The organism is Ruegeria sp. CF8 (assembly GCF_056537285.1).
The window spans coordinates 1-461,373 of the sequence record NZ_JBQFRG010000004.1 but is presented as its reverse complement, the minus strand read 5'-3'; the positions used below and the strand labels follow the sequence as shown (position 1 = coordinate 461,373).

The 461,373-nt window shown below is 55.7% G+C and carries 383 protein-coding genes and 9 pseudogenes (1 of these 392 only partly in view); 230 read left to right on the top strand and 162 right to left on the bottom strand.

The window, feature by feature from the left end; translation table 11 throughout:
• The 8 genes from ACR0EV_RS12395 to ACR0EV_RS12360 all read left to right on the top strand — a co-directional run.
• Positions 1 to 472 carry the end of an alpha/beta hydrolase family protein gene (locus ACR0EV_RS12395; RefSeq protein WP_480800370.1) on the top strand. Its footprint begins 782 nt before the window's first position, so only the last 472 of its 1,254 coding nucleotides appear in the window; its start codon lies off the left edge, out of view; it ends in the stop codon at positions 470 to 472.
• Positions 472 to 1,743 (top strand): alpha/beta hydrolase family protein, encoded by a 1,272-nt coding sequence (locus ACR0EV_RS12390; protein WP_480800369.1) that lies wholly within the window; start codon positions 472 to 474, stop codon positions 1,741 to 1,743. The genes ACR0EV_RS12395 and ACR0EV_RS12390 overlap by 1 nt, the downstream gene beginning before the upstream one ends.
• Before the next feature lie 312 nt (positions 1,744 to 2,055).
• Positions 2,056 to 3,036 (top strand): SDR family NAD(P)-dependent oxidoreductase, encoded by a 981-nt coding sequence (locus ACR0EV_RS12385; RefSeq protein WP_480800368.1) that lies wholly within the window; start codon positions 2,056 to 2,058, stop codon positions 3,034 to 3,036.
• Between the two features lie 528 nt (positions 3,037 to 3,564).
• Entirely contained in the window at positions 3,565 to 4,386 is an 822-nt protein-coding gene (locus ACR0EV_RS12380) for a class I SAM-dependent methyltransferase (protein WP_480800367.1), read from the top strand.
• Between the two features lie 412 nt (positions 4,387 to 4,798).
• Positions 4,799 to 5,926, top strand: a complete 1,128-nt coding sequence (locus tag ACR0EV_RS12375) for an efflux RND transporter periplasmic adaptor subunit (protein ID WP_480800366.1) — start codon at positions 4,799 to 4,801, stop codon at positions 5,924 to 5,926.
• A 1-nt stretch (position 5,927) separates the two neighbouring features.
• Complete coding sequence (locus ACR0EV_RS12370; protein WP_480800365.1) at positions 5,928 to 9,071, top strand: efflux RND transporter permease subunit; 3,144 nt, start codon at positions 5,928 to 5,930, stop codon at positions 9,069 to 9,071.
• Between the two features lie 164 nt (positions 9,072 to 9,235).
• Positions 9,236 to 10,846, top strand: a complete 1,611-nt coding sequence (locus ACR0EV_RS12365) for an FAD-dependent oxidoreductase (RefSeq protein WP_480800364.1) — start codon at positions 9,236 to 9,238, stop codon at positions 10,844 to 10,846.
• A gap of 299 nt (positions 10,847 to 11,145) precedes the next feature.
• Entirely contained in the window at positions 11,146 to 12,483 is a 1,338-nt protein-coding gene (locus ACR0EV_RS12360; RefSeq protein ID WP_480800363.1) for an adenylate/guanylate cyclase domain-containing protein, read from the top strand.
• 153 nt (positions 12,484 to 12,636) lie between these two features.
• Here ACR0EV_RS12360 and ACR0EV_RS12355 read toward each other — a convergent pair whose 3' ends face one another.
• Positions 12,637 to 13,548, bottom strand: a complete 912-nt coding sequence (locus tag ACR0EV_RS12355; RefSeq protein ID WP_480800362.1) for a LysR family transcriptional regulator — start codon at positions 13,546 to 13,548, stop codon at positions 12,637 to 12,639.
• A 104-nt stretch (positions 13,549 to 13,652) separates the two neighbouring features.
• On the opposite strand from ACR0EV_RS12355, the gene ACR0EV_RS12350 reads away from it, so the two are divergent.
• From ACR0EV_RS12350 to ACR0EV_RS12330, 5 genes are read left to right on the top strand one after another with little or no spacing between them, the layout of a single operon-like run.
• Complete coding sequence (locus ACR0EV_RS12350; protein ID WP_480800361.1) at positions 13,653 to 14,420, top strand: aldo/keto reductase; 768 nt, start codon at positions 13,653 to 13,655, stop codon at positions 14,418 to 14,420.
• Between the two features lie 24 nt (positions 14,421 to 14,444).
• Entirely contained in the window at positions 14,445 to 14,915 is a 471-nt protein-coding gene (locus tag ACR0EV_RS12345) for a VOC family protein (RefSeq protein ID WP_480800360.1), read from the top strand.
• The gene (locus ACR0EV_RS12340) at positions 14,912 to 15,121 is read left to right on the top strand and encodes a putative antibiotic biosynthesis monooxygenase (protein WP_306199379.1); all 210 of its coding nucleotides are present in this window, start codon (positions 14,912 to 14,914) and stop codon (positions 15,119 to 15,121) included. Before ACR0EV_RS12345 ends, ACR0EV_RS12340 begins: the two co-directional genes overlap by 4 nt.
• A 20-nt stretch (positions 15,122 to 15,141) precedes the next feature.
• On the top strand, positions 15,142 to 16,023 hold the full coding sequence (locus ACR0EV_RS12335) for a hydroxypyruvate isomerase family protein (protein WP_480800359.1): 882 nt from the start codon (positions 15,142 to 15,144) through the stop codon (positions 16,021 to 16,023).
• A gap of 11 nt (positions 16,024 to 16,034) precedes the next feature.
• On the top strand, positions 16,035 to 16,907 hold the full coding sequence (locus ACR0EV_RS12330) for an alpha/beta fold hydrolase (protein WP_480800358.1): 873 nt from the start codon (positions 16,035 to 16,037) through the stop codon (positions 16,905 to 16,907).
• 256 nt (positions 16,908 to 17,163) lie between these two features.
• Here the strand turns inward: ACR0EV_RS12330 and betC are convergent, their stop codons facing one another.
• The 4 genes from betC to proX all read right to left on the bottom strand — a co-directional run bounded on the left by betC (position 17,164) and on the right by proX (position 21,632).
• A complete protein-coding gene (gene betC, locus ACR0EV_RS12325) occupies positions 17,164 to 18,660 on the bottom strand; it encodes a choline-sulfatase (protein WP_480800357.1) in 1,497 nt (498 codons plus the stop codon).
• Position 18,661: 1 nt separating this feature from the next.
• Positions 18,662 to 19,579, bottom strand: a complete 918-nt coding sequence (locus tag ACR0EV_RS12320) for an ABC transporter permease (RefSeq protein WP_480800356.1) — start codon at positions 19,577 to 19,579, stop codon at positions 18,662 to 18,664.
• Positions 19,580 to 19,590: 11 nt separating this feature from the next.
• Entirely contained in the window at positions 19,591 to 20,610 is a 1,020-nt protein-coding gene (locus tag ACR0EV_RS12315; protein ID WP_480800355.1) for a quaternary amine ABC transporter ATP-binding protein, read from the bottom strand.
• A gap of 62 nt (positions 20,611 to 20,672) precedes the next feature.
• Positions 20,673 to 21,632 carry a glycine betaine/L-proline ABC transporter substrate-binding protein ProX gene (gene proX / locus ACR0EV_RS12310; protein ID WP_480800354.1) on the bottom strand — a complete coding sequence of 320 codons (960 nt, stop codon included), beginning with the start codon at positions 21,630 to 21,632 and terminating at the stop codon, positions 20,673 to 20,675.
• 80 nt (positions 21,633 to 21,712) lie between these two features.
• On the opposite strand from proX, the gene ACR0EV_RS12305 reads away from it, so the two are divergent.
• Entirely contained in the window at positions 21,713 to 22,672 is a 960-nt protein-coding gene (locus tag ACR0EV_RS12305) for a LysR substrate-binding domain-containing protein (RefSeq protein ID WP_480800353.1), read from the top strand.
• 231 nt (positions 22,673 to 22,903) lie between these two features.
• Here the strand turns inward: ACR0EV_RS12305 and ACR0EV_RS12300 are convergent, their stop codons facing one another.
• The 5 genes from ACR0EV_RS12300 to ACR0EV_RS12280 form a co-directional block, all read right to left on the bottom strand.
• Positions 22,904 to 23,878, bottom strand: a complete 975-nt coding sequence (locus tag ACR0EV_RS12300; RefSeq protein ID WP_480800352.1) for an ion transporter — start codon at positions 23,876 to 23,878, stop codon at positions 22,904 to 22,906.
• Entirely contained in the window at positions 23,871 to 25,061 is a 1,191-nt protein-coding gene (locus ACR0EV_RS12295) for a low temperature requirement protein A (RefSeq protein ID WP_480800351.1), read from the bottom strand. The genes ACR0EV_RS12300 and ACR0EV_RS12295 overlap by 8 nt, the downstream gene beginning before the upstream one ends.
• 198 nt (positions 25,062 to 25,259) lie before the next feature.
• A complete protein-coding gene (locus ACR0EV_RS12290; RefSeq protein ID WP_480800350.1) occupies positions 25,260 to 25,913 on the bottom strand; it encodes a DsbA family oxidoreductase in 654 nt (217 codons plus the stop codon).
• A gap of 3 nt (positions 25,914 to 25,916) precedes the next feature.
• On the bottom strand, positions 25,917 to 26,636 hold the full coding sequence (locus ACR0EV_RS12285) for a glutathione S-transferase family protein (protein ID WP_480800349.1): 720 nt from the start codon (positions 26,634 to 26,636) through the stop codon (positions 25,917 to 25,919).
• Positions 26,623 to 27,231 (bottom strand): NAD(P)H-dependent oxidoreductase, encoded by a 609-nt coding sequence (locus tag ACR0EV_RS12280; RefSeq protein WP_480800348.1) that lies wholly within the window; start codon positions 27,229 to 27,231, stop codon positions 26,623 to 26,625. Before ACR0EV_RS12280 ends, ACR0EV_RS12285 begins: the two co-directional genes overlap by 14 nt.
• Positions 27,232 to 27,354: 123 nt before the next feature.
• Between ACR0EV_RS12280 and ACR0EV_RS12275 the strand changes: the two genes are divergently transcribed.
• Positions 27,355 to 27,726 (top strand): winged helix-turn-helix transcriptional regulator, encoded by a 372-nt coding sequence (locus ACR0EV_RS12275; RefSeq protein ID WP_480800347.1) that lies wholly within the window; start codon positions 27,355 to 27,357, stop codon positions 27,724 to 27,726.
• Positions 27,727 to 28,433: 707 nt separating this feature from the next.
• On the opposite strand, the gene ACR0EV_RS12270 is transcribed toward ACR0EV_RS12275, so the two are convergent.
• Positions 28,434 to 29,633 carry an ROK family transcriptional regulator gene (locus ACR0EV_RS12270; protein WP_480800377.1) on the bottom strand — a complete coding sequence of 400 codons (1,200 nt, stop codon included), beginning with the start codon at positions 29,631 to 29,633 and terminating at the stop codon, positions 28,434 to 28,436.
• Between the two features lie 185 nt (positions 29,634 to 29,818).
• On the opposite strand from ACR0EV_RS12270, the gene ACR0EV_RS12265 reads away from it, so the two are divergent.
• The 6 genes and pseudogenes from ACR0EV_RS12265 to ACR0EV_RS12240 all read left to right on the top strand — a co-directional run bounded on the left by ACR0EV_RS12265 (position 29,819) and on the right by ACR0EV_RS12240 (position 34,711).
• Complete coding sequence (locus ACR0EV_RS12265; RefSeq protein WP_480800346.1) at positions 29,819 to 30,838, top strand: substrate-binding domain-containing protein; 1,020 nt, start codon at positions 29,819 to 29,821, stop codon at positions 30,836 to 30,838.
• 117 nt (positions 30,839 to 30,955) lie between these two features.
• A complete protein-coding gene (locus ACR0EV_RS12260; RefSeq protein WP_480800345.1) occupies positions 30,956 to 32,026 on the top strand; it encodes an ABC transporter permease in 1,071 nt (356 codons plus the stop codon).
• The gene (locus ACR0EV_RS12255; protein WP_170429655.1) at positions 32,026 to 32,808 is read left to right on the top strand and encodes an ATP-binding cassette domain-containing protein; all 783 of its coding nucleotides are present in this window, start codon (positions 32,026 to 32,028) and stop codon (positions 32,806 to 32,808) included. Before ACR0EV_RS12260 ends, ACR0EV_RS12255 begins: the two co-directional genes overlap by 1 nt.
• A gap of 122 nt (positions 32,809 to 32,930) precedes the next feature.
• Entirely contained in the window at positions 32,931 to 33,476 is a 546-nt protein-coding gene (locus tag ACR0EV_RS12250; RefSeq protein ID WP_480800344.1) for a nucleoside/nucleotide kinase family protein, read from the top strand.
• A gap of 274 nt (positions 33,477 to 33,750) precedes the next feature.
• Positions 33,751 to 33,894 (top strand): annotated as a pseudogene (locus tag ACR0EV_RS12245) (integrase core domain-containing protein); the annotation flags it as partial.
• A 166-nt stretch (positions 33,895 to 34,060) separates the two neighbouring features.
• A pseudogene (locus tag ACR0EV_RS12240) lies at positions 34,061 to 34,711 on the top strand (IS6 family transposase).
• Between the two features lie 150 nt (positions 34,712 to 34,861).
• Here ACR0EV_RS12240 and glnT read toward each other — a convergent pair.
• The 6 genes from glnT to mddA all read right to left on the bottom strand — a co-directional run bounded on the left by glnT (position 34,862) and on the right by mddA (position 41,139).
• Positions 34,862 to 36,190, bottom strand: a complete 1,329-nt coding sequence (gene glnT / locus ACR0EV_RS12235) for a type III glutamate--ammonia ligase (protein ID WP_480800343.1) — start codon at positions 36,188 to 36,190, stop codon at positions 34,862 to 34,864.
• 79 nt (positions 36,191 to 36,269) lie between these two features.
• Positions 36,270 to 37,607 carry an FMN-binding glutamate synthase family protein gene (locus tag ACR0EV_RS12230; RefSeq protein ID WP_480800342.1) on the bottom strand — a complete coding sequence of 446 codons (1,338 nt, stop codon included), beginning with the start codon at positions 37,605 to 37,607 and terminating at the stop codon, positions 36,270 to 36,272.
• An 11-nt stretch (positions 37,608 to 37,618) separates the two neighbouring features.
• Positions 37,619 to 38,302: a protein GlxC gene (locus ACR0EV_RS12225; protein WP_480800341.1), complete on the bottom strand. Its 684-nt coding sequence runs from the start codon at positions 38,300 to 38,302 to the stop codon at positions 37,619 to 37,621.
• 1 nt (position 38,303) lies between these two features.
• Positions 38,304 to 39,200: a class II glutamine amidotransferase gene (locus tag ACR0EV_RS12220; protein WP_480800340.1), complete on the bottom strand. Its 897-nt coding sequence runs from the start codon at positions 39,198 to 39,200 to the stop codon at positions 38,304 to 38,306.
• 93 nt (positions 39,201 to 39,293) lie between these two features.
• Positions 39,294 to 39,950 carry a helix-turn-helix domain-containing protein gene (locus ACR0EV_RS12215; protein ID WP_480800339.1) on the bottom strand — a complete coding sequence of 219 codons (657 nt, stop codon included), beginning with the start codon at positions 39,948 to 39,950 and terminating at the stop codon, positions 39,294 to 39,296.
• A 430-nt stretch (positions 39,951 to 40,380) separates the two neighbouring features.
• Positions 40,381 to 41,139 (bottom strand): methanethiol S-methyltransferase, encoded by a 759-nt coding sequence (gene mddA, locus ACR0EV_RS12210; RefSeq protein ID WP_480800338.1) that lies wholly within the window; start codon positions 41,137 to 41,139, stop codon positions 40,381 to 40,383.
• Between the two features lie 230 nt (positions 41,140 to 41,369).
• Between mddA and ACR0EV_RS12205 the strand changes: the two genes are divergently transcribed.
• Entirely contained in the window at positions 41,370 to 42,869 is a 1,500-nt protein-coding gene (locus ACR0EV_RS12205) for a winged helix-turn-helix domain-containing tetratricopeptide repeat protein (RefSeq protein WP_480800337.1), read from the top strand.
• A 24-nt stretch (positions 42,870 to 42,893) separates the two neighbouring features.
• Here the strand turns inward: ACR0EV_RS12205 and ACR0EV_RS12200 are convergent, their stop codons facing one another.
• The 7 genes from ACR0EV_RS12200 to ACR0EV_RS12170 form a co-directional block, all read right to left on the bottom strand.
• Positions 42,894 to 43,922 (bottom strand): adenylate/guanylate cyclase domain-containing protein, encoded by a 1,029-nt coding sequence (locus ACR0EV_RS12200; protein WP_480800336.1) that lies wholly within the window; start codon positions 43,920 to 43,922, stop codon positions 42,894 to 42,896.
• Positions 43,923 to 43,926: 4 nt separating this feature from the next.
• Positions 43,927 to 44,307: a group I truncated hemoglobin gene (locus ACR0EV_RS12195; protein WP_480800335.1), complete on the bottom strand. Its 381-nt coding sequence runs from the start codon at positions 44,305 to 44,307 to the stop codon at positions 43,927 to 43,929.
• 55 nt (positions 44,308 to 44,362) lie between these two features.
• The gene (locus ACR0EV_RS12190; protein WP_480800334.1) at positions 44,363 to 45,187 is read right to left on the bottom strand and encodes a class I SAM-dependent methyltransferase; all 825 of its coding nucleotides are present in this window, start codon (positions 45,185 to 45,187) and stop codon (positions 44,363 to 44,365) included.
• Positions 45,188 to 45,886: 699 nt separating this feature from the next.
• Positions 45,887 to 46,675, bottom strand: a complete 789-nt coding sequence (locus tag ACR0EV_RS12185) for a hypothetical protein (RefSeq protein WP_480800333.1) — start codon at positions 46,673 to 46,675, stop codon at positions 45,887 to 45,889.
• Positions 46,676 to 46,930: 255 nt separating this feature from the next.
• Entirely contained in the window at positions 46,931 to 48,394 is a 1,464-nt protein-coding gene (locus ACR0EV_RS12180) for a cytochrome-c peroxidase (RefSeq protein WP_480800332.1), read from the bottom strand.
• A gap of 70 nt (positions 48,395 to 48,464) precedes the next feature.
• Positions 48,465 to 49,010: a GNAT family N-acetyltransferase gene (locus ACR0EV_RS12175; protein WP_480800331.1), complete on the bottom strand. Its 546-nt coding sequence runs from the start codon at positions 49,008 to 49,010 to the stop codon at positions 48,465 to 48,467.
• Between the two features lie 73 nt (positions 49,011 to 49,083).
• Complete coding sequence (locus ACR0EV_RS12170; RefSeq protein WP_480800330.1) at positions 49,084 to 50,436, bottom strand: tetratricopeptide repeat protein; 1,353 nt, start codon at positions 50,434 to 50,436, stop codon at positions 49,084 to 49,086.
• A gap of 172 nt (positions 50,437 to 50,608) precedes the next feature.
• On the opposite strand from ACR0EV_RS12170, the gene ACR0EV_RS12165 reads away from it, so the two are divergent.
• Positions 50,609 to 52,168 (top strand): winged helix-turn-helix domain-containing protein, encoded by a 1,560-nt coding sequence (locus tag ACR0EV_RS12165; RefSeq protein ID WP_480800329.1) that lies wholly within the window; start codon positions 50,609 to 50,611, stop codon positions 52,166 to 52,168.
• Positions 52,169 to 52,503: 335 nt separating this feature from the next.
• Here the strand turns inward: ACR0EV_RS12165 and ACR0EV_RS12160 are convergent, their stop codons facing one another.
• Positions 52,504 to 53,604, bottom strand: coding sequence for a class I SAM-dependent methyltransferase (locus tag ACR0EV_RS12160; protein ID WP_480800328.1), 1,101 nt, complete (start codon positions 53,602 to 53,604; stop codon positions 52,504 to 52,506).
• A 187-nt stretch (positions 53,605 to 53,791) separates the two neighbouring features.
• Here ACR0EV_RS12160 and ACR0EV_RS12155 point away from each other — a divergent pair, with 187 nt between their 5' ends.
• Positions 53,792 to 54,514, top strand: a complete 723-nt coding sequence (locus ACR0EV_RS12155) for a response regulator (RefSeq protein WP_480800327.1) — start codon at positions 53,792 to 53,794, stop codon at positions 54,512 to 54,514.
• Here ACR0EV_RS12155 and ACR0EV_RS12150 read toward each other — a convergent pair.
• The gene (locus tag ACR0EV_RS12150) at positions 54,511 to 55,905 is read right to left on the bottom strand and encodes a sensor histidine kinase (protein ID WP_480800326.1); all 1,395 of its coding nucleotides are present in this window, start codon (positions 55,903 to 55,905) and stop codon (positions 54,511 to 54,513) included. The two genes, ACR0EV_RS12155 and ACR0EV_RS12150, sit on opposite strands and share 4 nt — an antisense overlap.
• 263 nt (positions 55,906 to 56,168) lie before the next feature.
• Here ACR0EV_RS12150 and ACR0EV_RS12145 point away from each other — a divergent pair, with 263 nt between their 5' ends.
• The 8 genes from ACR0EV_RS12145 to ACR0EV_RS12110 all read left to right on the top strand — a co-directional run bounded on the left by ACR0EV_RS12145 (position 56,169) and on the right by ACR0EV_RS12110 (position 67,987).
• Positions 56,169 to 57,971 carry a type I secretion system permease/ATPase gene (locus ACR0EV_RS12145; RefSeq protein ID WP_480800325.1) on the top strand — a complete coding sequence of 601 codons (1,803 nt, stop codon included), beginning with the start codon at positions 56,169 to 56,171 and terminating at the stop codon, positions 57,969 to 57,971.
• A 38-nt stretch (positions 57,972 to 58,009) separates the two neighbouring features.
• Entirely contained in the window at positions 58,010 to 59,341 is a 1,332-nt protein-coding gene (locus ACR0EV_RS12140) for an HlyD family type I secretion periplasmic adaptor subunit (protein ID WP_480800324.1), read from the top strand.
• A gap of 370 nt (positions 59,342 to 59,711) precedes the next feature.
• On the top strand, positions 59,712 to 60,266 hold the full coding sequence (locus ACR0EV_RS12135) for a hypothetical protein (RefSeq protein WP_480800323.1): 555 nt from the start codon (positions 59,712 to 59,714) through the stop codon (positions 60,264 to 60,266).
• A gap of 312 nt (positions 60,267 to 60,578) precedes the next feature.
• Positions 60,579 to 63,350, top strand: a complete 2,772-nt coding sequence (locus tag ACR0EV_RS12130; protein WP_480800322.1) for a calcium-binding protein — start codon at positions 60,579 to 60,581, stop codon at positions 63,348 to 63,350.
• Between the two features lie 396 nt (positions 63,351 to 63,746).
• Positions 63,747 to 63,950, top strand: a complete 204-nt coding sequence (locus ACR0EV_RS12125) for a hypothetical protein (RefSeq protein WP_480800321.1) — start codon at positions 63,747 to 63,749, stop codon at positions 63,948 to 63,950.
• Positions 63,951 to 64,319: 369 nt separating this feature from the next.
• The gene (locus ACR0EV_RS12120; protein ID WP_480800320.1) at positions 64,320 to 66,863 is read left to right on the top strand and encodes a serine hydrolase; all 2,544 of its coding nucleotides are present in this window, start codon (positions 64,320 to 64,322) and stop codon (positions 66,861 to 66,863) included.
• 40 nt (positions 66,864 to 66,903) lie between these two features.
• Positions 66,904 to 67,440: a hypothetical protein gene (locus ACR0EV_RS12115; protein ID WP_480800319.1), complete on the top strand. Its 537-nt coding sequence runs from the start codon at positions 66,904 to 66,906 to the stop codon at positions 67,438 to 67,440.
• Between the two features lie 4 nt (positions 67,441 to 67,444).
• A complete protein-coding gene (locus tag ACR0EV_RS12110) occupies positions 67,445 to 67,987 on the top strand; it encodes a GNAT family N-acetyltransferase (RefSeq protein ID WP_480800318.1) in 543 nt (180 codons plus the stop codon).
• Between the two features lie 127 nt (positions 67,988 to 68,114).
• On the opposite strand, the gene ACR0EV_RS12105 is transcribed toward ACR0EV_RS12110, so the two are convergent.
• Positions 68,115 to 68,990 carry a Rossmann-like and DUF2520 domain-containing protein gene (locus tag ACR0EV_RS12105; RefSeq protein ID WP_480800317.1) on the bottom strand — a complete coding sequence of 292 codons (876 nt, stop codon included), beginning with the start codon at positions 68,988 to 68,990 and terminating at the stop codon, positions 68,115 to 68,117.
• 158 nt (positions 68,991 to 69,148) lie between these two features.
• On the opposite strand from ACR0EV_RS12105, the pseudogene ACR0EV_RS12100 reads away from it, so the two are divergent.
• Both ACR0EV_RS12100 and ACR0EV_RS12095 read left to right on the top strand, forming a co-directional pair.
• A pseudogene (locus ACR0EV_RS12100) lies at positions 69,149 to 69,820 on the top strand (IS6 family transposase).
• A 129-nt stretch (positions 69,821 to 69,949) separates the two neighbouring features.
• A complete protein-coding gene (locus ACR0EV_RS12095; RefSeq protein ID WP_480800316.1) occupies positions 69,950 to 71,317 on the top strand; it encodes a dipeptidase in 1,368 nt (455 codons plus the stop codon).
• A 17-nt stretch (positions 71,318 to 71,334) separates the two neighbouring features.
• Here the strand turns inward: ACR0EV_RS12095 and ACR0EV_RS12090 are convergent, their stop codons facing one another.
• Positions 71,335 to 72,162, bottom strand: a complete 828-nt coding sequence (locus ACR0EV_RS12090; protein ID WP_480800315.1) for a LysR family transcriptional regulator — start codon at positions 72,160 to 72,162, stop codon at positions 71,335 to 71,337.
• Positions 72,163 to 72,243: 81 nt separating this feature from the next.
• Here ACR0EV_RS12090 and ACR0EV_RS12085 point away from each other — a divergent pair, with 81 nt between their 5' ends.
• Both ACR0EV_RS12085 and sstT read left to right on the top strand, forming a co-directional pair.
• Positions 72,244 to 73,230, top strand: coding sequence for an aldo/keto reductase (locus ACR0EV_RS12085; protein ID WP_480800314.1), 987 nt, complete (start codon positions 72,244 to 72,246; stop codon positions 73,228 to 73,230).
• 522 nt (positions 73,231 to 73,752) lie between these two features.
• The gene (gene sstT / locus ACR0EV_RS12080) at positions 73,753 to 74,982 is read left to right on the top strand and encodes a serine/threonine transporter SstT (RefSeq protein WP_480800313.1); all 1,230 of its coding nucleotides are present in this window, start codon (positions 73,753 to 73,755) and stop codon (positions 74,980 to 74,982) included.
• A gap of 329 nt (positions 74,983 to 75,311) precedes the next feature.
• Here sstT and ACR0EV_RS12075 read toward each other — a convergent pair whose 3' ends face one another.
• The 6 genes from ACR0EV_RS12075 to ACR0EV_RS12050 all read right to left on the bottom strand — a co-directional run bounded on the left by ACR0EV_RS12075 (position 75,312) and on the right by ACR0EV_RS12050 (position 79,987).
• Positions 75,312 to 75,467 (bottom strand): hypothetical protein, encoded by a 156-nt coding sequence (locus ACR0EV_RS12075; RefSeq protein WP_480800312.1) that lies wholly within the window; start codon positions 75,465 to 75,467, stop codon positions 75,312 to 75,314.
• A gap of 205 nt (positions 75,468 to 75,672) precedes the next feature.
• On the bottom strand, positions 75,673 to 76,632 hold the full coding sequence (locus tag ACR0EV_RS12070) for an ion transporter (protein ID WP_480800311.1): 960 nt from the start codon (positions 76,630 to 76,632) through the stop codon (positions 75,673 to 75,675).
• Positions 76,625 to 77,815: a low temperature requirement protein A gene (locus tag ACR0EV_RS12065; protein WP_480800310.1), complete on the bottom strand. Its 1,191-nt coding sequence runs from the start codon at positions 77,813 to 77,815 to the stop codon at positions 76,625 to 76,627. The genes ACR0EV_RS12070 and ACR0EV_RS12065 overlap by 8 nt, the downstream gene beginning before the upstream one ends.
• A gap of 200 nt (positions 77,816 to 78,015) precedes the next feature.
• The gene (locus tag ACR0EV_RS12060; RefSeq protein ID WP_480800309.1) at positions 78,016 to 78,669 is read right to left on the bottom strand and encodes a DsbA family oxidoreductase; all 654 of its coding nucleotides are present in this window, start codon (positions 78,667 to 78,669) and stop codon (positions 78,016 to 78,018) included.
• A 3-nt stretch (positions 78,670 to 78,672) separates the two neighbouring features.
• Entirely contained in the window at positions 78,673 to 79,392 is a 720-nt protein-coding gene (locus ACR0EV_RS12055) for a glutathione S-transferase family protein (protein ID WP_480800308.1), read from the bottom strand.
• Entirely contained in the window at positions 79,379 to 79,987 is a 609-nt protein-coding gene (locus ACR0EV_RS12050; RefSeq protein ID WP_480800307.1) for an NAD(P)H-dependent oxidoreductase, read from the bottom strand. The genes ACR0EV_RS12055 and ACR0EV_RS12050 overlap by 14 nt, the downstream gene beginning before the upstream one ends.
• 130 nt (positions 79,988 to 80,117) lie before the next feature.
• On the opposite strand from ACR0EV_RS12050, the gene ACR0EV_RS12045 reads away from it, so the two are divergent.
• Positions 80,118 to 80,483 carry a winged helix-turn-helix transcriptional regulator gene (locus ACR0EV_RS12045; protein WP_480800306.1) on the top strand — a complete coding sequence of 122 codons (366 nt, stop codon included), beginning with the start codon at positions 80,118 to 80,120 and terminating at the stop codon, positions 80,481 to 80,483.
• A 1,186-nt stretch (positions 80,484 to 81,669) separates the two neighbouring features.
• On the opposite strand, the gene ACR0EV_RS12040 is transcribed toward ACR0EV_RS12045, so the two are convergent.
• Positions 81,670 to 83,640, bottom strand: coding sequence for a CocE/NonD family hydrolase (locus ACR0EV_RS12040; protein WP_480800305.1), 1,971 nt, complete (start codon positions 83,638 to 83,640; stop codon positions 81,670 to 81,672).
• A gap of 164 nt (positions 83,641 to 83,804) precedes the next feature.
• Here ACR0EV_RS12040 and ACR0EV_RS12035 point away from each other — a divergent pair, with 164 nt between their 5' ends.
• The 11 genes from ACR0EV_RS12035 (at position 83,805) to ACR0EV_RS11985 (ending at position 97,179) form a co-directional block, all read left to right on the top strand.
• On the top strand, positions 83,805 to 84,467 hold the full coding sequence (locus tag ACR0EV_RS12035) for a helix-turn-helix domain-containing protein (RefSeq protein ID WP_420584779.1): 663 nt from the start codon (positions 83,805 to 83,807) through the stop codon (positions 84,465 to 84,467).
• Positions 84,464 to 86,503: an oxidoreductase gene (locus ACR0EV_RS12030; RefSeq protein WP_480800304.1), complete on the top strand. Its 2,040-nt coding sequence runs from the start codon at positions 84,464 to 84,466 to the stop codon at positions 86,501 to 86,503. The genes ACR0EV_RS12035 and ACR0EV_RS12030 overlap by 4 nt, the downstream gene beginning before the upstream one ends.
• Before the next feature lie 108 nt (positions 86,504 to 86,611).
• Positions 86,612 to 87,304, top strand: a complete 693-nt coding sequence (locus ACR0EV_RS12025; RefSeq protein ID WP_480800303.1) for a helix-turn-helix domain-containing protein — start codon at positions 86,612 to 86,614, stop codon at positions 87,302 to 87,304.
• Between the two features lie 93 nt (positions 87,305 to 87,397).
• A complete protein-coding gene (locus tag ACR0EV_RS12020) occupies positions 87,398 to 88,957 on the top strand; it encodes an ABC transporter substrate-binding protein (RefSeq protein WP_480800302.1) in 1,560 nt (519 codons plus the stop codon).
• A gap of 55 nt (positions 88,958 to 89,012) precedes the next feature.
• On the top strand, positions 89,013 to 89,957 hold the full coding sequence (locus ACR0EV_RS12015) for an ABC transporter permease (protein ID WP_420584783.1): 945 nt from the start codon (positions 89,013 to 89,015) through the stop codon (positions 89,955 to 89,957).
• Positions 89,938 to 90,816: an ABC transporter permease gene (locus tag ACR0EV_RS12010; RefSeq protein WP_371732004.1), complete on the top strand. Its 879-nt coding sequence runs from the start codon at positions 89,938 to 89,940 to the stop codon at positions 90,814 to 90,816. Before ACR0EV_RS12015 ends, ACR0EV_RS12010 begins: the two co-directional genes overlap by 20 nt.
• Positions 90,816 to 91,802, top strand: coding sequence for an ABC transporter ATP-binding protein (locus ACR0EV_RS12005; RefSeq protein WP_480800301.1), 987 nt, complete (start codon positions 90,816 to 90,818; stop codon positions 91,800 to 91,802). The genes ACR0EV_RS12010 and ACR0EV_RS12005 overlap by 1 nt, the downstream gene beginning before the upstream one ends.
• Complete coding sequence (locus tag ACR0EV_RS12000; protein ID WP_480800300.1) at positions 91,799 to 92,800, top strand: ABC transporter ATP-binding protein; 1,002 nt, start codon at positions 91,799 to 91,801, stop codon at positions 92,798 to 92,800. Before ACR0EV_RS12005 ends, ACR0EV_RS12000 begins: the two co-directional genes overlap by 4 nt.
• Positions 92,797 to 94,815, top strand: a complete 2,019-nt coding sequence (locus tag ACR0EV_RS11995) for a CocE/NonD family hydrolase (RefSeq protein WP_480800299.1) — start codon at positions 92,797 to 92,799, stop codon at positions 94,813 to 94,815. The genes ACR0EV_RS12000 and ACR0EV_RS11995 overlap by 4 nt, the downstream gene beginning before the upstream one ends.
• A gap of 29 nt (positions 94,816 to 94,844) precedes the next feature.
• Positions 94,845 to 95,699 carry an alpha/beta fold hydrolase gene (locus ACR0EV_RS11990; RefSeq protein ID WP_480800298.1) on the top strand — a complete coding sequence of 285 codons (855 nt, stop codon included), beginning with the start codon at positions 94,845 to 94,847 and terminating at the stop codon, positions 95,697 to 95,699.
• Between the two features lie 16 nt (positions 95,700 to 95,715).
• On the top strand, positions 95,716 to 97,179 hold the full coding sequence (locus ACR0EV_RS11985) for a M81 family metallopeptidase (RefSeq protein WP_480800297.1): 1,464 nt from the start codon (positions 95,716 to 95,718) through the stop codon (positions 97,177 to 97,179).
• 1,104 nt (positions 97,180 to 98,283) lie between these two features.
• Here ACR0EV_RS11985 and ACR0EV_RS11980 read toward each other — a convergent pair.
• Positions 98,284 to 98,847, bottom strand: a complete 564-nt coding sequence (locus tag ACR0EV_RS11980; protein ID WP_480800296.1) for a TetR/AcrR family transcriptional regulator — start codon at positions 98,845 to 98,847, stop codon at positions 98,284 to 98,286.
• Between the two features lie 78 nt (positions 98,848 to 98,925).
• On the opposite strand from ACR0EV_RS11980, the gene ACR0EV_RS11975 reads away from it, so the two are divergent.
• The 7 genes from ACR0EV_RS11975 to ACR0EV_RS11945 all read left to right on the top strand — a co-directional run bounded on the left by ACR0EV_RS11975 (position 98,926) and on the right by ACR0EV_RS11945 (position 103,720).
• The gene (locus ACR0EV_RS11975; protein WP_480800295.1) at positions 98,926 to 99,807 is read left to right on the top strand and encodes an oxidoreductase; all 882 of its coding nucleotides are present in this window, start codon (positions 98,926 to 98,928) and stop codon (positions 99,805 to 99,807) included.
• 108 nt (positions 99,808 to 99,915) lie between these two features.
• Positions 99,916 to 100,362, top strand: a complete 447-nt coding sequence (locus ACR0EV_RS11970; protein ID WP_480800294.1) for a hypothetical protein — start codon at positions 99,916 to 99,918, stop codon at positions 100,360 to 100,362.
• Between the two features lie 18 nt (positions 100,363 to 100,380).
• Entirely contained in the window at positions 100,381 to 100,860 is a 480-nt protein-coding gene (locus ACR0EV_RS11965) for an SRPBCC domain-containing protein (RefSeq protein ID WP_480800293.1), read from the top strand.
• Positions 100,850 to 101,512 (top strand): NAD-dependent epimerase/dehydratase family protein, encoded by a 663-nt coding sequence (locus tag ACR0EV_RS11960; RefSeq protein ID WP_480800292.1) that lies wholly within the window; start codon positions 100,850 to 100,852, stop codon positions 101,510 to 101,512. Before ACR0EV_RS11965 ends, ACR0EV_RS11960 begins: the two co-directional genes overlap by 11 nt.
• Positions 101,513 to 102,030: 518 nt before the next feature.
• Positions 102,031 to 102,657 (top strand): dioxygenase family protein, encoded by a 627-nt coding sequence (locus tag ACR0EV_RS11955; RefSeq protein WP_480800291.1) that lies wholly within the window; start codon positions 102,031 to 102,033, stop codon positions 102,655 to 102,657.
• A 269-nt stretch (positions 102,658 to 102,926) separates the two neighbouring features.
• Positions 102,927 to 103,220: an antibiotic biosynthesis monooxygenase family protein gene (locus tag ACR0EV_RS11950; RefSeq protein ID WP_480800290.1), complete on the top strand. Its 294-nt coding sequence runs from the start codon at positions 102,927 to 102,929 to the stop codon at positions 103,218 to 103,220.
• A 41-nt stretch (positions 103,221 to 103,261) separates the two neighbouring features.
• Positions 103,262 to 103,720: a GFA family protein gene (locus ACR0EV_RS11945; RefSeq protein ID WP_480800289.1), complete on the top strand. Its 459-nt coding sequence runs from the start codon at positions 103,262 to 103,264 to the stop codon at positions 103,718 to 103,720.
• Between the two features lie 140 nt (positions 103,721 to 103,860).
• Here ACR0EV_RS11945 and ACR0EV_RS11940 read toward each other — a convergent pair whose 3' ends face one another.
• The gene (locus ACR0EV_RS11940; RefSeq protein WP_480800288.1) at positions 103,861 to 104,274 is read right to left on the bottom strand and encodes a MarR family winged helix-turn-helix transcriptional regulator; all 414 of its coding nucleotides are present in this window, start codon (positions 104,272 to 104,274) and stop codon (positions 103,861 to 103,863) included.
• 80 nt (positions 104,275 to 104,354) lie between these two features.
• Here ACR0EV_RS11940 and ACR0EV_RS11935 point away from each other — a divergent pair, with 80 nt between their 5' ends.
• The gene (locus tag ACR0EV_RS11935) at positions 104,355 to 104,801 is read left to right on the top strand and encodes a hypothetical protein (RefSeq protein WP_480800287.1); all 447 of its coding nucleotides are present in this window, start codon (positions 104,355 to 104,357) and stop codon (positions 104,799 to 104,801) included.
• A gap of 193 nt (positions 104,802 to 104,994) precedes the next feature.
• Here the strand turns inward: ACR0EV_RS11935 and ACR0EV_RS11930 are convergent, their stop codons facing one another.
• Positions 104,995 to 105,948: an SDR family oxidoreductase gene (locus tag ACR0EV_RS11930; protein ID WP_480800286.1), complete on the bottom strand. Its 954-nt coding sequence runs from the start codon at positions 105,946 to 105,948 to the stop codon at positions 104,995 to 104,997.
• A gap of 134 nt (positions 105,949 to 106,082) precedes the next feature.
• Between ACR0EV_RS11930 and ACR0EV_RS11925 the strand changes: the two genes are divergently transcribed.
• Positions 106,083 to 106,994 carry an AraC family transcriptional regulator gene (locus tag ACR0EV_RS11925; RefSeq protein ID WP_480800285.1) on the top strand — a complete coding sequence of 304 codons (912 nt, stop codon included), beginning with the start codon at positions 106,083 to 106,085 and terminating at the stop codon, positions 106,992 to 106,994.
• A 282-nt stretch (positions 106,995 to 107,276) separates the two neighbouring features.
• Here the strand turns inward: ACR0EV_RS11925 and ACR0EV_RS11920 are convergent, their stop codons facing one another.
• Together ACR0EV_RS11920 and ACR0EV_RS11915 are read right to left on the bottom strand one after the other, a co-directional pair.
• The gene (locus tag ACR0EV_RS11920; protein ID WP_480800284.1) at positions 107,277 to 108,161 is read right to left on the bottom strand and encodes an aminomethyl transferase family protein; all 885 of its coding nucleotides are present in this window, start codon (positions 108,159 to 108,161) and stop codon (positions 107,277 to 107,279) included.
• A 225-nt stretch (positions 108,162 to 108,386) separates the two neighbouring features.
• Complete coding sequence (locus ACR0EV_RS11915; RefSeq protein WP_480800283.1) at positions 108,387 to 109,928, bottom strand: trimethylamine methyltransferase family protein; 1,542 nt, start codon at positions 109,926 to 109,928, stop codon at positions 108,387 to 108,389.
• On the opposite strand from ACR0EV_RS11915, the gene ACR0EV_RS11910 reads away from it, so the two are divergent.
• The 4 genes from ACR0EV_RS11910 (at position 109,894) to ACR0EV_RS11895 (ending at position 115,150) form a co-directional block, all read left to right on the top strand.
• Positions 109,894 to 110,916: a LysR substrate-binding domain-containing protein gene (locus tag ACR0EV_RS11910; protein WP_480800282.1), complete on the top strand. Its 1,023-nt coding sequence runs from the start codon at positions 109,894 to 109,896 to the stop codon at positions 110,914 to 110,916. The genes ACR0EV_RS11915 and ACR0EV_RS11910 overlap by 35 nt on opposite strands.
• Before the next feature lie 801 nt (positions 110,917 to 111,717).
• The gene (locus ACR0EV_RS11905; protein ID WP_480800281.1) at positions 111,718 to 114,177 is read left to right on the top strand and encodes an alpha-ketoacid dehydrogenase subunit alpha/beta; all 2,460 of its coding nucleotides are present in this window, start codon (positions 111,718 to 111,720) and stop codon (positions 114,175 to 114,177) included.
• A 16-nt stretch (positions 114,178 to 114,193) separates the two neighbouring features.
• The gene (locus ACR0EV_RS11900; protein WP_480800280.1) at positions 114,194 to 114,427 is read left to right on the top strand and encodes a biotin/lipoyl-containing protein; all 234 of its coding nucleotides are present in this window, start codon (positions 114,194 to 114,196) and stop codon (positions 114,425 to 114,427) included.
• A gap of 3 nt (positions 114,428 to 114,430) precedes the next feature.
• Entirely contained in the window at positions 114,431 to 115,150 is a 720-nt protein-coding gene (locus ACR0EV_RS11895; RefSeq protein WP_480800279.1) for an alpha/beta fold hydrolase, read from the top strand.
• A gap of 24 nt (positions 115,151 to 115,174) precedes the next feature.
• Here the strand turns inward: ACR0EV_RS11895 and ACR0EV_RS11890 are convergent, their stop codons facing one another.
• The 7 genes from ACR0EV_RS11890 to ACR0EV_RS11860 all read right to left on the bottom strand — a co-directional run bounded on the left by ACR0EV_RS11890 (position 115,175) and on the right by ACR0EV_RS11860 (position 123,245).
• Positions 115,175 to 116,146: a sugar-binding transcriptional regulator gene (locus ACR0EV_RS11890; RefSeq protein ID WP_480800278.1), complete on the bottom strand. Its 972-nt coding sequence runs from the start codon at positions 116,144 to 116,146 to the stop codon at positions 115,175 to 115,177.
• 4 nt (positions 116,147 to 116,150) lie between these two features.
• Positions 116,151 to 117,098, bottom strand: a complete 948-nt coding sequence (locus tag ACR0EV_RS11885) for a carbohydrate kinase family protein (protein WP_480800277.1) — start codon at positions 117,096 to 117,098, stop codon at positions 116,151 to 116,153.
• A 143-nt stretch (positions 117,099 to 117,241) separates the two neighbouring features.
• The gene (locus ACR0EV_RS11880; protein ID WP_480800276.1) at positions 117,242 to 118,741 is read right to left on the bottom strand and encodes a xylulokinase; all 1,500 of its coding nucleotides are present in this window, start codon (positions 118,739 to 118,741) and stop codon (positions 117,242 to 117,244) included.
• A complete protein-coding gene (locus ACR0EV_RS11875; RefSeq protein WP_480800275.1) occupies positions 118,741 to 119,814 on the bottom strand; it encodes an ABC transporter ATP-binding protein in 1,074 nt (357 codons plus the stop codon). Before ACR0EV_RS11875 ends, ACR0EV_RS11880 begins: the two co-directional genes overlap by 1 nt.
• Positions 119,815 to 119,883: 69 nt before the next feature.
• The gene (locus ACR0EV_RS11870; RefSeq protein WP_480800274.1) at positions 119,884 to 121,320 is read right to left on the bottom strand and encodes an extracellular solute-binding protein; all 1,437 of its coding nucleotides are present in this window, start codon (positions 121,318 to 121,320) and stop codon (positions 119,884 to 119,886) included.
• Positions 121,321 to 121,341: 21 nt separating this feature from the next.
• Positions 121,342 to 122,361 (bottom strand): carbohydrate ABC transporter permease, encoded by a 1,020-nt coding sequence (locus tag ACR0EV_RS11865; RefSeq protein ID WP_480800273.1) that lies wholly within the window; start codon positions 122,359 to 122,361, stop codon positions 121,342 to 121,344.
• Positions 122,358 to 123,245 (bottom strand): carbohydrate ABC transporter permease, encoded by an 888-nt coding sequence (locus tag ACR0EV_RS11860; RefSeq protein ID WP_480800272.1) that lies wholly within the window; start codon positions 123,243 to 123,245, stop codon positions 122,358 to 122,360. The genes ACR0EV_RS11865 and ACR0EV_RS11860 overlap by 4 nt, the downstream gene beginning before the upstream one ends.
• Positions 123,246 to 123,484: 239 nt before the next feature.
• Between ACR0EV_RS11860 and ACR0EV_RS11855 the strand changes: the two genes are divergently transcribed.
• From ACR0EV_RS11855 to ACR0EV_RS11830, 6 genes are read left to right on the top strand one after another with little or no spacing between them, the layout of a single operon-like run.
• Positions 123,485 to 124,120, top strand: a complete 636-nt coding sequence (locus tag ACR0EV_RS11855) for a glucose-6-phosphate isomerase family protein (protein ID WP_480800271.1) — start codon at positions 123,485 to 123,487, stop codon at positions 124,118 to 124,120.
• Between the two features lie 24 nt (positions 124,121 to 124,144).
• Complete coding sequence (locus ACR0EV_RS11850; RefSeq protein ID WP_480800270.1) at positions 124,145 to 124,306, top strand: hypothetical protein; 162 nt, start codon at positions 124,145 to 124,147, stop codon at positions 124,304 to 124,306.
• Positions 124,306 to 125,259, top strand: a complete 954-nt coding sequence (locus ACR0EV_RS11845; RefSeq protein ID WP_480800269.1) for a shikimate dehydrogenase family protein — start codon at positions 124,306 to 124,308, stop codon at positions 125,257 to 125,259. The genes ACR0EV_RS11850 and ACR0EV_RS11845 overlap by 1 nt, the downstream gene beginning before the upstream one ends.
• Complete coding sequence (locus ACR0EV_RS11840) at positions 125,259 to 126,194, top strand: NAD(P)-dependent oxidoreductase (protein WP_480800268.1); 936 nt, start codon at positions 125,259 to 125,261, stop codon at positions 126,192 to 126,194. The genes ACR0EV_RS11845 and ACR0EV_RS11840 overlap by 1 nt, the downstream gene beginning before the upstream one ends.
• Positions 126,184 to 127,023 (top strand): MBL fold metallo-hydrolase, encoded by an 840-nt coding sequence (locus ACR0EV_RS11835; protein ID WP_480800267.1) that lies wholly within the window; start codon positions 126,184 to 126,186, stop codon positions 127,021 to 127,023. Before ACR0EV_RS11840 ends, ACR0EV_RS11835 begins: the two co-directional genes overlap by 11 nt.
• Complete coding sequence (locus tag ACR0EV_RS11830; RefSeq protein WP_480800266.1) at positions 127,013 to 127,945, top strand: MurR/RpiR family transcriptional regulator; 933 nt, start codon at positions 127,013 to 127,015, stop codon at positions 127,943 to 127,945. The genes ACR0EV_RS11835 and ACR0EV_RS11830 overlap by 11 nt, the downstream gene beginning before the upstream one ends.
• 791 nt (positions 127,946 to 128,736) lie before the next feature.
• Here ACR0EV_RS11830 and xylB (ACR0EV_RS11825) read toward each other — a convergent pair.
• Genes xylB (ACR0EV_RS11825) through ACR0EV_RS11815 form a run of 3 tightly spaced genes read right to left on the bottom strand, consistent with a single transcriptional unit; the run spans position 128,737 to position 132,006 of the window.
• Positions 128,737 to 130,200, bottom strand: a complete 1,464-nt coding sequence (xylB, locus tag ACR0EV_RS11825; protein WP_480800265.1) for a xylulokinase — start codon at positions 130,198 to 130,200, stop codon at positions 128,737 to 128,739.
• Between the two features lie 34 nt (positions 130,201 to 130,234).
• Positions 130,235 to 130,930 carry an HAD family hydrolase gene (locus tag ACR0EV_RS11820; RefSeq protein ID WP_480800264.1) on the bottom strand — a complete coding sequence of 232 codons (696 nt, stop codon included), beginning with the start codon at positions 130,928 to 130,930 and terminating at the stop codon, positions 130,235 to 130,237.
• A 59-nt stretch (positions 130,931 to 130,989) separates the two neighbouring features.
• A complete protein-coding gene (locus ACR0EV_RS11815; RefSeq protein WP_480800263.1) occupies positions 130,990 to 132,006 on the bottom strand; it encodes an ABC transporter ATP-binding protein in 1,017 nt (338 codons plus the stop codon).
• Between the two features lie 149 nt (positions 132,007 to 132,155).
• Here ACR0EV_RS11815 and ACR0EV_RS11810 point away from each other — a divergent pair, with 149 nt between their 5' ends.
• The 15 genes from ACR0EV_RS11810 to ACR0EV_RS11740 all read left to right on the top strand — a co-directional run bounded on the left by ACR0EV_RS11810 (position 132,156) and on the right by ACR0EV_RS11740 (position 147,578).
• Positions 132,156 to 133,499 (top strand): ABC transporter substrate-binding protein, encoded by a 1,344-nt coding sequence (locus tag ACR0EV_RS11810; RefSeq protein ID WP_480800262.1) that lies wholly within the window; start codon positions 132,156 to 132,158, stop codon positions 133,497 to 133,499.
• 69 nt (positions 133,500 to 133,568) lie between these two features.
• A complete protein-coding gene (locus tag ACR0EV_RS11805) occupies positions 133,569 to 134,435 on the top strand; it encodes a carbohydrate ABC transporter permease (protein ID WP_480800261.1) in 867 nt (288 codons plus the stop codon).
• Positions 134,436 to 134,438: 3 nt separating this feature from the next.
• Positions 134,439 to 135,257 (top strand): carbohydrate ABC transporter permease, encoded by an 819-nt coding sequence (locus tag ACR0EV_RS11800; protein ID WP_480800260.1) that lies wholly within the window; start codon positions 134,439 to 134,441, stop codon positions 135,255 to 135,257.
• A 64-nt stretch (positions 135,258 to 135,321) separates the two neighbouring features.
• Complete coding sequence (locus tag ACR0EV_RS11795; RefSeq protein WP_480800259.1) at positions 135,322 to 136,293, top strand: sugar-binding transcriptional regulator; 972 nt, start codon at positions 135,322 to 135,324, stop codon at positions 136,291 to 136,293.
• Positions 136,294 to 136,305: 12 nt separating this feature from the next.
• A complete protein-coding gene (locus ACR0EV_RS11790) occupies positions 136,306 to 137,349 on the top strand; it encodes an NAD(P)-dependent alcohol dehydrogenase (RefSeq protein ID WP_480800258.1) in 1,044 nt (347 codons plus the stop codon).
• Complete coding sequence (locus tag ACR0EV_RS11785) at positions 137,346 to 137,912, top strand: SIS domain-containing protein (RefSeq protein ID WP_480800257.1); 567 nt, start codon at positions 137,346 to 137,348, stop codon at positions 137,910 to 137,912. Before ACR0EV_RS11790 ends, ACR0EV_RS11785 begins: the two co-directional genes overlap by 4 nt.
• 3 nt (positions 137,913 to 137,915) lie before the next feature.
• Complete coding sequence (locus ACR0EV_RS11780; protein ID WP_480800256.1) at positions 137,916 to 138,683, top strand: SDR family NAD(P)-dependent oxidoreductase; 768 nt, start codon at positions 137,916 to 137,918, stop codon at positions 138,681 to 138,683.
• A gap of 32 nt (positions 138,684 to 138,715) precedes the next feature.
• Positions 138,716 to 139,528, top strand: coding sequence for a TIM barrel protein (locus tag ACR0EV_RS11775; protein ID WP_480800255.1), 813 nt, complete (start codon positions 138,716 to 138,718; stop codon positions 139,526 to 139,528).
• 13 nt (positions 139,529 to 139,541) lie between these two features.
• The gene (locus ACR0EV_RS11770; RefSeq protein ID WP_480800254.1) at positions 139,542 to 140,267 is read left to right on the top strand and encodes an SDR family oxidoreductase; all 726 of its coding nucleotides are present in this window, start codon (positions 139,542 to 139,544) and stop codon (positions 140,265 to 140,267) included.
• Complete coding sequence (locus tag ACR0EV_RS11765; RefSeq protein WP_480800253.1) at positions 140,264 to 141,883, top strand: FGGY-family carbohydrate kinase; 1,620 nt, start codon at positions 140,264 to 140,266, stop codon at positions 141,881 to 141,883. Before ACR0EV_RS11770 ends, ACR0EV_RS11765 begins: the two co-directional genes overlap by 4 nt.
• Before the next feature lie 707 nt (positions 141,884 to 142,590).
• On the top strand, positions 142,591 to 143,682 hold the full coding sequence (locus tag ACR0EV_RS11760) for an ABC transporter ATP-binding protein (protein WP_480800252.1): 1,092 nt from the start codon (positions 142,591 to 142,593) through the stop codon (positions 143,680 to 143,682).
• A complete protein-coding gene (locus ACR0EV_RS11755; protein WP_480800251.1) occupies positions 143,682 to 144,611 on the top strand; it encodes an ABC transporter permease in 930 nt (309 codons plus the stop codon). Before ACR0EV_RS11760 ends, ACR0EV_RS11755 begins: the two co-directional genes overlap by 1 nt.
• 3 nt (positions 144,612 to 144,614) lie before the next feature.
• Positions 144,615 to 145,424, top strand: coding sequence for an ABC transporter permease (locus ACR0EV_RS11750; protein ID WP_480800250.1), 810 nt, complete (start codon positions 144,615 to 144,617; stop codon positions 145,422 to 145,424).
• A gap of 19 nt (positions 145,425 to 145,443) precedes the next feature.
• Entirely contained in the window at positions 145,444 to 146,481 is a 1,038-nt protein-coding gene (locus ACR0EV_RS11745; RefSeq protein ID WP_480800249.1) for an extracellular solute-binding protein, read from the top strand.
• Between the two features lie 68 nt (positions 146,482 to 146,549).
• Entirely contained in the window at positions 146,550 to 147,578 is a 1,029-nt protein-coding gene (locus ACR0EV_RS11740) for a histone deacetylase family protein (protein ID WP_480800248.1), read from the top strand.
• A gap of 73 nt (positions 147,579 to 147,651) precedes the next feature.
• Here the strand turns inward: ACR0EV_RS11740 and argE are convergent, their stop codons facing one another.
• From argE to ACR0EV_RS11705, 7 genes are all read right to left on the bottom strand, one after another.
• Positions 147,652 to 148,800 (bottom strand): acetylornithine deacetylase, encoded by a 1,149-nt coding sequence (argE, locus tag ACR0EV_RS11735; protein ID WP_480800247.1) that lies wholly within the window; start codon positions 148,798 to 148,800, stop codon positions 147,652 to 147,654.
• 141 nt (positions 148,801 to 148,941) lie between these two features.
• Positions 148,942 to 149,880 carry a LysR substrate-binding domain-containing protein gene (locus ACR0EV_RS11730; protein WP_480800246.1) on the bottom strand — a complete coding sequence of 313 codons (939 nt, stop codon included), beginning with the start codon at positions 149,878 to 149,880 and terminating at the stop codon, positions 148,942 to 148,944.
• A 25-nt stretch (positions 149,881 to 149,905) separates the two neighbouring features.
• Positions 149,906 to 151,402 (bottom strand): aldehyde dehydrogenase, encoded by a 1,497-nt coding sequence (locus ACR0EV_RS11725; protein WP_480800245.1) that lies wholly within the window; start codon positions 151,400 to 151,402, stop codon positions 149,906 to 149,908.
• A gap of 14 nt (positions 151,403 to 151,416) precedes the next feature.
• On the bottom strand, positions 151,417 to 152,091 hold the full coding sequence (locus ACR0EV_RS11720) for a DUF1028 domain-containing protein (protein ID WP_480800244.1): 675 nt from the start codon (positions 152,089 to 152,091) through the stop codon (positions 151,417 to 151,419).
• 83 nt (positions 152,092 to 152,174) lie between these two features.
• Positions 152,175 to 152,591, bottom strand: a complete 417-nt coding sequence (locus tag ACR0EV_RS11715; protein WP_480800243.1) for a RidA family protein — start codon at positions 152,589 to 152,591, stop codon at positions 152,175 to 152,177.
• Positions 152,592 to 152,608: 17 nt separating this feature from the next.
• Positions 152,609 to 153,889 carry a flavin-containing monooxygenase gene (locus tag ACR0EV_RS11710; protein WP_480800242.1) on the bottom strand — a complete coding sequence of 427 codons (1,281 nt, stop codon included), beginning with the start codon at positions 153,887 to 153,889 and terminating at the stop codon, positions 152,609 to 152,611.
• 255 nt (positions 153,890 to 154,144) lie between these two features.
• Complete coding sequence (locus ACR0EV_RS11705) at positions 154,145 to 154,972, bottom strand: helix-turn-helix transcriptional regulator (RefSeq protein WP_480800241.1); 828 nt, start codon at positions 154,970 to 154,972, stop codon at positions 154,145 to 154,147.
• 317 nt (positions 154,973 to 155,289) lie between these two features.
• On the opposite strand from ACR0EV_RS11705, the gene ACR0EV_RS11700 reads away from it, so the two are divergent.
• Positions 155,290 to 157,359, top strand: a complete 2,070-nt coding sequence (locus ACR0EV_RS11700) for an oxidoreductase (protein ID WP_480800240.1) — start codon at positions 155,290 to 155,292, stop codon at positions 157,357 to 157,359.
• A 484-nt stretch (positions 157,360 to 157,843) separates the two neighbouring features.
• A complete protein-coding gene (locus ACR0EV_RS11695) occupies positions 157,844 to 158,704 on the top strand; it encodes a LysR family transcriptional regulator (RefSeq protein ID WP_480800239.1) in 861 nt (286 codons plus the stop codon).
• A gap of 579 nt (positions 158,705 to 159,283) precedes the next feature.
• On the opposite strand, the gene ureG is transcribed toward ACR0EV_RS11695, so the two are convergent.
• From ureG to ACR0EV_RS11615, 16 genes are all read right to left on the bottom strand, one after another.
• The gene (gene ureG, locus ACR0EV_RS11690) at positions 159,284 to 159,913 is read right to left on the bottom strand and encodes an urease accessory protein UreG (protein WP_480800238.1); all 630 of its coding nucleotides are present in this window, start codon (positions 159,911 to 159,913) and stop codon (positions 159,284 to 159,286) included.
• Entirely contained in the window at positions 159,910 to 160,563 is a 654-nt protein-coding gene (locus tag ACR0EV_RS11685; protein ID WP_480800237.1) for an urease accessory protein UreF, read from the bottom strand. The genes ureG and ACR0EV_RS11685 overlap by 4 nt, the downstream gene beginning before the upstream one ends.
• Positions 160,547 to 160,999, bottom strand: coding sequence for an urease accessory protein UreE (ureE, locus tag ACR0EV_RS11680; protein ID WP_480800236.1), 453 nt, complete (start codon positions 160,997 to 160,999; stop codon positions 160,547 to 160,549). Before ureE ends, ACR0EV_RS11685 begins: the two co-directional genes overlap by 17 nt.
• Positions 161,000 to 161,027: 28 nt before the next feature.
• Positions 161,028 to 161,252 (bottom strand): hypothetical protein, encoded by a 225-nt coding sequence (locus tag ACR0EV_RS11675; RefSeq protein ID WP_480800235.1) that lies wholly within the window; start codon positions 161,250 to 161,252, stop codon positions 161,028 to 161,030.
• A gap of 121 nt (positions 161,253 to 161,373) precedes the next feature.
• Positions 161,374 to 163,134 (bottom strand): urease subunit alpha, encoded by a 1,761-nt coding sequence (ureC, locus tag ACR0EV_RS11670; RefSeq protein ID WP_480800234.1) that lies wholly within the window; start codon positions 163,132 to 163,134, stop codon positions 161,374 to 161,376.
• Positions 163,109 to 163,441, bottom strand: a complete 333-nt coding sequence (locus tag ACR0EV_RS11665; RefSeq protein WP_171187293.1) for an urease subunit beta — start codon at positions 163,439 to 163,441, stop codon at positions 163,109 to 163,111. The genes ureC and ACR0EV_RS11665 overlap by 26 nt, the downstream gene beginning before the upstream one ends.
• A complete protein-coding gene (locus tag ACR0EV_RS11660) occupies positions 163,438 to 163,599 on the bottom strand; it encodes a hypothetical protein (protein ID WP_171095443.1) in 162 nt (53 codons plus the stop codon). The genes ACR0EV_RS11665 and ACR0EV_RS11660 overlap by 4 nt, the downstream gene beginning before the upstream one ends.
• 15 nt (positions 163,600 to 163,614) lie before the next feature.
• On the bottom strand, positions 163,615 to 163,917 hold the full coding sequence (locus ACR0EV_RS11655) for an urease subunit gamma (RefSeq protein ID WP_171095445.1): 303 nt from the start codon (positions 163,915 to 163,917) through the stop codon (positions 163,615 to 163,617).
• Position 163,918: 1 nt separating this feature from the next.
• Complete coding sequence (locus ACR0EV_RS11650; RefSeq protein WP_480800233.1) at positions 163,919 to 164,770, bottom strand: urease accessory protein UreD; 852 nt, start codon at positions 164,768 to 164,770, stop codon at positions 163,919 to 163,921.
• 284 nt (positions 164,771 to 165,054) lie between these two features.
• The gene (locus tag ACR0EV_RS11645) at positions 165,055 to 165,897 is read right to left on the bottom strand and encodes a fumarylacetoacetate hydrolase family protein (protein ID WP_480800232.1); all 843 of its coding nucleotides are present in this window, start codon (positions 165,895 to 165,897) and stop codon (positions 165,055 to 165,057) included.
• Between the two features lie 16 nt (positions 165,898 to 165,913).
• Positions 165,914 to 166,669, bottom strand: coding sequence for an SDR family oxidoreductase (locus ACR0EV_RS11640; RefSeq protein ID WP_480800231.1), 756 nt, complete (start codon positions 166,667 to 166,669; stop codon positions 165,914 to 165,916).
• Positions 166,666 to 167,559 (bottom strand): hypothetical protein, encoded by an 894-nt coding sequence (locus ACR0EV_RS11635; RefSeq protein WP_480800230.1) that lies wholly within the window; start codon positions 167,557 to 167,559, stop codon positions 166,666 to 166,668. Before ACR0EV_RS11635 ends, ACR0EV_RS11640 begins: the two co-directional genes overlap by 4 nt.
• A 1-nt stretch (position 167,560) precedes the next feature.
• Positions 167,561 to 168,391 (bottom strand): amidohydrolase family protein, encoded by an 831-nt coding sequence (locus ACR0EV_RS11630; RefSeq protein ID WP_480800229.1) that lies wholly within the window; start codon positions 168,389 to 168,391, stop codon positions 167,561 to 167,563.
• Positions 168,388 to 168,816, bottom strand: a complete 429-nt coding sequence (locus ACR0EV_RS11625; protein WP_480800228.1) for an RbsD/FucU family protein — start codon at positions 168,814 to 168,816, stop codon at positions 168,388 to 168,390. The genes ACR0EV_RS11630 and ACR0EV_RS11625 overlap by 4 nt, the downstream gene beginning before the upstream one ends.
• Positions 168,806 to 169,858: an aldo/keto reductase gene (locus ACR0EV_RS11620; RefSeq protein ID WP_480800227.1), complete on the bottom strand. Its 1,053-nt coding sequence runs from the start codon at positions 169,856 to 169,858 to the stop codon at positions 168,806 to 168,808. The genes ACR0EV_RS11625 and ACR0EV_RS11620 overlap by 11 nt, the downstream gene beginning before the upstream one ends.
• Positions 169,855 to 170,592 (bottom strand): GntR family transcriptional regulator, encoded by a 738-nt coding sequence (locus ACR0EV_RS11615; protein WP_480800226.1) that lies wholly within the window; start codon positions 170,590 to 170,592, stop codon positions 169,855 to 169,857. The genes ACR0EV_RS11620 and ACR0EV_RS11615 overlap by 4 nt, the downstream gene beginning before the upstream one ends.
• An 84-nt stretch (positions 170,593 to 170,676) precedes the next feature.
• On the opposite strand from ACR0EV_RS11615, the gene ACR0EV_RS11610 reads away from it, so the two are divergent.
• The 3 genes from ACR0EV_RS11610 (at position 170,677) to ACR0EV_RS11600 (ending at position 176,064) form a co-directional block, all read left to right on the top strand.
• Complete coding sequence (locus ACR0EV_RS11610; protein ID WP_480800376.1) at positions 170,677 to 172,230, top strand: UxaA family hydrolase; 1,554 nt, start codon at positions 170,677 to 170,679, stop codon at positions 172,228 to 172,230.
• Between the two features lie 231 nt (positions 172,231 to 172,461).
• Positions 172,462 to 172,752, top strand: coding sequence for an ABC transporter permease subunit (locus tag ACR0EV_RS11605; protein WP_480800225.1), 291 nt, complete (start codon positions 172,462 to 172,464; stop codon positions 172,750 to 172,752).
• Between the two features lie 219 nt (positions 172,753 to 172,971).
• Positions 172,972 to 176,064, top strand: coding sequence for a gluzincin family metallopeptidase (locus tag ACR0EV_RS11600; RefSeq protein ID WP_480800224.1), 3,093 nt, complete (start codon positions 172,972 to 172,974; stop codon positions 176,062 to 176,064).
• Positions 176,065 to 176,376: 312 nt separating this feature from the next.
• Here the strand turns inward: ACR0EV_RS11600 and ACR0EV_RS11595 are convergent, their stop codons facing one another.
• The 10 genes from ACR0EV_RS11595 to ACR0EV_RS11550 all read right to left on the bottom strand — a co-directional run bounded on the left by ACR0EV_RS11595 (position 176,377) and on the right by ACR0EV_RS11550 (position 184,762).
• Positions 176,377 to 176,784 carry a methylglyoxal synthase gene (locus ACR0EV_RS11595; RefSeq protein ID WP_480800223.1) on the bottom strand — a complete coding sequence of 136 codons (408 nt, stop codon included), beginning with the start codon at positions 176,782 to 176,784 and terminating at the stop codon, positions 176,377 to 176,379.
• Entirely contained in the window at positions 176,762 to 177,289 is a 528-nt protein-coding gene (locus ACR0EV_RS11590; protein ID WP_480800222.1) for a 2,4'-dihydroxyacetophenone dioxygenase family protein, read from the bottom strand. The genes ACR0EV_RS11595 and ACR0EV_RS11590 overlap by 23 nt, the downstream gene beginning before the upstream one ends.
• Positions 177,290 to 177,301: 12 nt before the next feature.
• Complete coding sequence (locus tag ACR0EV_RS11585; protein WP_480800221.1) at positions 177,302 to 178,006, bottom strand: SDR family NAD(P)-dependent oxidoreductase; 705 nt, start codon at positions 178,004 to 178,006, stop codon at positions 177,302 to 177,304.
• 7 nt (positions 178,007 to 178,013) lie between these two features.
• Entirely contained in the window at positions 178,014 to 178,931 is a 918-nt protein-coding gene (locus tag ACR0EV_RS11580; protein WP_480800220.1) for a sugar kinase, read from the bottom strand.
• Between the two features lie 60 nt (positions 178,932 to 178,991).
• Entirely contained in the window at positions 178,992 to 180,182 is a 1,191-nt protein-coding gene (locus tag ACR0EV_RS11575; RefSeq protein ID WP_480800219.1) for an L-dopachrome tautomerase-related protein, read from the bottom strand.
• A gap of 69 nt (positions 180,183 to 180,251) precedes the next feature.
• Entirely contained in the window at positions 180,252 to 180,902 is a 651-nt protein-coding gene (locus tag ACR0EV_RS11570; protein ID WP_480800218.1) for an RraA family protein, read from the bottom strand.
• Between the two features lie 43 nt (positions 180,903 to 180,945).
• Complete coding sequence (locus tag ACR0EV_RS11565; RefSeq protein ID WP_480800217.1) at positions 180,946 to 181,914, bottom strand: C-terminal binding protein; 969 nt, start codon at positions 181,912 to 181,914, stop codon at positions 180,946 to 180,948.
• A gap of 21 nt (positions 181,915 to 181,935) precedes the next feature.
• Entirely contained in the window at positions 181,936 to 182,946 is a 1,011-nt protein-coding gene (locus ACR0EV_RS11560; protein WP_480800216.1) for a DctP family TRAP transporter solute-binding subunit, read from the bottom strand.
• A 19-nt stretch (positions 182,947 to 182,965) separates the two neighbouring features.
• Positions 182,966 to 184,252: a TRAP transporter large permease gene (locus tag ACR0EV_RS11555; protein ID WP_480800215.1), complete on the bottom strand. Its 1,287-nt coding sequence runs from the start codon at positions 184,250 to 184,252 to the stop codon at positions 182,966 to 182,968.
• Between the two features lie 3 nt (positions 184,253 to 184,255).
• Complete coding sequence (locus ACR0EV_RS11550; protein WP_480800214.1) at positions 184,256 to 184,762, bottom strand: TRAP transporter small permease; 507 nt, start codon at positions 184,760 to 184,762, stop codon at positions 184,256 to 184,258.
• 123 nt (positions 184,763 to 184,885) lie between these two features.
• On the opposite strand from ACR0EV_RS11550, the gene ACR0EV_RS11545 reads away from it, so the two are divergent.
• From ACR0EV_RS11545 to ACR0EV_RS11530, 4 genes are all read left to right on the top strand, one after another.
• Positions 184,886 to 185,557, top strand: coding sequence for a GntR family transcriptional regulator (locus tag ACR0EV_RS11545; protein ID WP_480800213.1), 672 nt, complete (start codon positions 184,886 to 184,888; stop codon positions 185,555 to 185,557).
• A 323-nt stretch (positions 185,558 to 185,880) separates the two neighbouring features.
• Positions 185,881 to 186,834: an alpha/beta hydrolase gene (locus ACR0EV_RS11540; protein WP_480800212.1), complete on the top strand. Its 954-nt coding sequence runs from the start codon at positions 185,881 to 185,883 to the stop codon at positions 186,832 to 186,834.
• A gap of 59 nt (positions 186,835 to 186,893) precedes the next feature.
• Positions 186,894 to 187,403 carry a nuclear transport factor 2 family protein gene (locus tag ACR0EV_RS11535; protein WP_480800211.1) on the top strand — a complete coding sequence of 170 codons (510 nt, stop codon included), beginning with the start codon at positions 186,894 to 186,896 and terminating at the stop codon, positions 187,401 to 187,403.
• Between the two features lie 110 nt (positions 187,404 to 187,513).
• A complete protein-coding gene (locus ACR0EV_RS11530; RefSeq protein ID WP_480800210.1) occupies positions 187,514 to 188,209 on the top strand; it encodes an SDR family oxidoreductase in 696 nt (231 codons plus the stop codon).
• Between the two features lie 3 nt (positions 188,210 to 188,212).
• On the opposite strand, the gene ACR0EV_RS11525 is transcribed toward ACR0EV_RS11530, so the two are convergent.
• Positions 188,213 to 189,049, bottom strand: a complete 837-nt coding sequence (locus ACR0EV_RS11525) for a LysR family transcriptional regulator (protein WP_480800209.1) — start codon at positions 189,047 to 189,049, stop codon at positions 188,213 to 188,215.
• A gap of 91 nt (positions 189,050 to 189,140) precedes the next feature.
• On the opposite strand from ACR0EV_RS11525, the gene ACR0EV_RS11520 reads away from it, so the two are divergent.
• Both ACR0EV_RS11520 and ACR0EV_RS11515 read left to right on the top strand, forming a co-directional pair.
• The gene (locus tag ACR0EV_RS11520) at positions 189,141 to 190,136 is read left to right on the top strand and encodes a quinone oxidoreductase family protein (RefSeq protein ID WP_480800208.1); all 996 of its coding nucleotides are present in this window, start codon (positions 189,141 to 189,143) and stop codon (positions 190,134 to 190,136) included.
• A 38-nt stretch (positions 190,137 to 190,174) separates the two neighbouring features.
• Positions 190,175 to 190,915 (top strand): SDR family oxidoreductase, encoded by a 741-nt coding sequence (locus tag ACR0EV_RS11515; RefSeq protein WP_480800207.1) that lies wholly within the window; start codon positions 190,175 to 190,177, stop codon positions 190,913 to 190,915.
• A gap of 287 nt (positions 190,916 to 191,202) precedes the next feature.
• Here the strand turns inward: ACR0EV_RS11515 and ACR0EV_RS11510 are convergent, their stop codons facing one another.
• Together ACR0EV_RS11510 and ACR0EV_RS11505 are read right to left on the bottom strand one after the other, a co-directional pair.
• Positions 191,203 to 191,937 (bottom strand): SDR family NAD(P)-dependent oxidoreductase, encoded by a 735-nt coding sequence (locus ACR0EV_RS11510; protein WP_480800206.1) that lies wholly within the window; start codon positions 191,935 to 191,937, stop codon positions 191,203 to 191,205.
• 5 nt (positions 191,938 to 191,942) lie between these two features.
• On the bottom strand, positions 191,943 to 192,473 hold the full coding sequence (locus ACR0EV_RS11505) for a 2,4'-dihydroxyacetophenone dioxygenase family protein (RefSeq protein WP_480800205.1): 531 nt from the start codon (positions 192,471 to 192,473) through the stop codon (positions 191,943 to 191,945).
• 106 nt (positions 192,474 to 192,579) lie between these two features.
• Here ACR0EV_RS11505 and ACR0EV_RS11500 point away from each other — a divergent pair, with 106 nt between their 5' ends.
• The 3 genes from ACR0EV_RS11500 to ACR0EV_RS11490 all read left to right on the top strand — a co-directional run bounded on the left by ACR0EV_RS11500 (position 192,580) and on the right by ACR0EV_RS11490 (position 195,203).
• On the top strand, positions 192,580 to 193,341 hold the full coding sequence (locus ACR0EV_RS11500) for an IclR family transcriptional regulator (RefSeq protein ID WP_480800204.1): 762 nt from the start codon (positions 192,580 to 192,582) through the stop codon (positions 193,339 to 193,341).
• A 359-nt stretch (positions 193,342 to 193,700) separates the two neighbouring features.
• On the top strand, positions 193,701 to 194,348 hold the full coding sequence (locus tag ACR0EV_RS11495) for a glycine-rich domain-containing protein (RefSeq protein WP_480800203.1): 648 nt from the start codon (positions 193,701 to 193,703) through the stop codon (positions 194,346 to 194,348).
• A 216-nt stretch (positions 194,349 to 194,564) separates the two neighbouring features.
• Complete coding sequence (locus ACR0EV_RS11490) at positions 194,565 to 195,203, top strand: cupin domain-containing protein (RefSeq protein ID WP_171095493.1); 639 nt, start codon at positions 194,565 to 194,567, stop codon at positions 195,201 to 195,203.
• Here ACR0EV_RS11490 and ACR0EV_RS11485 read toward each other — a convergent pair.
• Positions 195,200 to 196,396 (bottom strand): aromatic ring-hydroxylating oxygenase subunit alpha, encoded by a 1,197-nt coding sequence (locus ACR0EV_RS11485; RefSeq protein WP_480800202.1) that lies wholly within the window; start codon positions 196,394 to 196,396, stop codon positions 195,200 to 195,202. The genes ACR0EV_RS11490 and ACR0EV_RS11485 overlap by 4 nt on opposite strands.
• Positions 196,397 to 196,506: 110 nt before the next feature.
• Here ACR0EV_RS11485 and ACR0EV_RS11480 point away from each other — a divergent pair, with 110 nt between their 5' ends.
• From ACR0EV_RS11480 to ACR0EV_RS11465, 4 genes and pseudogenes are all read left to right on the top strand, one after another.
• A complete protein-coding gene (locus ACR0EV_RS11480; RefSeq protein ID WP_480800201.1) occupies positions 196,507 to 198,951 on the top strand; it encodes an FAD-dependent oxidoreductase in 2,445 nt (814 codons plus the stop codon).
• Positions 198,948 to 200,159, top strand: a complete 1,212-nt coding sequence (locus tag ACR0EV_RS11475; protein ID WP_480800200.1) for a M24 family metallopeptidase — start codon at positions 198,948 to 198,950, stop codon at positions 200,157 to 200,159. Before ACR0EV_RS11480 ends, ACR0EV_RS11475 begins: the two co-directional genes overlap by 4 nt.
• Positions 200,160 to 200,304: 145 nt before the next feature.
• Positions 200,305 to 201,576 carry an aspartate aminotransferase family protein gene (locus tag ACR0EV_RS11470; protein WP_480800199.1) on the top strand — a complete coding sequence of 424 codons (1,272 nt, stop codon included), beginning with the start codon at positions 200,305 to 200,307 and terminating at the stop codon, positions 201,574 to 201,576.
• A gap of 101 nt (positions 201,577 to 201,677) precedes the next feature.
• Positions 201,678 to 201,876: pseudogene (locus ACR0EV_RS11465) on the top strand (CoA transferase); the annotation flags it as partial.
• Here the strand turns inward: ACR0EV_RS11465 and ACR0EV_RS11460 are convergent.
• Complete coding sequence (locus tag ACR0EV_RS11460; RefSeq protein WP_480800198.1) at positions 201,873 to 202,763, bottom strand: LysR family transcriptional regulator; 891 nt, start codon at positions 202,761 to 202,763, stop codon at positions 201,873 to 201,875. The pseudogene ACR0EV_RS11465 and the gene ACR0EV_RS11460 sit on opposite strands and share 4 nt — an antisense overlap.
• 153 nt (positions 202,764 to 202,916) lie before the next feature.
• Here ACR0EV_RS11460 and ACR0EV_RS11455 point away from each other — a divergent pair, with 153 nt between their 5' ends.
• The 20 genes and pseudogenes from ACR0EV_RS11455 (at position 202,917) to ACR0EV_RS11360 (ending at position 221,995) form a co-directional block, all read left to right on the top strand.
• Positions 202,917 to 203,678, top strand: a complete 762-nt coding sequence (locus tag ACR0EV_RS11455; RefSeq protein WP_480800197.1) for a sulfotransferase-like domain-containing protein — start codon at positions 202,917 to 202,919, stop codon at positions 203,676 to 203,678.
• 138 nt (positions 203,679 to 203,816) lie between these two features.
• Complete coding sequence (locus tag ACR0EV_RS11450) at positions 203,817 to 204,653, top strand: hypothetical protein (RefSeq protein ID WP_480800196.1); 837 nt, start codon at positions 203,817 to 203,819, stop codon at positions 204,651 to 204,653.
• Between the two features lie 3 nt (positions 204,654 to 204,656).
• Positions 204,657 to 205,148, top strand: a complete 492-nt coding sequence (locus tag ACR0EV_RS11445; protein ID WP_480800195.1) for a hypothetical protein — start codon at positions 204,657 to 204,659, stop codon at positions 205,146 to 205,148.
• A 268-nt stretch (positions 205,149 to 205,416) separates the two neighbouring features.
• Positions 205,417 to 206,382: an ABC transporter substrate-binding protein gene (locus tag ACR0EV_RS11440; RefSeq protein WP_480800194.1), complete on the top strand. Its 966-nt coding sequence runs from the start codon at positions 205,417 to 205,419 to the stop codon at positions 206,380 to 206,382.
• A gap of 70 nt (positions 206,383 to 206,452) precedes the next feature.
• The gene (locus tag ACR0EV_RS11435) at positions 206,453 to 207,481 is read left to right on the top strand and encodes an ABC transporter permease (RefSeq protein WP_480800193.1); all 1,029 of its coding nucleotides are present in this window, start codon (positions 206,453 to 206,455) and stop codon (positions 207,479 to 207,481) included.
• 13 nt (positions 207,482 to 207,494) lie between these two features.
• Positions 207,495 to 208,544 (top strand): quaternary amine ABC transporter ATP-binding protein, encoded by a 1,050-nt coding sequence (locus ACR0EV_RS11430; protein WP_480800192.1) that lies wholly within the window; start codon positions 207,495 to 207,497, stop codon positions 208,542 to 208,544.
• A gap of 87 nt (positions 208,545 to 208,631) precedes the next feature.
• Positions 208,632 to 208,997 (top strand): 2-oxoacid:acceptor oxidoreductase family protein, encoded by a 366-nt coding sequence (locus ACR0EV_RS11425; protein ID WP_480800191.1) that lies wholly within the window; start codon positions 208,632 to 208,634, stop codon positions 208,995 to 208,997.
• A gap of 47 nt (positions 208,998 to 209,044) precedes the next feature.
• Positions 209,045 to 209,161: pseudogene (locus ACR0EV_RS11420) on the top strand (transposase); the annotation flags it as partial.
• Positions 209,162 to 209,416: 255 nt separating this feature from the next.
• Positions 209,417 to 209,551 (top strand): annotated as a pseudogene (locus ACR0EV_RS11415) (IS5/IS1182 family transposase); the annotation flags it as partial.
• A 212-nt stretch (positions 209,552 to 209,763) separates the two neighbouring features.
• The gene (locus ACR0EV_RS11410) at positions 209,764 to 211,047 is read left to right on the top strand and encodes a metal-dependent hydrolase family protein (RefSeq protein ID WP_480800190.1); all 1,284 of its coding nucleotides are present in this window, start codon (positions 209,764 to 209,766) and stop codon (positions 211,045 to 211,047) included.
• Positions 211,048 to 211,072: 25 nt separating this feature from the next.
• Complete coding sequence (locus ACR0EV_RS11405; RefSeq protein WP_480800189.1) at positions 211,073 to 212,203, top strand: substrate-binding domain-containing protein; 1,131 nt, start codon at positions 211,073 to 211,075, stop codon at positions 212,201 to 212,203.
• Between the two features lie 61 nt (positions 212,204 to 212,264).
• Positions 212,265 to 213,782, top strand: coding sequence for a sugar ABC transporter ATP-binding protein (locus tag ACR0EV_RS11400; protein ID WP_480800188.1), 1,518 nt, complete (start codon positions 212,265 to 212,267; stop codon positions 213,780 to 213,782).
• Positions 213,779 to 214,723: an ABC transporter permease gene (locus ACR0EV_RS11395; protein ID WP_480800187.1), complete on the top strand. Its 945-nt coding sequence runs from the start codon at positions 213,779 to 213,781 to the stop codon at positions 214,721 to 214,723. The genes ACR0EV_RS11400 and ACR0EV_RS11395 overlap by 4 nt, the downstream gene beginning before the upstream one ends.
• Complete coding sequence (locus tag ACR0EV_RS11390; protein ID WP_480800186.1) at positions 214,720 to 215,691, top strand: ABC transporter permease; 972 nt, start codon at positions 214,720 to 214,722, stop codon at positions 215,689 to 215,691. The genes ACR0EV_RS11395 and ACR0EV_RS11390 overlap by 4 nt, the downstream gene beginning before the upstream one ends.
• Positions 215,692 to 215,705: 14 nt before the next feature.
• Positions 215,706 to 217,055 (top strand): substrate-binding domain-containing protein, encoded by a 1,350-nt coding sequence (locus tag ACR0EV_RS11385; protein WP_480800185.1) that lies wholly within the window; start codon positions 215,706 to 215,708, stop codon positions 217,053 to 217,055.
• Complete coding sequence (locus ACR0EV_RS11380; RefSeq protein WP_480800184.1) at positions 217,052 to 217,675, top strand: helix-turn-helix domain-containing protein; 624 nt, start codon at positions 217,052 to 217,054, stop codon at positions 217,673 to 217,675. The genes ACR0EV_RS11385 and ACR0EV_RS11380 overlap by 4 nt, the downstream gene beginning before the upstream one ends.
• Before the next feature lie 2 nt (positions 217,676 to 217,677).
• Positions 217,678 to 218,460: an alpha/beta hydrolase gene (locus tag ACR0EV_RS11375; RefSeq protein ID WP_480800183.1), complete on the top strand. Its 783-nt coding sequence runs from the start codon at positions 217,678 to 217,680 to the stop codon at positions 218,458 to 218,460.
• Entirely contained in the window at positions 218,457 to 219,605 is a 1,149-nt protein-coding gene (locus ACR0EV_RS11370) for a fumarylacetoacetate hydrolase family protein (protein WP_480800182.1), read from the top strand. Before ACR0EV_RS11375 ends, ACR0EV_RS11370 begins: the two co-directional genes overlap by 4 nt.
• 10 nt (positions 219,606 to 219,615) lie before the next feature.
• Positions 219,616 to 221,112, top strand: coding sequence for an aldehyde dehydrogenase (NADP(+)) (locus ACR0EV_RS11365; RefSeq protein WP_480800181.1), 1,497 nt, complete (start codon positions 219,616 to 219,618; stop codon positions 221,110 to 221,112).
• Positions 221,113 to 221,371: 259 nt separating this feature from the next.
• On the top strand, positions 221,372 to 221,995 hold the full coding sequence (locus tag ACR0EV_RS11360; protein WP_480800180.1) for a TetR/AcrR family transcriptional regulator: 624 nt from the start codon (positions 221,372 to 221,374) through the stop codon (positions 221,993 to 221,995).
• A gap of 71 nt (positions 221,996 to 222,066) precedes the next feature.
• Here the strand turns inward: ACR0EV_RS11360 and ACR0EV_RS11355 are convergent, their stop codons facing one another.
• The gene (locus tag ACR0EV_RS11355) at positions 222,067 to 222,387 is read right to left on the bottom strand and encodes a TRAP transporter large permease subunit (protein WP_480800179.1); all 321 of its coding nucleotides are present in this window, start codon (positions 222,385 to 222,387) and stop codon (positions 222,067 to 222,069) included.
• A gap of 53 nt (positions 222,388 to 222,440) precedes the next feature.
• Positions 222,441 to 222,566, bottom strand: a complete 126-nt coding sequence (locus ACR0EV_RS11350; protein ID WP_480800178.1) for a hypothetical protein — start codon at positions 222,564 to 222,566, stop codon at positions 222,441 to 222,443.
• Here ACR0EV_RS11350 and ACR0EV_RS11345 point away from each other — a divergent pair.
• A complete protein-coding gene (locus ACR0EV_RS11345; RefSeq protein WP_480800177.1) occupies positions 222,565 to 223,335 on the top strand; it encodes an enoyl-CoA hydratase/isomerase family protein in 771 nt (256 codons plus the stop codon). The genes ACR0EV_RS11350 and ACR0EV_RS11345 overlap by 2 nt on opposite strands.
• Before the next feature lie 139 nt (positions 223,336 to 223,474).
• Here the strand turns inward: ACR0EV_RS11345 and ACR0EV_RS11340 are convergent, their stop codons facing one another.
• A complete protein-coding gene (locus ACR0EV_RS11340) occupies positions 223,475 to 224,266 on the bottom strand; it encodes a hypothetical protein (protein ID WP_480800176.1) in 792 nt (263 codons plus the stop codon).
• Positions 224,267 to 224,694: 428 nt separating this feature from the next.
• Between ACR0EV_RS11340 and ACR0EV_RS11335 the strand changes: the two genes are divergently transcribed.
• The 4 genes from ACR0EV_RS11335 to ACR0EV_RS11320 all read left to right on the top strand — a co-directional run bounded on the left by ACR0EV_RS11335 (position 224,695) and on the right by ACR0EV_RS11320 (position 228,563).
• Entirely contained in the window at positions 224,695 to 225,666 is a 972-nt protein-coding gene (locus ACR0EV_RS11335; protein WP_480800175.1) for a hypothetical protein, read from the top strand.
• A gap of 292 nt (positions 225,667 to 225,958) precedes the next feature.
• Positions 225,959 to 226,369, top strand: coding sequence for a hypothetical protein (locus ACR0EV_RS11330; protein ID WP_480800174.1), 411 nt, complete (start codon positions 225,959 to 225,961; stop codon positions 226,367 to 226,369).
• A gap of 4 nt (positions 226,370 to 226,373) precedes the next feature.
• Positions 226,374 to 227,684 carry a hypothetical protein gene (locus ACR0EV_RS11325; RefSeq protein ID WP_480800173.1) on the top strand — a complete coding sequence of 437 codons (1,311 nt, stop codon included), beginning with the start codon at positions 226,374 to 226,376 and terminating at the stop codon, positions 227,682 to 227,684.
• A 498-nt stretch (positions 227,685 to 228,182) separates the two neighbouring features.
• Positions 228,183 to 228,563 carry a hypothetical protein gene (locus ACR0EV_RS11320; protein WP_480800172.1) on the top strand — a complete coding sequence of 127 codons (381 nt, stop codon included), beginning with the start codon at positions 228,183 to 228,185 and terminating at the stop codon, positions 228,561 to 228,563.
• A 145-nt stretch (positions 228,564 to 228,708) separates the two neighbouring features.
• Here ACR0EV_RS11320 and ACR0EV_RS11315 read toward each other — a convergent pair.
• The 3 genes and pseudogenes from ACR0EV_RS11315 to ACR0EV_RS11305 form a co-directional block, all read right to left on the bottom strand.
• Positions 228,709 to 228,966: pseudogene (locus ACR0EV_RS11315) on the bottom strand (integrase); the annotation flags it as partial.
• A gap of 220 nt (positions 228,967 to 229,186) precedes the next feature.
• A complete protein-coding gene (locus ACR0EV_RS11310; RefSeq protein ID WP_480800171.1) occupies positions 229,187 to 232,330 on the bottom strand; it encodes an efflux RND transporter permease subunit in 3,144 nt (1,047 codons plus the stop codon).
• 12 nt (positions 232,331 to 232,342) lie between these two features.
• A complete protein-coding gene (locus tag ACR0EV_RS11305; protein WP_480800170.1) occupies positions 232,343 to 233,503 on the bottom strand; it encodes an efflux RND transporter periplasmic adaptor subunit in 1,161 nt (386 codons plus the stop codon).
• Positions 233,504 to 233,590: 87 nt separating this feature from the next.
• Here ACR0EV_RS11305 and ACR0EV_RS11300 point away from each other — a divergent pair, with 87 nt between their 5' ends.
• Positions 233,591 to 234,232 carry a TetR/AcrR family transcriptional regulator gene (locus ACR0EV_RS11300; RefSeq protein WP_480800169.1) on the top strand — a complete coding sequence of 214 codons (642 nt, stop codon included), beginning with the start codon at positions 233,591 to 233,593 and terminating at the stop codon, positions 234,230 to 234,232.
• Between the two features lie 259 nt (positions 234,233 to 234,491).
• Here the strand turns inward: ACR0EV_RS11300 and ACR0EV_RS11295 are convergent, their stop codons facing one another.
• Positions 234,492 to 234,965, bottom strand: coding sequence for a cupin domain-containing protein (locus ACR0EV_RS11295; RefSeq protein ID WP_480800168.1), 474 nt, complete (start codon positions 234,963 to 234,965; stop codon positions 234,492 to 234,494).
• Between the two features lie 80 nt (positions 234,966 to 235,045).
• On the opposite strand from ACR0EV_RS11295, the gene ACR0EV_RS11290 reads away from it, so the two are divergent.
• The 9 genes and pseudogenes from ACR0EV_RS11290 to ACR0EV_RS11250 all read left to right on the top strand — a co-directional run bounded on the left by ACR0EV_RS11290 (position 235,046) and on the right by ACR0EV_RS11250 (position 241,015).
• Entirely contained in the window at positions 235,046 to 235,633 is a 588-nt protein-coding gene (locus tag ACR0EV_RS11290) for a TetR/AcrR family transcriptional regulator (RefSeq protein WP_480800167.1), read from the top strand.
• A 304-nt stretch (positions 235,634 to 235,937) separates the two neighbouring features.
• Positions 235,938 to 236,225, top strand: a complete 288-nt coding sequence (locus tag ACR0EV_RS11285) for a transposase (RefSeq protein ID WP_480800166.1) — start codon at positions 235,938 to 235,940, stop codon at positions 236,223 to 236,225.
• Between the two features lie 98 nt (positions 236,226 to 236,323).
• Positions 236,324 to 236,587, top strand: coding sequence for an IS3 family transposase (locus ACR0EV_RS11280; RefSeq protein WP_480800165.1), 264 nt, complete (start codon positions 236,324 to 236,326; stop codon positions 236,585 to 236,587).
• A 15-nt stretch (positions 236,588 to 236,602) separates the two neighbouring features.
• A pseudogene (locus ACR0EV_RS11275) lies at positions 236,603 to 236,863 on the top strand (DDE-type integrase/transposase/recombinase); the annotation flags it as partial.
• A 12-nt stretch (positions 236,864 to 236,875) separates the two neighbouring features.
• Positions 236,876 to 236,968 (top strand): annotated as a pseudogene (locus ACR0EV_RS11270) (integrase core domain-containing protein); the annotation flags it as partial.
• Positions 236,954 to 237,175, top strand: a complete 222-nt coding sequence (locus tag ACR0EV_RS11265) for an SDR family oxidoreductase (protein ID WP_480800164.1) — start codon at positions 236,954 to 236,956, stop codon at positions 237,173 to 237,175. The pseudogene ACR0EV_RS11270 and the gene ACR0EV_RS11265, both read left to right, overlap by 15 nt.
• Before the next feature lie 10 nt (positions 237,176 to 237,185).
• Complete coding sequence (locus ACR0EV_RS11260; RefSeq protein ID WP_480800163.1) at positions 237,186 to 238,037, top strand: fumarylacetoacetate hydrolase family protein; 852 nt, start codon at positions 237,186 to 237,188, stop codon at positions 238,035 to 238,037.
• Positions 238,038 to 238,238: 201 nt separating this feature from the next.
• Positions 238,239 to 239,474: a 3-sulfinopropanoyl-CoA desulfinase gene (gene acdA / locus ACR0EV_RS11255; RefSeq protein WP_480800162.1), complete on the top strand. Its 1,236-nt coding sequence runs from the start codon at positions 238,239 to 238,241 to the stop codon at positions 239,472 to 239,474.
• Between the two features lie 122 nt (positions 239,475 to 239,596).
• Positions 239,597 to 241,015 carry a tetratricopeptide repeat protein gene (locus tag ACR0EV_RS11250; RefSeq protein WP_480800161.1) on the top strand — a complete coding sequence of 473 codons (1,419 nt, stop codon included), beginning with the start codon at positions 239,597 to 239,599 and terminating at the stop codon, positions 241,013 to 241,015.
• 532 nt (positions 241,016 to 241,547) lie between these two features.
• On the opposite strand, the gene ACR0EV_RS11245 is transcribed toward ACR0EV_RS11250, so the two are convergent.
• Both ACR0EV_RS11245 and ACR0EV_RS11240 read right to left on the bottom strand, forming a co-directional pair.
• Positions 241,548 to 242,492, bottom strand: coding sequence for an alpha/beta hydrolase (locus ACR0EV_RS11245; protein WP_480800160.1), 945 nt, complete (start codon positions 242,490 to 242,492; stop codon positions 241,548 to 241,550).
• Positions 242,493 to 242,960: 468 nt separating this feature from the next.
• The gene (locus ACR0EV_RS11240) at positions 242,961 to 243,872 is read right to left on the bottom strand and encodes an alpha/beta fold hydrolase (RefSeq protein WP_480800159.1); all 912 of its coding nucleotides are present in this window, start codon (positions 243,870 to 243,872) and stop codon (positions 242,961 to 242,963) included.
• 291 nt (positions 243,873 to 244,163) lie between these two features.
• Here ACR0EV_RS11240 and ACR0EV_RS11235 point away from each other — a divergent pair, with 291 nt between their 5' ends.
• The gene (locus ACR0EV_RS11235; protein ID WP_480800158.1) at positions 244,164 to 244,910 is read left to right on the top strand and encodes a dienelactone hydrolase family protein; all 747 of its coding nucleotides are present in this window, start codon (positions 244,164 to 244,166) and stop codon (positions 244,908 to 244,910) included.
• A 309-nt stretch (positions 244,911 to 245,219) separates the two neighbouring features.
• Here the strand turns inward: ACR0EV_RS11235 and ACR0EV_RS11230 are convergent, their stop codons facing one another.
• Complete coding sequence (locus tag ACR0EV_RS11230) at positions 245,220 to 246,344, bottom strand: mandelate racemase/muconate lactonizing enzyme family protein (protein WP_480800157.1); 1,125 nt, start codon at positions 246,342 to 246,344, stop codon at positions 245,220 to 245,222.
• A 20-nt stretch (positions 246,345 to 246,364) separates the two neighbouring features.
• The gene (locus ACR0EV_RS11225; protein WP_480800156.1) at positions 246,365 to 247,126 is read right to left on the bottom strand and encodes an SDR family oxidoreductase; all 762 of its coding nucleotides are present in this window, start codon (positions 247,124 to 247,126) and stop codon (positions 246,365 to 246,367) included.
• Positions 247,127 to 247,284: 158 nt separating this feature from the next.
• Between ACR0EV_RS11225 and ACR0EV_RS11220 the strand changes: the two genes are divergently transcribed.
• The 11 genes from ACR0EV_RS11220 to ACR0EV_RS11170 all read left to right on the top strand — a co-directional run bounded on the left by ACR0EV_RS11220 (position 247,285) and on the right by ACR0EV_RS11170 (position 257,498).
• The gene (locus ACR0EV_RS11220; RefSeq protein WP_480800155.1) at positions 247,285 to 248,064 is read left to right on the top strand and encodes an acetoacetate decarboxylase family protein; all 780 of its coding nucleotides are present in this window, start codon (positions 247,285 to 247,287) and stop codon (positions 248,062 to 248,064) included.
• Positions 248,061 to 249,023, top strand: a complete 963-nt coding sequence (locus ACR0EV_RS11215; protein ID WP_480800154.1) for a C-terminal binding protein — start codon at positions 248,061 to 248,063, stop codon at positions 249,021 to 249,023. The genes ACR0EV_RS11220 and ACR0EV_RS11215 overlap by 4 nt, the downstream gene beginning before the upstream one ends.
• A gap of 11 nt (positions 249,024 to 249,034) precedes the next feature.
• Complete coding sequence (locus ACR0EV_RS11210; protein WP_480800153.1) at positions 249,035 to 249,877, top strand: fumarylacetoacetate hydrolase family protein; 843 nt, start codon at positions 249,035 to 249,037, stop codon at positions 249,875 to 249,877.
• A gap of 88 nt (positions 249,878 to 249,965) precedes the next feature.
• Complete coding sequence (locus tag ACR0EV_RS11205; RefSeq protein WP_480800152.1) at positions 249,966 to 251,003, top strand: rhamnose ABC transporter substrate-binding protein; 1,038 nt, start codon at positions 249,966 to 249,968, stop codon at positions 251,001 to 251,003.
• Between the two features lie 63 nt (positions 251,004 to 251,066).
• Complete coding sequence (locus tag ACR0EV_RS11200; RefSeq protein WP_480800151.1) at positions 251,067 to 252,575, top strand: sugar ABC transporter ATP-binding protein; 1,509 nt, start codon at positions 251,067 to 251,069, stop codon at positions 252,573 to 252,575.
• Entirely contained in the window at positions 252,575 to 253,639 is a 1,065-nt protein-coding gene (locus ACR0EV_RS11195) for an ABC transporter permease (protein WP_480800150.1), read from the top strand. The genes ACR0EV_RS11200 and ACR0EV_RS11195 overlap by 1 nt, the downstream gene beginning before the upstream one ends.
• Complete coding sequence (locus tag ACR0EV_RS11190) at positions 253,636 to 254,607, top strand: ABC transporter permease (protein ID WP_480800149.1); 972 nt, start codon at positions 253,636 to 253,638, stop codon at positions 254,605 to 254,607. The genes ACR0EV_RS11195 and ACR0EV_RS11190 overlap by 4 nt, the downstream gene beginning before the upstream one ends.
• Positions 254,604 to 255,338, top strand: a complete 735-nt coding sequence (locus ACR0EV_RS11185; protein WP_480800148.1) for a FadR/GntR family transcriptional regulator — start codon at positions 254,604 to 254,606, stop codon at positions 255,336 to 255,338. The genes ACR0EV_RS11190 and ACR0EV_RS11185 overlap by 4 nt, the downstream gene beginning before the upstream one ends.
• On the top strand, positions 255,335 to 256,372 hold the full coding sequence (locus tag ACR0EV_RS11180; protein WP_480800147.1) for a Gfo/Idh/MocA family protein: 1,038 nt from the start codon (positions 255,335 to 255,337) through the stop codon (positions 256,370 to 256,372). Before ACR0EV_RS11185 ends, ACR0EV_RS11180 begins: the two co-directional genes overlap by 4 nt.
• Complete coding sequence (locus ACR0EV_RS11175; protein ID WP_480800146.1) at positions 256,369 to 257,184, top strand: sugar phosphate isomerase/epimerase family protein; 816 nt, start codon at positions 256,369 to 256,371, stop codon at positions 257,182 to 257,184. Before ACR0EV_RS11180 ends, ACR0EV_RS11175 begins: the two co-directional genes overlap by 4 nt.
• A complete protein-coding gene (locus ACR0EV_RS11170) occupies positions 257,184 to 257,498 on the top strand; it encodes an L-rhamnose mutarotase (RefSeq protein ID WP_480800145.1) in 315 nt (104 codons plus the stop codon). The genes ACR0EV_RS11175 and ACR0EV_RS11170 overlap by 1 nt, the downstream gene beginning before the upstream one ends.
• Before the next feature lie 158 nt (positions 257,499 to 257,656).
• Here ACR0EV_RS11170 and ACR0EV_RS11165 read toward each other — a convergent pair whose 3' ends face one another.
• Together ACR0EV_RS11165 and ACR0EV_RS11160 are read right to left on the bottom strand one after the other, a co-directional pair.
• Positions 257,657 to 259,579, bottom strand: coding sequence for a DUF3604 domain-containing protein (locus ACR0EV_RS11165; RefSeq protein ID WP_480800144.1), 1,923 nt, complete (start codon positions 259,577 to 259,579; stop codon positions 257,657 to 257,659).
• Positions 259,580 to 259,867: 288 nt separating this feature from the next.
• Entirely contained in the window at positions 259,868 to 260,722 is an 855-nt protein-coding gene (locus ACR0EV_RS11160) for a LysR family transcriptional regulator (protein WP_480800143.1), read from the bottom strand.
• An 86-nt stretch (positions 260,723 to 260,808) separates the two neighbouring features.
• Between ACR0EV_RS11160 and ACR0EV_RS11155 the strand changes: the two genes are divergently transcribed.
• On the top strand, positions 260,809 to 261,276 hold the full coding sequence (locus ACR0EV_RS11155; protein ID WP_480800142.1) for a c-type cytochrome: 468 nt from the start codon (positions 260,809 to 260,811) through the stop codon (positions 261,274 to 261,276).
• A gap of 13 nt (positions 261,277 to 261,289) precedes the next feature.
• Positions 261,290 to 262,198, top strand: a complete 909-nt coding sequence (locus tag ACR0EV_RS11150) for a c-type cytochrome (RefSeq protein ID WP_480800141.1) — start codon at positions 261,290 to 261,292, stop codon at positions 262,196 to 262,198.
• Between the two features lie 110 nt (positions 262,199 to 262,308).
• Here ACR0EV_RS11150 and ACR0EV_RS11145 read toward each other — a convergent pair whose 3' ends face one another.
• The 6 genes from ACR0EV_RS11145 to ACR0EV_RS11120 form a co-directional block, all read right to left on the bottom strand.
• Entirely contained in the window at positions 262,309 to 262,914 is a 606-nt protein-coding gene (locus ACR0EV_RS11145) for a TetR/AcrR family transcriptional regulator (RefSeq protein ID WP_480800140.1), read from the bottom strand.
• A 145-nt stretch (positions 262,915 to 263,059) separates the two neighbouring features.
• Positions 263,060 to 264,781: a GMC family oxidoreductase gene (locus ACR0EV_RS11140; RefSeq protein ID WP_480800139.1), complete on the bottom strand. Its 1,722-nt coding sequence runs from the start codon at positions 264,779 to 264,781 to the stop codon at positions 263,060 to 263,062.
• A 468-nt stretch (positions 264,782 to 265,249) separates the two neighbouring features.
• Positions 265,250 to 266,128, bottom strand: a complete 879-nt coding sequence (locus tag ACR0EV_RS11135; protein ID WP_480800138.1) for a DMT family transporter — start codon at positions 266,126 to 266,128, stop codon at positions 265,250 to 265,252.
• On the bottom strand, positions 266,125 to 266,844 hold the full coding sequence (locus tag ACR0EV_RS11130) for a TfuA-like protein (protein ID WP_480800137.1): 720 nt from the start codon (positions 266,842 to 266,844) through the stop codon (positions 266,125 to 266,127). The genes ACR0EV_RS11135 and ACR0EV_RS11130 overlap by 4 nt, the downstream gene beginning before the upstream one ends.
• Entirely contained in the window at positions 266,841 to 268,034 is a 1,194-nt protein-coding gene (locus ACR0EV_RS11125; protein ID WP_480800136.1) for a YcaO-like family protein, read from the bottom strand. Before ACR0EV_RS11125 ends, ACR0EV_RS11130 begins: the two co-directional genes overlap by 4 nt.
• Before the next feature lie 118 nt (positions 268,035 to 268,152).
• A complete protein-coding gene (locus ACR0EV_RS11120) occupies positions 268,153 to 268,548 on the bottom strand; it encodes a hypothetical protein (RefSeq protein ID WP_480800135.1) in 396 nt (131 codons plus the stop codon).
• Positions 268,549 to 268,870: 322 nt separating this feature from the next.
• Between ACR0EV_RS11120 and ACR0EV_RS11115 the strand changes: the two genes are divergently transcribed.
• Together ACR0EV_RS11115 and ACR0EV_RS11110 are read left to right on the top strand one after the other, a co-directional pair.
• The gene (locus ACR0EV_RS11115) at positions 268,871 to 269,971 is read left to right on the top strand and encodes an efflux RND transporter periplasmic adaptor subunit (RefSeq protein WP_480800134.1); all 1,101 of its coding nucleotides are present in this window, start codon (positions 268,871 to 268,873) and stop codon (positions 269,969 to 269,971) included.
• A gap of 8 nt (positions 269,972 to 269,979) precedes the next feature.
• Entirely contained in the window at positions 269,980 to 273,099 is a 3,120-nt protein-coding gene (locus ACR0EV_RS11110; protein ID WP_480800133.1) for an efflux RND transporter permease subunit, read from the top strand.
• 179 nt (positions 273,100 to 273,278) lie between these two features.
• Here the strand turns inward: ACR0EV_RS11110 and ACR0EV_RS11105 are convergent, their stop codons facing one another.
• The 5 genes from ACR0EV_RS11105 to ACR0EV_RS11085 all read right to left on the bottom strand — a co-directional run bounded on the left by ACR0EV_RS11105 (position 273,279) and on the right by ACR0EV_RS11085 (position 281,189).
• Complete coding sequence (locus ACR0EV_RS11105; RefSeq protein WP_480800132.1) at positions 273,279 to 275,507, bottom strand: HEAT repeat domain-containing protein; 2,229 nt, start codon at positions 275,505 to 275,507, stop codon at positions 273,279 to 273,281.
• Between the two features lie 127 nt (positions 275,508 to 275,634).
• Positions 275,635 to 276,483: an ABC transporter six-transmembrane domain-containing protein gene (locus ACR0EV_RS11100; protein ID WP_480800131.1), complete on the bottom strand. Its 849-nt coding sequence runs from the start codon at positions 276,481 to 276,483 to the stop codon at positions 275,635 to 275,637.
• A gap of 6 nt (positions 276,484 to 276,489) precedes the next feature.
• The gene (locus tag ACR0EV_RS11095; RefSeq protein WP_480800130.1) at positions 276,490 to 276,912 is read right to left on the bottom strand and encodes a DUF2141 domain-containing protein; all 423 of its coding nucleotides are present in this window, start codon (positions 276,910 to 276,912) and stop codon (positions 276,490 to 276,492) included.
• Positions 276,909 to 280,037, bottom strand: a complete 3,129-nt coding sequence (locus ACR0EV_RS11090) for an efflux RND transporter permease subunit (RefSeq protein WP_480800129.1) — start codon at positions 280,035 to 280,037, stop codon at positions 276,909 to 276,911. The genes ACR0EV_RS11095 and ACR0EV_RS11090 overlap by 4 nt, the downstream gene beginning before the upstream one ends.
• A gap of 3 nt (positions 280,038 to 280,040) precedes the next feature.
• Complete coding sequence (locus tag ACR0EV_RS11085; protein ID WP_480800128.1) at positions 280,041 to 281,189, bottom strand: efflux RND transporter periplasmic adaptor subunit; 1,149 nt, start codon at positions 281,187 to 281,189, stop codon at positions 280,041 to 280,043.
• 103 nt (positions 281,190 to 281,292) lie between these two features.
• Between ACR0EV_RS11085 and ACR0EV_RS11080 the strand changes: the two genes are divergently transcribed.
• The gene (locus ACR0EV_RS11080) at positions 281,293 to 281,910 is read left to right on the top strand and encodes a TetR/AcrR family transcriptional regulator (protein WP_480800127.1); all 618 of its coding nucleotides are present in this window, start codon (positions 281,293 to 281,295) and stop codon (positions 281,908 to 281,910) included.
• On the opposite strand, the gene ACR0EV_RS11075 is transcribed toward ACR0EV_RS11080, so the two are convergent.
• Positions 281,879 to 282,187: a hypothetical protein gene (locus tag ACR0EV_RS11075; RefSeq protein WP_480800126.1), complete on the bottom strand. Its 309-nt coding sequence runs from the start codon at positions 282,185 to 282,187 to the stop codon at positions 281,879 to 281,881. The genes ACR0EV_RS11080 and ACR0EV_RS11075 overlap by 32 nt on opposite strands.
• An 85-nt stretch (positions 282,188 to 282,272) precedes the next feature.
• The gene (locus tag ACR0EV_RS11070; protein ID WP_480800125.1) at positions 282,273 to 283,268 is read right to left on the bottom strand and encodes a LacI family DNA-binding transcriptional regulator; all 996 of its coding nucleotides are present in this window, start codon (positions 283,266 to 283,268) and stop codon (positions 282,273 to 282,275) included.
• Between the two features lie 104 nt (positions 283,269 to 283,372).
• Here ACR0EV_RS11070 and ACR0EV_RS11065 point away from each other — a divergent pair, with 104 nt between their 5' ends.
• From ACR0EV_RS11065 to ACR0EV_RS11050, 4 genes are read left to right on the top strand one after another with little or no spacing between them, the layout of a single operon-like run.
• Complete coding sequence (locus ACR0EV_RS11065; protein WP_480800124.1) at positions 283,373 to 285,700, top strand: DUF1989 domain-containing protein; 2,328 nt, start codon at positions 283,373 to 283,375, stop codon at positions 285,698 to 285,700.
• A gap of 35 nt (positions 285,701 to 285,735) precedes the next feature.
• Entirely contained in the window at positions 285,736 to 286,704 is a 969-nt protein-coding gene (locus tag ACR0EV_RS11060; protein WP_480800123.1) for an ABC transporter substrate-binding protein, read from the top strand.
• A gap of 58 nt (positions 286,705 to 286,762) precedes the next feature.
• Positions 286,763 to 287,812: a quaternary amine ABC transporter ATP-binding protein gene (locus ACR0EV_RS11055; RefSeq protein ID WP_480800375.1), complete on the top strand. Its 1,050-nt coding sequence runs from the start codon at positions 286,763 to 286,765 to the stop codon at positions 287,810 to 287,812.
• Positions 287,813 to 287,822: 10 nt separating this feature from the next.
• Positions 287,823 to 289,340, top strand: a complete 1,518-nt coding sequence (locus ACR0EV_RS11050; RefSeq protein ID WP_480800122.1) for an ABC transporter permease — start codon at positions 287,823 to 287,825, stop codon at positions 289,338 to 289,340.
• Positions 289,341 to 289,420: 80 nt separating this feature from the next.
• Here ACR0EV_RS11050 and ACR0EV_RS11045 read toward each other — a convergent pair whose 3' ends face one another.
• Positions 289,421 to 291,016 (bottom strand): GMC family oxidoreductase, encoded by a 1,596-nt coding sequence (locus tag ACR0EV_RS11045; RefSeq protein ID WP_480800121.1) that lies wholly within the window; start codon positions 291,014 to 291,016, stop codon positions 289,421 to 289,423.
• 109 nt (positions 291,017 to 291,125) lie between these two features.
• Here ACR0EV_RS11045 and ACR0EV_RS11040 point away from each other — a divergent pair, with 109 nt between their 5' ends.
• From ACR0EV_RS11040 to ACR0EV_RS11025, 4 genes are all read left to right on the top strand, one after another.
• The gene (locus ACR0EV_RS11040) at positions 291,126 to 292,364 is read left to right on the top strand and encodes a TRAP transporter substrate-binding protein (protein ID WP_480800120.1); all 1,239 of its coding nucleotides are present in this window, start codon (positions 291,126 to 291,128) and stop codon (positions 292,362 to 292,364) included.
• Positions 292,365 to 292,427: 63 nt separating this feature from the next.
• The gene (locus tag ACR0EV_RS11035) at positions 292,428 to 293,093 is read left to right on the top strand and encodes a TRAP transporter small permease (protein WP_480800119.1); all 666 of its coding nucleotides are present in this window, start codon (positions 292,428 to 292,430) and stop codon (positions 293,091 to 293,093) included.
• Positions 293,093 to 294,451 (top strand): TRAP transporter large permease, encoded by a 1,359-nt coding sequence (locus ACR0EV_RS11030; RefSeq protein ID WP_480800118.1) that lies wholly within the window; start codon positions 293,093 to 293,095, stop codon positions 294,449 to 294,451. Before ACR0EV_RS11035 ends, ACR0EV_RS11030 begins: the two co-directional genes overlap by 1 nt.
• Before the next feature lie 11 nt (positions 294,452 to 294,462).
• Entirely contained in the window at positions 294,463 to 295,242 is a 780-nt protein-coding gene (locus ACR0EV_RS11025; protein ID WP_480800117.1) for an IclR family transcriptional regulator, read from the top strand.
• 223 nt (positions 295,243 to 295,465) lie between these two features.
• Here ACR0EV_RS11025 and ACR0EV_RS11020 read toward each other — a convergent pair whose 3' ends face one another.
• Genes ACR0EV_RS11020 through ACR0EV_RS11010 form a run of 3 tightly spaced genes read right to left on the bottom strand, consistent with a single transcriptional unit; the run spans position 295,466 to position 298,256 of the window.
• Positions 295,466 to 296,143: a GntR family transcriptional regulator gene (locus ACR0EV_RS11020; RefSeq protein WP_480800116.1), complete on the bottom strand. Its 678-nt coding sequence runs from the start codon at positions 296,141 to 296,143 to the stop codon at positions 295,466 to 295,468.
• The gene (locus ACR0EV_RS11015; protein ID WP_480800115.1) at positions 296,140 to 297,171 is read right to left on the bottom strand and encodes a Gfo/Idh/MocA family protein; all 1,032 of its coding nucleotides are present in this window, start codon (positions 297,169 to 297,171) and stop codon (positions 296,140 to 296,142) included. Before ACR0EV_RS11015 ends, ACR0EV_RS11020 begins: the two co-directional genes overlap by 4 nt.
• Positions 297,168 to 298,256 (bottom strand): isocitrate/isopropylmalate dehydrogenase family protein, encoded by a 1,089-nt coding sequence (locus tag ACR0EV_RS11010; protein ID WP_480800114.1) that lies wholly within the window; start codon positions 298,254 to 298,256, stop codon positions 297,168 to 297,170. Before ACR0EV_RS11010 ends, ACR0EV_RS11015 begins: the two co-directional genes overlap by 4 nt.
• 137 nt (positions 298,257 to 298,393) lie before the next feature.
• Between ACR0EV_RS11010 and ACR0EV_RS11005 the strand changes: the two genes are divergently transcribed.
• From ACR0EV_RS11005 to otnC, 7 genes are read left to right on the top strand one after another with little or no spacing between them, the layout of a single operon-like run.
• Positions 298,394 to 299,401, top strand: a complete 1,008-nt coding sequence (locus tag ACR0EV_RS11005; protein ID WP_480800113.1) for a Bug family tripartite tricarboxylate transporter substrate binding protein — start codon at positions 298,394 to 298,396, stop codon at positions 299,399 to 299,401.
• 54 nt (positions 299,402 to 299,455) lie between these two features.
• The gene (locus tag ACR0EV_RS11000; RefSeq protein WP_480800112.1) at positions 299,456 to 300,205 is read left to right on the top strand and encodes a hypothetical protein; all 750 of its coding nucleotides are present in this window, start codon (positions 299,456 to 299,458) and stop codon (positions 300,203 to 300,205) included.
• Between the two features lie 4 nt (positions 300,206 to 300,209).
• Complete coding sequence (locus ACR0EV_RS10995) at positions 300,210 to 301,721, top strand: tripartite tricarboxylate transporter permease (protein WP_480800111.1); 1,512 nt, start codon at positions 300,210 to 300,212, stop codon at positions 301,719 to 301,721.
• A complete protein-coding gene (locus tag ACR0EV_RS10990) occupies positions 301,721 to 302,008 on the top strand; it encodes a putative quinol monooxygenase (protein WP_480800110.1) in 288 nt (95 codons plus the stop codon). The genes ACR0EV_RS10995 and ACR0EV_RS10990 overlap by 1 nt, the downstream gene beginning before the upstream one ends.
• On the top strand, positions 302,005 to 302,802 hold the full coding sequence (locus tag ACR0EV_RS10985) for an N-acyl homoserine lactonase family protein (protein ID WP_480800109.1): 798 nt from the start codon (positions 302,005 to 302,007) through the stop codon (positions 302,800 to 302,802). The genes ACR0EV_RS10990 and ACR0EV_RS10985 overlap by 4 nt, the downstream gene beginning before the upstream one ends.
• Positions 302,799 to 304,076 (top strand): 3-oxo-tetronate kinase, encoded by a 1,278-nt coding sequence (gene otnK, locus ACR0EV_RS10980; RefSeq protein WP_480800108.1) that lies wholly within the window; start codon positions 302,799 to 302,801, stop codon positions 304,074 to 304,076. Before ACR0EV_RS10985 ends, otnK begins: the two co-directional genes overlap by 4 nt.
• Positions 304,073 to 304,714 carry a 3-oxo-tetronate 4-phosphate decarboxylase gene (gene otnC, locus ACR0EV_RS10975; protein ID WP_480800107.1) on the top strand — a complete coding sequence of 214 codons (642 nt, stop codon included), beginning with the start codon at positions 304,073 to 304,075 and terminating at the stop codon, positions 304,712 to 304,714. The genes otnK and otnC overlap by 4 nt, the downstream gene beginning before the upstream one ends.
• Positions 304,715 to 304,948: 234 nt before the next feature.
• Here the strand turns inward: otnC and ACR0EV_RS10970 are convergent, their stop codons facing one another.
• Entirely contained in the window at positions 304,949 to 305,482 is a 534-nt protein-coding gene (locus ACR0EV_RS10970) for a TetR/AcrR family transcriptional regulator (RefSeq protein ID WP_480800106.1), read from the bottom strand.
• 130 nt (positions 305,483 to 305,612) lie between these two features.
• On the opposite strand from ACR0EV_RS10970, the gene ACR0EV_RS10965 reads away from it, so the two are divergent.
• The 5 genes from ACR0EV_RS10965 to ACR0EV_RS10945 all read left to right on the top strand — a co-directional run bounded on the left by ACR0EV_RS10965 (position 305,613) and on the right by ACR0EV_RS10945 (position 309,707).
• Positions 305,613 to 306,560 carry an oxidoreductase gene (locus tag ACR0EV_RS10965; RefSeq protein ID WP_480800105.1) on the top strand — a complete coding sequence of 316 codons (948 nt, stop codon included), beginning with the start codon at positions 305,613 to 305,615 and terminating at the stop codon, positions 306,558 to 306,560.
• Between the two features lie 27 nt (positions 306,561 to 306,587).
• Positions 306,588 to 307,412, top strand: a complete 825-nt coding sequence (locus tag ACR0EV_RS10960; protein ID WP_480800104.1) for an SDR family NAD(P)-dependent oxidoreductase — start codon at positions 306,588 to 306,590, stop codon at positions 307,410 to 307,412.
• Positions 307,413 to 307,512: 100 nt separating this feature from the next.
• The gene (locus tag ACR0EV_RS10955; RefSeq protein ID WP_480800103.1) at positions 307,513 to 308,340 is read left to right on the top strand and encodes an SDR family NAD(P)-dependent oxidoreductase; all 828 of its coding nucleotides are present in this window, start codon (positions 307,513 to 307,515) and stop codon (positions 308,338 to 308,340) included.
• A 32-nt stretch (positions 308,341 to 308,372) separates the two neighbouring features.
• Positions 308,373 to 308,879 carry a dihydrofolate reductase gene (locus tag ACR0EV_RS10950; protein WP_480800102.1) on the top strand — a complete coding sequence of 169 codons (507 nt, stop codon included), beginning with the start codon at positions 308,373 to 308,375 and terminating at the stop codon, positions 308,877 to 308,879.
• Between the two features lie 153 nt (positions 308,880 to 309,032).
• Positions 309,033 to 309,707, top strand: a complete 675-nt coding sequence (locus tag ACR0EV_RS10945; protein WP_480800101.1) for an NAD-dependent epimerase/dehydratase family protein — start codon at positions 309,033 to 309,035, stop codon at positions 309,705 to 309,707.
• A gap of 365 nt (positions 309,708 to 310,072) precedes the next feature.
• Here ACR0EV_RS10945 and ACR0EV_RS10940 read toward each other — a convergent pair whose 3' ends face one another.
• Positions 310,073 to 312,166, bottom strand: a complete 2,094-nt coding sequence (locus ACR0EV_RS10940; protein ID WP_480800100.1) for a tetratricopeptide repeat-containing sulfotransferase family protein — start codon at positions 312,164 to 312,166, stop codon at positions 310,073 to 310,075.
• A 269-nt stretch (positions 312,167 to 312,435) separates the two neighbouring features.
• Here ACR0EV_RS10940 and ACR0EV_RS10935 point away from each other — a divergent pair, with 269 nt between their 5' ends.
• From ACR0EV_RS10935 to ACR0EV_RS10925, 3 genes are all read left to right on the top strand, one after another.
• Positions 312,436 to 317,178, top strand: a complete 4,743-nt coding sequence (locus ACR0EV_RS10935) for a beta strand repeat-containing protein (protein WP_480800099.1) — start codon at positions 312,436 to 312,438, stop codon at positions 317,176 to 317,178.
• Positions 317,179 to 317,333: 155 nt separating this feature from the next.
• Positions 317,334 to 318,014: a class II aldolase/adducin family protein gene (locus tag ACR0EV_RS10930; RefSeq protein ID WP_480800098.1), complete on the top strand. Its 681-nt coding sequence runs from the start codon at positions 317,334 to 317,336 to the stop codon at positions 318,012 to 318,014.
• A gap of 286 nt (positions 318,015 to 318,300) precedes the next feature.
• Positions 318,301 to 318,564 carry an FGGY-family carbohydrate kinase gene (locus tag ACR0EV_RS10925; protein WP_480800097.1) on the top strand — a complete coding sequence of 88 codons (264 nt, stop codon included), beginning with the start codon at positions 318,301 to 318,303 and terminating at the stop codon, positions 318,562 to 318,564.
• 42 nt (positions 318,565 to 318,606) lie between these two features.
• Here the strand turns inward: ACR0EV_RS10925 and ACR0EV_RS10920 are convergent, their stop codons facing one another.
• From ACR0EV_RS10920 to ACR0EV_RS10890, 7 genes are all read right to left on the bottom strand, one after another.
• Positions 318,607 to 320,100 carry a mannitol dehydrogenase family protein gene (locus ACR0EV_RS10920; RefSeq protein ID WP_480800096.1) on the bottom strand — a complete coding sequence of 498 codons (1,494 nt, stop codon included), beginning with the start codon at positions 320,098 to 320,100 and terminating at the stop codon, positions 318,607 to 318,609.
• A complete protein-coding gene (locus ACR0EV_RS10915) occupies positions 320,100 to 320,873 on the bottom strand; it encodes an L-iditol 2-dehydrogenase (RefSeq protein WP_480800095.1) in 774 nt (257 codons plus the stop codon). The genes ACR0EV_RS10920 and ACR0EV_RS10915 overlap by 1 nt, the downstream gene beginning before the upstream one ends.
• Positions 320,870 to 321,874, bottom strand: a complete 1,005-nt coding sequence (locus tag ACR0EV_RS10910) for an ABC transporter ATP-binding protein (RefSeq protein ID WP_171647907.1) — start codon at positions 321,872 to 321,874, stop codon at positions 320,870 to 320,872. The genes ACR0EV_RS10915 and ACR0EV_RS10910 overlap by 4 nt, the downstream gene beginning before the upstream one ends.
• Positions 321,875 to 321,886: 12 nt before the next feature.
• Positions 321,887 to 322,717 carry a carbohydrate ABC transporter permease gene (locus tag ACR0EV_RS10905; RefSeq protein ID WP_170614620.1) on the bottom strand — a complete coding sequence of 277 codons (831 nt, stop codon included), beginning with the start codon at positions 322,715 to 322,717 and terminating at the stop codon, positions 321,887 to 321,889.
• Positions 322,718 to 322,729: 12 nt separating this feature from the next.
• Entirely contained in the window at positions 322,730 to 323,596 is an 867-nt protein-coding gene (locus ACR0EV_RS10900) for a carbohydrate ABC transporter permease (protein WP_170534370.1), read from the bottom strand.
• A gap of 106 nt (positions 323,597 to 323,702) precedes the next feature.
• On the bottom strand, positions 323,703 to 325,007 hold the full coding sequence (locus ACR0EV_RS10895) for an ABC transporter substrate-binding protein (RefSeq protein ID WP_480800094.1): 1,305 nt from the start codon (positions 325,005 to 325,007) through the stop codon (positions 323,703 to 323,705).
• Positions 325,008 to 325,102: 95 nt separating this feature from the next.
• Positions 325,103 to 326,128 (bottom strand): LacI family DNA-binding transcriptional regulator, encoded by a 1,026-nt coding sequence (locus ACR0EV_RS10890; RefSeq protein ID WP_480800093.1) that lies wholly within the window; start codon positions 326,126 to 326,128, stop codon positions 325,103 to 325,105.
• Between the two features lie 108 nt (positions 326,129 to 326,236).
• On the opposite strand from ACR0EV_RS10890, the gene xylB (ACR0EV_RS10885) reads away from it, so the two are divergent.
• On the top strand, positions 326,237 to 327,673 hold the full coding sequence (gene xylB, locus ACR0EV_RS10885; protein WP_480800092.1) for a xylulokinase: 1,437 nt from the start codon (positions 326,237 to 326,239) through the stop codon (positions 327,671 to 327,673).
• 111 nt (positions 327,674 to 327,784) lie between these two features.
• Here xylB (ACR0EV_RS10885) and ACR0EV_RS10880 read toward each other — a convergent pair whose 3' ends face one another.
• Together ACR0EV_RS10880 and ACR0EV_RS10875 are read right to left on the bottom strand one after the other, a co-directional pair.
• Positions 327,785 to 336,667, bottom strand: coding sequence for a Tc toxin subunit A-related protein (locus ACR0EV_RS10880; RefSeq protein ID WP_480800091.1), 8,883 nt, complete (start codon positions 336,665 to 336,667; stop codon positions 327,785 to 327,787).
• Between the two features lie 194 nt (positions 336,668 to 336,861).
• The gene (locus tag ACR0EV_RS10875) at positions 336,862 to 345,087 is read right to left on the bottom strand and encodes a SpvB/TcaC N-terminal domain-containing protein (protein WP_480800090.1); all 8,226 of its coding nucleotides are present in this window, start codon (positions 345,085 to 345,087) and stop codon (positions 336,862 to 336,864) included.
• Positions 345,088 to 345,365: 278 nt separating this feature from the next.
• Between ACR0EV_RS10875 and ACR0EV_RS10870 the strand changes: the two genes are divergently transcribed.
• The 4 genes from ACR0EV_RS10870 (at position 345,366) to ACR0EV_RS10855 (ending at position 349,095) form a co-directional block, all read left to right on the top strand.
• Complete coding sequence (locus tag ACR0EV_RS10870; RefSeq protein WP_480800089.1) at positions 345,366 to 346,340, top strand: LysR substrate-binding domain-containing protein; 975 nt, start codon at positions 345,366 to 345,368, stop codon at positions 346,338 to 346,340.
• 92 nt (positions 346,341 to 346,432) lie between these two features.
• Entirely contained in the window at positions 346,433 to 347,500 is a 1,068-nt protein-coding gene (locus ACR0EV_RS10865; RefSeq protein WP_480800088.1) for an LLM class flavin-dependent oxidoreductase, read from the top strand.
• A complete protein-coding gene (locus ACR0EV_RS10860) occupies positions 347,497 to 348,288 on the top strand; it encodes an SDR family NAD(P)-dependent oxidoreductase (protein WP_480800087.1) in 792 nt (263 codons plus the stop codon). Before ACR0EV_RS10865 ends, ACR0EV_RS10860 begins: the two co-directional genes overlap by 4 nt.
• Entirely contained in the window at positions 348,289 to 349,095 is an 807-nt protein-coding gene (locus tag ACR0EV_RS10855) for an SDR family NAD(P)-dependent oxidoreductase (protein WP_480800086.1), read from the top strand. It begins immediately after the preceding gene.
• Positions 349,096 to 349,212: 117 nt separating this feature from the next.
• Here ACR0EV_RS10855 and ACR0EV_RS10850 read toward each other — a convergent pair whose 3' ends face one another.
• Complete coding sequence (locus ACR0EV_RS10850) at positions 349,213 to 351,231, bottom strand: adenylate/guanylate cyclase domain-containing protein (RefSeq protein WP_480800085.1); 2,019 nt, start codon at positions 351,229 to 351,231, stop codon at positions 349,213 to 349,215.
• Positions 351,232 to 351,478: 247 nt separating this feature from the next.
• The gene (locus ACR0EV_RS10845; protein ID WP_480800084.1) at positions 351,479 to 354,061 is read right to left on the bottom strand and encodes a hypothetical protein; all 2,583 of its coding nucleotides are present in this window, start codon (positions 354,059 to 354,061) and stop codon (positions 351,479 to 351,481) included.
• Between the two features lie 343 nt (positions 354,062 to 354,404).
• Here ACR0EV_RS10845 and ACR0EV_RS10840 point away from each other — a divergent pair, with 343 nt between their 5' ends.
• Positions 354,405 to 355,187, top strand: coding sequence for a phosphorylase family protein (locus ACR0EV_RS10840; RefSeq protein WP_480800083.1), 783 nt, complete (start codon positions 354,405 to 354,407; stop codon positions 355,185 to 355,187).
• A 56-nt stretch (positions 355,188 to 355,243) separates the two neighbouring features.
• On the opposite strand, the gene ACR0EV_RS10835 is transcribed toward ACR0EV_RS10840, so the two are convergent.
• Genes ACR0EV_RS10835 through ACR0EV_RS10825 form a run of 3 tightly spaced genes read right to left on the bottom strand, consistent with a single transcriptional unit; the run spans position 355,244 to position 358,490 of the window.
• Positions 355,244 to 356,908, bottom strand: a complete 1,665-nt coding sequence (locus tag ACR0EV_RS10835; protein WP_480800082.1) for an acetate--CoA ligase — start codon at positions 356,906 to 356,908, stop codon at positions 355,244 to 355,246.
• Positions 356,905 to 357,276 (bottom strand): zinc ribbon domain-containing protein, encoded by a 372-nt coding sequence (locus ACR0EV_RS10830; RefSeq protein WP_480800081.1) that lies wholly within the window; start codon positions 357,274 to 357,276, stop codon positions 356,905 to 356,907. Before ACR0EV_RS10830 ends, ACR0EV_RS10835 begins: the two co-directional genes overlap by 4 nt.
• Positions 357,273 to 358,490, bottom strand: coding sequence for a thiolase family protein (locus ACR0EV_RS10825; protein ID WP_480800080.1), 1,218 nt, complete (start codon positions 358,488 to 358,490; stop codon positions 357,273 to 357,275). The genes ACR0EV_RS10830 and ACR0EV_RS10825 overlap by 4 nt, the downstream gene beginning before the upstream one ends.
• A gap of 32 nt (positions 358,491 to 358,522) precedes the next feature.
• Here ACR0EV_RS10825 and ACR0EV_RS10820 point away from each other — a divergent pair, with 32 nt between their 5' ends.
• From ACR0EV_RS10820 to ACR0EV_RS10765, 12 genes are all read left to right on the top strand, one after another.
• Entirely contained in the window at positions 358,523 to 359,671 is a 1,149-nt protein-coding gene (locus ACR0EV_RS10820; RefSeq protein WP_480800079.1) for an MFS transporter, read from the top strand.
• A gap of 86 nt (positions 359,672 to 359,757) precedes the next feature.
• Positions 359,758 to 360,603 (top strand): sugar phosphate isomerase/epimerase family protein, encoded by an 846-nt coding sequence (locus tag ACR0EV_RS10815; RefSeq protein WP_480800078.1) that lies wholly within the window; start codon positions 359,758 to 359,760, stop codon positions 360,601 to 360,603.
• The gene (locus tag ACR0EV_RS10810) at positions 360,593 to 361,132 is read left to right on the top strand and encodes a DAK2 domain-containing protein (protein WP_480800077.1); all 540 of its coding nucleotides are present in this window, start codon (positions 360,593 to 360,595) and stop codon (positions 361,130 to 361,132) included. Before ACR0EV_RS10815 ends, ACR0EV_RS10810 begins: the two co-directional genes overlap by 11 nt.
• On the top strand, positions 361,129 to 362,148 hold the full coding sequence (locus tag ACR0EV_RS10805) for a dihydroxyacetone kinase subunit DhaK (RefSeq protein WP_480800076.1): 1,020 nt from the start codon (positions 361,129 to 361,131) through the stop codon (positions 362,146 to 362,148). Before ACR0EV_RS10810 ends, ACR0EV_RS10805 begins: the two co-directional genes overlap by 4 nt.
• Positions 362,149 to 363,042 carry a tagatose 1,6-diphosphate aldolase gene (locus tag ACR0EV_RS10800; protein ID WP_480800075.1) on the top strand — a complete coding sequence of 298 codons (894 nt, stop codon included), beginning with the start codon at positions 362,149 to 362,151 and terminating at the stop codon, positions 363,040 to 363,042.
• Positions 363,039 to 363,770, top strand: coding sequence for a GntR family transcriptional regulator (locus ACR0EV_RS10795; protein ID WP_480800074.1), 732 nt, complete (start codon positions 363,039 to 363,041; stop codon positions 363,768 to 363,770). Before ACR0EV_RS10800 ends, ACR0EV_RS10795 begins: the two co-directional genes overlap by 4 nt.
• 13 nt (positions 363,771 to 363,783) lie before the next feature.
• A complete protein-coding gene (locus ACR0EV_RS10790; RefSeq protein WP_480800073.1) occupies positions 363,784 to 365,214 on the top strand; it encodes an L-fucose/L-arabinose isomerase family protein in 1,431 nt (476 codons plus the stop codon).
• Positions 365,211 to 366,269: an ABC transporter ATP-binding protein gene (locus ACR0EV_RS10785; RefSeq protein ID WP_480800072.1), complete on the top strand. Its 1,059-nt coding sequence runs from the start codon at positions 365,211 to 365,213 to the stop codon at positions 366,267 to 366,269. The genes ACR0EV_RS10790 and ACR0EV_RS10785 overlap by 4 nt, the downstream gene beginning before the upstream one ends.
• A 30-nt stretch (positions 366,270 to 366,299) precedes the next feature.
• A complete protein-coding gene (locus ACR0EV_RS10780) occupies positions 366,300 to 367,643 on the top strand; it encodes an ABC transporter substrate-binding protein (protein ID WP_480800071.1) in 1,344 nt (447 codons plus the stop codon).
• Positions 367,644 to 367,688: 45 nt separating this feature from the next.
• The gene (locus tag ACR0EV_RS10775; protein WP_480800070.1) at positions 367,689 to 368,597 is read left to right on the top strand and encodes an ABC transporter permease; all 909 of its coding nucleotides are present in this window, start codon (positions 367,689 to 367,691) and stop codon (positions 368,595 to 368,597) included.
• A 2-nt stretch (positions 368,598 to 368,599) separates the two neighbouring features.
• Positions 368,600 to 369,466, top strand: a complete 867-nt coding sequence (locus ACR0EV_RS10770) for an ABC transporter permease (RefSeq protein ID WP_480800069.1) — start codon at positions 368,600 to 368,602, stop codon at positions 369,464 to 369,466.
• A gap of 12 nt (positions 369,467 to 369,478) precedes the next feature.
• Positions 369,479 to 370,588, top strand: coding sequence for a nucleoside hydrolase (locus ACR0EV_RS10765; RefSeq protein WP_480800068.1), 1,110 nt, complete (start codon positions 369,479 to 369,481; stop codon positions 370,586 to 370,588).
• A gap of 155 nt (positions 370,589 to 370,743) precedes the next feature.
• Here the strand turns inward: ACR0EV_RS10765 and ACR0EV_RS10760 are convergent, their stop codons facing one another.
• Together ACR0EV_RS10760 and ACR0EV_RS10755 are read right to left on the bottom strand one after the other, a co-directional pair.
• A complete protein-coding gene (locus ACR0EV_RS10760) occupies positions 370,744 to 372,285 on the bottom strand; it encodes an ankyrin repeat domain-containing protein (RefSeq protein ID WP_480800067.1) in 1,542 nt (513 codons plus the stop codon).
• A gap of 364 nt (positions 372,286 to 372,649) precedes the next feature.
• The gene (locus tag ACR0EV_RS10755; RefSeq protein ID WP_480800066.1) at positions 372,650 to 375,085 is read right to left on the bottom strand and encodes a GcvT family protein; all 2,436 of its coding nucleotides are present in this window, start codon (positions 375,083 to 375,085) and stop codon (positions 372,650 to 372,652) included.
• Positions 375,086 to 375,275: 190 nt separating this feature from the next.
• Between ACR0EV_RS10755 and ACR0EV_RS10750 the strand changes: the two genes are divergently transcribed.
• On the top strand, positions 375,276 to 376,808 hold the full coding sequence (locus ACR0EV_RS10750; protein WP_480800065.1) for a trimethylamine methyltransferase family protein: 1,533 nt from the start codon (positions 375,276 to 375,278) through the stop codon (positions 376,806 to 376,808).
• Here ACR0EV_RS10750 and ACR0EV_RS10745 read toward each other — a convergent pair.
• From ACR0EV_RS10745 to ACR0EV_RS10735, 3 genes are all read right to left on the bottom strand, one after another.
• Positions 376,797 to 377,771 carry a LysR family transcriptional regulator gene (locus tag ACR0EV_RS10745; protein WP_480800064.1) on the bottom strand — a complete coding sequence of 325 codons (975 nt, stop codon included), beginning with the start codon at positions 377,769 to 377,771 and terminating at the stop codon, positions 376,797 to 376,799. The genes ACR0EV_RS10750 and ACR0EV_RS10745 overlap by 12 nt on opposite strands.
• Positions 377,772 to 378,146: 375 nt before the next feature.
• Complete coding sequence (locus ACR0EV_RS10740) at positions 378,147 to 378,521, bottom strand: hypothetical protein (protein WP_480800063.1); 375 nt, start codon at positions 378,519 to 378,521, stop codon at positions 378,147 to 378,149.
• A 110-nt stretch (positions 378,522 to 378,631) separates the two neighbouring features.
• Positions 378,632 to 379,588 carry an oxidoreductase gene (locus tag ACR0EV_RS10735; RefSeq protein ID WP_480800062.1) on the bottom strand — a complete coding sequence of 319 codons (957 nt, stop codon included), beginning with the start codon at positions 379,586 to 379,588 and terminating at the stop codon, positions 378,632 to 378,634.
• A 90-nt stretch (positions 379,589 to 379,678) separates the two neighbouring features.
• On the opposite strand from ACR0EV_RS10735, the gene ACR0EV_RS10730 reads away from it, so the two are divergent.
• The gene (locus ACR0EV_RS10730) at positions 379,679 to 380,227 is read left to right on the top strand and encodes a TetR/AcrR family transcriptional regulator (protein ID WP_480800061.1); all 549 of its coding nucleotides are present in this window, start codon (positions 379,679 to 379,681) and stop codon (positions 380,225 to 380,227) included.
• Between the two features lie 182 nt (positions 380,228 to 380,409).
• Here the strand turns inward: ACR0EV_RS10730 and ACR0EV_RS10725 are convergent, their stop codons facing one another.
• Complete coding sequence (locus ACR0EV_RS10725) at positions 380,410 to 381,294, bottom strand: LysR family transcriptional regulator (RefSeq protein WP_480800060.1); 885 nt, start codon at positions 381,292 to 381,294, stop codon at positions 380,410 to 380,412.
• 229 nt (positions 381,295 to 381,523) lie between these two features.
• Here ACR0EV_RS10725 and ACR0EV_RS10720 point away from each other — a divergent pair, with 229 nt between their 5' ends.
• From ACR0EV_RS10720 to ACR0EV_RS10705, 4 genes are read left to right on the top strand one after another with little or no spacing between them, the layout of a single operon-like run.
• Complete coding sequence (locus ACR0EV_RS10720) at positions 381,524 to 383,977, top strand: GcvT family protein (protein ID WP_480800059.1); 2,454 nt, start codon at positions 381,524 to 381,526, stop codon at positions 383,975 to 383,977.
• 14 nt (positions 383,978 to 383,991) lie between these two features.
• Positions 383,992 to 385,512 (top strand): trimethylamine methyltransferase family protein, encoded by a 1,521-nt coding sequence (locus ACR0EV_RS10715; protein ID WP_171187410.1) that lies wholly within the window; start codon positions 383,992 to 383,994, stop codon positions 385,510 to 385,512.
• 56 nt (positions 385,513 to 385,568) lie between these two features.
• Positions 385,569 to 386,582: an Ldh family oxidoreductase gene (locus ACR0EV_RS10710; protein ID WP_480800058.1), complete on the top strand. Its 1,014-nt coding sequence runs from the start codon at positions 385,569 to 385,571 to the stop codon at positions 386,580 to 386,582.
• Positions 386,583 to 386,593: 11 nt separating this feature from the next.
• The gene (locus ACR0EV_RS10705; protein ID WP_480800057.1) at positions 386,594 to 387,835 is read left to right on the top strand and encodes an NAD(P)/FAD-dependent oxidoreductase; all 1,242 of its coding nucleotides are present in this window, start codon (positions 386,594 to 386,596) and stop codon (positions 387,833 to 387,835) included.
• A 53-nt stretch (positions 387,836 to 387,888) separates the two neighbouring features.
• On the opposite strand, the gene ACR0EV_RS10700 is transcribed toward ACR0EV_RS10705, so the two are convergent.
• The 6 genes from ACR0EV_RS10700 to ACR0EV_RS10675 form a co-directional block, all read right to left on the bottom strand.
• Positions 387,889 to 388,884 (bottom strand): ABC transporter ATP-binding protein, encoded by a 996-nt coding sequence (locus ACR0EV_RS10700; protein ID WP_480800056.1) that lies wholly within the window; start codon positions 388,882 to 388,884, stop codon positions 387,889 to 387,891.
• Entirely contained in the window at positions 388,881 to 389,915 is a 1,035-nt protein-coding gene (locus ACR0EV_RS10695) for a Gfo/Idh/MocA family protein (RefSeq protein ID WP_480800055.1), read from the bottom strand. Before ACR0EV_RS10695 ends, ACR0EV_RS10700 begins: the two co-directional genes overlap by 4 nt.
• A complete protein-coding gene (locus tag ACR0EV_RS10690) occupies positions 389,912 to 390,751 on the bottom strand; it encodes a carbohydrate ABC transporter permease (protein WP_171187418.1) in 840 nt (279 codons plus the stop codon). The genes ACR0EV_RS10695 and ACR0EV_RS10690 overlap by 4 nt, the downstream gene beginning before the upstream one ends.
• A gap of 10 nt (positions 390,752 to 390,761) precedes the next feature.
• Positions 390,762 to 391,676 (bottom strand): carbohydrate ABC transporter permease, encoded by a 915-nt coding sequence (locus ACR0EV_RS10685; RefSeq protein WP_171095593.1) that lies wholly within the window; start codon positions 391,674 to 391,676, stop codon positions 390,762 to 390,764.
• Between the two features lie 64 nt (positions 391,677 to 391,740).
• Positions 391,741 to 392,991 (bottom strand): ABC transporter substrate-binding protein, encoded by a 1,251-nt coding sequence (locus tag ACR0EV_RS10680; RefSeq protein WP_480800054.1) that lies wholly within the window; start codon positions 392,989 to 392,991, stop codon positions 391,741 to 391,743.
• The gene (locus ACR0EV_RS10675) at positions 392,988 to 393,911 is read right to left on the bottom strand and encodes an N-acetylmuramic acid 6-phosphate etherase (RefSeq protein WP_480800053.1); all 924 of its coding nucleotides are present in this window, start codon (positions 393,909 to 393,911) and stop codon (positions 392,988 to 392,990) included. Before ACR0EV_RS10675 ends, ACR0EV_RS10680 begins: the two co-directional genes overlap by 4 nt.
• 159 nt (positions 393,912 to 394,070) lie before the next feature.
• On the opposite strand from ACR0EV_RS10675, the gene ACR0EV_RS10670 reads away from it, so the two are divergent.
• Genes ACR0EV_RS10670 through nagA form a run of 4 tightly spaced genes read left to right on the top strand, consistent with a single transcriptional unit; the run spans position 394,071 to position 397,875 of the window.
• Complete coding sequence (locus ACR0EV_RS10670; protein ID WP_480800052.1) at positions 394,071 to 394,946, top strand: glucosamine kinase nucleotide-binding domain-containing protein; 876 nt, start codon at positions 394,071 to 394,073, stop codon at positions 394,944 to 394,946.
• A complete protein-coding gene (locus ACR0EV_RS10665; RefSeq protein ID WP_480800051.1) occupies positions 394,933 to 395,688 on the top strand; it encodes a GntR family transcriptional regulator in 756 nt (251 codons plus the stop codon). Before ACR0EV_RS10670 ends, ACR0EV_RS10665 begins: the two co-directional genes overlap by 14 nt.
• Positions 395,689 to 395,701: 13 nt before the next feature.
• Positions 395,702 to 396,730 carry an SIS domain-containing protein gene (locus ACR0EV_RS10660; RefSeq protein WP_480800050.1) on the top strand — a complete coding sequence of 343 codons (1,029 nt, stop codon included), beginning with the start codon at positions 395,702 to 395,704 and terminating at the stop codon, positions 396,728 to 396,730.
• Positions 396,727 to 397,875, top strand: coding sequence for an N-acetylglucosamine-6-phosphate deacetylase (gene nagA / locus ACR0EV_RS10655; protein ID WP_480800049.1), 1,149 nt, complete (start codon positions 396,727 to 396,729; stop codon positions 397,873 to 397,875). Before ACR0EV_RS10660 ends, nagA begins: the two co-directional genes overlap by 4 nt.
• Before the next feature lie 23 nt (positions 397,876 to 397,898).
• Here the strand turns inward: nagA and ACR0EV_RS10650 are convergent, their stop codons facing one another.
• Complete coding sequence (locus tag ACR0EV_RS10650) at positions 397,899 to 398,798, bottom strand: LysR family transcriptional regulator (RefSeq protein ID WP_480800048.1); 900 nt, start codon at positions 398,796 to 398,798, stop codon at positions 397,899 to 397,901.
• A gap of 161 nt (positions 398,799 to 398,959) precedes the next feature.
• Between ACR0EV_RS10650 and ACR0EV_RS10645 the strand changes: the two genes are divergently transcribed.
• The 4 genes from ACR0EV_RS10645 (at position 398,960) to ACR0EV_RS10630 (ending at position 401,770) form a co-directional block, all read left to right on the top strand.
• Complete coding sequence (locus ACR0EV_RS10645) at positions 398,960 to 399,454, top strand: nuclear transport factor 2 family protein (protein WP_480800047.1); 495 nt, start codon at positions 398,960 to 398,962, stop codon at positions 399,452 to 399,454.
• A 20-nt stretch (positions 399,455 to 399,474) separates the two neighbouring features.
• Positions 399,475 to 399,867: a nuclear transport factor 2 family protein gene (locus ACR0EV_RS10640; protein WP_480800046.1), complete on the top strand. Its 393-nt coding sequence runs from the start codon at positions 399,475 to 399,477 to the stop codon at positions 399,865 to 399,867.
• Positions 399,864 to 400,466: an NAD(P)H-dependent oxidoreductase gene (locus ACR0EV_RS10635; RefSeq protein WP_480800045.1), complete on the top strand. Its 603-nt coding sequence runs from the start codon at positions 399,864 to 399,866 to the stop codon at positions 400,464 to 400,466. The genes ACR0EV_RS10640 and ACR0EV_RS10635 overlap by 4 nt, the downstream gene beginning before the upstream one ends.
• A 137-nt stretch (positions 400,467 to 400,603) precedes the next feature.
• A complete protein-coding gene (locus tag ACR0EV_RS10630) occupies positions 400,604 to 401,770 on the top strand; it encodes an adenylate/guanylate cyclase domain-containing protein (RefSeq protein ID WP_480800044.1) in 1,167 nt (388 codons plus the stop codon).
• Positions 401,771 to 401,924: 154 nt separating this feature from the next.
• Here ACR0EV_RS10630 and ACR0EV_RS10625 read toward each other — a convergent pair whose 3' ends face one another.
• From ACR0EV_RS10625 to ACR0EV_RS10615, 3 genes are read right to left on the bottom strand one after another with little or no spacing between them, the layout of a single operon-like run.
• On the bottom strand, positions 401,925 to 403,253 hold the full coding sequence (locus tag ACR0EV_RS10625; RefSeq protein ID WP_480800043.1) for an HlyD family type I secretion periplasmic adaptor subunit: 1,329 nt from the start codon (positions 403,251 to 403,253) through the stop codon (positions 401,925 to 401,927).
• A 2-nt stretch (positions 403,254 to 403,255) separates the two neighbouring features.
• On the bottom strand, positions 403,256 to 405,346 hold the full coding sequence (locus ACR0EV_RS10620; RefSeq protein ID WP_480800042.1) for an ABC transporter transmembrane domain-containing protein: 2,091 nt from the start codon (positions 405,344 to 405,346) through the stop codon (positions 403,256 to 403,258).
• Positions 405,343 to 407,040, bottom strand: coding sequence for an ABC transporter transmembrane domain-containing protein (locus ACR0EV_RS10615; RefSeq protein ID WP_480800041.1), 1,698 nt, complete (start codon positions 407,038 to 407,040; stop codon positions 405,343 to 405,345). The genes ACR0EV_RS10620 and ACR0EV_RS10615 overlap by 4 nt, the downstream gene beginning before the upstream one ends.
• Positions 407,041 to 407,212: 172 nt before the next feature.
• Here ACR0EV_RS10615 and ACR0EV_RS10610 point away from each other — a divergent pair, with 172 nt between their 5' ends.
• The 3 genes from ACR0EV_RS10610 to ACR0EV_RS10600 all read left to right on the top strand — a co-directional run bounded on the left by ACR0EV_RS10610 (position 407,213) and on the right by ACR0EV_RS10600 (position 413,401).
• Positions 407,213 to 410,794, top strand: coding sequence for a PA14 domain-containing protein (locus ACR0EV_RS10610; protein WP_480800040.1), 3,582 nt, complete (start codon positions 407,213 to 407,215; stop codon positions 410,792 to 410,794).
• A gap of 325 nt (positions 410,795 to 411,119) precedes the next feature.
• Positions 411,120 to 412,076, top strand: coding sequence for an isopenicillin N synthase family dioxygenase (locus ACR0EV_RS10605; RefSeq protein ID WP_480800039.1), 957 nt, complete (start codon positions 411,120 to 411,122; stop codon positions 412,074 to 412,076).
• A 68-nt stretch (positions 412,077 to 412,144) separates the two neighbouring features.
• Positions 412,145 to 413,401 (top strand): Hsp70 family protein, encoded by a 1,257-nt coding sequence (locus ACR0EV_RS10600; protein WP_480800038.1) that lies wholly within the window; start codon positions 412,145 to 412,147, stop codon positions 413,399 to 413,401.
• A gap of 110 nt (positions 413,402 to 413,511) precedes the next feature.
• Here the strand turns inward: ACR0EV_RS10600 and ACR0EV_RS10595 are convergent, their stop codons facing one another.
• Positions 413,512 to 413,643, bottom strand: coding sequence for a DUF2256 domain-containing protein (locus tag ACR0EV_RS10595; RefSeq protein WP_480800374.1), 132 nt, complete (start codon positions 413,641 to 413,643; stop codon positions 413,512 to 413,514).
• Between the two features lie 9 nt (positions 413,644 to 413,652).
• Positions 413,653 to 415,152 (bottom strand): FAD-binding domain-containing protein, encoded by a 1,500-nt coding sequence (locus tag ACR0EV_RS10590; RefSeq protein WP_480800037.1) that lies wholly within the window; start codon positions 415,150 to 415,152, stop codon positions 413,653 to 413,655.
• Between the two features lie 393 nt (positions 415,153 to 415,545).
• Here ACR0EV_RS10590 and ACR0EV_RS10585 point away from each other — a divergent pair, with 393 nt between their 5' ends.
• The 9 genes from ACR0EV_RS10585 (at position 415,546) to ACR0EV_RS10545 (ending at position 437,556) form a co-directional block, all read left to right on the top strand.
• The gene (locus ACR0EV_RS10585) at positions 415,546 to 428,850 is read left to right on the top strand and encodes a hypothetical protein (RefSeq protein ID WP_480800036.1); all 13,305 of its coding nucleotides are present in this window, start codon (positions 415,546 to 415,548) and stop codon (positions 428,848 to 428,850) included.
• An 18-nt stretch (positions 428,851 to 428,868) separates the two neighbouring features.
• Positions 428,869 to 429,348, top strand: coding sequence for an invasion associated locus B family protein (locus tag ACR0EV_RS10580; RefSeq protein ID WP_480800035.1), 480 nt, complete (start codon positions 428,869 to 428,871; stop codon positions 429,346 to 429,348).
• A 286-nt stretch (positions 429,349 to 429,634) separates the two neighbouring features.
• On the top strand, positions 429,635 to 430,246 hold the full coding sequence (locus ACR0EV_RS10575; RefSeq protein ID WP_480800034.1) for a helix-turn-helix domain-containing protein: 612 nt from the start codon (positions 429,635 to 429,637) through the stop codon (positions 430,244 to 430,246).
• Between the two features lie 97 nt (positions 430,247 to 430,343).
• On the top strand, positions 430,344 to 431,927 hold the full coding sequence (locus ACR0EV_RS10570) for an ABC transporter substrate-binding protein (protein ID WP_480800033.1): 1,584 nt from the start codon (positions 430,344 to 430,346) through the stop codon (positions 431,925 to 431,927).
• A 59-nt stretch (positions 431,928 to 431,986) separates the two neighbouring features.
• Entirely contained in the window at positions 431,987 to 432,928 is a 942-nt protein-coding gene (locus tag ACR0EV_RS10565; protein WP_480800032.1) for an ABC transporter permease, read from the top strand.
• A complete protein-coding gene (locus ACR0EV_RS10560; RefSeq protein ID WP_480800031.1) occupies positions 432,925 to 433,776 on the top strand; it encodes an ABC transporter permease in 852 nt (283 codons plus the stop codon). The genes ACR0EV_RS10565 and ACR0EV_RS10560 overlap by 4 nt, the downstream gene beginning before the upstream one ends.
• Before the next feature lie 3 nt (positions 433,777 to 433,779).
• A complete protein-coding gene (locus ACR0EV_RS10555; protein WP_480800030.1) occupies positions 433,780 to 434,772 on the top strand; it encodes an ABC transporter ATP-binding protein in 993 nt (330 codons plus the stop codon).
• Positions 434,769 to 435,767: an ABC transporter ATP-binding protein gene (locus tag ACR0EV_RS10550; protein ID WP_480800029.1), complete on the top strand. Its 999-nt coding sequence runs from the start codon at positions 434,769 to 434,771 to the stop codon at positions 435,765 to 435,767. Before ACR0EV_RS10555 ends, ACR0EV_RS10550 begins: the two co-directional genes overlap by 4 nt.
• Entirely contained in the window at positions 435,760 to 437,556 is a 1,797-nt protein-coding gene (locus ACR0EV_RS10545) for an aminopeptidase P family protein (protein ID WP_480800028.1), read from the top strand. Before ACR0EV_RS10550 ends, ACR0EV_RS10545 begins: the two co-directional genes overlap by 8 nt.
• 73 nt (positions 437,557 to 437,629) lie before the next feature.
• On the opposite strand, the gene ACR0EV_RS10540 is transcribed toward ACR0EV_RS10545, so the two are convergent.
• Positions 437,630 to 438,964, bottom strand: coding sequence for a tetratricopeptide repeat protein (locus ACR0EV_RS10540; RefSeq protein WP_480800027.1), 1,335 nt, complete (start codon positions 438,962 to 438,964; stop codon positions 437,630 to 437,632).
• Between the two features lie 173 nt (positions 438,965 to 439,137).
• On the opposite strand from ACR0EV_RS10540, the gene ACR0EV_RS10535 reads away from it, so the two are divergent.
• From ACR0EV_RS10535 to ACR0EV_RS10520, 4 genes are all read left to right on the top strand, one after another.
• Complete coding sequence (locus ACR0EV_RS10535; protein ID WP_480800026.1) at positions 439,138 to 439,365, top strand: hypothetical protein; 228 nt, start codon at positions 439,138 to 439,140, stop codon at positions 439,363 to 439,365.
• A 24-nt stretch (positions 439,366 to 439,389) separates the two neighbouring features.
• Positions 439,390 to 440,652 (top strand): DUF3179 domain-containing (seleno)protein, encoded by a 1,263-nt coding sequence (locus ACR0EV_RS10530; RefSeq protein WP_480800025.1) that lies wholly within the window; start codon positions 439,390 to 439,392, stop codon positions 440,650 to 440,652.
• An 11-nt stretch (positions 440,653 to 440,663) separates the two neighbouring features.
• Entirely contained in the window at positions 440,664 to 442,331 is a 1,668-nt protein-coding gene (locus ACR0EV_RS10525; protein WP_480800024.1) for a sulfatase-like hydrolase/transferase, read from the top strand.
• Between the two features lie 69 nt (positions 442,332 to 442,400).
• Positions 442,401 to 443,219 carry a hypothetical protein gene (locus tag ACR0EV_RS10520; protein WP_480800023.1) on the top strand — a complete coding sequence of 273 codons (819 nt, stop codon included), beginning with the start codon at positions 442,401 to 442,403 and terminating at the stop codon, positions 443,217 to 443,219.
• Between the two features lie 56 nt (positions 443,220 to 443,275).
• Here the strand turns inward: ACR0EV_RS10520 and ACR0EV_RS10515 are convergent, their stop codons facing one another.
• On the bottom strand, positions 443,276 to 443,650 hold the full coding sequence (locus ACR0EV_RS10515) for a YkgJ family cysteine cluster protein (protein WP_480800022.1): 375 nt from the start codon (positions 443,648 to 443,650) through the stop codon (positions 443,276 to 443,278).
• Between the two features lie 159 nt (positions 443,651 to 443,809).
• On the opposite strand from ACR0EV_RS10515, the gene ACR0EV_RS10510 reads away from it, so the two are divergent.
• Positions 443,810 to 444,022, top strand: a complete 213-nt coding sequence (locus ACR0EV_RS10510; protein WP_171105850.1) for a hypothetical protein — start codon at positions 443,810 to 443,812, stop codon at positions 444,020 to 444,022.
• A gap of 6 nt (positions 444,023 to 444,028) precedes the next feature.
• On the opposite strand, the gene ACR0EV_RS10505 is transcribed toward ACR0EV_RS10510, so the two are convergent.
• The 5 genes from ACR0EV_RS10505 to ACR0EV_RS10485 all read right to left on the bottom strand — a co-directional run bounded on the left by ACR0EV_RS10505 (position 444,029) and on the right by ACR0EV_RS10485 (position 451,068).
• Positions 444,029 to 445,159, bottom strand: a complete 1,131-nt coding sequence (locus tag ACR0EV_RS10505; protein ID WP_480800021.1) for a hypothetical protein — start codon at positions 445,157 to 445,159, stop codon at positions 444,029 to 444,031.
• Complete coding sequence (locus ACR0EV_RS10500; protein ID WP_480800020.1) at positions 445,149 to 448,493, bottom strand: AAA family ATPase; 3,345 nt, start codon at positions 448,491 to 448,493, stop codon at positions 445,149 to 445,151. Before ACR0EV_RS10500 ends, ACR0EV_RS10505 begins: the two co-directional genes overlap by 11 nt.
• Before the next feature lie 358 nt (positions 448,494 to 448,851).
• The gene (locus ACR0EV_RS10495; RefSeq protein ID WP_480800019.1) at positions 448,852 to 450,000 is read right to left on the bottom strand and encodes an alpha-hydroxy acid oxidase; all 1,149 of its coding nucleotides are present in this window, start codon (positions 449,998 to 450,000) and stop codon (positions 448,852 to 448,854) included.
• A 10-nt stretch (positions 450,001 to 450,010) separates the two neighbouring features.
• Positions 450,011 to 450,565 (bottom strand): sulfopyruvate decarboxylase subunit beta, encoded by a 555-nt coding sequence (gene comE / locus ACR0EV_RS10490; RefSeq protein WP_171187480.1) that lies wholly within the window; start codon positions 450,563 to 450,565, stop codon positions 450,011 to 450,013.
• Positions 450,562 to 451,068 (bottom strand): sulfopyruvate decarboxylase subunit alpha, encoded by a 507-nt coding sequence (locus tag ACR0EV_RS10485; RefSeq protein WP_480800018.1) that lies wholly within the window; start codon positions 451,066 to 451,068, stop codon positions 450,562 to 450,564. The genes comE and ACR0EV_RS10485 overlap by 4 nt, the downstream gene beginning before the upstream one ends.
• A 124-nt stretch (positions 451,069 to 451,192) precedes the next feature.
• On the opposite strand from ACR0EV_RS10485, the gene ACR0EV_RS10480 reads away from it, so the two are divergent.
• Positions 451,193 to 452,086 carry a LysR family transcriptional regulator gene (locus tag ACR0EV_RS10480; RefSeq protein ID WP_480800017.1) on the top strand — a complete coding sequence of 298 codons (894 nt, stop codon included), beginning with the start codon at positions 451,193 to 451,195 and terminating at the stop codon, positions 452,084 to 452,086.
• An 11-nt stretch (positions 452,087 to 452,097) separates the two neighbouring features.
• On the opposite strand, the gene ACR0EV_RS10475 is transcribed toward ACR0EV_RS10480, so the two are convergent.
• The 3 genes from ACR0EV_RS10475 to ACR0EV_RS10465 all read right to left on the bottom strand — a co-directional run bounded on the left by ACR0EV_RS10475 (position 452,098) and on the right by ACR0EV_RS10465 (position 455,570).
• A complete protein-coding gene (locus tag ACR0EV_RS10475; RefSeq protein ID WP_480800016.1) occupies positions 452,098 to 453,363 on the bottom strand; it encodes an MFS transporter in 1,266 nt (421 codons plus the stop codon).
• A gap of 122 nt (positions 453,364 to 453,485) precedes the next feature.
• On the bottom strand, positions 453,486 to 454,829 hold the full coding sequence (locus tag ACR0EV_RS10470) for an MmgE/PrpD family protein (RefSeq protein WP_480800015.1): 1,344 nt from the start codon (positions 454,827 to 454,829) through the stop codon (positions 453,486 to 453,488).
• Positions 454,830 to 454,967: 138 nt separating this feature from the next.
• Positions 454,968 to 455,570 (bottom strand): helix-turn-helix domain-containing protein, encoded by a 603-nt coding sequence (locus ACR0EV_RS10465; RefSeq protein ID WP_480800014.1) that lies wholly within the window; start codon positions 455,568 to 455,570, stop codon positions 454,968 to 454,970.
• A 147-nt stretch (positions 455,571 to 455,717) separates the two neighbouring features.
• On the opposite strand from ACR0EV_RS10465, the gene glyA reads away from it, so the two are divergent.
• The 5 genes from glyA (at position 455,718) to ACR0EV_RS10440 (ending at position 461,266) form a co-directional block, all read left to right on the top strand.
• Positions 455,718 to 456,971 carry a serine hydroxymethyltransferase gene (gene glyA / locus ACR0EV_RS10460; protein WP_480800013.1) on the top strand — a complete coding sequence of 418 codons (1,254 nt, stop codon included), beginning with the start codon at positions 455,718 to 455,720 and terminating at the stop codon, positions 456,969 to 456,971.
• 11 nt (positions 456,972 to 456,982) lie between these two features.
• Positions 456,983 to 458,362, top strand: a complete 1,380-nt coding sequence (lpdA, locus tag ACR0EV_RS10455) for a dihydrolipoyl dehydrogenase (RefSeq protein WP_480800012.1) — start codon at positions 456,983 to 456,985, stop codon at positions 458,360 to 458,362.
• A gap of 14 nt (positions 458,363 to 458,376) precedes the next feature.
• Positions 458,377 to 459,321 (top strand): lipoyl synthase, encoded by a 945-nt coding sequence (lipA, locus tag ACR0EV_RS10450; RefSeq protein ID WP_480800011.1) that lies wholly within the window; start codon positions 458,377 to 458,379, stop codon positions 459,319 to 459,321.
• Between the two features lie 24 nt (positions 459,322 to 459,345).
• The gene (locus ACR0EV_RS10445) at positions 459,346 to 460,764 is read left to right on the top strand and encodes an alanine/glycine:cation symporter family protein (RefSeq protein WP_171095665.1); all 1,419 of its coding nucleotides are present in this window, start codon (positions 459,346 to 459,348) and stop codon (positions 460,762 to 460,764) included.
• 79 nt (positions 460,765 to 460,843) lie between these two features.
• Positions 460,844 to 461,266, top strand: a complete 423-nt coding sequence (locus tag ACR0EV_RS10440; RefSeq protein WP_480800010.1) for a universal stress protein — start codon at positions 460,844 to 460,846, stop codon at positions 461,264 to 461,266.
• Positions 461,267 to 461,373: the final 107 nt, after the last annotated feature.

The window sequence follows — 461,373 nt, the reverse complement described above, 5'->3', positions numbered from 1 at the left end:
GGCGAGACTCGCCGGTCTCGACGACCGGCCTCGGGCGGTGGTAGCAAATGCGCCCATGCTGAATGCCGGGCAGGTGCTCGGCGCTGTGCGGAAGATCCCCGGGATGAGCAAGGAGGCCCATGGCTGGGCCTATCGCATGTTATGGCAATACGGCATTGACAATTGCCCGGACCTCAAAGGCGGAATCGACCAGCTGGTCGATGAGGTCTGGTCGTCTTTCAGAACCGATCCAGAATCCGTCTCGATGCCATTCCTAACGCTGGTTGGAGAGAACGAGCTTGGTGGAGAGGGATTGCGGCAGGCGCGCGAATTTCACCAACGCGTTCCTTCAAGTGCCAAGGCCGAGAGGATCACCACCTTAACCGAAGGCGCCGAGGCGCATTGTCAGCTCAACAACTTCCCGCTTGCGCGCCAGATCGTCTTTGACTGGTTAGACGACCACCTTTCCTCACCCATAAAGGAGGTGGCCTGATGTCCGGATGGAAGATGGGCCTTGGACGTTCCTGGAACAGCCTGGGCACGTTCAGGGATCACGAAATGGATTGGATCTTCAAACGCACGCTGCAATACGCCAATTCGAACGGCGCCGATATCGGTGATTGCCTTAGCGTCGTCCCGAAAGTCGATGAGGGCGACATCGAAACCTGGATCAGCGCCTGGGCGTCCCTGGGCCGACGCCTTGAGAACGATGCCGAGACGTCCTTGGCATCAGGAGCTCCCGTCAGTGCCCGGGACGCGTATCTGCGGGCCTCCAACTACTATCGCACGGCGGAATACGGCGCCGGTCCCACACATCCCGAATTTTATCGTCTATGGGCCAAGAGCCAGGAGTGTTTTCAGAAGGCCTGCCCTCTCTTCGACGTGCCCGTGGACATCCTGACCGTACCCTTCGAGGGCTACGATCTTCCGGCCTATTTCTGGCGGCCGGACGCCTCAAAGACGCCACGGCCGACCCTGTTTTCGGTGGGTGGCAACGATTCAAGCGGTGAGGAGGTCTGGTATTGGAGCGCCCAGGCGGCCATCGAACGCGGATACAACTTCTTCACCTTCGAGTTCCCCGGGCACCGCGGTACCGTGCACCTCTACCCGGACTGCGTGAAGCGGCCCGATATGGAAGTGCCCTTTGCTGCCGCCTTTGACGTCCTGGAGAAGCTGGACGGCGTCGATGCCCGCATTGCGCTGTCGGGCTACAGCTTTGGCGGCTACGTCGTCACGCGGGTCGCGGCATTCGAGAAACGCGTCAAAGCGCTGATCCCCAGCACCCCAATGATTGATGTCACCGCAGCCCAGCAGGCCACTCTGAAGAAAACAAGGTGGATACCCGTCACTATTCTGGCCTGGTTGACCCAGAGGCGGATGAACAAGTCATCGCTCGCTAAGTCGATGATGAACTTGGCGATGTGGAACAGCGGTCATGGAGGCGACTATTCCGCCCGTGCCATGATTGACGCTATGACTGCGGAAGACCCGGCGAAATGGCGGCTGACAGACAAACTCCAACAGATCACCTGCCCGGTCCTGGCATTGGCCGGCCAGAACGAAGGCGATGCTCTGATCGGGCAGACGCGGGAGTTTATTCAGCGCGTGTCATCCGAGACGAAGGACATCTACATCTTCACGAATGAAAAAGACGGGTCCGACGATCACTGCCAGTTCGGCAATAGGACCAATGCCAACCGGGTAACATTCGATTGGCTGGACCGGGTCTTTGACCACGATAGCGGTGGGCGCGGCCGTGTTTGACACGCTGAGGGCACTCGCGACCCAGCCCGCCCCTTCGGCGGTTTCGACACGGCCGCGCTTTGGACCGATCCTAGTGTGTCCGACAGGATGCTGCGTCTCCATCTCGACGACACGACAGAACTGGCATCACGCCCGGCGCCGCAGATCTGTGCAACGGTCTTGTGGCTGTCAAAGCGTGGCGATTGATATGAAGCAACATCCTTGTTGCGTGAATCGTCACACTGGAACCTTCCGCAAAATGCCCTTGCCATCGGGGAGGTGGAACGCGCGACGCGTGGAAGAACGTCAGAGTTGCAGTGGAAGGAGACAGACATGTCGAAGGACAATGAGGGGCGATATCCAGACGACACCGATGCGTGTCCCGCTGACCCCAATCGCCGGGACGCTTTGGCGCTCGGCCTTGCAGGGGTCGCCGGGGCCTCGCTTAGCGTGGCAGGAGCACCTGCTTCCGCACTAGCTGACCGTGAAACGGCGTTTTCGCTCGCCGGGAAGACGGCCCTCGTGACCGGCGCGGCACGCGGCATCGGGCGCGCCATAGCCGTCGCCTATGCGCGAAGTGGCGCTGACGTCGCCGCGCTTGATATTGCGGATCCGGACGCCTATGGCGACGTGTTGGGGTATCGTCTGGGGTCACGGGAGGAACTAGTCGAAACGGTCCGGCTGGTTGAGGCGGAAGGCCGCCGTGCGATCGAAGTCCGGGCGGACATCGCCAACACGCGCGCAATGCAGGGCGCCGTCGAGCAGATCCTGAGCCAGTTCGGACAGTTGGACATCGTCGTCGCGAACGCGGGTGTCGCTGGCGGCGGTCGCCTTCAGGACGTGTCCGAGGCGCATTTCAAAACCGTGCTTGACATCAATCTCACAGGAACGGCCAACACACTTCAGTCGGTCGTGCCGCACATGATCGCGCGAAACTCGGGACGCATCATCGCCGTGACGTCGATCGTGGGGCGAATGGGCGCGTCCGGTCAAGCCGACTACGCAGCCTCGAAATGGGGCATGGTCGGGTTGGTGAAATGCGCAGCCATCGATCTCGGACACCACAACATCACGGTCAACGCGATTGCGCCGACGGCTGTCAGGACGCGGATTTTCGGGAACCTCCTGGACAACTCCGAGTTCACCATCCCTTTCGAGGCGGCGCTTCGCGTCGGCCACACGCTGCCCGTAGGCATTCTGGAACCGGATGACATGACCGGCGCCGCGGTTTTCCTGGCGTCGCCGGCGGCACAATATGTCAGCGGCGCGGTGCTGGACGTCGCGGCCGGCTACAACGCGCATTACACGGGCTGATGGGATGGACCGATGGCACAGGAGATGAACACACGCCGCGGGACAACCCGCCTGATCGTTGCACTTGCCGCCGAGCTGGCGTTCGGGCTTGTCGCGGCGGGCTACATCGCGGTCACTAGGAGCCGTCTCGTTTTCGCGGACAAGGCGCCAGGATCGGGCTCCTGTTCGTGCCGTATTTTGTTACCGCCTGGCTTCTGGCGATCATCGTGATGAGGGTCCTGATTGTCTGGGTCTACAAAAAGACCGGAAACACCGCTCTCGCTGCCGTGGTCCTTGCCAGCCATACCGGATGGCTCTTCGTTCTTTGGCCGACCGGCACGACTCCGTGGCAAGACGCTATCTGGACCAGCGGTTTTGCTGCCGTCGGCCTCGTCGCGGTTCTCGCGCTCGCTCGTGTCATCAGTCGGCAGTGCCCCAGTCACGCAGTTTGGGCGAGCCACAGATCTCTCCTGGCCTTCAGACCATTACGAAGGGCCGCAACTCCCAGACATCCGAGCTCTTTTCTCGAACACCAAAATTAGAATGAAGATGAAAAACGCACGACAATACCACATCAAGCCCGAGCTACATGCCTCGGTCGACACGGGCGAACTTTGGAACGATCCGCATGTTTCCCGAAACATGATTGAGTTCCATCTTGACGATAGCCACGACCTCGCATCCCGGCGTTCGGAACAACGCGCGAGCACAGTTGCATGGATCATCAAAGCCATTCCTTTGAGCGGTCTCCGGGTCACTGATCTGGGCTGTGGTCCAGGGCTTTATGCCAAGCGCTTTGCTGAAGCCGGCGCTATCGTCACCGGCATGGACCTGAACAAACATTCAATCGCTTACGCTCGTGAAAACGTCCCGGAGGCGACTTTCCAGATTGGAAATTACCACACAGACCCGATCCCGGAAGCTGACTTGATCACGCTAATCTACGCTGACATTGGTGCCATGTCGCCTGCGCAGCGTAAAGGCTTCTTGCGCAAGGTCTATGACGCCCTGCCGGAAGGAGGCAGTTTCATAGTCGACAACCTATCTCCGGTCGCATTTAACCCAAAGGAAGAGACAGTGACGCGCCGTCATTCCGAGGGCGGTTTCTGGGCGGCTGTTCCTCACACTGAGGAACAAATCACCTTCTCCTATCCAGAGGCGAAAACCAATTTGAACAGGTTCGTCATAACCGAGGACGGTGGCCGCACCCGCATCGTCAATGTCTGGATGCAGGCCACCGAACCACATGAACTTGCGGCAGAGCTTTTCGAGGCTGGATTTCCCGATGTGTCGTCACCTGTCGAGGTCGTCACCGGCGCTCCCTGGAGAGTAGGAGATCTTGCTTTTGCTCTGATTGCCACGAAGCGGTAAAGTGAAGGGCCAATCCCCAAAGATACTCTGAGCTCAAATCGGTTTTAGTGCCTGCTCTGCCCAAAAACGTGTTTGCCATGCGAGAACATTCGGACATCCGCAGAAGCGGTTTGAATGCCCGCTCCGTCGCACGATCCGTTAGTTTGAGCAGCGCCAAAATTTGCACATGCAGCGAATGGCCGCTAAACGGGCTGCAGACGCAGAATTCGGTTGCTGTGCTCAAAGTCGGCTCTGGGCCGAACCTAAACATCACTTATTGCTAATAAATTAGTCGTATTTCGCTGCATGTGGTCCAGAAATGGAGCAGAATGATCACTAACATCAAATCAACTAGATCCTTTGTGCTAGAACATTCTAAAGTGTTCGATGGAGGATTTGACCTAAAGTCATTGTCAATCGCGGGGGCATGAAAATGATCATCAGGGTTTTTCACATCGCCACTGTTCTTTTGATCGCCCTCTCCGGCGCTCTTGTGGCTCAGCAGGGTCCTCCACCCGTGACGGTGGCAAAACCGGTTGTGAAATCCATAGTCGAAGATGATGAATTTGTCGGTCGCTTCGGCGCCGCGGCTGACGTGGACGTCCGAGCGCGGGTTTCAGGTTTTCTGGATCAGGTGCATTTCAAGGACGGAACACTCGTCGAACAGGGCGATTTGCTCTTTACGATCGACCAGCGTCAGTTTCGCACTGCATTGAGGCAAGCACGGGCACAGATCAGCATTGCCGAAGCAACAAGCGCCTTTACGACTGATCAGCTTGAACGCGCCGAGGCTTTGATCAGAAATGGCAACATCGCGGAGAGCGTGGTGGACCAACGTCGCGAAGCTTTTCTTGCGGCGCAAGGTGCTCTGGAACAAGCGCGCGCCGCACTGGAGTTGGCCGAGCTTGATCTGGAGTACTCGGAAATCCGAGCACCAATGTCAGGACGTATCGACCAAGCCCGGGTTGATCCTGGAAACCTGATCATAGCTCAAGACACCCTTTTGACATCGATCGTCTCGACCGACCCGATTTATTTCTATTTCGACATAGATGAACGCTATTTTCTGGCATACGCGCGGGACGCGCGTGCCCGCGGATCCGTTCTGCAAGAAGGCGCGGACAATCTTCAAGTACAGGTAACAGTGGCTGACCGAAGCATACCGCCTCAGAACGGAATACTGGATTTCTCGGAAAACCGCATTGATGATGAAACCGGCACAATGCGCGTACGCGCAGTTCTGCGCAACCCGGATGAGCTTTTGACACCCGGTCTGTTCGGACGCGTCAACGTTCCGGGATCGCTTCCCTATGAGGGCATTCTGATCCCGGATGAAGCGATTGCTTCCGATCAAAACCGAAGACTGGTGATGACAGTGGATGCTGAAGGCAACGTCATACCAAAGGAAATCCGACCGGGCCCCAGAATAGACGGCTACAGGGTCGTGCGTGAAGGTTTGGATGGGTCGGAGACGCTGGTCATCGAAGGTCTTGTGCGCGCCCGTCCGGGCACCGTCGTTGCTGCGGAAATGATCGAGCTACCGTTGGTCGCAGAAAACTGATATGGGGCGGTTTTTTGTCACTCGACCCATCTTTGCGATCGTTGTCGCGGTTGTGACAACTATCGTTGGGTTGCTCGCGTATTTCGAATTACCCGTTGAGCAGTACCCGGAAATCGCCCCGCCATCGATTGTGGTCAGGGCAAGTTACCCCGGAGCAGACGCTGAAACAATTGCTGCCACGGTCGCGACCCCGTTGGAGCAAGAAATCAACGGTGTTGAGGGCATGCTCTACATGTCGTCATATTCGACGGCTGACGGGTCTATGTCGCTGACGATTACGTTTGAACTAGGCACCAATCTCGACGCTGCCCAGGTTCTTGTCCAAAACCGCGTTTCTATCGCTGAACCGCGCCTTCCGCAGGAGGTCAGGGCGCTCGGCGTCACGACGAACAAGTCTTCACCCGATCTTATGATGGTCATCCATATGCTCTCGCCCGATGAGACCTTTGACCAGCTTTATGTATCCAACTACGCCCGTTCGCGTGTCAGAGATCGCCTCGTGCGCCTTGATGGCGTTGGCGATCTCATTATTTTCGGTGAACGGGAATTCTCGGCACGCGTGTGGTTGGACCCGGACCGGCTTGGCTCGCTAGGGCTGACGTCAGGCGATGTCGTCGCAGCGCTGCGCGAACAAAACGTTCAGGTTTCGGGCGGTTCCTTGGGATCACCGCCCAATGCGACCGACAGCGCCTTTCAAGTAACGCTCACAACGCAAGGCCGATTGGAAGATCCACGCCAGTTTGGTCGCGTCATCGTTAAGTCGACTGACGACGGGCGCGTTGTACGGGTCAGGGATGTGGCGCGGGTTGAAATTGGAGCACGCTCCTACGTGACCAACTCGTACTTGAACAACAAACCGGCCGTGGCCCTTGGCATTTTCCAGCGACCGGGCTCGAACGCATTGGCGTCGGCGGATGAGATTTTGGCGGTTGTCGAAGAACTGTCACAAGATTTCCCGTCCGGGCTTGAGTATCAGGTGGTCTACAACCCTACAGAGTTCATCGAAGCCTCGGTGAACGCGGTTTATCGAACTTTGTTCGAAGCGGTATTGCTGGTTGTTGTTGTGATCGTTGTTTTTCTTCAGAGCTGGCGAACGGCCATCATACCGTTGATCGCTATTCCTGTGTCACTTATCGGGACATTTGCCGTGATGCTGGCGCTTGGATACTCGCTGAATTTGCTGACGCTGTTCGGGCTCATTCTGGCTATCGGAATCGTCGTGGACGATGCCATCGTTGTGGTTGAAAACGTTGAGCGAAACATCAAAAACGGCATGTCTCCGAAGGATGCGTCCGCCCGCACCATGGACGAAGTCCAAAACGCGATCATCGGGACGACACTGGTTCTGATAGCTGTCTTTGTGCCAGCCGCTCTGGTTCCCGGCATTACCGGCCAATTCTACAGACAATTTGCTGTAACGATTTCCGTCGCAACAGTTATTTCGACCATCAATTCACTTAGCCTTTCGCCAGCGATGGCCGCCGTGATCTTGAAGCCAAACTCGAGCGCATCAACACGAAACCCGCTGGCCTTTGTCACAGACCCACTCAGCAACGGGTTCAACAGGGGATTTGACGCGATGGCGTCCGCCTATGGTCGGACCGTACGCGCATTGTCCGGTTCAACAGGGATCCGCAGCATCGTACTGCTGGTCTTTGCCGGATTGATGGGCGGAACATACTGGATCACGACAAAAGTGCCGACCGGGTTCATCCCGGAAATGGACCAAGGATACGCCATCGTTGTCGTGCAATTGCCGGACGGTGCGGCACTGGACCGGACCGACGATATCATCAAGCAAGCGACTGAGATAGCATTGGAAACGCCCGGGGTTACGAACGCCGTGGCATTTGCGGGCTTTTCCGGGGCGACTTTTACCAATGCAAGCAATCAAGGTGTGATTTTCACTACCTTCGAGAGCTTTGAAAGCCGCCAGGAAAACGGGCTGACTGCAGGTGCCATTGTGGGCCAGCTTTTTGGCCGGATGCAGGCTCTGCGCGAAGCCTTTATCATCGCCATTGCACCTCCGGCGGTCCGCGGGGTTGGCACGGGTGGCGGTTTCAAGCTTCAGCTTCAGGAACTTGAAAGCGCAGACATGTCCCGCGTGTTGCAATCTGCCTATGCAGTCATGGGCAGTGCCAGCCAGTCGGACAAGGTTCAGGGCGTGTTCACGACCTTTTCGTCTGGGTCACCGCAGCTGTACCTTGAGATCAATCGCGTTCGGGCGCAAATGCTCAACGTCCCGATTGGCGAAATATTCGAGGCACTCTCGATCAACCTTGGGTCTGCCTATGTGAACGACTTCAATGCTTTCGGGCGTCTTTTCCAGGTGCGCGCGCAGGCGGATGAGCCGTTCCGTCTGAACCAGAGTGATATTCGAAGTCTACGAGTCCGTTCCGCAACAGGTGCTTTGGTTCCGTTGGGCACCTTGGTTACTGTCCGCGAAACTGCAGGCCCCGCCTTGGTTCAGCGTTACAATCAACAGGTTTCTGTACCGGTTCAGGGGTCGCCAGCACCCGGCGTGTCAACGGGGCAGGCATTGCTGGAGATGGAAGCACTCGCAGAAACCGTCATGCCGCCTGGGTTGGATTTTGAATGGACCGAGCTTGCTTTGCAGGAACGAAATCAGGGCAACACGGCAGCATACATCTTTGCATTTTCAGTGCTGTTTGCCTTCCTGTTTCTCGCGGCGCTCTACGAAAGCTGGACGCTTCCGATGGTCATTATCCTGATCGTTCCTCTTGCGGTTCTGGGCGCGATGCTGGGCGTGATGTTCCGAGGGATGGACAATAATATTCTGACGCAAGTTGGATTGATTGTTCTTGTGGGGCTTGCCGCAAAGAATGCCATTCTTATCGTGGAGTTCGCCAAACAAGCGCAGGAAGAACGTGGGTTGTCAGCTATTGATGCCGCTGTCGAAGCCAGCCAATTGCGCTTGCGGCCAATACTGATGACTGCATTCGCGTTTATACTCGGCGTTGTGCCCTTGATGATCGCAGTCGGTCCCGGTTCAGAGATGCGACAAGCACTTGGAACGGCAGTGTTTTTTGGCATGTCGGGCGTAACTCTGCTTGGGCTGTTTTTCACACCTGTTTTCTATGTGGCCATGCGCACGGTATTCCCGATGCGGCAAGCCACGACGTAAGCCAATGGTGCAGTGACCGATGCATTGCATGGCTCACTGCACGGGAAGCAGCATGCGAAACGTCGGCAGGTCTAAGGCGGAAGCCTCAGTGCCGAATGAATGGGTGAAAATCTCGAAATAGCCGCTAGGTCTTGTAACAGCGCTGAACGTCAGGAGAACTGCACATGGAGAGCCTTGCTGCCAACCTTCGCGAAATGACACGAACGCCTTTGCATCAGAGCCATGTCGAAACCTTGAAAGCGTTAGGCACTGAAGTAAGTTTTGTAGCAGGCCAAATGATCGCTGAGGTTGGCGATCCGATGGATAAGTTCATCTACATTGTTGCCGGTCGTGTTGAGGTAATTGATCCACAAACGCGAGAGGCTTATCTACCGACGTCCCTTGGGCCGACGCAGTTTCTGGGAGAGATCGCGTTTCTCAGCGGTGGGGTCTATTCGCTGCCGATGCGTGCCAGAGAGAACACGCGTGCTATTTCTGTGCCGCGCGAGAAGATGCTGGACGCAATGTCGCGCATTCCAGAGATGTCAGATATCGTCATCACTGTTTTTTCAGCACGTCGCCGACGTCAAATCGAAGACAACGACAGTTCTCTGAAACTGATTGGCGCTGACCTGGATCGCAACATCCGTCAAATCGAAGAGTTTGCTATCCGGAACAAGATCCCTTTCCAAACGTTGGATCTAGGTTCTGAGAATGCATGTGAGGTCGCGCAGGCGTGTCACCTGACAGGTCATCAGCCGGCGGTAATCTTTGGCGACAGCCTGGTAGTTGATAACCCGACCCCAGCCAAGGTCGCCCGATTGCTCGGGCTTGAACAGTCTTACGATTGCCGAGAGGTCATAGATGTATTGATTGTTGGAGGTGGTCCGGCCGGGGTCGCGGCTGCGGTCTACGCTGGTGCGGAAGGGCTGTCTGCGATTGTTGTGGAAGACCTCGCGGTTGGGGGGCAGGCTGGGACATCCAGCCGGATCGAGAATTACATGGGTTTTCCGACAGGCATATCGGGCGCCGACCTTGTATGGCGAGGGGAAGTCCAAGCCATGAAGTTTGGCACCCGATTTGTTCGCCCAAAACAGGCTAGTCAACTGCAACGTCAATCCGATGGCGTGTTTTGTGTAACGCTGGATGATGGACAAAAGTTAAGGGCACGCTCGGTCGTAGTTGCCACAGGCGTCCAGTACAGGCGCCTGCCTCTGGACAGGCTGAAGGACTTTGAGGGTTTGGGCATCTACTATGCCGCGACTGAAATGGAAGCGCGCTATTGCAAGGATACAGATGTGGTCGTGGTTGGGGGAGGCAACTCTGCTGGGCAAGCAGCGATGTACCTGTCGCGATCAGCTAAACATGTCCATATTCTGGTACGAGGAGACAGCTTGGCTGCGTCGATGTCAGACTACCTGTTATCAAGGTTAGAGGCGGATCCGGCGGTCACCATCCACTACAAGTCCCAGCTAAAGACACTCCTCGGGGACGAAGCCATGTCCAGTGTCATTATTGAGCGTGACGGATCAGACTGGCCACTCGACTGCAGCGCCGCCTTTATTATGGTTGGCGCCGCGCCTAACACCGAATGGCTGTCGCAGAGCTGCCAGCTGGACGCACGCGGTTTTGTGGTTACTGGCAACGACGCCAAGGCCGTATCATCATTAGCAACGTCTTGTGCCGGGATTTTTGCCGTGGGCGATGTGCGCGCAGGGTCGGTCAAGCGCGTTGCCTCTGCGGTGGGTGAAGGGTCAGTTGTCATATCCCAAGCTTGGGAATACCTGCAAAACTGAATGGTTTTATCCGCATAAGAGCTACTTCGCTGTCCTGCCTAGGCTAGCCCGGTTACAACCAAACAGGGATTTTCTTTGTCAATGCGGTCTCCAGTCGGGTCTTTATTGCTAGGTTGTTTTGGTCCTCAGAGGGGTTTGGGTCAAAAATGGGTGCGCTTCATCCGCGTTTTTTCGCTCGTTGGTCAGGAAGGTATGAATGTCAATCACGATACACTTTGATATCGTTCAAATTGGAAGCAAAAGCCTCTTCGACTTGCGATGGCAGTGTTTGACTTAATTCCCATTCGGCGGAGCCAGATTTGACCGAAATCGACGCGCAAAAATTCGCAATGGAGGCCGAAAGAAGACTCACAAAGGCCGAACAGCGCGGACTACGCCTGGCGATTGCCTGTCGCACCTTCATTACCGCTGCAGCGTTTTTCTGGTACTTGGGGTCAACACTGTTGTTTCCTGAATTCAGTACGCGCCCAGTCACGACTTTCGCGTTGTTCGCGTTCACTGCAATTGGTGTCACCCATCTCGTGTTGATTGGCACCAGCTATGACAGGCCGTGGATCAAATATACCGTTTACGCACTGGATTCACTGGCGATCTGTTCACTTTTTGCGCTCGTACCCATCAGCAGGGCCGACGACGTGCCACAGATCATCGCGTTCCGCGCTTATGGAATATACTACCTCTTTCCGATTGTAGCATTGTCGTGCCTCAGCCTCTCCTGGCGTCTTGTGCTCTGGACTGGCGGCCTTTGCGTGCTTGGATGGTGGGCGGCATTCATTTGGGTCACGTTGCCGATGGAACGGACGTTGTCATGGGCAGATATGTCTGCGATGGCCACCCGCGAAACCTACGAGACTGTGTTTCTTTCAATTGACTTCATAGGCCGTGGCAATCGCATCGAAGAATCCGGAATGCTACTTTTCGCGACATGCATACTGGCAATTGCTGTATTCAGGAGCCGAGCGGTCTTCTTCGCGCAAGTTGAAGCTGATCTGGAACGCGGTCGGGAGCGCGCAAAGCGACAACATGTCTCGGACCTTCTTGGCAAATACCTGCCGGAAGCAATTGCGAAGAAGCTCATTGACGACAACGCGCCGCTGAAACCTCAGAAATCGTTTGGTACGGCGCTCGTGATGGATATTGCTGGGTTCACTAGATTTTCCTCACAACATTCCCCGGACGAAGTGATCAGACGTCTCGATGTCTTTCTCACGGGCGCGACCGAGGATGTTTCAGCCGAAAATGGGATCGTGATTTCTTATCTTGGCGACGGATTCCTTGTCACATTTAACGCACCGGTCAAAGTCAAATCGCCTGCGAACGCTGCGATAAGAACTGCCGAGGCCTTGCACGCGACCGCGGCCAGGCATGGATTTTCAATCCGGATTGGCATCGCAAGCGGAGAGCTCGTCACAGGCACGATCGGGTCCGACACCCGTCAGTCTTTCACCGTGTACGGAGACCCCGTCAATCTAGCCTCTAGGTTAGAGGCGAAGTGCAAATCGCTCGGTGCGGCGATGCTTTTGAATGCCGCGACCAATGACGCTCTGCCGGGGATCGATCGACTACAAAGCTTTGGTTCAGTTGAGATAAATGGTCTAACCGAACCTGTCGCCGTTTTTGGCACAAAGAGACAGTGATGAATGCCCAAGGGTATACTCTGAGGGATTGAACGGTAAAAACACAAAACTCGGGTCCTTTCCCCTTTCCGAGTTCGCGGAACAAATTTGAGCCACTGTTGGTGGTTATTGAGGCAGTCAGAAACCCAAGGCAAACCGACACGTCTGAGCCCGTCACACAATAATACCTGGGATGTTGCCAAAACCCTCTTCAAGCGCGTCGATGAATGCAGAAAGCCGGCGCGGTTGGTGCCGGGCTGGGAGATATGCGAGGTTCACATCGAGCATCGCTGCCCGCCAATGGGGAAGTAAATCAATCAGATCGCCTGACGCAAGTTCCGACGCAACAAACCATCTGGGCAAAACAGCCGCACCAAGCCCCGATAGCGCTGCGTGCTTTAGCGACATGATGTTGTTTGTCGACATCTTGGCAGCAACATTCAGATCGCATTGCTTACCATCTGAATGAGATAGTCCGACATTTGCCCCTTCAAACGGCGTCAGGGACACGAATGGAAGCTCTTTTGCGCCATCCGGTCTGGAGCCCTTGATTTGTTTCGCAATCGATGGAGTGCCGACAACCAACCTTTCAACCCGCCCTAGACGACGCACGATAAGTGTGTCGTCAGGGACAGGTCCAACCTTGATCCAGCAATCGCATCCAATTTCTGCAAAGCGAATTGGCTCATCCTGCAAATGCCAGTTTACTGTGACTTTGGGATTTGCTGCCTGAAATCCAACTGCGACTGCCGCAAGATGCAATTGACCGAGTGCGACGGGCGCGACGATCCTTAGCGGACCCCTTAGGGTCTCGGTATCGGGCGCATGTTGCTCCTGTAATGTATCCCATCCGGCGATCAACTCGCGGGCATCGGCAAGCACCTCAAGCCCGGTCTCCGTCAACGCCAATGAATGTGTCGTGCGACGCGCAAGCTGGACCCCAAGGCGCTCTTCCAGGTCTTTCAATTGTCGGCTGGCGGAGCCTTGCGAAATGCCCAGATCACGTGCGGCACCACTGATCGTGCCTTTCTCCGCAATGCGAACAAAAGTTTCGAGAAGGGCGAGGCGGTCTAATGGTTTGCTCATGCGTAATGCAGATAACAGATACCCTTATAAACTGTCTACAGAGTATCCCCGGCTTCAATCATCTTACTCCTCAACAGCAACGACTTTTCATGAGGAGAACTCAGATGACCAACAGAACCTTCAATATCGCCAACGACCTGGTTGTGAACCGCCTCGGTTACGGCGCCATGCGTCTTACAGATCAGCCCAGCAACTTTGGTCCCTATCCCGAGTGGGAGCAAGGACTTGCCCTGCTGCGCCGCGCAGCCGATCTTGGCGTGAACTTCTTCGACAGCGCCTGGGCCTACGGGCCAGAACATGCTGACCGTATTGTCGGTGAGGCGCTTGAGGGTCGGGATGTCATCTTGGCCACGAAAGGCGGCGTCGACAAACCAGAACCGAGCAAGATCATAACCGACGGAAGCCGTGACGCATTGCTCAATCAGGTTGATCGAGCCCTCATCAATCTTCGCCGCGACCGAATTGATTTGTTCCAGCTTCACCGTGTTGACCCAGAAACACCCATCGAAACCTCGGTTGCTGCTCTCGCGGAAGCACAAGCAGACGGGCGTATTGGTCATATCGGCCTGTCCAACGTATCGCGCGAACAGCTCGACAGAGCCCTTTCGGTGGCTCCAATCGCAAGTATTCAAAACCGCTTCAATATGGACGAAGCCGACGAAGATAACCTTGTCGACTATACAGCGAGCAAAGGCATTGCCTTTATCCCTTACGGGCCGCTCGGCGCGCATCCAATGCGTCAGGGTGCCAAGCTCGAACCCAAAGAGGCCATCGCTTGGCTTCTGAAACGCTCGCCAAACATCGTTGTCATCCCCGGAACGACGTCGATCCAGCATCTCGAAGAGAACTGGTCGGCATGGGACCTCGCTTAATCGCCTCGATAAAGGAGCAAAAAAATGGCCGCATCAGCACAAAGCACAACCAACCTAGGCAAGCTCACCATGGAGCATGTAATGATCTCCACGGGCGACTACGACGATACGATTTCCTGGTATGTCGACAAGCTCGATTTCGACATTCACCACGAATGGACGGTGCCAGACCTTCCAGGCATCAAGCTGGCCTACCTGAAGCGTGGTGACTTCTTGATCGAAGTTGTCGAAACGCCGGTCGTTTTTCAGGTTCGCAAGACGCCCCGGGACCTTGGTGAAGCGCTTGCTGACCGCGGAATTGGCCACCTCGCGTTTCTAACGCCAGATGTCGACGGTGTTGCTTCAATACTCACTGAGCGCGGCGTTGAAATGGTGGTTCCACCAACAAGTTTCCCTGACGCTGGTCGGCGACTGATCTTCATTCAGGACAACAATGGCAACTTCATAGAGTTCCTGACGCCGCTATCGGAGTTGGAGGGAGAACACGACAAATGACCCAGAACATTCACAAGCTGGCATTGCTGACCTGGGCCGTCGTCTACCCGATGATCACGCTTCTTCTGACCGGGTTGGAGCCCTTTGTCAGCGATCTCGCTACACCGCTTCGCACCCTCATCCTGACTGCATTGATGGTGCCGGCGATGGTCTACGTGGCCATGCCATTTGCAAAATCACGCCTGAAAAACTGGCTTGAACACTGAACGCAAGAAAGGACCTCAAAATGCTAGATCAGACCCAAACCAACCCCGTAACCCCGTCGACGACCACGTTCTCGATGAAGTTTGCACCCCATCTTGGGCTGTTGTCGCCGGACGCGGGCATGTTCCGCCACCACGCAGGCGATGATCCGGTCGATCAGATCAAATTCATGGCCGACCAGGGCTTCACAGCCATGGAAGACAATTGGATGAAGATCCGAGATGTAAACGTGCAACGGCGTGTCGGACGGGAACTCGAACGCCTCGGTATGGAAATGGGCGTCATCGTCAACACAATGAAATACAACGAACCCACTTTTGTCCTACCGGATTTGCAGGAGCGGGAGCGCCTGATGCAGGAGGTCCGGGATACAGCAGAAGTGGCACGCCGTGTCGGTGCAAAATTCGTCACAACCCTCTCCGGAACCGCGCATGGGTCGCTGCCGCGTGACTACCAGACAGCCAATATGATTGAGAATCTGAAATGGGCAGGCGATGTGGCGGAAAAAGAAGGCATCATCCTCGCCGTTGAGCCGATCAATCATAAAGGCTGGGAAGGCGCATTCCTGACTGAGATTGGCCATGCATACCTGATCTCAAGAGCCGTCGGTATGCCGAGCGTCAAAGTGCTTTACGACTTTTGGCATCAGCAGATCCATGGCGGAGACCTCATCGAGAACCTGGAGCTTGCCTGGGATGAGATTGGGTACTTCCAGATTGCCGACAATCCTGGCCGTGTTGAGCCAGGTGTTGGGGAAATCAACTACCGCCCGATCATGCGAAAGATTGCCGAAAAGGGCTTCGACGGGATCATCGGTATGGAGTTCGACAACTCTGTGGCGGGCATGGAGGGCGAGCAGTCCGTCATTGATGCCATGCGCGCGATTGACCCAGCGCACGCATGAAGGGGGCAGACATGACCATTAAGCCTTCCCTAGTTGCGGCGAGCGCGGCAGTTGCGCTCGCACTTGGAAGCACACTCGTTGCAGGAGCAGAAACCATGTTGCAAATCGAAACCAGAACGATTGGTGGGTACGAAGTTGCCTACACAGACCAAGGCACTGGCGAGGTACTTGTACTCATCCACGGGCTGGGTGCAGATCTCAGCCGATGGCGCGAAGTAGTTGGTCCGCTCTCAAAGTCACACCGGGTGATTGCGCTTGATTTGCTAGGTTTTGGACGTTCTGCGAAACCTGACATCAGCTACCGTGGGCAGACCTATGTTGATCAGCTGTTCGCGTTGCTTGACGCATTGGACATTGAAAACGCGACTTTGATTGGCAACTCCATGGGTGGCTGGATCGCATTGCTGGCTGCGGAACAGAAACCCAATCGCATTGAACGGCTCGTACTCCTCGCGCCGGCTTTCGTTCAAGGGCTTCCGGATGGCATGAGCGCGGAAATGCTTGCAACAGGCGCTGCCCCGCAATCAGAAAACGACATGCGGGCTTACCTCGGTCGGGTCTATGCCTATCCTCCCGCGGACAGCGCAACAATTCGGCATCTTTTGCATGAACATCGTACGGCGAATGCGAATGGCGCTATCGAAGCGATTTCACGGTCTCTGGCGGCGGGCGAAGATGTCTTTACACTTGAGCGCTTAGCGCAACTCCGCCAAGACGTACTCATCATTCATGGCGACACAGACGGTATCGTTCCAATAACTGCCTCAGAAACTTTGGTCGGCTTTCTGCCAAACGCTCGATTGTCAACGATTCCAAATGCTGGTCATTGGCCCCAGATCGAAGCGCCAGATGCCTTCCTCAAAGCGATTACAGATTCACGCTAAACAATGGCGGATGAGTTTTCGAAATTCTTTGGCTCTATCGTGAAAGCAGTCTATTGAAGTTCAAAGCCAGACTTTCTCAAAGCAGCTATTCACTCAATGACCTTTGTCCCGCGATCTGTGAATTTGCGGCTCCTCTGATTTTGCGGGTGCAGCGAAAGTCTGGTCTGACGGGCCGCACCGCAGCGGTTCGACCTCCCGAGCAATGGCAGGTTTGGGCCGAGACCGCCGTTACAAATGGTGGCTCAATGGTTTGGGGTTAGATATAGTCGAAAGCCCATTCGTTGTAGCCCTGTTCTCCGCGGTACCATAGGACTTTGTCTGTTTCAGACTCACCGTGGTTCCAACGCTGCTTGACGCCTTGCCCCATTGCCTTGCGAACCAGAGCGCGTCGCTTTTGGCTGAGAACGATGCTTTCCATCAACTCAGCTTCATTCCATTTTTCGGCGACTTCTTGGGTGAATCGGTGGACCAATTCGCGATGGCTCTCGGCATTTGCGAGGTTGGTGCGTTCGTTCGGGTCATTCAAAAGATCAAAAAGCATGATCCCATCATCGGACGAGGAGATGAACTTGAAGTTCCCGCGGCGGATCATGAACATCGGAACCTTTGTCGCCTCGGCCAAATACTCGGCATAGACCGCGCGCTCAGGTGGTGGGTTGTCTTTGTCGATCAAGGACAAGAGGTCCACACCTTCCAATGGCTCCACCGCGTCCTCGATCCCTGCGATACTGTTCAAGGTCGGGACAAGATCGACAAGTGAAGTCAGTTCCTGGACCCGTTGCTGCGCAATGTTGGGGCCAGCGATGATCAGCGGAATGCGCAATGCCTTTTCATAAAAATGCTTTTTGAACCACATGCCACGTTCACCCAGCATTTCGCCATGATCCGAGGTGAAAATGATCACGGTGTTCTGGGCCGCGCCGGTTGCCCGCAAGGCCTCCATGATCCGGGACATTAGGCTATCGATATAGCTGATCGATCCATAGTATGCGCGGATGGCGCGGGCCACGTCCTCATCGCTGAACTGAATACCCAACATGCCGAAATCCTTGAGCAGCCGCACGGAGTGAGGGTCATGTTCGTTTTCTGACAGAGCTCCAACAGCGGGCATGGGGATGTCTTTGTCTTCGTACAAATCCCAGAATTCTTTCCGACATAAATAGGGCTCATGCGGATGGGTGTAGGAAATCTGCAAGAAGAAGGGACGGCTGTCATCGCCTCTGGCCATATCAAAGATATGTTGAATAGCCTTGAAGGTGACCTCTTCATCATAATCAATCTGAACGGATCTCTCGCAGATTCCGGCGATGCGCACCGCGCGGGGATCGTTGGTGTCGCGTTTGCCTTCGTTTTCCCAATTGGGAACCCATGCGAAATCACCGGGATAGAGATCTGCAGTCAGGCGCTTTTCAAACCCGTGGAACTGATCAGGGCCGATGAAATGCATCTTGCCGGACAGGGCCGTTTGGTAGCCCGCTGCGCGCAGGTAATGCGCATAGGTCGGGATTTCGGCCGAAAACTCTGCTGCATTGTCATAAGCGCCGACTTTCGACGCCAGCTGCCCTGTTGCCATCGAAAAGCGGGATGGTGCACAAAGCGGATAGTTACAATAGGCGGTCTCGAACACGACGCCACGCGCGGCCAGATCATCGATGGTCGGGGTGTGGCAGATTATGTCTCCGTAGGCGCGCAGGGCAGAGGCCGTCAGCTGATCGACCTGAAAGAAAAGGATATTCGGGCGAGAGGCGGTCATGTCACCCCCGTCCCATCAGGTTGCGGACATAGCCCACCGGGCCGGTTTCGTACCATTTCTTATGACCACGCTCACGCGACGAAATGCCAAAGCTTTGCGATACACGGTCAATGACGATGGCCAGAAATACGATGCCCAACCCACCGACGGTCGCCAGACCCATGTCCAGACGCCCGATGCCCCGCAGAACCATCTGGCCCAGACCAGTCACGGAAATCATCGAAGACACCACAACCATGCTCAATGCCATCATGATGGTCTGGTTCACGCCGGCCATGATTGTAGGCATCGCCAAGGGCAATTCGACCTTGTAAAGCGTCTGCCGGTTCGAGGCACCAAATGCACGCGCCGCCTCGACCATATCGCCGCGAACCTGCCGGATACCCAGATTGGTCAGTCGCACAACAGGAGGCAAAGCGTAGATGAAGGTCACGATTACGCCTGAGACATTGCCGATCGAAAACAGCATGACGATGGGCACCAGATAGACAAAGGATGGGATCGTCTGCATCAGATCAAGCATGGGCTGCAGGACCGTCCAGAACCGATCATTCTTGGCCGAGTACACACCCAGCGGAATGCCGATCAATGAACAGAAAACAACGCATGTCAGAACGATGGACAGGGTGGTCATGCTTTCTTCCCATGCACCCATCAGACCAATGGCAAGCATGCAGGCCGCCGAGATCAGGCCCAGACGGCGCCCGCCCGCCTGCCAGGCCACCAAAATGATCAATGCCAGAACCAGTAGGTCAGGGGCCTGGGTCAGAGCGTCTTCCAACCCGGTCAGAACAATTTCAAACGGCACCTTGATCGCCTGAAAGATGAACCGAAAATTGGTCACCACCCATTGCAGGAAGGTTTCGACCCAAGTGCCGACGGGGACCCATTCGGTGTCAAAAATATTCCAGATATCCATGGCTTCGCCCCTTACCCGCGCAGTGCGGTCAACGCGTCTTTGATGGTGATTTGCCCGACCGAGGCCCGATCCGGGCTGACAACGGTGACCGGAGACTGGTCCTCCATGAACAGATCAATGATCTCACCCAGTTCAGCGTCGACGCGCACGGTCTTTTCCGTTGTCTCCCGCCCGTTCAGTGGCTCCATGATGGTTTCAGCCCTGACCAGCGCGACACGGCTGATGCCTTTCACGAACTCGGCGACATAATCGTCTTTCGGACTGGTCACGATTTCTTCAGGCGTACCGATCTGAACGATCTCACCGTCGTTCATGATGGCGATGTGATCTCCCATCCGGATGGCTTCATCCAGATCATGGGTGATGAACAGCGTGGTTTTGTGCATATGCGCCGACAGGTTCAGAAACTGGTCCTGTAACTGACGACGGATCAGAGGATCAAGCGCCGAGAATGGCTCGTCCATCAACAAGATTTCTGGGTCGGCTGCCAATGCGCGTGCCAGACCGACACGTTGTTGCATGCCGCCCGAAAGCTGATCGGGGTAGTGGTCGATCCAGCCGCCGAGATCCATGGCTTCAAGCGCTTTGACTGCCGCCTCTAGCCGTGTTTGCAAATCAATGCCGCGGACTTCGAGCCCGAAACCGACATTTTCGCCCAAGGTTCGATGCGGCCACAGTGCCATATGCTGGAAAACCATGCCAATTGTTTCGGCCCGTAATTGGCGAAGCTCCTCTTCGCCCATCGTGTCCACACGCTGACCTGCCACATGAATTTGGCCCGACGTCGGTTCGATCAGCCTGTTGACATGGCGCACAAGGGTGGACTTGCCTGATCCTGACAGCCCCATTATGCAGAAAATTTCGCCCTTCTTGACGCTGAAACTCGCATCGCGAACGCCAAGAACGCAGCCATATCTGTCGCGCACGTCCTCTTTCGAAAGCCCCTCAGCCAGCACCGCCTTCATAGCTTCGTCCGAACGGTTGCCGTAGATTTTCCAGAGGTCACGACATTCGATCTGTGCATCAGCCATTGTCTTGTTCCTTCAAAAAACTGGGGCGGCCGGGGAAGCCGCCCCAAAGTCTTCGGGGAGAGTTAGTTTGCGGCGGCTGCGGCCTCGGCCACCCAACCGTCGAATTGCGCTTGGTTTTCAGCAATCCAATCTGCGGCGTGGCGCTGGAAGTCTTCCAGCGTGTTTTCCCCGTCGCGCAATTTCACTTGCGCCGCGTTGACGGCGCTAATCGGAATGTCGACCAGTTCAAAGAACTTGGCAGCCGCGGGGTTATCTTCGAGGAACTCGTTATTCGCGACGATATAGACGTCGTTCACAGCAAAACCCGCGTCCATTTCACCGCCGGTTTGAACACCGATCTGCACCACGTCTTCACCGGGGACCAAGACGTCGCTGATCCAGTTCGGCGTCCATGTGTAGTACAGGATGGCGCCGCCCTCGTTATAGCGCGTAATAGTGTCCGCCATAATCGCGAAATAGCTTCCTTGATCATGCTGAACGGTTTCGCGCAGGTTCAAATTGTCCAGATGATCCTCAATCGCGATCTCACATCCCCAACCGGGATTGCAGCCCGACAGGTTGGCACGCCCATCGCCATCGGCATCAAACAGGGCCGCAACTGCAGGGTCGGAAAACTGTTGGACGCTGGTTATGCCGTTGGCTTCGGCGGTCTTTTTGTCGATAAAGAACCCTTGGCCCGCCCCGGTTATCCCGGCCTTGACACGCGTCATGGTGCTTTCGCCGCCGGATTTGTCGAAAAAGTCGTTATGCAAAGGCTTCCAGTGATTGAAGGTGTAATCGGCGTCGCCAGACGCGACGGCCAGATGTACAGCCGGGAAATCCGCTTCCAACGTTTCTTCGACATTGTAGCCCAAAGCCTCCAAACCCTGCTGTACGACCATGTGCTGAAACCATGCGTTGGCGGGCGAACCTTTGATAGGCGAGACATCAACACCTTCGCCGGGTTGATCGGCAGCAAATGCCGGAAGTCCAAGTACGGTTGTCATCGCGGCGGAACGCGCAAGATTGGAGAAGTTTATCATGTTTTCCTCCCTGAAATTTACAAGGGCCTGTTTGGCCGGTTTCTTCTCTTAGAATAATTTTTTGTCATCTGAATACAGTTGTGAAGTTCCAAAATACCATCCATAATGTTAACCATTGCGTTATGGCAAACTTGCGCAAAACTCTTACAAAGCTGCCACATCTGATTACATTTGAAGCGGCATGCAGAAATTCTAACTTTACACGGACGGCAGAAGAGCTGGGTGTCACGCGCGTGTCGGTCAGTCGCCAGATTGCCGAGCTAGAACAAGCGCTTGGTGCGACTTTGTTTGTTAGGGACCATAGAAAAGTATCTTTGACTCTGGCGGGCAGAATGCTGGAGGCTGAGGTGGCTCCGGCTTTGCACCAAATTGCGAACGCCGTTCTGAATGTCTCACAGACGTCAGGTGATACCCCACTGACAGTAACCACGACCACTGCCTTTGCGACCTACTGGCTCATGCCGCGTATGGTGGATTTCAGCAATCAATTCCCGGAGGTTGAACTGAACCTTGTAGTCACTGATCGTAAACTGGACCTTGCCGCCGAAAACGTCGATGTTGCGATCCGATATTCCAAGGAAAAACCAACCGGAGACAACGTAACTCCACTGTTGCGCGAGCGCATTTTTCCAGTGATGAGTCCAAAATACTCTCCCAGCACCGCTCTGTCAGAACCCATAGATCTGATGAAAGAGAATTTGCTTCACTTGTCTGGTATCTATCGGGCTGGGGCGCGCTGGCCATATTGGTTTAAAGCCAATGATCTGGTGCTGTCAGCCGAGTCCAGCGGCGTGGCTATGAATACCTATATCAACATGCTGCAGGCCGCGATCGCGGGGCAAGGTATAGCCTTGGCGGGAAACCCATTGGTCGACCCGTATCTCGCTGACGGAACTCTGATCAAGCTGGAAGGCTTCCTGGAAATCGAGCGGGACTATTTCTATTTAATCAACGCTGCTGCAGAAAGGGTAGACACAAGAAAGTTCTGCAGGTGGACAATTGATCAGGCAACTCAGCTAAAAGATCCGCCAATATTATAGTAAAAAGTGCACGTCGTGCTCTAAATCAGTTCGAAATATTGCGCCTGCAGCGAATTACTTCTCTGACGGGCCGCAGCGCAGCAATCGGACTCATGGACCAACGACAGCTTTGGGCCGATCCTTGGCCTTGCAAACGGGTCTCAGGCCCACATGCTGCATCCTCCCCGATGGCAGCAACGAGCCCGGTGCGGACGCCCGATCCAAGTCAATTGAAGTTGTTTCGCAGAAAAGTCAGTCTTCATAAACAGGCTTGGTATTTTGGGTCGTCGGTTGGCCACAGGTGGGGCAGCGATCGACCTGCGGCACGGTTTCAGCATGCACGCGATTTCGTATATGGTCAGCAGCGCGGCGCGACAGGCCCAACTGCTTGCGAACGGCGTCAATAACGGCCTCGTCTGCCTCACAGATATCCCCGTCTTCTAGGGCTTTTCGAAATTCACGTTCTAGGCTTGCGCGTCGGCGGTGCAACTGGTCATTTAGACCGCTTGCGATTATCCCTGCAGGCAATGCGGCCATACCTATGCCGATCACTGTGATCGCTGCTCCAAAGACCTTCCCGGCGACCGTTACCGGGGTCACGTCGCCATAGCCAACAGTCGTAAGCGTCGCCATAGCCCACCACATCGCTGCTGGGATCGAGCCGAATGCTTCTGGTTGCGCTTCGTGTTCTGCCAGCCAAGCACCGCTGGCGGCAAAGATCAGCATCACCATCAGGATGAAGAAGCCTGCAAAAAAGGCGCCGGCTTCTTCTTCGAACACGGCCAGCAACATGCCCAGTGCGGGCGAATACCGCGTGAGTTTGAGTAGCCGCAACATACGGAAGGTTCGCAGAAGACGGAGGTCAACCGGGAAAAACAGGTAAAGCAGCGCTGGCAATATCGCCAGTAGGTCGATGATAGCAATCGGGGAAACGGCCCAGGAAGCACGGGTTTTGTAATTTGGGTTTTCCGTCGCAACCCAGAGTCTGCCCGCGTACTCGATAACGAATACGAACAGAGACAGGCTCTCAAAAACATTAAGCGCAAACCCCCAGCGGTCATAGATAGAGTCGACCGTCTCAAGGATGACGGCGGCGACGTTCAGCGTTATCAGGGCGATCAGCGCCAGTTCCAGCAACCAGGGGCCGGTGGCAGCCCGGTTCGGGCGTTCAAGCCACCAATAAACTCGTCTTCTAAGACCGCTCGAACCCGTCACTGCTTCACTCATGCCGAAACTTCGTCCAGGCGCGCATCAAGGGTATCGCGATTTGCGATAGCAAGGCTGTCCCCCAGATCAGATTGCCAACCAATGAGGGGACATGTGGGACGATATAGAAACAGGCGATTGCCAAAACGATCCCAAACACCCGGACATCCCAGCTCCCGAAATCCGACGCCAAACGGTGTTCGATGACGTTCTGAAGCACCCAAAGCATGGCGATGTAGCCGGCAAGACCGAAACAGCCAATGGCGGCATACTCGGTTGGGTATGGCTCCCAAAACCCAACTTTGACCTCAGCCGCAAGAGCTACGCCGACCATGACGCCGCACAACATCAAGATTAGGTGCGAAAGCCACCAAGTGACTAAAGTTGACACCCTCTTGTCCTTTGGCTTGGCATTGCCGACAAAGTCGAAATAGATCCAACACATGACGAACATCGAAACGCCGCCGATGACGAAGTTGACCAGCACGTCGGGCGAAACTTTGTAGATGCCTTTTTCAGAAAGGGTAACGACAAGTTTAAAGAATCCTTCGCCTAAAACGATCAGTGTCAAAAGGGCAAACCGCTCGGCCATGTGGCCAAGGCGTGGGACGAAGCGCTCAAAGCGCAGAACAGTGACGCCGGGGATCATGTACATCGCCTGCGTGGCAACCATCGCGGCCGCAAATGCCCAATACGCAAGTGGCGCAGGAAGAAACGCCGTGACGGCAAAGATCACCGCAAAGGCCGAGAAGTTGCAGATCTGCGCCGCTGACATCGACTCGCCTGAGGAATTGGCACGCCTGGCGCGATAATACAACGCCGCGATCATGGCCCGGTTTGCGGCAAAACCCAACGCAAAGAAAACCCAACCTTTTCCGTCGATGGCCGGGATCGCCGCGGCCATGAACATCACCGTACAGATCATCACCGACATGATCAGGCGGTGCCAGAAATCAGTACTGACGTAGATCGAGTTGAAAATACTGAGCTCACCCCACGCGTACCAGAGCGTGATAAAGACCCCGGCGAACACAAGAAACCCATGCAGATCGAGGCGATGTGACAGATAGTTGCCCAGCAGGAATATCGTCACGACATGGATCAGATCATAGAAAAGCTCGGCCCAGTGGACATGTTCATGCGCGTGGTCGAGGTCTTGATGATGTTGCGGCTTTCGCCACATGGGGTGGTCATGCAGTGCCATAAATTGGAAACTCTTGAAAGTTGATAGACTGTAGTGGCCGGCATGCGGCCACCTTGATTGAGTTGCTATTTAAAGACGAAGGTTGGCGTGGAGACCATGAGCTTGCAACCCCCGTAACGGTTGTCAAGCGAGGGCATGCCGGAAGACACCCAGCTACTCTCGCGGCAATCATGCAACTCGGGCCGGTACTCACCGGCGTCACGCGGCCCTGTTATCTTGCAGATGTAACAGAATGCGGGCGTAGTTTTCTTCGCCTTGCGCGCCGGTTACAAGGTGACGTTGGTTGAACACCATTGCGGGCACGCCCTGAATACCTTGGCCGATCCAGAACTGTTCTTTCTGGCGAACACTGTCGGCCCGTTTTCCGCTTTGGAACATGGCAAGCGCATTGGCGCGGTTCAGCCCGATGCCTGCGGCCGCGTCGGCGAGAACCTGCATGTCCGAGACGTCCGCGCGGCGGGTAAAGAAGGCCGCAAAAAGTGCCTGCTTCATCTCGTGGCCTTTTCCTAGTTCCGTTGCCCAGTCAATCAACTGATGCGCTCGGAAGGTGTTATACATCCGCATGTCATCGGCGTAATTGAACGTAAACCCCAGTGCTGCGCCCATCTCAGTGAGGCGGGCCCGCGCCTTGATCGATCCCTCTAAAGTGGTCCCGTATTTTGCCGCCAGGTGTTCGCGCAGGTTCTCGCCACACTCGGCCATCTGCGGGTTCAACTCGAATGGATGCCAATGGATATCTAGTGCGATCTGGGCGTCGCGCGCAGCCTTAGCCAGCTGGCGGTAGCCGATCACACACCACGGGCAGACAACATCCGATACGATATCTACGCGGATAGCGGGAGCGTCATGCACAGTTCAGTTTCCTTTCACATCGCTGGAAAATCGCGACGCGTTTTCCTTGGCAAAGGCGCTGGCATCTGCGTTGGCATCCCAGAATTGGGGGTTGGCCTTTGGGATGGTCAACGCGCGCTGCACGGCCGGCCGGGCGTCAATACGGTCGAACCAGGCGTTCAGATGCGACAGGTCAGACACATCCACCCGTGCCCAGACATATGCACGCGCCCAGGGGTACAGCATCATGTCGGCAATGGTGTATTCGTCGGCTGCGATCCATTCACGCCCGTCCAGACGCGCGTTCATCACCTCCATCAAGCGGCGGCTTTCGTCCGCGTAGCGACGGATTGAGAACGGCTCTTCATGGCCATTGGGCGCGGCGATGTGCTGGAAATACATCGCCTGTCCCATCATCGGGCCAACATGGCCGACCTGAAATAGCATCCATTGCATGACCTCGGACCGTTTGACCGGGTCTGATGGCAGGAACTGCCGGTATTTCTCGGCCAAGTGCCACAGGATCGCGCCGGATTCGAAAATCGCGCGCCCTTCCGAACGGTCTTCGATGGTCGGAATTTTGCCGTTGGGGTTAAGCGCCAGATAATCCGGCGCTTTTTGTTCCTGTTTGGAAAAGTTGATGTGAGTCAGGTCGTAAGGGACACCTGCCTCTTCCAGAAAAATGACCGGTTTGTAACCGTTCATCGTACCGGCGGTATAAAGATGGATATCAGGCTGGGACATGTTCCACCTCGGCAAATGTGGTTTTCAGATGCGCGTCAAATCGAGCGAAATCGGCGTCGATTTCGGGGTTCTTCATAACATCAAATGCTGCAAAGGTCGGAAGCGGCCGCATCGCAAAGAACTTTGCGTTCAGGTGCATCGGGCGCAGCAAATCGTCGACGCTACCACCGGCAAAGAACGGCTCGGACTCATTGTTAAACGCTTCTTTCGGGGCGTTAAACGTCACTGAAAGCATGTAAGTCTTATCGCTCAGTGCGCCTCCCATCCCATAATTGGCCTTCGGTGCTTCTGCCGTCCGACCGTCACCGGTACTTAGCCGTCCATCCATTCCAGCGGTGTAAACTTCATCCATGTATTTCTTGAAAACCCACGGAACTCCCATCCAATTCACCGGAAACTGCATGATGACTGTGTCGGCCCAAAGGTGCGCCTCAACCTCAGCATTCGCGTCATAGCCGTCGGCGACGGTTGCCACGCGTACCTCGTGACCCATTGCGCTCAGCACGTCGCGCGCGCGTTCTGTTAGGCTGGCGTTCAACTGTCCGGGGGCGAATTCGTAGGGCTGAGTACCGTTCACGATCAGGATTTTGCTCATGTCCATATCCTATTTGTGTAATCTTGAACCCTTGACTTTCTTCGGGCTCAGAGAGCATTTGATGGTACAGGTGTTGGAAATCAACTAGTATACTTTTAGTAACCTAGTTGCCTGAGCGAAAGGATGACGATGCGAGCGCGGATTGACGAAGATGCCAAAGGGCGCCGACTGGTCTCGGAGGCCTGTCAGGAGCCATGTGCAATAGAACGCGGTATGCGGATCATTGGCGGAAAATGGACCGGGTCTATCTTGTGGCACCTCAAAGATGGTCCTGTGCGATTCAACGATCTGTCGCGCATGATCGGTGGTGCAAGCAAGAAGATGATCACTGAAAGACTACGTCAACTTGAGGATCAGGGCCTGGTGCGCCGGCAGGTTATGGATACGTCTCCTGTTTCCGTGCAATACTCGGTGACCGAGTTTGGTCAGACTGCTCTTTGTTTTCTTGATGAACTTCGAAAGTGGAGCGAAGAGCTGCCTAACGGCTTACAATGATGACTTTAGTAAGTGTTCAATGATCTGAAAGCTGGGGTTTTTCTGACTGCGTACTGAACGAGGATTCCACAAATTTGCGGACGAAGTGACAAGGTTACTTGCAACAGTAATCCAAGAGTTTGCTTTTTCGAAGAAAGTAGTGCGAACAAATTTCTGCCGGCCGCTCAGTGCCATTTGAACCGACAGGTGACGTAACAGCTGTCCCGCAGGAAACTAGGTTTATTGAACTAGGTTCTGGTATCCACAGCGAACGGCTGCTTTGGCGGCCGCACCGCGGCAGCGGCTTTGCCAAGTGAGCGGCAGCAATGACCAGTCGATATGCATTGCGATTTCCGCTTTGTCCGCCGACTGTGAGTTCGACCGGCCCCCGTTTTTGCACGCGCAGCGAATGTCTCCTCTGACGGGCCGCGTCGCAGCGACGGTGACCAATGTCGAACGGCGGCTATGAGCCGTTGGATATGTTGTGGAGAACGGGGCAGGGACTTGTGCTGCTTCCGCACCGAGGTCAGCATTGAGTCCAATTCGACCAATTCTGCGCGGTGCCCCAGTGACATGAACTCGTAGAAATCCGACGTTGGCCGCTTTCGAGGCGGCCTAGAGCGGTCTGCAGTTGCTCCGGCAACTGTGTCAAAGCGCCCGTTCTAAGGCCTCCCAACTAAGCGGAAGCGGCTCTTTCTTGATTAAGACTTGGCAGAAATGAGCGTAGGCTACATCCCAGAAAGCCCCGCGTTTGTGTTCAATAGAAACTGGCGGAAAATTGGGCTGCTTGCCGCTCCAATGCCGCGAGCGTTTTCCCCAACAGCAGCAGCTTCTACAACCGGAGGAATCAAACCGCGTTTGTCTTGGTTGACTAGGTAACGACGAACACGTGAGACCAGCTCTTCCCGTATTTCAGGTGGAAACGCACCGTCGATGAAAATTGCCTCAAAATCAATGACCGCGCAAATGGAAAGGGCGGCCTTGGCAAGCTCCTGTGCCGTGGTCCCAATCCACGGTTCGACATAGCGAGAAATGCTGCTCCAATCTTGCGGCTTCTTCCACAGGATATCTGGATCGACGCCCGCTTCGATCAGTCGGTCCTCAAGCAGAAACAGCGAGGCAGTGTCGATCAGTTGCTGACTTTCCCCCAAAGGACCTGTCGTCCGCATCGCGCCCAATGCACCCGCATTGCCTTGGTTTCCCTCAAATACGGTGCCGTTCAACGCGACGCCGCCGCCAATCATTGATCCGATGAAGAAGTAAAAGTAATCGCGATACTCAGCCCCACGTCCATAGAGGTGTTCGGCGTGACACGCGGCCGTGGCATCGTTAACCACAAAAACTGGCAGGTCGCTGAACTTGGCGACCTCAGAGAAGAAGTTCACGTTTTTCCAGGACCTGAATTTCTTAGCCGCAAGTCCGGACAGGTCGTGCCATTTCCAAAGTTCGAAGGGGGTTCCAATCCCGATTCCGCAGACTCGGTCGCGAAGCTTTTGGGGCTCGTGAGAGAGAAGCGTTTCCAATCCAGTTTCCAGGAATCCGAAAACAGCCTCGGGCAGAGGATAGTCATAAGTCGTGGAAAGTTGCCGACGTGGCCTGCCCATAAAGTCAATCAAAAGCAGGTCCGCACTGCGTCGACCTATCTTCATGCCGACCGACAAGATGCCTTCGGGGTTTAGCTCCATCGGGATCGAGGGCTTTCCCACTTTTCCACGTAGTGGCGTTCCACGCTTGAGGATCGCATCCTTTTCGAGTTTGCGTAAAATGATAGATACGGTCTGAGGAGATAGGCCCGTCAGCCGGGCGACATCCGCACCCGCAGCGGGTCCATGCCGTTGTAAAACTGTCAGAATCAGGCGTTCGTTGTGATCACGAACACCACTTTGGCTTACTCCACCAGTAAGTGTTTTGAGCGCCTCTCTTTCCATAAACCTGAACATAAACACCTTATTTTCTTATGAAAAGGTGCTCAGGCAAATTAATAAATAAACTTTATTTATTTATTGACAGAGACACTAGAATCACAGTTTCTTGAAAAAGACCTTCATTGGAGGATGGAGGCGCGTCCCGCAGGAACGTCGCGCGGGGCGACAACAATTTCTGGGAGGACAATATGAGAAATCTACTCAAGCTCGCCGCATCCGCGACTGCGCTGACATTCGCCGCTGCATCCGCGCACGCGGCTGGTGAAACCGTCTGCCTGATTACCAAGACCGACACCAACCCCTTCTTCGTCAAGATGAAGGAAGGCGCAACCGCCAAGGCAGAAGAGCTGGGCATGACGCTCAAGGCATTTGCCGGTAAAGTTGATGGCGACCATGAAACTCAGGTCCAGGCCATTGAAACCTGCATTCTTGATGGCGCAAAAGGCATTCTGCTGACGGCATCTGACACCAGCTCGATCGTTCCTGCTGTCAAACAGGCGCGGGATGCGGGCGTTCTGGTCATTGCGCTGGACACGCCGCTGAGCCCGATTGACTCGGCGGACGCAACATTCGCGACGGACAACTACAAGGCCGGCCTGCTGATCGGTCAATGGGCCAAAGCCAAAATGGGTGACGCTGCAGCCGATGCCAAGATTGCGACGCTGGATCTGAACGTCAGCCAGCCGACTGTGGACGTTCTGCGCAATCAGGGTTTTCTCGACGGGTTCGGCGTGGACCTGGCGGACCCGAACGTCATCGGTGACGAAACCGATGCGCGTCTGGTCGGCAGTGACGTGACCGACGGCAACGAAGAAGGCGGTCGCCGTGCGATGGAAAACCTTCTGGCAAAGGATCCATCCATAAACGTTGTTCACACGATCAACGAACCGGCCGCAGCGGGCGCATATGAGGCGCTGAAATCCATCGGGCGTGAAAACGACGTTCTGATCGTTTCGGTCGACGGCGGGTGCCCCGGTGTCCAAAACGTCGAAGCCGGTGTGATCGGTGCGACAAGCCAGCAGTACCCGCTGTTGATGGCCGCGCTTGGTGTTGAGGCCGTGAAGAAATGGGCTGATGAGGGCGTGAAGCCTGAAAACACACCCGGCAAAGACTTCTATGACACGGGTGTGGCGCTCATCACCGACCAGCCGGTTGATGGGGTCGAGTCGCTGTCGGTCGCAGAAGGCCTGAATCTCTGCTGGGGCTAAAGACAACCCCTTTGGGTGAGGCGCGCCGCAGCGCCTCATCAATCCTTTCACCAGCAAACCGAAACTTCCTGTACACTGATTTCGTGGACGCAATGCCAGCCACGAAAAGGGGGAGAGATGTCTGAAGCAAACCAAAACGCCCAGGAATTCGAAACCGCCGCCAACGCGACAGAAACCGTTGCGGAGTTTGAAGATCACCGGCGTGGTGTTCTGGGGAAGTTGCAGCATCTTCTCCACGTCAATCCATCCTTTGTGCCATTGATCGTTCTGGTTGGCGCGATCTTAATTTTCGGCCTGCTGCTGGGATCAAAGTTCTTCTCACCCTTTGCGATGACGCTGATCCTGCAGCAGGTTCAGATCGTGGGCATCGTGGCCGCGGCACAAAGCCTTGTCATTCTGACCGCCGGCATCGACCTCAGCGTCGGTGCGATCATGGTGTTTTCTTCCGTCATTATGGGTCAGTTTACCTTCCGCTACGGCATCCCCGTGCCTATTGCAGTGATGTGCGGGCTGGCAATGGGAACCCTGATCGGTGCTCTCAATGGATGGTTGGTCAGTCGCGTAAAACTGCCGCCGTTTATTGTCACGCTCGGCATGTGGCAGATCGTTTTGGCGACAAATTTCCTGTATTCCGCAAACGAAACAATTCGCAGTCAGGATATCGAGGCCAACGCCCCGTTCCTGCAATTCTTTGGCACCAAGTTCAGCATCGGCGGCGCGACCTTTACGGTCGGCGTGATATTCATGCTCGTTCTGATTTTCGTGCTGGCTTACGCGCTCAAACACACGGCTTGGGGCCGGCATGTTTACGCGGTGGGGGATGACCCTGAAGCGGCCGAGCTCTCCGGTGTGAACGTGCACAGAACACTGATGTCCGTTTATATGTTGTCCGGTTTAATCTGTGCCTTTGCGGGCTGGGCGTTGATCGGGCGCATCGGGTCGGTTTCCCCAACATCCGGACAATTGGCCAATATCGAAAGCATCACAGCGGTCGTGATTGGCGGTATCTCATTGTTCGGCGGGCGAGGCTCCATTCTGGGCTCGTTGTTCGGAGCACTGATCGTCGGCGTGTTTACACTGGGGCTCAGGTTACTAGGCGCAGATGCTCAGTGGACCTTCCTGCTTATCGGACTTCTCATCATCGCAGCGGTCGCGGTCGACCAGTGGATCAGAAAGGTATCGGGCTAATGTCAGACACAACTCCAGTCGTCCAGGGTCGCGGGATCGTGAAGCGCTACGGCCACGTTACCGCTATCGACCATTCCGACTTTGAACTGCGGCAAGGAGAAATCCTTGCGGTCATTGGGGACAACGGCGCTGGCAAGTCGTCCATCGTCAAGGCGATCTGCGGGGCAACAATCCCGGATGAGGGCGAGATTCTGATCGAAGGGAAGAAGGTCAACTTCACCTCGCCAATCGACGCCCGGAACATGGGAATCGAGATTGTCTATCAGCAGCTCGCCATGTCTCCTGCCCTTTCAATTGCGGACAACATGTTCATGGGGCGCGAGATCCGCAAACAGGGTTTCATGGGCAAGTACATGCGTCAGTTAGATCGGCCAGCTATGGAGAAGTTCGCCCGTGAAAAACTGACCGAGCTTGGGCTGATGACTGTGCAGTCGATCAATCAGGCAGTTGAAACGCTGTCTGGCGGTCAGCGCCAAGGTGTTGCCGTTGCCCGTGCCGCCGCCTTTGCAACCAAGTTTATCATCATGGACGAACCGACGGCTGCTTTGGGCGTCAAAGAAAGCCGCAAGGTGCTTGAGCTGATCCAGGACGTGCGGGCGCGTGGTATTCCGATCATATTGATCAGCCACAACATGCCGCATGTTTTCGAAGTCGCCGATCGCATCCATGTACACCGGCTGGGCAAACGCCTTTGTACGATTGATCCCAAGGACTATACGATGTCCGATGCGGTGGCCTTCATGACCGGTGCCAAGGAACCCCCAAAAGAGGACGCAGCGTGATCAAGCAGGATGCTGAGCGCGTTTGCGAACTGATCTTTTCCCGGAGGCAGGTTGGAGTTCGGAAGATTATCGCAATCGCCGGCCCCCCTGCATCTGGAAAGTCGACCTTAGGGGAAGCTGTTGTGCAACTGCTGAACACACAACAGAGCTCGGCGGTTCCGTCAGCCACACTTGTACCTATGGATGGTTACCATTTGGACAATCACGTCTTGGAAACGCGAGGCTTGCGGGCAAAAAAAGGCGCACCAGAAACCTTCGATGCAGTGGGTTTTTGCGATGCAATTAGGGCGCTGCAATCAGCGCGATATGAATCCTATCATCCCAAGTTCGACCGCCAAATGGACCTGGCCATCGCTAATGCGATTGCGGTGCACCCTGAAACTCCGACAGTGGTTGTAGAAGGGAACTACCTTTTGATGAAAAGCAACCCGTGGAGGACGTTGGAGGACGTTTACACCGCAACGGTTTTTGTCAGCCCCACAGTGCAAGAACTCGAGAGCAGGTTACAGCACCGCTGGATTAAGCATGGGTTTGAACCGCAAACCGCGCTGCAACGCGCAAAATCGAACGATCTGCCCAACGCTGAACGTGTCATTCGTGATAGCCGGAAAGCCGATCTTACACTAAGCCAGAACTACACCGAATTCGGGATGCGCTACGCATTCTGAATCTGTGCCTTGGCTTCAGCCAGCCCTTGATGCAGCGCTGGTCTTCCCCGAGTAAAGTGGTCCAAACTACGCAATCGGCACTGGGGTCTCCGCTTGGCTAAAAAGTGCTTTCTGCGCACAGCAGCCATCAACTGTCACCGGTGCCGCAGCCAATGTTTGCTTGGTGGCCCTTCACACAAAAGACTACCCATCGGCCGCAAATTGCCGAGACTTGACAGAAGCTAGGAACCCCAAATCAGGGGTTCCGAACTGTCCGGTTTGTAGATCTGCAAAATTCTACAGCCTACGCGATGCTCAAATTCTGATCGAACAATGGAAGAAACACTACAACACAAAACGCCCCCACAGTGCTTTGGGCTATCGCCCGCCAGCGCCCGAAACCACCATCCCGATGGATCACAGGCCGATTATGCACTAACAACCAATTTGGACCAGTCAGATGAGGCTGCTCACAGTCGCGACCGCAAATGTTGTACAAAGCTGCTTCAAATTTAAGGAAAGGATGCGTTGCAAACTCTGGGGTCTAGTTGACGAGCCTTGGTGATCTGAGGTTTGTACTCGTCGAAGTTTTCGAACAGGTTTTATTGAGCAAAGTCTCGTTAAAGGGCCGTCATTTCTCGAAGGATACAGTTTTGTACGCTGTTTACTTCTATCTGCGGTACACGGTGTTCTATCGTGACTTGGAAGAGATCACAGCAGAGCGCGGTGTGCGAGTTGACCATGCCACATTGACTAGGTGGGTTGTGAAACACGCGCCGATCGTCTCAGTTCTTGCGCAGTCAAAGAAGCGTCCAACACTGAGTTCATGACGCTTTGAAGTGACCTATATTCGTGTTCGCGGCAAATGGATGTACCTCTATCGGGCCGTCGACAAAGCTGGGAATACTCTTGATTTCATGCTGTCTGAGCGCAGGAACCGTCCAGCAGCAGCACGGTTCTTTGCCTAAGCGCTGTCTTCGAATGGAAACCCGAGCAAGATTGTCATCGACAAAAGTGGCGCCAACGCGGCGAGCATTCGTGAGGGTAACAAAATCCTCAATCGGTTTGGCAGCCCAGCCAAAATCCAAACAGTCATGTCCAAGTATCTGAATAATCTGACCGAACAGGATCATCGATTTATCAAGCGTCGCGTACGGCACATGTATGGGTTCAAATCGTTCAGATCCGCCTGGGCTACTTTGTTCGGCATCGAGGTCGCCAACATGATCCGGAAGCGGCAATTTGCCAGCGTCTGAACATCTGACTTCCAGCTATTTGCCGAGATCGCGGGGTAGGTGTGTCCAGTAAGTCGCTGACTTTGGCCATCCTAAAAGTTAGCGAAACATCCAGTCGGCCTGAGCGCATATTCACGCCCCAATCCCATTGCGCGATCAGGAACCGAACCCTCAGATGTCCAAGGTGTGTTCTTTTTCCCAACGCGAGAAATGGCTGGTGAAAGAGTTCCATTCCTGATGTTTCATCTTCAGATAGGCAGCTGAGAATTCCTCGCCCATGGCCGCCTTCAACTCGGCGTCCTTGTCGTACTCACGTAAAGCATCCAGCATGTTCAACGGCAGTTTTGGCGCGTCTTTGACGGTATGACCCTCGGCGTACATATCGATGTCATACCGCCGTCCCGGATCAGCCTTCGAGCGAATACCAGACAGGCCAGCCGCGATAATCACAGCCTGCAAAAGATAGGGGTTTGTAGCGCCATCAGCCAGTCGCAGCTCGAACCGGCCTGGTCCGGGGACGCGGACCATATGGGTGCGGTTGTTACCCGTCCATGTGACGGTATTCGGAGCCCACGTGGCACCTGACATGGTGCGGGGCGCGTTGATGCGTTTGTACGAGTTCACTGTCGGGTTGGTGATCGCCGCCAGCGCGCTGGCGTGTTTCATGATCCCGCCGAGGAAATGCTTACCTTTCTCGCTCAGCCCCACCTCGCCGGTCGGACCGTCACCTGCACCTGCAAACACGTTGGTCTTCGCATCTGCACCGGGGGCATCCCAGACCGAGATATGGGCGTGGCAGCCATTACCCGTCAGTCCCTCAACCGGTTTTGGCATGAAGGTGGCGCGAAAGCCGTGCTTTTCTGCCACGGACTTGGTCATGAATTTGAAGAACGAATGTTTGTCCGCTGTGCTCAGCGCATCGTCAAATTCCCAGTTCATCTCGAACTGGCCGTTGGCGTCTTCGTGGTCGTTCTGATACGGGCCCCAGCTCAGTTCCAGCATATAGTCGCAGATCTCGCGCACCACGTCATAGCGGCGCATCACCGCCTGTTGGTCGTAGCAGGGTTTTTCGGCGGTATCGAACGGGTCGCTGATCTGTTCGCCATCCGGAGTCAGCAGAAAGAACTCGGCCTCGATCCCGGTTTTAACATGCATGCCTTCGACGGCGGCCTCGTCGATCAGGCGACGTAGCACGTTGCGCGGGGCTTGGGCAACATTTTCGCCCTCCATCACACAGTTCGCTGCAACCCAAGCGACCTCGGGCTTCCACGGCAGTTGGATCACCGAAGACGGATCCGGCACGGCCAGCATGTCGGGATGCGCAGGGGTCATGTCGAGATAGGTGGCAAAGCCCGCGAAACCCGCCCCTTCCTCTTGCATATCTGCAATCGCTTGTGCAGGGACCAGTTTGGCTCGCTGTCCACCGAACAGATCGGTGAACGAAATCATGAAGTACTTGACGCCTTTTTCTTTGGCGAAATCTGCCAGATCTGTTGTCATGGTCACCTTCCCTTTCCCTGTTGGTTCAAAAGAAGAAAGGCGCCGCCCTTTTGGGCCGCGCCTTCATATTGGTTGCAGTTCAGAACCCGGCCTTGCCCGGATACCAGTCGGTGCCCGCCAACGGCACTTTGGCCATTGCAGCCGCCTCCATTGTCAAGGCGCAGAGGTCTTCGGGCTCCAGATTGAGCAGGTGATTGTGACCACAGGCACGCGCGATGGTTTGCGCCTCTAAGGTCATCACCTTCAGGTAGTTGCGCAGTCGACGACCGGCCTCGACCGGATCAAGCCGTGCGGCCAGTTCCGGATCCTGTGTTGTGATGCCCGCCGGATCCTGTCCTTCGTGCCAGTCGTCATAGGCCCCGGTGGTGGTGCCCAGCTTTTGATACTCGGCCTCCCATTTCGGGTCATTGTCACCCAGTGCAATCAGAGCTGCGGTACCGATGGCCACCGCATCTGCCCCCAAGGCCATCGCTTTGGCCACATCCGCGCCGGTCCGAATACCGCCCGAAATCACTAATTGCACCTCACGGTGCACACCCAGATCCTGCAACGCCTGAACAGCAGGGCGGATACAGGCCAACGTGGGAATGCCGACATGTTCGATGAACACATCCTGCGTGGCAGCGGTGCCGCCCTGCATCCCGTCCATCACCACGACATCGGCCCCGGCTTTCACCGCCAGTGCGGTGTCGTAATAGGGCCGCGTCGCGCCGACCTTCACGTAGATCGGAACCTGCCAGCCGGTAATCTCGCGAAGTTCGAGGATCTTGATCTCCAGATCATCCGGGCCGGTCCAGTCCGGGTGCCGACAGGCCGAGCGCTGGTCAATCCCCTTGGGCAGCGTGCGCATTTCAGCCACGCGATCGCTGATCTTCTGACCCAGCAACATGCCGCCGCCGCCGGGTTTTGCGCCTTGGCCGACCACAATTTCGATGGCGTCGGCTTTGCGCAGATCGTTGGGGTTCATGCCATAGCGCGACGGCAGGTATTGATAGACCAGCTTAGAAGAATGCCCACGCTCTTCGGGCGTCATGCCACCGTCACCGGTTGTCGTTGACGTCCCAGCCATCGAAGCACCCCGACCCAGAGCCTCTTTCGCCGGGCCGGACAGCGCGCCAAAGCTCATGCCCGCGATGGTGATCGGGATATCCAGCTCAATCGGCTTTTTGGCAAAACGTGTACCGAGCGTTACCGAGGTACCGCAACGTTCACGATACCCTTCAAGCGGATAACGCGAGACCGATGCGCCCAGAAACAACAGATCGTCAAAATGCGGCACCTTGCGTTTGGCACCGCCACCACGAATGTCGTAGATACCAGTGGCCGCCGCCCGTCGGATTTCCGCGTTGATGGGATTTGTAAAGGTCGCCGACTGAATCGGCATGGTGCGGGGGATGGTCTGATCCTTTTCTTTCATACCCTTCATCCTTAATAGGCGGCTGCGTTGTCGACGTCGAAATTGTAAAGCTGGCGGGCCGAGCCGTAGCGCCTGAATTCTTCCGGTTTGGCGTCCGATCCGGCACGCTCCAGAAGGTCAGTCAAAATTTCGATATGTTCAGGCCGCATCTCTTTCTCAACGCAATCCGCGCCCAGGCTTTTGACCGAGCCGCGCACAAACAACCGTGCCTCATAAAGTGAGTCGCCAAGCGCATCGCCTGCATCGCCGCACACAACCAGATTGCCCGCCTGCGCCATAAAGGCGGACATGTGGCCGATATTGCCATGCACGACGATATCGATGCCTTTCATCGAAATCCCGCAGCGCGAGCTGGCATTGCCTTTGATCACCAGAAGCCCGCCATGCCCGGTCGCCCCGGCATATTGGCTGGCATCGCCGTCAACGATTACAGTGCCGGACATCATGTTTTCGGCCACCCCCGGACCGACCGAGCCTTCAACCTTGATGGTCGCCTGCTGGTTCATGCCCGCACAATAATAGCCGGTCGAGCCTTTGACGGTGACCTCAATCGGCGCGTCCAGACCCACAGCGATGGCGTGGCTACCCTTGGGATTCTGCACTTCCCAATTGGTCTGGTTAGTTTCTTTGCTTTGCGCCTGAAGGGCCGCATTCAAACCCCGCAGGCCGTTTTCTGCCACATCGTAAGTCTGCATCTCAGTGGCTCCAGAAATAGACGGTTGCGGGTTCGGGCTCCCACACCCTGGCGTCATCGATACCCGGCAGGTTCACCAGCGCGCGGTATTCGCTGCCAAAGGCCACGTACTGATCGGTCTCGGCCATCACCGCCGGTTTGCAGGCGATCGGGTCACGGACCACACCGAACCCGTCCTTGGTACCGACAACGAAAGTGAAGAAACCATCGAGATCCTCAAGGCTGCTTTCCAGCGCCTCACCCAGCGTCGCCCCGTTCTTCATTTTCCAGGTCAGGTAGGCCGCGCCGACCTCGGTGTCGTTCATCGACTCGACCCGCACTCCTTCGCGTTTCAGTTTGCGGCGCAGCGCGTTGTGGTTCGACAAAGAGCCATTGTGGACCAGGCACTGATCTGACCCAGTGTTGAAAGGGTGCGCCCCTTCGGTGGTCACGGCGGATTCGGTGGCCATCCTAGTGTGACCGATCCCGTGGCTGCCGCTCATGGCGGACAAGCTGAACCGGTCGGCCACGTCGCGGGGCAGGCCCACCTCTTTGTATATCTCGATTGCCGTGCCATCCGACATCACCCGCAGACCCGGGCGCAACTCTCGCACCGCTTGGCGCGCTTGTTCGACCTTGGCCCCGTCCAGTTCCAAAACCGCATGCGTGTCATTTGTGCGCAGAGTCACTTCGGCACCAATCGCTGCCCCCAGATCCACAGCAAGACACTCAAAATCCGCCTCGGGCATATCCGATTGCACGGTCAGTTTGGCCGAGCCGTCTGCCTCAGCCCCATAGATCGCTATCCCCGCGCTGTCCGGGCCACGATCCGTCATCGTGACCAGCATGTCCGTCAGCATCGAACCCAACTCAGGCTCCAATGACCTGTCTTTGAGAAACAGACCGACAATTCCACACATCTTTCAAAATTCCCTGAATGGCCATCCGGGGAACGCTAGCACCGACATTGAAAGAACTCAACACAAGGAAAATGTTTTTCCTGTGAGTGAAAATCAGGGAGGCGCCGATTGCGGGTAGGAGATAATTGAAAGATAGCGCGACGGCAGCTGGATCAACTCTTCCGGCCCATGCGGTGCATCCGCATCAAAGAACAGAGTGTCACCGGGTTTCAGATGGTAGATCTGATCTCCGTGACGGTACCCGACCTCTCCCTCAAGCATGTAAAGCATCTCGATTCCGTCATGCTGAAATGTCGGAAACCTGTCGGAGTCTTCCGTCAAAGTAATCAGATAAGGCTCGACCACGACACCGCTGGCATTGGCCCCCAAATGACCCAACAGGTTGTACTGATGCCCAGCACGTGTTCCGGCCCTGTCCGTTTCAGCGCCTTCGCCGGCCTTGGTATGCACGGCGTTCCGGGTTTCCTCATACCGACGAAAGAACGAGGTGATCGGCGTGCTTAGGGCATTGGCAAGCAGTTGCAGTGTGGTCAATGAAGGTGATGTATACCCGTTTTCAATCTTCGACAGCATTCCAATCGATAAACCGGTCAGTACAGACAGCTCTGCTATCGTGATGCCATGTTGCCGGCGCAGGGCTTTGATCTCGCGCCCGATCGCCGTTTCTAGATTCTTCTCGCCACTATCCCTGAGGTTATGCGGGTCCTGCGAAAGGACGGTGGGCTGCTCGGGATCGTGTGACTTTGCCATCTGGCCTCCTGATCTCTCATGTGAGTTAATTCCGACAGATCAACTGTTCGCAAGTGATATATTGACGACCACTAACCGGATGCCTCGCAAAATTTTGGAGCGAGCCACCCGAAACCAGTGCTTATCGTCCACCAGCCCAGGAAGCAATCATACCGGTGGAACCAACGCCAATCATGCTCTAACAAACAGCTTGGACCAGCAAAAGCGGGCTGCTCAGTACGCATGTTTTTTAAAAGCAGTGTACAGGAATGGTTGCGCAGTGTGCCGATCAAACAAATGGCCGCAGTCCAGCTTGTGGGTCGACCTACATCGCGTCTCACGCTCACGGTGTACACGCAAAGATTGAAGAGATCGCGCCAAGTCCGATTGGCCGGGATCCGCGTCAGATGGATCGGATCAACGACGCAATGACGAGGTTGCTCAGCAATGCTCAGCCGTGTTGCGTTTCGAGATCGCCGGAACGCAAGGGCGTCAGGCGCGGGATCAGCATGGGAACCATCGCCTGGTACGCACGATACGTATCGCCAAACTCGCGCAACAGAGATCTTTCCTCGAACCATAGGCCAATCATCACATAAACTGTCATCAGCCCGGCAAAGAGCGCGTGACCAACTGTCATGTGTGGCGTGCCGAACAAGACCAGTATAACGCCAAGCTGCATCGGGTGGCGTACGAAACGGTAAAGCCCGGGCGTTTTGAACTGCGGTTTGGGCATAAGTCGAGCGCTGCTTGCAGTCCAAACCTGACGCAGACCAAACAACTCGAAATGGTCGATCAGAAAGGTCGACAGCAAAACCATGAAGACACCCAGTGCACAGATGCCATATGTCAGCCACGCCAGGGCACCATCGACGATCCAGATCGTTTCGGGCAGCGGGCGCCACTGCCACATCGCCAGGATCAGAAACAGGGCCGATTGCAACACATAGGTACTGCGTTCTGCATCCGCAGGAATGACCCGCGTCCACCAGACTTTGAACGCCTGTCGCGCCATGAGGCTGTGAAAAAAGCCAAAGAGGAAGATCAGCCCGACATTGATGACAACGGCGACGGGCCAGGCGGTTGAGGTCCCATCGTTAATCGCCTTCGGAACGGGCAATTGCAGAAGAAAGCCGATCATGTACAAAAAGGTCACATTGAAAAGAACATAGGCAGCAGCGCCATATAGGATCAGGCCAGGGCGTTTCATAAGTCAGGCTCCAATTCACTTTTGTTTCAGATGACCTCTGTTTGCCCGAGCCGGTTGTTGCGATGCTTGGCCCTTTCATGGAGGTTTTCTGGTGATTTTCTGAAGACTTGACGAATTTGCGGTCTGGCCACTGCCAAAGCGTTTTTCTTGGACTCGAAAACAGCGGCAAACGGGTGCTGCGATTTGCGTTCACGCTTTACGCAAAAACTGATTTCGCGCAGAATTACCCTGTGAAATATGCATTTGATCAATACGTTCTGGACGCAAGCCGCCTGCAATTGACGCGGGAAGACGTTCCAGTTGCGACCGAGCCGCAAGTGTTCGCGCTGCTTCGGCATCTCATTGAAAACCGTGACCGTGTCGTGTCGAAGGACGAGATTTTTTCGGTTATCTGGAAAGGCAGGATCGTTTCGGATGCAGCCCTAAGCAGCCGCGTCAAGGCGGTCAGAGCGGCCATAGGAGATGACGGCGCGCGGCAGGCTTTGGTCCGAACTGTGCACGGGCACGGGTTCCAATTTGTTGGTACGGTCGAGGAAACGCATGACAAGACCGGCTCTGCAGCGGTCCTATCGCAACCCTCCATTGCCATCATGGCAACCACGATGGTGCATCCAACGGATGCTGAACGGGCTTTTGGTGAAGGGTTAGAGGACGATATAAGCGCAGCCATTGGTCGGGTGGGGACGATTTATGTCGCCCGATATTCTGGTCAGAATGACGCAAAGCAAGCGGCCGAAGAATTGGGCGTTCGGTACGTGCTTGGCCTCAAACTGCGATTTGCGGGGAATGCATTTCGCCTAAACGCTTCTTTGTTGCATGCAGGGCGGCAAGCAGAGGTTTGGGCAGATCGTTTTGAAGGGCAGCTTGACAACCCGTTTGAGGCGCAAGACCTGGTGGTTGCGGCCATTCTGGGCCGCCTCGTCCCGAATATCATGATGGTTGAAGTGCAACGCGCCTTGGCTGAGGCTGACTTGACGGATGCATATCATGAACTCCTACGCGCGACGCCGCTTTGCATGCGGATGGACGCGGATGACAATCGGCAGGCCGTGGTTCATTTGCGACGGGCATTGGTATCAGATCCCGAACATGCCTTGTCCCATGCCATGCTTGCGTGGTGTCTGGGACAACAGGCGATGTCCGACTGGGCCCCTGACGGACCGGCTGCGCTTGCAGAGGCGATGGAACATGGCAAAAGCGCGCTTGACCTTGCGCCGCGCGATGCATTGGTTCTGACATTCGTGGCCACGGCCGAGGTGGCTGCAGGGCAACATACTGCAGCGCGCCATCACCTCGAGTCTGCCCTTGCGCTGGACCCAAGTCTGGCTTGGGCCTGGGCAATGTTGGGAGCCGTGGAAACCTTTGCCGGGAACATGAACGAAGCAGTCGCAAACTACGAAAGAGCTTTGCGTCTTAGCCCACATGATCCGATGCGGTTTAGCTATTACTTTGGCATTGGCGCCGCCCGATACGGATTGGGCGAATATGAAGATGCCTTATCTCTGCTTGAACAAGGTTATATTGAAGCGCCCGGCTCTACTTGGGCACCCCGATTGATCTTAGCCTGCGCTGCCGAACTTAATCTGACCGACAGGATGCAGGCCATGGCCGCAAAAGTCCGTAGCGTGAGGCCGGATGCCACTGCCGAAAAACTTGTTGAGGCAAGTGTCGTCAAAGATCAGGCATACCGTGATCGCATGCTCAATTCATTTCGCAAGGCAGGTTTCTAAAAACTCAGACCCCGCGCCTGCGGCTCAAGCGACCTTTCTGTTTGGTTGGTAGTGTTTCAGGCGTGCAATTTGCGTATCGCCAAATCCACGCAAGGAGACTGTCTCGGCCTCACTGAGTTTGAAATCTTCGATCAGTTCGTCGCGCATCGAGTCGCATACAGTGATCTCCATGGGGTCGGACTGAGCCTGCAAACGCGCAGCCATGTTCACCGCAGGACCAAAGACATCATAGACGTATTTCTGAACGCCGACCACTGAGCCTACGACAGAGCCGCTGGCAATGCCGATGCGAGCGCGCCATGTGTGCGGGTGCGTTTGATTGCGCCGCTCCAGAAAGCGCATCATTTTGGCCGCGACCCGCGCGGCAGAAAGCGCGTGATCTGGTGTGGAATGCGGTAATCCAGTCACCGCCATATAGCAGTCTCCGATGGTTTTGATCCTCTCGCTGCCGTGCTGCTCACCAATCTGATCGAATGCGGTGAAAATTGAGTTTAGTTCAGAAACGGTTACGTTAGGGTCGCCCGCTGCGGCCATCTTGGTAAAACCCACAAAATCCAGCATGATGACCGTCACCGGCTCGAACAATCGTGGCGTGACACATCCGAATGTCATGAATTCCTCGTAGACCGATTTTGGCATCATGTTCAAAAGCAGTTTTTCAACACGCCTGTTTTCTCGCTCCAACTCGCGGGTGCGCTTGTCAACCATGGCCGCATAGCTGTCGATCATGGCTTCGGTCTCGCGCAGGCGCGAGATGTTTTGACCTTCGATGACAATCAACGTGTTGCCTTCGTATTCTGCTTCATGGGCACTGAGTTCAACGACCAAAGTCCGATGTTTGACCTTCGTGCGAACCTCCACCGGCTCTTTGTCTGGCAGGTCTTTAATTTCGAATGACGTATCCAAATTCAAAACTTGACCCTGTGCCGCGTCACTGAACCATGTCTCAAACGTTTGGTTCAGCGAAACGATGACGCCGGTGTCAGCGTCAACGATGCAGATTCCAACATTGATGGAGCCTAGTAGGCTTGCACTTATTTCTTGGATTTGCATGGAACTACCTAACAATCAGCGAACGGCGCGCTTCAACAGCGTTTAGTGTTTTGGAAAGATCGTCTGGAGCAAAGCCCGCTTCGGTCAGCGTCTCGCTCAAGAGCGCGATAACTTCATCGAATTGCGCGTTTGTAATGGTCATGTGAAGATGTGCACTCACCAGTCGTTGATCTGTGAATTTCGCAGGACCGCCCAATATAGACGCGAAGAATTTCATCTGGTGATCAATCAGTTTGGCCATGTCGACGTCGTCAAAGAAAGGACCCACAATATCGCTGTCCAGCACGCGATCATAGAAATTGATGATCACCGAATGCAAAGCACGCATGCCGCCATATTTGTCGAAAAGCGGGAGTGATCTCTGGTGTTCGGACTGCCCTAGCATTGAATGTCTCCTGAGAATGAATTGCCCGGCGAATTCCCGCCGGGCTGATGGTTTTTCATGCTCGGTGAATGATGATCTCGGCGTATTCAGCCGGAACAATCATGGCCTGAGTATCGGTCGAGTGATTGCGCGCAACTGCGATCAGGTCTGCTGCGAGTTGCGGTGCGCGCTCGCCGACGGCGTCAAAGGCTTTGTGCATTGGGCCGTAAATTTCGCGCCACCGTTCCACCCAATGCTGCGGCGAACGTTCACGGAAGGTGAATTGGCGTTTCGTGATTTCGATCTTTTTGGCTTGTGCCCCAAAGAGTGCCTGCAAACGCGCCTCGGTTCCCCATTCCAACGGGGAACGAACGCCCGAAACCGGTGGCACATGCCGTCCTATGGTTCGAAAAACTTCGCCTATGAAGCTTTCTGGCGTCCAGTTGGCAAGACCGATAGTGCCTCCACTGCGGCAGACGCGGAGCATTTCATCAGCAGCCGCCTGTTGATTGGCCGTAAACATGACACCAAACGTAGATGTCACATGATCAAAAGTCGCCCGCTCAAAGGGAAGGTCTTCTGCGTCAGCTTCTTGAAATGCGACGGTTAACTGCTCGGCTTTGGCGCGAGCGGCACCCGCGCGCAAAAGACTGGTAACATAGTCTGTGGAAACGACATCGCAGTGTCTCCGCGCTGCAGCCAGGGTTGCGTTGCCGTTTCCGGCGGCAACATCCAGAACGCGGGCGTCGGGTCGCAAATCCATCGCTTCTGCAAGGGTTTCACCAACGATTTGTAAGGTAGTACCTACGGCGGCGTAATCACCTGACGACCATGTAGCGTGTTGTTTTGATTTGACCGCGGCCAGATCTGGTGCGGTGGCAAGTGCGGCGGCTGTATTCATTGTCTGTCTCCATTGATTTCGCATTCAATGGAACAACTCTTGCCAAAAGTTGGGATTTGAAACTTGTAGAAGACCTGTAGAATGTCTGGTGTTTTCTGCAGGTTTGTCGGTTTCTAGTTGTTTTGATTTAAATCGATGGGCTCCTCGACGTATGCGGCACCCTGTAAAGTTGAGTTTGACGATTGCCGTTGGCAAAGTTCCACCATGCTCTCCTCGCCCTTCAGCCCGTCCAGAACAATCCTGATCTTCTCTTGAGCTGAATACCATTTGCGGGTGGCACGACGAATGTCCTTAACGACCTTCTCGCCGTGGCTCTGATTGGTTCAGGGTTTCTATCTCATCTTCTCTCCTTGGTGGTTACAATGAGACAGAAACCCTCTCTTATCAGGTCACCCCAAACTGTCCTATCGGTGCTGACGTCAGATACTTGGCATCAATTACAACCCAGACCAGGGCCACATATGGATAGTCGTATTTTGATCCTTGCGTTGCACTGCCGCTGAGGCTACGCGAGGCCAGAGTTGCCGCATCCGCAACACCAGTCACTTTCGGACGTTTGTGTTCTGCCGTTTTCGAACAGCGTGTTCCGTATCGACGCGATACGCGCGGCTACGGAATTAGGTGTCTGGATTTTGAAATAGCACTCTGCGTTTGCATCGCATTGCGCAGGGTGCTTAGCAGGGGTGACTCACCGTCCGATCAAAGGCCGTGCCGTTTGGGCAATGGAACATAGAGTTGGACGTGGGTCTTGGTCGAAAATTCGCCCGTGTCCGGCCCCCAAGTCTGCCCATCACTGTGCCAGGCAATGGCCAGTTCTGAGATAAGCTGTTCACCAGTAAGCTGAAGGCAGGGCGTTATCGTGCGGTGAAAGTGTGCGTACCCGTCAGCGTCGGCCCTGAACGCGTTTTCCGAACCATCGCGAGCGCCGAACGGCAGGTCATAAAATCCCTTGAACGGATCGGTCGGCGGCCAGACAGCAAAGTCGTGCCACATCGTGTAAAGACCATTGGGCACGAGATTTTCAAATTGCAGATCCACCTCGCCTGTGCCGTCCTCGCACCGGTACGTACCCTCACCTTTGGCAGCGAACCATTCGCCAAGCGTGATACCCAGCGGCTTGCCTTTCGGCCACGGTCCTGTGTTTTCCGTTTGCAGTGGCGTGTGCGGCACTGGATCTGCCAGAGCAAAGAGCGGCGCATTCATATCGCGTGTCGCGGCAGTCGGGCGGAACACCTCGCCCGAACCCGGGACTTTTTCGAAGAAAACGTCCTGTTCGGTCAACCCTTCGTCGATATGGAACATAAAGCTCAGCGACATAGTTCGCTTCGCTTCATAGGCAGCCATCATGATGTTGGCCTCGGGAGTTGGGTCTGTGGGTCCGACAGCACCTCCGGAGTCGTATTCCGTGTGGTCGAAGTCATCAGCAGCAACACTACCTACAAGGGTCATCGACAACAGAACAGTTGTGGTTTTCAAAATGCGAAGCATGGGAATCTCCTTTTCAATTTTTCGCAGATGAATTTCTCAAAACCCGTTTACAGAGCACGGGCTGAGTGGTTTTCCATGCGCAGCTTGATGCAGGGCAACGTTGCGCAGAAGAAAGGCGGGTAGCTGGTCGACGTATTGACACCGCGCCGTTTTCGCGCGCTGGGCGAACGCTAAGTGCTTCGGGGTGCTCGCGAATTTGACCAGCTGAAAGGAATAGGGTTTTGCGCAAGGTGTCATTGGGAATCTGCCTCTAGCTCACCGCTTTGGTTGCGGTGGAAGCCCGGAAGGAACGCTGTCGGGAACCAGCGCGGACAAGTCAGTCATCGTCGGGTCGGTCAACGTGTTCAGAAATGCGACAATGTCGGCGATCTCATCGTCCGTCATTGCTTTGGGCGTAAGCTCGTTGGCTTCGGCGATGCGGCCCCGCAATCGTTCTGAGCCTTGAACAAACCCGTCCCGCGCATCGAACGCGGTCCGCCGCGCAGGATTTAGCGGGTGAAAGATCAGAGCTGAGCCACTTCCAGTCTGCTCGATGAAGCCGTCAATCCACTGCAATGGCGGCGCTTCGTAGCTTCCAAGGCTTTCCAATGGATTGGCGTGATGCCGAACCACATCTTCGAGTGTGTCAAACGCTCCACTATGTCCCCATGGCCCCGTCAAAGCGACGTTGACCAGTGACGGCGTTCGGAAGCGAAAGAGATCTTCCACCTCGAAGGTCACACGATAGCGCCCTTCATCCTCAAGCCGGTCCATAAAACCAGAGGCCTGCCAGTAGCTTGTGTCTTTGCCATGGCCTTTGCCCGGGCCAATCTGCGGCATCGCAATCGCGTGAAACGCATGATCTGTAAGAAGCGGTCCGCTGTGACATTCTGCACATCCAGCAGAGCCGTAGAACAGGTCCATACCCCTTCGGGCGTTGTCCGGAAGGCTCGAAAAATCCGAAGATGCCAGGGCGCGATGAAACGGGCTGCCCTCGGACCGGAACACGACGCTTTGAAACGCCGCAAGGGCTTCGGCAGCCTGGCTGAAAGTTATCTGTCCTGGTCCAAAAGCCGTCTCAAAGAGGCGTTGGTATGCGGGAATACTGTCCAAACGTTCAGCTATCAGGTCCCATGCATCCACCAACCGATCCTCGGCCACTGCGGTCGCGATCGGATTCTCTCCCTTCTGGCCCGCCATTTCAACAGGTGACAGAACAGGGAACATCGCCTGCGCGGTCAGCGCATTGGGCAGCCCGGCGGGCAGGTGTTCGCGCGCGGGACTCCAGAATCCGCTTGGGAAGGTCTTTTGATCATCGGGCTCCAGCCTGCCATCGTGGAACATACGCGTGTAACTTCTCGCGCCAATATTGTAGAGTGGCTGAGCATTGCGTGGTACGCGCCCGATCACGCCGTCTTTCGTCTCGCGCTTTTGACCTGCGCCTTGGCCGCCTTCGCCAATGCCCAGTGCCAATCCATCCCCAGTGCCGAGCGACGGGTCGTGACAGGTTCCGCAGGAAATATTGCGATTGCCCGAAAGAATGGGGTCAAAGAAGAGTTTTTGTCCAAGAGTGACGAGCGCCTGGTCAGGATTTCCATCCCATAGAAAATCTGTATCCGTCAGAGGCAGAGGCAAGGGTTGAACGTCAGCCTGCGCAGCCGGGCAGGCCATCACCGTTGTCAGGCATAATATTGAGATCGTCAGATTTGCAGAGCGCTTGGCGCAAAGTGGTAGAGTCATGTCTTTGTCCTTCGCAAGCTTACGCCTTTTGCTGCGTTCGATTGAAACGCAGAAGGCCCGGTTTTCATGTTCAAATTGAATGGCTTGCCTGGTGGCCGACATGCAGATCAGTCACCGTGTGGTGATCTGACAATCGGCCCATCATCATCGCATCGACAAAGCCGCCCGGTCGACGGGCGTATTTGCGAATGATGCCTTCCCGCTCAAATCCAAATGCTTCGTAGAGTTCGATGGCGTGCGTATTGTCCGACCACACCAAAAGTCCGATCCGTTCCAGCTGCAACCAGTTGTCACACAGATCCAGCATCGCGCCCAGCAACGCTTTGGCTATTCCCTTGCCCTGAAAATCGCTGCGCACAGCGACCAGGTCAATTTCGCCTGCATGATTGTGCCGTGGCACGTCGGGCGTCGACGACATAAAGCAGATGCCAACGACACAACCGTCCACATCGGCCACCAGTTTGTAGTCACCCGGTCCCGTTTCAATACGCGCTTCGACATTGACGTTTGCAACATGTGGCAAGCGCATTGTACCCAACATCACGGAATCATCAGTTAATATGCATTTGATGTCCGATACGTCTTGTGCTTCGACATGGCGGATTTCAGTTCTCATTTTTTGTCCTCTCAATCAGGTCTTCTGGCGCGGGCAATCCGCGCTCGCGCCAGTTTCTCTGCGACGTTGGCTGCTAGGCTACGGTCGCGGATCTGAGGGAATGCGCGTTCGCACGACCCAGAAAGCGTTTGTTGATGGGGCTGTGTGGCTTGACGGCAATCCGCTCGTTTGCCAGGGCTTCAGCTGCGTTGCGGTTGCCAGAACGCAGTGCGGCTTCGGTCAACGTCCAATCGATAATGTCCCGCTGCGCGTGACTGCCGCCGAATGAATTTGCGATAAACCGTGCACCATGGAGCGCCTCGGTCGCGTCGTCGTAGCGGCCCTGCCAAAATGCCCTGAACCCTTCGATCAATGGGAGTCCTGTTGCCTTGGCCCAGCGAGATGTTTCGCCGCCATTAAAAGGCGCGTTCCGATACCGATCAACGATACGATCAACATCGTCATCGCGACCTGAACCCAGATAGGCCATCGCTGCGTGCCAATCGTTGAACGGATACAGCTTGCCATCGGCGTGGTTGTCCCAGCACGCCGCAACATCGGCCCAACGATCAGAGATGTCGTGATCTTCCAGATGCAAGCGCCACAGCAAGGCCGAGGCATCGACAAGATCTAGTGCCACATCGCTTTTTCCTTCGCGGATCCGCGCATCGTACAGCTTGATCGCCTCTTTGGCCTGACCAAGGTCGAGGTGATAAAGTGCCTTGTGCCACCAGTTGTGGACCTTGAAGAAGTTGTCATCACCCGACCAATTCGGTTCGCGCGACGTCATCCATTCGATCCCGTCCTCTGCACGTCCTTGCATTTCCAGCACATGCGCAACGGCGTGCTGCGCCCAGCAGTCCAACGGATCGCGTTCGACAGCTTCCCGACCGATTGCTTCAGCCCGGCTGTAGTCACCGGTCTCTTCCAGCCCGAATGAGTACATGCCCAGGAGGATGGAATAGCCCGGCTGGTCTTCCGACCACTTCGGCAGGATCCGCGCAATCCGGTCTCGCAGGTCGCGTGCGTTGGCGCGGTAAAAGTCCATCAGATGACCGGCTTGCAGGCCCAGAATATCGTGTGGAAACGACATGTTGTGGCGGTCCAACTTGACGGCAGCTTCTGTCCAATTGTTGGCAAGAAGCGCATTCAGGGCATCGACATGCGATTTTTCCAGGTCGGATTTGGCAAGCGGTCGGACTGTCGCCAAAATGTTCCGCGCCTCAGCTGCGGCATCAGGCTCGGTTGCCAATCCGAACAGATAGGCTTTCAGAATATACGGCATTGCAAAGTCCGGCGCAGCCTCTATCGCCTGGTCAGCCAGCGCCACGGGATCGCCCCGGTAGATGTTGAACGCGCGCATGGCGGCGTTGAAATAGTCCGAAGCGACTTCTTTGGAACCGGCAGCTGGCCAGTTTCCCGACAATCGCGTTTCTTGATGGGACATGTCATTCTCCAAACTCTTTTTTGACTGGGCGGATTGCCCGAATGCGACGGCTCTACCGCGCCGCCGCATGGACTGCTTGAAGTCAATTGGGAGATTTTTGGGAGATCATTGGAAATCTGTATTTGAGACTTCGCTTGGGCTAAAATGGCAAGATCGAGGGAGCAGTACGAGAATGCGATACGAGTTCGATGCCTTTACGTTAGACACTGACACCCGCGAGCTTCTTTGTGGTGTGACCGCTGTCGCGCTTGAGCCGCAAGTCTTTGATCTGTTGGTTCTTTTGCTCGAAAACCGCCATCGGGTGGTTTCCAAGGATGAGATTGTCCAACGTGTATGGTTTGGACGTGTGGTTTCGGATTGGACAATCCTTGGCCGCGTAAAGTCTCTGCGTCAGGCATTGGGCGATGATGGGAGTGCTCAAAAATACATCCGTACGTTGCGCGGGCAGGGGTTTCGCTTTGTGGCGCCCGCCAAACTGGTGTCGGTAGCAAGTGTCACATCACTGGAAGCGCCCGAAACCACCGAGCAGAATATAGTTGGGGTCCCACCATGTATCGCAGTGTTGCCGTTTTCAGCACTCGGCGACCTAGAGGTCGGAAGATCATTGGCGGATGCAATCCCGCGCGAATTGATCAGATCGCTTTCCAGCGTGCGTTGGTTGCGTGTCATCGCACACGGATCGTCCTTCAGGTTCCGAGGACAGACGATCGAGTTTGAAGACGTAAAGTCACTGCTGGGAGCACAATACTGCATCTCCGGGATGGTGGAGACGTTGGCTGGCCGTCTCTATGTGGATGTTGAAATGGCCGATACCCGCACCGGTGAGGTCGTCTGGGCAATTCGAAAAGAAGCCCCGATTGACGAGGTGCAACGTTTGCGAACCGAAATTGCCGGCGCCGTGCTCAATATTTCTGAATTTGAATTGCCGGAACATGAGGCCAGGCTTTTGGATGTCGACGATGCAGAAAATCTGGATGCCTGGTCTTCTTTGCATTTGGGGTTCAGACATATGTATCGGTTCAACAAAGCTGATACCGAAATAGCTCGACAGATGTTCGAACGGGCTGCAGCGCTGGAACCAACATTGGCGCGTGCACACGCAGGAATCTCATTCACCAATTTTCAACGTGTGTTTCTGGGATATTCGTCCGACCTGGCTGCGGACCGACTGGCCGCTAGACGCAGCGCCGAGGAAAGTGTTCTTCTTCAACCGCGTGACCCGTTTTCGAATGTAGTGATGGGCAGAAGCCTGTGGCTGACCGGTGATACAGAGGCGAGTAAGCCGTGGTTTGACCGAGCGGTCCTTGAAAGTCCGAACTACGCATTTGGCCGTTACGCTTCCAGTTGGGCAAAGGTCTTCACATCGGACTACGCAGGTGGAAACGAAATGACGGACCTTGCCATTGCTCTTAGCCCGCTTGACCCGCTGCGAGGTGGCATGCTCTGCAACAAGATGTGGATCGCGCTTGCCGCAAAGGACTATGTTTCTGCCGTTCAGTGGGCGCAACAAACCGCGCTGACCCCTGGTGCGCATGCGGGCCACGCTATGTTTGCGGCTATGACAAACCGTTTGGTTGGCAATGATGAAGGTGTGTCACGGTGGCTAAAAGAAACGAAACGCCGGAACCCTGGGTTCAGCATAGCAAAAGCGAAGGCTCTGGTTCCGAGTAGTCACACTGAGTTTCGCGCCTTAACTGAAGAGGCGGCGATTGCGCTTGGTTTTCCCGACTAATGACTGCGGCAAAAAACTGAAATTTTCGCTCAAGCGCCAAAGTGCAGCTTTGGCAATTATTGCATGAGCAGACGTCAGTTTGGTCCTGTGATCGAGCTGCGGAGGGACTAGTCGCGAATGCCTGGATTGGACGACCCTCCAAAACTCAAACATAACGGTGGCCCAGGTCAAATGGGGTATTCCAAAGGTCCGCTTCAGGAAAGCTGTTACGCAGCAACGCTGAACGGGATGGATGTCGCGTTTGGGCCGTGTCCCATCAAAATGCAGAGCGACGCTGGTGAAGGTTTACGCCGAAAAACTGCACTGATGCTAGTAGTGCGAATGTAAGTCTCTTGCTACTTTCTGCGGAGAATAACAACAAGATGCCAAACTTCGCATGCGTACTTGCTCGATTCAGCCTCATAGAGTTGCGCAAGACGGCTGTAAAACTCGGTCATAAGCTGGTCGAGCATTTCAGCGCTGTCGCAGTTTGGACCAAATAGTTGCGTTCTCAAAGTGGAGTCAGCAAAGGCCCGGGTGTATCCAACATACTTCTCGGCATAGGTTTCAGGATCGTCGATATGTTCCTTGAAAATGTCGTCAGCCTTTATCGGCGCAGGTTCCACACTGATTTGGCATATTTCGAACGAGTCTCTCAGGTCAATGTTTTGCTCAAGAGCATATTTCGCCTCCGCTTCTGTCATGAACCAAAGTGAGAATAAAAATGAATCGAGGCTTTCGGGGCTAATGTGGCCGTCGTCCGCCATTGTCTTGGCCACAACCTGAATCGCGCGATAAATTCCGCGCCCTGATGCGGCAATGCCGTTTCTCTCGGAAGGATCGGGAACAGAACCAAGTGTTCCGACAACAAGATATCCTCCTGCATGCAATTCTTGAGCCCGCTGGAGCAGAAAGCGTGTCCAGTCTTTCTGCGCGATCCCATCGATAATTTGTCGGGCATCGCCTTGAAGATCAGCGAACCAGACAGTTCCTGGCGAGTTCAGTTGAATGCCCTGGCTCAGCCAATGGCTTGCAAAAACACATGTCCCGAACGACACCGAAGCAGGGGATGCAACCCGATCATAAAAGGATCCGATTGTTGCTTCGGTGCGAATATTCTTGGAGATGTGTGCATAACCTGTCGGACCTTCGACCAGTTCAAACAAGGTGTTCCAGTCGTTGGCGACTTGATCGGAATGGCATACGACGATTGGTGAGTTGTCGAACTTTTCCAAACAAGCCTCTATGGCGGGCTTGACCATTTCAATAGAGTTGACACCTGGCCCGCAGCCATAGTCCACTATTTTGAACTCGTTGCAGGGCTCGTCCATTGAGGAAACCAAATCATGAACAAGTGGATTCAACAGACGAACCAATTGCAGTTGCGCAGAGGAGTTCTCGTTGTAATCCACCATGCCTTCGGTCGATTTTCCCGATTGAATTTGCTGATCAGGCATTTGCTGGCCCTCAATGCGTCAACGTCCGCTAAATGTTGAAACAATACGGATCTGGACGCGGTTTGTCAGGTCAAACTGCTGATTTAACGTCTTGAGGCCTTGCAACTCTTGGTGGCTGCGTCGTTGACACTGTGCAATGCCCGATGCTGTTATCACGGCGGAAAACATCTTCTGAGGACCATACAGAATGAATGATGCTGCGGCCGGCTCCACCGTTATCGATGAACGGATTCTCATCTGCGACGACGATGTAGAGTTTGCCGAGAACGTGTGTGTTTTCCTGCGACACAAAGGCTACCAGATTGAACACGTGCCAAATGTACCCGCGGCGCGGGAAAAGATAGACACCGAGGATTACGATCTTTTTCTGTTGGATCTTGTCATGCCCGGTACAAGCGGGAAAGTGCTCTGTCGCGAGATTGCCTCGCGTCTTGATGCCGGGATTATCATGATCAGTTCGGTTGACGACGATGCCGAACGCATTTCATTGCTGGAGCTGGGCGCGGACGACTACATTATCAAACCATTCAATGACCTTGAATTATTGGCGCGTATTCGGGCGCTTATGAGACGCAGGCAAACGGGTCAGAAAAGCCAAAAACGTCTGAACCGGTTTGGTCCTTGGGAATTGGTGGAGAATGAACGCCACCTCAAACACGATGATGGGCGCGTGATCACCCTGACTTCGAGTGAAGCGCGCGTTATTCGCTTTTTCGTCGAGAACTCGGATGTGCTTTGCACGCGGGAAGATCTTTTGGCGGTCGCGCGCACGCGGCAGCACGGTGGGGCAGGGGACCGTAGCGTCGACGCCCTGATAAAGCGGTTGCGGTCCAAGATTGAAAGCGATCCTGCCAACCCCGAACATATCCGCACCGTCTGGGGTCAGGGCTATATTTTCCGGCCGGGCTAGTTTTGCTTATCAATCGGTAAGAACACGCTCGCCCTCAGACCTCCGCCTTGTCGGTTTTCCAACGATACGGTGCCACCCTGATCCACGACTATGGTCCGTACAATGGCCAAGCCAAGGCCGGTACCGGGTTCCGTGGCGCCCAGTCTTTGGAACGGTTCAAATGCGGTCTCTAGCTGCTCGACCGGGATGCCCGGCCCTTCATCGTCAATATGAATTGCGGCCATGTCATCTACTCTGGTCAGAGTAACATTAGTACGACCGCCAAATTTAACGGCGTTCTCAAGTAGATTTCTCAGAACACGGGTCAGCGCATTGTGACGCCCGTTCACTATGGCAGACTGCTCGATGCTGTAGGTCACGTCGCGACCGGCATCAACCTGCTCTTCCACCAGAGCTTCGATCAATGAGCGCAGATCCAATCGCACAAGATCTCCATCGTGGTGCGTTTGGCGATTGAGGTCGGTGACGGAGTTCACGATTTCGCTGAGGGTATCCAACCGATTAAGAAGCTGCTCTTTTGGGGCCGTTGGTTCCAGTTTCTCGATGGTGTCGTGCATCCGGGCAATAGGCCCTTTCAGGTCATGCCCAAGGCTGCGGAGCAAGGTGGTCTTGTACTCGAGCGCCAGAACGATACGGGCTTCCATCCGGTTAAACGCGATGATCGTATGGCGAATGTCGATGGCACCCGTCTCGATCAGCGGGCCGACCTCTTCACCGCGGCCAATCAACTCGGCATTGATGGCCATAGCGCTCAGTGGACGCATGACTTTCTGGATGAGAAACGCAAGAATACAGAGCAGGGTAAGTGCGACAAGACTGTCGATGGACCCAACAACGACCAAAGGCGCGATACTCTTGTTTTGCATCAGCAAATAGCAGTTCAGCCAATCCTCGTCATCCTCAAGCCGGACCGAGAAAACGCTTACCAGAAACGCGTCAACGCTTTCTGCGTCGAGAGGTTCGCCCGCGTGGCTCTTGAACAGTTGCAACAGCGCGCTTTGGTCTTCTCTGGCGTCAATGACCGTCTCCGCCACGGACAGCTCCGCGACGGCTATCCCTCGGTGTTCCAGCCGCGCCGCCAGCCAGTCCGCCATGTTCGGGCGTTGGCGGCCATTTTTCAGTGCGGTTGCTGCATCCTGCATGCCCACTCTGACGCTCCATTCCGCAGGAAAGAAACCAAGCGCTGTTTCGGCGCGGTCGTCAGGCGGTACGCGGGCCAGGGTTGAAACCACCTGAGCCAGAAAGGCATCGCCTCGATTTCGGATTTCTTCAGCGCGTGAACTGCGGATTTGGACAACGTCGGTGACAACCGAAAACACGCCGACAATCGCCCAGCTGACAAGAACGATGCTCATAACCTGTGTTCGAAGTGTCAGATCATTCCAGCGCATCGCGCGAAGGCTCCTTGTCCCATCCCCCTAGTTTGGACGCTAGTTCAATTTCTGCTGCTTTCCCAAGCGGAAATTGCATCTGTGGTGCAACAGCTGATGCGAAAGGTTTTGGCCCGGTTCCAGAACATCGCTGAGCGTGCGGTTCATCCGTTCGGTCCCGCTGAGGGCAGAAAAGGCAATTGAATCAAAGTGTGACAAAACCTTGGGGCGTTCGGTGCGGGCTCCCACGTATTTCCCACAGACACACTTATTGGAGGCCCGTTATGAATTCGCACTCGTCCGTTCACCCGCAACTCGCTGGCGCTCGCCGCGCTCTGCGAGGAAATCTGATTGCCACCGGCGTGTTCAGCGGTGCCGTTAACCTGCTGATGCTGACCGGCCCGATTTTCATGCTGCAGATCTATGACCGCGTGATGTCCAGCCAGAGCGTGAATACGCTCGTGGCCCTCAGTACGCTTGTCGCCGGTCTGTACCTTTTCATGGCCCTGATTGACGGCGCGCGCACCCGCGTTCTTGTCGCCATGGGTCATCGTTTCGAACAAAGACTCTCAAAAACAGCGTTCGACTGTTCGTTGGCAGAACCCTCGCTTCGTCGTACATCCGGCAACCCGGCTGCGGCCATTCAGGATGTCGAAAAAATCCGTGGCTTCCTGTCCGGTCAAGGTGCCGGGGCGCTGTTTGATTTGCCTTGGATCCCGGTCTATCTGGGTTTGGTTTTTGCCATGCACTTCTGGCTCGGGCTGGTTGGCGTCATTGGCGCTGTCGCGTTGCTGGTGATTGCTGTCGTGACCGACATCAAGGTGCGGGCTGCGGCCTGTGTTCAGGCTCAGCATGCTGGCAAACGCAGCCGTTTGGCAGAAGCAAGCCGTCGCAATTCCGAGATGGTGCGCGCCATGGGCATGCAGGCCAATCTTGGTAAGTCCTGGCAGGACATCAATGACCTTCACCTGGGTGCAAGTGCCAAGGCGGCCAACACGGTTGGAGTCTCCGGTAGTTTCACCAAGGTTTTCCGTCTGGCCCTTCAGTCCGGTGTTCTTGCTGTTGCGGCCTATTTAGCCATCCACGGGCAAATTTCGGCAGGTTCGATTGTTGCGGCCTCTGTCATCATGTCTCGTGGCCTGCAGCCAATTGAAACGCTTGTCGGAAGCTGGCGCAGTCTGGTGGCCGCGCGTCAGGCCTGGGCACAGTTGAAGGACACTCTGTCCAGCGAAGAAGACGATGCCAGAATTTCTCTGCCCAAGGCCGAGAAGTCTCTGACTGTAAACGGCCTGATCGCCGCTCCGCCTATGGTGACATCGGCCGTTCTCAAAGGCGTCGGTTTCGACATGAAGGCCGGAGAAGCACTTGCTGTGATCGGTTCGACCGGCAGTGGTAAGTCGACCCTTGCCCGCACGCTGGTTGGCGCGTGGTCTGCAGCTAAAGGGAGTATCAGCCTCGACGGAGTACCGATTGATCAGTATTTGCCCGAAGAGCTCGGCCCGCAGATCGGCTTTCTGCCGCAAGATATTGAGCTGTTTGACGGAACAATTGCCCAGAACATCGCGCGCTTCGATCCTAAGGCGCAAGATGAGATGGTTATCGCCGCTGCCAAAGCCGCCGGTGTGCACGAGCTGATTGCAAGCTTCAAAGACGGCTATGCAACAGCGGTAGGGGAGCGTGGTGCCGCCCTGTCCGGTGGTCAGCGTCAGCGTATTGCACTGGCCCGAGCGCTTTATGGCAATCCGTTCCTGGTGGTTCTGGATGAACCCAATTCAAACCTGGATGCGCAGGGCGAAGCTGCCTTGAACCACGCGATCCAGGCCGCCAAAGCGCGCGGTGCGATTGTAATCGTTATCGCCCATCGGGCCAGCGTGCTCGGGTCTGTCGACAAAGTTCTGATTATGGACGATGGCCGCGCCAGTGATTTCGGCCCCAGCGCCGAAGTGATGGAGCGTCTGCGTCAACGCAATCAAGCAGCGGCAGCCCAGGCCCGTCCAGCCACGCAGCAACCGGCTCAGGTGGCGAAAAGCCAGACTCAGCCGACACAAGAGAACACTGACGAAACCCCTGTCGCTGCTGCGGGCTAATCCAGCCCGACGCAGCAGCCAATCAAATGGAGGAAGTTATGAATACCGATACAAAATCCAACACCCAAACCGAAGCTTTCGTTGACCGGTCGTGGAAGTCCATCGGCTTTGGCCTTGCCGCAATTGCGGCGTTGGTGATCGGCTTTGGCGGCTGGGCCGCAACAGCCCGAATGTCCGGCGCAGTGGTGACTGGTGGAAACGTCGTAGTCTCCTCGGACCTGCGGGCCGTTCAACATCCCGATGGAGGTATTGTCGGAGAAATCCATGTCCGCAACGGTGATCGGGTCGCTGCCGGGGACGTTGTTCTGACACTTGACGACAAGCTCTTGTCCGGCAGCCAGGTGCTGGTCGATGACCGCCTGATCGCGGTTGAAGCCCAGTTGTCGCGCCTGATTTCCGAACGCGACGGTTTGGACGAGATTGAACTGTCCGAAGAACTCGACGCTCGAAAGGATGATCCGAAAGTACAACGCGCTCTGGCGACCCAGGGTGCCGTTATGGAAGCCCGCCGTCTGTCACAGGAGGGTGAAGTTGCAGCGTTCGAAGAACGGATCGCCCAGACAGAACAGGAAATCGCTGGTCTTGAGGCACAATATGAGGCTTCCTTAGAAGAGATCGAACTGATTGATAGCGAACTTGAGGGGCTGACCCAACTCTTTGAGAAGGGTCTGACACCAGCGAACCGGATTACATCGCTGAAACGCCAACGCAGTGGTTTGTTGGGAAACAGCGGGGGGCTGACCTCAAGGATTGCGGTCGCGCGTGGGCGCATCAGCGAAACCAGGATCAACATCCTGCAGTTGGAAAAGACCTTCCGCGAGCAGGTGATGAACGAGATTTCTGCGCTTGAGGTCGAGCTTGATGGTCTGAAGGAACGCCGGGCCGCTGCAGAGCTGCAACTGGCGCGCGTCGAAATCCGGGCACCGTCAGATGGTATCATCCATGAATTGGGTGTGCACACTGAAGGTGGCGTTGTTTCTCCAGGTGAGACTCTGATGCAGATCGTGCCGGAAAACGACGGGCTCGTCGTTACGGCTAGCGTCATGCCGCAGGATATCAACAACGTCTCGGTCGGTCAGGCGGCGACGGTCGTGATTGCAGCGTTCGACCAACACATCGCCCCGAGGTTTGATGGCAGTGTCCAGTTTGTCTCGGCCGATCTGAAAACGGATCCAATGACCGGAATGCCGTTCTACGAAGCACGCGTGGCCTTAGACGAAAGCGCTGTTGAAACTTTGGCTGACCTTCAGCTGAGTTTGCTACCCGGCATGCCCGCAGAAGTGTATATCGAGACCGGACAGCGGACACTGTTCCAGTATCTTGTCGATCCTCTCAGCAAACAGATCCGGACAACTTTCCGGGAGGCTTGAGAACACTAATCGCTTGTACGTTTTTTTAACGTGACGTGACATCGAAACCAGCGTCAGAATTGGCGCTGGTTTTTTTCGTTCGGGTATCTCTGAAGACCCACATTGGTGCCAAGATCGGCAGTGAAAACCAACCCAAGAATGCGCCGAACCTTCCACCGAAATTCGTCAACGACTTTGGTGCGGGTCACATAGCTTCTGAGCAGAAAAATCGCCGTTGCTGAAGAGATTTTTGTCATACTTTGTAACAATTTACGCCGTGAATTCACGTTGAAAGCAACGGGTGGACTAACCACCTTGTTTGTATACCCGAGGAGGACGTTTCTAACCGATTTTTGGGTGCCAAGTACCAACTTTAATGAGGAGAATACCAATGACTACCAAGACACATACAAACTTTGAAATTGCGGCCGATGACATCATCGCTGTGACCCCGATCATGCCCGATCCCCGCTGCGGCACCCCGGTGCCCCAGGATGGTGAGGACTTGACCGCGGTAACCCCGCTGCCAGCCAATCCGCTGGTTGCCGATCCGATCGAAGAGCTGGTCGCTGTGAACCCGCTGCCCTTTGGTGCGGTGCCTGCCGGTGAAGGCGAAGACCTGACCGCTGTGACCCCGATCATGCCTGATCCCCGTTGCGGCACCGAGGTGCCTCAGGACGGTGAGGACCTGGTTGCAGTCGCACCGCTGCCCTATGGCGCGGTTCCTGCCGGTGAAGGTGAAGACCTGATCGCAGTGGCTCCTCTGCCGTATGGCGCAGTTCCTGCTGGCGAGGGTGAGGGCCTGACCGCTGTCGCACCGATCATGCCCGATCCTCGTTGCGGTACCGAGGTTCCGCAGGATGAAATGGAACTGTCGGCAACGACACCTCCGCCGCTGTGCGAAATCGTTCCGACCGATAGCTTCTTCGTCGATCTGGTCGTTTGAATGCAACCAAAATGTAGCGACCCTCTACCGCTGCAAAACCAAACTCCGAGCGCCTTGATTTCGATTGAAAAAGGCGCTCGGTCAACCAAAAGGAAAGCCAAGTATTCTACCGGCTGGAGCCTGAATCGGCGCCAGCCGGATAGCGCGTTATAAATCGTAGCAATTTCATTTTTTGTCATACTTTGTAACAGGTTACGGGTCATTTTCGCGTTGAGATCACATCCGCGAACGACCACATCTTCCTTATGATCTGCGATGAGAATTGGCCCGATTTCCGTGTGCCAAACATCCAGAATAGTGAGGAGAAAGAAGATGAAACATTCAAACAAATCCAACCACCATCCCTTCGCGATGGACTCTGTCAACCCGGATGAAATTATCGAAGAGCAGAACGAAGAGCTGCTCTCTGTGAAGACGAGCGGTGAACCGCTTGAGTCTTCCGACCAGGTTTCGCTTGCTGGCCCCAAGGCATCAGCCTTGCCAGAAATCATCGCGGACACGTCTTTTGCGGTTCAGTCGTCAGGCGCGGCCAATGAGGTTGATCCCGAGATTGGGATGACGCCCGATCAAATGCACTTCGACAGCTATGATCATGAGTATTGGTCCTTGAATTGGCAAGAATATCCCCACAACTGGAGCCGGATCGATGTGACCGAAAAGGTCATCGCTGGCGGCGTTAAATGGTTGGGTGAGAACGAGACCCACTTCACCAATGACATTTGGCATCACTTTGACCGCAAGAAAGGCGGCACAAAAGACATCGTCTATCGGGTCGAAGCAGGCGTGATCGGGAATGACAAAGGCAATGTCATCTATGGCGCAGACACGCATCGCGGAACTTCGTACCAGCACGACGACAAGATCTTCGGCATGGGTGGAGATGACACGATCTATGGCCGCGCTGGCAACGACATGCTCAGCGGTGGGACAGGCCACGATTATATCGATGGCGGCGCTGATGACGACCTGATCTATGGTGGCATCGGAAACGATGTTCTGTTGGGCGGAACCGGAGTGGATACGCTGTATGGTGGTGCCGACAATGACTGGTTGTATTCCGGCAATAGGGATGGCCAGGTCGGTCATGACCAGTTGTGGGGCGGCTCTGGCTTTGACACATTCGTACTTGGCGATGCAAATGCGCCCAAAAACGATGGCAAAGACTTTACGGACTACATGGCCGATGGATTGTGGTCAGGTATGGGTGCAGCCGCAGATGCCATTTTGCCCGGGCCGTTGGGCGGCTTGGTTAATCTGTTCTTGGGAATGGGCGAAGCGCTCTCGAATATGGGCGGCACAGCCGGTGGCGAATTCAAAGATGGCAATGCCACGCATGTACGTGATTTCGATCCGACACAGGATACGATCATCGTTCCATTGACCGAGCACAACTTCGACGACATCACCTTCAAGCATGAAGGTCTGCCAAAGGAGCAGGCGTTCCGGATCTATGATGAATCGACAGACACACCGAACCTGATCGCTGTCATCTACTGGGACCAACTGAAAAACTCTTTCCCTTCAAGCTTGAACTGGGATGATCTCTCTCTCCGTCAGGCTTGGGCAAAGCAAGTCGTCGAAACAGCGCTTTTCATCGACAAAGACGGTGTCGACATGCAGTCGGGCCAGTCGTTTGATTTGCCAAGCGGATCGCTTGACGGTTTGGGCAGCGGCAAGTTCCTGATGCTGGGCGCTTATGGCGGCACCGAGATCTATGGGAAAGCCAACGCTGACTACCTCTTTGGTACGGATTACGGCGATATCCTGATGGGATACAACCGGTTCGGCCAAGATGGAGAGGAAAGTAAAGCTGGAGATGACAGCTTTTGGGGCTTTGGCGGCGACGACCTTTTCATCGCCGGGTCTGGCTTTAACCACATCTACGGCGGGGGCGGTGATGATACCATCGCGTACCTGGATGCCAGCGGCGGTGTCACCGTGGACATGCGCAAAGAAGACGGCAAAAGCTACTTTGAGGTGAACGGCGTAGAATATGACGGCAAGACAAGCGACAAGTGGCGCGACTATGTCTACGAGATGGAAAACGTCATTGGCAGCCAGTTCGATGACCATCTGATCGGTGATAGTGGTGACAACGTGCTGAACGGGATGGATGGAAACGACATCCTGGATGGCGGGGAAGGCAACGACACGTTGGTTTCGGGCAAGGGGAACGACACTTTGACCGGTGGCCAGGGTATAGACACCTTCGTTCTGAACGGTGGCCAGAATACGATCACCGATTTCGACGCCAAAGAAGGCGACCGGATCGAGATTGATATGGACGCCTATGGGATGACTGGCTGGTTCGATCTGGATCACCGCATCGAAAACGGTCAGATCGTGCTTTTCAGCAAAACGACCGGTGAGGACATCGTGCGCTATGACGATGACGGGAGCGGATTTGACCCGTCCTACATCGATCTGCGCAGCCTTCAGGGCAATGAAATTGTCTATGAACCTGCGTTTGGTTCGAACACGCTTGCGTGGTTCGAGAAATATGGCAACCGGATCGATGTTCAAGTTGATGACACTGTTCCAAACGTCGATGGGACCGATAGCTGGGACTATATGGTTGCCGACAGCGGCAGCGGTCTCGTGACCCTGAATGGCGGCGGCGGGGATGACTACATCGTTGGCGGCGCACATAATCAGGCCGCTAAGCTGTTTGGCGATGATGGCAACGACGTCCTCTTGATCCGCAAAGGCGCGATGGTCGCCACCGCTGATGGCGGTGCAGGTGATGACGTCATCATCTTAAACTCTGACCAGACGTTGAAATCGGGAATGGTGCAACTGACCGGAGGTGAGGGCAGCGATACCTTTGTCTTCACTGGTCCTAGCTACTCGGGTGTAACTCCGGGCATTGTGGATTTTGACGCTGATGACTCGATCGTTTTCGATCTGGCCGGACTGGGTTTGACCTCGCTTGACCAGTTGCACTTTGACTATTCCAACGGCAACTGCACAATCAGCGCCAACGGTGAGAAGGTTGTGAATGTTCGTAATGTACACAGCGAATATGACATTATGGAGCAAATCAGCGAACTGACAGTTCAGCAGTCGCAGGACTGGGGTCTCTGATCTACGACTGTTCTTGCAAATGCCCCAGCCGGTTCTTCCGGCTGGGTTTTTTCGTTCCAACAGAACAGAAAGCGAAGCACTTCCTCGTGTCTGAAACGGTTCTCTTACACCCAAGAAGGTGAAAAGTAGCTCAAGCTAATTTCTGCGCGGTCCCATTTCCCGCGAGCACTGGCGCAAACTGTTCGATTCCTTGCTGATGTCCGAAGCTACGCCCTGATCTCAGGCGATGTTCCATGCGCGGGAACAGAGAGTGGCCGTCATTCACTTAGATTAATTATTTTATGAAATCATAGTCTTGCGTCCTTCCAGCACTTGCTGGTCAATTCGCTTGACGACTTTATCACCGAAGCCGTGCAGGAGCGCGCAATCTAAGAGGCGTTTGGGTATAATCTTCAGGTGATCGAAACCGGTCTGAGCTATCAGGGCGAAAGCCTGAGCGACTTCCTTGGCACGATCCGGACTTACATTTGTAGCGCGCAAGAAGTGACCGTTACCCTCACCATGACAGGGATTATGGCGGCGGCGCATTTGCGCAGGGTTTGGGGCACGAACGCAACGGTCCCGGATTTTGGTCCAGTGACCGATACGGTCTTCACCTGACGGATGGGGGCGGAGATTGCGACAGAGTCAGTTGTTTTCGATTGGGAAATATTGTATAAATATACACGATATTGGTGCAAATTCTATCGTGTAATTCGTTACTATAAGTAGATGTTTGGAACTACTCCGCTGATGCAAACAGCATTTGCGTAAGGCCCCCAGAAGGGGAGTATTAAACTACAATCTCTGCATTGCTTTTCTCTCTCGGCCGCCAGCCGAGCCTTCGGGAATAGTTCGACATCTCCATAGTAAACAGTTCTTGGCCCTTGGCCTTTGATCAAACGGGGCAGCCTTGTCGTAGAAAACGGCAATCCCGTTTTGGGGACGCAACACACGCGGCGCCGGAATTCTATGTAAAGGAGCGATACGATGCCTTGGTCGAAGATCGGAGGACCCGCTCACAGTTTGGCCTTTTACGGGGGCAGACTTGCCGCGCTTACGCCGGACAGGCAAGCGGTGTTCACCCGGAACCCTCGTACCGGCAACTGGTCCCAGATTGGAGGTCCCGCCGAGGCGCTCATCGGCGGAGGATGGGACCTCTACGCAACCTCACCTGGCGGCGGCGGCGTTTTCCGCTTCGATGGGGTCGGCTGGAACGCCGTCGGCGGACCGGGCGCCCAATTCAGCGGTGTTTGCAACGCGCTCTATGCCTTGTCGCCAAGTCGCGACCGTCTTCTACGCTATGATCGGCTGGCAAACGACTGGACGGTCATCGGCCCGTCCCCCGCTGGAAACATAGTGGAGGGCGGTTCACGTATCTGGGCCTCGGCACCGGGCGACGCTGCAATATGGGCCTGGGCGCGGTACGACGGAAGCTGGCGGCGTATCGGCGGCGCCGGTGCAGAGTGGGTAGGGGTGGGCGCGCGGATCTACGGCCTTACACCGGACCGGCAGGCAGTCTATGAATTTGATGAGCGCGCCGACCGTTGGAACAAGGTTGGCGGACCGGCTCAAACATTGATCGGCGGAGGAAACCGTCTTTGTGCTGTCCAGCCAGGCACGGGCGATATCTGGCGCTTTTTTCGCGAAGAATCCCGATGGGAGCGGATCGGTGGTCCCGGCGCGCAGTTCGTGGCAGCGGACGAATTTGTATGCGGACTCACACCCGACCGCCAGGAAGTCTGGCTTTTCGAGGATGACCTGGCCGAGACCAGCCGCATCCGCGCGTTCATGCTGCGATGCTACGACCATCCCGATTACGGCCTGAGCGTTCGGCGCGGTTTCCTTGTCAAGCACGCCTCTGGCCGCGTCCTTGCAGAACACGCGGCGAACACCTGTTTTCAACCGTTGAGCGTTCTGAAACTGCTTCCATATCTGCATGCGCTTATTGATGTCGACCGCGACCCGAATACCTCGATGTCGACACGCGTTTCATGGTTCGAACCCGCGGGCGCCACAGGCGCCGCGCGGACGGACACTGTCTGCCTTACGGCAGGGCCCGGGACGGTCTCGGGTTCGGCGCCGCTGACAGATGCATTGCCAACAATGATGTGGGAATCCCACAACCGGTCGCTCGACGCGGTCATGGATCTTTTTGGAACGACGACCATAACACGACGCGCTCAGCAGGAACTCGGGTTTTCGCAAACGGAGATGTATCCAGGTTGCCCGAAGGCAGACCGGCCCTGGGCGGACAACATCACCACACTTCAGGATATGGCGCGTCTCTATGAAGGTGTGGATGCCATGCACTTTTTTGACTTCGGGATCTCGCGGCGGCTGTTCGAGGGGAACATGATCGTCGCAGACGCTTCCGACCCGACCTATAGCAGCCCGATCACGGGCGGGGATTCAGGACCCGCCAGCGCCTCGGATCTGCGCAGCGTGCTTGAGGAAGAGGCATTGGCAGCCGGAAAGTCCGGGATTGTTCAGAACTTCATGCAAAGTGTTGTTCTCCGCAGAAAGGGCGGTTCAGGCGGGCCCTCTGGTGACGATGTCGGCTATGCGGACGCTGCCGAGTTGAGCCTGCCTTTCCGGCGCGGCGGCGGCAGACCTGTAATTGAAAAATACGTGCTTGGCTGGTTCCTCAATCAGATCCGAGACCCGGAACGCGACATCCCGCCTGACGCCGAACTCATGATGCTCGACATTAATGACAACTGGAATGTTGTCGGTGGCCCTGGCAGCCAATGGGTCGGGATCGGAGCGACGGCCTACGGACTGACGCCGGATCGGCAGGCGGTGTTCCGCCACGACGGGCCCGCGGGCCAATGGACACAAATCGGTGGTCCGGCAGAGACTTTGATTGATGGCGGCCATGATCTGTACGCTATCGAGCCCGGGACCAGCGACATTTGGCGCTTTACCGGGGCACCCATGGCATGGGAGCGGATAGGAGGGCCTGGGGCCGCGTTTGCGGGCGTCGGAGCGACGGTCTATGGAATATCCCCTTCTGGGAACCGGCTGTTCCGATGGAACGGCGCATCGGATGATTGGACACAGGTGCGCGATAACGTTGTTTCGATAATCGGCGGTGGCGATGAAGCCTATGCTATCGACGGTTCGACCGGCGACATCCTTTCTCATGATGCGAACGCGAATTCCTGGACGCGTATTGGCGGGCCGGGTATCGGCTTTGTCGCTGGTCAGGGCGGCCTGCTGTTTGGCATGACAACGGACCGGCAAGAGGTTTGGTCCTATAACGGTACCCCGGAATCGTGGACGCGAATTGGCAATGCTGCAGACAGTCTCGCAGTGGCTGGTGGCAGGCTCTACGGTCTCACGCCTGGTAAAGGTGCTATCTTCCGCTACGATGGCATGCCCCTCTCCTGGACGAAGGTTGGAGATGCAGTTGGTAGCATGATCGGCGGAAGCAGGTTGCTTTATGCGCCAAGCTCACCAGTGACGACAAGAAGTGCGTTTGTCCGCGAGCTCTACCGCGAACCGATACGAGAGGCGCTCGCCACGTGGTGAACGCCTTCTTTTGAAGATTCTTTCATGAAAGGAGATTGCAATGCCAATGATTGCCAAGATACCCGTCCGTGGTTCACGCTATGGCCCCTTTCTGTCAGTAGGCCGTCTTATCGGCCTTCGATCGGATGGAACGAAAGACTCGTTTAAAGCTCAGTTCCTCCCCCAATGGGAGGATGGTGGCAATGATGTTGAGGCGGCCTTCAGTAAACGTTTTCTGATGATCGATCTCGGGATGACGGAACTTACCTACGAGGATTTCGATGCGACCGAACGGGTTGCCAAAGCGCTGTCAGACGCGGCGCGATCTGCCCCCGAGGAATTGCAGGCCATCGCCAACGCCTTTGGACCGTCAGGTGATCGGGAGGACCGGGAAGCTGTCCTGGAACGGGCTTCGAAGCTTGGGATAGCCGACGATGATGACGATCCGGTGGCATTCTGGGGCGTCGTCCTGCTTGTAGGAGCCGCTTTGTTAGTCTCAGCATGCTGCAAAGAGACGGATTCCGATTGCGGAAGCAACGGTACGGACACTGACGATGACAAAGGCGGCGGAGGAACCGGCGGAGATACGGACGGTTGACGGCATGCCAACTCAAATTGTTGACAGGGTGTCGCTTGTCCCGGTTTCCCGGCTTGATGCTTTGGCACTGCAGGGCATGATCCGACGCAACGAAGATCGATTGGCGCATTTTTTCCCCAGTCTTCTGCGTGCCGGCGCTTCGCTTAAGGAAACTCAACGCTACATCGATCATCATGGGGAACTGGAGCGCTCGGGGCACAGTTTCGTGTTCGGTATCCCAGTCGCTGACGAAGGGCTCGCGGGCCTGATTTTCTTGAATGCCATCGACCCGGACGCGCGGGTGGCAGAGGCGGCGGGGGTCGTTGATTTCGCCCACGAAGGTTGCGGCATGATGAGTGGTGCCATGCGTTCGGTTTTTGATATCGCACGCGATCAGCTGGGTCTGGCACGAATTCGCTTCATGATCGCGCCGGACAACGCCCGGTCAATCACTTTGGCCGAAGCGCTGGGGTTTAGGCGCGAGCCCCGCAATCCACGCCGGTTCGCCGCCGGGACCAGTCGGGAAACGCTGCTGCACCGTTACACGTTAGAGCTTTGTCGGGCTTAGCCATTTGTAGACAACTCCGTTTTGGATTTGTTGCAGTCTTTTGACCGGGAGGTCTCGGGGTTGGAATCTGTCCATTCAAGCAGTTTGCAAATCTGACTTTCCAGAAACGACAAATCCCAGCCCAGCTTCAATCGTCGGAAGAGTTTGGGACAAAACCGGGATTAGTCGAGCCAGATTGCTTGAGCGTTCGGGCCATATTGCTCAAAATCCGGTAAACTTTTCCTGCAGGCTGGTGCCAGAGCGCAACATCGTGGCCCTGAGATTCAACGACCTCTTCGTCACCCCTGGCCGCGGGGCCTGTCAGGGCATGTTGCGGTCCCATGGCAATTACGTTTTCTGCCGTACTTTCCAGTAGGCTTGCGTTTAGTAGTGCAGCAACGTCGTCTGATACACCCGCTTCACTCCAGGCTTCGCGGGCAATTGCCTGTAACACGACGGTGAAATTGTTCGAGATCACCGCCGCAGCATGATAGAGGCTCTTGCTTTCTGAGCGGATCAAAAAACATCTGGCTCCCAGATTTTCAAGCAACGGATGCAGGAAGGCTAGGGCGTCTTCATCGCCTTCGAGACCGCAAAGTGAGCCGTTGAACTGTTCTTTTGCTCTGCTCGGGTCGGCAAAAGACAAAACCGGGTGCACGCTGGCGAGGTGCCATTTCGATATGCGCAGAGGGGCCATCTCTTCGGCTGGAAAGAAGCCGCTGCAGTGAAACGCGATGGGTGTCCGCTTCGATACTGGCATCCTCGAGAGTACGTCTGCCAGGGCAGACGCAACGATTGATATCTGCGTGTCCGGGACTGCAAGGATCCAAAGATCGGCTGGGCGCAAACCGGACAATTGTTTTTCGGCCCGGCCAGCACCAACCCGTCTGACGACATTCTGTGCAGACGTGAAACTTGCGCTAAGAACGTCCTGTATTTGGCATTCATCGGTTTCGTTCAGTAAAGACAGGAGCGTTTGTCCGACCTTTCCTGCACCGATCAGGTTTACTTTGATCCGGCTCATGTCCGTTTGTACCTCAGGTTCAGCAATTAAGGTTCAGTCTAACCTAATGTTTCTGGCAACTGTATTTCTTAGGCGGTCTGAGCCGATCAGTTTTGCTGAGATTTGAGGAGTTCGTTCACGATTGTGACGAGCTTTCAGGTGACTGCTGAGACGATGATATTGTGTGTCTTACCTGCGTGGATCGGTTACAAACTTTTGACTGTTTCTTCCGCCTACGCTACGGTGTTTCATACCGGGATCTGGAAGAAATCATGGCGGAACGCGGCGTTAATCTGGATCATGCAACACTGAACCGCTGGGTCAGCCGATATGCAGTGCTCATTGCCGACGCAGCGCGGTATAGAAAGCGTCCCGCAGACCGTTCGTGGCGCATGGATGAGACATATGTGACAGTGAAGGGTGAATGGGTTTATCTCTATCGCGCCATCGACAAACACGGCAAGACCCTTGATTTCATGCTATCCCAGCGCCGGAACAAGGCCGCTGCGGCGAGGTTTTTGCCCGCGCGCTTGAGGTAAACAGTCTGCCGCGCAAGATCGTCATCGACAAAAGTGGTGCCAACACGGCCGGCATCAAGGCAATAAACAAGATGCTGAAAGGCTTTGGTTGTCCGGTACCGATTGAGATGGTCAGACGGAAGTACCTCAACAACATCATTGAACAGGATCACCGCTTCATCAAACGAAGGATTAGACCGATGCCGGGATTCAAATCTTTCGCTTCAGTTGCATCTGCCCTGGCTGGCATAGAACTGGTTAACGTGATCCGCAAAGGTCAATTCACGCCCCGGCCTCCGTCCGTTTCAGCAGTTCGCCCAACTGGCAGGATAAACAGATCTCCAAATCCACTGATGCTCTGCCATCTAAAGTTCGCAACAGAACCGTTTTAGGTTGTCTTACGCAGACTTGCAGGCGACGTCTAGTTTCGTAGGCTAAGTGCGGCATCAGAGAGGACATGGAATGAGCTGGACCGAATATCTCGATACACACCAATCGCGCTTTGTCGATGAGCTGTGCGACTTCATTCGTATCCCTTCGGTTTCAGCCAAACCCGAAAACGAGGGCGATGTTCGAAAGGCCGGGCAGTGGGTCGTTGATCGGCTTGTGGCGGCGGGAATGGAAAACGTTGAGATGATGGAGACAGCAGGACATCCGGTGGTCTGTGCTGATTGGCTGCATGCTGGACCCGGTGCGCCTACAATCCTGATCTATGGCCATTTTGACGTGCAACCGGCTGAACCTTTTGAGCTCTGGTCCTCGCCCCCGTTCGAGCCGACGATCCGCGGCGATCGGATTTACGGGCGCGGGGCAACTTACGACAAGGGCGCCATGTTCATTCCGATCCTTGCGGCCGAGGCTTTGCTGGCAGAGACCGGTAAACTGCCGGTCAATGTGCGGTACTTCTTTGAGGGACAGGAAGAGATCGGATCCCCCGACCTTCCGCCTTTTATCGAGGCAAATCTTGATCGACTTCAGGCCGATATGATCTTTTCTGCCGATGGCAGTCAGTGGGATACTGAGACGCCGCAACTGGTTCTGGGTCTGAAAGGGCTCACTTCGCTTGAGATCTCGGTTCAAGGTGCGAAATCCGATCTGCATTCCGGCATGCATGGCGGTGGAGTTGCAAACCCGGCGATGGCGTTGGCCCAGTTGTTGGCCAGTATGAAATCAACCGATGGTCGGATCACTATCGAGGGCTTCTACGACGATGTCATTGAGTTGGCTGATGAAGACCGCGCGGCAATTGCGCGGGTGCCGTGGGATGAGGCAGCCTATTTAGCCCAGACCGGAGCCCCGGCTACCCTGGGTGAGCCAGGATACACGACACGTGAAAACCTGTGGGCGCGTCCAACGCTTGAGGTCAATGGATTGACCAGCGGTTGGCAAGGGGAAGGCACAAAGACCGTTTTGCCCGCGGTTGCCTCGGCCAAGATCACTTGTCGCTTGGTCGCCAATCAAAATCCTGAAAAGATATTTGATCTGATCTCCGCTCATGTCGAAGCGAACTGCCCGCCGAGTGTGACCGCTCAGGTATCGCGCAACCCTGGGCGCGCGGATCCGTTCCTTGTACCTGCAGGACACAACGCAACCGCCATCGCGGGACAGGTTCTTGAAGAGGTTTACGGCAAACCGGCGTACAAAACCCGCGTTGGTGGCTCGATCCCTGTCATGTCGACCTTGCTGGACGAGTTGGGTTTACATGCGGTCATGTTTGCGTTCGGACATGAGGATGAAAATCAACATGCCCCGGACGAGTTCTTCCGCTTGCCCACCTTCCGGCGCGGCCAGACAGCTTATGCTCGGTTGATGGAACGGTTGGGTGAATAGGCATTTGCAGCCTCGGTTCACCCGTTTTCACACGCTTTCGACATCACTGCATGGGTGCGATCAATGACATGCCGCACTTCTGCGAGAAATCGGTCTTCATGATGTGCGACCAGCCACTGATCATGTTCCAATTCATCGATCATAGGTGAGACTGGTTTAAGGTTTGCCTGTGTGTTTCCGATGAAGGTGGGCAGAACCGCACGGGCCAGTCCTGCGTTTGCAAGTTCCAACGCGTTTTGCGGCGTCGTCACTTCGATGGCGTCGTCAGTTTGCGTGTGCGCCCTCAGCCATCTGGCCGAAGGTGTATTGGACATGACACGTGCCCAGGTTGAAACGCTTTCATCCGCAGCATAGACCGCGAACCGAACCCGCCCGATCTTGCGACCTGCCAGGCCGATCTCTTCTGGTCGGTGGTTTCGAATACCGATTGCAGCTTCTCGGTGCCCGATCTTCAACACCTCTTCTGACGCGATGAACCGCAGCCGAACCGGCAATGATCCTGTCAGACTTCCGACAGCACCGATCAACACCTTTGTCACCCAGGTCCCGGCCGAAATCTTGACCAACGGTGGCGCGGTGGCAAGGCTGCTCTCGGCGACAGGTAAGACACGCGCTTCGATACTTTCGACCTTTTTCAGCAGCGCCTGCCCGTCTTCGGTCAGGTCATAGCCTCGTGGTTTGCGGTGGAACAGCTCGCTTCCCAGGTTGCGCTCAAGCTCGATCATGCGTCGGCCCAGAGTGGGTGCGCTCTTGCCGGTTTGTTCGGATGCCGGGCCGAGCCCGCCCGCTCTGGCAACCGCAAGGAAAAGCCGCAGGTTATCCCAGTCAAAGTTACTTTCATTCATGAAATGAAGCTTACATTTTGTGTTGTTGATGAAAAGACTGTGCTGGCGTTTTTATTGAAGGATCAGCCGGGAGGCCCACAGATGAACTTTCTCGAAACCGAAATCTCACCCCTTGGCATGGGATGCTGGCCGATCGGCGGCAAGATGTATTGGGGGGAACAGTCGCTGGGTTACACCCGATCGGACGACGAAACCTCCATTCGAACGATCCATGCCGCTCTGGACGGAGGGATCACATTGTTTGACACCGCTGCCGCCTATGGCGCGGGGCATTCGGAACGTTTGTTGGGCAAAGCGCTAAAGCACCGACCCGACGCCCTAATTGTCACAAAGATCGGGGTTGGGATCGATGAGGCAAGCAAGCAGATTTCGTTTAACCCTTTCACCCCGGATCAGACTGGCCCTGCTATAGACGGATGCTTGTCGCGGCTGGAACGCGATCGGGTCGATCTATTGTTGCTGCATGTAAACGATATGCCGGTTGCCCAGGCCGAGGCTGTGTTCGACGAAATGGGCCGTTTGAAAGAGGCCGGGAAAATACGAGCCTACGGTTGGAGCACGGATTACTCTCGAAGCGCGCTGGCCGTCTCATCGAAGAACGGTTTCAAGGCGGTCGAATACGTGATGAACGTCTTTTTCGATGCACCTCGCATGCAACAGGTGGTTCAAGAGGAAGGTCTAATATCCCTTATCCGCTCACCTCTTGCGATGGGGTTGCTCACCGGAAAGTACAATTTGAACACTGTCATGGAACCGAACGACGTGCGAGCATCCGGGGAAAGCTGGATGGAGTATTTTTCGGATGGAAGGGTAAACCCTGACTTTATACAAAAGCTTGATGCAGTTCGGGATTTACTGACCACAAATGGTCGAACGCTTGTTCAAGGGGCCCTCGGGTGGTTATGGGGCCAATCTGAAACATACGTACCGGTTCCGGGCGCTCGAACAGAAGAACAAATAGAAGGCATTTCAGGCGCACTGTCCTTTGGTGCCTTGCCGGTTGAAACAATGAACGAAATCGAAAGCTTGATTACGCGCAACCCCAACGAGCCAGACCGCCCCAGGTAATTATAAGAACTGAATCAAAACTGAGCGCCCACAGCGAACGTTGGTAACGCGGGCTGCTAACGCAGCATTTCAGTTTTCAGATCAAGGCCTGCTAAGGGCCGTCTCAGAATCTGTGGCGCTAAGGTAAACAACCGCGATCTGGCAAAGGGTATTGCACTTTTCGAGGCGGTGATTTGTTCAACCATCGTTGCCGAAACCTCTATTAACTTATCAGTGGATTGCTGAGATCAACTATGAGTTGGTTTTGACGCCATCAATTTGAGAAAGTTATTAATTTTCCTTTAGACTTCGTTTTGTGGGCAAACATGTTGACGTAAGGTAAGTATTTGTAATGCTGACACAATCCGCGCACTCAAAGGAAAACGGCAACTAATTCAGTTTAGATCGAACGAAGTCCAGTCTTCGCAAGACGTTTAAATCAAGCCTAAAGCGCCCAAATTGCCACCAGCTTCTTAACTCTAACCGTGCTTTCGCGGGTGTGAACTTCACCCGTGGGGCCCTTATTCGGACAGGATAATCCCAATGAAATTTTTTCAGCGTGGTAGCCTGGTTACTCAAATCATCATCGGCCTCGTGGCTGGTGCACTTCTCGCGACCCTTTGGCCTGCTGCAGGTTCAGCCGTCGGTCTACTAGGCGATTTTTTCGTCGATGCATTGAAAGCGGTCGCACCCGTTCTGGTGCTGATTCTGGTTTGCGCCGCGATCACCAACCACAAAAAGGACAGCGAGGCACGCATGGGCCCCGTGGTGCTTTTGTATATCCTCGGAACTTTCGCAGCCGCGCTGGTGGCTGTTGCAGCGAGCTTTTTGTTTCCGGTTACATTGCATCTGACAGGTGCGCCGGAAATTCTGAATGCCCCGGAAGGTTTGGCCGAGGTGGTCAAGAACATCTTGCTGAAAATCGTAGACAATCCGGTGAATGCACTTGCAACAGCGAACTATATCGGCATTCTCGCCTGGGCTTTGGGCCTTGGATTGGTTCTCCGTCACGCCAGCGACTCGACCAAGACTCTGATGTCGGATCTCGACGGTGCAATCACCAAGATCGTAGCCGCAATCATCCGGGTGGCCCCAATCGGTATCTTCGGTATCGTCGCCTCAACCATCGCTGAAACCGGCTTTGAAACGCTCGCAAGCTATGGCCAGCTGCTGGCGTTGCTGATTGGCTGCATGGTGTTCATGGCGTTGGTTGTGAATCCGCTGATCGTGTTCCTACGCTTGCGCAAGAACCCTTATCCGTTGGTATTCACATGCCTGAAGGAATCCGGGATTACCGCTTTCTTCATGCGCAGCTCGGCCGCCAATATTCCGGTGAACATGGAACTTTGCCGACGCATGAAGCTGGATGAAGAGACCTATTCGGTTACGATTCCAATCGGTGCGACGATCAACATGGCCGGTGCCGCCATCACGATCACGGTTATGACTCTCGCGACCGTTCACACCTTGGGCATTCAAGTCGATTTCCTCTCGGCACTATTCCTGAGCATTATCGCCTCGATCGCTGCCACAGGGGCGTCAGGTGTTGCAGGTGGCTCGCTGTTGCTGATCCCAATGGCCGCCAGCTTGTTCGGCATCGACAATGCTACAGCTATGCAAGTGGTCAGCATCGGTTTCATTATCGGCGTACTGCAAGATTCCGCAGAAACCGGCTTGAACTCGTCGACAGACGTTCTGTTCACTGCAGCGGGTTCGTACAAACAAGGTGAACCCTACCCAAGCAAACTGACCGCGGCTCAAGTCACTACTTAAGCTATGCAAAAAAGAACTCGCTCAACCATTGGCATTCGCCAGCGGTTGAGCGACTGCTAGGTCCAGATTGCGTAAGTTTCGCTAACCTCTGATTTTGTGTTCGCGGGAAACGGCAGGGTTGTCAGGCGTAACGCAGCAAAGACAGAAGGCATTCAACGGCCACATTGGGTTGACTGTGGCCCTACGGAGCAAAAAAGACGAATGACTGCAAAGTCCGCAGACTTCCAGTTCGCCGCTCGTTCGACTTTGGCGTCGCAGCGAAAATCTCCTTCGACGGGCCGCACCACAGCGGCAGCATCGAATAGTGAATAGCCGGTAAGGGCAGGTCGTCAACCCAACTGTTTCTTGAACCTCAAAGTTGCCAGCGACAACCCGGTTGCCGCAAACCCGATTATCCAGAGGATCTCCCAGCGCAACTCGTAGATCAAGGCATCTAGTAGAACCACACCGCGGATCATGTCCACAAATTGCGTAGCAGGTTGCATTCCCGGCGATTTCCTCAATCTTACATGGTGGCGCTCGCTCATGCAGAACCGGGCCCTTGCCGCCGACAACAAAAAAATCGCGCAGGACAGCAGCGAAACCTCCAAGCCCGCAAAATACTCAATTCGAAATCTCCCATTTTCACAGACTTGTTGTGATCCTGTTGGGAGTTCGGTGCCTGACAAGTGGCAACCCAATTACACTTGCTTAGGGTTTGGCCTTTTGCACAGTTTGCCCACAGGTAGGACAAAGACCAGACTGTGACACGGTCTCAGCATGAACACGGTCTCGGATAAGATCGGCAGAGCGGCGAGACAGGCCCAATTGCTTGCGAACGGCTTCAATATCGGCCTCATCCGCGTCGCATATGTCACCATCTTCCAAGGCCTTTCGAAATTCACGTTCCAGGCTGGCCCGTCGGCGGTGCAACTGGTCGTTCAGGCCGCTGGCAATGATCCCTGCAGGCAACGCAGCCATACCAATGCCAATCACGGTGATCGCAGCGCCGAAGATCTTACCGGCAACTGTCACGGGCGTCACGTCGCCATAACCAACGGTCGTCAGCGTTGCCATCGCCCACCACATCGCTGCGGGGATCGAACCGAAGGCATCCGGTTGCGCTTCGTGCTCCGCCAGCCAAGCACCACTGGCCGCAAAAATCAGCATCACCATAAGGATGAAGAAACCCGCAAAGAATGCGCCAGCCTCTTCCTCAAACACAGCAAGCAGCATGCCGAGTGCAGGCGAGTACCGAGTGAGTTTGAGTAGCCGAAGCATACGGAAGGTCCGCAGTAGACGCAGATCAACTGGGAAGATCAAATAGAGCAGCGCAGGTAATATCGCTAGTAAATCGATGATGGCGATCGGGGAGACGGCCCAGGCGGCGCGCGTTTTGTAACTTGGATTTTCGGTGGCGACCCACAGCCTTGCCGCGTATTCGACCACGAAAACAAACAGAGAAAGACCCTCAAAGAGGTTCAGCGCCAGGCCCCAACGAAAATATATGGAGTCGACCGTTTCTAGGATAACGGCGGCCACGTTAAGCGTAATTAGTGCAATTAGAGCTATTTCAAGCAACCAGGGACCGGTGGCCGCCCGGTCCGGGCGCTCGAGCCACCAATAGACTTTCCTTCTTAGATAGCCCGCACTTGTAAGTGCCTCACTCATGTCGAAACTGCGTCCAGGCGCGTGTCAGGGGGACCGCGATTTGCGATAGTAAAGCTGTCCCCCAGATCAGATTGCCTACCAAGGAGGGGACATGTGGGACGACAAAGAAACAGATGATTGCCAGCACTATCCCGAAAACACGCACATCCCATCGCCCGAAATCCGACGCCAAACGATGTTCTATGACGTTTTGAAGCACCCAAAGCATGGCGATGTAACCGGCAAGACCGAAACAACCTATGGCGGCATATTCGGTAGGATATGGCTCCCAAAACCCGACTTTGACCTCGGCAGCAAGAGCCACGCCGACCATGACGCCGCAAAGCATCAAGATCAGGTGCGCAAGCCACCAGATGACCAACGTCGAAACCTTTTTGTCTTTTGGTTTGGCATTGCCGACAAAGTCGAAATAGATCCAACACATCACGAACATCGAAACGCCACCGATGACGAAGTTGACCAGCACGTCCGGTGATACTTTGTAAATTCCTTTTTCGGACAGGGTGACGACCAGTTTGAAGAACCCTTCGCCTAATACGATCAACGTCAAAAGAGCAAACCGTTCAGCCATATGGCCAAGACGTGGGACAAACCTCTCGAAACGCAGGACTGTGACACCGGGTATCATGTACATTGCCTGCGTAGCCACTATCGCGGCGGCAAACACCCAGTAAGCAAGAGGTGCGGGCAAAAAGGCTATAATCGCAAAGATCACGGCAAAGACCGAGAAATTGCGGATCTGGGCCGTCGACATCGACTCGCCTGATGAATTGGCCCGCCGGGCTCGATAGTACAGCGCCGCGATCATGGCCCTGTTCGCAGCAAATCCTAACGCGAAGAAAACCCAACCCTTTCCGTCAATAGCCGGGATCGCCGCTGCCATGAACATCACCGTGCAGATCATCACGGCCATAATCAGCCGATGCCAAAAGTCGGTACTGACGTAGATCGAGTTGAATATGCTGAGTTCGCCCCAAGCGTACCAGAGCGTTATGAAGACTCCGGCGAACACAAGAAACCCATGCAGATCGAGATGATGCGACAGGTAATTACCCAATAGAAAGATCGTCACGACGTGGATCAGGTCGTAGAACAGCTCCGCCCAGTGGACATGGTCGTGCGCGTGGTCGAGGTCTTGGTGATGTTGCGGCTTCCGCCAGATGGGGTGATCATGCAGTGCCATTAATTAGGAACTCTTCCAGATTGAAAGGCTGTAGTGGCCGGCATGCGGCCACTCCGACTGAGTTTTAAATCTAAGAGGAAGGTTGTCGCGGAGACTTACGTCATGCAACCCCCACAATGGCTGTTCAGCGATGGCAGGCCGGGCGACACCTGTCCGATCGTGGGTTTTTTTGCGCCGGAAGTGCCTGGTATTCATTGGTGTCACGCGGCCCTGTCGTCTCGTAGATGCAGCAGGATGCGGGCGTAGTTTTCCGCGCCCTGCGCACCGGTCACGAGGTGACGTTGATCGAACACCATTGCGGGCACGCCCCGAACACCTTGGCTGATCCAGAATTGCTCTTTTTGGCGCACGTGATTGGCCCGATCTTGGCTTTGCAACATGTCTAGCGCATCCGCGCGGTTCAGCCCGATGCCAGCAGCCGCATCGGCCAGAACCTGTATGTCCGAGACGTTTTCGCGGTGTGTAAAGAAAGCCGAAAAGAGGGCCTGCTTCATTTCGTGGCCTTTGCCTTGCTCGGCGGCCCAGTCAATCAATTGATGCGCCCGGAAGGTGTTATACATCCGCATGTCATCGGCGTAATTGAACGCGAACCCCAGTGCTGCCCCTATCTCGGTCAGGCTGGCTCGGGCCTTGATCGACCCTTCCAATGTGGTCCCGTATTTCGATGCCAGGTGGTCGCGCAGATTCTCGCCACCCTCGGTCATCTGCGGATTCAACTCGAATGGATGCCAATGGATATCCAGTTCGGTCTGAGTATCGCGCGCGGCTTTGGCGAGTTGATGATAGCCGATCACACACCAGGGGCAAACAACGTCGGAAACGATATCGACGCGAATAGGCTGAGTATCTGACACGGCTCAGGATCCTTTCACATCGCCAGAAAAACGCGCCGCGTTTTCTTTGGCAAAGGCGCTGGCATCTGCGTCAGCATCCCAGAACTGTGGGTTGGCTTTGGGGATGGTCAGCGCTCGCTGCACAGCGGGCCGGGTATCAATACGGTCAAACCAGGCGTTCAGATGCGGAAGGTCCGACACATCCACCCGAGCCCAGACATAGGCACGTGCCCACGGGTACAGCATCATGTCAGCAATGGTGTATTCGTCCGCTGCGATCCAGTCACGCCCGTCCAGGCGCGTGTTCATCACCTCCATCAATCGGCGGCTTTCATCCACGTAACGGCGGATTGAGAAGGGCTCTTCGTGGCCATTTGGCGCGGCGATATGTTGGAAATACATCGCCTGTCCCATCATCGGCCCCACATGGCCGACCTGAAACAGCATCCACTGCGTCACCTCTGACCGTTTGACCGGGTCCGACGGTAGAAATTTTCCGTATTTCTCCGCCAGATGCCACAGGATCGCACCAGATTCGAAGATCGCCCGCCCCTCCGAGCGGTCTTCGATTGTTGGGATCTTTCCGTTTGGGTTCAGTGCCAGAAAATCCGGCGCCTTTTGTTCCTGCTTGGAAAAGTTGATGTGAGTCAGGTCGTAGGGCACGCCTGCCTCTTCCAGAAAGATAACCGGCTTGTAGCCGTTCATCGTGCCGGCAGTATACAGGTGAATATCAGGCTGGGACATGTTCGACCTCGACAAAAGTAGTTTTCAGATGGGCGTCAAATCGAGCGAAATCGGCCTCGATTTCGGGGTTCTTCATAACATCGAAGGCAGCGAATGTCGGTAGGGCCTGCATACTGAAGAACTTGGCGTTCAGATGCATCGGTCGCAGCAAATCGTCAACGCTTGCTCCGGCAAAGAACGGCTCGGTGGGGTTGTTGAATGCTTCTTTCGGCGCATTGAAAGTCACCGACAGCATGTATGTCTTGCCGTTCAGTGATCCACCCATGCCGTAATTGGCCTTTGGTGCGTCGGCGGTGCGACCGTCGCCCGCGCATAGGCGGCCATCCATCCCGGCTGTGTAGACCTCATCCATGTATTTCTTGAAGATCCATGGGACGCCCATCCAGTTTACCGGGAACTGCATGATGATTGTATCGGCCCAAACATGCGCCTCGACCTCAGTATTCGCATCATAGCCGTCGGCGACGGTTGTAATGCGTACTTCGTGGCCCATTGCGGCCAACGTGTCACGTGCGCGTTCGACCAGGCTGGCGTTCAACTGTCCGGGGGCGAATTCGTAGGGCTGGGTACCGTTCACGATCAGGATTTTACTCATGTCTATATCCTATATGTGCAATCTCTGAACCCTTGACTTTCGCCGGGTCCAGAGAGCATTTGAGAGTATAGGTGTGAGAAATCAACTAGTATACTTTTAGTAACTTAGTTATCATAGCGAAAGGATGACGATGCGAGCGCGGATTGAAGAGGACGCCAAAGGTCGTCGACAGGTTTCAGAGGCCTGTCTGGAGCCATGCGCAATCGAAAGAGGTATGCGGATTATCGGTGGAAAATGGACCGGATCGATCTTGTGGCACCTTAAAGATGGTCCCGTGCGTTTCAATGACCTGGCGCGTATGATCGGTGGGGCCAGTAAAAAGATGATCTCTGACAGGCTACGCCATCTTGAGGAGCAGGGTTTGGTTGCGAGACAAGTGATGGATACTGCTCCGGTGTCCGTCCAATATTCCATCACCGAGTTTGGCGTCACAGCGCTTGGGTTTCTCAATGAGTTGCGAAAGTGGAGTGAGGAACTGCCTAACGGTTTAAAGTGATGACTTTTTTCTGCTTGCTCCTATCTTGAAGCTAAAGATTTTAACAACTAGGCAACAAACGTATAATTTCACAAACACTGCAGATGAGGTCACTTAGCGACTTAGAACAGAATTCCGCGAGTTTGTTGTCTAATAGGTAATTCGCGCCATTTATAATAAGAAATTGATCAAAAAAATAACAAAGCGAAGTTTTGTTGCCGTAGCGTTTTTTGGAACGAATTTCTGCCGGGCCAATAAGTGACATTTGAACTGACAAGTAACACAACAGCTGTCCTGCGGAGAGCTAGTTGTGTCAAATCCAGTTCTCGTACCCGCAGCAAACGACAGCTTTGACCGGCCGCACCGCAGCATCAGATTTGCCGGATGAATGTCTGCAAAGGCCGTCCTTGGCGCGGTCAACAGCGTCGCTAGCAAACTATGCCACTTCAACTCCGACGGCAGCGCTGAGTCCATTTTGACCGACGCTACGCGATGCCCCAATTTCAGCAATGCTCGGAATCGGGAATTTGCAAAGATTGACGAATGGCCCAAACCTGCTGTTCAACCAATTTTTGGGAACGCTGCTACGCAGTCCTTCCTACCTAACAACAGCCCGATATTGCGATTATGAGCAGCTTGCGCAGTTCTCAGAATGAGAGGGAACATCCCTCGCTCACGTGACATCAACTCCTACAAGCGCGCATCCGTTGTCCCATTTGCGGACGTAACTCATTTCGGAGGTTAGCAGATGACAAGGGCAGGATCGCAGAAGATCGCCGCTCTCAGAGATCATTTCTTTAGCCCATTTTGCTTCAGCTTTTTACGACAAGCCAACTACTTTCCTTGCGTTTGTCTATACTTCTGTCATCACCAGAACATAAACCGGGCCGCCACCGAAAACGCGGTTACTGCATGTAGCATGTCCGTGGTTATGAGGAGCACGGTCTCCAACTGTCTGCATACGTAGTGTTGCAAGGTCTACATGCCTGACGGTCGCGCATGCGTTGCTAACCAAAACGATAATGTCAGAACGAGATGCTAGTGCGTTCGGTGTTATTTGCACAATTGGCGTCTGTGAGCCCGGAAGTTCCTAGTAGGTCGAAATCAGAGCGGCGACGGCAACCGATACAAAAAGAGTTTGACTGGACCCACGTTAATTCAGACCCGACAAAGCAGAAGTGCCAAAGCCGACAATAAATTGACCGAACTATTGCTGCAAAATACGCCATCGGCGCATTGCGAAGGGTTGATCGTTCCATGTTGCATTCAACTCGGCATCGGTCGTAGTGCGGTTGCCGGTGGAACAGGCCACCAAAGCAACAGAAACCTCAGCCGTTCCGTCAGGCCGTTCGAAAACCATCTTGTGACGTACGGTAGTCTGCTGCTCTACGTCATTTGAAGTGTCCAGATTGTGCGTCATGCTGGTCTCATAGCCAAAAACGGTCTCTGTCTGGGCAAACGTCGTTTTCATCATCGGCTGATGCCAGCCCGTCTCAGTCCTGTTTCCCTTGGTCTGCGTCCAACGTTTCAAAGGGTCAGGCGCATGGGTGGAATGCCGTTTTTGCACAGGCAAGTCTTGGGCTCCGGGGAGTGGCTTGGACAGGTCAGCGGGCTCATGGGGTAAAATAGGCAAATGCAGCGTTGCGTGATCTATCCGTATTTCCATGGCCGGTGATTTCGCGTGAATGAGGGGCCAGTAAGATGAGGACAAAGCCAGCCGGAGACTATGTCCCTTGCGGACGCGGTAGGCCGTTGAGTGAAGCCGAAGGTTCGCATTAAATTTGCCTGACTTCGTCACTGATGGGGTGCGATCCAAATTCTTGTCAAGCGACAGGTTTCGAACACCATAGCTTACACGTGCAGCGACCCCTTCCGGGCTCACATCACTCAGCCTGGCGATGATCTGCCCCGGTTTGTCGCCGGTCTCGCCGCGCAGAACCAGTGTTACCGAACCATATATAACAACGTTTTGGTTCAAAGGAGCCGTTTCGAAAACCAATGACCGGGCATCGTCTGCGGATTGATCGAGAGGCAGCCCGCCGGAACGGCCAAAATACCCCGTGTCCCCAGCAGTTTGCCCAACGGTTGGGTCTGCAGGAACCGTCCAAGGTGCGGTGTTGTCGCTGGATTTCAGCGTGGACAAGTCCCAGTCCTGCATAACGCTTTCCTGCGAGGCTGGCCCGCTTTGCGCCCATCTCCCGGATCTTTGGACCAAACTGTCGCCCGGTGTATCGAATTCGCGCATCCAGACCCGCAAGCGCGGCCAATCAGGCGCGTCGGGCTGATCCGATTTCAACCAATGATCCCACCACTCGAGCGCGAGCTTTTGAAAACCGATGGAAGGTCCCGGACTACCGTGGTCGGGATAATGATGCCCCCAGGGACCGACGACCCCCCAAACCAGATCGGGGCGGGCATCAACCAAAGACATAACTGAATTGGAATAGCGATCACTCCACCCGCCGACTGACAGGATCGGAACCGAAAGGGCGTCAGCAGTATGAATAACCGAGCCGTGGCGCCAAAAGTCACCGCGCCCATCTTCACGCAGCCAGTTCTCCAAGGGGAATGTCAGACTATCGATCCGTTCTTTCCAACGCGATTTCCATTCCGGCCCGACATTCAGCGACGGCGGAGACGCCAGGATAGAGGGAAGCGTGGCACCCCATTCGAACGTATCCGACAAAACGCAACCGCCCATATAGTGGATGTCGTCCTCGAACCGGTCATGTGTGGCACAGACAGCTATCGTCGCCTTCAATGGTTCGGGTGCATCAACACTTGCCTGAAGAGATGCGGTACCGCCCCAGGAGGTGCCGAACATGCCCACGCGGCCATTGCACCAGGGTTGCGCAGCCAGCCATTCGATCACGTGCCGTGCATCGTCCAGTTCAGCCGGAGCGTACATATCCGGCATGTGCCCTTCGCTGTCGCCCGATCCCCGCATATCGACCCGGATACAGGCATAGCCATGGGCGGCAAAATAGGGATGGTTCCTCTCATCCCGCGCGCGAACCATGTCGGTCTTGCGATAGGGAATGTACTCCAGAATGGCGGGCACAGGCGCTTGAGTCACAGGGCGCCACAACCGTGCGGCCAGCCGCACGCCATCAGGCATTTCGATCCATAGATGATCTGTTTCTGACACGTCGAAAGGACAGTCGGTCTGGTCTTTCATGGTGATCCGCCAAGTGCGTTTGGTGTTTATACCACTTCTGCAAATCTGGAGCGAACTTGCAATAGCTCCGTGCTTTTCGATGCAAAATAGAATTTGACTTTAAAATTCTAGTCTGATTTCAATTTTGGCAGAGCTCAACGCTCAGCCCAATTTCGGAGAGCCAAATGCCATCTGACAATGTCGTCGCTTTGCCATCCGCAATTTCCTCACTGGGCAGTGAGGTTCGGCAATTGCGCAAAGCCCGCCAGCTGACGCTCAAACAATTGAGCGAAGAGGCGGGTATTTCGCTTAGCCATGTGTCGGCAATAGAACGCGGGGTTTCCAAGCCTTCGGTTGACGTGTTGCAGGCTATCGCCAGTGCACTCAGCGTCACGCCAGATTGGTTCTTTGCCCGCCGCGCCGGGGCTGGGCCGATGGAACAGGCCTTTGTTGTGCGTGCCCAAAACCGTCGGGCGCTGAATACGCTCTACGGTCAGGACGCGGCTGAGTTGGGCTACACCGATCACCTGCTGTCCAGCTCGATCGGCGGGCAGTTCTATATGGGTATGGCGGTTTATGCACCGCACTCGGAACGCCCGGAAGACCCTTTGCAAAAACACGAGGGTGAAGAGCACGGCTTGGTTCTGGAAGGTGAGTTGGAGATGCAGATCGGCGATGAGTTCATCACCCTGCGCGCCGGGGACAGCTACAGCTTTGACGCACGTATCCCGCACCATGCCCGCAACCGCACTGATCAGGTATGCCGGTTGATCTGGGCAGTCTCACCGGTCGTCATTCCAAAGGATGTCGTCGCACCGCAGGCTTCTGACCGGGAAACCTCATCATGAGCCGTGACGTCCTGCTGCAACCCTATCAACTGAAGCACCTGACCCTGAAAAACAGGCTCATGACCACCAGTCATGAACCCGCCTATCCAGAAGACGGAATGCCCAAAGAACGCTATCGCGCCTATCACGAAATGCGCGCGAAAGCGGGCGTTGCGATGACAATGACCGCAGGCTCTGCCACTGTCAGTCGAGACAGCCCGCCGGTGTTCAACAATATCCTTGCCTACAAGGATGAGGTCGTGCGCTGGATGGGTGAATTGACCGACGCCTGCCACGCCCATGGCTGCGCGGTGATGATCCAGCTGACCCATCTGGGGCGGCGCACAGGGTGGAACAAGGGCGATTGGCTGCCCTCTGTTTCCCCCTCGCATTTCCGCGAACCGGCGCATCGGGCCTTTCCGAAGAAGATGGAAGATTTTGATATCGAGCGGATCGTGAACGACTACGCCGATGCGGCTGAACGCATGCAGGCCGCCGGCTTGGACGGGATCGAGTTGCAGGCTTACGGGCACTTGCTGGACCAATTCTGGTCGCCGCTGACCAACACGATGGACGCCCCATTCGGAGGTGACCTCGACAACCGACTGCGTTTTGGCTTCATGGTGCTGGATGCGATCCGTGATCGCGTCGGTCCCGAATTCATCGTAGGTATTCGTTACACCGCCGATGAGGTCGAAAAAGGCGGCATAACCGAGGAAGAAGGGCTGGAAATCGCGCGCAGGCTGCGCGACAGCGGTCAGGTGGATTTTCTGAATGTCATTCGCGGGCGCATTCACACCGACCCTGCCATGACTGACGTAATCCCTGTGCAGGGCATGAAAAGCGCGCCGCATCTGGATTTCGCCGGGCGGGTGCGGGCCGAAACGGGCATGCCGACCTTCCATGCTTCGCGCATCCCGGACGTGGCGACGGCGAGACATGCGGTGGCCGCGGGGCTTTTGGATATGGTCGGGATGACCCGCGCGCATATGGCCGATCCGATGATCGTGTCCAAGATTCAAGCCGGGCAAGAAGATGACATCCGGCCTTGTGTCGGGGCCACCTACTGCCTCGACCGCATTTATCAGGCAGGCGAAGCACTGTGCATTCACAACGCCGCCACGGGGCGCGAAATGTCGATGCCGCATGTCATCCCCGCATCGGAGACACGCCGCCGCGCAGTCATCGTCGGCGCAGGTCCCGCTGGGCTGGAGGCGGCGCGTGTCGCCGCTGAGCGTGGCCATGATGTCACCGTTCTGGAGGCCGCCCCCGAACCCGGCGGCCAAGTGCGCTTGACCGCGCAATCCAAGCGCCGTGCAGAGATGATCGGGATCATCGATTGGCGTATGGCCCAATGTGCTGCGCGAGACGTCCAGTTTCACTTCAACACGTATGCTGAGGCCAGTGACGTGACCGCGTTGTCGCCGGATATGGTGGTGATAGCGACCGGAGGTCTGCCCGAGACAACGATCCTCGATTCGGGAAATGAACTGGCCGTGTCCGCCTGGGACATCCTGTCCGGCGACGTGCAGCCGGGCGAAAACGTGCTGATCTACGACGATGCGGGGGATCACCCGGCCCTGATGGCCGCTGAGGTCATCGCCGCCTCCGGCGCACGGGTCGAGGTCATGACCCGTGACCGTAGTTTTGCGCCCGAAGTCATGGCGATGAATCTGGTGCCCTATATGCGCTCTTTGCAGAAAACCGGGGCCGTGTTCACGGTTACCCGAACCCTGCAAGCGATCGAAAAATCAGGCAATCAGCTGCAAGCCCATATTGGAACCGACTATTCGGATCTGATTGAGAAAAGAGAATATGATCAGGTGGTTGTCAATCAGGGCACACTGCCACTGGACGATCTATACTTTGACCTCAAACCTCTGTCGCGCAATCGCGGGGCGGTGGATCAGAGTGCGCTTGTCTCTGGCAAGGGCGACCTGTTTCCGCAACCCAATCCCAGCGCCGAATTTGATCTGTATCGCATTGGCGATGCCGTGTCGGCACGCAACATTCACGCTGCAATCTACGACGCTCTGCGCATTGGTATCCGGTGGTAGCAAGGGAAGGGAGGTATCGCCAATACAGGAAAAATGAATAATTTTTCTTGCGAAAAAGAAAACAGCTCGTAACATTTCCGAAATTCCGAGCACACGAAGGGAGGATTCGTGAGCCAGGCCAGATCGAAAAACCAAAGCCGTACTGCCAGCGAAGAGGGGCTTGCAGCCTTCGGGGCTGAGGTGCGTCAGCTGCGCAAAGCCCGCCAGATGACCCTGGCCGAGCTTGCGACCAGCAGCGGTGTTTCGATCAGCCATCTCAGCGCAATCGAACGCGGAACAGTCAGCGCCTCGCTCAATAAAATCTCTCGCATTGCCGACGCTTTGGGTGTTCCAGAAGAATGGTTTTTCAACCACCGCCCCGGCTCGGGCCCGCTGGAGCGCGCCTATGTCGTGCGTCAATCCAACCGTCGAAATCTGAATTTGCTGTATGACGAACCTATCGAGCAATCTGGCTATGCGGATCAGTTGCTTTCCAGTTCTATTGGCGGTGGATTTTGTTTGGGCGTCTCGGATTACCGCCCCTATTCCGAACAGGTCGTTGACCAATATTTCTCGCGCGATGGCGAGATGCATGGTGTCATTCTGGATGGTGAGCTGGAACTGGTTCTTGAGGACGAAACCGTCACCTTGCGCACTGGGGACAGTTTCAGCTTTCCCGGAGAAATTCTTCACGTCCTGCGCAACGTAACCGATCAACCCGCGCGCATGATCTGGGTGAACTCACCCGTGATCATTCCAAGATTCTCAGCGCTTGGCGCTGATGAGCAATTGCCACAGTCACAAAAGAAAAAGAACGGATAACGCCTGCTGGCACCTGAAGTCGCGGGCACGCCTGCCCGCAAGCAACCAACCCGGACAGATGCCCGGATTCGAAGACAAACAGGGAGAAAGCAAATGAGTTCGATTTTCAAAGGAGATGTTTCCCGACGCTCCGTTCTGGCCGGTGCTGGTGCATTGGGCGCAGCCAGTCTGGCCTTTCCGCATATGGCCGTCAGCGCCGATGGCTCGGTCCTGACCATCCGGTCCTACAGCGATCTGCAAGTGCTGGACCCGGCCTTCTGGCTCGCGCTGCCCGAGGCTGACATCATGCGGTCGATCTATGCCCCGCTGGTATCGAACCAACAGGGCGACGAATGGAATTGGCGGCCCGTTGCTGTTGAAAGCATCGAACAGCTGGACGACCTGACCATCGCCTTCAAACTGCGCGACAACATTGGCTTTACCGATGGCTTCGGTCAGATGACCGCCGATGACGTGAAATTCTCGATTGAGCGTATCGCTGACCCGGCCAACGAAAGTCCCTATGCCGGGGATTGGAGCGCTTTGAAGGAGGTTGAAGTCAAGGACAATCTCTCGGGTCTGATCCATCTGAAAAACAAGTTTGTGCCGCTGTGGACAACCACACTGCCGACACCTGCCTCCTGCATCGTGTCACGCAAGGCGGTCGAAGAAATCGGCGGCAAGATTGGGTCCGAGCCGGTGGCGCAATCCGGTCAGTACATCCTGACAGAATGGGTCCCCAAACAAAAAACTGTTCTAAAACGCAACCCGGACTGGGCTTATGAGCCGGGCGGGTACGAGGAAATCCATATTCTGCCCATCGAAGACCCTTCGACCGCTGAACTGGGATTTGAAGCGGGCGATCTGGATTATACTTGGACGTCGGTATCCTCGCTGCCGCGTCTCAAGGAAAACCCGCCTGCGGGATCGGTTGTCGAGGAAAAACCCTCGCTGGCTTATGTCTGGCTGGGCATGAACCAGGATAACGAAGCGCTGAAAGACGTTCGCATCCGCCGTGCCATTCAGCACGCGATTGACCGGCAGACCGTTGTCGATGCGGCCTATTTCGGCGCAGCGGCCGTGGGCAACGGCATCATCGCTCCTGGCCTGCCGGGCAGCCGGGACAGCGTGACCTATGATTATGACCCCGACAAAGCACGCGAATTGCTGGCAGAAGCAGGTGCGGAAGGCATGACCGTCACGCTTGACATCCTGAACCAGTCCGAACGCCTGACGGCAGCTCAGGTCATTCAGGCCAATCTGGCCGATGTGGGGATAACCTGCGAGATCAAGCAAAATGATAGTGGGACCTTCTGGACGCTGGGTTCGAAGGACGGCGACTACTTCATGAACCTGCAACTGGTGCTCAGCCGGTTCTCGATGAACCCTGACCCAAGCTGGGCGACAGTCTGGTTCACGCCAGAACAGGTCGGTGTCTGGAACTGGGAGCGCTTCAACAACGAAGAATACAAGGCGCTGCACGAAGAAGGCCTGGTCGAAAGCGATCCGGCCAAGCGCGATGAGATCTACAAGAAGATGCAGGGTCTCATGGACGAAAGCGGCTGCTATGTCTTCCTGACACATGAGGTGGTCGGCCTGATCCACAAGGACACGGTCAATCCGGGCCTCAAACCGAATGGTGAGCCATTGCTGCCGCTGTTCAAACCCGCCTGATCCACGCAAACGGGCGGCGTATGACCGCCGCCCGCACGGCCTTTGGGGGGCGCGTATGCTGAGCTATTTTATCAAACGGCTTGGACTGGCTGCTGCGATTGTTTCGGTCGCCATGTTCCTGCTGTTCTGCATGATCTACCTGATCCCCGGCGACCCGGCCTCGGTCGCGCTGGGGCCTCGGGCGACCGAGGAAATGCGCGCCGCCCTGCGCGAAAAAATGGGGTTGAACCAGCCGGTTCTGGTTCAGTTCTGGAATTTCTACATCGGGGCATGGACCGGTGATCTGGGCGACGAGGTTCTGTCAGGTCGTCCCGTCACTACAGTCGTGTTCGAGCAACTGCCCTACACGCTGGCTCTGATCGTCGGCGGCATCACGTGGTCGGTTGCCCTGGGCATTCCTCTGGGTTGCTGGGCGGCGGTCAGCCGCGGCAGCTGGGCCGACCGGATTGTTGGCATCCTGTCCGTTGCAGTAATCGCGGTGCCCTCCTTTGTAATCGCAATCTATGCACTTCTGATCTTTGCCGTCGAACTGCGCTGGCTGCCCGCCATCGGAGCGGGTGAACCCGGAAATCTCGGCGATCAACTCACTCATCTGATCCTGCCGTCTCTGGCCGTTGGTCTGGGTTGGGTCGGTTACATCGCCCGCATGGTGCGCGCCTCGATGCTCGAAGTTCTTGAGGCTAGCCATATCCGCACCGCACGTGCGTTTGGCTTGCCCGATCGAACGATCACCTATCGCTACGCTCTGTCGATTGCGATCCTGCCCACGGTCACCTTGCTGGGCGTGGGCATCGGTCAGATGCTCTCATCGGCTGTTTTTGCCGAGATCGTTTTTGCCCGCCCCGGCGTTGGTAAGCTGGTCTATGACGCCATCCTGACCCGCAATTTCCCCATCGTGACAGGCACCGTTCTGATCACAACCGTCCTGTTCGTTCTGCTCAACCTATTGGCAGACCTCATCATCGGAGCTTTGGATCCCCGTGTCAGAAGCAGTTTCTAACCCCGCCCCCGGGCGCATGGCCGAGCTGTGGCGCCCGATCCGCAAAATCCTGCGCGAACCTTTGGGCGCGTTGGGATTGTTCCTGGTGCTGTTCGTCATCTTTGGCGCTGTATTTGCCGATCTGTTGACCAGTTGGGACCCGACGAAAATCAACCCGCGTGACCGGTTCCAGGGCCCAAGCGCGCAGCATTTGATGGGTACGGACCAACTGGGCAGGGACCTGTTTGCCCGGGTGCTGCACGGCGGACGGATTGCGTTGTTCGTCGCTTTGGTCTCAACCGCTGTGTCGCTGGTGATCGGCATCGTTTTGGGCCTGATCGCGGGCTACGGACCACGTTGGCTGGACAACCTGATGATCCTGCTCTTCGACGCGATGAAGAGCTTTCCCACCGTCATGCTGGCCCTTGCGCTGGTAACGCTGATGGGGCCGTCTCTGACTGCTGTGATGGTCGTTGTCGTTCTGGTCACTGTGCCCGGTTACGCACGGATCATCCGAACCCAGACAATTGCGTTGAAAACTTCGGAATACGTCACCGCTGCGCAAAGCATGGGGGCGTCTTCGGCGCGTATCCTGCGGGTGCACATTCTGCCAAACGTGATCGGACCGCTGGTTATCCTCGCGTCGATGGACATCCCGGTCGTCATCGGGATTGAGGCGGGGATGAGCTTCCTGGGTCTCGGCGTGCGCCCTCCGACCCCAAGCTGGGGTTCGATCCTGAATGACGGGTTTACCAATATCCGCGACACCGCCTGGATCGCGATCGCAGGCGGTGTGCCAATCATCATCACCACGCTGGGCTTTACCTTCCTGGGTGAGACGCTGCGGGACGTGTTCGATCCCCGGCTGAAAGGACGCTGATGACCACGCTGCGCATAGACAATCTGAACGTCAGCTTCTCGACCGAGGCCGGGCCGCTGCACGCCTTAAAAAACGTCAGCTTCGATGTACCCGAAAACCGGATCGTTGGCATTGTGGGCGAATCCGGCTGCGGCAAGTCCACTCTGATCAACGCCATTCTGGGGCTGTTGGCTGACAATGGCAGCATCGACGGTGGCTCAATCCTGTTCGAAGGGCAGGATGAGCTGACCACCCTGTCCCCGTCGCGCATGCGGGATCTGCGCGGCCCGCGTATCGCCACCGTGTTTCAGGACCCGATGGGCGCGCTGAACCCCGTGATCTCGGTCGGCAAGCAGATGCTCAATATCCAGTATCGCTCCTCCCTGTCGAAAGAGGAAAAGCTGAACCGCGCAGTCGAGATGCTGGAACTTGTGCGCATCCCCGATGCCCGTGCGGCGTTGACGCGCTATCCGCACCAGTTCTCGGGCGGGATGAAGCAGCGGATCGCGATCGCGATGGCCTTGATGATGGAACCCGCCCTGCTGATCGCAGATGAACCAACAACCGCGCTGGATGCCACGCTTGAGGTGACAACGATCGAGCTGCTCAAGGACCTGCAGCAGAAGATCGGCTGTTCGGTCATGTTCATCTCACACCATCTGGGTGTCATCGCTGAGCTTTGTGACGATGTGGTGGTCATGTATGCGGGTGAAGTTGTGGAGCGCGGCACCGTCCGGCAGATTTTTCAGGATCCGCGCCACCCTTACACGGCGCGGCTGCTGGAATGCGATCCGGCACGGCAAAGCGAACGCACCCGGCAACTGCCGACGATCCCTGGGGAAATCCCCGATCTGCGTGCGCGGCCCGCTGGCTGCATTTTTGCCAATCGCTGCGACCGTGTTAGTGACGTATGCTCGGCACCGCCGCCCGACAATGATATCGGCAATGGCCATATCGCCCGCTGCTTTGTCGCAGACACCCCAGCTGAAACCGGAGTGACGGCATGAGTAGCGATCCCATTCTCAAGGTCGAAGATGTTCAGGTTTCCTTTCCCGTTGGAGGGATGGGACGTAAGAACGCAATCCTTGGCGTGGCCGGGGTTAATTTCGAGGTCAACCGGGGCGAAACCTTTGCCCTTGTAGGTGAAAGCGGTTCTGGCAAAACGACGTTGGCCCGCGCCGTGAATGGCCTGCAAGAGATCAGCGCCGGAACGATTACGTTCGAAGACCAGCGCATCGACACGTTGGACCGAAAGGCGATGAAGCCCGTGCGCAAACGCATGTCGATGATGTTTCAGGACCCCGTGGGCTCCCTGTCCCCGCGCATGACCGTCGGCGATCTGGTGACCGAGCCGTTCCGCATCCACGGGATCGAAGGCCGCAACCTGCGGGACGAGGCCGCGCGACTGCTGACCTTGGTGGGTTTGCCGACAAGTTTCGCCTCGCGCTTTCCACATCAATTGTCGGGTGGGCAAGCCCGGCGCGTTGGCGTGGCGCGAGCTATTGCGTTGGACCCGGCGCTGATTATCGCAGACGAACCCACGGCGGGTCTGGACGTGTCGGTGCAGGGCGAAGTTCTCAACCTGCTGAACGACCTGCGCGAACGGCTCGGACTGGCAATGGTCATCATCACGCACAACCTGCATGTGGTGCACCATGTGGCTGATCGAACAGCGGTGATGTATCTGGGGCGCTTTGTCGAGGCAGGTGACACTGAAGAGGTGTTCAGCGCACCGCAACACCCCTATACGGCAGCACTTTTGTCGGCCAACCCCGAGCCAGACCCGGACAAGACCCATGACCGGATCACCCTACCTGCCGAAGTTCCCTCGCTGTTGGCGCGACCGGCTGGATGCGAGTTCCACACCCGCTGCCCTTGGGCGCAATCGAGATGCAGTGTGGATGCGCCAGAGCGGCAGGTCACCGACGGGCGCGCAGTTGCCTGTCACTTCCCCCTTGAACCCGGTGCCCGCCCGCCGGAAATGGAAAAACAGGCCGCGTCATGAGTGACATCGAGGTCATCGAAACTGTCTGGATTCCTATGCCCGACGGCACAAACCTTGCCGCGCGGCTCTGGCTGCCTGCGTCTGCCAGAACCTCACCGCTGCCCTGTATTCTGGAATACATCCCCTACCGACGTCGGGATGGAACACGTATGCGCGATGAAAGTATGCACCCACATTTCGCTGCCGCCGGATATGCCTCGATCCGCGTCGACATAAGAGGATATGGAGACAGCGAAGGCGTGGCCGAAGACGAATACTCGCATCAGGAAATCCAGGACGGCCATGACGTCGTTCAATGGATTGCCGCTCAGGATTGGTGCGACGGAAATGTCGGCATGTTCGGCAAAAGCTGGGGGGCGTATAACGCGTTTCAGGTCGCAGCGACCCGGCCCCCGGCGCTGAAAGCCATCGCGCCTGTGATGGGTACGGATGATCGTTGGCGCGAGGATATTCACTTTTACGGTGGCTGTCTGGCCAACGACAATTTCTGGTGGGGCTCGATCATGCAGCTCTACAATGCGATGCCTCCCGACCCCGAGATCGTCGGTGCCGATCGCTGGATCGACATGTGGCGCGAGCGGATGACCGGTGCGAAATTCTGGCCCGCCATGTGGCTGGAGCACCAAACACATGATGAGATGTGGCGGCGCGGCTCGATCTGCGAAAACTACGCGGATGTTGAGGTTCCGGTGTATTTCTTCGGCGGTTGGATGGACCTGTTCCGGGACACGCCCTTCCGCATTGCCGAGCATCTCAAAGGCCCCGTGAAAATCCTGATGGGACCTTGGGCGCATCTTTACCCGCATGAAGGTGTCCCCGGGCCAAAGGCCGATTTTGTCGGCGAAGTAATCCGCTTTTGGGACCATTGGCTGAAAGGCAAAGATACCGGTCTGATGGATGAGCCCCCGCTGCGGTTTTTCCTGCAAGACAGCGTGGCCCCTTCAGGCGCGCATCTGCATCGCGCGGGGCGTTGGGTCGAAGAACCCTCTTGGCCGTCGCCGAATGTGTCCGCGCAGACGCTCTGGCTAAATGATCAGACGCTGGACGATACGGCTCAGGCCGGGACGGCGATGTCGATCTGCTCGCCGCAGACGTTCGGGGCAGCCGCTGGCGACATGTGCTCGTTCGCGATCCCCGGCGATATGGCTGCGGATTGCAGGATCGATGCCGGGGGTGCTTTGCAGTTCAAGGGGGCGCCCCTGACCGAACCGCTGGACTTGTTGGGCCAGCCCAGCATTGACGTGACGGTGTCCGCTGATAAACCACAGGGATTTGTCGCCGCCTTGCTGGTGGATGAGGCCCCGGACGGCGCACAAACCTTGATCGCGCGAGGGTTTTGCAACCTCAACCATCGCGAAAGTGACACCCAGCCTACGCCGATCACGCCCGGCGAAGACATGACCGTTACGGTTCCCATGTACGGAACAGGCTACCGGGTGCCGATGGGCCATCGGGTCATTCTGCAAATCGCCTCAACATATTGGCCAATTCTGTGGCCCGCGCCGCAGCCGGTGACGCTTACGATCCGGCCCGGTACATCCCGGCTGATCCTGCCGGTCAGAACCCAGCCTGACGGCAGCACCGAACCACGTCCGCTGCCCGAACCAGCGCCCCCCACCGCAGCCCCGCGAAAAACCCATGTTCGCAGTGGCTCGATGGAACGTTCGATCCATACTGATCTGACCACCGGCGAGATGACACACCGGTTCTTCCTGGACGGCGGAGTGTTTGGTCCGGTCGGCGATTTCCGCCTCGATGACATCGGAACAGTGCTTAGCGACGTTTCAGACCGCCGCTACACGATCCACCCCGGCGATCCATTGTCTGCCGTCGCCACTATGGAGCAAACGGCAGGTTTTGACCGCGACGACTGGTCCGCGAAAATCTGGACCTATTCCGAACAACGAGCAACGGCGACCGAGTTTCACCTGACCTCACGCCTCAAGGCCTGGTCAGGTGATGAACTCATTTTCGAAGAAGAAGAGACCCACATCATTCCCCGCAACGGAATGTAGCGCGTCCTTGCGGCCACAGGAGCCTTCCAATGTCAGCTTTCCCTGAATTTGGGCCAAAAGCCGAAACACACCAATTGACCATCGGCGGCGTCACCATGCGGGTCGTCGTCGAAGGCAACGGGCCGCCGGTCGTGTTTGTCCCCGGAGGCGATCAGACGGCTGAGGCTTATTCCGAGCAATTCTCGCGCCTGTCCGACAGTTTTAAATGCATCACCTATGATCCACGCGGCGCAGGTGACACGCAGTCACCCCCACCGCCTTGGACGATGCATGACTATGCGGCGGATTGTGCTGCGGTGATTGATGCCTTTGCTGATGGGCAAGCGACCGTATGCGGCCTGTCGCTGGGCGGTCTGGTCACACAGCAAACCGCGATAGATTTCCCCGGCAAGGTGCGGCTGGCCATTCCGATGGGCACCTCGGCCTATATCGACGGGTTCACCCGTGACTGGATGCAGGCCGAGATCGATCTGCGCAAGGATGGCATCACCCTGCCTGAATATTTTCTTGCGCCGCACTATGCCGTTTACGCCTTTCCGGCCAAAGCGCTGCACGAACCCGAGCTTTGGGAACAGCTCAAGGCATCCTATACCGAACGTTTTCGGGATCGCGACCCACAGGCAACGATTGATCAGTGGGAGGCCTGTCTGGAATTCGACTGCCGAGAGGGGTTAAAAACCTGCCCGGTCCCGATGCATGTCATCGCCTTCTCCGAGGATGTTCAAACCGCTCCGGTCATGTGCAAAGTGGTTTCTGACCTTGCGCCCAATGGTGTTTTCCACGAAATTCCCGGCCTTGGTCATGTTTCGATGACCCGCCACAAACCGGATATCGTGGCGGCAAAACTGCGTGAGATTTTGACCACCGAATTGGTGCATCAATAGACGACTGAAGGGTCAGATGAGAATTGCAATCGCAGGATTTCAGCACGAAACCAACACCTTCATCGACACCCCAACGCGGCTGAGCGATTTTGAACAAGCCGACAGCTGGCCGGAATTGCTTAGTGGTCAAGACGTACTGGATGTGACCCGCGGTATGAACCTGCCCATCGGCGGTTTCGCGAAAGCTGCGTTGGTGGATGGGGTTGATGTGTTGCCCATCTTATGGTGCGCCGCCGAACCGGGTGGCAAGGTCACGGATCACGCCTTTGACACGATTGCCGGACGCATCACTGATGCACTGGCTGACATGCCGCCGCTGGATGGGGTCTATCTAGACCTGCACGGCGCCATGGTCACCGAGTCCTGCGATGATGGTGAAGGAGAGCTGTTGTCGCGGATCAGGCAGGTGATCGGGCCGGACCTGCCGCTTGTTGCAAGCCTTGATATGCACGCCAATATCTCGGGGCAAATGGTGGATTTATCGGACGCGATGACCATTTTCCGCACCTACCCACATCTCGACATGGCAGACACAGGCGCACGGGCCTTTCAGGTGATACGCGACATCTGTTCAAACGGTCCACCTGCAAAAGCGTGGCGGCAGGGTGAGTACCTGATCCCGCTGCACAGCCAATACACGGAAGTGGCCCCGGCCAAAACGCTGTATACCGCGCTGGATGCCTTTGACGGGTCTTATGGGCGCCTTTTAGAACTCGCCATGGGATTCACCGCAGCCGATACAGCCGATTGCGGACCATCCGTCTTGGCCTACAGCGCGTCTCAGTCCGATGCCGACGCATTGTCAGTGCAGATGTTAGAACAGTTGCAGACGGCTGAAGCACGGTTCGATACCACCCTATTAAGCCCCAAAGATGCTGTGGCCACTGCACGCCACGCAAACGGCAAAGGACCTGTTGTCATCGCGGATGTGCAGGACAACCCCGGGGCCGGAGCGTCCGCCGACACGACAGGCTTGCTACGTGAGCTCGTGCATCAGGACGCACCCTCGGCCATTCTCGGGCTAATGCATGATCCGCGTCTGGCCGCCAAGGCCCATAAACTGGGCAAAGGTGCAGAATTCGAGGCCGAGATTGGCGGCAAAGGTCCCGGCGACACCCCCTTTTCTGCACAAGTGAAGGTGCATCACCTGAGTGACGGCCAATGCCGTTATTCGGGCGAAATGTATGGCGGGGGTGTTGCAACGCTCGGTCCGTCGGTCGCATTGCAGCTAACCGGAACGCAAGTCCATGTCCTTGTCACCAGCATTCGAAATCAATGTCTGGATCTGGCGCAAATACGTTTGTTCAATCTGGAGCCGGAAGACGCGCAGATACTATGTGTCAAAAGCACAGCGCACTTTCGCGCCGATTTTGAACCCATTGCGCAGAGTGTTCTGGTATGTGCCGCGCCTGGACAATTTCCATGTGAACTCTCGGGTATCAGCTATACAAAGCTGCGCCCAGGGGTTCGTATAATTTAAAGATGACAGCGTCTGCGTCTGCAGAAATACCAAATTCGCCGCGCGACTGTTTTGAACGGTTAAGGCAATTTACGACAAGGGATTGACGATCGGGATTGTTGGCGGCTCAGGTATGCTTGGCGCGCGCCTGCAAAAGCCGTTCCTCAATCCTCCCTTGTTCCAGCCGGTCAGTTTTGGGATCCCAACCGCAGTGGGAACGCTGATCTTGCCGAACAGTTTCCGGGCGTAACCGTTACCAACAACAACCAGAAGCTTGCGGACGCCTCCGACATAACCGTGTTGTTTGTCCCGCCTGCGAACGTAGAGCAGATAAACCTTTCCGCCTGGGACAAGGTGGTGATCTCTGTTACGCGCATGTTTTTGCGCTCGATGGCTATCAAGAAACTCGTATCCGCGATTTATGCTCAGCCGGGGATGACAAAGTGATCATTCGAATAGATTTGTGATCACCTTTTTTCCTTCACCGAACGATCGCTAGAGGACACCTTTCCCTAAACAAAATTCGTTCCTCTAAGGTTCGTCGCGTCTTCAAACTTAGGCATTGAACAAAGTGCAGCGCATGAAACTGGTAAGATCCTGTTAGAGACTGGGCTGGGCTCTTTTCATAGCTCCCAAGATCGCCGTAAAACTTCACAACCCATCAATTCGGCAATTAAGCTTCTTGCAAAACGGCGACAGTAAAACGAGTTGGAAACGGCCGCACCAGACCGGCACCGCCCGCGCAGCAATTGCGTTTGGACTTGTCGCTCTTTTGTCTGCCTGCGCCCATAGCCCAAATGACGCGGATCTCGATCCGGAACGTCAGTTAATGACGTTGCAAGAGGTCTAAAAAAGCAGGCTCGGTGGCAAAGAGTTTGGTGCGTGCCTAACGCTCGCATCAGTATGATGCTTCACAAGCGGTCCTCTTTTCAGGTACATGATTTGCTTGCGTAGGGAACACGAGCCGTGGCGTTCTTTCGCAACTCATTTAATGTATTCCTGAGTTTGGATGTCTGGTTTTGGCTGCCACCAGCCAACTATCCGAGAGGCAGCGAAGGCCGATTACGTGTCCATTTTGTCCGATGCTGCGGCTGGCATCGAATTTCGCATTGGACATTCTTAAATCTAATTCACGTTGACTACCTTCAGCACAGAGACCCGGAGCGCGTCGAGCAGTTGCACCAAGTGCTTTCTGTTTTTCGCCGAGTATTTTGCCGCCGTCGCAGTGCGTTGGATAAAGTCTGCATATTGGTCCACCGACAGGTCCGCAGCCCTAAGGTCATCCGAGAAAGGCTCTAAAAGTCGGACAATAATCTCTGTATTCCGCTGAGCACCTGCTTCGAGCTCTTTCTGTGAAGAAGCAGTTACGCCCGCAATGATGTCTTCGGCATTCGGCGAGGATTGAAGTACATCGTAGTGCTCAATCACGGTGTGCTGGAAAATCACATCCAATTGCGCACTGAGGCCCGTTGCCTTCCTTAGCCCGGCCTCAATGTCCACAACAACCTTGTCTGCCATAGATCGGATCGTGGCCTGTAAAACTTCGTCTTTGTTGGCGAATGCTTTGTAGAGCGTCTGTCGCGATAACCCTGCTTCTTCCGCAATGTCGTTCATGCTTGTCCGTTTAACCCCGAAACGAAGAAAGAGTCGGACTGCTGCGTCGAGGATGTGGGCGTCGCGATTTTTCATAGCGGGCATATTGACATTACGTGGATGACTGTCAATATTTACAATCAGCCATCAAATGTAAACTTTGTGGAGTCTTTCATGACCACCTGTTCCCGAAAAATCGCCGCCGTCACCGGAGCTAACAATGGCATCGGATTTGAAACGACAATCGGCATGGCCGAGGCTGGGTTCCACGTAGTGATGGCCTGCCGCAATCTCGAAAAAGCAAAAACTGCGCGGGACGATGTGCTGGCGCGCGTGCCGTCAGCCTCGCTTGATGTGATGCCGCTAGACCTGGGTGATTTTGCCTCTGTCAGAAGCTTTGCCGAGGCGTTCCGCGCGCGCTATTCGAAGCTCGACGTGCTGATCAACAATGCGGGCATACTGCTTTACACCGCTGAGACGAATGGCGATGGGATCGAACTGCAATTCGCTACAAATCACCTCGGTCATTTTCTTTTGACGGCGTTACTGATCGACCTTGTACCAGACGATCCGGCATCCCGGATCGTGGCGCTTTCAAGCCTCGGGCACAAGGGGGCCACCATCCGGTTCGATGATCTGACCTGTGGTCAGGATGGCGGCATTGCTTATGGTCAGTCGAAACTCGCGAACCTTTTGTTCGGGGACGAGCTAGACCGTCGCCTACAGGCTTCCGGGCTCAGGCTAAAAGCACTGTCCGTCCATCCCGGCGGCTCTGAGTCTGGTCTGTTCCACAACGTTGCCCCGGATCAGCTTGCGCAGATGAAAGCGCAGGTTGAACAGTTCCTGCATTCACCAGAAGAAGCCGCGAAACCAACGTTGCACGCGGCACTGTCCTCGGATGTCCAAGGAGGCGATTACTACGGCCCCACCGGCCCCCAGGAAATGAGTGGGGAGGTCGGTGTGGCCACCCGCGATCCGATAACTGCGAATATCGAGATTGCTACTCGGCTATGGACCCTGTCCGAAGAGCTTACCGGCCAATCCTTCAAAACCTGATCCCGCCATCCATTCTAGAAACGGTGGCGGCAAGGGCTTAGGCCTTGCCATGTAGCCTTCCGAGCCACGTCGATCATTTGGGAGCCGCATCTCCAGAGACGGTAGATCATGCAAAAAACACTTTCACACATCTTCAGCTTGCTGTTGATCCTCGCCGCCCTGATCATGCTCTTCTGGGGTCTTCTTGGCTTTCTGGAATTCTTCTCGGGACTTGCCCCGCTGATGCCCCTACAAAACGAGACATTCCCAATTGGCATGCAGACGCTCCATTGGATTTTGATCACTACATCGGGGGCCACGTTCCTTGCCGGTTACGTCTTGCGCTGGCGCTACACGCCCATCGCAATGCTTGTGATGTTCACAGCACTTGCCACGATGTGCACGGTCCAAACTTTCGACATGCTGCAAAACCCAACCCGCTACCGCAACTTCGTGGTGGAGTGCGTCAACTACATCCTCATTTCCGTCTACCTCTTCCGGTCGCGGCGCATGCTCGAGCGGTTCGGGCGGATCACCGTTGAGACGGCGCTCCGCGCCGCGCCTCTAGGGGGTTGAACCAAAAAAGGGAAGATCATGGAAACCGGTAGAACTGAGAAGGTCAGCTTCTCGCATCACAAAATCCACACTGACATCCTTATCAACACGACGCCCGAAGCCGTTTGGGCGGTTCTGACCGATACTGCGAATTACAGCTCCTGGGCTACATTCCTTGTGGGAATCGAGGGCAAGATCGCGGACGGCGCAACCATCAATTTTGCCTTCCAGCTGGACCCCAACAAGGACAAGCTCACACGGATTGATCACACGATCACTGTGGTAGACGGCCAGGAGTTCTACTGGGCTGAAAGAGGCCCCGGCGGCATACGCGATAACCACCATTTCTGGGTCGAGGCCACCGGAGATGGAAAGACCCGGTTCGTGCAATCGGACGAGATCATCGGCGGCATGACTTTCCTGATGGGTGGACGATTGGCGAAATTGTATCTGGAGGGCTACCAGGCGTTTAATCGCAGCCTGAAGGCGAAAGCGGAGCGACGCGGTAATGTCGGATGAACCCACCGCACGAGCTCTCGGGCGCGTACTGCTTACAGGGGCAACCGGCATGGTCGGGTCGTCCGTTCTGGCTGCATTGCTGGAGGAGCAGAGCGTAACTGAGGTTGTTACCCTTGGGCGAAGGTCTTCGGAACGAACCCATGCCAAGCTGACCGAAGTCAACTTCACGGACTTCGGGAATTCAGACTCATACATCCAGTATCTGGCCGGTATCGACACGGTATTTCATTGTCTGGCGACCTACTCAGCCGGCGTCAGTAGGGAGGCTTATTCCGAGATCACCGTCGATTGGCTGATCAACCTTGTACGGGCTTGTGAGGAGGCAACGCCGGAAGCAACATTCTGCCTCTTTTCTGCGCAAGGTGCGCGAACCGACGGGGGCGGCATGTCATTTGCTTTGAAAGTCAAAGGTGAAGCTGAGACTGTTCTTTTTGCCTCCCGTATCAAACGCAAGTTTGCCTTTTGCCCCGGCTATATCGCCCCATCGGAACGAAGCAGGTGGAAACCATTAGACTATCTGTTCGCGCCGCTTCATAGCCTAGCACCATCCACAGGTGTGACATCCGATGAACTGGCACAAGCTATGGTGAGAACAGCCATCAACAACACTAGGTCGTCTGCCGTCCTGGAAAATAGTGAAATACGAGCTTGATTGGCGTGACGGCGAGTTTCAGGGCCTTGAGCGACATCGGCCGCAGGCACAGCGAAAATTGTTCAATGTGGAGCAACGTCCGTAAAGGCCGCTGTCGGTAGCTGCATAGTTTAGGTGAGAATATCCGCTTCTCCAATTGGGCGTTTGGGTCAAGCTCGTTATTCTTCGTTGTTTGGGATCATTGTCACTTATCCGGGTCACGCCTTTTTTCGCAGTCTGATTGACGCCACGCGAGGCATCGCTGCACGCAAGTGTCGGCTTGTTTGTGGAGAGCCTCGCTTTGAGACCCGCTTTTGTTGGCGCAGCAGACATTTGCTGATATAGAACCAACCGTTTATCGGAGGCTTAACCTCAGTTCTGGGTTAGCCCAATTGCGCATGCTTTGAGCCCATGTTGAAAGTTGCCGTCACCTCATTAACGAGCACTTGAACCGCAACAGGCGGACATCGAAGCGCTGGGCGCTATGTGATGGGTGATTTAGTAAGTGTTAAAGCAATCTCACACGGGAAGGCACAGTCATGGAACCGTATAAAAAGACTCGCCGTAATCTTTTAGGTGGCATAGCAGGACTTTTAGGCGCTAGCACTTTAAGTACAAAAGCCGCCGCGGCTGTGCTGACCCCAGGGGCTGCAGAAGGACCGTTTTACCCCACACCGGCCATGCGGACGCCTGATATTGATAATGACCTCGTCAGGATCAGGGGGCGCGTTGAAGAAGCTGGTGGCGAAGTCTTCACGCTACGTGGGACACTCACCGGCGCTGATGGACAACCCCTGGTCAAACATCGCATCGAGATTTGGCAATGCGACCTCAACGGCAATTATTTGCACCCGCGTGACCGCCGTAGCGTAAATTTTGACAAAGCTTTCCAGGGTTTTGGTCATGATGTCACTGATAACGACGGCAACTACGTTTTCCGCACGATTAAGCCGACAATCTACCCCGGACGCACACCACACATTCATGTAAAAGTGTTTGATGGCCGTCGAGAGTTGTTGACGACACAGTTCTACATCAAAGGCCATCCGAACAACGCCCGGGATGGGTTGTTTAGCCGAATGTCTAAAGTTGAAGCGAACGCAGTGTCTATGGAATTTGTACAGGGTGCGACAGGACTTGAAGCAACCGTTAATGTTGTCGTCTAGCGAGCAGGAATAAGTCCGCAACTCGGAAGCCGTTCCTGTTTTAACCAACGTCCGGTTTCACAATAGGCGTTCAGCGGGACGTCAACGCAGACGTTGCAGCGGTGCTGGCCGCCAACGAGGTTTCGGATTGGTCGCACTATGGACATTCGACAAACGTGCTCAGATGACCGCTCTGAGCCCAAAGCAGACACGCTCGTCACGAAATGATATGATCCTAGAAGCAGAGGCGCTCATACAATCAGAAACCGCACTTTTCGGAGGTCGGATGAATGATTATGCGCATTTTTCAGGTCGTGACTCGGCCAGGCAAAGAGGAAGAATTCAGCAAGTTCTTCCATGAAACAGCTATCCCCCTGATGAGGGGCACCAAGGGCATCATTCAAGTGCTTCCTGGTGCCGCACGTGCCGACACACCGCGAGAGTTCAGCTTTGTCATGGTGTGGGACAATCTAGAGTCTCTAAAAGCGTTTGTCGGTGAAGACTACCAGAGCCCGCATATCGATCCGTCGGAGGCCGAATTGGTCGAGTCGCGTTCTATCAAGCACTATACACTTGTCGAATGAAGACGATGACTTGATTGCGAAAAAACAACTAGGGGGGAACAATGATCAACGGGAAATGCGGCTGTGGAGCCGTAACGTATCAGATGACGTCACCACCGATGTTTGTGCACTGCTGCCACTGTAGCGATTGTCAGCGACAGACCGGAGCGGCTTACGTCTTGAATGCCATAATTGAGGCCGATCGAGTCAAACTAGAGGGGCCAATCACTGAACATGCACTCTCTACTCCAAGCGGGAAAGGTCAGGTTATCACGCGGTGTCGGGATTGCGGCGTCGCCGTTTATAGCAGCTATATGATCCGCCTTGGCAAGCTAAAGTACGTGCGTGTCGGAACATTGAACAACCCGGATCAATGTCCTCCGGATGCGCAGATTTTCACGAGCAGCAAACAAGCTTGGGTGCCACTCAATAAGGACATTCCAATTTTCGATGAATTTTACAATTTCGATGAGGTGTGGCCACAGAATTCGCTTAAGCGTTTGGAGACAGCACTATCCTAAAGGTCCAGTCGCTATAGCTTAATAACTGCTTTATCCTCGCAAAGTGGAGATCGGCTGCGGTTTGGCAAGTGTCGGCGCAAAGCCATTGTCTACTGGTTCGCAAAAACCTGACGAACGCCTGGTTTCGCGGTTGCTTGTTTCTAAACCACGCGTGAAAGCAGCTTTTTTAGGGTTTCTCTTTCGCTCTCAGATATTGGGTCCAGAAGTTCGCCAATCACTTCTGCAACGGCTTGCGTCAGTTCAACAACAATCTGACCACCCTTGGGGGTCAAACTAAGATAGCTGACGCGGGCGTCATCGGTGGACCTTTCTCTCTCAACCAGCCCTTTGGTTTCCAAAGATCTGATCATCCGGGTCATCTGTGATTTGTCACGCGCAACGCGTTTGGTCAGTTCGTTTAAACTCACCCGGCCAGTATCAGCGAGCGTCATAAGAACGATGCCGCCACCAGGACCGACACCTGCCCGATCAAAACCGGGCGCACGTTCCTGCAACCCAAAGTGAATTGCGCGCATGAAGCGGTCGACAAGAAGTGCGAGGTCTGAATCTTGCATTTAGTTGACTTAGTCTACTTTTAGGATTAGTGGATAATGTCAACTTACAAGCTATGGCTGCAATCGCAAGGACGGCAGACATGACGGACGCGCAAGAGGTGGGACTTAAGGTTGCTGCAATACTCTGGATCATTTGGGGGCTGGTACATACGCTCGCGGGCGTAATGGTACTAGCCAGTGATGCAACTGGCGGATTTCAAGCGATTGCGGACGCATTCGACCCAATTGCGCTAGAAGCAGACTATCATACGGCCGTTGGAGGGGTTCTCAATCAGCACGGTTGGAACTTGGGCTGGTTCGGAGTCGCAACGATTATTGGTGCAATCTTTATTTGGCGGCAGAATATCACCGCGATTTGGGTGACTGGCATGATTGGTGGACTAGCCGATCTTGGCTATCTTCTGTTCATGGACTTCCCCGGTTACGTAAACTTCGTACCAGGCACGATTATGACCTTCATCTCGGCCGCAGCCATCACCCTGAGTTTCTGGATTTGGTTTTCCGCAAAGCGCGCAAAGCCACTTTGAAAAACGGACAGCTTGTAATCTTGTTTGAATGCCGGGTTCTTCCCCAACCTATTCGTTCAGCAATCTTCGAATTTCGTAGCTGTGGTAGACGGCGGGCTCAACCTTTTGCACCGCAATTGAGAGATAAGGAGATAAGCGGCAGCTTTGTGCCGAGCAGGTTAGCAGTTGTTTGCCGATGCCGGAGGTGCTGAGGTCACAGTTTCCACTCAAACCCGACAGCTTCTTCGGACATATCCCAAAGCCGTGTCATGATGGATTTGTCATGGGCGTGAGCGTTTAGTGTCCCTTTGCCGACCGGACCGACCATTTCCATACGACCCGTCGGACCGTAAAGAGCGCGTTGCTCGGTCAGGGCTTTTTCGGTGGCACACATAACTTCGGGGTATGAGCCTTGTTCCGCAGTCTGTACCATCGGCGTCTTGGTCATTAGCCACCAGATGAAACGCATCGTGCGGCTGCCGCTCGTTGTGATCAGCGACGTCGCCGATGAGCCAGGATGACACACGAAAACCTCGACATCTTTGCTCCCCGCAGCGGTCAGCCGGTCCTGTAATTCGTATGCGAACATCATTTGCGCCAACTTGCTCTGCGAATAGGCAGTATTTGCGCCGTAGCCCTTGTCCCAGTTCATATCGTCAAACCTGATGGTCTTGAGGCCGAGGTTGTAGCCGAGGCTCGCGACAACCACGATCCGGCCCTTGCTTTCCGCGATGCGATCGAAGAGCAGACCATTTAGCAGAAAATGCCCATAGTGGTTGGTGCCAAGTTGGCTTTCGAACCCATCGACGGTCAGCTTGCGCGTCGGCACCTGCGCGATGGCCGCGTTGTTGATCAGTGCGTCGATACGGGGCAAGGTCTTCAGGACCACTTCGGCGGCCTCGCGCACGCTGTTCAGGACCGACAGGTCCATATGGATGAAGCTCACGTTGGCATTCGCGCCGAATTCCTCTTTCAGCTCCGCGATAGCAGCCTCGGACTTCTCGACCGAGCGGTTCAACATCACCACTTTGGCATTTTTCTTTAGAAGAATGCGCGCGGCTTGAAAGCCTGCGCCAGCGTTAGCGCCAGTTATGACGTAGGTCTTGCCTGATTGGTCGATGAGGCGCTCAGGAGTCCAACCTTTAGGCCCAAATGTCGTATCTGCCACTTTCGGTCTCCTGCCAGTCCAAGCTGACGGCTTTGGATGTCGTTGTTTGAAAGTAGAGATAGAAGCTGATTGAGCATGGAAACAGACGATATTCTCTCGATTATTTGCCCATTCGTCTCGATCACATTGCAAATATGAAAACCCTCTGCCAGCTAAAGGGCATGAGCAAAGAAGACATCAAAGACCTTATTGAGCGCCGCCTGCCAGAGGCGGGCATGGTTGATACCTCTTTGAAGGGTGTCCGGCTTTTCCGGGTGACCGAGGCCATGCCCTGTGTGCCAGCCGTCTACGATCCCACGGTCGTGGCTATTCTCAGCGGCACGAAGGAAGCTGTGCTGGACGGTAACCATCACGTCTATGGCAGCGAAAATTACCTGCTGTGCCCGATGACTCTTCCAGTGGAGGCAGGCACGCCACACGCTTCAGAATCCGATCCTCTGCTTGGCGTAGTGATCGCTTTGGATCCACGAATGATGCGCGAGCTCACTATGGAGATCGAGACCGCCACCGGTGGCAACAGACAGTCTTGGGGCAACGCGCCGTCGGCTTTGGTATGGGCGGCATGGGATGCGGGGTTCACGCAGGCTTTGCTACGGCTTCTCGAGCTTCTCGACGATCCGGTTGATCTGCAGGTGTTGGGACCAGGACGTCTGCGCGAGTTGTGTTATGCGGTGCTCATGGGTGAGGCCGGGGCCGTCGCAAGACGTGCATTTGGTGTCGGCAACGAAATCGCGCGCACCATCGAGTATCTCTCGAACCACCTGAGCGAACAGGTGACCATCGACGACATGGCCAACCATGTGGGCATGAGCCGCGCGGTTTTCCATCGGCGGTTCAAAGATGCCACGACAATGTCCCCGATACAGTACGTGAAATCGATGCGGCTGAACAACGCTGCGATGAAGATTGCCGAAGGAAAGACCGTGTCGGAGACGGCCTGGGATGTGGGGTACCAAAGCTCTTCTCAATTCAGCCGCGAGTTTAAGCGGATGTTCGGCCAGTCACCTCGGCAGTGGTGTCCTACAGCACAGGCCCCAGAGCGATAGAACTATGGCGAATCTGAACTTCAGCCTTAGGGCGAATGTCCGGAAAGCGCGCTGACTATAGCATTGCAGTGCATGATTGAGTGATCGGTATGGGCCGACTGTGCCGGTGAGGTGCTAACCTCATAAATCTCCTACTGAAAGACTCCGGCTGGTTGTTTTAGCCATAAAAGGTGGACAAGGAAGCTCCTGAAACCGCCTTTGGTCAGCCAAAATGCTGAAAGGCGGACGTGAGTGCCACTAAGCCCAATGCCTCACACGCCCGCCCGGTTTGAACTCGCCAAGTTATTGATGCGTCCGTATCTTTTGTGGGTCGTAGACCGGGGTGCCAACAACTGTTGCAACGGTTTGAAGAGTCTCGCTTTTTAGCTGCAAAACCGTTCCAATGGCGATCCCAGGCCGGACATGCGCCAGCGCCAGCGATTTGCCCATCCGATGAGAATGGCAGGGGCTGTTGATCACCCCGATCTCTCCACCATCCAGCAGCAAAGTCTCGCCGCCCTCCACCATGTCCGAGTGATCAATGTCGAGGCAAATATTGGAAATCTTTTCACGGCCCTTCGCCGCCATCACCGCCTTTTTGCCGCGGAAATCACCCTTCGTGGCGCTGACTGTGAAGCCTAGGCCGACCTCCCAAGGGGTGTGCGCCTCGGTCATGTCATAACCGTAGAACAGCAGCCCCGCTTCAATCCGCACCTTGTCGAGCGCGGTGAAGGAGCACGGCATGACACTGGCTTCTGCCAGCTTGTCCCAGATATCAGCAATCACCGCGGCGTTGGCAAATATCTCATAGCCGCGTTCGCCTGAATAGCCCGTGCGCGAGATCCGACAGGAGTGGCCAAACAGGACGGCAGGAGCGTGTTCAAAATAGCCCAATCGGGGAAGATCGATGTCGCAAAACGCATTCAGGATATCCAGCGCTGCCGGACCTTGGACCGAGACGTCGTGCAAGTCGTCGGTGAACTCCAGCCAGACGTCACGGCCCTTCGCCGAAGCTTGCAGCAGCGCCATGGTATCGCCGGAGCCATGCACGATCATCCATTCATCGCTGCCGTTGTTCGAGACAATGGCGTCGTCAGCAATGCCACCCGCTTCGGTCAAGACGCAGAGGTAAGAGGCTTTGCCCGGCGTCAGTTTGGACAGGTCTCGTGTGGTCAGGTGATCCAGCACGGCTTGCGCGTCCTTGCCGCGGACAAACACCTTTTTTTAGCGGCGACATGTCGAACATACCGGCGCGCTGACGTACGGCGTCGTGCTCGTCCTTCGGGTCGGTGCTGTAGGTCCAGGCGGTGCCCATTCCGTTCCAGTCTTCCAACCCCGAGCCTAGGGCAATGTGGCGGGAGGCAAGCGCTGAGGTGCGGCTCAGTTCTTCGGTCATTGTCGAGGTGTCCTTTTTCAATGCCATTCGTCAGGCATGGCGGTTTTTCGCTCCGCCACAAAGTCATTTAGGGCAGTGCGGGTGCCGCTGCTCATCACCGGCGGCTTATAGTCCTTAAGCATCTGACGCCATTGGGCTGCAGCACGCTGATCAGCGGTCTGGCGGCCGTTTTCCTCCCAGGTTTCAAAGGGCCCCGCTTCGGGGACTTGTGGTTCGAAATTGGCGGTTGTGTAGTGACGCAGGGTGTGCCCAGTGGAAAGGAAGTTTTCTCCTGGACCGGCCTCGGCGTAGGCATCACGGCCAAAGGCCTCGTCGTCCGTGCCAAACCCCTGCAGCATCTTAAGCATCGCGCCGCAATGGTCGAGATCCATCACGAACTTCTCGTAGGACATCACCAGCCCACCTTCGAGCCAGCCCGCTGCATGCCAGACCTGATGACCGCCGGACAGCAGCGTAGCCCACATGGCGTCTGCGCTGTCTTGCATCGCTTGGCCATCGGCGGCGTTGGAGGCAGTGACCTGACCGCCGCCGGAACGCACCGGCACCCCCAGCCTGCGGCCCAGTTGGCTAAGCGCCATGGTAATCAGGTTCGCCTCAGGCGAGCCAAACGTGAGCGCGCCGGTGCGCAGGTTCATCGAGGAATGAAAACTCCCGAAGACCACCGGGCAGCCAGGGCGCACCAGCTGGCTGAGCGCGATGCCCGCCATCGCCTCGGCCAGAGTCTGGGCGGCGACCGCTGCGGGTGAGAGAGGCCCCATAGCACCGGCAAAAATGGCAGGCGAGATGCAGACGCATTGGTTGGCCGCTGCATAAATACGCAGGGAGGCGGACATCACCCCGTCATAGATCAGCGGCGAATTGACGTTGATATTGGCCTGCATCACCGCGTTTTGGTCCAGGAAACTAGCGCCGAAGGCCAGCCGGGCCATTGAAATACTGTCCTGCGCGCCCTGCACCGAGGCCACGCCGCCCATGAAAGGTTTGTCCGAGAGAGTTAGATGTGCCAGCAACATGTCCAGATGCCGCTTGTTCACAGGCACATCTGTCGGTTCAACCACGGTGCCTCCGGTATGGTGCAGAGCGGGCGAAACATGCGAAAGCTTCACAAAGTTATTAAAATCCTCCAGCGTGGCATAGCGGCGGCCTTGATCCAGGTCTGTGACAAAAGGCGAGCCGTAGCCCGGCATCAGCACCAGGTTGTCGCCACCCAGAGTCAACGTGCGGGCGGGATCACGTCCATGCAGCTGGAATTCGGTAGGAGCGGTGTTGCATAGCTGGCGCACATGCCCGGTTTCGAAGCGGATCCGGACGCCGTCAATGCGCGCTCCTGCTTCGGCAAAAAGCGCAAGTGCCGAGTCATCACCGCGGAATTCGACGCCGACATTCTCCAGAATCCAGTCAGCCTGAGCTTCGATGCGCCGAAGCGCGGTCTCGTCCAGCAGATCATAGGCTGGGATATGACGGCGCTTATACACCTTCGCCACCTGACGTGCGTTGTGCCGGATCAACCGCCCCCGGCGCGGCTTGGCGCGCTGGGTGATGTGGGTATCGGCGTTCATATTTCCCAACCCGGCAACTCCTGAAAATATGCTTCTTGATCCATATTTTCGAAATCTGGCACGCCAACAATCAATATTATTTGCTCACAGCGTTCAGAAAATTTATACGCTATGCATCATGCTCATTAAATTTCGCCATCACGACAGCCTGCGCTTGTTCGCTCAGGTCGCTCGTTACCGCAGTTTTTCAGATGCGGCCGGGGCGCTAAACATGACCAAGGGCGCAATCAGCTATCAGGTGAAAATGCTAGAGGCGGATTTGGGGTTTGCACTTTTTCAGCGCAACGCCCGCGGGGTGGAGATGACGCCAGGTGGGCGCAAGCTGCTGGCTGCCTGCCAAGACCACTATGAAGAAATCGAGGCCGGAATCCTCGCTCTCAAGGGAGTTTCTACCAGAACCTTGACGGTAGGTGTCTCCACTTATTTCGCCGCCCGTTGGTTGTCGCCTCGGCTGATGTCCTTCATGCAGGAGCATCCGGATATCCAACTGCGGCTGCAACCGATGATCCGCCTGTTCGACCTTGAAGCGCAAGGTGTTGATATCGCAATCCGATGGGGAAGTGGGCAATGGGGGGATGGCGACGTTACGCCGTTCCTCCCATGCCCGGCATTTCCCGCAGGCAACGCGACAGCATTGGAAACGGTCGAGCGGCTCGGGTGGGAGCAAGCGGTTTCAACATTTACGCTGTTGCGTGATCATGATGACAGCGATGCCTGGACAGACTGGTTGAATACCGCAGGGCTGCCGCACCGGACGCGCCGGGACACGCTGATCATCCCTGACCCAAATGTACGTGTTCAGGCGGTTGTTGATGGTCAGGGGATCGCCCTAATGGACACGCTGATCGACCAGGAGTTGGAAGAGGAGAAGCTGTTCCGTCTATCACCTCATGCGCTGCAGGACTACGGCTACTTTCTGGTCCGCCCGCTCAAAGCTGCTTCCCAGGACTGTGCCGCTGCGTTTTCAAGATGGTTGCAAACCCAATAAAATGACCAATTTTGTTGAACTGCATTTCTGAGTTCTGTCGCAAACATTGTTCACACCTGTCAGACTTGGTGTCGTTTTGGTAGCGCATGCTCTAGGCTCACAAACCGTTCTTGTCGCACGGATTAAGACCCATGTGAAAGCGAAGGGTGAATGGGATTACTGCAATCCTGCCATCGTCAAACACGACAAGACCCTGGATTTTATGCTATTCCAAACACCGGAAAAAGCAGCCCTGCCCAAGTTCTTTGCTTGTGCGTTTGTGATGAACGGTTCGCAAGGAAGATCGTTATCGACACAAGCGGAGCCAACACAGCTGGCTTCGGAACACTAAACATGATGCTGGTAGGCTTCGGTTGTCCGGTGCTGATTGAAATGGTCAGACGAACGTTCCGCAATAACAACATTGGACAAGACTACCGGTTCACTAAGCGTCGTATTGGCCTCTTTTGGGATTCAAGTCTTTCGGTGCGGAGCGCCCGCTAACGAGTGCATCAAATTGATCAAGATGATCCGCAAAGGTCAATTTTCGCCCGAACTCTTTCAGTTTCAGCAGTTTGTTCAACTGGCAGGATAATCAACCCGCCTGCGTTGTTTTCTGGTCCCTGATAGTTGTTTGCGACAGAACCCGCGCGTGTCAAAAACTTCAGCCAACCTAACTGTTGCGCTCAGAGTTTGCGACAAGTCCTGCAACAGAGCCACTGTTGGCAGGTTGAAAAGTGATGAACATACGTGTTTTCAATTTGTCAAATGACCAAAATCTGATATCTAAATTGGGCCTCAGCCGCAGAGATGGATTAATAAATGCCAAAGCAACTGCTCGTTGACCCCGAAAAGACCCTCCGGTCGAGCGAAGTTTCGTTCGCGCCAATCCCCATTCACGCTTATGAAACTGACTTCGCTACCGAGCGGGATCGGTATGGTGATAAGGTCTTGCTGGGCGTTTTGCGACACATGATGGTGATCCGTGAATTCGAAAGTATGCTGGCCTCTTTCAAAGGAACCGGGGCCTATCGCGATATCTCGTATGTATACAAGGGCCCCGCACATCTTTCGATTGGTCAGGAAGCGGCGGCAGTTGGCGCAGCCCTGGCACTGGAGCCGGGTGACTGTATTTTGGGCTCCCATCGCAGCCATGGCGAGTTTCTGGCTAAGGGCCTCTCTGTCATCGACAAGCTGAACGAAGATGAGGTGATTTCGATACTAGCCAGCCATCAGGATGGCAGGCTTCTAGATACAGTGGCCCGCACTGTCGGGGGCACTGCCAAGGATTTGGCTGAGAACGTCCTACTCTTTGGGCTGCTGGCCGAGATATTCATGCGTGCAAATGGCTTCAATGGCGGTATGGGCGGGTCCATGCATGCGTTCTTTCCACCCTTTGGCGTCTATCCAAACAACGCCATCGTCGGAGCGAGTGCGGGGATCGCGACGGGTGCCGCTTTGAGACGTCGTTTGGCGGGCGAGGACGGCATCGTCGTGGCAAATGCCGGAGATGGGTCCACAGGATGCGGCCCCGTCTGGGAAGCTATGAATTTCGCCTCTATGGCGCAGCTCAATACTCTTTGGCCTGAGGTCGTGCGTGGTGGCCTGCCCGTACTCTTCTTCTTTACGAACAACTTTTACGCGATGGGTGGCCAAACCCGGGGCGAGACCATGGGGTGGGATCGCTTGTCGCGCATTGGTGCTGGGGTAAATCCAGACCAGATGCACGCCGAAACTGTCGATGGCACAAACCCTCTGGCTGTGGCTGATGCGGTGGCGCGCAAACGTAACTTGCTGATGGATCGTAGGGGCCCGGCGCTTCTGGACGTGGAATGCTATCGCTCGGTCGGGCATTCAACGACAGACGCGAATGCATATCGCTCGCGCGATGAGATGAAGCTTTGGGACGCATTTGATCCGGTTGCACAGTTTTCACAAACGCTAAAGGCCAAAGGTGTCATGACCGCGACCGAGGTTGAAGCGATGCGCGAAAACGTTGGGGCGCAGGTTTTTGCGATTACAAAGGCGGCCATTGATCCTGCCATTGCTCCCCATGTCGACGTGGCGGCCCGACCGACGCATATCGGGCGAATGATGTTTTCGGATACCGAGATCCCGGTTCCGGCCAAACCCGCCCCTCTGACTCAACCTCCAGAGAAATCTGCTGCGATGCGGGGATTGGCGCGGAAATCGCGGACTGGTCGGGCCGAGGACGGCACGACGCTTCCCGGTCTGCGCGCGATCACCTTGCGCGACGGGCTGACCGAAGCCGTTTTGCATCATATGACACACGACGAAAGCCTTGTGGCCTATGGTGAGGAATGCCGCGAATGGGGTGGCGCCTTTGGAGTGTATCGTGGGCTGGCCGACATCCTGGCGCATAACCGGCTGTTCAATTCGCCGATTTCTGAGGCGGCCATCGTCGCGACCGCTGTTGGCCATGCGATTGCGGGAGGACGCAGCCTTGTCGAGCTGATGTATGGCGATTTTATCGGTCGTGCGGGCGATGAGATATTCAACCAACTGGCCAAGTGGCAAGCAATGTCTGCGGGGCAGTTGCAACTGCCGGTGGTTCTGCGGGCCTCGGTTGGCTCCAAATACGGCGCGCAGCATTCGCAGGACTGGACCTCTTTGGTCGCCCACATACCCGGCCTAAAGGTTGCTTATCCTGCAACGCCTTATGACGCCAAAGGTCTGATGGCGTCGGCCTTGTCTTCGAATGACCCGGTGGTGTTTTTCGAGAGCCAGCGCCTCTATGATCAGGTTGAGCTTTTGAGAATTGGCGGGGTGCCGCAAGAGTATTACCGCATCCCGCTTGGCGAGCCCGACATTAAACGCACTGGGCGCGACGCGACGGTTGTGACAATCGGGCCGTCGCTTTATCCGGCGCTGAGAGCTGCGGAGGACCTAGCCGAAGCCGGGATCGACATCGAAGTGATCGACGCGCGCTCATTAGTGCCGTTCAACTATGACAAGGTACTGGCTTCGGTGCGCAAGACCGGCCACCTTCTGGTGGTTAGCGAGGCGTCCGAACGCGGTAGCTTTGCCATGACCTTGTCCGCGAACGTTACGCGCTTTGCGTTTGCCGATCTCAAGGCACCGCCTCGTGTTTTGGGTTGCCCAAACTGGATTGTCCCCGGGGCGGATATGGAAGACACCTATTTCCCACAAGCTCATGATATCATTGATGTCATTGCGGGTGATTTTTTCTCTGACAAGCGCCTCAACCGGCGCGGGGTCAGAACATGGGACGATATCGAACTGGCAAAATCCGGTCTTTAGAAGGGAACACTCGACAATGGCCACCCCAATTCTCGTACCGCAACTGGGCAATGAAATCACCGAGGCTGAAGTGACCGAGTGGTTGGTTGCAGAAGGTGACTCAGTGGCGGCTGGCGATCTGGTTGTGATCATCACAACCACTAAAATGGCAATGGAACTTGAGGCACCTGTTGATGGCGTGCTGTCAAATATCACAGTTCAGGAAGGCGACATCGTCGAGATTGGCGCAACCTTGGGCGAGATAAGCTGACCAATGCCGACGCAGCTCTACCGGATCGGAGGGAACGGTCCCGCGCTTTTGCTGATCCATGGCTTTGGCGCGGACAGGTTGGGCTGGCTTGCAACTGCCCCCACACTTCAGGAAAGGTATAGTGTCTGGGCGGTTGAACTGCCGTCTCATGGCGCGGCTGAACCGGGTGAGAGCACTTTCGCCGAGATAATGCAAAGTGTCGCTGGAGCCATTTCTGAGATCCAAGGCCAACTGCATTTGTGTGGGCATTCTTTTGGAGCGACAATCGCGGCGCAATTGCGTGCGCAAGAGCCTGATCGATTTGGCAAATCTGTCCTGATCGCGCCTGCATGCCTAGGAGGCGGGCCACCAGACGCCTCGTTCTTGCGGGAGTTTCCGGAAATGCAGACCGAGGACGAGGCCTATGCCTTGCTTTGCCGTCTGGTCCATCGTCAGCGGCTTATCCAACCCGCCATGGTGCAGCACGTCCTGACCCATCTGAAGAAACCCGGCCGACGCGCGGCGCTTAAGGCAATTGCCGAGACTATTTTGGGTATCACCGCTGTGCCTTTGCCAGACGACGCCTTGGTCATCTCGGGTGCAAGGGACGGTATCTTGCCACCAGAAACATCACTTCTGGAAGAACGCGGAGCGTTGGGTTTGCTGGTTCCCGATGCAGGGCATCTGCCTCATGTCGAAGCCGCTCAACGCGTTAACCACGCTATTTTGGGCTACCTTGTATAAGCCGACCCGTTCCGGGGCTTGAGTTCACCCCTGACCGGCAATCAAGGCCTTCGCGGCGGCCTCGTCCGTCACCAATACTCCACAGCCGGTGCGTTTGATGGTCGCTCGGATGGCCTCGGCGCGACGTGCACCGCCCGAGGCCAGAATGATACGCTTGGCTTTGGCAAGGGTATCAAGATCGACCGCCATCACGCGGCTATGGACGGGGTGATCCACTGTATGGCCTTCCGGGTTTAAGAACTGGCATAGCGTGTCGCACACAGCCCCCGAAGCCAAGAGTTCGTCATATTCCACGTCAGACAGAAATGTATGACTCAGCGACGAACCCGCGCTGCCGAGATCGCCACAACTGATGACTGCGACGTCAAGTTCACCAGCGGCGCGCTCGACCCGGTCAAGGCCCGAATGCTTCAGCAGGTGCTCTTTGGTTTGTGCGCTGTCCACGATCAAAGGGGCAAGATACAGCAGACAATCGGCCCCCAACAGACCAGCAATTCGCCAAGACACATCCGTCGGGTTTGGCCCGCCGGTTTCAACCAGCCCCCCTTGCAGCGAGACAATTCGCATGTTCTCACGACGCTGCGGACGAAATGTGGCAAGGCTGGCGCTGAGCGTGCGGCCCCATCCCATACCTAGTGACATTCCATCCGTGACTACCTCTGAGAGCAGCTGACCCAAAGCCGCCCCGACACTACGTGCTGTCTCTGCGGTATCGGCGTGGCCGGGCACAACAATCGCCTCATCTAGTCCAAGAAGGTCTTCAAGTTGTATGGCCAATTGCGTGCAATCACCCGGCTCGGCATTGATCCAGATCTGTACCTCATTGCGCTTGCGTGCCTCATCCAGCATTCGCACCACAGTTGATCTGCTTACGCCAAGCGCGTCTGCGATCTCTTTTTGCGTTTTGTCGCGATGGAAATAGAGCCAGGCAGCTCGAATGCGCAGCGACGCGCTGTCGGCCAGAGCAATCTGAGAGGAACGCGGAAGTCGTGCCATGGCCCTAGCTTTCTTTAGCCAAAGTATGCAGAACCTCTTGCCGGAGAGGCGGATTGCAGCCTGACTTCTCGCAATTCAACGAGGCCGCCGTCACTGCGAACCGCAATATGGAGTCCAAGGCGTCGAGCCCAATCGCGCCAAGTGCTGCGGGCGAGGTTAATTGCCGAAGGGCCAACTCGGCAAGAACCGCTCCCATCAGCGTGTCTCCGGCTCCAACCGTGTCGACTACCGAGGTTTCTCGCGCATCAACTTGCAGCTTGCCCGACTTGCAATATCCATGAACTCCGCCATCGCCAACCGTCACCAACACAAGGCCAGCGCCGGCGCCAAGACGCTCGGCCGCGTAGCTGTCCACCGACTGTCCCGGTGCTATGGCCATCAGGTCCTCGTCGCTCAACTTGATCAGTCCGCTTTTGTCCGCAATTGCTGAAATCCGAGCGCGCCAAGCAGCCATGTCCTTAATCATGCCCGGGCGCGCATTGGGGTCAATGCAAAGAAGTTTATCTGGGCTCTGCGCCAGACAAAACGTTGCAATCGCATCAGCGCCGGGATTGTCAATTAACGAGATCGAGCCGCAGGATATGACATCGCCCGGAGCCAATTGGACGGTTTGCGGATCAAGTCGCATGGTCGCTGTCGCCGATGCGTTGTTGAAGAACGCATAGCGCGCGTTGCCGTTGTTCAAAGCCACAAAGGCCAAAGGCGTTGGATTATCGGTCCGGGGCACCAATGTTGTCGAAACAGCATGGGCGGCCAGATCATCCATCAGCATCTGCCCAAAGAGATCGGTTGAGATTGCACCTAGAAAACCCACATCAGCCCCAGCTTGCGCAGCCGCTTTGGCGGCGTTGAACGGAGAGCCGCCTGGATAGGGTGCAAAAGCCTGACCTTGCGCATTTTGCGCTGGCACAAAATCGATAAGTGCCTCACCAAGCAACCAAATGGTGGACATTGCTCACTCCAATGTTCTTCGTGCGGCGCGCCTCAAGATCCGGTTCGGGTCAGCAGCGCATACTCAATGCCTGAAAACCTGCATATAGGGAATGTGCAAAAAGGCAAATCCCCGGTTGAGGATCATCCCTGCAAACCTCTTTGTCACAGGTCGTCGAGTCTGGCAAAGAAAGGCTGCGCCGCATCGTAGAGATCACCGAACAGAGGCATCATTTTATCATATAGGTCGGCGATTGCAGGGTCGGGTTCAATCGGCGGGCCGAGGCGCACCATCTTCTGTTTTGCAGCGCCAATATCCGAAGCTGCACCTGTTGCAACGGCCATGAGCATCGCTGCGCCGACCACACCGCATTCCAATTCTTCGGGAACACGGTAGGGCGTTCTATACATGCTCGCCTTGATCTCAAGCCATAGCCTTGATTTTGCACCGCCACTTGCTGCGATGATTTGTTCTGGCCGACCGTAGTTTCCCTGTAAGCGATCCAGGCGATGCCGGACCGAAAACGCAACACCTTCCAACACGGCACGGTGCAGCTCGGCCAGACCGTGATTGGAAGTGAGCCCGAAAAACTGCGCGCGGGCCGGGCTGCCCGCGCCAAACCGTTCGCCAGAGAGATAGGGCAAGAAGAACAGGTTCTTTGCTCCGGGAACAGCCTGTGTAGCGGCCTCGGCAACCTCGGCATAGGACCGGCGGTTGTCATGAAAGGCGCGCCGCGCCCAGCGGACTGCATCACCTCCTGCATCGAGCAGCGTGAAGCTGCCCCAATCGCAGGCTGCGCTTAGTACATTGGACACGGCCGGATCAAGCACTGGCGCTTCATGAAGCAATGTGATGATTGTCGAGGTTCCGGTCACGTCCGATCCCATGCCCGCACCAATCGCACCTGATCCCAAAAGCGCCATGGGGTAATCCCCGGCCCCGACCAGAACCGGCAGGCCCTCAGCCAGACCCAGCAGACCGGCGGCTTCGCCCGAAAGCCCGGCCAAAACCTCCTGCGGGTCGCGCAACTTTGGCAGTAGATGGCAAGGCACACCGGTCATATCCAGCATCTCCGCAGACCAGTCCCGGCTTTGCCAATCCATCAGGAAACTCAGCGACGCCTCGGTGATGTCCTGCGCCCGCTCGCCCGTAAGTTTGAAGTTGATCCAATCCTTGGGCATAAGAAGGGTCGAGGCGCGTGAGACACTGTCGGCGTCGTGCTCTGAAAGCCAAGCCAGCTTGAACGCTGGCCAGGCGGGCGCCGGGGCATTGGCAGTGATCGGCAGGTACCGCTCTTCCTGTTCTCGTGCAGCAAAAGCCGCAACTTGCGACATATTACGTTTGTCGTTCCACAACAGTGCGGTGTCTCGGGTCAACGCACCGGTATCATCAATCAGGACCGATCCATGCATTTGCCCGCAGGCACAGATCGCGGCCACGCGCGCGGCCGCGTTCTCAACTTTGCCCAGAACACCGAGGATACTCTCGACCGTGCCGGACCACCAATCCGCCGGGCGCTGCTCGGACCAGCTGTGTTGTGGAACGATTTGCTCGTGTTCTTTTTGGTGAAACGCCAGAATGCGCCCGTGCAGGTCGACCAAAGCCGCTCGGATGCTGCCGGTTCCCACATCTATGGCAAGGTATAGATCACGAGGCTGGGTCATCACAGGCGGTTCTCGGTCTGAGTATCGAAGAAATGTGCCTGTGTCATATCAAGCGTCACGGTGCAGGGCTTTCCAACTGTAACCGGAAAGCGCGGATCAACCTGTGCCGTCACCTTGTCCACTCCGATTGTGCCCAGCACCAGCGTATGCGCGCCGAGCGGCTCAATCGCCACGGGATCAAGCCGCAAATCGGCAGTGTGGGCGGATGCACGCATATGTTCCGGCCGGATCCCGAACTTGACCACACCGTGATTTCCAAGACGCGCCGCGTCTTCGGGTGCCAGCGGTAAAACCTGATCGCCAAGATGGACGGCACCGTTTTCAAGGCGCGCATCGAACACATTCATTGACGGTGACCCGATGAAATCGGCCACAAAGAGATTAGCGGGCTTTTCGTAGAGTGTAATCGGATCGGCGGCCTGTTCGACCTTGCCTGCACGCATGACTACAACCCGGTCTGCCATCGTCATGGCCTCCACCTGATCGTGCGTCACATAAACCGCTGTGGTCCCAAGCTTGCGTTGCAGCAGCTTGATCTCGGTGCGCATATCGACGCGCAGCTTGGCGTCGAGGTTCGACAAAGGTTCGTCGAATAAGAAAACTTCCGGATGCCGGACCAGAGCGCGGCCAATCGCAACCCTTTGGCGCTGCCCGCCGGACAGGTTCTTGGGTTTGCGGTCGAGATAGGGTTCGAGCCCCAAGAGCTTTGTCGCCTCTTCAACCCGTTCAGCGATCACGGCTTTGTCAGTACCATGCACTTTCATGGCATAGCCAATGTTGTCACGAACAGACATATGCGGATAAAGCGCATAGTTTTGAAACACCATAGCGCAGTCACGTTCACCCGGTCGGGAATAAGTGACGTCTTTGCCATTGATAAGGATAGTCCCGGTCGTGGGCAGTTCTAGCCCCGCTAACATGCGCAGTGTAGTGGTTTTACCGCAGCCGGATGGGCCGACAAGAACGATGAACTCGCCTTTGTTTATTTTCAGCGAGAGTGGAGGGATTACGTTCAGGGCACCAAAGTTCTTGGTGACGTCGTTCAATTCTATGTGGTGCTTAGTTTCGGCCAAAGGGCTCTCCTCGTAACAACGTGCCCCCCGGTATTGGCCGGGGGACACGTCAATATGTGCAGTGTTGGTTTACTTGGGAGGAAGACCGACAGAGGCACGATACGCCGCAAGCTGATTGTCGCGACCAAATTCATCGGTCAGCGCGTTCCACTCTGCAGCAATAGCATCCAGTGCAGCTTGCGGTTCCACTTCACCGGCAAGAGCTTTGGACAATTCGATCTCAAGCACTTCGGTATACGAGAAGAAACCCGGCAACCGGAGGTCAAGCGCAACATTCGGCGCATCAAGCGAGGCACGCTGCGCCCCCAGATAGCTTGCCGCTTCTTCTTCCGAGAAAACAGACGCCCAGTTTTCCAGGTCGGAATAGTGGCTGAACCGGTAAGGGTTTACGCCCGAATTGGCTGTGACAATCGCCTTGCCAGAAACCTCTGGGCTGATCACCTCCGAGACAAAGTCCCAGGCGGCTTCGGCGTTCTTGCTGTCCGCAGGTACGGCCAATTGCCAGCCACCAAAGGCCAGGAAGGGTGAATGCACAACTTCGTCGAAGCTGTCCCATTCCCCGCTTACATGGTTCCAGATTTCGGTCGATCCGGGTAGCATCGCAGTCCGGACATGGCCTTCGATCGCGCCCTCGGTCGAACCCAAAACGCCGGAATCCGCCCAGTCAATGTTCATCGCAACCGTGCCACCAGCGTAGAGGGGTCGCACATCGCCCGAGCCGTTGTTCAGTGCACCGGGTGGGTTGAAATCGAGACCGGCTTTGTATTCCTCAAGAGCGCGCAGCCAACCGGCGTTGTTGATCTGGGCATCCATGGTCTCGGGGTCAAAGAACATTGAGCCGGGATTGTCGGGATGGTTCGTGTAGCTCGCCGCATGAGAGAAGAAATACCAGAACTGCTGACCACCACGGCGATAAGCTTCTGCCGTTCCAAAAAGGCCGTCATCCGGGCGATGGAAGAACTCTGCCTGATCATAGTACTGCTCCCAGGTCACCGGGGCCGCGAGCGGGTAGCCGTACTTGGCTTCGAACGCAGCTTGTTCTTCCGCATTGTCCAGAAGATCCGCCCGCAGGTTCAGCATATGCATGTCGCCGTCCATCGTCGCCGACTTCACATCTCCGTTCCACACCATTAAGCGCTCGCGATAGACCGGGTGAATGTCCTCCCAGTTGGAGCCTTGCTGCAGGTCTTCCGGCATCGTGGACAGGAATGGCGAAAAGTCTGGCAGCCAGGCCGGAACAAAACCAATGACATCGAAGTCGCCGGTTTGTTGGCTCATCGCGGTCAGGAATTTTGGATACAGCTCACCGAACGGAAACTCGATCACATTGACGGTGCCGCAGGTGCGTTCTTCCCAACTGGTGGCCGCCGCCGCCAAGGCAGACGCGATAGCGGGGCCGTTCTGGGTCGAGACATTAAGGGTTACACCGGTATAGTCTGGCGAACAGGCAAGCGCGCCGCTCGCAATAAACCCAAGAGTGGCTGTGGATAACAAGAATTTCTTCACGATTTTCCTCCCAATCGAAGTTTATTTTATAGAACCGGAAAGCAGTCCGGATCGCATCATGCGACCCAGGATTGTCGCGACAATCACCATGGGTATGATGGCAATCAGTGCTGCGACGGAAATTGCCCACCATTCATCCCCCCGAGAGGAGTTCTGTCCGGCTATCAGGATGGGCAAGGTTTGCCAGTCGCCCGTGGTTAAGAGCAGAGCGAACAGGAATTCATTCCAGATAAAGGCCAACACAATCATCGAGGTGGCCAGAAGGCCGGGCAATGACATCGGCAGCACAATTTGGAAAAAGATACGCATGCGTCCGATATTGTCCACTTGGGCGGCCTCTTCGACCTCTATCGGGACGGTGGACAGGAAATCGCGCATGAGCCAAACGGCAAAGGGCAAGCCAAAGGCCGTGTAGGCCAGGACCATGCCACCAAAGGTATCCAGCAACGGAAGACCCGCACGTCCCACTTCGGCGTAAAGTAGGAACAGCGCAAAGGCCGAGACGATGGGCGGAAACATACGCTGCGAAACAAACCAGAATGTTACATCATTATTGCCCAAAACCGGTCCTGGCAGCGGCAATCGGTTGATCAGAACAGAGGCGACCAAAGCCACCACCAGTACGATTCCAAGTGCCCCCGGCACACTCATGCCCAGCATGGAATTCAGCAAGACGAAGCCACCGATGGAGATGACACCAAACACCAGCCCTGATAGAAGCCGGATGCGAAATTCAAACCGCACCAGCGCGTAAGCAGCCATTGTCCCCAGGAACACCGACAAGATAGTGGATACAAAGGAAATGCTCACTGACGCCACAATTGGTCCAAAGAAATCTCCACGGATCCCGGATAATGCGTCCCGAAACGCCTGCAACGTCGGTTCGAAATCCACAAACGGGATATAGGTCGCGCCTTGCGAAACTGCCAAAGGTGGCTTGAACGCTGTAACTACAACCCAATACAGCGGAAAAAACGCAAATCCCAACCAAACAAGGCAGAATGCCAGTCCGATGGCCCGATATGAGCGGTTCTCCGTCACGTGTATTTCCGCGTGAAACGTTGGGCGAGGGCAAGGTAGACGGTGCCAAAAATGATGACCACGATCAAAAAGACGAAAGACAGGGCCGAGGTCATCCCCAGATTGAACTTCTTGAACCCTTCATTATAGGCGAACAGTGTCAGGGTTTCGGTGGCTGTTCCCGGTCCGCCTCCGGTTAGCACAAACACGGTGTCGATGATTTTGAATCCTTCGACCAGCCGTATAAAGACCACAGCCACCGACAAAGGCAGCAGCATCGGAAAGGTCAGATCCCAGAACCGCCGCCATGGTCCGATATCGTCCACCCGCGCCGCTTCAAAAACCTCGCCGGGCAAGCTTTGCAGACCCGCGAGCATTAAAAGCGTGACAAAGGGTGTCCATTGCCAGGTCTCAATGACAACCAGCACCATAATGGCCAGCGGCGCTTCGGTCAGGAAGGGCAGATTGCCAAAGCCCAGTCCCACCATCGCGTCATTCACCGGCCCGAGATAGGGATGAAAGACCATCCGCCCGATCAGCGCGACGCAGACCGGCGCGATAAACATCGGCAATAGAAAAGCCACCCGGTATAGCGAGGCGCCGCGCACATTGTGATGCAGCGTCAGAGCCAGTGCGAATCCCAGCACATATTGAAGCGAGACCGAAAGAAAGACGATGCTGGCAGTGGTCCAGGTAGACCCCCAAAACCGCGCCGAACTCAGAATATCCGCATAGTTGTCAAACCCGACAAAGCGCGGCGGCAGTGGCGGCACAAGCCGGACCGACTGAAAGCTGACGGTAAGGGCGTAGATCAGCGGGAAGATCGACATGACCAGCACAATCAAGAAGGCAGGCCACACAAAGGCGTGCTTTATCCGATCATGCTTAGTCGCCTCCGGCGTCATATCGTCCCCCAGCGTCATTCATTCAGACGATGCGCTGTCTTGGAGAGAAGTTCAACTAAAAATGTAGCTTTACTAACTAAAAATCCAGATTTAGGCCGATATTGCGGGATCGAGAGTAAATTTCCCGCCTATTTCACGCGAATGATCGAACAAAACGCAGATTTTCTCGACAAATTTTGTTAGAGGCATTGCCAATAATCCCTCAATTTGTATTTTAACTACACAATGCAGGAGGCTCAATGCTACGCCCACCAACCTCTCATATCGTTGATCCCGCAACGGGTGCCCTGTCTTCCGCAACGGGGCGGTACGAAAAACGTCTGAAGGATCTTCGAGGACTTTATGCCGACGCTGCTGCCTTGGATCGCGCTCTGGAGCAGGATGGAAATGTGGTCGTATACTCGGTCGAAGATGTCCGACCAACGTTGGCAGGTGGCGCGGACACGGGCGATTTGATCTTTGGAACCACCCATATGGCGCCGGGCCGGATTGGCCATGAATTCTACATGACCCGCGGCCACATCCATGCCACAGCAAACCGCCCAGAGACCTATTATGGCGAGGCCGGCAAAGGTTTGATGCTGATGGAATCTCCTGAAGGTGAGATCGCCATTTGCGAAATCGCACCGCGGGTCATGGTTTATGTTCCACCGCTCTGGATCCACCGGTCGGTCAACATCGGGTCCAAACCTTTGGTGATGAGTTTCTGCTATCCGGCAGATTCAGGACAGGACTACGAGGTGATTGCTCGCTCGGGCGGCATGGCACAGCGTATCGTAAGCGATGGGGGCGACGGATGGAGAGCCATTCCAAACACCGACTATCGTCCCCGCAGTGCCGACGAGGTCTCGGCAATCTTAGCAACTCAGGCCTGATTGGCCGCCGCATGGGATTTGGGAATGGGGAATTTTGACAATCTGGCGATGTTTGGAGTGGTGCCTTTGACCGCCTTCAAAGATAAAAGAGCCACGCTTGGCGTTATGCCGCAAATCCGGTCTAAGAATTTTATGCTGGGAGCGACGGTTGCGACCAAAGATCAGGTCGATATGGCGGTGGTTTGATGGCGTATGAACCAGCAACCAAGCCGACCTTCTATTTCATCGGAGTGACAACCGCGCAGTCGTCGATCATGCGTGTCTTTCCGGAATGGGCCAAACATCTTGGTCTTGGTGACGTTCAAATGAAGGGGCTCGATTTTGTGCCTCATGATGCACCCGAACGGTATCGCGAGGCAATTCGTTTTCTGAAAGGCGATCCGATGTCGCTGGGCGCTTTGGTGACCACGCATAAGCTGGACCTGTTTGCCGCCTGTCGCGATATGTTTGACGAGATTGATGCGCTCGCCGCAATGATGGCGGAAACCAGTTGTCTGTCGAAGCGAGACGGGCGCTTTGTCTGCCATGCCAAGGACCCGATCTCATCGGGCCTTTCGATGGACGGGTTTCTTGCGCCGGACCATTTCGCCGATACCGGTGCCGAAGTCTTAAGCATGGGGGCGGGGGGGTCGACCATCGCGCTTACATGGTACCTGATGCAGGAAAGTCGGGGTGTGGACCGGCCATCGCGCATCGTGATTTCCAACCGCAGCCAACCAAGGCTTGACCATATCCGGACCATTCATGAAGGCCTGAACTGCGATATCCCTATTGAGTACAGGCTTGCACCAAACCCACACGACAACGACGCAATCCTCGGTGATATGAAGCCAGGAAGTCTGATTGTGAATGCCACTGGACTGGGAAAGGATGCCCCTGGCTCACCGCTTACTGACCGGGCCGTATTTCCAAAAAACGCAGTGGTTTGGGAGCTCAACTATCGCGGTGACCTAGTGTTTCTAAAGCAGGCCCAGGCGCAACAGTTCAGCCAATCGCTGCAAATCGAGGACGGCTGGACCTATTTCATACATGGCTGGACACAGGTGATAGCCGAAGTCTTCGATATCGACCTACCGACCTCTGGCCCAGAGTTCGAAAAAATAGCGGCGATTGCAGGTCGCGTTACGGGGCGCGCGTGATGCCTACGGTTCTGGTCACCCCACGTTCATTGTCCTCCGGCGACCATCCGGCGATGGATCGGCTGATCGAACTGGGATTTGACCTTCGATACCCGACACCGGGGCAGGTGCCGTCTGAAACAGCACTATTAGATGCTGTGCCTGGTTGCGATGGCTGGTTGGCAGGGATCGAACCTATCAGCGAGGCCGTCATCGCGGCAGCAGACAGGCTGAAAGTTATCAGTCGCAACGGATCTGGCGTCGACAATCTGCCCCTAGCTGGTCTCAAGGACCGTAACATCACGGTATGCCGCGCCGATGGAGCAAACGCCCAAGGTGTAGCTGAACTTGCACTCTGTCTGACCTTAACCGGCCTGCGTCAGGTAGTGTGGACCCACAACAGGATGCGTGATGGGCACTGGTCGCGGCGTATAGGGAAGGAAATCCGTGGGGCTCGTATCGGCGTGATTGGGCTTGGCGCGATTGGGGAGGCCTATACGCAGGCCTGCCTGGCCCTGGGGGCAGAGGTCATCGGCCATGACCCGTACGCACCGGATAGCCCGCTCGTTCATCCTAACTTTTCCCGCGGGCCGCTGGAGGCGGCGATGCATCAGGTCGATGTGATCAGCTTGCACGCGCCCATGCCAGGCTCTGGCCAGCCATTGTTAACCTTCGAGCTGTTGGCCGAGTGCGCTCCCGGAACCGTTGTGATTAACACCGCGAGGTCAGGACTGGTGGATGAAGCCGCGCTGCTCAGCGCTTTGAATGACGGACGGGTGGCTTGCTACGCAACTGATGTGTTCGACGTCGAACCGCCGGAGATGACTGAGTTGCTTCAACACGAAAACACCATATTGACGAGCCATATCGGCGGGTTCACCAGGCCCTCGGTCGCACGGGCCGCGGATGCAGCGGTGGATAACCTCTTACGCGTTTTGCAGACCAATGCGACTTGAGAGGCGCCCGGGTTTTCCACGCTCCGGCGATTGCGCCATCGCATGGCTGGGACAGGCCGGTTTTTGGATAGCGACAGGTGATCACGCGGTTCTGATCGATCCATATCTGTCCGACAGTTTGGCCCGGAAATATGCGGGCAAACGCCATGAACATCGTCGCTTAATGCCTCCGCCCATAGCTCCAGAGGCCTTGCCTCGGCCTGATCTCGTGCTCATCACCCATGCCCATACGGACCACATGGACCCTGACACGCTCGCCCCGCTAGCGCGGCGGTTCCGCGATTTACCCTTTGTCGTACCCCGCGCCAAAACCGATCTTGCCCGCGATCGGATCGGCGAGGCGGCGCGTTTGATTGAAGTGACGGCGGGGGATAGGATTGCCCCGCTTCCCGGTCTCGACATCAGAGTCTTTCCCGCCGCGCATGAGACGGAAGATAGGGACGCCGAGGGCAACCACCTCTTTCTGGGATATGGCCTCAGCTGGGCCTCACCCGCGGGACAACCCTCTCGGCTCTATCATTCCGGTGACACGATCCCGTTCCCACTGCTGGATCGGGAAATTGCCGATTTCGCACCTGATATCGCTTTGCTGCCGGTCAATGGTCGTGACGTTGACCGGCTAGAGGCAGGCATTCCCGGGAATATGAGCTTGGAGGAGGCCATCGCGATCTGTCAGGATGCAGCAATTGAGTGGTTGGTGCCGCATCACTTCGGATTGTTTTCTTTCAATACGCTGGATGAAGATGTAATTGACCTGGCAGCGACCCGTATCGCTGCCCCACGTATCGTGAAACCGTCTGTATCAGAGGCTTTGTTCCTTGTCCCTTAGGTCCAAGATCACCCGTCAAACACCGGCCACGGGGCCGCAAGGTTCTGAGGTCCATGATAACCTGCTGGAAGTCATCACTCGGGCACGACCTGACCTGCGCAAATCCGAACGTCGCGTGGCGGATGCAATATTGGACGATCCCGAACATGCACTGTCATTGACCCTGGCGGCTTTGTCCAAGCTGGCAGGTGTTAGCGAACCTACGGTCATCCGGTTCTCATCCTCGATTGGCTGTGACGGGTTTCGTGATCTTCGGGTCAAACTGGCCCGGTCCCTCGCTTTTGCCCGCACAACCTCGCACGCCGCGATTTCAAAGGATGATGATCTGTCCGATCTGATCGGAAAGATGTTTGACTACAACCTCTCAAGCCTGACCTGGGCCCGGGCCCGGATCGATCCTAAGGCCATTGAGGCAGCTGTGAACGCTCTTGTTTCAGCGCGACGCATCGAGTTCTTCGGTTACGGCGCTTCCGGCATCGTTGCTATGGACGCGCAGCAGAAATTCCCTCTCTTCGGAGTGCCTTGCGGTGCACCGTCCGACGGCCATCAGATGATCATGACGGCCTCGGTGATGCAGGCCGGTGATGTTGTGGTTGCAATCTCCAATACAGGTGAAACGAATGACGTAGTCATGGCCACACGCACAGCACGTGATCGTGGTGCCACGACGATTGGAATATCAGGAGGGTCCAGCCCGTTGCTGGAGCATTGCGATGTGGCAGTTCTGGTCGAGACGCTGGAAAACACGGACATCTACACCCCAACCGTTTCGCGCTTGTCCGCCATGGTTGTGATCGACATTTTATCAACGGCCGTCAGCGTCGCCAGAGACGACCCACACCGTAAGCGCGTAGCCGAGATGAAAACCCTGCTTGCGTCGATCCGCTCTTCAAATAAGGAAAAGCCATCCGAACCAGAGTGATGATTTGATTGTCGAGTGATGTTCAATTGATTTTCAAAGGTCATTTGGTGGCAATGCCGGGTATTTGAACGTACAACAAAATCGATCTTACCTCTGATAACCGGTATGTTTTGTTGGGAATTAGTCAATTGGGGATAAGTTCAGCGAAAAGACGGCAGTATTGCAAACCTTGAAAATGGTAGTAGCCGACCTCCTGCAAGACGCATTTTTTCCAGTCAGTAAGGCAAATCGCTGAGCTGCGGGTTTCTTGTTCCTTTTTGCTCTTTTTAGGCTTCGAAAAACCGGAAATCATCCTTTACTCAGCATGTTAAGTTTGCCCGTGACGTGCTGAGTTCTAACACCAATAGGAAAAACGCATCGCGTTTAGAAAAAGCGGTGCGATTCTGGAGAGGCTCGTTACACGTCGATATTTGCCGAGCGCGCGGTTGAAATAGATCACGCAACCCTGAACCTTTGAGTGACCCGATACGCCGGTCGTGTCGCGGATTCTACGCGGCAAAATGCGTCCTGCCGACCGTTCGTCGTGTTTGGGTGAGACTTAAGTGCAATTGAAAGGTGAGGAGGCTTGGATTTACCGCGTCATAGTAATTGAAGTTTGGAAGGAATTTATCCGAGGGAAAACTTCCCTAACGAACGATCAGACCCTGGGCATCATGCTATCCAAACACCGGAAGACGGCCACCGTGGCGAAATTCTATGCCAGAGCACCGGATTACCCTGCATGACCGCTGTCGACAAAAGCTGAGTGAACTCAGCAGGCGTCATTTCAGAAAACTGGCTGCAAGGTTATTCTATCTTCGTCTGGATGATATCTCCGTCAGATGTACGTAAGCCGCACGAAAACGGTCTTTTGCAGCGTTGAAAGCGTCGGTCATATTGCTATCTGGAAGCACCCGGTCTCCAATTCGGGGTGGTTTGAGAATGTCTTTGGGCGAAGCGCCGGTGCCCGCAATCATTGCAAGGCGGGCTGCCCCCAGCGCGGCACCGAATTCACCATCCTGCGGCAGTTCTATGGGCACATCCAGAACCGTCGCAATCAATTTGGCCCAGTACCGTGATTGTGTTCCGCCACCGATACCAATCAGGCGGTCAATGCGGGCTCCGGTGCGCGCCAAGGCGTCATACGAGTCGCTCAGACCATACGCGACGCCTTCGAGCACTGAACAGGTCAGGTCGTTCTGATCGGTGTCCTTTCCCAGTCCGGTAAAGCTGCCGCGAATGTTGGCGTCGTTGTGGGGTGTGCGCTCTCCGGACAGGTAGGGGAAGAACTGCACGCGACCGGGCGCACGCAAGTCTTTGCCCAGATTGCGCGTCAGGTCAGACGGTCGCTTCCCCGTAATCTGACCAAGCCAGTTTAAGCTGTCTGTGGCCGACAACATAACGCCCATCTGATACCAGCGATCGGGAACCGCATGGCAGAACGTGTGCAGCGCCGAATCCGGGGCAGGGTGATAACCGTCCCGTGCTGCCAACAACACGCCGGAAGTACCAAGGGACAAAAACCCATCACCTTCATTCAGAGCGCCCAAACCACAGGCAGCGGCGGCGTTGTCCCCCGCACCGCCTGCAACGACCACGCTGTTAGAGACGCTCCAGCTTGCCGCCAAGTCCGGCCGCAAAGTGCCCGCCGATTGGCAGCCTTCGACAAGCTGCGGCATTTGAGTTTCGCTCATCTGTCCGGCGCTTAACAAAGTCTCGGACCACGCACGGCCCGACACGTCCAGCCAGGACGTGCCGGCGCTATCTGACATGTCGGCGACATAGTCACCTGTAAGATAGTAGTTCAGGTATGCCGCAGGAAGCAGGACCTTGGCCACCCGGGCGAAGGTGTCAGGTTCGTGCTCTTTGACCCAGAGCAGTTTGGGCGCTGTGAAACCGGGGAAAACGATATTGCCAGAAATCTCGCGAACACCTGGCGTGGCATCCAGATACTGTGCCTCGATATCAGAGCGTGTGTCATTCCATAGGATACACGGCCGGATCACCTCGCCCCGAGAATCCAGTAAAGTTGCACCATGCATATGTCCCGCGACGCTGACGGCGCGGAGCGTGGTAAACTCAGGGTGACTGCTGCGCAATTCGCAGACCGCCGCCTCAAGCGCCGTGATCCAATCCGCGGGGTTCTGTTCGCTCCAACCGGGGTGTTTGTGTTCAGTGGAATATGTTTGCTCTGCTGATCCGATCACTCCCCCGTCTTCCGTCAGAAGCAAAGCGCGAAGCCCGGATGTTCCCAGATCTATACCAAGGTAGCTCATGCCACGTTGCCCCCCATTGGTGCCTGCAAATCGTTTATTGTTTTGCCCGCTGCGTGAATAACGCAGGCGCAAGAGACTCATAGGATGATATGATCAGATCAGCCCCTTGTTGACGAAGAAATTCACCATGCCGGTCTTCAATACCACGCAAGTGCGCCCCACCAACAAATCCGGCACAGTACATGTTGGCCGCTTTGGCAGCGCGTACGCCATAAGGTGAGTCCTCGATCACCAGGCAGTTTTCAGGTGCGACACCAACCTGGGCAGCCGCGTGCAAGAACAGGTCTGGCGCCGGTTTGCCGTGTTCAACCTGTTCGGCGCTGAAGACGTTTTCAAACAGCGCGGTCATCTGCATCGCTGTCAAGGCAACGCCGATCCTTTCGAACGTACCGCTGGAGGCGATGCAATACGGAACGTGCAGCGAAGCCAACACCCTCAAAAAGCTTTTTACATCGGAAATGGGTGAGAGTTCCTTCTTGAAGCGTCGGAACAGCTCAGCCTGCCAGTCATGCGCAAAGGCGCTTGTGGATTGTTGCGTTCCATGTTCAGCAACAAACATTTCTATTGCCGCAAGAGATCTGCCCAGGAATTGCCGCCTGACCTCCTGCGTAGGCATGTCTATACCGTACGTGGCTAACGTCTCTTTCAATGTCGAGAGCGAGATGATCTCACTATCGGCAATGACCCCGTCAAAATCGAAGATGACGAGACTGAAGGCATCCAGCGGCAATGGAAGCTGCGTGTCCGATTCTTGACCTGCGGGGTTTCCCCTTTTCATAACGCGCACCGCTAAAGTGCAAGCTCGTCGGTGCCGAATTGATGCAGCCGACTTTCGGGTATTCGAACGCCTACGATTTGACCGACATCTGTATCGTCGTCGCCGCCCACACGCGCGACAATCTCGCTGTTGTCCGAGAGGGTCAGGTAAAGCAGGCTCTCGCCTCCCAGCTGTTCCTTGACCCGGACCGTGGCGTCTGTATTGCCCGCACCTTGCGGCACCAGCTCAAGATGTTCGGGCCGGCAACCGACGAATGCCGCTTGCGGCTTGATGGCAAGGTTGCTCACTGTATTGCTTGGGACAAACACATTCATGGCCGGTGAACCGATGAACTCGGCCACAAAACGGGACCTGGGCGCATGATACAATTCCATCGGAGTGCCAACCTGTTCGACGCGCCCTCCATTCAAAACAACGATCTTGTCAGCCATGGTCATGGCTTCGACTTGATCGTGAGTCACATAAATCATTGTCGCGGCGAGCTGTTTGTGCAGGCCTTCCAGCTCGACCCGCATCTGCACCCGCAGTTTTGCATCAAGATTGGACAGTGGCTCGTCAAACAGGAAAACCTTTGGATTCTTGACGATGGCCCGACCAATGGCTACACGCTGCCGCTGACCGCCCGAAAGCTGAGAAGGCTTGCGGTCAAGGTAGTCCTCCAGCTGTAGAATACGCGCTGCTTCGGTGATCCGTTCCTGCCTTAGGGCAGGCGCAAACCCGTTGACTTTCATGCCGAAATCCATGTTTTCGCGCACGCTCATGTGGGGGTAAAGGGCATAGGATTGGAACACCATTGCCAGCTCGCGATCCGCAGGTTCGGCATGGGTCACGTCACGCCCGTCAATCTCAATGCTCCCCGAGTCCGCGCCCTCTAGCCCGGCCAGCGTACGCAACAGGGTTGATTTCCCACAGCCCGACGGCCCGACGAACACAACAAACTCTCCGTCCTCGATATCGAGACTGACGTCGAAAAGCGCCTGTGTTTCACCATAGAACTTGTTGAGTCCTTCAATCTTGATGCCAGCCAAGGCAACCCCTCCCCATCGGCGAACGTCGCGGTCCGCGCGGTATCTTTTGTTTATCAGTAGGAACAAATGTATTGACTTTCAAGTCAGAAAAATACTTTTGTATGGATCAAGATGCAAAAGATGAAATTAAACAGGGAGGAGAACTGAGAATGAAGACTCTTAGAAACTTGCTGGGTAGCGCGGCAGTTGCCAGCATCGTCGCGACTGGTGCGGCCATTGCAGATGATGGCTGGAGCCTGAAGAAGGCTGCCGAACCCTACGCGGGCACAACCATTGACGTCGTCTTCCTGCTGCGTCCGGGTTACGAGGCGATCGAAGCCATGCTGCCCGATTTCGAAGCGGAAACGGGCATTAAGGTAAACGTCATAAAGCATCCCTACGAAAACGCTCTGGGTGAACAGGTGCGGGATTTTGTAGCTGGCGGCGATCTTGATATCGCGTTGATTGACCTTGTTTGGATTGGCAACTTTGCAGAAAACGACTGGATCATTCCGTTGGCGGATGTGCAGGCAAAGTTCCCTGACGCGGTTGACCCCGATCTGGACATCGACGACTTTTTCCCGCTGGTGCTGAACGCTTTTGGCGGCTGGAATGACACTCTGTATGGCCTGCCGTTCGACAACTATTCCGGCCTGATGTTCTATAACCGCTGTATGCTGGAAGAGGCCGGGTTCGACGGCCCACCGGAAACGTGGCAAGAATTGAAAGACACCTATGGTCCGGCACTGACAAAAGACGGCAAATACGCCTTTGCGTTGCAGTCCAAGCGGAATGAAACCCAATCCGCCGACAGCTTTGCGCGGATGCTGTGGCCGTTTGGCGGCTCTTTCCTGGATGACGAATTCAAATCCAACCTGATGAGCGACGAAAGCCAGGCAGGTCTGAAGTTCCGTCAGGATCTGATGGAATATATGCCCGACGGCATCGTCGCGTATGACCACGCCGAAACCGTCAACGGTTTCAGTCAGGGCGACATCGCAATGATCACCGAATGGTCGGCCTTCTATTCGTCGGTCGTCTCGCCCGAGACCTCGAAAGTGGCCGATTGCGTTGAAATCGCGCCCGAACCCACGGGCCCTGCAGGCCGCAAGCCAGCCCTTGGCGGGTTCTCTCTGGCCGTCGCTTCACAAGCGGACGAAGCCGAACAAGCCGCAGCCTATTTGTTCATCCAGTGGGCAACCTCGAAAGCCAACGCGCGGGAATACCTTGAGCGCGGTGGCGTACCAGCCCGTCAGTCTGTCTATCAGGAAGACGGTCTGGAAGACTTCAAATTTGTCCCCGCGCTGGTCGAAAGCTGGCAGGACGGCGTGCCGGAATTCCGCCCCCGTTTCGCGGAATGGCCCGAGATCACTGAGATCGTTCAGGAATGGGGCACCAAAATGATGCTGGGTGAGGTTTCGACCGAGGAAGGTGCGCAAGAGATCGGCACCCGGATGGAAGCTGTGCTGGAGGCGGCCGGCTACTATTCTGGTGACAAGCCGCTGGCTCAGTAAAACAAAGATGCAGGGGCGCAAACCGAGCGCCCCTGCGCCCTGTTCAAAAGGGTCAGCTGGAGGATGGACATGCGCGGCCAAGTACCCCGCAAAACGATATTTGCGTTTATAGGCCCAGCGGTCATTGGCCTTGCCATGGTGGGCATCGCGCCATTGCTTTACGCGGTTTGGACCTCGGCGCATTTCTATAACCTCACAAAACTGAAGCGGGTCGAGTTTATCGGTTTCGAAAACTATTGGACCGTTCTGACGGATGAGGTGTTCTGGCAGGCGATGGGCCGCACCTTTTTCCTGTTGGGCACGGCGTTGCCGCTGCAAATCGCGCTGGGCCTGGGCATTGCGCTGGTATTGCATCAACCCGGACTGACATTGGTCAAGACTTTGGCGCGGCTGAGCCTCGTTCTGCCGATGGCCACGACATATGCGGTTGTGGGTTTGCTGGGGCAGGTGATGTTCAACCAGAAATTCGGCGTCGTAAACCAGTTGTTGGGCGGAGCCGACATAAACTGGATCGGGGACCCGCAGAACGCCTTTGCCATGATCATTTTCTGGGATGTCTGGCAATGGACACCGTTTGTGGCGCTGGTTCTTCTGGCGGGTCTAACCATGGTTCCTGGCGAGGTGGAAGAGGCCGCGCGTCTGGAAACCAAATCCAAATGGATTGTTCTGCGCTACGTACAACTGCCCTTTCTGGTGCCGGGTCTGGTCGCGGTGCTGATCCTTCGAACGGCGGACACGTTAAAACTATTCGATATGGTGTTCACCTTAACGCGTGGCGGCCCAGGATCATCGACCGAGTTCATTTCACTGATGATCCAGCGGGTCGGCTTTCGTGGCTTTGATCAGGGGTTGGCTTCGGCGCAGGCGATCATCCTGCTGATCATCACCATTGTACTGGCGCAGATCTATATCCGCGTCTTCTACAAAGAGGTCTGAGTCATGATGACAACCCGCTCATACTGGTCCCAGATCGCTTTGCTGGCCGTGATCATATTGGTTTGCGTCTTTCCGTTTTACTGGATGGTCACGACGTCGTTGAAAACCCAGGTTGTTGCGCTCGAGTCACCGCCAGTGTGGATATTCGAGCCCACCCTAGCCAATTATCGTGAGGCGTTGTTCGATGACGGCGTGCTGCGGACGTTGATCAATTCGCTGATCATCGCAATTTCTACAACCCTTTTGGCGCTGGTCCTGGGCGTTCCTGCGGCCTTCGCGCTGGCTCGGTTCGAGTTTCGCGGCAAAAAGGACCTGTGGTTTTGGTTCATCACAAATCGGATGGTCTCGCCCATCGTGCTTGCGCTGCCGTTCTTTCTGATCGCCAGAAACCTGTCGTTGCTGGACAAACACATCACGCTGATCCTGATTTACCTGACCTTTAACCTGCCGATCGTCATCTGGATCGTGACTGACCAGTTTCGTGGCATTCCCTACGATCTAGACGAGGCTGCGCGGCTGGAAGGAGCCTCCCAGTTTACTATTATGCGCAAAATCTGTCTGCCGCTGGCCATGCCAGGAGTAGCGGTATCGGCCATCTTTTCCTTCATCTTTTCGTGGAACGAGTTGATGTTTGGCCTGATCCTGACACGGACAGAAGCCAAAACAGCGCCCGCGATGGCCGTGTCGTTTATGGAAGGTTACAACCTGCCCTACGGCAAAATCATGGCCACATCGACCCTGATCGTGATCCCGGTTCTGATATTCGCGCTCATCGCCTCAAAGCAACTGGTGCGCGGTTTGACGATGGGGGCTGTGAAATGACGTCTTCAACCACTCCTTTTCCCGTTTCGTTGCGGTAGAACGGAACCAAAAGGAAAGGAAATTCATGTCCCGCTATATCAAACTCGATCAGATCGACCCGGAAGAACAGCTGTTGGTGCGGCTGTGCTGGGCGTGCGAGGTCGAGGGTATGACACAGGCAGATGCGGCCGTTCGGTTCGGCACCACGCGGTTGCGCGTCAACAAAGCGCTTAGCGAAGCGCGGCGGCGCGGTATCTTGCGGGTCAGCGTGGATTCGGTTTTCGCCGCTGCCGCGCAACTGGAATGGGAACTCGAACGGCAATTTGACCTGACCCGGGCGGTTGTGGTGCCATCCCCCGAGGACAGGGTGTCCGTTACCCCTCTGGTCGCCGCTGGGTTGGGCGCGCACCTGGGAGAAGTGTTGAATGACCCGAACCTGACCCATTTCGGGATGTCTTGGGGCAACACTCTGAACCTGGCGACTCGCCACATGCAGCCGCTTGACCGCCCTGATCTGGAGATCGTGTCGATCATGGGTGGAGTCTCGCGTGGATCGGATGTGAACGGGTATGAGATCACGACGCGGCTGGCGGATTTGTGCAACGCCGAACATAGCTTTTTCACCGCGCCGCTTTATGCAGGCAGCCCGGAAAGTCAGGCGCTATTCATGGATCAGGATGTGATCAGGGATATGCTGGAAAAGATCCGCTCTTGCGGGGCAATTGCGCTGGCGACGGGCGATTTGGAAAGTTCGTTGCTGGTGCGCGATGCGTTGCCCAACGGCGTCAATCCCGCCGATCTGATTGCCAAAGGTGGCGTTGGTGACATCACCGGGCATATCCTGAGTGCTGATGGTCAGCTAATAGATCATCCTTTGAACCAATGCGTTATTGGATTGTCGCTCGATGAGATGGCTGAAATAGACAACGTCATTCTGGCCGCCGGTGGACTGCATAAAACGCCGATCATCGCTGCGGCGCTGAAGCGTGGATTTGTAGACACTCTGGTAACGGATGAGAACACGGCGGCCGCTTTGCTTGAAGCCCGAAAAACATAAGAGAGGTGTAGGATGGCCAAAGCTCTGGTTCTGGAAAAAGCCCGCAGCCTTGCGCTGCGCGAGATTGAGCTGGCCGAGACATTGGGTCCCGAAGACGTCCGCATCGCAATAGATACGGTCGGTGTTTGCGGCAGCGATGTGCATTACTACACCCACGGCAGGATCGGGCCCTTCGTTGTTACCGCGCCTATGGTGCTGGGACACGAGGCTGCGGGTGTGATCACCGAGGTCGGGTCAGACGTGACGGGCCTGAACGTCGGTGATCGGGTCTGTATGGAACCCGGTATTCCCAACACCCGGTCCAAAGCTGCGAAGCTGGGAGTCTATAATGTGGACCCCTCTGTGCAGTTTTGGGCTACGCCGCCGGTACACGGTTGCTTGACGCCCTCGGTCGTACACCCTGCGGCGTTCACCTATCGCTTACCCGACCATATTAGCTTTGCCGAAGGGGCAATGGTCGAACCCTTTGCAATCGGCATGCAGGCCGCAACCAAAGCGCGGATCAAACCCGGGGATGTGGCGCTTGTCACCGGTGCAGGCCCGATTGGCATTATGGTCGCTCTGGCCGCGCTGGCCGGTGGATGTGCCAAGGTCTATATTTCTGATCTGGTTGCGGAAAAGCTGTCTGTTGCAGCGCGATATGACAATATCGAGCCCATCTTGATCGGACGCGATGATCCCTCAGCCGTTTTGCGCGGCGCGACCGAAGGGTGGGGCGCGGATGTGGTTTTCGAATGTGCCGGGGCGGCGACCTCAATTCAAACCGCGCTCGACGTCGTGGCCCCTGCGGGTTGTGTGGTTTGGGTGGGTATGCCAGTCGATCCGGTACCGGTGGACATTGTGCTGGCGCAGTCCAAGGAAATCAGGATGGAGACGGTCTTCCGATATGCCAACATGTATGATCGGGCCATTGCGTTGCTTGGCTCGGGAAAAGTGGACCTAACCCCTCTGATCTCAGAGACCTTCGATTTCGAAAATAGTATTGAAGCGTTTGATCGTGCGGTTGAAGCGCGACCAACGGATGTCAAAATTCAAATCCGGCTCGGTCAGTCATGACCAGCGCAAAGGATGATCTGGCGGATCAGGTTCTTGCTGAGTTGCGCCCGGGGCTGACCGGGGATGTTCTGGCGCAAATCACTCCATTGTCCAAGGTTCTTGCGGGAGCCAAGCGTATCTTCTGCTATGGTGTTGGGCGCGAAGGCCTGATGATGAAAGCGCTGACAATGCGGCTGTTCCATCTTGGGTGCGACGCCCACGTGGTCGGTGACATGACCGCGCCGCCTGTCGGGGCCGGGGATGTCCTCTTTGTCGGCGCGGGTCCCGGTCATTTTTCAACGGTGGCGGCTTTGGTCGATGTAGCGCGAAACAGTGAAGCCACAGTGGTTTGCATCACTGCCGAACCCGAAGGAGCCGTTCCCAAATCTGTTGACCTGACTGTTCACCTGCCCGCACAAACGATGGCGGCGGATCAGGGAAGCGATGCGACCTCGATTCTGCCGATGGGCTCGCTTTTTGAGGCGTTGATGTTTTTGTTCTTCGAACTTCTCGTGCTGGATCTGCGCGACCGTCTTGGCGTTGCACCTGAAGAGATGCGCGCCAATCATACAAATCTGGAATAGATCATGACTTGGGAAAGCCGGTTCAGTCTGGAAGGAAAGAAAGCGCTGATTACCGGCGCGTCTTCGGGTATCGGAAAAGCGATTGCTGAGGTTTTCGCCGAAGCTGGTGCGGATATCGCGGGGCATGGACGCGACCGGGCACGTCTTGCGGCGCTGGGCAAGCGCGTCGAGGCGCAGGGGCGGCAATTCCGGGCTGTTACCGGTGATTTGGCGGATGCGGAAGAAACGGCCTCGGTGGCGATCGCCGCGATGGATGCGTTTGGGCAGATCGACATTCTGGTCAACTCGGCAGGCATCGCGCTGACCGGACCGGTGGTGGGTTTCGATCTGGAAGACTGGCACCGCACTATCGCGGTGAATCTAACTGCGCCGTTCATTTTATCCCGGGCTTTGCTTCCGGGAATGAAGGAACGACGGCAGGGGAAAATCGTCAATGTCTCTTCCCAGACAGGCGTTATCGCTCTGGCAGATCACGCAGCCTATGCCACATCCAAAGGGGGGCTGAACGCCCTTACAAAATCACTGATGACTGAGGCGGCTCCGTTTAATGTTCAGGTGAATGCCATCTGTCCGACTGTAGTGCTGACAGAAATGGGCAAAGAGCTCTGGTCAGCCCCGGAAAAGAAAGACCCGTTTATTGCCCGAACGCCCTTGGGGCGGTTTGGGGAACCGGTCGAGATCGCAGACATGGCTTTGTATCTCGCGTCGCCCGCATCCGATCTGGTGAACGGCGCGATTATGATGATCGAAGGGGGGTATTCCAGCATATGAAAGGATTCGGTGTACACACCAGCATGTGGACTATGACCTGGGATGCTGATGGCGCGGCACGTGCCATTGCGGCGGCAAAAGACTGTGGGATGGATTTCATCGAGATCGCGCTGCTTGATCCCGTCTCGACTGACGCCGCACTCGGTCACCGTCTGCTGCAAGAGGCCAACCTGCCGGCTGTTTGCTCGTTGGGGTTGCCAGAGCCGGTTTGGGCGTCCAAAAACCCTGAAGGTGCAATTGAGTTTCTGACGCTGGCCATTGAAAAATCTGCCAGGTTGGGGGCCCAAGCCCTGTCTGGCGTGACATATGGGGGTATCGGTGAACGCAGCGGCCAGCCGCCAACCGAGACTGAATTGGACAACGTCGCCCGCGCTTTGGATGCTGCGGCACGGGCCGCGCAGGCCGCCGGTCTGGATTTCGGCATCGAACCGGTCAACCGCTACGAAACCCATCTGATCAATACGGCCGCGCAGGGTGTTGCGATGATCGAACGGATTGGGGCGGAAAACATGTTCCTGCACCTCGATACCTACCACATGAATATCGAAGAAAAAGGCGCGGGAAACGGCATTCTTAAGGGCCGCGACCATTTGCGATACATCCATCTGTCGGAATCGGATCGTGGCACACCTGGGGCGGGCACCTGTGACTGGGATGAAATTTTCGCCACTCTTGCAGCGATTGGTTTTGATGGCGGATTGGCGATGGAAAGCTTCATCAACATGCCGCCCGAAATTGCACACGGCCTGTCTGTCTGGCGGCCTGTCGCGGACAGTGCAGATGAGGTTATCGGTCAGGGCTTACCCTTCTTGCGTGGCAAAGCAGCACAATACGGATTGATTTGAAGGAGGCTTCAAAATGGCTGATCTCTCGAGCAAAGTGGTGGCCATCACAGGTGCCGCATCAGGTATCGGTCTGGCCTGTGCTCAAGCGTGCGTTGCCGCAGGAGCCCGCGTGGCCATGGTGGACCGAGATGAGGCGGCTTTGGTTTCGGAATGCAACAATCTCGGTGAGGCCGCGTTTCCAGTTGTCACGGACCTGCTGAATGCCGACAGCGTGTCCAAGATGCTGCCAGACATTCTTGGGAAAACCGGGCGGTTGGACGCCTTCCACGCCAATGCAGGGGCTTACATCGGAGGCGATGTTCTGGAAGGGGACCCGGACGCATGGGATCGCGTCCTGAACCTGAACATCAACGCATCCTTCCGGTCTGTCCAAGCGGTTCTGCCACATTTGGCCAAACAGGGATCGGGGGACGTTATCCTCACCAGTTCCATCGCCGGAGTCATTCCCGTCGTTTGGGAGCCTATCTACACCGCCTCGAAACATGCGGTACAAGCCTTTACGCACTCGGTCCGGCGGCAGATGTCCAAACACGGTGTCCGCGTTGGTGCCGTTTTGCCCGGCCCGGTCGTGACGGCACTTCTGGATGATTGGCCGCAAGAAAAAATGGAACAGGCGCTGGCCGAAGGCAGCCTGATGCAGCCCAAAGAGGTTGCGGATTGCGTCGTCTTCATGCTGACCCGACCCGCCAATGTCACCATTCGGGATCTGGTAATCCTTCCCAACGCGGTAGACCTATGAACTGTTTCGTCGGAGTGGATGTCGGCACAGGCAGTGCTCGGGCGGGCGTGTTTGACGACGCGGGAACATTGTTGTCCAGCCGCAAGCAAGACATTCGGATGTGGCGTGATGCAGGGGATATCGCGGAACAATCCTCGGACGATATCTGGCAGGCCGTCTGTGCGTGCGTGCGCGGTGCGGTCAGGGACGCAGGTGTTGAGGCCAGTGAAGTCAAAGGCATTGGGTTTGATGCTGCTTGCTCGATGGTGGTTCTGGATCGGGACATGCGGCCGCTCAGCATCAGCGCATCGGGTGAAGCCGAGCGCAACGTCATTGTCTGGATGGATCACCGGGCGAAGGACCAGGCGGAACGGATCAACAGCACCGGACATACCGTACTGGACTATGTCGGCGGACGGATTTCCCCCGAGATGCAGACGCCCAAGCTTTTGTGGATCAAAGAGAATATACCGGGCACCTTCCACGCTGCGGGTCAGTTCTTTGACCTGCCGGATTTTCTGACATGGGCAGCAACCGGATCTCTGGCTCGTTCGGCCTGTACGGTGACCTGTAAATGGGCTTATCTGGCCCATGAGGATCGCTGGGATGAAAGCTATTTTCAGCTGATCGGATTGTCAGACCTGTCATCCGAGGGATTTGCCCGGATCGGCCAGCAGATCGTGGCCCCCGGAACCGCGCTGGCGCAGGGATTGACAGCTGAGGCCGCCGACAGCATGGGCCTGAACGCGGGCACTCCGGTCGGAGCTGGGTTGATTGATGCCCATGCGGGCGGCATCGGAACGGTGGGAGCCGACCCCTGCGCCGGACCCGAAGCAACGATGGCCTATGTTTTCGGAACCTCGGCTTGCACCATGTCCACATCGACAGACGCGCATAAGGTACCTGGCGTGTGGGGGCCGTATTACTCGGCCATGGTGCCGGGTATGTGGTTGTCCGAAGGCGGGCAGTCAGCTGCTGGCGAGGCCATAGCACACCTTATTTCCACCCATCCCGCAGGTGGCGATGCCACAGCACAGGCGCAGGTCGAAGGGATGTCGCTGCAAGCTTATCTGCTGCGCGAGGTCGAACGGCGCGCTCGTAACGCCAGCGACGCAGTCCGGCTTGCCGGTACCCGTGTAATTGTGCCGGACTTCCTCGGCAACCGGGCTCCTTATGCCGATCCGCACGCAACAGGCGTCGTCGCGGGTCTGACATTGGCGACGGATCTTTCGGACCTGATTGCCACATACGTCGCAGCTATTCTTGGGGTGGGGTACGGTTTACGACAGATCATGGAGGCACAGGCTGCGCATGGCGTCTGTCCGAGTTCTGTTGCCATAAGCGGCGGGGCAGGGGAAAGCACGACGATCAAACAGCTTCTTGCTGATGCAAGTGGCGTTCCAGTTCTCTCGACTGCTTCGCCAGAGCCAGTTTTGCTAGGAGCAGCTATGCTGGGCGCAGTCGCAAGTAACTCTAAAGAGTCTTTGGCCAGTGCAATGGGTGCGATGTCTTCAATTCAAGAGCGTATTTTGCCGAAGTCCGGAGTTATCGCAGACATTCACAATGCACGTTACGATGCATTCAATTCGCATCAGAAGATAGAGCACCAAACACGGCGTGCCCTCGCCAGTTTGTGACGGATTCAAAGGGACGCGGCGCAGCTCAGGATAGAAAGTACCTCAAAGTAGCGACAATCGGCCTAAATGCTCGCGCCTACTGGGGCCATTCAATGCTAAGAACCAAGGCTACTCAGATCGACCAGAAGACTGGGGGTCCTCGAGTTGTTCAACTTCTCCCCGGGCATCCGAAAATGGACGGTACTGGCTGGTTTTTAGGTGTCGAGTTGCAGGATGCTTTAACTTTCGCGGGAGCGATTGAATTATTAGCAACTTAATCGCTCGCACGGACGGTCCACAAAAGACTTTCACCATCTACCCGAGATGATGCGTGCGCATAGCTGAACTTCGCGGCACCTGCTGGGCACAGAAATTACAGATGTCGAGAACGTAGATGAAACAGGCCTTCGATGGACGTGCTCGCGGTTCCAAAAACACTTCATAGAAGAAGATAGCCGATACCTAATTTATGAAAGGCTTTGCACCCGCTTGATCGAGTTGCTTGATATGTATGCGTCTCGAGGTAACGTCGCCACATTTCCGGCCTATGCGCACTGGTCTTTTCTTTTTGCTCAAAAAGGCTGCAGATGCGCGATAACATATTGATCTATAACCAGTTACAAAAATGATTAGGCAAATCCTAATGTTTAGTGAGGAAGTCAGTTCTTAGGACGGCAACGTAGCCCGTATATACCCGAATGGACTTCGCGGTACTCAGGGAGGCGTAATTGTCTGATAAAGAAAATATCGCGATTGACGTGCGGGACGCGGTAAAACGCTACGGTGACTTTACAGCGCTCAAGAAGATCTCGCTGTCGATCATGGACAATGAGTTCTTTACGCTTCTGGGTCCGTCTGGGTGTGGCAAGACGACGCTGTTACGGATGATCGCCGGATTTGAGGCCGTAACCGAAGGAGCGATCTACCTCTACGGCGATGAGATCGAGAATCTGCCGCCCAACAAGCGCCCGGTGAACACTGTTTTCCAGAACTATGCCCTGTTTCCGCACATGACGATACTGGACAACGTGGCCTTCGGGCTGGAAATGCGTGGGGCCTCCAAACCCGATGCGCGCACAAAGGCGGGCGAAATGCTGGAACTTGTGCAACTCTCTCAGTTCTCGGCGCGCAAACCCAGTCAGTTGTCAGGTGGTCAGCAACAGCGCGTTGCACTGGCCCGGGCGCTTGCACCGCAGCCCAAGGTCTTGCTGCTGGATGAACCGCTGTCGGCGCTGGACCTCAAGCTACGCAAGGCGATGCAACTGGAACTCAAGCATCTGCAACGCGAAACGGGCATCACCTTCATCTTCGTGACACATGATCAGGAAGAAGCCCTGACCATGTCTGATCGCATTGCGGTCATGTCGGCGGGTGAGATGCAGCAATTGGGCGCGCCCACCGACATCTACGAGCGTCCGCACAACATGTTCGTTGCCGACTTCATTGGTGAGACGAACCTTTTGGAGGTTTCGGTGGATGGCATCGAAAACGGACGGGCAATCTGTCATCTCGGCGGCGGTCACGAACTGACCTGCAACGCGGTGGAAGGTGTTGGCATTGGTTCGAAAGTTCATATGTCGATCCGGCCTGAGCGGCTGTACATGTCAGAGACACCTGCGGAAGCAGAAAGCCTCAAAGGCCGGATCAAAGAAAACATCTTTGTCGGGACAGACATCACAACAATTGTGGATTTGCACGACGGACCTGATTTCGTCGTCCGCACCTCAAACTCGGATCGTGGCAACAAGCGCATATTCGAGCCGGGCACCGAAATGTACGTCAACATGGAGCTGGGGGCTGGGCGCCTCCTGGTCGACTGATGGCGGCGGGTGCGGCGAGCGGCGGCAGCGCGACAACGGATACCTACAAAGAGGCCCGTAATTGGCTGCTGTTACCTGCCTGGGTGACACTGGCCATTCTGGTATTGGCACCGGTCATCATGATGCTGATCTACTCTTTCCTGACGAAAGAGTTCCGTGGCGGCGTGATCTGGGAATTCTCATTGTCAGCTTATGATCAGTTCTTCTTTGATCGCGGCTTGTTCGGCGATGACCCGCCACAGATCGAATGGACCTATATCGCAATCTTCTGGCGGTCGATCTGGCAGGCTGCGGCAGCTACAGTTCTGAGCCTCGTGATCGGGTTCCCGACGGCCTATTTCATCGCGACCCGATCCGAGAGCATGCGTCCGATCTGGGTGTTCCTGATCACCATCCCTTATTGGGTAAACCTGCTGATCCGCACGGTGTCGATGAAGTTCCTGCTGCGCGATCAGGGGCCGCTGAATGATTTTCTGATCAATATTGGTCTGATCGACAGCCCCCTTCACATCGTGAATACCAATTTCGCGGTGCAACTGGGGTTGTTCTACTCCTACCTGCCCTTCATGGTGCTGCCGATCTATGCAGCGGTTGAGCGCTATAACTTCGCGCTGTCCGAAGCTGCGGCCGACCTTTACGCGTCGAAATGGACGACGTTGCGGCGTGTGTTGCTTCCTGCAGTGAAACCGGGGGTTATTGCGGGCTGCATCTTGGTCTTTGTGCCATCGATGGGGTCGTTCCTTGCGCCTGATCTGCTGGGGGGCGCCAAGAACTTCATGATCGGCTCGCTGATTGAAGAACAGTTCAAGGGCAATGCAGGCAACTGGCCGTTTGGCGCAGCCGCGTCAATGATCTTGCTGACAATGGTTTTGATCATCCTGATGTTCTCGGCCCGGCAGCAGGCCAAAGCCGATAAGGCGGGGGGCTGATCCATGGCAAGCAAGCAATTCGATATCAAGTCCTATACCGGCTTCAAGGGGATCACCCTGCTGTGTCTGGTCATCCTTTATGCCCCGCTTATTGTGGTGACGATCTATAGCTTCAATGCCTCGCAATCGCTGACCAATTGGGAAGGCGTTTCGCTGCGCTGGTACGCGGATGTGTTTACAGGGCCGGAAAGTGCAAAGTTCAAAACAGCGGCCAAGAACAGCTTTGTCATCGCAATCATTGCCGCAACCACTGCGACAGCGATTGCTACATTGGCGGCAACGGGCATGGTACGCGGGGGCAAATTCCGTTTTCGCACATTGTCCTTCGGCTTGATCAGCTTGCCGCTGATGGTGCCCGAGATTGTTCTGGCGGTCGCAACCCTGATCTTCTTCAACTCGATCGGGTTTGAACGTGGGCTTCTAACCATCCTGCTAGCTCATATCGCGTTTTGCATTCCCTTTGCCTACCTGCCGATCTCGGCCCGGATGCAGGGAATTGAGGACAGTTACGAACAAGCCGCGCTGGACCTCTATGCGACCAAACGGCAGGCGTTTACTAAGATTCTTCTGCCACTGATGATGCCCGGCATCATTTCGGGTTTCCTGCTGGCTTTCATCGTCAGTCTGGATGACTTCATCATCACCAACTTCGTGAAAGGCGCAGGGGTCGAGACCTTGCCAACAGCGATCTTTGGGTCGGTCAAGCAGGGGATCAAGCCGAATATCATGGCGATTTCGACCATGTTGCTGAGCGTGTCCATCGTCATGGTCACGATCAGCTACTTCGTCAGCAAGGCTGACAACACAAAATAACCAACAGATGGAGAGAAACATGAAACACATGATGAAAAGCGGCTTTGCCGCCCTTGCTCTGGCCATAGGTGCAAGCGCCGCAGCGGCCGAAGGTGAACTGGTTGTCTACCACTGGTTCGAATACATGCCCCAAGAGCTGCTGGACAAGTTCACCGAAGAAACCGGCATCACCGTTACCATGGATACCTACGACTCGAACGAGGCGATGCTGGCCTCGCTCAAGGCGGGTGGGATCGGCACCTATGACGTTTCGGTGCCCGGCGACTATATGGTCGCGATCATGGCAGGCGAAGGAATGCTGGACACCATCGCCGATGGTGAGCTGCAAAACAAAGGCAACATTCAGCCGGAATGGGCCGATCCCAGCTTTGACCCGGGTCGCCAATCCTCGATCCCTTACCAGTGGGGCTCGACCAGCTTTGCCGTCAGCCGGGATGCTTACGACGGTGACATCCAAACCACCGACATTCTGTTCAACCCACCGGCTGAACTGCAAGGTCGCATCAACGTTCTTGACAGCCAGGGCGAAGTGATGGCGCTGGCAGCGCTGCACATGGGTATCCCGCAATGTTCGACAGATCGCGAGCAGCTGAAAGCCCTGAACGGAATGCTACAAGAGGCGAAACAGCACTGGGCTTCGTTCAACTCGGATACAGCGAAAGAGGTTCTGGTCTCTGGCGATGCAGACGTCGGAATGATCTATGACGGTTTTGCTGCAAAAGCCCGCCAAGAGAAGGCTTCGATTGAATACGCTTTCCCGACACAAGGCTATGTGGCGTGGATGGACAGCGTTGTCTTGCTGAAGGACGCACCCAACCGTGACAACGCGCTGAAGTTCATGGACTTCCTGTTGGAGCCAGAAAACATTGCCGCTGTCTCGAATTTTGCGCGTTACAACAACGGTGTTACCGGAGCGTCAGATTTCCTGGATGCAGACCTGCTGGCGCAACCGGAAAACAACCCTCCTGAAACGGCTGGACCTGGTGTATTCATTGAAGTCTGTGATGAGGAAACTCAGGCTGTCTATGACAAAATCTGGACTGAATTGAAGAAATAAGTTCAGCACAAAAACAAGGGCCGCGATCTGATCGTGGCCCCTTTTTCTTTGGCGGCCTCTGGTGGAACATGGAAACCATTTACTCAGATCAGCACAAGCTACGTGACGCAAAAACCGAGTTTTTTGGCGGGGAACTAATCCCTCCCCACGAAAAGCCCAGCCGCGCCGAGATTGTGCTTGAACGTGTCCAAAATCAGAAGCTTGGAAAGGTTTCAAAACCTGAAGATTTCGGGATAGAGCCTATTCTGTCAGTTCACGACAAAGGCTTTGTCAGCTTTCTTCAGACCATCTGGGACGACTGGAAATCTGAGGGCTTCAAAGGCGAGGCAATGCCGACCGCCCTTCCTGTACGGCGAATGGTTCAGAAATGTCCGAAGTTTGTCGAAGGAAAACTCGGGTACTATGCCAACTCGGTGGAAACCAGCATTACCGAAAGCACGTGGCAGGCGGCCTTTGCCAGTGCTCAGGTCGCGCTGACAGGTGCCGAACGCATCCGCAAGGGCGCGAAAAGCGTATTTTCGCTTTGCCGCCCACCTGGTCATCACGCGTTTTCGGATACCTACGGTGGGTTTTGTTTTCTGAACAATGCGGCGATTGCTGCCCAATCTCTGTTAGACAGCGGCGCGTCGCGCATCGCTGTTCTTGATGTTGATTTCCATCATGGCAACGGGACTCAAGACATCTTCTATGACCGCGATGATGTATTGTTTGTGTCTTTGCACGGCGATCCAATGGAGACCTTTCCCTATTTTCTGGGACATGCAGACGAAACCGGTGCGGGACAAGGCGAAGGGTACAACCTCAATATCCCCATGCCCGTCGGTACAAATTTCGAAACCTGGCGCAAGGCATTGGCCGTCGGGCTGGAGAAGGTGCAGAATTTTGGTCCCGAAGCACTGATCATTTCTCTGGGAGTGGACACGTTCGAAAACGATCCCATAAGCTTCTTCAAACTCAAATCCGAAGATTTCTTGACGCTTGGAGAAGATATCGCACAGCTCGGCCTGCCAACGCATTTTGTGATGGAAGGTGGGTATGACGTAGACGAAATCGGAATAAATGCCGTCAATGTTCTTACTGGCTTTGAGAACGCCTAGGTCGTGTGTGGAACGGCCTTAGAAGACCTAATTTCTCTTGGCCTAGGATATCGGAATTGTGACGCTGACCGCGCTAATGGCTTATGTCGTCAAGGATGCGATCCATCATCGTATCGCAGGCGTCGAGCTGGCCGATCTCGATGTATTCATCCGGTTTGTGCCCCTGACGTTCCATTGACCCGGGACCGCAGACAACGGTTGGAATACCCAACTCGCTGAAAAAACCGGCCTCGGTGCCGAAGGCAACCTTGGTCGTGACGTTGCTTTGCGCAAGTTTCTGGGCATGGGCTATGACGCCGTCTGTTTCGACAACATCCAGACCGGGATAGGCGTTATACTGTTCCACTTCGACGCGCGCGTCGGCGCATTTGTCCAAATACCGCGCACCAACCCGGTGTGCCGCATCCTGTATCTGGCGCAAAATGTCTTTTCCGTGATCCGAAGCTAAGTGTCGGTATTCAAAGGTCAGCTCCGCCCTGTCCGGAACGATGTTTAGTGCCTTGCCGCCCGACAGCACACCCACATGGAACGTGGTATAAGGCACGGAATAGGCCGGATCCGTGTTGCCGCGTGTCGCATAGATTCCTTGCAGGTCGCGCAATTCCTGCACAAAATCCGTGGCCAAATGCAGCGCGTTGACGAATTTCGGCGCCAGCGCAGAATGCCCGCTTTGACCGTGGCAGACGGCGCGCAGAGCGGCTTTGCCTTTGTGCCCAATGGCCACCTGCATCTCGGTGGGTTCGCCGACAAAACACGCACGGGGCTGGCCCAGCATCGGGGCAAGCCGATCCAGCATGTGTTGAATACCAACGCAGCCCACTTCTTCGTCATAAGACAAGGCGATCTTGAGCGGTTCGCGCAAGTCAGCCCCGCGGGTTCGATCTGCCAAAGCCATGACCGACGCCACGTACCCCTTCATATCTGTGGTACCGCGACCATAGACACGGTTCCCTTCCCGGGTCAGGCGAAATGGGTCTTTTGTCCAGCTTTGACCTTCGACAGGGACGACATCGGTATGGGCCGACAACAGGACGCCGTCGCCGTCAGGCCCCTTTTCAGCGTAGAGCCCGGTTTTGTCGCCACCGGGATCGGTGATCCGGTGGATCGCAAAACCGCGCGCTTCCAGAAACTCTTCGACATAAGCTGCGAGCTCGAGGTTTGAATTCTTGCTGACTGTGTTGAAGCCAACCAGTTTGTCGAGAATATCCAGAGTAGACGTCATTCGAATGGAACCTGTTTTTCGGATTACCGAACGGTCTGATCCCCAAAACATCGGAGACTCTGCGCAAGCCTATACGACCAGAAAAATATTTAAATCTGCGAATAGCGAAGCAATAGTTAGGTTCCTTCTAATGTCGTCCAATCACGCTTTCTTTGATGTGTACAATCCCGGCAGTGTTCCCGATTTCACAGCGCATGCGCAATGTTCAACAAAGGCTTTCAATGTGTTTGTTTCATTCTCGGCACGCGCGCGTAGCAGGCCAAGACGCATCGGGCGCAACTCGCCGGACAACGGTACAAAAATAAGTCCTTTCCCATCCGGTGACAGAGTGTTCAGAGGACGAATGTTTGCAATGGAAAACCCGAAACCGTTGGCAACCAATGATCGCATCACCGACATATCTGCAGTACGTTCCGCGATGTTTGGCTTGATATTTGCCTCACTGAAAAACGACAGAAAATACTCTCCGCTGAATGGTAGGTCCAAAAGGACCATGGGGCTGTCCTGTAAGTCCGGTATCGTCAACTCGGTGCGGTTTGCCAGCGGGTGGTCTTCGCCAAGAACCACGTAGGGCGGGAGTTCGTGAAGCGGTTGAAAGTCAAGGTCTGTTGGAATGTCCAGATCATATGTCAGGGCGATGTCCAGTTCGGCCCGCCGCAGCTGGCTAAAGATATCAGCTTGATGCAATTCACGCTGTTCGATACGTACATCGGGATAGTTGTCTTCGAAATCGCGTCTTAATCCGGGCAAGACGATTTGAGCGAAGGTCACAAGACAGCCAACCGACAATATACCTTGAACCTTGCCGGTGATTTCACCGGCAAGCGTGGCCAGCAACTCGGCTTCACGCAGGACAAATTCCGTGCGTTCCATGAACTTGTGCCCAGCCTTGGTCAGCGACAATCCCCGCGCGTGTTCGCGGACAAACAGGGTGACACCGAATTCGACCTCAAGCTGCGTGATCGCCGCCGAGATCGACGGCGACGATACGTTCAGCTTGTCGCTGGCGGCGGCAATGCTTCCTGCCTTTCCGACCGCAACAAAATACTCAAGCTGTCGCAGCGTGTATCTGAAAGGCAATGGCACATCTCCGCTTGGGCGCGGATCAAGCCTTATACTTGATCCACGTGGTCTTCAAAGCAGTATACTTTTCAAGCGAGTGCAATGACAAATCACGCCCAAATCCCGACTGTTTCATACCGCCGAACGGGGTCTGGGCCGACAGGGCGTCTACCGTGTTCACCGACACAGTTCCAACCATCAGTTTGTCCGACACCCGGCAAGCGCGGGACAGGTTGTCGGTCCAGACTGACGCGGCCAACCCATAGATCGAGTCATTGGCCATCGCCACCGCTTGCTCTTCGGTGTCAAATGGAATGACCGACAGGACAGGGCCAAAGATTTCATCCCGCGCCAGCGGGTTGTCATGCGCCACGTCGTCGAAGATCGTCGGTTGAACAAAGCAGCCTTTGCCCTCGACGGTGACGCGTTCACCACCGGCGACGAGATTTGCGGATTTCTTGCCCTCTTCGACAAAGCGCATGATACCCTGCGTCTGCTTTTCATCGACAATCGCGCCCATTTTCGAAGCCGGGTCCAACGGGTCGCCCGGCTGCATCGCCTGCGCGCGGGCAATCAATTTCTCGACAAACGCATCCTTGATCGAGCGTTCGACATACAGTCGCGAGTTGGCCGAGCAAACTTCGCCCTGATTGAAGAAGATGCCAAAGGCCGCCATGTCGGCTGCAGCGTCCAGATCCTCGCAATCGGCGAACACCAGGTTGGGGCTTTTGCCGCCGGTTTCCGGCCAGACCTGTTTCAGGTTCGACTGACCCGAATACTGCATAAACATCTTGCCGATTGCGGTCGATCCGGTGAAGGCTAGGCAGTCGACATCCATATGCAGGCCAAGTGCCTTGCCCGCTGTGACGCCAAAGCCCGGAACCACGTTGAACACCCCATCGGGGATACCCGCCTCAGCCGCCAGTTCCGCCAAGCGCAACGCGGACAGCGGCGACTGTTCGGCGGGTTTCAACACAACCGAGTTCCCTGCGGCCAAAGCAGCGGCGGCCTTCCACGTGGCCATGTCCAGCGGGAAGTTCCATGGCGTCACCGCGCCGACCACGCCCAAGGGGACGCGGCTGACCAAAGCCAGATCGCCGGGGCCTGTTGGGGCAACCTCGTCATAGACCTTGTCGATGGCCTCGGCATACCATTGGAAGAAATGGGCTGAACCCGGCGCGTCGATGGTGGCGGCGTCTGTGACCAATTTGCCCATGTCGAGACTGTCCAGCAGCGCCATCTCTTCTAGGTTTTCCCGGATCAGATCAGCCAGTTTCAACATCACCGCCTTGCGGTCGCCCGGTGCCATACGTGACCAACGGCCATCCTCGAACGCGGCGCGGCAAGCGGTGACAGCGCGGTTGACGTCTTCTTCGTCGCATTCTGCAACCGTGGTCAGAACAGCGCCCGTCGCCGGGTTGATGCTGTCGAAGGTTTTCCCGGAAGCGGCGTCAACGAACTTGCCCTCGATAAAGGCCTGCCCGCGGAATGACAGACCTGCGGCGCGGCTTTTCCAGTCTTCGTGTGAATAATCCAACATGGCTCTCTCCGTGTTTATTCGTCGCCGGGCACGCCGTAAGAGGGCGCTTCGCGCGGATCGAGCGCGCGCTGAATGTAAGCGTCGAGCTGTGGTTTGTAGACGTCCCAGGCGGTTGCGATCGTTTCGATGGGGCAGTCTTCGGTCCAGTCGCAGCGCAAATCGGCGATAGGCCAGCTGACTTTGTCGACGATTTTCATACCGGCCGAATGCACCGGACCTGCCTCGCCACCTGCGGCCAATCCGGCCCGCATTGCGGCAATTAATCGGTCTCCGATATGCCCAGAGGAAGACAGGAACCCATCGACTATGGCCTGAGGGATACCTTCATTGTCCAGAAGGTTCCCACCAGAGGCGACGTTCTCGGCCCTTGCCTGCGTCCAGATACCAAGGCTGTTTGGGCCCGAATGGATCGCCGTACGTCCTTGGGTGTCCACGGCCAGAACCTGACGGTATTCGATGAAATTAGCTTGCGCTTTCATGGCGTCGATAGCCTCGGGCGCGGACTTGCCCTGTTCCATCAGATCAAGGGTTAGTGGGCCAAGGCTGGGGTCTGTCACGTTTTGCGAGGCAACCGCACCCACGCCCGCGCGTGCAAAAGAACAGCGCGCGGCTACAGCGGGTGACGATGACGAAATCGCCAAACCAAACATGCCGGTATCAGCGCAGCGGGCGACCAGGGAAAATGTCATATGACTCTCCTAGAATAAGACCGGACCGCGCTTGTTGGGGAGAGGGAGGGAGCGCGGCCCGGCTTGTCGATCAACCTATCAGATCAATCGGGTATAACAGCGGTGCCGTCGATTTCGACCAGCCACTCAGGACGCGCCAGTGCCTGAACCACCAGCCCGGTCGAAACCGGATGCACGCCTTTGATGTATTCGCCCATGGTACGGTACACAGCCTCACGGTGGCGGACGTCGGTGATGTAAACAACCACCTTGACCAGATGCTCCATCTGGCCACCCGCTTCTTCAATCAACTGCTTGATGTTCTGCATCACCTTGTGGGTCTGTTCGACCGGATCATGGCTGTCGATATTGACTGCGTCATCCAGGTTCTGCGGGCATTGGCCGCGCAAGTAGACGGTCTTGCCACCTTGCGTAACGACAGCCTGGCACAGATCGTTGTCCAGGTTTTGCTCGGGGTAGGTGTCCGAGGTGTTGAATTTGCGAATGCGTGTATGCGCCATTTCGAAGTCCTGATTGCTTATTCTGCTGCGGCGGGGGCGATGATGGCTGCTTCACCGTCATATTCGGCATAAGCGCGTTGGATAGCGATCTGGTCAGCGATGTATTTTGCATCGTGCCAAACGCCCCAGATGAAAGTTGAGCCACGACGCGATTGCCAAGGCAGACCAAGGAAGTAGATGTCGGGTTCAACCGAAACACCGCGCTGGTGAATCGGCGCGCCCTTGGCATCAAAGGCATCTACCTTGATCCAACTGAAATCCTGCCGGAAACCCGTCGCCCAGATGATTGTTGTGATACCTTCCCTGGCAAAATCGACCGACGTCAGTGGGTTGGTCAGGCTATCAGGATCGGGAAACTGCTTACGCGCCTCGGGCTCTTCGGGCAGATCAATACCGGTTCGCGCGATATAGGCGTCTGCCATATCCAGCATTTCAAGGTAGTTGGCGTCGCCGGCTGCGACATTGCGCTGGAGATCATCGGCAAAGCTGAGAACGCCATTCTCAAAGCTCGTGGTCATCCCGGTAAGGGTTACCCCTTCATTACCCAAGCGGCGGAAATCCATTGTGTGCCCGCCATGCGCACCGCTGACCGAGATCGTGACATGTTCAGTCCCTGGTTTCTGTGCTGCCATATCCCAAAGCCCCAGAACACCCAGCCACCACACGTTGTCGCGGGTGCGATACCGACGTGGGGGCCGGTCATGCGGACCAACCGACAGGAAAACCTTGCGACCGGCGCGATTCAATTCATCTGCGATCTGCGCACCGGACGACCCGGCACCTACGACCATAACCGCCCCTTCAGGAAGTTGCTCGGGGTTTTTGTAGTAGAACGAGTGCAGTTGTTTGACACCTGCCGTTTCCGGCACGATCGGTGGAATGGACGGGTGCTGGAACGCGCCTGTTGCCGCAACAATGCGCTTGGCATGGATTTCACCGGCGCTCGTCTCAACACGGAAACCACCTTCACCGGGCAACCGTTCTGCTTTCAATGCTTCAACGCCCTCGCGGATCGGGGCTTTTACCATTTCTGCATATTCCACCAGATACTCGGCGACACGGTCCTTGGGTACAAACGCATCCGGGTCGTCCCCTTTGAAAGGAAGGCTGGGAAAACGGTCATGCCAGCACGGGCCATTCGCAACCAAAGCATCCCAACGTCCGGTGCGCCACGCTTCGGCGGTTCGGTTCTTTTCCAGAATGATATGTGGCACATCGTTGTTTCCAAGGTGCTCGCTGAGCGCGATACCCGCCTGTCCGCCGCCAACAACCAGCGTATCCGTTTTCTCGATGGACATGTGTCGGTTCCCTATAACTGCATCACGATTGGACCTGAGATGGTCATTGTATTCGTGCATCTTGTGCTGCCCGGACGGATGAACGACCGCTAAGGATCGATGGCCTTGCACTTTCTAAACAAAGGACCCTAGCGCGGAACGTTGGCGTACCGCTTCCTGTGCCACTCCAGCACGTTTTGCACGTTTCCGGGACAAGGTTTCACAAGTTGGGAACAGGCGAAATTACTGTCTAACTTACTCTTAATTAGGCTTTGACTAACCTGCGGGTAATTGCCCGTGTTTCCCAACAGGTTGGCTGCCTTCGGAAAGGTACGGTGCGATCAGATAGTATAGTTCACCCTGTGACGAGATATGGCACTTGCGATAAAGCTGCTTTCGCAAAACCTTGACGGTCTGAGGGCTGATACCCAGTGTCAGGCCAATGGAAATCGACGAATGACCCTGAAGTATCAACAACGCCACCTGCGCCTGCCTTGGACTTAGTCCGATATCTTTTTCATCAGACAAACGTTGACGGAGTCGCTCGACGATGTCTTCCGGCTTCCTTTCATTCGAGGGCTTCAGATCAGGCCAGTTCTTCCTCACCAGCGCATTGACAATCGGCGCCACATTATTGGCCGCGTTGAAATCTTTACTTGAAAAGCGCGAAGCAGTGGTTGTGTCCCGACCGAGACACACTGTGACTGAGCTTGTTGGGCTGAGACCGGCGAAAAAGGCCAGCTCATCCGTCAGTGTCGTGTTTGTGTAATAGGATTTGAAGTATTCGTTCCGTTGAAATTGGTCGGGGGCAACATCGGTCAGTCTGTAAAGACCATCCGCTGCACGGCTTTGATGCAGGCCGTAAAACGGATCCAACAGATAAGCGCCTTTGACATAGTGGCTGTCGATCCGCTCAAAAACGCGGCTGTCTCGGGCAAAGGTCATCAGAACCCGCGGGCTGCTGCGCTGAAAAAAGGCTATGATTGCGAAATTGTCGAAGGAACAGGTTGCATCCAGCCACGTGTAGAGCGCATCGCCGAAGCCTTCTGTTCCGATTGCTGTTATTGCGGCCGACAGAGCGCCTGGTGCTGAAATGGACGACATCTTCGAATACCCCTCTGGGGGTATATACCCCTTGAAACGGCCAAAGTAACCTTGGTTATTGAAATTAGTGGTATGTTCTGGCGCCAGAGATCACGGTTCCGACCGGGGGACACTGGGTCAGCCAACATGCATCGGGAACACAGAGGAGTTGACCATGGCCGAAGATACTCTCGACTGTTTGTTACAAGACGAACCCAAGACAAACACAGTTGAAACTCTCGTTCCGGGCGCCATCACCGAAATCGACTTCGGATTCTAATTCTGGACTCAAGGGCATAGCCCTCTCACACATATCCGCCACCGACAAGGAGCCAGCTATGCGCGATCCACGCTATGACATTTTGTTCGAACCGATGAAGATTGGCCCCCTGACGGCCAAGAACCGGTTCTATCAAGTGCCCCATTGCAACGGCGGTGGATATCGCGACCCGTCGGCTGCAGCCGCAATGCGTGGCATTAAGGCCGAAGGCGGCTGGGGCGTCATCTTCACCGAACAGTGTGAGATGCATCATACTTCTGAAATCACGCCATTTATCGAACTGCGTCTATGGGAAGACAAAGACATCCCCCAATTGCGCAAGATGTCCGAGCGGATGAAAACTCATGGAGCTCTGGCCGGCATTCAGTTGGCCTATTCCGGTATCAACGGTCCCAACCTTTACACCAAAGAAGTACCCTTGGCCCCTTCGGCTATGCCAATCCGCACCTTTACCAATGATCCGGTACAGGCCCGTGCATTGGACAAGCAGGACATCAAGGACCTGCGTCGTTGGTTCGTGAATGCCGCAAAACGCTCGAAGGAAGCGGGTTTCGATCTGATCTGTCTGTATGGTGCGCACGGTTTCGGTATTTTCCAGCATTTCCTTAGCCGCGCTACGAACCAACGCACTGACGTATACGGCGGCTCATTGGAAAACCGTGCCCGTTTCAGTCAGGAAGTTATTGCCGATATGCGCGATGCTGTGGGCGACACGATGGCGATCACGCTTCGGGTGTCGCTGGACGAAACCATTGGCGATCTGGGGTTTTCGAACGCCGAGGTGCGCGACTACATCGAAATGAACAAGGATCTGCCCGACCTTTGGGATCTGGCGCAAGGCACGTGGGAGGATTGTTCCGGCCCCTCACGGTTCAAGGAAGAGGCTGCACAGGAACAGCTGGTACGCGGCATTCACGAGTTGACCGACAAACCTATTGTCGGGGTCGGACGCTTCACCTCGCCTGATGTGATGGCCAAGATGATCAAGTCCGGCACGCTGGATTTCATTGGCTGTGCGCGCCCGTCGATTGCTGACCCGTTCCTGCCTAAAAAAGTCGAAGAAGGCAGGATCGAAGATATCCGCGAATGCATCGGCTGCAACATCTGCATCACCGGCGACATGACCATGTCTATCAGCCGCTGCACCCAGAACCCGACCTTTATGGAGGAATGGCGCAAAGGCTGGCACCCCGAGAAGATGAACGACAAGGGCGACAGTTCAAACGTGCTAGTGGTTGGTTCTGGTCCCGCAGGGCTTGAGGCTGCCTGGGCGCTTTGTCGCCGGGGATATGATGTCGCCGTGGCCGAGGCGTGTGATGTGATCGGCGGTCGTGTGTCCCGCGAACGCCTGCTTCCCGGCCTGTCGGCCTGGGGGCGCGTGGTTGACTATCGCGACTACCAACTCAGCCAGCGTCCGAACGTAGAGATTTATCGTGAAAGCGCGTTGGACGCCGAGAGCATTTTGGAGTTCGGCTTTGAAAACGTCTGCGTCGCAACCGGGTCCACCTGGCGCAGTGATGGGGTTTCGCGTCAGCATGTTGTTCCAATGCCGATAGCGGACGGCGCCAAGGTCTATACGCCGGATGATCTGATGGACGGCACCATCCCGTCGGGCCGTGTGGTGGTGTATGACGACGACCACTATTACATGGGCGGCGTCCTGGCCGAACTTCTGGCCAAAAACGGTGCGCAAGTAACTCTGGTTACACCTTCGGCCTATGTCAGTGACTGGACGAACAACACGCTCGAACAAATCGCTATCCATCCGCGGCTGGTGGATGCAGGTGTCGAGATTGTGCTCAACCAAGGTGTCACGGAAATCTATCCCGATCACGTGGTCTCGAACTGTGTCTACACGGACCGAACCTGGAAGATCGAGGCAGATGCCGTCGTGATGGTGGCATCACGTCTGGAAAACAACGGCGTGTTCTATGATCTGAAAGCCCGCGAGGCTGAATGGGCCGACGCAGGCATCAAGTCGGTCAAACTAATTGGTGACGCCAACGCACCGGGTCCAATCGCCTGGGCAACTTATGCTGGTCACCGCTATGCGCGCGAGCTTGATGGCAAAGATATAGGTGACAATCTGCCCTTCCGTCGGGAAATCACAGAACTTGCGGTCGACTGATGCAATTGGCGCGCAAAGGGCGGTAGATACTCATACTGCCGCCCTCTCTCGTTTGAACACCAACTGCCGTCTTCGATCCTCCTAGCGATACAACCGTTTTCGGCGGGTTCTGTTGCATAGTTATCGGTCGTTCTGAAATCCGCTTTTTTGTTGAAGAGTAACGCTGCCTGTTCTGTAAACCTTAGAAACGGGCAGTTTCTAACTGTTAATTGGCCTCTTGGGAACATATGTGCGCCTTTGAAAGAGACCATCACCGGGCTTTCGATAGCCATTCATCTGAAGCACTTACGAGCGTCAAACATCAACAGTTTGCAACCGAGCCAACCTCGGGCGCTATTGCCGACGCGAGTCGCAGACCTAAAGTGTCTTGCTATAGAATCCGGCGACTGGATGGGGTTCCAAACAATATCGCGGCAGGCCTCTTAGCCGGTTCATCATTGCCAAAAGTTGCCAACTCTCCCTGAACTCTGCAAGCTGTGGCTCTATGAACATCAACCAACTTCGAACCCTTCTTGCTGTTATCGACCAAAAGTCCTTTGCGGCTGCGGGTGAGGTCATTGGCCTCTCACCGTCTGCCGTCAGTCTTCAGATCAAGGCGATGGAAGAAGAGCTGGGCGTTTTGTTGTTTGATCGGATCAAACGGCCTCCAGTCCCAACTGCGCGCGGGCGCGCTTTGGCGGAACACGCGCGGAAAACACTGACCTTGTTTGAGGCATCAGCCTCGGTCGCGCGCGGTGAGCTGGTTCGGTCGCAACTGGCAATTGGTGCCGTCCCGACGGCCTTGGCGAGTTTCCTGCCGGCTGGTTTGAAGTTACTGCAGACAACGTATCCTTCATTAAAGATTGAAGTGAAGAACGGAAGTTCATCTGCGCTTGCAACCAGCCTCGCCGATGGAGAGGTGGATGTTGCGATTTGTACAAGACCTATCAACCCTATCCCTGGTCTTGACTGGCATAGAATTGCGGATGAGCCATTTGTTGTCGTTGCGCCCGCGCACGCAGTCGGGGACACGTGGCAAGACCTGTTAAGGGATCACCCCTTTATCTGGTTCAACCGCAAGACCTGGGCTGGGCAAAGCATTGAAGAAGAGCTGGCTGTGCAAGGCATCAAAGTCAAACGTGCGATGGAGATCGACTCGTTGGATGCCATCTCGAACTTGGTCAGCGAAGGACTGGGCGTGTCTATAGTGCCAGTGTGCAAGGGACGACGCCCGTTTTCGAACCGCTTGCGAGCGCTGCCCTTCGGAGATCCTGTGTTTCACCGCGAGATCGGGGCTTTCACCAGTTCGGATGGCCGGTCCGACATTGTGATCGATACGTTCATTGAGGCGCTGCAAACAACTTGAGAAAATCTCAAGAGAAAATGCAATTAACATAAGATTTTCGAGCCGTGGCATTATGTCTTTAGTCACTCAGGCGTATGCATCATGATCCACAACGCTTTTCTTCCAAGCGGTTCATTCTGCGAATTAAATGACGCCACGCTGATCCGCCCGTCCAAACCAATGACCCGGATCGAGACGCCGTAGAATATGCCGTTGTCCTGACCATCCAGAAAAACGCGTCGCTCTTGTTTCGAGCAGTTAGAGAGGAATTGCTCGGCGCCTCAGTTAAAGGGCGATCACGCGAGTATGGTCAGAAAACCACCCACTTTTTTCCTCAACTCTGCTTTCAAAGAAAGCTGCGGCAAGATCTTTGAAGAAAGTGTGCAAAGTCACTTCTCTTGGAATGCGCGCTGCCTTGTATGAGATCGTCACGGAGAGTTTCTGCCTTGTAAGACCGCGCGCCATGAGAACTGCGCCCAGTGCTACAGTTGAGAGTAGTAATTTTGACTGGACCCACCCGAAAAAATTCCGCTGTGATTTTGTCTTAGGTCTTTCCAACAGGATTTGTGTGAGGACTGTTTAGTCTGTTTGTCATCGGAATTAGTTCGCCTTCGAAATCCCCAGCCCCCCTCCTTTCACCAACAGATCCACAATTGCACCGACCCCTTTTCTGTGACGAAGCGACGAGAACAAAAAGGGTCGTCCATTGCGCATTCTCTTTGCGTCCCGCTCCATAACCTCCAGCGAAGCACCAACATGTGGCGCGAGGTCGGTTTTGTTGATTACAAGGATGTCTGATTTGGTAATCGCCGGCCCGCCTTTTCTGGGGATTTCCTCGCCCGCCGCGACATCGATGACGTAGATAGTTAAGTCCGCCAGTTCCGGGCTGAATGTGGCCGATAGATTGTCGCCGCCGCTTTCAATCAACACCACGTCGAGATCTGGGTGGCGTGTCTGCATTTCAGCAACGGCCGCCAAATTGATCGAGGCATCTTCGCGAATTGCCGTATGCGGGCAACCACCGGTTTCAACGCCGATGATCCTGTCCTGCGGTAGGACTTGCATACGCATCAGTGCCTCGGCGTCTTCCTGTGTGTAGATATCATTGGTGATAACACCCACAGAACAAACATCGCGCAGCGCTTCGGACAAAGCAGCGGTCAAAGTGGTTTTGCCGGCTCCAACCGGGCCTCCGATACCGACGCGAAGTGGGCCGTTCATGCTTGTCATGTGCGAAAGATCCTCGAATACTGTGTTTCGTGTTTCATGGACGCCAGATCTGCCAAGAATGTGGTAGAGCCTAATTCGTCCAGACTCGCTTTTTGTGCCTTTGCTGCGACCTGAGCGCACAGCGGCGTCAACTGGCGGATCACCTTTTGGGCATCAGTCTGCCCCAGTGGCACGAGGCGTGTTGCACAGGCGACAAGGTTACTTGCGAATGCTTGCAGAAACATCTTGGTGGTCAGCGCAACAGGAAGGTTTTGTATTCTTGCTGCCTGACCAACAGAGACCGGGTATGTGAACTGTCCAAGGTCCAGTTCCCAAACGCCCTTCGTGACACTCCCGAATGCCTTTCCCAGCAGCTCGGTCTCCATAAGCCTTTCGGATGTGGCGCAAAAGGCCCGCGCGATGCCATCGATATTGAAGAGCTCATCTTTGTCCTGCGCATTGTACGCAGCCACCAGAAACAACGCGTCATTCCACCCAGAGCTATGTTCAAGCACATCTGAAATCCAGGCTTCGGTATCCTGAGAATTCGCGACAGTTCCCGCGTCAATCACCGCTTCCAGCCCATGCGAATAGGCAAATCCCCCGACAGGATAGGCAGGAGACAACCATTGGGTCAGGGTCAGAATTTCTGTGTCAGTGGGTGTGGCCATGGGTCCTGCCGTGGCCATAAGCTCCGCCTTCGGGGGTGAACGGTTCGTGCACTTCTTTTACCGTTGCACCAATTTTCAACAGCATGTCCCGGATAACGTGATCGACCTGTATCAACAGCCGATCCTTTTCGATTTGGCACGGCGTGTGGCGATTGCCGATATGCCATGCGATACGTGTCAGATCCGGGGCATTTACTTCAAGCAACGCTTCGGGTGCGGCCTGTATTTCCACTTCGCGACCGTCATCCAGAACCAATGCGCCGCCGTGGTTCAGCGAAGTCGTTTGTGCCAGATCGATGAGGATCTGTTCACCGCTTTCACAGGTCAGAACCTTGCGGCGCAAAAACCGGTCATCGTAAGTCAAAGACAAGCAATCTGCCGGATCGCCATGCGTGTGATCCGAATAACGATGCGCAGTACAGAGCAGGGCGGTCATACCAGTACCTCCTCTGTAGTAGTGTTGGTCAGAGCCAGATAGAATCCGCAAAGACCCGGTGCACGATCCTTTCGCGTGTCAGGCCGCGTTTTTTCAATTCTTCGTCGCTGAGCGATTGCAGGAATTCGACTTGCCGGACGCGTGATTGGGCTTCGGCTAGCCTGGTCAGGGCCGAGTAAATCGACGACCCGACGGATACGATCAAACCGGGCAGCGAAAAGCGCGCGTTCGTATGTGTTGTTGAATGTGCCATTTGGACCCTCGTCAACGTTGGTCCTCCCATGGGGTTTAATATTTGTCATATCGGCCTCACTCAGTAGATAGTGTTTGGTCATTTCCGCCTTGCGCGTGCCGCAACGCAGCACAATTTTTGGTCAGAATAAAAAGTATCGTTGCGCCATTGGCAGCGTTTCGGCGGGTTGGCAGGTCAGCAATTCGCCATCTGCCCGGACTTCATAGGTTTCAGGGTCGACTTCGACATGAGGCGTCGTGTCGTTCAGCAAAAGATCCTGTTTGCCGATCTCTCGCGTGTTTTGGACGGCGACTGTCTTTTTCGCCAATCCCAGTGTATCACCAAGCCCGTCTGCATAGGCTGCTTGCGAAACAAAAGTGATCGCCGAGTTTTCTACCGATCGCCCATACGCGCCGAACATCGGGCGACTGTAAACTGGCTGCGGCGTAGGGATCGATGCGTTCGGATCCCCCATCTGCGCGCAGGCAATTGTGCCGCCCAGCAAAACCATCTCTGGTTTCACCCCGAAGAATGCAGGATTCCAAAGAACAAGATCAGCGCGTTTACCTTCCTCGATACTTCCGATCTCGTGGCTCAGGCCATGGGCAATGGCTGGGTTGATGGTGTATTTCGCGATGTAACGGCGGACGCGAAAATTGTCGTTTTCACCGGTTTCCTCGGGTAGACGCCCGCGCTGTTTCTTCATCTTGTCCGCAGTTTGCCACGTGCGTATCAAGACCTCTCCGACGCGGCCCATGGCCTGACTGTCTGACGCGATGATCGAGAAAGCCCCCATATCGTGCAGGATATCCTCGGCGGCGATGGTCTCACGCCGGATGCGGCTTTCGGCAAAGGCCACGTCCTCGGGGATGGATTTGTCGAGGTGGTGACAGACCATCAGCATATCCAGATGCTCCTCGACAGTGTTTACGGTGAAAGGCCGTGTCGGATTGGTCGAGGACGGCAAAACATGGTTTTCACCGCAGATCTTGATGATGTCCGGGGCGTGGCCCCCGCCTGCGCCTTCGGTGTGGAACGCATGGATTGTGCGGCCTTTCATGGCGGCCACAGTGTTCTCGACAAAGCCGGATTCGTTCAGCGTGTCGGTGTGGATCATCACCTGCACGTCCATCGCATCAGCCACCGAAAGGCAGCAATCGATGGCGGCGGGGGTGGTGCCCCAGTCCTCGTGCAGTTTCAGGGCACAAGCCCCGGCTTTCACCTGTTCCTCAAGCGCTGCGGGCAAGGAGGCGTTGCCTTTGCCTGCGAAGGCCAGATTCATCGGAAACGCATCCGCTGCCTGCAACATCCGCCCGATATGCCAGGGGCCGGGGGTGCAGGTGGTCGCCAGTGTCCCATGCGCTGGTCCGGTGCCGCCGCCCAGCATCGTGGTCAGGCCGGAATGCAACGCGTCTTCGATCTGTTGTGGGCAGATGAAGTGGATATGACTGTCGAATCCGCCCGCAGTCAGAATGCGTCCTTCGCCCGCGATGATCTCGGTGCCGGGGCCGATGATGATGTCGACGCCAGGCTGCGTATCTGGGTTTCCGGCTTTGCCGATCTTGGCGATGCGCCCGTCTTTCAGCCCCACATCCGCTTTGTAAATCCCCGAATGATCGACGATCAGCGCGTTGGTGATTACCGTATCCACAGCCCCTTCGGCGCGTGTGACCTGAGATTGCCCCATACCGTCGCGAATGACCTTGCCTCCACCGAATTTGACCTCTTCGCCATAGACGTCTTCGCGGTGGCCGGTTTCGCTGAAACGCGCGGCTGTTGCGCGCTCGATGATCAGGTCTTTCTCGACCTCGATAATCAGATCGGTATCTGCCAATCGTACTTTGTCGCCGACCGTTGGGCCGAACATGGAGGCATAGTCACTCCGGCTGATCTTGCCCGGCATCTTTCAGAGCCCCCATAATATGTGCATTGAAACCATAGATGTGGCGGCGCCCATCGTAGGGTACCAACATAACCTCGCGCGTTTGGCCCGGTTCAAACCGCACAGCAGTGCCTGCCGGGATGTCCAATCGCATCCCCAAGGCCACGTACCGATCAAAATCCAAAGCAGAGTTCGCTTCGGCAAAATGGTAGTGGCTGCCAACCTGCACGGGTCGATCACCTGTATTGGCGACAACAACAAGACGACTGCTGCGCCCTGCATTGAGCGTCAGTGAACCTTTGGCAGGTATGATCTCACCAGGGATCATTTCGGAAGCTTCGTGATCACGACCAGTGCGGCCAGCGCGATAACAGCAAGGCCAACGCCCAACGCGGCGTAGTCTGTGGCATGGGCGTGGATATGTGTGTCCGTATGGGCCGCAGCAGGGCCAGCAAGGATCAGGGCGGGGAAAAGCATACGTGTCATGTCTGTGGTCCTTTCTCAGCGAATTGGGTTGTGGACGGTCACAAGTTTGGTGCCATCGGGGAAAGTGGCCTCGACCTGTACCTCGTGGATCATTTCGGGCACGCCCTCCATGCATTGGTCTCGGGTGATTACTTCGGCCCCGGCTTGCATCATGTCAGCGACAGACCGGCCATCGCGCGCGCCCTCGACCACGGCGTCGGTGATCAGGGCGATGGCCTCGGGGTGGTTCAGTTTGACGCCGCGGGCCAGCCGTTTGCGGGCGACCTCGGCGGCCATGGCAACCAGCAGTTTGTCTTTCTCACGCGGTGTCAGGTTCATGTCAGAGCATCCAGCATCGGGGTAATGTGTCGGTGTTCAGTCGCCGCAACACAGGCAATAGGCTTTTGCGGAGGGTGAAACCGTTTTCGGCCAGCAGCCGGATCACCAGCAGGTCGGGCCGGACCAGGGTGGCCCCGGCTGTTTCGGGCAACATCTTGCGGATCGAGACCAATTGGCTCTCGGCGGTGGGGGAGGCAAGCGCGACCAGTGCCATGGCACCCGCGCCATTGGCGATATGGGGTCTGGCCAGATGGGCGGCCAGGTCGCCGGTGAAACGAGTGGCGTCCAGAAACTCCATGACCCCGTCGCGCCTAATCTCGATCCGATCGCTCAGTCGGATGTCGGTCAGTGTCTCGCCCATTGCCGTGCGGCCAAAGATCAAAGGCTCGACTATTAGCGCCGAGGCATCCTTGGCCAGATCAATCTGCAAGCGTCGTGTCAACGCGCTGCCGTTATATAGGATCGTCTCCTGCGGCAGCCAGTTCAGTCGCGCCTTCGGACCGACGCTCAGGGTGTTGACGATCCGTGCCGTCTGACCATGTTTTGCTTTGTACGCCCGTTCACAGGCCTGAGTTGTTAGCGTCAGGCCTGTGCCCTCACCGGCGTGGCCCGAAAAGTGGAACGCGTCGCCACCCGTTACACCTCCGGCCGTGTTCAATAGCACCGCATTCAGATGGGTGTCGTGTCCCCGTGGAAACAGGCATTTGAACGAACCCGCTTGCCGCAGACGATCGATTACGCTGCGCCCCCGAAACAGCTTGGCGGACAGTGTAGCCCGTCCTTCGGCGCGCGGCGGCGTCGCATGTGACGCAGGCGGTATGGGGGCGAACTGATTGATGGCTGCGGCTTTCACGTCGTGAACATCAAGCGTTTTTCACCGCTTGGGTGTCGAAACTCTATCTGCATGGGCTGCTTTTTGACCAAAGCCCGTCCAGAAAGATTAACTTTTAATCACATGCGCAGCATGCGGTCTAAAATTTAAGCATTAAGGTCTGGTTTGCCTCAGTCGGGATACGCCGGGCCCGCCCAGTTCGCCGTAGCAAGCAATCGAATTTGATTATGAAAAGACAAAACCCCGAACGCGTGGTCCGGGGTTTACTTGAACGAGGCTTTTAGATGCCGCTGGACGCTTTTGGATTAGCCGGCCACAATGTCCTGTCGCTGTACGCCCAAACCTTCGATGCCAAGTTCCATCTTGTCCCCGGGTTTCAAAAAGGTCTGAGGGTTCTGACCCATACCAACACCCGGAGGCGTTCCTGTTGAGATCACGTCCCCGGGTTGCAGCGACATGAACTGCGACAGGTGTGAGACCACCGTTGCAACGTCAAAATGCATCGTTTTGGTCGACCCGTCCTGATACCGGTGCCCGTTCACCTCAAGATACATCGCCAAGTTTTGAGGATCAGGCACGTCGTCTCGTGTCACAAGCCAAGGGCCAATCGGGCCGAACGTGTCGGCGGATTTTCCTTTGGCCCATTGGCCCGAGCGACGAAGCTGAAAGTCCCGCTCGGACAAATCGTTAACCACGCAGTAACCGGCAACGTGGCTCATGGCTTCGGCCTCGGAGACGTATTTGGCCTCTTTGCCGATGACGACGCCCAGTTCCACCTCCCAGTCGGTTTTGACCGACCCGCGCGGGATTTCGACCGTGTCGTTGGGACCAATGATTGCGGAAGTGGCCTTGAAGAAAATCACCGGTTCAGCTGGCAATTCCATGCCACTTTCCGCCGCGTGATCTGCATAGTTCAGACCTATGCAGATGAATTTGCCGACATTGCCAACGCAGGGACCGATGCGCGTATCGCCCTCCACCGCTGGCAGGCTTTCCACATCGAGTGCACGCAATTTTTCAAGAACGGCGTCGCCAAGAGCGTCGCCCGAAATGTCATCGACCACACTGGATAGATCGCGAACAGAGCCGTCCGACGCTAAAATACCGGGTTTCTCGGCCCCCTTTGAGCCGTAACGTAGCAGTCTCATTGCAAGGTCCTTCCGTTTAGATCGTCCAGCCGCCATCAATGGCAAAGGGCTGACCCGAAGTGTATTTACTGGCGTCACTGGCCAGATACAGTGCCAGTTCTGCGATCTCGTCCGCTGTGCCAATTCGGCCCATCGGTTGACGGGCGATGAAATCGGTCATTGCCTTTTCGTAGTCTCCCGTGGCGCGCAACCTGTCACGCAGGCTGGGGCTGTCGACGGTGCCGGGGCAAATCGCGTTGCACCGAATACCTTGCGTGACGTAGTCGGCCGCCACGGATTTGGTCAGGCCAATGACCGCAGCTTTTGACGCGCAATAGGCAAACCGGTTTGGAACGCCTTTGATGGACGATGCGACCGAGGACATATTGACGATCGATCCGCCGCCATTTTCCAGCATCCCTGGCAGGGTCAGTCTGATCAGTCTGAACATGGCCTTGACGTTGAGGTCGAAACTGAAATCCCAATCCTTCTCTGGGCACTCGAGAATTGACCCTGCTGCGACGTAGCCCGCGCAGTTAAACAGAACGTCGAGATGCGGCAGGTCGGCGACGGCGGCTGTCACCGCTTCATTGTCCGTGACGTCCAGCTTGAGTGGCTCGATACCCGCAATACTGCCCAGTTCGGCAAGCGAAACATCGTTGATGTCACTGGCGATCACATGTGCGCCTTCCATTGCGAACAATTCGGCAGTTGCACGGCCGATGCCTTGTCCTGCAGCTGTAATCAGAGCGGTCTTACCCGCAAGTCGGTTGGATGGATTGAAAGTTGTCATTGGTGCCTCACAGTTTTTCGGGCAGCAAGTCTGTTGGGATGTCCTGATAACAAACCGGCCGCAAGAAACGGCGGATCGACAGAGTTCCTACAGATATCGCGCCAAAGTTGGTTGAAGCAGGGTAGGGGCCGTCGTGAACCATGCTGTCGCAGACTTCGACGCCGGTCGGGAAGCTGTTGGCCAGCAGACGTCTCGCCTTGCGTTTCAGCAGCGGAAGCAGCGCCTGAGCGTCGGGTTTGTCGCCTGCGCACAGATGAAGTGTGCAGGTCAGTTGCCCCTCGATGATGCGCGAACTGTTGCATTTGAGAGGTGTCTTTCACGCGCACAATGATGCCCAATGGGCCAAAAACCTCTTCCTGCAGCTTGTGATCGGCCAGCCAGTCATCGCCGGAAACTGCGAACAGGTAATGGGCCGCACCGCGTGTCGCACAACTGGTACTCATAGATTTTGAAACACCTGTTCCGGCGGCGACACGCGAAACGCCATCCCGATAGGTTGCCGCAATTTCATCGGTCAGCATTGTCTGGTCAGCGACCGAAGACAGTCCGGTCTGGGCTGCCGACTGAAATACATCGGCATCCGGACTGTCAATGATCACGCGCTCGACCATGGATCCCGCAAATGTGACACCGCAGGCTTTAACCGCTTGCAGATCACACGGCGCGAGCCCTTGGTGGTCGGCGCCTGATGGGCCGATATCGTCACCTTGGGCGTTTCGCACATAATCCGCTGCGTCTTCGCGTTCCAGAATATCCCGCACGGTTGTAGCCGTTTTCGACGTGATATCGACAACCCGACCATTGCGCAGGGTTACCACGCTGTGGCCGATCCCGGCACGCTCAACACGGCCGAGCCACAACCCGTCGGAATCCAATGAGGGTAAGGTCATTTCAATCCCTGAGGTTATAGGCGCGGGCTGCATTAACACCCATGATCGCCTGGCGTTCTGCGCTGCTCAGCGGATTCAGCAGCGTGTCTGTTGTTTCACACCAGCGCTCGTAACTGCTGGCCAAGGTGCAAACCGGCCAGTCGCTGCCCCAGATCAGACGCGACGGGCCGAAGGTGTTCAGCAGGTGATCCACGTAAGGACGCAGATCTTCTACAGTCCAGTCTGTGGAAGCCTCAGTCACGAGGCCGGACAGCTTGCACCATGCATATGTATCCCGGGCTAAGGCCGCCATGTGGTCGGACCAATCCCCTAATATCGCGTCTTTGATCAACGGTTTCGATCCATGATCGATGACCACACGCATATCGGGCTGGCGTTCCAGAAGTTGCCTGAGCGGACCCAAGTGCTGAGGTAAGGTCAGCGCATCGAAGGTCAGGCCGTGCTGCTGAACCGCTTCAAAAGCTGGTGTAAGCCCGTCGCCAAGCATCCACAGAGGATCGGCGATGTCCTGTATCATCGGACGAAGACCAACGAGTGCCGGATGGGCGGCCAAAGTAGCAATCAGCGCGTCCACATCTGCGGCTTCAAAGTCGACCCAGCCCACAACACCTTTGACAAAGGCATTCTGGTCGGCCAGAGCGAGCATATATTCGGTCTCGGCCACTGTAGGTGCCGCCTGGACAAGGACCGTGCCATCAATCTCGGCAGCCCTTAGCAGTGGCATTAGATCGTCCGGCGTAAAATCCCGGTAGATTGCGTCCAGATCAGGTGTCAGCCAGCCATAGTCGCCACGCGCCAAAGCCCAGAAATGCTGGTGCGCATCGATCCTCATCCGATCACACCCTTTTTCAGGATGATGTTGCCATAGAGCCTGCGTTCGCCGGTCTGAACGATGGCAAAAGCGTTGGCCGCACGATCGTAGAACGCAAACCGTTCTAAGCCCTGAACTTTGGTCGGGTTGTCAGCGGTCGTGTCGATGATGCGCTGAAAGTCCGCGACTGCGTCAGGAATTGCCTCGGGGTCGCCGACAACTTGCATGGTCAACGCAGGGTCAGGTACGAAAGTGTCCAATGGCAATACGGACAACACTGCTTGCAGCACCTCACCGGCCGAAGACCCATCGGCCCGGATACAGTCCGGCCCGCTGCTGGATCCTGGGAAATTCGCATCTGCAATAACGATCTCATCCCCATGGCCCATGGCCCTGAGGGTATACAGAAGTTCAGGCGAAAGGATCGGGTCGATATTACGCAGCATCGGCGGCCTCGCTTGGCAAAGGTGCGTCGGGTCGGATCAGGCCTTCGGATCGCAGGTCCGACCACAGACCCGGAGGAATGTCTCGCTCCATCAATGCCACATTGGACTGGACTTCGGACGCGCTTACAGCCCCAGGCACTACTGTTTTGACGCAAGGATGACCCAGAGCAAATTGCAGCGCTGCGGCGATCAGCGGAGTATCGTGCTCCGCGCAAACGGCTTCGATCTTGCGCACCCGGTCCAGAATGTCTTCTGGCGCATCCGCATAGTTGTACTTGGCGCCGGGCACAGCTCCGGTGGCGAGGATGCCTGAATTGTAAGGCCCTCCAAGGATAATCCCGACATCGCGCTGCTCACAAAGTGGCAGGAAACTGTCGAGCGCTTCCTGCTCCAGCAGAGTGTAGCGCCCGGCCAGCAGGAAGCCATCAAAGTCCCCCAACCCTATCAGCCTTTCGCAGACTTGCCATTCGTTTACGCCCGCGCCAATTGCTGCAATCTCACCGGTGTCGCGCAGTTCTGTCAGTGCCTTGTAACCGCCACCGTCGAAAAGTTCGCGCACCTTAGCGTCCGACATTTCCTGGCTGCCCTGACTGAAGACACAGACGTCATGGACCAGAAGGATGTCTGAATTTTTCACGCCGATCCTGTTGCGGCTGGCCTCGTAAGATCGCATCACACCGTCATAGGTATAGTCGAATACGATCCGTTTCTGCGGCACATCGACGAAAGCTTCGGGTGTCACTTCATGCGGTTCGCAATCCAAAAGCAGCCGGCCAATCTTGGTCGACAATTGAATGTTTTCGCGACCAAACCGGCCAATCGCCTCGCCAAATCGATGCTCTGACCGACCAAGCCCATATTGGGGCGCGGTATCGAAAAACCGGATGCCGGCGTCATAGGCGGCCTGCAATGCCGCCTGCGCGTCCTCATCCGAGACTTTGCGGTACAGGTTTCCCAACGGGGCCCCGCCAAACCCCATGCGGGTCAAAGGAACAGGCCGCGCGGTACGGTTGTTTAGCAATTCTATCTGAGAAACTGTCATCCTGCCTCACTGTGCAGCTTTGGTGTAAGGTTGAACAATTGAGGCTTTTGCTGTTCCAGCTGTTCAATGCGCGGCATCAATTGCCCAAGGTGAGTGCGCATAGCATCCTGCGCAGCATGTTCATCGCGATTGCTGATTGCCTCGAAAATGGCCCGATGCTCTGCCAAGGTCTCGGCGATCCGGCCGGGGGTGGGCAGCAGCAGTATACGAGCGCGACTGACCTGCAAGGAAACGGTTTGGGCCACATCCGCGAGACGGCGAATGCCAGTGAATTCCATCAGCAGGCCGTGGAACTCTTCATCGGCTTGGTAAAAGCCCGGAATATCCTCGTCTTCGATCAGCAGTTCCTGAAGGCGCATATTGCGGCTTAGTCTTGTGCGCTGATCGTCGGTCAGATCGCGGGCAACCTTTGCAACGGCCGCAAGTTCAAGCGCTTCGCGCAGGAAGACGCCTTCGCGGATTTTATCCATCGAAAAGTAGGACACGCGGGTGCCCGATTGCGGCACCACATCCACCAACCCTTCCGACGCCAAACGCGCAATCGCGTCGGCCACCGGCGCGCGCGAGACACCGAGTTTTTCACATAAGGGTGCCTTCCTGAGATTCGCACCGGGCGGAAAATCCAGCGAAAGAATCGCCTGTTTCAGTGAGTGGTGAACCCGCTGTGCAAGCGACCCTTCGATTGTCGTGATCTTAGGCAGCAGGGCAGCGTTTATGTCTTGTTGCTTGCTCATGTTTAGTAATTTAGCATTCTAACATGTTAGCTGTTAAGTGGCAATTTTGAGAATAGCAACATGGGCCAAGCAAGCGGGGAAGAGATGCAAGCGAATAGCGGAAAAAGCGTTTTGGACGGGGCGACACGCGATGTCGTGAAGCTCAACCCACGAGACAACGTTGTCATTGCATTGCGCAATCTGAACGCAGGCGAGCAGCCCGTAGCTGTTGCAGTACCGCTGACCGCATCGGTCTCTCGCGGTCACAAGATCGCCGTGGCCTCAATTCAGGCCGGGGAAAATATCATTCGCTACGGTCAGATCATTGGTCAGGCCAAGTGCGATATCGCGCCGGGCGAGCATATCCATGTGCACAACCTCGGCATGGGGGCGCATCAGCAGGACTATGCGCATGCAAGCGCCAACGCTCCGCTGCCTGCCTTGACCGAAGAGCGGACGTTCGACGGTTACCATAGGTCCGACGGCAAAGTGGGCACTCGCAACTACATCGGGATTCTGACGACTGTGAATTGTTCGGGGTCGGTGGCGCGTTTCATTGCCGAGGCGGCGGAAAAATCCGGGCTGTTGGACAGCTTTCTCAATGTCGACGGTGTGGTCCCGATTGTGCACGGAACCGGCTGCGGTATGTCCGCCAGCGATGAGGGTTATGCCACCCTGTTTCGGACGCTGGCCGGGTATGCGCAACACCCGAATTTCGGTGGTATCCTGCTGATTGGTCTGGGATGTGAGGTCATGCAGGTGGCCGACCTTGTAGGCGGGCGGTCAATCCGCGCTGACGGTGCCCTGCGTTACATGACAATTCAGAACGAGGGTGGAACGCGGAGAACAATTAAGCGGGGGCTGGAGGAGCTGCGCGGCATCGCCGAGCTGGCTGATCAGGCCGAACGCGCGCCTGCGCCGATCAGAGCCATCACGGTTGGCATGCAGTGCGGCGGATCAGACGGGTATTCAGGGATCACGGCAAACCCAGCATTGGGGTACGCCTCAGATCTGCTGGTGCGCCACGGCGGCACAACGATCTTGTCGGAAACCTCGGAAATCTACGGGGCAGAGCACTTGCTGACGCGCCGTGCTGAGACCGTGGAAGTCGGTGAAAAGCTAATCGAACGTATCCACTGGTGGGAGGACTACACTGCTCGCAACGGTGGTGAGATGGACAACAACCCAAGCCCCGGCAACAAGCGCGGGGGCCTCACGACCATTCTGGAGAAATCACTGGGGGCGGTCGCCAAAGGGGGCACAGCCCCTCTGCGCGGTGTCTACAAATTCGGTGAAATGGTCGACAAGCACGGGTTCGTCTTCATGGACAGCCCAGGGTTTGATCCATGTTCTGTCACCGGCCAAGTCGCCTCGGGCGCAAACCTGATCGTGTTCACCACTGGGCGCGGCTCGGTTTCAGGGTACCAACCAACACCCTGTATCAAGCTGGCCACGAACTCCGAAATGTACGCGCGCATGGCCGAGGACATGGACCTGAACTGCGGTGACGTCGTGACCGACGGGATCAGCATCGAGGCCAAGGGCGAAGAGCTGTTCGAAATGCTCATCCGCGTCGCCTCGGGTCAGAAAACCAAAAGCGAGGAACTTGGCTTTGGGGGCGTTGAATTCGTCCCCTGGCAAATCGGCGCGGTGATGTAGTTTGCGCTGGGCCCAAGGGAGAGGGCTACCTGGGAGGGCAAATGCAAAAATTGGTCGAAATGACGGGGATTGATAAGTTCTTCCCCGGCGTGCACGCGCTGAAATCCTAGATCTACAAGCTGCTGGAAGACCTGGCGGGGCAGAGCAAGACGATCATCGCGATCTCAACCGAACTGCCAAAGATCATAGGCCTCAGCCATCGCATCACCTAACTTCATGCAAAAATCGAAAATGATCGCCATTCTGCCGGCGACGTCGGTCAACGGGGTCCTGGCAGTAGCAGCTACGTTGGTCATCATTACCAGAGGAATTGACCTGTCGGTCGGAAAGCTGATGATGTTCTGCGCAGTCATCGCCGGCGTGGTCCTGACGTATCTTGGGGTGCCGCTGCTGTTGGGGGTCATTGCAGCGATTGCAGCAGGCGCATTTTGCGAGCTGTGTTCCGGCGGTTTCATAGTGCTTACTGTTCAGCTTCCCAACAACATAGCGATGTGTTGTTCGAAAGCCTCGGGCAGGATGTGATCGCTGTTCTTCCGCGACCGCGCTAACTTAAGCAATCGGTGGGTTTTGAAGGAATCGTCAATAAATGCTATAACCGCGGTGTTGGCAGGATCGCCGCTGGGTTTCTCCGGCCATCGCGCTTTGTTTTTCTTTTTTCGACAAGTTCTTTTTCAGCTGTTCGGCCGGGCGATCCGGGGCCTTTGGGCCAGCGTCTCAGGATGCTTTTGAACGGAGGCAGACATGCCGGAAACAGTATTTGAACGCGCGCCAGACGGCGCAATCATTGGACTTCAGCATCGTAGTGACCCCCTTGCAGGCCGGGCAAAAGGAGCCAGCGCACTGGATGTGGCGCGGGCCTATGCAACTGAAGTAGCTGAACATTACCGATTTGCGTCTTCCCTTCTTGATCGGCTGGGTGAGCCAGTCACAGGCAAGTTTGATGGTGAGGAGGGCAGCAAGTTGCGGTTGGAAGAAGCCAAGGCCGTACAGTCCTTTCTGATCTTCACCTTCCGTCAGACTCTCTACGGTGTTCCGATCTGGGGGCGCGGTCTGACGCTGCGCATGGCTGGCCCCGAGAACATAGTCACTGGTTCGTCCTCAAGTGTCGCGCCGGATATTGAATTCGGGAATGTCCCCACACCGCCTGCCGACCGCGAAAAAAAAGTCGGCACTGTCCTGCGCGATGCTGTGAAGCGCGCCAAGTTTACAAAGTACAAGATCAACGAAGTCAGGGATTTTGTCTATCGTTACGACGCGGACCATCGCTTGCCGCATAGAGAACCGGGCGAGGCCGAAGGTGCCGAGTTGACCCCGTTGCCTGATATCGGTCGCGTACACAAAGACATCAAAGACGGTGATTGGCGTTTCGCGAGCCTTGTTCATTTTTTCTGTAAAATTCCCGACTATGGAGATCTGAACTGGCGGGCGCTGGTCGATTGGGAGACCGGCGCGGTGCTTTACATCCGACCGTTGGTGGGTTGTGTCTCGGGTTATGTATTCACAGACGACCCGATCTCGCGTTCAGGAGATTCCGAGCTTGATCCAACGGCGTCGGTCGCACTTTTGAACGCGCAGCGCGAACTGGTGACACTGGAAAGGCTGATTTTACCGGGCGGCGGGGCGCCGGTGGAACTGAGCGGTGACCTGGTAGCGGTGCGCGATCTCGATACTCCAAACATTGCCCCGCCGACCGAAAACAATGGTGCCGCATCGGTCTTCGATTTTGCCGCCGACACCGACGATTTCGCGGCAGTTTGTGCCTACTACAACCATGATTTCCTGTATCGCTTCGTCCAATCACTGGGTTTCGATCTGCCCAGTTATTTCGACGGGGTGACCTTTCCGGTGGATGTGGATCACCGATGGTTCAATCCCTTTGCAGGCCCGGTGAACGCTCAGGCACCCGGCAATGCTTTGGGCAACGGTGTTTTACGGTTTCGTTACGCGCTTGCCGCTAACGGGTCCACGGTCGGCATGGCCACGGACTCGCGCGTGTCAGCACATGAATTCGGACATGCAGTGTTGTGGGACCACCTCAATTCGCCCAATTTCGGATTTTGCCATGGTTTCGGTGACGCGTTGGCGGCAATTCTCTACGATCCTGAAGGCATCGCTCCGGACCGTTTCCGCACATTCCCCTTCAGCAACCTGATCACCCGGCGATGGGACCGGTCAGTCGCCTCAGGTTGGGGCTGGGGTGGCACGATGGATGTGGGCGGATATCTGTCGACCGAGATCAACGCCACAACGCTGGGCCGGATCTACCGAGCGCTGGGCGGAGATTCTACCGATCTGGACGACAGGTTGCATGCCAGCCGCTATACGGTCTATCTGATCTTGCAAGCCGTGCCGCTATTGGCCGGGATCGTGCCCAACACGGTCGAAGGATTTTCCAGAGCCTTGCAGGAGTCCGACCAGAACACCGCTTTGTTCGACGGTGCAGCGGGCGGCTGGGCACACAAAGTGGTGCGCTGGGGCTTCGAGAAGCAAGCGCTTTACAACGGAGCCCCGCCTGATGTGGACGTCTTCATTGATGACGGGCGGCAGGGTGAATACCCCTGGCACCAACCGGGCAATGACGCGCCTGGAATTTGGAACCGACACCGCCCGGATGGTGGAACCGACCATGAAACCCCGCGTCGCTGCGTCGAGAACTACCTTTATGTCCGCATCGGCAATCGGGGCGATTACCCAGCGCAGGCGGTAACCTTGTCGTTGGCCCGAGCAACACGTGGCAAGGGCGCTATGTGGCCGGATGACTGGGATCCGCTAATCGTCGCAGAACCTATCGGCCAGTCAGTGCATTGTGGTGACGAAGTGATCGTCGGTCCCATCCCGTGGTGCCCCGAGGGCCTGTGCGAAGAGCGTATCCTGGCCAGCGTGGATACGCCGGACGATCGCAGCAATGTCGAGACGATTGCAGGCAGCCTGCCAGTCGCGCGGCTTGCGCTTGGCGACAACAATGTTGCCCTTCGGCGAATGGAGGTGAACCGTGCTGAAGACGATACTTCATGCTGCGAACCAGAAGAGCCGAAAGTGGCTTATCGTTACGCGGTCAAGTTCGTCTGCGGCTGTTCCAAGGGTCGTATTTTGTCCCAGGGCCGCTATCACACGGCAATCAATATCGGCAATGGCAGCGGAGAAGCTGTGCGTTTTCGCAAAAGGGTTTCGTCGGCCTTGCCGAACGAAAAACCGGGCAATGTCTCTGACAAGACGAAAAACAAACTCGGGCCTTGGGAATCGATGGAGATCGATTGCGAGGATGTGGCGCGGCACCTGCGGGTGGCCGAATGCTGTTTCCTGAAAGGGTTTGTCTTTATCGACAGCGAGGCACCTCTGGACGTGGTCGCGGTCTATACTGCGGCCCACGGTGAAGGCGAAGTGGAAACAATCGACGTCGAACCGGTCGTTCCTCGGTTGATCAAAAAGACACCACCCCCGCCGCCGCCTCCACCTCCACCCCCACCAACTGAGGAGAAGCCGGACTTAATCCCGGTTCAACCATTCCCACCGGGTCCGCCACCTTTCCCGGCTTGGTATTGTGAGAAACCGCGTAAGCTGAGGATCATCGTGCGGAACATTGGTGCCGGGGCTGCGGGGCCTTCGACCACACGGGTCGATTTCTTCCAGAGTGGCGTTGTTGTAGACTTGCCGACGCCTGCACTGGGGCCGAACGGGGATGAGACCACGCTGTCGCTCGAATTCCCTGACAACGTTGAAGGTGGCGAGCAGATCCCCTTCAAGATTACGGTCAATGCCAATCCTGCCGATGGTGTGACGGAGATAGATACCTCCAACAACAGCGACTCCTCCTCTTGCGGCCTGGCCCGTTAAACGCTGTGGGTGGCCCGGGCCGGTAGTGGCTCGGGCCACGCGGGTTCCTAAAAGGATTAAGTGCTGAGAATTGTGGTTTGATCACAGGAACGCCGCGTGCCACCGAAACGCGAGATCCTCCGGGTCAGGTCGAAAAGGGCGTTGTCATCTGAACGGGTGAACTCCCAGATACAAGCAATCGGCTCAGGCGCACATCGACAGCAATTGGGCTGAAGCCAAGGCACTCGCTTCCTTTGCATTAGAGGTCGATTCAGCTCTTGGCGATTCATGAATTCGAAATCAACGCAGCTGTCGAAAATTGAAAGTCCGCCCTTAGCTCTTTCTCGAATGAAAAATCCCGTTCAGAATGAAATCCGCTGAGCTTGGGCTGCTTGCAAAAGGTAGGTCGTAAACGATTGCCAGGCGGCTCAAAGCTTTGACATCTACATCGTGGGGCATCGGAGACATTGGGTCTATGAAGAAGAATAAGCCATCGAGCCTACCCTCGCAAATCATCGCACCAAGTTGCTGATCGCCTCCCAACGGACCACTTTTGAGTGCTGTTACCTGAAGTTCGGGTAAGGCAGCGCTGATGCGGCCGCCGGTGGTGCCTGTGGCAAACAGACTGGCCAGACGCAGAGTTTCGGAGTGGTTCTTGGCCCATTCCACCATCAGATCTTTCTTGGCGTCATGTGCAACCAATGCCAGTTGCAGGCGACTATCTGATGAACTGATCGACATATTCTGCACCCAAGCCTACTTCTTCATAGTGCTTACGGCACATGTCAATCTTGGTAAAGACATCCTCATAACCCATGGTTTTTCCCCAAGGGTCGACATAGAGCATCACCCCGTTCACCTGAAAGTATGTAATCATCTCACTTACGTCGTCGGGTACGACGAGCGTGTGAGTTTCGCCTGGCGGTTCGAAAACATAACCGCCTTCCTGTGCCACCCAGTCATGTTCCAAATAATGCCAGCGGCCTTTCAGAACAAAACCGTGAACGGGCTGCGGATGCCGGTGCCGTGAAAGAACCCCTGATTTGCGCACCCGTAAAAGATTCATCCAGTAACCCTGAGACCGGTTCAAGCAAAGCGGTCGGAACGAGACGTTTTCGGCTTGCGGTACCCAAATGCGATCATCCGCAGCCATAGCGTCGGGGATCACAATCTCATCCTGTGCGTCCTTAGGGAAGGGCAGCTGGTAGGGCATTCTCGGATCGTTGTCTTTTCCTTGTACAGGCATCTGATGCTCTCCTCACATTGCAGAATAGCCGCCGTCCACGGGATAGACGGCACCGGTTACGAAAGCGGCTTCGTCTGATAACAACCACGCGGCCAAGGCACCGACTTCAGCGGGTTTGCCCCAGCGTTCCAGCGGTGTGCGGCCCAGGATCGGCTGGTTGCGGGCCGGATCGGCACGCAGGGCTCCGGTCATTTCAGTTTCAATCCATCCCGGTGCTACGGCGTTGACGCGGATGCTGTCAGCGGCCCATTTTCCGGCAAGTGCTTTGGTCAATTGCGCCACTCCGCCCTTAGACGCTGAATAGGCCGGGACCAGTGGCCCGCCGAAATAACTGAGCATCGATGCGGTGTTCACGATTGCCCCACACGATGCAGCCAACAAAGGATGCGCTGCCAGGCAGCAACGCATGGTGCCCGTAAGGTTAATGTCGATCACCTTTTCGAAGGTTTCGAGATCGTATTCTGCGCCTCGCGCCAGTATTCCGGCGCAGTTCACCAATCCGTCCAAGCGCTGCATATTTGTAAAGAATGTGTTCACGGCAATGGTGTCGCGTACATCAAGCTGCGTGCAGGTGTCTTTGGGGTTCAGCTTCGCGTGGCGGCCCACTTCGTCTGCACCAACGCCCGTAGCTGTAATACGCCACCCCTTTTGCCGCAACGTGTCAGCGATCCCGGCACCTATCCCGCGCGTTCCACCAATGACAACAGCGTGTTTCATGGGTCACTCACTCCCCTTCAGCCAAAAACGCCTCGACCGCATCTTTGTGCGGCATGGGAGCAACCGCTCCGTACCCTTGGGTCGAGAGGGCGGCAGCAGCGTTCGCGTAGCGAGCCGAGGTGAATGGGTCGTCTCTGGCGACAATACGCGACAGAAAAGCCCCGTCAAAGGTATCACCTGCGGCGGTGGCATCCACAGCTTCGACCCGGCGCCCTTTGACGCGCTCTCGTTTGTTCGGTGTGGCAACCAGTGTGCCTTCGGCCCCAAGGGTCAAGGCGACGATATTTGAACCGAGGTTCAGGTAGAAATCTGCTATGTCATCCGGATCAGACAGACCGGTCAGCTGCTCTGCGTCGTCCAATCCCGGAAGCGCAATATCGCATTGCGCCATTGCCGCATGGGTCACGGCGCGGGCGCGCTCGATCGGCCAGAGTTTGAGGCGGAGGTTGGTGTCGTATGAGACCAGACCGCCTGCTTCTTTCACAATCTTGATGGCTGCAAACACGGCATCGGCGGCAACGTCCGAAATCGCCTGACTGATGCCCGAAACATGCAGGATTTTTGCTGACTGCAAGGCCTCAAGGGGCAGGTCATCTGCTCCCATTCGGCTGCTGGCGGAACCAGAGCGGAAATAGCTGAATTCGTGCCCGTTCGCACCGTGCGTTACAAAGTACACGCCTGTATGGGCATCCGTCACTTGGCGCACGGTTGAAGTATCGACTCCTTCCGCCTTCCACAGGTCCATGAAAGAATTGCCGAACGTATCTGCTCCGATATGTGTCACATAGCCTACCGACGCGCCTTGGCGGGCTGCTGCGATGGCGCAGTTCGAAGTGTCGCCGCCGTGTCCGGGTAGGTAATTCCCATCGGGCTGCTGATTGAACTCCAGCATCGGTTCGCCAAGGCACAGAATATCGGGGGTCATGGTCATCTCATTCTCAAAAAAGGGTCAGCCCGGTAGGGCTGACCAAGGTGTATGGGAGGTTTATTCGGCCGTATAGCTTTGGCCGACACCCGGGATCTTCCAAATACGGAAGTTCGGGATTTCGGGGTCTTCAAAGTTCATGTCGCCATCAACCCAGATATGAAGATGGTTCGAGACTACATACATCTCACCATCGGGCCCCCAGGCCAACGTGTCCGGCCAGTTCATTTCCGGGTGATGGACGAAACGGCTCACCTGACGTGTGGATTCATCGAACTTCATGATTCCGTCCAACGACAGAGCGGTCATATAGATATTACCTGCATTGTCGGCAGTCATCCCATCGGTGTTCGAAGGAAGTACTGCGGCAACCTCAACGGCGTTTTCGATGACCGTTTCATTGGTCCCGAAATCACGCAAGATTTCCGTCGGAAGACTATACAGATGATTGCCGGTCAGGTTGGTCCAGTAGAGTGTTTCTTTGTCACCTGACAACGCGATGCCGTCGGCACCGGTGCGCATGCCGCCATTCTTCAGGACCGGGCGGTCGTCGATGTTGAAAAAGAAGTTTGGCTCATCGTTGGTGAAACGGTGCTGATCCAGAACACGGCGCACCGAATTGGTGTTGCTGTCATAGACGATCAAGCCACCATGCAGCGGATCACAGAAGATGCCGCTGTCAGCGATATAGGCAAATCCAGTGTCGTTATCGACGGCCAGATCATTCAGGAATGAACACTGCCGATCGGCTTCTTCCGCAGTAAAGACGTAGCGCTGGATTTCCTTGTTCTCTTTCAAGTCCCACAACACCAACTTGGCGTCGCCATCTTCAAACGGAGGGCCCGCCACGTGGCCCTGATCCAGGATCCACATCACATCGTTGCGGTCGATTTCAAAACCCAGCACAGCCTTCAGACCGTCGGGATTCGACATGTTGTTCATTTCCTCAGACGGAAACGCTTCCAGCTCCCACGTGTCGCCATTCTTGACCAGCTTGGAAACTGTTGACGGAATCTCGGCCCCGCCCCAGCGCGCGGTAGACACATAGATGTTGCCTTGGCTATCGACCTTGGCCCCTTGAACCAACGCTTTTCCGTGGATTTCGCTGTTTTCCCAGGCCGATTTCGTTGCCTCGTCCTTGACGGCATAGGGCAGACTGTTCCATTCCGCAACAACCTCGGGCCCGTTTGCGAGCGCCGGGGTGACCAGAACGGCGGTAAGGGCCACCGTGTTGAGCATTCGTTTCAGCATGTATTCCTCCCTTGCTGAGTTTTGGTGTCCCGCAGGTTGTTGCCGCAACCTGCGGGGCGTTTTTTTGATTTAGATGCGGCCGTATTTTGCAAGACCTTCACGCAACGACCCGGATTCAATGATGAGACGCGCCTGTTCCGCTTCGCGTTCGTCAATCTCACGGGCCAATTCCAGAACTGCTTCGGCATGGTTGCGTGGGATCGCAACCGCGCCATCGACGTCGGCCACGATGATGTCCCCGGGGTGTACAACGACCTCGCCCATTGCAACCTCGACATTCGAAGCCAGTGTCCGGATGCGACCCAGCGTAGTGCCCGGGCTTACACAACGGGAATAGACCGGAAAGTCATAGTCACGCTTGATCTCGACCAGATCGCGTACGCCGCCGTCCAGAACAGCGCCTTCGTGTTTGTTGGCCACAGCGCCTGCGGTCATCAGGCCGCCCCACAGCGCCACATCCGTTGTGCCGTTGGTGGAAATCACGATGACCGAACCAGCCTCAGACTCATCAATGGCGTCCAGCGCGTGCTGGGGTGGCAGGAACTCATCGGTCGGTCCTTCCAGAATAGTTACTGCTGGGCCAACGATTTTCTTTTCATTGATGCGGGGTTTGATCGACGCGGGCAGAAAGCCTGTCTTGCCTGCAATCTTGTCAACGGCGTCCGCAACCGACGCTGTCGCAACTTCGCGAAACCCGGCAACGAGTTCTTGAGTGTTCATGGTTTTACTTCCTTTAGATCAGTAAGTGAGAAAGCGGAGCGTTTCACCAAGGGTTCTTCCAGCTTTTGGGCTGGTCGCCGTTGAGAACGCGCGTGATTTCTTCGGCTGCGTTGTGTTGCAGCACAGCGACGGACCGCTCCGAATACCAGGCTGCATGATCTGAGACGATCGTGTTGGGGCTGCGCAGCAAGGGGTTGTCGGGATCGACCGGTTCCTGCTCGAACACATCAATACCAGCACCAAAGATACGGCCTTGTTTGAGGGCCTCAGCCAATGCCGCTTCGTCCACCAATCCTCCGCGCGAGACGTTAATCACGATCGAAGTGGATTTCATAAGAGCGATGTGGTCGGTGTCCAAGATGTGCCGTGTCTCTGGCGTCAGCGGGGCATGAAGGCTGACGACGTCAGACGCTTTGCAAAGCTCAGCCAATTCAACTTTTTGAACATTTGCCGCTTGGGCTGCTTCGCCGGCTAGGTATGGGTCAAACACCAGAACGGATGAGAACCCCAACGCCCTGAATTTCTGAGCCGCCTGCAATCCAATCTTGCCGCATCCTATAAGTCCGAGTGTGGCCCTTTCCCGACTTGGTATCAGAGCAGCTTGACCGATGCCCCATTGGCCTTGTCGTACCTCGGCGTCTCGCGATGGTATACGTCGCTGCACTGCCAGATACAGCGCCAACGCGTGTTCGCTGACTTCGGTCTCGGCACCATAGTCAGGCACGTTCGCGACGTAGATACCGCGGGCCTGAGCGTAATCCATGTCGATGTTATCGACGCCCACTCCGTAGCGGACGACGACTTTCAAGTTTGGGCAGGCGTCGATTACAGCCGCATCGACGGTGCGTTCCCGCACGAGGATCGCGACAGGGTCCAGCGCTTGCAAAGCCGGGACCGCCTCAGTTTCCGGCCTGACCGCCGCGATCCTTACGTCCTGCTCGGCCAGCACCGAGGCCTCGGTGTCATAATTGGCATAGCCGGGTTCAAGGATAGCAATGGTTTGGCTACTCATGTGACGGTCCCTCGGCATGGGTTAATTGGCCTTGTAGGCTTCAACAGCGGCGTCGAGGCGATCAGGCCACTCTTCACCGATTTCGCTCACGATGTATTCGCGCACGGCCGGTTGAGCGGCTTCACGGAACATGGCTTTTTGCTCGGGGCTGACAGGGACAACTTCCATACCTTTTTCCGATAGGATCGCGGTTGCGTTCGCATCCTGCGCTGCCGTCATACCGCGGTGGATCGTCTTCGAGATCTCAACACATTGCTCAACGGCTTTTTTCTCGTCATCGGTCAGGCCTTCGAAGAACATGTCCGACATCAGATAGGCGTGCCAGCTGAACACATGACCATCCAAAGAGACGTATTTTTGATGCTGGTAAAGCGACGCGTTGACGATGTTGGTCACACCGTTTTCCTGACCATCCACAACACCTTGCTGCAGCGCGCCGGGGAGTTCAGGCCACGGAACGGGGGTCGCCGAGGCGCCCAGGCTTTCCACCAGCGTCACCCAAACCGGAGCGGTCATGACGCGCATTTTCAGCCCTTCCATATCGGCGGGTTCGGCCACGGGTTTGACGTTGTTGGTGAAGTTGCGCACACCGTTGTCGGCGACGCCAAAGCTGCGGATGCCGGTTTTCGCCAGCATATCCTCAGCCAGCGCATCACCAAATTCACCGTCCATTACCGCCCAGGCCATTGCCTGGTCGTCAAACAGGTAGGGCATTGCCAGTACCGAGAACGGTTTGTAGACGGCAGAGATAGGACCATCGTGGATAGCTGCCATCTGAACGGTGCCCAGCTGGAGGCCTTCCATGATCTCGGACCCGCCACCCAGCTGCGAGGCGGGGAAGATCTGGACGTCAATCGAGCCTGAGGTTTTACCTTCGACGCAGGCTTCAAAGGCTAACGCTGCCGCGTGTTTTGGCGAGCTTAGATCAGCGGCCTGAAAATGTGCGTACTTCAGCTCTTTTGCCGAGGCTGCACCGGCGGCGGTCATCGCGACAACAGCTGTAGCCGTCATCAGTTTCGACATGGTTTTCATGAGGTTCCTCCCTTTCATGTCAGTTCGCAAATCCAAAGAAGTTGGGAATGAAGGTGCTGACACCGGGCACGAGAATGACCAGGAGCAACACCACGAGTTCTGCCAGCAGCAGTGGAAGCACAGCTTTTGACAGGCGTTCGATTTTCAACTGTCCGACTGTGGCAATGACGAAGAGCACAGGACCAACAGGGGGTGTGATCATCCCGATGGTTAGGTTCAAAACCAGCATCATGCCGAATTGCAGGGGGTCGATCCCCGCGGAATAGGCGATTGGCCCCAGTATCGGCGTTAGAATGATCAGCGCGGGCAACGTGTCGATGAAGAACCCGCAAATCAGGGCAAAAGCAGCCAGGATGAACAATATGCCGAGACGGCTGTCTGTGATCTGCGTGATAAACTTCGCCAATTCCTGCGGGATTTGTAGATAGGTCAGCAGCCAGGCAAAAATCGACGCCATTGCCACGATTAGAAAGACCGACGACGTCACCACTGCGGCCCGCACGAAGGCGGCATAGAGCGTTCGGATAGTGAAAGCGCGCAGGATGAAGCCGAGGAACAGGGCATAGGCTGAAGCCACTGCGCCAGCTTCTGTTGGGGTGAATACACCAAAAAGGATGCCACCCAGAATGATCGCGGGCATGATCAGGGCAGGAATGGCTGAAAAAGTCGCGCCTCGTAATTCGGTCATGGTCGCGCGATCTTCGCGCCCTCGATACCCATTTCGGGTCGAGACGATGTGATTGGCGATTGCCAACGCGACACCCAGCAGAACGCCCGGCAAGATTCCGGCCAGAAACAGCCCGGCAACTGTCACGCCATTGGTCGAGATTGCAAAGATCACCGCCAGAATTGACGGCGGAATGATTGGGCCAATGGTTGCCGTTGCGGCGGACAAAGCGCCAGCATAGTTCTTTTCGTAACCCGCTTCACGCATCATCCGCATGACGATGGCAGATGGCCCTGCCGCATCCGCCAGCGCTGACCCACTAATCCCGGCAAACAGCATGGACACTAGAATGTTCACGTGTCCCAGGCCCCCGCGTACATGCCCGACCAGAGCATTGGCAAAGCGCAACAAGGCGTTGGTCAGGCCGCAGGCCGTCATAAGTTCAGACGCCAGGATGAAAAACGGTACGGCCATCAATGGGAAGCTGTCGATTCCGGCGAACATCCTTTGTGTTGCCACCAACGGGTTCAGCGAGCCGTCGATGAGGATCGCAGACAGCCCCGCAATACCCATTGTGAAAGCAACAGGAACACCCAGAAACAGTGTGGCGAAGAACAAAATGATAAGCGTTTTTGCCACGGCTCAGACCTCTGCCTCGTCTCGTTCGGGGCTTGGTCCGAACTCAAAATCTTGACTGACGAAGCGTTTGGCGAAGAAGGCCAGTTGGATCAGGAACAACGCGCAACCAATCGGGATTGCCAGATATGGAATGCCGCGCGAAATGCCGGTGGACATGGTTTCCTTGTTCCAGCCGAATTCAACGAATTGTATGCCCAGCCACATCATTGTGGCCATGAAGCCGAACATGACGACAACGATGCACCAACGCAGTACCCGGGCCAGAGCATCGGGCAACAGATCAGGTAGGGTGGTGATCGCAACCAAACGACCCTCACGCAGGGCAAGGCCAGCCCCGCAAAACGCACCAAGTATCATCAGGTGCCGAGCGACCTCTTCGACCCAGGCCAGGGACGTTCCCAGCCCGTAACGCCCAACCACGTTGGCAAAGACGATTGCAAAGACGGCAGCCAGCGCCAAGGCGACCAGTGCGCGGTTCAACGCAACAATCCATGTCTCCAGAATTCGCAAAGACGCCCCTCCCGATGCCGTCCTGTTTGAGAATCGAAACTGGCATACAGTATGCCAATGTGTCAACACTACCACATTGTATGCCAGATGCAGGGCTGCTAATGTCGACACGAGGAGAGCGATATGAGCCCATTCAACAGACCGAAATCATTGACGGAATTGGTGACCGAAAATCTGCGAGAACGGATCATCAAAGGCGAATTCGAACTGGGCGAACAATTATCCGAGGCCCGAATCGCCAAAAATCTCGAGGTTAGTCGCACGCCTGTCCGCGAGGCAATCAACCGCCTTGAGATGGAAGGGCTGCTGGTTGTTGAGCCTCAGCGGGGATCCTTCGTGTTCAATTTGGAACCCGAAGAACTGGCAAAGCTATGCGATGCACGCGTTTGTCTTGAAACAACTGCTTTGACGTCGGCCATGCGAGCGAACCCACAAACTTTACATACGGCACTCAATGACTGCGTTGATCGAATGAAAGCGGCACGCCAGACTGGGGACAATGCAGAATACCTGTTTCTGGACACGAAGTTTCATCAATGCCTGTTCGATTGCGCCGACAACCGGTTTCTGAATGATGCGTATCAGACGATTGCTTTGAAAATGGCGGCGCTGCGCAGCAGGTTGGGTCACCACCCGGATCATATGGCAAAATCGTATCGGGAGCATATAGAGCTGGTTGAATGCGTTCAGGAAGGTGACGTTCCACGCGCATTGGACGTGCTGAAGCTCCACATAGACCGGAAAGAAGGATCTTATTGGAGTGATGCGACAAGTATGGACAGCCCGGTACAATAATTGAACCGAGTGGTCTTTTTCAGCCGAAGACCAAGCTCATTATAGATGAGCCGGACTTCTGCAAAACTCTGTCTGAAACTCACATAGAAACTGACCTTTGGGCGCATTGCTTTGGCTTGTGGTTAGTCGGATCAGGCGCATTTCGCCCGCTGCTTCAAGCACGTCACCAGTCAGACCTCACGTGCCATTCGGGCCGCTCTGCACAGCGGAAGCGGAATCTTTCAAAAACCAGGCAGAGAGGTGCAAGTTTCGCGGCACCTGTCTTCGTATCTTTCATGTCATCGGGCTTGTGCCCAACCAGACAGATTTTGGGAGATACCACCATGAACACCCTCGCCCTGAACACCGCCGCTGCGCTGATGGCTTCGACTGCCGCGATTGCGCAGGTCGAAACCCGCACTGTGACCTTTGAGAACGAAGGCTCTATCCTGACCGGCACGCTGTATTTGCCGGAAGAGCGCGGTGACGCGCCCTTGCCCACGGTTGTTGTCACCGGAGCATGGACATCGGTGCAGGAGCAGATGCCTGCCAACTACGCCCAGGAAATGGCGTCGCGCGGGTTCGCCGCCTTCACCTTCGATTTCCGTGGCTGGGGCAAGTCGGGCGACCTGCCCAACAATGTGCGCTATGTTGAAAGCCCCGAGGCCAAAACCTCGGACATCAAGGCAGCGTTTGCATATGTTGCGACCCTGCCCGAAGTGGATGCCGATCACATCAACGGGCTCGGGATCTGCGCTTCGGCCGGTTACATGGTCGATGCCGTATCCGGAAATCCGTTGGTGCAGCGCGTTGGCCTTGTCGCACCCTGGCTTCAGAATGAAGAGATCGTTGAAGCCGTTTACGGCGGCAAAGAAGGCGTTGCCGGGCTGATCGAAGTCTCCCACGCCGCCGAAGCCGCGGGTGGGCAGATCATTCCTGCCGCCGGGCCGGAAGGTGCCGAAGGTGTTCTGATGCCGATTGGTGGGTATTACTATGAGGCCGACCGTGGTGGCATCCCCGAATATGACGACAAGTGGAACAATGCAGGCTGGGAAGGTTGGCTGACCTATCACCCTGCCGACAATCCGCAGCGTTTGGACAAACCGCTGGCCATTGTGCACTCGGAAAGCGCGGCCATCCCGCAGGGCGTACAGACTTTCCTTGCAGGGTTTGCGGGCAAGGCGACGGCTCAGTGGCTGGAAGACGTCACGCAGTTCGACTTCTACGACAACCCCGAAGATGTGACCCGTGCGGCGGACACCGTGGCCGATCACTTCCGCGCTGATCTGGACAGCTGAACACCTTATCAGGCGTCGAAGTTGACTTCGGCGCCTGCCCTTTACCCCGGAGTAGACCGATGCCCAAAAACCTTACTGCCACACTTGCAGCTGCCACCATGATCGCAAGCGCAGCCTTCGCCGATCAGCAGGCCACCATCTCAACCACGATCACCGATATCGCAGCGGGCGCTGACCGACACGACTGGGCCCGCGTGCGCGGTGCCTTTGCCGATACGGTGACGACCGATTACACCAGCCTTTGGGGCGGTGACCCGGTCACCCAACCCGCCGACGACCTTGTCGCAGGTTGGTCTGCATTACTGCCTGGGTTTGAAAGCACCCACCACATGGTCACCAACCATGCCATCACGTCGCTTTCCGAAACCGAAGCCACGGCGCAGGCTGATTTCACCGCAACCCACCGCATTGAGGATGGCTTATGGGTACTGGGCGGACGCTATGACTATACGCTCGAAAAGTCCGGGGACCGATGGCTTGTAACCTCTCTGACCATGACGGCGCTTTGGGAAACCGGAGACCGCGGCCTTGTCGCCATCGCTGCCGAGCGCGCAAATCAAGGAAATTGATAGATTGAAGGACTGCCACACCGTTCCACTTTTAGGAGTGGACCGGTGCTGGCTGCATTGCCACGATCTATTTTAGATATGCCGGCGGACACAAAGTCATAGGGATCTGCATGACCAACCAACGCATCGCACTTGTGACCGGCGCCAACCGAGGCATCGGAAAAGAAGTCGCCAGACAATTGGCCAGAGATCATGGGGTAAAAGTTCTGCTCGGTTCTCGAGATTTGGATAAAGGACGTCTGGCCGCAGATGAGATCGGGTACGGGGTGGAAGCCTTGCAATTGGACGTATCGAACCCGGACTCTGTTGCCGCCGCATTTATTCTGAAGATTGAACCCAGCTACGGGCGTCTCGATATTTTGGTCAATAACGCAGGTGTGGATTACGACACGGATCAGCAGGCGCACTGCGCCGACCTACATCGCGTGCGGCGTTCCTTTGACACCAATCTCTTTGGCGCTTGGGATACCATGATCGCAGCGACTCCTCTTTTGCGACGCGGCGAGAGTGCCCGGATCGTCAATGTGTCTTCCGGTTCTGGCGCGCTAAGCGACATGTCCGGTGGCACGGCTGGTTATGGTGTATCCAAGGCGGCATTGAATGCGCTGACCATCAAAACCGCAGCCGAGCTGAAACACGAAGGTATTCTTGTCAACGCCGTTTGCCCCGGTTGGGTTGCCACGGACATGGGCGGGGGTGGCCGCCCGGTGTCTGAGGGGGCGAGGGGTGTTGTTTGGGCGGCAACTCTGCCGAACAACGGCCCGACAGGCGGGTTCTTTCGCGACGGAGCGCCAATCGAATGGTAGGTGCTATCCCGGTGCCATGAAATCAATCAACGCTCTGACCCGCGCGGGCAGCAGGCGGCGACTGGGATACACGGCGAACATTTCTCGTGTCAAAGGCCGCGCATCCTGAACCTCAAGCTCGTGCAAGTCTCCTCCCATCATGTCCAGAGGCAGCATTGCAACGCCCAGATTGCGACGCGCGGCGAGTGCGATGACGTCAAGGTCGATTAAACTGTGGGCGACATTTCTGGGTTGCAGTTTGTCGCCGTTTTCCAAAACCCAAGGCTGGCCAGCGGTCAGGGCAGGTAAGCTTTGAAAAACCTGCCGAGAAATCGCGCCCTTCAATCCGTTCTCCTCAATAAAACCCGACCCGGCGCAAAAACAGTAAGGAACCGACCAAAGGCGTTTTGCGACAAGGCTGGAATCCGTCAGTGGACCGACCCGAAAGGCCAAATCGATATTGTCGCTGAAAAAATCCAACATGACGTTCGTGGGTGTCATTTCCAACTGCACATGTGGGTTTTGCTCTGCAAACTCCAGCAAACGTGGGCCAATCGTTGCACGGGCGGCCAGGGGCGGGGCCGTGATGCGTATAGTCTGGCGTCTGGTTTCGTCAGCAAAACCCGCAACCTCCTGCAATGTTTCGAATGGCTCCTGGCAGCGATCCAGAAGGCGACGGCCTTCTTCTGTCAGACGCACTTGGCGGGTCGTGCGCTCAAACAGTTTGGTGCCGAGATGGTTTTCCAATTCGGCGACTCTTCGGCTGACCCGGCTCAGAGGGATACCAAGTTGGTCCGCAGCTTTGGAAAAGCTGAGATGGTCAGCGACAATAGTGAACAGGGCAAGGTCGTTGTAGATCATAATCCTATTTTTGAGATAATAACTCCTGAAATCAACGATTATCATCACTAATGACGGCCTCTACTTTCTGCTCAACAGAAGGAGACACGTTATGACCTATGCAATCGAAATCACGCGAACCGGTGGGCCCGATGTGCTGCGCAAATCCGACCGCGCCGTTCCTCGGCCAGCGCCCGGAGATGTCTTGATCCGTAACCATGCCGGAGCCGTTAACTTTATCGACACGATCATCCGACGGGGCGAGATGCCAGAAGGTATGATGCCTGCTCTGCCGCATGTGCCAGGCGTCGAAGGTGCCGGAGTTGTTGAAGCGCTGGGCGAAGGAGTCGAAGGCATTGCCATTGGCGACCGCGTGGCTTGGATGGGGCCGATCGGTGCGGGCGGTTATGGTACGCATTCCGTGATTGGGGCACCTTATGTAACCAGGCTATCTGACGATACCAACCTTGAAACCGCAGCCGCGATCCCGGTTAACGCGATGACCGCCTATCATATGCTGGTCAATCTCGGTGGCGCAGTGGCAGGAAAATCCGTGCTGGTTCACGCGGCGGCGGGCGGTGTTGGTACAATGGCTCTGCACATCGCCAAACATCTTGGTATGACCGTGATTGCCTCTGCCAGCACCAATAAGGTTGACTATGCATATGAGCAGGGTGCTGATCACGTTATCGATTATCGCCAAGAAGACGTCACCGCGCGAGTTTTGGAGATCACCGACGGAAGTGGTGTTGATCTTACGTTGAATCCAATCTCGGGCGAAACGCTCAAATCGGACCTCGACGCGTTGGCACCGCTTGGTACGGCCGTATTGTTTGGGTTCCTTGCAGGACCGCCCGCAGGTGGCTTTGCGGATGATCTGACAAAGCATTTCCAGAAATCCGTTTCAGTGCGGGTTAGCGATATCTACACGTATTTTCTGAACCGCCCCGATGCTTTCAGCGCTGATATGGCGACCGTGTTCAACCTGCTGGAAACCGGCGTTCTGCGTCCTCAGATCACCATGTTGCCGATTGCTGAAGTTGCTGAGGCCCATCGCCGTCTGGAAGCAGGCGAGACGACCGGCAAGCTTGTGCTGAGCATCAACTAACTCGATCGCGTAACCAAAAAAGACAAGGAACCAACACAATGAGCACGGTTTTTGAAACCTCCCTTGCGAGCAAACACATCGTCATCATCGGCGGCAGTAGCGGTATGGGTAAGGCTACGGCCAAGATGGCAGTCGCCCTTGGGGCAAAAGTCACACTTGCCAGTCGCAGTCTGGCCAAACTTGAGGCGGCGGCGGCAGAGGTCGGGGGCGTTGTGCAAATCGCGCCCGTTGACACAACGGATGAGGCCGGCGTCAAATCCTGGGCCGCCAATCTTGGGACGGTGGACCACTTGGTGATCTCGGCCTCAAGCGCTGCGCATGGGACCTATGAAGAGCTGCCCACTGACGCATTGCGTAGCATGTTAGAGGCTAAGTTTATCGGCCCGTATGTGGCCGCGCGTGAGGTCCTGCCTGCTTTGACCAAAGGTGCTTCCATCACGTTCTTTTCCGGTGTGCTCAGCCGCCGCCCGTCTGCCGGAACAACAGGTCTGGCTGCGGTGAACGCGGCGGTTGAAGCTTTAGCCAAAGGGCTGGCGCTGGAACTGTCGGGCCGTGTCCGTGTGAATTGTATCAGTCCCGGTATGGTTGATACGGAAGCCTATGCTGCGATGCCAGAAGAGGCGCGAGATGCCATGTACGCGCAAGTCGGCAGCAGCCTGCCCGTCGGCCGCGTCGGAACCGCGGAAGAAATCGCACAAGCAGTTGTCCTGTCCATGATAAATGGCTTTATGACTGGCGCCGTCCTGGACGTCGACGGTGGGCATTTGGTTCGCAGCTGATCCGGTCCAAACGGCGGCAAATTGTGCAGCTTTCGGCATTGGAAACGGTTCGAGCAGGTTCCTGGGACTTGCTCGCCCGGATCGCCATTTCATCGACCAAGGCACCAGAGCCTAGAATGCCCCGACATATCCGCTGGTACTAAAACAGATTTAAGACTTTGGCTTGTGCGTACACAGGCTTCGGAAACCTCCGGCCTTACATGCAGACACTACGGGGGCCGGGCTGTGCCGCCAATACATTTCGGCCACTTCCACAGGGCAGGGCGTTACAGTGCGAATGTGCACTATCAGTATGTCGCTCTTCCACCTGAAAGATCAAAGACTGCACCAGTGTTGAATGTGCAATCATCCGAACTTAGCCACATCACCATACGCGCAGCCTCTTCAACCCAGCCCAGGCGTTTCATTGGGGATTTGTCGATCATTATCTGCACGAATTCTGGTGTCATTTGATCTAGGATCGCCGTCTTGATGGCAGCAGGAGCGATGCAATTCACGCGGATTTCAGTCTGGGCCAGTTCCTTGGCCAGCGACTTGGTAAACCCGATGACGCCCGCCTTGGACGCCGAATAGGCCGAGGCGTTGGGGGTGCCTTCTTTGCCGGCAAGCGAAGCCATGTTGATGATCCGACCAAAGCCGGTCTCTTGCATGAGTGGAACAATGGCGTGAGCCAAGTGAAATGTTCCGGTCAGATTGATTTCAACGACGCGCGCCCAGATTGTCGGATCGCTTTCCACGACGCTCAGGGTCGGCCCGGCGAAACCTGCATTGTGCGACAAAAAATCAATGCCGCTAAAGGCGCTTCTGGTTTCTGAAACGGCTGCGGCGATTTGGTCTGGGTTACTGATATCCACTTTGCATGCGATAGCACCTTTAGGGGCGTCATCGGGTTCCGACAAATCCCAGATTGCCACGTTGGCGCCTGCTGCTGCATAGTGGCGTGCGATTTCCGCCCCGATCCCGGCTGCTCCGCCTGTCACCACAGCGGTACGGTCTGTAAAGTCGTATGTTACGTTGCTCATGGGTGTTACCTGGTGAAGTTTTTCACGTAGTCAGCGCCGAGGCCGACATTCTCGAAATGATCGCGGCACATGTCGATTTTGGTAAAGACATCCTCGTAACCGAGGTGATTTCCATCAGGATCACAATAGTACATCACCCCATTGACCTGAAAGTAAGTGATCATTTCCTCGACGTCTTCCGGTACAACCAGAGTATGGGTCTCACCTGGAGGTTCATAAACATAAGACCCTTCAGTGGCTTCCCAGTCATGCTCAAGATAATGCCAGCGGCCTTTCAGGACAAAGCCATGTACCGGGTTCGGATGGCGATGGCGTGACAGAACGCCTGCCTTGGTCACCTTCAAAAGGTTCATCCAGTAACCTTGGCTTACGTTCAAACACAGCGGGCGGAAAAATACCGTCTCGGTCTGCTGAACCCACATACGGGGGTCATCTTCGGCCAGCGCGTTGGGCACCACGATTTCCGGCAGGGCATCCTGCGGCATCGGGTGTTTATAAGGCACCATCGGATTTTCGCCTGTATCAGTCAGTGGCATTTCGGCTTTCTCATATTAGCTATTTAGGATGACCATATTGTGGACAAATGATTCATTATATGGAAACATACATCGTAGATATTTGCCGTCAATCTGAGAGGTCGGAATGGTAAAACAGGTCCAAGGAACCCAGAGCTTTGCGCGCAGCATCGGGCTGTTGCAGCACATTTGTGACCGCAAAAACCCGCCAACCCTGGCTGATCTTTTGGAAGAATGTGCCTTTACGCGCCCAACTCTGTACCGCCTGTTAAACAGTTTGGAAGCCGAAGGGCTGATCGTGCAACTCAACGACAAAAGGTACAAACCCGGCCCACGTCTGGTCAATCTTGCCCGTCTTGCCTTGTCGTCGTCGGACATTCGGGACCGAGCCCGGGATGCCCTGGTACGCGTGAGGGATCAGACCGGCGAAACTGTACACCTTGCCGTGCCAAGCGGTGAGGGACTGGTCTATATCGACAAAATCGAAAGCCTTGAGACGGTGCGCATGAACTCGACAATAGGCACCTTTGTTCCTCTTCACTCCAGTGGGGTCGGCAAAGCGTTTCTTTCGGCGTTGTCGGACGAAAAGCTTTCAGCGCTATTGGAAGCTTCGACCTTGCAGCCGATCACCCCGTTTACGACAACTGATCCAATCAAATTGCGCGCGCAGATCGATCAATGCCGTACCCAAGGCTTCGTTTTTGACAGTCAAGAGAATGAGGCCGGTATCGCATGTTTTGGCGCGGCCATCCTGGATGAGAACGCATGCCCGATTGCCGCCGTCAGTATATCCGTACCGCTTTTTCGGCTGAGGGACGACAAATCTCACTACACCGCTGCTTTGCTGGACTGCGTTCGGGAATTGTCCATTGGTGAGGTTCACTACTGAAGCGTATCTTACTTCGGTTTTTCCAATTGCGTGGTGCCGTTGGACCGAGGTTTTGACAGACGTTTTTTAGGGCCGACACTCTCGTTTCGAAAACTTGTTTCTGTGAGGGATCGACAGTTATGACTCTAGCTCGCTCAAACATAATCCTTGCGGCGTCGAAAACTCGCGCGAAATCCTGAGGACTGAAGGCGTGAAGGGTCGCTCTGAACGCGCTGGTCCCCAATGCCGGCGGTATGTCTGATTGGTCGTGAACCGTTCAAGGTCTTTGCATTTCCAACACATTCCCGCACGCGTCACAAACCTGTCATATTCGTGCGTTACGCAGAAATCGCAAAAAAGAGAAAACATAGGAGGCTCCGATGACCTCTCTCAATACTCAGCTATGGGAGCTGATTAAATCGCATAAAATGCCTGATGATGCGACAGGCGCGCCATTCATTGATCAGCTGATGGCCGAAAACCGCATCTCTCGTGATACTGCCGCTGTTGCGATCACTGAATACAAGAAATTCATGTATCTTTGTGTCACCCGATCAGAGCGAAACGTCCCCTCGAAGGCGGTCGATTTGGTGTGGCACCTGCATATTCAGCACAGTCGCGATTATTGGGATGTCTTCTGCAAAAAGCTGGGCAAACCCGTGCACCACAACCCCGGCGGTCAAGGCCCCAGACATCTGGACGACTACAAGGCCACCGTCAGAGCGTACAAAGAGCTATTCGGAACTCCTCCGAAAGGCATCTGGAAGATGAAAAATAAAGTTGAAACTTTCATAATGCTGGTTTTCTTGATCGTCTTCATTTGCACCGGTGCCAGTTCCATCATTCAGAGTGGCGATCTATTTTTCGGTGCGCTTTGGTTGAGCGTACCGCTGGTCTGCTTCGCAATCACCCTCAATAGCCTAAGCTCAAAAAGTGAGCTGACGCTGGTGTTTGAAAGTCATGACCCTTTTGCCGACGAAGATGCAGGCGACTGTGGCTCGGGAGACGGCGGTGGCTGTGGTGACTGATCTGCAAGACGTTCAATCTGATTGATTTTGAACCGGACCAAGGCTCGGCCATCGGACAGCAGCTTAGCCCCCAATCCGTTACCCCCCAAAATCACGTTCTTGATCTACCCAGTCAGAGTTTGTTTTGAGGGTGTTGGGAGGCGCGGATAGCCATTTCCTTGTTTGCAGTGTAAGCGTCGATTGCCAGAGTTTTGCGAAAGGTCCAGGAACTGATTTATGGCGCGCGTAACAAAGTCGAATTCAACGTCTCAAACCGAAGCGGCGAATGCCAATGCTGGAGTTGGCCACGAAATCCGTGGGGTGCGCCGCGCGATGGGTATGACGCTGGCCGAATGCGCAGAAGCGGCGTCTTTGTCGGTTGGGTTTCTGAGCCTTGTTGAAAGGGGGCAGAAGCAGCCTTCTTTGGACGCGTTACAGCGGATCAGTGCAGCTTTGGGGATCGAGGTAGGCTGGTTGTTCCCGCCTTCGCCCAATGATGATCCTGTGGAAAACGAGTATGTCGTTCGCAAGGGATTTCGCCGTAGAATTGACTTTTCACGTCTTGCCGGCACCGAGTACCTGGATCATTCCGTCTACTTGATGTCGCCCGGCATCGACGGTCAGATTGTTATGTCTTTGATGCAGTTTTCTCCAGGAGGTCATTCCGGCGACAACCCGTTGAGCCATGAGGGCGAAGAGGTGGGCTATGTCCTGTCCGGGCAGTTGACTCTGGAAGTAGATGGCCATGTTTTTGTGCTGGAAGAAGGCGACAGTTTTGGGTTTTCCGGCGATAAGCCACATAAATACATTAACAATGGTGAGAACGATTTGCAGATCGTTCACACCAACACGCCCGTGATCATGAAGTCCCGTTAAATCGTCTCGCTATCCGCCATCAGTTCAATGATTTTGCGGGAATAGGCCAATGTTGGTCCTTCCCAATGCGGTGACAGACGGCCGCCATCATATCCAAAGCAGCGGCGGCCATTTTGAAGCCCTTTGAGGACCGATATGTCCTCGACGTTCAGATCGTCCCACATCTGGATCAGGTCTTCGCGTTCCTTGCGGTATTTGTGGCCGGTTGCGGCCTCATCTCCGATGACGAAAACGTGCAGTTCCTCTCGGCATCTGTCCGGCGCTTCGGGGTAGGCGACCAACACAGTGAACTGATCGGGATACACCTCGACTGCGAAATGCGGCATGGTCAGGAACCACTGTCCCTGCATGCGATCCTCCTCGGACAGGCCGGGATAATGGGGCAGGCCCTGGCCGCGGCCTTCTTCCAGTTTCGGGAACCGGTAGCCATTGACGAAGGTCGAACCGCGCCATTCTCCGGACCACCGAACGTCCATTGGGGCAAAGTCCAGCAGGCGGGGATGCAGGGCAAAAACGTGGTAGCCTTCCATATAATTCTCGTAAACCAGCTTCCAGTTGGCCTCGACCGTAAAATCGCGCTTCCCGGCCCAGCGGATGGCGGAAAGATCATAGCCTTTGAGCTGATCCAGAACCGGGGCCATCCACACATCCAGCGGATCCGCGTCGCCCGACACGTTGACGAACAGACAGCCGAAGAACTCTTCAACCCGGACCGGGATCAGGTCCAGCTTGTCGCCGCCGCCCTCTTTGAACGTGCCGCTGGAATTGGGTCCGTCGAAATGCGGCCGGGACCGTAGCTTGCCATCCAGCCCATATGCCCATCGGTGATAGGGGCAGGTCAGCGTGGCCTTTTTGCAGGGTTCGGTGACCAGTTGCATGCCGCGATGGCGGCAGACGTTCTGAAAGCCTCGGATCACGCCGTCGCGGCCATGGACCAGAACGATCGGCGTGCCAGCGATGTCGATGGGCTTCATGTCGCCAGGTTCGGGGATTTCCGCGCGGGCGCCTCCGAACACCCAGGACCGGCGAAAGATCAGTTCCTGTTCCATCTCGAACCACTCAGGCGACCAGTATGCCGCGTTCGGCAGGCCTGCGGCTTCGTCAATGTTGCGAAACAGCTGTGCGTACCCGTCTTCGCCCAGAATGCGCCGCATGCGATCCTGGTTGGATTCTCTTACGACTGCACCGTCCATTGCGGCCCTCCGAATCAAGTTATTGCCAAAAAGATATACCGCTGGAAAAAAATGTGGACAAAATTTTTCCGATGCGGAAGTGTCCCCGGCAGGAAACGCGGAGAACTGCAATGGAATCGGCTCGGGTCGTTGTAATCGGCGGTGGCAATATGGGTGCCAGCGTGCTGTATCATCTGGCTAAGGAAGGCTGGACAGATGTTGTTCTGGTTGAAAAGGCGGAACTGACGTCCGGGGCCACTTGGCATGCGGCGGGATTGGTCAGTCGCATGACGGCGGGCCATGCGTTGGGGATCTGTCACGATTATGCGGTGGATCTGTATAAAACCATCGAGGATGAGACCGAGCAAGGCGTCAGCTGGCACAATTGCGGGTCCTTGCGCGTGGCCGCAACCGAGGATCACCGTGCCTGGCTGATGCACACGCGTGACGCGGTACTGGCCCGCGGGCAGGAGTGTCGTTGGGTTACCCCCGAAGAAATCGCCAAGCTGAACCCGATCTATGACACGTCGCATATCATCGGCGGGATTTATACGCCCGATGACGGCCATGTGGACCCATCCGGCACCTGTCAGGCGATGGCCAAGGGCGCGCGGATGAGGGGGGCCAAAGTGCAGCGCCGCAATCGGGTGACCGATGTGCAGCAGATGCCGTCAGGCGAATGGAAAGTGGTGACCGAGCAGGGCGACATCATCTGTGAGCATGTGGTCAATGCCGGTGGATACCATGCGCGCCAGATCGGGGCCTTCAGCGGGCTCGACCTGCCGATTGTACCGATGCAGCACCACTATGTGGTCACCGATGCGGTGCCCGAGTTCGAGGCGATGGGTCATGAAATCCCCGTCACCCGCGATGATTACTTTACCGGCTATCTGCGCCGCGAACAGGGTGGGGCGCTGATCGGGCTGTATGACACCCATGACGCGCTGGCCAAATGGCGCGACGGCTGTCCGTGGGACAGCGAGAACGAACTGTTTGAACCCGACTATGACCGTATTATGCCGTGGTTGGAGAAATGCTTTGAACGCTATCCCTGCCTGATGGAGCGCGGCATCAAACGCATCGTCAACGGGGCAATCACCTATACACCGGACGGGCACCCGCTGGTTGGTCCTGCGCCGGGCTTGCGCAATCACTGGCTGGCATGCGGTGCGACCGTGGGCATTGCGTGGGGGCCGGGTTTGGGCCGGGCGCTGGCGCAATGGATGGTGCATGGCACGGCCGGTATCTCGATGCGCGGCTTTGACCCGCGCCGGTTCCATAGCCGTGTGGACGAGGATTACACCTATCAGCGCTGCCGCGAGAACTATATGACGCGCCTGTCGCTGCCGTATCCGCAGCTTCAATATGAAACCTGCCGCGAAATCCGAAGCTCTGGCGTGCATGACCAGACCAAGGCGTTGCATGCCGTGTTCGAAGAGGCTGGCGGATGGGAGCGTCCCCGCGTTTACGGCCAACCCGAATGGGGTGGCAAAGAGCCCGAGTCCTGGAAACGTGGTCCATCGTGGGAGGCCGCCCTGGCCGAGGCCCGCGCGGTACATGAGGGCGTTGGCATCGGTGACTTCTCGGCCTTTTCCAAGTTCGAGATCACCGGCCCCGAGGCTGAGGCGTATCTGAACCGGCTTTGCGCCAACCGGATGCCCAAAAAGGTGGGCGGCACCTGCCTGACGCTGCTGTTGAACGAACAAGGCACGATCGAGGGCGAGGCAACCATTGCGCGGCTGGCCGAGGATCGGTTCTGGTTTGTGACCGGCGGCCCGTCCGAGCGCCGCGTCTGGGACTGGATCACCGTGCATCAGCGCGGGTCCGAGGATGTGAGCATCCGCAACCTGTCCGACGATTGGGGCATTCTGACCGTGGCGGGCCCCAAAGCCCGCGAGGTGCTGGCCCCGCTCAGCGATGCGTCGCTGGAAAACGCCGATTTCGGCTGGCTCAAGGCGCGTGAAATGTCGGTTGCAGGGGTCAACCTGATTGCGTTGCGCCTGTCCTTCTCGGGCGAACTGGCATGGGAGCTGCACGCGCCCATGGATAAGCTTGGCACTGTGTGGGACGCGATCTGGGATGCGGGCCAGCCCCATGGCATGGTGCCGTTTGGGTCAAAGGCGCTGGAAATGATGCGCATGGAGAAGGCCTATCGCGGTGGGCATGAGCTGGCCAATGACGCCAGCCCCGTGCACACCGATCAGATGCGCTTTGTGAAGTTCGATAAGGCGTTTGTCGGCAAAGAGGCGCTGGCCAAGCTGGCCGAGACCGGCAGTTCTTCGGTCATCGCCTATCTGGACGTCCAGATGGAAGGTACCGATGTGCTGGGCGGTGAGGCGGTTTATCTGAACGGCGAAAAGGTCGGCTCGGTCTCGTCGGGTGGCTTTGGCCCGGTCACAGGCAGCAATCTGGCCTTTGCCTTTGTCAAACCACACGCCGCGCAGCCGGGGACAGAGCTAGAGGTGATTGTGTTTGGCGAAATGCACAAAGCCACCGTTCTGGCCGACGCGGTGCTTGACCCAGAAAACCTGCGTCTGCGCGACGTCGTCGCAGCAACCCGAGAGATAGCGTTATGAAAGAACACGAACCCTTTGCCGAGTTTACCAAAGCCGTCTTGCCTGCGCCTGACATCAATTGGGACACGATGAACGATTACCGCATGGGCCGTATCCGCGAGGCAATGGTGGAACGGGATGTGGAACTGGCGGTCATCACCAACCCTCTGACCATGCGCTATGCGGTAAACTATCACGAATACATGCAGTTTCAGGCGCGCATCCCGCTAATGATGCTGATGATCTTTGCCGATGGCCCGGTGGTCTTCAGCGGCGCGTTTATCAAGGATCTGGATCATGTCACCGAATATGTCCCGATGTTCGGTCTTGCACCGTTCCTTGCCGGGTTTGATCAAGTCGACAACACGCGCAAATTCGTGGATTTTGTCAAAGGTCGGCTTGCGGGCAAAGGGCGCTGCCGCGTTGCTCTGGATCGGTTGGATGCCTCTGCCGTTCAAGGATTGATGCAGGCCGGGTTTGAGGTCGTGGATGCGCCCGGATTTCTGGAAAAAGCCCGCTCGATCAAATGCGAGGAAGAGATTGCGTTGTGTCGCTATGCCATTGACGTGGCACAGCTTGGGATTACCAAGATGCACCAGGCTTTCCAGCCCGGTATCTCGGAAAACGAACTATGGAGCATCCTGAGCCAGATCAATATCGCCCATGGCGGCCTATGGTCTGAGGCGCGGATGCTGGCCTCGGGGCCGCGTACCAATCCTTGGCTGCAAGAGGCCGGAGAGCGTCGTGTACAAAAGGGCGAACTGCTGGGCTTTGACACCGATATGGTCGGCCCCTTTGGCTATATGTCTGACATCTCACGCACCTGGTATTGCGGTGAGGGTAAAGCGCCGCAGGAATACCGCGATCTGTTCAAGCGTGCCTTGGACGAGATCGAGCACAACAAGGCCAATGTGCGCCCTGGTGTGTCGTTCAAGGAGTTGGTCGACAAGAGCTTCCGCCACCCCGAGGAATTCCACGCGCACCGATACCCCTGCATCATGCATGGTGTCGGCATGTGCGATGAATACCCCTATGTGCCTTACCCGCAGGATTGGGACGATATCGGCTATGACGGCATCATCGAAGAGAACATGATGATCTGCGTTGAGGGCTATGTCGGTTCCGACCGTGGTGGTAGCGGCGTCAAAATCGAGCATCAGTTTCTTGTTACGGCAAACGGTCTCGAACAGATTGACGACTATCCATACGACGAAAATCTGCTGAACTGAGCGCCGTTCGCAGAGCAAGGCGCTCTGTTGTTCCGGTTGGCTATGACAAGTTGGAATACACGAAGACTGGTCCACGCCTGTTCCTGGTGCAAAGATTCGGAATGTTCCCTCAGATTTGCCCGTCTTTTGAGAGGAGAGACACGCTATGCAAGTTATGACCGATTGGGTTGCTCGCGCGCAAAAGGTGATGCCCGCCGGTGGGTTGGGAAACTACGACCACAGCGTTTTCATCAAAGAAGGGCGCGGTAGCCGCATCTGGGATCAGGATGGGCGTGAGTATGTCGACTACCTTGTCGGTTCAGGCCCAATGCTTCTGGGGCATGGGCACCCGGAAGTACTGGAAGCTGTGCTGGAGCAACTGCCCAAGGGGATGACTTTCTTCGCCAATAACACGGCCGCGGTTGAGTTGGCCGAAGATATCTGTAGCGCGCTGCCCTGCGCTGAGCAGGCTCGTTTTCTCACCTCCGGTGGCGAAGCCGATATGTACGCGATGCGGCTGGCCCGCGCCTATACCGGTCGCGACAAAATCCTGAAATTTGAAGGTGCTTATCACGGAATGTCCGCCGAGGGGCAGATGAGCCTTGCCCCGGAAAAGCTGATTAACTTTCCGCAAGCAATGCCTGACAGCGCGGGTATCCCCGAAGCCGTGCGTGCTCAGATACTGGTGGCCCCGTATAACGATCCAGAATTTCTGGTTAGCCTTCTGAAGGAACAGGGTGACGAGATCGCGGCGATTATAGTCGAGCCCCTGCAACGCGTCATCCCTCCCCAACCTGGGTTTTTACAGCTGCTGCGCGATCAGTGCGACAAATACGGGATCGTTTTGATCTTTGACGAAGTGGTGACCGGTTTCCGCCTGTCCTATGGCGGGGCTCAGGAACATTACGGTATTACGCCCGACCTGTGCACGCTTGGCAAGGTCGTCGGCGGTGGTTTCCCGCTTGCGGCGCTTGCCGGACGTAAATCTATTATGGACCATTTCGACAAAAGCATCGTGGGCTCGGACAAGTGGTTGATGATGGTTGGCACCCTTTGCGGCAACCCCTTAGCCGCTGTGGCCGGTCGCAAGACGATGGAAATACTGCGCCGGGATGGAACCTATGATCGGCTCTATGCCAATGGCAAAAGACTGATGGGGATACTTTCTGGCGCGTTGGAAGCGGCGGAAATCTCCCATCAAATCGTTGGTCACTCGGTCTTGTTCGATGCCGTGTTCACCGACAAAGATGTGAGGAACTACCGGGATGGAAAACGCGCCGACGCCACTAAAACCGCGCGATTCAATGCCGCCCTGCGCGAGCAGGGAATTTTCAGAGTCCCGGGCAAGTTTTACCCCCACCTTGCGTTGACCGATGAGGATTTTGAGCAAACGCAGGATGCGATCAGTGCCGTTGTCTCAGCAATTGCTGAGCATTGATTTCGCACGACCCGTGCAGGTTACCGCCCTGCGGGCAAAAACTGTGGCGCGGGTTATGTGCGGCGGCAAGGGTATAGGTCAGGAAAGCGGCAGTTCCATAGGCGCTTGAAGCCGCGACTGTCCCGGCCTGGCCAATAAACTCAATCCAGGAGGCCTTTGAAGACCCGCAGATTCATCATCGTGGCAGGCGCATTTGCACTGAAGGTGTACCGGGGGTTCGAGGGCCGTGGTCTTTTCCGATGCGGAGCTTCTCTGGGCCGAACCACACATGTTTTGCCACGCTCGAACAGTAACACTTAGTATTCTGGTGTGTCCTCAAAAAGCTCGGTTAGAAATGCAACGCAATCCTGGGCTGACCTTTTGTTTTGACCTTGCTGTGTGCAACGACTCCACAGGCAATTGTTGGTCGAATACCATTGGTCCCCGATTGTAGCGATGGACCCTATTTTGACATAGCGTTCAATAAACCCTTGCCACCCAAGCGCGATCCCGGCTCCCGAAGCAGCGGCCTCTAGAAGGTAGACAAAATTGCTGAACGTATCTGCGGGTGCAATGTTGGGTGTGATACAGTGATTGCTGAACCAGTCACTCCAAGTTGCCCAACCAAGTGTGCCTTGCGGCAGGTCCAGAAACCGAAGTTGGTTCCAACCTTCGATCGGTCCTTCGAGAATGTCTTTGTGCCGGGCAATATATTCAGGTGACGCGACCGGGATTATGCTTTCATGCAGGATCTTTTGCATCTTCCCGCCTGGCCCGTTGAACTTGTACCCGATGGCGACGTCGGCATTGGGTTCGTTGACCATGCTCTGGCTTTCATAATTTGACGTCAGCACATTGATTGTAACATTCTCACCCACGCGGTGGCGCAACTGGTTGTAGTGCGGCATGATGATCAGATGGCTGACGGAATATGAGCAAGCAATGGTTAGTGAGCGCTGGGCCTGAGTCAGACGGTGTTCGGCCGACTGCAGGCTGGTCAGCGCGGATGACACGGCCGCATGATAGCTCTTGCCAGCGGCCGTCAAAGCGATCCCCCGACCGTCACGTTGAAACAACTCCAGAGAAAACCGTTCTTCAAGATTGCGGATGTGCCGGCTGATCGCGGATTGAGATGTATTCAGTTCTTCCGCCGCCAAGGTGACGCTGCCCAGCCGCGCAACCGCTTCAAAGGCGATGAGGGGGCTCATCGAAGGGACACGTCGCATACTACTCATGCCCAAATTGATAATTGTCGAGGCGGCAAAAGCAATGGATTTGTGTGACAGTCTGCTTCAGCGTTGCAGTGAATTCCCTGCCGGCTTCGACAGAAGATGTGCGCCCTTAAATACTGGGAGAACGCGATGAACAAAATAGTGCTGCTGTGGTCTACGCCTCGTACCACTTCGACCGCCTTTGAATGGATGATGCGGATGCGGGGCGATATGACCTGTTTTCACGAACCATTTGGCGAAGCTTGGTACAAAGGCGATGACGCCGCCTGGCCGCGGCTACAAGCGAACAGCGAGCGGGTGCCGGGCCTGTCCATGCAAAGCGTGCATGACCACATGACGCAAGCTGCACTGAGCAAGCCGGTCTTTTCCAAGGATATGCCACACTTTTTGGCACCTGACGTCAGCGATGAATTTCTCGCCCCGATGACCCACAGTTTCCTGATCCGTGATCCTTCAAAGTCTATCCCGTCGATATTCAAACGTGGCCCGGATTGGGTTGTGGCCGAGTATGGGTTCGAGGAGCACCGCAAACTGTTCGACCGGATAGCCGAACGCGACGGCAAAGTGCCGCCAGTCATCGACAGCGACGATCTGTTGGAAAATCCCGAAGGTATCGTATCGGCATGGTGCAAAGCCGTCGGTATTGATTTTGTACCCGAGGCTTTGTCGTGGGAACCCGGCGCGCGGGCCGAAGTGGGGTGGTATGACAATGGGTCATGGCATGACAGCCTGAGTGCTTCCAGCGGGTTAAAACCGATGCCGCGCACCTACGGCTCCGTCGAAGATCTGCCAGACCACGGTAAGGAAATCTACGCGCAGGCGCTGCCACACTACGAGCATCTCTATCAGCACCGCCTGAAGGCCGTAGATACGGCTAACGCGCCTGCCTGACTTCTGGTTTAGACCTGTAAATGCGGAGGAACACTTCCCAGAATTGGCAAGAGTTCTTGCCGAAAAAGCAATAGATTCGAGGCTGCGCTTTGTTTCAGGATGCACAAGCGGAGCTGCCTCGCACAGGATAAATCACATATGAACACTTTCACGAAACCTGAACGGTGGGAAAACCCTGAGCGAAAGTTGTTCCCGTATCAGGTAGGCTTTACATGCCCGCCTTTCGATTATTGCGCCGCCCCTTCGGATTTCCTGCGCATGGCGCCTGAGACAGTGGGCGTGCATGGACGCATGCTGCACGTGCCGGGCTACCAGCATGGGCTGGATCAGCGCAAAAAGAACTTTGGCCTGCTTGAAGAATTTGTCGAGTGCATGGCGATCAACAACGCCGATGTGTGCGGGCAGGTTGGATCGAACTGGGTTCACGCCAGCGGTTTGGGTGTCGAGGGCATCCGCCAGCATTGCGAGATGCTGAGTGACAAATACGAAACGCCGTTTCACATGGCCGGCTACGCGATGGTCGAGGCCTTGCGCGAAATCGGTGCCGAAAAAGTTGCGCTGAACGCCTGCTATCATCCCAACTCTTGGTACACAGGCACGGTCGGGTTTCTGATTGAGGCCGGGTTCGACGTGGTCTGGGCCGGGAATTTCTTCGATCAGGGCTGGTTCGCCACGCAGGAAGAGGTCGATGATTGCGTTTGGTGCTTTGATGAAGAACTGATCTGGAAGAGCTTTGACTATACCGCCGAAAAAGCCCCCAATGTGGACGCTTACCTGATCAATGGCATGTCAAACTACCGCCGTCCCTCGGACGGTGTGGCCCGTCGTCCGGTCCATCATACTGCCGAACTTGAAAAGCGGCTTGGTAAACCGGTCATTGGCCACGATACCGCGTTATACTGGCGTCTTTTCAAGACTTTGGGCCTTTCGCCAACAACTTATCACGGTCAGTTGATGGCGACACTGGAGAAGTAATCCATGCATAAGATCATTGCGCTCTGGGCCATCCCCCGGTCTACCTCAGCCGCGTTTGAGCACAAGATGAAGCAACGCAACGATCTGGATTGCTTGCATGAACCTTTTGGTGAAGCCTCGTATCACGGTGAAGAGCCTATGTGGTCTCGTTTCTCCGAAGGTGGTGAAACCAAATCCGGCTTGTCTCTGGAAAGCGTGTGGGAAGATATCAAGGCCCGTGCGGAAAAAGGCCTGATCGACATAACGCGCGCGATTTGTGAGGCCGAGGGGCTTCCATTCAACCAAGGGTCGGTGACCTGGAAGGCGGGCGGTGATACATCTGTCCAAAGCTGGTGCGAAGGCGGCAGGTTTCATGCCAATCCGGTACAATCAACCGGCCTGTTGCCACCCCTGTGCGCGAAAATTCAAAAACTGATCCCGGCACCAATTCGACCATCATTCGAAGTGTTCGGGGGGAGGAGCTGTCGCAAGCCGCACTTGCAGGCGGCTGCGTGACCGCGGGCGGGGATGTCGACATCGACGATATGAACGCACTCAAACCCCATCAGGTCACCAAAAAGCGCATTCATCTTGATGGATTGGCTCGTACGGGCCGTTTGGCGCTAAATTTTTTTTGGACTTCGCTTGGATGCGCTGTATCGTGAGATTTCCGCGGATCAGAAGCGGGAACAGGAAGAGGGGGCATTTGCACGCGCCAACAGAAGAAAATTCTACGCCAAAGGGCCGCGAAGTGCCCAGGCATTACCAACCAGGGAGAATATCTATGAAACTAAAACTGCTTGCGGCGAGTGCTGCGGTATCTTTGGGCGTTGCTGGAGCGGCGCAGGCTGAGTGTGGTGAGATTTCAATCACGGAAATGGATTGGGGCTCGGCGATCATCGTCACCCAGGTCAGCAAATTCCTGCTGGAGCAGGGCTATGGCTGTTCCGTGACGGTTGTGCCGTCGGCAACGACGCCTGCGCTGGCCTCGGTTGCGGAAACCGGTGAGCCGGACATTCTGACCGAGCTCTGGACCAATGGTGCACCGGCCTATCCGGGCCTGATCGAAAGCGGTGCGATCATCGAACGTGCCAAAGTGCTGTCGGACGGCGGGGTTGAGGCTTGGTGGATTCCGACCTATCTGGCCGAAGCGCATCCGGAACTGACCACGATGGAAGGCATTCTGGCCAATCCCGAATTGGTTGGCGGTCGCTTCCACAACTGCCCGGTCGGCTGGACCTGTCAGCGGGTCAGCACCAACATGGCCAAGGCGGCAGGTTTTGCGGATGCGGGCATCGAGGACTTCATCCACGGTTCGGGTGAGACACTCGCAGCCTCGATCGGTGCGGCCTATGACGCCAAGGAACCCTGGTTCGGCTACTATTGGGCGCCGACCTCGATTCTGGGCCGCTATCCGATGGTGCAGGTAGACGTAGGGCCGCATATCCCTGAGGCACATGAATGTAACAGCCAGGAAGAATGTGCAGAACCGGTGCTGGGTGCGTTCCCGGCCAGTGACGTGACCACGGTTGTTACCAACACCTTTGCAGACTCGCATCCTGATGAGACCGCGCTGATGGAGAACGTTCAGTTCACCAACGAAGTCATGAACGGGCTGCTGGCCTGGCAGGAAGAGAATAACGCGTCTGGTGAAGAAGCTGCGGTTTATTTTTTGACCAACTTCCAGGACACGTGGAGCGGTTGGCTGAACGACGACGCGCGAGCGAAACTGTCAGCGTTGCTGCAATAACAACAAAAAACCGGAATGGCTCGGGCGCCTTCGTGAGAGGGGCGCCCGGGTTGGCAGGGAAGGGGACGATATGGCTTTTTACGACCGCATGTTTGATGCGTTAGGGCTTCGGGAATGGTGTGACGCATCGGGCAGCGGTGCCAATTTATCGATGGCTGATCTGTTGGCGCAGGCCAACAACTCGAATGGTGAAAACGGCCCGGCTTTTCCGTTTCCCTCGATGGATGCGCTGAACGAGGCCTGCGCCGCGATCCCACAATCGAGGGATTTTGTCTCGGCGGTCGAGGATGGGTTTCTGGCCATCAAGGACGGGTTGAAGCTGTTGCTGGACCCGTTGACGCAACCGCTGTCGTGGTTTCTGGAATGGGCGCTGCTGGCGGTGGATGCGGTGCCGTGGTGGATCACTCTGCCAGCGCTGTTCATCCTCACCTGGTATGTGTCGCGCTCGTGGATCGTGACCGGCTTTGTAATCCTTGTCTTTACCTTCCTGGGCTTTATCGACCACCTGCAACTGGCCTTGCAAACGCTGTCGATCGTGCTGGTCTGTACGACCATATCAATCCTGTTAGGTGTGCCCACGGGCATAGCCATGGCCAAGTCCGACAGGTTCCAACGCATGATCCTGCCGCTGCTGGATCTGCTACAAACGCTACCCACCTTTGTCTATCTGATCCCGCTGATCTTCCTGTTCAGCGTAACCGAGCCCAAGCTCTATGGCATTGCCATCATTGCCTATGCCATTGTGCCGGTGATCCGCCTGACCGATCTGGGCATTCGGTTGGTCGATCAGGATGTGGTCGAGGCGGCCAACGCCTTCGGCATGTCGGCGCGGCAAAAACTGTGGGGGGTGGAACTGCCGCTGGCGCTGCCCAACATCATGGCGGGCGTCAACCAGACTATCATGATGAGCCTTGCGATGGTTGTGATCGCCTCGTTGGTCTCGGCTCCGGGTCTGGGTGTGCAGGTGCTGCGCGGCATCCGCAACCTGGAACTTGGCGTTGGCCTGATCGCCGGTCTGGGCATCGTACTGCTGGCCATCGTGCTGGACCGCGTGTCCAAGGCTGCGCTGGCGCGCGTCACGGCGGCGCAGAAACATTAAGGAGGTGCGGGACATGAACGCTGAACCAAAAATCTCGATCCGCAACCTCTACAAGATCTTCGGCGCGCATCCGAACCGCGCGATGGAGCATGTGCGCCAGGGCATGGGTAAGACCGATCTGCTGGAGAAAGAGGCCCATGTGCTGGGCCTGCAGGACATCAATGTGGACATGCAGGCTGGTGAGATCACGGTGATCATGGGCTTGTCGGGGTCTGGTAAATCAACGCTGATCCGACACCTGAATCGGCTGATCGAACCCACTGCGGGCGAGGTCTGGGTCAACGGGCAGAACGTGTTGGATTACGACGAGATGAAGCTGCGCGACATGCGGCTGAACACGATGTCGATGGTGTTCCAGAAGTTCGCGCTGCTGCCGCACAGGACGGTGGCGGAAAACGCGGGCATGGCGCTGGCCGTTCGCGGCAACAGCAAGGATGAGATCGTGGCGGCGGGCAAGAAATGGCTCGCGCGCGTTGGTCTTGCGGGATACGAGGATCACTATCCCCACCAACTGTCGGGCGGGATGCAGCAGCGTGTGGGGATCGCCCGGGCGCTGGCCTCGGATTCCGAGATCATGCTGATGGATGAGGCGTTCTCGGCGCTTGATCCACTGATCCGCACCGACATGCAGGACCTGCTGCTGGAGCTGCAGAAGGATCTGCACAAGACGATCATCTTTATCACCCACGACCTGGACGAGGCGCTGAAACTGGCTGACCACCTGGTGATCCTGAAGGATGGCTACGTGGTGCAACAGGGTGAGCCGCAGTACATTCTGCTGAACCCGAACGACCCTTACATCGAAGACTTCGTCAGCGACATCAACCGCGCCCGCGTGCTGCGCGTGCGCTCGGTGATGGACAAGGCCGGCACCCACGAAGGTGAATTTGACGGCGACGTGGATGTCAACGACAACCTTGAACATCTGATCTCGATGTCGGGCGGGGATACCTACAAAGTCTACCGCGTTATGGACGATGGAGAACAAGTCGGCATTCTAAACATGAAAGACCTCGTTCGTGCCCTAGTGCCTGCTCATGTCGAACAAAGAACGGTGATGTAAGGGGCAGCACTCTCGAAGAGCTCGGAAGCTTTAGAGGGTGCGTGCCGATCGATTCCGTTTTCAAGCTGACCAAGTACCACGCCGATCGTGACAATCGGCGCAATCATCGCAATGGCCGCGCGTCTTGAGCGCAAAGATGTGTCGGTTCAGGACTTCAAGGGGATCGCGCAGAAAGGTGGATCGGTCTTCAGCTATGTTCGCGTTGCAAACGCGCCTGATGAGCTCAACCAGATCCGCATCGATGCAGGCGGGGCGGACACCGTCATTCTGTGTGATCTTGCCGTCGGCAACAACCTGCGCGCGCTAAACGTGATGCGGGAATGCGGCACGCGGGCCATTGCAAACACCGCCGGTGTGCCGACAGCCGATCTGATACATAATCGAAATGCGGATACGCCTGCGGTCAATGGACGGGGCTTGGGTACGGTGGACAATAAATCGCCATGGCTGTGACCGCAGCATTGGCAGGCAGTTCAGCTTTCGAAAAGAGTGCGGGCTTTGCGGCTAAGCTCGGGTTGGTGCCTCGTCAGGCACCGACAGGAGGCGGGACCAGATTGGGGGGCATCATTCAGCGCGGAAACACTTACCTGCGCCGATTTCTCATTCATGGCGCGCGAGATTAAATGTTGAACGGAAACAGATCGGTGCATCGGACCGATGGCTGGCCGCCGAACATCTCGAACACAACGTGATTACGGTAGGCTCAACCTGTTTTAAGGTATATCGCAGAGCTTTATGCTGGCGATTGATAGAGGCGCGCGCTGATCTCGGATTGGGCGTATCAAGGACGAAGTGAGCACCAAACTGCAAGCCGTCACCGATGCCTCCAGTCGCTGTCTCGTTCGGTTTTTTATGACAGCCGATCAGCTCCGAGACTACACAAGTGCCGCAACCGCATCGAGATCATGTTTTGTTGCTTGAAGGATTGGCGACGCGTTGCAACCCATGACCAAAAAGGCCCGAAGGTATTCTTTTCGGCCATCGCGCTCACAGCCGCGCTCATTTTTTTGGCGCTGAAAAACCATGAGTCCGGATCCCAGCGGCGCGGCAAGAAAGACCTCGTTTATAACTTTTCGGAAAGAAACTTCGTTAACCAGTATTACGGATTAGGCCAATATATGGGATAACTTGAGCAATTAGGACCTGATAAATGATAAGGATTTGATGCAGGTTTTTCCTCGACCGCAAAGATTGATTTCCAGCGGGCAGGGAGGAAAACATGGCACAAATCACCATTACAGGTGCGCAGATTTGGGACGGCGTATCCGAGACGCGCTATCCTGGAACTGTCACGATTGACGGAAACAAGATTACTTCGATCACCAAAGGCGAAGACGTCTCTGCAGAGGTGCAAGGCGAGGCTATTGACGGTACCGGACACACGCTAATGCCGGGCATGGTCGAGGGTCACTGTCATCCCAGTTTTACTGGCGTAGGCGAGCCATGGGAACTTGGTCAGCTGTGCCCTGAACAGCACATGCTGTTGACCGCACAGAACCTTCGTTTGCTTTTGAGTCACGGGTTTACGTCGATCTTCGAAGCGGCCTCAGCCAAACCGATGCTCGGGGTTACAGCACGTGATGCGATCAACGAGGGGATGTTGGACGGTCCGCGTATGCGTGCCTCGAGCCCCGAGATCACGACGACTGCAGGCTTGGGAGACGAGCGCAAGCGCCACATCTACCAGGAAAGCTTTGGGTTGGTTGCAGACGGCCCCCTAGAGATGCGTCGAGTTGCGCGGGAATGCGTGCGCGACAATGTCGACAACATGAAGATCAACATTTCGGGCGATGAGTTCGTTTCTTTCGCACGGGCTGAAATAACGCCTTTAGAAGATGATGAACTCGCCGCTTTCATGGCTGTAGCGCGAAAATACGGGAAGACGGTTGCGGCACACGCCCGGTCTTCAGAGTCCGTCAAAATGGCAGTGCGTCATGGGGTGGATTGTATCTATCACTGCGATTTCGCCGATGAGGAAGCGTTGGACATGCTCGAAGAAGCTAAGGATCGCGTCATCCTTGGCCCTGCCTTTGGTCTTGTTCACAACGCCACCCGCGAAGGTGAGGTGGTCGGTATCACAAGAGAAGTCGCCGAAGATCTGAACCTGTTTCGTAAGTTCGACGCAACCTGCGCCACCTATCATGAGATCCGAAAGCGCGGTCTGCGCGTGGCGGTCGGCGGAGACTACGGTTTCGCAGTTACTCCGATGGGTCAAAACGCCCGCGATATCGAACATTTCGTGCGCTATTTCGGATATTCGCCGGTCGAGGCGTTGCGTTGCGCCACGCATGTTGGCGCGCAGCTGATGCAGATGGAGGACCAGATCGGTCAGGTCAAAGAGGGCTTTTTGGCCGATCTGCTGCTGGTCAAAGGCGACGTCACCCAGGATGTGAGCCTGGTCCAGCATCAGGACAATCTGTCGATGATCATGAAGGATGGGGTGATGTTCAAAGACCCCCGGACCGGCGTCAATGCAGGCGGCTTGATCCGCGCTGCCGAATAAAATCAATACGTTAGGGAGGAAACGCATGCGTATTTTGAAAACCGCGGCAGCTGCCGCGACTCTGGGGCTGTTTGCCGGATCGGCAATGGCGGATGGTTATCAGGGGGTGCCGCGCACCTTTTTGTGGAACCCGGGTGCGTCAGAAATCTATGACGCCGCCGAGTACAAGAAAGAAGGACCTTATACGATTGGGTTCTCGAATGCCTCGATCTCAAACCCGTGGCGCGTGGCAATGCTGCACGGCATCGAAGCAGCCGCTGAACGAAACGCGGACAAGCTGAGCCGTTTCATCATCACTGACGCCAATGACGATCCCAGCAAGCAGGCTGCCGACGTGCAGGACCTGATCGCGCAGGGCGTCGATATCCTGCTAATCTCGCCTGCAACGGCCGAGGCGATGGACCCGGTCATTCGCCGCGCCAAACGTCAGGGCATACCAGTGGTTCTGGTCGACCGCTCGGTACCATCGGATGAAAACTTCATCAGCTTCGTAACTGCATCTGACCAAGCACTCGGCCGCATCTCTGCGCAGTGGTTAGCTGAAAAGCTGGACGGCAAAGGCAAAGTTGTGATGCTTGGCGGGCTGGCCGGTGCGTCACCCGCCGAGGCACGTATTCAGGCGGCCATGGAAGTATTCAACCAGTTCCCCGAGCTTGAGGTGTTGGAGACTCAATACACCAGCTGGTCGCCGGCCAACGGCAAGACCATCATGTCTGCGTTGATCCAGAAATACGGAGATGAGATCTCAGGCGTCTGGGCCGACTCGGGTCTGCAAGGATCTGGTTCGATCGAAGCCTTCTTGGCGGCCGGGTACGAGGCAGGCTCAATCCCGCCGCATACCGGTGGTGATTTCAACGCGATGTATCAGCTGTCGGTGAACAACGATGTGCCGATGGTCGGCATCGACTATCCGCCAGCCATGGGTGCGCGGGCCTTCGAGGTTCTGTTCGACGTACTTGACGGCAAGGGCATCCCTAAACGGATCGAAGTGAACCAGCAGGTTGTTGTTTCGGAAGGTCATGAGACGCCATCGGTTCAGGCGGACGTGTTTGTCGCGGACTATGCGCTGATGGACAAGCCGGGCTCAGTCATCATGTCCTCGGGCGTTGGGGCCGACTATGATCCGGCGACCTTCTCGGCGGTCTATCCCAAGTAAACGGGATCATCACTGGCAGGGGCGGCACTGAATCGCCCCGCCACCACGGGAGGAGAAAACAATGGGACAGCCATTTTTGGCCGCACGCGGCCTCAGCAAGTCATTTGGCCCCAACGAAGTGCTCAAAGGAATTGAGTTCGAAGTTCATGGCCACCATTCAGTCGCGCTATGCGGTGAGAATGGAGCCGGGAAATCGACCCTGATCAAGCTGCTGACCGGGCTTTATACACCGACCGGCGGGCATGTGGAATTCGAGGGCCGTGAAGCGGGTTGGTCTGATCCGCGCCAGAGCCTGAACGCTGGAATTGCGGTTGTGCATCAGGAATTTTCGGTTCTTGGCGCGCTGTCGATTGCCGAGAACATTTATCTGGGGGCTGAGCCACGCACCAAATTTGGCTTCATTGATCGCAAGGCATTGAAGCGCAACGCGCAGGCTTTACTGGACGATCTGGGGATTTCTCTGAACCCCGACGATCTGGTCGAAACCCTGTCCGTTGCCGATAAGCAAATGGTTGAGATTGCAAAGGCGCTGCGGGTTGAAGCCAAGGTTCTGATACTGGACGAACCTACAGCCGTGCTGAGCCAGAACGAGACCAAGCACCTGTTCCGCATCATCAACGACCTGCGGGAACGAGGGATGGGGTTGGTTTACGTCTCGCACCGTCTGGACGAGATTTTTGAGATTTGCACCGATATCACGGTGATTAAGGACGGGGTCGTGACCTCGAAAGGGCCGACCTCGGATTACACCCATGACAGTGTGATTGCTGCCATGGTGGGGCGCGAGCTTGGTGACCTCTTCCCGCACAAGGCCGCGAACCCAATGGCGGGTGAGAAGGTGCTGGAGGTGGACAACCTAATTGTGGCTCCGCACCTTCCGCCCGCCAAACTGGACGTCCACGCCGGTGAGATCGTCGGGCTCGCGGGTCTGGTCGGCTCGGGTCGGACTGAACTGGCGCTGGCTCTGTTCGGTGCTGCCCCCTCGACCGGTGATGTGACCCTTATGGGCGAGCCGATGCCCCATCGCGATCCGGCGGGTTGTATAGAGGCGGGTATTCTGATGCTGACGGAATCCCGCAAGGATGACGGGTTGTTCCTAAACTCCTCGGTTGCGCGGAACTTTGCGGCGACGACGCCAGGGTTTGGTGTGCATCACAACGCCATTCCGCCGGGGCATGAAGAGCGCCGCGCAGCCGTTCTGAAAGACCGCCGCGGCGTGGTGGTTGACCACGTGGGCCTGCCGATTTCGGCGCTGTCGGGCGGCAATCAACAAAAGGTCCTGATCGCGCGTTTGCTTGAGAACCGACCGAAGCTGTTGATCCTCGACGAGCCGACCCGGGGCGTCGATGTCGGCGCAAAATCCGAGATCTACAAGACCCTGCGTGAATTGGCGGATGAAGGCATGGCCCTGTTGGTGATCTCATCGGAACTGATCGAGATCGTGGGGCTGTGTGACCGCGTTCATGTCATGCGCGACGGAGAGCTGGCGAAAGAGTTGGTCGGAGACGAGATCACTGAAGAGGCGATTATCACCGTGGCCGCTGCCGAAACCTCAACCCATCACGGAGTAGCAGCATGAGCACGATCGCCCGCGCTACACGCGCCCAGCCTGTTCATCTGGTCGTTGTCGCCCTAATTGCCATTGTCTTCGTGATTGGCATTTCGGCTTCGGACCGTTTCGCAACCCCGCTCAACATGGCCAATGTGCAGGATCAGATGGTGGCACTTGCGATTGTCGCTTTGGCACAAACCATCGTCATTCTTTCCGGCGGCATCGACCTCAGCTATGCCGGAGCACTGAGTTTCCTTTGCGTGGTGTTTGCCGCCATTGCCGGAGATACGACAGGGACCCTATTGCTGGCGATGGCCGCGGTCGTTGCCCTCGGCATCCTCATAGGCATGATCAACGGAGGCATCACGGCCTATGTCGGGGTGCACCCTCTGATCACCACGCTGGGTACCTCGACGATTCTGGCAGGCGCTGCGCTGTTGATCACCCGACAGCCGTCGGGCTCGGTTCCGCTGTTCTTTGAGGATTTTACCTATGGTCGCCTTGGCGTGATGCCCTATGGCATGATGTTCGTCATCGCTCTGTATTTGCTGATCGGGTTCATGCTGTGGCGCACGACCTTTGGCACCCGCATATATGCCATTGGCGATAACGAGGCCGCTGCCGCCGTATCTGGCCTGCCGGTGAAACAGACTAAAGTTGCGATCTACGCTCTGTCTGGTCTGCTTTGCGCCGTAGCCGCGATGTACATGACCGGGCGTTTTGGCGTCGGAGACCCGCGCGCAGGAGTTGGGTTCGATCTGCGCTCGATCACGCCGGTGATTGTTGGCGGTACGTTGCTGGCCGGAGGCAAGGGCGGTGTTCTGGGAACCGCGCTGGCGGTAATCCTGCTTGCGTTCCTGGCAAATGTTCTGAATTTCATGAATATTTCCAGCTACTACCAGTGGATTGCCGAAGGTCTGATCATCATCGCCGCCGTTTCATTCTTTGCAGGAAAGGGCAAGTCATGACCGCGACCGCCACCAACCCTGAAAAAGCCAAACCCAACCGCAATACGGTGCGCGCGACCCAACGGCGAGAGCTGTTGATCCTGCTGGGTTTCCTCGCCGTGATCTGGGCGGTGACAACAGCCTTGTCTCCTCGGTTCCTGACACCTGCGAACCTGAAAGACATTCTGATCCAGGCCGCGCCGTTGGGCTTTGTGGTCATCGGTCAGATGATCGTCATTATCGTCCGCGGGCTTGATCTGTCGGTCGCTTCGATTATGGCAACGGTTGCAGTTCTATCGACCTCATTAATCGACTCGACGCCGGTGATCTTCATCGTGGGTTTGTTGTTGGGCGCGTTCATAGGCGCTATTAACGGCTACCTTGTGGCTTTTCGAAAGGTGACCCCGTTCCTTGCTACTCTTGCCACCATGATCGTGCTTCAAGGTGTTCGCTTTGCTTACACCAAAGGCGCGCCGGGCGGGACATTGCCGGACACCTTCCGTTGGCTCGCAACGGGCGACATTTTTGGCGTCCCTGTTGCGCTGATCGCTTTGGCTATCGTGGGTTTTGGGATGCACTGGCTGCTGGAAAGAACCGTCTTTGGCCGTCGCCTGAAACTCTACGGAGACAGCCCGGAAGCCGCGTACATGACCGGTGCGCCAACCCGCCTGTTGGTTGTTATGGCCTTTGTCATCTCGGGCGTGCTGGCTGCTATTGCGGGGCTGTTCCTTGTTGGCTATGTCGGCATCGTCGATAACTGGACGGGCCGCGGGTATGAGCTGGACAGTATCGCAGCAGCTGTGATCGGTGGCGCGGCATTGTCAGGTGGCAAAGGCTCGGTGCCCGGCGTGTTACTGGCGGCGCTGATCCTGGTATCTTTATTCAACATCGTCGTCATCCTTGGCTTGTCGATCGAGTTGCAGTTGGTGATCAAGGGTACTCTGATTATCCTCGCCGCAGCCGTTTACATGAAACGGTCGCAGAGCTGATCGGGAAGGCGCCCATGTCTCAGGATGACAAATCAAACGTGCAGCGCATCGCGGCGATCCTGAAAGGGTTCGACGCACGAAACACACCGCGTCGCACGCATGACATCCTAGAAGATCTGGGCGTCACCCGCTCCACTGGTTTTGGTCTTCTACGGGCGATGGTGGCGACAGGCTGGCTGGAACGTTTCGACCATGGGTTTCTCAGGTTGGGACCAAAGGCGCGGCAGATGATTTTTGCCGCGTTGGAGGTGCCTGAACCCTCGGAAGTGAAAAAGCTGTCGGCGCGACCGGGTGGTCAGGGATCCGAAACGCAGGGCAATATTCCTGATCTGGAGTGGGACCCGACGCTGGTGCGAACTGTCGACGCCAGCCAATATCAGCGCGCAGCACCATACCGCATCGGTTTTTCCAACGCCTCCACAAGCAACGCCTGGCGCCGGGCCATGCTGCAAAGTCTGTTTTACGCGGAACGGATTGCGCAATCGCAGATCGAAGCGCTGATCGTGTTGGATGCCCAGGATGACCCCGCTTTGCAGCTTGCCCAGATTGATGAGCTTGTAGGGCAGGGGATAGACCTGCTGCTGATATCCATCACTTCGGTCAACGACAAGGCGCTCAGCGATCGTCTCGGAGAGCTGGCCGCTGAGGGCTTGCCGATTGTTGCGATTGACCGCCGGCCAAATGACAGGTCTTCGCTTGTTTCATTTGTCACGGCATCGGACAACAGGATCGGACGTATAAGTGCCCTGTGGATGGCCGAAACTCTGTCGGGTCAGGGTCGGGTGTGGATGCTGAGCGGGCTGGACGGGGCCAGCCCGGCGCTGAGACGACAACAGGCCGCGCTTGCAGTGTTCTCGGAATTTCCGGGCATCAGGGTTGAAAACGTCAGTTATACCGATTGGACCGAAGCAGGTGGGTATGACGCCATCGACAAGGTGCTGGCCGAGGCACGCCGACCGCCGGACGGGGTCTGGTGTGACAGTGGTCTGCAAGGGGTGGGTTCAGTCAAACGTTTCCTGGATGGCGGCTTTGATATCCCGGCTCACACCGGCGGGGACCTGAACGAGATGTACAAACTATGCCTGCATCACAAGGCGCCGATGGCTGCACTGGACTACCCGGCCAGTATGGGCGCGCGGGCGCTGGGGCTAGCACTGGATATTCTTGCCGGGAACACCGTTCCGCAGCGCGTAGAAGAGCCCGTTCAGATCGTGTTGCCGCGGGGATTGGAAACACCTTCGGTCAAGGCCGATGGTTGGGCTGAACTGCATGTCGCCTGGGATTTGCCAGATGATGCCATTCTCTCGCAAGGTCCAGCCTTGCACTTGGAAAAACGATCCATCAAAGGGAGCGCTACAGCATGACCCAATCCGCCTATGAACGTGCAATTGACGTCTTCCAGGCACTACTGAACGCACCCGGACATGAGGCGCATAGCTCTCCGGCGGGGTTGATCCGGGCGGCAGGGTTGCCTGCCAGCAGTGGTTACCGGCACACCGCGACGCTTGAAGCAGAAGGGATGCTGCGTCGAGACGCACAGGGTTGTTATCTGCCCGGCATGTCTACCATACGGATTGGTCTGCAAGGGTTCGGCGTCGGTCGTCTGGCACCGTTGGTTCAGCCTATCCTGCTGCAATTGCGCCAAAGTTCTCAGATGACATCGTTTCTGGCCATGGCACAGGATCTGGAACTGCATATGGGTCCGCATTCGGTCGGGCGTGAGACACGCGCGACGCCCTTGCAGCGTTCTTACGGGTTCGAGACCATTCCGGAATTCACGATCGGCCAGGTCACGGAAACTAACTTGCGCTGGTTCGAAGGTCGCGTCGCACGTCGGACCAACGTCGCCCTGATCCCAGTCGAAAGCACGGCCAGCAGCATTGCCGTTGTCGGCTTGGTTCTGAATTCCACGCGTGGTGCAACCGATTTGCAAAACCGTGCGTTAAGCCAGGCTTACAGACAAATCGCGAAAAAAGAGGTTTAGCCATGCAGGCCTTCTGGGACAGCCAGCTCAAATTCTCTGAGGTTATTCCCGGTTTCGCCGAAGCCTTGGACCGTATGGCGCGGGACAGTGACGCTGTAGCTCAACAATGCTTGTTTACACGTACGGCTTACGGAGATCATCCGCGCCAATGGGTTGAATGGACCGAAGGCACAGGCCCAAACTCGGTTTTGCCTGTCATCATTCACGGTGGCTATTGGCGGGCGCTAGAGGCCGAGGCGCATCGTTTCATGGTTCCCGCGTTTCTGTCAGCGGGGGCCAGCGTGGCCAATATCGAATACCGCCTGATGCCCGAGGTTCGGTTGGCCGATGTCGTGGCAGATACCAAATCAGCCTTGCACAAACTGGCCGAGGTGTTTCCCGAGGTGCGGTTCGTCCTGATTGGCCATTCCGCCGGTGCGCATCTGGCGCTATCGGCAATGACCGACGACGCTCTGGCCGCGCGAACGCTGGGTGTTCTGTCACTCAGCGGGGTTTACGATCTGGCCCCTGTGCGCCTGTCTTTTCTGCAATCGGAACTTGGGCTGACTGCGGAAGAGGTGGCAGAATTCACGCTATCCGCGCACGCAAACCGACCACCTGTCCTCTACATCAATGGCAGCGCCGAAACCCCCGAATATCTGCGGGGTGGCGCGTTGATGTCGCAATCCGAAAACGCTGATTGGCACATGATCACCGACGCAGACCACATGTCTCTGACCTGGGCCGCCTGCGATCAGGCCGATCAGCTTTTGTCCAAACTTTATTCTTTGGGAAACACCAAATGACACTGAACTTACCTGACACCGGAACGTTCGTCGGCCGTATCTGGCTGCCGCAGGCTCAAGGCCCCGCAGTGGTGGCGCTGCGGGGTGATCGTCTTGTCGACATGACCTCGTCACAAACCCCAACGATGCAGGCGCTTTTGGAACTGGACGATCCGGCTGCTGTGGCCAATGCAGTGGACGGCACGGACATCGGCACTATCAACGAAGTCTCGGCCAACTCAACAGAAGCGCCCGATCCATCCAGACCGTATTTCCTTGCACCATCCGACCTGCAACCGATCAAGGCCTGCGGCGTGACTTTCGTTTCATCGATGCTGGAACGTGTGATCGAGGAAAAAGCCAAGGGTGACCCGGCCAAGGCGGACGCCATCCGCGCTCGCTGTACCGAGATTCTGGGCGACAGCCTGCGTGCAGTCGTACCAGGTTCGGACAAGGCAATGGCGTTGAAAGAAGCCCTGATCGCCGAGGACGTGTGGTCGCAATACCTTGAAGTTGGGATTGGCCCAGATGCTGAGGTATTTACCAAATCGCAAGCCATGTCAGCGGTGGGCTTCGGTGCCAGTGTCGGGCTACACCCAATCTCGACCTGGAACAATCCCGAACCCGAGGTCGTCCTGGCCGTCGACAGTACTGCTCGTATCAAGGGCGCCACACTGGGCAATGATGTGAATCTGCGGGATGTCGAAGGGCGCTCGGCGCTGTTGTTGGGAAAGGCCAAGGACAACAACGCCTCTTGCGCCATTGGCCCGATGTTGCGGCTGTTTGACGACAGCTTCGGGATGGATGACGTCCGACAGGCCGAACTGACACTGAAAGTAACCGGCGAAGAAGGGTTCGAAATGCACGGAACCAGCTCGATGGCCGAAATCAGCCGTGACCCGGAAAATCTGGTTGGTCAGGCGCGTGGTGCGCATCATCAATACCCGGATGGTTTCTTTCTTATGTTGGGTACGTTGTTTGCACCGACACAAGACCGCGATACGCCCGGCGGGGGCTTTACCCACAAGATGGGTGATCTGGTTGAAATATCGAACCCGGCGCTCGGACGGTTGGCCAACACGGTGCGCCTGTCCACTGAATGCCCGCCCTGGACCTTTGGCACCAGCGCGCTGATGAAAAACCTTGCCGCACGCAACCTGATCTGAGGAATTTGAGATGAACGGACACAGCCTGATTGCCGGAGAGTGGATGGCAGGCAACAGCAGCTTTCAGTCTGCCCCCGCAACCGGAACGCCCAGGACCTATTCGGCCGGAACGCCGGAACTGGTTGCGCGTGCTTGCGCTGCAGCCGAGGATGCCTTCTGGTCCTATGGGTATTCAACACGCGAAGACCGTGCGGTGTTTCTGGAGCGGATCGCTGACGAGATCGAAGAGCGTGGCGCGGACATTACCGAAATCGGCTGCGCTGAAACCGGCCTGCCAGCGGCTCGGATGGAAGGTGAGCGTGGGCGGACCACTGGGCAGTTGCGCCTGTTTGCAAGCCATATCCGCGATGGTGCGTATCTGGATTATCGCCACGACGCGGCCTTGCCCGATCGTCAGCCATTGCCGCGCCCGGATCTGAAAATGGTGCAGCGCCCGATTGGTCCGGTGGCGGTTTTCGGCGCGTCAAATTTTCCGTTGGCCTTTTCGACCGCGGGGGGGGACACTGCAGCCGCGCTGGCGGCAGGATGTCCCGTGGTGGTCAAAGGTCACCCAGCGCATCCCGGCACGGGCGAGATCGTGGCTGAAGCCATTGACGCGGCCAGACAGGCTCTGGGCTTGCATCCGGGGGTGTTCAGCTTCGTTCAGGACGGCGGATTTGCTGTCGGTGGCGCGCTGGTACAGAACCCTTTCATCAAAGCGGTTGGCTTCACCGGGTCCCTGCGCGGAGGACGCGCTTTGTTCGACCTCTGCGCCGCCCGCGAAGAACCAATCCCGTTCTTCGGCGAGCTGGGCTCGGTCAATCCTATGTTCCTGCTGCCTGCTGCCCTGAAATCCCGTGGGGCAGAAATTGCCCAAGGCTGGGCGGCCTCGCTGACGATGGGCGCAGGCCAATTCTGCACCAATCCGGGCCTGGCCATAGTGCCCGACGGCCCCGACGCCCAAGCCTTTATCACCGGGGCCGCCGAGGCGTTGCAGGTTTCCGCCTCTCAGACCATGCTGACAGACGGCATTGCCCAGGCGTTCCGCGATGGTCGTGATCGCATCGCATCAGCGCCAGATGTCACGACATTGGTGTCTGGAGCAGCCGAAAACCGGGACGCGAGTGCCTTTCTCTATCAGGTCTCGGCTGAAGCCTTTGAGGCCAACCCGGTCTTATCGCATGAGGTTTTCGGGCCGCTGGGACTTGTCGTCGTCGCCAGGGATGCCGACGCCTTTGCGCCTATCGCACGGAAGTTGGAGGGTCAGTTGACCACGACTTTGCATATGGATTCCGCCGACGTCGCACATGCGTCGATCTTGCTGCCCATACTCGAGCGCAAGGCCGGACGCGTTTTGTTCAATGGCTTTCCCACCGGGGTCGAAGTTGCAGACAGCATGGTGCACGGTGGCCCCTATCCGGCATCGACAAATTTTGGAGCGACCAGTGTAGGAACGCTTTCAATCCGCCGTTTTCTACGCCCGGTTTGCTACCAGAATTTACCAGATAACCTTCGCATCGACATCTGATGTCAAATTGAACAGCGTATCAGATTGATGCGCTGTTTGGGGCTTTTGCCAAGCCGCGTCGCAACTGGACCTTCAGCCTGTTCAAGAGATGCTTCGTTCACCGTGTGGCATTCCCGAAACCCAGCACAATGACAGGGGCGCAAGCTTTTGTCCACAGGGTCAGTGAAATGACCTTGTGGCGCATTTGATCGAGCGAAATCTTTCTAACCCATTGAGGTCAATATATTGAACGTTAGGTCAAGTGTGTTAATATGGCGGTGTGGCTAGATTTGAAGGTATCCCGAATCCGCAAGAGCTTCGTGAACTGAAGCGCGCGGAAATCGTCCGGCAAGCTTCGGCAATTTTTGCTGAGAAGGGTTTTAGAGGCACGTCTTTGACGGCTGTCGCCAAAAGCGTCGGCGTCACCAAGGCCGCGCTTTACCATTATGTTTCCGGCAAGGAAGAACTGCTGTTTCTGTGTCAAAAAGCCGTGGTTGAGCAAGCGTATGAAATCATCCACGCAGCTCGTGAAGCCGAAGGAAAATCAGCTTTTGAGCGTTTGAAAAATGCATTGAGCGGGATCATCAGTGCTGTGACGGGTGACGCGATTCAGTACAGCCTTTTTTTTGAAACCACTGACGAGTTGCCAACAACGAATAAGGAACAAGTTCAGGAAATCAAGCGGCTCAGAGATCGCGTCGAGCTGCAGGTACGTGAATTGGTTCGTGAGGCAATCGACGAAGGCTCGCTTGAACCGGACACCGACCCAAAACTTGCTGGATTTATGCTGCTGGGCTCTGTCATTTGGGTTACCCGCTGGTTCCGCCAGGATGGAGACTGGACTCGCGAGCAGATAGCGGAAATGGTTCCGCGCTACTCTTTGCAAAGCTTTCAAAAATCTTGAATTGATTGCCACTGCACAAAAGAAACCTGCGACGGTTGCCCGCCGCAGGTTTTTTTCGCTGAATGCCTTGCTCAGCGTAGCAGCGAGGGGAGGAATGTCGCAATCGGTGGAAAGACAGCGATCAGCAGTATGCTGAGCAACATGATCGCAACAACCGGAAGGCTGGCCCGAAACAACATGCCCGTTGACAAGGAAACAGGGGCCGCCGCGCGCATCGCGAACAGAGTGTAGCCGAAGGGCGGCGTTACCGAGCCGATGGTCAGATTGATTGCGAACAGTGTCCAGAACCAAACCGGATCGACACCCATATTCTGCACAATTGGAGAATAGATCGGGATTGCCGCCAGCATAAAGGCGACCTGGTCGATGAACATACACAGGATCAGCGGCACTGTCAGGCATCCACATCGACCGACCCGAACAGAAACGCGAGTCCGGAGGAATACTATGCGCGCGCTTCTTTCTTTCGCACGCCACCGGATGCAATCGGACCAAACCGCAACAGCCCGACATCGCGGTGTCGGTGCAGAACTTCATTCCCTTCTTTCTTGGCAAATCGGAATTTTTTCATGAACACCTCCTACGAAACGATCGACTTTGAATTCGAGAGCGGTGTCGCAGTGTTGTCGTTGAACCGTCCTGAAGCGGCAAATGCGATTAACTTACAAATGGCCACGGAACTTAGAGATCTGACGCGGCACTGCTGCACGCTTGACGACCTTGCGGCCCTGATCATTCTGGCGAATGGGTCTTCCTTTTGTGTCGGAGGTGACCTTGCGGAACTGAACGCACAAGGGGCGGATGTTCCTGCGCATGTCGACAAGATGGCAGGCGCATACCATGCTGCTCTTGAAAACCTCGCTGCTTTGACCGCGCCGGTCATCATCGGCGTAAACGGTATCGCTGCGGGCGGTGGGTTCTCAATTGTCACCGCGGCCGACTATGTTTTTGCGACTCCAAAGACAAAGTTTGTCTCGGCATATACCAGTTCATATCTGACGCCGGACGGTTCCATGACCTACAACCTCGCGCGCCATGTCGGTTTGCTCAGGGCGAAAGAGCTTGTCCTGACAAACCGTGTTTTGACTGCGGGTGAAGCCGCGACCTGGGGGCTGGTGAACAAAGTCGTCGAAGCGGAGGAATTGCGGCACTCTGCCATGGCGCTTGCGGCAAGTTTCTCGGTCTCTCAAAAAACCGCGATCGGGAAAACCAAAGCGTTGTTGGAAACAACATACCGCAACTCACTGGCAGAACAGTTGGAACTTGAGCAGGATGGAATCGTTGGGCAAGTTTCTGAGCCGGAAACTCAAGCAAAGATCGAGGCGTTCCTGCGCCGCTGATCACGGCAAGCATCATCCGGAATAGATGCGCTAGTGCATATCATTCCTCAAAGTGAATAGGTTGGTGGGCTATAACGAAGCAAAGTGCGTATCTTTTTGATCAAACTTCTTTTTCACAGCCCGGACCAACGTCATCGGATTACCCGGGCGGGCGAAAAGAAATTTCTCTGATTGCAACCGGCGTATCAGCATAAAAGTCGTATGCCTCTGCCCACGAAGCAAACGGGCCTCCAAAAAATGGTTCATCAATACGCAGGAGTTTCTCGCCCTTGTTCAAAACCAGCCCTATTTCGTCGAGCTTCAGATCGCCATCAAAACTTGGGCCTAAGGTGAATTCAAAGGCAAAAATCTCTTCGCTCAATGTGTCGAAGTCAACTGATTGACCGATCAAATAGAGGGTAGTGCCAGCCCCCAATCTCGAAACCGCTTTTTCCCAGCCGACTAAGTCAATCGCTGTCAAATCCTGCGGCAACTCGCTGATAGGAGGGTAGTCAAATGTCCAACCTGCTTCTGCGTCAATAGCTGCTCTGTTAATCTCTTCAGAAAGACCAATGCGAAAACTAGCTTCCATTGCAAGAGCTTCATTTCGAGCGCGCTCACTCTCAGCGATTGCCTCTTTTGTTTCGAAGATCTCGCGCTTCAGATCAGAAATATTAATATTTCCCACGCTTTGGCCAGTGACCAAAGTGACCGCAAGTCCGCTCGATGGATGCTCAGATACGATAGTTTCGAGATTTAAGAGTGCTTGCTCATAAACCGCAAGTCGCTCTTTCGGGGAGGAAGCTTCAGTGAGTGAGTTAAGGGCTTGCACAGCCTCAACCATTAAGATGTTAGCCTCTTCCTCTCCTGCTAAAGCAGGCTCAACTGTGCTCAATGCAACCACAGAAAAAGCCGAGAGAAGAGCTGCACGAGCCACATTTGAATGCCACATAATATCCTCCTACGAGCGTATCAGGAACACCCATGTTCGCTCGAAGCTACTAGTACAAATATCCAGCAATAACAGTGATTAAATTCGGTGTCGAGGGGCCTGACCAAGCTCCTTAAGAGCCTGCGCGACCTGACCCTCGAAGCGCCCCTTGGGTCTAGCCTAAAATCTGCTCGCCCACTTTTAATACCTTACCAACCTATGAGGTCGCGTGAATCGTTTCCGCGCGAAAAGTAGTTGAGCCCACGACGCTACAATAATCTTTCTAGTCACTGAGTAGTAGAATTTGAATTCCTCTTTTTCCGGTCGATAGCCCAGATTCCGCGCATCTCGCCCTGAGCGTAATTCATAACTCGATGAATTTTCTTGATATGGTCGCTATTCGTGGATAGCGTTGAAATCACTTTGCAATTTGAGAGTTTGGTGTGTTTATGAGTTTGAATCTTATTTTAAAGTCATTTTGTTATTTAGCTGCTGGTACATTCTTCTCCGGGTTTGCTTTCGCAGACGACAGCTTAAAGGCACCGCAGCTTTCAGATGAAGAAATCCAGGCTCTTGGGTCCGGGATATTCAAATGTCTCAAAGCAGAGCATCAACAGGAAGGCTGGGAGAGGAAGCACGCCGATAGGACGCGCCATGAGGACTTCTTCGACTATTTGTCCCCAAATTTTAAAGCGGAAATCGAGCAATTGGCTCGAAGTAATGACGCTGTCTATCGTGTTGTGGCGGTCGGCTATGATAGTAATTCGTCGGTAGACACAGCATATATTTCAATTCTCGAACGCAGTGATGGAATGGTCGTTGTAAGACCAGTGGTGCGGCAGATAAACGGCTACGACTTCAGCAGGTTTTCCGGGCAAGCTTGTGCGCCAGGAGAATGGAGGGCCTCAATTGACGCCTTTATGGGAGAAATTAAGAAACCAAAGGATACCGAGTTAACCAGCGCGTCCAGCGAGGAATTGGCTATTCCAAGTGGACAAAGAGTTCGCGCGGATCTTGTTGGAAGCTGGACATGCGAGGGTGAAGGAAAGCTGGAAAACCAGGGCGTGATGGAAGAGTGGAACATGTCTAGCAGCGTTGTGCTAGCTTCGAGCGGCACTTTTGAAAGGACATTCAGCCTTTTCCATGGGGACGATACCGTGCGTACATCATCAAATGGGCGTTGGTATGCAAGCGACGATGTATTGACCATAAAAACTAGCTTCCAAAACGTCGATCAACTGATTGTTGATGGACAGGAAATTCCTAAGCTTGCGCTTGCATTGGGAAGCTTGGTCGATGGAGTGATGAGATCTGCACCCGATAGCAGTTTTGAAATAAAAAAGCGCGGGATCGTCTTCTCTAGGCTCACGCTTGAAGAGCAAGGTAGCTACCCGATCATCTGCGAACTATCTGATGATTAGCGCAGTGGCGTTACATCCGTTTGGTCTCACCGCGCTGATTTGATTGTAAGCCAGTTGCCTGCTTGAGTTTTGTAGTTAGTGGTCGAAGGTTGTGAATGACATGTGGTTATTAAATAGCCGAGTTTTTTTGGAACCAGTGCATATCTTTGGTTCTGCTAAATGAAAATTGAATGCGGGGTGCGCCGAAATTAACTTACCGATGTCTGCTAGGTCTTTGCAGTACAGTTAAATTGAGTCCTGAAAGGACCACCATAAGCATTAATGATGCACCAATTACTATTATGAGGGAAAAATGCCATCTCCTGAAGACTACGAATTCGAGTATGGGCCAGATCTTTTGGCAATAGAGCTTCCTGAAGATACGAGCGTCATAGAGCAAATCTTTAAAACCGCAGCCGCCATGTTCGAAGACCTCAAGGCCGGAGATCTAAAAGAGGCCGTTCTGCAAGACCTCTACACCAAACAACTCGGGATCCTATCGCTATTCCGAGCCATGGAGGCCGCTTACAACCATTACCGACCGGACACGGAAGATGAGGGCGAGCTGATGAAATATCGCATGACCTCCGTCCCCGGAAAGAGCCTCGCCTACTGTCGAAAGCTCTTTATTGCACTGCGCTTGGCAGATGAGGAGCCAAGCGCACTCAGCGATGAGGCTAAAAAACACCACAAAGAACTGTTCGCGTCATATTTTAAAGGGTAGGCAGATGTTTCTTGCACTTGTACTGATCGTTGCGCTCGCGAGCCTGGGGTGGCTCATAAGAAAGAAGAAAATCATTCCTGCCTGGATTGTTGGCGGCCTTCTGGCTTTGGCGCTCTACGTTTGGGTTGATATCCAATCCCACTTCCTGACCGGTGTGGTGCTGATCGTGGCAGCTGGCTTTGGCCTCTTCAGATCCTACCTTGCAACCTTTGATCCACCGGCCGGAGGCATCGCATCCAGAAAGCCTGGCGCACAAGGGCCAAAGACCCTTGAGGACCTGCCCTACACAGCCGAAAAGACTGAAAACCTTCCGCAAGACTGTGCTTTCGAATTGAAGCTGCGCAGGATGGAATGGACCTTTATCTATGCCGACTGCAAATTCGCAATCACCCATGCTGGTCGCCGCGTAATTGTGCGCGAGGGTTCATTGGTCAGCATCTCGCCAACCCTCGCTCAGACAGAGTTACATCGCTCCACGCATGAGAAGGTCAACATTCACACGCCGGTGACAGAAAATGTCTGGAAAACAACAACCTGGAATGCCGCTCGCATCATCGAGGAATATAGCCAGATCACCGGAGATGGGAATGACGATCACGCTTTTATAGGCGGTGAAGTCTACTACATACCTACATCTCAGGCGATGGAGGCAAGTGGTTTGGAAGGCGGCAGCGCAATGTACTGGGCGGGCAGCTTTGCCGGGATCAAAATGCCGGACTGCGTTGAGGAAAAGGGCTACTCCGGCCTGAATGCTGAAGCGATGGTGAACACAGAGCTGGCCCTTCAGGACAACGGTCACAATCCCAATGAGTTGAATCCGGAAGCCTTTATTCGACAGGCCTCAGAAGAGGGTCATCTGATTTCTGCGCGAGCGATTCACGATTACTTCTTCCGTCAGGAAGAGACCCTACTCCCGCGAACAGCCGATGCTTTGGACAGCCCTATTGGGATGTCAGAGAGCCCCACAGGTCGGGTAGGCTTCCCAGTACAGACCGGTAAGATGATCGACCCCTTTGGCGTCCAGGTAAGCAATCTCTACGTGTCAGGAGATGGTAACCTGACCATTGGCCTCTCAGAGAATCTGTCTGTTTCAGAGGGGCAGTTTGTCACCAAAATAGGCGGTCTCAATGTCAGCAAAGATCGGGTCACCGCAAATGTGGCCGGAATGGAAGTTGACCTGACCGGCCGGGACCTCTTCAGCACTAAAGACAAAAAGGGAAAGACATCCACGTTCCTGGGAGAAAAGGACGACATGGAGATGACCGTCCTGGGTATGAAAAAGAAGAAAGATAAGGGTGGCGGTTTCTTTGATTGAGAGCCGCCCATTGAAGTTCAAGTACACAAGGAAGCTAAGTTAATGACATCCTGTTCCTGAAAAACATTTGCTGTTGCGGTATTGATCTCACCAAGTGCAGCAGTTGGGTACAGAGAAACTTATGATATCTCCAATGACTCTGACCGGACTCGTGTGGCGTGGATGGGTGAGAGCGGACTGTTATTTCGGAACCTAGAGTTGGATAGGGCAAAGGAAATGGCCTAAGAACAAAACGCTCAGTACCGTCTCATCGAAATAGATATAGCTTTCAAAAGTGGACATTTTGTCGATCAACAACAATGCAGCTACTTTGTTTCCAGTCTGGAAAATGAAAAAGGTCAGAGCAAAGTTGAAATCATTGCTAGTAGGGGAAATCCCAAGATCTATCACAAGCGCGACAACTATCCCTGCCCACTGGTAGAATGGTTGAACATAGATCGTTTCAATTGAACCGACTGCTTTGGGAAGGCGAGTCGCTTATACGTCGAGGATTCAGACATGTTAAAACTAATCAGAATAGCTGTTCTTACTTCACTTTGTGCGACAATTTTCGGAGTCGCTGTACAAGCTCAGGAACTTCAACAAGGAACCTATCGTGGCGACACGGAGTACAACACAACTGTTGTCGTGAATATCCAAGGCAAACGTGCGTCGGCTTCGATCATCGCCAACGGCTGCCTTGGCGACATTGAAGGACGTCTGGCACGAAATGATGCCGGCCAACTTTATCTGGTCGATGATCTCTACAACGAGTCACAATGCGCGATTGCAATCATTCCAGACAGCTCTACTAGCTTCCAGACAGAAGAAGGACCTGAATGCAGCTACCATCATGGCGCGGCTTGTGATTTCAACGCCTACGTTCGATTGCAGCAGTAGTGATCGCGCAATATTCCTAAATGCAATTTCTTTGAGTCGATTAAGTTTCTTGTTTTCATGGTGGAACTCAAGGGTAAGGTGGCCATCCGAGCGTGCCATCCGTGTTTTTAGGAGTGCTCGACGTGTTTTTCTGCGTCTTGCTTTACAGTGCAGAAGCCCGTTCCATGATCTGACCTGATATCATGACATCGGCCACCTTCATCTTTACTTGATCACAACCGCGGCGCTTACTGTCGATTGCCATGCTGAAGAGTGCAAGGTCGTGATGTTTTTCAGCAAGCTCGAGGCGCGCGCGGATCGCCCAGACATGTTTTGGTTTCAGAGGCCGTTTTTGACCTCCAATACGCCCTTTATTCCAAGCTAGGTGAAGAACGCGAATAGCAGGTAAGTTTTGTGTTTCTATGGCTGATCCTCTGATCCGCCATGCCCGCCCGCAATGACAAACCGACGTTGACACGATGCTTTTTCATAGGATGATGCATGTTGCTCGAATGACAGTGAAGCGTAGAAACCAGACTTTACTTTGCAAAACGGGGCGAGCGGCCCAAAACAGAATTTGAGCCTTGTTTCGAAAAGCTAAGGTTTTGAATTACGCCAACTCGCAAGAAGGAGTAGTTTCATCCTCATTCTGCCACAAGCGTGACAATCGCTTCTCGAGGTTGGGAATGTTGGTTGTTTGCCTCGAATGGTTTGTTGAATTTTCTACGATAAACCAAAGCGAACACAGGCGGAGTGAAATAGAAGGAAACGACAGTCGACAACAGAACGCCGCCGGCGATTGCCACGGCAAATGGTGGCCAAAATGCACCTCCGCCCAATATCAGCGGCAGGAAGCCGCCAAAGGTTGTGACGGTTGTTGAGATAATGTGACGGCTGGACGCGGAAACTACGCGAGCCATGGCCGCACGATCACCTTGGCTGGCCTGTTGGTCTTGTTGTAACCCGGTCAAAATAATGATCGCAGCGTTGATCGAAACCCCTATCGACCCGATGACCCCAATGATCGCCGTTATTCCGAACGGGAACTGCATAACTGCCAGCGACAGCATTGAAAGACCCGCGGACAACACGCAAACGACCAAGGTCACAAGGGTCAATCGGAACGAGTTGAAGGTCAGCACGATGGTCGCGATTGAGAGTGTGACAATCAAACCAACAGAGGCGAGCAAATTGCCTACGGTATTGGACCGGGCATCACTGTCGCCGCCCAGGGACATCGAATAGCCTTGCGGCAACGCAAATCCGGAAGCCTCAAGCGCTTCTAACACGTCCTGCAACGCCTCTTCGGGCAAAACACCGGGTACGATAAACGCCTGAATAGTGTTTTCGCGCGTACCGTCCGTTCGAGTTATAACGCTTTCTGCCGGTTCAATCATGGGTTTGGACAATTCCGACAGCGGAACTGCGGGGAAGGCTCCAGTCGCAGATATCGCAGCTGCATTCGGCAGTAGAATGGGCATACTGACAATCGCACTGAGTTCCGATCGTACTTCGCCTCCCAATCGAACACGCACGGGCAACTGTTCCGTTCCTTCGACCAGCGATCCTCCGGTAATACCAACAAGCGCCGAATCCAGCTGACCAGCTATGTCCGCAACGTCCAGCCCCAGTAGACGTGCTTTCACCTCATCAATCTCGAACCGAATTTGAGGGTTGCCGCCGTTCACACTTGCACGCGCTTGGGTAACCATATCGAGATTGGCCATGACAGAACGAACCTCGTCACCCAGATTGCGTAAAACCGTGATGTCCTGTCCCTGAATTTTGACTTCTACCGGTGCAGCGACCGGAGGGCCCTGAACAAGACTGCGAACGATGATCTGCGCGTCAGGAAAGTCTAAATCCAGACGGCTCTGCAACACTCCGACAAGGCGAGCCGCGTCTTCAGCCGTGTCGGTCGTGATCATGGCTTGTGCAAAACCGGGTTCGCGTGAACGGTTGCCAACAATGTTGTAGTAGAATGCCGGGCCGGACTCTCCAACTGTCCAGTAGACACTCTTCACGCCGTCATCAGCCAGTAGCACTTCGTCAATCTGGCGCGCGGTCGCTTCGGTGGTGGTAATTGATGTGCCACCTGGCATGTCGACCTCGATATAGAACTGGTTTCGGTCGACGCCTGGGAAGAATTGCGCGGTCAGCGTTGGAAAGGCCGCAAAGCCAAGCACGGGCAAGACCAATGCCAAGGCGATGGATCGTACCGGGTTGGCAACGGACAATCGGATTGAGGCCTCGAATAAGCGGGCAAGCGGCGGGATGCTGATGCCGCGGCTCAGCATTCCTGCGTCTGGACGATCGGACAATAACCAGCCAGCAATCGCGGGAGTCACCGTCAACGCCACAACCAAGGACCAGACAAGCATAAGCACCACGGCGATAGCGATGGCGCCGACAAAGTCGCCGGCGGGCCCCGGCAGCAATATCATCGGCGCGAAGGCGAGCGCCGTAGTCACAGTCGACGCCAGTAACGGCGCGGCCAGCCGGCGAACAGCATCCCGCACGGCTGCAAGACGCTCCATCCCATCCTGCAGGCGTCGTCGAATTTCATCGGTCATGACGATGGCGGCGTCAACGAGCAGACCGAGGGCAACAATCAGGCCTGTCACGGACATCTGGTGAATTGGCAATCCAATCATGTTCATCGTCGCCAGAGTTGCCAATGAAACAACAGGCAATACCAAAGCCACAATCGCGGCCGCCCGAACCCCCAACGTAACAAACAAAACGGCCACAACCAGAGCTACGCCAATGGCCATGTTGATCCCAACCTCTGACAAACGATCCGTCGTGTACTGGCTTTGATCAAACAGCAGTATTTCCTGCATGCCCAAAGGTACCGATGCCGAGCCGGTCTCAAGTTCATCCCGCAGAAAGCCTGTCCAACGGTCGATCTGTACGCCGTCCTGCGCCAGAACCCCAACCAAAACCGAGGGTTTTCCGTTGGCAAACGCGATTGAGGACTGCGGTTCGCGTGCGCCCCTGTCCACGCTGGCAATATCTCCGAGTTGCACTACGGCACCGTCCGCATTTTCTCGCAGGACGATGCTTCTAATGCGATCCAAAGTCTCAATTTCTCCGCTGATGCCTATTGTCAGGTCGACATCGGACTGCAACCGCCCAGACTGAACTTTCCCATCTGCTTCGGCGATCCGTTGGGAAATCTCGGCTACGCCAAGCCCAAGCGCAGCGGCCTTGTCCATATCGACGCTTACGAGCACCTCTTCTTCTGGCTGACCGAAATAATCCACTGCTCGTGTAGCAGGTATCGCACGCAGCCTGTCACCCAGAGCTTCGGCATGTCGAGACAGCAGAGTTACCGGGAAGTCTGGATCCTCGGCCGCAACGGCAATGACAGCAGAATAGGCAGAAATGCCCTCGGCATCGAATTCAGGCGGCAAAACTCCTGCCGGAAAGTTCTGGCGCGCATCTTCGACGGCATCCCGAGCCTCGGCCCAAACCTGCTCAATGGTGGCTTCGTCTAGCGTTTCCAGCAATTCTACCGAAACGACCGAAACGCCTGAGCGGGATACAGAACTGATCTCATCTACCTCGGCGATCTTCCGCAATTCCTCTTCGATTTCTGCAGTGACCAGCGCTTCAACCCGTTCTGGGTCTGCACCTGGGAACTGTGTCGTTACAGTTGCGAAGAGGTTGGTAATCGTTGGGTCTTCCTGCCGCCCCAGCGACAGGAATGAAGACAGACCTGCAGACACAAGCACCAAAACAATGAGGGCAACCAGCCGGGGATGACGAAAGGTTAGGGTTTCCATCAGATCGCTCCGTTACTCGCCAGTGCTGAAGGCGACACGCTGACCAACAGTAACTCGCTGCGGTCCTTGGTCGATCAGGACAGCGCCCTCTGGAAACGCACCACGTACGAAAACTCGGTCATCTTCAGCATGCAGTACTTCAACCGTTGCCAAGCGCACAGTCTTTTGCGTGTCAGCAACCAGCAGTGTCCATTGCCCACGCGTACCTTCTTTCAAGGATGTCGTGGGTACCCAGGTTCCCGAACTCTGGACGGGATCAATTACATGCACACGAGCGGTTTGCCCGAAGGCAACATCGGGCCCGTTCCTCAGATCGAAAAGCGCGGTTCTGGTGCGGGTTACCGGATCAATATCGGGCCGCAAGGTTGCAAGGTCGGCCCGATAGCTTTGACCTGCGATCTCGATTTCAACATCAGTCAGTAGCGCCGGATCAACATCAAGAGGGATACCGATCCGAACCTGCGGCGACACAACCTCGACCATACCCAGAACCAGCTCACCCGAACGCAGAGTTTCACCACCGTCCACGTGACGAGCTGTTATTTGACCAGAAAACGGAGCCTCGATGCTGGATTTCTCGATCCGAACGGTTACGTCCCGCAGCGCTGCATCCAGTTCCCCTATTCTGGACAACAATTCATCCTGTCGGGAAACTGCCTCATCTAGCCGAGCTTGACTGGTAAAGCCTTGTTCGATGAGCTTAGCGTTTCGCTCGACCGTTTTCCCTGCAAATGAAAGCTGGGCTGCAATGGCATCACGTGATGCCGTCAGACGGTCGCGCTCAACCTTCAAAAGAGCTACGTCCAACGTTGCGAGAAGCTGGCCCTTAGTGATCTTATCACCCTCATCCACTAAAATTTGATCCAGCGTCCCATTCAATTCGAAAGAGATATCTGCCGAACGTTGAGGTTCGACCTGCCCGATGAACACACGGTCGACTGTGTACGCACTCTCAGACGTGATCGGTGTCACGGATACCGGGGTTACAGCGGCAGCATCTGGTGCGGGTACAGCGTCCGCTCTACGGGTGAGCTCGGATGCGCCAAAGTAAACGGCGGCCGCTGCAACGGCTACAAAACTGACGGTCACTCCCAGGCGCACAGTGCTGCGCAACACACGTACAAACAGGTTCGGTTTGGTCGCTTCAGTAGATGAATTTGCAGGATTCGGCATTTGGGGACCTCATCAAGTTAGTGTCTCTAACATATGTTAGAAGTTCTCACTTTGACAAGAGATACGTGATCTGGCACATGTTGGATCATGAGCAGAACCAAAAAAAATCATTTACCAAGCAGACAAACGGCTAGTCTTTCCGTCAGCAAGAAAGCCTATCATCACGGCGATCTCCGCGCTGCACTGATCGAAGCAACCCGACAGTTGGTTGAAGAAAAAGGTCCCGACAGTTTTTCTGTATCCGAGGCGTGCAGACGCGCGGGCGTATCAACCGCAGCACCTTATAAGCACTTCAAAGACAAGACAGAAATGCTGGTTGTCACTGTCCTAGAAGGAATGGATCGGCACCGAGACAAAATGCTTGCCGCACTGGAAGGCGTTCCTGAAGGATCTCCTGAGCGCATTACTGCCATTGGAATGGAATATATTGCCTTCGCCTTAAATGAACCCGGGATCTTCAGACTGAAATTTGGCGGTTTCACAGACCGTATCGCGGATCCCCGTCTGGAGGAGGGCGGCCAGCAAAGTTTCGGGATTCTTTTGACTGAGGTAGCAAAGTGCCTCGGTGAACCCGGAATCACAGACGAAGTTCGTCGCCGTGGTTTTTTGTTGTGGAGTTTCGTGCACGGGTTGTCCTTCATTCTGCATGACAAAGGGCTTGCGGAGAAAGGCGAAGAGTTCGATTTACGTACTCTTCTTGAGGACGTTTCGGAAAGAATGCTCAGATGATCGTTCTTGAGCCAAAACGAACTCAACCAAGCATTGATAGTGGATAGTCAAAGCCGCTATCACGCCTACGCCTAAACGATTGCTCTGGTTTATATAGAAGACATTTTAGAAAGTGCCGCGCATGTCCGCTATCCAGAATCGCAAGGTCTCGTCGTGGATGTCGGCTTCGGATTGAGCAAGTAGTATCAGGCAGCGCGTACCGTAGAATCTCTAGTTCAAATCCTCCGGTTCGCTGGCTGGCGTACTTTTAGCACATTCGTTAGCTAGGAACGTCCGCTGGCACAAGGATCGTCATTCCCACTCGGTCTGCGACGGCCATGATCGCCGGTATATCTGGCGGTCCGTCTGGCACCGGAATGTCTGTCGTGCCTTCAGGCATTGCTTCACCAGCTTCAGTAAAGAATGTGTCATGCATCGCGCCGGGGGCGTTTATGCAAAGCAACCGCCCGGGCCGCTCCCCGGTACATGTAAAGGCGTGCACTGCGCCATCTGGAACTTTGACGAAGTCTCCAGCTTTGACGTTGACTGTCCGCCCATTCAAAAAGAACTCGAATTCACCATCGAGAACATAGAAGCTTTCATCCTCACCAGCATGATGATTGGGCGGCGCACCGGCACCAGGTGCCGTCTTTATCTCAACAATTGTGCAACGATCTCCGGTCTCATTGGGAAAGGCATGAAAGGTCAAAAGGTTCCCAAGAAGATGATAAATTCGCGGGCGAGGTTCAGTCATTACTGCGACTCCCTTTACTTGAAATATCCTGCTCTTATTATACATATATCCAATTATGAGACAAGTGTATCACAAAGGGCTTGAGATTGGCACCTCGTACAAATCAGATCAACCGAACGCGAGAAGCACTTCTTTCGGCTGCGCGTGACTTGATGTCGGAAGGCAAGGAAGTGACGCTGGCAAAAGTAGCTGAGCGCGCTAAAACCAGCCGTGCGACGGTCTATCGCTACTTTTCTGACCCAAGTGTTTTGGCTTTGGACGCGACGCTTGATCTTGATGTCACCCCGACGTCAGAGCTTCTCAAGGGACTGGATGACGTCAGAAGCCGTGTACATGTCGTCGCGCGCTACTATCTGGAGTTTTCTCGGGTTCATGAGGCGCACTTCCGGCAGTTTCTGGCTGAATCGCTCAAAGCATCACTTGAAGATGGAACGGTCAAAATGCGTGGCGCCAGAAGATTGGCGGCTTTTTCGGAAGCACTCGCACCCGTTCACTCATTGATGGAGCGGACGGAAATTGACGACCTGGCGAAGCGATTGTCCATGACGACGGGCATGGAACAACTAATAATTCTTGAAGACATTTTGCGTGTGGACAAAGCAACTGGCTACCAACTTCAGGAAGGGTTGGTCGACGCCCTGTTGGATCGGTACTTGCCAAAAGACTAAGGCAGTATTCAGATGCCGACTTCATCCTTAGACAACTGGCGGGTTGATACCAGTTGGACGCCCGCTGTGGGCTGCCTGCAGCTATTGCCGCCCAAAGATCGAGCGATCGTCCCGTCCGTTTTCGACCAGTCACCGGCCCTGACTTCATCTGTCGCGTCACCGCGGGTCCGCTTACTAGCCCAAAGTGCAAGTTGCTGCTCCGTGCATCAATTTTCGGCAGTCGCGCGGAAAGGCGACTTTGCAAAGTCGTGTCTTTGCCCTCTAAAATTGGGCCACTACTTTGGCCGAGAAGGGGGAACAAAGGATGGCTCGGAAGCGATACTCGGACGAAGACATTCTGAAGCTGCTGCGTGAGATTGAACTGAAGCTGGCAAAGGGCGACGATGTTCGGACAGCCTGTCGTGGTGTCGGTGTCAGCGATGCGACCTACTACAATTGGCGGCGTCGGTTCGGTGGCATGGGCATGTCGCAACTGTCTGAGTTGCGCAGCCTGGAGAAAGAAAATACCCGGCTGAAGAAGATCGTGGCCGAACTGGAACTGGACAAGCTGATCCTCAAAGAAAGTCTGAACTACATAAAACCGAGGGCCTGACGACGAGCCAACTTCGTCAGGCCGTCATTCATGCTCGCCAGAAGCTCGGCACATCAGAGCGTCGCACCTGCAAGGTGGTCGGCCTTGCACGCAGTTCCATGCAATACAAGGCCGTAGAGAAGAACGATGATGCTCTTCGACTGGCCATGATCCGTCTGGCCAAGAGCTATGGCCGGTATGGCTACCGTAAGGTGGCGCAGCTACTTCGGGTCGAGGGCTGGCGTGTCAATCACAAGAAGGTAGAACGGCTGTGGCGGGAGAAAGGTTTGCAACTCCCGCAGCGGCACAAGAAGAAGCGTCGCCTTTACCACAAGGACAGCTCGATCATTCGACTCCGACCGACGCATCCTAACCATGTCTAGAGCGTCGATTTCGTTCACGACAAGCTGAGCAATGGGCGGAGCTACAAGATGCTCACGGTTTTGGATGAATACACCCGCCAGGAGCTCGCAGTGGAAGTTCGGACCCGCATGGGTTCTGAAGATGTGCTGGAGGTTCTCTACGGGCTGTTCCTGCGCCACGGAAAGCCTGATTTCGTTCGAAGCGATATCGGCCCAGAGTTCTCTTCACGGGCAACCCAGAGTTGGCTCGAGAAGGTCGGTGTGAACCCGATCCGGATCTACCCGGGCTCTCCCTAGGAGAACGGATACAACGAGAGGTTCAATGGAACGCTCCGCCGCGAGGTTCTCAATTCCGAATGGTTCACAACGACCAAGCAGGCACAGATCGTGATCAATTGCTGGCTCAGGCAATACAGCCCCTCACTGCGGCAGCGGTTGGAAGCGACCGGCGACTACGAAAAGGCACGCGCCGATTTCGAGGCGCGCCAGCCCATGAAACGACTTGGAACCGCCGAGGAAGTGGCCGCCCTGGCCGCATTCCTTGCCTCTGACCGCGCCGGGTTCATCACCGGGACCGAACAGATGATTGATGGCGGCTGGACGATCTAGGAGACCGAACTTGAAACTACTCAGACTTGGGGCGCCGGGGCAGGAAGTACCGGCAATCGTGGATGCAGATGGCGCGTGGCGCGATGCTACTTCGCTGGTTCCGGATTGGTCCGGCGCGGCGCTGAATCCTGACTTGCTGGCCAAGTTGTCAGAGGTAGATCTGACAACCCTCCCTGTGATTGCGCCGGGTCAGCGCATCGGCCCCTGCGTTTCAGGCGTGGGTAAATTCGTCTGTATCGGGCTGAACTATTCCGACCACGCCACAGAGGCCGGGATGGAGCCACCCGAAGAGCCGATCCTGTTCATGAAGGCGACATCGGCGATCTGCGGACCCAATGACGATGTGATCATCCCGCGCGGATCCGAAAAATCGGATTGGGAGGTCGAACTTGGCGTCGTGATCGGACGTGAGGCGCGCTATGTCGACGAAGCGGACGCGCTGAGTTATGTGGCGGGGTATTGCGTCATCAACGACTTGTCCGAACGCGCGTTTCAGCTCGAACGCGGCGGTCAATGGGTAAAGGGTAAAAGCTGTGACACCTTTGGTCCAATTGGTCCCTGGCTTGTGACACCGGACGAGGTGGGTGACCCTCAGGATCTGTCCATGTGGCTATCCGTGAACGGCCACAAATACCAAAACGGCAGCACCGCAACTATGATTTTCGGCGTGGCCGAGTTGATCTCTTATATCTCCCAGTTCATGAGTCTACAGCCCGGCGATGTGATCAGTACCGGAACACCGCCGGGTGTCGGAATGGGGCAGAACCCGCAGACTTACCTAAAACCAGGCGATGTAATGGAACTGAGTATTGATGGGCTGGGAACACAATCGCAGCGCGTTGTACCTGTGAGCGTAAGTTGAACTGCCGCTCCTCTGCGCGTTTTGCGCAGGGGACCGGTTCGTCACTTTCATCATCTTTCGACGGCAAGCTTCACTAAGGCACATCCAATTGAGGCGCTGCAAACAACATGAGAAAAACTCAAGTAAAAAACAAAATAATACAATTAGCATAAGATTTACTGGCCATGATATGATGCCTGCAGTCTCTTAGGCGTATACATCATGATCCACGACGCTATTCATCCAAGCGGTCCATCCTTCGAATTGTCCGACCGCCAACGCAAGCTCCAACTTGCGGCCAGGCAGATTGCTGAAACAGTGTCAGGCCCGCTCGCTGCCGAAACCGACAGGTCCGAACAATACCCCGTACGTGTGGTTCAAGCCATGACAGAGGCCGGGCTGATGGGGATGACGGTTCCCAAGCCGCTAGGCGGTCCGGGTCACAGTTATTTCGATGTGACGCTTATCGTCGAGGAACTGGCCGCAAAATGCGGAGTGTCCGGACGGATTGCAGTTGAAGGCAATATGGGCGCGGTTGGGGCGATTATCGCTTATGGTACACCTCAGCAGCAACAGAGCGCCGCATCTCATGTCCTCCTCGGTGATAAGCCAGCCATCTGCATCACTGAACCAGAGGCTGGCAGCGCCGCGACTGACATGACAAGTACGGCTGTGCGGGAGGGCGACGCTTGGGTTTTGAATGGCAAGAAACACTGGATCACAGGCGGCGGCGTCTCTCAACTGCACCTGATATTCGCCCGCGTGATCGAGGACGGCGTTTTCCGAGGTCTCGGCGGTTTCATGGCTTATTTGGGCGAGGATGGGCTGGTGATTGGTGCGCGTGAACCAACACTTGGATTGCGCGGTATTCCAGAAACCGAGGTCATTTTGAACAACCTCCGCCTGCCACTGGATCGCCTGATCACTCCGCCCGAGGGGTTGGAACACGGCTTTGCTGCGTTGATGAACGCATATAACGCACAACGCGTCGGGGCTGCGACGGTGGCGCTTGGTATCGCCCGCGGGGCTTATGAGGCTGCTGTTGATTTCGTCAAAACACGAGAACAGTTCGGTCGCCCGATTGCCGAGTTCCAGGGCTTGCAATGGATGATTGCTGATATGTCGATGCAAATTGACGCCGCACGGATGATGATCTGGCGTGCCGCTGCCAGCGCGGAAAACCAGTCCTTTGGTTTTCCTGATCCAATGCTGGCCGCACAGGCCAAGGTTTTTGCTTCGGAAATGGCGGTTAAGGTCACAAACGATGCCCTGCAATTGCATGGCGCGCGGGGCTATTCACGCAAAACACCAGTCGAGCGCATGCTGCGTGACGCGCGCATGTTCACCATTGGTGGGGGCACGGCCCAGATGCTGCGCAATCTGGTGGCGGGCAAGGTGCTGAACATTAAAACCCCGCAAACACGCGGTGGCTATTTGCCTAAGGTGAGCGAAACGTGATCCGTAGAAAACCAGACCATCAGTTTCGGTTATGATCACGACAGAGTTAAACGCAGCAAAAAAGGTTGCATTTGAGCGTGAGGCCTTCACCCTGATTTCAGCCGTAGTTGGAGGGAATGCCTATGATGGACGCATCTGAAGCGATTGCAGCGCAAAAATCCTACGCCGATTGCCGGGGTGTTCCCGTCTCATACCCGGACACAAAAGCCATTGAAGGGCTGGAGCGCGCTATTGAAATGTCTCTGACGTTTCGGGGCGACGCGATTGCCGAGATTGATGCTGTTTTGGCCGAGCATCCTGAATTTATCATGGGTTGGTTGTTCAAAGCGGGCTGGCTGACCCAATCCATGGAAACCCGCATATATGGTCTGATGGTCGAAGCGTTAAATGAGGCCGAGAAATGCCTGGCAACTGCAAATGATCGTGAAATTGGCCACTATGAGGCGGTGAAAGCCTGGGTCAACGGAGATTTTTACGGTGCCACCCAGAAATGGGAGGCAGTGCTGTTCAAATACCCAATGGACCTTTTGGCGATGGAGTTGGTCCATTACACCGATGTCCTGTTGGGTGACATTGCCGGGCAGCGCGATGTGGTGGCGCGCGCATCAACACTTTGGGATGAAAGCGTGCCGGGCTATGAGTTCGTTTTGGGTTTTTACGCCTTTGGGTTGGAGGAAAACCGCGATTTCTCTCACGCGGAAGAGCTTGCGCGTCAAGCTCTGGCCCTTCGACCAGATCATCCCTATGCGGTGCATGCTGTGGCTCATGTGATGGAAATGCGTGGCCGTCAGTTGGGTGGCGTACGATTTATGAATGAACGCGCCAGCCAGTGGGGTACGTCCAATTTCGCCAATCATCTCTGGTGGCACACAGCGCTCTATCATCTCGATATCGAGCAATACGATCGGGTTTACGAAATCTTCGACGCCCATCTCGATTCCCGACAGAAGGATGGAAACAAATATGAAGAGCTCGATGCAGCGGCGTTGTTGTGGCGGATCAATCTGGTTGGACAGGAGTCGGGAGATCGGTGGAAGCATCTGGCCGACAAATGGGAACCTGCAGCCCAGGACACGCTATATGCCTTCAACGATGTCCATGCCATGATGACCTTCGTGTCGGATAACCGGGATGAAGCTCAGAACAAGCTTCTGTCGGCCAATGAGCGGTACCTGGAAAAAGCCTCGGACGCCAATGTCGCCATGAGCCGCGAGATCGGCATGCCGTTTTGTCTGGCCATGCGGGATTTCAAGAATGAGGATTACGGCGCATGTGTCGACCGGCTGCTGCCGGTGCGATACATGACCCACCGCTTGGGCGGTTCTTTCGCGCAACGTGACATTATCGGCTGGACACTGCTGGAAGCAGCACTTCGCGCTGGCCGCTTTGACCTTGCTCTGGCGCTGGCAAATGAGCGTACAGCGTTGAAACCGACCTCTGCGCAGAATTGGCGAGCTGTTGCACGCGCCTTCAAGGGGTTGGGGGATACGTCGAACAGTGACCGGGCCTCCGCTAAAGCGCAGTCTTTGGTTCATGTCTGAACCAAGACGGGATCGGCCGAAAAATACGTTGTATTTCACCCGTGACATTCCAGACTCGCAGGCCGCTTAGATATGCAGATCGGGTCGTGTCTCTGGTCTGGCAATTTAAGCTGATGCCAGGCGGCTGAATCAACCGAAGTCCTGGGAAGCAAAATAAAGACAAGATCCTTTCGTTTCAGCTTTCCCCAACACAGGTCACGAACACGCGTCTTACTGCTGGATCGATACAGCGGGTCAGTAGGCTGCCTAGGATGCCCAAATTCAAACATTGATTGAAACAAATATGACAATCATCGGCTCGGGATAAACCGGTCTTGCCTGCAAGACGGAACCGTTGTCATCGCAGTCGAAAACTTGGGCCTTCACGTGTCGTGTTGACGCTGACACCAGTTCGTCGGCAGTCTGCATCGATCCGGCTTCTTACGAGGTGCCCACTTACAGCCGAAGACTGTCACGTTCTATGAAGTGAAATCTCCTATGCTCAAATTAGTTCAACACAGAGTCTTGGGTTAAAAAATTAGCCAGATTTAGATCAAACCAACCGCAAACCATCCTCTGTGCGCTCACGTCCTGCAATAACATCCCGATCAAGGTTCGAGACAAAAGTTGCAGTCAAATCTTCATAAAATCTCGATGAATCAAAGTACCACCGATGAGATTTTGATTTGCCGTGGAATTCAGGATTGCTGTTATAAAAGTGCGAGCAATCAAGGTTAACCAGTTTTTCCGATCTATCGTTTGGTGCTCCCACACGCCCGAGCCGCCGCGAGACGCCAACGCGTTTGATTTCAGATATCGACAAAATCTCGTCATGCTTGCTGAAATAGTTTGTAATGCGTGTTGCACGACGCAGCATTGATCTTGAGTTCGAATTACCATCCTTCATGGATTTGCGAGAGATATCGGCCGCCACGAGCGCTATTTGGCTCATCGTCCAGCTGGTTTGAGCGGTTGTGTGGTCGTCATCAGCGTAGTCGAATGCTTCGCGTACCAGAAATGCTCCCATTGAATGAGCGAGCACGTGAACGTTCACATCGCAATCGGGTTCTTGCCTCTGTGCAAACGGGCGAATACCGTATTTCATAAGCTGGTTCGCGGCGTTCCGTGCGTCCAGTCGGTCAAAAACATAGTCCAATGCCCGTCCATTGCTTGGCCAGTCAAAACCAATTACAGCACCCTTGAAACCCGCTTTTTTCAGACCTTTCGTTATATCCCGGTGACGTCTTTCGAGGCCGACTACTTCCGTATTGTAGCCATGTACAAAAAATACGACATGGCCTTTTAGGCACTCCGAAGTACCCGAAGTTCCTGAAGCACCCGAAGCTGCGTGCACATCTTTCATCCAGGCTGTGAAAGACTTTTCGTACTTTTTGGCGGGTTGTTCATCTTCTGGAACACAAAGGAATTTTGCTGATCCCAATCGATTGTTATATCCGTCACCGGATCGCCCCCGCACGGTCATGAAAAAATCCGTCATTCCAAGTATTCCTTTTTTTAGAGTTTCATTTCATTTTGAATTTTCTGATTACTCTGCTTTTCGGCAGAGTTGAGAGGTGTAACTCGTTGTTGAGTTTCCGAAACTGAACGAAGCCCAAGTTAATCTTTCAAGTTTTACAATGTCTATTTTAGAAGCCGAAATTCTGCCTGACGAAAAAGCCGCCTTTTTGGGATGATCTCGGAAGGTTTACATACTCGTCAAGCAAAAATTAGGTTTGACACTGCAAAAGCTCACTAGCGCTGCCCAATTGATCGATCCTAAACGCCTTGTCATCTGGGGTCTTTGCGCTCTCACTCAAGTGCTTGGTTTTGCAGACTTCGGGTTGGGATCGCGCCACCGCAAATGCTCTGCGAACAAAGCTGTGAACAAGCTAGAATTAAGTTAAAGCGTTACCAAGATTGGCTACCAACCCGCCTAAAACCTTACGTTAGTGTTAGTTGTGCAGAGCTACAAAAACCCACTAACTTGCCGCATGATTTCTGGTACATGAGTGTAAGTTACACCGTGCCCTGCACCTTCGATCGTGACACTCACTTTCTTCGTGTTCCATTTGTCGAATAGGTTTCGCGCGTCGGGCCAAGGTATAGTTTTATCCTGGTTCGCGAAAAGAGCTTTGACCTTTATGCTGCTCTGCGATGCAATCGCTTGGTGTTCTTTCATCATTTTCGTCGCCAAAATACCCTTTAACGAAGACAAGAGCGCTTCGACATAACCCTTGTATTCGAGCTCGCGAAGCTGCTTTCTTCTGACTTCCCGAACAGACTTGTTATTGTTGTAACCAAATGCAGCTCTGTGAAACTGCCATCGAAGCGGCAAGGGTAGGGCGAACAAAATATGCGGATCAAAAAACCTTGGGTTCTCTCGTGCTATTCGGCGGAGTTTTGGCGCACGGGTCTCCATGCCTGCAGGCGCAATCAATAGCAGGCGGTCAACATCCGCCAGGCGCTTACTGGCAAAGTGCGCGGCAATCGCTCCACCCATCGAGTATCCAATTAGGTTTAGACGCCTGTCATTCAGACCAAGCGCTTGCAACAGCTGAGTGAGTTGCTCTGTAAATAGTTCTGCGGTGTGGGCGACTTTCGGTCGGTCGGAAAAGTTTCGCCCATACAGATCATAGGTTAATACGTGGTACCCCAAGCCGACAAACTTTTCCCTTAGCTGCTTCCAGACATAACTCCCGGTCGTCCATCCATGAATACAAATGAGAAGGGGATCATTTGGATCGCCGGCCAGCTCGTAATGAGTGTAGCCATGCCCAAGAATTTTAAACTCCCCCGGAGCTTTCTTGCGTGTTGCTGGCGACATGTTTTTTCTATGCTTTTCGCGGATTCGCCACAAATTTTCGCCTATGTATCCCAAAACGAATGTCCTTCAATCATCGTGCTATTATTCAAAATATTAGTAACTATAAGCCGCCTTCAAAAAATAATAAACTCTTGTTATTAGGGAAGCTATTGAGATCATTAGAAAAGAAAAAAGACAACAATCGAAACTAGCAAACAATTAGTAAGCACATAGAACGCTGGTGTTCGGTCATTCTACGGGGAACGTCGCCCTTAGGACGTCTGAAGAAAACATCTTGCCAGCTCATTCCTTAAGTTGAAGAGTGCTGTGCTTCGTAAAAGCTTGGCCTTGTATTGGAGATACACAATGACGCAATATCCGTTGGTGGCTGATTTTCATGAGCCAATAAAGATTGGTACTGAGTTTACGCTTCCTGTCTACATAAGTCAGAACGGTGAGATACCGCTGATTGTTCTGCATGAACTTCCAGGTATGTCGGATTCATTTATTTCCTTTTGCCGTAACATGGCAGGTAAAGGTTTTAAGGTTTACATGCCGCTTATGTTTAAATCACCGGGGACAAGTATGAACCGTGGGCAGTCATTCGCGTTTTGCTTGTCCCGAGAATTTCGAAATTTGTTCTCTACTAAGACCGCCTCATGTGAGCGACCGTTTGCGTCATGGTTACTTGATCTGGTCCAACACGTTTCAGACCGCCATCCAGATGCCAAGATTGGTATAGTTGGGATGTGTCTGACCGGTGGGTTTGCGATCGCAGGGATCGCGTCTCCCCAAGTCCACGCTGTCGCTGCCTGCCAACCATCTTTCCCGTTCGCCTTCAAAATCAAGACTTTGGGGCTCTCAGAATCTGAGCGTGAAGATGTGAAAGCAGGCTTGGCCGGTAAAACATTTCCTTGCGTAAAAGCTTATCGGTATCAAAGAGATAAGTTTTGCAGAGAGTCACACATGAAAGCGGCAAAAGAGCTTGTGGGAGACGCTATGGAAAGATTCTCACCTGACCTTCCGGGCAAAGGACATTCCACACTGACTACAGACACTGCAAGTCCGCAGGTTTATGATGACGTCCTTGAGTTTTTGAAAAGGCGGCTTTGACCCGTTGCACTGCCTGCCTTCGTTTCCATTGATGGGCGGCGGAGCGACCCAACAGCCGTTTAGTAGACCAAAAAGCGGTGGATTTCTCAAAAGCCGGAGGCGACTGACGTTGCGTTTACTGCATTTGTGGGCGTGACGGCGTCGTGGCAAGGCAATTGATTGGGAAGATCAAAAAGGTTGAAGGACATGTTTTGTCACAGAAGGTAAAATCCACTTGAATGTCACGGAAGGTTTGCGAAAACGGCACGCCACTGCGAGACTTTATTCTTACAGATTTCTAGCGGTTCTTTTAAACTTGAACGGCTGCGGTCAGCTTATTCGAGCCGACTCTACAAGATCTTCGTTAACTTCTATGCCCAGCCCTGGTCTGTCAGGGAATGCAATATATCCGTTCTTATGCCAGATCGGTTGATCGACCAGATCCTTCTGTGCAGGGCCGTATACGGGTTGAAGTTCCAGCAACCGGCAAGCGGGGGATGCAAAACTTAGCGCCTGACTGGCCGCACCGACAATAGCGGTAGAGAAGTTGTGCGCGTTGGCCTGCCGATTGTTCAGCGCGCATATCTCCGCGGCTTTACGAAACCCCGTGATGCCCTCTACGCGTCCCGGATCCAGCCCGACAACATCGACTGTTCCGGTGTTTACGATGTGCTCGACTCCTCGAGCGTTCCACTCTCTCTCACCGTATGCGATCCGGATTCCGCTGGCTGCGCGCAACGCGGCGTAACCTTCGGGGTCGTCGTGGCCAAGTGGTTCTTCAAGCCAGGCAACGCCACGCTCTTCAAAGGCCTTTGCGCGGCGGATCGCGGTTGGTACGTCCCAGTGGTTCTTAACGCCCAAATCCACCATCAGATCTTTGTCCGGACCCATTGCCGCCTGCACTTTTTCCACGAACTCCAGATCGCGGGCTTCTTCGAATCCGAGATGGGCGTTACCCGCCTTCCCGAAACCGACCTTCGCGCCGTGAAGTCCGGTTGATGTATGTGCCGCAATTTCTTCGGCCATTTCTTCTATCCGCGCCTTTGTGCCATGCAGGCTTGCGATTGCCGGAAGCCTTTCGCGGGCGGGTCCTCCAAGGAGATCAAGTATACTGGTACTCAGCTGCTTGCCTTTGAGATCCCAAAGCGCAATGTCGATCCCTGAAATTGCGAAGGACGCGATACCTGCACCCGTGCCATACCACCAACTGTGCTCTTTCAGCTTTAACCAGATGGTCTCGGTTTGAAGTGGTGATTGGCCGACGACTAGTTCTGACATTCCCAAGACAATGTTAGCTGCGGCCAGCGCGGCTTCTGGGAAATAAGTGCAGGCTTCACCCCAGCCGCACCGACCTTCGGTATCCGTGATTTTCACAAGGCAAACCGCACGGAAGCGGTTATGGTCCGTCGGCTCCCGATAAGAAACTGGAATTGCCTCAACCTTTTTGACCTTCATGGTGTATCCCCGTTAAGCAACTACGCCATCCTTGTCCTGAAGAAGTCGTCGCGCACGTCCAAGATTACGTCCTCAAGCTTACGAGCTTCAGAACTGCAAAGCCATGCCATCACACTGGCAGGAACTTCGGGATGCACGAGGTCTTCCTTAGGTATCTTGCTAATCGGGTTCAGACCGGCGTCACGGATTTCAGATTGCATCTCGGTATCCGTTGGTGGGATTCCAATGAAAAAGAATTGGACATCACTTCGTTCGAGATCTTTTGCGAACATCAACGTCATCATTCGTGCAGCGGCTTTGGAGGTGCAGTAAACGGCCCAGCCTTCCATTGGTGTCGTGGCAGCGCCGGTGCCCGAGTTAACGACAACCCCTTGTGAAGCCTGCAACAAAGGGAGCGCCGCGCATGTCATTCGGTGCAATCCAAATGCGTTGACTTCGTAGGTCTGGAGCAGAGATTCCGTTGGCAGAGTGTCCACATGACCGATTGGAGCAATCGCACCTGCGTTATTGACCAATGCGTCAAGCTGCCCGGTGGCAGCCTTGATTTTGGTCAGGGCCGACGCGACGGATTTCGGATCGGTGACGTCCAGTTCCAGTTGCGTACAGTTGTCGAGCAAACCGGAAGTACTTTCATCGGGTGTCCCATAGATCCCAGAAAAAACAGTAGCTCCGTGGTCGGCGAGGAGCTTTGAAAGGTGCGCACCTATGCCGCGACCCGCGCCAGTGACCAGGATTGTCCGGCCCGAAAGATCAGGCACATCTATGGGGGTGAGGTCAAACATTTCTCTTGTGATCCTTGTCGAATTGCGCAAAATTGGTCAGACCAATTAATTGGTAAAGCGGTCTAACCACGCTGTCAAAGGTAAAGACCGGTGCAAGGATACAACGAGGTTGACACCAAAGTGTCCGAAATCTGCGGGATTGGGCGACGGGAGAAATGATGCGCCAAAAAACTTACGGAATGACAAGGCCAACCGAGGACGACATCCGCGCGCCCGGATTTTCGACCCCGTGGGACGCCCCAATGGTGCCGCCATTCCCGTTCGAGTTCCGCAATGCTCAGATACTGACGCTCTACTGGCGTACCGACCCCGAGGCGATGGCTTTTCTTTTGCCTCCGCCACTAGAACCGGTCGGGGACGTGGCCTGTGCCCATATCTACAAGATGAACGACACCGACTGGGTCGGGCCTTATTTCGAAGCCAATGTGATGTTCGGCGCACGTCTCGGCGACCGGGCGGGTGCCTATTCGCCCTATCTCGCACTGGCCTCTGACGTAGGTGTAGCGCATGGCCGCGAAGTACATGGCCAGCCAAAAAAACTTGGAAACCCAAGTGTTGAGTATCGGGGCGATCTCATTGTCGGTGGAGTCGAGCGAAACGGCATCGACGTTATTACAGGCACCATGGCTTATAAGCAGGTGCGCGCGGAAGCGGGTGATCTGGCTCCACATTTCGACTTTGCCACCAACATCAATCTCAAGGCGATCGACCATATCGACGGGCGTCCGGCCATTCGACAACTCACCAGCCGGCGACTGGAAAATGTGATCGTGCACGAAGCGTGGCGCGGTCCATGCACGGTCGAGCTGCGCCCGAACGCACAACTGCCAGTATTCCGTTTGCCAGTGATAGAGCCGCTTGAGGGCTTTTTCTGGCGGGCGGATTTCACGCTTGTGCAGGGCGAGATCATTCATGACTATCTGGAGGGGTTCGTATGAGCCAGAAAGTTGTCGTCACCGACTATACTTTTCCGGACCTTGCCCCTGAACAGGCCGCTGCAACCGCAGCCGGAGCCAGTTTTGCAGCCTATCAATGCAGAACCGACGAGGAAGTTGCAGACGCCGTGGCTGAGGCAGATGCGGTTGCGGTGCAATTCGCGGCCTTCGGTCCCAAGGCAGCTATGGCAGTCAAGCCCGGCGCAACGGTTATTCGCTATGGGGTAGGCTTTGACAATATCAACCTGCAAGCGGCGGCTAAGGCTGGTCTCAGGTTGGGCTATGTGCCGGATTATTGTGTAGACGAAGTGGCCGAGCACACAGCAGCTTCGGTGCTGACGCTTCTGCGCAAGCTGGTGACGCTCGATGCTTCGGTTCGGGAGGGAGATTGGAAAGCGGTGGCGGCCGCCAAACCTATGAAGCCGTTCAGAGAGACTGTCATAGGCTTCTTCGGGATGGGCCAAATTGGCAGCGAGGTGAAAAACCGCCTTTCAGGCTTTGGCTTCAAGTTCATTGTATCGGACCCCGGCTTGAGCGAAGAGCGCGCAGCGGCGGCCGGGGTGACGCTGGTGTCTCCCGACGAGCTTCTTGCCAAAGCTGACCTTATCTCGCTTCACGCGCCGGGCACACCGGCCACAACCGGCTTTTTCAATGCTGAACGACTGGCTTTGATGCAACCACACGCGATGCTTGTGAATTCGGCGCGTGGCCAGCTTATTGTCGAGGACGATCTGGCTGTGGCGCTGATCAACGGGACTATCGGCGGCGCCGCTCTGGATGTCTTTGCGACCGAGCCGCTACCTGTGGATTCGCCCCTTCGCGATGCACCGCGTTGCCTGCTGACCCCACATGCTGCCTGGTATTCAGAAGCTGCCATTGGCCGCCTGCAGAACCTTGTAGCCGATGACTTAGCACGCGGTCTTCGTGGTGAAGCACCGCGCAAACCGATTCCAACGATTTAAGGACACCCGAGATGAAACTCATGCGTGTTGGCCCAATTGGACAGGAAGTGCCAGCAGTACTCGACGCGGATGGCGTGGTCCGCGATCTGTCTGCCCAGATCCACGACATTGCGGGCGATACGCTTCTTGATGCCTCGCTAGAAATGCTGCGTGGGCTGGATGTTTCAAGCCTTCCTGAGATGGACGCTAATACCAGAATCGGGGCCTGCGTCGCCGGGGTAGGTAAAATCATTTGTATCGGGTTGAACTACTCTGACCATGCTGCGGAATCCGGGATGCCAGTACCCGACGAACCGATCCTTTTCATGAAGGCCACGACTTCGCTTTGTGGGCCAAACGACGAGGTATTGATCCCACGCGGATCACAGAAAACGGACTGGGAAGTCGAGCTTGCAGTCGTCATCGGAAAGACGGCCCGCTATGTAGATGAGGCCGAGGCGCTAAATCATGTTGCAGGATATTGCGTGTGCAACGACATCTCTGAGCGTGAGTATCAGCTTGAGCGTGGCGGGCAGTGGGTGAAGGGCAAAAGTGCTGACACTTTCGCGCCGCTTGGGCCTTGGCTTGTCACCCGTGACGAGATTCCCGATCCATCGAACCTTGGCATGTGGCTGGATGTAGATGGGTACCGCTTTCAGGATGGCTCAACGAAGACAATGATCTTCGGTGTTGCGCATCTTATTTCTTACATCTCGCAGTTCATGACGCTTGAAGCCGGCGACGTGATCTCGACGGGAACTCCGCCCGGTGTCGGGTTAGGGCAAAAACCACCGGTTTATCTGCGTAAAGGGCAAGTGATGGAACTGGGGATCGAAGGTTTGGGCAAGCAGCGTCAGACCGTGGGGCAAGCATAGGAGCGGCCCGAGCAAAACAAAGGCCCAAGGCAGGGAGCAGAGCCGGGAAACAGCGTAAAACCAACAGATTATACGGAGGAGAAGTTCGATGAATTCAACCAAAACCCTTGGCCTTGCTGCGGCCCTCATGATGAGTGCTGCGGGCATCGCGAGCGCACAGACTGTACTGGAGAAGGGCCAGTCCGTTGACATGGTGCTTTTACCAAAATTCCTCGGCATTCTGGTTTTCGATCAGGCTAACGAGGGCGCTCAGGAAGCCCATGCCGAGCTTGGTAATCCCGGTGAACTCCTGTTTGTCGGTCCAACCCCCGAGAACTCTGTGGCCGGGCAGATCGAAATCATGACCACCTCAACCACTCAGGGGCAGGGTGCCGTAATGTTGTCGAACAATGCCGGTGACCAGATCGCACCCGCCGCCGCGGCCGCGCAAGCCGCTGGCACACGCGTGGTGACCTGGGACAGCCCCATCCCCAGCGGAGAAGGCGAGGATGTGTTTGTCGCGCAGGTGGATTTCGGATCGATAGGAACGGTTATGGCCGACATGGCGCATTCGATCCTCGGCGGCGAAGGCCAGATGGCGGTACTGTCGGCGACGCCGGACGCCGCAAACCAGAACGCCTGGATCGCCTCGATGCAGAAGGCGCTTGAGGGCGAGAAATACGCAGGTATCGAGTTGGTCGATATCGTCTATGGCGATGATCAGGCCGAGGTAAGCTATAATCGCGCCTTGTCCTTGGTAGACCAGTACCCTGATCTTGGCGTGATCATGTCGCCAACTACGGTTGGTATACAGGCCGCCTCTAAGGCGATGCAGGACGAAGGATTGTGCGATCAAATCAAGGTCTCGGGTCTGGGACTGCCGTCGGAAATGGTGTCCTACACTATGAATGGGTGCGCGCCTGAGTTTGCACTCTGGGATTTCCGCGATCTTGGCTACCTCACCTATTACACGGCTTACGGTCTTGCGACCGGCCAGTTGACCGGTGACATCGGCGAGAGCTTCACCGCCGGACGGATGGGTGACTACTCGATCGAGGAAGATCCAGGACGCCCAGGTACCAAGCGCATCCTGATGGGGCCATTTACGGTCTATACCAGCGAAAACGTCGAAGCCGCCGCGCAATAAGGAGTCATTGCCCGGACCGTGGCGGGGTTCTCGCTCTCGCCACGGTTTGAAGGCACAATCGATATGTCCGATCCAATTCTCGAACTGCAGAATGTGTCGAAATCCTTCGGGATGACGCACGCGTTGAAGGATATGTCGCTGGCTCTGATGCCGGGTGAGGTGCACGCGCTGGTGGGTGAAAACGGTGCCGGAAAGTCGACCATGATCAAGATCATGACCGGCATTCACCAACCCAGCGGCGGTTCGATTGCCGTTGATGGAGAGGTGCAACACATTTCCGGGCCGCAGGTTGCGCGCGCTCTTGGTATCGCCGCGATCTATCAGGAACCGATGGTGTTTCCTGATCTCGATGTGGCCGAGAACATTTTTATCTCTGCACGATCCGAGGGTGTCTGGTTGCGTTTGAGAGAACAGCGACGGCGCGCACGCGAGCTTATTGCCCGCATAGGCATGAATTTCGACGTTGATCAGGTGTCCAGCGGCTTGACGTTGGCAGAACAACAGGCGGTTGAAATCGCCAGAGCGCTTTCTGAGGATGTGCGCGTATTGGTCATGGATGAACCCACGGCGTCACTGTCGGCCCACGAGGCCGCGCAATTGCGTCGTGTCGCCAAAACCCTGGCCGCGGATGGTGTGGCGGTGGTCTATATCTCCCATCGCTTGGAAGAAGTATTCGAAATCGCCGATAGGGTAACGGTCATCCGAGATGGAAGCCATGTCTCCACACGGCCCATTGCCGAAGTAACGTCCGAGGGGATGATTGCGGAAATGGTTGGCCGGGACGTCGGAAATTTCTTCGCCAAAGCCGTCAGCACAGCGACAGAGGACACGGTGTTGGAGGTCGAAAACCTAACTCTCGACGGCACATTTGAAGACATCTCATTCAAGTTACACAAAGGCGAAGTCTTGTGCATGGCCGGTCTGGTCGGGGCTAGGCGCACGGACGTGGCACTTTCTATCTTTGGAATTGAACCTGCGACCGGTGGCACGATCCGCGTGCATGGTCGCAAGCTTAACCTCACGACACCAAAACAGGTCATGGACGTCGGCATTGCCTATGTTTCTGAAGATCGCCGCAAGCTTGGCCTTGCCATGCCCATGCCGATCCGAGCCAACATGACGGCCGCTACGCTTAACGCGTTCCTGAGCCGCTTGGGTATTCTGGATCTCGAAAAAGAGCGCGCCGTTGCAGAGGATTTTCGAAACCGCCTGAATATCCGTACGCCAGATGTCGAGACTGTCGTTGGTACTCTGTCCGGAGGCAACCAACAAAAGGTGATGTTATCGAAATGGCTGAACATGGATCCCAAAATCCTAATCTTCGACGAACCCACGCGTGGCATTGATGTGGGCGCAAAAGCCGAAGTTCACAACCTGATCCGTGCGTTTGTGGCCGCGGGCGGAGCCGCTTTGGTCATTTCCTCTGATCTGCCCGAAGTTCTTGCGCTTGGTGATCGAATCCTTGTCATGCGCGAGGGCCTTCAAATGGGTGTGCTCGACTCCGAGCAGGCAACACAAGAGAAGATCATGGTGCTTGCCACAGGGCAGGCCGACACGAGGGAGGCGTCATAATGCGTCGCGCCTTGGGCCGTCTCAACCCGCAAACCCTGCGCATTTTGGCTTTGCTTATTGTTCTGGCGGCGGTTGTATTGTTTTTCGCATCGGTCGTCGCAAACTATCTTAATGGGCGATTGTTCAACCGTATTTCCAGCTCGGTGGCGATCATGGCGCTGATCGCCACAGCGCAAACCATTGTGATCATTACGCGAAACATCGACCTATCTATCGGATCAGTTGTTGGCTTTGTTGCCTTTGCGACTGGAAGCCTGGTCACAAACAACCCAGAACTCCCACCAATCGTTCTGGTTTCCTACGCGATGGGTCTGGGTGCAGTGTTTGGCGCGATCAATGGCCTGCTTGTGGCTTTTGCGAAAGTTCCATCAATCATCGTGACACTTGGCACAATGGCTCTGTTTCGGTCAGCTTTGGTCGAGTACTCGGACAGTAAATCAATCTCGACCGCTAATTTGCCTGAATGGCTGGTCACGTTTCCCAACACCGTGCTTTGGCAATGGGGGCAGATGCAGTTTCGGGCTGCATTTGTGGCGGCGGTTGTTGTAGTCGTAATTGTGCACATAGCGCTGACACGACTTCGGGCCGCACGCAGACTCTATGCAATAGGCTCCAATCCCGAAGCCGCAGAAATGGCGGGTATAAACACGCGAAAGACCGTTTTCTTTGCTTTTGTATTTGCTGGTGCGCTTGCCGGGCTTGCCGGGTTCATGTTCCTTGCCCGTTTCGGCACGATCACCGTAGTCGCAGGTTTGGGCTTTGAGTTGAAATCTGTGGCAGCAGCTGTGGTAGGCGGGGTTAACATCTTTGGCGGATCGGGCACTGTTATAGGTGCTTTGATCGGGGCCATACTTGTTGATTTGATCGACACCAGCTTGGTACGCTGGCAGTTGGTCAGTGAGTTTTGGCGTGAAGCGGTGCTTGGCCTTCTCATACTCCTGTCGGTGTCTGTGGACGCATTATTGATGCGTCGGCTGACAGCTGCGCGCCAAGCCCGCGAGCACAAGCGCGCGGAGGAAAAAATACAAAGCCAAACCCGTTCGAAGCAAAGGATCCCGGGATGATCTTGCTCGACAAGCTAAAGAGTTGGGAAGGCTTTCTTCTGGGGCTTGCAGTCCTGATCTTTGCGGTCAATTCCATGCTATCGCCGCAGTTTCTAACATTGTCGAACCAGATCAACCTGTTTCAGCTTTCGATTGAGAAGATCATTGTCGCGCTGATTATGACACTGATCATAATTAATGCCGAAATTGATCTGTCGGTGGGATCAATGATGGGGCTTTCGGCTTGTGCCTTCGGTTTTATGTTTGCTGCAGGTTTCCCTGCGGGTCTTGCCTGTCTGATGGCATTGGGAATAGGCGTCGTCGGTGGGGCCCTCAACGGCTACTTCATTGCGTATGTCGGGCTACCTTCGCTTGTCGTAACACTGGCAACACTCATCGGGTTTCGTGGCATGGCAAGGGTTCTGGTCGAAGATCGCGGAATTACCGATTTTCCGGAGTGGTTCGATAGGCTCGGTCAACAGGGGCTGATTGGTGACATTCCCTTGTCCCTAATTCTGTTCGTTGTGCTGTTTGCGGTGCTGTATATCGTTCTTCAGCGCAGCGGCTTTGGACGCAAGACTTACTTGATCGGCAACAATAGAGAAGTTGCTACATTCGCGGGGATCGACACGGCGCGTCACAAACTGCTTCTGTTTACGGCTTCCGGTGGGATTGCTGCACTCGCAGGGCTTTTGTTTGCCGCGCGCGTCGGAGCTGTTCGTGGCGATGTAGCCAACGGGTTCGAGCTGGACATTATCACGATGGTGCTTTTGGGAGGTGTCAGTATCTTCGGCGGGCGTGGATCGTTAGTCGGGACACTCCTAGCGGTTCTCATCGTATTGAACCTGCGCAATGGCATGGCGCTCATGAATATTACCGGCCATATCCAGACCGGTGTGATCGGTGTCTTGCTTATAGCATCAGTTATCGGCCCGAGGATCAAGGTAAGTGCGCTGTCCCGCAAATTGGCGCAAGGAGCAAACTCATGACAAAGAAAGCTTCGGCAATCTTCACAGAAACACCCATAGCCCGGGAATCTGTGTCTGAAATTGTCGCAAAGCGAATTCTCGAGCTGGTCACGTCAAGGGCTTTGAAGCCTGGCGATCAGTTGCCGCCCGAACGCGAGCTGGCAGAGATGCTTGACGTATCGCGCCCTTCTGTCCGCGAAGCAATTCGCGGGCTTTCAATTCTTGGGGTGATCCGAAGCCGACAAGGTGGTGGAGCATTCATCAGTGAGTTGGACGCGGACGCGCTTTTGGGACCAATCCGGTTCTTTCTTGAACTCGAAGACCTCAACATACGCGAGCTCTATGATGCCCGCGCCTTGATTGAAGGGGATGTTGCGCGTCGTGCAGCGACTGAGATGACCGACGACCAACTGGCTGAATTAGAGGGCTTGCTGGAATCTCAGGTCGAAACGGTCTCGGATCCGAAGGCGTTTCGCGTCGCCGATCTCAAGTTTCACGAAGCGATCTGGGCGGGTTGTGGAAATGCCTTTCTAAAACGCATTGGCGAAAGCCTGAACGCCCTGGGCTTGGAATTCCGGCGCCGTGCATCCGAGAACCCTGTTGTACTGGAACAAAGCCTCAAGGATCACCGTAGGCTGTTTGAAGCTTTGAAGAGGCGCGAACCGTTAGCCGCTGCGGAAGCCGCCGAGGTGCATATGCAAAATGTCTACAGGTCCACTATCGCGCAAGACATCAAGGAGGAAAAACCATGACGGCCAGAATTGGTGTGGTGGGGGTCGGCTGGTGGGCTACGTTCAACCACATTCCAACCATCGATGACTGTGCGGAGGCTGATATTGTCGCGATCTGTGACCTCGATTGCGAAAGACTGAACACCGCAGGTGACGCCTTCGGTATCGCGCGTCGGTACACCGATTTTGACGCTATGCTTGCGGCCGAACGACTCGATGGCGTAATGATTTCAACTCCGCACGTGGCGCACACAGCGCCAGCCATCGCCGCGCTGCGTGCGGGTGCCCATGTTTTGGTTGAAAAACCGATGGCAACAGCGGCGGCGGATGGTCGTGCAATTGCTGCGGCGGCACGTGAAGCCAAGCGTGAAGTGTTGGTCCCGACTGGGCTGAATTTTGAAGGGTACACAGAAAGGGCGCGCCGTTGGGTTGCCGACGGAAGGGTGGGGGATGTGCGCCATATCGTTTGCCAGATGGGCTCGCCACTCCACGATTTGTTCGCAGGAGAACCGATGATGGAAACGGCCGACCATTTCTTCCGCCCTCCGGCATCGACATGGGCTGATCCTAAAAAGGCTGGTGGCTACGCATGGGGGCAGATGAGCCATTCGCTTGCATGGATGATCCATGTCTCGGGACTTTCGGTGGCACAGGTCTATTGCGCCGCTGGGCAGTCGCCTACCGGTGTTGATTTCTACGACGCGGCAACCGCGCGCGCCTCGAACGGGGCAACGATCGTATTGTCTGGTGCATCGACTGTGCCCAAGCATCGCGGCATGCACACAGACGTTCGAATCTACGGAACCGAGGGAATGATCCTGTTCGATAACCAGCGCGCGACAGTCGAGCTTTGGCGCCTAGATGGCGAGGACGACACGCTCAGGCTGGACCGCCCTGAATATGACGGTGCGTTGCCGGTTCGAATCTTTGCTAAGCTCTGCGCAGGCGAAAGTGTCAACAACGCCAGTAATGCCGAATGTGGTGCTGAAGTTACGGCAACGATAGACGCTCTGTACCGATCCGCCGCTTCAGGTAAACCGGAGGATGTGGAATGAGACTTTCCCTCACTGCCTGGTCATTGCCTTCCTGCACACTGTCCGAGGCGGCAGGCATTTCGAAGGCTCTTGGAATTGGTGCCCTGGACGTTGGCCTGTTTTACCGTTCAGCGCTGAACAAAGCTGAAATCCTGACCGACCCGACGGCTGCCGCGGAACGTCTGGCCAGTCTTGGCGTTGACATTCCCAACTACTATCATTTGTTCGGCGAAGGGCTTGACGGCAGAAACCTGGCTGCGGAGGGCACGCTGCGCGACAACTTAAAGGACTTGAAACAGGTCTTGACCTTTGCCGATACCGCAGGGATCGGAACCGTGTTTATCCTTCCCGGTGTCGTCAATCCGGGGCAATCCCGAGCGGATGCCGAAGCAGAGTCAACCCGATCGCTTACCGAAATGCAGGCGCTCTCAGAAGACCATAAGGCGACACTCTGCATCGAACCGCATGTTCATTCATTTGCCGAGTCTCCCGCGATAGCGCAGCGCCTCGCAGAAGCCACAGGTATAAGACTGGCGTTGGACTATTCGCACTTTGCTTGCCTTGGCTACAGACAAGAAGAAATCGATCCGCTTGCACCTTATGCCGCCCACGTGCATCTAAGACAGGCGAAGATGGGAGCACTTCAGACGAAGTTTGCTCATGGCACACTGAATTTCCCTGCGATGTTTGGAACTCTGCGTGATGCGGGGTACTCAGGAGCTTTGGCCATCGAGCCGGTGCATCAGGACTATATGAATACGCTCTTCGAAGATGTCCTGACCGAGATCATTGCACTGCGCGACTGCTTTAATACCTGGAAGGAGGGTTCGTAATGGCATCCTATGCTTGGGTCCTTGAGGTGCGCCCCGGATATGAAGAGGAATACAAGAAGCGTCATGACGAGATTTGGCCGGAAATGCTTGAAACGCTGCAAGATGCAGGTATCAAAAACTACAACATTTTCCGACACGGTCTTACTCTTTTTGGCTATTTCGAAACGGACAACCTTGAACGGGCTCAAGCGCATCTAAAAGACTGTCCGGTTAACGCAAAATGGGGCGCGTGGATGGGGCCAATCATGAAGATTGAGATTGATGAGAATACGCAATTCCCGTTCTTACTGCCGCTACAGTTCCACATGGAATAGTGCGCGCTATTTGCGTCAAAAACGATCCAAGGTGGCTTTGCCCGTACCAATCGATTGGGATTTGTCAGAAATCTAAGGTTCAAAAGGTCTTCAAGATTTGGAGTAACGGTCGAGGCGGCAGTAACCGCCCCGGCATTGATTGTCATGTGTGGACCCGATCATTCCGCTGGCGTGTACCAAATCGGAGATGAATAGGCGCGTTCCTGATGCGTAAGTACAGCATCTGCAGGAAGCTCAGCGCCAAATCGCAGCTTATCGTACAGCACCCAACGCGGGGTCGGGATTTCGATGGCGCGAACGTAATAGAACGCCCTCTCATTCGGATCAAAATCGGGGTCAGTCCAAACAGTCACAAGTTCGGCAGTTCCAATTGTGTTGGTCCAACTGGCAGTTTCCACATCGACCGTATTTCCAACCGCAGGGATCTTACCGTTGTCATCGGCAACTCGGTTGTCCGACCACGCAACGTCGTAAACCTTTTCCTGCATGGCTCCTTCAGAATCCAGCCAACCTTTGACCACCTGCACGCGATCAAGGTTGGCGCCGACCGGGTCGCGCAGGGCGGCAATCAGGAAAGAGGGCGCGCCATCACCCTCGCGAGGGCGAAGGTCTGACCCCATTGGAACACCTTTGGTGTAGCCGACATTCGCAAGGAAACGGGTTTCAACATCCGCTTCATTGAAGTCCCACCCGCCAAAGAACCGCAGGCCTATACGTGGCCCAGTGGTCGCGTAGGTTTCACGCCGTTTGAATGCATCAAAGATCGCAGCGCGCGTGTTGTCTGTGGCCCATACTGCGGTGTATCCGGAAGCAACAAGCAGGTCGCCGGGAATCTCTCCTAAATCATTGGCGATGAATGGATGTTGGATGCGCGAGGCCGAAGGTTCGACACTCACCGATTTTCCAAAGAAGTTATCCTCTTCTGCTGTGGCCAAAGAGGTATGGCTGTCCGTCGCGCCACCCATTCCGAACTTGTAGGGGTTCACGCCGAACTTTTCTTCCAGCATCAAACCGCGTTTCAATGCCTCTCGGGCATATTCGCCAGCCAGCATGTCGTCAGTCTTTAGCTCGGTAATGTCCAGATTACCGACATCCCAGTTCTCGTAATCCGCAAATTCATCGTCGGGGCTCAGGAAGGGGTGTGCTTCGCCATCGCCCTTGATTTGAGTGACCTCATAATGGGGTTCCCATTTCGCACGGGCTGCCACGTATTCCTCGTCGACCTTGCCGCCGTGATACGTGTCTTCGGTTGGGAACATCCATCCATTTGACAGATTGCCGTTATGCGCAAAGGCAACGGCACGCCCCCCTGTCTTTTCCTGATACTCTTCCAGCCATGCGTAGAGGGATTTGGGATCCGTATCGCCGTAAGGCGGCTGCGTGACCGGAGGAACCATTTGCAAAGCTCGGATCGGCCCATCGCGAAGCATGACGTTCCGGTGCAGGTTGAAACCTTTGGGCACCGATGTCCACTCGAACCCGATGAAAGCCGTAAAGTTGCCGGGATCGTTGTGCTTCTCAGCGGCCAAGACAATGTGTTCCCAAGTGAAAGCAAAGGCGTCGGCACCGGGGCTGTATGACTCCAACAGAACTTCGGGCAATGTCATTTGTGAGAAGTTGGTGATGATGTCGAAGGCGGTTTTTCCGGCCTCTTCACCACCCGCCTTGTAGCCTTCGTACCATTCCAATCCTTTTGGATCAGCCAGTACACCTGGCTTACCCGCCTGAAGATCCGGTGCAAAACCCATCAAGTCAGTATGATCCGTCAGCACCATCCAATCCAGCGGACGGGCCAGCCTTACCGGTTGCCCGGTGGAAGAAATGACCTGTTCACCTTTTGCAAAACGCCATGCTTCATCTGGCAGCAGGGTGTTTCCGAAAGCGCCTGCATCCAGCGAAAGCCCGGTGTGAAGATGCGTATCGCCCCATAACGGGCGCTCGGGAAAAGAGCGCTCAGCATACGGGGAATACGGCTGATCTGAGAATAATCCTTCCGCCGCTTCTTTGCTTGGAACCGCGTCGGCAAAGACCGTCGTTGATGCCAGTATAAACGAGATAGAACATCCAAACGTACGAAGCATTTTTGACCTCCCAAATCAAGATTGCCCGGTTGCGCTTTGAAATTGCACTACAACAAATCATATTCGTATCTCTCTATATCATATTGAATTTCTTTTTTGCGGAAATATTTACGTCTCGGTTTTTGTGACTGAGAAGCACGTGGAAAACGCCAAGAAATTCGAACAATTCTTGAACACCAGCAGCGGAAAACGGTCTTTGTGCAGGCGGTACGTCAGTTCTGTTTCAGGCTTGAGGGTTCTAGATGATCTAGCCGCTGATTGTCCAAACCAAGGGCGTACCGCTGGTCCTCAAGAGTAATACCCCGTCAGGGTGCTAGCTAAGCGTTCCACCAACGCTTTTTGTACAACTGCAAACCTTGGAGTGTTTGCAATTTCGTCTAGCGTCGCGACCCAGAGCGGAACCTCGATTTCCGGATCCTCGTCGTGTGATCGTCGAAGTCTGGGGTCCGTGCCGCCAATAAACGTGGGCAAAAACGTTTTACCAACTCCCGAAGCTGCCATCTGCTGAAGTACTAGAAAACTGTCTGATCCGTTGGTCATTTGATCAACGCTCACATGTTCTGCAAGCCATTTAGCAGGGAGCGAACGGCTTAACGCCCCATCAAGTCTCATCCATTTACGATCGGGGAACCCGTCGTCAAAGATGCCGAAGGTCAGCACCCCTGCGCGCTGCCCAATGAGTCCTTCTCCGAGCTTTATCGACGGGCGCACAGCAATGTCTGCAGTCAGCCGGGACAGATCATGGTGACTGTTTCCACTCAGTAAAGTCAGTTTCAAGCCAGGGTAAAGCTGCGAGATTTCGTGCAAGATCTGAGGCAGAACAATCTGACAAAGACTAACTGTGGAAGTGATACGTACGTGCCCAACAGGAGAACGATTTGCACCCACAATTGCCCGCTCAACCGACAATACCGCATCTTCAACGCTTTCTATGGCCGAGAGGATTGCATTGGCTTCCGGCAGAACGGAGTAACCGGACGGGCCCTTCTGAAAAACCAAACAACCGTATTGCTCTTCGAATGCTGCAACTCGACGAAGGACTGTAGCATGCGTGACCCCCAGCGCCGCCGCAGCTGCATTCAATGACCCGTGTTTACTGACGGCAAGCGCGTATCGAATGTTGTCCCAATTGCTCTTGTTCATAATTTAACAACAGATGACGAATAACAAACAATTACAAGAAATTTTGTTCAAGCTAATATTCCCCGTGTTGAACAGGGAGACACATCATGAAGCAGAAGTTCACAGTCTTCGCGGCAGGTCTGTTGTCAGTTGCCGCAATTGGCGTTGCCGTAGCCCATGAAAGTGAAAACCCGGCTGTGAAGGCCCGGACCTCGATCATGCAGCTTTATGCATTCAACCTCGGTACTCTTGGCGGCATGGCAAAAGGAGAAACGGAGTATGACGCAGAGGCAGCCACGCGAGCTGCCAACAATCTGGTTGTGCTTACACAGATCGATCAGTCTGCAATGTGGCCGGCTGGATCTGACAATGTATCCGATCCATCCAGCCGTGCTCTGCCCGCGATTTGGGAGAACTTTCCCGACGTTGGTGCAAAAGGGCAAGCTATGGCAGACGCCGCAGTTGCGATGCAGGCTGCCGCAGGGCAGGATGTCGAAGCGCTAAAAGCGGCAATGGGCGATCTGGGTGGTAGCTGTTCAGCATGTCACAAAACATACAGAGCACCAAAGAACTGATTAGGCATTGACCGTGCGGCGTTATCTTCTCATTGCCGCTTGTACTGTGGTTTTGGTCGGGCTGGCCGGTTTGGTGCTGACCCGACCGCAAAAAGTAGAACAGGCAAAGCTGGCAGATGTCACCCCTGATCTCGCAAGGGGAGAGATCGTCTTTTACGCAGCCGGATGTGCTTCTTGCCACTCAGCCCCAGACGCTAAAGGAGAGGAAAAGCTTGTACTTTCTGGTGGTCGGCGGTTTGAGACAGAGTTTGGCACTTTTGTTGCCCCTAACATTTCCAGCGATCCTGAAACGGGTATTGGGTCCTGGTCCGCGGTGGATCTGGCCAATGCCCTACTTCACGGAACCGGACCCGAAGGGCAGCACTATTATCCCGCCTTTCCATATACGTCTTATGCCAACATGAAAGTGGAAGATGTCACTTCGCTTCACGCGTTCCTTGCCACTCTGCCAGCGGTCTCTGCCGAAAGCGACCCGCATGAGATTGGCTTTCCCTTCAGTATTAGGCAAGGATTGGGGGTATGGAAGCTTTTGAACATGGCGCCAGGTTGGGTAGTTACCGAGGAACTGACCGACCAACAAAGACATGGCCGGTATCTGGTGGAGGCGCTGGGCCACTGTGCTGAATGTCATACGCCGCGGAATGGTTTAGGTGGTTTGAAACGTGATCTCTGGCTGACAGGTGCGCCAAACCCAAATGGGAAAGGCCGTATCCCAAGCCTAACCGCTGACCAGCTTGATTGGTCCGAAGCGGATATAGCCGAATACCTCAAGTCCGGTTTCACGCCAGATTATGACAGCGCTGGTGGTGAGATGGTCGAAGTTATCGAAAACACCTCTCGTCTGTCTGATGAGGATCGTCTGGCGATAGCTGCCTATCTCAAGGTTGTTCCTGTCCCTCCGGCTGGTCATAACCCTAGCTAGTGGCGGTACACCGGTGCCAGTTACCTTGTTTTACCGCCGCGCGTTACGGCGGAGCATATGGCTTGAACACCCGTGATGTGACGTTCACGTCTATCACCCAAGCTAAGGATTCAATGGGCTGAGACGGTGGCGGCAGAAACGAATATGGATCGCATGTCTTGGACAGATGGCCGAGATCCCTTCAGGTATCCCTGCAACAGGAACCGAAAGGCTCCATCAAGACGCATGTAAAGTAGCTCTTGTGCCGCACGATCCACCGCCAAAGGAGCCATCATCCCGATCAAAAGCTCTTCGATTTCTGAAACAACCGGCTCAAAGGTTTCGTCAAACATGGCTTGATTGCGAATGTCGTACCAAAGCCTGTGAAGTTCCGCCTCTTGCTGGATTGTTTCAGCCAGTGCGTTGCAAAACGCTTTCATCGCCTTGTCCGGCGCGTCGATCCCTTCGACGGCTGAGGTCATCAACTCCACGAACTTGAGTTTGTATTGACGGACACAAAAAACAAGTAGCTCGTCCTTATCTTCGAAATAGTAGTGCAGACTGCCGAGCGACATTTCTGAATGCGCGGCGATGTCGCGCAATGTGGTGCGCGCGTAGCCATAGACTTTCAGCGCGTTAATCGCGCTTTCGGCGATCTCGCGTTTTTTCGCATCGCGCTTGCGGGCCTTATGAGACTTGCGGTCCGCAAGCTTGTTTATGGGTGCTACTTTATTCATCCAAAACTACCTTGGTCGTCCCGTGGCCCGAGCCAGCAAAATCATTCAAGTTGGCAATCAAAAAAGGCTGATCCATCAGTATTTTACGCATTTCTGACTTTCCCGAAAACACGGGCCCACCCTTTGGCAGGGTGGACCAATACGCTTACGCGCGGATCAGATCCGAAGCTTTTTCGCCGATCATCACGCAGGGCGCTTGGGTGTTACCGTTGGTGATTTTCGGCATGATCGAGGCATCGGCCACGCGCAGGCCAGCAATACCGTGCACGTTCAGTTCGGCATCAACGACCGCCATTTCATCCGAGCCCATCTTGCAGGTACCTACCGGATGATAGATTGTCTGTGCATTACCTCGGATCCAGGCGCGTATGTCGTCATCCGATTGCACAGCGGCCCCAGGAAAGCGCTCTGCGCCGCGGAATTCATCCATGGCAGGTGACATCAAGATCTTACGAGCGATCTTCACACCTTCGACCATCACATCGAGGTCTTTCTCGTCTGCAAAGGCGTTTGGATTGATGTTGGGTTTGTCCGCCGGGTCACTGGAAGCCAACGTTAGATCGCCAACAGAGCGAGTTCCCACAACCCCCGGTAGCAATGTGAAACCTTCTGACCCATCGCTGGGGTTTCCGGCACCGTCTGAAATGAACCAAGTGGGCGCGAAGTGAAATTGAAGATCCGGTGCAGGTGCATCATCCATAACCGTCAAGTAGCCGCCGGCTTCGCCGATGTTTGAGGTCAAAAGACCCATCCCCTTCTCCATCAGCAAAGCGCCTTGAGCTTCGTCGGTCGCATGGGCCAGTGTCACCGGCTGAGTACACTCATAAGCCACTGGTGCCATGTAATGATCCTGCAAGTTCTTTCCGACACCAGGCAGGTCGTGCACAACGTTAATGCCAATCGCCTCCAACTCGGCCTTAGGGCCAATACCAGACAGAAGCAAGATTTGCGGTGACCCATAGGCTCCTGCGGACAAGATCACTTCTGCATCAGCCTTCACTTCAAGTATTTCATCACCGGCCTTGAAACGTACCCCAGTACAGCGACCATCCTCGATGATCAGGTTCTGAACATGCGCTTCGGCCTGAATCACGATGTTGTCGCGTTCCAGCGCAGGATGCAGAAACGCGCCTGCGGTCGATTTACGGAAACCACCCTGCTGTGTGACCTGATACAGGCCAAAACCTTCCTGTTCTCCACCATCATTGAAATCGGTTCGTTCGGCGTAACCCGCCTCTAGCGCCGCTTTTACCATTGCCTGGCTCAGCACATTCGGATCGCGCTGGTCCGCTACATTCCAAGGCCCGCCAACGCCGTGGTTTTCGTCCGCGCCGCGTTCATTGTTTTCTGACCTTTTGAAGATCGGAAGCAAATCTGCGTAACTCCAACCTGGGTTGTCCTTGCCCCAATCATCAAAACAGGCAGGGTTGCCACGCTTGTAGATCATTGCATTGATAGAAGTAGACCCGCCAAAAACCTTGCCGCGTGGGCTATAAAAAACCTTCCCATCCGAATGCTCTTGCGGCACGGTGGTGTAGCCCCAATCAAGATCGCTCAGGAACAGATTTGGGAAGGCTGCCGGAATATGAATGAACTGGTTTTCATCTGCAGGTCCAGCCTCTAACACCAACACAGATTTGTCCGCGTCTTCGGAAAGTCGCGCTGCCAATGCACATCCAGCTGCCCCGGCTCCGATGACAATGTAATCGTAGCTTTCTGCGGATTGTGCTGCGGCATGACGCGCACCCAAAGCCAATGGCGCAGTGACCACCACACCCAATGCTGCGCTCTGACGCATAAACGCGCGGCGCGAAAGTTTTCCCGCACTGAAGGACTTTTGCAGTTTTTCAAGCTTTTCTTGCTTCACGATTTCCTCCCAAAATCTCAGCGCCAAGGCGTCGAATCCGTGTGGCGCACAAAAATTGAAACAATTTTTTGGACGCCTGTACAGGTTTTTAGTTCAAAGTATGTATGGTACCTCCTGCTAGCGAAGCAGTTTCTCTTGTCTGGTGGTACGAGAGATCGCATCCGCAAGTAGTCGGAAAACTACACGCCATGTGGCCGTGCTATTTGAGCAAAAGATAGCGAATTGCTTTTCTGAGTCTTACCTGTCTGAAAGAAGTGTTCTTGGAGTCAAAACAGCACTGTGAACTTCCTTTTAAATGCGTTACCTTCCAAACGCTGGACCTTAGGATCACGCACACCTAATCTGTCGGACCGGCAGTGTTATCAAAGGTCGTGCTTCCCTTTAGACGGGTATTCAATCGTGGCCTAAGCGGTCAAATCCAGCTGTTCAAAGTCTAGTGCAAAACGCGAGAAAAGACTGAATAAAGCGCTAGCCATTCAAAGCTTTATCAGAGGATTTTTCCGCTAACAAACCGCCGGCGGCGATCAAGCCAGCACCCACCCACCCCCAGAGATCGGGCAAGCTATCCCAGATCAAAAAACCGAAAAGGATCGCCCACAGCATTCCGGTATACTCAATCGGCGCCAGTACACTGACTGGTGACTTTGAGCACGCCGAGGTGCGAAAAAACACACACAAGGCTCCAAAGAAACCCAGCATACCGACAAGCCATACGTCGGACAAACCAGGAAGATGGTTTTCACTTGGAACCAACAGAAAGGCCGCGGCAAAAACCATGAGATACTCATATCCTGTGATTGCTTCTGGACTATCTCGGCGTGAAAAGGCACGTGCTGTAATCAAGCCTAAAGCACTGCAAAGCGCCGCTGCCATTGGGAACAAAGCAGCGGCGTTGAAGCCCAAGTCAGGCGGGCGTATCAAAAGTGAAGCACCCACTACACCCAAGACAAGTGCAACGAATTGCGTAAACCCTGGGTGTTCACGGAATGCTAGAGAGGACAAGCACATCGAAAAAATTGGGGCGACCATGAATATCATTGTAACCTCGGCCAGCGGAAGCGTTTTTAGGCCAGAAATGAAAAAGTACATTGTTCCTAGTGTCAGCAATCCCCTCGCAAGCAAAAGCGGCCATCTTGGCGAAGCTAATGAACGCCAATTCCGGGGCGCAACGAAAGCGCAGAAGAATAAAAGCCCAAAGGTGCTTTCAAACAGAATGATTTGAAGCTCGGAATACGACTGAGCCAATACCTTTGCAACGGCATCCATCGCCGACATAAAGAACACGCCAAGCGCGAAATAAGTGGGCCCATTGGTGTAAAATCGCGTCGGTTTTTGTTCTTTGCTCATGGATCGAGCTGATCAAAAATTGACGTACGCTCGAGGTAAAACTGTGCCGTGAACCGATCAGGTTTTGCTTGTAAAAATACGTCCATCTCCTTCAGCATATCGATAGCGTCGCTTTTCTTTTGATCGACCGCATTGTGCTCGATCCATCGCTCAAGCTTTGACAGCTCATCGGGTTGAAGTTCGTGCAGTGCGCCGAGTTGGATCATAGTTTTGTAAGAGCGACTGGAGAAATACTCTTGTTTCATAATCTCCAAGAGCTTATCCGCCGTTTGTCTGGGAATGATCGCGTTTTCAGAAGCGGCATCAAGTGTTGCTCTGATATTTACAAGTGGCTCGGATAACGCAGGGTAGTTCAGTTCTGCGGGGCCATGGTTCAAAGCCACTTCATCGTCGCGCATCAGTCGACCATCCCGGTAGCTTTCAAAAATGCGCCCAACACCCTTCATGCCAAAACTATGCAGCTCAGCGGCCCGCAAAGCACCCATGCTGGAACTGCCGAACACGTGAATTCCCTGATCAAGAGCTAATAGAATTTCCTTGTGCAGGACGGAAGGAGTGAACTGGAAGTACCCGTCAATTATTCCAATTGCCAGCGGTTGGAGGGCGACCACGTTCATTACGTCACCCTGAGCGGCCGGCGGTAGATAGGTCGCATCGAGAACCTGTTCAGCTTCGCTTTTCTGAATGGTGGGGCCACAGAAAACAAAAACGGTCATTGTATCAACTCAGGCGCATTTTGGGCTCGTAAACCCGGTTGATAGCGTGGGTCGTCATGCGGCCCTTCCAACCCCGGTACGAGGACCCGAACCACAGCGATGTGATCCGAAACATAGTCGGCCGTTATGTCGATGAAGCACGCTTCTTTGAATCCGGAACCAATCAGGCGCGATTGAATCTGGTCTAAATCGTTTTCGGGCGTGGTTGTATCTAGTGACTGCCTTGATGCGAAACTCTGGTTTCCGGGCCGAGCAATGGTTTCTCGAAACTGCATTTCCGAGTAGTAATCCTGAAGCAAGTCATCTCGAGCGCCTGTGATTAACGTTAGCCGTTCTTGGGCAGCTTCTGTCAGAGCGCGGGACAATGCTATTTCCCGACAGACGTGGCATCCTGCGCCCACGGTAGGGCGTGAAAGCAAAACAGGAACATTTCCTTTTTCGCATGCCCAGACCAAATAGACAGGTACGCCGATCTCAGAAGTCACATCCCAAATGGCCAGATCTATGTCCGCGTTTTCAAATTTACGAATTGTCCGACACAATCCCACATCGTCTATGGTCTGTTGATCGATGCGCCGTGCATCACGCAACTCCCAGGGCAAATGCGACCAAAGCGCAACTGCGTCTCGCTCAATAACCTCGCACAGCCCGTGAATTTTTGCTTCGGCTTGCGAATTTCCCGAGGCAAGACCATTTGAGGTTGAAAGGAAAAACCCACTTCCTGGTGGCAGAGGCCGCGTATAATTTGTGTGGACCAGTTCGTAAGGAACCCATGCACTTCCCCCATCTGCAAATAAATGCATCTCTATCCAGAGATTTGGTGCAAAAGAATCAAAGCTCATTCTGTTGCTTAACGGCAATTGGTCTATCTGTGCGACGTTGTGTGTGTATCTGATGTCTTCAAAACAAGCATGAATCACGGGCGACACGATACGTTCGGCGTGAAAAACCTCGATGGATTCCATTACTGCCGATGCCATCGCAGCCTCTTGGGTAACGCCTTTTCCCTGCGATACAGCCATCGATCGTGAATTTGGTCTGCAGACGACCGTTGTTGGAAGTCCTACGCGATCCAGACCGGTTACGTCAGCAATTCGAGTTATTCCGAAAACAGGAAAAAAATCTCGCATGAGTTCGACGGTCAGCGCAGGCGGACGGATGCGATGTGTACCTTCAAAATACTGTTTCAAGGTTAGACTCCACCCCTCTTCCAGGGACACGCAACAGGGCACAACAGCTGTTCGCACCTGCAATTAGTGTTGGCTCAATCGTCCTGAGCCAACACTCAACCGTGTTCAGTTCCTTACTTTAACTGGTCGGCTGGATTTTCGCACCACATTGGGCCGGATCAATTCTTGCTCCAAGCTGTGTTGGATCAATTTTAGCCCCATATTGGGCAGGGTCGATCTTTGCGCCACATTGGGATGGGTCAATCTTTGCGCCAACCTGAGAAGGATCAATTTTGGCCCCAAACTGTGTTGGGTCAATTCTCGCCCCGTGCGGAGCAGGGTCGATCTTTGCGCCACGTTGGGATGGGTCAATCTTTGCACCCACCTGCGAAGGATCATCGCAATGAATTTTGCTGGTGGGTTCTTTTTCTTTAAGGGAAGTTGACTTCAAAGCGGGCTTCGCTTGCATCCTTGCCTGACTGATTGCGATCAATTTGCCGTTTGGTGCGCGAACAATTCTTTGAATAACAGACATTTAACTTCTCCCTTGATTGTTTTGATACCTCTGTTGGTTTTCACCCCAAATCACTGGGGCACCTTCCTCTACCACAAATCCCGCCCCCAATCACCAAGCCGCGTATCGGGCTTTACACGGAGGCCTTTTGAAAAAGGTTTCGTTGTAAGGAGCGATGTTGTTCCAGAACGCGACAAGCGCGCCGCTCGGAAAATCTTACTAGACTTACCGCCCGATACTTTCTGGTTCTGCAATTCAGCGAAACCAGAATTCCGTTGCAGTGCCGACCTCAGCCATCAATAGTATACGTGCAGCCATGTACTTGCGGATAAGCGAGCATCGGATGAAAAAAACGGCCCAGTTACTTAGTGTTCTGATCGCCCTTGGATTGGTGGGTTCTGCAGATGCGCAATCTGACCCACCGGCGCCCAGCGTGGTGGTAGCTCCTGCAAAACTGGAAGAGCTGCAGAAGCAAGATAACTTCGTCGGCCGTGTGGTTGCTGATCAAAGTGTCGACCTTCAGGCCAGGGTGGAAGGCGTTCTGCTTGAGGTCAACTTTATCGAAGGGGGGGCCGTTACAAAGGGCGATGTCTTGTTTCGCATTGAGAAACGGAAATATGCGGCCAGTGTTGAAGGCGCACAGGCTGCTTTGAAAAGTGCCCAGGCTTCTGCGCTCAGCGCCAAAACGGAACTCGACCGGCAACAGAAGCTTTTTGAGAAAGGCGATGTTCCACAGTCCGTTCTGGACACAGCCAAGGCGGCCTTTGACGAAGGTCAGGCTTCGGTGGATGAGGCGCAGGCCAATTTGAAGATCGCACAGATCGCGCTGGATCTTACGGACATCATCAGCCCTTTGGACGGGCGGATCGGTTTGTCGGCGATTGATGCAGGGAATATCGTCAATACCGACAGCGGCGTTTTAGCGACCGTCACAAGTGTTGACCCTATTCTGGTCAGCTTTTTTGTCAGTGAGCCTGTATTGCTGCGCGAACGCCGCAATGGATCGATTTCCCCCCAGGGTATCAAGCTTGCGACTCGGATCACCTTGGCAGACGGTCAGGCCTACGAGGCAGAAGGCAAGGTGACGTATGTGGGCGACAGTGTTAGTCAGGACACCGATACTATTGAGTTGAGGGCCACATTCTCAAATGCCGATGGGCTTCTCATTCCTGGGCAGTTTGTCAACGTCACGCTCAGCGGTCCGGAAGACACCAAGGTGTTGACCGTGCCGCGCAATGCGGTTCAGTTCGATAAGCAAGGTTACTTCGTGTTCTCTGTCGATAACAAAGACATCGCTCATCGTATTGATATCGAAATTGGCACTCAGACAGCAACCAGAACCCAGGTAAAATCCGGCTTGAAGGACGGAGATCGCGTGGTCGTGCAGGGGTTGCAGAAAATTCATGACGGCCTTCTCGTGAAACCGGTCGATAGTCAGAGTTAGGGCTTGGCTTGGTCTCTCACTACTTCATCAATCGTCCGCATTTTGCTGCAGTCATCGCGATTTTGATGGTTCTCTTCGGCGCGGTTTGTGTGCGTCTTTTGCCTATTTCCGAATATCCGAACATTACGCCGCCGCAGATCTATGTGTCCGCAAAGTACCCCGGCGCAGATGCGCAGGTGATACAGGAATCGGTGGCCACGCCGATCGAGGAGCGTGTGAACGGAATCGATGGCATGTTGTATATGAAGTCCAAAAGTTCGAACGATGGCAGCTATGTTCTGAGTGTTTCGTTCGAGTTGGGAACAGATCCCAATGTTGCAGCGGTCGAGGTACAAAATCGCATCGCGTTGGCAAGCGCAGAACTGCCTTCCGTTGTTCAACAACAGGGGATCGAGGTCACCAAACAATCCGGCAACATGATCCTTGTGATTAACCTGACTTCACCGGACGGTTCACGTGATGAGCTGTATCTGAGCAATTACGCGGCCGATTTCCTGCATGATCCCTTGCAGCGCCTGAAAGGTGTGGGTGGGGTCAAGCAGTTCGGTCAACTGGAATACAGTATGCGGATCTGGATCAACCCAGTTCGTATGGCCGCGCTGAACGTGACTGCGTCAGAGATCGCCGATGCAATAAAAAACCAAAACGTTGTCGCAGCGGCTGGTCAGGTTGGCGCTCCGCCATTTGGCGATGCTCGTACGGATTTCCAGTTTAAATTGCGAGCTGAGGGCCTGTTGCGGAGCGCGGAAGAGTTCGGCAGGATCATCGTTTCCACTGGTGATGATGGGTCGATAACCCGGCTGGAGGACATAGCGCGGATCGAGCTTGGTTCGGCCACCTATAGCGGTTCTTCGCTACTCAATGGCAAGGATACAGCGGCCATCGCCGTTCATCAGGAGAGCACCGCCAACGCGCTTGAGATTTCAGACAGCGTCCACAACCTGATGGGTGAATTGTCAAAAAAGTTTCCCGAAGGAGTCTCGTATGAGATCACGTATGACGTCACTGACGCCGTGCGAGTTTCAATCGAAGACATTCTTAAAACTCTGGCGCTGACCGCAGGACTGGTGATTGCGGTCACGTTTCTCTTTTTGGCCAGCATCCGGGCGACCATTGTTCCGGCAATTGCAATTCCTGTCTCTCTGCTGGGCGCAATCGCACTGATTTATGCGATTGGATTCAGTGCAAACATGATCACGTTGTTTGCATTGGTCCTCGCCATCACCCTTGTGGTCGATGACGCGATAATCATCATCGAAAACGCCGAGCGGATCATGACCGAAGAAAGGCTTGAGCCGCGCGAGGCGACGCTAAAAGCGATGTCACAAGTCAATCGCCCGATCATTGCAACCACTTTTGTGCTGGCGGCTGTTTTTGCGCCGGTTTGTTTTTTCCCCGGCTTGACTGGAACGATCTATTACCAGTTCGCGGCGACAATTATCTTCGCTTTTGTACTTTCAGCGGTGAACGCATTGACCCTGGCCCCGGTGCTGTGCGCGATGGTCCTGAAATCAGGTATGCAACCGATTGGTCCATTGCGTTTTGTGCCGTTGGCGGTTTCATGGGCCAAGCGGCAGTACATGCGTTTGGTGTCGTGGATGTTAAGATACATTGCGGTTTCACTGCTTTTCTTCGCCGCCTGTGTCGGGACGACAATTTATCTTTTCAGAACTGTGCCAACCGGCCTTATCCCGCAAGAGGACAACGGCGTTCTGCTCTCGGCCATGACGCTTCCGGATGGCGCTTCACTGCAGCGTACAAAGGCCTTTATGTCCAAAGCCGGAAAGGTGATCGAAAATGCACCCGGAGTGGACACTGTCACTACGGTGTCCGGGGCGAGCATGCTGGCAGGTGGCCGGTCGAATGTCGGTATGGCGATTGTTACTCTTAAGCCGTGGGACGAACGCACCAGCCCGGGTCTGCACTGGGATGCGATTATGCGGGACTTGGACCAACAACTGGCCACATTACCAGAGGCGGAAAGCTATGTGTTCCCGTTTCCCACCATCCACGGCCTAGGATCGGCGGGCGGGATATCGGTCGAGCTTTTGGAGTTTGAAAAAGGGGACGGTGTGCAACTGGATGCGGTGATGAACGCATTCGTCACCGCGTTGAACGCCGCACCCGAATTTACCCGCGCACATGGTAGTTTTTCGGGTCAGACACCACAGTATCATCTATCCGTGGATCGGGACCGGGCCGAGACACTGGGCGTAAGCGTTTCTGACATATTTACGGCGCTGCAAGCCAATCTCAGCTCGTTTTTTGTGGACAATTTTATCGTGTCCGATCGGGTCTATTGGGTCGTCATTTCAGCTGATGCGCCATTCCGTCAAACACTGGAGGATGTGGACAATATCTACGTCAAAAACAGTTCGGGCGAGTCGCTGCCGTTACGAAGTTTCCTGAGCAGTGAGCCAGTACTCGCCCCAGACACGATCCCTCGGTACAACCTGTTCACTGCAGCGTCTGTCAGCGCGCAATTGGCCGAAGGGGTCAGTTCAGGTGCGGGTATCAAAGCAATTCAGGAGATTGCAGACAAAACGCTGCCGGACGGCTTTGGGATCGAGTGGTCCGGTGTGACACAGCAAGAAGTAGAGTCTCATGGCATGGTGCCATTTATCATGCTGTCTGCCTTGATACTGGCCTACTTGTTTCTGGTGGTTCTGTATGAAAGCTGGATATTGCCCTTATCGATCATCACGTCGGCCGTCTTTGCATTGCTGGGCGCGCTTATTCCATTGGCGCTGTTCCCGTTTTTGACAAGCAACATATTCGCGCAGATTGGTATGGTTTTGCTCATTGGGCTGGCGGCCAAAAAGGCTATCATGGTTGTTGAGTTCGCCAATCAGGAAAGGCGTTCCGGCACCAGTATTCGTGAGGCAGCGATTAAGGCTGCCGAGATTCGGTTTCGCCCCGTCACGATGACGGGCCTGTGTTTCATCGTTGGAGTTCTGCCGTTGGTATTGTCCAGCGGTGCCGGCGCAGAGGCGCGCGTGTCCATCGGTTACCCGGTACTTTTTGGCATGGTGGTGGATAGCACATTGGGTCTTCTGATGATCCCCGTACTCTATGCTGCGTTTCAGACGCTAAGGGAGAAGCTGGTACAGTCCGATTTGTTGCGATAGCTTGCTTGTTTTTCGTTTCGCAGCCTCAGTTCAGGGAAGGCAGTGTTGCTGCGTTTTTTACAATGCAGCGCTTCCTTTATTTTCATTGGATGGAGCAGTGTTTCTGGCTGTTTGCCAAATAACTCAGGTGTCGGGATGGGTATGAAAACTGCGTTTTAGGCCCAAAACAGGAGCATGCTTCACTGTTCCTCTAAGCTAGCGCGAATTTGCTCAATCGATCGTGCAGCAAATTTTCCTGACAGTGAGTCATCTACCATAGCCTCTAAAACAGAAAGAGCCGGAGTTGCTGCCCCACCGATTTCACCAAGTGCTATAGCTGCTTCTTTCCGTACGAAGACCGAGCGGCTGTCTAATAGTTCTATCAGTTCGGGAACCGCAGAAGCGGCTTCAGCTCCAAACAACGACAAAGATTGCGCAGCGGCGCGCTGCTTTTTGGCATCTCCGCGCGACAAGTCGGCTTTGAGGCTAGCCACCGTAGTTCCCGGGGGCAGCGCGGCCAACTGTAGGCCTTTGTTAAACCGATTGTTTAAGTACCGATGTTCTCCTACCCACCGAACAATGAAAAAATACTCCCGGACGTTTTCTTGAAGAGCCCCGGCGTGCTCTCCCTTTTGCCACTGGTCAATCATATTCCTCGCCGCGCGACGGTCACCGTTTAAGGCCAGTATTGAAGCCGCAAAGGGCATCAGTTCAACAGCTTGTGGGTTACGATCCAGCTCCTGCATGATCGTCGTTTCTGCGTTGGCAAGATCATTCATTGCAAAGTATGCGGCACCTGCAAACAGGGCATAGTGGCTGGGATATGCCGGGTCCAGACGCATCGCAGCTTGAACAAAAGCAAGGCCTTCCTCTGGTTCACCACTCGCAATCAAAGCCCATCCCATTGCTAAATGTGCCTCTGGATCACTGGGTTGTATCGCGATAGCCTTCGCGGCCTCCTGTCGGGCTTCGCCCGTACCGCGGCTTGCTCCTTCGGCGTTATCCCAATCAGGAAGGTTAAGATTCACAATTGCTCTAATGACGTGGATCAATGCGGTGTTCTGCTGGGTGACTTCACGGTAGTATTTGTAAAACAACCCGATATGCATTTGTTCGCCGGAGTTGGTGAACCCTTTCCAGTGATGAAAAATGTGGGGTCGTAAATGGGCCAAAGCCAGCGTTGCCCAAGCGCGACCGTAATTGGGATCCAAATTTACTGCGTTTTCAAAGTGTGGGATTGCGGCGAGGTTGTCTTGTTCATTGAAACGGGAATACAATTCCCACCCGCGTTGAAAGGCTTCACGCGCTTCTACAATCTCGGTTTCAACGTTTTCAATCGCATTTCTTTTTTGTGTGTCGAGCGGAACATCCAACTCCTTTGCTATTGCCAAGACAATAGTGTTCTGAACTCCAAAGATATCGTTGGCCGCTCCGTCGAAACGTTCCGCCCAGATTAGCCTTCCAGTCAGAGTGTCTGTCAGACGAATGTTGACACGAAACCCTGCATCATTGCTTCTAAGGCTTCCGTCGACAACGTATCTTACCCCCAATTTCTCGGCAAAACTTGCGATTTCGATCTTGCTATCTTGAAACGTGAAAGACGTGTTGCCAGAGATTACGAAAAGTCCGGAAATGCGCGACAAATCGGTGATCAAGTCTTCGGAAAACCCGTCGATCAACAACTTGTTTGAAGCATCATTGGTTAAGTTCGCTATGGGCAACACGGCGATCGAGGGTTCATCAGGCAGCGGGAAGGCCATTTGAGCTTGTGAAGCGCGAAATTGGCGAACTGCACTGTTCTTTTCCCAGATTAGTCCAATAGCCGCTAAGCAGGCAACGGCTGCTGCCAGTATCGCTGTTCCTACCAACCATTTTTTCTTCGGCTTTTTTGAGGAAGGTGACGCACCTGTTTCGACACGGTATGCCGCAACACGCTCAGCTATGTTTTTGACTTTCTGAGGACCAATTGGAATGAAGGTGAAGGGCACTTTGTTCTGGACGTAACCAACGATTGATTGCGAGGCGATAATGCCACCTGGATCTGCTAGAGATTCGAGGCGAGCCGCCACATTCACGCCGTCGCCAAGGATGTCTTCACCATTTGAAATTACGTCGCCGACGTTTAATCCAATCCGAAACAAGATGGCACGTTCGGGCTCAATTTTGGAGTTTCTCTTGGTGAGTTCAGATTGAATCTCAACAGCAGCGCGAACTGCATCCACCGCACTGCGGAACTCGATAAGAAAGCTGTCACCAGCGGTGTTCGCGATGCGGCCGGAAGTTCTTGATATTACAGGTTCAATTACTTCTTCGCGGAGACGTCCAAAGTCCGAGATTGTACCTTCTTCATCCAGGCCAACTAACTTCGAATAGCCAGCGACATCGGCGGCTAGGATAGCGGCTAATCGACGATTTGGTCGGCTCTCCATGATGACCTAGACTATCAGCAGGAGATTTCCGTGGGAAATGAATTTGTTCGGTGAAAGACGTCCGACGTTGCGCGTCAGTGGAATTGCCTTTGGCAGAAGTATCGAGACGTATGCTCATTTGTTCTGATCAAGCGCTTTGCAACCGGGTTGTGATTTCAGACAGCCGTGACCAGGATTGGAACGCGACCGGTAAAGCAAGCGCCGCTTCCGCGAACTCCCACGAATAACTGACAATCGAAAAGATTTTACCGGGCGTCGCGTCCAGGTTCTGTGTCGCAAACCACAGGTTAAACAAAATCAGACCAATCAGCATAATGAAAATTGCGCCATAGAGAATGGCTTCGGTGTCCGACAGCTTTACCTCGAATTTACGAAGCCTTTTTAGGTGCACCAGCATGGGACGACGACGGCGCTGTTCGAGCACACTGACCTGCTGCTCCATTTGTTCATTGAGCGCACTGTTCCAGTTCCAAAAGGTCGAATGGAACAGTGCGTAAACCAAAACCATTCCGATCAAAGCCCCACAGGCAGACAAGGCCAGGGCGGGCGAGAAGAAATAAAGCAAGGCCGCCGACACAAGAAACTGTACGACCCCGGCAATAGCGTTGGGCAAAACTTCCTCCAGAAAGTCTGCCAGTTCGCGGCCCATTCCGATCCTTGCGTTCAATGAAGAAACTGGCAGGTTTGAAAACCGCGCCGCCAAAGCCGCGCCCAACTCGACGCGGATCGATCCATAAGCACGTGTGTCGTATATGCGTCGGATTACGCCAACAACCGTAAGAACGATCAGTAGAGTACCCAAATGCCAAAATGGCTGAAAATCTCTGTCCAGAAGGCCATCGATGGCAAAGCCGAGGAACAATGGGATCAGAACGGTGATTGCAGTTTCGGAAAGGATCAGAAACCAGGTGAGCCCCACGCGCCAGCGAAACACTTTTAGAAGTGTGCCGATTGTCAGTTTTTGATCTGCTAACATCTTGGTTTATTGATCATAGTGAATGCGAATTCTGACTTCGCCGGGCCAGACCGAAGCGGCTTGGAAATCAGGCTCGTCTTGGGGGTTCGGAGCGCCCGTAGACCCGACGCCTTCCAACAACTGCGTCGCAGTCATATTCAGGTCTTCGTCTTTGTTTTCGTCATGAAACGACAGAACCGCGTAGGGACCTGCCTGCAAATTGGTGAATGCATAAGCGACACTGCCCTTGCGCGATGGGACTTGTGCATAATCAATGGCGCTCCAGACATCCAAACTGTCAAATGCGTGGGCTTTATCAAACACAAGGATCACAATGTTTCCCTTAGAATTGCGGATGCCCTCTATTGTCACCATCAAGCCTTCCGCGCTTGCAGGTGTCACCAGTGCCAACAAGGCGAGGAAAGGGACCAAAAGGAAGTTTAGTGTCATGCCTTTGTCCTTTCTTTGGTAGGCTGAGAAATGGGTTGTTTAAAAGCGGCGATGGCATCTTCGGCGATAGCAATCAGTACCGGTACCAGCAGAAGCATCAGGGCGGTGCCGAACAGTTCTCCGAACGCTAAAGAGATTGCCGCAGGTATCAGATACTGTGCCTGTTCCGAGGTCTCGGTGAGCAAGGGCAGCAGGCCGATCACCGTTGTAGCAGTTGTCAGGAAGATGGCTTTGAAGCGCCCGATGCCTGCACTTTTCAGCGCGAGGTTGACAGGCTGACCTTCTTCACGCGCCTGATTGTAGCGGGTGATCATAACCAAGCTGTCATTTACGATCACTCCAGTCAGAGCCAACATGCCAAAAAACGAAAACAACGAAAGAGTGACATCCATGATCAGGTGGCCAACGGCAGCGGCGATGAAACCAAAGGGGACGATGGCCAGAATGACGAAAGGTTGCCAATAGCTCTTCAACGGAACAGCCATAAGTACGTAGATCAGGACAGCGGCCAACACCAACGCGCGTTTCAGACCGTCACTGATATCAGACATCTCTTCCAGTTCGCCGGCGGGCAGGACGGTCACGCTTGGGTATTTTGCGCGGAGGTCGGGAACCAGCTGTTCAAAAATGGCCTGCCCAACTTCCTCAGGCGCGACAAGGTCCCGGTCTATTGAAGCTGCCACAATGTTCATGCGTTTGCCGTCACGGCGATTCACAATGCCGGACGCGTAGGTGCCTTCAATTTCAGCCACCGTCTCCAGAGGCACCCAGGCACCGGAAGCGCTGCGCAATCGGGTCTGCATCAAGTCGGCGAGCGTATCGCGGTTTTCTTGCGCGTTCTGCACAACAACGCGGATTTCCGACCCATCGCGCCTGACCTTGGTCACTTCGGCGCCGCCAAAGCCATAGCCGATCTGGCGGGCCAGGGTCTCGGCATTGAAGCCAAGGTGTCGCGCATCAGGATGCAAGCGGAGTTTCAGTTCAGGTTGACCTCCGGCCAGTCCGTCTCGCACACCTGAAACGCCCTCGATGTCTGACAAAAAGTCTTTCATTTCAGCGCTGGCCGCGCGCAGCAAATCTTCGTCTTTGGACGCCAGTCGGATGCGGAACCCTCCGGCGAGCGTTTCCGATCCGGTGAATTCCAACTCGGTTGCGCCTTCGACTTCTCCCACCCTGTCACGCCACTTTCGTACAACGCTGAGGATCGGAACGTCGGGACGATCGGCAACTGGGACCATCTCGGCGTAGATCTGAGCGTTGCCGGCGCTGTTGATGGTTGTGAAAACCGTTTGGACAGGTGGTGCGGACATGCCAGTGTCATTGGCAAGCTCGGCGTTCAGGTCGTTCAACACATTTTCAATCCGGTTCACGTTTGAACGGGTCAGTGCAAAGGGCGCACGGGCGTCCATTTCAAGGTTCACTGTAATGATCTGTCCTGGCACATCGGGGAAGAACACTGTTCTAACCTTGCCCTTGTACATTAGGCCAAGCCCCAGTGTTGCCGCGGCTATGAAGAGGATCATGACCGCGTAGCGCTGTTCTATCGCAGCAATGAGCATGGGCTTGTAAATGCGATCCCGAACCCAATACAGCCCGCCTTGTGCGGCATCTTGCACACGGCCCCAAATACGGGTCAGCAGGTAACGGCGCTCTTGCCCCATTGGAACGTTGGCGAGATGAGCGGGCAGAATGAACTTACTTTCAATAAGCGAAAAGATCAGAGTCAGGATCACGATTCCCGAAAACCCGGCTAAAACCTTTCCCAGCGCATTGTCGATCAGCAGCATCGGGAAGAAAGCCGCGATCGTGGTTAACACGCCAAAAACGGTTGCAACGGCCACCCGATGTACGCCGCGTTCTGTATCTTTGATCGGGTCTTCGCCGTTTCGCCGTTCTTCAAAAACGCTTTCACCGACCACGACGGCGTCGTCGACCAGGATACCCAACGCAATGATCAGGCCAAAGGTGGTGACGTCGTTTAGTGAATAATCCATCCACCTCGAACCAGAGACGGCAAGCGCGCCCATAACGGAAACTGGAATGCCCATCGCAACCCAGAAGGCCAGCCGCACGTTTAGAAAGACCGACAGCATCAAGGTCACAAGGAGTAAGCCTTGAACCCCATTTGAACGCAACAGTGCCAGTCGATCCGAGATATATCCGGCGCTGTCTCCCCAGACTTCGACGTGAACATTCGATGGCAGTTGGCGTTTGAATTCATCCACCGTGCTGCGTACGACATCACTAATTTTCAGCAGGTTCTCTTTCTGCCCGACCAGAACCTCCATACCTACTGTCGGTTTTCCGTTCAGTCGAAACAGGTACTCGCCGTCCTGAAATCCATCCTCGATTTTAGCAATATCGCCCAAAGCTACGAAGGAACCATTACCGCGTTCAATCACGGGCAGGGCGGCATATTCCGGTGCGTACTTTGCCCGATCATCGGCTCGCAGGAAGATCGTACCGCCTTGGGTCCGCAGTCGGCCAGCCTGAAACGCCAGCGAATTGCTTTCTATGGCGCGGGACACATCTGAGACAGTCAGGCTATAGTGGCGTAACACTGCCGGGTCGATTTCGATACGCAACTCTCGCGGAATCAGCCCCCAGATTTGCAGACGGGACAACTCCGGTTGCGCCAACAGCTCTTCCTTGAGGCGCTGGGCGAGGCTTTGGAGAGTGGCGGGATCCGTTTCGCCGTACAGGTTCAGATAAAGTGCCGGAAAATCAAACCCCGACGCTTCGATCACGGGGCGGCGCGCAGTGTCAGGCAGATCGGTTAGACCATCGACGCGGATGCGCACCCGATCCAGAACGTCCTGAAGCTTTTCTCCTCCTGCACGTCGGACGGTAACCACGCTCAGATCACTTTGGGATTGCGAGGTCACGCTACGCACACCTTCGAGACCTTCAAGAGCCTGTTCAACTTTCTGCGTTACCAGTTCATCGACTTGTTCAGCCGTCGCGTCCGGGAACTCGATTGCGATTGTTACGCTTTCTGGTGGAATGCGCGGAAAACCTTCAATCCTGATGTTCAACAGCGCCTGCACGCCAAGAAACAGGATCAGCGCCATCATCAGGTTGGCAGCGACTGGATTGCGGATGAACCATGAGGTCAGAGAGTGCATGGTTCAGCCTTCATCCGATTTTGATGTTACGCGCTGTCCGGGCAGGAACGAGGCTAATGGCGTTCTTGCTACGCGCCACGGGCCAAGACCTTCAGGCGCTCGGATCGTTACTTTGTCTTCGGCGTGAAACAGAATGCTTGGGCTGAGCCGCTGCAAGTGATCATCGTCGCCTACCAACCAGATGTACCCGGCACGGGTAACAGCGCTTTCTGGCAGGGTGATTGTGTCTGTGACACGACGCCCGGGGATTTTGACCTGCAGAAAGTCACCGGCAAGTATTCGGTCATCAGGTGCGATGACGTCCAAAAAGACGCGCACTTGCCGTGTGTTTGGGTCCAGAAAACCACCGCCGCGTCGGATTTGCGCCTTACCCAGGATTTCACCAGAACGCTGGCTTAGAACCGCAGTGGTTCCCGAAACGGGGTGATCCAGCAGCGCCCAATCTGCCTGTTTTAGCTCGGCAACAAGTTCAAACTGACGGTTATCAGAGAGGTGGATAAGCGCATCACCCGGGTTGACTGTTTGGCCGAGGCTGGCGAAGCGGTTGGTGACAAAGCCTGAAAACGGCGCGATCACTTCTGCATCTGCCAATTGGCTCTTTGCAGCGCCCAGTCGCGCTTCAGCAGCGGCGACAGTCTTTTCTGCAATGCGAAGCTGCGGCAGGTTCACAGCCAATTCGTTGGGGGGATCAGTTTCGTCCCTGGCAAACTGGCGTTGTGCGACGGTCACGTTGTTCTGCGCACGCTGCAAGGCCAGCTTTGCCTGCGCGAGCTCCATCTCTGCCGCTGCGACGGCACTTTGGTAGGGGGCATTTTCGATCGAAAAAAGCGGATCACCCCGCTCTACCTGGGACCCGGTCAGGGCCGCATTATGCACTGTGGTAATGCGCCCGGACACAGCCGATCGCAACTCAGCATCCCAGCGAGGGCGTACTTCGGCAAAAATTGATACCTGCGCCTGAACTGTTTCACGGGCAACTGTGACAACAGATACAATCGGCGGCGCTGGACGGGTACTGGTCGCCCTAATGTCAACTGTGTCTTCGGCGCCGAACAGCAAGATCACTATCGCGGTGAGCAGCGCCAATGACATACCGATCCAAAGCCATCGTCGGGTTGGTCTTTGCGTCCCTTCCAGCGGGTTTTCAGTCATAAAACCAGTCTTTCTCAGCCTTAACGAATCCTTTGTGCCTTGCGGCGGGTCGTGTAACGTCATATAATATGAACGATCGTTCGTTCAATATGAAAAGTCTAAAATGACAGGTGACTCAGAAAAGGGTGGTTCTACCCGGGAAAAAACAACGGCGAAGCGGCGCAACCAGATTTTGGAAGCTGCAGTTATGTGCTTCCTTGAGCGTGGTTATCACCAGACCGGAGTACGCGATATAGCTGGTCGGGCAGGCGTCAGCCTTGGAAACCTTTACAACCACTTTCGCGGTAAGCACGACGTGCTTGTCGAAATCGCAATGCTGGAACGTAGCGATCTGAAGCAGTTCCTGGTCATTCTAAGTTCAGAAGCACCTGCGCCTGAGATTCTGAAAAAGTTCATCAGGGACTACGCCAAGTATCTGGCTGCCCCCGAAAACGTTATTCTCACTTTGGAAATCTCGAGCGAAGCCATTCGCCAACCGGACATTGCGCAGTTGTTCGTCGAGAACCGTGCAAAACTGACCGAAGCGCTCGAAGTCGTACTTGGGCGAGGGATAAAAAACGGAGAATTACGCGCCGTTCCAGACCCATTGCAGGCTTCTCAATTGGTGATTGAAGTGTTGGAAGGCAGTGCTTATCGAAGCGTGCTGTCAGAAACGCCAATGAAAAGCATCATTGGCAGTGTGGAGGACTTTATTCTGAACTCACTGTTGCCGCATCAATGATACGCGTGTTGAGTATCGGCTTGCCAATAACATTTAACGTCGCCTCGGGGTGTTGAATGACCGGCGTGCGAAGTTGATAAATAGCAACGCCCTCGCGACCCAAAATGACCGGGTAATGTGAAACGCTGTCTTCGCTAGCGCTCTCTTGCAAGACTAAAGGTTTCGGCGGTGCATAATTGATGTCAGTGCGCTTGTTGTCTTTTCGTTTCTTTTTGGCACAGATCTCTAACCCGCTAGGCGAGATATTCACTCGAATTACAAATTTAGCAATAATCACGCAACAGATCAGCAGTCCAGTTTTGTGCGGAGTTGCTCTGGCGAACTACACCGGTAGCAAGGATCGCTACATACTCAAAAACGCTCTATCGCCGAACGACCGAGTTACGTTTAACAAGCTCGACGGGTAAGTTCTCTGAGCCGGGTTTTTTCTGCTCGGTTATCCATAGGGCGAGGGCTGTCGCTGCTTGCTCTCCCATCCGGGAAACGGGCAAATGTACTGTGGTCAGTGGAGGAACCGACACGGCCGAGCTGGGCAGATCGTCAATACCAGCCAGTGAAACGTCGCTCGGAACCGTTATGCCCAGAGACTGAATACCAAACAAGGTGCCAAGAGCAACCACATCCGACAGACACAGCACAGCGTCCGGCCGATTGTGCTTCGCGAAAATTCGGTGAGCAGCGTCGACCCCACCAGCGAGGCTGATCTCGGTTTCCAAAGTTGTCATCTCGCACAAATGGGCCATGACTTGCAGACCATCGAGGCGGGCCTGGGTTCGATCATTGTTTCGGGCAGGACCGTGCACAATGGTGATGCGTTGATGACCCTGATCGATAAGGTGCTGCAATGCGATTTGAGCTGCTAGTCCGTTGTCATAGCCGATCGTAGGTAACGTGTTAGTGGGGTCGTAGAAAGAAGTAATTATTGTTGGCAGCAGTGTTCGCTCTAACAGGTCATGGAACGCGGCGTTATGGGTCGCCCCTGTCACAATCAACCCTTCTGCCCCAATATCGACTAGGCTCTTGGCCTTTTCTGCCTCGATTTCCGGGTCGGAGTCGGTGGTCGCGACGATCAGAGACAATTGGTTTTCGGACAGTTTTCGTTCCAGCGCAGACAGAAATCGCGCGAAGATTGCGTTGTCCAAAGTTGGAACCAAAGCTCCTACAAACCGGGTTCGGCCCGAGTTGATCGCACGGGCCGCTGCGCTGGGGACGAATCTCAGCTCGGCAATGGCGGCCTGAACTTTCTCCAGTGTATCCTTTTTGACCACGCTGGGCTCGTTCAGAACCCGCGATACGGTGGCCACGGAAACACCGGATGCTTTGGCTACATCCCTTAGATTTGCACGTTTTTTAGACACTAGGTTCTGAATCCATTTCCTATCACTAGGAGAAAGTATTGACAGATGTAACTGGTTTCATCAACTATTGTAACTAGTTTCATAAACGGGAATCTCATTACATCATGCAGGGATCGGCCGTTCTCTTTGAGTTTTCGAACACGGGGTTTGCCAGCCCCGGTCGTAGCTTTCCGGGCTTCTCAAAGAGCACTGGGACAAGGGTTCATCACGTCGTTGCTCGTGACAGTGTAAGGCTTGACTTGCAGGCCGATGATTTGCTGTCGGTGGAAGGTAAATCAGCAAGCTGTACGCTGGACATCGCGGCGTTTACCGAAAATGGGGGACCGGCACTGACGGCCCTGAACCTCGCACCAAACGGTACGTTAGACCCGGACACCTTTGATAGCCCGCAGTTGAGCGAATGGATCGCGGCCAATGGTGGGCATGGTGCGCAACCAATCCCGTGCTACCGGGTCCTGAAAAATCAAGAGGCGTTGATCCTGCGCAGCGCCCTTCCAATCACGGTTTGGCTTGTCCGTCCGGCCTCGTCTAATGGCATGATAGGAGGCATCGATTCCGGTGCCATTACCGTTCAGCACAAGCCTGCGCGCACGGCCGATCTGAATCTGCCGCCGCTTCTGGGAGACACTCGGGATGAGTTCACAGTCTCGCGCGGCAGCGCGTTAGCCTACGAGCTAAAAGCCGGGGAAGCCGTACAGATCATCGACATCGAAGGGCAACAGTGTTCTGACTTCATGGCTCTGCGGGCCGATGGGCTGGATCGTGGCGAAGAATGGATGATCGACTCGACCGCCACCCGCTCGATGGTGCGCCGCGCCTATCCCGGCCCGGGCTTGCTGGATAAATTCTATGATCGCGAAATGCGGCCGTTACTCAACGTGGTACAAGACACATGCGGGCGGCATGACACATTCGGATTGGCCTGCACTGCGCGTGGATATGAAGAGCGAGGGTTTCCGGGGCACGTAAATTGCTCGGACAATATGTCAAATGCCTTGGCTGCTTACAGTGTTGCGCGGCGGGTTGCCTGGCCTGCAATCAACTTCTTCTGGAACACGTGGATCGACCCAGCGAACCATCACATTCTGACCGAAGAATCCCATTCTCGTCCCGGCGATTATGTCGCCATGCGGGCGTTGGAAGACCTGGTTTGTGTCTCCACTGCCTGCCCGGACGACATCGATCCCATCAACGGTTGGAACCCGACCGATGTGCATGTGCGCATCTATCGTCCCGAAACACCCATCCGCCGAGCAGTTGCCTATCGCGAAAAGGAAGACGCGCCCATGTCGATCAGTCAGGAGTCTGCCTTTCACGACCGTCTATCACCGCTGACCCAGCATTTCGCTCCCGCGCGCGATCTGTGGGCACCCGTCAGTTATCCGGCCTATGGTACTTTGGGTGAATATTGGGCCTGTCGAGAGGCGGTGACTGTTCAGGACATGAGCGGTTTACGCAAATTCGACATCGTCGGCCCGGATGCCGAGACTTTGATGCAGTTGGCGACGACGCGCAACGTGGCAAAACTGCCGGTTTGGCGTGGCTCTTACACCCTGATGTGTGACGAGAGCGGTTCTGTCATCGACGATGGCACCCTGTTTCGCCTCGCGCCCGAGATTTTCCGCTGGTGCTGCGGGACCGAGGAAAGCGGGCGGGCTTTGCAGGAACTGGCCGATACACGCGGTCTGCAGGTGAGGGTTCATGCGCTTCGTGGGTCAATGCCAAACCTTGCTATTCAAGGACCGAAATCGCGCGACCTGTTGCGCAAGATCGCCTTTACCCAACCGCATGTGCCCAGCCTCGACCATCTGAAATGGTTCGGCGTCACAGTCGCGCGGCTAAACGACCGTGAGGGTGCACCGTTCATGCTGTCACGCTCGGGCTACACCGGCGAGCTGGGGTATGAGGTCTTCTGTTCGAAATCCGACGCTGTCGCGATTTGGGATGCAGTTATGGCCGCCGGTGAAGAATTTGGGATCACCCCTATGGGCTCGGCCGCTCTCGACATCATTCGGATCGAAGCGGGGCTGGCAGCGGCCAATGCAGAATTCGCACCGGGCGTGGACGCGTTTGAGGCCGGATTAGGCTTCGCCGTCGATCTGAGCAAATCCGACTTCACCGGAAGAACCGCATTGGAACGCAATGCGCGTGATCCGCGCAGGGTGCTGAAAGGGCTATTGATCGGGTGCGATGATTTGCCCGCCCATGATGCCCCGGTTTTCGCAGGTGAGCGACAGGTGGGTGTGGTCACTTCGGCCACACGTTCGCCGACGCTGGAACACGCGATCGCCATGGCGCGGCTTTCGGTCGAACACGCAGATAACGGCACCCAACTGGAGATCGGTCAACTCGACGGGCGGATGAAGCGCCTGCAAGCCACAGTCTCGGACATTCCATTCATAGACCCGCAACGCAAGCGGGCACGCGCCTGATGGCGCATGTAACTCAACACAACGGGAGAAAAGATATGAAAAAACTGACGCTTAAAGCAACCTTGGCTCTGGTTTTGGGCGCGACAACGGCGATGGCACAGGACAAGGTCATGGTGGGTGAACCTAGCTGGCCCGGTGCCAAGATCATGAGCCGTGTGATCGGGCAGGTCATTGAAACCCGTCTGGGCGGAGAGGTTGGCTATGCCCCCGGAGCAAACGCGGTGATCTTTGCTGCCATGGATGGCGGGCGCGGTGATATCGACGTGCATCCGGATGTCTGGCTGCCGAACCAGTCCTCTTTCACCGATGAATATGTCGATCAGAAAGGCACTGTGGGTCTGTCCTCGGGCAGTTACGAAGGCCGCGCAGGGATTTGCGTACCGAACTATATGGTCGAAGATCACAATATCCGCTCGATCTACGATCTGGCGACGCCGGTCGCACAAGAGCTGTTCGACTCGGATGGTGACGGCATGGGTGAGGTCTGGGTCGGTGCTTCGGGCTGGGCTTCGACCAACACCTTCAAGGTGCGGGTGAGAGACTATGGGATCGAGACCTTCCTGACACCGACCACCGAAGACGAAACCGTGTTCTATTCGCGGCTGAAGGACCAGATCGACCAGAAGAAAGGTGCGGCTTTCTACTGCTATGCCCCGCATTACGTACACGCTTTGTATGACGTGACCATTCTGGAAGAACCCGAGCATGACGCGGAGACCTATAAGATGGTGCAGCCGGATCAGGATGCGGACTGGTACAACAAATCGCACGTCAGCACGGGTGAGCCGGTCAAGACCGTGACGGTGGCGCATTCCAAATCGCTGGATCAGCGCAACCCGGCAGCGGCGTCTTTCCTGGCCAATATCGACATGGATGCCGGCGAGCTGAGCGGCCTGACTTATGAGGTCGTGGTCAAAGGCCGCGACACGGATGAGGTCGTGGCGGAATGGATCGCCGCGAATGGCGATACCGTCGACAGCTGGCTGGGTCTGACCACCAACTAAAACCTGCGCGCCCTCGCGTGTCGGGGGCGCAATGCAACACAAATCCGATGGGGCCAATATGACAGCGCAAATCGCAATCGACGCAAAGGGCGTGTGGAAAGTGTTCGGCGCGCGCTCGCAGGAAGCTTTGAACGCTATCCATAGCGAGGGGCTAAGCAAGGCCGAGGTTTTGGAACGCTTCAACTGTGTTGTCGGTGTGGCCGATGCCAGTTTCGAGATCGAACGGGGCGAATTGTTCTGCGTCATGGGCCTGTCGGGTTCAGGCAAATCGACCCTCGTGCGTCACGTGAACCGTTTGTTGGAGCCCACCGATGGCCATATCTATCTGGATGGCGACGACGTGATGGGTCTGAATGACGAGGGCCTGCGTGATCTTCGCAATCGGCGTGTCGCCATGGTGTTCCAGAATTTCGGCCTGATGCCTCATCGCACTGTCCGAGACAACGTCGCGATGCCGCTGGAAATCCGTGGCACCGGCAAGGCCCGCCGCTGGGAAGAGGCCGACCGGGTGCTGGAACTGGTCGAATTGAATGGCTGGGAAGACAAATACGCGCATGAGCTGTCGGGTGGGATGCAGCAACGCGTGGGTCTGGCCCGAGCCATCGCTGCTGACCCCGAGATTTTGTTGATGGATGAGCCGTTCTCGGCCCTCGACCCACTGATCCGCAAGCAGTTGCAGGATCAGTTCATGGAACTGAGCCACAAGCTGAACAAGACCACGATGTTCATCACCCACGATCTCGACGAGGCGATCCGCATCGGCCACCGCATCGCGATCATGAAGGACGGGCGTATCGTGCAGATCGGCACGCCGGAAGAGATCATCCTGAACCCCGCTGACGACTACGTCGCCGATTTCGTGGCCGGGATTTCCAAACTCAACATGATCTTTGCTCATGCAGTGATGAAGCCGGTCGATGAGTTCGAGGCCCGCCATGGCGAAGTGCCAGAGGACGCCAAAGAGGCCCACCCGGACATGGATTTGTCCGACCTGATGAACCTTTGCGTAGACGGCCATGGGGTCGTCGCGGTGACGCAGGATGGAAAGACCGTGGGCGTGATCAACCGCGCGGGTCTGATCCGCGCGATTCAGGACAGTCAGGCATAAGGGGACCGCTATGAAACATGTTGATATGCAACAGATCCAACCGGAAACCGCCGACCGTCTGAACGGCCTGATCGGAGACTTCGTAGGGCAGGGGCAATCCTACTATCAAAAGACCTTCGCCTATATGATGCAGGCCCCCGGCTATCGCTTTACGCTGAACAAGGCGGCAGCGATATTGGGGCCGATTTGGTTCGGGGCACGGGGTCTTTGGTCCTGGTTTCTGGGATTTCTCGTGCTGGAAACGCTGGCCTATATCCAGATCGGTCTTGGCCTGTTTGGCGATCTAGGTCGCGAGTTCCGCGAACGGGCGGCACAGATCGAGCAGACGCTGGAACTGCGCCAACAGCAGATCGCAGCGGCAGAGCAATCTGGGTCCGCAACGCTGGACTCCCTAAAGCGAGCGGCAGAGTCGCTTGAAGGGGCTCTGGCGAGCGCGCAAGAGGCTGCGCGGACGGCAGATTCGACCGGTCTCACCTATCTGATGATCGGGATCGTCCTGCTGCTGGCGGTCAAGTTTCTGGCCGCTTCGCTAGCCAACTGGACGCTTGAGGGGCAGTTCGCACGCTGGCGCTCGGACCCCAGCGTCGCCAATGGCTGGTCGATCACCCGGCTGGTCGTCGCCACGGCGCTGACCGCTGTGGTGGTGATCCTGTCGATGATCAAATTCGCGCAACCCGATGCGGTGGCCGTTCTGAAAACTTTCCCGACCAACCGCGACTGGCGGCTGAACGTAGGTGACGGGGTGCAGGCGGTATTCGAGTGGACCAAAACCGCCGGGCGCGGCTTCTTCGACGGGCTGACCTATGGGATGCGCACCCTGCTGGACTGGATCGAGGTCGTGCTGGTCGACACGCCTTGGCCGGTTGTGGCTTTGGTGATCATCATGCTGGCGTACCTGTCGGCTGGTCCTCGCGTGGCCATTTTCACCGGCGCGGCGCTGGCCTATCTGGGCCTGCTGGACTTCTGGGAAAAGGCGATGACAACGATTGCCCTGCTGGGCGCAGCTGCGCTGATCTCGATCACACTGGGCATCCCCCTGGGTATCTATTGCGCTCGCCGTCCGCGCGCGTTTGCTATCGTGCGCCCAATCTTGGATTTCATGCAGTCAATGCCGTCCTTTGTCTACCTGATCCCCGTGGTGGCCTTCATCGGGTCGGGCAAGCCTGCGGGTGTGGTTGCAACCATGATCTTCGGCAGCCCGCCGGTGATCCGTTTTACGGTCCTCGGTCTGCAGCAGGTGCCCGAAACCGTGCGCGAGGCTGCCTTAGCCTTTGGCGCAACACCTCGCTACCTTCTGTGGCGCGTTGACCTGCCTTTGGCACACAAGACTATCATGGCGGGCGTAAATCAGACCATTCTGATGTCGTTGGCCATGGTCGTTGTCGCATCGCTGATCGGGGCCAAGGGGCTTGGCGAAGATGTGCTTGAGGCCCTTCAATATGCGGCGGCGGGTCAAGGAATTCTGGCCGGTCTGGCGATCCTTTTCTGTGCGCTTATTCTGGATCGGATTGTTGCGGGCAAGAAGTGACTTGATCACAGCACACCAAGCGCGGTCAGGGCATGTCAAACATGCTGCTGATCCGCTGGCGGGGATCCGTCTTGGCGCCCTCAGGCTTCAGCTGCAATCAGATCACTGGCTTTTTCACCGATCATGATCGCCGGAGCGTTGGTGTTCCCGCTTACGATCTCGGGCATGATCGAGCAATCGGCTACTCTTAGATTTGCGATGCCGTGGACTTTGAGCTTTGGATCGACAACTGACGATCCCGTAGTTCCCATCGCGCAGGTGCCAGTTGGGTGATAAATCGAGACAGAGTTCGATCTTGCCCAGTCCAAGGTGCCTTCATAATCGTCGCAACTCAGACTTGCAGTCGGTCTAAACTCTTCCGAAATCTTTGAAGCCAGCGGGTTCTGTCTTGCAATGTTGCGCGCAATGTTCACGCCGTCGACGATGGTTCTACAATCGGTTTCAGTGGACAAATAATTCGGTATGATTTTGACGTGCTCTGACGGGTCTGGCCCGTTCAGGTGCAACTCACCCCGGCTTTCGGGTCGCAATTGGCACACGGACATCGTGAACGCCGAAAACGGATGCACGCCTTCTCCTGGACTGTCGGCAGACCAAGGTTGAACATGAAACTGTATATCTGGCGTTTCAACGTCGGGACGCGTTTTCAGGAACCCTGTTGCAAGGCTGGCGGCCATGGTCATCGGGCCCGCGCGGAACAGGGCGTATTTCAACGCAATTCGGGCTTGGTTAAACAGGCTGCGGACTTCATCATTTAGCGTGGGTTCGTTGCATTTGAACACAAGGCGCGCTTGTAGGTGATCTTGCAGACCTTTCCCGACACCGGGCAGTGCATGTACTGGTTCAACGCCGTTTTCTTTAAGGTGATCGGGGTCTCCGATTCCGGAAAGCATCAGGATCTGGGGCGAGTTGATGGCCCCGCCGGACAATATGATTTCACGTCGCACTGTCAGCGTTCTTTCAGCGCCAGAGCGGTCGTGATAGACGAGGCCGGTCGCTTTTTTTCCGTCCATTTTGATCCGGCTGACAAGCGCATTGGTGATGACGTTCAGGTTTTGCCGATCGCGGACTGGCTTCAGATAGGCCACGGCGGCGCTGCACCGGCGACCATTACGGGTGGTCAGTTGAAAGTAACCTACACCTTCTTGTTTCGCTCCGTTGTAATCTGGATTGAAGGGATAACCTGCCGCCTGCGCTGCGGCGACCCATGCATCACATATGGGGCGCTGAATGCGCATGTTGGACACCGACAATGGCCCTCCGACGCCGTGAAACTCGTCCGCGCCGCGCTCCTGGTCCTCGCACCTTTTGAACAGCGGCAGTACATCGTCCCAGCCCCAGCCCTCATTCCCCATTTGGCGCCAGCGGTCATAGTCCTCTTTTTGACCGCGCACATAAAGCAAGCCGTTCAGAGAGGATGAGCCGCCGAGAACTTTGCCACGTGGCCAGTCGATTGAGCGCCCGTTCAATCCGGGGTCAGGTTCGGTGCGGTAACACCAGTCAACCGACGGGTTATGCATCGTTTTGAAATAGCCAACAGGGATGTGAATCCAGGGGTTTGTATCTCGTCCACCTGCCTCAAGCAGGGCTACGGTCGTTTTAGGATCAGCGCTGAGCCGATTGGCGATAACACAGCCCGAAGACCCTGCGCCAACAACCGCATAATCCACCTCCATAACCGTCTCCTCCAAAAGTTGTTGAAAAAAACTCTATGCAAGTTGATCGAATTATACTAGCCTTTTTTGATACAAAACGTCTCAATAATTGCGAACAGGGAGGTAAGCAATGGAGATTGGTCGGAAACTGAGCGGCATTTCTAGGCGGGATTTTTTTCGTGTGGCGGGCCGGTATGGCATGAGTTCGACTCTGCTTGCGGCAGGTGGATTTGGTGGGGCGATGAGCTTGGCCAACCTCGCGCAAGCGGCAGAATCCAATTATGAAAAACGGTTCTCGAAAGAACCGAAATTCACGCTCAAATTCGGTGCATCAGGCTTTAACACCCGCAACCTGTTGATTGAACGGGCAGGCGCGATCGAGTTCGCGCGGGATTTGGAGGAGCGTACAGACGGTGAGATTCGGATCGAATTCATCGGCGACAACCAGATCTGCGGACAGCTCAGCTGTGTTGAGAAAACCCAGCAGGGAATCGTCGATATCTACGCCGCATCGACCCAAAACTCGGCTGGTGGCGCGCCCTATCTGAACGTGCTGGACTATGCCTACATGTTCCCAAGCCGCGCGGCGCAATATCACTTCTTCTACAGTCCCGCCAGCCAGCGCATCCTGCGAGAGCCGCTGGAAAAACGTCATGGCCTGAAGTTCTTGTTCACCCATTGCGAACTGCGCGGTTTGCAAATGGGCTCGACGTTCGCGGACAAGCCGACCGTGACCAAGCTGGAGGAATTGTTCGGCACCAAGAACCGGGTAACGGGCACTCAGCTGGGTCGGATCGCAATGCAGTTGCTGAACCTGAACCCCGTGCCTGTAGCGTGGGAAGAGACTCTGGACGCATTGAAAACCGGCCTGATCGACGGGGCCGAAACATGGGCATCGGCGGTGGCCTACGCCAATATGGCGCCAGTCGTATCTCAGTCGGTCAATCTGAAGTTCTTCTGCGGAACCGAGCACACTTCGATGTCGGCCAAGGTATTCGACAGCCTCGGAGGCGAGTTGCAGGACGCTGTCATGGAGTCGTCTTACTTCACGCAAGCTCTGATTCAGGGCGCGAATGAAGCTGCGCTGCTGAACACCGTTGGTTTCTCTGAGCCTCAACTGCCGAACACCATCTTCGCGGAAAACGGCGTGCGTCCGGCCTTCCTTGCCGACGATCAGATCAAACTGGCCGAGGAAATGTGTGCTCCGAACTATAACCCCGAACCGTGGGCACAGTGGCGTGAACGCCTAAACAAATGGGCCGGTGGCATCGATACCTATCAGGAAATCTACGACATCGCGCGCGAAATTCCGGCGGATATGCTGCCCGAGAATGTTGAACCGCGCCGCTGGTGGATGGGCCAAGCTTGATAAACTCTTGGAACCGGCCCCACGCGGGCCGGTTCCGACATACCGACTGGGAGGACGGGGTACATGTCGTTTTGGGCAGACATCGGCGCGATATTTAGCGCCTTTCTCAGCCAGGATTCGTTCGAGATTCAATCTGCTCTGGAATCCGACGCCGCTTGGGTTTTGGGCGCGATTGTCTCGGCCCTTGGCGGATTGCTGATAATGCTGATCTATCGGGCCGTGCCCTTTGTGGAGCGCCATCTTGAACGCTCGGTGATGGTGTATTCCTACCTTGCCATCGCGCTGATCATTTTCTGGGGTGTGATTGACCGGTTCGTTTTCAACGATCAGGAACCGTGGTCGACCACAATTCCACCCCTGCTGTTCATGGTTATGGCGTGGTTCGGAGCCTCATACAATGTTCGCCTGCGCACTCATTTAAGTTTCAGTGAATTTCGTACGGCAATGCCGCGTGGCGGGCAGTTGGCCTGTCTGATCCTTGATGCTGTGCTTTGGTTTATCTTTGCGGTGATCGTCATCGTAACCACAACCCGGCTGGTGGCATTATCTGCCTCGAACTTCCAGATCGTTCTAGGGACCGACAACATCATGCAGTGGTGGTTCCTTCTGGCCGCACCGCTATCGTTCTTTCTGATGGTTGGGCGGGTGTTCCAAAACCTCGCTGACGATCTGCACAACTGGAAAACAGGCGAGCCGCTGATCAAGCAGGCCGTGATCGGAGCAGACTGATGACAGACGGAACAATGGTCACACTGATCTCGCTTGGGGTCACCTTCCTGTTCATGCTGGGCGTGCCGGTTCTGCTGGTCATCGGCTATTGGGTCATCGGCTGTTCCTTTGTTCTTGGCCTGACGCTGGACAATATGGGCGCCGAACTGCTGAACGTCTTCAACAAGGGCTTTGCCTTGCTGGCGATGCCGCTGTTCATCCTGACCGGGGACCTGATCAATAAATCGGGCATTGCACGCAGGCTCAGCGATTTTGCCTATTCCTGTCTGGGTTGGATACGCGGGGGGTTGGCGATGGCCTCGCTTGGCGCCTGCGGGTTGTTTGCGGCGATTTCGGGATCGAATTCGGCAACAACGGCAACCATCGGCTCGATGCTGCACCCCGAGATGGTCAAAGGCGGTTATGACGAACGGTTCAGCGCGGCGACCGCAGCCGCGGGCGGCACGGTTGGAATCATTATCCCACCGTCGATCATTTTCATTGTCTATGGGTTCCTGATGAACCTGCCGATCTCAGAGCTTTTCGTAGCAGGTATTCTGCCAGGGGCATTGATGGTGATGGGCATGCAGTTCGCGTGTTGGATCATTTGCCGCATGAACGGCTGGGGTCATCTGATACCGCTACAACTGAACCGCGTTCTGAAAACCGCGTTCGGGGCTTGGCTTGGCTTTTTCGCCATCGGTCTGGTGCTGTGGGGTATTTACACAGGCAAGTTCTCTCCCACTGAAGCGGCGGGTGTGACGGTGGGCTTTTGTGTGATCGCGGGTCTGGTCAGTTATCCGATCAACCGGATAATGGGCGCAAGGAACGACATTCCACCAACGGAAAAAACCTTTGCCGAGATGTTCGTAGTCGAAGGTTTTACGATCCCGGAAATCCCGTCAATCGTGATCCGCTCGGCACAGATCACTGGCATCCTGGCACCGCTAATCGCAATTTCAGTAGTGATGCAGCAAATCCTATCGCTTTTGGGCGCACAAGAAACGATTGGAAATTTTGTGACATCAATGGGCGGTTACCATGCGGTTTTGTTCACCTCGATGGTTATCGTTTTCTTCTCGGGTATGGTGCTGGAAAGTCTTCCGGTGACAATTATCCTGGCCCCCATACTCGCGCCGATTGCAGCCTCAGTCGGCATCGATCCGATCCATTTCTCGGTGATCTTCCTTGTGGGAGCTTCGATCGGGTTCATCACGCCGCCATATGGTCTTAACCTCTATGTGGCTTCGGGCGTTACGGGTGTGCCTTACTTCCGGCTGCTGCGCTACACAGTGCCGTATCTGGCCGCGCTGCTTTCGGTTTGGATTTTGGTGTCCTTGGTGCCCGATCTGGCCTTGATCCTGCTGCCAAATAACTAGACTGTTGCAGGATGGCCGAGACGCAAACACAAGAGAAAGAAACTCAGATCCCGACCAACCTGCGCCTGTTGCTGATCCTCGAGGAAGTGGCGCGGCGTGGGGTGGCCGTCAAACCATCAGACCTGATTGAAGCTTTAGGTTTGGCCAAACCCACAATACACCGGCTGCTGCAAACGGCCGAGGCTGAGGGATTTCTGCAACGCGATCTTGACGGCCGGTCTTATGGACCGGGTCACCGGCTACGGCTACTGTCGGTCAACACTATGTCTTCTGAACATCTGCGCACTGCGCGCCTGGCTATTTTGCGCAGTGTAGCCGAAAACGTCGGCGAAACATGCAACCTTGCGATCCCGGACCGCGAAGGGATGATTTATCTGGATCGCGTGGAAACCAAGTGGCCCTTACGGATTCAACTGCCTGTCGGAACCCAGGTTCCTTTTCACTGCACAGCCAGTGGCAAAATGTACTTGTCGACGCTGCGTCAAAAAACACTGGACGGGTTTTTGTCTGCCGGAAATCTGCACCCTCAGACTGAGCGTTCATTGACGACTCGTGACACGCTTAAGGCTGAAATCCAGCGTATTTCTCAGGTCGGATACTCCACCGATGATGAAGAGTTCATGACAGGGATGTCGGCTCTGGCTGTTCCAGTTAAGGACGGGCAGGGCAGGTTGGTTGCCACGCTGTCAGTTCACGCCCCAACTCAACGTCATGATGTTGGAAGTTTGATGTCGTTCTTGAACATTCTGCAAAAGGGGGCACGTGAGCTTTCCGCTCTGTTGGCCAAGTGACTGACCTGAAGCTACAATTATAAAGCGGAATAGACTTAACCTCTTGGGACTTCATATTGCCTGTAGGAGTTCCACGCCGCGGAGATCAGTTAGCGATTTCGACGGTGTTCTGCCAGTCCGGATCGCGTTAGCAGCATAGCGGCCCGGGGCCTGTTCCTAATTGGCGTTCAAGTGATGCAGTCCCATCAACCTAAATGGCATCGGACATTCGATACATCATGTTTCAAAGGCTTTTTAGCCGATGTTTTTCCAAAATACCGCAAAGCATGTTCTTCGCTTGGCGCCGGTGTTCCCGATGCCGTTCGCGCGCCACGTCTGGTTGGCCTTCACGGATCGCCTGGAAAACCACCCGGTGATCTTCATTGGATTTGACAGGCAATGGTCTGATGAACAGCGTAGTGGCGCGCGCACGACGAACCTGATCGCTCATCATGGCGACGATTGCTTCAACCCGTTTATTGCCCCCCAACCGAACGAGTTCTTGATGAAACAACTCATCGGCAGCAGCCCATGCTTCCAGGTCAGCCGTCTCGATGGCCTTGTCCATCTGTGCGATCGATCCGGCAAGGACTGCCAGTTCCTTTTCCGAGTAACCGGCTTCGGCCGCACGCTGGGCGGCGAGGCTTTCGAGTTCGGTCAGGATATCATAGATTTCCCGCATATCTTCTGAAGATACCGGTAGAATACGCACACCTTTACGGGGACGCATTTCCAACAGTCCTTTGCTTTCCAGCATCAAAGCGGCTTCTCGCACAGGTGTGCGAGACATCCCCAGTGTTTCAGCCAGTTCTGACTCCAGGTGGTCACTTCCAGCGGCAAGTTCGCCAGACAAAATCATGCTCCGCAAGTCTCGGACAGCGCGCTGCGTATTCGAAAGCGTTTTGTTGTCCTGTTCTTTCACGGCGTCTCCAGATAAATCTTTCGTCCCTCCGCAGCCGAAAGATAGATTTTCTCTTCGATGCGGATCACGTCCAGATAGTCTTGGGCCGTGTTTTCCAGCGGGGTGCCTCTTAAAAGGCCTGAAACGACGTGACTTTGCAAGGCATGTACGCAGTCCCCACCGAATCCACCATGATGGCTTGGAGGCAGAATTTGCTGTTGCTTCAGCTTTCCGAAAGCGCGGAGGTCGACTGAACCGTCTCCGTTCAGAGTCAACGACCCTTCAGTACCTTCAATTAGCGCTTCACCCATTGTCTGGCGCAAGTTCTTGGCTCTGTGATCAAGGGATCTGTTTCCGTCAAACAGGGCAGTCAATCCGTTCGGGTGATCGAACAAGATGTATCCTGCATCTTCGCCAGCGATAATGGGGTTAACTTGTCGCAGATCCGCATAAACAGCAGTGGGCATGTCGAACAGAAAGCGGAATGTGTCGACCCAGTGTACTGCGGTTTCATGTACGAGAAAACGAGGCATGTCGCGAAAATACGGTTGTCGATCTAGGTAGGCGAATGGTCCTTGCCCATCGCCAGGGCGTAATTTGAATGTCGCCTGTAAAGGCGTACCTATCAGGCCTTCGTCCAGCATTTTTTTGATTGCACGGTACCACGGTTGAAAGCGGAAGTTTTCATGTACAACGATGGTCGCGTTTACCTTTTCTGCCTCAGCAACGATTTCTTCGGCTTGCTCCAAAGACAGACAGAAAGGTTTCTGGCAAATCAGCCATTTGATCCCAGAGCGCAGCGCGCTTCGGATCGCGTCTGCCTGCGCTAAGGGTGGAAGAATAATGTCCAATAGATCAGGTTTTTCGACGTCCAACATCCTGTTAAGGTCATCATAAGCCGTCAGCCCGGTTGCTTTGGCCTTATCGATATCACGGTTGCACGAGGCTATGGCCTTGGCGCCCGGCATTCGCGACCAGCTTTCGTAATGGAATTTACTGAAATACCCGGCACCAACACAGGCGACCCTGATGTCTGTCTTTGTGTTCATGCCTGCAATGCTTCCATCACGGATGAGGCGGCTTCTTTCGTACCCGCAGTGCCGCCCAAATCACGCGTCAGGGTCCCTCCATTGGCCGCTACTTTTTCCACAGCGTCGCGGAGACGGGCACCGTCTTTCGACAAGTCGGGGTGATCGTGCGTCAGGCCCAACCATTCAAGCATCATGGCGGCAGACAGCAACATCGCAAACGGGTTGGCGACACCCTGACCGGCAATGTCAGGCGCTGAACCATGGCAGGGTTGGAACACCGCGTGGTTCAACCCGATATCTGCTGATGGGGCCAATCCCAGACCTCCCATCAGACCTGCACCCAGGTCCGAGAGGATGTCGCCGAACATGTTCTCGGTGACCAGAACATCGAACTCCCAAGGTTTCTGCACCATCCAAAGCGCTGTTGCATCTACATAGGCATGGTCTGCTTGCAGATCGGGATGGCGGGCGGCTTCGGCATCGAACATGGATCGAAAGAAGGCAAAGGCGCGAAACACATTGGCTTTGTCGACACAAGTTACTCGACCCGGACCACGCCCGGATTTCTTGCGGTTCCTGGCAAGGTCGAAGGCGAAGCGGAACAATTTCTCGCAAACGTCACGAGTAATCAATAAGGTCTCACGCGCCTCGTGCTCGGTGACTTCGCCTGCGCCTTGGGTGAAAAACAGGCCCTCGGTGCTTTCGCGTATCAGGACAAAGTCGATCTCATGCCCATTGGGTAAGGCCAACGGCGTTTTCTGTCCGTTGCTAACCTTTACCGGACGAACACCAGCAAACAGACCCAGCCGCTTTCGCAGGTCGATCTGGGGTGAGATTTCGGTACCATCCGGATAGCGTACATCTGGCAAACCCATCGCAGACAGCAGAATCGCATCTGCGTTACGTGCGGCTTCCAGGGACTCTTCTGGAAAGGACTCGCCAGTCGCCGCGTAATGAGAAGCACCAGCCGGGGCGTCATGGAATTCCAGCCTATAGCTCGGGTTCCCGTCGGACAGTTGATGCAAGATTTCCAGCGTGGGCGCCATTATTTCCGGGCCAATGCCGTCTCCGTGGAAAACCGCAATGTCATATTTTTCGTTCATCTGAACCCGCTTCCTTCCCGTTTCGCATTCATAGCGCGATCGCTGCTTTCGCTACAGTCCGTTGACAATGCATTCTTTAATGTATACGCAAATTAATGCAACAATAAACGCAAAGATGTTTTTGGGAGGACTTGGACATGGAATCGAAACTAGGGCGTTTGGCGGCTGCGGCTGTGGTGGCGACCGGGATTGCAGGGGCTGTAGCTGCGCAAGACTACCCCTACAGGGATATCACCACAGCGGTGGTGTGGGGGGCCGGTGGTGGCACTGACACGATAAACCGCATGATCATGGCTGAGATGGAAAAGCACTTGCCGGTTTCGATCAACGTAATCAATCAAACGGGTGGAGTCGCCGGTTCCAATGGCATGGTCTATGTGATGAACCAGCCGGACGACGGCTACACTTTGGTTGGGCTGTCCGAGTCAAACGTCACCGCAGCCGTGCAAGGTGGCTGGGACAAGAAATTTGATTTCTGGTATCCGTTCATTGTTGGCGGATCACCGGATCTTATTTCGGTCCCTGCAGACAGCCCTTACAATTCGCTAGAAGAACTGGTCGACGCTGCCAAAGCGGCCCCCGGCACCATTCCGGCTGCGGCTTCTGGCGCAGGATCCATCCATCATCTGAACCTTCTGGCCATTGAAAAAGGCTCGGGCGCAGCGTTCAAATTTGTACCGTACAAAGGATCAGCGCCGGGTCAAGAAGCGGCCATCGCTGGTGAGGTTGCTTTGGTTGTGACCTCGTTGGCGGAGCAAGCCCCGTTGATCGAAGGGGGCCAATTGAAACCGCTTGCGATGTTGACGCCCGAAGATGCGCAGATTGCTGGAAAGTCAGTGCCTTCCGCTTTTGGAATTTATGACGGTCTTGATCAATATCTGCCGCTCAAGCAAGCGATCGGCTTTGCCGTACATAACTCGGCTGGGGATGACGTAAAGACCGCTTTGGGGGATGCGTTCGAACAGGCGATTGCGTCTGAGACGGTCGCCGAATGGGCTGCAGCAAACAACTACGATGTTGGTGGTCAACATGGCGAGGAAGCTCAGGAGCTGTTCGCCAACCTGGAAGCCACCTTTGCCTATACGTTGAAGGACCTGGGCGCTGCCACAGTCGATCCCGCCTCGCTGGGTATCGAAAAGCCCTGACAAAAACCGCGGAAAGGGCGTGCCTGATGCGCCCTTTCTGAAGGGAGAGAAGACATGAACAAGGTCGATGAAACACTGGTTATGCGGTCGCGCGATTTCTGGGCTTCATTTGTTCTGATGGCAATGTCAGTTTTTTTCCTTTGGAAGACATTGGACATCCCCCTTTGGGGTGAAAACCGTGCGGGCGTCAGTGGTTCGGATTGGTACAATTCGGCTGCAATCGTTCCGCTGTTTATCTTTGGTGGACTGCTTGTCTTGGCTTTCGTTTTGCTTGTCATTTCCGTTCGGTCGGGTGGAGCACAGAACGCGCTCAGCGCAGTCAGTATCGGATGGGATAGATCTGAGGTTTTTCGAGCGTCAACAATCGGCTTGATTCTTTTGGCCTATGTCGTTGGTCTGGTTCCCAGAGTGGACTTCATTCTATGCTCCGGCCTGCTGATCACGGCGTTGACGTTCGGCTACTATGGCGGACACGCGCGGCGCGCATTGGCTTCCTGCGTAACCGTGGTTGCTGCAGGACTATTTGCCTTCATTGGCTTTCGGGAAAATGCGGACTGGAACGCGCATATCGACGACTGGGTCACGCTTGTGTTGTGGATCGGCTTGACCCTGTTAGTGTTGACCAAGGCGGGCTCTGAACGGGTTTTGCGCGCCGTTCCCTTTGTAGCCATTCTGGCCCCTCTCATTCTGGTTTGCGCGATGGCTTTCGTGTTCCGCCAGAATGTCCCTGCGCGCGGTGGGCTGATCTTCAAACAAATCGAATACCACTACTACGTGACGTTTCGTCCGTTATGGAAAGACTGATCGGATGGACTTTATCCTTTCGCAACTGGCGGGATTTGGGACTGCGTTCGTTGGATTGGCGGGAGATCCGCTGACCTATCTGTACTTGATAGGGTCCGTGTTTCTGGGCATCACCTTCGGCGCGCTGCCCGGCCTGACGGCCACGTTGGCGGTGACAATTTTGACAGGTTTTTTCGGCAACAAGATTCCGCTCGACTATTCGCTGATTGCGCTGCTGGGGGCTTATGTCGGCGCGATCTACGGCGGCTCGTACCCTTCTATCCTGCTGAACATACCCGGTACAGCGGCCAGTGCGGCGACGGCGATGGATGGTTATCCTCTGGCGAAAGAGGGACGAGGCGGCGAAGCGCTTGGGCTGACCACTACGGCCAGCTTCATAGGTACGGTAATCGGGACCATCACGCTTTTGATTTTCGTCTGGGCGTTGCTTCTGGTCTCAAAGAACATCGCAAGCCCGGAGAAAGCCTTGCTGGCCCTGTTCGGCATCCTGCTTTCTGGCACTTTAATGAGCGAAGACCTGGTGATTAAGGGATGGATCGCCGGTCTGATCGGGCTTGCGATGGCCATGGTCGGGCTCGACCCTTTGCTATCTGAACCGCGCTACACCTTTGGTTGGTCTTATATGATGAGCGGGTTTCAGGTGGTGCCCGTGTTGATGGGGGCTTTTGCCATACCGCAAATCATCGAAGGCTTACGACATGTCGAAGCCGGCAAGGTTCTGGCACTGAAAGGGCGTATTCTGCCAAACCTGAGATCGATCCGGCTTTACTTACCAACTATCGGTCGATCAGGGGTGATCGGAACCGGGGTCGGTGCGCTTCCGGGCGTGGGCGAGGATGTCGCCGGTTGGGTCAGCTATGGTGTAGGTAAGACCGTGTCCGCCGAAGGGGGCAAGTTCGGAAAAGGCTCGCTTGAAGGTTTGTTGTGTTCGGAAACGGCGAACAATGCTTGTATCGGCGGCGCGCTTATCCCGCTTCTTGTGCTTGGTATTCCCGGTTCGCCACCGGCCGCGGCCTTGATGGGGGCTTTCAAGATCAACAACGTGATCCCGGGACCGACAATTGACCCAGAGATCATTCTTCGGGTGGTTGCAATCCTGGTTCTGGCCTCATTGACGATGTTCCTAATGGGCCTTTTCACGGCCCGGGTCTTTATCAAGGTACTTGCCATCCCGCAGACTGTATTCTTGCCGGTTGTCATGGTGCTGACGACGATCGGCTCTTTCAGTGTCGGTGGCGGTATCAATGATCTTTACCTGATGCTGGGCGTCGGCGCAGTTGCCTACTTTATGAACCTGATGAAGTACCCAATCGCCCCGCTTGTTATCGGTGTCATCTTGGGTGGCCTTTTTGACGAAACCTTCCGGCGTTCCCTGTTTCTGTCGGACGGAGATCTTTCGGTCTTCGTGTCGCGACCCGGTGCCGCCATTCTGCTGGTACTCAACGTTGGTCTGATCGTCAGCCAATTGCCTGTTGCAAGACGCGCATTTTCACGCCTGAAAGGATTGTCTGCCTGATGTTCGCAGTTACCGTGATGTTCATTTTGAAGCCCGGCATGAGGGGTGGTTTTCTGCCGTTGATGATTGAAAACGCCTCGGCGTCAAAGCGTTATGAACCCGGATGCCGGCAGTTCGATGTTTGCCTCGGCGATGATCCGGACACTATTTTCCTGTACGAGCTCTATGATGACCTTGCTGCATTCGACGCTCATCTTGAGAGCACGCATTTCAAGTCATTCGATACAGCTGTAGCTGATATGATCGCCGACAAAGTCATTCACCAGTTTTCCGAGGTAATTCGATGAGCGATTGGGAAGTTCACGCAGTGAAATATGCGGATCGCAACGCCCGGACGCGGGCGGACAGTTTCATCATTGATGACAATCACGAAGCGCCCCATGCAATGGACTATTTCGTTTGGGTTTTACAGCGCGGGGACGAGGTGCTGTTGGTAGACACCGGTTACGATGCGATAGAGGCCGTCGCGCGAGGACGCCCAATCGCCATGGATCCCCGCGAGGCACTGCGGCCGCTTGGGATTACGCCCGAGGCGATCAACCAGGTGATCGTGACGCATTTGCACTACGATCACGCAGGTGGATTGCACATGTTTCCGAACGCCACTCTGCACTTGCAATCGGCTGAAATGGCTTTCGCAACCGGCTCTTGCATGTGCGATGATCACTTACGCGCTCCTTTCACGGCAGGCCATGTCTGCGAGGCCGTGAAACGTCTCTATTCCGGCAAGGTCATTTTTCACGATGGCAATGCTGAGATCACCGAAGGGGTGACTGTTCATTGCATTGGTGGCCACTCACAAGGGTTGCAATGCGTGCGTGTGCGAACGGCCGCAGGATGGATGGTTTTGGCCTCGGACGCCTCGCACTACTACGAGAACTTCATGGCGCGCAAAGCCTTCCCCATTGTGGTCGATTTGCAGAACATGATGAAGGGGTTTGAGACACTAGAAAAGTTGGCCTCGCACCCTCGGTTAATCGTGCCTGGACACGATCCGCTTGTGCGCACGGTTTTTCCAATTGGTGTCGCGCCGCATATCAATCGGTTGGATCCGGGGCCGTTGCGGGAGATCGAGATATGAAGATCGGTGTAGTAGCCGATGACTTTACCGGTGCCAGTGATATTGCGAACACTCTGGCAAAAGGTGCTGGGCCGGAAGGAGGGCTGCGAACGGCTCAGTTTGCAGGTGTTCCGAACGCGCCGATTGATACAGAAATTGAAGCAGGTGTGATCTCGCTTAAAAGCCGTACCGCGCTTGTTGAAGAAGCTGTTGCAGAAAGCCTGCGGGCTCTGCGGTGGCTATCGGACCAAGGATGCCAGCAGTTTGTTTTCAAGTATTGCTCGACCTTCGATTCCACCAAAGAAGGAAATATCGGTCCCGTTGCAGAGGCTTTGGCCGACGAGTTGCAAGCGCAGAAAGTTGTTTTCTGCCCCGCCTTTCCGACCACTGGGCGCACTGTCTACCAAGGCCATCTTTTTGTGCTTGGGAAGCCGTTGCATGAGTCTGGAATGGAAAAGCATCCGCTGACTCCGATGACAGATGCCAATATCAGGCGTTGGCTACAGCACCAAACCAAAGAACCTGTTGGGTTGGTTCCTATTGATGTAGTGGCGTCAGGACCAGAAGCGATCGCGAAAAGTTTGCGAAATGCTAGTCATCGATTTGTGATTGGCGATGCGATTTCGAACGCAGATCTGATGGCTTGGGGTGAAGCCTTGAAGGATGCCAAGCTTGTTACCGGTGGGTCGGGTATTGCACTTGGGCTGGCCAGAAACTTTCTTGCAGACGCTTCTTGCGAAATTTCTGGCCCTTCGTTTGTCGGAATCGACGGGCCCGCAGCGGCACTGGCCGGATCTTGTTCCGGTGCAACTCGTGCGCAGATCCAAACTCACGCGGAATCTCATCCCACTTTAGCTATTGATGTTCCGGGCGTTATGTCCGGAAATGTGACATCGCACACTCTGGTGGAGTTCTTTGAAACACATTCAGATCATGCGCCTTTGGCTTACTCGTCAGGAGGCCCGGATGAAGTACGTGCGATCCAAAATCAATTTGGTCCGGCAATTGTAGCAGCTAAGTTGGACAATCTGTTTTCAGACATTGCGCGTGTTCTTGTTCAAAAAGGGTATAAGCGGTTGGTTGTGGCCGGGGGGGAGACATCGGGCGCCGTTGCACAGGCTGTCTCAGAAGCCACAAATTCGCCAGCAATGTCTGTTGGCCCAGAGATCGACCCGGGGGTGCCAATCCTAAGTGTTGGTACAACGGACCCCATTGCTTTGGCTTTAAAGTCAGGAAATTTTGGCGCTCCGGACTTTTTTGCGAAGGCTCTCAAAATGATGAAGTTGAGCCAATGAGATCCGATGAACTGGCGTTGCGGCAACGGATGTCTGACTTATGCGCCTCGCTGTTTGCGAGGGGTTTTTCTGTTGGTACTGCAGGAAATGTGTCAGTACGCTTTCAAGACTGTATCCTAATGACACCGACAAACTCGACATTGGGTAATATTGAGCCTGAGCGCATTGCCAAGATTGATCAGTGCGGCAATCACCTTTCCGGGGATAAGCCAACCAAGGAAATTTTTCTGCACCAAGCCTTTTATGACACAAGGCCTGAGACGGGCGCGGTGGTGCATCTGCACTCGACCTACGCAACTGCTCTTTCTTGCCTAATCGACACGAACCCGAAGGACTGTATCCCACCGCTTACACCCTATTCCGTGATGCGCCTGGGCAGAGTCGTGCTGGTTCCGTATGTTAAGCCTGGGGATCCGCGTGCTGGTGAATTGATCCGCGCGTTGAATGGAAAGCACAGCGCTGTTCTGCTGGCCAACCACGGCCCAGTCGTTTCTGGGAAAGATCTCTTCTCAGCGGTTTGTGCAGCGGAAGAGTTGGAAGAAACGGCAAAACTGGTCGTGATGCTGCGTGGTTTATCAGCGCGTTTGCTGGACACCGAACAAATAGCGGAACTAAAGGAAACTTTCGGCAGTCTCTGATTTACGTCGATCAGGGGGTCTCACCGCCGCTCTGCTACTGTTTTGACCCGCCGAGCGGTGTGGAGATCCTGAATTGGAATTCCTCATTCCAATCCATACTGACGTGGTGCGGTGCCACGCGTAGAACAATTCAACAAAAGGCATGTAAATCGTTCAATCTGCTCCTTCCAAAGTACAGCTGATTTGATCGTCGCAAAGAGTTTGGAAAACAAACTGCGCATGCGCCAAGTCTGTTCAATCGCGGAGCACAACTTGTACGATGCGATTCATCGCGTCGCTAAACTCCTGTGGGGTTTGCGTGTGGAGCATAATGCCCTTTGACGCCATGTTGAGCGCATTGGCTTGCTCGATTGCAAGATCCATCGAATTCGAAACACCGACATCGACTAAAAAGGCTGCAAGCTTCAGCATCAGGTCTCCTTCCCAATCCGTACCAGAACTCTTGGCGTGTCGTATACCGGCTTCAAGTATCTCTGCCCCATGGGCTGTGTTGCCGATTATCGGAACGATCTCGCCCGACCAACAATCAAAAAACTTACGTATCGAATCTTTGGCTTCGGACTTGTGTGCATCTTTTAGAACGCCCAGCGCCTTATCCACGATTTCTTCTATGAAAGACGTCAGCACCCATTCGAACGCCCCATCCTTCGAGCCGAAACGCTTATAGATATACTGTCGCGACACTCCAGCAGCGCGAGCGATATCCTCCATCGAGGTTTTTCGAAGCCCATACTGGGCAAACATCATCAGCATTTCCTTGGGGTTCATGTCTTCTCCTTAGGAACGAAGGTAACGTTTTTAGTATTTTTTGTCACCCTAAAAGTTGACAAAAAATACTTGGATTGTAAATAGCGTCTCAAGAACAAAGATTCATCCTCTCTCTGTGAAGGAAACTGCAATGTCACATTCTCTCTTCAAAGATTCTGGTGTTCGCAATTGGAACGTCGACCAGTTGCCCGACCTGACCGGCAAGACATACCTAATCACAGGCGGCAATCAGGGACTGGGATTCGAGGCTGGGAAGCACCTTGGCAAAAAGGGCGCAAACCTGATCATCGCCAGCCGGTCCGTCGACAAGGCGCAAAAGGCCGCATCTGACTTGAAGGCCGGGATGAAGGGTAGTGTCGATGTCGTAAAACTGGATCTGGGCGATCTTTCTTCGGTGCGTTCGGCCGCTGATGATGTTCACCAGCGTTTCGACCAGCTCGACGGCCTGATCAACAACGCGGGCGTCATGCAGACACCAGAGCTCAAGACCAAAGACGGTTTTGAGATGCAGGTTGGTACCAATCACCTCGGGCATTTCCTCTTCACTGGGCTGCTATTGGACCTGGTGGAAAAAGCATCCGGCCGGATCGTGACCCTGACCAGTGTCGCCAACCGTTCGGGCGAGATGAACCTCGATGACCTGATGTCCACCAAGAACTACACCCCTACCGGTGCTTATGTGCAATCGAAACTCGCGAACCTGATCTTTGCGCTCGATCTGGATCGCCGGCTGAAAGACGCCGGAAGTTCTGCAATCTCTATCGGTTGCCACCCCGGTTATTCTAACACCAATCTGCAAAGCAGCGGCCCTGCCGGTCTGCTGAACATCATCTACAAAGTGACAAACCCGCTCTTTGCGCAGCCCCCGGCGCAAGGAGCACTGCCGACCGTGTTGTCGGCCGCCGGGACCGAGGCTCAGCGTGGCCACTATTACGGTCCCGGCAAGATGAATGAATTCCGTGGTCTTCCCGGAGACGCCAAAATCCCTCCGACGGCTCAGGATACAGCGGTATGGGATCGGCTCTGGACTATGAGCGAAGAGCTTGTCGATTTCAAATGGACCATCCCGGCCAAATAAGTCACGGCAATTTAGCGAGGAAAAACAATGCAGGATTTTCAGGATAAAGTTGTTGTTATAACCGGTGGTGCCACTGGCATCGGGTTCTCGCTGGCCAAGCAAATCGGCAAGGAAGGTGCTCGCATCGTCCTTGCCGGACGCCGACAGGATCGTCTGGATGAGGCAGTTGAAAAGCTTGCGGAATTTGGTGTCGAAGCCTGCGGCAAATCCTGCGATGTTGCTGTCGTGGCCGATATGGAAGCTCTGGCCGACTTTGCGTGGGAGCGCTACGGCCAGGTCGATGCCATCATTAACAACGCGGGCATTCCGCCTGTAATCAGCACGACTATCGACTCCAAACCTGAAGATATCGAACGCATTTTCAAGGTGAATGTTTTTGGGGTCTGGAACGGTGTCTCGGTCTTCGGTAAGCGATTCATAGAAGCGGGCCGCCCGGCCGGGATCTATGCCGTAGGGTCTGAAAACAGTCTGTTCTTTGGTGCCCCCGGCGGTGCGGCTTATGTCGCGGGTAAGCATGCGCTGCTTGGAATGATGGATGCGTTGCGCAGCGAAGTGCCCGAGTTCATCAATGTCGGCCTGATCCTGCCGGGCTTTGTAAAGTCCGAGATTGGCGACAACATGGATACGGCGATGGAAACGGATCGTTACACCAGCATTGTTATTGAGCAGATCAAGGCAGGCTCATTCTATATAGTCTCTCACGCTCACAACATGGTTCATATCGATAAGCGCTATCAGGAAATCACCCAGGCTTACGCAACCTATGCGCCTCGTTACGAAGGGGATGAAGAGTTTGATCTTTGGACAATGCTGGGTTCCGGCGACGGCTCGGCAATCATTGGGCCGCAGTAAGAGCCGTTGCTCCTCTGAACTGGTATTGCCTTGCTGAAGGGCAGGACAGCGAATTTTGTCTTGCCCGAACGTTCTCATGTCACCGTGAAAGGCATCTCACATGGAACCGAAAACCATTCTCATCACCGGCGCGGCTTCTGGCTTTGGAAGGGCCACTGCCGCCAAACTGATCGAAGCCGGGCATATCGTCTATCCAGCCGATTTGAACTCGGGGAGCATGGATGATCTCAAAGATCTTGGTGCCCGGCCGTTGGGCATGGATGTGACCGATGAAGCGGCCGTTCAAGTGGGTGTCGAACTGATCATGCAAGATGAAGGACGTATCGACGTTTGCGTAAACAACGCAGGCTTCGCAACGTATGACCTGATTGAAAGCAGCGATCTGAACCGCGCGCGCATGCAGATGGAGGTTAACTTCTGGGGAACGGTTCTGGTGACACGGGCGGCCTTGCCTCATATGCGAAAGGCAAAGACAGGACGTTTTGTAAACACCAGCTCAGTTGCGGGTGTTGTGGCAGGACCTTTGACGGCTTGGTACGCTGCGTCCAAACACGCGGCCGAAGCATTCTCGGATGCATTGCGTCTGGAGACAGCTTCACTTGGCATTGGCGTTTCAATCGTTGAACCTGGATCTTTCAACACGGGGTTTGCGGATGTTGTCGTAAAACAGTTTGAACACATTGCGCCGGCCGAGGAATACAAGGCGCTGGTTGAAAGCTATACTGTCAGTTATGAGGCCAGTCATAGCGATGCGCCCAGCCCTGAGCCGGTTGTGGATGCGATGCTCGACGCTATCCTGAGCCCCGAGCCTAAAACCCGCTATGTGGTTGGGGCAGATGCTGAGGCAATCACCACAGCGAAGAAGAACATGAGTGACAGGGAGTTCGATAACATGATCCTTGGCCACTTCGGAATTAACCGCGACTGACCGGTTCTCGCGCTTTAACGAAATAGGTAAAAATGATCAGACTCGCTTTTGTTGCAGACAAGAACGATACAGTGGCTGCGTCTCGGGAAGAAGACAGGGTCCTCAGGAACGGGCAAAGACCGAAAGGATTGGACGCTGAGATCGGAAAAATGTTCTTCGGCGAACATGCGATTGTTGGCAGCGTCACGTACGAGCACAGCATTGAACTTTTTTCTAAATTGGATCCGGGTGAAAAAGAGCTGTTCGTTCTGACCAGAAACAAAGACTTCGATCTCAGGGGCAACACAAAAGCCACGATTGTGACCGACATGATAGATATGGTGGAGCGGTTTAAGTCGACAGATGAGGTTCTCGTCGTGGGAGGTGGTGTTGCTGTGTGGGAGGCGGTCTTACCCTATGCAGACGAAATGGTAATAGCCCGCAGCCATACCCCTCTTGCCGGGGACATGACGTTCAGTTCCTGGCGCGATGCTCCATTGTCAGAGGTAAAGAGAGAGTCCTGGGATGGGGGAGAGACCCTATATTTCAAGAAGGGGTAAGTGCCGAGCACACAAACGTCGGTAGTCGAAAGGTCTGCTGGTTTGACTATTTCCGTCAGTCGCCGTCGGATTTGAGTTAATTGTTGCAACTCGGAATTTTCGGACAAGGCTGCGGGCGCTATCCCTGAAACGGGCGCGAACAGGAACCAAGAGATGGGCAAAGTTTCCAAAGTTATGGTTACAGGAGCGACGGGTATGGTTGGCAACCAAGTCCTGCAGCTCTTACTTGCTGAGCCTGACGTTCGGGAAATCGTCTCTATCGGACGTAGCGGGGCCCCTCAATCCGATCCGAGGCTAACGCAAGTTCGCCATGATAATTTTCTGGATTTTCAAGACATCAGCCACCATTTCGCCGGTGTCGATCTATGTATTTATTGTCTTGCGGCCTATACCGCACATGTCGCATCGGAAGAAGAGTACTTTCGCATCACGTGCGAGTACCAAGCCGCATTCACCCGCGCACTTGAAGCACAGAGCCCAAAAGCATCTTTCGTGTTGTTTGGGGCGAGCGGGGCTGACCCTTCCGAGACCAGCCGGGTTCTCTTTTCGCGTGCAAAGGGTCGCGCAGAAGCGCAGCTTGAACAAACATCATTTCCTAGGAAATATGTTTTTCGTGCGGGATACATTCACCCAACAGATGGTCGTGGCCCCGACAGTCTAATTTACCGTTTTCTTTCGCTGGTTGGCGGACCTTTGCTTCGTCTTTTTCCTTTTTTGGGAACGACCGATCGCGTGCTCGCGCAAGCTATGGTTTCTGCCGGCTTGTCGTCAGACCGACCATCCCAGATATTCGAGGTGAAGGACATTCACGAGTTATTGGGAAATTAAATGTCTGTTTTTGGCTGGGCTTAGGTGAAAGAAATCAGCATGGGATTATTGAAGCTTCGCTTCAAGCTAAGCAATCGCGTTAACTCAGGCCTTACCATGGGTCAGCACATTAGGCGCGAAGCAAGCCGATGTAACACATGCCCATGCGTCACTTCTCAGCAAATGCTTCCGTTCCACAGACGACTTCTCGATGTGAAACAGAACTCATCTTTCACTACGAACGCCATTTAGCATCGGCACGTAAAGCAGTCGAAACTATTGCCACTCAAACAGACTCCAAAATCCGCCTCGCAGCAGCGAAGTTTCGCGGGGCGCGTTAGTCAATAGAAACAGTGTCACGAAGCGATAAAAGGCACGACACGTTTTCAGAAAGAAATGCGATTATCGCCGATCGTTTCGATTAAGGGCTGCAGGTGTTTTTCGAACCTGCGCCACTTTTCCTTCGAAGACTTGTACAGCGGTTGGCGGACCTGTTGCACACTGGCGGTTCTGACGCGACGTTGGGCAGAATGAAACTCAAGGCAGGCAGGGTCCCATTCCAAACCACAGTATTCGATCATACCGCGAGCCACGGTTTCGATGTCATCCACCAAATTTTCATACCGGATGCTATGGAATGCGCCGGACGGTAACGTCGAATGCCAATGGTTCATAAGTCGAACATAGTTGTTGAAGTACTGACCGAGTTCAACCTGATCATAGCTGTGCAACTGGCTTCGTTCGAAAAGGCGGGTGTAGCAGGACAAGCAGATATCAAGCGGATCGCGCGAGATGTGGATGATCCGCGCATTTGGCATCAGGCCGTGTATCAAGCCAATCAACTGAAAATTCGCGGGCATCTTGTCGACAACGCGTGTTTCGCCTTGAGCGTGATCGGCCAGGACATCCAGATAATCTTCGGCACGCCGAGCCAAAATGTCCCCTGACATCGACCGTATGGCTTGAGGAACATTAGTTTGCCCGTTCTCAAGACGTCCGAACAGGTTCTGTAAATCGTTGAGTTCCCCGGCGCCGGTGATCTCTGGGTGCGCGTTTAGAATGGATTCCGTCAGTGTCGTGCCCGAACGAGGCATACCCAAAACAAAAATGGGCTTACTACTGGACACGGACGCATCCCGCAGTCGCGCGATCATGTCGGCGTTGAAAGTGGAAATCAGATCGTCGGTCAATCGGTCGGTTTCCGCTGGATCGTAGGACACCATTGCTCTTTTGAGCTGGGCGCCTGCGTCAAACTGCGCGAACGCTTCGTCATACCGCTTTAGTTTTTCATAGCAATCGCCTAGAGCATAGTGAAACGCCGTCGCCTTTTGAGGCAACATGGAAGGCGCATTCGGTAGCGCGGCTTCAAGCGCTTGAAAAACAGGGCTGTCTTCGGTGACCTTGTCCAGCCGGGCCAAGGCAATTTGCGCGCTGAGCGCGTCATCGGTTGACTCAGCTGCAATTTCGAAATGCGCGCGGGCGGTGTCAAAATTACCCTGTTCCAGTGCGAGATGACCCAGTGCCAGGCGGCTTGCTGCCAGATCCGGTTTCAGTTCCATCGCTTTTTGATAAAGAGTTTTTGCCGTTTCAACATCGCCCAGATGTGCTTTCACAATGGCGGTCTGATGGCACGCCGCTGCACTTTCGGGATCCAGGCGCAAGGCTTGTTCGGCTTCAACTGCGGCCAGCTTGGGATGGTTTTTCTCAAACAAAACTTGTGACAACCCAACATAGCTTTCGGCCTTCTTCGGGTTGAGGGCGATGGCGTTGCGGCAAGCGTTCTCTGCCTTGTCCAAGTCATTTTGCAGTAAGAAAATCCGGCCAAAATTTCGATGCAACTCGGCGTCTTTAGGCGCGCGCTCAAGATGCGTTTCAGCAACTCGGCGGGCTTCGTCCACTTTTTCTGCTTCGATCAGAACCGAGATGAGATTGTTGGCCGTCTCAGATGACGCCGGATTGATGCGCAGCGCTTTTTCATAGAACGTCACAGCAAGATCGCGGTCCGCGTTGTCGCGTGCGATACTGCCCAGGTTGTTGAGCGCCCGATCGAAATCCGGTGCGAGAGCCAAGGCGCGCTCTTGTGCAGCTTGTGCAAGGTCCAGATCTTTCAGATCGTAGTGGACCAACCCCAAATTGGAATGCGCTGCCGCGTGGCCGGGTGCAAGACGAACAGCGCGTTCACCGGCTTCACGAGCTTGGTCCAACTGACCAGCGCTGCGCAAAATTTCCGTGAAATTTGTCAGAAACACTGCATTCTCAGGTTGTAGCCTTACAGCTTGGGCCACAGCGTTTACCGCTGGTTCCGATTGTCCGGTCTGAAACGCGATCAGTCCCAAAACATGATGCGCCGGGGCATATTGCGGAGCAGCCTGGATGATCTGAGACAGCAAAGCAGCGGCTTGTTTCAAGCGACCGTTTTCGTAATGCGCCATGCTCTGGGTAAAAGCGTCCTGTATCGATATCTGTTGCTGTTTGACCATTCGCCTTACCCATCACGAGTTTTGAATTTTTGAAATTGTGGTGCCCGCGGCACCAAACAATCCGACTTTTCGTAAAACATTCCATGAGCGCAGTCTATCCTTTGAAACAAAGGAAAGTGCTTAGTATCAAGTTGATATATACTGTGCTATTTCAGCAATACGACACAATATTTGGTGTTTTTATCTAAAATTCACATTTGCGCCCAAATTCATCGATAGCTAGCAATTTTGAAAAACCAAAACAAAAGTCCGTAGGGGGTCTTCGGAATATGAGTGGAAGCGCAACGAAGCGCACACAATGCTGTGTGGCGCGTGGTGGTCGTGTAGTTAAATTTAAAGGACAGGTCGCGAGTATTGCTCCGTCGGTGTTCCTTGCTTCGGTGTCTGTGGCTGCAATTTCAGTGGGCATTGCAACTGCTGATGTCATCTCGGCACCCCAAAACACTCAAGCTGTTCTGGCAGGCGACATAAATCACTCGATTACTCCAACAGGGGCAGTGAATTATACAACCGGTAGTGGACCCAGCGTTGTTGTTGCTGCACCCAGCTACTCCAGCATCTTTGCGAACAATGGCGCCATTAGCGGACCGGCCCCAACAAGCGTGCCGGGTATCGGGCTTCTTGTTGCTGGGAATCTGCAACAAACAGGGCAGATCATCAACAATAACACGATTGCAATTGATGTTGGTGCTTCCAGCAGCGCGTTTGGCGCTGGCGTGATCTTGGGTGGAACCGTTGCCGGAACCGTCCGAAACGCAGGCACGATCTCTGTAAATGCGATCTCAACGGCGGGCGGCACAGCTTCTGCGACGGGGATTGTCTTTGGAAATACTGTTGCAGCCACCGCGTCGGTGCTGAACTCAGGTACGATCGCGACCAGAGCAAGTGCTTTGTCCTCGACCCAAGCGGCGGCCATTGGTTTGATGTTCAATGCCGATGTCAACACGAGCATTGTGAATAGCGGAACCGTCAGTGCGGTTGCCGAGGATGGCACACAAATCTCGGCACTTGCGGTCCAATTTCAGGGCCAATTGAACGGGAACCTGAACAATTCGGGCACGCTGCAAGCCACCGCAACACAAAACGGAACCTCGGCTGATGCGATCGGCGTGAGTGTGCAAGGGTTGATGACCGGGAACGTGAACAACTCGGGCTCCGTGATCGTCGATGCGAACGCATACACTTCGGCTACTGCCTGGGCGTATCACCTTGATGGCGGCCTGATCGGCAACTTCACCAATAGTGGAACTTTGACCGCGAACGCGACAGCGGGGTCTTCATTTGCTGATGCCGCAGGGCTCTATGTTCAAAACTCAATGACCGGGAACCTGACAAACTCCGGAACAGTCAGTGCCACTGCAAGGTCAACAAGCGCAGGTGACGCCAGTGCAACGGCGTCTGGTTTCTATATCCGGGGCGGACTGACCGGTAACGTCAACAACTCTGGCACAATTAACGTTGCAGCGTTTGCTGCCACTGATGATGCCGAAGCATACGGTCTTTATGTCCGAGGCGGCATGACCGGTGACATTGTCAATTCCGGCACTGTCAACGTGCAGGCAGTGGTTGCTTCCTCTGTCACGGCTGCAGGATACTACATCAGCGGTGGTCTGACCGGCAATTTCACGAATACCGGAACAATCGCCGTTGAGGCGCGCAGCACAACTGACAGTGAGGCCGAAGCCTACGGCTTGTATGTCAGCAGTGGCATGACAGGCAACCTCGTCAATTCGGGCACTGTCAACGTCCGGGGTGAGGGGTATTCGTCGGCTACAGTGGCTGGCTTTTACATCAGCGGCGACCTTGTTGGTGATTTTACCAATTCCGGTTCGATCACAGCCGTTGCAACCGATGAAACCGATACGGCCGAAGCCTATGGCCTCTATGTGTCCGGCGAGTTGGACGGCGCTGTGCAAAACAGCGGAACGATCACGGTACAGGGATTTGCAAAGGAATCGTCTGCCTACGCCTATGGAATCTACGTCGACGACGGTGTGACAGGGGTGTTTCAAAACACAGGTACGATCACCGTGTTTGCCAACTCTACCGACAGCGATGCAACTGTGGCTGGCTTTTACTCGGACGACTCCGTGGCCAGCGATGTGGTCAACAACGGGACCATTTCTGCAACAGCAATTGCTGAGGATACGGTTGAGGCACGTGGCCTGGAAATCGACGGCGATCTTAACGGGCAATTCGTGAATACGGGCAACATTGACGTCAGCGCGACGAAAATGACCACGTCACCCGCGCCGGTCGGCCCCCCCCGTCCGCCGCGTCCACCTTCCCGAAGCACTGCTTTTGAGGCGGTTGGCCTTTATGTCGATGGGAACGCGGCAGGTGGCATCACAACCTCAGGGAACATCAGCGTCACGGCCAATTCCAACGACACGACAAATCAGGTGGATGCCGCTTCGATGTATATCGAAGGTGATTTGACCGGCGATTTTGTCAATTCAGGTTCGATCAGTGTCCTGGCGGCATCGAGTGCAGATGACGCAAGCGCCCTTGGCTTGTATGTAGACGGCCATATGGCAGGCAGCATCCTCAACTCGGGCAGCGTTAGCGTAGCAGCCAGTGCGGCTTCTTCTGCGGATGCCACAGCGTTCGAAATTCGCGACGGTTTGGATGGCAATTTCATCAACACCGGAACGATCACAGTTCGCGCTGGCGCCGAGGTTGATGATGAAGTCGAGGCCATTGGCCTGTATGTCAGGAACGGCGTGACAGGCAACATCGTCAATTCTGGTACTGTTGACGTGCGCGGTGACGGATACTCTTCTGTTACTGCTGCAGGTTTCTATATTACTGGCGGTTTGACTGGTGATTTCCAGAACTCCGGTTCGATTTCAGTTGTGGGCACTGATCAAACCGACGAAGCCTATGCTTATGGTCTGTACGTCAGCAGTGGAATGACGGGCAACATCACCAATACCGGGTCCGTATTTGCGCGTGGGGATGGGTATTCCTCAGCGACTGTTGCCGGCTTTTATATCTCCAGCGGCTTCACGGGTGACTTCCAAAACTCAGGTTCGATCACCGCTGTTGCAACCGACCAGACAGAAGAGGCGGAAGCCTACGGTCTGTACGTTCGAAACGGCATGACCGGGAATATCACGAACACCGGGTCGATCTCGGCCTCGGGGGACGGGTTCTCGGAAGCGACCGTTGCGGGGATTTACATCTCAGGCGGTCTGACAGGTAATCTGACGAATTCAGGTTCCATTTCGGTGGATGCGATCGACAACACCAGCTCGGCGGAAGCATATGGCGTGTATGTCAGCAGTGGCTTGACCGGCAACGTGTCGAACAGCGGTTCAATTACGGTAAACTCTGATGGTGGTACCAGCGCCTATGCGACAGCTTATGGCATTTATACCCCCAGCGGGTTTGACGGTGAACTGTCCAATTCAGGCGTGATCTCAACAACCGCGTTCTCGGCTACGGAAGAAGCGGATGCACGTGGTCTCAACTTGCGCAATGGTGTGGATGGCAGCGTCGTGAACACTGATGTGATCTCGGCCTCGGCAACCGGTGCCACAGATGCTCAAGCTTATGGCATCTATACCACCGGCGTCACCAACGCGGATATTGCCAACTCGGGCACTCTCAGGGCTTCGGCCGCTATTGCGAACGGTACTTCAGGTGCTGAAGCCAGCGCAGCGGGTATCTGGGCGTCGGACATGCAGGGCTCGTTCACGAATACTGGTGTAATTTCCGCCACCGCGTCTGGCGGTTCAGAGGCCAACGCCTATGGTGTGCGGTTCGACAACTTTGATGGCGTGATCACGGATGTTGGCCAGGTTTCCGCGTCGTCCACGGGCGGTGAGGCGTATGCGATCTATCTGGGTACAGGCTCTGGAACGCTGAATGTCGATACCGAGGATCAGGTTGGAGGTCTGATAAGGGTTCAGGACCACAACGTGAATCTGGATGCGCAAGGCGGTAACGCAGTGTTCAGCTTCGAGGATGCGGCGCCTGGTGTTGGTACTTTCAACACCACAGTCTCCAACTCGAACTCAGCTTGGTTTGTGCAGAATGAAGGCGGAGCCGCGCCCATTTATGCGGCTGTTGACAGCGACCAACTTGCAGTGTCCGGAGATGTTGTCGCCTTCTACGGCAGCCTTGTCGGTGGCTCGGGTGGTGCGCTCAGTTTCGGTTTGCAGGAGGAAGTGACCCGGTCGGGAACTTTTGACGCCGCACGCGGTGTCACTTTCGGTGCGTTCCGTCCGTTTGTTCAGATTGACGCTTCGTCTCGTCGGTTTGAAACTGATCCAAACTTTGACACCGATGTCACTGTCTTCAACGGCAGTGCGGGTTTCTCGGGCCAGATTGAGAATGGCCTCGCCATTGCTCTGGGTATGGGTGTGTTCGACGCCAACGGTAGCAATGACGCCGATTTTGACACCACCGGCTTCTATTTGGATGCCGCGGTTGGCCGTCAGTTCGGAGCCTATGTGGTGGAAGCAGGTCTGGGATATGGCTGGTTGTCAACCGACAGCACGCGCGAAATCACCGGTAGTGCAAGCGCGCAGGCTGCCTATGACAGCACGCTGTTGACCGCCTATATCGGCGCAGACAGACGGTTTGAGGTCAGCGACACCGTGGATATGTTGGGCTTTGCAGATGTCCGTTACACCCGGCAGGAGAATGATGGCTACACTGAAACTGGTTCATCCGCAAACGCCACCGTAAGCGACACCACCACCGAGGTGATTGAAGCCCGACTGGGCGCAGAAGCAGAAATGTCCCTTGCCAATGGTGGTTTGCTGATCGGCCAACTAAGTGGTGTTCTCCGCCGTGACTTGGGCGATGACAATGCAACGGTCACCGTGTTTTCATCGACGCAGAACCTTACTTTTGCCTCGACGGATTTCACTGGTGCAAGCGTGCTGGTCGGATACGAACACGACCTTCAGGGTGGCATTCATCTGGAAGTCACTGCGGAACAGGAAATCGGCGACGATGCTCAGGGACCGTTTTTCCAAGCCGGGTTGAGGTGGTCGTTCTAAAACCAACTGGAGCGCTTTAGATAGTAAAACAGACAGAGCCGGAACCGCATGGCTGGTTCCGGCTTTTGGTTGTTCAGATTGCCGATTTTCGCCTGGTTTGGCAGAGTAGGTGAAGCAATCGTGCAAGGCCGCAAACGGACAAGGAGCCCGCCTCAATGACTGAACGAGAATTGCGCGAGCGCATGGTCGAGACGTGCCTAAAGATGAATGCCTCTGGAATTAATCAGGGTACGGCTGGCAATTTGTCGGCCCGTTTTGAGCACGGGTTCCTGATCACGCCATCATCTCTGCCGTATGACAAGATGAAACCCGACGATCTGGTAGAGATGGATTTCAAGGGCACCTATGTCGGGCGCAGACCATCATCGGAATGGCGGTTCCATCGTGACATTCTACAAAACCGCACGGACATCGATGTCGTCCTGCACTGTCACTCGGTCTACGCAACTACGCTTGCTTGCCACCACCGTGAGATTCCGGCGTTTCACTACATGATTGGTTTGGCCGGCGGCACAACTATCCCTTGCGCGAAATACGCAACCTTTGGGACTCAGGACCTGTCTGATGCTGTGCTGGCTGCGCTCGAGGGCCGAACTGCATGTCTTTTGGCCCAACATGGACAGATCGCGATTGGCAAGACTTTGGACGAAGCTCTTTGGCTGGCGACCGAGGTCGAGACGTTGTCGCGCATCTATGTGCTGGCGTTGCCGCTTGGGGAGCCTCCGGTTCTGTCGGATGATGAAATGTCACGTGTAATCGATCAGATGCAGCGCATGAAATATGGTCTTGGGCCTGACTCTGAGGGTACTGATGACGTTGCACGGCCCCGTAGCTAACAAAGCCAGAGAAAAGCAGACGTGACGGGATCAATGTGATTTTCTTGAAGGTCGATGTCGGGGCTGACAGCGCAGGCACAAGGATTTTCGTTCAGAGGGTCGATTGCAAGGCTGTGACGCTATGCAGGCATCGGCAGCCAAAAACAAGGTCTCCCCGAAAGCCTTCACCGGTATCAAGTTCGATGCCTCGTGTTCTCTGGTCCTTACTGGCTAGAACGGGGTGCTGTTGCCCGTTACGCCTCAGATAACGCAACAAAATATGGGTCTGTTGGTTTCGAACTGGCTCGTGACAAAAGCAACGGAGTTGGCCGACACTTCTGGCTATCTCGTTGAAGTCGCCCGCGACCTGCATATCGTCCCCGAGTTCCGTGGTAATCGTGCCCCGTTTACCGACCCGCGTACAGATGCGGTGATTGCGGGATTGGACATGGACAAGTCGCTGGGCAGCTTAGTCAGTTTCTTTTTCGCTGACCTCTATCCGTTAATTTACGGTCTGCGGCGGATCGTCGAAACGCAGACGGACCATGGGACCACAATCAAAGGCCGATAATCCAGAATGAGATCGCTATATAAACCAGAGTGGCCGGGTAAATCATGCAATGTACCGAGCTATCGTTGCCCGACTTCCATTCTGCCAAATCGCGTTCAACCAGTCGGCAAAGGCTATGGAAAAGCGTGTTCCGCGACCGAAATCGCCGTAAAGCTGACGCTGTTCCAGCCACAATTCCGGATCGGCTTTAGAGGCCAGCGCGGTTTTGTGCAGGGTGTCCCATTGCGGATCATTGGGCTCAATGTCCGTGCCATCTTCGCGAACACCTGCACACATCCGGCACCAGAACGCTTCGGCAAGTGCGAGCCCGTTTGCGGAAGACCCAGATGCTGTCGCATCGCGCAGCGAGGGAAGCAGAAAGCCCGGATGCCGTGCTGATCCGTCGAACGCAACCCTGCGCGTCGTGTCATGAACTGCGGTGTTTGCAAACCGCTTCTCAACCAACTCCAAGTATTCTTTCGCGGTTGTTCCGGGAACGGCCTCGACATAAGGCAAAATATCATCTGCCTGAACTTTCTGAAAAAATGCCAGGATGTTCGGGTCTGACATACAATCGGATATTGTCGGGACATTTAGAATTTCGCCGACATTCGCAAGCAGTTGGTGGCCGCCGTTCAATATACGCAGTTTCATCGTCTCGTAGCTATGGACATCACGGGTCAACGTCACTCCAACCTTTTCGAGCGGCGGTCGCCCGGCGCAGAAATCATCTTCGACCACCCATTGGCGGAAGTTTTCGTGAGAGACCGGCGCGTGGTCGTCGATGCCAAGCGCGCGGCACTGCGATACCACTTGGTCTGTTGTTGCCGGAACGATGCAATCCACCATGGAATTGGGGAACGCGCCGTTTTGGTCAATCCAGTCGGCCAGATCAGAGTCGGACAGCCGCGCCAACCCGACAACACATTCTCGCAGGATGGCCCCATTGCCCTGAAGGTTATCACAACTTAACGCGGTGAACGGTCTGAGGCCTGCGTCGCGGCGTTTTTTCAAGGCCGAAACGATTGCGCCAAAAACCGTACGGGGTCGATCCGGTTTTTTTGCATCATGCCGAATATCTTCGTGATCAAGGCCGAGCGTACCGGTGTTGGCATCCAGAAAATATCCGCCTTCCGTTACCGTCATTGACACGATTTTCGTGGATGGCTCGGCCATGCATTGGATCAAAGTACCATTGCTGGACTCGATTGGCAGGTAGTCAACCATCGAACCGATCACTTCGGCGGTTATTCCGTTGGGATCTAGTTCGATCAACGTTGTCAGGCAGTCCTGTTCCAGCAGGCGCTCTCGCATCTTGGCGTCATAGTTTCGTACACCGGCCCCTATGATCGCCCAGTCATAGGCCAGACCTTGCTGCATCAGTTGGTGAATGTACCAAGCCTGATGTGCACGATGGAAGTTGCCAAGCCCGATATGGACAATGCCCGGCGCAAGGTCAGCGCGTTCATACGCGGGCGTTGCAACGGTTTCTGGCAGGTCTGACAGGGTGTTGCGCTGCAACCTGACAGGGGGATTTGCGTTCGCCAGAGGGTCCATCAGCTCATCCAGTTTCCGCCGTCGACGTTGTAGGTTTGTGCGACAATGTACTCGGCCTCATCCGAGGCTAGAAACACCGCCATCCCGGTCAGATCGTCGGCGCGACCCATCCGGCCGTACGGAACGGCTGCCGCCACTTCGCGTTTCTTCTGGCCGAGCGGTTTGCCCTCATGTTTTGCAAAGAATGCATCGACTCCGTCCCAGTGCTCGCCGTCAACAACACCTGGGGCAATGGCGTTCACGTTGATCCCATGTGAGATCAAGTTCAGTCCCGCAGATTGCGTGAGTGAGATAATCGCGGCTTTGCTTGCACAGTAAACAGCGACCAAAGGTTCGCCCCTGCGCCCGGCCTGCGACGCCATGTTTATGATCCGGCCTTTGGTTCCATGATCAATCATGTGGCGCGCAATGACTTGCATTGTGAACAGAGCACCCGCGACGTTGATGTCGAAAACACGGTTGTAGTCTGCGCGCTCGATTTCAACGATGGGTGCCGCTGTGAAGATGGCTGCGTTATTGATCAAAATATCGATGGGGCCAAGACGCGAGGCTGTCTTGGCAACAGCTGCGTCTATGCTCTGTTGGCTGGTTACGTCCATTTCGACAGCGAAGGCGGCCTCGCCTATCCCGGCGGCTGCGTCCTGCGCACGCTTGATTTCAATGTCGGCTATCGCGACGCGGGCGCCTTCTGCCACATATGCTTTGGCAAACGCCAATCCAATGCCGCGCGCGGCCCCGGTGATCAGGGCGGTTTTGCCTGCCAGCCGTTTCATTCGATCCGCAGACCTTTTGCGTCAAACCGGTGAATGACGTCATCCCGTGGTGTCAGGTGGATGCGGTCCCCATGGCGGAACCCAACCTCGCCATCCGCACGGACGGTTATCGTTTCCGCCAATCCGGTTTCGTGAACGTGGAAAAAGGTGTCTGATCCAAGGTGCTCTGAAACACTGACAACCCCTGACCACTCACCTTCGGTTTCTGAGACTGCTATATGCTCCGGCCGGATACCGATGGTTTGGGCACCGTGTTTTGCCGCTTCTGGCCCTTCGATGAAGTTCATCTTGGGCGAGCCGATGAAGCCAGCTACGAACAGATTGCGCGGTGTGCGGTACAGTTCTAGCGGGCTGCCGACCTGCTCGATCACGCCGGCCTGTAGAACAACGATTTTGTCGGCCATTGTCATGGCTTCCACCTGATCATGGGTCACGTAGATCATCGTCGTTGCAAGACGTTCGTGCAGTTCACTGATTTCCAACCGCATACCTACGCGCAATGCGGCGTCGAGGTTTGACAGCGGCTCATCGAACAGAAACGCGGCGGGCTCGCGCACAATAGCCCGGCCAATTGCAACGCGCTGTCGCTGACCGCCGGACAGTTGGCCGGGGCGGCGGTCCAGATAGTCGGTCAGGTTCAAAACGCTTGCAGCACCTTCGACGCGCTTGTCGATCTCGGCCTGATCCAGTTTTGCCATGCGCAGTGGAAACGCGATGTTTTTGCGCACTGTCATATGCGGGTAGAGCGCGTAGGACTGGAACACCATCGCCAATCCGCGTTTTGCGGGCGGCACGTCTGTGGCGTCCGAACCGTCAATGTCGATGGACCCCGAAGTGATATCCTCCAGTCCTGCGATCAAGCGCAAAAGGGTGGATTTACCGCAGCCCGAGGGACCGACGAAGACGGTGAACTCGCCATCTTCGATGGTTAGGTCCAGTGGCGGGATGACCTGCACGTCGCCGAAGCTTTTGGTCACGGACTTGAGTTGAATGCGTCCCATGTGTCGTGTTCCTTATTTCACAGCGCCGAAGGTCAGGCCGCGGACAAGTTGTTTCTGGCTGAACCAGCCAAGGATCAGGATCGGTGCGATAGCCATGGTCGAGGCCGCGCTGAGCTTGGCGAAGAACAGGCCCTCGGGGCTGGAATAGCTGGCGATGAAGGCGGTTAGAGGGGCGGCGTCAACGGCTGTTAGGTTGAGCGTCCAGAACGCCTCGTTCCACGCGAGGATGAAGTTAAGCAGCACTGTTGAGGCGATGCCGGGGATGGCCATGGGCGTCAGGACGTAGAGGATTTCCTCTTTCAGAGTCGCCCCGTCCATCCGCGCGGCCTCAAGGATTTCTCCGGGGATTTCGCGGAAGTATGTGTAGAGCATCCAGACGATGATCGGCAGGTTGATCAGCATCAGGACGACGACCAGCCCGCCGCGCGTGTCCAGCAGGCCCAGACGGATGAACAACAGGTAGATCGGGTAGAGAACACCGACCGCTGGCAGCATCTTGGTGGACAGCATCCACAGCAGGATGTCCTTGGTGCGTTTCGAGGGCACAAAGGCCATGGCCCAAGCGGCGGGTACGGCGATGATCACACCCAGAATGGTCGAGCCACCTGCGATGATAACCGAGTTCCACAGGAACCGCATGTAGTCGGACCGTTCCTGCACGATGGCGTAGTTCTCCAGCGTCCAATCGAAATTCAGGAACAGGGGCGGGCTAGCAATCGCCTGTGCCTCGGTCTTGAAACTGGTCAGGATAGTCCACAGGATCGGGAAAAAGATCAGCAGTCCGACGGCCCAGGCAAGGGCAGTGTTCAGCGATTTGCGGCGGGTTGTGACGGCGCGGGCCATGGTCTTACCTCCTCACGCGTCCAGGTTTTTGCCGACGATGCGCATCAGGAAGATCGCAACGATGTTGGCAAGGATGATGGCGTAGACACCTCCGGCTGATCCAAGGCCGACGTTTTGGCTTTCCAGCACCCGCTGGAATATCAGGTAGGTGAGGGTGCGGGTGCCGAATGCGCCGCCGGTGGTCACGAAGATCTCGGCGAATATCGACAGCAGGAAAATCGTCTGGATCAGGATCACGATGGTGATCGCGCGGCTAAGATGCGGCAGGATGATGTGGTAAAAGCGTTTCAGGACCGGTGCGCCGTCCATCTCTGCTGCTTCCAACTGCTCACTGTCTAGCGACTGGATCGCGGTCAGCAGGATCAACGTTGCGAAGGGCAGCCACTGCCAAGAAACGATCATGATGATCGAGGTCATCGATGCCTCGGACAGCCACGAGATCGGCTCGGCCCCGAAGAAGCGCCACAAATGCGCCAACAGGCCGTTCACCGGGTCCATGAACATGTTTTTCCACACCAGCGCAGAGACAGTGGGCATCACAAAGAAAGGTGCGATCACGAGGATGCGGACAACCCCTTGGCCCCACATCGGTTGATCCAGAAGCATCGCGAGTAGGATGCCCAGAACTACGGTGATAACCAGAACACCGCCGACGATCATGAGTGTCGCCTGTACTGCTGGCCAGAACGAGCTTGAGGAGACAAATCGGACGTAGTTGTCGAACCCGACCCATCCCAGATCACCGCCGCGCAGCGGCAGGTATTTCTTGAAGGAAAAATACAGCGTCATCGTCAGAGGCACGAGCATCCAGCCAAGCAGCAGGACCACTGCGGGTGCCATCATCAGGCGAGCAACGGATCGGGAATGTTGAGTAGCCATGACGCAAGACCTCTCTGTTCAGGCGTAGCTTAGCCTGCGAGAAAAACGCGGGTTGTGGAAGGGTGGGGCGGGGGGCAGAGCGCTGCCCACCCGCGGGGAGAAGACGTCAGTACCCTGCGGCTTCCATTTCTTCGGCGGTGAAGGCCTGCGCTTTTTCAAGGGCTTCGTCCACCGTCTGCTGTCCGGCATAGACTGCCGAGAACTCCTGGCTCACCTGCGTGGCGATGCCTGCGAATTCTGGGATCGCGACGAACTGGATGCCAACATAGGGTGTCGGTTGCGCGCAGCAGTTATCCGGATCGGCTGCAAGGATCGAATCCAGCGTCATCTTGGCAAACGGAACCTTCTGGTATTCCGGGTTCTCATACAGCGAGGTCCGCGCGCCCGGAGGTACGTTGGCCCAACCTTCATTCTCGGCGACCAACTCGATGTAGTCTTTCGAAGTTGCCCATTCGATGAACTGCTTGGCGGCATCTTCCTGCTGCGTACCTGCTGGGATGGCCAGCGCCCAAGCCCAGAGCCAGTTGGCGCGCTTGTCGACGCCTTCTGAATTTGGTGCCAGCGCAAAACCAACCTGATCAGCCACGGTCGAGTCATCCGGGTTGGTCACAAAGGACGCCGCAACGGTGGCGTCGATCCACATGCCGCACTTGCCCTGCTGGAACAGCGACAGGTTTTCGTTGAACCCGTTGGTCGCATATCCCGCTGGGCCAGACTCATTCATCATATCGACGAAGAAGGTCAGCGCCTCTTTCCATTCGGGTTGATCGAACTGAGGTTTCCAGTCCTCATCGAACCAACGCGCACCGAAGGAATTCCCGGTCACGGTGATGAAGGCACCGCCCTCACCCCAACCCGCCTTGCCGCGCAGGCAGATGCCGTTGATGTCGTTGTCCCGGTCGGTCATGGCTGCCGCAGCTTCACGGATGAATTGCCACGTCGGCGCATCAGGCATCTCCAGACCGGCCTGTTCCATCAGGTCGGTGCGGTACATCACCATCGAGCTTTCGCCGTAGAACGGTGCTGCATACAGCGTGCCGTCGTTGCTGAGGCCGTTACGCATCGCGGGCAGGATGTCGTCCACGTCATATTCGGCGGACATGCCTTCCAACGGGACCAACCATCCATTCGCGCCCCAGATGGGCGTTTCGTACATGCCGATGGTCATGATGTCGAACTGACCGCCCTTGGTGGTGATGTCGGTGGTCACGCGCTGACGCAGCACGTTTTCTTCAAGTGTCACCCATTCGACGTCGATGCCGGTCGCTTCGGTGAATTTGTCGGTATAGCCCTGCATTCGGATCATGTCGCCATTGTTCACAGTGGCGATCGTGATGGATTGCGCGTGGGCCGCTGCCGTGGCGACGAAAGTCAATGCAGTCGCCGCACGAAGTGCGTGCTTCAGATACATCCCTGTCCTCCCTGAGCTTGGATGTCGTGCAGGGAGCCTAGATCGTAAATTGTCGCGACGTCAATAAAAACTTTACGCGCGTTAAAAATAGAAGCTTATGCAGAATCCCTCAGAACCAACCTTGCGGGAAAAAGGGTTTCACTGCGTGTTTCAAATTCCCCACCATTTTCAATAAGTTCGAACAGAGTCTCTACGCTGCGCCCCGCAACGTTGTCGTAGTCATGCGCAGCGGTGGTCAGAGATGGGCATGTAAATTTTGCAAAGGGATGATCGTCATTCGAGGCCACGCGTAGCGTGCAATCATCTTTGCGTCCCACCCGAATCCCCTGTTCGAAACAGGCTGCAAGAAAGCCGATGGCCAGCCGGTCATTGCTGCACAAAACCGAGTCTGTTTTCAGTCCACGCTCTGCCAGAACTTTCAAAGCGCCCCTGTGCCCGATCTCTTCAAAAGCCCAGCCTTTGCCATCGACTTTGATGATATGAGGCTCGAACCCCAAGCGTTCCATAACCTCGACATAGGCCTTCCGTCGTTTGTTGGCGTTTGGGTTTGCAGGTGTGCGCATTTCAAAGAAAGAAGGCGGCTCGCCTGTCCGTGTCATGTATTCCACGGTCTGCGATACAAAGCTGAAATTGTCCGAACCAACAAAAGCTGCCCCCAGACCATCAAGGTTACTGTCGAATAGGACGGTAGGCACATTGGCACAGAATTTTTCGATTGCGGACCGGTCCGAGATGCGCCCCAATGGTGCCAGCAGAACCCCTGCGGGTTTCATGGATTGCAGCCCGTCCAGAATTTCGTTTTCCAGTTTTTGTTCCCCGTGTGAGCTGAACAAGGACGGTCGATAGCCTGCCGCAATGCAGGACTGTTCCAGATACCGGGCAATTTCAGCGAAGAAGGGATCGGCAAGGTAGGGCACGACGATGCCGATATTCTTGGTCAGTTTCCGGTTCTGGTTCACGGCATAAATATTCGGGCGATAGTCAAACCGTTCCAGCGCCTCTTCGATGCGCGCCCTTGTTGTCGGGCGCACGCTGTCGGGGTCGTGGAAATACTTGGACACCGTGGGTCGCGAGATCCCGCTGAGCGCCGCGAACTCTTCCATATTTTTTATTTTGGTCATTCCAGTCTGCCTGCGGATTCCAGCCGCCTTGATCTTATCATATTTTTACATATTCTTTGCGCGCGCCAAAAAATCAATAGCCGGACATGAGCAGTGCAAGAGGTCTGAATGTATCTCGGGATTGATATCGGAACATCAGCAGTCAAACTTGTCTGCGCAGATACTGATCGGATTCTCGCGACGTCCTCTGTAGGGATTGAAACGTCCTCTCCGCTGCCTGGATGGTCCGAGCAGCACCCGGACCTGTGGTGGGAGGCTACACGCGACGCATTGAACCAACTTTCCGGACAAGTCACGCTGTCAGAGGTAAAAGCCATCGGTCTATCTGGACAGATGCATGGGGCCGTGTTGCTGGATAACAGTCTGCGCCAGATCCGCCCGGCTATCCTTTGGAATGACAGCAGATCAGCGCGAGAATGCGACGAACTGCGCATGGCCCAGCCGCAAATCGGGCAGGTCGCAGGTGTTCTTCCGTTACCAGGATTCACAGCGCCCAAGATTGCATGGCTGAAACAGAATGAACCCGAACACTATTCGCGTCTCGCGCATATTCTGCTGCCCAAGGATTACATCGGCTTATGTCTGCACGGAGAATTGGCGACCGATACATCAGATGCTGCGGGAACACTTTGGCTGGATCAGGCCACGCGCAACTGGCATGTCGGGATTGCTGAGGCCACTGGCGTCTTACCCGACTGGCTTCCGCCGATTTTTAACGGCACTGACGTTGTTGGGAGTGTAACAGCACGAGCTGCAACCATCACAGGGTTGAAAGCGGGCGTACCCGTGGTTGCCGGAGGCGGTGACGCCGCGACAGGCGCTGTGTCTCTGGGCGCTACCGAACCGGGACGTGGGTTTATCTCGCTGGGAACCTCCGGCCAACTGTTCGTGGCAGATAGTGAATACAAACCCAACCCTGAACGTTATGTACATGCATTTGCACACACGTTGCCGGGCCGTTGGTATCAAATGGCCGCAATGCTGAACGGTGCGCGGCCAATTTCGTGGATAGGTGGCCAATTGGGGCTTTCCGCTGCCGAAGTTGTTGCTCTTGCCGAAACGGTCAGTGGAGAGCGTGTGCCGATTTTCCTGCCTTACCTGACTGGCGAGCGAAGTCCCTTAGGAGATCCCCATATCCGCGCGAGTTTCTTTGGTCTTGAGGATTCGACGACACGCGCTGAGATTTGTCGTTCTGTTGTAGAAGCCATTGCGTTTTGCTTTGCTGATGCAGCACAGAGTTTCGGCGATACAATTGACACTTTGCCTGAACTGGCCGCGATCGGAGGGGGCAGCCAGTCAGATCTGCTATTGGGCCTGATTGCGACGGTTACAGGCAAACCTATCGTGCGCTCAGAAGGATCGGATTCCGGTCCTGCCTACGGTGCCGCCCGTCTTGCAGCATGCGGTGTTGGTGCTTTGCGTGAGGCCGATCTTGCAGTTCGGCCGTCCACGACTGATAGGTTCGAACCTGACGAGTTGGCCGGTCTGTCCGAGCGTTTACAGCGATTCCGAAGGCTGTATAAAGCCGTCAGCGTGGTCGATTGATCGCCATGCGCTACCACCGCGTAACCTATTGGATTTCGCAAAACGCCGTTTGAGCACGCTGCAACGGCGCGTTCTCTTCGGCTAACCGAAACATCACGCCGGAACCTTAGATCAGTCCAAAGTCAGCTCTACATAGATCACCATATCCAGTAACGCGCTTTCGTTCAGTGCTGCCGGGGCGGTACCCGGCCCAAGATCACCAGCATCCGCCACCGCAATTGCGTGGTCGCCGGTAATTCCCGCTGCCAGAGCGGCAGTGGCATCTGTCAGAACATAGCCCGGGAATTCCGGCGTTGCTGCAAACCCAGAAAGCACCGCGCCATTCAATCGGATTTCGGTGCCGGTTGCGTTCAAGCCTTCGTTTGGCTTCAACAACAGGAGTGCGCGGTCGATGGAAAGGTTACGTCCACGTAATGGATAGGGCAGGGCGCGTTCATCGAGTGATACAACCGATTCCACGCCTACAGGACCGTTGGTCAACTGATGGAACGCAGTGCCGAATTCCTGCCGCAAACTGTACGCGCGGGGCAATCCGGTGTCTTCGAGAACGCCAAACAGCGCGCCTTCCAAGGCCGCATTTTCAGCCTCGACCCTGTCGCGCAGAACCCCATCGCTTTCAGCTGTATAGGACAAGTGCAATACCGCGTCCGTGATGGTGTCGTAGTCAAACGGTTTGAAGGTTTTTGGCAGTGTCAGTTTCCACGTGCTGTCGACCGCACCGGCACCTTCAAACGGCATATAGCGCGGATCAGAGAAGCTGAAGTCGAACGTACCCGAGTCATTCTGCGCTGTACTGGTTGCAATCTGAACCGTATGACGCAGCAGGGAATCTGTCAGCCCCGCTGCGCCGTCCAGGGTCGGTTCGATCCTGATCCTTGCCCCGGTCAGGGTCAACGTCACTGGAATGTTGACATAAGGCCCTGTGACGCAGGCCACCGACAGCCGCGCTGATCTGATGCGCCTGCGGTATTGACCCGGGTACAGCAGATCGAAGGCAAGCTCGGGCACGGTGAACTCGCATTCGCCGTCCTCGCGAAGCGCCATCAAAGCGGCGGGATTCAATTGGCTGAGTGAGAATGGTTGCGTGATTTCAAGCGTTCTGTAATTCGTTTCGAGGTAACGCTTTTCCATCTCGATCAGGTCGACCGCCAGTTTTTCACCTGAAAGAAGCCCGGCCTGTCCCGGTTCCCAATATGTCAATTCCAGCAACTGGGTCTGATCGCTTGGGCGTTCAAAGCGATACGCCTGTTCGGCCAGCCGTGCCATAGACATGGCAGCGTTGAACGCCTGTCGGTAGATGGTCTGAAGTGTAGACGCCATCCATGAATACAGTGCCTCGCCGGTGAATTTGGTTTCGTAGAAATCAAGAAGTTCTTCTTGGTCTTTTATCGCTTGCTCATGGTTCGACAGTGCTTTTTCGGCAATTTGCAGCCGGATTTCCGCGGCCTTAATGCGTTTTTCGATCTGCTTGAGCTCATAGCCTTCAAGTTTCAGACCGTGCTTCCATTCTTTCCTTTGCTTGGCGTATTTCGCCTCAAGGGACGCGGATTTCGCGGCGATCATCAACAGATCACCGGTGTCCTTGAAGACCTTTGCCCATTTCTCACCGGATAGACCAAGCTCGTGGCCTCCGTATTTCATGGCAAAAGGTGATCCGAGTTGCGGTATCAGGTGCAAAATACCGGAGGTGCCGTTCAGAATAGCGGCCAGAACTTTGCTGATACCCGCGCCATGAGTCAGCACCTGTTCGGCCCGATCCCATGGCAGCAGATCATCATCAATCTTCTGCTGGAAGTGGCTTTCGCGATACTCAAACATCTCCTTGCGTTTTTCCAGCTCGGCAAGGCTTTCTTTGGCGATTTTTACCTCGTTCTCGCGGATTTTGGTGACGAGATTTTGCATGTTGATCGCCTGCGTCAACCTGAGTTTTGCAAGCTCCTCGGCGTCTCGTTTTTCCATGGCGGATTGCAGCTTGGACCCGAACCCTTGGACAAGGCCCACATAGTCACGCGCCTTGGCGACCAGGTATGAGAACCGATAGGGCGGCAAATTGCCCGCCGACGCACCTAGGATGTCGCTTAAACTCAAACCGGCGGCTCGTGCACGTACCAACGCCATAGGGTCGATTTCCGGGGCAAACAGGGCCAGGTCGACACGTTCGCCGTCGATGTTTCGGCAGTTGTGAATTTTATAAAGCCGATCCTCGACCCTGTCCCAAAGCGCCAGCAAATCCTTGTTGCGCGGTATGCAAAAGACCGGTCCGATTTGCCGGACAATATGCCAGGTAAAGCGATCCGGACGAATGCGTCCCCAGATACGGGCATTGCGCCCGCCCGCCCCGATAAAGCGGAGGTTTGCGCGTTCTGCGTCCACGCGTCCTGCGCGGTTCCAGTCAATTTGCTGTCCGGGCCGACCGTCCGTTGCCACGGCAAAATCGAAGCGCTGTGCTTCAGCGACATGAGCCGATACCGACTTGGGTGCCGGTTTGGCAGTTGCAGAGTCGGGCAAGTTGGCGACGGTCTTGTCATCGCCCAGCATCAATTCCGTCGCTCCGAGGCTGGCCACCTCGACCTTTTCGGCCGATAGCGGAGGCCGGGAGTGATCAAATCGGACTTCCGCATTTACCGCCGACTCGACCTTGCCCCGAATTTCGGCGCCCAGCGTGTCTGATCTTTCGTAACCCACGAATGTGCGGCCGGCGATGACAAGGTCGTTAACGCCGACCCATTTTGGGCGTTTTGGAATGATCCAGTTTTCAACCTCAATCAAGAAATCCTGCCCTTTTTCCATGTGCGGCTTGATCCGCTCAAAGTTGCGTGGACGAACGATACCTTCGCCGCAATCGCCCGCATCCGCAGGGCGCGGTCCGAGGATCTGACGAACGAGATCGTAGAGAATATGGGCCTCGTCCACACTTTCACGTGTGAACTGCTGAAACAAACTGTCTGCCCAGTCCAGCAGGTTGTCACAATACCGCATAACGATGTTCTTCTGGAACGCAGACAGCCTGAGGCGTCCGATCGCGTAGGGGTTGAAGGGATCTTTGCGATACGCCTCTTGTGCATCTTCGTCCGTCAGGATGGCGCGCAGGCTTGGCGGTTCCATGCCTTGGAACTCGTAGTATTGCCAGACCCTGTCTCTTTCTGCCTGAAGGCGTGCAGCGTCCGAGAGGCTACCCAGATCCACGCCGCTGTCGAATTTGGCTGTTGGGTCAAAGATGGCCTGATACCAGCCTTGCGCCGAAGCGTAGTCGCCTCTGCTGTTCTGGTGCGAGGCGAGCAGTGCCGGAATGTGAAAGAACAGCTCGCGGAAATAGACGCCCAGTGGACCCGTGTAATCGAGCCGGTTGGTCGGGCCGACGACCCGCGTTCGGTTATTCGCACTGGTGATAAGATGAGACTTTTCGGCATAGTCGGCCTGAGCCATCTTGTCGAGAAGGCCGTCCACGCCGCCATAGAAAAGCGTGCGCCCGAGATCACCCAATACAGTCGTCCCCAAACGCCGTGCTTCGTACGGCCGACCTGACCAGTCAAAGGACCAGTGAAAGAAGCTGACATCAGAGTCCTTCTGAACCAAGGCTGCCGGGAACCCCCAATCGGACACAGGCACGACGACATGAGGTTCGGGATCATTGACACGCGCTACGGACGCGCCGAGATCACTGGGATCGAGGTTCCAGTTGCCGTCGGCACTATCAAGACTGTCTCTGCTATAAGACAATCCGTAGATGTTGCTTTCGAAATTCCAGCGGGCGGTCGTGAAATCCTGTCGGGCAACCGTTGAGCCCGGCAGCCAGAAACCGCTGCCTTCGACCGTCTGTTCATAGATGCGCCGCGCGCTTCGGGATCCGGTGATATGCATAATGCCCGGGTCTCGGTTCCAGTAAATGTCCAGCCTGTTGCGTTCGGTGGTTGTAGGCGGATAGCCGACACGCTCGAACATATCCATGCGATATGGGACGTGGTGGCCGCCGACATTCAGGTAGAGATCGCCGTTCAGTATGCCCGGATACACCTTCTTCCAGGCGGGCGTCACAAGTGTGTGCCCATCCTGTGCCTCGGTATGGCTGGTTGAGAAGTCATCCGTCCATGCAGGTATCTCCAAGGATGTTCCCCGACTGGTGACGGCCTCCAGCAGAATGCCTTGATCCCACATTGTGAAGTAACGCCCCTTCAGTTCGATGGATTGCGGGGTGCTCCACGTGCCGTCCAGTTTGAGGAATGAAAACTTGGGGCGTAGCGTGTGCCGATAGCCAATAAACTCGTTTTCGCCATCGCGGACACGGGTCCAGGGGTTTGTGCTGATTTCCAGCCAGAATATGTGCAAACGGTTGTTGTAGATGATGGGCGACACATCGCGAACCGGGACAGCAATTCCCAGTTTCCGGCGGGCTGAATAGGAAACGCGCCGGTCATCTCGCAGTTTTGAAAACGTAAGGTTTTCGATTGTCCAATAGTAATAGTTCGGCGGGTCGTCAGACGTGCAGCCAAAAACATGCAAAACGTCGCGCCCGTCGCTCCAGACATGTTCGTGGTAGGCACCGGCGATCCTTAATCCTGCCACTTCTTCGAAACCGCGCAGGTAAGTGGCATACGCATCCAGTACAGTCTGTTCTGTGATATCCTGTTGCAGCAGAGTTTTTTCAAGTTCCTCGAACTGAGGTGACTTGTTGTCCCGCAACTCGGGCAGCATGTAGTTTTCGGGCCATAGAAAGACCTTTCTGTTCGCCTCCCACACCCGGTAGTTTTTGCGCCATTCCCATTCGTCGGACGGTATCCGTGTGGGGCTGACATGCACATGGTTGCCAGCGTCCGGATCGCGCCTGTCCTGTTCCAAGTTCAGTACAATCCGGTGAATGTAACTTTGCAAAGACCCGATAGCTGAAACAACGCGCGAGGTTCGGGCGCAACCTTCCATATCAGGGTCGATCAGGTAGTAATTGTACAGATCGCCCCGGTCATCGAACCTGCCATTGCTGTCACGGATCATGTAGTCGGTCAGAGCATCCCGGCGTCGCCCGCGAAGAGCGTCTTCGTGTACTTCCATTGCCTTTTCAAAGCTTTCGGCATCCACAAGGCGAAGCTGAAGCGCGGCCTTCAGGCTTTCGGCGCCTTCACCAAGTGCTGCTGGGTCGGACGATGCCAACAGGGCCAGCGCGTCTGCGCCAAGGCCGCGATCCTGCGCAAACGACACGATCCTGCGCATCAGGTCCAGCGCGCTCAGCGCGTTAGCGGGCAGGCTGGCTCCGGCCTCAAACACGCGGATGGTGGCGACGTCACCGCCAGCAGCTTGGGCGAATTGATCTGTGTCGGCCGCAGCAAATCCACCGGCGACTGTGTGGGCAAGCAAAACGGCCTCAACAGTCTCGGGATGACCCGGCAGCCCGTCATCATCAAGCAGCGTATCCAGATATGCCGCAAGCGACAGGATTGCGCCTCGCGAATAGGGTGCTACGGGATCTGCCAGATCAAAGAGCGCTCGGTTGGCGTCAACAAAAGCCACGCGATCAGCGGTTAACGCTTCATGCTGGAATATGGCAAGCGCCCTGACCATTGGGGCGGCCGCGTCCCTGAGTGGCCCGTGATCCGACGCAAACACTCCGTCAATGACGGCTTGGGCGGTAATGTCCGCACCCGTAAGCGCCGAAATTGCGTTCAGTTTTCCTGTGGAGATTTCGAGCGCCGCTGCCGTGACCTCGGGGACGACGACCCGCAGATTGAATGTGTCGATAAGCAGTTGAAGGTCAGCTTCCGTGATCCCACTTGGGAAACCACCTGGAGGTGCGGCAATCGCCGGTGCAAGTCCTACGTCAGGGGCCAGCCTCAGCATGTCGCGGGGTTCCGCCTGGAACAAGGCTGCATTGGCTTCGACAATGGCGCGTGACTGATCTTCGGTAACGCCGTCCAAGAAGGCAAAGACTGTAGGTGCGAAAATAGCGCGCTCGTCGGTAGCAATCCGTGAAACGACCTCGAGCGCAAGGTCTTCCACGTCAACGAACAACCCAGCTTCGACAGGGTCATCCAGCAAGCCCATAAGCGATGAAGCGGCCTCAAGATCGACCGCCAACCGGGCAAACCTGTCGTGCTGTTCAAGCAGGCGGTGCATCTCGTTTGCGCTTGTGATGGCGTCGCCTCCGGTTGCGATACGGATCGCAAGCCCAAGCTCATAAAAATCCAGTCTCAGAGCATCCGCCATAAGCGCATGTCTGTAGAGCAACGACAACGCGTCTGCGGACAACAGAAAGCCCCGGTCGTCCTCTGCAGCGGCGTCCGGGTCTATCCCAAGTGCCGGTGCCAGCATCAGGATCAGGTGCAACAAGTCTTCGTCTGAAATTCCCAACGCCACCCGCAACCGTTGCGAGACAAAGACACCCGCATTCGGACCGGTTTCCGGCAATGCTGCGTCGTCACGCAGCGCAGGGTGAACAAAACGTAGCGCAGGCGCGGGGAAAGGTGCTGCGCCAACGCCAGCTGCGGCACCGTTAAACAGCCGGTCCATCAGGCCGGGTTCGTCCGGATCCGCCCCGACAGGATCGGTTGGAACTGGCCCTGTCAACGACAAGACATCGTCGATATCCAGGGACAAGCTGTCGGCCAGTTGCGCAATGCCGACGATTTGCGACAGGGTAGCGTCGTTCAAGGTGCCGCCAAGCCTCTCAAGTACCACACCCAGTGTGCGAGGATGCCAATCGAGCGCCTGGGCCAGCCGCCAGAAACGGTGCATTCGGTCAAGGGCGTCGCGGGTCGTTCCGATCACACGCTCGATATCGTTCTGTACACTGTCAGCCGAGCGTTTTTGGGCATCGATGCGAATGTTGTCTCCGCCCTGCACAAAGCCGGTTTCTATGATCGCACCAATGGTGTCCCGGTCGATTTCCATCGCGCGCAACAAGTCCTGGACATCGAATGGATTGGCAGTGTTGCCTGATCTTGGGAAACTGTTGCGATAAAGCGCACGTAGATAAGCCCACTGATTGCGGCGCGTTGTAATCATCTCGTATGCGGCAACAGAAAGCTTTAATGCCGCACTGTTTTTTGCCGCGGCCCCGGCATCTGGCGCTGTCAGAGCAACGATTTCAGCGCGGTCTGTGTCAAAGTCCCTGAGGTTGAGATCAGCCGCCGCAACACGCCGGTCAAACGGTGTTACAAAGGACCGCGTGGCAGTTGGAAGGACATCGGCATAGACCTTGTCCAGAATGGCAGAGCGATCGGTGCCACTGATAGTGCCATCTTCGCGCGTGGCGATAGCCGCTTCGAGAATTTCATTGATGATCTCCAAAGTGGGGATCAGGTCATGTGTGGCGTCGCAAGTCAGTGGTGTCGTCCACAGGTCAGGACGCCGGTTCCGGAGTTTTAGGGCATGATCTTCTTTTGCGCCGGTGAATTCTTTTTGCGTGACCTTCTCGTCAACAAAAGTCATCAGGTCGACAAAGTAAGCGGCCGGGCTGAGAACCGAGTCGCAATGCGCGCAATCGCAATAGCTTTGGTCGCCGAACAGATCGGCATATCCGGGCAAATCCTTCAAACCGTCTGTCACGTCTTCGAAAAGCGGACCGATCCATGTCCAATCAGGGCGTTCCCAACGCAACTCGTCTGCCAATGTCGCCACAATATTGCTGACGCCAAGCCGCATATCGCGCGCTGTTGCGATGACGATGCTTGCTTCTGCCTCGGCGATGCCGGCTTTCGCGGCAAGCTCGGACACCTGCAGATCTGCGATCTTCAGACCGGAATGCAATCCGCTTTTCATAAGAGCGGCGCTTGTGCGCACTGAACCACCGACACTCAACGTGCGTGCGCGAGCCTTTAATACGCTGAGGACAGCGCCCCGATCCGCGTTTGACACCCCACGAAAATCGAGCGCTTCCAGATCCTTGGATCCAGGGGAGAAATCCATTCTGCGAAGGTCAAGCGTTTCGTTTTGCTTGGCAAAATCCTCGAAAACTGCGACCCGCTGGTTGAGTTTCGAAACTGTCGCTTGCGTCGCGGCACCCTGCGCGACGATTTCTCGCGTGCCCAGTCCGGGATAGGCATTCACTGTTGCCCGGATTTGGGCCAACCCTTCTGTGGTGGCTTCATCCAAGCCCGCTGGCGTGTCATCAAGAGCATCAGGATTGTCTTTGAGCAGCGTTCGCACTTTGCCATACGCTTGTCGAAGTTGATCTGTCGGAGGCATCTTGAGCCGCGCGGCCAGACCTTCAGTGGGAAAGCGTTCTTCGATCCGCACCTTGGTTGCGTCGGCGCGGGCAATCGCCTCTTCCCGATCGCTACCTGCCAACTCGGGGGCAACGACCTTGGCCAGAGAGTCATTGTCGATACGCAGAATGTCGGGCAGTTGCTTTATTCGTCCGCGCAACTCGGAAAACTCCGCACCACTCAGCCGCGCAGCCGCGTCGGAGTCATCGCCCAGAACCTTGGCGATCCCTGCCACAAGGCCAATGCGCTGGCCTTCGGCTTTCGTCAAAGCCTGATCGATAACCAGCGTGGCCACGCGCTGATCCGTCAACAATTCGCTGTTGGGAACCGCACTCAAAAGCGCCTTTGCAGCGCCATCCCGCAAACCGGCAATCTTCGTCAGCTTTGCCACTTCGGCGCGCGCAAGTTCTGGTTTGAGTTCGGGAAGGTCGGAGATTGCAACAGATGCAAGATCACTGATTTCAGGGCCAAAAACACCGGCAAGCCTGCCGCCATCCACCAGGATCGTTTCAGCACGAGAACGCACCTCGTCTTCGATCTCCACAGCATCGAGTACGGTGCGTACGACATCTTCCGGTCGTGAGCGGGCAAGCTCTTCTGGCTGCAACCGGTCAAGCGCTTCGCGTATTGCGTCTTCATGACCTGGAGTTGCGTCCGCTAAGGCCCGTTCCAAGCCGATGCGCCGAGTTCCGGACAGAGCAGCGATGACCGTCTCTTCTTCTATCGTGTCCCGCAACGTACGGTTGCGAAGGTCAGCCAATTCTCGAAGATTTTGAAGATCAAGAATAGGATCGGGCATGAGAGGTCCTCCGTCGATGAAGCAAGTATTCGGTTCAGAAAGCAGTCCTTGAAATCGTCCCGCTGCAGCACGGGACCGCAGCGGCGCTGGATGGTGAATTGAATTGGGTGATCCTCTTCAAAATCTTCACCTTTTTGCTGTTTGAGCGGGCGACCCGCCTGAGAAAACCCGGGGCTACGCGCCCCGAAATACGGTTAGAACGGAGCACCACCACGGAAGTTCAAGCCAAGCGCGCGCAGGACGCGGCGCGTGCTTTCCGAGTGGCACCAGGCCAGAACGACGTCGTCCGAGTGTTCCAAAATCGCGGTCAGTTGGCTGTCGGTGAGCCGGGTGACATCGTGAATGTCGATGCGGGCGCTGGACGGAAGATTGACGAGGTCGTCGATAAAGAATTTCACTTCGCGTTGTGCAAGGTCGAACCCGGCTTCGGTGCCATGGCGACCAGTCAAAACGTTGATGACGCCGGAACCCGGAGTGCTGTCGAGGTGGCGGACAAGGTCATCTACATGCGAATGCGCAACCGTTTCCGCTGAGGTCCAGATGCGACTGCCGGTGGGGCTGGAAAATGCCCGCCAATTGACGACTTTGCTTTTCACAACAGACCAAAGCCGCGGAATGATGTCGACGCGGTACGCACCCGGGGAAAGACGACTTGCCACTTGTGGTAAAAACTCGCGCAACATTCGGCTGCGCATCGGATTCCAGTTGATCCCGGCCCGAAGACCCGTACGCGCCGCCAACTGACGCAGGTTCTTGAGACTGAACGCGGCCATGACTCGCCGTCCGGCTGATGCCAGGGCCCGCATGCCTGCCTTGAGTGCGACTTTGAGGCTGGCTTTGATCGCAGCCAGACTGCCGAATGATGCGACGGTCAGAATGACGTCAACGACTGTCAGGGCAACAAAAGCAGCCTGTCCCCAAGATCCAAGGTTTAAGCTGCCCATTCCGCCGGGAATGCCGCCAGACTCTCCGGGTTCGTCGGATCCGAACTCAAGGTTCCACCAGCCTGCAACCCTGACTACGTGATCCATGACCGTTGCCGGCTCCTGACCGCCCGGTCCCTCGCTGCCGTTTCGGCTTTCCTGATCGGGAGGTCGATTGCCGCCTGCGCTGCCCGACGTACTGCTGCTGCCCGAACCACCTGAATTCTCTGGCGGTGCGTTGCCGGGCGGGGCGCTGCGATCGCCGCCATTGCCACCAGTACCCGCACCGGTGTCCCCTGTTGGTGCCGTTCCGTGCGGATCGCCCTCTGTGCTTCCTTCGGCGCCACCACCGGGCCCACCGCCATCAGCGCCGCCTGGACCACCGCCAGGCTCGGTTCCTGTACCACCTTCTGCACCGCCTGGCGTTGTGCCTGTCGCATCTGGATTGGTGCCCGTTGAATTGGGGTTTGTTCCGCCACTTTCAGGAGCGGTTCCACCCTCGGTCCCACCGGGTTCCGATCCGGTTCCACGACCTGTACCGCCTTCGCGATGCGCCGGGCTGTCTTCTTGGCCGGTACCGCGGCTTTGCGGGTCGCCGGTCCCGCCGCCCCGACCAGTCCCGGAGTCACCACGACCCAGAGCGTTGGGATCATCCGAGACGCCCCCGCCACCGGGACCTTGTTGATCCGAGCCTTCGACGGTTCCGGTCCCTTCCGGGTCTCCGTCCTCGACCCCGACTTCACGATCTCCCGTTCCGTCGGTAGTGGTGCCGGTATCTGACCCGGTCGCTTGCCCACCGGTATCTGTTGGCGTGCTATCCGACGGAGTGTCGTTGCCGGTGCCATCGGCCTGCGGGCTGCCCGAGCCGCCGCTGGGATCCGGTGGCGCATCCGGTGTGTCGCCCGAAGAGTCTGTGGTTGGGGATTCCGGGTCGCCGCCGCCACCGTTCTGACCTCCTGCCGCGCCCGGCTCAGCGCCGTCACTGTTCCCACCACGCCCCGCCGTGCCAAGCATGATGATGTCCGCACCGTTCGCCTGATCGCGCGCGGCCAGTCGTTCCAATTCGGCCCGCGTCCCGAAATGGACCGTGCCTTCACTGTTGATGTAGTAGGTTACCTGCCCAAGAGCATAGCGCAGTTGGATTGCCGGAGTCTGGCGTCCAAGAGCAGCTGTAACAGATGGCGGGTCTGGTCGCGCAGGAGCCGCGATGCGTCGTCCCGGACGAGTTCGGGTCGTCTGCAGCCCGGAGCGGTCGAAATGCGAAACAGGGTTGGAGCGTGCGTAAATATAGAGGTTGGGGCCGTCAACCGACCCACCTGGATCCGGAGATATCCACCGACAGAGCCAGCTTGCATAGTATCGTTGTCCGATATGATGGAACCCGGTGGCCGCGTCCCGTTCGCGCTGTACAAAACCATAAGCCTTCAATGCCGTTTCGCGCGCGCTGTCAGCAGCGGCGAATGCGGTCTGGCCATAAGGCATAAACTCTTCATAACTGACGACACGGGCCGCTTCGTCCAACCGAAGGGTGGCTGACCCCAGATGATCGGTCAGCGTATACCGAAGTCGGGTCGCGGTCGGATCGTTTGTTTCTCGGGCCGTGGAGTCCAGGGACCAGCGATGCAACTCGGCGATCTCGGAGAATCCATCCGACAAACGGGTGACAAAGCGCTCGAGGATCAAGCTGTTTCCGCGGAAAACCCTACGCCTTTCCGCTGTGCCCAAATAGGTGACTTCGATCCGCTCAACGCTGCCGTCACCCAGCAACCTGCGGGTGATCTTGCGTAGGCGCGTACCGCTGCCATCGTACAAATAGACTTCATCGTCATCCGGGCGTAGCTGCGCGCTGCGGTCGATGATGACCGCGCGCTGCAACCTCTGATCGTGCCGCCAATGCAGGCTATCGAGATGGTCGACCTGCCGCAGTTCACCAGCTGCACCAAATTCGGCCGCCGCCGCAGCAGGGCTAACCGGTGTACCGTCGGTTCGCGTCGCTGGTCGTGACCGGTTGTTGGCCGCATCAACCCAGAAATCCGTGGTAAAACTGGCAATTGTCCCGTTGTGCCGCAGTCTCGTCAGATTCCCTGAAAGATCATAAGTGTAGGTTTGTATGAACCGCTCAGTCCCGGTCCCATCCGACAAAGGCAGGACAGGTGTCGGGCCCGGCGTGGCAGTGAAGGCACCATGCGCGCGCCCTTCGGATTGGGTCAGGCGATAGAATGCGTCATACGTGTAACGGCGCATCGCATCTGCGCCAGCAATGGCCGAAAAAACCGCGCGGGCGCTGCCCGAATGCGCCAGATCAATGCTGCCGGTCACGTTGCCGACCGGGTCATAGGTTAGGCTGAGGTCCTGCAAAACCGGAGCGCGCCCGCCCGCTGCAGATCTGGTCGCGCGAATGCGACGAACCAGCCGCGTGCTGTCATCGAACTCCCGGCTGACAGTAACTCCGTTACCGTATTCGATGCTTTCCCGTTCGCCATAGATCGAGAGGCGGACGTTGTTCAGAATTTCGGTTTCGCCAACCTGCCCGTCGGCAGTCTCAACTGTCACACGAGCTACCGCTCCGCCTTCGGAATAAGAGGTCCGAACAATCGACCCGTCAGCATTTCGGTGTTCGACTGGTCGGCCCTGCGCATCATGCCGGGCGGATGTCTCAAAGACCTCTCCGTCCATCACCACGCCTGCAGTCCAGTCAACATCCGCAGCCGGGTCAGAGATCAATTCCCAAGCAGAGCGGAAAACCTGACCAGAGGGCAGAGCATCAAGCACTTGGTGGCGCCCGGCTTCGTCGCGTGTTTCGATGGCTAGGCCATACAGGTTGCGTGTTGTCGCGGCGGCATCGGTGGGGTCATCTGCATAGTCTATGCCTTCGATCCTTCGTGGTCCGGTGCCTGTATCGACGGCAACCGAGACGGGCCGATCAAGGGCGTCATAAACGGTTGTTCGGATCGTATTGCCTTCGGTTACAGTCTCCACGGGGTTGTCGCGGGCATCGAACAGGACACGCGTTTCCCCGGCGTCGGCTGACCACTCGGCGCATTTGCGTCCAGCCATGTCATAGACGTGCCGACCCGTTTCTAACCCGCGCGCGTCAATGTCGCGGGCGTTTTCTCCGGTTTCGAGAAGGACTGATCGCTGCTCGCGGACGCCACCTGAACCGTCGTCTTCGCGGACCCGAACCTGACGGCCTTCGCTGTCAAATATACGTTCAACCGGTGTATCGGCATGGGGCAGGGTGGCGTCCAGAGCGTGTCGGTCGGGATCGCCTACGGGCATAATCTCGCGCGGCAGGCGCCAGGCAGAGCTGCTTACCGTATCGTTTGCGTCAAAAAACCGTTCCGTCCAGGCACCGTAGTTTGAACGTTCGACCGTGCCACCAGGCAGGAGCGTCTCCACCAGCCGCCCCGCTGCGTCGAAGAACCGCCGGGTTGCGCTGCCATTGGTACGCAATTCTGCATCATCTTCGTAGTCGGCACTCTCGGAAAAATAAGGCTCGAAGCTTTCAATGGCCTCGCCTTTAGCGTTTCGGCGGGACCAGCCGGAACTTCGCCAACGGATCGCTGACGGTCGTGTTGCAAGCGATCCGTCCGTACCAACCGCAAGATCCCCTGCCGGGTTGCGGAAAACTGCGTCTCCGGCCTCAGCGCGACGTTTGGACAGTGCGCTTTGGCCAAATCCGTCCAGGTAATTTACTTCAACTGACGTATGTCCACCTGTCTGAGCCCCGCCAGCGCCATCATGTATGAGGTTTGATGCCACTAGATTCAAAACAGCTGGTGGGCTTCCCTCTCGCCGGAACGCATCAATGTCGTACACCATCATCTGGCTTTGGGTGCCAAGGGTGCCGTCAGGGTCCGCAAGTGCTGTGACTAAGGGCGGCCCGGTCCCAGGAGGGGGTGGATCGAATCCCCATTGCCGTTCAGTACCGCTGCTATCGACCACCGTGCCTCCGTGGCTGGATCGGATTGCGATTGCAAGCGGGTCAAAAACTGTTTGCGTCCATGCTCCGGTCGGGCTGTCTGTGCGACCGGGCGCCAGTGCGATGTAGTCAATCGAGGTGGTTGCAACACCCCCAAACGCGTCGGTCACGCGTACCGGATGGAACGGCGGTACGTCGTAGTCGATGTCGACCGTCCGCCCATCAGACAATTGATGCCCAGCCGGAAGGAAGAAGGAACTGGCTGCGTGGTAGAGCTGGGTCTCAGAGGCGTTCCACCAGTGCCCATCTGCAAAGGTGTATCCCAGCGCTGGTAAACGGGAAACGATCCCCGCACCATACTGACTTACAGCGAAGCTTTCAGTGAAGCAGGCTGTTTCCGAATGGTGCAGGCGGACAGGTTGAGCAGCTTCCCCCAATGGTGCCGCATCGATGCCAGTTCTGCCGACATACAAACGACGCGACCAGCTTGTGCGAATGGCTCGACCGGGTGTTGGGGTTGCGTCGTGATCCAAAGGTGCCAACAGGGCTCCTTCCACGATGGTTGCGATTTCTTCAAACGTGAACCAGCCACGATCCGGTTGTGACAGTCCTGTCAGGGCGAATTCTTCCTGTGAAACTGGACGGTTCAACGCCCATAGATCGACATCCGTGTCATGGGCCATCTCAACGCGCTTAATCAGACAGCCAAGTCGATCTTGCGCAGAGTCATCCCGTATACGTCCGGAACGCCGAGGATAAGAAATCTGCGCAGCCAGCCGCATGGATCCATATTCGTCGCTGTTCAGCACAACATCATGAGACACGCGCGGATCGTCTGCGACACCTTCGTATAGCAAACGTGCGGATTCACGGTTGATGACGGCAAATACCGCCCGGTCCAGTGCGTGTCTGGTACCTTTGTTTCCTCTCGCTACCGGGGGTTGCTCGACCCGGACGACGTATCCCTTTTGTTCGACAACAATCGGAACTGGTTCTGGTTCGGTTCCAGTCATCCCAAACAATTCGGTTCGAATCTCACGGCCACGCAGAGCGGCACGTGCTTCTAGTGCACTGTCTGCGTCGAGAGGTGTTATGAGACGGCTTGCGTCCAGCGAATGTGCTTCCAGTGCGATGGCTGCAGTATCACCGCTCCAATAGCGTTCAAGCATCTCATGGCCGGTGCCCAGATCGAAGAAACTGCGCGTCAAAAGCGGTGCTGTCGCCGGCCTCGCTGTCACCGCATCTTCCACATATTCAGCGTCTATCGCATCGACTTCACCAAACCCGGCAAACACGCGTTGCCTGCCATCGAACGCACCGTTCCGGTAATTCAGACGCGTTTCGATTGTTAGTCCGGTGATAAGATCGTCGCGTGCGATTTTGTCCAATGTGACGACATGGCGGGGCAGGGTCGTTGTCCACTGGCGCGCACTGTTCTTGTCGCGCAAATAGTGCGCGGCTGAATTGCCGTAGACAAGGCGCTCTCGTCGCCCCATGCCATTTTCGATACGCTCCACAAGACCCGGTGGAACCGGACCTGAAAGCGCAAGTGTTTGATAACTTGCGATACGTCCAGCCCGTTTTTCGGCCCAGATCAGAGACAACCGCCCATCGCCCAGCACGTCCCGGACGTCCAGAACGCTGCTGGTGTCGATCATCGGCAGCCCGCCAAGTATGCGCGGGGGCGAAAACCGATTTCCGGCCTCGTTGTAAAATATCCTGATCTCGCCCTCGCCGATATGGACCAGGTCTGAAGTGCCGCTTCCGGTCAAGTCCACCAACAGGATGCGGTCGAGTGCCAGTCGACCTTGCGTTTTCAGCGGCGGAGCGTTTTCCATTTTGACGGCTGTTCCGAACCGCCCACGGCCAAGGCTTGGCCAATACACGATGCACCCGTCGCGCACCATGATGTGGTCCGCCAATCCGTCTCCGGTCATGTCCGCGAACAGAAAGTCCGTTTCTGTATCGGTCAACAGGGGTGGCGCTCCGCCCGGACCATGCGAGGCGTTAAAGGCGAGATTCACATCGGTGGATTGTTGCGCGAAGCCTTTTGAGCCGAGGGACTCATATATTCTCAATCCTCCATCGGTTCGCCGGATCAGATCCGCCCGTCCGTCCCCGGTTACATCCAGTCGTTCGCCTCCGGCCAAGGACGCCTCGGCTGGCATCAGGTCGAAGGGATGGAAACTGCTCCAGCCGTCGGTTTTGGCGTCAAACTTGTAATGACCGGCCCCCTGCCCGGAAAGGACGACGGCATCCATTGTACCGTCTCCGTCAAAGTCGCCGATCGACACGGATGCAAGGCTGTGGGCAGGGCGCGCCCGAATGCAGAGAGGCGCTGAGAAACGCCCGCCGCCTTCATTACGCTGAAAGCTCCAGCCTGCGCTGCTTTCGTGCAACAGACCGGGAAGCCCTTCACCATACAGGTCCACCAGACGCATCCCCGTACCCGTAACGCCTTCCGGAGCTGTTGCCTGAAGCTCTGCGGCGACCGAGGCGAAAACGTCGCCCAATTGCGGCTGGGTGTAACTGAATGTCAAAGGGGGAACAGCGCGTTCTTCACGTGCAGCGCCGACACCGCGATAGCCCGTTTTTGTGACCGAGATTAGGTGTGTTCCGTCTGTTCGTTCGTCATAGTCCCAGTTTATGGCACGGGTCAGAACCGGGTCCGGGCCAAGCCCGTCAAATTGATGAAACAACAGAAGTCGTCTGCAAAGCCGCCACGTCCGCAACTCAAACCCGGCGGTTCCAGTCGAAAACGGATCGGGGCGGCCAGGCCAATCTCTGTCGGGTGTTGTTTGCGGCGCGATGGAATCGTGATCTCCGTAGTCGAATACTGCCGTAAACGCCCAGCTTATAGCATCTGGGTCCGCGGACGCTGCATCGGAGACAGGGCTATTGTTACCCCAGCGCAGGCTTTTTGGGTAACGCTGAGCACCTACGGGGCGACCGCTGTCGTAAACGCGCTGAGCGCCAAGCCCGCGCTGATCTTCGGCCACGAACTCATAGAACAAAGCATCGCCATGGGCATCCACAGTTATTTCAGGCAGCCATTGGTATACCCTTGCAGAATTATCAGGGTCGGCGACCCGCGCAGTATCGGACCGGCCGTATATTGTCAGGACGTTACCTGTGTCGCGCGATCTCCAATGCACGGTTCCAGTGGCCGTTTCTGTCCATCGTTCGAACTGCATGCGTGCGGTGTCGTTTCGGGCCCGAAATCGTTCGACGATGAACCCGCCTGCTGATCGTTGAACCGGGTTTCCCGTAGCGTCCCGTTCGCGAACCAAGGCACCTGCGATAGATGACATGAAACCGTCGCGACCGTCGTAAGCTGGCAGAGATTCCGACGTGTCGACGCCGATGATAGGCAGCCCGCCAAGTGACCAACCGCGCCCAAAGATGCCTTGTCGCCGTGCTGAACCGTATGACAGCGTCACTTTCGGACCAAAGTTGTTGCGGGATGCCGGGAGGTCGATCGAAACACTCACCGACGCTGCACCGGAAAACCTATCGGCGGCTACGGTGTAATCAACCGCTGCGGACAGCGGTGTGCGTTCATTGACCTGCGACACTTAGAAAACTCCCAGTTGTAGGGGCTGGCTGAGAGACTCGTCTGTTAAGACTGCGCTTGAGTTGACGTAAAGTAAAGTTCAATTTCAGGTTGGCTGAATTCCGCCCAAATTTGGCAGGGCAGGTCATTCTTGAATTCCGCAATGGAGTCACATGAAGGTCGGAGCGAAGCCCGGGGTTTAGTCGCCTTCGTTTCGGCGTCACACAAAAATTTCCTGTGTTGACCGCAAGCTTGATTTTCCTACGATTTGCCCAAGAATGACTTATGCAGGGAAGGATGATGAGCAAATCACTCAGGGCGAAGCTTGATCGCTTGGGTCCGAGCGCACTTTCGAAACTTGAGACTGTCGGTTTTGATAGCAATCGTATGCGGCGCGACTTGCCGCCCTTACAAACTCTGATCGCGTTTGAAGCAGCGGCGCGCCTTGGAAGCTTTACTCTGGCAGCTGCCGAACTCAACCTTACCCAGCCGGCGATCAGCCAACAGGTCAAGCTTCTTGAGCACAGGCTTAAAGTGGTTTTGTTCAGACGCAGCAACAATCAAATCGTTCTGACGGAAAACGGAGCGCGTTTCAGCGAAGCAGTTGCCACGTTACTGGACGGATTGAGCGAAAGCGTTCACGAACTGAAGCCCAGTGAGAGCCGCACGACGCTCACTGTAAGTATGCTGCCGTCCTTCGCTTCGACCTGGTTTGCTTCTCGGTCCGGCCGTTTTGCGGCCGAGCATCCAAACATCGATCTCATTGTTCTTTCTACAGTGGCAAAAACTGAATTTGGACAGGAAGGCGCTGATGTTGCTATTCGTTGGGGCCCCGGTGGTACCGAAGACCTTTACGAAGAGCGCCTGATGGGAGAAAACCACATCCTAATTTCTTCCTGTGCGCTTGCGGACCAACTTGGTCCCGATGTCTCAGTTGAAGCCCTTAGAAAGTTCCCAATGATACACGACACCAACCACAGCGAATGGCGTCGTGTGCTTGAGATCAACGGCGCATCTCCTGAAGATTTTGAAAAGGGGCTCTATTTCGGGGACACAAGTGCGACTCTGAAAGCCATAGCAAGCGGTCAAGGGATCGGTGTTATGCGGGACGTCCTTGCCGCTGATTTGTTGGAGCAAGGCGTGGTAGTGCGTCTGCCGTTCACCTGCGTGACCGGCCCCTACTCATATTTTTTTCTTTGCCCAGAGACCCGGATTGCGCAACCGCGCGTGCAAGTCTTTTTGCAATGGCTGAGAAAAGAAGTCGCCGCAGCATAAGAATCTCTTTGGCAGCTCCTAAGCAGACACAATTTGTCGTCGGCCAATGTTTTGACGACACTTGATGAAACCACGCCAAGAGGAGACGCAGAATGGAATTCTCGCTGTTTAACTTGATGACAAAGCCGGTCGACGGTTCTAGCCATTCAGATGTTTTCCAGCAAATGCGTGACATGACGATGATGGTGGATGACGCCGGGTTCGACGTTGCCTGGTTTGCCGAGCACCACCTGTCAAACTATTGCATTTCCCCGTCGCCTCTCATGACCGTGTCTCACATGGCTGGACAAACTAAACGGATCAAACTTGGACCAGCGGTGGTCGTGATGCCATTCTATGAACCTCTGCGGCTTGTCGAAGAAATATGTCTGACCGATCAACTGACAAATGGCAGGTTGGTGCTTGGGCTGGGCACCGGATATCAGCCGCGAGAGTTCAAAAAATTCGGGTTTGAGATTAATGACCGCCTGATGCGAGGGTTGGAGATTTGGGACTGTATCGAGCAAGGCGTCTATGGGGGTGTCATCGATTACCACGGTGAACATATCCAAATAGAGGATGCCGCGTTATCTATTGCGCCCATTCAGGAACGAATCCGAACCTTTGCAGTCGGCAACGCACCTGAGATGCGTCAAAAAATGATTGATTATGGCGCAGAACCGCTCACGACCCCGGCCCTTGGTCCCAGTTCAATCGTCGGAACTGCACGCCGCCTTTACAATGAGACTCGGGCGGAAAACGGATTGAGTCAGGAAGGCTTCCCTTTTGCTGTTCAGCGATACATCTATGTCGCCAAAGACAAGGAAGATGCGCGCGCCGCCGCGGAACAGGTCCTTATCCACGCGCGCATGGCCTACAACATGCGCCAGCCCGAACCGCAGATGGACGGGGCAGATCTCAGGATTGTAACCTTCGACCAGGAACCCGACATCGACACCGTGCTGCAGCGCGCCATAATCGGCGACGCTGAAGAAGTGACCGCCAAAATTTTAGCCGAGGCGAGAGAATTCGGCATTACTCATCTGAGCGTCTTCATGCAAATCGCCTCAATCCCTTTTGCCGAGACCAAGCGATCGCTCGAAGTCTTCTGCGATCAGGTTATGCCCGCCGTCAAAGCCGCATTGGCAGATGGTCACTCAAAAACAGTGCTCGCGTCATGAGAGCGCCTAACTATGCGCTTGATGGAAAGGTCATACTAGTCACCGGCAGCGCTCAAGGGCTTGGATTGGCCATGGCGCACGCCTGTGCGGCACAGGGCGCGCGTTTGCGGCTGATGGATATGAACGCAGAAAAGGTGCAATGCGCGGCGGAGGCGTTGCGATCCGAGGGCTTTGATGCCCGCGCCAGCAGTTTCAACCTGACAGATGTGAGCGCCTGTGAAGCATGGGTGCAAGACGTTGCGCGTGAGGCCGGATCGATCTGGGGACTAATAAACAATGCAGGTTTCACAAATCACGGTCACGCCGCCGATCAGTCGGTCGACGACTACAAAGCGATGTATGATGTCCATGTTTTTGCCCCTTTTGTGCTTTCCCGCGCGTCCTGTCTGGTGATGCAGAGAAACCCTGGTCCACAGCGCGGGCGGGTAATCTCGATCGCTTCCATCGGGGCAAGCAACCCGCGCCCAGGAGTTGGAAACTATTGTTCTTCCAAATCAGCTGTGGCGGGGTTGATGCGCGCATTGGCGGCAGATTTTGGCAAAGACGGAATCACGGCCAATGCTATCGCGCCCGGTTACGTGTTGACTGATATGAATCGCAAAATCCTGAGCGATGAAGGATTTGTACGACGTATCGAAAACCGAACGCCGGCAGCGCGCTGGGCAGAACCAGAGGAAATCGCAGCACCAGCCGCCTTTCTGATGTCGGAAGCTGCGTCTTACATCAACGCGCAGACAATAGCGGTCGACGGTGGCATGAATAGTTATTTGCAAGCGAATGAGGGTTGAATGTCAAGAAGATTAGAGGGGCGCATTGCTCTTGTTACCGGTGCCGGGTCGCTTGGTGGCGGCATGGGCAACGGCAAGGCAACTGCTTTGCGGCTCGCCCAAGAGGGCGCGCGGGTCTGCGCGCTTGACGTCAGCCAACTAGCGGCCCAGGACACGTGCGACCTTATTCGATCCGAAGGTGGTCAGGCGATTGCTCTGGCAGCTGATGTAACGGATGAGGCGCAGATTGCCGAGGCAGTCGCGGAGTGCCTGAAAGAGTATGGCCATATCGATATTTTACAGAACAATGTCGGGATTCTGCGCACGGGTGGCGCGGTGGATACAACCGTTGCAGATTGGGATCTTATGGTCGAGGTGAACATGAAGGCGGTATTTCTGCCAACAAAGCATGTTCTTCCCCATTTCCTTGACCGCCAAGGTGGCGTTGTGACAAACGTCTCTTCCATTGCTGGCTTGCGGTATCTGGGTGCGCCGTACATCGGCTATAATGCGACCAAAGGCTCAATAATCTCGTATACCCGTAATCTCGCGGCTGAGGTCGCGCCACATGGCATTCGGGCCAACGCGATCCTGCCTGGCTTTATCGATACGCCCATGGCGCGCAAGGCTGTTGAGGAAAACAACGCGGCGCCTGAGAACATTGATTGGAACGAGCTGGACAGGCAGCGCGCGGCCCGAATTCCACTCGGGCGCGTTGGCACGCCTTGGGATGTTGCAAATACGGCGTTGTTTCTGGCCAGTGATGAAGCGTCATACATCACCGGAACAGAGATCACAGTGGACGGTGGGGTTTCGTGTCGGGTTTGAGTACGGCACCTGCTGCTCAGATGCACGTATTTGGCCGCAACCGAAGCGGATCAAACGCATATTCAACCCTCCTGAGTTCTATCCCAAAAGAAATAGATACTGTTACAGAAGTTCCGTTTATGAAGCGCCAACCTGAATGGTGGTTGCGCGCTTGATCATCACTTGCGATGCCATGTCGCCACCGCGCAATCCGTCTGCAGTTTGAAATGCAGCGATGGCCTCTGGGAAACGATTGGCCCTAAAATGTGACAGTCCGGTCTCATAGGCATCAATCCAGTCGCGCGATCCTTTGAAACTGTCCGCCATAGCGATCAACTCATACACCACCAGCGCTTCAGAACGACCTTGGATCTCAACTGTGTCCAGCTCGCGTACGACAATGGCACTACCTGCTTCTTGCCGTGTTTCGGGGCCAATAATGATCGCACTGCCATAGGTTTTGTTTGTCCCTTCAAGACGGCTGGCGACGTTCACCACGTCGCCGATTGCGGTGTAGTTCAGCCGCTGTTCGGACCCGATATTTCCCACCAGAGCTTCTCCGCTGTTCAACCCGATCCTGACATGCAGCGCGTTGTCGGATTGGCTCTGCAAACTGGAGGATTCGACCACATCCACCAGTTCGAGTGCTGCGCGGCAGGCGTGTTCGGCATGGTCTGGATTTTGTCGCGGCGCACCCCAGAATGCCATAACTGCATCACCAATGAATTTGTCGATGGTTCCATCGTGACGCTCGATGGTTGATGTCGCGGCGCTGAAGAATGGCTCCATAAGTTCGACGATCTTGGGGCCATGCTTTTCGGTCAGACCTGTGAATCCAGATACATCGCAAAACAGAACCGATATCTGTTTGGTCTCTCCACCGGGTTGGGTTTTGATACCTTCCGCCACCAGCATGCGGACCAGATCGGTTGGTACGTATTTGCGGAACGCCGACAGGCCCGCAGCCATACTGGCTGTTGCGGCGGACAGGTTTTCAAGCTCTTTCAGCCGCGAGGGTCGGCGCGAAACCTGTTCGACATCAAAACGTTCGATCCGACTGAGGTCTTCGGCCACGCGCGACAGCGGGTTTGCAACGACCCGGCGGACAAACCAGATGGCCAGACCTATTGCAACGACGACGACGCCAAGCAGGATGTAAACAAGGTTTAGCAGGGTCTTGTCGATGCCCGACAGAAAGGCCGATTCCGGGATCACAGTGGCGACCCGCCAGCCATAGAACCCAAGCGGCGTCAACGCCACGGCATAGGGCACATCTTCAAAAACGATCCGCTTTGTCACCGGCCCAGGCGTTTTGTTTTCCGCATCGGCCATCAGCCTTTCACCCGAGATTTTGGCAACCTCGTAGAGCTCTCCTTCGCCCATCCGAGCTGGTGTGATTTCGTCCGCTTCGGGATCTGGGATGGCAATCACTTTGCCGTCTGCGTTGATGATAAAGGCGGCGCCGAACTCTCCGGGGCGCAGCGATCCCAAAAAGCGGGAAAGGCGGTCGGTATCAATCGCTACCGTCAAGACGCCTTGCCGCTGGCGGCGCACGTCGATGGGACCTGCAAAGGCATATACGGTCTTGTCGCTTCCTGGCAGGTCCCTGACTTCGATCCAATCCGGTGTATCGCGGTCAATGAAGTTGCGGTACCAGGCGTGTTCGCGCGGGTCGTATTCAGTGTCAGTGAAGGTCCGTTCTTCGAACTGTATGTCGCCGGGAATAAAGATGTAACGGTCGTTGCGCAGCATCCTGTCGCGAATGTTTTCGTCGATTTCCATCATTTCCAGCCCGCTGTCGCCCAGGCGATGTGCGGCGAAGAAATTCCCGTCGGGCCAGCCGAAGGTGATCCACGAGATATTGGGCTGTGCCTGTATTTGAGACAAGAACACAAACTCGCGCTTATCTGCCTGACGCGTCTGGATGACGTCTTGGATGAAAATCGTGCGGACCGCCGCCCAAGCTGCCTCGGCCGACCTGAGTGTCAGCCCAACCTCAATGCGTACGGTATTGGCGATCTGACCGTTGATTTCGGCCGCCAGCATACGGCTGTTTTCACGCGCCGTTGTCCACCACAACGAATGCACGACAAAGGTCGACACGCCGATCGACAGGGCAACAAGTATAGATACGGCGATCCCTACACTGACGCGCATTCCAGCTCCACAACGACCCAAATAAGTTGACGGTTCAATCGGTTTTCTGAAGGGTCGACTTGAGCTTAGTGGGTGCCTTGGTTTGTTTCCAGTCGGTTGAGTGGGTTATGCCAACTTGTTTACTTGACGTTGAGCGTCTACCCATTTCGATAAAATCGCTTTGGGTATTTGCAGACAAACGAAAAACGCCATGTTACAGATTAGCACTCGACCGGTAAAACCGGCCGAGTGCGTTTTGGGTACTTCTTCAGGCGATCGACATGCCCAGTGCTTCGAGTTGAGTCACGAGCGCGCTTTCAACTTCTGCAATTGTATTCCAATCGTCAGCCGCCAGGTTTACAAGGCTTAGATCTTCGGCCTGTGTGTCTTTCAGGGTCACGGTATGACCTCCGTTTCCAACAACCTCAAACACCAGATCATCACCAATTTCGCTCACCGTGACATCTGCTGCACCCAGTGAGTTGAAGTCCAGAACATCCTCGTTGGTATCGAAACCGGTGATTTCTGTCTTTACGCCCCAGTTCCAGGTGAGCTCGGCAATATCGGCGCCTGCACCGAACGTTTCGGTTCCGGCCGTTGCGCCGTCATCGGTGTCGCCGGGCCCGTTATCGGTCGTGCCATCGTTGTCCGTTCCCGAAGGGTTTTCGTTAAGCGAGCCCGTTCTGGTCTGATGGCCGTCTGTGGTGGCACCGGCAGGCGCTTCGGGTGTCAGCAGCATGGTGCGATCAACCAGACTTACATCGTCTTGATCGAAGCCAAACGGCACCTCCAGATTGTCTTCCATCACCTGATCGTGGTGAAACTCCACCATTCCGGGGATCAGTTCAGCTTTGGTGACCCCTGTCAGCGTCACGCTCTGCCCGCTTGGCAAAGAGGATATGACCAGACCTTCGCTCGTGTCCTCGACTCTCAGACGTTCGCGCGTGCCGAAATACAGAAAACTGATCTTCATGGTGGTCGGGTCGAAACCGTCAATCACTTCGTGGACGCCATATTCGTGGCTACGTACATAGACCGTGTTAGCGTCACGTGGACCAACACCTTGTTCCCAACTGACAACACCCCCCATGTCTTGACGGAAGTGCTCGTTTCCAACCACGCCGAAATCTTCGATTGTGACATCCTGATAGGTGACGCCCTGTACAATTTGCGCCGCGTCCGACCACGGGCTGTCGATCACAATCTCACCCGACGGTGACTTGGTGACAATCATCCCATGCACAGAGGTTCCGCCAAAATCCAACTGATCCGTGCCGGGGCGGAACCCGGTAATGTCATCGGCGTTGCTATCGGCCCTGTACTTGATGCCACCCGTGTCTGTTGCTCCCGTCGAGGCAGGGGGGTTCGACCCATCAGAATCGTAGTTCAGATCATAGCCTTCTCCTGCTCCCGGGGTGATGATGATTTGACCCAAAGCAGAAGAGACTTCGTTCAGAACTGCTTGATCCGAGATTGAAAAGTTGCTGATATCCAGATCCGATAAGCCGAAACCGGTGAATATGATCTGCTTGGTCACGTTGCCTTCGGTCAACTCAATGCGGACGGTCTGACCCAGGGCGTCACCGCTTTCCTCAAAAATTGCAAAATTGGCGGCAGAAATATCCGGACCGATTTCGATGACATCGCCCATCGCAGGCATGAACCCATCGATCACCTGCGCGTCGGACGCCAAGTCGAGCGTGACATGCATATGTTGGTGTTCGTGGCTATCTTCACTTCCATGCCCGCCATGGCCGGAGTTTGTGCCATCCGACCCCACCAGACTAAGAACTTCACTTGCCGCGGTGCTGTCCAGAATGGTGAAGTTTGCAGGGCTCAAATCTGCCAGGGTTACGCCGGTCAATGTGGTGGATTGGTTGTTGGAGGGTATGGCAAACACGACCGATCCGTTAACCTCACTTACGTCCAACGCATCGGCACCCACCCACGAGATGAAGATCGTATCCGTCGCCGGGTCGAAGTCCGGAATGGTGACATCCGTGCCCCACGCCCAAGTTACGACAACATCCGCTGTGTTTTCGTCAGTATTTGCGGTGCCGTTTCCGGTCGGACCAACCGGCGCGGATGGCTCGGAAGGAGGAGAAACGTTTCCGGTTTCATTCCCACCCCCGGTATCTGTTGGCAGGATGCCATCGGTATAGACCTGGATAGCCTCTTCAAGCGAAGGTGCGTCATAGCCGCCGAATTGGTCGATATAGCGCAGAATGGACGTGCCATATTCATCAACGGATACGTCCCCGCCTTGTAGCAGAGACAGGGTTCCCCACGCGCCGCGTAAGTGTGCAGCTGCCATAATACCCGTCATGGTCAGTGTGACGGTTACTTCCTGGCCGTTGTCGATGTAAGTCCGCGTGGTCCCGATATAGTCGTCAAGGCTCTCGCCCTGATAGCCCAAACCGGTTTCGATCACCTGAAGGTTATACCCGAACGCCTCTTGGATCGCGAGTTCCTGTGCAGCCTCAGTGGTAAAGTCCTCCAGCGAGTTCACACCATTCTTGCCGGTCCAGGTTCCATCCCAAGTGTTCGATGCTGCACCGTTCCCGTAGTAGACGTCGTCTGTGTAATAGCCGAGGTCGATTAACAGGGCCTCTCCGAACTGATAGCCGACGAAACCCAATGAGTTCATGGATCGGTAGGACATTGTATCCCATTCTTCAGCGGTCAGATCCGACCAACTGGAGTAGCTTGGAAAAAAGTCGGTGACTTCGCCCCCGGCCCATTGGTTCAATTGCCAGTCTTGTATGTTCCCTGAGTCATAGCGTTCGCGGTCCCAGCCGGACTCAAATGCACGTAAATCATCTCGAAACTCTTCGTATGTTCCATTGCTCATTTTCAAAGACTCCCATCTTGTCTTTTTGGCCAATGTGTTGCGGCTCGGTTCGCCCGATGATGTCGGACCTAACTGGCGTAACAACTCAGATGTTGGGAAAACGTTAAGAGTTCCTTAGCGAGTAGATCTGCGCGGATACAGGCCCAGATCGGCACTTGGTTGCGCAAAAAATCGCCATAGGTCAGTAGGTTACGTAATGCGTTGAGCAACTAACCGTTTCAGTTGCGCGACTCCTTGCCAAATTTAGATTTACACGATTTTTAGTTTTGGCGCCGGACAGAGTCCCTCGGGATTCAGCGCGCGCAGTTCAAGTTGAGCTCTTTCCGGCTTAGAGTAGTCTTGTGTGGATTTTGATAACTGGTTGGGGCGAAGCGTTTTGGCAATTTTGGATTTCGAAAGATCTGTTTGGTTTGACGCCTTGGGCTCATCGCTTGGTGGCGTTCCGGATGTTTTGATCCTTGAGGGCACATGGTGGCGGGCGTCGGCCTGTAAATCTAGATTGGATCACTTGACGTCGGTGACGGAACTGCCGTTTCCGGATATCTTCACAGGTCATTTCAATGGCGCCTATGTCGCCTATTGTTGCGCCTATGGTGCCGCCCGCGCTGTCGAGCCAGCTCAGATATTTGCGCAATTGGGAACACCCCTTCTTGTTCAGATCGGAACCTGTGGGGTGATGACGCCAGACATTCCGGCTGGAACTGTCGCGGTGCCGCGTATGGCTTTGGCTCGAGATGCGATCTCGCCCCATTATGGAGCCAATGAACTGGTGCCGTTCGACCAGGGGTGGGCCGATCGCGCGGGAACCATCCTGCGGAGTTCCGGGATTGAAGCCCGCGACACGCGCCACCTGACATGGCCAAGCCTTTTTGCGCAAAGCGACGCGATGTGCCGTGAATGGTCGGAACAGGGTTTGGAAACTGTGGACATGGAGGCATCCGTTGTGGCAGCTGTAGCCAACCGCTATGGGCGCGCAAGCGTCGCCCTTCTGTCGACATGGGACATGCTGACCGACGGGCAGACGTTTCTGGATCCGCTGCCCGAGGACCGTCAACGCGCGTTGACAAACGCAAACATCGCTACGTTCGAAACGGCCTTGCAACTGGCAACTGAAATCTCGGCCTGAACGCGACTTTTAGCCGTAGGTGCATTTTTCTTTTCAAAGGTTCGTTAGTTCCGCATTCACAATTTCCCAAGCTTCTGCTGCTCGGCTTCCCGCAAGGCCCTGCGGCTGATTTTTCCGGACGAGGTCATTTCAAACCCCTCCACGAATTCGACCTCGCGCGGGGACTTGTAGCCCGCAAGTCGGGTTTTAACGTGGTCTTGCAATTCTCGGGCTAATACATCACTGCCGGTGACGCCGGGACGCGTCTTGACTACCGCTTTCACGATTGAACCACGGTCTGGATCAGGCTTTGCAATCACTGCAACCTCGGCAACACTTGGATGTGACAGCAGGCACTCCTCGACCTCGGCCGGACCGATCCGAAATCCAGATGACTTGATCAGATCGTCGGATCGACCTTTGTACCAGAAATACCCGTCGGCATCCCGCACCACCAAATCCTGAGTGCGCAGGTAAGGGCCCAACTTCATTTCTTCTGTTTTTTCCGTGTTGTTGTAGTAACCCAGAAACCGGGTCGGAGAGGTTTGCGGGGTCACGACCTCACCGGGTTCGCCATCATTGACAGGCTGCCCATCACCATCCGCCAGAACGACCTGATGTCCGGGATAGGCCCGACCCATCGAGCCCGGCCGCCGAGGAAACAGCGCGGAACAGTTCCCGATCAGGTGATTGACCTCGGTCATTCCATAGAATTCGTTGCAAACGACACCCAGCCTGTTTTCGACCCAGGTCAGGGTTTCTGCGGCCAGCGCCTCGCCGCCAGTGCAGATCACCCGCAGTGACAGATCATAAATGTCACGGGGGTTAGGCGTTTGAGTCAGCCGCTTTATCGCCGTGGGCGCAAGGAACGTGTGTGTCACCTTGTGACGGCTCATGAAGTCATAGGCGTATTCGGCCGAAAAACGTTCCAACGACGTGGCGACAGGTCTGCCTGCCATCCACGCCGGAAACAGCATATCCAAAAGCCCACCGACCCAGGCCCAGTCTGATGGCGACCAGTAAACCGCATCCGAATCCTTCATTGAAAGGTTGAAGAACAAGTTGATCGAAGGCGTATAGGCCGCCAGGACGCGATGCCCATGGAGGATGCCTTTGGGCTTGCCAGTGGACCCGGAGGTGTACATCAGCAGGGCAGGGTCGTCCGCTCCGCCAAGCGTAGGTTTGAAATTGGCGGGCGGATTTGTCATCGCTGCGGCAAGATCGATATCGTTTGGTCCGGGGTTCCGCGTCAGCACATGCCTCAGACATGGCAAGTGTTCAGAACGCATAGGCTCCCACGCCTCAGCGCTAGTCAGGATCACGCCCGCGCGGCAGTCATTCATGGCATGCGCCAACGTGTCGGGCCCATAAAGTTGCGACAGAGTCACGGCGATCCCGCCCATCTTGGCCACTGCCATATGGGCGATGCCGGTGTCCGGGTGCTGGCCTGTGTGGATCGCAATCGGATCACCTTGCGCATATCCCAGATCGCGCAACTTCGCCGCCAATGCTGTGGCGGCCCGATCGACCTCGGAGAAACTTTGAATGCTGACAGAACCATCCGCAGCTTCAAAGATCATAGCGGGTTTGTCGCGGTCGTTTGGACCCAAATACCGACCGACCGTCGCGCTATAGATGTTGTAATCTGCAGGCCACGTGATTGCGTATTCGCTGGGTGCGGTGCAGACCAGATTCAGCGCGGCCAGATCTTTTTCTGTCAACGTTTTGAGGTAGTCGCTCATTCCTGATGCTCCGGGCCGAGGCTCATAGTAGGCGGGCCATCCGGCGCTGGGACCAATTGCCCCTGAGTTGCGCCTGCGGGCAATGGATCGGTACGCACGACTGCTGCGGAAGCGGCCCCGTCAAAATGGGCTAGAGCAAATTCGCCGTCCATCCCATTGGTTCGGTGCAGGATCGTTGCACAACCCGAAAGCGTAGTCCAACCGTCAGAAGAGACGCCACAGGCAGGGCAGATGCGCAAGGGGGGGAACTGCGCGCTTTCGCATAGGCTGCAGGTCGACGCCACGGCGTGGCCTGTGCGCAACCCTTCCACCCATGGGCGCAACCACCCTTCGCCAATTGTGTAATCCAGCCTGACCGTTCTTTTCACAGCGCCGACCCCGCTCGCAAAACCGTAACCGCGCAAGTTGTTCCGACCCCGCCATGCGTGTCTGCAATGGCATGCCCCAACGAGTGGTTCGGTTGCAAACCGTTGTGATATCGGCCCTCAAGCAACAGCGCGCAGGTGGCAGTCTGGGCAACGCCTGTCGCGCCAACAGGCGCGCCTTGCCCCATCAGACCACCTGACAGGTTAATTGGGCGTGGTCCGGTCGGGCTGAAATCACCGTTTTTCGCATCACGGATCGGATCGTGAGAAAGTCCGAGGGCTTCGATCCCCTGTATCTCTGCGCCCGCATAGGAATCGTAAAGTTCGACCACATCAATTGCATTGATATCGATGTCCGCCATTTTTAGTGCGCGTTTCGCAGCCTTGGTTTTGGCTGTAAAGCGGCCCGGATCTGCTCTTTGGCCAAGCCCGGCCAAATCGGACGCAGCTCCGATCCCGGTGATCTGTGACGCCTGTTTTCGACGCCCAGAAGGTACGGCCTCGGGAGCAGAAAGAATAAGGGCCGCCGCCCCATCGCTCAGTGGTGAACAGTGCAGGCGTCTATAGGGCGCGGCAATCATGGGTGAGGTTTCGAAGTCCTCATCTTTGTGGTCTAGCGGCAGATGTGCGTTCGGGTTCAGCCGTGCATTGCTGCGGTTTTTCTTTGTTACACTATTCAGAACAGTTTCGTCTCCGCCACGTTCCGCTGCAAAAGCCTGCCAGGACAGCGCGTAAAGTGCGGTTGCCGTGGCACCGGTCAAACCATCCGTCCAAAAGTCGAAGGAATAACCATAAAGCTCGCGGATGCTGTCTCCGCTCAGGGAACTGGCCGATGAATCGACGCCCAGAACGGCGACGTGACGGGCACGTCCAGACAAAACTCGGTCCACCCCAGTGTGGACAGCAAGCTGTCCGGAGGCACCGCCGCCTTCAACGCGGATGGTCTCGGCACCGATAAGCCCGAGGTCCTGAGCAAGAATCGAGGACGGGTTCAACTGCAGCGAGAAAAAATCGCTCTCGGTCGAAACCACCAACGCGTCAATGTCATCCCGTTCAATCCCGGCCATGAGCAACGCGTTGTTAAAGGCTTCGACGGCCCAATCGCGAAAAGACGTGCCGTCCTTTCGCCGATTGAAAGGTGTCAATGCTGCGCCGATGACCAGAACCAACCGTGCCTCCCTTATGTCCTGCAACATTGACTCAGCAAATATGTTCATACAAGTCTGTATTATCTTATTGAGGAGCCCGCTTGACTTCTCGCACATCGCACTTGGTCACATCAGCACTTCCGATCCTTGGGTGTTTCGCCGGAGGCAGCCTGTATGGCTGGTCCGGTTATTTGCCTGCGGTGCGATCTCATTTCGATGTTGGCCATGCCGCTACGTCGATGGTTTTTTCTTTTGCGCTTGCCAGTTTCACATTGGGCGTCCTGTTGGGGCCATTGATTGCCGCCCGGATTGCCGCGCCGTTTCGGCTGGCTGCACTCGCCTTCACCGCGGCTCTTGGAATAGGCGTTGCCAGCATTGGCTCGGGTTTTACCGGATTTACCATTGGCTATGGTCTGTGCTTTGGGTTTATGTCCGGCGCGCTCTACAACTATGCACTGTCTCAGGCCGCTGCGTCCCGAGCGCCAACACTTCTGATCCCGGTAAGCGTTGCTGCGTTTGGCTTGGGTGGTGCCCTATTCGGCCCGATGAGCCTAGTGTTGTCGGAATTGAGGATGGGGCTTTGGTCCACATTCCCCGCTTTGGCGTGTCTGGTTTTTGTGGCCGCTGTTTCACTTGTCAAAGGCCCGAGTGCAGATGCAAGCAACGTGGGGTCGACTACGACCTTCAGCTTTCAACGACCGGACAGGAATACGTCGGTCTTGTGGGTGATTTTTTTCGCTGGATCCTTGCCTGGCTTAATCGTTTTGGGCTTTGCTGCGCAGTTTTTACCAAAAGGTTCAGAGGGTATGATGTTTGCAAGCCTGGCCGTGTTCCTGGCCGCGATCGGCAATACGCTTGGGCGGCTGGCAGCCAGTGTTGTCGCAGCGCGATTTGGCCCGGCGCGTGGAGTTGCGCTGTCGCTTTTTCTGATGGTCATTTCTTTGGTTGGTCTGATCTTCGCGACTGGTGCCAGTGCCGTTGTTACGTTGTTGTTTCTTGTTGCATTCGCCTATGGGCATTTGGCCGCAAACACTCCGCTTTTGGTTCAAAGTCAGGTGGGTGCGGACAGTTTTGCCGGTACGTTTGGATGGGTATTTACAGGTTGGGGTTTCGCCGGTTTGGCCGGACCTTGGACCGCTGGCTGGCTTTTGGACAAGACGGGCGGGTTCAGCGTCACACTGCTCGGATGCGTTGTGCTTTCAATGTTCGGTCTTTGGCTCGTAACTCGGCAAATACCGCCTTCTGCTTAGTCGAAACAGAATACATGCGGCGTAGTTGACAGGATTAATTTGTCATTACTAATATGACTCGTATCACTGGTCGGAGTACTGCCGAGATGAGATTTGGAATTCACGCAGGTCTGTGGATGAAGAATTGGACGGATGACCCTGCTCCGATTTTCCAAATTGCCTCTGATATTGGGTATGACGGGGTAGAGCTGTCTCTGCTGGGTATCGGCTTGGACCGTGCCGATGAAATCCGCCGGCAGGCTGAGGATTGCGGTCTGGCGATGACTTGTTCCACCGGTTTGGGTCCTGAAGCCGATCCAACGTCAGAGGACCCGGCCGTGCGCGATCACGCCGTAGAAACGCTAACCGAAGCCATTAAAGTAACTGCGCGCCTTGGTTCACGGGGTTTGGCAGGGGTCGTTGCCGCGCCTTGGGGCGTTTTTGATCCAGCCAACAAACCGGCACGCGCTGCGCGTGCGGCGGAAACACTGGCACGCATTGACGATGTTTTAGGTGATCACGACGTGACCTTGGGGATCGAAGCACTCAACCGATTTGAAAGCGATCTGACCTCGACGGCTGCCGAAGCCTGCGCCATAGCGCGGGGTTCCGGGTCGGACCGAATTGGGGTGTTGCTCGACAGTTTTCACATGAATATCGAGGAAAAAGACCCACCTGCTGCTATCCGCGCTGCGGGTAAGACCCTCGTGCACTATCATGTCTCTGACAATGACCGTGGGCGTCCAGGCTCGGGGCGCTACGATTTCCCGGCGGACGCCGCGGCACTGGCAGAGATCGGGTATGACGGTTGGGTTGTGGCCGAGATGTTTGTTATGGCAGGATACCCTTCCAGCCGAGATTTGAACATCTGGCGCGATATCGAACCTGATCCGACTGAGGCAGCAACACTGACGCTGGCTTATTTGAAGGATGTGTTTGGCGATGTCGGCTGAGGCTTTCTTCCTTGCGCTGAAGGCCCGCTTTGAAAAGGAAGCGGATCAGCTAAACGCGCTGGATGCAGCAATTGGTGACGGGGATCACGGGGCAACCATGCTGCGCGGTCTGACACGGGCAGTATCAGTTGAAGAGGGTCGCCGCGCCAAGGCATTCATGCGCGCCTCGGGCGGGGCGTCGGGCACATTGTTCGGGCTGGTTCTGCTAGAGATTGAAAACCATCTCGACACCGGTGCGCCTTTGGCCGAGGGCCTAGCGCGCGCCTGTGATCGCATTTGTGATCTGGGTGACGTAGCAGTTGGCGACAAAAGCATGATTGATGCGTTAAGCCCTTCGGTTTCGGCGCTGAAAGAGGGCGATCTGGCGAGCGCAGTGCAAGCCGCTGAAACGGGCCGCGATGCGACGACCGCGCTTTCAGCCCGCCGTGGTCGAGCGCAATATGTCGAAGGTGGTGGGCGCGGACATGTGGATCCCGGGGCCGTATCCGTTGTTCTGATCCTCGACACATTGGCCGGGGTGTCGCGATGAAGAAACTATTCAATAGCGCCGAAACCATGGTCGACGATATGCTGGACGGGTTTGTCAGCGCGTTTCCTCAGGTCAGGCGCGGCTCAAGTGATCCTCGGGTGATCACCCGCGTGACACATGCGAAAAACCCGGATGAAAAGGTTACGCTTCTGATCGGCAATGGTTCTGGGCACGAACCGATTGCAATGGGGTTTATCGGGCAGGGCGTGCTGGATGCCAATGTGGTCGGCGATGTGTTCGCTGCGCCCTCAGCGGATTTGATCTTGGATGGGATCACGGAGGTGACAGGTAAAGCAGGGTCGATCCTGTTGATCTCAAGCCATTCCGGCGATCTGATCAATGGGCGCGCAGCCACGATGATGGCGCAGGATGCGGGAATTCGCACCGTGCCTCTGCCGATGTATGACGACATCTCAGCAGCTCCGCCCGAGCGCAAGCATGACCGGCGCGGTGCACCAGGCACGATGTTCATCTACAAAATCCTCGGCGCTGCGGCGGAAGAAGGGATCGGGCTTGATAACCTGGTGAAGCTTGGAGAGGCTGTACGTGACCGGTTGGTCACATTGGCAGCGGCGGTCAATCCGCCCGTTTCGCCTCTGACCGGTCAGAAGATGTTCGAACTGCCCGAGGATGAGATTTTCCTAGGCATGGGCGTCCACGGAGAACCCGGTGTTGGGCGCGCCAAGGTCGGACCTGTGCATGAGCTGGTGGGACGCATGGTCGATGCCCTGTTGGCAGATCGCCCGATGGCGCGGGGATCAAGGGCCTGCGTCATCGTCAACGGCATGGGCGGCACCACGATGATGGAGCTTCTGACGATCTGGGAAGAAACCCGCAAAGCTCTGGCCGCGCAAGGTATCACGGCCATTGCGCCGATGGTGGGGAGCTATGTGACAACGCAAGAGATGGGGGGATTTTCGATCTCGTTCCTTGAGCCTACCGATGAGATGCTAAGATATTGGTGCGCGCCCTCGGACACGCCTTTCTTCCCGCCAATTCGGACGGAGGCGACCTAGATGCTTTTTGACGGACCAGTATACGGGGTGGCGGTGGACCAGGGCAGCGGCTTGGCTGCCGCGCTGCGCGAAAGACGCGGGTCCGACGCGCGGGACAGTGATCTTTTTGACTTCAAACGCATTGTTGTCGAAACCGTCAGCCCCGAAGCGACGACTGTACTGGTTGATGCCGCACTGGGGCGCGAACTGCTACCGGCCTACGATCCTGCCTGCGTCCGTATGCTCGCCTACGAGGCAGATGTTTATCATATCACCGATGAGGACCGGATCACGAAACTGCCCGAGAACTTGAGCGTTGGCGATTACCCCGGCTTGGGTGTCAACGTGTTGAAGTTCTTCCTCTACTATGGCCCCAATGACCCTGAGGAGTTGAACATTCGTAAACGGGATCTGGTCGCTTCAATCAGTCGCGAGTGTCGCGAGAACGGTGTGACCTTCCTGTTCGAGCCAATCGTTTATGATCGCGCGATTCCTGACGGATCTTCTGCGGAGTATGCTATGGCCAAGCCCAACCTCGTGCGCGCCGCGACCCAAACCTTTGCCGATCCGAAGCTGGGTGTCGATATACTCAAGGTCGAGATCCCGGTAAGCCTGCCCCATATCGGTGGCACAATGTCAGAGGCCGAAGCCGAAGCCGCCTTTCGCAATGCCGCCGAGGCTGCGGGGGATATCCCGCTGCTTTATCTGAGCGCCGGTGTCACGTTCGAACAATTTCGTGACGCACTGGTGATGTCGCGTAGAGCAGGGGTTGGGGCAAGAGGCTTTATGTGTGGCCGCGCGATCTGGAGCGACGCGATTGATATCTTCGGCGTTGACGGACCCTCTGCCATGGCGCGTTGGATGCAGACCTCAGGGCGTGATCGGCTGGAGCAACTGAAAGAGGCCATCTCGTGAACGGGAACCCCAAATACCAGGTCGTGCATGACGAAATCCTTCAGCGTCTGCAAAGCGGGCAATATGCAATCGGAATGCGGCTGCCCACCGAGGATGACCTGTCCAAGACTTTTGATGTCAGCCGGGTAACAGTGCGCAAAGCGCTGGAGCTTTTGGTACGGGCAGGATTCCTGACCTCGCGGCAAGGCAGCGGGTATAACGTCGCCACTCTGTCGCCACCCTCCACCACCTGTCTTGCCTCGTTTACTGACAAGGTGCTGATCGAGGGGCGCGTGCCGGGTGCGCGTCTGTTGGGGATCGAGGCTGTGACGAAAGACCTTCCGGACAGCGTGGCGGAGTTTTTCGACGAACCCCTGATGCGTGTGGATCGGTTGCGCACGGTAGACGAAGCACCGCGTATGCTGACACAGACCTGGATTCCAAAACGGTTGGTGCCAGGCATCTCGGCCGAACAATTCCCCGAAAGCGGTCAGAACCAGTCGATCCTGCGTATTCTGCGACATGATTTCCAACTGGACTGGTCCAGTGCGTGCGAAACCATCGACTGTCTGATTGCCGAAAAAGAAGTCGCCCGACGGCTCGACATCCCCGTCAACACGCCAATCCTGTCTCAGGCCTGTACTGCCTTTGACACGGATGGAAAGCCGGTATTCTTCGACCGGTTGTTTCGCCAGGGTCCCATAAGCTTTGATCTGGCCGGTCCCGCGCCACGCCAGACCGGCACTTGAAGGAACACAAGACATGTCCTTTACCATCGGCCTCATCACTGCCTCTCTGCCAAGCTATTTCCCTGAAAAGCATGGCGTTTTTGACGCGTGTAAAACCTGGCTGGACACATTGGCGGCATCAGAGTCTGCGCGCGTTATCGTGGCCAGCCTGACCCCAATGAACGGCGCCGACGCACGGCGGGCGGTGGAAGAGCTTCGTGCGAAAGGCGCAGACTTTATCATCCTCCTGCATGGCGGTTTTACCATGGGAGATGTCGTGCGGGAAATCGCGCGCGCGCCTGTTCCTCTTGGAATATGGTCGACGCCAGAGCCGTCTCATGTCGATGATATCCAACTGAACAACTTTGTTTCTCTGAACATGTCCATGTCGATACTGCGCGGGGTCCGGGATCTGGGAACACATCCCGTGCAATGGTACCTCGGCGGGCCGGGCGAAGACGCATTGCAACGGCGGATGGGTCAGACGATCCGGGCCTTGTCGGCGCGCAAGGCTTTGGACGGTGCGAGAATTGGGGTCGTTGGCGGGCTGGCGATGACCTTTTACAACATGGAGGTTTCTACGGACGCGATGCTGCGCCATCTGGGCGTCTGGACTGAGCATGTGGATATGCACCGCATGACTGACCTGATGGCGTCTCAGTCGGATGCGGATGTCGCGGCCGAGTTGGATGAGATGTCCCAGACCGCAACGGTGCGCGGGGTCTCCGAAGACCAGATGAACCTGACGGCGCGGGCCGCGGTGGCGCTGCGGGCCATTGCGGCAGAGGGCGGGTATGACGCGCTTGCCGTGTCGGACTGGCCTGCCTTGCAGGAGCACCCCGGTATGCATCCCGGTGCCGCCTTCAGTTGGCTCGAAGAGAAAGATGGCCTGCCGGTGGCGTCGGAAGGCGATGTGCTCGGGGCGGTCACGCAGTTGGTCGCGAAGGCGCTGACCGGGCGGGTTGGCTGCCTTTTGGACATGACCTCACCGGATTTCGAGCGTGATCAGATTCTGATGTGGCATGGCGGCGGCGGGCCGCTTTACATGGCAAAGGACGATGTTGCCTGGATCAACCACCCGATGATCGGGCGCGGCACCGAAGCCGGGCCAATCTATGGTGCTATCGCTGACTATGAGTTCGCGCATGGTCCCGTAACTCTCCTGCGCGTTTCTCGCCATGGTACTGCACGGTTTGCCGTCGAAGCGGTTGTATCCGAGGGTCACGCGCCGGGATTCACCGGCTGCCGCGGTTGGGTCGGAGAATTCTCCGGTGGGGACGGGCCTTGTTCAGCCCAAGACATTGTTGCGACGGTCATGGAGCATGGGTTGGAGCATCACTTCATCCTTGTGCCGGGACGCCACCGCGCGGTCTTTGAAGAGTTCGCCCAATGGTGTGGCTTGGAAGAGCTGGGCGTGATCCCGGCGCATGGCGGTCTACCGCAATTTATTGGGGGGCCGGTTTGACCGCAGTTCAGCTCAAAGGTGTCCGCAAGGACTTTGGCAGTTTCACGGCGATCTCGAATATCGATCTTGATATCCGGTCCGGTGAGCTTGTGGCGCTGCTGGGGCCATCGGGCTGCGGTAAAACGACGACGCTGCGGATGATCGCCGGGCTTGAGGTGCCATCGGCGGGCGAGATTTGCTTTGACGGCAAGGATGTATCGGAAGTCACGGTCCAGAACCGCAATGTCGGTATGGTGTTTCAGCGTTATGCGCTGTTTCCACATATGACCGTGGAAAAGAACATCATGTTCGGGCTCAAGGTTCGCGGCACGCCGGTGTCTGAGACCAAAGAGCGGCTGGAAGAAATCCTGAATGTCGTGCAGTTACAGCAGTTTCGCCACCGGTTTCCGGCGCAGCTGTCGGGCGGGCAGATGCAGCGGGTGGCCATTGCGCGCACGCTGATCACCAACCCCTCAGTCCTGATGATGGACGAACCGCTTGCCAATCTCGACACCAAGTTACGCGGTGAAATGCGGCGTTTTATCCGTGATCTGCAACAGCGGCTGGGTATCACCACGATCTTTGTAACGCACGATCAGATCGAGGCCATGGAACTTGCTGATCGGGTCGCGGTTATTTTCGACGGTGATCTGGCGCAATATGACGCGCCAGACGCACTGTATAAACGTCCGAACAGCGTCGAGATCGCAGATTTCATGGGCGCAACCAATGTATTTCCCGCAGAGATCGCGGCTAGCACCGCAACGGCGACGTTTGGAGCGCTGCATTTCGACCCCGATCTGTGCCTGGCGGTGGAAGGCCCTGCACATGTGATGCTGCGCAGCGAAGCCATCGACCTGCACCTGTCCGTTCCGGTGGAGCCCACGAACGTGATTGCAGGCAAAGTCACGGCTCGCGACTTTTTCGGGGCCAACATTGCCTACAGTGTCGATTGCAGTGGCGAGACGATTTCAGTCACGGAACAGTCGCGCCGTTTGGTCGACATCGGACAGGAAGTCTGGCTGACCATCCCGCCAGATCGCATCTGGATCATTCAAAACACTTCAAAGCCATAGAAAACAAGGACAAAGTCAGAGGAGGAGACTATGAAGAATTCACTACTGAGCTTAACGATCCTGGGCGGCCTGTTGGCCAGCACCGCAGTAGCACAGGACGCTGACGCATTCCGGGACGGTTTTCTTGCCGGCGACGTGACCTGGGAACAGGTGCAAGAGCGCGCCAAGGAGGAAGGCGAAATCAACCTTTATTATTGGGGCGGGAGCGATCAGATCAACATCTGGATGGATCGCTACGCCGTGCCGGGTCTTGAGGCCGAAGGTGTCAAGCTGAACCCGGTTCGGATAACCGGTACCAAAGATGCGGTCGATCTGGTTTTGGCGGAAATGGGCTCGGGCAAGGGGCTGGGTCAAGGCAGTGTCGATGCGATCTGGGTGAACGGCGAGAACTTTGCCACGCTCAAGCGTCAGGATGCTCTGTTCGGTGCCTTCGCCGACAAGTTGCCCAACAGTGCCAACATCGAATGGAACCCGGACGATCCGCGCTCGCTCTTGAACCTGAGGGACTTCGGCGTGGAAACCAACATGTCCGAGATGCCGTGGTCGGGTCAGCAATATGTCTGCGCCGTCAACACTGCGCGCGTGTCGAAGGAAGACACACCCAGCACTTTTGCGGACATGACCGGTTATCTGGAGGCTAATCCGGGCAAGTTCACTTACGTGAAACCACCGCATTTTACCGGCAACACCTTTGTGCAGGCGGCAGTTTATGCCCACAACCCCGACGGCAACGGCGCGGTTCCGTTTCAGAACTCGATCGATGATCTGGGCGCGGCTGAACTGGCGCGGCTGATCACGCCGGGTATGGAATATCTGAAGGAACTGGATAAGCACTTGCTGGGCGCAGACAGCGGCAACGCGCGTTATCCCGAGGATGCAACGGCGCTGTTGGGTCTTTTCCTGAATGGTGAGATCGACTTTGCTTGTAACTTCGGCCTTTACGGGGTGGCAATTGGTTTGCGCGACGGGACATATCCCGAAGGTGCGGAGCAATTCGTGTTTCCCGAAGGTAACATGATCAAGAACAAGAATTATCTTGTTGTTCCGGGCAATGCGCCCAATCCGGCGGCCGCGCTTGTGATGGCGAACTTCATGGCCTCAGTGGATGCGCAGGCTTCGAAACTTGAGGTCGCGGGTATGCCTCCGGGAATCGATCCCTGGAAGCTGACCGAGGAAGAGGTCAACAAGCTAACCGACGCGTCGCCCGGTTTTGTCGGCATCACTCAGGCCGAGTTGGACGCCAATACTGCACCGGACACCAACGCCACGCTTGTCGATGTGATCGAGGCAACATGGCTGGAATATATCGAACGCGACAGCACCGACTCGATCGAGGCGATTGTTGAGCGCGCGGTTGCCAATCTGAACCAATAACCCAAACGGGGCTCTGGCTTGCCGGGGCCCCAATCGGTGCCGAAGATGTCCGACGTGAAAACAACCGAGCTTGCCCGCCACAAACGGGAACGCATCCTGATGTGGCTCCAGCTGTTGCCGGTCATGGCTGTGCTGACGCTGCTTTTTGGTGGCGCATTGGTTCTGGGCGTCATGCAATCTTTGGGTTTTGCGCCGTGGTTCGGCGTGAACACATTCCCGGATTTTTCATATTTTGCAGCTCTTTGGGGCGATAGCTTTTTCTGGCAGTCGCTCTGGTTGACACTGTATTACGCCATTGCAGCCACCTTTATTTCGCTGGTCTTTGGTATTTTGCTGGCACTGGCTTTGGTGCGGAGCTTTCCAAGCAAGACGCTTTACAAATACCTCTACAAGCTTCCACTGATGATTCCCTATACGGTTGGCATCGCCTTGGCCGTTGTGATGCTGGGCAATGGCGGGATGCTGTCGCGGCTGATGGCTTTTGCGGGGTTTATCGACGATCCTTCGCAATTTCCCCAAATTCTGAAAACCCATATGGGCTGGGGCATTATAGCGGTGTATGTCTGGAAACAGACGCCGTTTGTCGCGCTGACGATCTATGCGGTTCTCTTGGGCGTCGGGCGCGAAACCGAAGAGGCCGCGGCCATTCTGGGCGCAAACAAGCGGCAGATTTTCTTTCATGTCACCCTGCCGCAAATCCTGCCCGGCATCATTTCTTCGACGCTGATCATCTTTGCCTTCAACATCGGCGCGTTTGAGGCCCCGTTCATTCTGGGCGGAGGCTTCCCCGACACGTTGCCAGTGGTCGCCTGGCGATATTTCAACGACGCCGACTACACGCTGCAACTGCAGGGTATGGCGACCGTTGTGTCGATTGCGCTGATCGCGGGCATCATCCTGTACAGCTACCTTGCCATCTACCGCCGCTATGAGCGCCGGATCGGGAGGAGTTGATCATGGCCACCCGCAAATCCTCGGCAATTGCGCTTAGCGAACGACTGTCGCCGTTTCAAAAAATCTACCTCTGGCTGGTCGCGGGCTTCATCCTCGGGCCCTTCATCCCGCTGATCATCCAAAGCTTCGCCTTCCGTTGGGCGTGGCCCGACCTGTTGCCCGGCACGTGGTGGATGGAGCAACGGGAGAAGTCGATCCTGCCTCTGGCGTGGGATTACGTGTTTTCACCCTACAGTCAGGTGTGGGAGGCCACGCTGAACACAGTATTCATCGGCTGCGTAGTGACGGTGATCTGCCTTATCATCTGCCTGCCCGCCTCGCGCGTGCTGGCGCGTGAGAATTTCCGGGGCAAACCGGCGTTTGAGTTCTTCCTATCGATGCCGCTGATCGTGCCCGAAGCCGCGATCGGCATCGCGCTGCTGATGATCTTCATCCAGATCGGGTTGGCGGGCAGCTATATCGGCATCATCATCGTGCATCTGATCCCGACAATTCCGTATATGATCCGAATGCTGACGGCGGTCTATCAGGGTTTGGGTAAGGATTTCGAAGAACAGGCGATGATCCTTGGGGCCAACCGCTGGCAGGTGCTGCGCATGGTGACCCTGCCCATGTTGCTGCCCGGGGTAGTCGCGGGGATGTTGTTCACATTCCTCGTGTCGACCAACATCTTCCTGCTGACGTTCTTTATGGGGCAGGGCAAGATCGTCACCTTACCGACGCTTCTGTTCTCGAAGATCGCTGGCGGGACGCTGGATGCTTCGGCAGCGGGGATCACTCTGGTTGTTACCGTTCCCGGTATCATTCTTCTGCTCATCACCGAGCGTTTCATCAAAGAAGAAGCCTTTGGAAAAGGCTTCGGTAACTAGAAAGGCCGCGCCATGACATCTTTGGAAGAGACCGTCAGAAAGTTCCCAAAGCTGGATAAGACGCTGATGGAACAGCGCCTTGGCCGACCCGGCCCGATGCCCCGGATTATCATTGATACGGACACCGCCAACGAAATTGACGATCAATACGCGGTGGCATGGGCTTTGCTGTCGCAGGACCGGCTGAAACTCGAAGGCGTGACCGCTGCGCCGTTTTCGTTTCTGCATCACCGCGATGGGCTCTACGAAGCGGTGGAAGCACTTCAATCGGGCGATGCCACCGACCACGACGACAAATTCATCGGCCCTTTTACGGGTTGGGCCAAACGCCTTCTTGCGGACGGACGCACTGCGGATGATATCGAATTTGTCACGCCTGATGTTGGCGAGGAACGATCTTACGAGGAAATCCTGCGCGTGTTCGAAGCCTGCCGAGAAGCCCCTGATGGCAAGGTGTTCCGCGGCTCGCAGGCTCATCTGTCAAGTTATGATGCACCGATAGAATCCGAGGCTGCTCAATTCATCATCGATCAGGCCCGCAACCGTGAAGACGGCCCGGTCTATGTTTTGGCTATGGCCGCACTGCCCAATATCGGCTCGGCACTTTTGATGGCACCTGACATTATCGACAACCTTGTTGTTGTCTGGACCTCGGGATTTCCAAGCTATGCTCCGTTTTGCAACGCGCCGTCGCTAAACTTGGTTCAGGATCAACTGTCTTCGCGGTTGATTTTTGAATGTGGTGTGCCGCATGTGTATCTTCCGGGCTATCACGTGGGCGCACAGCTTACGATTTCGCTTCCGGAAATGCGGGAATTCGTGAAAGGGCAGGGTGCTATAGGCGACTACCTCTGGCATCTTTACACAAACAATCCTCTGCACAAGAAATATGCGATCTCAAATCCCGAGACGAAAACCTGGGTCATCTGGGACATCATCAACGTGGCCTGGATGTTGGACGAGACATATGTGCCAACCCATGTGACACAGTCCCCCGCGCTGGATGCGTCGCTTTACTGGCAGCAAGGTTCCGACCGGCACCTGATGCGCGAGGCCTATGATGTCAACCGAGATGCGATTTTCGAGGACTTTTATCGATCCCTTGCTACGGCGCATCGGTAGTGACGATCTGGCCGTACATGAACACTGTGTAAAGACTTGGCAAACCAAGCGACCCGGGACCAAAAGAAAACCCTGGGTGACAGTCATTGGTGTTATTCGTAACAAACTGGCCCTTTCGGGGACTGCTTGCTTTGCCATGCAAGTGCTCTTGGTCTTCAAACTACCCCGTGCTCAATAACCTGCTCTGGATGCAATTCTGCCCAATCAGCGAGAAAAGCAGACATCTCGGGAACAGTCGAAAACTGAGAAGCTTTTTGGGGCAGCGATACGCCGTTCTCAAGCGCCATGCGCGCGCAGGCGATGTGGTCCCGGTGTTCCCTTTGTGGGCAGTTTTCCGACCCATGGATGATCGTTGACAATAACGTGCCGCCATAAGCGTTTGTATGGTCAAGGTCCGGGTTTTGGGTGAGAAAATATGACATGACGTCGGACATCCCTTCCCAACCCGCTAAGTGCAAAGGCGGCATTCCCATTTCGTCGGGCAAATTGGGGTCAAAGCCCATCTCAACCAAATTTTGCATATGAGGAAGTGTACCTTCGCGCCAAACGAGGCGGCACAGAAGGTATTTCATCTCTTTTGACAGCGCTGTCATGTCTATCCGGTCATCGGGTTTGGGATCACCATCCGCTGCACGCGCAAGACACGCTTCAGTATCCGAAAGCTGCTTGGATGCGCCTGCCCCTTCTAGGATATCTGCTATGTCCTGGTTTCCGAAGACGCGCGCAAAGGCATAGGGTGTGTGACCGCGGCTTACGGTGTTTGGATCCGCACCGTAATCCAGCAATAGTTGGGCGATTTCGCCCGACGCCAGACGCCGTGCGGCTTGATGTAAGGCTGGGATTACTAAGGACGGTTCGCCAGACGGGTGCGGGGTGATGCCTTCGTTGGGGTCCGCGCCATGCTCGAGCAACAAACGAACCATTTCAAGTGCATTGAAATCAATCGCTCGCGGAATTGCATTAGTGCCCTTGGGATTGGCTCCATGCTCCAACAGCAATCGCAACCCTTCAGTATGGCCTAGTTCGGTAGAATGGTAGAGAGACTCGTTGTCGTCCGGGTTTGCACCATTCTGTAATAACCATTTGGCCAACGGCATGTTGTTGGCGTGACCAATGGCCCCGTAAAGCGCTGACAGCCGATGTTCTGTGTCTGGATCGAACGAAAAACTGTCATTCACGTCTGCGCCATGCGCCACAAGCAGCTCGGCCATTGCCAGCATATCGCCCGCTTTTTCAGGCGCGGCCTGAATGTGTTTCGAAAATGCCAGATGGCATATTGGTCGCCGGGGCGGATAGTTGCGGGTCGCGGCCGTTGCATCCTGCGCCAGAATTTTGCGCATTGCGTCCACGTCATACAGCGCAACAAGAAGTGGAACCTGCCCCTCGGTGAGTGTTGGGTCTTGCGCAAGCAAATGTGAGACTGTCTCAGGCGAGCCGTTGTATAGCGCCCAACGTAGTCGCCCTTGTTTCTGCGCCCTGTCCATACCTTGGGTCTCAACGGCCAGTTTCAGCGCAGGCCACGAAGCATAGCCAGTCTCGCGAGCGATGACATGAAGACAATCGGCGTGTTTATAGATTCCGTTAACTGGCGTTGGAACAACACCATGCACGCGCAATAGGGCGTCTTTGTCGCCCATGGTCAGAGCTTTGCCCAGTGCCTTGGCATCACGGCGCAATTGGTCGAGTGATTTTGTCATCGGTCTTCCCTCCGTTGCCCGACGGTCCGCTGATCCGGGCTGAGAAACCGATGTGGTTTTCGCATATTCTCAAGGAGGTGCCGATGACAGCTTTCCGCGGACCGGGTGGCCGCCTCGACACGGCCTAACACAAGAGTACCGTTTGCCATCACCTGCTGCAAGTACAACGGCTTGCCGCCTCATCCAAACTAGAGGTCAAGCGCGCCTAAAAATGGTGCTTTGGACAATTTGCCCGAAGGGCCCGAGCACCAATGTAGTGCTTGCATGCGGTGCTGTGTCTCCAGCGGAAATGTGCAATACAGCGGCCCAACCCAAATTGCCCGGCTCTGTAAGCCTTTGAACGCGCATTTTGGTCACTGCGACCTCAACTTTTTATTCGCCTGAAGTCTGGGTCGTAAGGTGAAGGCGGGATGACCTGTGCCGTCACAAGGTCACCGCACAGGTCGAGCTTCATCGTGCTGTCAATCTCGGCCAGGTCAGGGTTTACGAAAGCGTAAGCCAGGTTTAGGCCAACCCGATGCCCCCAATCGCCCGAGGTGATGGTGCCGACGACGGTGTCACCTTGCATCAACGAAGCTCCACTATGGGCCGGGGCGTGGGTCGTGTCGATCTTTAAGGTCACCAGCTGCTTGCGCGACCCTTTCGCCTGCCGCTCATTCAGGGCGTCCTTGCCTATGAAGTCGCCTTTGTCCAGCTTGACGAAGCGGTCCAATCCCGTTTCGAATGGGTCGAACTCGGTCAGAAGGTCGGCTTTCCAATGCAGGAAGCCTTTCTCCATCCGCATGGAGTCCACCGCGCGGGCCCCAAACAGCTTCAGGCCGTGCGCCTCACCCGCCGTGCGCAGCGCCAGATAGGCAGCGTAGAGCGAAGCGTTGGGCACGTGGATTTCATAGGCGAGCTCGCCTGAGAAGCTGACTCCCATGACGGTGGCTGGGGCAAATCCTATGAAGCACTCTCGTACTGATAACCAAGGGAAGCCTTCTTTCGACCAATCGCCGCGGGAACAGGCGGACAGGACATCTCGCGCATTGGGACCGGCGAGAACAAGGATCGTCTGGTCGTTGGTCAGAGAGCGTATCTGGACGTCCTCGCCATCGCGCAAATGCTGGGTCAGCCAATCCATATCGTGGTATTCACTCGCCGCTGCCGAGCCGTACCAGACCCGCGCAGGGCCGCGGTCACTGGCTGGGATGTTGGCCACGGTGGCCTCGCCCTTGATCATCCCATGATAATTCAGCAGATAGCCAAGCCCCACACGTCCAGTGCGTTTTGTGACAGTGCCACAGAACATGCGATCCAGAAAACTGTGACGATCAGCGCCGGTAATTTCAAAGCGGTTGAAACCGTTTACCTCGCACAGGCCGACATTCTCCTGCACATTTTTGACCTCGCCAGCCACAACGTCAAAAACTTCGTCAAAATCGAATGTGAGACTGGGGTGAAAGTCGGGTGAAGGTTTGATGTAGTCGACCCGCTCCCATCCGTTCACAACGGTGAATTCGGCCCCTTCGGCAGCCATGATCGGCGTCAGCGGTGTTGTCTTCGCCGGGCGACCTGCTGGGCGGTGTTCATGCGGAAAGTGGAAGCGGAATTCGTTCTGGTAGTCCTCGATGGCCTTCAGCGAGGTCAGTTCCACATTCGCGTGCCCGGTAAAGCGGCGCGGATCGAGACACCAGGTGTCATAACACGCCTCGCCATGCACGATCTGCTGCGCCAGCAACCAGCCGTGGCCGCCGCCTTCGCCAAGACCGGCGCGCAACCCGATAATGCAGAAAGCGTTGCGCTTGCCGGGGATCGGACCGACCAGCGGCGCGCCGTCGATTGTATAGGTGATCGGGCCATTCACTACGGATCGGATTCCTGTTTCGCGCAAGGCGGGCATCCGTTCGAACGCGCCTTCCAGAACGTCCATGACCCGATCCAGATCATCGGGGCAGAGTGCGTTGACAAAGTTCGGGTCAATCCCGTCCATGCCCCAGGGTTTGCAGTCCTGCTCGTAGAAACCAACCAGCAAACCGCCCTTTTCCTGACGGCTGTAATAGTCGCTGATCGGGCAGCGCAACAGCGGCATCCGGTGGCCTGCCTCAGCGATGCCGGGAATGTCTTCGGTCAGGAAATATTGATGCTCCATAGACGCAACCGGGTGATGTACACCCATCATCGCGCCGACTTCGTTGACGCGGTAACCGCAGGCGTTGACCACGATGTCGCAATCAATTTCACCCTGTTCCGTATACACGGTCCAGGTGTCGTCCTTGTGTTGCGTCAGTGCGGTGACCGGCGTGTTACGGTATACCTCGGCCCCGGCCTTGCGGGCATGATAGGCGAGCGCCTGACACAGTTGCGCGGGATCGATATCGCCATCCAAAGGATCCCAGAGCCCACCCAGCAGGTTTGTGGTCGAGATCAACGGGTGGCGGCGGGCGCATTCCTCTGCATCGATCACTTCAAATTCAACCCCCATGCCCCGGGCCATCGAGGCAAAGTGGCGGTAGCCTTGCATTTGTGCCTCGGTGTTGGCCAGCCGGATACCCCCGTCCGCGTGGTGGTAATTGATCGGGTATTCGGGGTTCTCGGACAGGTCTTTGTACAGGTTTATTGAATGTGTCTTCAGACCGACCATGGTTTGGTTCATGCCAAAGTTGGTCACTTGCGCGGCAGAATGCCAGGTCGTGCCGCTGGTCAACTCGTCGCGTTCAACCAGAACAACATCGGACCAACCTTCTTGGGTCAGATGATAGAGGGTTGAGCATCCGGCAATACCGCCCCCAATGACAACTACCTTGGTACGGGATTTCATGTGATGCGCGCCTCCGAAAGAAGTTCAGTGCTGATAGGCCTAGACAATGGGTTTGTTCGCAATGAATTGCGGTATATTCATAAAAAATCTTACTTTACTTACGAATTTTTGATCCTAATACCGGAAGCCGTTGAAATTGCGTTGATAAGACCGCTTTTATCGCGCGGTAATCTCAAAAATAGGAACCGATATGGCAGGTCAGCGTGGAAAGAGAGGAGGCCGCCGCGAGCGACTGGCGCAGCGCGCCACAAAGCCCGCGATTGATCCTTGTCCACCTGGCCAGATAGGAGGCGTATACAAGCCACTCAGCGATGCAGATCTCCATCGCATCTACGATACCGCACTGGACCTTCTTGAAAAGCTTGGCGTGGGGGAAGTGCCCGAGCGACTGCAAGTGGATTTGTTGGCCATCGGTGCGATTGACAATGGCAAAGGACGTTTCCTGTTTCCGCCAAAGCTGGTGGAAGAGGCAATCGATCAGGCTGCAAAGACGTTCACTCTGCATGGTCGCGACCCGGCCCGATCCATCGAGGTGGGCGGCAATAAGGTCTATTTTGGCACCGGTGGCGCGGCGGTGCAGACGCTGGACATGAACAGCGGGATTTACCGACCTTCGACGCTGGACGATCTGCACAACTTCACCCGGTTGCAGGACACGCTGGCCAATGTCAGCTGGTACACACGTTGCTGTGTTGCCACCGACGTGCCGGACAATTTCGATCTGGACGTCAATACGGCCTTCGCGTTGATCAAAAATACAACCAAGCCCACGGCGACCTCATTCACGCTAGCCGAATACGTGGCCCCGATTGTCGAGATGCTGGATATCGCCGCCGGTGGACCGGGCGAATTTGCCAAGCGTCCGTTCATGAAGGCGCATATCAGCCCGATGATCTCGCCTATGCGCTATGGCGAGGATGCGGTGGATGTTGTCTATGAGTGCATCCGGCACAATATCCCGATTTCGTGCATCACCGCCGCGCAGGCGGGGGCGACCGCGCCTGCCACCCTGGCCGGGTTTCTGGCGCAATCACTGGCTGAAACGCTGGCAAGCCTGCTCATGGTGCATGCGATCCGGCCGGGTTTTCCGATGGTCTTTTCAAACTGGCCGCTGGTGATTGACCTGCGCACCGGCGCGTTTTCGGGGGGCAGTGGGGAAACGGCTGTGCTCAATGCGGCTTCGGCGCAACTTTCAAACTGGCTGGGCCTGCCGTCTGGAGTGGCCTGTTCAATGACCGATGCCAAGGCGATTGATGCGCAATATGGCATGGAGAAAGGTATCACCTCGATGGCAGCGGCCTTGGCTGGAGGAAACCTGATCTATGAAAGCTCAGGGATGACTGCATCCTTGCTCGGGGCCAGCTTTGAGGCGTTTGTGCTGGATGACGAAATGCACTCGAACACCTACCGCGCGCTGCGAGGCGTTGAGGTGAGTGACGAAAACTTGGGCTTTGACGCGATCTGCGACGCGGTTCTGGGTGAAGGGCACTTTCTGGGCGGCCAACATACCTATGCCGCGATGGAGCGGGACTATTTCTATCCGTCACTCGCTGATCGTGATGAGCCGCGCACATGGGCCGAAAATGGCGCTCAGGACGCGTGGGATCGGGCAAGGGAACGTGCCCAAACGATTTTGCAAGAGCACAAACCAACCTATCTGACGCCGGAACAGGAACGGGCGATACGCAGCCGTTTCAACATCCTGCACCCTTCAAGTGACTAGTTGGAAACTTTCGGACAGCCAGGGATAGTTGCGTGTTTGCTGAGAAATTGCGTGCTCTTCGACCAACATTCGCATCTTACTGTCTATCAGTTCCAGAACAGAACGCGAGCAATCCGGTGCTGCGACGATGACCAGGTTGCGGGAAAAGCTTTTGCCGGGAAAGGGATGCATCTTTAGCTTGGATTGGAATCGTTTTGCACGTGAAAACAACAATGGGGTCGTGATGGTCCATCCGGCCCCGGCCGCGACCATCGCCATAAGGGTCTGATTGTTGCTGCACTCGAAATTGGACAGCGGCGTCAGGCCGAGGCGCCGCAGTTGCGACTCGATCTGCCGGGCGATTATCAGATTACCGGAAAACCGCAGAAACGGCAGGTCACTACGCCCTTCAACTATCTCAGTAACAGAATGTGCGTTGTCGCGCGGCAGAACCACCACAAACGGGTCGCGCAGTAAAGGGCGATCCTGAAGGTCGCCCATCCGCTCGGTCGGAGTGGTTGTGATGCCCAGATCCAGATGGCGGCTGCGCAGCATGTCGATAATTGTATGGCTGGAATCCGTTTGGTACATGAAATCGCAATTCGGCATATATTCCGACAGGAACACAGCAAGCTCTGGGATGATGTCGCTGTCGAAATCCTCGATCGTTCCGATCCGCAGCAGGCTTGCATCGGCGATACTCCCGGCTGAGGCTTCGGCCTTTGCCTTGCGAATAGTGTAGAGTGCATCGTCAATGTTGCGCAGAAAGACCTGTCCCTTGGGCGTCAGCACCATCGGCCTGCGGGAGTGATTGAACAGCTCGACCCCCAGATGATCTTCGAGATTGCGAAGATGATGCGAAACGGTGCTGATCGTCAGGCCGGTTTCCTTGGCTGCCGCCTGCAACGATCCCTTATGCGCGCAGATCTGAAACAGTTCCAACCATCTAAGGCTCAGATCCTTTGCTGCAGAGTGGCGAGGCATTGTCGTTGTTCCGTCCCGTTGAAGTTCGCAGTACTTTTAGTTCGAAAACCCGCTAGAAACGTTATCATCTTTTCGAAATAATCGGTTGGTATTTTTGCGTAGGGCCTCGCTGTTGAACCTTCCGGATCGGGCAATTCTTCCGAAACTTAAACCCTGACCATGGATCAGGTCCTTATTTTGTTCCATCATCAGGCCGTCACAGCGACTGCGTGTGAAAACAAAATCTCAAAGAATGAAACTTTCCTAGACCTTAAGTTTAATGTGCATCTTGGGACAAAGGTTCTCAACGAAGTAGCAGGTAAACGTTTTGTAGACCAGCGTCAGACGCGCCGATGATTTGTTTCGCAATACGTGGCCCCTGCATCAAGAGGGAAATCAGATTGCTCTGACCTTTTGTTTTGTGCGCCAAAGATGGATGCCAAAAACTATCATGGCAATTTGTAAAACCAGACGCGTAATCGCAGCCCATAGCGGTGCAATAACTGGGTCGGGGCGAACAAGATCCCAAATATGGAAGGGCAAATAGGCGGTGCACAGCATTGCTGCGAACAGCCCGCCATAGGCGCGAAACGGTCGCCAAATCAGCGCGCCAGCAATAGTGATCTCGGCGACTCCGGCCAGAATATGCGCAGCAGTTTTGGGGATGAATGTCGGCATGAAACCGTCGAACACCTCGGGATAAACAAAGTGGGTAATCCCGCCCGCCATCAGAAACAAGGCAAAGAGCCAGATAAACAGTGTTTTGAACACGGGCCACTCCGAGGGATGGTGCAAGTTTTAAATGGTCCGGGCGAAGCTTTTGCGCCGCCCGGACCTGTTTCGTGAGTGAGGGGGTATTGAGGGGATCTGTCTTAAAGTAGTTATGCGGCGTGCGCGACGGCGGGCAGATTGAATTCAAACCCAACCAACTGTTCACTTCTTGCCCAAAGCAGGCGCTGTTTTTCGCGATCCAGCGCGTGGTCTTTCACCTTTGCGTCAGAAACCGGGCCGCGGGATTCTCCCATTTTCTGCGGGCCGTAAAAGGCACCGCGTTTAGCCTCTTTGCCGGCGGCCGCCAGAACTGTCGGGGTTGCGCCAGCTTCGGGTTTTTGGGCTGCCAGTTTGTTCATTACGGCCAGCATGCCCTTCATGAAGCCGGTTGGGCCGGTGGATTGCAGATTGGTATCGGTGTAGCCCGGGTGGCAGGCGACGCAGATGACCTTGCTGCCGGCCGCTTTCAAGCGGCGATCCAATTCGAACGCGAACATAAGATTCGACAGTTTGGACTGCGTATAGGCCTTCATTGGAGTGTAGTTCTTTTCGGTCATGAAATCGTCCAGATCCAGAGGGCCGTATTTGTGAACCAGGCTGGACAGGACGACGATGCGGCCTTCGGCAGCTTCAACCAGATCAAACAACAGGCCAGTCCATAGGAAGTGGCCGAGGTGATTAGCGCCCATCTGCAGGTCAAATCCGTCAACAGTTTTTTCCTGCGGGGTCATCATGATGCCGGCGTTGTTGATCAGGCCATCGATTTTTGAATAGCGTGCGCGCAGTTCCTCGGCCGCCTTGCGGACCGAGGCTAGATCACTGAGGTCCATCAGGATTAGATCAACCTTGCCTTTCGATGAGGCCGACAATTTGCGTTGCGCGGATTCACCCTTTGCGCGCGATCTGCAGACCATAACAACGTTTGCGCCCTTTTCCCCCAACATCCGGGCGGCTTCATAGCCGATGCCCGAATTCGCACCGGTAATGACATAGGTTTTGCCGGTCAGTTCCGGCAGCTGCGACGGCTTCCAGCTGCTGAAGCCCGAATCAGTGATTTTCTGTTCCATCCGAGGGGGTCCTATCGATATGGGTTGCAGACAAGTGCGTATCAGTGTACTGTATGTACAAACAAGACCCAAAATGTCAAGAAGGTAAAAATGAAAAAAACGACAAACGCTTTCGAAGTCCTGTCTGTCTTTGCGCAGTACGGCTTTCGCAAAGTGTCCATGAATGACATTGCCGATGCTGCTAGTGTGTCGCGTCAGTCGATCTACAATCAGTTCGGATCGAAAGAAGCCGTTCTGGAATGGGCTGTCACTACTGCGCTAACATCCATGACCAAAGCGGCTGTTGATGTTCTGAACCAGGCAGAAGGTGCGCCCCAGAGTGTTCTTGCGCGGGCGTATCAGACTTGGATCGGAGATCACGTGGCCATTTGGCGGGGCACGCCCCATGGGGCTGAGATCATGGAATTTGCCATCGAATCCGCACCAGATGCCGAAATGGACTATACCGCAGAGTTCGAAAATGCCCTGTCGGGCTATTTGACAAAAGCAAACGTGGTTCCAACGTCCGAAGCGGCGGCGGATTTGGCTTTTTTGCTCACGACCGTGTCAACTGGCCTTTTGCTAAAATCTACAACCAGCGAACAATACGCCGCTGGCATGACCCGCGCTACAAGGGTGCTTCTGGCTCAAATGCCGTGAACCCAACTGATGCAAAAAAGTACCCGTAAAAAATTGCTGCGCAGGGGAAAAAGAAAAGACAGCTCTGTTTCTTGTTTCTCATCTAATTCGCGAGCGAAGATCGCAGCAAAGTGTTGGCTGAGAATCCCTCCTGGTTTGTCTTATGAAGGCAATGGCAATAGAGCTCACCAAAGTGTTGATTTTCAGTTGGAATCTTCGACCAGCCATTTGTAGACCAACGCAGCGCGATCCGAAGAGGTGTTATGAAGCACGACATAAAAGTCCAAAGGGGCTGACAGTGTCTGCGGCAACAACTTAGCCAGTTTGCCTGACCTAACCAAACTTGCGGTCAGTCCTTCCCATCCCAATACAGCGCCCATGTCATCCTGCGCTGCTTGCAGGGCAATGGTGTAGTTGTTCACCCTGTGACCCGATTTGAGTGAGCCGGAGTAACCCAAACCAGCCGCCCATTCCTGCCAACCTGTCCAATCGGTGCCAGGGGCGTCCAGGTGAATAAGTGGGATCTGAGACAGGTCCTGCATCTGTTCGATTTTATTCTGCCGGACAAATTGAGGGCTGGCCAAAGCCATGATCCGGTCCCTGAACAGCACATGATATGTGCCACGCTCTCGTGACGCGTCACCATACCTGATGCTGATATCACATTTTTGCGTGTCGTATCCCAAATCAGTGACAACCTGAGTGACAGAGATATGCCCGAAATTCTTCCAAAACTGTGCCAGGCGTGGCGTCAGCCACAGCGAACTGACTGCGGTGCTGGATCGTATCGTCACACCTGAACGATCGTATTGTGAGCGCAACTGCTTGAGTGCCTCGCTGATCCCCTCAAACCCGCGTTGCAAAGCAACCAGCAAATATGCACCGCTTTCAGTGAGTTCTACGCCTCGGTGATGGCGCTGGAACAACGCACAATTGAGTTCGACCTCAAGCGCTTTGACCTGATGACTGATAGCGGCGGGGGTAACATTCAGTTCACTGGCGGCCTGTTTGAAGCTGACATGGCGTGCGGCGGCTTCGAAACTGATCAAGGAGCTGAGCGGCGGGAATTCGTAGGGACCATAGGGCAAGGTGGTTTGACCTGTATCAAGCGGTTTTAGGTTATTTCCGTTATCATTGGCGTATTCGCATTAGCTGTATTTGCCCAGAGTGAATTTTTTTGCAATTGCGATCTTCGTCCATGAGCGCAAAGATTTGTGTAAAGCAGCATGTACTGCGCAGAATCCCTGACACGCCACATATCCGTCTTGCGGAGCGGCGTTGGTCGGGGTTTCAGCGCAGTGGGAGAGGAGAATTCAAATGCAGTCACATGCCGAAGTTGTTGTTGTAGGGGGCGGCTGTGTCGGAGCCTCGATTCTGTACGGCTTGACCGAGCATGGGTGCACCGATGCCGTGATGCTGGAACGGACGACGTTGACCTCGGGCTCGACATGGCACGCGGCGGGTCTGCTGGTGACATTTGTTCGCTCTCACAACGTGTCGAAGATGACGATGGAGACCATCCGCATCTATACCGAGGTCGAGGAAAAGATGGGCAGCTCGGTCGGGTTGCGGAAAGTCGGCCAGCTGCGCGTCGCAAATACCGAAAAGCGCTGGGACGAGTTCCAGTCTTACATCTCGATTGCCGAAGCCGCCGGTGTGCCGTGCAAACTGCTGACCCCGGAAGAGGTGGCCGAGGTTCACCCGCTGTTGAACCAGTCCGAACATATCCGCGGGGGTATCCTGCATACCGAAGACGGTTATGTGAACCCCGCTGACATTACCATGGCGATGGCAAAACTGGCGCGTGATGCAGGGGCGAAGGTTTACCAGAATACCGAAGCGCAATCTTACGAAAAGCTGGAGAACGGGCTTTGGAAGGTGACAACCGACAAGGGTGAGATCACCTGTAAGCATCTGATCTTCGCCACCGGCAACTACGCGCGCGAAAACGCACGGCGGGTAGGGCTGGATCTGCCTTGTATCCCAATCGTGCACCAATACTGGACGACCGAGACAGTGCCGCTGCTGAAGGAACGTCGCGCACAGGGCCTGCCTGAATTCCCGATCCTGCGGGATGAAGATTATGGCGCATATCTGCGCGAGGATGTGGGTGGGATTCAGTTTGGTCCCTATGAATTCACCAAAGACCTCAAACTGTTTGCCGAAGACCGTGTGCCGCCTGATTTTGGGGCCGATCTGCTGCCTGAGGATTTTGATGCGGTGGAAACGCAATGGGAGCGCGCCATCGAGCGTGTGCCGACATTGGGTGAGGTTGGTATCAAGGCCAACACACGCGGCCCGTTCCAGATGACCCCAGACGAGTTGCCATTGGCTGGACCTGCGCCGGGACATGACAACCTGTGGCTGGCCGAAGGGATGCCCGGCGGCATTCTGTGGGGCGGCACTGTCGGCAACCGCCTTGCGAAATGGATCGTTAATGGCGATCCGGGTATGGACATGTCCGAACTCGACCCACGCCGGTTTTCTGACTACGCTTCGAAACGCTGGACCATGGACAAGGTGCGCGAGACCTGGGGCACCCACATGGATGCGCATATTCCAGGAGAGGATTTCCCGGACGCGCGCCCGATGAAGACCATGGGGTCGTATGATCTGCTAACCGCGCATGGCGCGGTTTGGACCAGCTTCAACGGGTACGAGTTCCCCCGCTGGTTTGCCAAATCCCCTGAAGAGGCGATCCCCGAGCACTCTTTCCGCCGCACCGACCACATGGAACTGGTGCAGGCCGAGGTGCGCACGACCCGCGAAGAGGCCGGGTTCATCGAAATGTCGCCGATGACCAAGTTCACCGTGCGCGGCCCCGGTGCCGCAAAATGGCTGGACAGCCTGATGGCCAACAAGTTGCCGAAGATTGGCCGCATGACCCTGTCTCTGATGTTGAACGACAAGGGCGGAATGGACGCGGAATACACCATCGTTCGATATGCCGAGGATGACTTCTATCTGATTTCGACTCCGAACTGGCGGGCCTACAACTGGGATCAGTTGCAGCGCTTGCTGCCCAAGGACGGCTCTGTCGTGATGGAGGATATCTCCGAACAGCTGGGCGTGATTGCTCTGGCCGGTCCGAAAGCACGCGAAATTCTGCAGCCTCTGACGGATAATGACCTGTCGAACGAAGCTTTCCCGTGGCTGTCGGCACAGATGGGTGAAGTGGGCTATGCCAAGGGCGTTCATCTGCTGCGCGTATCGTATACCGGTGAGCTGGGTTGGGAATTGCACCACCCGGTCGGGTACAATCGCCATTTGGTCGATCTGCTTCTGAAAGCCGGGGTGAAGCCCTTCGGTCTGGAAGCCTTGGAATCCATGCGGCTTGAGAAATCCTATCGCGCGATCAACCGCGAGATTTGCAAGGACATGACACCTTACGAGGCTGATCTGGGTCGCTTTGTGGCCATGACCGAAAAGGTCAATGGCGAGATGGTCGAGCGGGAGTTTATCGGCAAGGCTGCGCTGCAAAAGCAAAAGGAAGAGGGTGGTTACAGCACGCTGGTGACTCTGAAACTGCCGTTCTGCGATACCTCGGTGATGTTTGACGAAGGTGTGTACGCCGATGGCAAGTTGATCGGGCGCGTCACCTCGGGTGGATTTTCCTACTACTGCAACCATGACATCGCGATGGCTTTGGTGCCTCAGGACATGACAGCGCCGGGTACGAAAATGCAGGTGTTGATCCACAATGAAATGCGTGATGCCGAGGTTATCGACATTTGCGCCGTTGACCCGACCAGCGCGCGCGCCCGGGCCTGAGAAGGAGAGCTGACATGGCACAAGCACGAGGACGGTCCAGCCGTGGCGGTGGGCGCGCGGCACGCGTTCAGGCCCGCACAAACCCACCCCCGGTCTACCTGCCGACCCTGAACCGTAAGGTCGGACCCATTGACCTGCTGGGTCCTGAGGGGGTCGAGCGTATCCACAATGCTGCGATGACCATTCTGGAAACCACCGGCATTGAATTCCGCGATCCGGTGGCGTTGGCTGACTGGAAGAAATACGGCGCGGACGTGCAGGGCGAACGCGTTCGTATCGGTCGCGACATGCTGATGGATCTGATTTCGTCGGTGCCGTCGGAATGGGCTTATGCGGCACGCAACCCAGAGCGGTCTTTGCGTGTAGGTAACGAGCACTCGGTCTTCGCGAACGCCTATGGCGCACCCTTTGTCTATGACCTTGACGGCGTGCGTCGCCCCTCACAGCTGGAGGATGCGCAGAACTTCTTCAAGATGAGCCAGATGAGCCAGTCGATGATGGTTCCGGGTATTTTGCCGGTGGAACCACAGGACGTACCGGTTCCGCAACGCCATCTTGAGCTTGTCCATGCAGCGCTGACGCTGACCGACAAGCCCATCAAGGGTTCGGTTTTGTCAGAACAGGCGGCACGCGACTCGGTCGACATGACCCGGATCGTGTTTGGCGAAGAGTTTGTAGACAATAACGTAGTGATGGCCGCGCTGCTGAACTGCAACACGCCGCTGGTATGGGATGAGACCATGCTGGAAAGCTTGCGCGTTTATGCTGCGGCCAACCAGCCCTGCCTGCTGTCGCCCTTCGTTTTGGCTGGGGCTTCAACGCCGGCCAGCCCGCAAGGCGGCGTGGCGCTGCTGATTGCGGAATCCTTGGCGGGCATGGCTTATAGCCAGATCATCCGACGCGGCGCGCCGATGGTTTTGGGCGTGGCAATCATGGGCGTTTCGATGAAAACAGGCGCGCCGATGATGGGGTCGCCGGAACCGGGTCTGATGAACCTGCTGGTGGGTCAGATGGCTCGGTTCTATCAGGTGCCATGGCGGACCTGCACCATGTGGACCGGGTCAAAATCGCCTGACATGCAGGCCGGTTTTGACACGGCCAACACGATGTGGCCCGTGCTGCTAGGCGGGGCGAACTACATCGTCCACTCGGCCGGTTTTCTGGAAGGGGCGTTGGGTGTCAGCTACTCGAAATGGGTGCAGGACACGCTGCAGCTTGAGAATTTCCACCGCTTCTTTAGCGGGCTTCAGGACGAAGATCTGGACCCTTTGCTGGATGACATCGCCCGGATCGGCCCTGGAGGGCATTTCCTGGGTACGGACCACACGCGTGAAAACCCGATGCATATGAACCACTTGCAAAACAACGACAGTTTTGAACAGTGGGAGGCAGAAGGATCGAAAACGGCTGAGGTTGTTGGCAATGAAGCCGCACGGCGGATGTTGGACAATTATGTGCAACCTCCGATGCCTGACGATCAGCGCGGTGCGCTGGACGAGTTTGTTGCCAAAAAGCGCCGGGAATACAGCAGTTAACTCCGACGTGGGCGCTGGCGGCCCCCGTTGCACCCTACAAGGACAGGATCGGCCCGATGACAGAAATCTCGACGAAAACGCTCTCACTCGCAGAGGTTAAGGAACTGGCCAAATCGGTCCTTGTGGCGGCGGGGATGGATGCACACGGCAGTGCTGTTTTGGCGGAAATCGTCACCCGGTCTGAACGGGACGGTCCCCGCAGCCACGGGCTGCGTATGTTGCCGGTCTATGTTCAAAGCTTCACCTCTGGATATGCCAATCCGGCGGCGGCGCCCCGGGTTGAGCGTATTGCCCCCGGCGTTTTACGTGGGGATGGTGACAACGGGTACTATCAACTTGCAGCCGGCATGGCGCGGGATGAACTGATTGCAATGACGCGTGAAAATGGCATTGCCTCTTTCACCTGTGCCAATTGCCACCACCTCGCAGCGTTGCGCTTTGACACCGAGCCACTGGCCGAGGCGGGGTTGGTGGCACTGGGAGTAGTGAACTCATTGTCGATGGTGGTGCCACAGGGCGGTGTGCGGCCGGTATTCGGTACGAACCCGATGTCTTTCGCCTGCCCGCGCGAGGGGGCCGAACCGGTTGTTTGGGATCAGGCGTCTTCGATGGTTGCACTGATGGATATTCGTATGGCCGCGGCAGAGGGGCACGATCTTCCGCGCCCGGCGGGATTGGCCCCAGATGGTCAGCCCACCGCCGATCCAAATGCCATTCTGGAATCCCGAAGCCTGCTGCCCTTTGGCGAGCACAAAGGGGCCGCGATTGCCTTTCTGATCGAAGTCTTAGGCGCGGCGTTGGCAGGTGGAACTCTATCGGTCGACAATGCCGAACGTGTAGAGCATGGCGCTTTGAACATCAAAGGCGGGGCCACGTTGATCGCTATTGATCCTGCGCGCTTTGGAAACCCGGGATTTGATGATTACGTCAAGCGTATCTGTGCGGAAATCGAGGGCAATGGCACGGCTCGCGTTCCGGGTGACGGACGGTTGAAAAACCGCGCCACCGCTCAGGAACAAGGCGTAGTTGTTAGTACGGAGTTGTTGTCGCAACTGCATGATTTGCAATAGGAATGCTTCAGATGGAAGAGGTCGCGGTTGTCGGCGGTGGCATTGTTGGCATTTCATGTGCGCTGGCGCTGCAGGCTGAGGGACATCAGGTTACGGTTTTTGAGCCTAACACTGTCGGTGAGGGGGCAAGTTGGGCGTCATGCGGTTGTATTGCCGTAGGTGAAATTGTTCCCTTGTCGCAACCCGGAATGATGTTGAAAGTGCCCGGATGGTTGCTGGACAGCGAAGCGCCCTTGTCGTTGCGTCCCAGTTCAGCGTTGAAGTTGTTGCCGTGGTTCACGCGGTTCACAGCGAACGCTCGCCCGTCAAAGATGCGGGCCATCGCGGCGGATCTGGCGCGGCTGACATTCTCGGCCACGGCGGATTTCAAAGCCCAGTTGGATGACATCGGCCACCCGGAATTGCTGATCGAGCGCCCGATCATCAAGCTGTTTGACGATGACGCTGACAAGGCGACTATGGGCGCTGCCTTTGATCTTGCGCGCGAACTTGGCTGCACTATTGACGAGATTTCGGGCCATGAAGCTCATGAACTCGACCCCGCCATAGCGCCTGATTTCAAATATGCCGCGCTGTTGCGCGATTGGAGCTATGTGACGGATCCCAAACGTTTGGTTGAAGTTCTGCATCAAACGTTCCTAAAGCGGGGCGGCATCGTCAAACGTGCAGGGGCTGCAGGGTTCGACCGAGAAGGTCGACAGGTGCGCTCGGTCAGGCTGACCGATGGCACGGTGGCGCCAACAGGACGCGTTGTTTTGGCTGCTGGCGCCAGATCCAAGGTGCTGGCGCGAGATTTGGGCGTTCCGATCCGTTTGGAAGGCGTGGCCGGATACTCAACGGCTCTGTCTGATCCGGGTCTGGAACTGAAGCACACGATTTTTTATCCAAAGGGAGGGTTCGGTGTCACGCCATACGATGGGGCCCTGGCTGTCGCCGGAACGATTGAGTTCGCAAGTTTGGATGCAGCGCCGAACTGGAACCGGGCGGATGTGCTTGTCCGGCGGGCGCATCGTGTCTTGCCCGGCTTAAAGACAGAAGAAGCTGAACGGCGCATTGGGTATCGCCCCTTCACCCCCGACACGCGCCCGATCATTGGGCGCAGTGACCGTCTGGACAACGTTCATTTCGCCACGGGTCATGGTCAGCTTGGGCTGACTTTGGCGGCCACCACTGCCCGATTGGTAGCTGCCGACATGGCCGGGCGGAACCCTCATGTCGACATAGGGGCCTTTTCACCGGACCGCTTTGCCTGATCGTAAAGCACAGGTCATTTGGCTGGCGGAGGCGGGTGAAGTTCAACAGAGGTTTAGGTGAGCCGAGCGCCCTGTGTATCGAAGCGATAACTGCGATCCGGTGTGAAACCAATACGTATCTCTTGGCCGGTTGCGACCTCGTGTTGACCGAACAGGCGGGCGGTAACCTGATGGCCTTGCATCATTGCGATCACGTTGGTGTCCCCACCTAAATGCTCCACATGGGTAACTTGCGCGCTTAAAGGACTTTCATCCGTCAGATAGAGGTCTTCGGGTCGGACGCCCATTGTGATGTCTGTGCTTTCACCTACTAAGCTGGCGGGGAAGAAATTCATCGATGGCGCGCCAAGGAAACCGGCGACAAACTGATTGGCGGGGTTGTTGTACAACTCCATCGGGCTGCCGACCTGTTCCACACGCCCATCGCGCAGCACGACGATCTTGTCCGCCAACGTCATCGCTTCGGTCTGGTCATGGGTGACATAAATCATCGAGGCATCGAGCTGCTGGTGCAGGTTTGCGATCTCAAGCCGCGTGTTCATGCGCAGGGCTGCATCCAGATTGGATAGGGGTTCGTCAAACAGGAACAGTTTGGGTTCGCGAACAATCGCTCGGCCGATGGCAACGCGCTGACGCTGGCCGCCGGACAATTCAGAAGGATAGCGGTCGATATAGGGTTCAAGGTTCAGCATCTTGCTGGCCTTGGCGACACGTTCCTCGATGACTTGCTTACTTTGGCCTTCCTGTTTCAGCGCCAACGACATGTTCTTGCGCACGTTCAGATGGGGGTAAAGCGCGTAGCTTTGAAACACCATCGCGATACCGCGCTTTGAAGGCGGGGTGAGGTTCATTACTTCGCCGCCTATGCGCACTTCGCCCGATGTTACATCCTCAAGTCCCGCGATCACGCGCAGAAGGGTGGACTTTCCACAACCCGAGGGGCCGACGAAGACGACAAACTCGCCGTCTTCAACTTCGATGTTGATGTCTTTGAGCACCTCAACAGTGCCAAAGGACTTGTTCACGTTCGTAAGCGTCAGGGCGGTCATGTGCGTGCCTCTTTCAGCGAAATGGGTTGGCCAGTACGGATGCTTTCGTCTGCTGCCAGACAGATGGCCAGCGATTGCACGGCGTCGTTCATGTGGCGGGTTAGATCGATGTCGTCGGCAATAGCGCGCAGCATGTACGCCTGCTCTGCGTCGCAAAGCTCCTGATGGCCGGGTTCGTCGGGCAAGTCGATCTGACTGTCCCCCTCAGGGCGGTGGACCAGAATGCCGCCGACCTTGGTGTGGCCATCGATATCCGCGGAGGCACCTTTGTTGCCATCAGTGATCGAAACCGACCCGTTGGGCGAGACGATGTCTTTCACGAAAAACGCGGTCTCAGACATCATCGGGCCCCAACCGGCCTCGTACCAACCGACCGAGCCGTCTTCGAAAACCACCTGAAACTGTCCGTAATTGTACATGTCTTCGGCGATCTCATCGCTCAGGCGCAGGCCCATTCCATGTACGCGCACCGGGTCCGAGTCCGTGATCTGGCACATCACATCGACGTAATGAACGCCGCAATCTACGATGGGAGAGGTGGTCTGCATCAGCGCCTTATGCGTTTCCCACTCGGCTCCGCTGCTCTGCTGGTTGAGGTTCAGGCGAAACACATAGGGCCCGCCAAGGTCACGCGCCTCGGAAATCAGGCGCATCCACGAAGGATGATGCCGCAGGATGTAGCCGACCACCAGCTTGCGGTTGGTCTGGATGGCCTTCTCGACAACACGTTTGGCATCGGCCACGGTGGTGGCCAGTGGTTTTTCAACGAAGACATGCGCACCGGCTTCCATCGCTGCGCAGGCATAATCGGCATGGCTGTCGGAATAGGTGGCGACAACCACCAAATCCGGATTTGTCTCGGCCAACGCAGAATGGAAGTCCGAATGGGCGGGATATTGACCCAACTCTGGATGATCCACATCACCGGACCTGTTCACCAGCCCAACGATTTGCGCGTCCGGATGGTGGTGATGGGCCAGCGCATGGCTCAGGCCCATATTGCCAAGGCCAGCAATCAGAACTCGGGTCATTTGACAGCTCCTGAAGTGATGCCGCGGATCAGTTGACGCGAGAAGATGACGTAGAGCACCAGTACCGGCAGGATCGCCATTGACAGGGCAGACAGAACCGCGTTCCAGTCCGTAACGAACTGGCCGATGAAAACCTGACTGCCCAGCGTCAGTGTTTTAGTCTCCTCCGCCGGGGCGAGGATCAGCGGGAACCACAGATCGTTCCAGATCGGGATCATGTTGAACACGGCCACTGTCGCCATGGCCGGGCGCACAAGCGGCAAGACAAGACGGAAGAAGATCGTGTATTCCGACAACCCATCGACCCGGCCCGCATCTTTCAGGTCGTCCGAGACCTGCCGCATGAACTCGGACAGGATAAACACCGCCAACGGCAATCCTTGCGCCGTGTAGACAAGTATCAGGGCCCAAAGCGTGTTTACCAGACCTGTTGCCACCATCATCTCAAGGATCGCGACAGTACCGATACGGATCGGAATCATGATCCCAAGTGCCAGATAGAGACCCATCAGCAGGTTGCCCTTGAACCGGTATTCACTGAGGGCAAAGGCCGCCATGGCACCAAAAAGCAGGATGAATGCCAGTGACACCACCGTAACGATCATCGAATTCTGGAAGTACAGGAAGAAATCCCCTTGTTTCATCACCGTCTGGTAACCGATCAGCGAAAAGCTTTCAGCGTCGGGCAGGGCAAGAGGTTCGCGGAAGATGGCGCGCCGGGTTTTGAAGCTGTTGATGATGATGACGAAGACCGGGAACAGGGCGATCAGCGTGTAAAGGATCAGCGCTCCGTGCATTGCGGCGGTGTTCAGCGGGTTTTGGCGTGCTTTGTTCATTGCCATGCCCTCACAACTGGTACCGGCGCATCCGGGTCTGGATGCCGAAGAGGTAGATGCAGACCCCCACAAGGATGATCGCGAACATGGCCCCTGCGATAGCGGATCCCATATGCGGATCTCCCAATTGTAATTGGAAGCCAAAGAAGGTGCGGTACATGAATGTACCAAGGATGTCGGTTGAGAAATCCGGCCCAGCCAGTGCCCCCTGAGAGACATAGATCAAGTCAAACGCGTTGAAGTTGCCCACAAATGTCAGGATCGAGATGATACCGATGGACGGCAATATGAGCGGCAGTTTGATTTTCCAGAACGCGGAAGCTCCGGTAATCCCGTCAATCTCGCCGGCCTCAAGGATCTCTTCGGGGATCGACAGGAGGGCAGCATAGATCAACATCATCGGGATACCGACGAATTGCCAGACCGAAACCAGCGCCAGCGTTGTCAGGGCATATTCTTCTTTACCCAGCCACGGTGCAAACAGTGACTTCAGACCGATGGCGTCCAGCATCGAAGGCGCGATGCCCCAAAGGGGTGACAGAATTAGTTTCCAAGCAAAACCAACAATCACAAAGCTTAGGATCGTGGGGATGAAAATCGCTGACCGATACAGTGCAGCGAACCTCAGGCGGGGATGGGACAAGATTGCCGCCAGGGCGATGCCGATGGGGTTCTGCACCAGCATATGGATCAGGAAGAACCAGAAGTTGTTGCCCAATGCGTTCCAGAACTGTTCGGACCAGATCGGGTCAAAAAACAGCGTGCGGAAATTTTCCAAGCCCACATAGACGCGCGCCTGATCAACCTCGCTGAACAGTGCGAGGCGGAGCGTGTTGAACAAAGGGAAGATCATCACCGCCGTGTAGACCAGAACCGCAGGGGCAAGGAAAACGGCGATGTGCCAGCGGATGCGGCGGGTCTGCATGACGGTCTCCGGGAAAAGGTCCGGACGCGAAACCCCGCGTCCGGTGATGGTTAGCGCTCAGGTTTTACTGATGCGGTGCGTACCAACTGGCCAAACCGTCCTGCAACTGCTGGCCCAACGCCTCGGGGCTTTCCGTGCCTTTAATGGCAGCAACAGATGCGCCCCAGGTTTCGTTTTCCAGGTTCGGCGTGCCGCGTGACAGGATCTGATAGGTCGAACGGATCGTGCTTTCGCACTCATCCCGCCAGCCGACGATTTCCTTGGCCAGCGGGTCTTCCAACTCGACCGGAGTGTTGGACAGGGGGAAGAACCCGGGAACCGCGTTGCCAAAGATGCTGGCGAACTCCGGGCTGGCGACCCAGGACAGGAATGTCCGTGCGGCCTCTTGGTTTTCACTGGCCGCGTTCAGGCCGATGCCAATGTCTGTGTGGTCCGAGATATAGCAGGTGTCACCCGCATTCTGGACCGGAGGCTTGAAAGCACCCATTTCGAAATCAGCCTGTGTATTGAAGCCAGCGATTTCCCAACTGCCCGCCGGGTAGATTGCGGCGCGACCGAGGGTGAACAGGTTCTGACTGTCAGGATAGGTCTGTGCTTCGTATCCGTCACCCAGATAGTCCGCCCATTTAGCCAGTGTTGCATAGGGTGCAACCCATTGCGGGTCCGTCAGTTTCTGCTCACCTTTGATCAGCGCCAGACGGCCTTCTTCACCTTTCCAATAGTTTGGGCCGATATTGTTATAGCCCATCGTGGCAGCTTCCCACTGGTCGTTGGTACCCATCGCCATAGGGATATAGGTGCCGTCTTCCTTGATCTTGTCCAAAGCAGCAAAGAACTCAGCCTCGGTGGTGGGGACTTCAAGGCCCAATTCGTTGAAGGCGTCTTTGTTGTAGATAAAGCCGTGGATCACCGACGCCATAGGCACGCAGAAGCTGGCGGATGCGTCATCAGTCTGCCATGCGGATTTCGCAACATCCGAGAAATTGCCCATGGCCTCGAGGTCGGACAGGTCGGTGAGATGCCCGCTTTCGTACAGCGCCAGCGAAGCGTCAAACGGACGGCAGGTGATCAGGTCGCCGGCCGATCCGGCCTCAAGTTTCGAGTTCAGAACTGCGTTGTACTCGGCAGGAGCAGAGGGCGAGAAAATAACCTTGATCCCGGGGTTTTCGGCTTCGAAAGCGGGAATGATTTTGTCCTGCCAGAGGGCCAGATCGTCATTGCGCCAGCTTTCGATTGTCAGCGTAGCCTCTTGTGCATAGGCGCTTGTGACCAGCGCTGTGCTCATCAGAGCCAGGCTTAGAACTTTGCGTTTCATTTTGCTTCTCCCAGGTTTGTGTTTTCGTTGTTTCGCTTCAATCGGTTCGTTGCAGGTCGAAGGTGGCCGTTTGTTTCATCCAGAAGCGCTTGCGCAGCTTCATCAGATCCGGCGCCTGCTGCGACGAGCACTGCACATTTGAGATCGCCGCCTGTGATGTTCAGCGCCGATGCAGCTTGTTCAGGATCAACGCCCGTCAGCTGACACACGATCCCGTTGGCACGAGCACGTAATTTGTCGTTGTCGGCGCGAAGGTTGATCATCATTCCGTCCTGAACATGGCCCAACTCGACAGCCATGAGGGTGGAAAGCATATTCAATGCAATTTTCTGCGCGGTCCCTGCGCCCATTCGGGTCGAGCCGGATACAAGTTCCGGCGGTGTCTCCAGCAGGACTGCATGGTCCGAAAGCTGCAAGAGTTCAGAGCCTGCATTGTTGGCGATGCCAATGACCTGGGCGCCTTTTTCACGGGCAATACGAGCGGCCGCGACGGTGTACGGTGTGGTTCCACTGGCAGACACTGCGATCAGAGTGTCTGGGGCGGAAAGTTCAGCCAACTCATCTGTAAGGGTGTTCGAGATATCTTCAACATCTCCGGGCATCTCCGCGCTAGAAGGCAATCCGCCTGCCATGTGAATGTGGACCTGATTTGCCGGGATGGAAAAAGTGCCCCCAAGTTCCAGAGCATCCGCTGCAGCCATGAGGCCAGAGGAACCTGCTGCCAAATAGCGCAGAACGCCTTTCGCCCGGATCGTGGCGGCCATGGCCTGTGCCCCGTCACAGATTGGGCCCACCGCATCCAGTGGCGCAGACGCGGCCAAGGCTTGCGACTGCGCCAGAAGGGCAGCGACATCCGACAGCGGGCGCGTGTCGAGCCCGACTGCATTTGGGTGCAACTGTTCTGTCACAGGTGTGTTCAAGTGATTCTCCCCCAGTCTCTCGGCATCATACCTTTTAGATACCATTAGTCTACCATTTTGTTTATTTCCCTCAATAATGCAATTTAACTCACATGAGGTCGTATTTTGGCCTTCTAAATCTTGAAAAGGTATTATAAAGGTCTCTTCATGACTCGCTGCATGGATAACCTGGTTTTGGCAATTGACGGTGGAGGTACGCGGTGCCGCCTCGCTTTGTCGGATCGTGCTCGAAGCTGGCGGGTTGAGGTTGGGTCGGCGAACGTGTCGACCGATTTCGATGCATCCGTCACTGAGCTTTCGCAAGGATTGGCTGCGTTGGTTCAACAAGCTGGCGTTGACGTCGCTGACCTTGCCAAAGTGCCGGCGTATCTGGGGTTGGCAGGAGTCACAGGGTCCGCCGTTGCTGATCGTCTGGCTGCGACCCTGCCCTTTACGCATGTGCGCATAGAAGATGATCGCCCATCTGCCCTTCGCGGGGCGTTAGGGCCGCGTGACGGGTTTGTTGCGCATTGTGGTACCGGGTCTTTTCTGGCCGTGCAGCAGAGTGGCAAGCCAAGATTTGCCGGAGGATGGGGGCCGGTCCTGGGTGATCAGGCTTCGGCTCAGTGGGTCGGAAGACGAGCGTTGTCCGAGGTGCTGGAATGTGCCGATGGTGTGATTGCGTCGTCCGAAATGTCCGAACACTTGCTGCGTCGTTTCGAAGGTGCGTCTGGTATCGTCAAAGCCGCGTCGACGATGTCTCCTACGGTATTTGGAACCTTGGCACCTGTCGTCACACAGTTTGCAGGCCGGGGGGACACACTTGCGATGTCGATCATGCAGGCGGGTGCCGACTATTTGGCAGACAGGCTGGAGAAATTGGGTTGGACCCCCGGTGTTCCCATTTGCCTGACTGGCGGAATAGGTCCGCACTATGCCGTTTTTTTGCCAAAAGACATGCAGCAGGATTTAGCGCATCCATCAGGTGATCCGCTTTCAGGGGCTATTGCTTTGGCACATGCGTTCAAAGAGGAGGTCGATCATGAGCGTTGTTGATTTCCTAAAGCCCGAGGGCTGGCTGGGCCAGTCTGCCGGACCACGTTATGTGCAGCTGCGCCAGAGGCTTGAGCAAGGTATCGAGGAAGGTATCCTGCCGCCAAACAGCTCTCTACCGCCCGAACGTGAGATCGCGGAGTTGACGGACCTGTCGCGCGTGACAGTGCGCAAGGCCATTCAGGAGTTGGTGCGCAAAGGAACAATCGAGCAGCGACAAGGTTCAGGGTCTTTTGTGCGGGAACCTGTCGCGCGGGTCGAGCAGTCCCTGTCACATCTGACCTCCTTCACCGAGGATATGGAGCGGCGTGGGTTTGAGACGACCTCGACGTGGCTGGAGCGGGGAATTTTCCTGCCGGCACCAGATGAAATGTTGGCGTTGGGCCTGTCGGCGAGTGATCAAGTTGCTCGTATCCACCGTCTGCGTGCCGCCGGAGGACGCCCGATGGCCTTAGAACGCGCCGCGCTGCCGCTGGATATCTTGCCTAACCCGACCGAGGTGACCGGGTCGCTTTATGCCGTGCTTGAGCAGTCAGGTCATCGTCCGGTCCGCGCGATCCAAAAGATCTCGGCCATCAACCTTGAAGCAACCGAAGCGCGGCTGCTGGACGTCGCAGAAGGTACGGCAGGTTTGCGTATTCAGCGTACGTCATATCTGGAAAGCGGACGAGTGGCCGAACTCACCCGTTCCATCTATCGCGGTGATGCCTACGATTTCGTGGCCGAACTGCGTCTATCAAACTGAAAGGGCGGACCTGATGTCCAACCAACTCACGCTTATGCGGCAGGAAATCAACGAAATACCTGTCGCCGTTGACCGTCTGCTGACCGAAGGAACCGAGGCCGTCAGATCAACTGCGCAAGCGGTGCGCGCGAGCGATCCGCGCTTTTTAATTTCGGTCGCGAGGGGGTCGTCGGATCATGCCTGCAGTTATCTGAAATACGCGTCAGAACTGTTGCTGGGCCTGCCCATGGCGTCGGTTGGGCCAAGCGTCAAGTCGATCTACGGCGTCGATATGCGCTGTCCAAACGCGTTGTGCATATCGGTGTCGCAATCCGGTCAAAGCCCGGACATTGTTCGCCTGACCCAATCGCTGACCCAAGGCGGCGCTTATTCGGTGGCGATCACCAATGATACCGGTTCGGCCCTGGCGAATGTTGCCTCGGCCGCATTGCCCATTCATGCCGGACCAGAGTTGAGTGTTGCGGCGACCAAAACATTTGTGACGTCTTTGGTTGCCGGGCTTTGGTTGCTGGCCGAGATCAAAGGCGACGCAGCATTGCTGACGGCCATCCGCAACCTGCCCAAAGATCTGGAGCGGGCCATTGCCTGCGATTGGGGTGTTGTAATTGATGCGATCGATGGCCAGTCGCTGTTCACGTTGGGACGCGGAACGTCCTGGGCGATCTCGAACGAGGCGGCGTTAAAGTTCAAGGAAACCTGCCAGATCCACGCCGAGAGCTACTCCTCTGCCGAAGTGTTGCACGGTCCGGTTTCGATAGTGGATCAAGGTTTTCCAGTCCTCGCCTTTTCCTCCGGCGACGCTGCCGAGGCAAATATTGCAGAGGTCGCAGATGCACTTGCGGCCAAGGGCGCACAGGTTTTTGCAACGACGGATCGCGTAAAGGATGCTGTTTCGCTGCCGCATGTGCGGACAGCGCATTGGATGACCGATCCTGTCGCTGCCATTGCTTCTTTCTATGGCATGGTTGAAGCCGTCGCTGCGCGTCGCGGCATCAACCCTGATACACCGCGCCATCTTCGAAAAGTGACCGAAACAGTATGAATGGCTCAATCATCACCTTCGCCGGCGGTCCGATCTTTGACGGAGAGACACTGTTTCAGGATCATGCCATTCGGTTTGTTGACGGCACGCTCGACGCGATAATGCCGACAAATGATCTGCCGACTGACACAAAGATCGAGGATCTGTCAGGCGATATTCTAAGCTCTGGCTACGTGGACTTGCAGGTGAATGGCGGAGGAGGTGTGATGTTCAATGACGCGCCCTCGGTAGAAACGTTGCAGCGTATCGTTCAGGCGCATCGCGGGTTGGGGTCAACTGCAATCCTGCCGACGCTGATTACGGACACGCCAGAGAAAACAACTGCTGCCATACAGGCTGCGATACAGGCGGTGCGCCAGAGGGTTCCTGGCATTGCAGGTCTGCATCTTGAAGGGCCGCACTTGTCGGTGCGTCGCAAGGGTGCCCATGACGGCGCGCTGATCCGCCCGATGGAGGAAGCTGATCTTGATCAGCTTTTGACTGCTGCCCGCAAGTTACCTGCGCTGATGGTCACGTTGGCGCCGGAGAACGTTTCGATTGACCAGGTCAAGGCATTGACCCAGGCGGGGATTATCGTCTCGCTGGGCCACACCGACGCCCCATTTGACACTTGTATGTCTTACGCAAAGGCGGGTGCCCGCTGCGCGACGCATCTGTTCAACGCAATGAGCCAACTCGGCAGTCGCGAGCCCGGTTTGGTGGGCGCAGTGCTTGCAAGCGGGGATCTGTCTGCAGGTCTGATCGCGGACACTGTGCATGTTCATTCCGAAACGATGCGCGCTGCATTTGCGGCCAAACGCGGGCCGGGAAAAATATTCTTGGTCAGCGATGCGATGGCCGTAGCGGGCACCGATCAGACAGAGTTTCATCTGGAAGGGCGGCTTATCCGGCGCGAGGAGGGCAGGCTGACACTGCAAGACGGTACACTGGCAGGGGCGGACTTGGACCTGACAACCGCCATACGGAACCTGGTGACAAAAGTCGGAATGCCACTGTCACAAGCTTTAGCAGCAGCAACCAGCGTTCCGGCTGAATTGATCCTGAAGGGGGCATCCAAGCCAGTCCCGCAACTGTCTGACATGGTACGTGTCTCGCCCGATTTGTCGAAAGTGACACCGGTTCAGTGTTTCACTGATGGTGCTTGAACGGAAAGAGTATTCTTACTTTTCTACTTCGAATCTCTTTGCTGTTTTATGTGCTCAATGAACAGCTTTAGTGGCATCATGCCTCTGTATTCCCGCGGGTAATAAAGGAAAATACCGGGCGTCTGGCCCAGATGGTCTTCAAGAACTGGCTTGAGGTAGCCTTCACCGATTTCAGCGGCCACAAAGGCCCGGAATGTATAAACCAGCCCCAACCCCTGTTTTGCAAGATCGATAGAAGCCGGCAAAGTGTTTGTGATTAGATTGCCTTGCACTTGAACGGAATACGGTCCCTCTTTGGTTTCAAAACTCCACGGAGCAATCTGGCCAGAAGACTGAAACCTGTATCGGATACAGTTATGCTCAAGAAGATCGCGTGGGTCCGCGGGCGTGCCGTGGGCGTTCAGATAGTGCGGACTTGCTGATATGGCCAGTTGCAACGGCTGAGTAAGGCGAACCGCGACCATATCTTGCGCAACTCGGTCTCCCAACCGGAATCCAGCATGCAACTCTTCGCCCAAAATGTCCGATAGCGCATCCGTCAATGACAGCTCCAGTTCAATCTCGGGAAATTTGGCGCAAAAGCTGTTCAGGATCGGACTCACATACAAATGGTACGCAAATTCAGGCATGGCCAACTTCAGCGTGCCACGGGCGGCATGGCCTGTGCTGCGTGCACTTTCTACCGCCTCGGACAGTTGGTCAAAGGCTGGGCCCGCTCCACGGATGAGCGCACGCCCGGCTTCGGTCAGGCTGATAGAGCGCGTTGTTCTTATGAAAAGTGTCGTATCCAGTTGGTCTTCCAGCGACTTTAATTGATGACTCACAGTCGATGGTTTGATGCCAAGTGCGTCTGCGGCGGCCCGCAGCGACCCGTGCCTTGCTATGGCAGTGAAGATTTCAAGCGTTGCAAGCGGTAAGCGCATAGGGTCCCCGATCTTGGCTTTGTTCGATTCTATACATGAAAGTAGTGAATTTCGGGACAATTATCACACAGCGGCGAAATAACTAAGTTCTCGTCATCACCGCATAGATCTGCAGAAAGCGTTGCAGTTACCCCACGCCGAAGCGCTTGAGAGGACAAGAGATGAAACACCTGACCAAAGCCGCAGCACTCGCCACCGCAATCATCGCAGGAGATACCGCCATGGCCGCCTCACCAGAAGAGAACATCAAAGTGGTCCAAGACTTTTTTGCCGCCTACGGCGCGAACGATCTGGACGGAATTGCTGCCGTGATGGACGAGGACGTCAAATGGCACATTCCGGGTCGTCACCCATTGTCTGGAACGAAGAACGGGCGCGAGGAAGTGCTCGCCTTCTTCGCACAATTGGGCACAGCCGGGTTCCAAGCCCAGCCGATCTATTTCGGCGCGGATGAGACACATGTCGTGGACATTCATCGCGGTTGGTCGAATGTAGACGGAAAACCGAATGTAGATACGACCTGGGCGCTGGTCTATCGCATCGAAGAGGGCAAGATCGTCGAAGCGACGAACCTTTCTGCCGATCAGGATGCAGCAAATACGTTTTTCTGGTCGCAATATGATCTGGCTCCGCTGCCGGACCGGCTGGCTGATTAATTCGTCCAATGGTGAAGTGTATGAATAACTATCCCACTATACGTTCCTTTATCGCGGATTGGTTCGCGCGGTTTGACCAGCTTGATCCGATCGAGGCATTCCTTCAGGATCTACACCCCGATGTAGACTGGGACATGCCGGATGTTGACACGACCTTGACTGGGCACGCTCGGGTACGCGCGTGGTATACAGACGTACTTGCAACCTTGCAGCGCCCGACCGAACATCACGTCAGCAAGATAAAGGTAACGCTCGGCGCTGCCGAGTTCGAAGTTCTATTTCGTGCCACAACCGTTGCCGGAGAACATGTCGAAGCGCGGGTTCAGGAAAACTGGCGGTTTGACACGCGTTCTGATGGTCGCCCTCTCATAACCAAATATTCAGCGAAACTTCTGCAAGAGGTAGACACATGAAAACCCTCGTTCTCACCGCGCATCCAGACCTGAACAAATCCCGGATCAACCGAGCCTGGTTCGATGCTCTTTCGGAAGCAGAAGAAGTCACCGCACGCGACTTGACTGATGTTGGCGGTGCTGAGATGCGTTTTGACATCGAAACGGAACAAGCATTGCTGTTGACCCATGACCGGATTGTGTTTCAATTCCCGTTCTACTGGTATTCTGCGCCGCCTGTGATGAAAGCCTGGATGGATCAGGTTTTAAGCTATGGCTTTGCCTACGGACCCGGTGGGGATCGCCTAAAAGGGCGCGAGTTTCTGATCCTTGTCTCCACGGGTGGGCCCGAGCACAGTTACCACGCGGGTGGGTACAACAATTACTCGATGGCCGAGTTTCTGAAGCCTTTCCAGCAAACAGCGAACCTTGCCGGAATGACGTATCTGCGCCCCTTTGTGGCTCATGGGATGGCGTTGGCCTCGCAAGATCAAATCGAAGCGACCGTACCGGACATGTTGGCCCATCTAACCGATCCGGACTTGGATCCAAAAGTTAAACAGGCGCGCTTGTTGAAACAACTTGCGGATGACCCGACCAAAGCCGCCGCTGTCAGTTAATCCTACCCTAAATGAAACCGCAGCCCTTTTGGCTAACCGCATTGATGCAGAACTTCAAAACCGTCTGCATCAGTGCGGGTTCTCTCCTAGGAATTCACATGTAGACTGTAAACACGTCCATTTTGTGTGAGGGGCTCGTGTCCGAAATTGATGCACTGAACCAATGGCTGATTTCCGAAGGACGGTTATTAGGCGATGAAACCGCTATCGTGCAAGGCTATTGCGAAGGCCTTGTAACGCTTGGCGTGCCATTGGCACGGGCACGGATTGCACAAAACTACTCAAACCCACTGCTGAGCGCTTGGGGTATAATCTGGACCCCTGACAATACTCGCCGCTATACGGTTCCTACGACTGTGCTGTCGACAAGTGCTTGGCATGGCAGCCCATTTGAATACATCGTCACTCATCGCCGCCCTCTGCGAAAGCGGCTGACGGACCTCAAACTTGATGATGAGCACCCGATCTATTCAGAACTTGCCGAAGCGGGTGCTACGGATTTTCTGGCCATCCCACTGGAACATGGGAATGGATCGGTTCAAGGCACCAGTTTCACTTCAAACGCTGAACCCGGGTTTTCCGACACGCACATTCGGTACATTGAAGATTCGCGTTATGCGCTTGCAGCAGCTTTGGAACCCATAGCTATGCGTCAGTCGCAAAAAAGCCTGCTACAGACTTATCTGGGTCATGGCCCAGCGGTAGAGATCGGTCAGGGGCACATAAAGCGCGGGGAACACAGAACGGTTTCAGCCGCAATCCTGTTTGCGGATCTCAGGGGGTTTACCGAAAAGGCCCAAGCTTGGCCCGAGGATCAACTGTTGGCCATGATGGGAGACTATTTTGAAATGGTGGTCTCGCCAATTCAGGACGCAGGCGGCGATGTGCTCAAATTCATGGGCGATGGCATTTTGGCGGTTTTTGAGGCCGACAACAGCGACGAGTCCACCTGCCGATCGGCGGTCGAGGCTGCATCTGGAGCTTTGGTAAATCTTGGCGAATACAACAAACAAGCGGCTGAACGAAGCCAAGAGGCAATCGAGTTTGTCATCGGCATCGACTTTGGTCCTGTGACGTTTGGCAATATCGGCAGCCCTGATCGGTTGGACTTCACAGTCGTTGGACAGACCGTCAATGTCGCTAGCCGTGTACAGGATCTTTGCAAGACACTGGGTGAAAAGACCCTAATCACTTCGCGTGTTGCGAAACACATGGGAAACATGGTTCAGTCCGTCGGTCGCCACGCTGTTCGAGGTTTAGATCAAGATATCGAGGTTTTCAGAATTCCTGCCAAAGGATCGTAGCGCTGTAGGTTTTGAGAACGGGTTAGTCTGTTTTGGCCCTTGCAGACATGCTTTCCGCGCACCTTGGATCGGTCGGGACAGAGCTGCCTAGCTGAGAATGAAGGGCACCTGAATCCTGCGCATTCGGGGGTTTGAACGTTTGTTGATTATCCTCTTATCGCTCAGAAAAAGCGTTGCGCATCGTCTGATGGACCGGTTTCAACATATAAGTGAGCAGCGAGCTTTCACCTGTCGTCATTTCAGCCCCCACCGTCATTCCAGCCCGCAGCGGGCGTTGATATGCACCGGCCCCAACAGACTGTTCTTTCAACCGGATTGAGGCGCGGAAGTAAGTGTCCCCGGTTTGATCATCCACCAGTGGAACAGGAGACACAGCTACAATTCGACCTTGTGCCTTGCCGAAACGCCGCGCGTCATAGGTATCCACCGTCATTTGAACCTCTTTATCCAAATTGACGTAGCCGATCTCACTGTTCGGGATGCGCGCTTCGACCATTAGGTCCAGTTGGGAGGGGAGTAGTTCGAAAATTGTTTCCCCCGGCGCGATGACTTCGCCTTGGTTGGGGAAGGCGACCGATTGCACGATCCCCGTCTCTGGCGCGACAATTCGCAAGCCGTCGAGCTTTCGGTTCACAACGCGCAATGAAACGCCCAGTTCGCTGCGTAAATCGCTTAACTCTTCGAACGTGCGAAGGGTTTCTTCGCGAAGGCTCAAAGTTTGTTCGGCAAGATCGGCCCTGGCCATCGTCAGAGTATTGCGCGCCTGTGCCAGACGTACTTCGCCCTCAGATGCTGCAGTTTGCAGTGCGTCCAGCTGATCAGCATCCCGGGCAAGGTCACGTGCCGTTGTCAGGCCCTGATCATGCAGCAGTCGAGCGCGTTCCAATTCCGCCCGTTTTCTCGTGACTCGTTCCACCGTGAAACTTTGAGAGGCTTTCAGAATCTCAAGTGTTTCCTCTTGTTGTGAAATCGAAAATCGCTTCATACGCTGGCTTTCGACGTAGATCTCCAGCGTTGCAGCCGCACGGTGATGGTTCTGGCGGCGCAGCGCGATCAACTCCGATGTGCTGAGCTTACCGCTGCCCTCCAGCATTCTCAAAACGATGCGCCCATGTGTCAGTTTGCGGTCCAGTGTAGCAATCTGTTCCCGCAGTCTTTGCTGCTCTCTGCTCAGGTCGGGGTGGCTGAGCTGGACCAGCACGTCACCTGCCTGCACATGAGCTCCGTCTTGAACGTAAACCCTGTCAACGACACCGCCATCCATTACTTCGATCTGAGTGTAGTCCCCGATCGGGATGATCGTGCCCGGTGCGCGCGTGACTTGTGGCAGAATTGTCTGCCCAGCCAGCATGATCAGCGCAGCGACCATGCCAGACAAAACCATGGCAACCAGCGCTGCAAATCGCATCGGGCGCAACTGTGATTCACGTTTCGATTTTTCAAAGGGTCCCAATACCCGTCTGTTCTTCGAAATAAAGCGCATTGTCAGCCTTCCACTGCTTTCAAAACGGCCTGTACCTTTTTTACGGCCGTAGGCCCTGTGTCGTTCACAACTACGCGGTCCCCGTTCAGAAAAATCAGGCGGTCTGCCATGTGCATCAACGAACGGTCTGCGGTGGCAACCCAAATGGTCTTGTTGGATTTTTGATCGTTCAACCAAGATTTGAAGCGAGAACGACACTCGTGCGACAACCCGTTGGTGGGTTCCGAGAAAAGGCAAACAGAGGAAGACCGCGCCATGCTGCGCGCCAAAGCCAAAGACTTGATCAACGCATCAGACATGCCAGATATCTGCTGGGCAGTCAGTCGCGTGTTGCACCCGTCAGGTAATGCTTTGATCTCGTCAAGAATACCCAGATTGCCGAGCGCCGATTTGATCTCGGCCTCGCTCAGAGTTGGGGCGGCAAGGCGGAAGTTCTGTTTCACAGTGCCGTGGAACAAGCGTGGATTGTAGGTTGCATAGGTCACGGACTTTCGCAGCTCGTCCCGTGCAATTTGGCGGATGTCGATGCTGTCATGTTCGATCACACCCGCCGATGGTGTTGCCAACCCGCTGATCAGATCAAGCACCGCAGTTCGGTTTGCCACATCGCGGCCCATCAAAACAACCAACTCACCCGGGAAGCAGTGCAAACCAGCTGCAGTCAGCAGTGCGGGGTTCTGCGGGTCAGGGCGATAGCTTACGTTTTGGAAACTTATCGCCCCGCTTAGTGTTTTTTGGTGTGAGCGACCCAATCCGAGTTCAAGTTCTTCCGGCAAAGCCAGAACCTGATCGGCCTGCTTTTGACTGCTACGGTGCCCGGCCAATAGCACAAGCGAGGACTGAAAAGCCTGCACCGGTGCCAGCACTTTAGATACAAGCGCGATCGAAGCGATTAACGCCCCAAAGCTCATGCTCCCCTCAACAGCGCCGTGGGCGCATAGGATTATCGCCCCGACGGACCCAAGCGTGACAACTGTTTGAGAGAGGACCTGAGTCAAGTTACGCAGTTGCCGCGCATTCTTCGTTGCGGCCTCGGCTTCTTCCGCCAGTGGCATATATCGCGCCAGCCATTGGTTCTGAATCCCAAGATCTGCCAGTGCTCTTTGATACGCGACCGCATCCTCGATGCCTGTCGTGCTGGCTCGGGTGGCCTCAGCAGCTGTTCGGTCCAGCCGCTCTTGGATCGGCAGTGCGGCAATCCCTACAGCGAAAAGTAAAGCTGAAAGCCCAAGTGTCAGCAAACCCACAGGAGGTGCCAGATACGCAAGCACCGCAAGAAACATGACCGCAAATGGCAAGTCGATCAGAACGATCATCTGCTGACCGGTGAAAAGCTCACGTAAGGACTCGATCTGGCGAAAGCGAGCGATTTGTTGGTTTACATTGGATCTTCGCAGTTGGGACAATGGAAGACGCATTAGTTTTGAAAACAACCCGACGGCCAGTTCGCGTTCTCCATTCTTGCCGACTTGGGCAAGGGCTTTCGTCCGGATGCTGCGGAACAAAAAATCCGAAACGGCAAGGATACCGACGCCCACTGCCAAGCCGAACAAAAGGTCGACTGAGCCCGAGGGAACTACCCGGTCGTAAATTGCCATGATTAAAAGCGGCGCGAACAAGCCAAGCAGGTTGGTTAGAAACGCAGCGAGAAAAAGACCGAGCAGCATTTCACGCAACAGCCTGAACGACTCCGCAACCTTCCTGAGAGGGTGCTGCACCGGTTGGTTCTTAAACTGTTGGACACGGATCAGTGTGCAGGGTGTACTTTTTTGTTCAAGCGGGCGTGTAGAGTTGCTGCTCAAATCTGCGACTTGTAGCGTGTCGTTGGTGCGCCCAAGAACTACGTAACATTCTCCATGTCCCGGGATTACCAGAGCCGGGCAATCGTCCTGTGTGATTTCGGTCTCATGACACGTTGTCTGCTCATATGGAACGTTCAGGTTTTCAAGTGTTTGGACCAACTCTTCCGGGTCTAATGTCTCGGACAGATGAGGGAAGGCCTCTGATTTCGTATCCGTCTCGCTTTGCCAGCCGCTGATCAACAGCAATTTTTTCAACAAATCGGTCGCGTCATGCGTGTCTAGCTGGGTCATGCCACATCCATTCTGAATTGTGCGGCGATCTGGTCGGTGCGCAATTCGGCATTCCAGTCCGCGACCTCATCCCCTGTCTGAGAGGTTACAGAGCAAGTCACATCTGCAAGCCGTTGCAGGCGTGGATCAGGGCTATCGACAAGAATGGTTGGTCGGTTCGGCATTTTGGCGAGACAAGACGCAAAAGCATCCCGTTCTGTAGTGTCCAGAACGGACGTCGGTTCACTCATGATCAGGATTTTCGGGCGAAGTGCCAGTACACGCACAAGGGCAATCAGCTGTCGGTTCACTGGGTCATCTTCGAATGTACTGCCTGACCCCAGAACGGTGTTGTAACCCATCGGCAAACGATTGATCCGAAGATCCAGCCGTAACTGGTGGGTGAATTCTTTTGCGCGCGTAATCTGTTCGTCGTCTCCGAAGCCGCTGAGGTTCTGCAACAATGTGCCGGAAAGAATGGCCGGGTTACGTTCCAGAACAACTATGGCATCGCGCCCCCGCCAAGACGCCAAAGATCGCGCGTCAGTTCCGTCTATCAGCACTTCTCCGATGTCTTGTTCGGTTCGTCCGGCCACTGCGTCATAAAACGCATCGATTTGCCATCGCGCCGAGCTGGACACCAAGGCGATTTGACCAGGCAAAATCTGCAGGTTGTTCAACACAGCTGAATTGGCCCGGTCTTGACTAAATTTCAGACCTTGTATTGCGATCCTGCCGTTGATTGGGAGCTTATTCTCGGGCGCGGCCGGAACAGCTTCCAGCGCATCAATTTCACTAAGTTTGCTTTGGGAAAAGGCTATGTTTTCCGATTGCACCCACAGTGTCAAAAGCTTGGTCAGAGGTTGTATGATCCGCCCGTTCAACAACATACAGGCTGCCATCTCGGCGATCCCGATTTTGTTTTGGATCACCAGATATGCGCCCAGCAATCCCATGGCGGCAAGCGACACCTGACCAAATACTGCTCCAAAGTTTTGCGCAAGACCAGAAAGTCGGATCAGGTGTTCGCTTACGTCTACTGTCTTATCTTCGAGCTTTTCGAAACGGCGAGTCATCTGGCGTTCCATTCGGTTAGCCTTGACGGTTTGGCCGCCAGACAGCACCTCGGACAAAAAAGCATACCTGCGGCTGTCCAGCGCCTTACGCTTGTCGAACAACCTCCACTGCGCCCGTTTGATCGTCAGAGAGAACAGTGTTACGGCTATCAGCCCGATGATCGGCACAAAGACGAGCCAGCCCCCGATTAACGCAATCATCGCGGCGAACGCCAGCGTAAACGGGAGATCGATCATTAACGCTTGGTTCTGACCGGCGTTGTGATCACGCAAATGAGCAATAGCTGCAAAGCGTTCAAGATAGGCTGAACCGGCGTGTTTCGAAAAAGCAATCGGGTTGGCGTGAAGGATTCGGCTTAAAAAACGGCGATAGTTCGAGACCGCGGCCCGTTCCGAAGTGATGTTGAGCAGCGTTGCTCTGCTCCACCGCAGTGCCAGTTCAATTGAAACAGACACCAGAAGAAACAAGGTCAGCATTCTCAAAGTCTCGACCGACTGAAACGGGATCACCCGGTCAAAAATCAGCAATACCGTGATCGGCATTAACAACGCCAAAATGTTCAATGACAGCGACGCGGCAAGGATTGGTACATTGGTTGCAAGGGAACTGTCGCGCCCTTTGTATCCCTTGTCTTTCATCTTAGCTCCGTCCGATTGCCCGGCTTAGGAAGCGTTGTAAATCCTTTCTGTTTCATGAAGCTGCATGCTTCTCATCGGAAGGATTTGACTAAAATGAAGGGGGAAAACGAAAGGCCAGATTTACGATTCCACGTTACCGTTGTGTGTCAGTGAATTGGAATAGGGGTATGTTATGGGTGAAATAAATGGCGGCGGGTCGGGTTTAAATTCCAATGTGCCAAAGGACTTGCGTGACAAAGAGATATTTGCCTCTGGGATATCCAAATCGGTGCAGGTCACACCCGAAGATCAAAGCCGCAGCACATTGCATACCGGTGACCAACACGAGGGCAGCTTAGCCCAGCGCGAAACCGTCGAAGGGGCGCAGCGCCTGTCGCTGGAAGAAAATGCTGCGTTTGCGCATCAGGCACAGGATGAAGTGAAACCTTCCAAGGTCGACGCGCCGACAGAAACACCAGCACCGATTGTGCCTGTGCCTTCGTTGTCCGGAAGCCAGCAGCCTTCCAATACTGTATATCGACGTGAGAGCTTTGAACCTAAAAGTTTTGAGGTGGAAACAAAAATCTCTGCCAATGCCTCAATGACCGCCCAAAGCGCCCCTGCTGAGCGCGGAAAACCTGTCGAAATGGTGGATCAAATCAATTCAGATGAAACTCTATCCGTAAACGCGCCGTCCGACCCTGCGCCTGCTGGCGTGCCCATCAGAAACATCAAAGTTGTGGAAAATGCCGATGGACAAGCGGTAGCGACCCTGTCTGCGCATGATCGCGATGATGAGGAGCACCACAGTTTCTCGGTCTCGGACGACCGGTTTGAAGTTGTAGACGGAGAGTTGAAGCTGAAAGACGGGATTGCTCTGAATCACGAAGCAGAAGCGCGGATCGATGTGCAAGTCACAATCACCGACGCGGCAGGGTCTTCGCATACCGAAGTTTTCGCCATTGAGGTTACAGACGCCAACGATGCCGTTACTGGCGTGATCCTTTCGCATGCTGCAGTCGCTGAAAATGCGGGCGGGGCAGTCGTTGGGGTCTTGTCTGTGCAAGATGAGGATGCTGGCGACCGTCACAGCTTTTCGGTTTCGGACGATCGTTTCGAAGTTGTGGATAGTGAATTGAAACTAAAGGACGGGATTGAACTTGATTTCGAAGTCGACTCTCAGGTTGTTGTGCAAGTCACTGCCACCGATGCGGCTGGGTTTTCGTATTCAGAAGAGTTCGCAATAAACGTGACAGACCAAAACGAAGCGCCGACCCGTCTGACGTTGAGCACGAATACCGGCAACCTTGTTCAAAACGGCAGTTTCGAGGAATTTGACCTAGACCATGGACGATGGGGTACCTTCAAGAATGACACTTCAGGTGCCTGGGACAGCACGGCCGGGATGGAGATTTGGGACAATCTCGGTGGGACCAAAGCTTCGGATGGTCAGCAACACCTGGAATTGGACGCGGGCCGTGGCGTCGACAGCTTTTATCAGACGGTCCAGACCAGCAAAGGTCAGGTTTACGACCTGGGGCTTGATCTGCGGGAGAGATTGGCCAACGGCACAGATACGGTCGAAGTCTACTGGAACAACGAACTGATTGCCGAGTTGAACCCGGAAAGCACCGACTGGACCACTTTCGACATGCAGGTCATCGGCACTGGCGAAGACAGGCTGGAGCTGCGCGAACAAGCTGACGAAAACGATACATATGGGGCATTGGTCGACAACATTACTCTGACAGCCACACCGAATACACTCGCCGAAAATACCAGTGGCGCGATCGTGGGCGAACTTAGCTTTCACGATCCGGACAGTCATGACAGCCACAGCTATTCCGTCTCGGATGATCGGTTTGAAGTTGTAAATGGCGTCTTGCGTCTGAAAGAAAACGCGGCTCTAGACTATGAAGATGCCAAAACGGTGGAAGTGACGGTAAAGGTCACGGATGCCGATGGGCTCAGCACGTCAGAGACATTTGTTGTTAACGTCGCGGATACCCCGGACCTGACGGTTTCGACAGGGTTTCACGCACAGTATTTCGACGTCAACAAACGCCTGTCCTCGTTGGAGGACATTGATTGGGCGGCGGAGCCGACGCATCAGGAGGTCATTTCCGAAATTGACTACCAAAACAGTGGTGACTCTTTTTGGGAGGACGACTCCCGCGATACTTTCGGAGTGCAGATCAGTGGCGCAGTGCAAGTGGAGGAAGGCGGAATCTACCGGTTCGACTTGGGTGGGGACGATGGTGCGCAGCTGATGGTCAATGGGCAGCTTGTGGTCGAAAACGACGGGCTGCACGCTTATCAGACCAAGTCGGGCGAGGTTCACCTCGATCCCGGTATACATCATATCGAGGTGCGATATTTCGAGAATTATGGTCACGCCGGGCTGAAGCTGGAGTGGGAAGGCCCCGGGATGGACGGACCGGAACTTGTTTCAGCGCCAGATGTGGCATCAGTGCTAACTGTATCAGGCGTCCCGACAGCATTAAGTGTTGCCCACCCTGATGCAGATCAGAATGAGGCGGTTACGCTAACGGTGAAAGGTCTGCCTGCAGGCTCTGTCGTGGCCGCAGGCGATCAGACTTTGGTGGTCGGCGACGATGGCAGCGTCGACTTGACCGGTATTGCTGCGGAAACGCTGACCTTCACAACGCCTCATGATTTTGTCGGGGAAGTTGAAGCTCTGCTAACTGTGTCAGGCGACGGTTTGACCGATATTAGCCAACCGGTGAGCTTTGCCGTGGAAGCGGCGCAGATTGCTGAGCCGAGCGTAGCAGTGAGAACGGGTTTCCATGCGGAATATTTCGATTCAAATCAACGGATTGGAAAACTGGATGGCGTGAACTGGGACGCAGATCCAACACACCAAGAGATCAAGTCAGAAATTGACTATGACAACGGGCACGGATCCTTCTGGGAAGGAGGGTCCAAAGATACGTTTGCGGCCCGTTTCCAAGGGAAAGTGACAATTGATGAAGGCGGCACCTATACGTTTTTCACGTCGGCAGATGATGGTGTGGCGCTTTATGTCGATGGGCAAGAGGTCGTCAAAGATGACGGGAACCACAGTTATCGCAGCGACTCGGGTCAGATTGTCCTGGAGCCCGGCACGCATGATATCGAGCTTCGGTATTTTGAGAATTATGGCCGCGCCGGCCTGAAACTGGAATGGGAAGGCCCGGGTATCGAGGGTCGTCAAGTGGTTCAACCTGATCAAGAAGCTGCAGTTGACGTGAATGGCACGCTGAATATCGCGGTCGAGATCGACTTAGTCAGCGAAAATACAAGTGTAAGGGTTGAGGGCTTGCCGCCCGCAACGATCCTGAGCAGCGGGGAAGACGCGCTTGTCACAGATGGTGGCCCGGCCGACCTTTCAGGTTGGAACCTCGATGCATTGGAAATCTCACCCCCTCCAGAGTTTGCCGGAGTGATCAGCGGAGAGGTAGCGATTGAGTCAATTGCCTTCAATGGTGCTACCGTTACATCCACGGCAAATTTCACAATTGCGGTAGGAGACGCGCATAGCGATCCAGTGGTCGGCGTTTTAAGCGAAAGCGTCACGTTGACTGATACTGATGCCGCTGTGGGGGAACCAGTTTTTGACGTTGCTTGGGATGTTGCGGCGGATCAGATCGACGCGGTTGAGCGAGAGGCTACAGATGGGTCGAACCCGGACGTCATGGCGGAGCCCGTTACGGTTCAGCAAGTTTCTGACGTTACGCAAATCAACACAGAAACGTATGAGAGGGTGGAGTGGTAGGCCAAATTGGGTTGAGCAATGATAGCCGCGAAACCGAATGCGGAATAGGATGTCTACCGCCAAGAACGAGATTTAATTCATCAGATTCAGACACGCTTTCCTGTTGTGCCATCGCACCTGACAGTCATTCTACCTTTTTCTTTCATCTAAGTCTTGAGCGCTGGACCGTATGCCCTTGGCAATTGTGTGGTAACAGAGGAATGATGTTTGAATGGAACCTTTTTGACAGTTTACAGCGTAAGGGCCGAAGGAATGGGCATGAGCTTCACCGTCAAGCTTTCGGGTTCTTTCGACACGGTACAGTTTCAAGGGCCGGAGACTTGAAGTGACTGAATTTACTGAAATACCAGTGCTTGATCTGATTCCGCTTATCCGCGGTGAAGACACGAGCAAACTGGCGCACGCCTTTCTGGAAGCGTATGGCAAGACCGGCTTTGGGTACGTGATAAACCACGGGGTCGACCCTGAATTGCGTGCTGCCGTTTTTTCCGCTTCAAGACGATTTCATGCGCTGCCAGAAGCTGCGAAACAAGCTATCGAACTCGATAAAAACCATCGTGGCTACATTGCTATCAACACGTCTACAGATGTGAATTCCGATCTGGCCGAGGTCACCAAGCCGAACCAGTCGGCATCGTTCATGATGATGCGCGAGGATGCCGTCGCTGACCCGGATGTCTATCTGTCAGGGCCAAACCAATGGCCTGAACTTGAAGGATTTCGAGAAGCGTGTGAAGCCTATGCCAGGGCAATGACCGAATTGGGCCAAAAGCTTTTGGGACTGGCGTTGGAAGCGATCGGCGCCGAAAATCGCGCGATCCTGGAAGCTTTTGAAGAGCCGACCATGTGGCTACGTCTGCTTCACTATCCGCCGCAACCAGCGCAGAGTCCGGATGATCTGTATGGATCAGCCCCGCACAAGGATTTTGGGGTTTTGACCCTGTTGGCGCAAGATGACGTTGGCGGTTTGCAGGTTCAGACACCCGCTGGCCATTGGATTGATGCGCCCCCGATTGAAGACGCGTTTGTGGTCAATGTCGGTGACATGTTGCACCGCATGTCCAATGGTCGCCTCTTGTCCACGCCGCACCGTGTGATCAATTCCAGCGGCCAAGAGCGTTATTCAGTACCATTCTTTTTCGATCCGCACGTTTCCACCGATATTGTGCCTCTTGCAGGGACAGGTGCGCCAAGGTTTGCACCCTTGAACTTCGGGGATTTCTTGAAAAATGAGCTGGAAGCCAGTTACGAGGCGCATCAGAACGACATCACGGGTACTTAGGCTTGACCCCGGTTTGAGAAAACTTTAGGCCCGGCGCTCTTTGCTCAGACAATTCGGAGACATGCGCCATGGCCCCCATCCGCCCGTGGATTGGCATAGACTTTGGTACGTCAAATTCAGCTGTTGCATACATGGATGCAAACGTCCCTCGACTGGTGCGTTTCGATACCGATGCTCAGACACTTCCAACCACGTTCTTTTTTAACTTCGAAACGCGCGAAACCTTGATTGGTGATCTCGCCAATCAAGCGCTTTTGGACGGGTTGGAAGGGCGTTTCATGCGAGCGCTCAAACGAGTTTTGGGTACTGCTTTGATGCATGAAAAGCGGCAGATATTGAATGAGCGGCTGACATTTGTCGAAATCATCGGTTCTTTTCTGCGTCAACTGAGGGAACATGCAGAGGCCGAACTTGGTGTGCCGTGCACACGCGTTGTATCGGGGCGACCTGTGGTTTTTCATGGGGTGAACGACCCGCGAGAGGCTCAGGCCGAAGCTGACTTGCGTGCATGTTACACCGCCGCCGGATTTACGGATGTACGGTTCTGTCCTGAACCCGCCGCGGCGGCCATCGCGACTGGTGCCACTGAATGCGGCTCGGGTACAGGGGTGGTTGTCGACATCGGGGGCGGAACGTCTGACTTCTCGGTCTTTCGGTCCCATGCAGCCGAATTAGAGATTCTGGCCAATCACGGCGTGCGCATCGGGGGAACGGATTTTGATCGCGCGATCAGTATTGATCATGTGATGCCGCTTTTGGGCAAAGGTTCGATGGTCCGGGATGTGTTTGGTAGCGGGGCATCGAAGGCCCCCAACGCCATATTTAACGACCTTGCGACCTGGGAGGTGATCCCGTTTCTGTACACATTGCAAAACCGGCGATTGGTGGGCGACATGTTAAAACTGGCCCAGTCGCCTGAACGGTTCGCCCGACTTGCTTCGGTGCTTGAGCACGAATTAGGGCATGAGCTGGCCTTTGCTGTTGAACGTGGAAAGATTGAAGTGAACTCAGGGTCACAAGATCCGGCGATCAAACTTGAAGTGCTTGAGGCTGGGTTGGCGGTAAAGCTTAGTGATGCGCTTGTGGCCGACAGTCTTAACGATCATGCTTCACGGTTGGAGTCTGGGGCGCAAGAAGTATTGCGCCTGGCGGATGTAACTGCAGAACAGATCGACCGGGTTGTCTATGTTGGCGGCTCTAGCCTGATGGCCATTGTCCCCGAAACGATGCGGCGTGTTTTCCCAACTGCAGAGCATTCTTTTGCATCCGTTTTTACCGCTGTGGCGGAAGGTCTGGCCATCATGGCTGCGCGAGAGGGCGTGTAACCGTCTGTGACCAGTTCTATTCAAGGGCGCGTTCTCTGAGAGGTGCAAGACTTTACTATTTATTTTAACGCGTGAGAGGCATGCCACGGCTACGTGCTTTAACAGGCTGATCATTTGGCACGTCTGCATCGATCCGAGCAATAGCGAACCTGATCCCAGACCTTTGCCCATTTCCGCCGCCATGTGAAAGGTCGCCCACATCTGACGCAAGTTTTGAATGGCAGGTTAGACTTCTTACGCATGCGCATCGGTTAGCCGTCCAGTGGTAAACTCAGTTGGGTCGAGGGTTTTGATCGTGTTTTAGACGAAGGGCGGCGTTTGCGACTTCCGTGTTTGGACTGGATGGCGGCGGCTTCGACGCGAAAGGTCGGAGAGCGACGGACAGCCCAAATCTTCTCGCGCGCCAATTTTGCGGCGGCAAGGTGGTCGAATACGCGTTCGGGATAGAGCGTGCCAACCACCGCCTTAGCATTCGGTGCAGACCACGGCTCTTGCAGATAGGGATCGGCTATCGAGGCCAGCTCTGGCACCCAAAGCCGGGTGAAAACGCCGGACGGATCCTGATCTTTTCCCTGTTTCACTGGATTGTAGATCCGCACCGCATTGATGCCGGTTGTCCCAGATTGCATTTGGACCTGGTTCCAGTGAATTCCTGGTTCATAATCGGTAAAGAGCCGCGCCAGTTCCAATCCCGGCGCGCGCCAGTCAAGCCAAAGGTGATAGCTTGCGGTTGCCATAACCATCGCCCGCATCCGGAAGTTCAGCCAGCCCGTCGCGCGCAGAGATCGCATGCAGGCATCCAGAAACGGATAACCTGTTTGACCATTGGCCCAGGCATACAGGTTCGCGGAATCCGGCTGCGCAGGGCGTAAGTCGTCGTAAAGCTTGTGAAGGTTCTCGAATTCGATCCGGGGTTCGTCTTCGAGTTTCTGGATGAAGTGGCAATGCCAATGTAGACGACCCGAAAAAGAACGCAGCGACTTGCGCCAGGCCTGTGCACCCGAACCCAAAGCAGGTTGTCTCTGCACGGTCGCCTGTGCCACCTCTCGCATCGACAAGGCCCCCCATGCCAGATAGGGAGATAGGCGCGAACAAGCGTGCGCACCTTGCAATGGCGAAGACATCGCGTGTTGATAAGTTTCTCCTCGATGATGCAAAAAGCTGTCCAAAAACTGCAAACCGGCACGTCGCCCACCGGGCTGGCGATCCGGGCAGGGATCTGGCTTTAGCTGCAGATCCTTCGAGGACGGCACACGGCCCAGATCAATTTCAAGCGCCGACAGAACCGGCGGCAGGGCTTTAGCTTGCGCCATATGCGCGTCCCAGCGTCTGGCCCACCCCTCGCGCGAGGCCATTCGGCGTTCTACGCCGTGGTTTTTCACTTCACGCCATTGCACAGCGTTTTCTTTGCACCAGCTCGCTACCTTAAGGTCACGGCGAAAGGTCCAGTTGTTGCCGGTTTCCTCGTGCGACCATAGGGCAGAGAGGTGCCCCGCGGCATGTAGGTTCGTAAGAACCTGAATGATGTCCCCGGTTCGAACAACCAAAGGCTGACCCAGCTTGCCTAGGTCATTGCGCAGTTGTTCCAGCGTTTCGGCGATAAAATCCCATTGGCGGGCAGACATGTCAGGTTGCTGCCAAAGCTCCGGTTCGACGACATAAAGCGGAAGCACGTCCCCGCATTCTGCAGCACGTGCAAGGGCGCCGTTGTCCTGCACGCGAAGATCCCGTTTGAACCAGACGATCTGCACTTAGTTTAGCCCACAATCCGAAACTTCCGAACGTAGCGCTTAAAATTAGATCAGAATTGAATTCCATCCAGCCTCAGAAGCAGCCGCAATCTACAGTTGTGATCCTCGCCCGGGTCAATTCAAACCATCACTGCGAGTGGCATTTGTTAACACTATGGAAACATTCCAAAGTATCGAAATGATACCTTTTTGTTGCAATTCAGCAATTAGTGTTATGAAACCGTATATGAGTGAACAAATTCACATCAATCATCTTAAAATTGTAGATACTCTTCACAAGGTGGTGATGGGGAAAGCTCGAATTGCAGATGGCTGCTTTTCGGGAACCTGCCCGGTCGCCGTATCGTTTGACTGCGTTGGTTGCGAGGTTCCAGAGTGCCCAAGAAATCAAATTTGCTGGTTACCGTTTCGTTTTTAGCACTGATTTCAAACCCTTTGCTTGCTGCACCGACGGCAGCCTCAAAGGTTGGTGATACGGTCACTAACCCGGTGACGGGTCAGGACACAACCGTAAGTGCACTGATCGTGGACCCGGCATCGACGCCAACGGCAGGCACAACAGCCTTCGTCGAAACAGCCGACGGCTACGTTTTTTTGGTTAAAAGCGCCGGCGACACAATTTACAACTCGGACAATCCTCCGCTTGCTTTCAGCATTGCTTCCATAACCGGAACGACTGCTCAGATCAGCGGTGGAGGGGCAACCGGTACAGCTAGTCTGTCCACACAACTGACGTTGTCTCAGTACAACAGCAACTTCAATAGTTCGGGCACGCCGGGCACCGTGACCCCACCCGTAAATGTCTCGGGACCCAATGGCGTGAACCAGGTTGTCTATGGGCAGAATGGCAGTAACGGACGGGATGGCGCGTTGGTCGTTCCACCAAGTTCCGGAGGCGACGGCAAGGATGGCCCGTTTCAACCGCAATCTCTGAGTAGCGACGTCAACGCTACAAGTAACGTCGGGTGGGAAATCGGAAGTGTCGGCGGCAACGGGGGCAACGGCGGGGATTCCTATCTGAGTTTTTGGGATGGGCGTGATGGTGGCGACGGAGGTAAAGGCGGTACGGTCATTGCCACGCAAACCTCAAGCAGCACAATCCAAACGTCAGGTACTGGTAACGACGGTATTTTTGCATTCAGCCGCAGCGGTCAGGCTGGGAATGGGGGCAGTGGTTTTGCTGCGCCGGGTGGCGGCACCGGAGGGCACTCGGCAGATGGCGGCAACGTGACCGTCAATCAAAGCGGGTCGATTTCAACCAGCGGAGACTCCGCTGATGGCATCTACGCGCTCAGCGTGTCAAACAATGGCGGCAACGGCGGCTCGCAATGGGGGTTGGTTGGATCTTCTGGTAGCGGCGGCTACGGCGGAAGTGGTGGCGACGTGGTGGTCAACACGACGTCCACAGGCACCATCCTGACCACCGGCAATTTTGCCAACGGGATTCTGGCCCAATCCGTCGGCGGGTCCGGTGGCTCTGCGGGAACCAGCGGTAATCTCTTGGTCTCGCTGATCGGCGGCGCTGATAACGGCGGCAATGGCGGGCGGGTTTCGGTTTCTCACGGTGGGGCCATTGAAACGCGTGGCAGTTTCTCCCGAGGGATCGTTGCACAGTCTATTGGTGGCGGTGGAGGTTCCGGGGGAACGGCCGGTGGTCTCGTTTCTCTGTCGTTGGGCGGTGTCGGTTCGAATGGTGGCAGCGGCAGCGCCGTCAACGTGTCTGTGCAGGGTTCGGGCAGCATTTTGACCCTGGGTACCGGTGCGGATGGCGTAATGGCTCAGTCGATCGGTGGCAGTGGCGGTACCGGCGCGAATTCATTTGGTCTGGTTGCAATCGGTGGAACCGGGTCCCGCGGCGGTACCGGTGCGGCAGTCAGTGTCAGTAATTATGGGCGTATTGTTACCCAAGGCGAAGGCGCGCGCGGTGTCATTGCTCAATCCATTGGCGGCGGCGGCGGTGATGGCGGCTCATCTGGCGGTATGGTGTCGGTTGGAGGCAACGGCAGCGGCGGTGGCAGCGGATCGACGGTAACCATTGTTAACGATGGCATTATCACCACAGGTGGAGATGATGCGATGGGTATCTTGGCCCAGTCTATCGGCGGCGGCGGCGGTAATGGCGGTTCATCTGGTTCCGTTGGAGCCTTTGTAGGTGTCGCCATCGGCGGCGATGGCGGAGCAGGTGGCAAAGGTGGTGATGTTAACGTCACCCTTTCCAACACAGACAGCAGTCAGCCTTCGACGATCCAGACGTCGGGCGATCGGTCAACAGGTGTTTTCGCTCAGTCGGTTGGTGGCGGTGGCGGAAATGGCGGCGGTGCCGTTTCGGTCGCTGTCGGCGCATTTGGCGCAGCCTCAGTTTCCGTCGGCGGATCGGCAGGCAGTGGTGGGGACGGAGGTAATGTAACGCTCGCTGGCAGTGGCTCGGCATCGGTGCAAACCGGTGGAGACGATTCAACCGGGATCATGTTGCAGTCTGTTGGCGGCGGCGGTGGTAATGGCGGCTACGCCGTTTCAGTTGCCGTATCCGGTGGCCCGGTCTCTGGGTCTCTGGCCGTTGGGGTCGGAGGTAGCGGCAGTACGGGTGGCAAGGGCGGCAACGTCACGGTTGGTCAGTTTGACAGCAGCGGCGCGGCCATTGCTGCTGGCTTCGAGGGGACTGTTGTCACAACAGGGAACCGGTCAACCGGTATGCTGTTCCAGTCTGTCGGCGGGGGTGGCGGCAACGGCGGTTTGGCTGTTGCAGCAACCGGCGGTGCTTCGGCGCTGTTTTCCGGTAACGTCTCGGTCGGAATTGGTGGTCAGGCTGGCAGCGCTGGGAATGGTGGGATCGTACAGGTCTCGACCAATGCGGATGTGACGACGACCGGCACGAACTCAAGCGCGATTATTGCGCAATCCGTCGGCGGCGGCGGCGGCAACGGCGGCGGCAGCATCGCGGCCGGTATCAGCGCCAGCGGTGGGGCAGCCGCCGGGGTCAACGTCAGCGTTGGTGGCAATGGCGGCGGGGCCGGGACCGGTGGCAAGGTCACATTGGTTGCGGGTGGCTCGTCTATCGAGACCAGCGGCGCGTTTTCCAGCGGTGTTGTTGCGCAGTCCGTTGGTGGCGGCGGCGGCAATGGGGGCTACAGTATCGGGGCCAGCGCCAATATCGGCGGTGCGGCCGCTGGGTCCGTGAATGTCGGTCTGGGTGGCAAATCCGGCGGTGGCGGCGCGGGAGGCACTGTAATTGCGCAGGTTGGTGCGAATGTCACCACCCGCGGAAACGATTCCGGGGCGGTTGTTGTGCAGTCCATCGGTGGCGGTGGCGGTAACGGCGGATTCAGCGTCGCGGCAGGTCTGGCTGCAGGCGGTGCTGGCGCGGGAACAGTCAACGTCGGTCTGGGAGGCTCGGGTGGTAACGGTGGCAACGGTGGTACCGTTTCAGGTGTCCGTGTCAATGGAGATGTCCGGACCGAGGGTCTGCGTTCGACGGGTGTCATAGTTCAGTCCATCGGTGGCGGTGGCGGTAATGGTGGCTTCAACGTTACAGCGGGGGTTGCGGCAGCTGGTGCAGGTGCCGGTACGATCGGAGTCGGGCTGGGGGGCAATGGTGCTTCCGGCGGCGATGGCGGCATCGTTGAAGGTCAGGTTGCAGGAAACGTTACAACGCTGGCTGATGCATCAAGTGGTGTGGTGTTTCAGTCCATTGGTGGCGGTGGCGGCAATGGTGGTTTCAATGTGACCGCAGGAATTGCAGGCGCAGGCGCAGGCGGCGGTGCCGTTTCTGTTGGCTTGGGCGGCGGCGGCGCGGGAGGCGGTGTCGGCAAGACAGTCACCGGGCAAGTCACGGGTACAGTCCGCACGAGCGGCGCGGATTCTGCTGCGGTCCTGGCACAGTCGGTCGGTGGCGGTGGCGGCAATGGCGGCTTCAACGTCAGCGCGTCCCTGGCAGGTGCAGGTGTGGGCAGTGGCGCGGTCAGCGTTGGTTTGGGCGGTGATGGTGGCACTGGTGCGATCGGTGGCACTGTCACCCTGACCACAACCAACTCCATAGAAACGGCTGGGGATCGTTCCTCGGGCGTGGTCGCGCAATCTATTGGCGGCGGCGGTGGCAATGGCGGCTTCAACGTCTCAGGTACCGGGGCTGGTGCGGGCGTCGGGTCAGGCGCGGTGAGCGTTGGCTTGGGTGGTACCGGTAGCGGCGGCGGCAACGGTGGCGCAGTTACTTTGACCTCAAGCGGAACGGTTTTGACGCAAGGCAACGGATCCACAGCCATTCTGGCGCAATCGATCGGCGGCGGCGGCGGTAACGGCGGCTTTAACGTCAGTGCATCGGTCCAAGGATCTGGCACCGCAGGCGGCGGTGTGTCGGTGGGGCTTGGTGGAAATGGCGGGGGTGGAGGCGACGGCAGCACCGTCATCGCCACATCGAACAACGCTGTTGAGACGCGCGGGGACCAATCCTCAGGCGTGGTGGCACAATCCATCGGTGGCGGTGGCGGCAACGGTGGGTTCAACGTGGCCCCGGTTCTTTCAGGTGCGGGTACAGCCAGTGGCGCGGTCAGCGTCGGTCTGGGTGGATCGGGCGATACCGGCGGCAACGGTGGCGCTGTCACTTTGACATCGAACGGCACTATTTTGACCAATGGTTTCGCGTCCAGCGGGTTCGTTGCACAATCGCTTGGCGGCGGCGGCGGCAATGGTGGCTTCAACGTTTCTCCGACCGTCTCAGGCGCTGGCACCGGTGCGGGCTCGGTCTCGGTCGGCCTTGGTGGCTCGGGCGCGGGCGGTGGCGACGGCAGTACAGTTACGGCCAATACGACGGCAAACGTTGTGACCAAGGGTGCCGCGTCGGTGGGTATCCTTGCGCAATCTGTCGGTGGTGGCGGTGGCAATGGCGGCTTTAACGTCTCACCAGCACTGGCTGGAGCAGGCACAGGTGCAGGTGCGATCAGCGTAGGCTTGGGCGGGTCCGGCGGCAGCGGCGGCACCGGTGGCGTTGTGGGACTGACAGTTGCCAATAGTGTTCGCACGGAAGGCGCACAATCCAGTGCAGTTGTCGCGCAATCGATTGGCGGCGGCGGTGGCAACGGCGGGTTCAATGTCTCGGCTTCCGTAGGTGGCGCAGGTACCGGTTCTGGCGCAGCTGCAGTAGGCTTGGGCGGTCGCGGAACAGGCGGCGGCAATGCATCGTCGGTTACAGCGAACGTCACTGGTAACCTTGTTACATTGGGCGAAACCTCCTCCGGGTTGTTGGCTCAATCAGTTGGCGGCGGTGGCGGCAATGGCGGCATGAATATCTCGGTCGCGGTGGCTGCGGCTGGAACGGGTGCGGGTGGAGCATCTGTTGGTCTGGGTGGCGCGTCTGGCACTGGCGGCGATGGCGGAACAGTACAGGCGACGCTGACCGGCGACGTCTCGACCCAAGGCAATGAGTCCGGAGGGTTCATCGCGCAAAGCCTTGGCGGCGGCGGTGGCAATGGCGGCATGAACGTCTCAGCGACAGTGACTGTAGCCGGAAAGGGAAGCGGGGGTGCATCCGTAGGGCTTGGCGGCAGCGGTGGAAGCGGTGGCGATGCCAACACTGCTACGGGCACTGTTGTGGGCAATGTGATTACGGCGGGCAACAACTCGGGCGGTGTTCTGGTGCAATCTGCGGCTGGTGGCGGCGGCAACGGCGGGCTGAACGTTTCTGCGGCTGTTAACCTTTCAGGCACAGGTGGCGGCGCTGTTGGCGTCGGCATTGGCGGGTCCGGTGGCAGTGGCGGAAATGCCAGTGCTGCAACCGGTACGGTTACGGGCGATGTGACAACGATGGGCGACACGTCGACCGGCGTTTTGGTGCAATCCGTTGGCGGTGGAGGCGGCAATGGCGGCGTCAATATCTCGGGCGCGCTTAGCATTGCGCGCACAGGTTCTGGTGCGGCAGGCATTGGCGTTGGCGGCTTTGGCGGTAGCGGTGGAACAAGCGGCACTGTTACCAGCACGGTATCGGGTAACATCAGCACCTCTGGGACACGGTCAGCGGGTGTCATCGCCCAGAGCCTTGGCGGCGGCGGTGGCAACGGCGCAACCAATGTTTCTGGTGCGATTTCAGTGGCCAGCAACTATTCGGGCGGTCTTGGTGTCGGTGTTGGTGGATTTGGCGGCAGCGGCGGTGCGGCGGACAGTGTCACGCAGCAGGTCACGGGCAATGTGACAACCTCTGGGGATGATTCAGTTGGTATCCTGACGCAGAGTCTTGGCGGCGGCGGCGGTAATGGCGGCGTGAACATATCATCCGCGTTGTCCCTGTCTCGGTCGACCAACGCGGCCGTGGTTATCGGCGTGGGCGGCTTCGGCGGTGGTGGAGCAAACGCAGGAGCACTGACCCAATCGACTGTGACGGGCGGCGTGCGCACTGGCGGCGACCGCAGCACCGGTGTTCTGACCCAAAGCCTTGGCGGCGGCGGCGGCAATGGGGGCACCAATATCTCGGCTTCCGTGAGCATCAGCCAGCAGAACGGGGGCGGGATCAGCCTTGGCGTTGGTGGCTTTGGCGGAGGTGCTGGGAATGCCGGAGATGTGATCAGCACCTTGCGGTCCAGCACAAACGCTGGCGGCACCAGTTCGATTGTCACAACTGGTGCGGACAGCATCGGGGTTATGGCGCAATCCGTTGGTGGAGGCGGCGGCAACGGCGGTCTGAATGTTTCCGGCGCGGTGAGCTTGTCTGGCAAATCCGGTGCGGCCGTGGGTCTGGGCCTCGGTGGTTTTGGCGGCGGCGGCGGAGACGCAGGCACCGTTAAACTGGATGTGCAAAGCGATGTCGTCACGGCAGGGGACGGCTCGCACGGTTTGTTTGCACAAAGCGTTGGTGGCGGTGGCGGAACAGGTGGCACGAATATCTCGGGAGCGCTGTCTCTGACCAAACCTTCGGGTTCCAGCACGATCTTTTCGGTCGCGGCGGGTGTCGGTGGATTCGGAGGTGCGGGCGGCAACGCTCAATCTGTCGATCTGGATTACACCGGAAATATTCAGGCGGTGCCAATGGTCATATCTAACGGCACTTCGACTGTTGATCAAAGCAAAGGAGCCAGTGGCATCATTGCGCAATCGCTTGGCGGCAGCGGCGGCAATGGCGGGATAAATGTATCCGGCGGTTTGGCGATTAGCGGCAAACCCGGCGCGGGTCTGACCGATCAAAGCAAGTCCTACGCAGTTGTTGTCGGGGTTGGCGGTTTTGGCGGTGGCGGCGGCGACGCTGGGGACGTCTCGGTTGATATTGGCGCAGGCAGCACGATCCGGGCGCATGGTACGGGGCAGTCCGGCCTGCTTGCACAATCCGTTGGCGGCGGTGGCGGCAATGGTGGCATGAACGTCTCGGGTGGGATCGTTTCAGACAGTTCCCTGATCGTGGGTGTCGGCGGGTTCGCAGGTAATGGTGGCAAAGCCGGTGACGTTACAGTCACATCGCAGGCAAACATCACGGTCACGACCAACCCTGATGACATTTCGATCCCCAATAGCACAACGTTCGAAGACAAGCTGCGCAATTTCCTGGGCAATACGATTGTCGATCAAACTCAGGAACTGACCTCGACTTTCGGGCTTGAACGTCTGTTTATCGACATGGGTGTTTTCAACGAAGAAAAGCAGGATACAGACGGGTCAGCTGGTCTGCTGGCGCAATCCATCGGCGGCGGCGGCGGCAATGGCGGGTTGAACGTCTCGGGCGGTATCGCGCTGAGCAAGGACGGTAAAATTCCCTCGGTCACATTCGGGGTTGGCGGCTTTGGCGGCAACGGCAATGTCTCGGGCAATGTAGCGGTGGATCATGCGGGCGCGGTTTCGGTTGCGGGCAACTGGAAGCACGGTGTTCTGGCGCAATCCATTGCGGGCGGCGGCGGTAACGGCGCGCTGAACGTGACCGGGCAGTTGAACTATGGCGATTCCAACAATTCCAGCGGCAAGACCGATCTCAGCATCGTTGGCGGCCTTGGCGGTCACGGCGGCACCGGCGCAGATGCAGGCGACGTAACTGTCACGCAAACCGGCAATATCTCGACAAACGGTTATCACGCACGTGGCCTCTTTGCTCAGAGCATTGGCGGCGGTGGCGGTACCGGCGGTATCAACGCGACGTTCGTGGGTACCAAGGACAGCTCGCCTATCGCGATGGGCATTGGTGGCTTTGGCGGCGGCGGGGGTGACGCAGGCAATGTCACCGTAGCGCGCGGAACATCAACCGCAGCGGCAGGAACCATTGTGACCGACGGAGCCGGATCGCACGGGATCGAGGCGTCAAGCATCGGCGGTGGCGGCGGCGACGCCGGGATCAACGCGGTTGTCGGTATCAGCAAAACCACAGGCAGTCAGAGCAATGGCGGCACAGGCGATTCAAGTGGCCGAAAAACGCCTACGAATACAGGCGTCGACGACTCAGTTATCGCCAACTACAACGCGGTGCTTGATGAGCTTGAGGGAAAGGTGAACCCAGCTGATTCCTCGGGTAAGAAAACGGGCGTGTCGGCTGTGGTGGCCATTGGTGGTTCTGCCGGAACAGCGGGCGATGGTGGCACGATTGATGTGGACCATTATGGCAATGTCCTGACCAAGCAGGACGGCAGCCACGGGATTTTTGGACAATCCATCGGTGGCGGTGGCGGCAACGCGGCCCTGAACCTGGGCATGACCTATGAATTGGCTTCGGACGCGACAAATAAGGGCTTTGGTCTAGCGATTGGCGGTGGCGTTGGAAACGGCGGCGATGGTGGTGCAGTCGATCTGCGCCATACCGGCGACATCACCACGCAAGGGGCAAATTCACACGGTCTGTTCGCGCAATCTGTTGGCGGCGGGGGCGGTAACGCCGGCTACAACTCGGCCTCTACCTCGGTGGATGGGGGCAACGTCAACATCCAGATTGGTCGCGTTGGCGGCACGGGTGGAATGGGTGGCAACGTCTATGCAAGCTCGAACGGAATCATCGCTACGCAGGGCAACAGTTCGTACGGCTTTTTCGCGCAGTCGATCGGTAACGGAGGCGGAAACTCGTCTTCGACCTCTGTCAGTATCGGTACGCCCAAAACCGGCGACAGCAAGGGCAACAAGGCCAGCCTGTCCGTTGGACTGGAAGGTGGTACCGGAGGTGAAGCGGGCGATGTCACGGCTGTTGTGGCGGGTACGGTCTCAACCCAGGGTACGGATGCCCATGCGGTGTTTGCCCAAGCCGTCGGCGGCGGTGGCGGCACCGGCGGCAAGGCCAGCAACTCGGCTGGCAAGGGCACATCGATTGCCCTGTCCATCGGCGGCAGCGGCGGCAGCGGTGGCTTAGGTGGCAAGGTTGACCTCACCAATACCGCGCGGGTCGCGACATTTGGCGACCGGTCAAACGGGTTGCTGGCACAATCCATTGGCGGCGCGGGCGGCACCGGCGGAATGGTTCAGGCGGGTCAGTCGAACCTCGATACCATCAAAGCCGTGGTCAACCCGTCGACCGTTGGGACCACAGCATCAATCAATGTCGGCGGTACAGGTGGGGACGGCATGACCTCGGACACCGTTACCGTAGACAGCGACGGGATCATCACAACCCAAGGCACAATGTCTCATGGCATCTTTGCGCAATCCGTCGGCGGCGGCGGCGGCATGGGGGGTGTGGTCGAGAACCGCATCATCAGCCTGCGCAAGGACATCGGCAACACGGCTACGCTGTCAATTGGGGGCAATGGCGGCACGGGTGCGACCTCGGCGGCGGTGTCGGTCACGAACCGAGACCTGATCCAGACTGTTGGCGACAAATCTGTTGGCATCTATGCGCAATCCGTTGGCGGCGGCGGTGGCGATGCTCAACAAGTGCGCAATATCATCCTGGGTCGGTCCTCGGACGGCGCAACGACAAACGCCATTCTGATTGGTGGCACCGGCGGTACAGGTGGGGCTGGCAGCACAGTGACAGTTGTGAATACCGTCGATGGTACGATTCTGACCAATGGTGCTGAAAGCCACGGTATCTTCGCCCAATCTGTTGGCGGCGGCGGCGGCACAGGCGGTTCGACGATTTCGGTTAATGGCCGCTATGGCGGGGCCGAAGCCAGCACACGGCGGGCGCTGCAATTTGGTCTGGGCGGCTCGGGTGGCACAGGTGGCATTGGTAGTACCGTTTCAGTGACCAACGCGGGTACTATCGTGACCACGGGTGCCGGTGCGCATGGGATTTTTGCTCAATCTATCGGTGGCGGTGGCGGAAATGGAGGCAGCTCCATCACCGGGACGCTGCGGCTGAAAACCGGCGACAACAGCTCGCCCACGGCGCAGTTGAACATCGGCGGCTCGGGCGGCAGCGGTAACGTTGCGGGCAATGTAATCGTCTCCAACAGCGGCGATATTCAGGTCGATGGCGCAGAGGCTTATGGTGTCATGGCGCAATCCGTCGGCGGCGGTGGCGGCAACGGCGGTCTGGCCGTGTCCATGGATGTGAATGACCTCAAGAACACGATGACCGGCAAGTCATACTCCAAGATCGCCATTGGTGGGTCGGGCGGATCTGGTGCCGATGGCGGAGACGTTACGGTCAATCATACCGGCACCATTGTGGTGAACGCCCAAAACGGGTTTGGCATCTACGCACAATCCGTTGGCGGCGGTGGCGGCAATGCGGGCTATTCGGTTTCCTCCCCGTTGGTTTCGGCGCTTGATTACACAATCTCACAAGCGTTGGGTGCCCGTACCGGAACAACCGGTTCGGTCGGCTCTGTAACCGTGAATTCGACTGGCGACATTCTGGTGAATGGTGAAGGTGCGCAGGCTGTGTTTGCTCAATCGGTGAATGGCGGTGGCGGCAATGCCAACACATCGGTCGATTTCACAACGCGGACGTCCGGCGCGACCGGTTCGGTCGTGCGCAGTGACATTGCTCTTGGCGGCGACGATGTGTCAGGCACGGCTGGCAATAAGGTTACGCAAGCGCATAACGGCAACATCGCCACGACGCGTGACAGATCGACTGCCCTGATGGTGCAGAGCGTCGGCGGCGGTGGTGGAACCGCGTCCACCAACGTGGACGTCGAGGATGGTGACGCCATCGACATCACGGCACGACTGGGTGCAATCAACACCAACGATGCAAGTGGTGGAGATGTAACCGGCAACCGTACGGGTGATGTTGGTACTGATGGCGCATTCTCGTCGGCGGGTACAGTGCAGTCTATTGGCGGCGGCGGCGGTAAGCTGGTTCTGAACAGCAACGGCAGTGGCGTGGCTGGCACTGAAAAGGCTGCATCGGTGATCCTGGGCTCGGATCCCAGCTTTAACAACGACGGCGGCGCGATTGGCTTGACGTTGGATGGCGACGTTTTCACCAGCGGCGACCGCGCGTTTGGCCAAACGGTGCAAAGCATCGGTGCTGGCGGTGGTGAGGTTGTCATCTCGGGGCTTGGTACTGCTGATGTCATCTTAGGTGCGCAGGATGCCTCGACCGGGGATGGCGGTAATGTCGATTTCACCAATGTCGGGAACATGACAACGAGCGGCCAAGGGTCACATGGCTTCGTCATTCAGAGCATCGGTGGCGGTGGCGGGATTGTCTCGACCGACATGGCGCAAAACCGCATCACCGTGGGTCTGTCGACCAACAATGGCGGCAATGGCGGCGATATCAACTTCACCCAAACCGGGACCATCGTGACCACTGGGCAAAACGCAATTGGCGTAATCGCGCAGTCTTTGGGCGGCGGTGGCGGCCTAGTGGACTCGGTCTTCCGCGGAGCTGCAGGTGGCGCAGGTGCCGGTGGAGCCATCGACATGGCGCTAAGCGGCAACGTTCTTTCTGTCGGAGCGGGCGGCATAGGCGTTCTGGCGCAGTCTGAGGGGCGCGATGGCGCAGGTGCAATCACCCTTGGTCTGGATGGTGTCGTCATGGGCGGTACCGGTCAGACGGATTCAGTTGCGTCAATTGTCGTCGAAGGCGGATCGAACAATGCGCTTTCGCTTTCCGCAAACAGTGTTCTGTTGGCCGAAAACAACCAACTGCTGAACGGCGGGAACGGGGATGATCAGGTGACGCTTTTTGGTTCGGCTCTTGGAAACCTGAACCTTGGTGCGGGCACCAACGGTCTTACTGTGGAACAAGGCGCTGCGTTCTATGCGCTGGATACGGTCGATTTGGGGTCTGCCGGAATGATGCAGGTGAACGGCGAATTTGTTTTGGGTGCCAACTGGGGGCTGAACACGGCGTTCACGTCATCTGTGCAAGCCAGCGATTTTGCCTTCTATGGCAATGTCAGCCAAACGCTGAACCTGACCGGAAGCCTTGCCTTCGGCAATAGCGCAACGTCGACCTTCGATGTTTTTTTCCTCACCTCAGGTGCATATGGTGGTAGAAGCGATCTGGTCAATGTGACCGGAAACGCAACAATTGGCGGAACGCTGACACCACAGCTGAATACGCTGGAACGCGCTTTGCCTTTGGTGATCATCAATCCGAATGGCATCGCTGCGGATGCGGGGACAACGATTCAGGATACGGTGGTTCTGGACTATTCGATTGGTTTGAATGGATCGACGTCTGACGGCAGCTCAATCGATCTGGTAGTTACGCCCGACTACTCGACCCCAGGGATGAACGCCAACCAGACGGCCATCGGTAACTACATCAACCAAGTGCTTTACGGACAGGGCTCTGCAGCACAGGGCGAGTTGTTTGCCCTGATCGGCAATATGCAATCTGAGGCTGAGGTCATCGCTGCAATCAACACGCTGTCGACGTCAGACTATGCGTCTGATCTGGTGGATGCCTACTATGGTACCCGCGTGTTTGCCGATACGCTGCACAATTGCGAGCGTTTCACAGATTATCAGGTCGGTGATGACCCGCGGAACTGCATGTGGTTCTCGGGTGGCCGGTCCTTCTTTGACCGCGACCAGACCGGGATCTACGACGCGCTCGACATAAACGCGACCAACCTGTCGGCGGGTGTGCGAATTCCGGTCGGAGATGAGCTTTACGCTGGGTTTGCCGTGGGCCACGATCAGATGAGCCTGAGCAACGGGTCGTCCTACACGGCAAATGGCGACCGGTTCAATCTTGGCGCTTCGCTCACCAAGTATACCGGCGCGTGGGAATTTGCGGCTCAGCTGTCTGCCGGTTGGTCGGACTACGATACGCTCAGCGCCGGTGGGATTGTTGGTGTGCTGCCAGGCGGGACTGTTGTGAACACGTCGGGGGTCAGTGAGATCACCCACAAGACCAACCATCAGAACCTGCGGTTCAGCCTTGCCTATGACCACAGGTTTGCAGGAGGCGCGTCTTACTTGCGACCTGAGTTGTCATTTGACGCAACGCGTCTGGCCACCACAAGCAACGGTCAGGCCACGTTGTCTGGGATCACCCTGCAAGACGACAGCAATATGATTTACTCGCTGACACCCTCACTGGAAATGGGAACCGAACAGGTTCTGAACGGCAAGCAGAAACTGCGCGCCAGTTTGCGAGCGGGTGCCATCTTCTCGTCCGATGATACCGTATCGGTCACTGCCGGGTTTGCAGGAGCCAGCGCCGCAGATGGTGGCTTTGCCAATACCAGCTATGTCGGCGACAGCCACGGGGTCATTTCCGCCCGGCTCGGTTTGTTTGCGCTGGATGACAGCCGCTTTATCAATCTGAGCGTCGATCATATGTTTGGAGACTCAACCGAGGCCTTGCAGGTCGGGCTTGGTCTTGGCGTACAATTCTAACTCATGAGGAACAGCAGAATGAAAACTTGGATATGTGGCTTGGGCGTCTCGATGGGGCTGGCGCTCCCGCTTGCCGCGCAGGAAACCGAGGCGCCGCTTTGGTCTGTTAATTGCAGCAATTTGGTCAGTGGAGGTGAGTTGGTTTGCGAGATGACACAAAACATTGTTCTGGCCGAAAACAATCAACGCCTGACCTCGATCGCTTTTGTGAAACCGGCTGGAAACGACGAAGTTGAGGCCGTTCTGACCCTGCCGTTTGGTCTGTTGTTTTCCGAAGGTTTGGTGGCAAGTGTTGACGGTACCGAAGTCGCGCAGCCAACGTTCCTGACCTGCGAGGCGCAGGGATGTTTTGCTCGCTCACCGGTTTCTTCGGACTGGATGTCGGCCATGCGCGCCGGGGACCAGTTGACAATTGCAGGGGTCAACCGGATCGGCGAACCGATTACCTTTACCTACGATCTGGCGGGTTTCAGTAAGGTCGCAGACCTGCTGCCGTAAGTTCCCGCTTGGGGATATATCTAAACTGCGCCTACACAAGCAGGGCGCAGTTCTTAGGCTTTAGAGATTCACTGGGAGCGGCTCTTAGGTCAGGATAATCAGTAATATTGCGGGGATGTTCGGGTACCTTTCCAGTTCTAAATGGAGCCAGTATCCCGCGCCATGCCGAAAAGACTGTGTGGTGTCTTCTACGGGGCTAAATTTTAGACAGATAAAAATAAATTTTGATCTTCGACAAATTATTCTATTGAATGGCTTGCACTTTCCGAAGCCCAGGAGATCGTGAATGCAAGCCCCGACTGAGCGCGCCAAGTCCAAACAGAAAGGTAAGCCAACCGAACTCGGGCAGGCCATTCGCAGACGGCGCAAGGCGATGGGAAAGACTTTGGATCAGGTTGCCAAATCCGCAGAGCTGACAACCGGATTTCTGTCGCAGGTGGAACGCGGGCTCAGTTCTCCGTCGTTGACATCCCTGATGTCGATTGCAGCGGCCTTGCAGACCAGTATCGAGCAATTGCTCAGTGTGCCCGAGGTGTATTCCCAGTATGTTGCGCGGGATAGTCGCCAGTCATATTCGCTTGGAACCCGCGGGCGTTACTATGAAAAACTGGGCCCTGGATTTGCTGGTGCGTTGTTCCATCCGCAGATCGTTCATCGCCCGGCAGGGCATGTTTCTGAACACATGTGCCATACTGGTGAAGCCTTCTGCTATCTATTGTCGGGGCAGCTGGAATATCATTTGGGTGATCAGGTTTTCACGTTGTCGCCGGGCGATGTGATTCATCACGATACGTCTACACTGCACTATTCAATCGTGCTGGGCGAGACCGAGGCGGTTGAGCTTTGGGTTACGACCTCGCCGATCAGCAATGCTTCAGAGCGAGACGCGGGCCCTTAAAAAAATTTACTGCAGAACTAAAAAAAACTTTAGTAAAATTAAAAAATGGTTATTCTGCCCTCGCATGAAGCAGATGCTGTTGCGGGAGGACAAGAGAATGCGTTTGAAATCGGTACTTGGACTGATTGTTGCCTCATCTTTGGCGGTGCCAGCCTTGGCACAGGAACGAGGCGGCACGCTGAATTTCGCCAGATATGACGGATCAAGACTGATTGACCCGATCTATGCGGATCGAAACCCTGATATTTGGATGGTCGGCAGTTTGTTCGATACGCTGCTGCGCGGCAGCGCCGATGGAAACTCTGTTGAACCTGGATTGGCTGAAACGTTTTCTGTCTCTGACGACGGTAAGACGGTTTCGTTGACCCTGCGAGAGGGCATTCTGTTTGCCGATGGATCACCCATGTCCGGGAGCGATGTCGTGTTCTCTCTGGACCGGGCGCGGAACCCGGACCTAAGCCCATGGGCGGGCCTATTGGGATCTATTGATAATGTGTCAGCCGATGGCAATGCGGTTACGATTTCTTTAAAGGACGCAGACCCAACAATTCTGTCTATGCTGGCAACGTTCAACACGGCGATTGTCTCCAAAGCGTCCTTTGACTCAGCGCCGGGTGATACGGATCAGGATAAATCTGCAGCGATCTTCGCCTCGACATCTGCTGGCGTCGGGTCCGGTCCGTTTTATCTGTGCGGTTTCGAACAAGGGGCCTCGATGGATTTCTGCGCCAACGAGAATTACTGGCGCATGGGGACGGACGGCAAACCGCTGCCTTATTTGGAAGGTGTACATTTCGAGATCATCCCGGATGACGCCACACGCATTCTGAGCCTGCAGGCCGGTGAAGTGGACGCAGCTGAGTTTATCCCGTTCAGCCGTGTGGCCGAGCTGGAGGCTGATCCGAATATCAGTATGCAGCTCTATCCATCGACACGGATAATCTATTCGCCGATCAACACGCGCGAAACGCGCGCGGACGGCTCGCCGAACCCGCTGGCGGATGCCCGCGTTCGGCAGGCGCTGAACTATGGCACCAACAAGGATGCCTTAATCGGTGTGGTTCTGCATGGCGCGGGTCAGCCGATGAGTTCGCCGTTGATGGCGAAGGCAACCCAGTACGCTTCTGACCTCAGCCCGCTTTATTCGTATGACATGGATAAGGCCAAGGCACTTGTTGCCGAAGCTGGTCTGGAACCGGGGACCGAAGTTACGCTGACAACACTGGCAGGCTCTGCGGATGACGCGACCATTTTTGCGGCCTTGCAACAGATGTGGGCGCCTTTGGGTATCGAATTGGTCGTAGAGCAGGTCGATGGCGCCACGCGTGGTGCAAAGAACCGCTCGGGTGAGTTCGACATTCACACCTACGGCTGGGTCAACGACGTAAACGACCCAAGCCAGGTTGTCGGCTGGCTAGGCTACACGCCGACCGCCAAAGCTGTTGGCACGGGTTGGGAGAACGCCGAGTTCAATACTCTGTTCGAAGAAGCCGCGAAAGAGATGGACCCCGAGGCTCGCAAAGCCAAATTCATCAAGATGCAGGAACTTTATGCCGAAGCCGCCCCGCTGCTTTTTATGTACGAGACCCCCTTTGCAGTGGCGCTGGGAACTGCGGTCGAGGGCTATGTTCAGACGCCCTTGGGTAATAACATCTTCGATGAAGCAACAGTCAGCCGGTAAGAGCTGCAGCCCTTGCCTCGCCGTACCCTGGCGGCGGGGCCTTTTGTCGGAGCGCGGATGTGTCCAGCCTCAACTATATCTTAAAGCGCCTGCTGATGATGGTGCCGACCTTCTTCCTGGTCATGGTCATAATCTTCATGCTGGTGCGTATGCTGCCGGGTGATCCGGCCATTGCGATGGCAGGTGACCGCGCCTCGGATGCCGATATTCAGGCGATCCGCGAACGGTTGGGTCTGACGGAGCCCATGCTGGTGCAGTTCTGGTTGTTTCTCAGCAATACAGTGCAGGGAGACCTTGGACGTTCGATCCTGATGCGGACGGATGTGATAGATGTAATCGCCGACCGTCTGCCGATTACAGTTTTTCTGACCGTTTATTCCGTCGTTCTGTCGCTGTTGATTGCAGGGCCGCTGGCCTTTGTCGCCGCGCTCAATCGTGGGCGCTGGCCGGATGCGGTGATCCGCACGGTGTTCCAGATCGGTCTTTCGATGCCCGTTTTCTATATCGGTCTGGTTCTGCTGACGTTCTTGGCGGCGCAACTGCGCCTGTTTCCCGTTGGTGGCTATGGGGATACGTTTGGAGAGAAGCTCTATCACCTGTTTTTGCCATCGGTCACGGTGGCGCTTTACACCTCGGCCATCATCATGCGGAACCTACGCAGCGCGATTATCGAGGTTCTTGACGCCGAGTATGTCCAGTTCGCCCGCGCAAAGGGCCTGCCGTCGCGCCTGATCCTTGGGCGGCATGTGTTGCGCAATGCGCTGATCTCAACCGTGACGCTTCTGGGTCTGTCGATCGGCAATCTGATGAGCGGAACGCTGGTCACCGAGACCGTGTTTGCCGTGCCGGGTATGGGGCGACTGATGCTCGAGGCGATCTTTGCCCGCGACTACCCGCTGATCCAGGGCCTGACCCTGACTTTTGCGGTTTTGGTCTCGCTGGTGTTTCTGATGACGGACCTGTTCCAGAGCCGCCTTGATCCAAGGATGCGCCTGCAATGAGTGATGTGACCTTCACCGCTGATCGCCCTTCTTTCCTGCGTAGGGCCTTGCGAAAGCCGGGTTTTGTCGCCGGGATGCTGATCATCGGGTTTTCGATCCTGCTGGCGATATTTCCCGGGCTCTTCGCGCCATATGATCCAAATACGATTGATTACAACGCGATCCGTCAGCCCCCGTCGTGGGCGCACCCGTTTGGGACCGATCTTTTGGGCCGTGACAGCCTGTCCCGTGTGATCTGGGCCTATCAGGTCAATATGCAAATGGCTGTGTTCGGCACTGTGTTCGCGCTGGTAACAGGTGTGATCATCGGCGCATTGGTCGGCTATTACCGAGGCATCGCCGATATGATCTTTGGCCGGATTGTTGATGCCGTCATCACCTTCCCGTTTCTGGTCCTGGTGATCGCAGTGGTCGCTGTGCTCGGGCCGGGATTGGTCAATATGTATATCGCCATCTCGGTGGTCTATTGGGTGTATTACGCGCGTCTGATGCGAGCCGAAGTCATCGCTCAGATGGGCAATGACTATGCGGCCGCAGGGGTCGTCATGGGCTATTCCGACCGTCGCATCATCTTCCGCCACTTGCTGCCCAACGCGATCACGCCTGTGATCGTTTATTGGATGACCGACATGGCACTGGTGATCCTTCTGGGGTCTTCGCTGGGCTATCTGGGGTTGGGTGCACAACCGCCGCAGGCCGAATGGGGCGTTCTGATTGCGGAAGGGCGCAATTTTATCTCAACCGCGTGGTGGTTGAGCCTGATGCCGGGGCTCGCAATTGTTCTGACCGGTCTTGGTTTTTCCTTGTTAGGCGACGGGTTGGCCGATCTGCTGAGGCCGAGGGGGTAAGGGATGGCAGACAATACACCGATCCTGCAGGTCGAGGACCTGAACACCACCTTCCACCGCAACGGCAGCGCCTTGCCTGCCTTGCGTAACATCAGCTTTTCTGTCGCAGGGGGTGAGGTCCTAGGGCTGGTCGGAGAAAGCGGATCAGGGAAAAGCGTCACGTTGCGGTCGATCATCGGACTGGCGCGCCGTTACGGGGATGTGACCGGAACAGTGCGATGGCAAGGGCGCGATCTGGTCGGGATGGCAGATCGCGTCCTGCGTCAAATTCAGGGCCGTGAGATCGCGATGATCTTTCAAGAGCCGATGACCTCTCTCAACCCGCTGCTGACGGTTGGGCTGCAACTTGAAGAGACGCTGCGCGCCCATACAGACCTGCCGCGGGCAGCGCGCCGGGATCGTGCGATAGAGATGCTGGATCTGGTCGGCATCCCGTCGGCTTCACAAAGGTTGAAGGATTATCCGCACCAGTTTTCCGGCGGCATGCGGCAACGGGTGATGATCGCCATTGCACTGGCCGCGAACCCCAAAGTGTTGCTGGCGGATGAGCCAACCACGGCGCTGGACGTCACCATTCAGGCCCAGATCCTCGATCTGATTCTTCAGTTGGCGCAGGATTTGGATATGGGGGTGGTGATGGTCACGCATGATCTGGGCGTCGTGGCGCAGACTTGCGACACTGTTGCGGTGATGTATGCGGGCCGGATCGTCGAGCAAGGGCCGGTCAGGGATGTTCTGCGCGAACCGCGTCATCCCTATACCGTTGGTTTGATGCGTTCGGTGCCCGAAAATTTGCCGCCACGTACACCTCTGTACTCCATACCTGGCGTGCCACCGGGATTGGACGCTTTGCCTTCGGGATGTGCTTTTGCACCGCGCTGCGCGTCATGTATTTCACCATGCAGTCAGGATCGCCCGGCCTTGTCTTTGATCACCGAAGGGCGGCAGGTGGCCTGTTTCAACCCGATTACCACGTCTCAGGGGAATGCCGCATGAGCGCCACGGTGATGGAAATCCGCGACCTGCATCTGCGCTTTCCTTTAGGGCGCAGCCCAGGCGATTTTCTGACCGGTCGCCCCGGTCGTGTCGTGAACGCACTGAACGGTGTCAGCCTGGATCTGATCCGGGGCGAAACACTGGGTGTCGTAGGAGAGTCCGGTTGCGGCAAGTCTACACTCGCCCGCTGTATCGTGAGGCTTTACAAACCCAGCGATGGTGAAATTCGGTTTGATGGTCATGACATTTTTGCGGCCGATCAGCGTACGGACAGGGTGTACAATCGCCGCGTTCAGATGATGTTTCAGGATCCGTACTCGTCTCTGAATCCGAGGATGACAACGGGGCAAATCCTGACCGAAGCGCTGCGCGTGCATGAGATGCGCCCAGAAGCGGACATCCCTGCGCGCGTTGCCGAGTTGCTGGAGCTGGTGCGATTGCCGCAAGATGCACAGCACAAGCTGCCGCATGAGTTTTCGGGCGGACAGCGCCAGCGTATTGCCATAGCCCGCGCTTTGGCGGTCGAGCCTGAGGTTCTGATCGCGGATGAACTGGTCTCGGCACTGGATGTTTCGGTGCAAGCACAGGTGGTCAATCTGTTGCTTGAATTGCAGGAGACCTTGGGGCTGACGATCCTGTTCGTCGCTCATGACCTGCGCCTGGTTCGTCACGTTTCAAACCGGGTTGCGGTGATTTATCTGGGCCGGATTGTCGAGATCGGAGACAGCGAGACGCTGTTTTCCGCCCCGTCGCACCCTTACAGTCAGGCGTTACTGCAAGCGGCCCCATCGCTGAACCCCGATGATCGGGGCAGGGCGGTCAAGCTGGAAGGTGAACTGCCGTCGCCCCTGAATATGCCGTCCGGTTGCCCGTTCCATGTGCGCTGCCGTCACGCCACCGAAATCTGCAAGACAACTCGGCCCACCCTGCAACCATTCAGGGAGCAGGGCGAAGTTGCGTGCCATCATGTTAAAGAGATCAATACCCATGCTTGATACCCCTGACGCGAACAAGGCCCCCGTTGTCGCTGCTTTGCGCGCAGAAATAAAAGCCAGACAATTGGATGCATTTATTCTGCCGCGATATGATGCGCATCAGGCGGAATATGTTGCGCCGCATGATGAAAGGCTTGCATACGTGACCGGGTTTACCGGATCGGCAGGTCTTGCAATCGTCACCATGGATACGGTCGCGCTGTTTGTGGATGGGCGTTATGTGGTTCAGGCGGCGAACCAATGCCCCAAGCCGTTGTTCTCGCACCACCATTTGTTCGATGAGCCACCCGAACATTGGCTAGCGGGTGTGGCGCAGCCCGGCTGGCAGGTTGGATTTGACCCGATGCATATTCCTCCAACCTTATTCGATCGGTTTGCCAAGGCGGTCCAGCAAGGCAAGCTGGTCGCTGCCGAAGATAACCCGGTTGACCGAATCTGGGTGAACCAACCGTTGCCTCCGGTTGGAGAAATAGAACCCTTTCCGGTTCAGATTTCAGGCCAGTCGACACGCGAGAAAATCGATGAACTGGTAAGCTGGATGCGGGCCAGCGGTGCGGAACTGTTGGTTGAGACGCAGCCCGACAATATCGCTTGGTTGCTGAATGTTCGAGGGGCGGATGTTGCCTTTAACCCAATCCCGCAGTCGTTTGTTTTGGTGAACGCAAACGGCAGTTTGCTTTGGTTTGTTGCGGCGTCGAAGCTACACCCGGATTCCGTCCAGTTTTTGCCCGAGACGGTTCAAGTCCACGCTCCTGAAGAGTTTCTGCCTGCTGTAAAAAAGCAAGTCGAACCCGGGCAGAGCGTCTTGCTCGACCCTGAGTTTTCGCCGGTTGCCGTACGCACGGCCATAGAACAAGCTGGTGGTATTACTCAGCCTCGTTCCAGTTTCCTGACTGCTCGCAAGGCCGTAAAAAACCCTGTAGAGCTGCAAGGGATGCGGTCATGTCATATCGAAGATGGCATAGCATGGGTTGAGTTCTGCGCATGGCTTGCTGCCGAAGTCCCGCACCGCAGTGAAGAGGGCCAGCCTGTTACCGAGCGCGAAGCAGAAGAGGCGATCCTGCGCTTTCGCCAACGCCAACCCGGTTTTTTTGAACAAAGCTTCAATTCCATATCTGCCGCAGGCGGCAACGCTGCGATGTGCCACTACTCGACACGAGGGGACAATCAGGTGGCGATCCGTTCCGGCGATACATATCTGCTGGATTCCGGTGGTCAGTACGAGACTGGCACCACCGATGCCACCCGCAGCTTCGCTTTTGGACCCAACCGCCCAGAAGGATATGATCGGGCCTATACGGCTGTGTTCCAGGCGTTTCATGCGATAGCGACCCTGCGCTTCCCGCCCGGCACGCAAGGCCATCACATCGACGCAATCTGCCGTCGACCGCTATGGGACCTCGGGCTGGACTACGATCATGGGACAGGTCATGGAGTGGGCCACCGACTGTCCGTGCATGAACACCCTCAGCGAATTGGTAAGCCCTATAACCCGGTTGATCTGGCGCCGGGCATGATCCTCTCGTTGGAACCCGGCTATTATGAACAAGGCAGGTTCGGAATTCGGATCGAAAACCTGTTTGAAATTGTCGAAGACGAGGATGGTTTCCTGGCTTTCTCGAACCTGACATGGTGTCCTATTCAAACTGACATGTTGCTGGTCGAGATGCTGACCGATGCCGAGCGTGTATGGGTAAACGCTTATAACCGGCGCGTGGTCGAAACGCTGGGGTTCGGATTGTCACCTGAGGCGCTCGCATGGTCAATGACAGCGTGCGCGCCAATTTGACCATTAGAGGCATCCTAAGTGTGGTTTGTTCATGCGACACAGCACAAAACGTTCATGGATGGTTGTGCAATGCTTAAATCTCGTTAAGCGCGCTGATTATGTCTTCGGCATGTGACGGATCGGCGAACAGGGCCCGAAGCAAAGCGCTCAGGGGGTAGTTGGGCCAAGCCTCATCCAAGAGAAGAATTGTTGCTTTTGCCCGGTCGTACTCTCCCAACCTTTGATATGCCGCGGCAAGATAACCGATCGAGATGGCACTGACGGGGTCACCCAATCTGATCGATCTGTTGAATTGGTCGACGCAGCCCTGGTAATCTCCCAAGTGAAAACTGGATGACGCCAGCACGCTTCGATATGGAAACCTGCGATTGGTGGTGTCGTAGTTTTGCGCGCGTTTGGCGGACGCGATAGCACGTTCAAAATCGCCACCAAACAATGCAAACAAAGCGTCAAAGTTGATGACATGGATATCGTCAGGCGCGAGGCGGATCGCGCGGTTCGAATGTGCCATCGTCGCGTCGAAGTCCCGCTTGGCAAAAGAGACAAGAGCCAGCGCCGAGTGGCTCCAGCCTTCACCGGGTGCGAGTTCTACGGCCTTATCGGCATGCGTCTCTGCTTGAACCAGAAAATCGCGCTTCTCTGCTCCGTTCGGAGTGGTGATTGCCAGAATTCCTAACGATTGTGCCGAGCCCGCGTAGCCGCCAAAATACGAGTTGTCCAACGCAATCGCGCGCTTGAACATACCGCTCACGGCTTGCAGTCGGGCACGATCCAGAACTGGAAACATCAATGGGCGCGCTTCGTCTGCCAGATTCATAGCCTGCAGCTTTGTGGGGTTGGTGGAAAACAGAGCTTCCCGGACAGCTTGCTGTTTTCTCGCGGCTTCGGATGGGCCTGAGGCGCTTGTCGACTCCTGAGGGTTGAATTGAAGGTAAAATCCGGCGGCGCATACAAAAAGAACACCAATTAGTGCGGCGCCGAGCAGCCAATGGCGCCGTGTCCAAGGCGTGCCGTTTTCATGTTTGGCAGAAATCACCTCAAATCGGGGTACATAGCCTCCGGGATCCACATGAATGCGCAAGCACTCATCCTTGCCGGAATTCGAATAGTAGTTTGCCAGTCGCCGGCGCATGCGACCGGCATCTACGCGCACTACGGCCATTGGATCACCGCGCCCACCCAATGGTCTGCCGTAGACATCCTCGGCAATCGACTTAGCCCGGATGTCGTTCCCGTGCCCCGCCAAAAGAGTTTCAACGACATAGCGCAGAAAAGACTGTAACCGCTCAGCCCCTTCAAATTCCGGGCTGTTCAATATGGCGTCCAATGCCTGCCGGATTTCAGAATCCGTCAGGTCATTAGGGATCGGATCTAGGTCCGATTCTGAGTGCAGCCCCCTAAATGTCATCACATCAGTCGCTTTCGTGTGCCTCGCAAGCATCTGAAAATAAACATGTTACGACGTAACATACGTTAAGATACCTGAATATGTAAATGAATTTCGACGATACTTGACCGGAAAGGAGGGGGAATAGCCTTTTCGCTGAGGCCTAACCGAGATCAGATACCTTGGGGATCGATATGGTTTCATTGACACTGGTGTTTCCGGATCGAACGGACGAAATCGGCCGACTACGCAGTTCGGATACGGTGTTTGCCCAGATCTGTACCGACTATGAAAGCTTGACAGCGCTGCTGCCCTGCGATGCCAGCGACCCAACTTACGCAGATTTAACTGATAGCCTTCGGGGGCTTGAGGACGAAATTCGGCTTTACCTCGTGTCCAAATCAAATTCCTCCGAAGGCTAACAAACCGCAAGAAAGGTGATCCAAATGCTGGCTAACTTATTGTTTTATTTGGGTCTGGTCGTCTCATTGTCCATTGGCTTCATGTATTTTCGCGACCTTGGAGATATCAGCCAGATGGTGTTGAAGGTGAAGCGGAACAATATGATCCGGTTCATTCGAAACGAAAACACCTATATCGCAGTTGGTATTGGCGGACTGGCTTTGATGCTGTTGGGGCATCTGATGGGCGGCGGCCCGGGTTGGTTGTTCTTCCTTGGCGCGCCTGCCGTGACGCTTCTTATTGTATTCCTGTTCGTTTTTCCCTGGATCTGGGTTCACATTGGTCTGCGGAACCAGCAAGACAGCGCCCGTTACTTTCCAATCTCGGAAGCCAAGCAATTCATAAACCCTTCGGCAAGCGTTCTTGTGATCGAAAACAACGGTCATGCCCGCGCCCATTCCGATGCGCAGTTGATGCGCCCGCATTTGGCGGGAAATTCTGAGGGGCTGGGTGGCGACGATATTGTCATGACGTACTGCGCCATGGCCAATCTGGGCCTGGCTTACAAACCACAGATCAATGGCAAACGGCTTGATCTTGAGGTCATGGCCCAGCATGGCAACAACCTGATCCTGCGTGACAACACGACAGGTGAACCCATTCAGCAGATTTATGGCCGTTTTGACAGCGACCAGTCCGAGCAATCTGCCATGCAACCTTGGCCCACTTTTCGGATGAGTTTTCGAGGCTTCCAAAAGGCATATCCGGATGGCGAAGTGTTTTTGAACAAACCCTCTTCAAACCCTTTGCTGCGGCTCTTCGACCTGTTTACTGAAACTGTATTCGCCTCGGGGATTGCGAAACAGCATCAGGAGGCAGCGCCAGTCATGGACAATATGAGCCATAGCGATGACCGGTTGCCCAACAAAACCTATGTCTGGGGCGTTACAATAGCTGGCGACGCTGTCTGCTGGACCGATGATTTCATTGCCAAGCATCACGGGTTGATCAATGCGAACGTAGGTGGCCGTGATGTCGTGGTTGCCTATGACCCGGTCTATGAAAGCGTGGGTGTCTGGTACAATGACAGCGGCGCTCCGGTAACGGAAATAGATTTCTTCGGCAATTCAAACTGCGGAAAGCTCAGCCGCGTCGAAACCCTAAGGTCAGGGATGTTCTGGCATGTCTGGGTCGAGTTTTTTCCGGCTACAGACATCAACCGCGTTGGAGCTGAGACACTGGACGCAACCCAATCTCAGCACCCCCCAATATCCGAACCCGAAACAGAACCGAAACAAAGCCAATGAGTGGAGGCGACATGAGACAAGTGGTTTACCTATCCGCGAGCATATGTATCGCAGCTCAAACGTTGACGGCGCAGGAAGCGCCGATCATTCACGACGCTGAGTATTACATACTGCAAGCCCAGCACGCCGAAAAATGGGCCGAGGATGATGCTGCGGTTGACGCGCTGCTTTCCGAGTTTCGGGAGCGCAATAATGGCAATCCGCCAAATATCGTTTCCATCCTGATTGATGATCTTGGTTTCGGGGATATGGGTATACCGGAACTCAACGCAGTACGAGGCATTGAAACTCCGAACATCAATCAATTCTCGGACGAAGGTATGCGGATGGTGCGAATGTACACAGAACCATCCTGTACTCCGACACGGGTTGCTCAAATGACTGGGCGTCTTCCAGTACGCATGGGAATGGGCAACACGACTGTGGATATAGCTGGCTTCGGTCTTCCAGGAAAGGAAGTCACTCTTGCTGAGGTTCTTAAAGAAGCGGGCTATGCCACCAGCCATGTAGGTAAATGGCACATGGGTGACATCGCTGAGAGCTGGGCGATGAACCAAGGTTTCGATTACGCACAACATGCGATCCACCAACAAGGTCAGCTTACGATTTTCAACGATGATGCCATTCGCGAGCAAGTCTCAGTTGGTATCGGAGATTTTGTCCCTGATTACGTGCTCGACGAGTGGTTCCGCCCAGACGCTTCAGCAATGATGACCGTCATCGAAGGCGAGGCAGGTGGACCAATCATGGAGATTCGAATGCAACCAGGCGAGCGTTGGGGCGCATTGAAATACGATGAGATGAACCAAGCGTATCAAGACAAAACGATAGAAGAGCTAAGACGTCTTGCTACCGGTGAGCAACCATTCTTCCTTCAATACTGGCCGATGATCCCACTACATAACACGCGCACTGGACGAACTGGGCCAGAGTCACCCAATGGGGGCCTCTACGCCGACAAGCTCCAGTTGCTCGATGAATACCTCGGGGAAATCTTCGCCGAAATGGAAAATCTGGACGTCGCGAATAACACTGTGGTTGTTGTCATGGGTGACAATGGACATTTCACCAAATACTCACCTCAATCCGGCTTCACACCGATGATCTACAAAGGTGGCAAAGGCGACACCACCGAAGGCGGGGTTCGAGTTGACGCCTTTATTCGCTGGCCTGGTGTTATCGGCCCAGATTCAATGGTTAACAACATCTTACACGTCTCCGATCTCTATACGACACTGTCACGTATCGCTGGCGCAGATGGGTTCATCCCGCGCGATCGGCTGGTAGATGGCGTCGATCAGTCAGCTTCGATTTTGTTCGCTGATGAATCCAAAGGTCGCCGAGACTCGTTGATCGTGTATAACATTGATAAACCCGCAGCGATCATTAAGGATAAATTCCGAATGAACCTGCCGAAGGACCTCACAAACGGTATTTTGGCAGACTTCATAGACATTTATCGCGACACTCACGAAAAGTACCCTGTCTCGACTGAAGTCGGTGCTTGGGGAGGTCAGGAATTCGTTCGAATTCTCGCTCGGCACCAAGCCCGGAAGGAAAAATTCCCTGACGAGAAGCCCGCCTTCGGCATCCCTTACGAGGGGATTGAAAACATTCGCCCTGAAACCGCCGCGGCCGTTGAGGCTTTCAAAATCAAACAATCCTCGGTCAGCAAATGAGGTGCGTTTCGCACAAGCAGCGCCAGCGTGTCCTGTTCCTGTGGAAGTGAATAGCTAGGAGATCGGTAAATGAAATTTAATACATCTGCTTGCGCCGTAAGCACGATAACCCTGTCCTGTCTGCTTGCTTGTGGTGCGTCCGCCCAATCGCTGCCTGCGCCGGGGCAGGATGACGAAGGCTGGCGGCATACCCTGGGATTTTACTTATTCACACCACTCAGAACCACCGGAACGTCCACAGTCGCAGGTCTTTCGGCTGATCTTGACCTTGATCTGGGCGACGTCTTGGAAGTTCTCGATTTCGCGGCGGCCGGGCGTTACGAAGCCTGGAATGGTGATCTGGGAATTATCGTTGATGCCAACTATGTGGGGATAGAACAGGACGCGACGCTGCCAGGGCCGCTCGGGTCGTCGGTGAATGTGGACGTACGGCAAAAATGGTTCGCGGTTTTAGGAGCCTATCGAATTGCAGACGGCACCTATGGCTCCACCAATCGGCGCTATACTGTCGATCTTCAGGGTGGCATTCGATACAATTCGATCCGGCAAGAGATCGACATCACAACACCAGGGCCAACCACTCCACCTGTATTGGGAGGGGACCAAGGCTGGGTCGAACCGGTCATCGGTGCGCGCGGCATGTGGCGATTGAACGAACGATGGACGGCAGTTACGTCAATCGACCTTGGTGGTTTCGGCGCTGGGGGAAACGATCTTCAGATCGGTGCGAATGTCGGTTTCGATTATCAACCCTGGAACCGAACATCGATCATATTTGGCTATCGCTATTTCAGCGTTGACTACAGTGATACGCTGAGCACGGGAGCGTTTGCCTATGATGTGACCCAACACGGGCCTTACTTTGGATTGAAGTACTACTTCAATTGAGGGTCAATTTTGAGGGTCTTTGCAACGCGATGCTTTGGCGATCGTCAGGTCGCCTTTCAAGCAGACGGGATATGATCGTCGTCACTGTGAAGATTTCTTTCAAATGACAGAAAGTCATAGTATCCACACCGATCGCCATGAGGATAAGCGCGGCAGGCTTTGGGCCGCGCGTCGTATACTGTGCAGATGCGCCGATCTTGGTCGAAGAACACGCATATCTTTTTGTAAACGCGGTCAACTTTATGCTTTAGCTTCAACGGATATTGGCTGCGCCCACTGAACATCCCAAACTTGGTATATTTTGAGATCAGCTTCTCTTCCGAGACGCCCAAATGCGAACACAGCCTGGTGACGTCGGGGGCCAGCAGGTCGATCTCATCGTAGGTGCAACAAAACCCGGGGCATTTGGTGCAATCGTAGTTGGCCGACATTTTTACCCCTTAAAGTTTGCTGTGTGGTCTCTGCCTCTGGCAGAGAAATAATGAATATCGGAATGCGGTCAGAATGTTGACTGGGCATCTGGAACAGAAACTAAAACCTTGACCGATTGGATGCGCAAGCTCATTCTCCTGATCAGAAAGGGAGATACCATGAGTGATTTAACTGTTTTTGTACAAGAAGCTGATTTGAATGAACTGCCCATTGCCCATCTCAACAAGATTGAAGAAATTCTTTTGCGTTCGCAGGATAGTGCTGTGCAGCAACTGGAAAACATCACAACAGCGATTAAGCTGATCAACGACAACCGCCAAAGACGCGATGGCGGTGGTGGTGTTAAGAAAAACCCGAACAACAAAGGCTGATCCCGGTCAAGATGTCTGAGCGGTGGCTTTGCGCAGCATATCTGCCGCTCGTGCAAAATTCGGTCGATCACGTAGCAGATCGGCCACAACAGGATCTGACCAATCAATATGGTCAAGGGCCGTGGCAATTTCTGCGATACCATAATCCTGCTGATTTGCACCGCCAGATTGCAATACGGTCTTCAGGGAAGACATTCCAAACGTAAGCAAGTCGTCCGCGCGCTGCCCTTTTGGCCCGTCGGGCACCGGGTCCCATAGCGAGCCATGGGTCATCCAGCGGCGGGCTGTGTGCAACAGATTGCTAAAGCCGACATAAAAGCTTCCAACGCCGATATAGTTCTCCAGCGTATAGACGCGGTGTGTGAACTTGCCGGGCAAGAACAGAGTTTCACCAGGGCGGATGACGAACCAGCAAGCACTTTTCAGAGACAAAAAAGCCTCGGCATCGAACCGGGCGCGGGTTGTCACACTGACCCGTTCAACATCGTCCAGACCAGCTGCAAGCCCTTCGTATGTGTCCCATGCCAGCCACAATTTGCTTCCCACGCAGCAATGATTGCAAACCGCCATATCGTCTGAATGAGAGTCGGTCAGCTTACCAGCTGTACTGAACACTGCAGTCAGCATTTCCAATTCGCGAATGTCTTCCGAAGCACCGGACATGAGGTTCCACGGCTGCAGGAAATCCACGTCAAAGAATTCGGAGAGCGCGCTGTCTCGAACCGGGAGGTCTGTGACGCCCATGATCACGCCAGACTGCCGCCAGCGTTGCAGGATTTCCGCGATACTCAGGTCCCGCTTTTCGTCACTTGTTCCCAAACGAACCGGATAGGTCTCTGAGGAAGTGCATTTACTCAACCGGTTCGCCAACTGCTCTGGTGTGCAGAAGATGTCACCGTCGCTTTTACGCGCCATGGGTTGAGGGAAATCCCGGTAAAGCGCTGGGGCTTGTCTGGCCATGTGGTCGAACAGGTGCCGTTTTTGAAATGGAACGGGCTTTAGTTGCAGGTCCAACAGCCTTTGCACAGATTCCTCGGGGAACCGAAGCGTGTTATCGATCTTCCTAAGCTTGCGGAAAAATGCCAGAACGTCCTCTTTCGATTGAGCGGTGTCTGCGCTCTGTCTTTCACGCAACATTCGGAGATCTCCCGCCTAATCGCTCAAGATGTTTCTGTGCTCTTTTCAGGTCGACTGTGGGGTTGTTTATATCGACTGCGGCAAGTGCCCGTTTGAGGAACACCAGATCGGGCCATCCGGGATCCTGGGTCGACGCGTGATCTGCCATGCTGAGCGCGATTTTTAGCATGAGGCTTGTAGCCCCCTGTTCTTCCGCAAGTGTGAAGGCGTCAAGAAAGCACGAGCGCGCGCCATCACGGTCTTGGTTTGAACCCAGCAACAAAAGCTCTCCTTTGACACGCTGCGCCTCGGGTGAGAGCCAGGGTTGTTTGGTGATAATGTCGTCAACTAAGTCCAACCCGGCGTTTTTCTCACCCGTTTCAAGATGAACCTTTGCTTCAAGCAAAGTGCAAAACCCTTGCCGCCAGGTGTTTGACATAAGGGCAAGCCCCTCATCATGATGCCCCTTTTTCGCAAGAGCCCAACCTTTCAGATTGAGGCTCCACTCGACAAAGAAAGGATAGCTCTGGCGTTTTGATTGTTCGATTATTTCGTCTGATACCTCAATCAGGGCATCATATTCGGAACTGAAATGCAGCAGGACTCCACGCATCGCCAGCGAGTACACAATGGATTGTTTATAAGCGATTTTCTTTGCCAGTTCCAGCGACCGATCCGCAAACTCAACGGCCTCTTTCGTGCGACCCATATACCACCGGTTGAACGACAAAAAGCACAAGCTTTCGACACCGGGGTCTTCGCCGGTCTGGATGGACAGCGATTGAAACCGTTTGGGATCATAAATTTCCACAGATTTTGACAGATGTGTTTCAGCCTGTCGATGATCCCCCCGCAAGGTAGAGGTTACCCCACACAGGTTACGAGCCACTAGTTTCGAGACTTCGTCATCTCGTTGTCGGGCAAAATCCAAACAGAGATCCGCAAGTTCCTGTGCACGTGTATAGTCCGACCCAACCTGCGCTGAGTTCCACATTCCATAAAGAATTTCATGCAGGCAGGTCTTGTCCTCTCCGGCATTGGTAAGCTGCCATGCGTCTTCGTATGCTTGTACGGTTTCAGGCGCAGTATAGCCTTTCACGCTCGTCAGTGCCGCGCCATAAGTCGTAAGTAATTCAATTCTTTGACGTCTCTTGTCTTGATTTGACGGCTTGCTGTCGACCAACGAAAGCGCTTGCTCAAAATGGCTGATCGCCTCTGTCGTCGCCGAGTGCTCCATCGCGCGTCGCCCGGCCGCTTCCCAATACTTCAGCGCTTTTTCTTTGTTGTTTGCCCTACCAAAGTGTTGGGCTAAGATTTCTGGTGATTTCTTGATTGACTCAGTGCTGGAGTTCTCAAGAACAAATCCGATGCGTGCATGCAATTCACGTCGGGCCTTTCGTGTGAGGCCATCGTAAATGGCGTCCTGAACCAACGCGTGTTTGAACTTGAAAACACCGTCAATTGTGTCCGAAGAATCAACCAACATGCCAGCGTCGATCAAAACAGCTAGAATGCGGCGGGTTTCTTCGCGCTTTATTCTGGAAATCCTGGAGAGAAGAAGCTCGGAAAACTCCCGACCGATCACAGCAGCACAGCCGACGAGTTTGCGCGCCTCCGGTGACCTGTCCAAACGGGAAAGCAGTGAGTCGTACAGTGTTGCCGGGATCGTGACGTAGTCGCGCTGACCGAAAGCGCCCTGCTTTGCACCTGTATCGGAAGCCATATTTGCGCAGACGGTCTTGGTCAATTCCTCAAGAAAGAATGGAATACCGTCCGATTTTTGCAGAATTTGCTGTTCCAGTTGCTCTGAGACAGGCATCCCCGGAGACCAGTTTCGAATGATCTGGATGCCCTGTGCGCGTGAAAGCCGGTTAAGCCTCAGACTGGAGACGGAATTCTGGCGATTGACTTCACCGATTTCATCCTGCCGCGATGTAATGACAAGAAATGCCCTGTGATTGGGTATTTCAGCAGCAAGGGCATGCAGAAGCTCCAGTGAAGTCGGGTCTGCCCAGTGCGCGTCTTCAAAAAGGATGATCTTTGGTCGGCCATCGTTGGAGTGCAGGAGAATTTTGACAAGGCACCTGATGCTCTCGGCTTTCTGCCTTTCGGTCGACATGGCCGCAGGCGCGGTGCTGTGGGTGTCGAAAAAGAGCATATTTGCGATCGTTTCACGATCCTGGCGATCCTGGATGCCCTTCGCGCTCAAAAATGCGTAGAGCTTTTCCAGTTTCTTTTCATCTGTATCGGCGTCGGTTATGTGCGCTTTGGTGGCAACGTAGTCCATTACGGGATGAAGGTAACTGTTGGAGTAGTAAGACCGACACTCCATCTGCACGGTTTCTGCATTCACTGAGGTGCTCTGCGTCAGAAGCGCGGTCGTGATCGCTGACTTCCCGATCCCTGCTTCGCCGGAAACTATCGCGATCTGCCCGTCGCCTTGTAATGTTGTCGCCCACAAATCATTCAGCATTCCAATTTCGTGGGCGCGGCCAATAATCTCACGAGGGAACTCTCTGCTTTGATGAGAGGGGCGTTCGCTGCTGCCAACAGCTCCCAGCACTTCGTAGATTTTATGCGGCTCATCAATTCCGCGCAGGGTTATTCCTTCGTGCAGCTGAAAATTGAACCTCTGCCACGCCAAAGAGGCTGTGGTGGAACTTACAAAAACTGAATTCGGCTGTGCCGCACCCTGAAGTCGCGCTGCAAAGTTCGGCGTAAAGCCCAAGATGTCGATATCTTCGGATTTTCCCGTTGTTTTCTTGTTCAGCAGAACCTTGCCCGTTGCGATGCCAACACGCACAGCCAACCTTCTGGAAATCTCAAGGTTTGAGTTTTCGCTGTATTTTTCAATCGCTTTGACAATATCCAACCCGGCGTGAATCGCGCGTTCAGCACCATCTTCATAGGCATGCGGGTGGCCAAAAAAGGCCATCATCCCGTCGCCGAGTCTGAAGGCCACGAACCCATCATAGCGTTCGACGGCAGCAGTCCACAGCGCACGGCATTCCGAGATCGCCTCACTCAGATCTTCCGAGTCGAACGTGTTTGAAAGCGCCGTCCACCCAACAAGGTCGCTGAAAAGAACCGTTATCTGCCGATGCTCAGTTGTGGTTTCTGAACTAGTGTCCAATCCGCGAACAGGTGCGGTGTCAGATTTGGTTTCAAATGACGACCGGTAGTGCCGCCGGAACCGCAGACGGTCTCCGATTGGAATTCCAAGCTCGATAAAGTCGGCATCCGTGAGCTCACCGATCATATCCGGTTCAATCGCGGCCTTTTTCATGATGTCGGCGTATTTCCCCAGCCCGGCTTGTTCCAGCCAACTGGACAGGGAGGGAACGATTGGTGACATCTTCAGACAAATCCTGTGCTTTGATTCAAATCCAGTTCTTCAGACGTTTATACGTCAGCACCTTAGCCTAATTTGGCTGGTGGCAGTTAATGTTTCAGTAAATTGGTCTTCTTTGAATTGTGCTTTAGTACCGCTAATCGGTTGAGATATCTAGGCTCTTGTCTAACAATCTTTGGTATTGTTGCTTTAGAGCAGAGTGACGTTGGCCCCGATTGCAGATGCGCTCAGCTGGCTTTGACGGGCTGGGCACGGCTAAAGATATCGGAATTTAGAATGCAATTTCTGGTCGGCTGTCTGTGTCTTAGTTTGCGCCAGCATTGTGTAAATCGCAGAGCTTACAGACAGAATTCAGAAAAGTTTATTGTGTTGCGGATCCTAGAGCGGACCTGTCGGAACGGCCGAGGCTCTGTCCAAGTTGTGCGGGCAGAGGCGATGTAGCGCCTATCTGGGCCAGTGTCAGGCTGGTTTCCTGTGATATCACATCCCACAATTCCCGCAGCCCTGCCTCGCCCTTCGCGGCGACTGCGTACAACAGGATACGCCCTAAAAAGGTGAAATCACCTCCTGACGCCAGTACTTTCACGACGTCTTCACCACTGCGTAATCCGCTGTCGTAGAAAAGAGGGAATTCCGGGCCAACGGCCTGACGAATTTCAGGCAACGCCAGAACCGGGGGAATGGCTGCGTCCAGTTGTCGACCGCCATGGCTGGAAACTTGAATGGCGTCTACGCCAGCCTGTTTAAGCCGCAGCGCGTCTTCGGCATCTAGGACACCTTTTACAACCAACTTGCCTGCCCATCGGTCACGCAGGCGAGCGAGATAATCCCAATCTGCGCGGGCGCGAGATTCAGTTCGGTCAAAAGCGCCTTCGGGGAAATTCGCCATTTGTGGTTTGCCACGGAAAAGAGTGCTTAGCGACCAACGCGGATGCAAGGCGAAATCGATAAATTGCCGTGGCCCGATCCGAAACGGCATCTTGAAGCCGTGACGCAACTCGCGCGGGCGACGGCCGACCTCGGGCACGTCCAACGTCAGAACCAGTGTGCGATAGCCCGCCGTCTTGGCACGCTCCACAAGTTTCATCGCGCTGCTGCCGTCGCCGCTGAAGTACAGTTGGAACCACGCGTGGCCTTCAGCGACTTCGATGATCTTTTCCAACGGAGTCGATGCCACGGTCGAAACCCCATGCGGGATTTTGTAATCGGCTGCCAGACGCGCCAGCATTAGGTCCGCCCCGGGCGCCGCCAGATTGCACATACCCATGGGAGAGATGCCAAACGGCCGAGCGGAAGCATGGTCAAAGACGGGCAGGTTCAGGCTTCGATCGCTGACATCCACCAGCACCCGTGTGCGCAGGCGAATGTCCTGCAAAGCGCGCCGGTTCAACTCTGCGCCGTGCTCTTCGCCTGCGTTACCATCCATGTAGTCAAACACCATCCAAGGCAGACGCCTGCGGGCGATCCGCCTGGCATCCGCGCTGGAATGGATCTGGCCGGACGGCAACATGATCGGGGCCTCAGGCCTGAACGGCTTTCATGAAGCGATCACGGATCACCACCGGGTCCATGGTGATGACGGGCATCTTGGCGTTGCCGCTTTCGCATTTGGCCACGATGATGGTCATCTTGTCTCCGGCCAGTGCGTCTTCGACAGCCTGTTTCGTATCCTCGGCCCGGCATTCAACCACGTTTTCGCAGCCGCACGCCGATGCAACAGCCGCCAATGACGTTTTTTGCCCTGCATAGGTCGGCTGATCACCGGTCGAGCCGTATGATCCGTTGTCTACGATCAGCAGGATGAAATTGTCTGCCACATTGTTGGCGATCGTGGGCAAAGTCCCGAAATTGGTCAGAACCGAGCCGTCTCCATCGATGGCGATCACCTTTTTGTCCTGCGCAAGCGCCAATCCCAAGCCGATGCTGGATGCCAGGCCCATTGTGCCGAGCATGTAGAAATTGGTGGGCTGATCGTCGATGGCGTGCAGTTCCTGGCTGGGGATGCCGATATTGCAGACCACCAGTTGGTCGCGGATGACAGGGGCGATTTCTTTCAGAATCTCAGAGCGGATCATTGGTCTCCGTAGCCTCCCCAAAAGGATGCGTCGGTCAGAATGGCGACCGGCTTATTGCACATGAAGGTGTATTTCAGGATCGTATCCAGCTCATCAGCGTCACTTTCCTTGTGGAAGTGATAGGTCGGGATGTTCAGCTGGGCCAGCAGCGCCTTGGTGTGCACCGCCATTTCAACCTGGCAGGCCACCGGTTCGCGCAGCTCACCTCGGTATGAGATCAGCATCGGCAGCGGCATCCGGTAGTACTGGATCAACGTGGCCAGCGTGTTGATCGTCACGCCGATGGCGGTGTTCTGCATGATGATGGCGGGCCGTTTGCCCCCCATCCAGGCCCCGGCACACAGGCCCATGCCTTCGTCTTCTTTGTTTGAGGGGATGTGAAAAATCTCGGCGCGCGCTTCGACCTCGTCGATGACACCGGCCAACTGCTTGCAGGGTACGGTGGTCACGAAACTGATGTCATTGGCCACCAGATCATCAACGATTTTGCTGTGGATGGACATTGTCGGTTCCTTTGTTCACTGACATTCATATCGCGCAAAACCCATGCTTTACTCAATTTAAATTTACTTTACTCGGAATAAAGAGATGTTTTAGATCTGTTTCTGGCCGTACCCGAGTGATTTCATGAGCATCACGCTATACAAAACCCTGATTGCCATCGCCGAGACTGGCAGTTTTGCTGCGGCTGCTGAAAAGGTCTATGTGTCTCAGGCGGCGATTGGGCAGCAGATGAAGCGGCTTGAGGATCAACTGCAGATCATATTGTTCGACCGCAGCCAACGCACCCCCAGGCTCAATCAAACCGGTTGGGCGCTGGTGCCCAAAGCAAAAGAGCTGGTGCGTGCCTATGACACAATCCTGGACGGCGTGGCAGGTGAAGCTGCTTTTGGCGGAGAGTTCAATCTTGGGGCGGTTTCTTCGACGATCCGCAGATTGATCCCAACCACTGTCCGCCGTTTGTTGGAAACTTACCCAGAGCTTCGGGTTCACGTAACGTCGGCCTTGTCCGGAGATTTGCAGACACAGGTCGAACGTGGTGTGATCGACGCGGCGGTATTGAGCGCGCCGGAAGCCCTGACCTCAGAACTGGAATGGCACCCCTTTGCGGACGAAGAACTGGTGCTGGTAACCTCCCCTGAGGTGACCGATACCGATCCGACCCGAATCCTTGCAGAGCAGCCTTTTGTGCGTCACGCCCGGGATGGGATGGTGGGTGTTCTGGCCGATACTTGGCTGGCCCGAAACGGAATCCGGGTGAGATACGCCATGGAAATGAAATCTTTGGAGGATCTCACGAGCATGGTGGCGCATAATTTGGGCGTTTCTATCGTGCCGAACCTATGTATGCCCGATCCGGAATTCGGGCGGTTGCGTAAGATAGCACTGGATGGCAAGCCCGTTTCCCGTGCGCTTGGTGTCTTGCTGCGCGCCGACAGTCCCAGAAAGCGACTAATTAACCTGTTTGTCGACGAAATCCGCACGTCTGTGGCGCAGAGTCCGGTTGCGCACAGCAACTAAGCTGCGGGGCACTAGGTTTTATCCACGCGTTCATCCCCGTCAATGCCTGCTTCTTCCTCCTGAACCAAAGTTTCGGCTTGCAAGACACCGGGTTGTGCTGCGCCGATAATGCCCACAACTTGCACTTCACCGGTTTCAGATGGTGCGGCAACCTGAAAGCGTCGGATTAACGCGATCAGGGCGACAGAAAGTCCAATGCTGGCCAAGAGCACCTGTAATCCGCGGCCTCCGAACAAAGATATGGCGTTTGGGCCCAGCATGGTTCCGACCAATAGCCCAATGTTCAGTAGCAGAACCATGGTGCCGCTGGCGGGTACGATTTGGGACAATCGGAGTTGATCATTCGCGTGAGCGGTCAGGATCGAATATGTCGGGTACAATCCGATGGCGATCGCTACAAAGCCGTAAACGATAAATGAGGGAGACGTGTTGACCGCCATCCATGCACCTGACACCGCAACGATAATACCCAATCCGATAACAACGTAGCGCCTGTCTGTGTGATCGGATATCCAGCCGACTGGGTATTGAACAACAGCACCAGCGATCAGTGCAGCCACCAAAGCACCCGATGCCTGTGCGGCCGAAAACCCTTGTTGCAAGGCGTACAAAGGCAAGGTGATGTAATGTGCCGAGACGCCGATACTGACCAGAACGATGCCAATTACGGCGATGGGCGAGACCTTGTACAACCGGGTCACAGGCATGCGTTCCGGAACCGTATACTCTGGCGCTTTGTTGCCTGAAAGAAGCAGCGGTACGATAGACAAAGAAATGAGTATCGAGACTGTGCCGAACAGCAGATTGCCGGTTGGATCTGGAAAGCCAACAAGTGCGGTACCCAACGCAGGCCCTGCGAGCTGGATAATGAAGTAGAGCGACAGCACTTGCGCACGCGTGTTGTTGTCGGATTTTGCGTTCAGCCAACTTTCGGTGATCACATAGAGGCCTGGGTAGCAGAATCCGCCCAAGAAGCGCATGACGCTCCAACTGATGGCGTCGCTGGTAAGCAGATGTACGATTGCTGCGATGGATACCAGCGATGCAAGTGCCGAAAAGGCCCGTATATGTCCGACGTTTTCCACCAGACGCGGGGCCATGGCCGTTCCCGCAAGCGCACCCAGCGGATAACTGGCCTGCATGACCGAGATGGTAAAGTCGCTAAATCCCAGACTTGCCCCGCGAATTGTGAGCAGAGTTGCCAGCAGGCCATTGGCGACCATCAGCATGAGCATCCCTAAGAACAGGGCCCAGTTTTCATTTAATGCGCGTATCATGCCCCATGGCTATTGCGGACCGGATTTGGAATATACCAATCCCGCGACATGCGGATGTCGCGACGAGTCAAAAGCTAATCTTTCAGTTTAAATCCGGCACGTTGTCAGTCGTTTAGGAATGCTCAGACTGGAAGACAACAGAGGTCCAATAGTCGTTTGAAACCAGCGCTATCAAGCCCGTCGAATTGAAGCGCCAGCTCTGCGATCTCTTGCCCACGTTCTGTGCCAAGCACAGGGTCGGCAAGGTCGTGGAATTTGGCTCGAATCTCAGCGTCGCTGAGGGGCATATCCGCGTCTCCACGCGGTGTTCGGGGGGCATCCTGGATGCGGCGGCCATCGTTTAACACCAGAGTGACTTGTGCCCAGCGTTTGTCGGTGCTGATGCGAGTCATCTCGGGGTCGTCAATCAGCTCAATTGTACGGCTGACGCGTAGGATGTCCGGGTCGCGCAAGGCTGCCGCGCTCAGCTCTTCGATACCAACTTTGCCCCGTACAATCATCGCAGCCACCGGAAACGCGATCGCATAGGCGAATTCGTCCTGATTTGCAGGCTCATGCCCAGCCAGACGGGTGGCGTAATGGAAGGTGCGGATTTCGACGCGCTCAATCTGGGTATGAGACAGGTTGTGGAGGCGCATCATCTCTTTGACGGAATCGAGTGACGGATGTGCCCAGCGACAACAGGGATACGCTTTGTAATGTGTGTGATCGACCAACCGCCAGCCAGATCCCAAATCAGCCCAGAACGCTGCTGCGTCCTCGCCCTCACAGGTCAGGGCAGGGGCGCCAGTAAAGCTTTCCATCGCAAGATAAGCTGCTGTTACGCCAGACGGAGCCCCCCATCCAACCCCATCCCGCACCATAGTCGGGTGATCAATGCATCGCATCATCTGGCTACGCGGGCCGTGGTATTCCCCTATGCCTGCCGCTTGGCGGATTTGTTCGGCCGTTCCTCCAAGCAACTTGACACCTGCTGCCGCAACGCCAACGGCGGTCCAGGCTCCGGAGGTGTGGTAGTCAGCGCAGGTTGCGTGCTGCGCCAACCCGGCGCGGTAGGAGAGTTCGTACGCGGTGGCCAGAACCTCGGCAAAGCGGCGACCACTTATTTGTGGAACGCTGGCTTGAGCCATAGCTATCAGGGCTGGGAAGATCGCCGAACCCGCATGACCCTTGCAGGGTGTTGTGCCGTCATGGGCGTCGATACTGTCCACAGTGAACGCCCCGGCCATGGCAGCGCCAACCGGGCTGACCGTCCGACCATCCATAAGCATCTGTGACTGTCCGGCACCGCCTGCGCCAAAAATCAGCGGCGCGACACGTCGCGCGATATCTGACAGTTCTGTAGTGGATCCGACTGCGGCGACTCCTATGGTATCAAGAAACGATCTGCGCAGTGTCCACAGTGCTTCTTCGGGCAGATCATCATAGTGCAGGCCAGCGGCGAATGCGTCAAATCTCTGGCTCATGGAATAATGTCCTCGCGAATTCAGGCCCTGCTAAAGCGACCATTATCCCGCGCGGATCGAAAAACAAGACGTTGCTATCTCGGTTTGACAGTTAGTGAGTTTGATTAGGAACATTCAGTTTCCTGGGTCAAAGCAAGCTCATTCCAGCGACACCCAGAGGACTTTTGCGTCTTCTTTGCTGGTCGAAATACACCCGTGTCCCATCCCACTGTCGTAATACAGTGAATCTCCGGCTTTCATCGGCAAAGGCCGATAATGTTCCGACAGAAAGATCAACTCACCGCTGAGGACATACATGAACTCCTCGCCGGAATGGCGCACAAGTGGATCGAACTCGGACATGTCTCGCGCCCGGATCGTTGCAATATAGGGCAACATACGTTTGCTGGTCAGGTCCGAACACAGCAGTTCATGCAGATACGTCGCGGTTTCCCGCGTTTCGCCCTGACCTTTGGCTGTGAAATCGCGCCGACCCGATATGCCGGATTGACCCGTTTCTAAGAACAACTGTGGAGGGTTCATATCCAACGCCTGGGTCAGGCGGCGCACGATCTCGAAGCTGGGCTTGGTCTGATTGTTTTCAATCTTCGACAAGGTCGAGCGACCGATTCCCGCTGCGCGCCCGGCCTCTTCCAAAGTCCAGCCTTTTTCCCGCCGCGCATCGCGAATGGACCGGCCTAACGCCGCGCCTTCGTCCTCTTCGTCCTGGACAGAACCTTCATTCCAATGGTCGTCGCCCATCAAATTCCTCCCAATTTATCACAGGTTACAGATTCCCCTGTACTCACGCAACATCACGAATATGAGAAATATGTTGCCTCCAAGAGCGAAATTCCACTATAGGAAACAAAGTTTCGAACCGAGGATTCGAAAGCGGAGGAGAAAACTATGTTCAAAACGTCGCTGAAAGAGGCTGATCCTGTCATCGCTGCGTCGATTGACCGCGAGGGCGCGCGCCAGGCCGAGCAGATTGAGCTTATCGCATCCGAGAACATCGTCTCTCAGGCCGTGATCGAAGCGCAGGGCTCGGTTCTGACCAATAAGTATGCCGAAGGCTATTCGGGTCGCCGTTATTATGGCGGGTGCGAGTATATCGACGAAGTCGAATCCGAAGCCATCGAACGGCTGAAAAAGCTGTTTGGCTGTGAATATGCAAACGTTCAGCCCCATTCGGGTGCGCAGGCCAATGGCGCGGTCAAACTGGCGCTGCTGCAACCCGGTGACACTATCCTGGGTATGTCACTGGATGCGGGTGGTCACCTGACGCATGGCGCAAAACCGGCTCAATCCGGCAAATGGTTCCGTCCGATTCAATATGGTCTGACCGAGGCTGGCCTGATCGATTACGATCAGGTTGAAGCACTAGCAAAGGCGGAAAAGCCCAAACTGATCATTGCGGGCGCGTCGGCCTATTCGCAAAAGATCGATTTCGCCCGCTTCCGCGCCATCGCCGACGAAGTTGGTGCCTGGTTGTTGGCTGACATGGCTCATATCGCGGGTCTGGTCGCAACTGGTCTGCACCCTTCGCCCATCGGTCACGCGCATGTGGTGACGTCGACCACGCACAAAACGCTGCGCGGCCCGCGTGGCGGCATCATCCTGACCAATGACGAGGCATTGGCGAAAAAGATCAACTCGGCGGTGTTCCCCGGCCTGCAAGGTGGTCCGCTGATGCATGTGATCGCTGGTAAGGCGGTTGCGTTCGGCGAGGCGCTGAAGCCTGAGTTCAAGGAGTACATGCAGCGCGTGGTCGATAGTGCTTCGGCGCTGGCGGACGTCATGATCGCACGCGGGTGTGACATCGTTTCCGGCGGCACCGAGAACCACCTGATGCTGGTCGATTTACGCCCAATCGGTGTAACCGGCAAAGATGCCGAAGCCGCGCTGGAGCGTGCCGGGTTCACCTGCAACAAGAACAGCGTTCCCGGCGATCCGCAAAAGCCGACAATCACCAGCGGTATTCGTCTGGGTACCGCTGCCGGGTGCAGCCGGGGCTTTGGACCGGAAGAGTTCAAACAGATAGGCAACCTGATCGGTGACGTTCTGGATGCACTTGCCAAATCTCCGGAAGGCGATGCCGCCGTTGAACAGGCAACCCGCGCCCAAGTCCGCGCGCTCTGCACCAGCTACCCGATTTACTGAAAGACGACGAAATGAGCTATGACCTGATTGTCATCGGTGGTGGACCTGGCGGTTACGTTGCTGCCATCCGCGCAGCCCAGCTGGGCCTGAAAGTGGCTTGTGTCGAAGGGCGCGGTGCATTGGGTGGCACTTGTCTGAATGTGGGGTGCATACCCTCCAAAGCGTTGCTGACCTCCTCGGCTAAATTTGCCGAACTCTCCCATCTCTCCTCCCATGGCATTGCGGTCGGGGAGGCCAGCATAGACGTCCCTGCAATGATGGGGCGCAAGGACAAGATCGTTGGCGACCTGACCAAGGGCATCGCGTTTCTGTTCAAGAAAAACGGCGTAGATCTTATCGAAGGCTGGGCCAGCATTCCAGCGGCAGGACAAGTCAAAGTGGGTGACGAGGTTCATGAGACCAGGAACATCCTGATTGCTACGGGGTCCGAGCCTACGCCATTGCCCGGGATCGAGATTGACGAACAGAACGTCCTGAGTTCGACCGGTGCAATTGCGTTGGACAGCGTGCCGGATCATCTGGTGGTGATCGGGGCTGGCGTGATTGGTCTGGAACTGGGTCAGGTCTGGGCGCGATTGGGCGCGAAGGTCACTGTCGTTGAGTATCTGGACCGCATCCTTCCTGGCATTGATGGTGAAATTGCCAAATTGGCGCAAAGGGCGCTCAGCAAGCGCGGATTGAAGTTCCAGTTGGGGCGTGCACTCAAATCTGTTGAAGAAACCGAGACTGGTCTGACATTGACCTTGGATCGCGTGGGTAAAGACAAAGAAGAGGTGATCGAGGCCGACAAGGTTCTGATCGCCGTTGGTCGTCGTCCCGTGACTCGTGGACTGGGCTTGGAAGAGCTTGGCGTCGCAGTCAACCCGCGCGGCTTCGTCGAAGTGGACGGCACGTTACAAACATCTGTTCCGGGCATCTATGCCATCGGCGACTGTGTTCCCGGACCGATGTTGGCTCATAAGGCAGAAGAAGATGGCATCGCTTGTGTTGAAATGCTCGCGGGTGAAGCCGGACATGTCGATTACAACACGGTTCCGGGCGTGGTTTACACCGACCCCGAGATTGCTTCGGTCGGTTTGACCGAAGAAGCCTTGAAAGAGGCAGGCACCGAATACGCCGTTGGCAAGTTTGCCTTCATGGCCAACTCGCGTGCCCGCTCGACCGGTGAGACAGACGGCGCGGTCAAGGTTTTGGCAGACCCGAACGGCAAGATCTTGGGCGCGCATATCTGCGGGGCGCATGGCGGTGATCTGATCGCTGAATTGGTTCTGGCCATGACCGGGGGCGCCACCGTGACAGAGGTCGCAGCAACATGTCACGCGCATCCGGCGATGGGAGAGGCGGTCAAAGAAGCCTGCCTTGACGCCTTGGGCCGCGCAATCCACGCGTAAGAAAGAACAGCCAGATGACTATCCAGCTTCGCCCTCGCCACCCTGAAAAGGCCAAAAAGGCTGACAGTGTCATCCCGCGTAAACCCAAGTGGATTCGCAAGAAAAAGGGCGATAGCGCCGAGTATTACGAAACCCGCCGCCTGATGCGCGAACATAATCTGGCGACCGTATGCGAAGAGGCCGCTTGCCCCAATATCGGCGAGTGCTGGTCCAAGCGCCACGCCACCATGATGATCATGGGAGAGGTCTGCACCCGCGGTTGTTCCTTTTGCAACGTCTCCACAGGCCGTCCCGATGCGCTGGATGCGTTTGAACCGGGTAGGGTTGCCGCGGCGGTGAAGAAACTGGGCCTGCGCCACGTGGTCATTACTTCGGTTGACCGCGATGATCTGGACGACGGCGGGGCCGAACATATCGCGCAGACCATTCGCGCCGTACGTCATCAGAATCCGGGCACCACGGTCGAGGTTTTGACCCCTGATTTTCTTGGAAAAGGCTCTGCTTCAGATATTGTATTTGACGCAGCACCCGATGTTTTCAACCATAATCTGGAAACTGTGCCGCATCTTTATCCGACAGTGCGTCCCGGTGCGCGGTATTATACTTCGCTGCGGCTTTTGGATGATGCCAAACGCGCCAATCCCGAGATTTTCACGAAATCCGGCCTGATGGTGGGCTTGGGTGAAAGCCTGAATGACGTGCGGCAGGTCATGGATGACCTGCGCGCGGCTCAAGTCGATTTTCTGACGGTTGGCCAATACCTGCAACCGACCCCGAAACATCATCCAATTGACCGGTTCTGGTCACCGGAGGAGTTCGCCCAACTGGAACAGATCGCACGTTCCAAGGGCTTCCTGCACGTGTCGGCAACCCCGCTGACCCGTTCATCGTTCCACGCGGACGAAGACTTCGCTGCTCTTAAGCAAGCCCGCCAGCGGGCCATCGCAAACAGGGCATAACCAAACGCAAATGGGAGGGAAACCATGGAAGCGTTAACTTCAATCACAGGGGCCATCAATGGCGTCGTATGGGGGCCGTGGATGCTGGCGCTCATCCTTGGCGTCGGCTTCTTCCTGCAGGTGGGCCTGAAATTCATGCCGATCCTGCGCATTGGCACGGGCTTCAGCCTGCTGTTCAAAGGGCGGGAAGGTCAGGGCGAAGGGCAGATCAGCCCGTTCAACGCGCTGATGACCTCGCTGTCGGCGACCATCGGTACAGGTAACATTGCCGGTGTGGCCACTGCTGTCTTCCTGGGCGGTCCGGGCGCCTTGTTCTGGATGTGGATGACCGCCCTGGTGGGCATGGCCACCAAATATGCTGAAGCTGTCTGCGCGGTGAAATACCGCGAAAAAGACGAACTGGGCAACTATGTCGGCGGCCCGATGTACTACATCAAAAACGGTCTGGGCGCGAAATGGGCCTGGCTTGGCGTTGCCTTCGCTCTGTTCGGCGGCATCGCGGCCTTCGGCATCGGAAATGGCGTTCAAGCCAACGGTGTGGCTCAGGTTCTGGAAACAAATTTCGGTATCAATGAATCGATCACAGGCATTGTGCTGATGATCCTGACCGCCGCCGTTATTCTGGGTGGCATCACTCGCATCGGTGCTGTTGCAGGTAAATTGGTTCCGTTTATGGCCATCGCCTACATCGTTGCGGGCCTGCTGGTTCTGCTGATCAACATCGGTTCAATCGGCGCAGCGCTGAGCGATGTGTTCACTTATGCGTTCACGCCTTGGGCTGCCAAGGGCGGCGCAGCTGGTGCAGCGGTGTGGCTTGCCATCCGTTTTGGTGTGGCGCGCGGTGTCTTCTCGAACGAAGCTGGTCTGGGTTCTGCCCCGATCGCCCATGCCGCAGCCGAGACAAAGGGACCTGTAAATCAGGGCCTGATCGCGATGCTGGGAACATTCATCGACACGATCATCGTGTGTTCGATCACGGGTCTGGCGATCATCGCTTCGGGCGCATTGGATGCGTCGGTCGCGGATTTCGTCGCGAATGGCGAAACCGAAGGATACAAAGCGATTTCCGGCGCAGCTCTGACGTCGCTGGCCTTTGAAACCACTCTGCCGGGCATCGGCGGGTACCTGATCGCTATCGCTCTGTCGATCTTTGCGTTCACCACCATCCTGGGCTGGTCTTTCTATGGCGAGAAATGTGTTGAGTTTCTGCTGGGTGTTAAATCCCTGCTGCCTTACCGCATCCTGTGGATCGTTGCGATCTACTTCGGCGCAACAGCAGATCTAGGCTTTGTCTGGCTGCTGGCAGATACGCTGAATGCTATGATGGCTATCCCGAACCTGATCGCTCTGGCCTTGCTGAGCCCAATCGTCTTCAAGCTGACGAAAGAGTTCTTCGCCTCGAACGGTCAATCGGAAGAGCCCGGTGGTAAAGCTGCCGAATAAGCTCGGCCCTGACGAATACGGGGGGCCACACCGGCCCCCCGGTTTTGAAACAGAATTCCATATCTCGAGGAGAGACGTGATGGCCACGAAAATCCTGCTGCCCATTGATCACACCGACGACCGCTCGTGGAAGAACGCCCTGCCGCTCGCACTGGAACAGGCCAAGTTCTACGGTGCCGAATTGCACGCCGTAGCCGTCATCCCCGAGATCATCCAGCTTCCGAACCTGCCTGCTAACTATGGCGCTGGCGCGAAAGATCACGTTCGCAACGCGGTTCAGGCAATTCTGGATCACGGCAATGCCTCCAACGTGCACGTGCATGTCGAAGAAGGCAGTGTTTACCGCGAAATCCTGAAACTCGCTTACAAGGATGGCTTTGATCTGATCATCATGGCTTCGACCAAGGGCGATTTCCCGAACTACGAGATTGGCCCGAACCTGGCCCGCGTGGTGCGCAATGCGCATTGCACAGTCACAGTCGTTCGCGACCAATCCCGTTGATTGAAAGGTTAGTACAATGACCGATATTAGACGCACGCCCTTGTACGATTTGCATGTTGAGTTGGGTGGTAAGATGGTTGATTTTGCGGGTTGGGAGATGCCTGTCC

Bases quoted from the DNA above. Each gene is read 5' to 3' on its own strand.
- ACR0EV_RS12390 (WP_480800369.1), top strand. From the start codon at position 472: ATGTCCGGATGGAAGATGGGCCTTGGACGTTCCTGGAACAGCCTGGGC.
- ACR0EV_RS12385 (WP_480800368.1), top strand. From the start codon at position 2,056: ATGTCGAAGGACAATGAGGGGCGATATCCAGACGACACCGATGCGTGT.
- ACR0EV_RS12380 (WP_480800367.1), top strand. From the start codon at position 3,565: ATGAAAAACGCACGACAATACCACATCAAGCCCGAGCTACATGCCTCG.
- ACR0EV_RS12375 (WP_480800366.1), top strand. From the start codon at position 4,799: ATGATCATCAGGGTTTTTCACATCGCCACTGTTCTTTTGATCGCCCTC.
- ACR0EV_RS12370 (WP_480800365.1), top strand. From the start codon at position 5,928: ATGGGGCGGTTTTTTGTCACTCGACCCATCTTTGCGATCGTTGTCGCG.
- ACR0EV_RS12365 (WP_480800364.1), top strand. From the start codon at position 9,236: ATGGAGAGCCTTGCTGCCAACCTTCGCGAAATGACACGAACGCCTTTG.
- ACR0EV_RS12355 (WP_480800362.1), bottom strand. From the start codon at position 13,548: ATGAGCAAACCATTAGACCGCCTCGCCCTTCTCGAAACTTTTGTTCGC.
- ACR0EV_RS12350 (WP_480800361.1), top strand. From the start codon at position 13,653: ATGACCAACAGAACCTTCAATATCGCCAACGACCTGGTTGTGAACCGC.
- ACR0EV_RS12345 (WP_480800360.1), top strand. From the start codon at position 14,445: ATGGCCGCATCAGCACAAAGCACAACCAACCTAGGCAAGCTCACCATG.
- ACR0EV_RS12340 (WP_306199379.1), top strand. From the start codon at position 14,912: ATGACCCAGAACATTCACAAGCTGGCATTGCTGACCTGGGCCGTCGTC.
- ACR0EV_RS12335 (WP_480800359.1), top strand. From the start codon at position 15,142: ATGCTAGATCAGACCCAAACCAACCCCGTAACCCCGTCGACGACCACG.
- ACR0EV_RS12330 (WP_480800358.1), top strand. From the start codon at position 16,035: ATGACCATTAAGCCTTCCCTAGTTGCGGCGAGCGCGGCAGTTGCGCTC.
- betC (WP_480800357.1), bottom strand. From the start codon at position 18,660: ATGACCGCCTCTCGCCCGAATATCCTTTTCTTTCAGGTCGATCAGCTG.
- ACR0EV_RS12320 (WP_480800356.1), bottom strand. From the start codon at position 19,579: ATGGATATCTGGAATATTTTTGACACCGAATGGGTCCCCGTCGGCACT.
- ACR0EV_RS12315 (WP_480800355.1), bottom strand. From the start codon at position 20,610: ATGGCTGATGCACAGATCGAATGTCGTGACCTCTGGAAAATCTACGGC.
- proX (WP_480800354.1), bottom strand. From the start codon at position 21,632: ATGATAAACTTCTCCAATCTTGCGCGTTCCGCCGCGATGACAACCGTA.
- ACR0EV_RS12300 (WP_480800352.1), bottom strand. From the start codon at position 23,878: ATGAGTGAAGCAGTGACGGGTTCGAGCGGTCTTAGAAGACGAGTTTAT.
- ACR0EV_RS12295 (WP_480800351.1), bottom strand. From the start codon at position 25,061: ATGGCACTGCATGACCACCCCATGTGGCGAAAGCCGCAACATCATCAA.
- ACR0EV_RS12285 (WP_480800349.1), bottom strand. From the start codon at position 26,636: ATGTCCCAGCCTGATATCCATCTTTATACCGCCGGTACGATGAACGGT.
- ACR0EV_RS12280 (WP_480800348.1), bottom strand. From the start codon at position 27,231: ATGAGCAAAATCCTGATCGTGAACGGTACTCAGCCCTACGAATTCGCC.
- ACR0EV_RS12275 (WP_480800347.1), top strand. From the start codon at position 27,355: ATGACGATGCGAGCGCGGATTGACGAAGATGCCAAAGGGCGCCGACTG.
- ACR0EV_RS12270 (WP_480800377.1), bottom strand. From the start codon at position 29,633: ATGGAAAGAGAGGCGCTCAAAACACTTACTGGTGGAGTAAGCCAAAGT.
- ACR0EV_RS12265 (WP_480800346.1), top strand. From the start codon at position 29,819: ATGAGAAATCTACTCAAGCTCGCCGCATCCGCGACTGCGCTGACATTC.
- ACR0EV_RS12260 (WP_480800345.1), top strand. From the start codon at position 30,956: ATGTCTGAAGCAAACCAAAACGCCCAGGAATTCGAAACCGCCGCCAAC.
- ACR0EV_RS12255 (WP_170429655.1), top strand. From the start codon at position 32,026: ATGTCAGACACAACTCCAGTCGTCCAGGGTCGCGGGATCGTGAAGCGC.
- glnT (WP_480800343.1), bottom strand. From the start codon at position 36,190: ATGACAACAGATCTGGCAGATTTCGCCAAAGAAAAAGGCGTCAAGTAC.
- ACR0EV_RS12230 (WP_480800342.1), bottom strand. From the start codon at position 37,607: ATGAAAGAAAAGGATCAGACCATCCCCCGCACCATGCCGATTCAGTCG.
- ACR0EV_RS12225 (WP_480800341.1), bottom strand. From the start codon at position 38,302: ATGCAGACTTACGATGTGGCAGAAAACGGCCTGCGGGGTTTGAATGCG.
- ACR0EV_RS12220 (WP_480800340.1), bottom strand. From the start codon at position 39,200: ATGTGTGGAATTGTCGGTCTGTTTCTCAAAGACAGGTCATTGGAGCCT.
- ACR0EV_RS12215 (WP_480800339.1), bottom strand. From the start codon at position 39,950: ATGGCAAAGTCACACGATCCCGAGCAGCCCACCGTCCTTTCGCAGGAC.
- mddA (WP_480800338.1), bottom strand. From the start codon at position 41,139: ATGAAACGCCCTGGCCTGATCCTATATGGCGCTGCTGCCTATGTTCTT.
- ACR0EV_RS12200 (WP_480800336.1), bottom strand. From the start codon at position 43,922: ATGCAAATCCAAGAAATAAGTGCAAGCCTACTAGGCTCCATCAATGTT.
- ACR0EV_RS12195 (WP_480800335.1), bottom strand. From the start codon at position 44,307: ATGCTAGGGCAGTCCGAACACCAGAGATCACTCCCGCTTTTCGACAAA.
- ACR0EV_RS12190 (WP_480800334.1), bottom strand. From the start codon at position 45,187: ATGAATACAGCCGCCGCACTTGCCACCGCACCAGATCTGGCCGCGGTC.
- ACR0EV_RS12185 (WP_480800333.1), bottom strand. From the start codon at position 46,675: ATGCTTCGCATTTTGAAAACCACAACTGTTCTGTTGTCGATGACCCTT.
- ACR0EV_RS12180 (WP_480800332.1), bottom strand. From the start codon at position 48,394: ATGACTCTACCACTTTGCGCCAAGCGCTCTGCAAATCTGACGATCTCA.
- ACR0EV_RS12175 (WP_480800331.1), bottom strand. From the start codon at position 49,010: ATGAGAACTGAAATCCGCCATGTCGAAGCACAAGACGTATCGGACATC.
- ACR0EV_RS12170 (WP_480800330.1), bottom strand. From the start codon at position 50,436: ATGTCCCATCAAGAAACGCGATTGTCGGGAAACTGGCCAGCTGCCGGT.
- ACR0EV_RS12165 (WP_480800329.1), top strand. From the start codon at position 50,609: ATGCGATACGAGTTCGATGCCTTTACGTTAGACACTGACACCCGCGAG.
- ACR0EV_RS12160 (WP_480800328.1), bottom strand. From the start codon at position 53,604: ATGCCTGATCAGCAAATTCAATCGGGAAAATCGACCGAAGGCATGGTG.
- ACR0EV_RS12155 (WP_480800327.1), top strand. From the start codon at position 53,792: ATGAATGATGCTGCGGCCGGCTCCACCGTTATCGATGAACGGATTCTC.
- ACR0EV_RS12150 (WP_480800326.1), bottom strand. From the start codon at position 55,905: ATGCGCTGGAATGATCTGACACTTCGAACACAGGTTATGAGCATCGTT.
- ACR0EV_RS12145 (WP_480800325.1), top strand. From the start codon at position 56,169: ATGAATTCGCACTCGTCCGTTCACCCGCAACTCGCTGGCGCTCGCCGC.
- ACR0EV_RS12140 (WP_480800324.1), top strand. From the start codon at position 58,010: ATGAATACCGATACAAAATCCAACACCCAAACCGAAGCTTTCGTTGAC.
- ACR0EV_RS12135 (WP_480800323.1), top strand. From the start codon at position 59,712: ATGACTACCAAGACACATACAAACTTTGAAATTGCGGCCGATGACATC.
- ACR0EV_RS12130 (WP_480800322.1), top strand. From the start codon at position 60,579: ATGAAACATTCAAACAAATCCAACCACCATCCCTTCGCGATGGACTCT.
- ACR0EV_RS12120 (WP_480800320.1), top strand. From the start codon at position 64,320: ATGCCTTGGTCGAAGATCGGAGGACCCGCTCACAGTTTGGCCTTTTAC.
- ACR0EV_RS12115 (WP_480800319.1), top strand. From the start codon at position 66,904: ATGCCAATGATTGCCAAGATACCCGTCCGTGGTTCACGCTATGGCCCC.
- ACR0EV_RS12110 (WP_480800318.1), top strand. From the start codon at position 67,445: ATGCCAACTCAAATTGTTGACAGGGTGTCGCTTGTCCCGGTTTCCCGG.
- ACR0EV_RS12105 (WP_480800317.1), bottom strand. From the start codon at position 68,990: ATGAGCCGGATCAAAGTAAACCTGATCGGTGCAGGAAAGGTCGGACAA.
- ACR0EV_RS12095 (WP_480800316.1), top strand. From the start codon at position 69,950: ATGAGCTGGACCGAATATCTCGATACACACCAATCGCGCTTTGTCGAT.
- ACR0EV_RS12090 (WP_480800315.1), bottom strand. From the start codon at position 72,162: ATGAATGAAAGTAACTTTGACTGGGATAACCTGCGGCTTTTCCTTGCG.
- ACR0EV_RS12085 (WP_480800314.1), top strand. From the start codon at position 72,244: ATGAACTTTCTCGAAACCGAAATCTCACCCCTTGGCATGGGATGCTGG.
- sstT (WP_480800313.1), top strand. From the start codon at position 73,753: ATGAAATTTTTTCAGCGTGGTAGCCTGGTTACTCAAATCATCATCGGC.
- ACR0EV_RS12075 (WP_480800312.1), bottom strand. From the start codon at position 75,467: ATGCAACCTGCTACGCAATTTGTGGACATGATCCGCGGTGTGGTTCTA.
- ACR0EV_RS12070 (WP_480800311.1), bottom strand. From the start codon at position 76,632: ATGAGTGAGGCACTTACAAGTGCGGGCTATCTAAGAAGGAAAGTCTAT.
- ACR0EV_RS12065 (WP_480800310.1), bottom strand. From the start codon at position 77,815: ATGGCACTGCATGATCACCCCATCTGGCGGAAGCCGCAACATCACCAA.
- ACR0EV_RS12055 (WP_480800308.1), bottom strand. From the start codon at position 79,392: ATGTCCCAGCCTGATATTCACCTGTATACTGCCGGCACGATGAACGGC.
- ACR0EV_RS12050 (WP_480800307.1), bottom strand. From the start codon at position 79,987: ATGAGTAAAATCCTGATCGTGAACGGTACCCAGCCCTACGAATTCGCC.
- ACR0EV_RS12045 (WP_480800306.1), top strand. From the start codon at position 80,118: ATGCGAGCGCGGATTGAAGAGGACGCCAAAGGTCGTCGACAGGTTTCA.
- ACR0EV_RS12040 (WP_480800305.1), bottom strand. From the start codon at position 83,640: ATGAAAGACCAGACCGACTGTCCTTTCGACGTGTCAGAAACAGATCAT.
- ACR0EV_RS12035 (WP_420584779.1), top strand. From the start codon at position 83,805: ATGCCATCTGACAATGTCGTCGCTTTGCCATCCGCAATTTCCTCACTG.
- ACR0EV_RS12030 (WP_480800304.1), top strand. From the start codon at position 84,464: ATGAGCCGTGACGTCCTGCTGCAACCCTATCAACTGAAGCACCTGACC.
- ACR0EV_RS12020 (WP_480800302.1), top strand. From the start codon at position 87,398: ATGAGTTCGATTTTCAAAGGAGATGTTTCCCGACGCTCCGTTCTGGCC.
- ACR0EV_RS12015 (WP_420584783.1), top strand. From the start codon at position 89,013: ATGCTGAGCTATTTTATCAAACGGCTTGGACTGGCTGCTGCGATTGTT.
- ACR0EV_RS12005 (WP_480800301.1), top strand. From the start codon at position 90,816: ATGACCACGCTGCGCATAGACAATCTGAACGTCAGCTTCTCGACCGAG.
- ACR0EV_RS12000 (WP_480800300.1), top strand. From the start codon at position 91,799: ATGAGTAGCGATCCCATTCTCAAGGTCGAAGATGTTCAGGTTTCCTTT.
- ACR0EV_RS11995 (WP_480800299.1), top strand. From the start codon at position 92,797: ATGAGTGACATCGAGGTCATCGAAACTGTCTGGATTCCTATGCCCGAC.
- ACR0EV_RS11990 (WP_480800298.1), top strand. From the start codon at position 94,845: ATGTCAGCTTTCCCTGAATTTGGGCCAAAAGCCGAAACACACCAATTG.
- ACR0EV_RS11985 (WP_480800297.1), top strand. From the start codon at position 95,716: ATGAGAATTGCAATCGCAGGATTTCAGCACGAAACCAACACCTTCATC.
- ACR0EV_RS11980 (WP_480800296.1), bottom strand. From the start codon at position 98,847: ATGAAAAATCGCGACGCCCACATCCTCGACGCAGCAGTCCGACTCTTT.
- ACR0EV_RS11975 (WP_480800295.1), top strand. From the start codon at position 98,926: ATGACCACCTGTTCCCGAAAAATCGCCGCCGTCACCGGAGCTAACAAT.
- ACR0EV_RS11970 (WP_480800294.1), top strand. From the start codon at position 99,916: ATGCAAAAAACACTTTCACACATCTTCAGCTTGCTGTTGATCCTCGCC.
- ACR0EV_RS11965 (WP_480800293.1), top strand. From the start codon at position 100,381: ATGGAAACCGGTAGAACTGAGAAGGTCAGCTTCTCGCATCACAAAATC.
- ACR0EV_RS11960 (WP_480800292.1), top strand. From the start codon at position 100,850: ATGTCGGATGAACCCACCGCACGAGCTCTCGGGCGCGTACTGCTTACA.
- ACR0EV_RS11955 (WP_480800291.1), top strand. From the start codon at position 102,031: ATGGAACCGTATAAAAAGACTCGCCGTAATCTTTTAGGTGGCATAGCA.
- ACR0EV_RS11950 (WP_480800290.1), top strand. From the start codon at position 102,927: ATGATTATGCGCATTTTTCAGGTCGTGACTCGGCCAGGCAAAGAGGAA.
- ACR0EV_RS11945 (WP_480800289.1), top strand. From the start codon at position 103,262: ATGATCAACGGGAAATGCGGCTGTGGAGCCGTAACGTATCAGATGACG.
- ACR0EV_RS11940 (WP_480800288.1), bottom strand. From the start codon at position 104,274: ATGCAAGATTCAGACCTCGCACTTCTTGTCGACCGCTTCATGCGCGCA.
- ACR0EV_RS11935 (WP_480800287.1), top strand. From the start codon at position 104,355: ATGACGGACGCGCAAGAGGTGGGACTTAAGGTTGCTGCAATACTCTGG.
- ACR0EV_RS11925 (WP_480800285.1), top strand. From the start codon at position 106,083: ATGAAAACCCTCTGCCAGCTAAAGGGCATGAGCAAAGAAGACATCAAA.
- ACR0EV_RS11915 (WP_480800283.1), bottom strand. From the start codon at position 109,928: ATGAACGCCGATACCCACATCACCCAGCGCGCCAAGCCGCGCCGGGGG.
- ACR0EV_RS11905 (WP_480800281.1), top strand. From the start codon at position 111,718: ATGCCAAAGCAACTGCTCGTTGACCCCGAAAAGACCCTCCGGTCGAGC.
- ACR0EV_RS11900 (WP_480800280.1), top strand. From the start codon at position 114,194: ATGGCCACCCCAATTCTCGTACCGCAACTGGGCAATGAAATCACCGAG.
- ACR0EV_RS11895 (WP_480800279.1), top strand. From the start codon at position 114,431: ATGCCGACGCAGCTCTACCGGATCGGAGGGAACGGTCCCGCGCTTTTG.
- ACR0EV_RS11890 (WP_480800278.1), bottom strand. From the start codon at position 116,146: ATGGCACGACTTCCGCGTTCCTCTCAGATTGCTCTGGCCGACAGCGCG.
- ACR0EV_RS11885 (WP_480800277.1), bottom strand. From the start codon at position 117,098: ATGTCCACCATTTGGTTGCTTGGTGAGGCACTTATCGATTTTGTGCCA.
- ACR0EV_RS11880 (WP_480800276.1), bottom strand. From the start codon at position 118,741: ATGACCCAGCCTCGTGATCTATACCTTGCCATAGATGTGGGAACCGGC.
- ACR0EV_RS11860 (WP_480800272.1), bottom strand. From the start codon at position 123,245: ATGACGCCGGAGGCGACTAAGCATGATCGGATAAAGCACGCCTTTGTG.
- ACR0EV_RS11855 (WP_480800271.1), top strand. From the start codon at position 123,485: ATGCTACGCCCACCAACCTCTCATATCGTTGATCCCGCAACGGGTGCC.
- ACR0EV_RS11850 (WP_480800270.1), top strand. From the start codon at position 124,145: ATGGGGAATTTTGACAATCTGGCGATGTTTGGAGTGGTGCCTTTGACC.
- ACR0EV_RS11845 (WP_480800269.1), top strand. From the start codon at position 124,306: ATGGCGTATGAACCAGCAACCAAGCCGACCTTCTATTTCATCGGAGTG.
- ACR0EV_RS11840 (WP_480800268.1), top strand. From the start codon at position 125,259: ATGCCTACGGTTCTGGTCACCCCACGTTCATTGTCCTCCGGCGACCAT.
- ACR0EV_RS11835 (WP_480800267.1), top strand. From the start codon at position 126,184: ATGCGACTTGAGAGGCGCCCGGGTTTTCCACGCTCCGGCGATTGCGCC.
- xylB (WP_480800265.1), bottom strand. From the start codon at position 130,200: ATGAGCTACCTTGGTATAGATCTGGGAACATCCGGGCTTCGCGCTTTG.
- ACR0EV_RS11810 (WP_480800262.1), top strand. From the start codon at position 132,156: ATGAAGACTCTTAGAAACTTGCTGGGTAGCGCGGCAGTTGCCAGCATC.
- ACR0EV_RS11805 (WP_480800261.1), top strand. From the start codon at position 133,569: ATGCGCGGCCAAGTACCCCGCAAAACGATATTTGCGTTTATAGGCCCA.
- ACR0EV_RS11800 (WP_480800260.1), top strand. From the start codon at position 134,439: ATGATGACAACCCGCTCATACTGGTCCCAGATCGCTTTGCTGGCCGTG.
- ACR0EV_RS11795 (WP_480800259.1), top strand. From the start codon at position 135,322: ATGTCCCGCTATATCAAACTCGATCAGATCGACCCGGAAGAACAGCTG.
- ACR0EV_RS11790 (WP_480800258.1), top strand. From the start codon at position 136,306: ATGGCCAAAGCTCTGGTTCTGGAAAAAGCCCGCAGCCTTGCGCTGCGC.
- ACR0EV_RS11785 (WP_480800257.1), top strand. From the start codon at position 137,346: ATGACCAGCGCAAAGGATGATCTGGCGGATCAGGTTCTTGCTGAGTTG.
- ACR0EV_RS11780 (WP_480800256.1), top strand. From the start codon at position 137,916: ATGACTTGGGAAAGCCGGTTCAGTCTGGAAGGAAAGAAAGCGCTGATT.
- ACR0EV_RS11775 (WP_480800255.1), top strand. From the start codon at position 138,716: ATGACCTGGGATGCTGATGGCGCGGCACGTGCCATTGCGGCGGCAAAA.
- ACR0EV_RS11770 (WP_480800254.1), top strand. From the start codon at position 139,542: ATGGCTGATCTCTCGAGCAAAGTGGTGGCCATCACAGGTGCCGCATCA.
- ACR0EV_RS11765 (WP_480800253.1), top strand. From the start codon at position 140,264: ATGAACTGTTTCGTCGGAGTGGATGTCGGCACAGGCAGTGCTCGGGCG.
- ACR0EV_RS11755 (WP_480800251.1), top strand. From the start codon at position 143,682: ATGGCGGCGGGTGCGGCGAGCGGCGGCAGCGCGACAACGGATACCTAC.
- ACR0EV_RS11750 (WP_480800250.1), top strand. From the start codon at position 144,615: ATGGCAAGCAAGCAATTCGATATCAAGTCCTATACCGGCTTCAAGGGG.
- ACR0EV_RS11745 (WP_480800249.1), top strand. From the start codon at position 145,444: ATGAAACACATGATGAAAAGCGGCTTTGCCGCCCTTGCTCTGGCCATA.
- ACR0EV_RS11740 (WP_480800248.1), top strand. From the start codon at position 146,550: ATGGAAACCATTTACTCAGATCAGCACAAGCTACGTGACGCAAAAACC.
- argE (WP_480800247.1), bottom strand. From the start codon at position 148,800: ATGACGTCTACTCTGGATATTCTCGACAAACTGGTTGGCTTCAACACA.
- ACR0EV_RS11725 (WP_480800245.1), bottom strand. From the start codon at position 151,402: ATGTTGGATTATTCACACGAAGACTGGAAAAGCCGCGCCGCAGGTCTG.
- ACR0EV_RS11720 (WP_480800244.1), bottom strand. From the start codon at position 152,091: ATGACATTTTCCCTGGTCGCCCGCTGCGCTGATACCGGCATGTTTGGT.
- ACR0EV_RS11715 (WP_480800243.1), bottom strand. From the start codon at position 152,591: ATGGCGCATACACGCATTCGCAAATTCAACACCTCGGACACCTACCCC.
- ACR0EV_RS11710 (WP_480800242.1), bottom strand. From the start codon at position 153,889: ATGTCCATCGAGAAAACGGATACGCTGGTTGTTGGCGGCGGACAGGCG.
- ACR0EV_RS11705 (WP_480800241.1), bottom strand. From the start codon at position 154,972: ATGTCGTCCATTTCAGCACCAGGCGCTCTGTCGGCCGCAATAACAGCA.
- ACR0EV_RS11700 (WP_480800240.1), top strand. From the start codon at position 155,290: ATGCGCGATCCACGCTATGACATTTTGTTCGAACCGATGAAGATTGGC.
- ACR0EV_RS11695 (WP_480800239.1), top strand. From the start codon at position 157,844: ATGAACATCAACCAACTTCGAACCCTTCTTGCTGTTATCGACCAAAAG.
- ureG (WP_480800238.1), bottom strand. From the start codon at position 159,913: ATGACAAGCATGAACGGCCCACTTCGCGTCGGTATCGGAGGCCCGGTT.
- ACR0EV_RS11685 (WP_480800237.1), bottom strand. From the start codon at position 160,563: ATGGCCACACCCACTGACACAGAAATTCTGACCCTGACCCAATGGTTG.
- ureE (WP_480800236.1), bottom strand. From the start codon at position 160,999: ATGACCGCCCTGCTCTGTACTGCGCATCGTTATTCGGATCACACGCAT.
- ACR0EV_RS11675 (WP_480800235.1), bottom strand. From the start codon at position 161,252: ATGGCACATTCAACAACACATACGAACGCGCGCTTTTCGCTGCCCGGT.
- ureC (WP_480800234.1), bottom strand. From the start codon at position 163,134: ATGCCGGGCAAGATCAGCCGGAGTGACTATGCCTCCATGTTCGGCCCA.
- ACR0EV_RS11665 (WP_171187293.1), bottom strand. From the start codon at position 163,441: ATGATCCCTGGTGAGATCATACCTGCCAAAGGTTCACTGACGCTCAAT.
- ACR0EV_RS11660 (WP_171095443.1), bottom strand. From the start codon at position 163,599: ATGACACGTATGCTTTTCCCCGCCCTGATCCTTGCTGGCCCTGCTGCG.
- ACR0EV_RS11655 (WP_171095445.1), bottom strand. From the start codon at position 163,917: ATGAACCTGACACCGCGTGAGAAAGACAAACTGCTGGTTGCCATGGCC.
- ACR0EV_RS11645 (WP_480800232.1), bottom strand. From the start codon at position 165,897: ATGAGACTGCTACGTTACGGCTCAAAGGGGGCCGAGAAACCCGGTATT.
- ACR0EV_RS11640 (WP_480800231.1), bottom strand. From the start codon at position 166,669: ATGACAACTTTCAATCCATCCAACCGACTTGCGGGTAAGACCGCTCTG.
- ACR0EV_RS11635 (WP_480800230.1), bottom strand. From the start codon at position 167,559: ATGACCTTACCCTCATTGGATTCCGACGGGTTGTGGCTCGGCCGTGTT.
- ACR0EV_RS11630 (WP_480800229.1), bottom strand. From the start codon at position 168,391: ATGAGGATCGATGCGCACCAGCATTTCTGGGCTTTGGCGCGTGGCGAC.
- ACR0EV_RS11625 (WP_480800228.1), bottom strand. From the start codon at position 168,816: ATGCTGCGTAATATCGACCCGATCCTTTCGCCTGAACTTCTGTATACC.
- ACR0EV_RS11620 (WP_480800227.1), bottom strand. From the start codon at position 169,858: ATGACAGTTTCTCAGATAGAATTGCTAAACAACCGTACCGCGCGGCCT.
- ACR0EV_RS11615 (WP_480800226.1), bottom strand. From the start codon at position 170,592: ATGAGCAAGCAACAAGACATAAACGCTGCCCTGCTGCCTAAGATCACG.
- ACR0EV_RS11610 (WP_480800376.1), top strand. From the start codon at position 170,677: ATGCAAGCGAATAGCGGAAAAAGCGTTTTGGACGGGGCGACACGCGAT.
- ACR0EV_RS11605 (WP_480800225.1), top strand. From the start codon at position 172,462: ATGATCGCCATTCTGCCGGCGACGTCGGTCAACGGGGTCCTGGCAGTA.
- ACR0EV_RS11600 (WP_480800224.1), top strand. From the start codon at position 172,972: ATGCCGGAAACAGTATTTGAACGCGCGCCAGACGGCGCAATCATTGGA.
- ACR0EV_RS11595 (WP_480800223.1), bottom strand. From the start codon at position 176,784: ATGTCGATCAGTTCATCAGATAGTCGCCTGCAACTGGCATTGGTTGCA.
- ACR0EV_RS11590 (WP_480800222.1), bottom strand. From the start codon at position 177,289: ATGCCTGTACAAGGAAAAGACAACGATCCGAGAATGCCCTACCAGCTG.
- ACR0EV_RS11585 (WP_480800221.1), bottom strand. From the start codon at position 178,006: ATGAAACACGCTGTTGTCATTGGTGGAACGCGCGGGATAGGTGCCGGG.
- ACR0EV_RS11580 (WP_480800220.1), bottom strand. From the start codon at position 178,931: ATGACCCCCGATATTCTGTGCCTTGGCGAACCGATGCTGGAGTTCAAT.
- ACR0EV_RS11575 (WP_480800219.1), bottom strand. From the start codon at position 180,182: ATGCTGAAACGAATGCTCAACACGGTGGCCCTTACCGCCGTTCTGGTC.
- ACR0EV_RS11570 (WP_480800218.1), bottom strand. From the start codon at position 180,902: ATGAACACTCAAGAACTCGTTGCCGGGTTTCGCGAAGTTGCGACAGCG.
- ACR0EV_RS11565 (WP_480800217.1), bottom strand. From the start codon at position 181,914: ATGAGTAGCCAAACCATTGCTATCCTTGAACCCGGCTATGCCAATTAT.
- ACR0EV_RS11560 (WP_480800216.1), bottom strand. From the start codon at position 182,946: ATGAAAACCATGTCGAAACTGATGACGGCTACAGCTGTTGTCGCGATG.
- ACR0EV_RS11545 (WP_480800213.1), top strand. From the start codon at position 184,886: ATGAGCCCATTCAACAGACCGAAATCATTGACGGAATTGGTGACCGAA.
- ACR0EV_RS11540 (WP_480800212.1), top strand. From the start codon at position 185,881: ATGAACACCCTCGCCCTGAACACCGCCGCTGCGCTGATGGCTTCGACT.
- ACR0EV_RS11535 (WP_480800211.1), top strand. From the start codon at position 186,894: ATGCCCAAAAACCTTACTGCCACACTTGCAGCTGCCACCATGATCGCA.
- ACR0EV_RS11530 (WP_480800210.1), top strand. From the start codon at position 187,514: ATGACCAACCAACGCATCGCACTTGTGACCGGCGCCAACCGAGGCATC.
- ACR0EV_RS11525 (WP_480800209.1), bottom strand. From the start codon at position 189,049: ATGATCTACAACGACCTTGCCCTGTTCACTATTGTCGCTGACCATCTC.
- ACR0EV_RS11520 (WP_480800208.1), top strand. From the start codon at position 189,141: ATGACCTATGCAATCGAAATCACGCGAACCGGTGGGCCCGATGTGCTG.
- ACR0EV_RS11515 (WP_480800207.1), top strand. From the start codon at position 190,175: ATGAGCACGGTTTTTGAAACCTCCCTTGCGAGCAAACACATCGTCATC.
- ACR0EV_RS11510 (WP_480800206.1), bottom strand. From the start codon at position 191,937: ATGAGCAACGTAACATACGACTTTACAGACCGTACCGCTGTGGTGACA.
- ACR0EV_RS11505 (WP_480800205.1), bottom strand. From the start codon at position 192,473: ATGCCACTGACTGATACAGGCGAAAATCCGATGGTGCCTTATAAACAC.
- ACR0EV_RS11500 (WP_480800204.1), top strand. From the start codon at position 192,580: ATGGTAAAACAGGTCCAAGGAACCCAGAGCTTTGCGCGCAGCATCGGG.
- ACR0EV_RS11495 (WP_480800203.1), top strand. From the start codon at position 193,701: ATGACCTCTCTCAATACTCAGCTATGGGAGCTGATTAAATCGCATAAA.
- ACR0EV_RS11490 (WP_171095493.1), top strand. From the start codon at position 194,565: ATGGCGCGCGTAACAAAGTCGAATTCAACGTCTCAAACCGAAGCGGCG.
- ACR0EV_RS11485 (WP_480800202.1), bottom strand. From the start codon at position 196,396: ATGGACGGTGCAGTCGTAAGAGAATCCAACCAGGATCGCATGCGGCGC.
- ACR0EV_RS11480 (WP_480800201.1), top strand. From the start codon at position 196,507: ATGGAATCGGCTCGGGTCGTTGTAATCGGCGGTGGCAATATGGGTGCC.
- ACR0EV_RS11475 (WP_480800200.1), top strand. From the start codon at position 198,948: ATGAAAGAACACGAACCCTTTGCCGAGTTTACCAAAGCCGTCTTGCCT.
- ACR0EV_RS11470 (WP_480800199.1), top strand. From the start codon at position 200,305: ATGCAAGTTATGACCGATTGGGTTGCTCGCGCGCAAAAGGTGATGCCC.
- ACR0EV_RS11460 (WP_480800198.1), bottom strand. From the start codon at position 202,763: ATGAGCCCCCTCATCGCCTTTGAAGCGGTTGCGCGGCTGGGCAGCGTC.
- ACR0EV_RS11455 (WP_480800197.1), top strand. From the start codon at position 202,917: ATGAACAAAATAGTGCTGCTGTGGTCTACGCCTCGTACCACTTCGACC.
- ACR0EV_RS11450 (WP_480800196.1), top strand. From the start codon at position 203,817: ATGAACACTTTCACGAAACCTGAACGGTGGGAAAACCCTGAGCGAAAG.
- ACR0EV_RS11445 (WP_480800195.1), top strand. From the start codon at position 204,657: ATGCATAAGATCATTGCGCTCTGGGCCATCCCCCGGTCTACCTCAGCC.
- ACR0EV_RS11440 (WP_480800194.1), top strand. From the start codon at position 205,417: ATGAAACTAAAACTGCTTGCGGCGAGTGCTGCGGTATCTTTGGGCGTT.
- ACR0EV_RS11435 (WP_480800193.1), top strand. From the start codon at position 206,453: ATGGCTTTTTACGACCGCATGTTTGATGCGTTAGGGCTTCGGGAATGG.
- ACR0EV_RS11430 (WP_480800192.1), top strand. From the start codon at position 207,495: ATGAACGCTGAACCAAAAATCTCGATCCGCAACCTCTACAAGATCTTC.
- ACR0EV_RS11410 (WP_480800190.1), top strand. From the start codon at position 209,764: ATGGCACAAATCACCATTACAGGTGCGCAGATTTGGGACGGCGTATCC.
- ACR0EV_RS11405 (WP_480800189.1), top strand. From the start codon at position 211,073: ATGCGTATTTTGAAAACCGCGGCAGCTGCCGCGACTCTGGGGCTGTTT.
- ACR0EV_RS11400 (WP_480800188.1), top strand. From the start codon at position 212,265: ATGGGACAGCCATTTTTGGCCGCACGCGGCCTCAGCAAGTCATTTGGC.
- ACR0EV_RS11395 (WP_480800187.1), top strand. From the start codon at position 213,779: ATGAGCACGATCGCCCGCGCTACACGCGCCCAGCCTGTTCATCTGGTC.
- ACR0EV_RS11390 (WP_480800186.1), top strand. From the start codon at position 214,720: ATGACCGCGACCGCCACCAACCCTGAAAAAGCCAAACCCAACCGCAAT.
- ACR0EV_RS11385 (WP_480800185.1), top strand. From the start codon at position 215,706: ATGTCTCAGGATGACAAATCAAACGTGCAGCGCATCGCGGCGATCCTG.
- ACR0EV_RS11380 (WP_480800184.1), top strand. From the start codon at position 217,052: ATGACCCAATCCGCCTATGAACGTGCAATTGACGTCTTCCAGGCACTA.
- ACR0EV_RS11375 (WP_480800183.1), top strand. From the start codon at position 217,678: ATGCAGGCCTTCTGGGACAGCCAGCTCAAATTCTCTGAGGTTATTCCC.
- ACR0EV_RS11370 (WP_480800182.1), top strand. From the start codon at position 218,457: ATGACACTGAACTTACCTGACACCGGAACGTTCGTCGGCCGTATCTGG.
- ACR0EV_RS11365 (WP_480800181.1), top strand. From the start codon at position 219,616: ATGAACGGACACAGCCTGATTGCCGGAGAGTGGATGGCAGGCAACAGC.
- ACR0EV_RS11345 (WP_480800177.1), top strand. From the start codon at position 222,565: ATGAACACCTCCTACGAAACGATCGACTTTGAATTCGAGAGCGGTGTC.
- ACR0EV_RS11350 (WP_480800178.1), bottom strand. From the start codon at position 222,566: ATGAAAAAATTCCGATTTGCCAAGAAAGAAGGGAATGAAGTTCTGCAC.
- ACR0EV_RS11340 (WP_480800176.1), bottom strand. From the start codon at position 224,266: ATGTGGCATTCAAATGTGGCTCGTGCAGCTCTTCTCTCGGCTTTTTCT.
- ACR0EV_RS11335 (WP_480800175.1), top strand. From the start codon at position 224,695: ATGAGTTTGAATCTTATTTTAAAGTCATTTTGTTATTTAGCTGCTGGT.
- ACR0EV_RS11330 (WP_480800174.1), top strand. From the start codon at position 225,959: ATGCCATCTCCTGAAGACTACGAATTCGAGTATGGGCCAGATCTTTTG.
- ACR0EV_RS11325 (WP_480800173.1), top strand. From the start codon at position 226,374: ATGTTTCTTGCACTTGTACTGATCGTTGCGCTCGCGAGCCTGGGGTGG.
- ACR0EV_RS11320 (WP_480800172.1), top strand. From the start codon at position 228,183: ATGTTAAAACTAATCAGAATAGCTGTTCTTACTTCACTTTGTGCGACA.
- ACR0EV_RS11310 (WP_480800171.1), bottom strand. From the start codon at position 232,330: ATGGAAACCCTAACCTTTCGTCATCCCCGGCTGGTTGCCCTCATTGTT.
- ACR0EV_RS11305 (WP_480800170.1), bottom strand. From the start codon at position 233,503: ATGCCGAATCCTGCAAATTCATCTACTGAAGCGACCAAACCGAACCTG.
- ACR0EV_RS11300 (WP_480800169.1), top strand. From the start codon at position 233,591: ATGAGCAGAACCAAAAAAAATCATTTACCAAGCAGACAAACGGCTAGT.
- ACR0EV_RS11295 (WP_480800168.1), bottom strand. From the start codon at position 234,965: ATGACTGAACCTCGCCCGCGAATTTATCATCTTCTTGGGAACCTTTTG.
- ACR0EV_RS11285 (WP_480800166.1), top strand. From the start codon at position 235,938: ATGGCTCGGAAGCGATACTCGGACGAAGACATTCTGAAGCTGCTGCGT.
- ACR0EV_RS11280 (WP_480800165.1), top strand. From the start codon at position 236,324: ATGCAATACAAGGCCGTAGAGAAGAACGATGATGCTCTTCGACTGGCC.
- acdA (WP_480800162.1), top strand. From the start codon at position 238,239: ATGATCCACGACGCTATTCATCCAAGCGGTCCATCCTTCGAATTGTCC.
- ACR0EV_RS11250 (WP_480800161.1), top strand. From the start codon at position 239,597: ATGATGGACGCATCTGAAGCGATTGCAGCGCAAAAATCCTACGCCGAT.
- ACR0EV_RS11245 (WP_480800160.1), bottom strand. From the start codon at position 242,492: ATGACGGATTTTTTCATGACCGTGCGGGGGCGATCCGGTGACGGATAT.
- ACR0EV_RS11235 (WP_480800158.1), top strand. From the start codon at position 244,164: ATGACGCAATATCCGTTGGTGGCTGATTTTCATGAGCCAATAAAGATT.
- ACR0EV_RS11230 (WP_480800157.1), bottom strand. From the start codon at position 246,344: ATGAAGGTCAAAAAGGTTGAGGCAATTCCAGTTTCTTATCGGGAGCCG.
- ACR0EV_RS11225 (WP_480800156.1), bottom strand. From the start codon at position 247,126: ATGTTTGACCTCACCCCCATAGATGTGCCTGATCTTTCGGGCCGGACA.
- ACR0EV_RS11220 (WP_480800155.1), top strand. From the start codon at position 247,285: ATGCGCCAAAAAACTTACGGAATGACAAGGCCAACCGAGGACGACATC.
- ACR0EV_RS11215 (WP_480800154.1), top strand. From the start codon at position 248,061: ATGAGCCAGAAAGTTGTCGTCACCGACTATACTTTTCCGGACCTTGCC.
- ACR0EV_RS11210 (WP_480800153.1), top strand. From the start codon at position 249,035: ATGAAACTCATGCGTGTTGGCCCAATTGGACAGGAAGTGCCAGCAGTA.
- ACR0EV_RS11205 (WP_480800152.1), top strand. From the start codon at position 249,966: ATGAATTCAACCAAAACCCTTGGCCTTGCTGCGGCCCTCATGATGAGT.
- ACR0EV_RS11200 (WP_480800151.1), top strand. From the start codon at position 251,067: ATGTCCGATCCAATTCTCGAACTGCAGAATGTGTCGAAATCCTTCGGG.
- ACR0EV_RS11195 (WP_480800150.1), top strand. From the start codon at position 252,575: ATGCGTCGCGCCTTGGGCCGTCTCAACCCGCAAACCCTGCGCATTTTG.
- ACR0EV_RS11190 (WP_480800149.1), top strand. From the start codon at position 253,636: ATGATCTTGCTCGACAAGCTAAAGAGTTGGGAAGGCTTTCTTCTGGGG.
- ACR0EV_RS11185 (WP_480800148.1), top strand. From the start codon at position 254,604: ATGACAAAGAAAGCTTCGGCAATCTTCACAGAAACACCCATAGCCCGG.
- ACR0EV_RS11180 (WP_480800147.1), top strand. From the start codon at position 255,335: ATGACGGCCAGAATTGGTGTGGTGGGGGTCGGCTGGTGGGCTACGTTC.
- ACR0EV_RS11175 (WP_480800146.1), top strand. From the start codon at position 256,369: ATGAGACTTTCCCTCACTGCCTGGTCATTGCCTTCCTGCACACTGTCC.
- ACR0EV_RS11170 (WP_480800145.1), top strand. From the start codon at position 257,184: ATGGCATCCTATGCTTGGGTCCTTGAGGTGCGCCCCGGATATGAAGAG.
- ACR0EV_RS11165 (WP_480800144.1), bottom strand. From the start codon at position 259,579: ATGCTTCGTACGTTTGGATGTTCTATCTCGTTTATACTGGCATCAACG.
- ACR0EV_RS11160 (WP_480800143.1), bottom strand. From the start codon at position 260,722: ATGAACAAGAGCAATTGGGACAACATTCGATACGCGCTTGCCGTCAGT.
- ACR0EV_RS11155 (WP_480800142.1), top strand. From the start codon at position 260,809: ATGAAGCAGAAGTTCACAGTCTTCGCGGCAGGTCTGTTGTCAGTTGCC.
- ACR0EV_RS11145 (WP_480800140.1), bottom strand. From the start codon at position 262,914: ATGAATAAAGTAGCACCCATAAACAAGCTTGCGGACCGCAAGTCTCAT.
- ACR0EV_RS11135 (WP_480800138.1), bottom strand. From the start codon at position 266,128: ATGAGCAAAGAACAAAAACCGACGCGATTTTACACCAATGGGCCCACT.
- ACR0EV_RS11130 (WP_480800137.1), bottom strand. From the start codon at position 266,844: ATGACCGTTTTTGTTTTCTGTGGCCCCACCATTCAGAAAAGCGAAGCT.
- ACR0EV_RS11120 (WP_480800135.1), bottom strand. From the start codon at position 268,548: ATGTCTGTTATTCAAAGAATTGTTCGCGCACCAAACGGCAAATTGATC.
- ACR0EV_RS11115 (WP_480800134.1), top strand. From the start codon at position 268,871: ATGAAAAAAACGGCCCAGTTACTTAGTGTTCTGATCGCCCTTGGATTG.
- ACR0EV_RS11105 (WP_480800132.1), bottom strand. From the start codon at position 275,507: ATGGAGAGCCGACCAAATCGTCGATTAGCCGCTATCCTAGCCGCCGAT.
- ACR0EV_RS11100 (WP_480800131.1), bottom strand. From the start codon at position 276,483: ATGTTAGCAGATCAAAAACTGACAATCGGCACACTTCTAAAAGTGTTT.
- ACR0EV_RS11095 (WP_480800130.1), bottom strand. From the start codon at position 276,912: ATGACACTAAACTTCCTTTTGGTCCCTTTCCTCGCCTTGTTGGCACTG.
- ACR0EV_RS11090 (WP_480800129.1), bottom strand. From the start codon at position 280,037: ATGCACTCTCTGACCTCATGGTTCATCCGCAATCCAGTCGCTGCCAAC.
- ACR0EV_RS11085 (WP_480800128.1), bottom strand. From the start codon at position 281,189: ATGACTGAAAACCCGCTGGAAGGGACGCAAAGACCAACCCGACGATGG.
- ACR0EV_RS11080 (WP_480800127.1), top strand. From the start codon at position 281,293: ATGACAGGTGACTCAGAAAAGGGTGGTTCTACCCGGGAAAAAACAACG.
- ACR0EV_RS11065 (WP_480800124.1), top strand. From the start codon at position 283,373: ATGCAGGGATCGGCCGTTCTCTTTGAGTTTTCGAACACGGGGTTTGCC.
- ACR0EV_RS11060 (WP_480800123.1), top strand. From the start codon at position 285,736: ATGAAAAAACTGACGCTTAAAGCAACCTTGGCTCTGGTTTTGGGCGCG.
- ACR0EV_RS11055 (WP_480800375.1), top strand. From the start codon at position 286,763: ATGACAGCGCAAATCGCAATCGACGCAAAGGGCGTGTGGAAAGTGTTC.
- ACR0EV_RS11050 (WP_480800122.1), top strand. From the start codon at position 287,823: ATGAAACATGTTGATATGCAACAGATCCAACCGGAAACCGCCGACCGT.
- ACR0EV_RS11045 (WP_480800121.1), bottom strand. From the start codon at position 291,016: ATGGAGGTGGATTATGCGGTTGTTGGCGCAGGGTCTTCGGGCTGTGTT.
- ACR0EV_RS11040 (WP_480800120.1), top strand. From the start codon at position 291,126: ATGGAGATTGGTCGGAAACTGAGCGGCATTTCTAGGCGGGATTTTTTT.
- ACR0EV_RS11035 (WP_480800119.1), top strand. From the start codon at position 292,428: ATGTCGTTTTGGGCAGACATCGGCGCGATATTTAGCGCCTTTCTCAGC.
- ACR0EV_RS11030 (WP_480800118.1), top strand. From the start codon at position 293,093: ATGACAGACGGAACAATGGTCACACTGATCTCGCTTGGGGTCACCTTC.
- ACR0EV_RS11025 (WP_480800117.1), top strand. From the start codon at position 294,463: ATGGCCGAGACGCAAACACAAGAGAAAGAAACTCAGATCCCGACCAAC.
- ACR0EV_RS11015 (WP_480800115.1), bottom strand. From the start codon at position 297,171: ATGAACACAAAGACAGACATCAGGGTCGCCTGTGTTGGTGCCGGGTAT.
- ACR0EV_RS11010 (WP_480800114.1), bottom strand. From the start codon at position 298,256: ATGAACGAAAAATATGACATTGCGGTTTTCCACGGAGACGGCATTGGC.
- ACR0EV_RS11005 (WP_480800113.1), top strand. From the start codon at position 298,394: ATGGAATCGAAACTAGGGCGTTTGGCGGCTGCGGCTGTGGTGGCGACC.
- ACR0EV_RS11000 (WP_480800112.1), top strand. From the start codon at position 299,456: ATGAACAAGGTCGATGAAACACTGGTTATGCGGTCGCGCGATTTCTGG.
- ACR0EV_RS10995 (WP_480800111.1), top strand. From the start codon at position 300,210: ATGGACTTTATCCTTTCGCAACTGGCGGGATTTGGGACTGCGTTCGTT.
- ACR0EV_RS10990 (WP_480800110.1), top strand. From the start codon at position 301,721: ATGTTCGCAGTTACCGTGATGTTCATTTTGAAGCCCGGCATGAGGGGT.
- ACR0EV_RS10985 (WP_480800109.1), top strand. From the start codon at position 302,005: ATGAGCGATTGGGAAGTTCACGCAGTGAAATATGCGGATCGCAACGCC.
- otnK (WP_480800108.1), top strand. From the start codon at position 302,799: ATGAAGATCGGTGTAGTAGCCGATGACTTTACCGGTGCCAGTGATATT.
- otnC (WP_480800107.1), top strand. From the start codon at position 304,073: ATGAGATCCGATGAACTGGCGTTGCGGCAACGGATGTCTGACTTATGC.
- ACR0EV_RS10970 (WP_480800106.1), bottom strand. From the start codon at position 305,482: ATGAACCCCAAGGAAATGCTGATGATGTTTGCCCAGTATGGGCTTCGA.
- ACR0EV_RS10965 (WP_480800105.1), top strand. From the start codon at position 305,613: ATGTCACATTCTCTCTTCAAAGATTCTGGTGTTCGCAATTGGAACGTC.
- ACR0EV_RS10960 (WP_480800104.1), top strand. From the start codon at position 306,588: ATGCAGGATTTTCAGGATAAAGTTGTTGTTATAACCGGTGGTGCCACT.
- ACR0EV_RS10955 (WP_480800103.1), top strand. From the start codon at position 307,513: ATGGAACCGAAAACCATTCTCATCACCGGCGCGGCTTCTGGCTTTGGA.
- ACR0EV_RS10950 (WP_480800102.1), top strand. From the start codon at position 308,373: ATGATCAGACTCGCTTTTGTTGCAGACAAGAACGATACAGTGGCTGCG.
- ACR0EV_RS10945 (WP_480800101.1), top strand. From the start codon at position 309,033: ATGGGCAAAGTTTCCAAAGTTATGGTTACAGGAGCGACGGGTATGGTT.
- ACR0EV_RS10940 (WP_480800100.1), bottom strand. From the start codon at position 312,166: ATGGTCAAACAGCAACAGATATCGATACAGGACGCTTTTACCCAGAGC.
- ACR0EV_RS10935 (WP_480800099.1), top strand. From the start codon at position 312,436: ATGAGTGGAAGCGCAACGAAGCGCACACAATGCTGTGTGGCGCGTGGT.
- ACR0EV_RS10930 (WP_480800098.1), top strand. From the start codon at position 317,334: ATGACTGAACGAGAATTGCGCGAGCGCATGGTCGAGACGTGCCTAAAG.
- ACR0EV_RS10920 (WP_480800096.1), bottom strand. From the start codon at position 320,100: ATGGACCCTCTGGCGAACGCAAATCCCCCTGTCAGGTTGCAGCGCAAC.
- ACR0EV_RS10915 (WP_480800095.1), bottom strand. From the start codon at position 320,873: ATGAAACGGCTGGCAGGCAAAACCGCCCTGATCACCGGGGCCGCGCGC.
- ACR0EV_RS10910 (WP_171647907.1), bottom strand. From the start codon at position 321,874: ATGGGACGCATTCAACTCAAGTCCGTGACCAAAAGCTTCGGCGACGTG.
- ACR0EV_RS10905 (WP_170614620.1), bottom strand. From the start codon at position 322,717: ATGGCCCGCGCCGTCACAACCCGCCGCAAATCGCTGAACACTGCCCTT.
- ACR0EV_RS10900 (WP_170534370.1), bottom strand. From the start codon at position 323,596: ATGGCTACTCAACATTCCCGATCCGTTGCTCGCCTGATGATGGCACCC.
- ACR0EV_RS10895 (WP_480800094.1), bottom strand. From the start codon at position 325,007: ATGTATCTGAAGCACGCACTTCGTGCGGCGACTGCATTGACTTTCGTC.
- ACR0EV_RS10890 (WP_480800093.1), bottom strand. From the start codon at position 326,128: ATGACCAAAATAAAAAATATGGAAGAGTTCGCGGCGCTCAGCGGGATC.
- xylB (WP_480800092.1), top strand. From the start codon at position 326,237: ATGTATCTCGGGATTGATATCGGAACATCAGCAGTCAAACTTGTCTGC.
- ACR0EV_RS10880 (WP_480800091.1), bottom strand. From the start codon at position 336,667: ATGCCCGATCCTATTCTTGATCTTCAAAATCTTCGAGAATTGGCTGAC.
- ACR0EV_RS10870 (WP_480800089.1), top strand. From the start codon at position 345,366: ATGAGCAAATCACTCAGGGCGAAGCTTGATCGCTTGGGTCCGAGCGCA.
- ACR0EV_RS10865 (WP_480800088.1), top strand. From the start codon at position 346,433: ATGGAATTCTCGCTGTTTAACTTGATGACAAAGCCGGTCGACGGTTCT.
- ACR0EV_RS10860 (WP_480800087.1), top strand. From the start codon at position 347,497: ATGAGAGCGCCTAACTATGCGCTTGATGGAAAGGTCATACTAGTCACC.
- ACR0EV_RS10855 (WP_480800086.1), top strand. From the start codon at position 348,289: ATGTCAAGAAGATTAGAGGGGCGCATTGCTCTTGTTACCGGTGCCGGG.
- ACR0EV_RS10850 (WP_480800085.1), bottom strand. From the start codon at position 351,231: ATGCGCGTCAGTGTAGGGATCGCCGTATCTATACTTGTTGCCCTGTCG.
- ACR0EV_RS10845 (WP_480800084.1), bottom strand. From the start codon at position 354,061: ATGAGCAATGGAACATACGAAGAGTTTCGAGATGATTTACGTGCATTT.
- ACR0EV_RS10835 (WP_480800082.1), bottom strand. From the start codon at position 356,908: ATGAGCGACTACCTCAAAACGTTGACAGAAAAAGATCTGGCCGCGCTG.
- ACR0EV_RS10825 (WP_480800080.1), bottom strand. From the start codon at position 358,490: ATGAACATATTTGCTGAGTCAATGTTGCAGGACATAAGGGAGGCACGG.
- ACR0EV_RS10815 (WP_480800078.1), top strand. From the start codon at position 359,758: ATGAGATTTGGAATTCACGCAGGTCTGTGGATGAAGAATTGGACGGAT.
- ACR0EV_RS10810 (WP_480800077.1), top strand. From the start codon at position 360,593: ATGTCGGCTGAGGCTTTCTTCCTTGCGCTGAAGGCCCGCTTTGAAAAG.
- ACR0EV_RS10805 (WP_480800076.1), top strand. From the start codon at position 361,129: ATGAAGAAACTATTCAATAGCGCCGAAACCATGGTCGACGATATGCTG.
- ACR0EV_RS10800 (WP_480800075.1), top strand. From the start codon at position 362,149: ATGCTTTTTGACGGACCAGTATACGGGGTGGCGGTGGACCAGGGCAGC.
- ACR0EV_RS10790 (WP_480800073.1), top strand. From the start codon at position 363,784: ATGTCCTTTACCATCGGCCTCATCACTGCCTCTCTGCCAAGCTATTTC.
- ACR0EV_RS10780 (WP_480800071.1), top strand. From the start codon at position 366,300: ATGAAGAATTCACTACTGAGCTTAACGATCCTGGGCGGCCTGTTGGCC.
- ACR0EV_RS10775 (WP_480800070.1), top strand. From the start codon at position 367,689: ATGTCCGACGTGAAAACAACCGAGCTTGCCCGCCACAAACGGGAACGC.
- ACR0EV_RS10770 (WP_480800069.1), top strand. From the start codon at position 368,600: ATGGCCACCCGCAAATCCTCGGCAATTGCGCTTAGCGAACGACTGTCG.
- ACR0EV_RS10765 (WP_480800068.1), top strand. From the start codon at position 369,479: ATGACATCTTTGGAAGAGACCGTCAGAAAGTTCCCAAAGCTGGATAAG.
- ACR0EV_RS10760 (WP_480800067.1), bottom strand. From the start codon at position 372,285: ATGACAAAATCACTCGACCAATTGCGCCGTGATGCCAAGGCACTGGGC.
- ACR0EV_RS10755 (WP_480800066.1), bottom strand. From the start codon at position 375,085: ATGAAATCCCGTACCAAGGTAGTTGTCATTGGGGGCGGTATTGCCGGA.
- ACR0EV_RS10750 (WP_480800065.1), top strand. From the start codon at position 375,276: ATGGCAGGTCAGCGTGGAAAGAGAGGAGGCCGCCGCGAGCGACTGGCG.
- ACR0EV_RS10745 (WP_480800064.1), bottom strand. From the start codon at position 377,771: ATGCCTCGCCACTCTGCAGCAAAGGATCTGAGCCTTAGATGGTTGGAA.
- ACR0EV_RS10735 (WP_480800062.1), bottom strand. From the start codon at position 379,588: ATGGAACAGAAAATCACTGATTCGGGCTTCAGCAGCTGGAAGCCGTCG.
- ACR0EV_RS10730 (WP_480800061.1), top strand. From the start codon at position 379,679: ATGAAAAAAACGACAAACGCTTTCGAAGTCCTGTCTGTCTTTGCGCAG.
- ACR0EV_RS10720 (WP_480800059.1), top strand. From the start codon at position 381,524: ATGCAGTCACATGCCGAAGTTGTTGTTGTAGGGGGCGGCTGTGTCGGA.
- ACR0EV_RS10715 (WP_171187410.1), top strand. From the start codon at position 383,992: ATGGCACAAGCACGAGGACGGTCCAGCCGTGGCGGTGGGCGCGCGGCA.
- ACR0EV_RS10710 (WP_480800058.1), top strand. From the start codon at position 385,569: ATGACAGAAATCTCGACGAAAACGCTCTCACTCGCAGAGGTTAAGGAA.
- ACR0EV_RS10705 (WP_480800057.1), top strand. From the start codon at position 386,594: ATGGAAGAGGTCGCGGTTGTCGGCGGTGGCATTGTTGGCATTTCATGT.
- ACR0EV_RS10700 (WP_480800056.1), bottom strand. From the start codon at position 388,884: ATGACCGCCCTGACGCTTACGAACGTGAACAAGTCCTTTGGCACTGTT.
- ACR0EV_RS10695 (WP_480800055.1), bottom strand. From the start codon at position 389,915: ATGACCCGAGTTCTGATTGCTGGCCTTGGCAATATGGGCCTGAGCCAT.
- ACR0EV_RS10690 (WP_171187418.1), bottom strand. From the start codon at position 390,751: ATGAACAAAGCACGCCAAAACCCGCTGAACACCGCCGCAATGCACGGA.
- ACR0EV_RS10685 (WP_171095593.1), bottom strand. From the start codon at position 391,676: ATGCAGACCCGCCGCATCCGCTGGCACATCGCCGTTTTCCTTGCCCCT.
- ACR0EV_RS10680 (WP_480800054.1), bottom strand. From the start codon at position 392,991: ATGAAACGCAAAGTTCTAAGCCTGGCTCTGATGAGCACAGCGCTGGTC.
- ACR0EV_RS10670 (WP_480800052.1), top strand. From the start codon at position 394,071: ATGGATAACCTGGTTTTGGCAATTGACGGTGGAGGTACGCGGTGCCGC.
- ACR0EV_RS10665 (WP_480800051.1), top strand. From the start codon at position 394,933: ATGAGCGTTGTTGATTTCCTAAAGCCCGAGGGCTGGCTGGGCCAGTCT.
- ACR0EV_RS10660 (WP_480800050.1), top strand. From the start codon at position 395,702: ATGTCCAACCAACTCACGCTTATGCGGCAGGAAATCAACGAAATACCT.
- nagA (WP_480800049.1), top strand. From the start codon at position 396,727: ATGAATGGCTCAATCATCACCTTCGCCGGCGGTCCGATCTTTGACGGA.
- ACR0EV_RS10650 (WP_480800048.1), bottom strand. From the start codon at position 398,798: ATGCGCTTACCGCTTGCAACGCTTGAAATCTTCACTGCCATAGCAAGG.
- ACR0EV_RS10645 (WP_480800047.1), top strand. From the start codon at position 398,960: ATGAAACACCTGACCAAAGCCGCAGCACTCGCCACCGCAATCATCGCA.
- ACR0EV_RS10640 (WP_480800046.1), top strand. From the start codon at position 399,475: ATGAATAACTATCCCACTATACGTTCCTTTATCGCGGATTGGTTCGCG.
- ACR0EV_RS10635 (WP_480800045.1), top strand. From the start codon at position 399,864: ATGAAAACCCTCGTTCTCACCGCGCATCCAGACCTGAACAAATCCCGG.
- ACR0EV_RS10625 (WP_480800043.1), bottom strand. From the start codon at position 403,253: ATGCGCTTTATTTCGAAGAACAGACGGGTATTGGGACCCTTTGAAAAA.
- ACR0EV_RS10620 (WP_480800042.1), bottom strand. From the start codon at position 405,346: ATGACCCAGCTAGACACGCATGACGCGACCGATTTGTTGAAAAAATTG.
- ACR0EV_RS10615 (WP_480800041.1), bottom strand. From the start codon at position 407,040: ATGAAAGACAAGGGATACAAAGGGCGCGACAGTTCCCTTGCAACCAAT.
- ACR0EV_RS10610 (WP_480800040.1), top strand. From the start codon at position 407,213: ATGGGTGAAATAAATGGCGGCGGGTCGGGTTTAAATTCCAATGTGCCA.
- ACR0EV_RS10600 (WP_480800038.1), top strand. From the start codon at position 412,145: ATGGCCCCCATCCGCCCGTGGATTGGCATAGACTTTGGTACGTCAAAT.
- ACR0EV_RS10595 (WP_480800374.1), bottom strand. From the start codon at position 413,643: ATGCGTAAGAAGTCTAACCTGCCATTCAAAACTTGCGTCAGATGTGGG.
- ACR0EV_RS10580 (WP_480800035.1), top strand. From the start codon at position 428,869: ATGAAAACTTGGATATGTGGCTTGGGCGTCTCGATGGGGCTGGCGCTC.
- ACR0EV_RS10575 (WP_480800034.1), top strand. From the start codon at position 429,635: ATGCAAGCCCCGACTGAGCGCGCCAAGTCCAAACAGAAAGGTAAGCCA.
- ACR0EV_RS10570 (WP_480800033.1), top strand. From the start codon at position 430,344: ATGCGTTTGAAATCGGTACTTGGACTGATTGTTGCCTCATCTTTGGCG.
- ACR0EV_RS10560 (WP_480800031.1), top strand. From the start codon at position 432,925: ATGAGTGATGTGACCTTCACCGCTGATCGCCCTTCTTTCCTGCGTAGG.
- ACR0EV_RS10555 (WP_480800030.1), top strand. From the start codon at position 433,780: ATGGCAGACAATACACCGATCCTGCAGGTCGAGGACCTGAACACCACC.
- ACR0EV_RS10550 (WP_480800029.1), top strand. From the start codon at position 434,769: ATGAGCGCCACGGTGATGGAAATCCGCGACCTGCATCTGCGCTTTCCT.
- ACR0EV_RS10545 (WP_480800028.1), top strand. From the start codon at position 435,760: ATGCTTGATACCCCTGACGCGAACAAGGCCCCCGTTGTCGCTGCTTTG.
- ACR0EV_RS10540 (WP_480800027.1), bottom strand. From the start codon at position 438,964: ATGACATTTAGGGGGCTGCACTCAGAATCGGACCTAGATCCGATCCCT.
- ACR0EV_RS10535 (WP_480800026.1), top strand. From the start codon at position 439,138: ATGGTTTCATTGACACTGGTGTTTCCGGATCGAACGGACGAAATCGGC.
- ACR0EV_RS10530 (WP_480800025.1), top strand. From the start codon at position 439,390: ATGCTGGCTAACTTATTGTTTTATTTGGGTCTGGTCGTCTCATTGTCC.
- ACR0EV_RS10525 (WP_480800024.1), top strand. From the start codon at position 440,664: ATGAGACAAGTGGTTTACCTATCCGCGAGCATATGTATCGCAGCTCAA.
- ACR0EV_RS10520 (WP_480800023.1), top strand. From the start codon at position 442,401: ATGAAATTTAATACATCTGCTTGCGCCGTAAGCACGATAACCCTGTCC.
- ACR0EV_RS10515 (WP_480800022.1), bottom strand. From the start codon at position 443,650: ATGTCGGCCAACTACGATTGCACCAAATGCCCCGGGTTTTGTTGCACC.
- ACR0EV_RS10510 (WP_171105850.1), top strand. From the start codon at position 443,810: ATGAGTGATTTAACTGTTTTTGTACAAGAAGCTGATTTGAATGAACTG.
- ACR0EV_RS10505 (WP_480800021.1), bottom strand. From the start codon at position 445,159: ATGTTGCGTGAAAGACAGAGCGCAGACACCGCTCAATCGAAAGAGGAC.
- ACR0EV_RS10500 (WP_480800020.1), bottom strand. From the start codon at position 448,493: ATGTCACCAATCGTTCCCTCCCTGTCCAGTTGGCTGGAACAAGCCGGG.
- ACR0EV_RS10495 (WP_480800019.1), bottom strand. From the start codon at position 450,000: ATGTTGCCGTCCGGCCAGATCCATTCCAGCGCGGATGCCAGGCGGATC.
- comE (WP_171187480.1), bottom strand. From the start codon at position 450,565: ATGATCCGCTCTGAGATTCTGAAAGAAATCGCCCCTGTCATCCGCGAC.
- ACR0EV_RS10485 (WP_480800018.1), bottom strand. From the start codon at position 451,068: ATGTCCATCCACAGCAAAATCGTTGATGATCTGGTGGCCAATGACATC.
- ACR0EV_RS10480 (WP_480800017.1), top strand. From the start codon at position 451,193: ATGAGCATCACGCTATACAAAACCCTGATTGCCATCGCCGAGACTGGC.
- ACR0EV_RS10475 (WP_480800016.1), bottom strand. From the start codon at position 453,363: ATGATACGCGCATTAAATGAAAACTGGGCCCTGTTCTTAGGGATGCTC.
- ACR0EV_RS10470 (WP_480800015.1), bottom strand. From the start codon at position 454,829: ATGAGCCAGAGATTTGACGCATTCGCCGCTGGCCTGCACTATGATGAT.
- ACR0EV_RS10465 (WP_480800014.1), bottom strand. From the start codon at position 455,570: ATGGGCGACGACCATTGGAATGAAGGTTCTGTCCAGGACGAAGAGGAC.
- glyA (WP_480800013.1), top strand. From the start codon at position 455,718: ATGTTCAAAACGTCGCTGAAAGAGGCTGATCCTGTCATCGCTGCGTCG.
- lpdA (WP_480800012.1), top strand. From the start codon at position 456,983: ATGAGCTATGACCTGATTGTCATCGGTGGTGGACCTGGCGGTTACGTT.
- lipA (WP_480800011.1), top strand. From the start codon at position 458,377: ATGACTATCCAGCTTCGCCCTCGCCACCCTGAAAAGGCCAAAAAGGCT.
- ACR0EV_RS10445 (WP_171095665.1), top strand. From the start codon at position 459,346: ATGGAAGCGTTAACTTCAATCACAGGGGCCATCAATGGCGTCGTATGG.
- ACR0EV_RS10440 (WP_480800010.1), top strand. From the start codon at position 460,844: ATGGCCACGAAAATCCTGCTGCCCATTGATCACACCGACGACCGCTCG.